The 461373-nt window shown below is 72.2% G+C and carries 416 protein-coding genes, 9 tRNA genes, 1 other RNA gene, 3 pseudogenes and 2 riboswitches (2 of these 431 running past the window's edge); of the genes and pseudogenes, 208 read left to right on the plus strand and 221 right to left on the minus strand.

Annotated features, from left to right (window positions below; all coding sequences use genetic code 11):
• Together purF and purM are read left to right on the plus strand one after the other, a co-directional pair.
• Positions 1-1347: the 3' portion of an amidophosphoribosyltransferase gene (gene purF, locus ACQP10_RS35655; RefSeq protein ID WP_179822420.1), read on the plus strand. 90 nt of this gene lie to the left of the window's left edge; only the last 1347 of its 1437 coding nucleotides appear in the window; its start codon lies beyond the left edge, outside the window; it ends in the stop codon at positions 1345-1347.
• Positions 1344-2369, plus strand: a complete 1026-nt coding sequence (gene purM / locus ACQP10_RS35660; protein ID WP_346018610.1) for a phosphoribosylformylglycinamidine cyclo-ligase — start codon at positions 1344-1346, stop codon at positions 2367-2369. The genes purF and purM overlap by 4 nt, the downstream gene beginning before the upstream one ends.
• A gap of 197 nt (positions 2370-2566) precedes the next feature.
• On the opposite strand, the gene ACQP10_RS35665 is transcribed toward purM, so the two are convergent.
• Entirely contained in the window at positions 2567-2791 is a 225-nt protein-coding gene (locus ACQP10_RS35665; RefSeq protein ID WP_179822416.1) for a DUF3073 domain-containing protein, read from the minus strand.
• A 150-nt stretch (positions 2792-2941) separates the two neighbouring features.
• On the minus strand, positions 2942-4045 hold the full coding sequence (locus ACQP10_RS35670; protein ID WP_346018609.1) for a Leu/Phe/Val dehydrogenase: 1104 nt from the start codon (positions 4043-4045) through the stop codon (positions 2942-2944).
• Between the two features lie 208 nt (positions 4046-4253).
• On the opposite strand from ACQP10_RS35670, the gene ACQP10_RS35675 reads away from it, so the two are divergent.
• The 6 genes from ACQP10_RS35675 to ACQP10_RS35700 all read left to right on the plus strand — a co-directional run bounded on the left by ACQP10_RS35675 (position 4254) and on the right by ACQP10_RS35700 (position 10371).
• Positions 4254-5111, plus strand: a complete 858-nt coding sequence (locus tag ACQP10_RS35675) for a hypothetical protein (protein WP_433540502.1) — start codon at positions 4254-4256, stop codon at positions 5109-5111.
• A 319-nt stretch (positions 5112-5430) separates the two neighbouring features.
• Entirely contained in the window at positions 5431-5634 is a 204-nt protein-coding gene (bldC, locus tag ACQP10_RS35680) for a developmental transcriptional regulator BldC (protein ID WP_013133571.1), read from the plus strand.
• A 612-nt stretch (positions 5635-6246) separates the two neighbouring features.
• Positions 6247-7332 (plus strand): LacI family DNA-binding transcriptional regulator, encoded by a 1086-nt coding sequence (locus ACQP10_RS35685; protein ID WP_218911771.1) that lies wholly within the window; start codon positions 6247-6249, stop codon positions 7330-7332.
• Between the two features lie 125 nt (positions 7333-7457).
• Positions 7458-7706, plus strand: a complete 249-nt coding sequence (locus ACQP10_RS35690) for a hypothetical protein (RefSeq protein WP_179822413.1) — start codon at positions 7458-7460, stop codon at positions 7704-7706.
• Positions 7707-7768: 62 nt separating this feature from the next.
• Complete coding sequence (locus tag ACQP10_RS35695) at positions 7769-8647, plus strand: N-acetylmuramoyl-L-alanine amidase (protein WP_386150837.1); 879 nt, start codon at positions 7769-7771, stop codon at positions 8645-8647.
• Positions 8648-8715: 68 nt separating this feature from the next.
• On the plus strand, positions 8716-10371 hold the full coding sequence (locus ACQP10_RS35700; protein WP_346018607.1) for a beta-N-acetylhexosaminidase: 1656 nt from the start codon (positions 8716-8718) through the stop codon (positions 10369-10371).
• A 123-nt stretch (positions 10372-10494) separates the two neighbouring features.
• Here the strand turns inward: ACQP10_RS35700 and ACQP10_RS35705 are convergent, their stop codons facing one another.
• The 3 genes from ACQP10_RS35705 to ACQP10_RS35715 form a co-directional block, all read right to left on the minus strand.
• Entirely contained in the window at positions 10495-10698 is a 204-nt protein-coding gene (locus tag ACQP10_RS35705) for a heavy-metal-associated domain-containing protein (RefSeq protein ID WP_179822410.1), read from the minus strand.
• On the minus strand, positions 10698-11837 hold the full coding sequence (locus ACQP10_RS35710) for a quinone-dependent dihydroorotate dehydrogenase (protein WP_433540503.1): 1140 nt from the start codon (positions 11835-11837) through the stop codon (positions 10698-10700). Before ACQP10_RS35710 ends, ACQP10_RS35705 begins: the two co-directional genes overlap by 1 nt.
• A gap of 159 nt (positions 11838-11996) precedes the next feature.
• Positions 11997-12710, minus strand: a complete 714-nt coding sequence (locus tag ACQP10_RS35715; protein WP_179822405.1) for a GAF and ANTAR domain-containing protein — start codon at positions 12708-12710, stop codon at positions 11997-11999.
• A 667-nt stretch (positions 12711-13377) separates the two neighbouring features.
• Here ACQP10_RS35715 and ACQP10_RS35720 point away from each other — a divergent pair.
• The 3 genes from ACQP10_RS35720 (at position 13378) to ACQP10_RS35730 (ending at position 15373) form a co-directional block, all read left to right on the plus strand.
• Entirely contained in the window at positions 13378-13761 is a 384-nt protein-coding gene (locus ACQP10_RS35720; RefSeq protein ID WP_179822403.1) for a hypothetical protein, read from the plus strand.
• Positions 13762-13861: 100 nt separating this feature from the next.
• Complete coding sequence (locus ACQP10_RS35725; protein ID WP_399501812.1) at positions 13862-14614, plus strand: phosphatase PAP2 family protein; 753 nt, start codon at positions 13862-13864, stop codon at positions 14612-14614.
• 15 nt (positions 14615-14629) lie between these two features.
• Positions 14630-15373, plus strand: a complete 744-nt coding sequence (locus ACQP10_RS35730) for a phosphatase PAP2 family protein (protein ID WP_346018604.1) — start codon at positions 14630-14632, stop codon at positions 15371-15373.
• Here ACQP10_RS35730 and ACQP10_RS35735 read toward each other — a convergent pair.
• Positions 15363-15872, minus strand: a complete 510-nt coding sequence (locus tag ACQP10_RS35735) for an isochorismatase family protein (RefSeq protein ID WP_346018603.1) — start codon at positions 15870-15872, stop codon at positions 15363-15365. The two genes, ACQP10_RS35730 and ACQP10_RS35735, sit on opposite strands and share 11 nt — an antisense overlap.
• 771 nt (positions 15873-16643) lie before the next feature.
• On the opposite strand from ACQP10_RS35735, the gene ACQP10_RS35740 reads away from it, so the two are divergent.
• Entirely contained in the window at positions 16644-17489 is an 846-nt protein-coding gene (locus tag ACQP10_RS35740; protein ID WP_346018601.1) for a universal stress protein, read from the plus strand.
• Here ACQP10_RS35740 and ACQP10_RS35745 read toward each other — a convergent pair.
• Positions 17446-19368, minus strand: coding sequence for a glycoside hydrolase family 15 protein (locus ACQP10_RS35745; RefSeq protein WP_346018600.1), 1923 nt, complete (start codon positions 19366-19368; stop codon positions 17446-17448). The two genes, ACQP10_RS35740 and ACQP10_RS35745, sit on opposite strands and share 44 nt — an antisense overlap.
• A gap of 261 nt (positions 19369-19629) precedes the next feature.
• Positions 19630-20004, minus strand: coding sequence for a DUF2267 domain-containing protein (locus ACQP10_RS35750; protein WP_179822386.1), 375 nt, complete (start codon positions 20002-20004; stop codon positions 19630-19632).
• A gap of 435 nt (positions 20005-20439) precedes the next feature.
• Here ACQP10_RS35750 and ACQP10_RS35755 point away from each other — a divergent pair, with 435 nt between their 5' ends.
• Entirely contained in the window at positions 20440-21285 is an 846-nt protein-coding gene (locus tag ACQP10_RS35755) for a carbohydrate-binding protein (protein ID WP_312873365.1), read from the plus strand.
• 48 nt (positions 21286-21333) lie between these two features.
• Here the strand turns inward: ACQP10_RS35755 and ACQP10_RS35760 are convergent, their stop codons facing one another.
• Positions 21334-21792 carry a MarR family winged helix-turn-helix transcriptional regulator gene (locus tag ACQP10_RS35760; RefSeq protein WP_386150807.1) on the minus strand — a complete coding sequence of 153 codons (459 nt, stop codon included), beginning with the start codon at positions 21790-21792 and terminating at the stop codon, positions 21334-21336.
• 77 nt (positions 21793-21869) lie between these two features.
• Between ACQP10_RS35760 and ACQP10_RS35765 the strand changes: the two genes are divergently transcribed.
• Positions 21870-22487: a TIGR03086 family metal-binding protein gene (locus tag ACQP10_RS35765; protein WP_399501808.1), complete on the plus strand. Its 618-nt coding sequence runs from the start codon at positions 21870-21872 to the stop codon at positions 22485-22487.
• Between the two features lie 70 nt (positions 22488-22557).
• Here the strand turns inward: ACQP10_RS35765 and ACQP10_RS35770 are convergent, their stop codons facing one another.
• Positions 22558-23379 (minus strand): NmrA family NAD(P)-binding protein, encoded by an 822-nt coding sequence (locus ACQP10_RS35770; protein ID WP_399501807.1) that lies wholly within the window; start codon positions 23377-23379, stop codon positions 22558-22560.
• A 208-nt stretch (positions 23380-23587) separates the two neighbouring features.
• Here ACQP10_RS35770 and ACQP10_RS35775 point away from each other — a divergent pair, with 208 nt between their 5' ends.
• Both ACQP10_RS35775 and ACQP10_RS35780 read left to right on the plus strand, forming a co-directional pair.
• The gene (locus ACQP10_RS35775; RefSeq protein WP_399501806.1) at positions 23588-24802 is read left to right on the plus strand and encodes an amidohydrolase; all 1215 of its coding nucleotides are present in this window, start codon (positions 23588-23590) and stop codon (positions 24800-24802) included.
• 214 nt (positions 24803-25016) lie between these two features.
• On the plus strand, positions 25017-25988 hold the full coding sequence (locus ACQP10_RS35780; protein WP_390003094.1) for a TIGR03557 family F420-dependent LLM class oxidoreductase: 972 nt from the start codon (positions 25017-25019) through the stop codon (positions 25986-25988).
• Positions 25989-26222: 234 nt separating this feature from the next.
• On the opposite strand, the gene ACQP10_RS35785 is transcribed toward ACQP10_RS35780, so the two are convergent.
• Together ACQP10_RS35785 and ACQP10_RS35790 are read right to left on the minus strand one after the other, a co-directional pair.
• On the minus strand, positions 26223-27155 hold the full coding sequence (locus ACQP10_RS35785; RefSeq protein ID WP_433540504.1) for a hypothetical protein: 933 nt from the start codon (positions 27153-27155) through the stop codon (positions 26223-26225).
• Positions 27073-28227: a protein kinase domain-containing protein gene (locus ACQP10_RS35790; protein ID WP_433540505.1), complete on the minus strand. Its 1155-nt coding sequence runs from the start codon at positions 28225-28227 to the stop codon at positions 27073-27075. Before ACQP10_RS35790 ends, ACQP10_RS35785 begins: the two co-directional genes overlap by 83 nt.
• A 302-nt stretch (positions 28228-28529) precedes the next feature.
• On the opposite strand from ACQP10_RS35790, the gene ACQP10_RS35795 reads away from it, so the two are divergent.
• The 9 genes from ACQP10_RS35795 (at position 28530) to ACQP10_RS35835 (ending at position 37048) form a co-directional block, all read left to right on the plus strand.
• A complete protein-coding gene (locus ACQP10_RS35795; RefSeq protein WP_399501803.1) occupies positions 28530-29504 on the plus strand; it encodes a siderophore ABC transporter substrate-binding protein in 975 nt (324 codons plus the stop codon).
• The gene (locus ACQP10_RS35800) at positions 29501-30496 is read left to right on the plus strand and encodes an ABC transporter permease (RefSeq protein WP_433540506.1); all 996 of its coding nucleotides are present in this window, start codon (positions 29501-29503) and stop codon (positions 30494-30496) included. Before ACQP10_RS35795 ends, ACQP10_RS35800 begins: the two co-directional genes overlap by 4 nt.
• 68 nt (positions 30497-30564) lie before the next feature.
• Positions 30565-31575 (plus strand): iron chelate uptake ABC transporter family permease subunit, encoded by a 1011-nt coding sequence (locus ACQP10_RS35805; RefSeq protein WP_433540507.1) that lies wholly within the window; start codon positions 30565-30567, stop codon positions 31573-31575.
• On the plus strand, positions 31572-32330 hold the full coding sequence (locus ACQP10_RS35810; protein WP_189250038.1) for an iron ABC transporter ATP-binding protein: 759 nt from the start codon (positions 31572-31574) through the stop codon (positions 32328-32330). Before ACQP10_RS35805 ends, ACQP10_RS35810 begins: the two co-directional genes overlap by 4 nt.
• A 152-nt stretch (positions 32331-32482) precedes the next feature.
• Positions 32483-33100, plus strand: coding sequence for a DedA family protein (locus ACQP10_RS35815; RefSeq protein ID WP_390003082.1), 618 nt, complete (start codon positions 32483-32485; stop codon positions 33098-33100).
• Complete coding sequence (locus ACQP10_RS35820) at positions 33084-34169, plus strand: sensor histidine kinase (protein ID WP_433540508.1); 1086 nt, start codon at positions 33084-33086, stop codon at positions 34167-34169. Before ACQP10_RS35815 ends, ACQP10_RS35820 begins: the two co-directional genes overlap by 17 nt.
• Positions 34160-34804, plus strand: coding sequence for a response regulator transcription factor (locus ACQP10_RS35825; RefSeq protein ID WP_346018588.1), 645 nt, complete (start codon positions 34160-34162; stop codon positions 34802-34804). The genes ACQP10_RS35820 and ACQP10_RS35825 overlap by 10 nt, the downstream gene beginning before the upstream one ends.
• Positions 34805-34965: 161 nt before the next feature.
• Positions 34966-36108, plus strand: coding sequence for a serine hydrolase domain-containing protein (locus ACQP10_RS35830; RefSeq protein ID WP_433540509.1), 1143 nt, complete (start codon positions 34966-34968; stop codon positions 36106-36108).
• Positions 36109-36181: 73 nt separating this feature from the next.
• Positions 36182-37048: a GNAT family N-acetyltransferase gene (locus ACQP10_RS35835; protein ID WP_399501799.1), complete on the plus strand. Its 867-nt coding sequence runs from the start codon at positions 36182-36184 to the stop codon at positions 37046-37048.
• 163 nt (positions 37049-37211) lie between these two features.
• On the opposite strand, the gene lgt is transcribed toward ACQP10_RS35835, so the two are convergent.
• The 5 genes from lgt to ACQP10_RS35860 form a co-directional block, all read right to left on the minus strand.
• Positions 37212-38099, minus strand: a complete 888-nt coding sequence (gene lgt, locus ACQP10_RS35840) for a prolipoprotein diacylglyceryl transferase (protein WP_433540510.1) — start codon at positions 38097-38099, stop codon at positions 37212-37214.
• A 189-nt stretch (positions 38100-38288) separates the two neighbouring features.
• Positions 38289-38365: transfer RNA gene (locus tag ACQP10_RS35845), tRNA-Phe, on the minus strand.
• Positions 38366-38392: 27 nt separating this feature from the next.
• Positions 38393-38467 (minus strand) — tRNA-Asp (locus tag ACQP10_RS35850).
• Between the two features lie 106 nt (positions 38468-38573).
• Positions 38574-38646, minus strand: a tRNA-Glu gene (locus tag ACQP10_RS35855).
• Positions 38647-38749: 103 nt separating this feature from the next.
• Entirely contained in the window at positions 38750-40252 is a 1503-nt protein-coding gene (locus ACQP10_RS35860) for a metallophosphoesterase family protein (protein ID WP_433540511.1), read from the minus strand.
• Positions 40253-40284: 32 nt separating this feature from the next.
• Here ACQP10_RS35860 and ACQP10_RS35865 point away from each other — a divergent pair, with 32 nt between their 5' ends.
• Both ACQP10_RS35865 and ACQP10_RS35870 read left to right on the plus strand, forming a co-directional pair.
• Positions 40285-40635 carry a metallopeptidase family protein gene (locus tag ACQP10_RS35865; protein WP_386150817.1) on the plus strand — a complete coding sequence of 117 codons (351 nt, stop codon included), beginning with the start codon at positions 40285-40287 and terminating at the stop codon, positions 40633-40635.
• 190 nt (positions 40636-40825) lie between these two features.
• Positions 40826-42121: an MFS transporter gene (locus tag ACQP10_RS35870; protein ID WP_346018582.1), complete on the plus strand. Its 1296-nt coding sequence runs from the start codon at positions 40826-40828 to the stop codon at positions 42119-42121.
• Position 42122: 1 nt separating this feature from the next.
• Here the strand turns inward: ACQP10_RS35870 and ACQP10_RS35875 are convergent, their stop codons facing one another.
• Positions 42123-42593, minus strand: coding sequence for a PspC domain-containing protein (locus ACQP10_RS35875; RefSeq protein WP_433540512.1), 471 nt, complete (start codon positions 42591-42593; stop codon positions 42123-42125).
• Positions 42594-42726: 133 nt separating this feature from the next.
• On the opposite strand from ACQP10_RS35875, the gene ACQP10_RS35880 reads away from it, so the two are divergent.
• Positions 42727-43884, plus strand: coding sequence for an acyl-CoA dehydrogenase family protein (locus tag ACQP10_RS35880; protein ID WP_433540513.1), 1158 nt, complete (start codon positions 42727-42729; stop codon positions 43882-43884).
• A 218-nt stretch (positions 43885-44102) separates the two neighbouring features.
• On the opposite strand, the gene ACQP10_RS35885 is transcribed toward ACQP10_RS35880, so the two are convergent.
• Positions 44103-44729 (minus strand): 3'-5' exonuclease, encoded by a 627-nt coding sequence (locus ACQP10_RS35885; RefSeq protein WP_346018580.1) that lies wholly within the window; start codon positions 44727-44729, stop codon positions 44103-44105.
• Positions 44730-44845: 116 nt separating this feature from the next.
• Between ACQP10_RS35885 and ACQP10_RS35890 the strand changes: the two genes are divergently transcribed.
• Positions 44846-44918 (plus strand) — tRNA-Lys (locus ACQP10_RS35890).
• A 90-nt stretch (positions 44919-45008) separates the two neighbouring features.
• Here ACQP10_RS35890 and ACQP10_RS35895 read toward each other — a convergent pair.
• The 5 genes from ACQP10_RS35895 to ACQP10_RS35915 form a co-directional block, all read right to left on the minus strand.
• Positions 45009-45281 (minus strand): tyrosine-type recombinase/integrase, encoded by a 273-nt coding sequence (locus tag ACQP10_RS35895; RefSeq protein WP_433540514.1) that lies wholly within the window; start codon positions 45279-45281, stop codon positions 45009-45011.
• A 206-nt stretch (positions 45282-45487) separates the two neighbouring features.
• Positions 45488-46036 carry an HIT family protein gene (locus ACQP10_RS35900; protein ID WP_399501794.1) on the minus strand — a complete coding sequence of 183 codons (549 nt, stop codon included), beginning with the start codon at positions 46034-46036 and terminating at the stop codon, positions 45488-45490.
• A 549-nt stretch (positions 46037-46585) separates the two neighbouring features.
• The gene (locus ACQP10_RS35905) at positions 46586-47254 is read right to left on the minus strand and encodes a site-specific integrase (protein WP_433540515.1); all 669 of its coding nucleotides are present in this window, start codon (positions 47252-47254) and stop codon (positions 46586-46588) included.
• A 498-nt stretch (positions 47255-47752) separates the two neighbouring features.
• A complete protein-coding gene (locus tag ACQP10_RS35910; RefSeq protein WP_346018576.1) occupies positions 47753-48256 on the minus strand; it encodes a hypothetical protein in 504 nt (167 codons plus the stop codon).
• Between the two features lie 349 nt (positions 48257-48605).
• Positions 48606-49094: a MarR family winged helix-turn-helix transcriptional regulator gene (locus ACQP10_RS35915; protein WP_433540516.1), complete on the minus strand. Its 489-nt coding sequence runs from the start codon at positions 49092-49094 to the stop codon at positions 48606-48608.
• A gap of 502 nt (positions 49095-49596) precedes the next feature.
• Here ACQP10_RS35915 and ACQP10_RS35920 point away from each other — a divergent pair.
• From ACQP10_RS35920 to ACQP10_RS35940, 5 genes are all read left to right on the plus strand, one after another.
• The gene (locus ACQP10_RS35920) at positions 49597-51093 is read left to right on the plus strand and encodes an FAD-dependent oxidoreductase (RefSeq protein ID WP_433540517.1); all 1497 of its coding nucleotides are present in this window, start codon (positions 49597-49599) and stop codon (positions 51091-51093) included.
• A 175-nt stretch (positions 51094-51268) separates the two neighbouring features.
• Positions 51269-51928: a DUF998 domain-containing protein gene (locus tag ACQP10_RS35925; RefSeq protein ID WP_433540518.1), complete on the plus strand. Its 660-nt coding sequence runs from the start codon at positions 51269-51271 to the stop codon at positions 51926-51928.
• Between the two features lie 871 nt (positions 51929-52799).
• A complete protein-coding gene (locus ACQP10_RS35930; protein WP_346018572.1) occupies positions 52800-54029 on the plus strand; it encodes a glycosyltransferase in 1230 nt (409 codons plus the stop codon).
• Positions 54001-54705: a response regulator gene (locus ACQP10_RS35935; RefSeq protein WP_433540519.1), complete on the plus strand. Its 705-nt coding sequence runs from the start codon at positions 54001-54003 to the stop codon at positions 54703-54705. The genes ACQP10_RS35930 and ACQP10_RS35935 overlap by 29 nt, the downstream gene beginning before the upstream one ends.
• A gap of 23 nt (positions 54706-54728) precedes the next feature.
• Entirely contained in the window at positions 54729-56018 is a 1290-nt protein-coding gene (locus ACQP10_RS35940; protein ID WP_346018570.1) for a sensor histidine kinase, read from the plus strand.
• Here ACQP10_RS35940 and ACQP10_RS35945 read toward each other — a convergent pair.
• A complete protein-coding gene (locus ACQP10_RS35945; protein WP_433540520.1) occupies positions 55978-56292 on the minus strand; it encodes a hypothetical protein in 315 nt (104 codons plus the stop codon). The two genes, ACQP10_RS35940 and ACQP10_RS35945, sit on opposite strands and share 41 nt — an antisense overlap.
• A 38-nt stretch (positions 56293-56330) precedes the next feature.
• Between ACQP10_RS35945 and ACQP10_RS35950 the strand changes: the two genes are divergently transcribed.
• Positions 56331-56897 carry a DUF6461 domain-containing protein gene (locus ACQP10_RS35950; protein WP_346018569.1) on the plus strand — a complete coding sequence of 189 codons (567 nt, stop codon included), beginning with the start codon at positions 56331-56333 and terminating at the stop codon, positions 56895-56897.
• Here the strand turns inward: ACQP10_RS35950 and ACQP10_RS35955 are convergent.
• Together ACQP10_RS35955 and ACQP10_RS35960 are read right to left on the minus strand one after the other, a co-directional pair.
• Positions 56888-57043 (minus strand): hypothetical protein, encoded by a 156-nt coding sequence (locus ACQP10_RS35955; RefSeq protein ID WP_346018568.1) that lies wholly within the window; start codon positions 57041-57043, stop codon positions 56888-56890. The two genes, ACQP10_RS35950 and ACQP10_RS35955, sit on opposite strands and share 10 nt — an antisense overlap.
• Positions 57040-57858, minus strand: coding sequence for an SDR family NAD(P)-dependent oxidoreductase (locus tag ACQP10_RS35960; protein ID WP_390002975.1), 819 nt, complete (start codon positions 57856-57858; stop codon positions 57040-57042). The genes ACQP10_RS35955 and ACQP10_RS35960 overlap by 4 nt, the downstream gene beginning before the upstream one ends.
• 117 nt (positions 57859-57975) lie before the next feature.
• Here ACQP10_RS35960 and ACQP10_RS35965 point away from each other — a divergent pair, with 117 nt between their 5' ends.
• Positions 57976-58575, plus strand: coding sequence for a TetR/AcrR family transcriptional regulator (locus ACQP10_RS35965; protein ID WP_346018566.1), 600 nt, complete (start codon positions 57976-57978; stop codon positions 58573-58575).
• Between the two features lie 94 nt (positions 58576-58669).
• Here ACQP10_RS35965 and ACQP10_RS35970 read toward each other — a convergent pair whose 3' ends face one another.
• Complete coding sequence (locus ACQP10_RS35970; RefSeq protein ID WP_346018565.1) at positions 58670-59776, minus strand: GNAT family N-acetyltransferase; 1107 nt, start codon at positions 59774-59776, stop codon at positions 58670-58672.
• Between the two features lie 30 nt (positions 59777-59806).
• Between ACQP10_RS35970 and ACQP10_RS35975 the strand changes: the two genes are divergently transcribed.
• The 11 genes from ACQP10_RS35975 (at position 59807) to ACQP10_RS36025 (ending at position 71368) form a co-directional block, all read left to right on the plus strand.
• Complete coding sequence (locus ACQP10_RS35975) at positions 59807-60271, plus strand: MarR family winged helix-turn-helix transcriptional regulator (RefSeq protein ID WP_346018564.1); 465 nt, start codon at positions 59807-59809, stop codon at positions 60269-60271.
• 181 nt (positions 60272-60452) lie between these two features.
• Positions 60453-61238, plus strand: a complete 786-nt coding sequence (locus ACQP10_RS35980) for a hypothetical protein (RefSeq protein ID WP_433540521.1) — start codon at positions 60453-60455, stop codon at positions 61236-61238.
• Positions 61238-62971: a peptidoglycan-binding protein gene (locus tag ACQP10_RS35985; RefSeq protein ID WP_433540522.1), complete on the plus strand. Its 1734-nt coding sequence runs from the start codon at positions 61238-61240 to the stop codon at positions 62969-62971. Before ACQP10_RS35980 ends, ACQP10_RS35985 begins: the two co-directional genes overlap by 1 nt.
• Positions 62964-63638, plus strand: coding sequence for an ABC transporter ATP-binding protein (locus ACQP10_RS35990; RefSeq protein WP_433540523.1), 675 nt, complete (start codon positions 62964-62966; stop codon positions 63636-63638). The genes ACQP10_RS35985 and ACQP10_RS35990 overlap by 8 nt, the downstream gene beginning before the upstream one ends.
• A 2-nt stretch (positions 63639-63640) precedes the next feature.
• Complete coding sequence (locus ACQP10_RS35995) at positions 63641-64816, plus strand: ABC transporter permease (RefSeq protein ID WP_346018560.1); 1176 nt, start codon at positions 63641-63643, stop codon at positions 64814-64816.
• Positions 64817-64831: 15 nt separating this feature from the next.
• Positions 64832-65530 carry a two-component system response regulator CseB gene (gene cseB / locus ACQP10_RS36000; RefSeq protein WP_346018559.1) on the plus strand — a complete coding sequence of 233 codons (699 nt, stop codon included), beginning with the start codon at positions 64832-64834 and terminating at the stop codon, positions 65528-65530.
• Positions 65527-66795: a sensor histidine kinase gene (locus ACQP10_RS36005; protein ID WP_346018558.1), complete on the plus strand. Its 1269-nt coding sequence runs from the start codon at positions 65527-65529 to the stop codon at positions 66793-66795. The genes cseB and ACQP10_RS36005 overlap by 4 nt, the downstream gene beginning before the upstream one ends.
• Positions 66796-66876: 81 nt before the next feature.
• Positions 66877-67788: a D-alanyl-D-alanine carboxypeptidase family protein gene (locus ACQP10_RS36010; RefSeq protein WP_346018557.1), complete on the plus strand. Its 912-nt coding sequence runs from the start codon at positions 66877-66879 to the stop codon at positions 67786-67788.
• Between the two features lie 474 nt (positions 67789-68262).
• A complete protein-coding gene (locus ACQP10_RS36015; protein ID WP_346018556.1) occupies positions 68263-69318 on the plus strand; it encodes a TOMM precursor leader peptide-binding protein in 1056 nt (351 codons plus the stop codon).
• Positions 69315-70553, plus strand: coding sequence for a hypothetical protein (locus tag ACQP10_RS36020; RefSeq protein ID WP_346018555.1), 1239 nt, complete (start codon positions 69315-69317; stop codon positions 70551-70553). The genes ACQP10_RS36015 and ACQP10_RS36020 overlap by 4 nt, the downstream gene beginning before the upstream one ends.
• 128 nt (positions 70554-70681) lie before the next feature.
• Entirely contained in the window at positions 70682-71368 is a 687-nt protein-coding gene (locus tag ACQP10_RS36025) for a hypothetical protein (protein WP_346018554.1), read from the plus strand.
• Positions 71369-71462: 94 nt separating this feature from the next.
• On the opposite strand, the gene ACQP10_RS36030 is transcribed toward ACQP10_RS36025, so the two are convergent.
• Positions 71463-72176, minus strand: a complete 714-nt coding sequence (locus tag ACQP10_RS36030; protein WP_346018553.1) for a LysR family substrate-binding domain-containing protein — start codon at positions 72174-72176, stop codon at positions 71463-71465.
• Between the two features lie 54 nt (positions 72177-72230).
• Between ACQP10_RS36030 and ACQP10_RS36035 the strand changes: the two genes are divergently transcribed.
• Both ACQP10_RS36035 and ACQP10_RS36040 read left to right on the plus strand, forming a co-directional pair.
• Entirely contained in the window at positions 72231-72596 is a 366-nt protein-coding gene (locus ACQP10_RS36035; protein ID WP_179822306.1) for a DUF5997 family protein, read from the plus strand.
• Between the two features lie 259 nt (positions 72597-72855).
• Positions 72856-74184: an SWIM zinc finger family protein gene (locus tag ACQP10_RS36040; protein WP_433540524.1), complete on the plus strand. Its 1329-nt coding sequence runs from the start codon at positions 72856-72858 to the stop codon at positions 74182-74184.
• 199 nt (positions 74185-74383) lie between these two features.
• Here ACQP10_RS36040 and ACQP10_RS36045 read toward each other — a convergent pair whose 3' ends face one another.
• Genes ACQP10_RS36045 through ACQP10_RS36055 form a run of 3 tightly spaced genes read right to left on the minus strand, consistent with a single transcriptional unit; the run spans position 74384 to position 76690 of the window.
• Complete coding sequence (locus tag ACQP10_RS36045) at positions 74384-75421, minus strand: LacI family DNA-binding transcriptional regulator (RefSeq protein ID WP_346018551.1); 1038 nt, start codon at positions 75419-75421, stop codon at positions 74384-74386.
• Positions 75422-75437: 16 nt separating this feature from the next.
• Positions 75438-75773, minus strand: coding sequence for a hypothetical protein (locus ACQP10_RS36050; RefSeq protein ID WP_218911765.1), 336 nt, complete (start codon positions 75771-75773; stop codon positions 75438-75440).
• Positions 75773-76690 carry a DUF6772 family protein gene (locus ACQP10_RS36055; RefSeq protein WP_346018550.1) on the minus strand — a complete coding sequence of 306 codons (918 nt, stop codon included), beginning with the start codon at positions 76688-76690 and terminating at the stop codon, positions 75773-75775. Before ACQP10_RS36055 ends, ACQP10_RS36050 begins: the two co-directional genes overlap by 1 nt.
• 150 nt (positions 76691-76840) lie before the next feature.
• Between ACQP10_RS36055 and ACQP10_RS36060 the strand changes: the two genes are divergently transcribed.
• Positions 76841-78151 (plus strand): MFS transporter, encoded by a 1311-nt coding sequence (locus ACQP10_RS36060; RefSeq protein ID WP_346018549.1) that lies wholly within the window; start codon positions 76841-76843, stop codon positions 78149-78151.
• Between the two features lie 85 nt (positions 78152-78236).
• On the opposite strand, the gene ACQP10_RS36065 is transcribed toward ACQP10_RS36060, so the two are convergent.
• From ACQP10_RS36065 to ACQP10_RS36075, 3 genes are all read right to left on the minus strand, one after another.
• Positions 78237-79115, minus strand: a complete 879-nt coding sequence (locus ACQP10_RS36065) for an alpha/beta fold hydrolase (protein WP_433540525.1) — start codon at positions 79113-79115, stop codon at positions 78237-78239.
• A gap of 3 nt (positions 79116-79118) precedes the next feature.
• Positions 79119-81815 (minus strand): AAA family ATPase, encoded by a 2697-nt coding sequence (locus ACQP10_RS36070; protein WP_433540526.1) that lies wholly within the window; start codon positions 81813-81815, stop codon positions 79119-79121.
• Positions 81816-81972: 157 nt separating this feature from the next.
• Entirely contained in the window at positions 81973-83370 is a 1398-nt protein-coding gene (locus tag ACQP10_RS36075; RefSeq protein ID WP_346018546.1) for a PLP-dependent aminotransferase family protein, read from the minus strand.
• 136 nt (positions 83371-83506) lie between these two features.
• Here ACQP10_RS36075 and ACQP10_RS36080 point away from each other — a divergent pair, with 136 nt between their 5' ends.
• Both ACQP10_RS36080 and ACQP10_RS36085 read left to right on the plus strand, forming a co-directional pair.
• Positions 83507-83932 carry a carboxymuconolactone decarboxylase family protein gene (locus ACQP10_RS36080; protein WP_399501777.1) on the plus strand — a complete coding sequence of 142 codons (426 nt, stop codon included), beginning with the start codon at positions 83507-83509 and terminating at the stop codon, positions 83930-83932.
• Positions 83933-84171: 239 nt separating this feature from the next.
• A complete protein-coding gene (locus ACQP10_RS36085) occupies positions 84172-85236 on the plus strand; it encodes an MFS transporter (RefSeq protein WP_433540527.1) in 1065 nt (354 codons plus the stop codon).
• Positions 85237-85315: 79 nt separating this feature from the next.
• Here ACQP10_RS36085 and ACQP10_RS36090 read toward each other — a convergent pair whose 3' ends face one another.
• The 3 genes from ACQP10_RS36090 to ACQP10_RS36100 form a co-directional block, all read right to left on the minus strand.
• On the minus strand, positions 85316-86221 hold the full coding sequence (locus ACQP10_RS36090; RefSeq protein WP_346018543.1) for an LLM class flavin-dependent oxidoreductase: 906 nt from the start codon (positions 86219-86221) through the stop codon (positions 85316-85318).
• Positions 86222-86689: 468 nt separating this feature from the next.
• A complete protein-coding gene (locus ACQP10_RS36095; RefSeq protein ID WP_399501775.1) occupies positions 86690-87154 on the minus strand; it encodes a MarR family winged helix-turn-helix transcriptional regulator in 465 nt (154 codons plus the stop codon).
• A gap of 30 nt (positions 87155-87184) precedes the next feature.
• Positions 87185-88606: an MFS transporter gene (locus tag ACQP10_RS36100; protein ID WP_433540528.1), complete on the minus strand. Its 1422-nt coding sequence runs from the start codon at positions 88604-88606 to the stop codon at positions 87185-87187.
• A gap of 85 nt (positions 88607-88691) precedes the next feature.
• Between ACQP10_RS36100 and ACQP10_RS36105 the strand changes: the two genes are divergently transcribed.
• Entirely contained in the window at positions 88692-89495 is an 804-nt protein-coding gene (locus tag ACQP10_RS36105) for a helix-turn-helix domain-containing protein (protein WP_346018540.1), read from the plus strand.
• A 103-nt stretch (positions 89496-89598) separates the two neighbouring features.
• On the opposite strand, the gene ACQP10_RS36110 is transcribed toward ACQP10_RS36105, so the two are convergent.
• Positions 89599-91437 (minus strand): ABC transporter ATP-binding protein, encoded by a 1839-nt coding sequence (locus ACQP10_RS36110; RefSeq protein ID WP_346018539.1) that lies wholly within the window; start codon positions 91435-91437, stop codon positions 89599-89601.
• Positions 91438-91540: 103 nt separating this feature from the next.
• Here ACQP10_RS36110 and ACQP10_RS36115 point away from each other — a divergent pair, with 103 nt between their 5' ends.
• Complete coding sequence (locus ACQP10_RS36115) at positions 91541-92119, plus strand: sugar O-acetyltransferase (RefSeq protein WP_433540529.1); 579 nt, start codon at positions 91541-91543, stop codon at positions 92117-92119.
• 38 nt (positions 92120-92157) lie between these two features.
• Here ACQP10_RS36115 and ACQP10_RS36120 read toward each other — a convergent pair whose 3' ends face one another.
• From ACQP10_RS36120 to ACQP10_RS36190, 15 genes are all read right to left on the minus strand, one after another.
• Positions 92158-93666, minus strand: coding sequence for a CoA-acylating methylmalonate-semialdehyde dehydrogenase (locus ACQP10_RS36120; protein ID WP_433541966.1), 1509 nt, complete (start codon positions 93664-93666; stop codon positions 92158-92160).
• A gap of 180 nt (positions 93667-93846) precedes the next feature.
• Entirely contained in the window at positions 93847-94632 is a 786-nt protein-coding gene (locus ACQP10_RS36125; protein WP_346018537.1) for a Cof-type HAD-IIB family hydrolase, read from the minus strand.
• Positions 94629-95432: an inositol monophosphatase family protein gene (locus ACQP10_RS36130; protein ID WP_346018536.1), complete on the minus strand. Its 804-nt coding sequence runs from the start codon at positions 95430-95432 to the stop codon at positions 94629-94631. The genes ACQP10_RS36125 and ACQP10_RS36130 overlap by 4 nt, the downstream gene beginning before the upstream one ends.
• On the minus strand, positions 95423-96187 hold the full coding sequence (locus ACQP10_RS36135; protein ID WP_179822266.1) for an HAD family hydrolase: 765 nt from the start codon (positions 96185-96187) through the stop codon (positions 95423-95425). The genes ACQP10_RS36130 and ACQP10_RS36135 overlap by 10 nt, the downstream gene beginning before the upstream one ends.
• Complete coding sequence (locus ACQP10_RS36140; RefSeq protein ID WP_346018535.1) at positions 96184-97317, minus strand: ABC transporter ATP-binding protein; 1134 nt, start codon at positions 97315-97317, stop codon at positions 96184-96186. Before ACQP10_RS36140 ends, ACQP10_RS36135 begins: the two co-directional genes overlap by 4 nt.
• Positions 97318-99144, minus strand: a complete 1827-nt coding sequence (locus ACQP10_RS36145) for an ABC transporter permease (RefSeq protein ID WP_346018534.1) — start codon at positions 99142-99144, stop codon at positions 97318-97320.
• 169 nt (positions 99145-99313) lie between these two features.
• Positions 99314-99973, minus strand: a complete 660-nt coding sequence (locus ACQP10_RS36150) for a DUF47 domain-containing protein (RefSeq protein WP_346018533.1) — start codon at positions 99971-99973, stop codon at positions 99314-99316.
• Positions 99970-100950 carry an inorganic phosphate transporter gene (locus tag ACQP10_RS36155; protein WP_346018532.1) on the minus strand — a complete coding sequence of 327 codons (981 nt, stop codon included), beginning with the start codon at positions 100948-100950 and terminating at the stop codon, positions 99970-99972. The genes ACQP10_RS36150 and ACQP10_RS36155 overlap by 4 nt, the downstream gene beginning before the upstream one ends.
• Positions 100950-102788 carry a 3D-(3,5/4)-trihydroxycyclohexane-1,2-dione acylhydrolase (decyclizing) gene (gene iolD / locus ACQP10_RS36160; RefSeq protein ID WP_433540530.1) on the minus strand — a complete coding sequence of 613 codons (1839 nt, stop codon included), beginning with the start codon at positions 102786-102788 and terminating at the stop codon, positions 100950-100952. Before iolD ends, ACQP10_RS36155 begins: the two co-directional genes overlap by 1 nt.
• Positions 102785-103633 (minus strand): 5-deoxy-glucuronate isomerase, encoded by an 849-nt coding sequence (iolB, locus tag ACQP10_RS36165; RefSeq protein ID WP_433540531.1) that lies wholly within the window; start codon positions 103631-103633, stop codon positions 102785-102787. Before iolB ends, iolD begins: the two co-directional genes overlap by 4 nt.
• Positions 103630-104505: a Cgl0159 family (beta/alpha)8-fold protein gene (locus ACQP10_RS36170; RefSeq protein ID WP_346018529.1), complete on the minus strand. Its 876-nt coding sequence runs from the start codon at positions 104503-104505 to the stop codon at positions 103630-103632. Before ACQP10_RS36170 ends, iolB begins: the two co-directional genes overlap by 4 nt.
• Complete coding sequence (gene iolC / locus ACQP10_RS36175) at positions 104498-105520, minus strand: 5-dehydro-2-deoxygluconokinase (protein WP_346018528.1); 1023 nt, start codon at positions 105518-105520, stop codon at positions 104498-104500. The genes ACQP10_RS36170 and iolC overlap by 8 nt, the downstream gene beginning before the upstream one ends.
• Positions 105517-106356 carry a TIM barrel protein gene (locus ACQP10_RS36180; protein WP_346018527.1) on the minus strand — a complete coding sequence of 280 codons (840 nt, stop codon included), beginning with the start codon at positions 106354-106356 and terminating at the stop codon, positions 105517-105519. Before ACQP10_RS36180 ends, iolC begins: the two co-directional genes overlap by 4 nt.
• Positions 106353-107324, minus strand: coding sequence for a Gfo/Idh/MocA family protein (locus ACQP10_RS36185; protein WP_346018526.1), 972 nt, complete (start codon positions 107322-107324; stop codon positions 106353-106355). Before ACQP10_RS36185 ends, ACQP10_RS36180 begins: the two co-directional genes overlap by 4 nt.
• Positions 107325-107476: 152 nt before the next feature.
• Complete coding sequence (locus tag ACQP10_RS36190) at positions 107477-108220, minus strand: GntR family transcriptional regulator (RefSeq protein WP_346018525.1); 744 nt, start codon at positions 108218-108220, stop codon at positions 107477-107479.
• A gap of 208 nt (positions 108221-108428) precedes the next feature.
• Here ACQP10_RS36190 and ACQP10_RS36195 point away from each other — a divergent pair, with 208 nt between their 5' ends.
• Entirely contained in the window at positions 108429-109601 is a 1173-nt protein-coding gene (locus ACQP10_RS36195) for an ABC transporter substrate-binding protein (RefSeq protein WP_346018524.1), read from the plus strand.
• Between the two features lie 267 nt (positions 109602-109868).
• Here the strand turns inward: ACQP10_RS36195 and ACQP10_RS36200 are convergent, their stop codons facing one another.
• The 6 genes from ACQP10_RS36200 to ACQP10_RS36225 all read right to left on the minus strand — a co-directional run bounded on the left by ACQP10_RS36200 (position 109869) and on the right by ACQP10_RS36225 (position 116272).
• On the minus strand, positions 109869-111143 hold the full coding sequence (locus tag ACQP10_RS36200) for a phytase (protein WP_390003708.1): 1275 nt from the start codon (positions 111141-111143) through the stop codon (positions 109869-109871).
• A gap of 198 nt (positions 111144-111341) precedes the next feature.
• Positions 111342-111635, minus strand: a complete 294-nt coding sequence (locus ACQP10_RS36205) for an antibiotic biosynthesis monooxygenase family protein (protein WP_189251164.1) — start codon at positions 111633-111635, stop codon at positions 111342-111344.
• Positions 111636-111853: 218 nt separating this feature from the next.
• The gene (locus ACQP10_RS36210; protein ID WP_179822224.1) at positions 111854-112681 is read right to left on the minus strand and encodes an FAD binding domain-containing protein; all 828 of its coding nucleotides are present in this window, start codon (positions 112679-112681) and stop codon (positions 111854-111856) included.
• A 2-nt stretch (positions 112682-112683) separates the two neighbouring features.
• Positions 112684-115062 carry a xanthine dehydrogenase family protein molybdopterin-binding subunit gene (locus tag ACQP10_RS36215; RefSeq protein ID WP_433540532.1) on the minus strand — a complete coding sequence of 793 codons (2379 nt, stop codon included), beginning with the start codon at positions 115060-115062 and terminating at the stop codon, positions 112684-112686.
• Positions 115059-115520 carry a (2Fe-2S)-binding protein gene (locus ACQP10_RS36220; RefSeq protein WP_179822219.1) on the minus strand — a complete coding sequence of 154 codons (462 nt, stop codon included), beginning with the start codon at positions 115518-115520 and terminating at the stop codon, positions 115059-115061. The genes ACQP10_RS36215 and ACQP10_RS36220 overlap by 4 nt, the downstream gene beginning before the upstream one ends.
• 5 nt (positions 115521-115525) lie before the next feature.
• Positions 115526-116272, minus strand: a complete 747-nt coding sequence (locus tag ACQP10_RS36225; protein ID WP_179822217.1) for a type 1 glutamine amidotransferase domain-containing protein — start codon at positions 116270-116272, stop codon at positions 115526-115528.
• Between the two features lie 194 nt (positions 116273-116466).
• Here ACQP10_RS36225 and ACQP10_RS36230 point away from each other — a divergent pair, with 194 nt between their 5' ends.
• From ACQP10_RS36230 to ACQP10_RS36320, 19 genes are all read left to right on the plus strand, one after another.
• A complete protein-coding gene (locus ACQP10_RS36230; RefSeq protein WP_399498515.1) occupies positions 116467-117606 on the plus strand; it encodes a low temperature requirement protein A in 1140 nt (379 codons plus the stop codon).
• 169 nt (positions 117607-117775) lie between these two features.
• A complete protein-coding gene (locus ACQP10_RS36235; RefSeq protein ID WP_346018520.1) occupies positions 117776-118114 on the plus strand; it encodes a nuclear transport factor 2 family protein in 339 nt (112 codons plus the stop codon).
• Between the two features lie 98 nt (positions 118115-118212).
• On the plus strand, positions 118213-119037 hold the full coding sequence (locus ACQP10_RS36240) for a type 1 glutamine amidotransferase domain-containing protein (RefSeq protein ID WP_433540533.1): 825 nt from the start codon (positions 118213-118215) through the stop codon (positions 119035-119037).
• A 3-nt stretch (positions 119038-119040) separates the two neighbouring features.
• On the plus strand, positions 119041-120669 hold the full coding sequence (locus tag ACQP10_RS36245; protein ID WP_433540534.1) for a thiamine pyrophosphate-binding protein: 1629 nt from the start codon (positions 119041-119043) through the stop codon (positions 120667-120669).
• A gap of 4 nt (positions 120670-120673) precedes the next feature.
• Positions 120674-121117, plus strand: a complete 444-nt coding sequence (locus tag ACQP10_RS36250) for a nuclear transport factor 2 family protein (protein ID WP_218911760.1) — start codon at positions 120674-120676, stop codon at positions 121115-121117.
• A complete protein-coding gene (locus ACQP10_RS36255; protein ID WP_346018518.1) occupies positions 121114-121494 on the plus strand; it encodes a nuclear transport factor 2 family protein in 381 nt (126 codons plus the stop codon). The genes ACQP10_RS36250 and ACQP10_RS36255 overlap by 4 nt, the downstream gene beginning before the upstream one ends.
• Entirely contained in the window at positions 121491-123089 is a 1599-nt protein-coding gene (locus ACQP10_RS36260; RefSeq protein ID WP_346018517.1) for a GMC family oxidoreductase, read from the plus strand. The genes ACQP10_RS36255 and ACQP10_RS36260 overlap by 4 nt, the downstream gene beginning before the upstream one ends.
• Positions 123082-123675 carry a DJ-1/PfpI family protein gene (locus ACQP10_RS36265; RefSeq protein ID WP_218911759.1) on the plus strand — a complete coding sequence of 198 codons (594 nt, stop codon included), beginning with the start codon at positions 123082-123084 and terminating at the stop codon, positions 123673-123675. Before ACQP10_RS36260 ends, ACQP10_RS36265 begins: the two co-directional genes overlap by 8 nt.
• Entirely contained in the window at positions 123672-124088 is a 417-nt protein-coding gene (locus ACQP10_RS36270; RefSeq protein WP_179822202.1) for a VOC family protein, read from the plus strand. Before ACQP10_RS36265 ends, ACQP10_RS36270 begins: the two co-directional genes overlap by 4 nt.
• The gene (locus ACQP10_RS36275) at positions 124078-125907 is read left to right on the plus strand and encodes an AGE family epimerase/isomerase (RefSeq protein ID WP_346018516.1); all 1830 of its coding nucleotides are present in this window, start codon (positions 124078-124080) and stop codon (positions 125905-125907) included. Before ACQP10_RS36270 ends, ACQP10_RS36275 begins: the two co-directional genes overlap by 11 nt.
• 14 nt (positions 125908-125921) lie before the next feature.
• On the plus strand, positions 125922-126278 hold the full coding sequence (locus ACQP10_RS36280; protein ID WP_189251154.1) for an STAS domain-containing protein: 357 nt from the start codon (positions 125922-125924) through the stop codon (positions 126276-126278).
• On the plus strand, positions 126275-128368 hold the full coding sequence (locus ACQP10_RS36285; protein ID WP_346018514.1) for a glycogen debranching protein: 2094 nt from the start codon (positions 126275-126277) through the stop codon (positions 128366-128368). The genes ACQP10_RS36280 and ACQP10_RS36285 overlap by 4 nt, the downstream gene beginning before the upstream one ends.
• Before the next feature lie 26 nt (positions 128369-128394).
• A complete protein-coding gene (locus ACQP10_RS36290) occupies positions 128395-128712 on the plus strand; it encodes an STAS domain-containing protein (RefSeq protein ID WP_179822192.1) in 318 nt (105 codons plus the stop codon).
• Positions 128713-128738: 26 nt separating this feature from the next.
• Positions 128739-129179 (plus strand): ATP-binding protein, encoded by a 441-nt coding sequence (locus tag ACQP10_RS36295; RefSeq protein ID WP_179822190.1) that lies wholly within the window; start codon positions 128739-128741, stop codon positions 129177-129179.
• On the plus strand, positions 129167-130402 hold the full coding sequence (locus tag ACQP10_RS36300) for a PP2C family protein-serine/threonine phosphatase (RefSeq protein WP_346018513.1): 1236 nt from the start codon (positions 129167-129169) through the stop codon (positions 130400-130402). Before ACQP10_RS36295 ends, ACQP10_RS36300 begins: the two co-directional genes overlap by 13 nt.
• A 5-nt stretch (positions 130403-130407) precedes the next feature.
• Positions 130408-131139, plus strand: a complete 732-nt coding sequence (locus ACQP10_RS36305; RefSeq protein WP_390003734.1) for a MinD/ParA family ATP-binding protein — start codon at positions 130408-130410, stop codon at positions 131137-131139.
• 310 nt (positions 131140-131449) lie between these two features.
• On the plus strand, positions 131450-132868 hold the full coding sequence (locus ACQP10_RS36310) for an IS701 family transposase (RefSeq protein ID WP_346018511.1): 1419 nt from the start codon (positions 131450-131452) through the stop codon (positions 132866-132868).
• Between the two features lie 45 nt (positions 132869-132913).
• A complete protein-coding gene (locus ACQP10_RS36315) occupies positions 132914-134773 on the plus strand; it encodes a CDGSH iron-sulfur domain-containing protein (protein ID WP_433540535.1) in 1860 nt (619 codons plus the stop codon).
• A gap of 65 nt (positions 134774-134838) precedes the next feature.
• Positions 134839-135045 (plus strand): hypothetical protein, encoded by a 207-nt coding sequence (locus tag ACQP10_RS36320; RefSeq protein ID WP_346018509.1) that lies wholly within the window; start codon positions 134839-134841, stop codon positions 135043-135045.
• Between the two features lie 73 nt (positions 135046-135118).
• On the opposite strand, the gene ACQP10_RS36325 is transcribed toward ACQP10_RS36320, so the two are convergent.
• Genes ACQP10_RS36325 through ACQP10_RS36335 form a run of 3 tightly spaced genes read right to left on the minus strand, consistent with a single transcriptional unit; the run spans position 135119 to position 140269 of the window.
• Complete coding sequence (locus ACQP10_RS36325; protein ID WP_433540536.1) at positions 135119-138415, minus strand: ATP-binding protein; 3297 nt, start codon at positions 138413-138415, stop codon at positions 135119-135121.
• Positions 138412-139068, minus strand: a complete 657-nt coding sequence (locus tag ACQP10_RS36330) for a hypothetical protein (RefSeq protein WP_346018507.1) — start codon at positions 139066-139068, stop codon at positions 138412-138414. The genes ACQP10_RS36325 and ACQP10_RS36330 overlap by 4 nt, the downstream gene beginning before the upstream one ends.
• Before the next feature lie 34 nt (positions 139069-139102).
• On the minus strand, positions 139103-140269 hold the full coding sequence (locus tag ACQP10_RS36335) for a DUF559 domain-containing protein (protein ID WP_433540537.1): 1167 nt from the start codon (positions 140267-140269) through the stop codon (positions 139103-139105).
• A gap of 371 nt (positions 140270-140640) precedes the next feature.
• Between ACQP10_RS36335 and ACQP10_RS36340 the strand changes: the two genes are divergently transcribed.
• The gene (locus ACQP10_RS36340) at positions 140641-141156 is read left to right on the plus strand and encodes a MarR family winged helix-turn-helix transcriptional regulator (protein WP_346018505.1); all 516 of its coding nucleotides are present in this window, start codon (positions 140641-140643) and stop codon (positions 141154-141156) included.
• A 121-nt stretch (positions 141157-141277) separates the two neighbouring features.
• On the opposite strand, the gene ACQP10_RS36345 is transcribed toward ACQP10_RS36340, so the two are convergent.
• A complete protein-coding gene (locus tag ACQP10_RS36345) occupies positions 141278-142492 on the minus strand; it encodes an amidohydrolase family protein (protein ID WP_433540538.1) in 1215 nt (404 codons plus the stop codon).
• Between the two features lie 156 nt (positions 142493-142648).
• Between ACQP10_RS36345 and ACQP10_RS36350 the strand changes: the two genes are divergently transcribed.
• Positions 142649-143422 carry a class I SAM-dependent methyltransferase gene (locus tag ACQP10_RS36350; protein WP_433540539.1) on the plus strand — a complete coding sequence of 258 codons (774 nt, stop codon included), beginning with the start codon at positions 142649-142651 and terminating at the stop codon, positions 143420-143422.
• Positions 143423-143563: 141 nt separating this feature from the next.
• Here the strand turns inward: ACQP10_RS36350 and ACQP10_RS36355 are convergent, their stop codons facing one another.
• From ACQP10_RS36355 to ACQP10_RS36365, 3 genes are read right to left on the minus strand one after another with little or no spacing between them, the layout of a single operon-like run.
• Positions 143564-144313 (minus strand): hypothetical protein, encoded by a 750-nt coding sequence (locus tag ACQP10_RS36355; protein ID WP_390003748.1) that lies wholly within the window; start codon positions 144311-144313, stop codon positions 143564-143566.
• Positions 144310-144648 carry a PadR family transcriptional regulator gene (locus ACQP10_RS36360; protein ID WP_189247123.1) on the minus strand — a complete coding sequence of 113 codons (339 nt, stop codon included), beginning with the start codon at positions 144646-144648 and terminating at the stop codon, positions 144310-144312. The genes ACQP10_RS36355 and ACQP10_RS36360 overlap by 4 nt, the downstream gene beginning before the upstream one ends.
• Before the next feature lie 4 nt (positions 144649-144652).
• Complete coding sequence (locus ACQP10_RS36365) at positions 144653-145375, minus strand: CPBP family intramembrane glutamic endopeptidase (RefSeq protein WP_433540540.1); 723 nt, start codon at positions 145373-145375, stop codon at positions 144653-144655.
• 301 nt (positions 145376-145676) lie between these two features.
• On the opposite strand from ACQP10_RS36365, the gene ACQP10_RS36370 reads away from it, so the two are divergent.
• The gene (locus tag ACQP10_RS36370) at positions 145677-146588 is read left to right on the plus strand and encodes an alpha/beta fold hydrolase (RefSeq protein WP_433540541.1); all 912 of its coding nucleotides are present in this window, start codon (positions 145677-145679) and stop codon (positions 146586-146588) included.
• A 71-nt stretch (positions 146589-146659) separates the two neighbouring features.
• On the opposite strand, the gene ACQP10_RS36375 is transcribed toward ACQP10_RS36370, so the two are convergent.
• Entirely contained in the window at positions 146660-147031 is a 372-nt protein-coding gene (locus ACQP10_RS36375; protein WP_179822143.1) for a sensory rhodopsin transducer, read from the minus strand.
• 282 nt (positions 147032-147313) lie between these two features.
• Here ACQP10_RS36375 and ACQP10_RS36380 point away from each other — a divergent pair, with 282 nt between their 5' ends.
• Positions 147314-148603 carry an endonuclease Q family protein gene (locus ACQP10_RS36380; protein ID WP_390003754.1) on the plus strand — a complete coding sequence of 430 codons (1290 nt, stop codon included), beginning with the start codon at positions 147314-147316 and terminating at the stop codon, positions 148601-148603.
• Positions 148604-148684: 81 nt separating this feature from the next.
• Here the strand turns inward: ACQP10_RS36380 and ACQP10_RS36385 are convergent, their stop codons facing one another.
• The 6 genes from ACQP10_RS36385 to selA all read right to left on the minus strand — a co-directional run bounded on the left by ACQP10_RS36385 (position 148685) and on the right by selA (position 154991).
• Positions 148685-149527 carry an SDR family oxidoreductase gene (locus tag ACQP10_RS36385; RefSeq protein WP_433540542.1) on the minus strand — a complete coding sequence of 281 codons (843 nt, stop codon included), beginning with the start codon at positions 149525-149527 and terminating at the stop codon, positions 148685-148687.
• 402 nt (positions 149528-149929) lie between these two features.
• On the minus strand, positions 149930-150100 hold the full coding sequence (locus ACQP10_RS36390; protein WP_179822136.1) for a DUF3073 domain-containing protein: 171 nt from the start codon (positions 150098-150100) through the stop codon (positions 149930-149932).
• 329 nt (positions 150101-150429) lie between these two features.
• A complete protein-coding gene (gene fdhA, locus ACQP10_RS36395) occupies positions 150430-151650 on the minus strand; it encodes a formaldehyde dehydrogenase, glutathione-independent (protein ID WP_390003760.1) in 1221 nt (406 codons plus the stop codon).
• 49 nt (positions 151651-151699) lie between these two features.
• Positions 151700-153613, minus strand: coding sequence for a selenocysteine-specific translation elongation factor (selB, locus tag ACQP10_RS36400; protein ID WP_390003762.1), 1914 nt, complete (start codon positions 153611-153613; stop codon positions 151700-151702).
• Positions 153613-153879 (minus strand): hypothetical protein, encoded by a 267-nt coding sequence (locus tag ACQP10_RS36405; protein ID WP_433540543.1) that lies wholly within the window; start codon positions 153877-153879, stop codon positions 153613-153615. The genes selB and ACQP10_RS36405 overlap by 1 nt, the downstream gene beginning before the upstream one ends.
• Entirely contained in the window at positions 153876-154991 is a 1116-nt protein-coding gene (selA, locus tag ACQP10_RS36410; RefSeq protein WP_433540544.1) for an L-seryl-tRNA(Sec) selenium transferase, read from the minus strand. Before selA ends, ACQP10_RS36405 begins: the two co-directional genes overlap by 4 nt.
• A 151-nt stretch (positions 154992-155142) precedes the next feature.
• Here selA and selD point away from each other — a divergent pair, with 151 nt between their 5' ends.
• Entirely contained in the window at positions 155143-156216 is a 1074-nt protein-coding gene (gene selD, locus ACQP10_RS36415; protein ID WP_433540545.1) for a selenide, water dikinase SelD, read from the plus strand.
• A 131-nt stretch (positions 156217-156347) separates the two neighbouring features.
• Here the strand turns inward: selD and ACQP10_RS36420 are convergent, their stop codons facing one another.
• Positions 156348-157040, minus strand: coding sequence for a hypothetical protein (locus ACQP10_RS36420; protein ID WP_433540546.1), 693 nt, complete (start codon positions 157038-157040; stop codon positions 156348-156350).
• Between the two features lie 159 nt (positions 157041-157199).
• Between ACQP10_RS36420 and ACQP10_RS36425 the strand changes: the two genes are divergently transcribed.
• On the plus strand, positions 157200-158396 hold the full coding sequence (locus tag ACQP10_RS36425) for a sensor histidine kinase (RefSeq protein WP_390003772.1): 1197 nt from the start codon (positions 157200-157202) through the stop codon (positions 158394-158396).
• Entirely contained in the window at positions 158393-159058 is a 666-nt protein-coding gene (locus ACQP10_RS36430; protein ID WP_433540547.1) for a response regulator transcription factor, read from the plus strand. The genes ACQP10_RS36425 and ACQP10_RS36430 overlap by 4 nt, the downstream gene beginning before the upstream one ends.
• A gap of 16 nt (positions 159059-159074) precedes the next feature.
• Here the strand turns inward: ACQP10_RS36430 and ACQP10_RS36435 are convergent, their stop codons facing one another.
• The 11 genes from ACQP10_RS36435 to ACQP10_RS36485 all read right to left on the minus strand — a co-directional run bounded on the left by ACQP10_RS36435 (position 159075) and on the right by ACQP10_RS36485 (position 177537).
• A complete protein-coding gene (locus tag ACQP10_RS36435; RefSeq protein WP_433540548.1) occupies positions 159075-159320 on the minus strand; it encodes a hypothetical protein in 246 nt (81 codons plus the stop codon).
• A gap of 57 nt (positions 159321-159377) precedes the next feature.
• The gene (gene nrfD / locus ACQP10_RS36440) at positions 159378-160073 is read right to left on the minus strand and encodes an NrfD/PsrC family molybdoenzyme membrane anchor subunit (protein ID WP_433540549.1); all 696 of its coding nucleotides are present in this window, start codon (positions 160071-160073) and stop codon (positions 159378-159380) included.
• 4 nt (positions 160074-160077) lie between these two features.
• Positions 160078-160959, minus strand: coding sequence for a 4Fe-4S dicluster domain-containing protein (locus tag ACQP10_RS36445; RefSeq protein WP_179822116.1), 882 nt, complete (start codon positions 160957-160959; stop codon positions 160078-160080).
• Positions 160952-164140, minus strand: coding sequence for a formate dehydrogenase (gene fdh / locus ACQP10_RS36450; protein ID WP_246424020.1), 3189 nt, complete (start codon positions 164138-164140; stop codon positions 160952-160954). Before fdh ends, ACQP10_RS36445 begins: the two co-directional genes overlap by 8 nt.
• A 63-nt stretch (positions 164141-164203) precedes the next feature.
• Positions 164204-164731, minus strand: a complete 528-nt coding sequence (locus tag ACQP10_RS36455; protein ID WP_433540550.1) for a hypothetical protein — start codon at positions 164729-164731, stop codon at positions 164204-164206.
• Positions 164732-164843: 112 nt separating this feature from the next.
• Positions 164844-166256, minus strand: coding sequence for a LysM peptidoglycan-binding domain-containing protein (locus tag ACQP10_RS36460; RefSeq protein WP_433540551.1), 1413 nt, complete (start codon positions 166254-166256; stop codon positions 164844-164846).
• On the minus strand, positions 166163-175078 hold the full coding sequence (locus tag ACQP10_RS36465; RefSeq protein ID WP_433540552.1) for a hypothetical protein: 8916 nt from the start codon (positions 175076-175078) through the stop codon (positions 166163-166165). The genes ACQP10_RS36460 and ACQP10_RS36465 overlap by 94 nt, the downstream gene beginning before the upstream one ends.
• A gap of 100 nt (positions 175079-175178) precedes the next feature.
• A complete protein-coding gene (locus ACQP10_RS36470; RefSeq protein WP_346018488.1) occupies positions 175179-175532 on the minus strand; it encodes a hypothetical protein in 354 nt (117 codons plus the stop codon).
• Positions 175533-175537: 5 nt separating this feature from the next.
• Entirely contained in the window at positions 175538-175945 is a 408-nt protein-coding gene (locus ACQP10_RS36475; RefSeq protein ID WP_312873347.1) for a YbaB/EbfC family nucleoid-associated protein, read from the minus strand.
• A 243-nt stretch (positions 175946-176188) separates the two neighbouring features.
• On the minus strand, positions 176189-176575 hold the full coding sequence (locus ACQP10_RS36480) for a hypothetical protein (protein ID WP_346019693.1): 387 nt from the start codon (positions 176573-176575) through the stop codon (positions 176189-176191).
• Positions 176575-177537, minus strand: coding sequence for an SseB family protein (locus ACQP10_RS36485; RefSeq protein ID WP_346018487.1), 963 nt, complete (start codon positions 177535-177537; stop codon positions 176575-176577). The genes ACQP10_RS36480 and ACQP10_RS36485 overlap by 1 nt, the downstream gene beginning before the upstream one ends.
• A gap of 306 nt (positions 177538-177843) precedes the next feature.
• Here ACQP10_RS36485 and ACQP10_RS36490 point away from each other — a divergent pair, with 306 nt between their 5' ends.
• From ACQP10_RS36490 to ACQP10_RS36500, 3 genes are all read left to right on the plus strand, one after another.
• On the plus strand, positions 177844-178350 hold the full coding sequence (locus tag ACQP10_RS36490) for a hypothetical protein (RefSeq protein WP_346018486.1): 507 nt from the start codon (positions 177844-177846) through the stop codon (positions 178348-178350).
• A complete protein-coding gene (locus ACQP10_RS36495) occupies positions 178347-179354 on the plus strand; it encodes a hypothetical protein (protein ID WP_346018485.1) in 1008 nt (335 codons plus the stop codon). Before ACQP10_RS36490 ends, ACQP10_RS36495 begins: the two co-directional genes overlap by 4 nt.
• 173 nt (positions 179355-179527) lie before the next feature.
• Positions 179528-179932, plus strand: coding sequence for a YbaB/EbfC family nucleoid-associated protein (locus ACQP10_RS36500; RefSeq protein WP_346018484.1), 405 nt, complete (start codon positions 179528-179530; stop codon positions 179930-179932).
• Between the two features lie 134 nt (positions 179933-180066).
• On the opposite strand, the gene ACQP10_RS36505 is transcribed toward ACQP10_RS36500, so the two are convergent.
• A tRNA-Sec gene (locus ACQP10_RS36505) sits at positions 180067-180160 on the minus strand.
• Positions 180161-180337: 177 nt separating this feature from the next.
• Between ACQP10_RS36505 and ACQP10_RS36510 the strand changes: the two genes are divergently transcribed.
• Positions 180338-181573 carry a glycosyltransferase gene (locus ACQP10_RS36510; protein WP_433540553.1) on the plus strand — a complete coding sequence of 412 codons (1236 nt, stop codon included), beginning with the start codon at positions 180338-180340 and terminating at the stop codon, positions 181571-181573.
• 189 nt (positions 181574-181762) lie between these two features.
• Here ACQP10_RS36510 and ACQP10_RS36515 read toward each other — a convergent pair whose 3' ends face one another.
• Positions 181763-182119 carry an STAS domain-containing protein gene (locus ACQP10_RS36515; protein WP_346018482.1) on the minus strand — a complete coding sequence of 119 codons (357 nt, stop codon included), beginning with the start codon at positions 182117-182119 and terminating at the stop codon, positions 181763-181765.
• Between the two features lie 366 nt (positions 182120-182485).
• On the opposite strand from ACQP10_RS36515, the gene ACQP10_RS36520 reads away from it, so the two are divergent.
• The 4 genes from ACQP10_RS36520 (at position 182486) to ACQP10_RS36535 (ending at position 187356) form a co-directional block, all read left to right on the plus strand.
• Positions 182486-184219, plus strand: a complete 1734-nt coding sequence (locus ACQP10_RS36520) for a pyruvate dehydrogenase (protein ID WP_346018481.1) — start codon at positions 182486-182488, stop codon at positions 184217-184219.
• A 110-nt stretch (positions 184220-184329) separates the two neighbouring features.
• Positions 184330-185397 (plus strand): DUF2293 domain-containing protein, encoded by a 1068-nt coding sequence (locus ACQP10_RS36525; RefSeq protein ID WP_346018480.1) that lies wholly within the window; start codon positions 184330-184332, stop codon positions 185395-185397.
• Positions 185390-185770, plus strand: coding sequence for an MmcQ/YjbR family DNA-binding protein (locus tag ACQP10_RS36530; RefSeq protein ID WP_218911757.1), 381 nt, complete (start codon positions 185390-185392; stop codon positions 185768-185770). The genes ACQP10_RS36525 and ACQP10_RS36530 overlap by 8 nt, the downstream gene beginning before the upstream one ends.
• 737 nt (positions 185771-186507) lie before the next feature.
• Complete coding sequence (locus ACQP10_RS36535; protein ID WP_433540554.1) at positions 186508-187356, plus strand: hypothetical protein; 849 nt, start codon at positions 186508-186510, stop codon at positions 187354-187356.
• A gap of 95 nt (positions 187357-187451) precedes the next feature.
• On the opposite strand, the gene kynU is transcribed toward ACQP10_RS36535, so the two are convergent.
• The gene (kynU, locus tag ACQP10_RS36540) at positions 187452-188684 is read right to left on the minus strand and encodes a kynureninase (RefSeq protein ID WP_346018478.1); all 1233 of its coding nucleotides are present in this window, start codon (positions 188682-188684) and stop codon (positions 187452-187454) included.
• Positions 188685-189004: 320 nt separating this feature from the next.
• On the opposite strand from kynU, the gene ACQP10_RS36545 reads away from it, so the two are divergent.
• The 3 genes from ACQP10_RS36545 (at position 189005) to ACQP10_RS36555 (ending at position 191259) form a co-directional block, all read left to right on the plus strand.
• Positions 189005-189703, plus strand: a complete 699-nt coding sequence (locus tag ACQP10_RS36545) for a dienelactone hydrolase family protein (protein WP_399498537.1) — start codon at positions 189005-189007, stop codon at positions 189701-189703.
• A gap of 458 nt (positions 189704-190161) precedes the next feature.
• Positions 190162-190914 carry a GntR family transcriptional regulator gene (locus ACQP10_RS36550; RefSeq protein WP_433540555.1) on the plus strand — a complete coding sequence of 251 codons (753 nt, stop codon included), beginning with the start codon at positions 190162-190164 and terminating at the stop codon, positions 190912-190914.
• A gap of 126 nt (positions 190915-191040) precedes the next feature.
• Positions 191041-191259 (plus strand): hypothetical protein, encoded by a 219-nt coding sequence (locus tag ACQP10_RS36555; protein ID WP_179822071.1) that lies wholly within the window; start codon positions 191041-191043, stop codon positions 191257-191259.
• Positions 191260-191519: 260 nt separating this feature from the next.
• Here ACQP10_RS36555 and ACQP10_RS36560 read toward each other — a convergent pair whose 3' ends face one another.
• Positions 191520-192857, minus strand: a complete 1338-nt coding sequence (locus tag ACQP10_RS36560; RefSeq protein ID WP_433540556.1) for a hypothetical protein — start codon at positions 192855-192857, stop codon at positions 191520-191522.
• Positions 192858-192995: 138 nt separating this feature from the next.
• Here ACQP10_RS36560 and ACQP10_RS36565 point away from each other — a divergent pair, with 138 nt between their 5' ends.
• A complete protein-coding gene (locus ACQP10_RS36565; RefSeq protein WP_433540557.1) occupies positions 192996-193547 on the plus strand; it encodes a gamma carbonic anhydrase family protein in 552 nt (183 codons plus the stop codon).
• A 181-nt stretch (positions 193548-193728) separates the two neighbouring features.
• Entirely contained in the window at positions 193729-195117 is a 1389-nt protein-coding gene (locus ACQP10_RS36570; protein WP_433540558.1) for a hypothetical protein, read from the plus strand.
• 504 nt (positions 195118-195621) lie between these two features.
• On the opposite strand, the gene ACQP10_RS36575 is transcribed toward ACQP10_RS36570, so the two are convergent.
• From ACQP10_RS36575 to ACQP10_RS36600, 6 genes are all read right to left on the minus strand, one after another.
• The gene (locus tag ACQP10_RS36575) at positions 195622-195903 is read right to left on the minus strand and encodes a metal-sensitive transcriptional regulator (RefSeq protein WP_346018472.1); all 282 of its coding nucleotides are present in this window, start codon (positions 195901-195903) and stop codon (positions 195622-195624) included.
• Between the two features lie 18 nt (positions 195904-195921).
• Positions 195922-197070, minus strand: coding sequence for a glycosyltransferase (locus ACQP10_RS36580; RefSeq protein WP_399498541.1), 1149 nt, complete (start codon positions 197068-197070; stop codon positions 195922-195924).
• Positions 197067-197861: a hypothetical protein gene (locus tag ACQP10_RS36585; RefSeq protein ID WP_346018470.1), complete on the minus strand. Its 795-nt coding sequence runs from the start codon at positions 197859-197861 to the stop codon at positions 197067-197069. The genes ACQP10_RS36580 and ACQP10_RS36585 overlap by 4 nt, the downstream gene beginning before the upstream one ends.
• A gap of 246 nt (positions 197862-198107) precedes the next feature.
• On the minus strand, positions 198108-200282 hold the full coding sequence (locus ACQP10_RS36590) for a (Fe-S)-binding protein (protein ID WP_433540559.1): 2175 nt from the start codon (positions 200280-200282) through the stop codon (positions 198108-198110).
• Between the two features lie 205 nt (positions 200283-200487).
• Complete coding sequence (locus ACQP10_RS36595) at positions 200488-201141, minus strand: TetR family transcriptional regulator (RefSeq protein WP_346018468.1); 654 nt, start codon at positions 201139-201141, stop codon at positions 200488-200490.
• Between the two features lie 19 nt (positions 201142-201160).
• Entirely contained in the window at positions 201161-201973 is an 813-nt protein-coding gene (locus ACQP10_RS36600) for a sugar phosphate isomerase/epimerase family protein (protein ID WP_179822053.1), read from the minus strand.
• A 229-nt stretch (positions 201974-202202) separates the two neighbouring features.
• On the opposite strand from ACQP10_RS36600, the gene ACQP10_RS36605 reads away from it, so the two are divergent.
• The 3 genes from ACQP10_RS36605 to trxA (ACQP10_RS36615) all read left to right on the plus strand — a co-directional run bounded on the left by ACQP10_RS36605 (position 202203) and on the right by trxA (ACQP10_RS36615) (position 203722).
• Complete coding sequence (locus ACQP10_RS36605) at positions 202203-202904, plus strand: class I SAM-dependent methyltransferase (RefSeq protein ID WP_346018467.1); 702 nt, start codon at positions 202203-202205, stop codon at positions 202902-202904.
• A 111-nt stretch (positions 202905-203015) separates the two neighbouring features.
• Positions 203016-203411 carry a MerR family transcriptional regulator gene (locus ACQP10_RS36610; protein WP_179822048.1) on the plus strand — a complete coding sequence of 132 codons (396 nt, stop codon included), beginning with the start codon at positions 203016-203018 and terminating at the stop codon, positions 203409-203411.
• On the plus strand, positions 203408-203722 hold the full coding sequence (gene trxA / locus ACQP10_RS36615; RefSeq protein ID WP_179822046.1) for a thioredoxin: 315 nt from the start codon (positions 203408-203410) through the stop codon (positions 203720-203722). The genes ACQP10_RS36610 and trxA (ACQP10_RS36615) overlap by 4 nt, the downstream gene beginning before the upstream one ends.
• A gap of 117 nt (positions 203723-203839) precedes the next feature.
• Here the strand turns inward: trxA (ACQP10_RS36615) and ACQP10_RS36620 are convergent, their stop codons facing one another.
• Entirely contained in the window at positions 203840-205087 is a 1248-nt protein-coding gene (locus ACQP10_RS36620) for a hypothetical protein (protein ID WP_433540560.1), read from the minus strand.
• Between the two features lie 102 nt (positions 205088-205189).
• Between ACQP10_RS36620 and radA the strand changes: the two genes are divergently transcribed.
• Positions 205190-206590, plus strand: a complete 1401-nt coding sequence (gene radA / locus ACQP10_RS36625; RefSeq protein ID WP_179822042.1) for a DNA repair protein RadA — start codon at positions 205190-205192, stop codon at positions 206588-206590.
• Between the two features lie 83 nt (positions 206591-206673).
• Entirely contained in the window at positions 206674-207756 is a 1083-nt protein-coding gene (gene disA / locus ACQP10_RS36630; RefSeq protein WP_179822040.1) for a DNA integrity scanning diadenylate cyclase DisA, read from the plus strand.
• Between the two features lie 45 nt (positions 207757-207801).
• Here disA and ACQP10_RS36635 read toward each other — a convergent pair whose 3' ends face one another.
• On the minus strand, positions 207802-208476 hold the full coding sequence (locus tag ACQP10_RS36635; RefSeq protein WP_399498544.1) for a hypothetical protein: 675 nt from the start codon (positions 208474-208476) through the stop codon (positions 207802-207804).
• Positions 208477-208588: 112 nt separating this feature from the next.
• Here ACQP10_RS36635 and ACQP10_RS36640 point away from each other — a divergent pair, with 112 nt between their 5' ends.
• Positions 208589-209464 carry an A/G-specific adenine glycosylase gene (locus ACQP10_RS36640; RefSeq protein WP_312873343.1) on the plus strand — a complete coding sequence of 292 codons (876 nt, stop codon included), beginning with the start codon at positions 208589-208591 and terminating at the stop codon, positions 209462-209464.
• 15 nt (positions 209465-209479) lie between these two features.
• Here the strand turns inward: ACQP10_RS36640 and ACQP10_RS36645 are convergent, their stop codons facing one another.
• The 5 genes from ACQP10_RS36645 to ACQP10_RS36665 form a co-directional block, all read right to left on the minus strand.
• Positions 209480-210430: a sugar phosphate isomerase/epimerase family protein gene (locus tag ACQP10_RS36645; RefSeq protein ID WP_179822033.1), complete on the minus strand. Its 951-nt coding sequence runs from the start codon at positions 210428-210430 to the stop codon at positions 209480-209482.
• A gap of 402 nt (positions 210431-210832) precedes the next feature.
• Positions 210833-213340 carry an ATP-dependent Clp protease ATP-binding subunit gene (locus tag ACQP10_RS36650; RefSeq protein ID WP_346018462.1) on the minus strand — a complete coding sequence of 836 codons (2508 nt, stop codon included), beginning with the start codon at positions 213338-213340 and terminating at the stop codon, positions 210833-210835.
• A 289-nt stretch (positions 213341-213629) separates the two neighbouring features.
• Entirely contained in the window at positions 213630-213959 is a 330-nt protein-coding gene (locus tag ACQP10_RS36655) for a histone-like nucleoid-structuring protein Lsr2 (protein WP_179822029.1), read from the minus strand.
• Between the two features lie 1331 nt (positions 213960-215290).
• On the minus strand, positions 215291-216745 hold the full coding sequence (locus tag ACQP10_RS36660; protein ID WP_433540561.1) for an RDD family protein: 1455 nt from the start codon (positions 216743-216745) through the stop codon (positions 215291-215293).
• A gap of 124 nt (positions 216746-216869) precedes the next feature.
• On the minus strand, positions 216870-217463 hold the full coding sequence (locus ACQP10_RS36665) for an amino-acid N-acetyltransferase (RefSeq protein ID WP_346018460.1): 594 nt from the start codon (positions 217461-217463) through the stop codon (positions 216870-216872).
• A gap of 338 nt (positions 217464-217801) precedes the next feature.
• A riboswitch (cyclic di-AMP (ydaO/yuaA leader) is annotated at positions 217802-217955 on the plus strand.
• 14 nt (positions 217956-217969) lie between these two features.
• Between ACQP10_RS36665 and ACQP10_RS36670 the strand changes: the two genes are divergently transcribed.
• Positions 217970-219010 (plus strand): C40 family peptidase, encoded by a 1041-nt coding sequence (locus ACQP10_RS36670; RefSeq protein WP_346019692.1) that lies wholly within the window; start codon positions 217970-217972, stop codon positions 219008-219010.
• 86 nt (positions 219011-219096) lie between these two features.
• Here ACQP10_RS36670 and ACQP10_RS36675 read toward each other — a convergent pair whose 3' ends face one another.
• The 4 genes from ACQP10_RS36675 to ACQP10_RS36690 form a co-directional block, all read right to left on the minus strand.
• Complete coding sequence (locus ACQP10_RS36675) at positions 219097-219264, minus strand: LuxR C-terminal-related transcriptional regulator (protein WP_362799447.1); 168 nt, start codon at positions 219262-219264, stop codon at positions 219097-219099.
• Positions 219265-220041: 777 nt separating this feature from the next.
• On the minus strand, positions 220042-221544 hold the full coding sequence (gene lysX, locus ACQP10_RS36680) for a bifunctional lysylphosphatidylglycerol synthetase/lysine--tRNA ligase LysX (protein WP_346018459.1): 1503 nt from the start codon (positions 221542-221544) through the stop codon (positions 220042-220044).
• 24 nt (positions 221545-221568) lie between these two features.
• On the minus strand, positions 221569-222351 hold the full coding sequence (locus ACQP10_RS36685) for a type III pantothenate kinase (RefSeq protein WP_346018458.1): 783 nt from the start codon (positions 222349-222351) through the stop codon (positions 221569-221571).
• Between the two features lie 5 nt (positions 222352-222356).
• A complete protein-coding gene (locus ACQP10_RS36690; protein ID WP_433540562.1) occupies positions 222357-224888 on the minus strand; it encodes an L-aspartate oxidase in 2532 nt (843 codons plus the stop codon).
• Positions 224889-225181: 293 nt separating this feature from the next.
• Between ACQP10_RS36690 and ACQP10_RS36695 the strand changes: the two genes are divergently transcribed.
• From ACQP10_RS36695 to ACQP10_RS36705, 3 genes are all read left to right on the plus strand, one after another.
• The gene (locus ACQP10_RS36695; RefSeq protein ID WP_433540563.1) at positions 225182-225910 is read left to right on the plus strand and encodes an SDR family NAD(P)-dependent oxidoreductase; all 729 of its coding nucleotides are present in this window, start codon (positions 225182-225184) and stop codon (positions 225908-225910) included.
• A gap of 218 nt (positions 225911-226128) precedes the next feature.
• Positions 226129-226965, plus strand: a complete 837-nt coding sequence (locus tag ACQP10_RS36700; protein WP_433540564.1) for an alpha/beta fold hydrolase — start codon at positions 226129-226131, stop codon at positions 226963-226965.
• Entirely contained in the window at positions 226958-227515 is a 558-nt protein-coding gene (locus ACQP10_RS36705; protein ID WP_390003863.1) for a TetR/AcrR family transcriptional regulator, read from the plus strand. Before ACQP10_RS36700 ends, ACQP10_RS36705 begins: the two co-directional genes overlap by 8 nt.
• A gap of 132 nt (positions 227516-227647) precedes the next feature.
• Here the strand turns inward: ACQP10_RS36705 and panD are convergent, their stop codons facing one another.
• The 3 genes from panD to ACQP10_RS36720 all read right to left on the minus strand — a co-directional run bounded on the left by panD (position 227648) and on the right by ACQP10_RS36720 (position 230001).
• Complete coding sequence (panD, locus tag ACQP10_RS36710; RefSeq protein WP_179822006.1) at positions 227648-228085, minus strand: aspartate 1-decarboxylase; 438 nt, start codon at positions 228083-228085, stop codon at positions 227648-227650.
• Between the two features lie 177 nt (positions 228086-228262).
• On the minus strand, positions 228263-229120 hold the full coding sequence (gene panC, locus ACQP10_RS36715) for a pantoate--beta-alanine ligase (RefSeq protein WP_433540565.1): 858 nt from the start codon (positions 229118-229120) through the stop codon (positions 228263-228265).
• On the minus strand, positions 229111-230001 hold the full coding sequence (locus tag ACQP10_RS36720) for a Rossmann-like and DUF2520 domain-containing protein (protein ID WP_346018452.1): 891 nt from the start codon (positions 229999-230001) through the stop codon (positions 229111-229113). Before ACQP10_RS36720 ends, panC begins: the two co-directional genes overlap by 10 nt.
• A 209-nt stretch (positions 230002-230210) precedes the next feature.
• Here ACQP10_RS36720 and ACQP10_RS36725 point away from each other — a divergent pair, with 209 nt between their 5' ends.
• From ACQP10_RS36725 to ACQP10_RS36735, 3 genes are all read left to right on the plus strand, one after another.
• Positions 230211-231239, plus strand: coding sequence for an SAM-dependent methyltransferase (locus ACQP10_RS36725; RefSeq protein ID WP_433540566.1), 1029 nt, complete (start codon positions 230211-230213; stop codon positions 231237-231239).
• Positions 231240-231559: 320 nt separating this feature from the next.
• The gene (locus ACQP10_RS36730) at positions 231560-232207 is read left to right on the plus strand and encodes an RNA polymerase sigma factor (RefSeq protein WP_390003874.1); all 648 of its coding nucleotides are present in this window, start codon (positions 231560-231562) and stop codon (positions 232205-232207) included.
• Positions 232204-233145 carry a CU044_5270 family protein gene (locus ACQP10_RS36735; RefSeq protein ID WP_346018450.1) on the plus strand — a complete coding sequence of 314 codons (942 nt, stop codon included), beginning with the start codon at positions 232204-232206 and terminating at the stop codon, positions 233143-233145. The genes ACQP10_RS36730 and ACQP10_RS36735 overlap by 4 nt, the downstream gene beginning before the upstream one ends.
• Positions 233146-233328: 183 nt before the next feature.
• On the opposite strand, the gene ACQP10_RS36740 is transcribed toward ACQP10_RS36735, so the two are convergent.
• Positions 233329-233835, minus strand: coding sequence for a DinB family protein (locus tag ACQP10_RS36740; RefSeq protein WP_433540567.1), 507 nt, complete (start codon positions 233833-233835; stop codon positions 233329-233331).
• Between the two features lie 148 nt (positions 233836-233983).
• Positions 233984-234763 (minus strand): GntR family transcriptional regulator, encoded by a 780-nt coding sequence (locus tag ACQP10_RS36745; protein WP_433540568.1) that lies wholly within the window; start codon positions 234761-234763, stop codon positions 233984-233986.
• A 746-nt stretch (positions 234764-235509) separates the two neighbouring features.
• Here ACQP10_RS36745 and ACQP10_RS36750 point away from each other — a divergent pair.
• On the plus strand, positions 235510-235818 hold the full coding sequence (locus tag ACQP10_RS36750; RefSeq protein WP_346018448.1) for a hypothetical protein: 309 nt from the start codon (positions 235510-235512) through the stop codon (positions 235816-235818).
• A 180-nt stretch (positions 235819-235998) separates the two neighbouring features.
• A complete protein-coding gene (locus ACQP10_RS36755) occupies positions 235999-236277 on the plus strand; it encodes a hypothetical protein (protein ID WP_433540569.1) in 279 nt (92 codons plus the stop codon).
• Between the two features lie 93 nt (positions 236278-236370).
• On the opposite strand, the gene ACQP10_RS36760 is transcribed toward ACQP10_RS36755, so the two are convergent.
• A complete protein-coding gene (locus ACQP10_RS36760; RefSeq protein ID WP_433540570.1) occupies positions 236371-237105 on the minus strand; it encodes an SAM-dependent methyltransferase in 735 nt (244 codons plus the stop codon).
• Between the two features lie 122 nt (positions 237106-237227).
• Between ACQP10_RS36760 and ACQP10_RS36765 the strand changes: the two genes are divergently transcribed.
• Both ACQP10_RS36765 and ACQP10_RS36770 read left to right on the plus strand, forming a co-directional pair.
• On the plus strand, positions 237228-238172 hold the full coding sequence (locus ACQP10_RS36765) for an RNA polymerase sigma-70 factor (RefSeq protein WP_346018445.1): 945 nt from the start codon (positions 237228-237230) through the stop codon (positions 238170-238172).
• An 80-nt stretch (positions 238173-238252) separates the two neighbouring features.
• Entirely contained in the window at positions 238253-239434 is a 1182-nt protein-coding gene (locus ACQP10_RS36770; RefSeq protein WP_433540571.1) for an NAD(P)/FAD-dependent oxidoreductase, read from the plus strand.
• Positions 239435-239581: 147 nt separating this feature from the next.
• Here ACQP10_RS36770 and ACQP10_RS36775 read toward each other — a convergent pair whose 3' ends face one another.
• Entirely contained in the window at positions 239582-240781 is a 1200-nt protein-coding gene (locus tag ACQP10_RS36775; RefSeq protein WP_346018443.1) for a cytochrome P450, read from the minus strand.
• Between the two features lie 123 nt (positions 240782-240904).
• Positions 240905-241020, plus strand: a riboswitch (SAM riboswitch).
• Between the two features lie 208 nt (positions 241021-241228).
• Between ACQP10_RS36775 and ACQP10_RS36780 the strand changes: the two genes are divergently transcribed.
• Together ACQP10_RS36780 and ACQP10_RS36785 are read left to right on the plus strand one after the other, a co-directional pair.
• Positions 241229-242587: an aminotransferase class V-fold PLP-dependent enzyme gene (locus ACQP10_RS36780; RefSeq protein ID WP_433541967.1), complete on the plus strand. Its 1359-nt coding sequence runs from the start codon at positions 241229-241231 to the stop codon at positions 242585-242587.
• A gap of 17 nt (positions 242588-242604) precedes the next feature.
• The gene (locus ACQP10_RS36785; protein ID WP_179821977.1) at positions 242605-243831 is read left to right on the plus strand and encodes an NADH-quinone oxidoreductase subunit D; all 1227 of its coding nucleotides are present in this window, start codon (positions 242605-242607) and stop codon (positions 243829-243831) included.
• A gap of 103 nt (positions 243832-243934) precedes the next feature.
• Here the strand turns inward: ACQP10_RS36785 and ACQP10_RS36790 are convergent, their stop codons facing one another.
• The 11 genes and pseudogenes from ACQP10_RS36790 to dacB form a co-directional block, all read right to left on the minus strand.
• The gene (locus ACQP10_RS36790) at positions 243935-244399 is read right to left on the minus strand and encodes a DUF3180 domain-containing protein (protein WP_433540572.1); all 465 of its coding nucleotides are present in this window, start codon (positions 244397-244399) and stop codon (positions 243935-243937) included.
• Positions 244396-244893, minus strand: coding sequence for a 2-amino-4-hydroxy-6-hydroxymethyldihydropteridine diphosphokinase (folK, locus tag ACQP10_RS36795; protein WP_346018440.1), 498 nt, complete (start codon positions 244891-244893; stop codon positions 244396-244398). The genes ACQP10_RS36790 and folK overlap by 4 nt, the downstream gene beginning before the upstream one ends.
• The gene (gene folB / locus ACQP10_RS36800) at positions 244890-245276 is read right to left on the minus strand and encodes a dihydroneopterin aldolase (RefSeq protein WP_179821969.1); all 387 of its coding nucleotides are present in this window, start codon (positions 245274-245276) and stop codon (positions 244890-244892) included. Before folB ends, folK begins: the two co-directional genes overlap by 4 nt.
• Positions 245273-245713, minus strand: a complete 441-nt coding sequence (locus tag ACQP10_RS36805; RefSeq protein ID WP_179821967.1) for a nuclear transport factor 2 family protein — start codon at positions 245711-245713, stop codon at positions 245273-245275. The genes folB and ACQP10_RS36805 overlap by 4 nt, the downstream gene beginning before the upstream one ends.
• Positions 245710-246561: a dihydropteroate synthase gene (gene folP, locus ACQP10_RS36810; protein ID WP_399498554.1), complete on the minus strand. Its 852-nt coding sequence runs from the start codon at positions 246559-246561 to the stop codon at positions 245710-245712. Before folP ends, ACQP10_RS36805 begins: the two co-directional genes overlap by 4 nt.
• A gap of 434 nt (positions 246562-246995) precedes the next feature.
• Positions 246996-247580, minus strand: a complete 585-nt coding sequence (gene folE, locus ACQP10_RS36815) for a GTP cyclohydrolase I FolE (protein WP_386150235.1) — start codon at positions 247578-247580, stop codon at positions 246996-246998.
• Between the two features lie 2 nt (positions 247581-247582).
• A complete protein-coding gene (ftsH, locus tag ACQP10_RS36820) occupies positions 247583-249559 on the minus strand; it encodes an ATP-dependent zinc metalloprotease FtsH (protein ID WP_179821962.1) in 1977 nt (658 codons plus the stop codon).
• A gap of 282 nt (positions 249560-249841) precedes the next feature.
• Positions 249842-250399, minus strand: coding sequence for a hypoxanthine phosphoribosyltransferase (gene hpt, locus ACQP10_RS36825; RefSeq protein WP_433540573.1), 558 nt, complete (start codon positions 250397-250399; stop codon positions 249842-249844).
• 11 nt (positions 250400-250410) lie between these two features.
• Positions 250411-251423 (minus strand): annotated as a pseudogene (gene tilS / locus ACQP10_RS36830) (tRNA lysidine(34) synthetase TilS).
• 61 nt (positions 251424-251484) lie between these two features.
• Positions 251485-252699, minus strand: a complete 1215-nt coding sequence (locus ACQP10_RS36835) for a zinc-dependent metalloprotease (RefSeq protein ID WP_346018436.1) — start codon at positions 252697-252699, stop codon at positions 251485-251487.
• A gap of 202 nt (positions 252700-252901) precedes the next feature.
• A complete protein-coding gene (gene dacB / locus ACQP10_RS36840; RefSeq protein WP_386150248.1) occupies positions 252902-254269 on the minus strand; it encodes a D-alanyl-D-alanine carboxypeptidase/D-alanyl-D-alanine endopeptidase in 1368 nt (455 codons plus the stop codon).
• A gap of 120 nt (positions 254270-254389) precedes the next feature.
• Between dacB and ACQP10_RS36845 the strand changes: the two genes are divergently transcribed.
• Positions 254390-254881, plus strand: a complete 492-nt coding sequence (locus ACQP10_RS36845) for an inorganic diphosphatase (protein ID WP_179821953.1) — start codon at positions 254390-254392, stop codon at positions 254879-254881.
• A gap of 192 nt (positions 254882-255073) precedes the next feature.
• Here the strand turns inward: ACQP10_RS36845 and ACQP10_RS36850 are convergent, their stop codons facing one another.
• From ACQP10_RS36850 to ACQP10_RS36870, 5 genes are all read right to left on the minus strand, one after another.
• Positions 255074-256873: an NlpC/P60 family protein gene (locus ACQP10_RS36850; RefSeq protein WP_433540574.1), complete on the minus strand. Its 1800-nt coding sequence runs from the start codon at positions 256871-256873 to the stop codon at positions 255074-255076.
• A 105-nt stretch (positions 256874-256978) separates the two neighbouring features.
• On the minus strand, positions 256979-258766 hold the full coding sequence (locus tag ACQP10_RS36855) for an RNA polymerase sigma factor (protein WP_433540575.1): 1788 nt from the start codon (positions 258764-258766) through the stop codon (positions 256979-256981).
• A 176-nt stretch (positions 258767-258942) separates the two neighbouring features.
• Positions 258943-259746, minus strand: a complete 804-nt coding sequence (locus tag ACQP10_RS36860; RefSeq protein WP_346018432.1) for a hypothetical protein — start codon at positions 259744-259746, stop codon at positions 258943-258945.
• A 144-nt stretch (positions 259747-259890) separates the two neighbouring features.
• Positions 259891-261501, minus strand: a complete 1611-nt coding sequence (locus tag ACQP10_RS36865; protein WP_179821946.1) for an ATP-binding cassette domain-containing protein — start codon at positions 261499-261501, stop codon at positions 259891-259893.
• A gap of 152 nt (positions 261502-261653) precedes the next feature.
• Positions 261654-262220 carry a CGNR zinc finger domain-containing protein gene (locus tag ACQP10_RS36870; RefSeq protein ID WP_433540576.1) on the minus strand — a complete coding sequence of 189 codons (567 nt, stop codon included), beginning with the start codon at positions 262218-262220 and terminating at the stop codon, positions 261654-261656.
• 25 nt (positions 262221-262245) lie between these two features.
• On the opposite strand from ACQP10_RS36870, the gene ACQP10_RS36875 reads away from it, so the two are divergent.
• A complete protein-coding gene (locus tag ACQP10_RS36875; RefSeq protein ID WP_390002669.1) occupies positions 262246-262419 on the plus strand; it encodes a hypothetical protein in 174 nt (57 codons plus the stop codon).
• A 194-nt stretch (positions 262420-262613) separates the two neighbouring features.
• Positions 262614-264143: a glycosyltransferase family 39 protein gene (locus ACQP10_RS36880; RefSeq protein WP_390002671.1), complete on the plus strand. Its 1530-nt coding sequence runs from the start codon at positions 262614-262616 to the stop codon at positions 264141-264143.
• A gap of 129 nt (positions 264144-264272) precedes the next feature.
• Here the strand turns inward: ACQP10_RS36880 and ACQP10_RS36885 are convergent, their stop codons facing one another.
• Positions 264273-264515 carry a substrate-binding domain-containing protein gene (locus ACQP10_RS36885; protein ID WP_433540577.1) on the minus strand — a complete coding sequence of 81 codons (243 nt, stop codon included), beginning with the start codon at positions 264513-264515 and terminating at the stop codon, positions 264273-264275.
• Entirely contained in the window at positions 264461-265309 is an 849-nt protein-coding gene (locus tag ACQP10_RS36890; protein ID WP_433540578.1) for a LacI family DNA-binding transcriptional regulator, read from the minus strand. Before ACQP10_RS36890 ends, ACQP10_RS36885 begins: the two co-directional genes overlap by 55 nt.
• Before the next feature lie 188 nt (positions 265310-265497).
• On the opposite strand from ACQP10_RS36890, the gene ACQP10_RS36895 reads away from it, so the two are divergent.
• The 7 genes from ACQP10_RS36895 (at position 265498) to ACQP10_RS36925 (ending at position 272788) form a co-directional block, all read left to right on the plus strand.
• Positions 265498-267144, plus strand: coding sequence for an ABC transporter substrate-binding protein (locus tag ACQP10_RS36895; RefSeq protein WP_390002676.1), 1647 nt, complete (start codon positions 265498-265500; stop codon positions 267142-267144).
• Positions 267145-267199: 55 nt separating this feature from the next.
• A complete protein-coding gene (locus ACQP10_RS36900; RefSeq protein ID WP_312873336.1) occupies positions 267200-268147 on the plus strand; it encodes an ABC transporter permease in 948 nt (315 codons plus the stop codon).
• Positions 268144-269034 (plus strand): ABC transporter permease, encoded by an 891-nt coding sequence (locus ACQP10_RS36905; protein ID WP_179821932.1) that lies wholly within the window; start codon positions 268144-268146, stop codon positions 269032-269034. Before ACQP10_RS36900 ends, ACQP10_RS36905 begins: the two co-directional genes overlap by 4 nt.
• On the plus strand, positions 269031-270032 hold the full coding sequence (locus ACQP10_RS36910) for an ABC transporter ATP-binding protein (protein WP_346018427.1): 1002 nt from the start codon (positions 269031-269033) through the stop codon (positions 270030-270032). The genes ACQP10_RS36905 and ACQP10_RS36910 overlap by 4 nt, the downstream gene beginning before the upstream one ends.
• Positions 270029-270901 carry an ABC transporter ATP-binding protein gene (locus tag ACQP10_RS36915; RefSeq protein ID WP_346018426.1) on the plus strand — a complete coding sequence of 291 codons (873 nt, stop codon included), beginning with the start codon at positions 270029-270031 and terminating at the stop codon, positions 270899-270901. The genes ACQP10_RS36910 and ACQP10_RS36915 overlap by 4 nt, the downstream gene beginning before the upstream one ends.
• Positions 270898-272067 carry a C45 family peptidase gene (locus ACQP10_RS36920; protein WP_346018425.1) on the plus strand — a complete coding sequence of 390 codons (1170 nt, stop codon included), beginning with the start codon at positions 270898-270900 and terminating at the stop codon, positions 272065-272067. Before ACQP10_RS36915 ends, ACQP10_RS36920 begins: the two co-directional genes overlap by 4 nt.
• 127 nt (positions 272068-272194) lie before the next feature.
• Positions 272195-272788 (plus strand): TIGR03086 family metal-binding protein, encoded by a 594-nt coding sequence (locus tag ACQP10_RS36925; protein WP_433540579.1) that lies wholly within the window; start codon positions 272195-272197, stop codon positions 272786-272788.
• A 66-nt stretch (positions 272789-272854) separates the two neighbouring features.
• On the opposite strand, the gene ACQP10_RS36930 is transcribed toward ACQP10_RS36925, so the two are convergent.
• Positions 272855-273364 (minus strand): COG4315 family predicted lipoprotein, encoded by a 510-nt coding sequence (locus ACQP10_RS36930; protein ID WP_346018423.1) that lies wholly within the window; start codon positions 273362-273364, stop codon positions 272855-272857.
• Positions 273365-273540: 176 nt separating this feature from the next.
• Between ACQP10_RS36930 and ACQP10_RS36935 the strand changes: the two genes are divergently transcribed.
• Entirely contained in the window at positions 273541-274317 is a 777-nt protein-coding gene (locus ACQP10_RS36935) for a class I SAM-dependent methyltransferase (protein WP_433540580.1), read from the plus strand.
• A gap of 95 nt (positions 274318-274412) precedes the next feature.
• Here ACQP10_RS36935 and sigJ read toward each other — a convergent pair whose 3' ends face one another.
• Complete coding sequence (gene sigJ, locus ACQP10_RS36940) at positions 274413-275297, minus strand: RNA polymerase sigma factor SigJ (RefSeq protein ID WP_433540581.1); 885 nt, start codon at positions 275295-275297, stop codon at positions 274413-274415.
• A gap of 104 nt (positions 275298-275401) precedes the next feature.
• On the opposite strand from sigJ, the gene ACQP10_RS36945 reads away from it, so the two are divergent.
• Positions 275402-276196 carry an SDR family oxidoreductase gene (locus tag ACQP10_RS36945; RefSeq protein ID WP_346018420.1) on the plus strand — a complete coding sequence of 265 codons (795 nt, stop codon included), beginning with the start codon at positions 275402-275404 and terminating at the stop codon, positions 276194-276196.
• 176 nt (positions 276197-276372) lie between these two features.
• The gene (locus ACQP10_RS36950) at positions 276373-276510 is read left to right on the plus strand and encodes a hypothetical protein (protein WP_433540582.1); all 138 of its coding nucleotides are present in this window, start codon (positions 276373-276375) and stop codon (positions 276508-276510) included.
• Between the two features lie 88 nt (positions 276511-276598).
• Here ACQP10_RS36950 and ACQP10_RS36955 read toward each other — a convergent pair whose 3' ends face one another.
• The gene (locus ACQP10_RS36955; protein WP_346018418.1) at positions 276599-277714 is read right to left on the minus strand and encodes an alpha/beta hydrolase family protein; all 1116 of its coding nucleotides are present in this window, start codon (positions 277712-277714) and stop codon (positions 276599-276601) included.
• 273 nt (positions 277715-277987) lie between these two features.
• Between ACQP10_RS36955 and ACQP10_RS36960 the strand changes: the two genes are divergently transcribed.
• A complete protein-coding gene (locus ACQP10_RS36960; protein WP_346018417.1) occupies positions 277988-278656 on the plus strand; it encodes a class I SAM-dependent methyltransferase in 669 nt (222 codons plus the stop codon).
• Positions 278657-278770: 114 nt separating this feature from the next.
• Here ACQP10_RS36960 and ACQP10_RS36965 read toward each other — a convergent pair whose 3' ends face one another.
• The 3 genes from ACQP10_RS36965 to ACQP10_RS36975 form a co-directional block, all read right to left on the minus strand.
• Positions 278771-279457 (minus strand): response regulator transcription factor, encoded by a 687-nt coding sequence (locus tag ACQP10_RS36965; protein ID WP_399498571.1) that lies wholly within the window; start codon positions 279455-279457, stop codon positions 278771-278773.
• Positions 279458-279542: 85 nt separating this feature from the next.
• The gene (locus ACQP10_RS36970) at positions 279543-281252 is read right to left on the minus strand and encodes a histidine kinase (RefSeq protein ID WP_433540583.1); all 1710 of its coding nucleotides are present in this window, start codon (positions 281250-281252) and stop codon (positions 279543-279545) included.
• 472 nt (positions 281253-281724) lie between these two features.
• Positions 281725-282225, minus strand: coding sequence for a hypothetical protein (locus ACQP10_RS36975; protein ID WP_346018414.1), 501 nt, complete (start codon positions 282223-282225; stop codon positions 281725-281727).
• A gap of 180 nt (positions 282226-282405) precedes the next feature.
• Here ACQP10_RS36975 and ACQP10_RS36980 point away from each other — a divergent pair, with 180 nt between their 5' ends.
• The 3 genes and pseudogenes from ACQP10_RS36980 to ACQP10_RS36990 all read left to right on the plus strand — a co-directional run bounded on the left by ACQP10_RS36980 (position 282406) and on the right by ACQP10_RS36990 (position 284291).
• On the plus strand, positions 282406-282612 hold the full coding sequence (locus ACQP10_RS36980) for a hypothetical protein (RefSeq protein ID WP_399499148.1): 207 nt from the start codon (positions 282406-282408) through the stop codon (positions 282610-282612).
• Positions 282513-283069 (plus strand): annotated as a pseudogene (locus tag ACQP10_RS36985) (IS5 family transposase). The gene ACQP10_RS36980 and the pseudogene ACQP10_RS36985 overlap by 100 nt, the downstream one beginning before the upstream one ends.
• A gap of 139 nt (positions 283070-283208) precedes the next feature.
• Positions 283209-284291: a hypothetical protein gene (locus ACQP10_RS36990; RefSeq protein ID WP_399498573.1), complete on the plus strand. Its 1083-nt coding sequence runs from the start codon at positions 283209-283211 to the stop codon at positions 284289-284291.
• 115 nt (positions 284292-284406) lie between these two features.
• On the opposite strand, the gene ACQP10_RS36995 is transcribed toward ACQP10_RS36990, so the two are convergent.
• The 4 genes from ACQP10_RS36995 to ACQP10_RS37010 form a co-directional block, all read right to left on the minus strand.
• On the minus strand, positions 284407-284901 hold the full coding sequence (locus ACQP10_RS36995; RefSeq protein WP_390002711.1) for a hypothetical protein: 495 nt from the start codon (positions 284899-284901) through the stop codon (positions 284407-284409).
• Between the two features lie 91 nt (positions 284902-284992).
• Positions 284993-285397, minus strand: a complete 405-nt coding sequence (locus tag ACQP10_RS37000; protein ID WP_433540584.1) for a hypothetical protein — start codon at positions 285395-285397, stop codon at positions 284993-284995.
• Between the two features lie 163 nt (positions 285398-285560).
• Positions 285561-285637, minus strand: a tRNA-Thr gene (locus ACQP10_RS37005).
• A gap of 235 nt (positions 285638-285872) precedes the next feature.
• Positions 285873-287387 (minus strand): alpha/beta hydrolase, encoded by a 1515-nt coding sequence (locus ACQP10_RS37010; RefSeq protein ID WP_346018410.1) that lies wholly within the window; start codon positions 287385-287387, stop codon positions 285873-285875.
• A gap of 404 nt (positions 287388-287791) precedes the next feature.
• Between ACQP10_RS37010 and ACQP10_RS37015 the strand changes: the two genes are divergently transcribed.
• Positions 287792-289069 carry a DUF4407 domain-containing protein gene (locus ACQP10_RS37015; protein ID WP_399498576.1) on the plus strand — a complete coding sequence of 426 codons (1278 nt, stop codon included), beginning with the start codon at positions 287792-287794 and terminating at the stop codon, positions 289067-289069.
• Positions 289070-289284: 215 nt separating this feature from the next.
• Here ACQP10_RS37015 and ACQP10_RS37020 read toward each other — a convergent pair whose 3' ends face one another.
• The 12 genes from ACQP10_RS37020 to topA all read right to left on the minus strand — a co-directional run bounded on the left by ACQP10_RS37020 (position 289285) and on the right by topA (position 304298).
• The gene (locus ACQP10_RS37020; RefSeq protein WP_433540585.1) at positions 289285-290139 is read right to left on the minus strand and encodes an alpha/beta fold hydrolase; all 855 of its coding nucleotides are present in this window, start codon (positions 290137-290139) and stop codon (positions 289285-289287) included.
• A gap of 172 nt (positions 290140-290311) precedes the next feature.
• Complete coding sequence (locus ACQP10_RS37025) at positions 290312-291088, minus strand: class I SAM-dependent methyltransferase (protein ID WP_346018407.1); 777 nt, start codon at positions 291086-291088, stop codon at positions 290312-290314.
• 179 nt (positions 291089-291267) lie between these two features.
• Positions 291268-292110 carry a PSP1 domain-containing protein gene (locus tag ACQP10_RS37030; RefSeq protein WP_386150246.1) on the minus strand — a complete coding sequence of 281 codons (843 nt, stop codon included), beginning with the start codon at positions 292108-292110 and terminating at the stop codon, positions 291268-291270.
• Positions 292111-292293: 183 nt separating this feature from the next.
• Entirely contained in the window at positions 292294-292998 is a 705-nt protein-coding gene (locus ACQP10_RS37035; RefSeq protein WP_433540586.1) for a permease-like cell division protein FtsX, read from the minus strand.
• Entirely contained in the window at positions 292995-293549 is a 555-nt protein-coding gene (locus ACQP10_RS37040; protein WP_399499126.1) for a SigE family RNA polymerase sigma factor, read from the minus strand. Before ACQP10_RS37040 ends, ACQP10_RS37035 begins: the two co-directional genes overlap by 4 nt.
• A 191-nt stretch (positions 293550-293740) precedes the next feature.
• Positions 293741-294895 carry a glycosyltransferase family 4 protein gene (locus tag ACQP10_RS37045; RefSeq protein WP_346018403.1) on the minus strand — a complete coding sequence of 385 codons (1155 nt, stop codon included), beginning with the start codon at positions 294893-294895 and terminating at the stop codon, positions 293741-293743.
• On the minus strand, positions 294892-295635 hold the full coding sequence (locus ACQP10_RS37050; RefSeq protein WP_433540587.1) for a hypothetical protein: 744 nt from the start codon (positions 295633-295635) through the stop codon (positions 294892-294894). Before ACQP10_RS37050 ends, ACQP10_RS37045 begins: the two co-directional genes overlap by 4 nt.
• A 771-nt stretch (positions 295636-296406) precedes the next feature.
• On the minus strand, positions 296407-297588 hold the full coding sequence (locus ACQP10_RS37055) for a DNA polymerase III subunit delta' (RefSeq protein ID WP_346018401.1): 1182 nt from the start codon (positions 297586-297588) through the stop codon (positions 296407-296409).
• A 21-nt stretch (positions 297589-297609) separates the two neighbouring features.
• On the minus strand, positions 297610-299694 hold the full coding sequence (gene tmk / locus ACQP10_RS37060; RefSeq protein WP_346018400.1) for a dTMP kinase: 2085 nt from the start codon (positions 299692-299694) through the stop codon (positions 297610-297612).
• Positions 299695-299924: 230 nt separating this feature from the next.
• On the minus strand, positions 299925-300767 hold the full coding sequence (locus ACQP10_RS37065; protein WP_433540588.1) for a metallophosphoesterase: 843 nt from the start codon (positions 300765-300767) through the stop codon (positions 299925-299927).
• Complete coding sequence (locus ACQP10_RS37070) at positions 300662-301312, minus strand: hypothetical protein (protein WP_433540589.1); 651 nt, start codon at positions 301310-301312, stop codon at positions 300662-300664. The genes ACQP10_RS37065 and ACQP10_RS37070 overlap by 106 nt, the downstream gene beginning before the upstream one ends.
• Positions 301313-301634: 322 nt before the next feature.
• A complete protein-coding gene (gene topA / locus ACQP10_RS37075) occupies positions 301635-304298 on the minus strand; it encodes a type I DNA topoisomerase (protein ID WP_346018398.1) in 2664 nt (887 codons plus the stop codon).
• A 157-nt stretch (positions 304299-304455) separates the two neighbouring features.
• On the opposite strand from topA, the gene ACQP10_RS37080 reads away from it, so the two are divergent.
• Positions 304456-304641 carry a DUF5703 family protein gene (locus ACQP10_RS37080; RefSeq protein WP_189247016.1) on the plus strand — a complete coding sequence of 62 codons (186 nt, stop codon included), beginning with the start codon at positions 304456-304458 and terminating at the stop codon, positions 304639-304641.
• 415 nt (positions 304642-305056) lie between these two features.
• Here the strand turns inward: ACQP10_RS37080 and ACQP10_RS37085 are convergent, their stop codons facing one another.
• The 3 genes from ACQP10_RS37085 to ACQP10_RS37095 all read right to left on the minus strand — a co-directional run bounded on the left by ACQP10_RS37085 (position 305057) and on the right by ACQP10_RS37095 (position 309459).
• The gene (locus ACQP10_RS37085) at positions 305057-307180 is read right to left on the minus strand and encodes a chaplin family protein (protein WP_433540590.1); all 2124 of its coding nucleotides are present in this window, start codon (positions 307178-307180) and stop codon (positions 305057-305059) included.
• 239 nt (positions 307181-307419) lie between these two features.
• Positions 307420-308040: a hypothetical protein gene (locus ACQP10_RS37090; protein ID WP_346018396.1), complete on the minus strand. Its 621-nt coding sequence runs from the start codon at positions 308038-308040 to the stop codon at positions 307420-307422.
• Positions 308041-308151: 111 nt separating this feature from the next.
• Positions 308152-309459, minus strand: coding sequence for a M20/M25/M40 family metallo-hydrolase (locus ACQP10_RS37095; RefSeq protein WP_346018395.1), 1308 nt, complete (start codon positions 309457-309459; stop codon positions 308152-308154).
• Positions 309460-309622: 163 nt separating this feature from the next.
• Here ACQP10_RS37095 and ACQP10_RS37100 point away from each other — a divergent pair.
• Positions 309623-309708: transfer RNA gene (locus tag ACQP10_RS37100), tRNA-Leu, on the plus strand.
• Between the two features lie 219 nt (positions 309709-309927).
• On the opposite strand, the gene ACQP10_RS37105 is transcribed toward ACQP10_RS37100, so the two are convergent.
• A complete protein-coding gene (locus tag ACQP10_RS37105; RefSeq protein ID WP_433540591.1) occupies positions 309928-311781 on the minus strand; it encodes an APC family permease in 1854 nt (617 codons plus the stop codon).
• Positions 311782-312091: 310 nt separating this feature from the next.
• Here ACQP10_RS37105 and ACQP10_RS37110 point away from each other — a divergent pair, with 310 nt between their 5' ends.
• The 10 genes from ACQP10_RS37110 (at position 312092) to crcB (ending at position 319713) form a co-directional block, all read left to right on the plus strand.
• Positions 312092-313126: an urea transporter gene (locus ACQP10_RS37110; RefSeq protein WP_399498586.1), complete on the plus strand. Its 1035-nt coding sequence runs from the start codon at positions 312092-312094 to the stop codon at positions 313124-313126.
• A 34-nt stretch (positions 313127-313160) separates the two neighbouring features.
• Positions 313161-313469 (plus strand): urease subunit gamma, encoded by a 309-nt coding sequence (locus ACQP10_RS37115; protein ID WP_346018392.1) that lies wholly within the window; start codon positions 313161-313163, stop codon positions 313467-313469.
• A complete protein-coding gene (locus tag ACQP10_RS37120) occupies positions 313466-314308 on the plus strand; it encodes a sirohydrochlorin chelatase (RefSeq protein WP_433540592.1) in 843 nt (280 codons plus the stop codon). Before ACQP10_RS37115 ends, ACQP10_RS37120 begins: the two co-directional genes overlap by 4 nt.
• Positions 314298-314747, plus strand: a complete 450-nt coding sequence (gene ureB / locus ACQP10_RS37125) for an urease subunit beta (protein ID WP_428837507.1) — start codon at positions 314298-314300, stop codon at positions 314745-314747. Before ACQP10_RS37120 ends, ureB begins: the two co-directional genes overlap by 11 nt.
• 6 nt (positions 314748-314753) lie before the next feature.
• Entirely contained in the window at positions 314754-316475 is a 1722-nt protein-coding gene (ureC, locus tag ACQP10_RS37130; protein WP_346018390.1) for an urease subunit alpha, read from the plus strand.
• Positions 316472-317182 (plus strand): urease accessory protein UreF, encoded by a 711-nt coding sequence (locus ACQP10_RS37135; protein ID WP_433540593.1) that lies wholly within the window; start codon positions 316472-316474, stop codon positions 317180-317182. The genes ureC and ACQP10_RS37135 overlap by 4 nt, the downstream gene beginning before the upstream one ends.
• 25 nt (positions 317183-317207) lie before the next feature.
• Positions 317208-317843: an urease accessory protein UreG gene (ureG, locus tag ACQP10_RS37140; protein WP_179821875.1), complete on the plus strand. Its 636-nt coding sequence runs from the start codon at positions 317208-317210 to the stop codon at positions 317841-317843.
• Positions 317825-318796 carry an urease accessory protein UreD gene (locus ACQP10_RS37145; protein ID WP_433540594.1) on the plus strand — a complete coding sequence of 324 codons (972 nt, stop codon included), beginning with the start codon at positions 317825-317827 and terminating at the stop codon, positions 318794-318796. The genes ureG and ACQP10_RS37145 overlap by 19 nt, the downstream gene beginning before the upstream one ends.
• 174 nt (positions 318797-318970) lie before the next feature.
• Positions 318971-319360 (plus strand): CrcB family protein, encoded by a 390-nt coding sequence (locus ACQP10_RS37150; RefSeq protein ID WP_399499127.1) that lies wholly within the window; start codon positions 318971-318973, stop codon positions 319358-319360.
• Complete coding sequence (crcB, locus tag ACQP10_RS37155; RefSeq protein WP_433540595.1) at positions 319357-319713, plus strand: fluoride efflux transporter CrcB; 357 nt, start codon at positions 319357-319359, stop codon at positions 319711-319713. The genes ACQP10_RS37150 and crcB overlap by 4 nt, the downstream gene beginning before the upstream one ends.
• Positions 319714-319862: 149 nt before the next feature.
• Here crcB and ACQP10_RS37160 read toward each other — a convergent pair whose 3' ends face one another.
• The 3 genes from ACQP10_RS37160 to ACQP10_RS37170 form a co-directional block, all read right to left on the minus strand.
• Entirely contained in the window at positions 319863-320564 is a 702-nt protein-coding gene (locus ACQP10_RS37160) for a YoaK family protein (RefSeq protein ID WP_346018385.1), read from the minus strand.
• A gap of 19 nt (positions 320565-320583) precedes the next feature.
• Positions 320584-321798, minus strand: coding sequence for an ammonium transporter (locus ACQP10_RS37165; RefSeq protein ID WP_346018384.1), 1215 nt, complete (start codon positions 321796-321798; stop codon positions 320584-320586).
• 191 nt (positions 321799-321989) lie between these two features.
• On the minus strand, positions 321990-322907 hold the full coding sequence (locus ACQP10_RS37170) for a LysR family transcriptional regulator (RefSeq protein ID WP_346018383.1): 918 nt from the start codon (positions 322905-322907) through the stop codon (positions 321990-321992).
• 11 nt (positions 322908-322918) lie between these two features.
• Between ACQP10_RS37170 and ACQP10_RS37175 the strand changes: the two genes are divergently transcribed.
• A complete protein-coding gene (locus ACQP10_RS37175; protein ID WP_433540596.1) occupies positions 322919-323995 on the plus strand; it encodes a YeiH family protein in 1077 nt (358 codons plus the stop codon).
• A gap of 166 nt (positions 323996-324161) precedes the next feature.
• On the opposite strand, the gene ACQP10_RS37180 is transcribed toward ACQP10_RS37175, so the two are convergent.
• Positions 324162-324533, minus strand: a complete 372-nt coding sequence (locus ACQP10_RS37180) for a hypothetical protein (RefSeq protein WP_179821860.1) — start codon at positions 324531-324533, stop codon at positions 324162-324164.
• Positions 324534-324772: 239 nt separating this feature from the next.
• Between ACQP10_RS37180 and ACQP10_RS37185 the strand changes: the two genes are divergently transcribed.
• Complete coding sequence (locus ACQP10_RS37185) at positions 324773-325633, plus strand: 3-methyladenine DNA glycosylase (RefSeq protein ID WP_346018381.1); 861 nt, start codon at positions 324773-324775, stop codon at positions 325631-325633.
• Between the two features lie 89 nt (positions 325634-325722).
• On the opposite strand, the gene ACQP10_RS37190 is transcribed toward ACQP10_RS37185, so the two are convergent.
• Together ACQP10_RS37190 and ACQP10_RS37195 are read right to left on the minus strand one after the other, a co-directional pair.
• Entirely contained in the window at positions 325723-327525 is a 1803-nt protein-coding gene (locus ACQP10_RS37190; RefSeq protein WP_346018380.1) for a glycoside hydrolase family 15 protein, read from the minus strand.
• A gap of 79 nt (positions 327526-327604) precedes the next feature.
• Positions 327605-328699 carry an enolase C-terminal domain-like protein gene (locus ACQP10_RS37195; protein ID WP_433540597.1) on the minus strand — a complete coding sequence of 365 codons (1095 nt, stop codon included), beginning with the start codon at positions 328697-328699 and terminating at the stop codon, positions 327605-327607.
• Positions 328700-328842: 143 nt separating this feature from the next.
• Here ACQP10_RS37195 and ACQP10_RS37200 point away from each other — a divergent pair, with 143 nt between their 5' ends.
• The 4 genes from ACQP10_RS37200 to ACQP10_RS37215 all read left to right on the plus strand — a co-directional run bounded on the left by ACQP10_RS37200 (position 328843) and on the right by ACQP10_RS37215 (position 335498).
• Positions 328843-330609 carry a thiamine pyrophosphate-dependent enzyme gene (locus ACQP10_RS37200; RefSeq protein WP_390002785.1) on the plus strand — a complete coding sequence of 589 codons (1767 nt, stop codon included), beginning with the start codon at positions 328843-328845 and terminating at the stop codon, positions 330607-330609.
• 5 nt (positions 330610-330614) lie between these two features.
• The gene (locus tag ACQP10_RS37205; protein WP_433540598.1) at positions 330615-333653 is read left to right on the plus strand and encodes an FAD-binding and (Fe-S)-binding domain-containing protein; all 3039 of its coding nucleotides are present in this window, start codon (positions 330615-330617) and stop codon (positions 333651-333653) included.
• A gap of 154 nt (positions 333654-333807) precedes the next feature.
• On the plus strand, positions 333808-334443 hold the full coding sequence (locus ACQP10_RS37210) for a MarR family winged helix-turn-helix transcriptional regulator (protein WP_433540599.1): 636 nt from the start codon (positions 333808-333810) through the stop codon (positions 334441-334443).
• Positions 334440-335498 (plus strand): glucose 1-dehydrogenase, encoded by a 1059-nt coding sequence (locus ACQP10_RS37215; protein WP_433540600.1) that lies wholly within the window; start codon positions 334440-334442, stop codon positions 335496-335498. The genes ACQP10_RS37210 and ACQP10_RS37215 overlap by 4 nt, the downstream gene beginning before the upstream one ends.
• A gap of 119 nt (positions 335499-335617) precedes the next feature.
• On the opposite strand, the gene ACQP10_RS37220 is transcribed toward ACQP10_RS37215, so the two are convergent.
• The 3 genes from ACQP10_RS37220 to ACQP10_RS37230 form a co-directional block, all read right to left on the minus strand.
• Entirely contained in the window at positions 335618-336595 is a 978-nt protein-coding gene (locus ACQP10_RS37220; RefSeq protein WP_179821842.1) for a DUF5996 family protein, read from the minus strand.
• Between the two features lie 52 nt (positions 336596-336647).
• Positions 336648-337670, minus strand: a complete 1023-nt coding sequence (locus ACQP10_RS37225) for an NAD(P)-dependent oxidoreductase (protein ID WP_433540601.1) — start codon at positions 337668-337670, stop codon at positions 336648-336650.
• A gap of 64 nt (positions 337671-337734) precedes the next feature.
• On the minus strand, positions 337735-338136 hold the full coding sequence (locus ACQP10_RS37230) for a DUF7144 family membrane protein (RefSeq protein WP_346018374.1): 402 nt from the start codon (positions 338134-338136) through the stop codon (positions 337735-337737).
• 279 nt (positions 338137-338415) lie between these two features.
• Here ACQP10_RS37230 and ACQP10_RS37235 point away from each other — a divergent pair, with 279 nt between their 5' ends.
• Together ACQP10_RS37235 and ACQP10_RS37240 are read left to right on the plus strand one after the other, a co-directional pair.
• Positions 338416-341895, plus strand: a complete 3480-nt coding sequence (locus ACQP10_RS37235; protein WP_346018373.1) for an AfsR/SARP family transcriptional regulator — start codon at positions 338416-338418, stop codon at positions 341893-341895.
• Positions 341896-342114: 219 nt separating this feature from the next.
• Positions 342115-343707 carry an MFS transporter gene (locus tag ACQP10_RS37240; RefSeq protein WP_433540602.1) on the plus strand — a complete coding sequence of 531 codons (1593 nt, stop codon included), beginning with the start codon at positions 342115-342117 and terminating at the stop codon, positions 343705-343707.
• A gap of 410 nt (positions 343708-344117) precedes the next feature.
• Here ACQP10_RS37240 and ACQP10_RS37245 read toward each other — a convergent pair whose 3' ends face one another.
• Positions 344118-344483 (minus strand): hypothetical protein, encoded by a 366-nt coding sequence (locus tag ACQP10_RS37245; RefSeq protein ID WP_433540603.1) that lies wholly within the window; start codon positions 344481-344483, stop codon positions 344118-344120.
• Positions 344484-344526: 43 nt separating this feature from the next.
• Here ACQP10_RS37245 and ACQP10_RS37250 point away from each other — a divergent pair, with 43 nt between their 5' ends.
• The 6 genes from ACQP10_RS37250 to ACQP10_RS37275 all read left to right on the plus strand — a co-directional run bounded on the left by ACQP10_RS37250 (position 344527) and on the right by ACQP10_RS37275 (position 353985).
• On the plus strand, positions 344527-345453 hold the full coding sequence (locus ACQP10_RS37250) for a hypothetical protein (RefSeq protein ID WP_433540604.1): 927 nt from the start codon (positions 344527-344529) through the stop codon (positions 345451-345453).
• A 63-nt stretch (positions 345454-345516) separates the two neighbouring features.
• Positions 345517-347472 carry a hypothetical protein gene (locus tag ACQP10_RS37255; protein WP_433540605.1) on the plus strand — a complete coding sequence of 652 codons (1956 nt, stop codon included), beginning with the start codon at positions 345517-345519 and terminating at the stop codon, positions 347470-347472.
• Positions 347469-349421 carry a hypothetical protein gene (locus tag ACQP10_RS37260; RefSeq protein WP_390002806.1) on the plus strand — a complete coding sequence of 651 codons (1953 nt, stop codon included), beginning with the start codon at positions 347469-347471 and terminating at the stop codon, positions 349419-349421. Before ACQP10_RS37255 ends, ACQP10_RS37260 begins: the two co-directional genes overlap by 4 nt.
• A gap of 50 nt (positions 349422-349471) precedes the next feature.
• Entirely contained in the window at positions 349472-350464 is a 993-nt protein-coding gene (locus ACQP10_RS37265) for a MinD/ParA family ATP-binding protein (RefSeq protein WP_179821824.1), read from the plus strand.
• Positions 350464-351240, plus strand: a complete 777-nt coding sequence (locus ACQP10_RS37270; protein ID WP_346018367.1) for a hypothetical protein — start codon at positions 350464-350466, stop codon at positions 351238-351240. The genes ACQP10_RS37265 and ACQP10_RS37270 overlap by 1 nt, the downstream gene beginning before the upstream one ends.
• A 1950-nt stretch (positions 351241-353190) precedes the next feature.
• Positions 353191-353985 (plus strand): glycoside hydrolase family 16 protein, encoded by a 795-nt coding sequence (locus ACQP10_RS37275; protein WP_346018366.1) that lies wholly within the window; start codon positions 353191-353193, stop codon positions 353983-353985.
• A 185-nt stretch (positions 353986-354170) separates the two neighbouring features.
• On the opposite strand, the gene ACQP10_RS37280 is transcribed toward ACQP10_RS37275, so the two are convergent.
• Together ACQP10_RS37280 and ACQP10_RS37285 are read right to left on the minus strand one after the other, a co-directional pair.
• Entirely contained in the window at positions 354171-355931 is a 1761-nt protein-coding gene (locus ACQP10_RS37280; RefSeq protein ID WP_399498603.1) for an ABC transporter ATP-binding protein, read from the minus strand.
• 256 nt (positions 355932-356187) lie between these two features.
• Positions 356188-356700, minus strand: a complete 513-nt coding sequence (locus ACQP10_RS37285) for a GNAT family N-acetyltransferase (RefSeq protein ID WP_179821816.1) — start codon at positions 356698-356700, stop codon at positions 356188-356190.
• A 243-nt stretch (positions 356701-356943) separates the two neighbouring features.
• Here ACQP10_RS37285 and ACQP10_RS37290 point away from each other — a divergent pair, with 243 nt between their 5' ends.
• Positions 356944-358380 (plus strand): LCP family protein, encoded by a 1437-nt coding sequence (locus ACQP10_RS37290; RefSeq protein WP_399498604.1) that lies wholly within the window; start codon positions 356944-356946, stop codon positions 358378-358380.
• Positions 358381-359179: 799 nt separating this feature from the next.
• Positions 359180-360184, plus strand: coding sequence for a sensor histidine kinase (locus tag ACQP10_RS37295; RefSeq protein ID WP_433541968.1), 1005 nt, complete (start codon positions 359180-359182; stop codon positions 360182-360184).
• Between the two features lie 39 nt (positions 360185-360223).
• Here the strand turns inward: ACQP10_RS37295 and ACQP10_RS37300 are convergent, their stop codons facing one another.
• A complete protein-coding gene (locus ACQP10_RS37300; protein WP_346018362.1) occupies positions 360224-361684 on the minus strand; it encodes an MFS transporter in 1461 nt (486 codons plus the stop codon).
• Positions 361685-361837: 153 nt separating this feature from the next.
• Positions 361838-362626 (minus strand): hypothetical protein, encoded by a 789-nt coding sequence (locus ACQP10_RS37305; RefSeq protein WP_433540606.1) that lies wholly within the window; start codon positions 362624-362626, stop codon positions 361838-361840.
• Positions 362627-362909: 283 nt separating this feature from the next.
• Between ACQP10_RS37305 and ACQP10_RS37310 the strand changes: the two genes are divergently transcribed.
• From ACQP10_RS37310 to ACQP10_RS37330, 5 genes are all read left to right on the plus strand, one after another.
• Positions 362910-364223, plus strand: coding sequence for an LCP family protein (locus ACQP10_RS37310; RefSeq protein WP_399498606.1), 1314 nt, complete (start codon positions 362910-362912; stop codon positions 364221-364223).
• Between the two features lie 163 nt (positions 364224-364386).
• On the plus strand, positions 364387-365454 hold the full coding sequence (locus tag ACQP10_RS37315) for an ABC transporter substrate-binding protein (RefSeq protein WP_346018359.1): 1068 nt from the start codon (positions 364387-364389) through the stop codon (positions 365452-365454).
• 197 nt (positions 365455-365651) lie between these two features.
• Positions 365652-366380, plus strand: coding sequence for an ABC transporter ATP-binding protein (locus tag ACQP10_RS37320; RefSeq protein ID WP_179823336.1), 729 nt, complete (start codon positions 365652-365654; stop codon positions 366378-366380).
• Positions 366370-367389 (plus strand): ABC transporter permease, encoded by a 1020-nt coding sequence (locus tag ACQP10_RS37325; protein ID WP_346018358.1) that lies wholly within the window; start codon positions 366370-366372, stop codon positions 367387-367389. Before ACQP10_RS37320 ends, ACQP10_RS37325 begins: the two co-directional genes overlap by 11 nt.
• Positions 367390-367393: 4 nt before the next feature.
• Positions 367394-367810 carry an RrF2 family transcriptional regulator gene (locus ACQP10_RS37330; protein ID WP_346018357.1) on the plus strand — a complete coding sequence of 139 codons (417 nt, stop codon included), beginning with the start codon at positions 367394-367396 and terminating at the stop codon, positions 367808-367810.
• Positions 367811-367820: 10 nt separating this feature from the next.
• Here the strand turns inward: ACQP10_RS37330 and ACQP10_RS37335 are convergent, their stop codons facing one another.
• The gene (locus ACQP10_RS37335) at positions 367821-368141 is read right to left on the minus strand and encodes a DMT family transporter (RefSeq protein ID WP_179821799.1); all 321 of its coding nucleotides are present in this window, start codon (positions 368139-368141) and stop codon (positions 367821-367823) included.
• A gap of 105 nt (positions 368142-368246) precedes the next feature.
• Between ACQP10_RS37335 and ACQP10_RS37340 the strand changes: the two genes are divergently transcribed.
• Together ACQP10_RS37340 and ACQP10_RS37345 are read left to right on the plus strand one after the other, a co-directional pair.
• The gene (locus tag ACQP10_RS37340; protein ID WP_346018356.1) at positions 368247-369212 is read left to right on the plus strand and encodes an ATP-binding protein; all 966 of its coding nucleotides are present in this window, start codon (positions 368247-368249) and stop codon (positions 369210-369212) included.
• Between the two features lie 71 nt (positions 369213-369283).
• On the plus strand, positions 369284-369670 hold the full coding sequence (locus tag ACQP10_RS37345) for an SCO5389 family protein (protein ID WP_189246959.1): 387 nt from the start codon (positions 369284-369286) through the stop codon (positions 369668-369670).
• 85 nt (positions 369671-369755) lie between these two features.
• On the opposite strand, the gene ACQP10_RS37350 is transcribed toward ACQP10_RS37345, so the two are convergent.
• The 3 genes from ACQP10_RS37350 to ACQP10_RS37360 form a co-directional block, all read right to left on the minus strand.
• Positions 369756-370844, minus strand: a complete 1089-nt coding sequence (locus tag ACQP10_RS37350) for an LLM class flavin-dependent oxidoreductase (protein ID WP_433540607.1) — start codon at positions 370842-370844, stop codon at positions 369756-369758.
• Between the two features lie 129 nt (positions 370845-370973).
• Positions 370974-371642 carry a ribonuclease HII gene (locus tag ACQP10_RS37355; protein WP_433540608.1) on the minus strand — a complete coding sequence of 223 codons (669 nt, stop codon included), beginning with the start codon at positions 371640-371642 and terminating at the stop codon, positions 370974-370976.
• 139 nt (positions 371643-371781) lie between these two features.
• Positions 371782-372768: a LysR family transcriptional regulator gene (locus ACQP10_RS37360; RefSeq protein ID WP_390002825.1), complete on the minus strand. Its 987-nt coding sequence runs from the start codon at positions 372766-372768 to the stop codon at positions 371782-371784.
• Between the two features lie 95 nt (positions 372769-372863).
• Here ACQP10_RS37360 and ACQP10_RS37365 point away from each other — a divergent pair, with 95 nt between their 5' ends.
• Together ACQP10_RS37365 and ACQP10_RS37370 are read left to right on the plus strand one after the other, a co-directional pair.
• Positions 372864-374108 (plus strand): pyridoxal phosphate-dependent aminotransferase, encoded by a 1245-nt coding sequence (locus ACQP10_RS37365; protein WP_433540609.1) that lies wholly within the window; start codon positions 372864-372866, stop codon positions 374106-374108.
• 334 nt (positions 374109-374442) lie between these two features.
• Positions 374443-375087 (plus strand): GNAT family N-acetyltransferase, encoded by a 645-nt coding sequence (locus ACQP10_RS37370; RefSeq protein WP_179821783.1) that lies wholly within the window; start codon positions 374443-374445, stop codon positions 375085-375087.
• 118 nt (positions 375088-375205) lie between these two features.
• On the opposite strand, the gene ACQP10_RS37375 is transcribed toward ACQP10_RS37370, so the two are convergent.
• A complete protein-coding gene (locus ACQP10_RS37375) occupies positions 375206-375721 on the minus strand; it encodes a hypothetical protein (protein WP_179821780.1) in 516 nt (171 codons plus the stop codon).
• Positions 375722-376028: 307 nt separating this feature from the next.
• Between ACQP10_RS37375 and ACQP10_RS37380 the strand changes: the two genes are divergently transcribed.
• Positions 376029-379292, plus strand: a complete 3264-nt coding sequence (locus tag ACQP10_RS37380) for an AfsR/SARP family transcriptional regulator (RefSeq protein WP_433540610.1) — start codon at positions 376029-376031, stop codon at positions 379290-379292.
• Between the two features lie 479 nt (positions 379293-379771).
• Here the strand turns inward: ACQP10_RS37380 and ACQP10_RS37385 are convergent, their stop codons facing one another.
• Complete coding sequence (locus ACQP10_RS37385; RefSeq protein ID WP_346018350.1) at positions 379772-381214, minus strand: DUF7059 domain-containing protein; 1443 nt, start codon at positions 381212-381214, stop codon at positions 379772-379774.
• A 184-nt stretch (positions 381215-381398) separates the two neighbouring features.
• Here ACQP10_RS37385 and ACQP10_RS37390 point away from each other — a divergent pair, with 184 nt between their 5' ends.
• Complete coding sequence (locus tag ACQP10_RS37390; protein ID WP_346018349.1) at positions 381399-381728, plus strand: hypothetical protein; 330 nt, start codon at positions 381399-381401, stop codon at positions 381726-381728.
• Between the two features lie 38 nt (positions 381729-381766).
• On the opposite strand, the gene ACQP10_RS37395 is transcribed toward ACQP10_RS37390, so the two are convergent.
• A complete protein-coding gene (locus ACQP10_RS37395) occupies positions 381767-382375 on the minus strand; it encodes a TetR/AcrR family transcriptional regulator (protein WP_189246950.1) in 609 nt (202 codons plus the stop codon).
• A gap of 176 nt (positions 382376-382551) precedes the next feature.
• Here ACQP10_RS37395 and ACQP10_RS37400 point away from each other — a divergent pair, with 176 nt between their 5' ends.
• Positions 382552-383361: an SURF1 family cytochrome oxidase biogenesis protein gene (locus ACQP10_RS37400; protein ID WP_179821772.1), complete on the plus strand. Its 810-nt coding sequence runs from the start codon at positions 382552-382554 to the stop codon at positions 383359-383361.
• 90 nt (positions 383362-383451) lie between these two features.
• Here the strand turns inward: ACQP10_RS37400 and ACQP10_RS37405 are convergent, their stop codons facing one another.
• Positions 383452-384156 carry a hypothetical protein gene (locus ACQP10_RS37405; protein WP_433540611.1) on the minus strand — a complete coding sequence of 235 codons (705 nt, stop codon included), beginning with the start codon at positions 384154-384156 and terminating at the stop codon, positions 383452-383454.
• Between the two features lie 42 nt (positions 384157-384198).
• A complete protein-coding gene (locus ACQP10_RS37410) occupies positions 384199-384891 on the minus strand; it encodes a hypothetical protein (RefSeq protein WP_433540612.1) in 693 nt (230 codons plus the stop codon).
• A gap of 623 nt (positions 384892-385514) precedes the next feature.
• Between ACQP10_RS37410 and ACQP10_RS37415 the strand changes: the two genes are divergently transcribed.
• Positions 385515-386711 carry an amidohydrolase family protein gene (locus ACQP10_RS37415; protein ID WP_179821766.1) on the plus strand — a complete coding sequence of 399 codons (1197 nt, stop codon included), beginning with the start codon at positions 385515-385517 and terminating at the stop codon, positions 386709-386711.
• A gap of 150 nt (positions 386712-386861) precedes the next feature.
• On the opposite strand, the gene ACQP10_RS37420 is transcribed toward ACQP10_RS37415, so the two are convergent.
• Positions 386862-387236 carry a YkvA family protein gene (locus tag ACQP10_RS37420; RefSeq protein WP_346018346.1) on the minus strand — a complete coding sequence of 125 codons (375 nt, stop codon included), beginning with the start codon at positions 387234-387236 and terminating at the stop codon, positions 386862-386864.
• Positions 387237-387482: 246 nt separating this feature from the next.
• Complete coding sequence (locus tag ACQP10_RS37425; RefSeq protein ID WP_346019689.1) at positions 387483-388451, minus strand: LLM class F420-dependent oxidoreductase; 969 nt, start codon at positions 388449-388451, stop codon at positions 387483-387485.
• An 831-nt stretch (positions 388452-389282) separates the two neighbouring features.
• On the opposite strand from ACQP10_RS37425, the gene ACQP10_RS37430 reads away from it, so the two are divergent.
• A complete protein-coding gene (locus ACQP10_RS37430; protein ID WP_281395110.1) occupies positions 389283-389408 on the plus strand; it encodes a hypothetical protein in 126 nt (41 codons plus the stop codon).
• An 80-nt stretch (positions 389409-389488) separates the two neighbouring features.
• On the opposite strand, the gene ACQP10_RS37435 is transcribed toward ACQP10_RS37430, so the two are convergent.
• Together ACQP10_RS37435 and ACQP10_RS37440 are read right to left on the minus strand one after the other, a co-directional pair.
• Complete coding sequence (locus tag ACQP10_RS37435; protein ID WP_346018345.1) at positions 389489-390265, minus strand: hypothetical protein; 777 nt, start codon at positions 390263-390265, stop codon at positions 389489-389491.
• Between the two features lie 214 nt (positions 390266-390479).
• Positions 390480-391154 carry a TetR/AcrR family transcriptional regulator gene (locus ACQP10_RS37440; RefSeq protein WP_362744553.1) on the minus strand — a complete coding sequence of 225 codons (675 nt, stop codon included), beginning with the start codon at positions 391152-391154 and terminating at the stop codon, positions 390480-390482.
• Between the two features lie 759 nt (positions 391155-391913).
• On the opposite strand from ACQP10_RS37440, the gene ACQP10_RS37445 reads away from it, so the two are divergent.
• Complete coding sequence (locus ACQP10_RS37445) at positions 391914-392543, plus strand: hypothetical protein (RefSeq protein WP_399498619.1); 630 nt, start codon at positions 391914-391916, stop codon at positions 392541-392543.
• A 262-nt stretch (positions 392544-392805) separates the two neighbouring features.
• Here ACQP10_RS37445 and ACQP10_RS37450 read toward each other — a convergent pair whose 3' ends face one another.
• The 7 genes and pseudogenes from ACQP10_RS37450 to ffs form a co-directional block, all read right to left on the minus strand.
• Positions 392806-393873 carry an aspartate-semialdehyde dehydrogenase gene (locus ACQP10_RS37450; RefSeq protein WP_346018342.1) on the minus strand — a complete coding sequence of 356 codons (1068 nt, stop codon included), beginning with the start codon at positions 393871-393873 and terminating at the stop codon, positions 392806-392808.
• On the minus strand, positions 393870-395144 hold the full coding sequence (locus tag ACQP10_RS37455) for an aspartate kinase (protein WP_179821756.1): 1275 nt from the start codon (positions 395142-395144) through the stop codon (positions 393870-393872). Before ACQP10_RS37455 ends, ACQP10_RS37450 begins: the two co-directional genes overlap by 4 nt.
• A gap of 91 nt (positions 395145-395235) precedes the next feature.
• Positions 395236-395766 carry a DUF5063 domain-containing protein gene (locus ACQP10_RS37460; protein WP_179821755.1) on the minus strand — a complete coding sequence of 177 codons (531 nt, stop codon included), beginning with the start codon at positions 395764-395766 and terminating at the stop codon, positions 395236-395238.
• On the minus strand, positions 395759-396358 hold the full coding sequence (gene recR, locus ACQP10_RS37465) for a recombination mediator RecR (protein WP_179821753.1): 600 nt from the start codon (positions 396356-396358) through the stop codon (positions 395759-395761). Before recR ends, ACQP10_RS37460 begins: the two co-directional genes overlap by 8 nt.
• 3 nt (positions 396359-396361) lie before the next feature.
• Positions 396362-396715, minus strand: a complete 354-nt coding sequence (locus tag ACQP10_RS37470; protein ID WP_179823331.1) for a YbaB/EbfC family nucleoid-associated protein — start codon at positions 396713-396715, stop codon at positions 396362-396364.
• A 269-nt stretch (positions 396716-396984) separates the two neighbouring features.
• A pseudogene (locus tag ACQP10_RS37475) lies at positions 396985-399200 on the minus strand (DNA polymerase III subunit gamma and tau).
• A gap of 32 nt (positions 399201-399232) precedes the next feature.
• An RNA gene (gene ffs, locus ACQP10_RS37480) (signal recognition particle sRNA small type) lies at positions 399233-399328 on the minus strand.
• Between the two features lie 82 nt (positions 399329-399410).
• Here ffs and ACQP10_RS37485 point away from each other — a divergent pair.
• From ACQP10_RS37485 to ACQP10_RS37495, 3 genes are all read left to right on the plus strand, one after another.
• Positions 399411-399496, plus strand: a tRNA-Ser gene (locus tag ACQP10_RS37485).
• Between the two features lie 330 nt (positions 399497-399826).
• Entirely contained in the window at positions 399827-400684 is an 858-nt protein-coding gene (ypfJ, locus tag ACQP10_RS37490) for a KPN_02809 family neutral zinc metallopeptidase (RefSeq protein WP_346018340.1), read from the plus strand.
• A gap of 80 nt (positions 400685-400764) precedes the next feature.
• A complete protein-coding gene (locus ACQP10_RS37495; protein WP_179821747.1) occupies positions 400765-401064 on the plus strand; it encodes a type II toxin-antitoxin system VapB family antitoxin in 300 nt (99 codons plus the stop codon).
• Between the two features lie 79 nt (positions 401065-401143).
• Here the strand turns inward: ACQP10_RS37495 and ACQP10_RS37500 are convergent.
• The 4 genes from ACQP10_RS37500 to ACQP10_RS37515 form a co-directional block, all read right to left on the minus strand.
• A tRNA-Ser gene (locus ACQP10_RS37500) sits at positions 401144-401233 on the minus strand.
• Positions 401234-401257: 24 nt separating this feature from the next.
• Positions 401258-401773, minus strand: coding sequence for a tRNA adenosine(34) deaminase TadA (gene tadA / locus ACQP10_RS37505; protein ID WP_386150708.1), 516 nt, complete (start codon positions 401771-401773; stop codon positions 401258-401260).
• On the minus strand, positions 401770-402261 hold the full coding sequence (locus ACQP10_RS37510) for a tRNA adenosine deaminase-associated protein (protein ID WP_179821746.1): 492 nt from the start codon (positions 402259-402261) through the stop codon (positions 401770-401772). The genes tadA and ACQP10_RS37510 overlap by 4 nt, the downstream gene beginning before the upstream one ends.
• Before the next feature lie 16 nt (positions 402262-402277).
• The gene (locus ACQP10_RS37515) at positions 402278-402742 is read right to left on the minus strand and encodes a tRNA adenosine deaminase-associated protein (RefSeq protein ID WP_433540613.1); all 465 of its coding nucleotides are present in this window, start codon (positions 402740-402742) and stop codon (positions 402278-402280) included.
• A 170-nt stretch (positions 402743-402912) separates the two neighbouring features.
• Here ACQP10_RS37515 and upp point away from each other — a divergent pair, with 170 nt between their 5' ends.
• The 6 genes from upp (at position 402913) to ACQP10_RS37545 (ending at position 407027) form a co-directional block, all read left to right on the plus strand.
• Positions 402913-403551, plus strand: a complete 639-nt coding sequence (gene upp, locus ACQP10_RS37520; protein ID WP_346018339.1) for a uracil phosphoribosyltransferase — start codon at positions 402913-402915, stop codon at positions 403549-403551.
• Positions 403552-403688: 137 nt separating this feature from the next.
• Positions 403689-403919, plus strand: a complete 231-nt coding sequence (locus ACQP10_RS37525; protein ID WP_189246931.1) for a hypothetical protein — start codon at positions 403689-403691, stop codon at positions 403917-403919.
• A gap of 138 nt (positions 403920-404057) precedes the next feature.
• Positions 404058-404216 carry a hypothetical protein gene (locus tag ACQP10_RS37530; RefSeq protein WP_179821737.1) on the plus strand — a complete coding sequence of 53 codons (159 nt, stop codon included), beginning with the start codon at positions 404058-404060 and terminating at the stop codon, positions 404214-404216.
• Complete coding sequence (locus ACQP10_RS37535) at positions 404213-404740, plus strand: PH domain-containing protein (RefSeq protein WP_179821735.1); 528 nt, start codon at positions 404213-404215, stop codon at positions 404738-404740. The genes ACQP10_RS37530 and ACQP10_RS37535 overlap by 4 nt, the downstream gene beginning before the upstream one ends.
• Before the next feature lie 131 nt (positions 404741-404871).
• The gene (locus ACQP10_RS37540) at positions 404872-406230 is read left to right on the plus strand and encodes a helix-turn-helix transcriptional regulator (protein WP_346018338.1); all 1359 of its coding nucleotides are present in this window, start codon (positions 404872-404874) and stop codon (positions 406228-406230) included.
• A 107-nt stretch (positions 406231-406337) separates the two neighbouring features.
• Positions 406338-407027 carry a FadR/GntR family transcriptional regulator gene (locus ACQP10_RS37545; RefSeq protein WP_179821731.1) on the plus strand — a complete coding sequence of 230 codons (690 nt, stop codon included), beginning with the start codon at positions 406338-406340 and terminating at the stop codon, positions 407025-407027.
• Positions 407028-407151: 124 nt separating this feature from the next.
• On the opposite strand, the gene dnaN is transcribed toward ACQP10_RS37545, so the two are convergent.
• The 3 genes from dnaN to ACQP10_RS37560 all read right to left on the minus strand — a co-directional run bounded on the left by dnaN (position 407152) and on the right by ACQP10_RS37560 (position 410675).
• Positions 407152-408249: a DNA polymerase III subunit beta gene (dnaN, locus tag ACQP10_RS37550; protein WP_346018337.1), complete on the minus strand. Its 1098-nt coding sequence runs from the start codon at positions 408247-408249 to the stop codon at positions 407152-407154.
• A gap of 240 nt (positions 408250-408489) precedes the next feature.
• Entirely contained in the window at positions 408490-409152 is a 663-nt protein-coding gene (locus ACQP10_RS37555) for a response regulator transcription factor (RefSeq protein WP_179821727.1), read from the minus strand.
• Entirely contained in the window at positions 409149-410675 is a 1527-nt protein-coding gene (locus ACQP10_RS37560; protein ID WP_433540614.1) for a sensor histidine kinase, read from the minus strand. Before ACQP10_RS37560 ends, ACQP10_RS37555 begins: the two co-directional genes overlap by 4 nt.
• 131 nt (positions 410676-410806) lie before the next feature.
• On the opposite strand from ACQP10_RS37560, the gene ACQP10_RS37565 reads away from it, so the two are divergent.
• Positions 410807-411706, plus strand: coding sequence for an ABC transporter ATP-binding protein (locus ACQP10_RS37565; protein WP_433540615.1), 900 nt, complete (start codon positions 410807-410809; stop codon positions 411704-411706).
• Positions 411703-412437: an ABC transporter permease gene (locus tag ACQP10_RS37570; protein ID WP_346018334.1), complete on the plus strand. Its 735-nt coding sequence runs from the start codon at positions 411703-411705 to the stop codon at positions 412435-412437. The genes ACQP10_RS37565 and ACQP10_RS37570 overlap by 4 nt, the downstream gene beginning before the upstream one ends.
• Positions 412438-412529: 92 nt before the next feature.
• Here ACQP10_RS37570 and ACQP10_RS37575 read toward each other — a convergent pair whose 3' ends face one another.
• Entirely contained in the window at positions 412530-413471 is a 942-nt protein-coding gene (locus ACQP10_RS37575; protein ID WP_346018333.1) for an SMP-30/gluconolactonase/LRE family protein, read from the minus strand.
• A 101-nt stretch (positions 413472-413572) separates the two neighbouring features.
• On the opposite strand from ACQP10_RS37575, the gene ACQP10_RS37580 reads away from it, so the two are divergent.
• Both ACQP10_RS37580 and ACQP10_RS37585 read left to right on the plus strand, forming a co-directional pair.
• Positions 413573-414028 carry an Lrp/AsnC family transcriptional regulator gene (locus ACQP10_RS37580; protein WP_346018332.1) on the plus strand — a complete coding sequence of 152 codons (456 nt, stop codon included), beginning with the start codon at positions 413573-413575 and terminating at the stop codon, positions 414026-414028.
• 50 nt (positions 414029-414078) lie between these two features.
• Positions 414079-414837: a phosphodiesterase gene (locus ACQP10_RS37585; protein ID WP_346018331.1), complete on the plus strand. Its 759-nt coding sequence runs from the start codon at positions 414079-414081 to the stop codon at positions 414835-414837.
• On the opposite strand, the gene ACQP10_RS37590 is transcribed toward ACQP10_RS37585, so the two are convergent.
• Positions 414818-415804, minus strand: coding sequence for an AraC family transcriptional regulator (locus ACQP10_RS37590; RefSeq protein WP_346018330.1), 987 nt, complete (start codon positions 415802-415804; stop codon positions 414818-414820). The two genes, ACQP10_RS37585 and ACQP10_RS37590, sit on opposite strands and share 20 nt — an antisense overlap.
• Positions 415805-416018: 214 nt before the next feature.
• Between ACQP10_RS37590 and ACQP10_RS37595 the strand changes: the two genes are divergently transcribed.
• From ACQP10_RS37595 to ACQP10_RS37610, 4 genes are all read left to right on the plus strand, one after another.
• Positions 416019-416840 (plus strand): NAD(P)H-binding protein, encoded by an 822-nt coding sequence (locus ACQP10_RS37595; RefSeq protein ID WP_346018329.1) that lies wholly within the window; start codon positions 416019-416021, stop codon positions 416838-416840.
• Between the two features lie 138 nt (positions 416841-416978).
• Positions 416979-417485, plus strand: a complete 507-nt coding sequence (locus ACQP10_RS37600) for a DUF1772 domain-containing protein (protein WP_433540616.1) — start codon at positions 416979-416981, stop codon at positions 417483-417485.
• 234 nt (positions 417486-417719) lie between these two features.
• Positions 417720-419318 carry an ABC-F family ATP-binding cassette domain-containing protein gene (locus tag ACQP10_RS37605; RefSeq protein WP_346018327.1) on the plus strand — a complete coding sequence of 533 codons (1599 nt, stop codon included), beginning with the start codon at positions 417720-417722 and terminating at the stop codon, positions 419316-419318.
• Positions 419319-419566: 248 nt separating this feature from the next.
• On the plus strand, positions 419567-420439 hold the full coding sequence (locus ACQP10_RS37610) for a pentapeptide repeat-containing protein (RefSeq protein ID WP_433541969.1): 873 nt from the start codon (positions 419567-419569) through the stop codon (positions 420437-420439).
• 44 nt (positions 420440-420483) lie between these two features.
• Here the strand turns inward: ACQP10_RS37610 and dnaB are convergent, their stop codons facing one another.
• Positions 420484-421839, minus strand: coding sequence for a replicative DNA helicase (dnaB, locus tag ACQP10_RS37615; protein ID WP_346018326.1), 1356 nt, complete (start codon positions 421837-421839; stop codon positions 420484-420486).
• Positions 421840-422165: 326 nt separating this feature from the next.
• Between dnaB and ACQP10_RS37620 the strand changes: the two genes are divergently transcribed.
• Entirely contained in the window at positions 422166-423476 is a 1311-nt protein-coding gene (locus tag ACQP10_RS37620) for an MATE family efflux transporter (RefSeq protein ID WP_433540617.1), read from the plus strand.
• 50 nt (positions 423477-423526) lie between these two features.
• Here ACQP10_RS37620 and ACQP10_RS37625 read toward each other — a convergent pair whose 3' ends face one another.
• The 7 genes from ACQP10_RS37625 to rpsF form a co-directional block, all read right to left on the minus strand.
• On the minus strand, positions 423527-424270 hold the full coding sequence (locus ACQP10_RS37625) for an ATP-binding cassette domain-containing protein (RefSeq protein WP_218911746.1): 744 nt from the start codon (positions 424268-424270) through the stop codon (positions 423527-423529).
• Between the two features lie 73 nt (positions 424271-424343).
• Positions 424344-425327, minus strand: a complete 984-nt coding sequence (locus ACQP10_RS37630; protein ID WP_346018324.1) for an amino acid ABC transporter permease — start codon at positions 425325-425327, stop codon at positions 424344-424346.
• Positions 425324-426199, minus strand: coding sequence for an ABC transporter substrate-binding protein (locus tag ACQP10_RS37635; RefSeq protein ID WP_179821692.1), 876 nt, complete (start codon positions 426197-426199; stop codon positions 425324-425326). Before ACQP10_RS37635 ends, ACQP10_RS37630 begins: the two co-directional genes overlap by 4 nt.
• A 170-nt stretch (positions 426200-426369) precedes the next feature.
• Positions 426370-426816, minus strand: a complete 447-nt coding sequence (rplI, locus tag ACQP10_RS37640) for a 50S ribosomal protein L9 (RefSeq protein WP_179821690.1) — start codon at positions 426814-426816, stop codon at positions 426370-426372.
• Between the two features lie 14 nt (positions 426817-426830).
• Positions 426831-427067, minus strand: coding sequence for a 30S ribosomal protein S18 (gene rpsR, locus ACQP10_RS37645; protein WP_012895699.1), 237 nt, complete (start codon positions 427065-427067; stop codon positions 426831-426833).
• A 153-nt stretch (positions 427068-427220) separates the two neighbouring features.
• Positions 427221-427766 (minus strand): single-stranded DNA-binding protein, encoded by a 546-nt coding sequence (locus ACQP10_RS37650; RefSeq protein ID WP_389992816.1) that lies wholly within the window; start codon positions 427764-427766, stop codon positions 427221-427223.
• A 75-nt stretch (positions 427767-427841) separates the two neighbouring features.
• Complete coding sequence (gene rpsF, locus ACQP10_RS37655) at positions 427842-428132, minus strand: 30S ribosomal protein S6 (RefSeq protein WP_179821685.1); 291 nt, start codon at positions 428130-428132, stop codon at positions 427842-427844.
• A 247-nt stretch (positions 428133-428379) separates the two neighbouring features.
• Between rpsF and ACQP10_RS37660 the strand changes: the two genes are divergently transcribed.
• Complete coding sequence (locus ACQP10_RS37660; RefSeq protein ID WP_346018323.1) at positions 428380-428691, plus strand: hypothetical protein; 312 nt, start codon at positions 428380-428382, stop codon at positions 428689-428691.
• Positions 428692-428721: 30 nt separating this feature from the next.
• Here the strand turns inward: ACQP10_RS37660 and ACQP10_RS37665 are convergent, their stop codons facing one another.
• Entirely contained in the window at positions 428722-428904 is a 183-nt protein-coding gene (locus ACQP10_RS37665; protein ID WP_179821683.1) for a hypothetical protein, read from the minus strand.
• Positions 428905-429022: 118 nt separating this feature from the next.
• Here ACQP10_RS37665 and ACQP10_RS37670 point away from each other — a divergent pair, with 118 nt between their 5' ends.
• Positions 429023-429781, plus strand: a complete 759-nt coding sequence (locus tag ACQP10_RS37670) for a deoxyribonuclease IV (protein ID WP_346018322.1) — start codon at positions 429023-429025, stop codon at positions 429779-429781.
• A 159-nt stretch (positions 429782-429940) separates the two neighbouring features.
• Here ACQP10_RS37670 and ACQP10_RS37675 read toward each other — a convergent pair whose 3' ends face one another.
• From ACQP10_RS37675 to ACQP10_RS37685, 3 genes are all read right to left on the minus strand, one after another.
• Positions 429941-431062 (minus strand): mannosyltransferase family protein, encoded by a 1122-nt coding sequence (locus ACQP10_RS37675; protein WP_312873312.1) that lies wholly within the window; start codon positions 431060-431062, stop codon positions 429941-429943.
• A gap of 130 nt (positions 431063-431192) precedes the next feature.
• On the minus strand, positions 431193-432536 hold the full coding sequence (locus tag ACQP10_RS37680) for a glycosyltransferase family 87 protein (RefSeq protein ID WP_389992807.1): 1344 nt from the start codon (positions 432534-432536) through the stop codon (positions 431193-431195).
• On the minus strand, positions 432536-435076 hold the full coding sequence (locus ACQP10_RS37685) for a transglycosylase domain-containing protein (protein WP_433540618.1): 2541 nt from the start codon (positions 435074-435076) through the stop codon (positions 432536-432538). The genes ACQP10_RS37680 and ACQP10_RS37685 overlap by 1 nt, the downstream gene beginning before the upstream one ends.
• A 789-nt stretch (positions 435077-435865) precedes the next feature.
• Here ACQP10_RS37685 and ACQP10_RS37690 point away from each other — a divergent pair.
• Both ACQP10_RS37690 and ACQP10_RS37695 read left to right on the plus strand, forming a co-directional pair.
• Positions 435866-436552, plus strand: coding sequence for a PadR family transcriptional regulator (locus tag ACQP10_RS37690; protein ID WP_179821673.1), 687 nt, complete (start codon positions 435866-435868; stop codon positions 436550-436552).
• 28 nt (positions 436553-436580) lie between these two features.
• Positions 436581-437660 carry an inositol-3-phosphate synthase gene (locus ACQP10_RS37695; RefSeq protein WP_346018319.1) on the plus strand — a complete coding sequence of 360 codons (1080 nt, stop codon included), beginning with the start codon at positions 436581-436583 and terminating at the stop codon, positions 437658-437660.
• A 117-nt stretch (positions 437661-437777) separates the two neighbouring features.
• Here ACQP10_RS37695 and idi read toward each other — a convergent pair whose 3' ends face one another.
• Positions 437778-438359 (minus strand): isopentenyl-diphosphate Delta-isomerase, encoded by a 582-nt coding sequence (idi, locus tag ACQP10_RS37700; protein ID WP_346018318.1) that lies wholly within the window; start codon positions 438357-438359, stop codon positions 437778-437780.
• Positions 438360-438528: 169 nt separating this feature from the next.
• Here idi and ACQP10_RS37705 point away from each other — a divergent pair, with 169 nt between their 5' ends.
• Positions 438529-439827 carry an MFS transporter gene (locus ACQP10_RS37705; RefSeq protein WP_346018317.1) on the plus strand — a complete coding sequence of 433 codons (1299 nt, stop codon included), beginning with the start codon at positions 438529-438531 and terminating at the stop codon, positions 439825-439827.
• Between the two features lie 99 nt (positions 439828-439926).
• Here the strand turns inward: ACQP10_RS37705 and ACQP10_RS37710 are convergent, their stop codons facing one another.
• Positions 439927-441372 carry a CCA tRNA nucleotidyltransferase gene (locus tag ACQP10_RS37710; protein WP_346018316.1) on the minus strand — a complete coding sequence of 482 codons (1446 nt, stop codon included), beginning with the start codon at positions 441370-441372 and terminating at the stop codon, positions 439927-439929.
• Positions 441373-441500: 128 nt separating this feature from the next.
• Between ACQP10_RS37710 and ACQP10_RS37715 the strand changes: the two genes are divergently transcribed.
• The 8 genes from ACQP10_RS37715 to trxA (ACQP10_RS37750) all read left to right on the plus strand — a co-directional run bounded on the left by ACQP10_RS37715 (position 441501) and on the right by trxA (ACQP10_RS37750) (position 451096).
• The gene (locus ACQP10_RS37715; protein WP_346018315.1) at positions 441501-442022 is read left to right on the plus strand and encodes an aminoacyl-tRNA deacylase; all 522 of its coding nucleotides are present in this window, start codon (positions 441501-441503) and stop codon (positions 442020-442022) included.
• Positions 442023-442068: 46 nt separating this feature from the next.
• The gene (locus ACQP10_RS37720) at positions 442069-444351 is read left to right on the plus strand and encodes a hypothetical protein (protein WP_433540619.1); all 2283 of its coding nucleotides are present in this window, start codon (positions 442069-442071) and stop codon (positions 444349-444351) included.
• A gap of 26 nt (positions 444352-444377) precedes the next feature.
• On the plus strand, positions 444378-445982 hold the full coding sequence (murJ, locus tag ACQP10_RS37725; RefSeq protein ID WP_399498630.1) for a murein biosynthesis integral membrane protein MurJ: 1605 nt from the start codon (positions 444378-444380) through the stop codon (positions 445980-445982).
• A gap of 198 nt (positions 445983-446180) precedes the next feature.
• Complete coding sequence (locus ACQP10_RS37730; protein WP_346018312.1) at positions 446181-447719, plus strand: protein kinase family protein; 1539 nt, start codon at positions 446181-446183, stop codon at positions 447717-447719.
• Between the two features lie 156 nt (positions 447720-447875).
• Positions 447876-448481 carry an RNA polymerase sigma factor SigM gene (gene sigM / locus ACQP10_RS37735; RefSeq protein ID WP_179821653.1) on the plus strand — a complete coding sequence of 202 codons (606 nt, stop codon included), beginning with the start codon at positions 447876-447878 and terminating at the stop codon, positions 448479-448481.
• Complete coding sequence (locus tag ACQP10_RS37740; protein ID WP_392570620.1) at positions 448471-449493, plus strand: anti-sigma factor family protein; 1023 nt, start codon at positions 448471-448473, stop codon at positions 449491-449493. Before sigM ends, ACQP10_RS37740 begins: the two co-directional genes overlap by 11 nt.
• Positions 449494-449792: 299 nt before the next feature.
• Positions 449793-450725 (plus strand): thioredoxin-disulfide reductase, encoded by a 933-nt coding sequence (gene trxB / locus ACQP10_RS37745; protein WP_179821649.1) that lies wholly within the window; start codon positions 449793-449795, stop codon positions 450723-450725.
• Between the two features lie 47 nt (positions 450726-450772).
• Positions 450773-451096, plus strand: a complete 324-nt coding sequence (gene trxA, locus ACQP10_RS37750; RefSeq protein ID WP_179821647.1) for a thioredoxin — start codon at positions 450773-450775, stop codon at positions 451094-451096.
• Between the two features lie 289 nt (positions 451097-451385).
• On the opposite strand, the gene ACQP10_RS37755 is transcribed toward trxA (ACQP10_RS37750), so the two are convergent.
• Entirely contained in the window at positions 451386-452006 is a 621-nt protein-coding gene (locus ACQP10_RS37755; protein WP_346018310.1) for a GNAT family N-acetyltransferase, read from the minus strand.
• A gap of 296 nt (positions 452007-452302) precedes the next feature.
• Here ACQP10_RS37755 and ACQP10_RS37760 point away from each other — a divergent pair, with 296 nt between their 5' ends.
• The 3 genes from ACQP10_RS37760 (at position 452303) to ACQP10_RS37770 (ending at position 456268) form a co-directional block, all read left to right on the plus strand.
• Positions 452303-453535 carry a PLP-dependent aminotransferase family protein gene (locus ACQP10_RS37760; RefSeq protein WP_218912247.1) on the plus strand — a complete coding sequence of 411 codons (1233 nt, stop codon included), beginning with the start codon at positions 452303-452305 and terminating at the stop codon, positions 453533-453535.
• 601 nt (positions 453536-454136) lie between these two features.
• Complete coding sequence (locus ACQP10_RS37765; protein ID WP_179821641.1) at positions 454137-455093, plus strand: D-alanine--D-alanine ligase family protein; 957 nt, start codon at positions 454137-454139, stop codon at positions 455091-455093.
• Positions 455094-455209: 116 nt separating this feature from the next.
• Positions 455210-456268: a threonine aldolase family protein gene (locus tag ACQP10_RS37770; protein WP_399498631.1), complete on the plus strand. Its 1059-nt coding sequence runs from the start codon at positions 455210-455212 to the stop codon at positions 456266-456268.
• 380 nt (positions 456269-456648) lie between these two features.
• On the opposite strand, the gene ACQP10_RS37775 is transcribed toward ACQP10_RS37770, so the two are convergent.
• From ACQP10_RS37775 to yidC, 5 genes are all read right to left on the minus strand, one after another.
• Positions 456649-457653, minus strand: coding sequence for a ParB/RepB/Spo0J family partition protein (locus ACQP10_RS37775; protein WP_346018308.1), 1005 nt, complete (start codon positions 457651-457653; stop codon positions 456649-456651).
• A gap of 70 nt (positions 457654-457723) precedes the next feature.
• A complete protein-coding gene (locus ACQP10_RS37780; protein WP_218911743.1) occupies positions 457724-458557 on the minus strand; it encodes a ParA family protein in 834 nt (277 codons plus the stop codon).
• Positions 458558-458881: 324 nt separating this feature from the next.
• Positions 458882-459592 (minus strand): 16S rRNA (guanine(527)-N(7))-methyltransferase RsmG, encoded by a 711-nt coding sequence (gene rsmG, locus ACQP10_RS37785; protein WP_179821635.1) that lies wholly within the window; start codon positions 459590-459592, stop codon positions 458882-458884.
• Between the two features lie 328 nt (positions 459593-459920).
• On the minus strand, positions 459921-460418 hold the full coding sequence (locus ACQP10_RS37790) for a R3H domain-containing nucleic acid-binding protein (RefSeq protein ID WP_179821632.1): 498 nt from the start codon (positions 460416-460418) through the stop codon (positions 459921-459923).
• 34 nt (positions 460419-460452) lie between these two features.
• A protein-coding gene (yidC, locus tag ACQP10_RS37795; RefSeq protein ID WP_399498633.1) for a membrane protein insertase YidC crosses the window boundary here: on the minus strand, positions 460453-461373 show its 3' portion. It continues 27 nt past the right edge of the window; the window shows 921 of its 948 coding nt (coding positions 28-948); its start codon lies off the right edge, out of view — the gene reads right to left on this strand; its stop codon occupies positions 460453-460455.

Raw genomic sequence — 461373 nt, forward strand, 5'->3', positions numbered from 1 at the left:
CCAGGGGAAGAAGTTTCCAAACTCACCTACTACGGGCTGTACGCGTTGCAGCACCGCGGACAGGAGTCCGCGGGCATCGCGGTCAGCGAGGGCAACCGCATCCTCGTCTACAAGGACATGGGCCTGGTCGCCCAGGTCTTCGACGAGTCGGTGCTCGGCACGCTGCGCGGCCACATCTCCGTCGGCCACTGCCGTTACTCGACGACCGGGTCGAGCGTCTGGGAGAACGCCCAGCCGACGCTGAGCTCCACCGAGGACGGCGGGCTCGCGCTCGCCCACAACGGGAACCTGATCAACACCCCCGAGCTGGCGCGGCGCCTGGCCCCCGGCTCGACCAGGGCGACCACCGACACCGAGGTGCTCGCGGCGCTGCTGGCGCAGGACCGCGGCCGGCCCATCGAGGACGCCGCGGCCGAGCTCCTCCCCCAGGTCAGGGGCGCCTACTCCCTCGTCTTCATGGACGAGAAGACCCTTTACGCCGCCCGCGACCCGCAGGGCATCCGCCCGCTGGTGCTCGGCCGCCTGGAGCGCGGCTGGGTGGTCGCCTCCGAGACGGCGGCGCTGGACATCGTGGGCGCCACGTTCGTCCGCGAGATCGAGCCGGGCGAGCTGCTCACCATCGACGAGCGCGGTGTGCGCTCGCGCGTCTTCGCCGCGGCCGACCCCAAGGGCTGCCTGTTCGAGTACGTCTACCTCGCCCGCCCCGACACCACGATCGCCGGCCGCAGCGTGCAGTCCACCCGCGTCGAGGTCGGGCGGGTGCTGGCCCGCGAGCACCCGGTCGAGGCCGACCTGGTCATCCCGACCCCCGAGTCGGGCACCCCCGCCGCGGTCGGCTACGCCGAGGAGAGCGGCATCCCGTACGGCCAGGGCCTGGTCAAGAACTCCTACGTCGGCCGGACCTTCATCCAGCCGTCCCAGACGATCCGCCAGCTCGGCATCCGGCTCAAGCTGAACCCTCTGAAGGAGGTCGTGGCGGGCAAGCGCCTGGTCGTCGTGGACGACTCGATCGTGCGCGGCAACACCCAGCGGGCGATCGTCAAGATGCTGCGCGAGGCGGGCGCGCGCGAGGTCCACGTCCGGATCTCCTCCCCGCCGGTCTCCTGGCCGTGCTTCTACGGCATCGACTTCGCCACCCGGGCCGAGCTGATCGCCGGCTCGCTCAGCGTGGAGGAGATCCGCGCCTCCCTCGGGGCCGACTCGCTCGGCTACATCTCGATGGAGGGCCTGACCCAGGCCACCACGCTTCCCGCCGAGCGGCTCTGCCGGGCCTGCTTCGACGGTGTGTACCCGATTCCCATCGACCGCGACAACGTGGGCAAGTACGTCCTGGAGGCCAAGCTGTGACCAGCTACGCCGCGGCCGGCGTCGACATCGACGCCGGCGAGCGCGCCGTCGAGCTGATGAAGTCGAAGGTCGCGCGGTCCCGGCGGCCCGAGGTGGTCGACGACCCCAGCGGCTTCGCCGGCCTGTTCGACGCCTCCGCGCTGCTGTCCTACCGGCGGCCGCTGCTGACCGCCTCCACCGACGGCGTCGGCACCAAGGTGATGCTGGCGCAGGCGCTCGGCAAGCACGACACGATCGGCGTCGACCTGGTCGGCATGGTCGTGGACGACCTGGTGGTCTGCGGCGCCGAGCCGCTGTTCATGACGGATTACATCGCCTGCGGGAAGGTGGTCCCCGAGCGGATCGCCGAGATCGTGGGCGGCGTCGCCGAGGGCTGCCGCCTCGCGGGCTGCGCGCTGATCGGCGGCGAGACGGCCGAGCACCCCGGGGCCATGGGCGCCGACGAGTACGACCTCGCGGGCGCCGCCACCGGCGTGGTGGAGGCCGACGCGATGCTGGGCCCGGACCGCGTCCGCGAGGGTGACGTGGTGCTGGCCCTGGCCTCCTCGGGCGTGCACTCCAACGGCTACTCGCTGGTCCGGCACGTCATCAAGCTGGCCGGCCTCTCCCTGGAGGCGGAGGTCCCCGAGCTGGGCCGGACGCTGGGCGAGGAGCTGCTGGAGCCGACCAGGATCTACTCCCGCGACTGCCTGGAGCTGGCCCGCGCCGTCGACGTCCACGCCTACGCCCACATCACCGGCGGCGGCCTGGAGGGCAACCTGTCGCGGTCCCTGCCGCCGACCCTGGACGCGCTGCTCGACCGGTCCTCCTGGACCCCTCCGGCGGTCTTCGAGGTGCTCGCCGGGCACGGCAAGGTGGCGCAGGCCGACATGGACCGCACCTTCAACCTGGGTGTGGGCATGGCGGCGGTGGTCGCTCCGGACGCCGTCGACGCCGCCCTGGCCCTGCTCGCGGAGCGGAACCTCCCGGCCTGGGTGCTCGGCGAGGTCGTCCCCGGCACCGGCCTGGCCCGCTACCGCTAGGTCAGGGGGACCCGCCGCGTCGTCCCGCCCGGCCGTACGACTCCGCCTCGCCGTACGGCCGGCGCCGGTCCCCGGGCGGCCCGATACGACGAAGAGCGCCCCGGGGATCCGGGGCGCTCTTCGGTCAGGACACGGAGAAAACACCCGGTGGCCCGAGGCCACCGGGTGTTCAGCTCACGCTCCGTCTGAAGTTGGGCCTAACGGCGACCGGGCGGTCCGCTGTCGCGGTCGTCGAAGTCGTCGGCGTAATCGGCATAGCGATCCGCCAGCTCGTCGTAGGAGTCGTTGGCGTCGTCACCGTGGTTGGAGTCGTCCCTGACTCCGAGCTCGTTGCGAAGACGCTCAAGATCAGTGCCACCGCTGTTGTACTTCAGCTGGCGAGCAACCTTGACCTGCTTGGCCTTTGCTCGGCCGCGCCCCATTGGCTCGACCCCCTCGTGTGGGGTCGTGCCCGACCCCTCGTCGCTAACGCACCACGCACTGACGCCACCTGACTTGAGGCGTCAGCTCTCGTTCGACTACAACCGTACCTGTTTTACGCCCGGCTCGGTACGCCGTATGGGCGCGAGGCGCTAGTGGCCCAGCCAAATGCCCCTAATTCGCCCGACTTCCGACATTCTGCGTTCCGCCAGCCTATCGGCTGCGACCGCCGGGGGGACCCCGTCCTCGGCGGCCATGGCGAAGATCTTGAGAGTCGTGTCGTAGATCTGGGTGGCCTTTGCCTTCGCCCGGTCCATGTCGAAACCGCCGATCTCATCGGCGACCTGGATGACCCCGCCGGAGTTGACCAGGTAGTCGGGCGCGTAGAGGATGCCGCGCCCGGCGAGCTCCTTCTCCACCCCGGGGTGGGCGAGCTGGTTGTTGGCCCCGCCGCAGACGATCCTGGCACGCAGGCGGGCGACCGTCTCGTCGTCCAGCGCCCCGCCCAGCGCGCACGGCGCGTAGACGTCGAGGTCGGCGCCGGTGAGCTCGGTCTTGTCGGTGACGACGTTCACCTCGGGGTGCCGTGCCCTGACCCGCTCGACGGCCTGCTCGCTGACGTCGCAGAGCACGACCTCGGCGCCGTCCGCGAGGAGGTGCTCGACCAGGCGGTGGCCGACCTTGCCCACGCCCTCGACGCCGACGCGCCTGCCGCGCAGGCTCGGCGAGCCGTAGGTGTGCTCGGCCGCGGCGCGCATGCCCTGGAACACGCCGAAGGCGGTCAGGATCGAGGAGTCGCCCGCCCCGCCCTGCTCCGGCGTGCGGCCGGTCACGAAGGAGCACTCGCGGGCCACGACGTCCATGTCCTCGCTGTAGGTGCCGACGTCGCAGGCGGTGTAGTAGCGGCCGCCCAGTGACTGCACGAAACGGCCGTAGGCGCGCAGCAGCGCCTCGCTCTTGTCCGCCGCCGGGTCCCCGATGATGACGGCCTTGCCGCCGCCGAGGTCGAGCCCGGCCAGGGCGTTCTTGTAGGCCATGGCCCGCGAGAGGTTGAGCACGTCGGCCAGCGCCGCCTGCTCGCTCTCGTAGGGGTAGAACCTGGTGCCGCCGAGCGCCGGCCCGAGGGCCGTGTTGTAGATCGCGATGATCGCGTACAGACCGCTGCGCTCGTCGGAGCAGAAGACCACCTGCTCGTGCTTGGTCTGGCCGTTCGAGGGGCTGATGTCCTGGTGGGACAGCCCGAAGACGTCGGTCACTGTGGTGACTCCCGGTCGTTCAGGTCCGCCGCTCCGTCGCGGCGGAGATCAGTCTCAGAGTAACCACAACTTCCGGGACAGCGGAGGAGGAAACCCCGCCTTCCCACCAGGTGGGACGGCCTGGCGGCGGCGGACGGCCCCGGGCCCGCCCGGCGGGCACGGGGTCGATACCGGACAGGAAGCGGTTCTTCATGACACGATTACGGTCGTGCTGCCCTATGCCGCCTACCTCCGCGTCTACGAACCGCTGGCCGCGTTCGCCCCGCAGGAGCGCGCCTCCTGGGCCGCCTACGCCGAGGCCGCCGACCGGCCCCGTCGCGCGGGCGCCCTGCGCGCCGAGCACGGCGAGGCGGTACGGCGCCTGCTCGGCGTCCCTCCGGTCCCGGCGCCTCCCCACGAGAGCCCCAACGCCTATCTCAGGCGTGTGGAGGAGGTGCTGTACGTCTGCCCCTGGCAGAGCCGGCTGAGGTCGTGGCTGGCCTTCTCCCGCTTCCGGGGGGCGACGCCGGCCCGCCTCGCGGAGCGGTTCGTGCCGTTCACCGTCGCCCAGCAGACGGCCGACGACTTCGACAGGTTCAAGCGGCGCGGCGGTTCGGCGGCGCTGCGAACCAACATCCGGACCTCGACGTGGCACGTTCCCACGGAGTGGTTCGTCCCCTTCGACCACAACGAGCGGTGGCTCGTCCTGGACGACGGCCGGCCCCGGAGCGGCGCGACCACCACGCGCAACCTGATCTACGTGACGTCCATGGCCCACGCCAGGCGCCGCAGCGCCCGCGCCCTGCAGATCGTCCGCAGGCACGTGGGCGATGACACGCTGATCTCCGGGATCGAGGAGGTGGCGCGCTGGCTGGAGGAGTTCCATCCCCACTCGCTGGTGGAGCTCGACTACGGCGGCATCGTCCACCTCATGGACGACGACACGCTGCAGGCCGACCACTCGGTCGCGGAGGTCTCGGCGGCCCTGACGGGTCTGGAAACCGGCGAGGAAGAGTTGGCCTTCACCATGTACCGGCGGGTGATTCTCCGCTGGAGATCAATACAACTTCTCGAATCAGCAAACTGAGTCGCAAATCATCCCTCTGACCTGCATAAGTAGTTCAGTCGATGACCGGCGACACATCTACGAACTGAGTAGTTTGCCGTTTTCACTGCGATACCACGAAACGTGTCGCTAGAATCACCGAGCGTGACAACAACAGGTGCACAAGAGAGATGAGCCCCGCAAAGGCTCGCCAATCGCTCTACGTGGCTGTATGGTCACATCGGGTGATGCCGCATATGGTCCGAACAGCCGCACGCAAGGGGCCATAAGCGGACATCCGTGACAAGCGTCAAGTCGCAGGATCGCTGTCGCCGGTCCACATGGAGGAGAGGCCGCACAAATGTCAGCTCGTACACCCGAGGCAGAGCCGCTGCTCACCCCGGCGGAGGTCGCAACCATGTTCCGCGTCGATCCCAAGACCGTCACCCGGTGGGCGAAGGCGGGCAAGTTGACGTCCATCCGCACCCTGGGTGGTCACCGCCGCTACCGGGAGACCGAGGTCCGGGCGCTGCTCGCGGGGATTCCGCAACAGCGTTCCGAGTAAGACGGGGATCGATCGCTTCAGAAACTAGGGGGACCAACCGCGCGCTCACGCCGTGGGCGCGCAGACCACACCGGTTGTGTGGGGAGCGGCGCCGCCCGCCCGGCGCCGCCCCGGCACGGCGCCGGCCGCACCGGTCGTACCGTGCCGTCCGTGCCGCCCATGCCGTCCGCACCGGGTCACACACCCGCGCGCGCCCGGGGCCGACCGGGCACCTGAGGCCGACCGCGCCTCGCGCGCCGATCGTCTTCCGCCCCGTACGGGCCGCCTCGTCCGGGGCCGTCCGCGCGTGTCGCGAGCCGGCCGGGCCCGTCCGGTGAATCGTTCCGTATCCGCTCCGTAACCGGACGGGCGGACCCGCCCGGATCCGCCCGGCGGCCCGCCGCCGTTCTCCCGGGCGCCACGCCGCGCCGACGACGCTCTCGGCGACCCTCCCCCGGTGACGTCCCGCCTGGTCAGAGGCACCCTGCGCGCGGCACACCGCCCGGTGCCCGCCCGTACGGCCCGGCACCCGCGGCCATCGCAAGATCGGACTTCCTGAACACAGGCCGTACCCCTTCGGGTTCTCGATCGTTTTGAGTGACAGGTGCCCATCCACCATCACGGGGGAGAGCCATGTCAGGTCCGCCGATCAATGTCACCGCCACCCGAGCCCGCGGGCTCACCGAACCCGTCGCGCCCGACGGCTACGGACCGCGCCCACGGCCGACGATCCGTAACGTCGCCGAACGCGCCGGCGTCTCCAAGTCGCTGGTGTCACTCGTCCTGCGCGGGTCGCCGCACGTCAGCGAGCACCGCAGGCAGGCCGTGCTGCAGGCGGCCAGGGAGCTCGGCTACCGGCCCAACGCGGTCGCCCGCAGCCTCGTCGAGGGCCGCACCCACCTGGTCGGCGCGCTCGTCGCCGACCTGCACAACCCCTTCTACGCCGAGTTCCTGGACGGCCTGCAGGAGAGCCTGCACGGCGACGGGCTCCGGCTGCTCATCGGCAACAGCCAGTGGGACCCCGCCTTCGAGGACGAGGCCGTGGGAGCGTTCCTGGAGCTGCGGGTGGACGGCCTGGTGCTCCTCGGCATCGCGCCCACCAGCGAGACGCTGATCGAGGCCACCTCCTACACGCCCACGGTCGTGGTGGGCGAGCGCGAGACCGACCTCGGCGGCGTGGACATCGTCGTCGACGACGACCAGCTCGGCGCGCGCCTGGCGATCGACCACCTGGTGGAACTCGGCCACCGCCGGATCGCCCACGTCGAGGGCTCCCGGTTCTCCTCGGGGTGGTTCCGCTGCGAGGGCTACCTGGTCGCGATGCGCCGCCGGGCGCTGGCGCCGTACATCATGGTCGAGCAGGGCGACTGCACCGAGGAGGGCGGCGCGGCGGCGGCACGCGTCCTGCTCACCCGCACCCCCCGGCCGACCGCGATCTTCGCCGCCAACGACACGGTCGCCATGGGCGTGCTCGCGGTGGCGGCCGAGCTCGGCCTGCGGGTGCCCGAGGACCTGTCGGTGATCGGGTACGACAACACCCACCTCGCGGGGACCGCGCCGATCTCGCTGACCACCGTCGAGCAGCCGCGCCGGAACATGGGCCGCTCGGCCGCGGCGCTGCTCAGCGACCGGATCGGCGACCCCGGCAAGGCCTCGCGGCTGCGTCAGGTGACGCCGCGGCTGGTCGTACGGCGTACCACCGGCCCGGCTCCCGACTGAGGCGTCCGCCTGGATGCGTCGCACCGCGCCCAGGCGGGCCCCAGTTTCCCGTCAAGACCTGGTCAACCCCCGAAGTGGCGGAAAGCCACCGGTGTTCACTCCTGTGTGACAAGAGGGGGTTGACGATGCGTGATCCAGAACTGGTTTCATGCGCCCAGCGCGCGGCCGCCGAGTTGGAGCGGGCGTGGGCACACTGGAGGGCCGCCCGAGGCCGCGCCGGAGACGTCGGCGCCGAGTCCGTGGCGAGTTACGTGGCCCATTCGATCGACCATCCGTGGGGGCGCCCGCGCGTGGTCCTGGGGCTGGACGCCGAGGACGCCCGGGAGCTCGCCTCGCTCCTCACCAAGCAGGAGATGGGCGACCACGTCTGGTGACGGTGGCGCCGGTCACGTTCCGAGCCACGTAAGTTGGGTGGTTGACGACTCCTTCGAGGGGGATGAGCGTGACCAGTAAAGCACTGGCGACGGTCCTCGTCGCCTGCGGCCTGAGCGCCGCCGCGTGCGGTGGCGGCACCACCGCCGCGGGTCCGGCGCGTGACGCGGAGCCCGCGCCCCGCGCGGCGAATCCGGTGACGGCCCCGAGCGGTCCCGCGGCGGAGACAGCCCCGGCGACCACGGCGCGGACCACCCCGCCGGCGGCCGGGACCACCTCGGCGAAGCCGCTGAGCGGCAAGACCGTGGTCATCGACCCGGGCCACAACGGAGCCAACTACAAGTACCCAGCGAAGATCAACAAGCAGGTCGACGTCCTGACCCAGCGCAAGGCGTGCGACACCACCGGTACCGCCACCAACAGCGGTTACAGCGAGGCGGCCTTCACCTGGGACGTCTCCCGGCGGCTGGAGAAGATCCTCGAAAGCCGGGGCGCGACGGTGAAGCTCACCAGGCACGGCAACAACGGCGTAGGCCCATGCATCACCGAGCGGGCCGCCATCGGCAACAAGGCGAAGGCGAACGCGGCGATCTCCATCCACGCCGACGGCGCGGGCCCGGCCGACCACGGCTTCCACGTGATCATTCCGAAGAAGATCGGCGGCCCGGTCGACCCGGTGGTGGCCGACTCCCGGCGGCTCGGCATCGACGTCAGGAACGCCTACCGCTCGGGCACCGGCATCCCGTACTCCACCTACGTCGGATCCAAGGCGCTGAGCTTCCGCAGCGACCTGGGCGGGCTGAACCTCTCCACGGTTCCGAAGATCTTCATCGAGACCGGCAACATGCGCAACGCCGGTGACGCCGCCAAGCTGGAGAGCCCGGAATTCCGGCAGCGGATCGCCACTGCCCTGGCCAACGGGCTGCAGACCTACCTGAGGTGACGCGCGGCCTCGCCGCCGGACCGTCCGGGGGGTGCGCGGTCCGGCCGGGATTGGCATGATCTGAAGGCATGACTGATCTTCTGCCGCGTCCTGTCCTCTTCGACCGGACCGGCGGGTCCTTCGACCTTCCCTCCGGGGCGGGTGTCACGGGCCCCGCCGGACCGGTGGACTCCCTGCGCCGGGCGCTGCCCGTGCTGGACCTGCGTCCCGCCGGGCACGGGCCGGTCACGGTGACGGAGGACCCGGCGCTGGGCGAGGAGGCCTACGCGCTGGAGGTGACGCCCGAAGGCGTCCGGATCACGGCCGGCGGCCGGGCCGGCGCGTTCTACGCCGGCCAGACGCTGCGGCAGGCGCTCGGCGCCGAGGCGTTCCGCGCCGCGACGGCCCGCGACTCGTGGACGGTGCCGTGCGGCCGGGTCGAGGACGCGCCCGCGTTCTCCTGGCGCGGGGTCCACCTGGATGTGGCGCGGCACTTCCTGCCCAAGCGCGAGGTGCTGCGGATGGTCGACCTCATGGCGGCGCACAAGCTGAACCGGCTCCACCTGCACCTGGTCGACGACCAGGGCTGGCGGATCGAGAGCCGTGTCGCGCCCCGGCTGCACGAGATCGGCTCGCACCGGCCGCGCACGATCACCAGCATCCGCGGCGAGGAGGACGCCTTCGACGAGGTGCCGCACGGCGGCCACTACACGCTCGGCGACCTCACGGAGATCGCCGCCTACGCCAGGGCCAGGGCCGTGACGGTCGTGCCGGAGATCGACGTGCCCGGTCACGCCTCGGCGATCCTCGCCGCCTACCCCTCGCTCGGCGCGCGGGCCGCGGACGGCCGGGAGCCCGCGCCCTTCACCGTGCTGGACCGCTGGGGCATCTCCCCCGCGATCCTGTCCCCGCTGCCGGAGACGATCGAGTTCCTGACCGCCGTGTTCGACGAGCTGCTCGGCGCGCTGGGCGAGACGCCCTACGTGCACATCGGCGGCGACGAGTGCGTGCTGGACGACTGGGCCGCCTCACCGGCCATCACCGCGTTCCGCGAGGAGCTGGGGCTCGCCGAGCCGAGCGACCTGCACGCCTGGTTCCTGCGGCGGCTGGCGGACGAGCTGGCCGGGCGGGGCAGCCGGGCGGTCGTCTGGGACGAGGCGTTCGTCAGCGGCGCGCTGCGGACCGACACGATCGTGATGCCCTGGCGCGGGATGGAGGTGGCCCGGCGCGCCGCCGAGGCGGGCCACGACGTGGTGCAGACGCCGGTCTTCCCGCTGTACTTCGACTACGCCGAGTCCGCCTCGGAGGACGAGCCGATCGCCATCGGCGACGCGATCACCCTGGCGGACGTGGCGGCCTTCGACCCGGCGCCGTCCTCGTGGACGGCCGGGCAGCGCGGGCGCGTGCTGGGGGCGCAGTTCCAGCTGTGGAGCGAGCGGCTGCCCGACGGACGGGCGGTGGACTACCGCGCCTGGCCCCGTGGCTGCGCGCTGGCCGAGGTCACCTGGTCCGGCGCGGCCGGCGCCGACTTCCCGGAACGGCTCACCCGCCACCTGGACCGCCTGGACGCGCTGGGCGTCGAGTACCGCCCGCCGTCCGGGCCGCGCCCCTGGCAGCTCGGCGGCGCTGGGCACCGCCGCCACCGGCCGCGGGCCGTCAAGGTGGAGGAGGTCATGCGGCGGCTGGAGGAGATGACCCACCTCGCCGACTCCACGCGGCCCAGCATCGCCGGAGACGGGGCCTGACCGGCCCCGCGGGCCGGTCGCCGGCGGCCGTACGGGGCGTGGCCTGACCGGCCGCGCGGGTCGTCCGCGCGGCATCGGGTCCGGGGTGCCGCGCCGTACGGCCCGCGCCGGCCGGGGCGCGGGTCAGCCGGCGACCTCGTAGCCGGCCTCCTTGATCGCGGCGCGGATCGCCGCGTCGTCGGGGGAGTCGCCGGAGACCTCGACCCGGCCGCTTCCCAGGTCGACCTCGACCCCGGTGACCCCGGGGACCTCGCCGACCTCCTCCTTGACCGAGCTGACGCAGTGGCCGCAGGTCATCCCGGTGACGGTATACGTGATCACGCTCATCAGCGCCTCCCACCCTCGTTTCCTCCGGTGAGGGTATCGGCCCCGGTCGCCGTGAGGCCGATGACCTCTCGCAGGTCGGTGACGCCGCGGCGGCGCAGCCGGCGGGACAGCTCGCGGTGGATCCGGTGGGCCCACAGCGGTCCCTCGTAGATCATCGCGCTGTAGCCCTGGACGAGGGTGGCCCCGGCGAGCAGGCGCTCCCAGACGTCGTCGGCGTCCTCCACGCCGCCCACCGAGACCAGCGTCAGGCGGTCGCCCACCCGGGCGCGCAGCCTGCGCAGCACCTCCAGCGAGCGGTCCTTCAGCGGACGGCCGGACAGCCCGCCGGTCTCGTTCCAGTGCTCGTCGGGCCGGCCGCCCCGCCCGGCGGCGTCCAGGTCGCGGCGGATCGTGGTGTTGGTGGCGATGATGCCGTCGAGGCCGAGGCCGAGGGCCAGGTCGGCGATCGCGTCGACGTCGTCGTCGGCCAGGTCCGGGGCGATCTTGACCAGCAGCGGGGTGCGGCGGGGGGTGGCGTCGGCGACCTCCTTGACCGCCGCGAGCAGCGGCCGTAGGAGCTCGACGGCCTGCAGGTCGCGCAGGCCGGGGGTGTTCGGGGAGCTGACGTTGACGACGAGGTAGTCGGCCAGCGGGGCGAGCTCCCTGGCGCTCGTGACGTAGTCCTGGACGGCCTCGGACTCGGGCACGACCTTGGTCTTGCCGATGTTGACGCCCACGACGGCCGGGACCCCGCGCGGCCGGCTCAGCACCCGGGCCGCCGCACCCGCCCCGGCGTTGTTGAAGCCCATCCGGTTGACGATGCCGCGGGCGCGGGGAACGCGGAACAGGCGGGGCCTGGCGTTGCCCGGCTGGGCGTGCGCGGTGATCGTGCCCACCTCGACGTGACCGAAGCCGAGCGCGGACATGGCCTCCACGCACCCGGCGTCCTTGTCGAAGCCCGCCGCCAGCCCGAACGGGCCGGGGAAGTGCACGCCGAACGCCCGCACGCGCAGGGCGGGGTCGCGGGGGGCGAGCCGCCGGTGGACGAGCCGCTTGACCGCGGGCGTCACCGACAGGAGGCGGAGCGCGCGGACCGTCAGATGGTGCACATCCTCCGGGTCGAAGCGGCTGAGGACCTGCGTGAACACGAATCGATACATCACCGATCAGGTTAGTACCCCCGGCGAGCGGTACGGCTCGCCGGTGGACGCCCGCTCAGGCCGGCCGCGGGGCGCCCACCGTCCGCCGCGGGGCGGCCGCCCGGCCCGGCCGGCCGCGGGGCGCCTGATCGCCCCGGCCGGTCGTCGCGGGGCGCACGCTCACCTCGGCTCGCCCGCCCCTTCCCCCAGCACCTCGGCCGCGAGATCGGCCACCCGGCGGCGGCTGTCCCTGGCCCGCTTGCGCAGCCCGGTGAACGCCTGGGCCGCGGTGAGGTCGTGCTTGCCCATCAGGTAGCCGATGGCCCGCTCGATGACGACCCGGTAGTCCAGGGCGTACTGGAGCTGCTCGGCCAGGGCGCTCTTCTCCTCGGCGGCCATCGCGGCGCTGAGGAGCTGCTCGATCACGTCGGCGTAGGCGTAGAGGGCCTGGACGTCCGACTCGTCCCACTCGTACGGCTCCGACTGGTAGACGTTCAGGGTGCCCACGGGGTCGCCGCCGAGCCGTACCGGGACCCCGGCGACCGCCCGCACCTCGGGGTGGAGCAGGTCGGCGAGCTTCGGCCAGCGCGGGTCCGAGTGCACGTCGGTCGAGGTGACCGCGGTGTTCTCCGCGTAGGCCGACACGCACGGGCCCTGGCCGAGGTGGAGCTGCGCGCCTTCGAGGCTGCGTCCCCGGTCGTCGGTGGCGACCAGGTAGCGCAGTTTGCCGCCCTCCTCGGCGAACATCAGGCCGGCGCCCGAGTAGCCGAAGAGGGTGTCCACGACGTCCACGGCCCGCTCCAGCTGGTGGACGATGCCCTTCCCCTGGGCGGACGAGGCCGTCTGGAGACGTCTGAGACTCGCGACCAGTGAGTCCGGATCGACATGGGTCATATGTGTGGCGCCTTTCAGCGTCGGCCTACCTACTTGACGTGGGCGTTACGACTGCCCAGAAATAGGAGAAATAACGGTTATTACCTTTGGGGCGGCCACCGCGAGTCCAATGGGACGCTCTCCTGCCGGGGTTTCACGGGCTGCCGTTCACGGCCGTTCCGGACCCGGAACCGGACCGATCGGATCCCGCGAACCGGGCCGGGCCGGGGAACCGGATCGCCCGGGTTCGTGAACCGGGCCGGGCCGGGGCCGGGAGCCCGGTCACGGCCGGTCGGGCCGCCGGATTCCGGGCGGCCGGTCGACGTGCCGCCCGCGCGCGCCGGCGCGGGGAACACCGCGCGAGGGGTCCGGGTCGTAGCCGACGGGCCGGGATGGTCCATCACCTTGAGTCATGGGAAAAGCTTCCTCCGAGCCGAGGTAGCTCCGCGGACGCAAGGCGGAATGATCTGCGGCAAAGACTAGTGCCGTCCGGTGCCTTGGGCCAATCGCTCCCGGCGGGCCGCCGTCCGGCGCGTCCCGGGGCACGCTCCGGAACATCCCCGGCCCCGGTCCGGCACACCCCCGGACACAGTCCGGCACACTCCGGGCGCCGTCCGGGCACACCCCCGCAACCGCCGTCAACAGGGTTTTAAGTGATCAGCAAGTGGAAGGCGGCAGAGTGAGGCATATGAGCACTCTGTCACGTTCCGCAGCAGTCCGCCGCCGGCGCACCCTGGCCCGTGTCGTCCTCCGCGACCTGGAGGAGACCGGCGCCACCACCGTGCCGCCGTGGTGGGAGCCGGAGATCGAGCAGGAGTTCGGCGGCCTGGGCGGGTTCCTCGCCGAACTGAGCCGCCAGTGGTGGACCGCCTACGCGGCGCACCTGGACGCGCTGCTCGAACTCGGCGCGGGTGACCCGGCCCAGGCGTGGCGGGACGTCACTGAGCAGATGCCGTGGCTGCGTGCCGTACTCGACTCCTACGCCGGAGAGGCCGCCCTCGCCGAGGCCGAGCGGCGCCACTGCGACGTTCTGCGCTGGACCACCCGGCGCGAGGCCCGGCGCGCCGCCTGACGGCGGCCTCCCGGTCACCGCGACCGGGACACCGGAGACCGGCGGCTTCCCTTTTACGGTCTCCCACGCATATCCGGGCGTCCTCGGGTACCCGTATGGAATGCTCAAGTTGCCCGGCCGCCATGACAGGAAGGCGTCGGACCGCCGTCTGGGTACGCGACTCACCCTCGCGGTGGCCCTGGTCGCGCTGTTCGCCGTGCCGTTCATCCTGCTCCTGGTGTTCGTCGTCTCCTCCTTCACCCCGCTGAACGACCTCGACGAGAGCGTGGCGCGGAGCCTGCACACCCGCGCCCTCGCGGAGCCCCGTTACACGCACTTCCTGAGCGTGGCGACCGAGGTGCTGGGGCCGAACGTGTGGCGGGCGCTGGTGGTGGCGGCGGCCCTGTGGCTCTGGTATCGCGGAGCCCGGCGGCTGGCGGTGTGGGCGGTGGTCACGATCACCGTCAGCGGGCTGCTGAACCTCGCGGTCAAGGAGATCGTGAACCGGGCGCGGCCCGTCCTGCCCGACCCGGTGGCGACGGCGCCGGGCGCCTCCTTCCCCTCCGGGCACGCGATGGCGGCCGCGACGGGGGTGTGCGTCCTCGTGCTCATCCTGCTGCCGTCCCTGAGGAGCACGGCCGCGCGCATGACCGCGTGGATCGTCGCGGCGGCCATCGCGATCTTCGTCGCCTACACGCGGGTGGCGCTCGGCGTCCACTGGCTCAGCGACGTGACCGCCGGGCTCACCCTCGGCGTGGTGGTGGTCGCCGGGACCGTCGCCGGGTTCGAGAGCTGGCGGCGCGAGGAAGGCCGCAGGCCGGTCGAACCGCACAAGGAAGGTGTCGAGCCGGAACGTTCTGAGGAGATGTTTTAGGGTAGTTCGCGCGCCATGTCGAAAACGTCGATCGACTTCAAGAACGCGGCGCGCCTCATCCTCCTGCCGCTCGTCCTCATGGCCGCCCTGACGATCGGCGTCGGGCTCCTCATCACCAAGGTCCTGCAGACCACGACCCTCATCGCGAACGACGAGGGGGTCAACGCGGCGATGACCAAGGACCGCAACGCCTTCTGGAACTCGCTGACGGACACCTTCACCGCCTTCTCCGACATGCCGACGATCATCGCCGGCACCGCGGTGCTCATCATCGTCTTCCGGTTGGCGTTCAAGCGCTGGAACGAGTCGGCCTTCCTGACGCTGGCCGTCTTCTCCCAGTCGGCCATCTTCCTGCTGGCCACGGTCTTCGCCCAGCGCAAGCGGCCGGAGGTGCAGCACCTGGACCCCGCGCCCCCCACCTCCAGCTTCCCCTCCGGCCACACCAGCGCGGCCGTCGCCTTCTACTGCGGCCTCGCGCTGATACTGACCCTGCACACCCACCGCTACAAGATCCTCAACGTGCTGTGGTGGGTGGTCGGGCTGGGGATCCCCCTGATGATCGGCTACTCGCGGATGTACCGGGGCATGCACCACCTGACCGACGTGAGCTGGGGCTTCCTGCTCGGCCTGGTGTGCGTCGCGGTGGCCGCCAACGCGCTGCTGCGGAGGCGGCCGATCGCCGCAGAGCGGCCCGTCATCACCAAGGACACCGCGGGGAACGACGCCGGGAGGACCACGAAGAACACGGTCACGACATAGTGACCTCGTCGAGATCGGCGATCCGGACGCCCGCGACGGCGAGCTCCTCCTCGACCCTCCGGGAGACGGCCGCGGCGGGCTCGCCGGCGTCGTAGGTGGCGTGGGCGCCGCGCACGAGGGTGACCGGGTGGCCCCGCTCCAGAGCCGCCAGGGCCGTGGCCCGCACGCACCACTCGCTCTGCATCCCCGCGACGACCAGCGGCGCCGCAGGCTGCAGGAGCGACGCGAGGCCGGTGCCGAGAAAGGCGTCGGGGCTGTGCTTGTCGATCACGTGCTCGCCGGGGAGCACGTCGTGGACGAGCTCCCAGCCGGGGGTGCCGGGGAGGTCGGGGTCGCCCTCCCCTCCGTTGTTCCGGACGAAGACGACGGGCGCGCCGGCCGTACGGGCGCGTTCCAGCAGGGTCGTGAGGGCGAGCGCGACCTCCCGCGCGGCGGGCACCGGCTCCGGGGGTTCGAGCATGTTGCGCTGGACGTCGACAAGAAGCAGGATCTTCGGCACAGTCGAACACTAGTTCACCCACTGTTGCGGGAAAAGCCTATAGTGACGGGAGCCTCCCTCCGGGAGGCGCGACGAACACCCCAAGATCGCTTTCCGTATCCGCATGATCGCTCTATGACACGAAGTACGATGGAAGTCCCGACAGGGAGATTCACTCCTTCTCCTCTGGGCAGGAGCAGTCAGCCGATCGGGTCTTCATCGTCCGGCGGCCCCCTCAGGAAGGAATCCCGCCCATGGATCGTCAGCCCGTTGTCTGCGCCACCTGCAACGGTGTCCCGCCCGCCGCGGACGCGCGTGCCTACACGGCGCAGCGAGCCCGGCTGATCGTGGCGAACGGATACTGCGCCTGCCGATCCGCCGCGGACGCCGCCCATGCCACGGCGGCCCCCGCCGAGGCCGTCCACCCGAATCAGGGCCGCCCCGAGCAGGCGGGTTCCACGCAGGCCCGGCCGCAGCGGCCCGGTTCCGCCGAGGGGACGCCGCACCGGAGTCCGGCCCGCAGGGCCGTCCCCGGGAGGAGCGTTCGCCCGCGGAGCAGGCCGCGATGGTGCGCGCCTGATCCGGCCCCCCTTCCGGTCGGTCCCCCTCCCGTCCGCGGCCGGCCCTTTCCCCTGATCCCCTGCGTCTCCGCGCCCGGCATCCGCCGCGGCCGGCGCGCCTCCATGCCCGGCGCCGGCCGCGCCAGGCCCGTCTCCCGACCCGATGCTCGCCATAACCGGCAAACGGGGCAAACATAGAGATGAGGGGACATACAGCAGGGCGGGGGATGCCATGCGGGCACGTGACGAAGGTCTGATCGTCGTCGGATACGACGGCTCGGAGGCGAGCGAGCAGGCGGTGCGCTGGGCCGTCGAGGAGGCACGGATGCGGTTCGTCCCGCTGTCCGTCTGCCACGTCTGGCGGCAGCCGTACCCCGTGAACTTCGTCGATCCCGCGACGATGGACGTCCTGGCGCACATGGGCCGGTACGTCCTCGACCGGGGGGTCGACCTCGCCCGGGGGCTGGCGCCGCGGCTGGACGTCAGGGGACGTCTCGACATGGGCTCGCCCGCCGCCACCCTGCTGGCCGAGGCGGCCGCCGCCGATCTGGTGGTGGTCGGCCAGCGCGGAGCGGGCGGTTTCGATGAGCTGCGCATCGGCTCGACCGCCGCGCAGCTCGCCGCGCACGCCTACTGCCCGGTGGCGGTCGTCAAGAACCTCCGCCGGTCGCGCGAGGGCCGCGTGGTGGTGGGCGTGGAGAGCACCCGCATGGAGCGGGGCGAGCTGAAGGTCGCGTTCGAGGCGGCACGGATCAGGCGCGTGCCGCTGTCCGCGTTCTGCCTGTGCCCGGCGGGCACCGACGACCCCAAGCCGTTCGCCAAGCGCTTCTACTGCGACATCTCGGTGTGGGAGGAGAAGTATCCCGGGGTGGAGGTCGAGAGCACCGTGGACTCCCGTCCCTACACGCGGCTGCTGCACCGGGCGGCCGAGGACGCCGCCCTGGTGGTGATCGGCGACTTCGGGGACGACGACCCGGTGGAGCTGCCCCTCGGCGTGGTCTGCCAGGCGCTGCTGCGCGAGGCGCCGTGCACGGTCATAGTGGTTCCGTCTCGGAGGTCTGCCACATCCTCTCGGTGACGTGCCGCCGCTCCGCCCGGATGATGTGGATGACCGCGTTGATCAGCGCGAGGTGGGTGAACGCCTGGGGATAGTTCCCCAGGTGGCGCCCGCTGTAGGGGTCGATCTCCTCGGCGTAGAGGCCCAGCGGGCTGGCGAAGGACAGCACCTTCTCGCAGAGCTTGCGGGCCCGGGTGTGCTCCCCGATCTCCACCAGCGCCGACACCAGCCAGAACGAGCAGATCGTGAAGGCCCCCTCCTCCGCGGCCATGCCGTCGTCGGTCTCCTTGGGGTCGTAGCGCAGCACGAGGTCGTCGACGGTCAGGTCGTCGGCGATGGCCAGCACCGTGGCGCGCACCCGGGGGTCGGTCGGCGGCAGGAACCGCAGGAGCGGGATGAGCAGCAGCGACGCGTCCAGCGCGTCGGTGCCGTAGTGCTGCCGGAAGGTCCCCCGCTCGCTGACGCCGTGGGCGCACACGTCCTCGTGGATCTCGTCGGCCACCGCCCGCCACTTCTCGGCCAGCTTCAGGTCGTCGCGGAGCCGGGCGAGCCGCGCGCCCCGGTCGACCGCCACCCAGCACATGACCTTGGAGGAGGTGAAGTGCCGGCGCTCGCCGCGCACCTCCCAGATGCCGCGGTCGGGCTCCCGCCAGTACTTGATGGCCGACTGCACCTGACGTTTCAGGACCGGCCAGATCCGCTCGTCGAGGTGGTCCCGGGACCGGGTGTGGATGTAGAAGGACTCCAGGACGGCGCCCCAGACGTCGTTCTGGCGGTGCTTGTAGGCGGCGTTGCCCACCCGGACCGGCCTGGCCCCCTCGTAGCCGCCCAGCCGCTCGATGACATGCTCCTCCAGGTCGCGCTCCCCGTCGACGCCGTACATCACCTGGATCTCCTTGTCGCGCTCGGCGACGTCGGCGATGAAGGCGAAGAAGTCCTCGGCCTCCCAGTCGAACCCGAGGGTGTACAGGCCCCAGAGCGCGAAGGTGGAGTCGCGGATCCAGGTGTAGCGGTAGTCCCAGTTGCGCTCCCCGCCCGGGGTCTCGGGCAGGGACGTCGTCGCCGCCGCGACCAGCGCGCCGGACGGGGCGAAGGTCAGGCCCTTGAGGGTGAGGGCGCTGCGTTCCAGGAACCCGCGCCACGGGTGGTCGGGGAAGTCGCCCCTGGCGAGCCAGTGCTGCCAGTGGTGGGCGGTCCACACGAGCCTGCCGTACGCGTCCTCGAAGGTGCGGGGCGGCTCGTGGGCGGTCCAGGAGAGCGCGCAGAACCGCGTCTCACCCTCCCGGAGCAGGGTCCGCGCCTTGGCCCGCGCCTTCTCGAACCCCAGGCGCATGTCCGTGGTCAGCGTGAGCTCCAGATCGGCCCCGTCGGCGCGGGCGACGCCCTGGTGGTAGTTCTGGCCGGTGTAGTCCCACCGGGCCGGCCTGCGGCCGTAGTCGAACACCGGCTCGCAGTCGAGGGTGACCTGCATCTCCCCGCTGACGCAGCGCACCGTGCGGAGCAGCACGTGGGCGGCGTCGTAGTCGGTCGGGGCCCTGCGGTGGGTGTGCGACAGCTCGTCCTCGTGGTGCCACGGGCCCATGAGCAGCGCGTCGCGCACCACGATCCAGCCGGTCGGCGAGCCCCAGCTCGTCTCCAGCACCATGGTGCCGGGCAGGTACCGGCGCGCGGAGGGCACCCTGAGGTCGGTCGGGCCGATCCGGAACCCCCCGGCGTCCCGGTCCAGCACGGCGGCGAACACGCTGGGCGAGTCCATCCTCGGCAGGCACAGCCATTCGACGTTCCCGCTCGGCGCCACGAGCGCGGTGGACTCGCAGTCGGACAGGAACGCGTAGTCCGCGATGTGCGGGAAGGGGGAGAACTCGTAGAGCCCGGCGCCCAGCGGCGGGTCGGTCGTCATGGATGCCCCCGCTCTCCCCGGGGACTCGCTCGTTCCCCGGGGACTCGTTCGGGCGGGCCCGCCGACCGGGCGGACCCCGGCGGCCCGTCCGTACGGCGCGGGCCGGAGTGGCACCGCCCGTACGGCGTCGCCCGTACGGCGTCGCCGGGATCAGCCGGTACGGCCAGCCGGGCCGAAGCGGCTGATCACGAACGCCCTTATCACTACTTTAGGCATGAAACCGCAGGTAGGGAAGGTGGGGCGGTCGCCTGGCGCGGGCCGTCAGGTCGCGGAGCCGGCCATCCGCTCGAAGCCGCCGGGGAGCTGCGAGGCGACGTGGCCGAAGACCTCGTCGCTGACGGTCTCGCGGAGGACCCTCAGGACGGCCCGGACGCCCTCGGTGGCCGCCTCGGTGTTCAGGCCGGCGTGCCGGGCCACCCGCGTGATGAAGTCGTCGAGCCCGAACTGCTCGCTCCTGCCCTCTGCCGGGATGAGCTCCCCGAGGGAGTCCGGCAGCCGTTCGGCGAGGTAGCGCGCCTCGCCGGAGCTCAGCCGGGTGCCGAGCGTCCGCATCACCGCGCGGGTGAGGTCCGCCGCCTCCTCACGCGTCAGGACCGTGCGGTCGGCGACCGTCTGGACGAACTCCTTGTATTCCACTTCGGTCTCCTCTCGTCGTCCGGCTAGCGTTCCCGGCCGCTCCGAAAACGAACACTGGGCATGAAATAACCCAAATGATTTGAAACTCGGCACGGGAACGGCCGGCCGTGCCGCGGGCGGGCGAGAGGGACGCCGCTCACGGCGCGGCCCGTGGCGAGGTCATGCGGCGCCGACGGGCGCCGCCCGGGGCTGCATATGGCGACGTTATGCAAAATCGTGGGGTTCTCCGGCCCCGGAGTCGATGACAGCTTGGTGGCGACCCGGAGCGCCGGGTCCGGACCGGCCCGCGGTCACCGTACGGCCCCGTCACACCCGGGCCGGTCCGGACCGGCCTCCGGCGCCGGGCGCGTCCGGCAGGCCGTACGGCGTGCCGCCAGGGCAGGCGGGTCCGCCCGGACGCGAGGCATGTTTCCCCGAACCCCCGAGGAGGCCACCGTGGACGCCGAGAACACCCGACCCGAGAACGCCGAGGAGAACGGAGGCGGGGGCATCAGCCGCAAGACGCTGCTGAAGGCCGCCCTCGTGGCCGTACCGGCCGCCCCGCTGCTGGTCGGCCGGGCCACGGCGCCGGCGAGCGCCGTGACGGACGGTCCGCTCCCCCTCACCCCGGCCTGCGACGACGGCGACGCCCCGACGATCGAGCAGATCGAGGGCCCCTACTTCAAGCCCGGCTCGCCGCTGCGGACCTCACTGGCCGGGCCCGGCACGCCGGGTGTCCCGCTGACCGTCAGCGGGTACGTGTTCGGCCGCTCGTGCCGCCCGATCGCCGGGGCGCTGCTGGACTTCTGGCAGGCCGACAACAACGGCGCCTACGACAACACGGGATACACCTTCCGCGGCCACCAGTTCAGCGACGCGCAGGGCGCCTTCCGGCTCACCACGATCGTGCCGGGCCTGTACCCCGGCCGGACCAGGCACATCCACGTCAAGGTCCAGGCGCCGAACGGGCCGGTGCTCACCACCCAGCTCTACTTCCCCGGCGAGCCCCGCAACAACACCGACACGATCTACAACCCGGCCCTGCTCATGACCGTGCGCACGGTCGGGTCGGGCAGGGAGGCGACGTTCGACTTCGTGCTCAACGTCGCCGCGCCCAGCCCGAGCCCGACCCCGACGATCACCCCGCCGCCGAACGGGGGCGGGACCTGGAAGGCCGGGACGAACTACCGGGCCGGCGACCAGGTCACCTACGGCGACGTCACCTACCGGTGCATCCAGGCGCACACGGCCTACGCAGGGTGGGAGCCCCCGAACGTCCCTGCTCTGTGGCAGCGCGTCTGACGCGCCGGCCACGGGCGCTCAGGGCGCCGGCGCGCTCGCCGTCCCGTTTCAGGGGTCCGCGACCTCAGGAGGGGGGTCCGTGATCTCGTGGGGGGGCAGGGCGGCGAGCGCGCACAGGGCCCGCAGGAAACCCTCGCGGTCGCCCTCGGGCAGGCGCGCCAGCAGGCGCTCCTCCCGGCGGCGGATGCCCGCCTGCGCGGAGTCGCGCAGGCGGCGGCCCTCGGCGGTCAGTGACAGGAGGCGGGCGCGCCGGTCGGCGGGGTCGGGGACCCGCTCGATGAGCCCCCTGCGCTGGAGGTCGTCGAGCACCCCGATGATGCGCGTCTTGTCCGCGCCGATGGACTGCGCGAGCGCGGCCTGGGTGCGCAGCGGCCCCTCCTCCAGCGCCAGCAGGACGCCGTACGCCCACATCGACAGGTCGTGCTCGGCCAGCACGGGCCGCTCGGCGTCGATCAGCGCCCGGGTCAGCGGGAGGAACATCGCGGCCAGGTCGGGGCGGTCCGTCACGGCATCCCACTATACGTTTGACAGATGATAAGCCCCTGTAGATGATAAGCATCTGCTTATTTATTTTGGGGGCGACCGTGGACATCAGAGAAGCCGTGGACATCCGGCAGCTGGACGAGCGCGCGGTCCGGGCGAGCGTGGACCTGGTCGCCGGGGCGTCGGCCGCCGACCTCGCGCGACCGACGCCGTGCGAGGGGTGGACACTGGCGGACCTGCTCGCCCACATGACCGCCCAGCACCACGGTTTCGCCGCCGCGGCCGAGGGCCGCGGGGCCGACCCGGAGGTGTGGCGGGTCGGCCCGCCCGGCGCCGACGCCGTCTCCGCCTACGTCGAGGCCGCCGAGCGGGTGACGACGGCGTTCGCCGCGGACGGCGTGCCGGACCGCGCCTTCGCCCTGGCCGAGTTCGGGGAGGGAGCGGTGTTCCCCGCGCCCCAGGCCATCGGCTTCCACTTCATCGACTACCTCGTGCACGGCTGGGACGTCGCCCGCTCGCTCGGCGTCCCCTTCACCCCGGACGCGGACCTGGTGGAGGCCGCCTGGCCGATCGCCCTGGCGATCCCGGACGACGAGCGGCGCCTCGCCCCGGGTTCGGCGTTCCGGCCGGGCCTGGCCGCCCCCGCGGACGCCCCCCGCTTCGAGGTGATCCTCGGCATGCTCGGCCGTTCCCCGGCCTGGGAGCCGTCCGGACGGTGATCCCCGCCCGGACGGTTCCCAGGCCGGACGGCGGGTCGCGTCCGGGCGGTGGTTCCCGCCCGGACGCCCGTCAGGGGCGGAAGGCGTCGGCGTGCTCGGCGACCCACCGGGCGAACGTGCGCGCCGGGCGGCCGGTGACCCGCTCCACGGTGTCGTTGACGATGTTGGGCTCCTCCGGCACGTTGGCGAACACGCCGATGAGGAAGTCGATCAGCTCCTGCGGCTGCCCCTCGGCGGCCATTCGCTCGCGCGCCTGCTCCTCGGTCAGCTCGACGAACCCGACGGGCCGGCCGATCGTCTCACCGATGACGCGGACCTTGTCCCGGATGGACAGCCGCTCGGGACCGGTCAGGCCGTACGTCCTGCCCGCGTGGCCGTCCTCCACCAGCGCCCTGGCGGCCACGGCCGCGATGTCGGCCTCGTGGACCATGGCGGTGGTCGCGTCGCCGAACGGCTCGCGCACCACCCCCTCGGTGCGGATCGGCTCGGCCCACCCCAACGCGTTGGACATGAACTCGGTCGGGCACACGAAGGTCCACTCCAGGCCGGCGGCCCGTACGGCGGGCTCCAGCGTGCCCTGGTCCCAGCCGCCCAGGACGGTGACCCGGCGCACACCCGCCTTGACCGCCAGCTCGGCGATCTCCCGGCCGTTCCGCAGCAGCCCGTAGTCGTCCCCGCCGAAGTTGATCAGGTGAACCCCGGTGACCCCGTCGAACGCGGACACCAGGCTGTCCGTCACGGTGAGGTCGCCGGCCACGACCTCCACCCCGGCGGGCATGGCGGCCCGGCCCGGGTCGCGGGTCAGGGCGCGCACCCGCCGGCCGTCCCGGACGAGCTCGTCCACGATGTGGCGGCCGACGGTTCCGGTGGCCCCGGTCACGAGAAAGGTCATTGCGGTCTCCTGCGCTCGTCTCCTGCTACGAGAAAGAAACTACGAGCCGATGCGGAAAGATTCTTTCCGCAATTACGAAGCCCGCGACTACGAAGTTCGCGGCGGAGAACGTCCGGATCCGGCGGCGGGCGACCCGCCTCCCGGCCAGCCGTACGGGACATATGGCGGGCTTGCGGACATATAACCGGATACCGATAGTTTGCCAAGCATGAACGTCGCCATTACCGGTGGATATGTCGTACCTGTTGACGGTGAGCCGATCGACGGCGGAACCGTACTGATCCAAGATGGCAAGATCACGGCGGTCGGGCCCGCGGCCGAGGTCGCCGTTCCCGAGGGCGTCACGACCGTCGACGCGGGCGGCTCGTGGGTGCTGCCCGGCTTCGTCGAGGCGCACGCCCACCTCGGCGTCCATGAGGAGGCCGAGGGCTGGGCCGGCCAGGACACCAACGAGATGACCGACCCCGTCGGCGCCCGGATGCGCGCCCTCGACGCGATCAACCCGGCCGACCTGGGCTTCGCCGACGCCCTGTCCGGCGGCGTCACCACCGCCGTCGTCAAGCCCGGCTCCGGCAACCCCATTGGCGGGCAGACGGTCGCGGTCAAGTGCTGGGGCCGTACGGTCGACGAGATGCTCGTCCGCCAGCCGGTGAGCGTGAAGAGCGCCCTCGGCGAGAACCCCAAGCGCGTCTACGGCGACCAGAAGAAGCTGCCCTCCACCCGGCAGGGCGTGGCCGCGGTCATCCGTGACGCGTTCACCAGGGCGCAGGACTACCGGGCCAGGCGGGAGCACGCCGCGGCCGAGGACAAGCCGTTCGACCGGGACGGCACGCTGGAGGTCCTCGTCCGGGTGCTCGACGGCGAACTGCCGTGGTGTCAGCACACCCACCGGGCCGACGACATCGCCACCGCCCTGCGGCTGGCCGACGAGTTCGGCTACCGCGTGATCCTCAACCACGGCACCGAGGGGCACCTGCTCGCCGACCTGATCGCGGAGCGGGAGGTGCCGGTGATCATCGGCCCGCTGTTCACCAGCAGGTCGAAGGTGGAGCTGCGGCAGCGGTCGCTGCGCAACCCCGGCATCCTGGCCAGGGCCGGCGTCGAGCTGGCGATCACCACCGACCACCCGGTGGTGCCGATCCACTTCCTCGTGCACCAGGCGACGCTGGCGGTCAAGGAGGGCCTGGACCGCGAGGCCGCGCTGCGCTCGATCACGGTGAACCCGGCGCGGATCATGGGCCTGGACGACCGGGTCGGTTCGCTCCGGCCGGGGCTGGACGGCGACGTGGTCATCTGGTCGGGTGACCCGCTCGACGTCATGAGCCGCGCACTGCGGGTGTTCGTCCAGGGCCGCGAGGTCTACTCCTTCTCGGCGGAGCAGGGCGAGGGCGAGGTGGCCGACCCCTACTACCGGGAGTCCTGACCCGCGCGTCACGGGAGTTCCGGCCCGAGCCGGAACTCCCGTGTCTCGTCCGGCCCGCCTGCCGGGAGGAGGACACCGGCGCGACACACCGCCAGAGAACCGCGCTTCGCCGTTTTCCACCGCTTAACCTGCGAAAACAGGATCAGGCAACAGCCGGCTCGCAAGCTCTCCGCCTCTCCGCCGGACGCGGGCGAGCCCCGGGGTGGGGGCATCAATGAAGATCGGTTACAAGCTCGCGTCCGAGGCGTTCGGCCCGAACGACCTCATCCGGCAGGCCGTACGCGCCGAGGACGCCGGGTTCGACTTCGTGGAGATGAGCGATCACTTCCACCCCTGGCTGGACGTCCAGGGGCACTCGTCGTTCACCTGGACGGTGCTGGGCGCCATCGCGGCGAAGACCGAGCGCATCGGGCTGGCGACCGGCGTGACCTGCCCGAGCATCCGCTACCACCCGGCGATCATCGCCCAGGCCGCCGCGACGACGGCCCTGGTGTCCGGCGGGCGCTTCACCCTGGGCATCGGGTCCGGGGAACGGCTCAACGAGCACGTCGTCGGCCTCGGGTTCCCCGACACCGTGCAGGTGCGCCACGAGATGCTCCGCGAGGCGCTGGAGATCATCCGGCTGCTGTGGCAGGGCGGGTACCGGTCCTACGAGGGCGAGTACCTCCGGCTGGAGGACGCCCGGGTGTTCGATCTGCCCGATGAGGCTCCACTGATCATCGTGGCGTCCGGCGGCCCGCACGCCTCCCGGATCGCCGCCGAGCTGGGGGACGGGCTGTTCGCCACCGAGGACAAGCCCGACCTCGTCCGGCACTACCGCGAGGCCGGCGGCGACGGTCCCCGCTACGCCGAGGTTCCGGTGGCGTGGGCGTCGGACGAGGGGGATGCGGTACGGGCCGCCCTGGAGACGTCCCGGTGGGCGGTGACCGGCTGGAAGGTCATGAGCGAACTGCCCAACCCGGTCAACTTCGAGGCCGCGAGCGCCACCGTCCGCGAGGACGACATCCGCGCGCAGTTCGCCTGCGGGCCGGACCCGGCGCGGTACGTCGAGAAGGCGCAGGGGTTCGTCGACGCCGGCTTCGACCACCTGGTGATGCAGAACGCCGGGCCCGACCCCGACGGCTTCATCGACTTCTACCGGAACGAACTGGACGAACGGCTCCGCGCCTTGACCCCGTCACACTGACCCGCGCGCCCGGCCCCGCGCCCTGACCCCCTCGCACCGACCCGCGCGCCCGGCCCCGCGCCCTGACCCCCTCGCACCGACCCGCGCGCCCGGCCCCGCGCCCTGACCCCCTCGCACCGACCCGCGCGCCCGGCCCCGCCGCACCGGTCCGCTCCCGGACCCGGAGCGTGGGGCTCCGCCCAGCGGCGCGCGGCGTCCCGGCGAGACGCGGCACCGGCGAGGGCTCCCCTCGGATCACCACAGGATCCAGGGGCTCTCCACGCCGCCGCTGTAGGAGGCCGTACCCGCCCGCCTCCACCGTTGGCGGACGTCGTGCTTGGTGCCGATGCGCGGGACCGTCACGGTGAACGGCCCGCACGTGGCGATCGCGCCGTCGCCCGGCGGGGCGACGCCCGCGCAGATGAAGGGCCGGGAGATGTTGCCGTCGTTGTCGGTGTCGTACAGCTGGACGTGGACGTCCGAGCGGACCGAACTCGATCCCCTGATCCGTCCCATGAGGTGGAAGACGTCGCCCACCATGGCGATGCAGGGCGACATCTCCGTGCCGGTGCCCGCGCCGGTGGCGATCCACTGGCGGCAGCGCCAGGCCGGCTCCGTGACCTGACGCGGGGGCTCCGCCGTACGCTTGCCGGCCGGTTCCGGCTCGGTCGCGCTCTTCGACCGCTCCGGCTCTGCGGTGTGGGGCTCCGGACTCGGGGTACGGCGCGCGGCGGTTTTCTCCGGGCTCGGCCTCGCGGGCCGCGTGGGAGCGGCCGTCTCCGTGGTACGGCTTCGCGCCGGCCGTTCCTCCGGGTCCTTCGAGCCCTGCGGGTCCTTCGAGCCCTTCGGGTCCTTGGGGTCCTTCGGCGAGGGGCCGGGCGACTTCTCCTTCGAGCCCTCCAGGGTGGCGGTCACCGTGCCGTCGACCGGTCCGCCGGTCGATTCCGCCTCCGCGACGACCCCGTCCCCCGCCGCCTCGGCGTCCAAGGTCCGCCACGGCGCCGCGAAGACCACCGCCGCGGCGGTGAGCGCCAGCGCCGCGCCGACGGCCGCGAGGACGGTCGGCCTCCGGAACGGCCCGCGCCGCGCCGGCGTCCCGGCTCCCTCACCTCCGGAGGCGATCGGGCCCGCCCCGGGCGCCGCGGTCTCCCGGGCGCCCGGGTGGGCGCCGTCCGCCGGAGGGGACACGGCCCCGTCGGCATCCGGCCCCGGGCGTACCGCGTTCCCGGGGAGCCGCGGCGCCGCGCGCGGCCGGACCCTGACCGGTGACGTGCGGCGAGGCGGACATCCCGTGGGCGGATGGACCCGGGCCGGCGACGTGCCACGCGGGAGGCGTCCCCTGGACGGCCGGATCCGGACGACCGGCGGGCGCGGGAAGGGGCTCGGAGGTGACGGCCGGGGCGTCCTCCCTGGCCACCGGGGGCAGGGCGGGCAGCCCGGCCAGCGACGGAGCGGCCCCGCGCAGCGCCGCGGCCACCTCCCCCGCGTGCGGACGTCCCGCCGGGTCCTTCGCGGCGCAGTCCGAGATGATCCGCCACAGCGGGTCCGGCATCCCGGGAAGTCTCCGGGGCGCGGCCGTCGCGTGCAGCCGGAGCAGGGCCATCGGGTGCTCGCCGACGAACGGCGGGCGGCCGGCGAGCAGCTCGTACAGGATCAGCCCGGCGGCGTACACGTCCACCGCCGGGGTGGCGGCCCCGCCGTCTGCCACCTCGGGCGACAGGTAGGAGGGCGTGCCGATGATCGAGGTGGTCTGCGTGAGCCCGGGGCCGTGGACGATGCGGGCCACACCGAAGTCCGTCAGCCGCGTCCGCCCGGTGGCCCCGTCGAGCAGGACGTTCCCCGGCTTGACGTCGCGGTGCACGATGCCCAGCGCGTGCGCCGCCGCCAGCGCCTCGGCGACCTGGGCCATCAGCCCGGCCGCCTCCGCCGGGGGCAGCGTGCCGCGCCGCCGGAGCAGGGCGCGGAGGTCCCCGCCCTCGACGAGGTCCATCACCAGGGCGAGCCGCTCGCCCTCGATGACGAAGTCGCGCAGCGTGACGATGTTGGGGTGGCGCAGGCTTCGCATCACGTTGCGTTCCTGCACGAACCGCAGGACCAGGTCCTCGTCGCCGGCGAGGCCGTCGCGCAGCAGCTTCACCGCGACGATCTCACCGGTGTCCCGGTGCCGCGCCCGCCAGACGCTTCCCATCCCGCCGGCGCCGATCTCGTCCAGGAGCACGTACCGGCTGCCCAGGGACGCCCCGGACCCGTCCGCCGCCATCGCCCGCCCTCCCCTCACTCGACCGGATGGAGATCACAATAGTGAGGAAGATCCGATTCTGGGAAAGCCTTCGGTGAGGCCGTACGGCCCGGAACGCCGCCGCGGGCCAGCACGGAACGCCCGCCGGACGTCGCCGGACCACGGGTGCGGTGACCGCCGGCCTGACGCGGTGATCGGCTCCGTCCCCGTCCCCTCCTTCACGGGAGATCACCTCCACTGACGCCCTGATGCGAGGGGTGCGCTCTGCGTACATTTTTCTTAGGTTAGGCTAACCAAAGTTTAGATAGCTTTTGGAGGTTTTCATGCATCGCCGTCCCATTCGGGGCCGCCTGTTCGGCGCGCTCTTCCTGCCCCTCCTGCTCACGCTCGCCGCGTGCGGGGGAACCACCGGGACGAGCGCCTCGGCCGCGGCCGGAAGCACCGGAGGCACCGGAGGCGCTGGCGATGTGACCGTGACGCACGCCAGGGGAACGGCCAAGGTCCCGGCCTCCCCGAAGAAGGTGGTGGTCTTCGACGTCGGCGTGCTGGCCACCCTCGACGAGCTCGGCGTCCGGGTGAGCGGGGTGCCGGTCGTGGAGAACCTGCCGGACGGCCTGGCCGAGTACGCCACCGACGCCTACCCCAAGGTCGGATCGCTGTTCGAGCCCGACTACGAGAAGGTCAACGCGCTGGAGCCGGACCTGATCGTGGTGGCCGGACGTTCCTCGGCCGCCTACCCCAAGCTCGCCGAGATCGCCCCCACCGTGGACCTGACGGTGGACAACGCCCACTTCCTGACCAGCCTCCGCCAGCGCGCCGAGGCCCTCGGCACGATCTTCGGCAAGCAGGCGGAGGTCGCGCGACGCCTCGACGCCATCGACGCCTCCGTCACCCGGGTGAAGGCCGCGGCGGGCGACCGTACCGGCCTGGTCGTGCTCACCACCGGCGGAAAGATCAGCGCCTACGGCCCCGGCTCCAGGTTCGGCCTCGTCCACGACGCCCTCGGCGTGAAGCCCGCCGCCGGCGGTCTGTCCACCGACGTCCACGGCAACGCCGTCTCGGCCGAGTTCATCGCCAAGGCCGACCCCGACCTGCTGTACGTCGTCGACCGCGACTCCGCCATCGGCCAGGACGGCGCCGCCGCCAAGCAGGTGCTGGACAACGAGCTGGTCAACGGGACCAAGGCCGCCAAGAACGGGAAGATCGTCTATCTCGACTCCTTCACCTGGTACGTCGCCCCCACCGCGCTCAGCTCGGTCGAGGCGATGATCAAGGCCGTCGGCGACAGCCTGTCGTGAACCGCCACCCGTCACCCGGGCGGCTGCGCGCGTGGCACCTGGTGGCCGGGGCGGTGCTGCTCGCCGTCCTGGCCGCCGGGTCCCTCCTCGTCGGCGTCGGCGACCTCACCCCGGTCGGCCTATTCGGCGGACGGCCCGGGGACGTGCGCCTCCTGATGGAGTCCCGGCTGCCGCGGCTGCTCGCCGTACTGCTCGCCGGCACCGCGACGAGCGTGGCCGGCCTGGTGATGATGCACATCACCGGCAACCGCTTCGTCTCGCCGTCCACCACCGGCACCGGTGAGTCGGCCGCCTTCGGCGTGCTGCTGGCCACGCTGTTCGCCGGCGGCGAGGCCGTTCTCGTCAAGATGGCCATGGCCGTCGGGTGCGCGCTGCTCGGGACGTTCTTCTTCGTGTGGATCCTGCGCCGGCTGACCTTCCGCGACATGATCCTCGTGCCGCTCGTCGGCATCATGTTCGGCGGGGTCATCGGTGCCGCCACCACGTTCTTCGCCTACCGGGCCGACCTGCTGCAGAGCCTCGGCGCGTGGACGGCGGGCGACTTCTCCGGCGTGCTGCGCGGCCGGTACGAGCTGCTGTGGGTCGCCGGCGCGGTGACCGCGCTCGGCTACCTGTACGCCGACCGGTTCACCGTCGCCGGCATGGGCCGCGGCTTCGCCGTCAACCTCGGCGTGCGCTACGACAGGGTGGTCAACACCGGCCTCGTGCTCGCCGCGGTCATCACCGCCGTCGTCGTGGTCACCGTCGGGCAGATCCCGTTCGTCAGCCTCGTCGTGCCCAACCTCGTGACCCTGGCGCTCGGCGACAACCTGCGCCACGCGCTGCCCGCGACCGCGCTCGCCGGAGCGCTGCTCGTGCTGCTGTGCGACGTCGCCGGCCGGCTCGTCAGGTTCCCCTACGAGATCCCGGTCTCCACCGTCGTCGGCGTCGTCGGCAGCGTCCTGTTCCTGGCGCTGCTGCTGCGCGGCGGCAGGCGGATGGGGCTGCGATGACGCCCTCACCCCCGTCCCCGGCCCCGGTGTCTCCGGCTCCGTCCCCGGCCTCCCCGGCCTCCCCCGCCGTGGCACGGACCTCACCGCCGGCGGCCCCGAGAGGGCTCTCCCCCGCGCAGGCGGCCGCGCGCCGCCGCGAACGCCGCGTGCTCGCCGTCCTCGCGCTGCTCGCCGTCGCCGCGGTCGCGGGATTCTGCCTGATCGGGCTCACCGGCAACTGGGAGTACGCCCTGGGCCTCAGAACCCGGAAGATCGCGACGATGATCGTGGTGGGAACCGCGGTGGCCTGCTCCAGCGTCCTGTTCCAGACCGTGACGGGCAACCGCGTCCTCACGCCCGGCGTCATGGGCTTCGACCAGCTCTTCGTCCTGGTCCAGACGCTGGTCGTGTTCCTGTTCGGCGCGCTGGCGCTCAGCTCGGCCGACCCCCGGCTGCTGTTCGCCGGTCAGGTCGCGGCGATGGTGCTGTTCGCCGGCGCCCTGTACCGCCTGCTGTTCGGCCGCGGCGGGCGCGACCTGTACGTCCTGGTCCTCGCCGGCGTCGTCTTCGGCACCCTGTTCGGCAGCCTGTCCTCACTCGCCTCCCGGCTGATCAACCCGAACGACTTCGTGGTGCTGCAGGACAGCCTGTTCGCCAGCTTCAACCAGGTCGACCCGGACCTGCTCGCCCTCTCCGCGCTGCTCGTCGCCGCGGCGGCGGTGTGGACCGCGAGACTCGCTCCCCGGCTCGACGTCGTCGCCCTCGGCCGCGACCACGCGCTCAACCTGGGCGTGCACCACGCCCGGGTGGTCAACCGGGTCCTGGTCGTCGCCGCGGTGCTGGTGTCGGTGTCCACGGCGCTGGTGGGTCCCGTCACCTTCCTCGGCCTGCTGGTCGCCAGCCTCGCCAGGCAGCTGACCGGCACGTTCCGCCACGGCACCGTACTGCCCGCCGCCGCGCTGCTCGCGGTGACCGTGCTGGTCGGCGGGCAACTGGTGCTGGAGCGGGTGTTCACCATGGACACCGCGCTCAGCGTGATCATCAACTTCGCCGGCGGTGTCTACTTCATCGCCCTGCTCATCCGGGAGTCACGACGGTGATCGAGATCAAGGACGTCACCAAACGGTACGGCGAGACCGTCGTCCTGGACGGGGTGTCGCTGACCATCGCCCCGGGCGGCGTGACCTCCGTCATCGGCGCCAACGGCGCGGGCAAGTCGACGCTGCTGTCCGTCGTCAGCCGGCTCGTCCCCGCCGACGGCGGCACCGTCACCGTGGACGGCATGGACGTCGCCACCACGCCCGGTGACCGGCTGGCCCGGCGCCTGGCCGTACTCCGGCAGGACAACCACCTGTCGGTACGGCTCACCGTGCGCGAACTGGTCGCCTTCGGCCGCTTCCCCCACTCGGGCGGCCGCCTCACCGCGGCCGACCGGGACCTCGTCGAGGAGGCCATCGATTACTTCGAGCTGGGCGACCTCGCCGACCGGCACCTGGACCAGCTGTCGGGCGGCCAGCGGCAGCGCGCCCACGTGGCCATGGTGCTCTGCCAGGACACCGACTACGTCCTGCTCGACGAGCCGCTGAACAACCTCGACATGCGGCACTCGGTGCAGATGATGCGCCGGCTGCGGCGCATGGCCGACGACTACGGCAAGACCGTGGTCATGGTCGTGCACGACGTCAACTTCGCCTCCTGCCACTCCGACACCATCGTGGCCATGAAAGACGGTTCGGTGGTCGCGCAGGGGACGACCGCGGAGATGATGACGCCGGAGGTGCTCAACGCGGTGTACGACCTCGACATCGACGTCCACGAGATCGGCGGCCACCGCATCGGCGTCTACTTCTCCTGACGGCGCGGCCGGCTCTCCGGCGGCACGCCCCGGTTCTCCTGCCGGCGCGCCCCTGCCGTCGCGAAGAGCCACGGCGTCTGTGGTTTTCCACACCCCTGAACGGCCACGTGCCTCATGGTGGCCGTACCCTGACCGTTCCTAGTCTCGGACGCATGACGGAATGGCTGATTCACCTGATGGAGATGCTCGGCGCACCGGGAGCCGGGATCGCGATCGCGCTGGAGAACCTCTTCCCGCCCCTCCCCAGCGAGGTGATCCTGCCGCTGGCCGGTTTCACCGCCTCCCGGGGAGAGATGGGCCTGCTCGCCGTACTGCTGTGGACCACCGCCGGATCGGTGATCGGGGCGCTGGCGCTGTACCAGGTGGGCGCGCTGCTCGGCCGCGAGCGCACGCTGGCCCTGGCCGCCCGGATCCCGCTGCTGAAGGTCTCCGACATCGCCAGGACCGAGGCGTGGTTCCTCAGGCACGGGCGCAAGACGGTGTTCTTCGGCCGGATGATTCCGATCTTCCGCAGCCTGATCTCCGTTCCCGCCGGGGTGGAGCGCATGCCGCTGGGCGTTTTCACGCTCCTGACCACGGCCGGCAGCCTGCTCTGGAACACCGTCTTCGTGCTGGCCGGCTGGACACTCGGCGAGAACTGGTCGCTGGTGCGGGCATACGTCGACCTGGGTACCAACGCGGTCATCGCCGCGGTGGCGCTGGCGGTGCTGGTCTTCGTGGGCGTGCGGCTGGGCGAGCGACGCAAGGGACGGCATGCGCTGGACGGCTAGCGGGCTGCGGCTCGTCGGGGCGGTGACCGCCGGTGCGGTCACCGCCCTTCTGGGTTTGCTCTTCGTCCTGGTGACGGCGCCGTTCGCCGACCGTCCCGCGGTACGCGCGGCGGCCGCGTGGCTGACCGGGCTGGAACTGCGGCGACTGCGCCTGGACCTCCCCGACCGGCGCGAGGGGGATGAGCGGCGCTTCCTGGCCGCCCGGGTGCCCGTGGGCGTCCTGGGCGGCCTGGTGGTGTTCCTGCTGGTGTTCGGCATCGACGTGGCGACCGGGCTGGTGTGGTCGTGGAGCCGCGGGGAGGCGTTCGACGGCATGCTGCCCACCCCGCCGCTGCTGGCCTACATGTTCCTGTCGGGCTCCGTCCTGCTCTTCCTGGAGGCGACCGGCCTGGTGGGGGTGGACTCACTGGATCGGCGGCTGGCCGTACGGCTGCTCGCTCCCGACCCGGCCGAGGCGCTCCGGCGGCGGATCACCGAGCTGACCGAGAGCCGCGCCGGTGTCGTCGCGGCGGTCGACGCCGAACGGCGGCGCATCGAGCGTGACCTCCACGACGGGGTGCAGCAGCGGCTGGTGGCGCTGTCCATGCTCGCGGGGCGCGCCCGCCGGGGCCGCCCCGAGCTGCTGGAGCAGCTGCACGAGCAGGCCCAGCAGACCCTGGTGGAGCTGCGCGAGGTGGCCTGGCGGGTGTACCCGTCGGGGCTGGACGCGCACGGGCTGCCGGAGACGCTGGCCGGGGTGGCCGAGCGGGCCTCGGTCAAGGTCACGGTGACCTGCGACCTGCCGGAACGGCCCCCGGTGGCGGTGGAGACCGCCGCCTACTTCGTGGCCAGCGAGGCCGTGACGAACGCCGCCAAGCACTCCGGGGCCACCCTGGTCACCATCGGAGTACGCCAGGAGGGCACCATGGTCATCGTGCGAGTGGAGGATGACGGCATGGGCGGGGCAGACGCCACCGGCGGCGGGTTGACCGGACTGGCGCGGCGGGTGGCCGCGCTGGACGGCCGGTTCACCGTGACCAGCCCGCCCGGCGGGCCGACCGTGATCGAAGCGGAGCTGCCGTGCGGGTGATGCTGGCCGAGGACTCGGCCCTGCTGCGGGAGGGCCTGGTGCGGCTGCTGAAGGAGGAAGGCCACGACGTCCTGGCCGCGGTGGGCGACGCCGACGCGCTCCTGGAGGCGGTGGACGGCGGGCGGCCCGACGCGGTGGTGGTCGACGTGCGGATGCCGCCCACCCACACCGACGAGGGCCTGCGCGCCGCGTTGGAGATCCGGCGGCGCCGGCCGGAGGTCAAGGTGCTGGTGCTGTCGCAGTACGTCGAGAAGAGGTACGCCACCGAGCTGATGAGCGGCAGCATCGACGGCGTCGGCTACCTGCTCAAGGACCGGGTGGCCCAGGTCGGCGACTTCCTGGACGCGCTGGAGCGGGTGGGCGCGGGCGGGACGGCGTTCGACCCGGAGGTGGTGCGCCAGCTGCTGGTCCGCACCAGCCATGCCGACCCGCTGGCCCGGCTCACCGCCCGCGAACGCCAGGTGCTGGAGCTCATGGCCCAGGGCCTGACCAACGCCTCCATCGCCCAAACCCTGCACGTGTCGCAGAGCGCGGTGGAGAAGCACGTCAACGCCCTGTTCGACAAGCTCGCGCTGTCGCACACCACCGGCTACAGCCGCCGCGTGCTGGCCGTACTGCGCTACCTCGGCACCTGAGCGGCCCCGGCCCTCCACGGACGCGGTTCTCCGCAGCCGCGATGGGGGCTGTGGTTTTCCGCAGCCGAGATGGGCGGCGCACCTCGGCTGTGGTTTTCCGCAGCCGAGGTGGGCGGCGCACCGCATTCCGCCGCGAAGTCGATCTCCATAGCGTTGAGCACATGATGCAGACGATGATGAACGTGCTGGTGGCGGCGGCTGTGGCGACGGGCGGCCAGGCCGTGGACGTACGCTCCGACCTGGAGAGGATCGTGTCGGGCGGCGGGGCGACGGCCGCCCTGGCGCGGGTCTCCGACGGCCACCGCGCCTGGACCGGCGCCGCGGGCGTGCGCGACATCGAGCGCGGAGGACGGCCGTCGCCCGGCGGCCACTTCCGGATCGGCAGCGTCACCAAGACCTTCGTCGCGACCGTGGTGCTCCAGCTCGTGGACGAGGGCAAGGTGCGGCTCGACGATCCCGTCGACGAGTACCTGCCCGGCCTGGTGCCCGACGGCGAGCGGATCACCGTCCGGCGACTCCTCAACCACACCAGCCACCTGTACGACTACATGAGCGAGCCCGGATACTCCACCAACCGCTGGCGCGGCGACGCCCGGTTCCGCTCCTACCAGCCGCGCGAGCTGCTCAAGGTGGCCTTCGCCAAGAAGCTCCCCGACGACGGGAAGTGGCACTACTCCAACACCAACTACGTGGTGCTCGGACTGCTGGTGGAGAAGCTGACCGGCCACCCGTACGGTGAGGAGGTCACCAGCCGCATCCTGCGCCCGCTCGGGCTGCGCCACACGGTGATCCCGGGCGACCGGGCAGGGCTGCCGTCACCGCACGCCAAGGGGTACGAGCCGCTGCCCGGCCTGGTGGACGCGACGCGGATGAACCCCTCGCTGGACTGGGCCGCCGGGGAGATGATCTCGACCGCCGCGGACCTGGAGCGGTTCATGTCCGCGCTGCTCGGCGGCAAGCTGATCAGCAAGGCGTCCCTGCGGGCGATGCGCACGACCGTCGAGACGGGAGCCGGGTTCGGCTACGGGCTCGGGCTGCAGGCATACCCGCTGCCGTGCGGCACGGTGTGGGGGCACAGCGGCGAGCTGATCGGCTACCTCACGTTCACGTTCCGCTCGGACTCCGGCACGTCGATGACCCTGTCGATCAACCCCTCGACCCGCAACCCGACCACGGAGGAGGTCATGGGGATCGCCGTCAGGACGTTCTGCGGATCGGCGGGCCAGGGCGGCGGCGCGCCGTCGCCGTCCGGTTCGGCGAGCTCGCCGGCCGCCGTCTCCACGGCGCCGTCATCGCGTCCCTGACGCTCCGGCCCACGACGTCGGCAGGCCGAAAACCAGGTGCGGACCGCCGGCGCGGTGGAGTGTGATCGGGGCCATGACGATCGTGTTGGGTGAGCCGGAAGTCGACGGGCTGGGCGAGGTCGTGGACGTGCTGCGGGAGTGGCAGCACGACGGGGCGCCGATACAGCTGCACCCGGGGGACCTGGGCTGGTTCTGGCGGTTCGGCGCGGAGGCGACGGCCGCGGCGGTCCGGACGTGGAGCCGGGACGGGCGGATTCTCGCCGTCGGGCTGCTGGACGGCCCCGGACTGTTACGGCTGGCGTTCGCGCCGGACGCCCAGCGGGACGAGGAGCTGGCGCGGCGGCTGGTCGAGGACGTGACCGAGCCGGAGCGCGGCGTGCTGAGCGCGGGGAAGGCGGACATCGAAGCGCCCATGCGCGCGCTGGTCCAGGACCTGCTGTCCGAGGCCGGCTGGAACGCCGACGAGCCGTGGACACCGCTGCGCCGCGACCTCACGGAACCGGTGGAGGACCCGGGCGTGCGGATCGAGGTGGTCGGGCCGGAGCGGGTGCACGTGCGGACCGCCGTACAGCGGGCGTCGTTCGGCGTGTCGACGTTCACGGACGACCGCTGGCACGCGATGGCGGCCGGACCGCCGTACGCCGACGCCCGCTGTCTGGTCGCCCACGACGACCGGGGCGACGCGGTGGCGGCGGTGACGGTGTGGTCGGCCGGTCCGGGTAAGCCCGGGTTGCTCGAACCGATGGGCGTGCACCGGGAACATCGCGGTCGCGGCTACGGCACGGCGATCACCGTCGCCGCGGCGGCCGCGCTCCGGGAGCTGGGCTCGTCGAGCGCGGTCGTCTGCACCCCGAGCTCCAACGTCGGCGCCGTCGCCACCTACGTGTCAGGCGGCTTCCAGCGGCTCCCCGAGGTCCGGGACAAACACCGGGACGCCTGACGCCTCCCACGGCCTCTCCGTCTGATCACGCCCCCGGCCCGCCGCAGAACGGCGGCGGACCGGGGGCGAAGCGTCAGACGCGGCTTCGCGAAGATCGAACGGCGGCGGGCCGGGGGCGAAGCGTCAGCCCCGGCTTCGTGAAGATCGAAACGGATCCGAGCGATCACCGGCCGTTCTCCCCGGGCGAGGCGTCGTCCCGTGAGGCCGGCACCACGATCCGTCCGGTGTCCTCGTCCTCGTCCTCGCCCTTGTCACGCGTCACCCAGAGATGGACCAACGCGCCGATGAACAGCACGATCGAGGTCCACTGGTTGATCCGCAGCCCCAGGAGCGTCACCGCGTGGTCCACTCCGCCCACCGGGTCGATCCGCAGCCCCTCGATCCAGAACCGCCCCAACGTGTAACCGGCGACGTAGAGGGCGAACAGGCGGCCGTGGCGCAGCGTGAACCGCCTGCCGGCCAGGATCAGCCCGAAACCGAGCGCCGCATCCCACAGCGACTCGTACAGGAACGTCGGGTGGTAGAGCACGCCCGGCTCGCCGCCGTGCGCCTGGTCGATCTCCAGACCCCACGGCAACGTGGTCGGACCGCCGTACAGCTCCTGGTTGAACCAGTTGCCCCAGCGGGCGATCGCCTGCCCGAACGCGATGCCGGGCGCGACCGTGTCGGCCACGGCGCCCAGGGACAGCCCCCGGCGCCGGCAGGCCAGCCACACGCCCACGCCTCCCAGGGCGACCGCGCCCCAGATACTGAGACCGCCTTCCCAGATGAACAGCGCCCGGTAGGGCTCCTTGACCGCGCGCGGGCCGAAGTAGGTCTGCCAGTCGGTGATGACGTGGTACAGGCGCGTACCGATCAGGCCGAAGATCACCCCGGGGACCGCGATGTCGCCGATCACGCTCTTCTCGCCGCCGCGGTCGCGCCAGCGGCGCTCGCTGAGCCAGATGCCGAAGCCGATCCCGAGGATGAAGCACAACGCGTACGCCCGGATCGGGACGAATCCGAGATACCAGACCCCCTGGGAAGGGCTGGGAATCAAGGCAAGGGACATGCCGGCGAGGCTACTCAGCCTGAGACCGCTTGACCGCCTTCGTGACCTGATCGCAAGGGCGCCGGAGACTCCCCCTGCGGCTCTTCCTCGTTGATGCCCGGCGAGATGACCGCATCGTCAGCGTTGTCGGCAAGTTCAACGAAAAAGCCCCGAGCGGTCATCGCCCGGGGCTTCTCTACTGCTCAAATGTGGTGGTCAGGGGCAGGGTCGAACTGCCGACCTTCCGCTTTTCAGGCGGACGCTCGTACCAACTGAGCTACCTGACCTGGATGGTGGTGCGACACCTACCAGAGCGGTCCTGACGGGACTTGAACCCGCGACCTCCACCTTGACAGGGTGGCGAGCACTCCAAACTGCTCTACAGGACCTTGCTTTGTCGGAAACTTTCGTTTCCGTTTTTCTCGGCCCGCCTAGCTTACCAGTTCTTCGGAGGTCTTCGACCTGCCGTTTTCCCGGTGAGCTTATGCTCGGCCGTGCCCCCAACGGGATTCGAACCCGTGTCGCCGCCTTGAAAGGGCGGTGTCCTAGGCCACTAGACGATGGGGGCTCGGGACTCTCATCCCGTTCCGTGCCGTCTTCCGCTGGAGACCTCTGAAGCATAGGGGACTTTTGCCCTCGATGCCAAAGCGGCGTTCCGGCGGCCCACGGACTTACGGAGCCTTGGTGTCGGCGGCCTCCCCCGTCGGAGAGGGGGTGACCGCCGGCCCAGGAGAAATTGTACGGCCCGGGTCGGTCTCGACGTGACGTTCGATCTGTACCGACTGCTCACCCAGCCCGCCCAGGGTGATGTCGTCCCAGGCCCGGAGCCTGTGGGTCTTGCGGTCGAAATACAGCACGGAGGCCGCGACCGGCGTGGGCTCGTCGTGTTCCAGGGCGCGCAGGCCGGCCCCTCCGGTGGAGCCCTGGACGAGGACGCGGGTGCCGGACGGCAGCAGCTCGGTGGACCGCTCGTGGGCGTGCCCGGTGAGGACCATCGGCACGGCGCCGGAGAAGGCCCGGGCGATCGTGGGGTCGTGCACCGCCACCAGGTCGACCGGCTGCTTGAACGCCTGACCCAGCCGGGTGGCGTAGGCGTGCCCCAGGGCCGTCAGGGTCTCCGGGGCGGAGTCGACCTCCACCGACTTGTCGGGGGTGAACCGGGGGTCGCCGACGCCGTAGATGCGCAGTCCCGCGACCTCCTTGACCGTGTCGTCGAGGACGACGGCGTGCTTCTGCTTGGCCACGGCCCGCTGGGTGGCCTTGGAATCGTGGTTGCCCCGGACGAAGACGTACGGCACGCCGAAGGTCGGGATCTCCTCGACGAACTTGTCCTCAGGGGAGGTGCCGTGGTCGGTCAGGTCCCCGGTGTCCACGATCGCGTCGATCTTGAACTGGCCGATGACCGAGCGGATGAGGTTCCACGCGACCGGGTTGAGGTGGATGTCGGAGACGTGCAGGACCCGGATCGAGGTGGGGTCGGAGTCGTAGATCGGCAGGGAGGAGACCGTGTCGTAGAGCTGGGAGACGTTGTTGACCAGCTTGGCGAGCTGGGACCGGTAGGACTCGAACCTCGTCACGATCGACTCGGCGCTGCCGACCAGGGACGGCGCGCCGGCGAGGAGGCCGGTGTACTTGGGCTCCACCACCGAGTTCGGCCGGAAGGTCAGGGCGGCGCCGGCCCCGGTGGCGGCCATCGCGACGACGACGCTCAGCAGTCCGGCCAGGGCCGCCCCCGGCCGGCGGAAGACGATCAGGGAGACGAGCAGCGCGCCGAGGAGGCCGCACAGCAGTGCGCGCAGCGCGAGCGTCTTCACCCCCTCGCGCAGTTCCTTCTCCAGGAGGGTGGGGAGCTGGCTGGACAGCCGCGGGTCCTCCAGCAGCGCGCCGGCGCGGGCGGGGTTGATGTTGTCCAGGGTGACGCGCAGAGCGACCGGGGCGTCGTGCGTGTCGAAGGTGAGGGTGCCCAGCGGGTGGACGTCCACGACGGTCTCCCCGGACCACGACGGCGCCGCCGACATGCCGATGTCGACCGGGCCGACGCTGGTACGCACCGGACCGCCGAGCGAGATGCCCAGCCAGGCGCCGGCGATCGCGATCACGACGATCGCCACCCCGCGTGCGAACGGCCCCCTGACGGAGGGGACGAGACTTCTTGTCCGGCTCATGAAACCCATGCGGCTCCCTCACACCCGGAAACGCGGGCACAATGGCTGTTGTGATCGAGGTCTCGAGAGAGAAGTTCGAAGAGCTCGTGGCCGAGGCACTGGACACGATCCCTCCCGAGCTGACCAGGGTCATGGACAACGTGGTCGTGGTGGTCGTGGACGATCCTCCCGAGCCCGGTCTGCTGGGTCTCTACACGGGCATCCCCCTTACCGAACGCGGCGACTGGTATGCCGGAGTGTTACCCGACCGGATAGAGATCTACCGCCACCCCATCTGCACAATGTGCACATCTGAGAGTGAAGTGGTGGAAGAGGTGCGGATCACCGTGGTTCACGAGATCGCCCACCATTTCGGCATCGACGATGACCGGCTCCACGAACTCGGCTGGTGACCGCCGGCGACGGTCGGTGACCACGCCCATCATCCCCGAACCCCACGGAAGACGGCGGCTTTTCCCCGGTTTCTGATTACGGCTTGCGCGCGGTTGGACGCTTTCAGTTGCGCCAGGGCGCTCGAACAGGCACCGTAGGTTACACACTGAACACCCACAGTCAATGCGCCTGCGAGCCCACCGGAGTCCTATGGCGGCCACCACGCCCGGCCGGCTGCCCGGGCGGCACCGCCGTCCGGCCGAGCGCCGGGCAACGTACGGCGAGGTCATCGCCATCGGCGAGTTCCGCGCCCTCTGGCTCGGCCAGGGTCTTTCGCTCCTGGGCGACCAGCTCTCCCGGGTGGCGCTGTCCGTGCTGGTCTTCCAGGGTACGGAGTCGGCGCTGGCCACCGCGTCGGTCTACGCGCTGACCTACCTCCCGCCGATCATCGGCGGTCCCCTCCTCGCGGGGCTGGCCGACCGCTACGCCCGGCGGCGGGTGATGATCATCTGTGACCTGCTCCGGGCCGTCATGGTGGCGCTCATGGCCGTCCCCGGCACGCCGTTCCCGGCGCTGTGCGGGCTGGTCTTCTGCGTGGTGCTGCTCAGCGCCCCGTTCTCCGCCGCGCGAGCCGCGCTGCTGCCCGAGCTTCTCGCCGGCGACCGCTACGTCATGGGGTCCGCCCTGCAGAACATGACCAACCAGGGCGCCCAGATGCTGGGGTTCGCGCTCGGCGGAGCGCTGATCATGGGGATGGGCCCGTACCGCGCGCTGGCCCTGGACGCCGCCACCTACCTCGCCTCGGCGCTCATCCTCGCCTCCGGGGTACGCCGGCGCCCCCTGCCCGGGAACGGCGAGACCGGCCGCCCCTCCATGTGGACGACGACCCGAGCCGGAGCGCGACTGGTCTTCGGCGATCCGCGGCTGCGGACGCTGGTCCTCTTCGCCTGGCTGTGCGGCTTCTACGTGCTGCCCGAGGGGATCGCGACGCCGTACGCCGCCACGCTGACCGCCGATCCGGAGCGGATCTCCTTCGTCGCGGGCCTGCTGATGGGGTCGATGCCGACCGGTACGGTCGTCGGCGCGTTCTTCTTCAGCCGGTACGTCACCCCGTCCCGGCGTCTGCGGTCCATGGGGTGGATGGCGATGCTGACCTGCGCGCCGTTGATCCTGTGCGCGGCACGGCCACCGCTCGCCGCGGTGCTGGCCCTGTGGTTCGCCTCCGGCGTGGGCGGCGCCTACCAGCTCGCGGCGAACGCCGCGTTCGTGCAGTGCGTGCCCGCCGAGCGCCGGGCCATGGCCTTCGGGCTCGTGCAGTCGGGCCTGCTCGCCGTCCAGGGGATCGGCATCCTCATCGGCGGCGCCGCCGCCGCCGAACTCGGCCCGGAGGCCGTGGTGGGGCTGGCCGGCGCGGCGGGGCTCGTCGTCGCCGCCGCGCTGGCCGTACTGTGGTCGGGATCCCGCAAGGAGATCATCGAGAGGGTCCGCGCCGAGGCGGCCGCCTGAGTCACGCCCGCGGCTCGTCATCCCGCCGCGGCGGGGTGGTCGGCGTGGCGTAGGCGTCCTGCGGAGCGGCCGGGCCGGAGTAGTAGGGGGTGGGGTCGGCGTAGCCGGGGTGGCCCTGACCCGGGTGGCCCTGGGGGCGGTTCTGGCCGGTGGTCCTGGCCCAGTGCTCGGCCTTGGCCCAGCCCTCCCTGGCCTTGACCTTGGCGTCCTGCCAGACCGGGTCGTCCTTGTGCTTGTCGATCAGGCGCTCCAGGACCGACGTGCCGGTGGTCTCCGAGGGCATGAGCAGCCATCCGACGAGGTAGATGCCGGCCCCAAGGCCGCCGAAGAACGTGGTACCGGCGATGATCACGCGGACGACGTTCGCGTCGATCCCGACGTACCGTCCGATGCCGGACGCCACACCCGCGACGATGCGGCCGTCCCTGGTCCTGTAGAGCCGCTTGACACCCGAGAAGTCGTTTTCTTCCATGTCTTCAGACTGCCCCGCGAGGAGCCCCGATCCCATCGGGATTCGCCCTGGCACGACCCTGACCTTCCATCCGGCGGCATCCGGATTACCCTGACACCGGGCCCAGGGTGCCCCAGGGAGAAGGGAACAGTCCATGGACGACCTGCTGCGCATCGACGACACGTTCTCCGAGGAACAGCGCCTGATCCGCGACACGGTACGGCGGTTCGTGGCCGAGCGGGTACTGCCCCACGTCGGCGACTGGTTCGAGGAGGGCGTCTTCCCGGCGCGCGAGCTCGGCCCGGCGCTCGGCTCCCTCGGCCTCCTCGGGATGCACCTGGACGGCTACGGCTGCGCCGGCATGGACGCCGTCTCCTACGGCATCGCCTGCCGCGAACTGGAGGCCGGCGACTCGGGCCTGCGGTCGTTCGTCTCCGTGCAGGGCTCACTCGCCATGTTCCCCATCTGGAAGTACGGCTCGGCGGAGCAGAAGGAGGAGTGGCTGCCCCGGATGGCGGCCGGCGAGGCGATCGGCTGCTTCGGCCTGACCGAGCCGGACCACGGCTCCGACCCGGGCGGCATGCGCACCCACGCCAAGCAGGACCCCTCCGGCGACTGGATCCTCAACGGCTCCAAGATGTGGATCACCAACGGCTCCATCGCGGACGTCGCGGTGGTCTGGGCCCAGACCGAGGACGGCATCCGCGGCTTCGTGGTCCCCACCGGCACGCCCGGCTTCTCCGCCCCGGAGATCCACCGGAAGATGTCCCTGCGCGCCTCGGTGACCTCATCGCTGTACTTCGACGACGTCCGCCTGCCCGCCTCCGCCGTACTGCCGGATGTGCGGGGCCTGAAGGGCCCGCTGTCGTGCCTGTCGGAGGCGCGGTACGGCATCCTGTGGGGCGTGGTGGGCGCCGCCCGGGCCTGCCTGGAGACGGCCCTCGACTACGCCACCAGCCGGGTGCAGTTCGACCGCCCCATCGGGGCCTTCCAGCTCACCCAGCGCAAGCTCGGCTGGATGTACGTCGGCCTGGGGCAGGCCCAGCTCACCGCCCTGCACCTGGGGCGGCTGAAGGACGCGGGCGCCATCACCCCGCAGCAGGTCAGCTTCGGCAAGCTCGCCAACGTCCGCGCCGCCCTCGACATCGCCCGCGAGGCCCGCTCGATCCTCGGCGGCAACGGCATCACGCTGGAGTATCCGGTGATCCGGCACATGAACAACCTGGAGACCGTGCTGACCTACGAGGGCACCGAGGAGGTGCACCTGCTCACCCTGGGCCGGGCGCTCACCGGGCTGGACGCCTTCCACTGAGCCGGCCGGGTCCGCGCCGGAGACGGGCACCGGGTGGACGCCTCCGTCCGCCCGGCCGTTCAGGCGTCCGGGCGCTCAGGTGTCCGGGCGTCCGGGCTTCTCACCTGGCCCGGCGGCTTCCACCGGCCCGGTCGTAGAGACCGCCTGGCCGTAGAGGTCGCCCGGCCGTAGAGACCGCCTGGCCGTAAAGGTCGCCCGGCCGTAGGGACCCGCCGGCGCTACCGCTGGAGCGCCCGGCGCTGCGGCAGGCCCAGCGGATGCCACTCGGGTGCCCGGGTCGCCGCCGACTCCAGCTTCTCCGCCCAGGAGACCCCTCGGCGCAGGTAGAAGCGGAGCAGCTCGGCGGCGGCGCGGGCGTCGACCAGCGCGTGGTGGGCGTCGGAGAGCGGGATGCCCGCCCGCTCGCAGCAGGCCGACAGCGTCCACTTGCCGTGCGGGATGAACTCGGGGGCGAGCTTCTGGGTGCACAGGGTCTCGGTCAGCCACTGGCTCCCGGGCAGGTCCCGCAGGAAACGCAGGTCGAACGAGGCGTTGTGGGCCACCAGGACGCGCCCGGCGATCCGCGACCACACCTCGTCCAGCACCTCCTCGATCACCGGGGCGCCGGCGACCATCTGCTTGGTGATGCCGTGGACGTGCGCGGGCCCGGTGTCCCGCAGGGGGTTGATCAGCGAGTGCCACTCGTCGACGATCTCGCCGCCGGTGTCCAGGGAGACGAGCGCGATCTCGCAGATGCGGTCGCCCCTCGCCGGAGAGAACCCGGTGGTCTCCACGTCGACCACGACATATCCCTGCCGAGCGGACACCCGGTGCCCCGGAAGCGACTCCAACCCCCAACTTGTCATGAACGCCAGCCTATGGGGCGGGCGACCGTCGTCACGCGGCGTTCGGCGAACCGGGAGGCCCGACGGGCCTGGCGACGGACGATAGTGGACACTATCCTCGGTACGCTGTCTCCAGCGGGGCGTTAGCTCAATGGTTAGAGCTGCGGACTTTTAATCCGTAGGTTCTGGGTTCGAGTCCCAGGCGCCCTACCTCACTGAACTGGGCGGACTTCCCGATCGTCATGACCGGGGAGCCCGCCCGGTCGCATTTCCCGTTGCAGTCGCCGCCGTTCCGTTGCGTCAGGAGTCCCACAGCGCTCGACCCATCCGGGCCGCCGCCTCGCTCGCCAAGGTCTCCGTGATGTGGGTGTAGCGCTTGGTCGTGGTCAGTTGGGAGTGACCGAGGACGGCCTGAACCACTCGGATGTCAACGCCCTGCGCCAGAAGGAGCGTCGCCGCTTTGCCCTTGCCCTTCGGCTTGACGAAGGGCAAGGCGGCGGCGCGGCGCGCCGCCGCACGGACGCCGCCCGAGCGTGCGGCGTGGGCGCCGGTCTCGGCCGGCGGCAGGACCACGGGCCGCCCACCGCACCGCCCGCGCGCCGTACCCGACCATCGGCCGCCGTACCGGGGCCGCACCGCCGCCGTACAGATGCAGCACGACGATCGCCATGCTGTGGTCGGCCATCACACGAGGTCGGGGGCGATCGGAGGCATGGGACTTCGTTCCTCAGCCCCAGTCCAACGGGATGCGGTGGTAACCGCTGATCAGAGTGCTGATGTCAGGAAGGCACATCACGATTGATGTCCGTGTCTGTGGCGGGAAATCCCAGCTCTGCCAAGCCGGACCGGACCGCCTTCGATTCCTGATCGAGCAGGCTCCGCGCCCTTGTGCCCCAATTGGCGTCTATCCGGAAGCTGTCTCCCTCGAAGCGAGGGAACACATGCAGGTGAAAGTGGAAGACCTCCTGAAACGCTGCCTTCCCGTCCGCCAGGAAAACGTTCACGCCCTCACATCGCAAACCAGAGCGCCGTAAAGCCCGGCCCATCCGATGGCCGATCGTCCATACATGCGCACTCGTCTCCTCATCAAGGTCCTCCAGTCCCACGGCATGAACGCGTGGAATGACAAGGAGGTGACCAGGGGTGACGGCTCCTATGTCCATGATTACCATCACGCGGTCGTCCGCGTAGGGAACGCTCGCTTCAGCCTCGCCGCGAAGAATCGCGCAGAATACGCAGTCCGATCCGCCAAGATCTCCCATGGTCAACATAGTGACAGCGAGCGGCATCCCACAGCGAATGCTTTTGGCTTGAACAAGATCCGGCATGTGCGCGTAACGCACCTCTAGCCGTTGGAGCCTCGCCGAGCCCGCCGGAAGCCCTGTCACGGGCAGGGGGATCGAGCTGATAAGTAAGAGGTCGGCTCACGCTGCCGTGCCCGTCGCGTGCCCGATGGGGTGGGAGACGAGGGGGAACAGCGGGGAGTCACGGGGAATGCGATCAGTGCCGTGAGCTGCGTCTTCGCAGGTGGAGCATGATCGACATGCGTCTTTGCAAGCAGGATGCCAGGAGCTCGAATCTCCTAGGCTCCACCACCCTCCCGACACGAAGAAGCCCAGGTTCAGTCGCAATTCCCGTTGCAGTTCAGGGCCGTTCAGGGCGGTTCACGGTGGGCCGCCTACACCCTCTGAACTGCATTGAACCGCTCGGGACCACACGAGATCGATCTTTTAATCCGTAGTTTCTGGGTTCGAGTCCCAGGCGCCCTGCCAGCGGAAGCGGTGGTTTCCGACCTTCCTGGGAAGACGGTGTGCAGCCACCTTCCACAGCCGAAGGGCCGGTCCTCGCCAGGAGGCCGGCTCTCATGCGTGTCGTGGTCATCCGAACAGCTTCTTGGCGACCGCGTCGACGGCCGCGCGTTCGATGTCCGGGAGCACGTGCGTGTAGGTGTTCATGGTCAGCCCGATCTGGCTGTGACCGCGCGTCTTCATCACGGTCCGCGGTGAGGCGCCGGAGGCGAGCAGGAACGAGGCGCAGGCGTGGCGCAGGTCGTGAAGCCTCAACCGGTCGAGCCCCGCCCTCTTCCGGGTGGCCCGCCACCGGGTGCTGAGGTTGCCCGGTTCGATGGGGGTTCCGATCGTGGACGGGAAGACGAGCCCGAGGTTCTGCCACCGCTTGCCCGCGGTGAGCTGTTCGGCCGCCTGAGCCCGCCTGTGCCTACGGAGCGCCGCCAAGGTCGGTTCCGGCACGGGGACGACCCGGCGGGACCGGTCCGTCTTGGGATCGACGAACCGAAGGGAGCCGTCCGCCCGTTGGAGCGTCTGCCGTACGGCGAGCAGCCCGCCGGCGAAGTCGATGTCATCCCAGAGGAGCCCGAGGAGTTCGCCGCGCCGCAGGCCGAGCGTCAGCGCGCAGATCCAGAAGGCTTCCAGCCGGTCGTCTCTGATCACGTCGAGCAGTCGTTCGGCCTCCTCGATCGTGAGGACCCGCGCCTCTTCCCGGCGCACGGCCGGAGGCTTGACGAGCTTGGCGACGTTCCGGTGCACCGGCTCCTCCCGCCGGGCATCGGCCAGCGCGTTCCGGATCAGTTCGTGAATCCGCTTGACGGTGGCGGCCGTAAAATCTGATCCGGCGCTTTCCTTCTTTCACTTACGCCGACTCCGCATCGAACTCTGCTGACGCGGCATCCCGTTGCTCCTTGAGGACCACCCCTACGTTCCATGGGAATATATTTCTGAATCAAGAGATGTCTCACGGCTGCGTGATGCCCTGACTTGCGCCTTCAGACCCTCGATCGCAAAGGGCTTTCGCGATCAAACGCCCGGTGATTAAGTGTGATCGGACCGCAGCATAGGGTGCGGCTCACCATCGTTCCATTTGACTCCAGGCAGACCGACCACGTCTGTTTGCTCAGGTTGGCTGAGCGTATTGCGCGCTCGCCCCCAGGGCGAGCAGGAGCGGATCATGAGGATTCGCAGATAAGGAAAGACGCTCCCGATTTAGATGCAACAGCCCAAGTGGGCACTCTCAGACGCTCTGTGGGTTCAGTCGCCGCCGGACCCCGGGACCGGAGGGATTTCACGCCGAAGAGGGCGTCCAGCAACTCCGAGATCTCGCCTCGCGGATTCCATCATGAGATATCTAGCCTGCCGCTTCACGCTTGGATCAGTAATGAGGTCAGGCTTTCTCAGGCCAATGTGCAGTGCGTACGTGTAGTCATGCACACTCTGTGCCAATTCAGGGGAACAGACGAGCTCAACGCTTTTCTTGGCCAGCCATAACTGATGAAGACCCTCCTGCGCGTCCACTTCACTTGGCGAATCCTTAGATTCAGCGCGTCTGTCCAGGATCATCTCGATTCGCTGGGCCGCATCGAGAAAAGAAAGGATTGCGGCCTTCCGCTCAGTGCGCATAGCGACAAGCTGGTCATGTTCCAAGCGCCTCCTGTCAACACGCGTGGCCAGGTGCTGGCCCAGGAGAGTTCCACCTGTCCCCAATAGCACGCCGAGCAGGGGCAGAACAGTTGTACTGAGCGCCTCCCAGTTCATACGCAAATGATCCAGGAGCGATAGCGTCTTGTATAGAGCGCGCCATCAGCCCCCTCCCTTTCGGCCGGCAGGCACGGGTATGACGCCGTCTCATCAGATCACGGTGCCGGCGTAAGACGGTGTCCGGGCGAACGAGGAGCCGCAGCCGACGCAGGGCCTCGCGGGGCGGCGACGTCAGCGGGGCGGCGAGGAGAGCACGGCCCTCGGGAGCGAATCTCACCCGCGTGTCGGCACCGAACCGCCGTTCGGGAGCGAACGCGCTGGCGCCGACGGCGCCCACCCGACCACGCCATGCTGATCAGGGCTGATCAGAGGCCTGTCAGGTGATGCCGTTCAGCGCTGAGCGGCACTACTGGCCGCCCTCTTCCCTGTCGGCCGCGGACATGGCGAGCATGTCGTCGACGCACCTGCGCATCAGTTGCTCGAACTGAACGAGGTCCCGGTCGCTCCATTCGGCGAACGCGGAGTCGAGGAGCCTCTGCCGGGCCGCCTCGAGCGCGTCCGTGATGCGACGGCCCGCACTGGTGATCGCGGCTTCCTTGACCCGTCGGTCCGCCGGGTTCGGACGCCGCTCGATCAAGCCGAGCTCGGCGAGTTTTGCCACCTGCCGGCTGACGGTGGTGTGGTCGCGTCCTGCCCGTTCGGCGAGTTCGACCACGCCGATCGGCCCGAACCGCCGGATTCCGACGATCAGTTTGAACAACGCGCGGTCGAGATCGATGCCTGCTTCGGCCATGAGGTCCTCGTCGCGTTGCGGCAGGTTCATGAGCGCGATCAGGTCGACGAGCGATTCATGCAGGCGCCGGAACGCGATGTGCCGGCGGTGTTGGGAAGCCATGCTCGCCACCGATGCCTTACGTGCCCTTGCGGACGGACGGGGAGATGCCAAGGCGAGAATACCGGCAGCCTCCGGCAGGCCGGCGGTGCCCGGCGGAGACGCCGCCTTCGCATGGCGAGGACGCGGATGCGGGTGGCGAGGCGTGGCGGGGGCCGTGCCGTTCCCGCGATGGGTGATCGGTCACCTCACGCCCGGCGTGGGAACGGATGGTCACGACGATCACCCCCGTGTAGATGTGCTCATGATACACATAATTTTCCACCACTGGGACGGTGCGGTCGCGACACCTGGATCAGAATTTCCTCTATGTGCTGATGGCTGTGAAAGACCAGTTCAAGCCGCTTTTCTCGATAGTCGGGAAGCCGTCGGGGTGATGTGCCGGCCATGGAGGAGGGCTTGACGACCGCTTCGACTGCGGAACATACTCCGTGCTAAATACACATAAAGTCGAACCGGGCGGGATGGGCTGCCCGGCCGACCGCCACCGACGGAGATGTGAACCGTGACACGCAACGAAGACCTTGATGTGATCATCTGTGGCTCCGGCCCGGCGGGATTGACCCTCGCCATCGATCTCGCCCGCAGGAACGTCGCGTTCCGGTTGATCGACAAGGCGCCGCACCCGTTCATCGGCTCACGCGGCAAGGGCATCCAGCCGCGCACCGAGGAGGTGTTCGAGGACCTCGGCGTGGTCGACCGGATCGTCGCCTCGGGAGGTGAGTACCCTCCCATGCGCACGTACACCCACGACGGACCGGTCGACAAGCACGCCGGGATCCTGCCGGAGCCGACGCATGCCGAGCCGTACCAGATCCCGCTGCTCGTTCCGCAGTTCCTCACCGAGCGCCGGCTGCGGGAGCGGCTGACCGAACTCGGCCACGCCCCGGAGTACGGTTGCGAACTCGTCGGCTTCGACCAGGACGCCGACGGCGTGACCGCGCGGATCGCCGCCCCCGACGGGGAGCGGACCGTGCGAGCCGCCTACCTGGTCGGCGCCGACGGCGGATCGAGCTTCGTTCGCAAGGCCCTCGGCATCGAGTTCCGCGGGAAGTCCCTCGACGTGCGGGCGCTCGTGGCCGATGTGCGGGTCGACGGCGCCTCGTCGCGCGTCTGGCACCGCTGGGGCAACGAGAAGCCCGAGCGGAGCGTCTCGCTGTGCCCGCTCCACGGCACCGACATGTTCCAGTACATGGCCCCGGTCCCCCTCGGCGTGGACGTCGACCTCTCGGCCGAAGGGCTCACCGCCCTGCTCCATGAGCGCGGCGGCCAAGACGACATCGTGATCCGCGAGGTGTCCTGGGCATCGGTGTTCACGATGCAGGCCCGGCTGGCCGACGCCTACCGGCGTGGGCGCGTGCTCCTGGCCGGGGACGCCGCGCACTGCCATCCGCCGACCGGCGGGCAGGGCCTGAACACGAGTATCCAGGACGCCTACAACCTTGGCTGGAAGCTCGCCGCCGTGCTCGACGGCGCGCCGGAGTCGCTGCTGGCGACCTACGAGGAGGAGCGCCGACCGGTCGCCGAGGCGGTCCTCGGCCTGTCCAAGAAGCTGCTCGAAGAGGCCAAGAACCGCGACATGCGCCGGGGCCGCGAGGTGACCCAGCTCGATGTCGGCTACCCGGACTCGTCCCTGTCGCTGACCGGCCTGGAGCCCTACAAGGGCGTGGCGTCCGGCGACCGCGCACCCGACGCTCCCGTCACCGGCGCGGGCGGGCTCGCCACGCGGTTGTTCAGCCTGTTCCAGGGCCCGCACTGGACCCTGCTCGGCTACGAGCCCGGCGACGCCCCGGTCCCGGAGCCGCGCAGAGGCCTGCGCATCCACGTCATCGGCGGCGACATCCTCGACACCGGAGGCCACGTCCAGAGCGCGTACGGGCTGTCACCCGAGGAGTGGGCGCTCATCCGGCCGGACGGATACGTCGCGGCCGTGGTCGGCACCGCCGAACTCGGCGCGATCGAGGCCTACCTCGACGGCGTCGGTGTCCGTCCCGTGCGGTGACGCGTCTCCACCCGAGCACGACAGGTCCGCGCCCGGACGGCGGGATCGCCGGTTCGGGCGGCGCGGACACCGAGCGGTGGTCGCGGATCCCGGCGCCGGAACGACCCGAGTGCTTCACGGAAGCTTCACGATCTCGCTCGTACGGGCCACACGGCACACCGGTTTCCTACCGGTCATGGACAGCTCTCACCTCACGCGAAAACTCGTGGTCGCGGCCCATGCCGGGCTGGCCGGGTCGCTGGTCGGCGCCACCGCCCTGCACATCGGATGGGCGAAGCAGGTGGACACCGTGCGGCACACGGTCAGCGACTACGCGCTGAGCAAGAACGCTGCCGCGGTCTTCGCCGGAACCGTGGCCAGCCTCTCGGCGGGTTCGGCGGCGCTGCTCGCCGGACTCGTGCGGTCCCGGCTGCCGATCGGAGCGCCGGCGACCGCGCTGCTGGGCGTGTGGTGCGGCGGCATGGCGCTCACCGGGATCTTCCGGACCGATCCGCAGGGCGGCGTCCCCACGGCCCGCGGGCTGACGCACCGATACGCGGCGGGCGGCGCGATCGCGACACTCCCGGCCGTCGGGCTCCTGATCGCCCAGCGGCTGCAGGGCGTGCCCGGCTGGGAGAGGAAGGCGCGGCCCCTGCGCCGCATCTCCTGGGCGAGCGCCGCCGGCGGCCTCGCCTTCCTGGCCGCGCACGTGTCCGCCACGGCCGCCCGGCCCACCCCGGCCGTGCGGGCGATCGGCGGCTGGCTGGGCCTGGCCGAGCGGGCGGCCCTGACCCTGGAGCTGAGCCTGCTGTTCCAACTGGCCGAGGCGGTGCAGGCGAGCCGGGAGGAACGGTGACCTGGCTCGCCATCGGCCTGGCGCTGCTGAACGCGTGCTTCTTCACGGCCGGGACCTGGCTGCAGCACAGTGCCTCGGGGGACGCGCCGTCCCTGGTGGCGGCGGCGCGGCGGCCCCGCTGGCTGGCCGGTCTGGCGCTGCTGGCGACCGGGGCGGTGTTCCAGGTCATCGCGCTGCGGCTGGCCCCGGTGACCGTGGTCGAACCGGCGGGCGTGATCGGGATCGTGGTGGGCGTGCTGCTGGGGCTGCGGGCGCGCAGAGACCGGCTGCGCCGGAGTACCGGGTGGGCGCTGGCGGCGATCCTCGTCGGGACGGTGGCGTTCGCGGTGCTCGCCGCGCTGAACACCGTGCCCGTCCCGATCACCACGGGAGCGCTGCTCACGGTCGGTGCGGCGGTCTCCGCCGTGGTGGCCGGCTGCCGGCTCGCCACCCGCCTGCTCAACGGCCGGGCGAGGTTCCTGGTACTGGGCATGGGCGGGGGCGCCGCCTACGGCTGCACCTCCACGCTCGTGCGGGCCGCCACGGAGCGGTACGCGGCGCACGGCGCCGACATGGAACTGCTCGGCATCCTCATCGGTCTCGCGGCGGCGGTCCTCGCGGGCTTCTGGCTCGTGCAGCGCGCCCACGCCGACGGGCCGCCCGAGGGCACGGTGGCGAACCTCACCGTCACGGACCCGCTGGTCGCCCTCTCCATCGGCATCGGCGTACTCGGTGAGGCACCCGGCCTGACCTGGCCGATCGCCGGTCTGGGACTGGTCTTCGCCGCCCTTGCGATCGGCGGGGTCGTCCGCCTCTCCCGCGACATCCCCACCGGCCCCGACTCCACCCAAGAACCTCCTTCCTGCGGCGCCTTTCACGACAGGAGCATCACATGCCCGGCGGCCACACCCAGCGCATCGTCATCGGCGCGGACACCTATCCTCCCGACGTCAACGGCGCGGCGAACTTCGCGCACCGCCTGGCCGTCGGGCTCGCCGAGCGTGGTCACGACGTCCACGTCATCTGCCCCGCCGCCCAGGACGCCGTATCCGAGCGCGTCGTGCGCGGCGGTCCGACGGTCCACCGCCTCGCCTCTTACGGCACCCCGTTCCATCCCACCTTCCGCGTCTGCGTGCCCTGGCGGATCCGCGGAGCGGCCGCCCGGTTGCTGGACCGCATCGCACCCGACGTGGTTCACGTACAGTCCCATTTCGGCGTAGGCAGGACGCTGACCGCCATCGCGCGACGCACGGGCGTGCCAGTGCTGGCGACCAACCACTTCATGCCGGAGAACCTCATCGGCTACGCCCCGCTGCCCGGCCGGCTCGCCACCGCGATCGGCCGGCTGGCCTGGCGTGACTGCCTCCGGGTCCTCCGCCGCGCCCGGATCGTCACCGCGCCCACCCCCCGCGCCGTACGACTGCTGTGCGAGCAGGGCCTGGACGGTACGGTCCTTCCGGTGTCCTGCGGGCTGGATCTGCGCCGCTTCGCGCAGTCTCCGGCGAGGAGAGCGGACGACGGACCGCGCGTGCTGTTCGTGGGCCGGTTGGACGCGGAGAAGAACGTGGACGTCCTCCTGCGCGCCCTGCCGCTGCTACCCGAGCGGCTTCCGGTCACGGCCGAGATCGTGGGCGACGGCTCCCGCCGCGGCGAACTGGAGGATCTCGCCCGCGCGCTCGGCGTCGCCGACAGCGTCGTCTTCCACGGCCTCATCGACGACCAGGAGGTCTTGGACGCCTACGCCCGCTGCGACGTGTTCTGCATGCCCGGTACGGCTGAGCTGCAGAGCCTCGCCACCATGGAGGCCATGGCCGCCGGAAAGCCCGTCGTCGCCGCCGACGCCATGGCCCTGCCCCACCTGGTGCGCCCGGGAGTCAACGGACTGCTCTTCCCGCCCGGCGACGTCCCGGCGCTGGCCGCGGCCCTCGGCTCGGTGCTGGGCGACCCCGTGACCCGGACGCGCATGGGCGACGCCAGCCGCGAGACCGTCGCCCGGCATGACATCGCGGACACCCTGGACACCTTCGAGACCCTCTACCAGGAAGCGGCCGAGACGCCCCGGCACTTCCGGATCGCCCGGGACGGGGGCAGGCATGAGCACCCAGCGCATTCTGGTCGTTGACGACGAGCCCAAGATTCGTATGACGGTACGCGGCTATCTGGAGGCGGACGGCTTCGAAGTCCTGGAGGCCCCGGACGGGCCGTCGGGCCTCGCCTCGATCGCCCGCGAACAACCCGATCTGGTGGTGCTCGACGTGATGCTGCCCGGGCTCGACGGGTTCGAGGTGCTGCGCCGGATCCGTGTCACGAGTCAGGTGCCGGTGATCCTGCTGACGGCGCGAACGGAGGAGGTGGACCGGGTCATCGGCTTCACGGCGGGCAGTGACGACTACGTCACCAAGCCGTTCAGTGCCCGGGAGCTCGCCCTGCGGGCGCGGGCCATCCTGCGCCGGGCGGACGGCCCGGACCCGGCGCCGGAGGACCGCACCCTGCGTTTCGAGGGGCTGGCCATCGATCCCGACGCGCGGACCGTCGTCGCCGAGGCCGGCCGTACGGTGGAGTTGTCCGCGCTCGACTTCGACCTGCTGATGGTCCTGGCCCGCGCGCCGGGCCGGGTGTTCACCCGCCGGGGGCTGATCGATCACGTATGGGGCCGCGACTTCTTCGGCGACGAACGCGTGGTGGACGTCCACATCCGCACGCTGCGGCGCGCGCTCGGCGACGACGCGAACGCGCCCCGCTTCGTGGGCACGGTGCGGGCCATCGGCTACCGTTTCCTCGCCCGGCCCGCCGGATGAACCGCCGGGGAGCCGGGCGGGCCGTGGCGACGCGTATCCCGGTCGGCGGCGCGGCACGGGAGCCGGCGTCGGCCGTGCGCGTGGTGCGGTCCCGCGCGGCGATGGCGGTCACGGCGCTGTGGTGGCGGCTGCCGCCGCTCGTCCGCCGGGTGTCGTCCCGCGCGGCGAAGCCGGTCGTGGCGTTGTGGCGATTGCCGCCGCCGCTGCCGTTGACCGTCCGCCTGGCGTTGTCCCATGTGGCGGTGCTGGCCGTGACGCTCATGGCGGTGAACATCGCCGCCGACGCCTTGGCCGGCTTCGACGACTACGACGAACTCCGCAGGAGATTCTCCAGCCTCGAATCGGCGGTGGTCGAGCTGCTCGCCCGGGGCATCCAGGAGAAGGTCGGCATCGAACTGGTCTGGCCCGCGCTGACCGTCGGCCTGGTCACGGCGCTCGTGTTGTCCTTGGGGTTCTCCCGGTTCCTGCTGCGGCCGCTGCGCCAGGTCAGCGCCGCGACCCACCGCCTCACGGAAGGGCACTACGACGACGTCCTCGACGTCCCCCGCGAGCCGGGACTGGCCGCCCTGGTCGAGGACGTCAACCGGCTGGCGGCGGCGCTCGCCGACATGGAGCGCCGCCGCGCCCGCCTCGTCTCGGAGATCGCCCACGAGATGCGCACCCCCCTCACCATCCTCAGCGGTCAGATCGAGGGAATGGCCGACGGCATCTTCGCCCCCGACGACCTCATGTTCGCCTCCCTCGCCGACGACCTCAACCGGCTGCGGCGCCTCGCGGACGACCTGTCCAACCTCTCCCGCGTCGAGGAGGGCGCGTTCGTCCTGCACCACACGCCCACCGACGTGACCGCGCTGGCGGTGAGCACCGCCGAACGGCTGCGGCCCCAGTTCGACGACGGCGGGATCACGCTCGGCACGATCCCGGGCCCACCGGTCATGGCTCTGCTCGACGCGGGCCGCATCACCCAGGTGCTGGTCAACCTCCTGGGCAACGCCCTGGCCGCCTGCGATCCCGGCGGCCGGGTGGCGGTGAGCGTGAACGCCACCCGCGGCCCGGAGCCGCAGGTCGAGATCCACGTCCAGGACACCGGCATCGGCATCGCCGCCCACGACCTCACACGGATCTTCACCCGTTTCGAACGCGTCCAGCACCTGGAACGCCCGGCCCCCGCGGGTGGCAGCGGCATCGGCCTGACCATCGCCCGCGGCATCGTCCGCGCCCATGGCGGCAACATCACGGCCACCTCGCGGGGCCTGGGCCTAGGGGCGACCTTCATCGTCCGCCTGCCACTACGTCCGGGCCGGCCCGCCTGATCCCGACCTCCTCGGAACGGCCGACCTGGCCCAGCGGGCCGCCGGTGTGGACCGTATACCGCTTCAAATCCATCGCGCAGGGCTTGAGCCGGGCGTTCTCCGGAGCGGCTACGCGGCTCGGCACCGACCGCAGGTGCCGTTCACCGTGGATCAGCATGCGGTCGGCGCACTCGGCCCGTACGGTGCGCACCCACCGCTCGGCGTAGCAGCCGGCCCGTTCCCAGGCTGACGGCACATGGACCGAACAAGTGAGGTTGTCGGGCCTCGCTGCCATGATCTTCGCGTCCATCGCTCTCGCGGGAAGGCATGAGAATGAGCAGCGCTACGGCGGCAGCCTACAAGTGGCTCTGCCGGGAGTTCAGCGACGACCTCGGAGAGATATGGCTCTTCGCCGGCTTCGTCCGGGACCTGTCCCCCGAACACGCCCTGCAACGCATCGGCGTCATCCCGGGGTCCCTGGGGGAATCCGGATTCGGCGTCGCGGCCTATGCGGCCGACGGTGGAACCGCTCTGATCGAATACGGCTGGGCCGGCATCATCTACGACCACGATATGGAGCTGTCCGAGGGCACAGCCGCGGCCGTGGTGCGGGCGACCATCAACAACCGGGACTTCACCTGTTCCGTCGACGGCCGCTTGATCACCACGTTCAGTCTGTGCTCCTACCGTTTCCGGGAGGGGGCCGACCCCGACCGGCTCCAGGCGGATGTCGAGGACCTCGGCATGGACATCGACGGCGACCGGCTCGGCTTCCCCGACGATCCCGTCTCCAGCGCTCTGGCCCTCGCCGAACGCGCCACGGGCGTCCACCTGTCTTCCGCCCGTTTCGCCCGTCCGGCTCTGATCGGATCCACCGACCACATCCATCCCTACTGCTGACGCCCTCGGCTCATGAGGATCCGGAACATACGCAGGGCCTGTCCGGTGAAGACCGGGTGGTCGGCGATGGTGGCGGGGACCGCGGCCGAGGTGCCGACGAGCAGCATCGCCGAGGCCGCGCCGACGGGGGCGGCCAGGGGTCTCATGCGGCGTGCTCCGGCAACGTCGAGGTGGCGGCCGGGGCGGCCAGGACCTTGCGGGTGATGCGTTCGGCGATGGCGGCGACCAGGGTCCTGGGGCGGCGGGGCGTCAGATGTGCCGTCAGGGCGTTGCCGAGTCCGGGGGCGACGTAGCCGCGGTCGCGCTCCAGCGCGCGCAGCGCGGCGCGTACGACGGGCTCCGGGGTGGTCATGGAGCCGGTGACGGCCGCCCGGCGGGTGCCGATGGTGTCGAAGAAGGCGGTCTCGACCGGGCCGGGGCACAGGGTGAGCACGCGGATGCCACGCCGGCGGTACTCCTGACGCAGGGCGAGGCCGAAGTTGAGCACGAACGCCTTGGCCGCACCGTAGACGGCGAAGTACGGGGAAGGCTGGAAGGCGGCGTTGGAAGCGACGTTGACGACCGAGCCGCGGCCGCGCTCCAGCATGCCGGGCAGCAGCTCATGGGTGAGGTCGACGAGTGCGACGACATTGACCATCAGCTGGTCGTGGTCGCGGGCCCCGGATATCTCCTCGAAGCGGCCACAGGTGCCGAAGCCGGCGTTGTTGACCAGCAGGTCGACGCTCAGACCGCGGGCGGCCAGCCGGTCGGCGACGCGGCGGGCCGCGTCCGGTTCGGCGAGGTCCTGGACCAGCACATGGGCGCGCACGCCGTGCTCGGCGATCAGGCGCTCGGCGAGAGCGGCGAGCCGGTCGCCGGAGCGCGCCACCAGGATCACATCGTGTCCCTGGGCGGCGAGCTGCGCGGCGAACTCCGCGCCGAGGCCGGACGACGCTCCGGTGATGAGGGCGGTGCTGTGCACGGGTTTCTCCTTCAGCCGAGATCAACTGAGAGGAGAAGGTACCAGTAATCCAGATAACTGCAACAGGGTTGATTCAGATAAGGCCAATGTCGCATCAGACATGTATTGTCTCTCTGGATGAGCGGTCTGGCGGGAGGCGTGATGGGTGAGACGGCGGCACGATCGTTGCGGGCGGACGCGGAGCGCAGCGTGCGTGCGATCCTGGAGGCGGCCGAGCGGCTGCTCGTCGAAGAGCCCGGTGCATCCATGGAGCAGATCGCCGCGGCCGCGGGAGTGGCCCGCACGACGATTCACCGGCGGTTCGCCAGCCGACAGGCGCTGATCGAGGCGCTGGCGTCGTCCGCGGCCCGCCAGCTCGCCCAGGCCGTCGAGGACGGCAGGCCGGACACCGCGCCGCCGCTGGTGGCGATGCACCGGATCACAGCCAACGTGCTCCAGGTCAAAAGCGCCTGGGCGTTCGCTCTGGAGCTGCCGGCGGACCCGGACAGCGAGGCCGCCGTCCTCCAGCGGGACATCGCCCGCCGCTGCATCGCCGTACTGAAGCGGGCCCAGGCCGACAAGCTCATCGACGAAGCAGCCGACCTCGACTGGGTGCGCCAGGTCTACTACGCGCTCATCCGGGAGTCCCTGCACGGCGACGCGGACGGCGCCGACCCGGACGCCCTCGCCGCCCGCATCATCGACACCCTGCTGCACGGCGCCGGCCCACGCGCCTGAGCCGGGGGCCGCGGCGCCGGACGTTCCATGTCGGCTCGGCGACGACGTGGTCGGGCGCGGCTCCGTCAGGGTTCGCCCGAAGGCAGCGGTCCCGTCATCCCGCCACCGCCGGCTCTCCGCCGGGAACCCCGGCGGCGCCGTCCGCGGACACGGGCTTGGTGAGGAAGGCCGTCGCGTCGTCGGACGAATCCGTGCGGTAACCCTGGGCGCGGTAAAGGCGGATGTTGCGCCGGCTCCGGGCGCCGGTGGACAGCACGATGCGGTGGCAGCCGGCTTCGACCGCGGCTTCGGCCTCGCGCAGCAGCCAGCTCCCCACACCCTGGCCGCGCAGGTCGGGGACGACACCGAGGCGGCCCACGTGCCAGTCGTCCTCCACGCGGCGCGTGCGCACCATGCCCAGGAGCCGGCCGTCCCGCCACAGGCCCGTGGTCCGCCAGGTGGCCAGCCATGCGCGCACCTGCTCAAGCGACTCCTCCAGGGCGGGGATGGCCAGGGTGTCGTTGGCCAACGCCTCCTCCATCCAGCAGCAACGCTGGAGCACCAGAACCTCTGGGGCGTCGTCCGGGGTCAGCGCTCTCACGTACGACCCCGGCAGCGGTCCCGCCCCCGAACCCGAGCGGGTTCGCTCGCGCATCGGCCGCAGAGCGTGGGCGAGGCGGACGAGCTCGTCCAGGACCCCGACAGCGGTCTTGTCACGGCCGGCGTCCGGGCGGAGCCGCCCGCCGTCCACCGTGTCGGCGATGCGCAGGGCGACCGTGGCACCCAGCGGCACCAGCCGCAGCGTGGTTACCACCTGCTTGGCGTGCTGGACCGACCGGGTGCCCGCCGAGGTGTTGCCGTAGCTGACGAACCCCATCGGCTTCCATGCCCATTCCCGGCCCAGGTAGTCGAGGGCGTTCTTGAACGCCGCCGGCATGCCGTAGTTGTACTCGGGGGTGACCGCGATGAAGCCGTCCGCCGCGTCCACCATCGCGCTCCACCGCTTGGTGTGCTCGTTCCGGTAAACGCCGGAGGCCGGCTCGTCCTCCTCGTCGAGGAACGGCAGTGCGAGGTCGCCGAGGGTCACCGGCAGGAGATCCACGCCCAGTTCCGCGGCCCGTGGCGTGATCGCGTCGATCAGCCACCGGCCCACCGCCGGGCCGAGAGCGCCGGGACGGGTGCTGCACACGAGGACAAGGATCCGCACAGGTTTCGTTGACATGGAAACGAACATAGCTGGTAACTTGTTTACATGTCAAAGAAGTGGTCCTCCGAGGCGGTGCGCTGGCTCGACGCGGACGAGGAACGCGCCTGGCGCGCCCTGCGCCGGATGATGATCGCGATCCAGTCGCGCACCGCGCACGACCTGGCCGCGATCGGCCTGTCCGACCCCGACTACGAGGTGCTCAGCACGCTCTCCGAGCGTCCGGGCCGCGCCAGCACGCTGCGCGAGCAGGCCGCCAAGATGGGTTGGTCGCGCAGCCGCCTGTCGCGGCACGCCAGCCGCATGGAGGCTCGCGGTCTCGTGCGGCGCGAGCCCGACCCGGACGATGGCCGGGGCTGTTATCTCGTCCTCACCGAGGACGGCCTGGAAGCGCTTGAGGACGCCGCCCCGATCCACCTGGAATCGGTCCGCCGCCACGTCATCGACCGGCTCTCGCCCGCGGACCTGTCCGCCCTGGAGAACATCGCCCGCAAACTGGAAGAACCCGCATGATCATCAGGTGAGCGTGCGCCTCCTCGGAGATCCCGGCGACAGGTGTTGATACCTGGCGGATACACGGGTGAGCGCGTATGGATACCCAGCCAACACCGAGCGGAGGAGAACGGCCGCCAGGGTGGCCACGGCGCCGCGAGAGGCGGCGCGGTTCCGCCATGTCACGGTGAAGGAGTACTCCATGCGTGTGCTGATGCGCTGTCTGCTCGGTCTCGCGGTGCTGACCGGGTGCGGTGCGAACGCCGTCCCCGTGGCCGACGGCGGGAACGCCTCGATGGACAAGGCCCGCGAGCGGGAGAACGTCGTCGCCACCTGCATGAAGCAGAAGGGTTTCTCCTACACCCCCTCGGTCAGCCGGCCCAAGCGGTCCGATGCGAACCCCGCCGACTACGCGGCGATGAAGGCGGACCGCAGCAAGAACGGCTTCGGAGTCTTCTCCGCCATCGTCTATCCGAAGCCGCCGGAAGCGCAGGCGCCGGACGCCAACCAGGCGACGATCGACGGCCTCTCCGGCGCTGAAAGGGACTCCTACCTCAAGACCCTGAACGAGTGCCGGGTGACCGCCCTCCGGCAGGTGAACGGCCTGAAGGTCACCTCGGTCGCCGACTACCAGGACCAGATGAGCACGGAGATCGAGAACATCGACAAGGAGCTCGACGGCGACCCCAGGCTCCTGGAGCTCGCCGCGCCCTTCGCCGAGTGCCTGAAGTCCAAAGGCGAGCGGGTGACCTCCACGAGGCCGCTCGCACTGAGCGTCCGCGGCATGGATGTGTGGGGCGAAAAGATCGACCGGCTCGGCAAGGCGGGCACCGTCACGGCGGAGGCGGCCAGGCCGTACCTCGCCAAGGAGATCACGTCGGCGCTGGTCGACCTGGAGTGCGGCAAGGACTTCTACGCCGCCTTCATCCCCCTGCAAAAGCGGCTCACCAACGAGGCCAGGGTGAAGTACGGGTTCCAAGAGCAGTGATGCGCACCCCTCGTGGAAAGCTGCTGCTCGTGCTGGCCGTGGTCCTGGTGGTGGCGGGGACCGGCTGGGGAGTGGGCACCCTGCTGCGCTCTCCGGCCGACGAGGCGGCGGCGCGCAAGCCGCCCGAACCGTCGCTGGTCACCGTCGCGGTCGAGCGGCGCGAGCTGGTCGCCACCGTCGTGGTCAGCGGCACGCTGGAGTACGGCTCGCCGTATCCGGTGTCGCTGGCCGGGGTGGTGGGCGGCAGCGAAACCGCTCAGCGCGCCACCCGTGCTCCCCGGCGGGGCACCCTCGCGGAGGGCGCGGTGATGATGGAGGTGAACGGACGCCCGGTGTTCGTCTTCTCCGGCAGGGTGCCGATGCACCGCAGCGTCGTCCTCGGCGCCAAGGGGGCCGATGTCCGGCAGTTGCAGAAGGCGCTGCGCAGGCTCGGTTACCGCGCACCGGCGACCGGCGTGTTCGACCAGGCGACCGCTGCCGCGGTTTCCCGCTTCTACGCCAAGAGGGGCTATGAGGCGCAGCAACCCACCTTGGAACTGCGGCAGAGGCACGACGACCTGCGCCGGGCCGTGCGGACCGCGCAGGAAGTGCTCGCGACCGAGCGTAAGGCCCTTGACCAGGGCAAGGACGTGCTCCCGCTGAAAGTCAGGCTCGCCAACGCCCGGCAGGATCTGAGGGAGGCCGAACAGGCGCTGAAGAGCGCGCGGGCACAGGACCACACCACCGAGGACGAGGCCAAGGCCGAGGCCGCCGAGAGCGCCGTACGGGCGGCCGAGGAGAAGCTGCTGGCGGCTCGGCAGGAGCTCGCCCAGGCCACCGCGACGCCCACCGCGACGCCGACCCCCGCGCACACCCTCGGCCCCAGCCCCACCACGGAGCCCACCGCGGGTGCCACGGCCGGGCCGCCTGCCGACACCCGTCTGCTCGAACTCCGGGTCGCCAACGCCGGAGCCGATCTGGCCGCCGCCAGGTCGGCTCTGGAGCGCGTACGGGAAGAGGCCGATACCGAGCGGGCCAGGCGGCTGACCGAGCTGACGAAGAACGTCCGGGTGGCTCGCGAGGCCGTCGTCACCGCCGAGCAGGCGCTCAGGCAGGCCAGACAGCTCTCGCCCGTCAAGCTGAAGGTGGCCAACGCCCGGAGTGACCTGGCCGCGGCGCGGGCGCTGCTGGCCGAGTTCTCCCGCACCTACGGCACCGTCGTCCCGCCGGGAGAGGTCGTCTTCCTGCCCAGACTGCCCGCCCGACTGCATAGGCCGACCGTCAGGGCGGGCGAGCTGGTGGACAGGTCGATCGCCACGGTGACCAGCTCCACCTTCGTGGTCTCGGGCTCGGTGGACGCGGCTGAGGCCGAGCGGCTGAAAGCGGGTCTGAACGCGAGCATCGAAACCGAGGCCGGAAAGATCGTCCCCGGTACGGTGACCTCCCTCGGCGGGCGCGACGCGAAGGGCGCCGTGCCGGTGACGATCACTCCTGCCTCGATGAAGGGCCTCAAGAAGCTCGCCGGCGCGCCCGTCACGGTTCGCGTCACCATCGGAGCCACCGATCGGGAGGTGCTCGTGGTCCCCGCCGCGGCGGTCGTCACCGCCGCGGACGGCAGGGCCCGGGTGCAGGTGGAGACCGCGCCCGACCGGACCAGGGAGGTCGAGGTACGCACCGGCCTGTCCGCCGACGGAGCCGTGGAGGTGACCGGCGACCTCAAGCCGGGCGACATGGTGGTGATCAACAGTGCCTGAGCCGGTCATCCTGCTCGACGACCTGACCAAGGAGTTCCCCGCCGATCCCCCCGTCAGAGCGCTCTCCGCCATCGACCTGAGAGTCGAGAGATCGGACTATGTCGCCATAGTCGGCCCCTCGGGGTCCGGCAAGTCCACCCTGCTCAACATGCTCGGCCTGCTCGACCGGCCGACCAGCGGCGGCTACCGGCTCGACGGCATCGAGACCACCACGCTGAAGGACAGCGCGCGGACCACGGTGCGCGGCAGCCGTATCGGCTTCGTCTTCCAGTCCTTCCACCTGCTGCCCCACCGCAGCGTGCTGGAGAACGTGATGCTGGCCGAGGTCTACGGCAGGGGGTCGCGCAGGGGGCGGCGCGAGCGCGCGCTGCGGGCCCTGGAGCGGGTACGGCTGTCGCACCGGGTGGAGTTCCTGCCCGGCAGGATGTCCGGTGGCGAGCGGCAGCGCGCCGCCATCGCCCGCGCCCTGATGGGCGGGCCCGCGCTGCTGCTGTGCGACGAGCCCACCGGCAACCTCGACAGCAGGAACACCCACGCCGTGCTCGACCTGTTCGACGAACTGCGCGCCCAGGGCCTGACCATCGTGGTCATCACCCACGAGAACGAGGTGAGCGAGCGCGCCGCGCGCCGGGTGCGCATCACCGACGGCACCTTGGTCGAGGAGTAGATGTGCACCCGCGCGACCTGCTGAACGAGGCCATGGCGGGCCTGCTGGCCCGCCCGGTGCGCTCGGTGCTGACCACGCTGGGCACCGTGCTGGGCATCACCACCCTCGTGGTCACCCTGGGCGTCGCCGCGACGGCGGGCAACCAGATCGTCGGCCGCTTCGACGAGCTGACCGCCACCTCCGTCACGGTCGAGGTCCCGGAGAACCCGTTCCCCTTGGTCGATTGGGCCGACGTCGGCCGGGTGACCCGACTGCGCGGGGTGGTCTCCGCCGCCGCCCTCGCCGAGTCGGAACAGAGCGCCAACCTCAGCGTCCGCTCCAACGACGTGGTGGACCCCACCCGGGTCACCGACCAGACTCTCACGGTGGTCGCCAGCAGCCCGGGGCTGCCGGCCGCGGTCAAAGGCAGGATGGTCGAGGGCCGCTACTTCGACGCCGGGCACATCGCCCGCGGGGACAGGGTCGTCGTGCTGGGCCGGCACGCGGCCGACATGCTGGGCATCACCCGGCTGGAACGGGCTCCGGCCGTCTTCATCGGCACCCAGGCGTACACCGTCATCGGTGTGCTCGGTGACCTGAAACGTGAGAAGAGCCTTGCGAGCGCCGTCATGCTGCCACCGGCCGTCGGCAAGCGCTACGGCCTGAGCACCGTGACCCGGGTCCTGGTCAACACCGGCCTCGGCGCCGCCGAACTGATCGCCAGGCAGGCGCCGGCCGCGCTCAGCCCCGGCAACGAGGCCCTCCTCCAGGTCATCTCGCCGTCCAGCCCCACCAGAGCTCGCGATGCGGTGGAGGGCGACGTCAACGCCCTCTTCCTGATCCTCGGGCTGGTCTCCCTGGTCGTCGGCGCGGTCGGCATCGCCAACGTCACCCTGGTGACCGTGATGGAGCGCATCGCCGAGATCGGCCTGCGCCGCGCCCTGGGCGCCGCCCGCCGTCACATCGCCGCGCAGTTCCTGCTGGAGTCCACCCTCACCGGGCTGACCGGCGGCGTCGTCGGCGCCTCCGTGGGGATCGTCGTGGTCGTCGCGGTCTGCGCCGCCAAGCAGTGGACCCCGGTCCTGGACGTACGGCTGGCCGTCATGGCGCCTGCCGCCGGTGCCGTCGTCGGGCTGCTCGCGGGTCTGTACCCGGCCCTGCGTGCCGCTCGCATGGAACCTGTCAACGCACTTCGGTAGATATGGTGCTTTTTCATGACATCCCTGCTGCTCGTCGAAGACGACGCGGTGATTCGCGCGTCGGTCAGCCTGGCCCTGGAACGCTACGGATTCCGAACCGCCACCGCCGCTGACGGGCTGAGCGGCCTGGAGGCGGCCCAGGCGGGCGGCCACGACCTCCTGCTGCTGGATGTGATGTTGCCCGGCCTGGACGGCATCAGCCTGTGCCGCAGGGTCCGGGAGACCAGTCAGGTGCCGATCCTCATGATGTCGGCCCGCGGTGACGGACTGGACGTCGTCGCAGGACTGGAGGGTGGCGCCGACGACTACGTGGTCAAACCGGTCGACCTGTCGGTGCTGGTGGCCAGGATCCGGTCACTGCTGCGCAGGGCCGCCTTCGCCCGGCCGGTGCCCGCCGAACCCACGGCGGGGCAGGCCGTCGCGTTCGCCGTACTGGACTTCGGCGAGCTGAGCATCGACACCGGCGCGCTGGAGGTACGGCGGGCCGGGCAACGCGTCGAGCTGACCCCGACCGAGCTGCGGCTGCTGCTGGAGTTCGCCGCCCACCCCGGCATCGTGCTGGAGCGTGCCACGCTGCTGCGCACCGTCTGGGACTACGGCTGGGACGGCGACAGCCGCGTCGTCGACCTCTGCGTGCAGCGGCTGCGCAAGAAGATCGGCGCGGACCGGATCGAGACGGTGCGCGGGTTCGGCTACAAGTTGCGCACGTCATGACGGTGGGCTCGCTGCGGTGGAAGGTGGCGGTGCTGATCACACTGGCCTGCTGCGCGGTCGCGGCCGTGGTCGGGGTCCTGGTCCACCGCACGACGCTTGAGCGCACGATGCGGCAGGGTGAGGAGCGGGCGCTGGTGTGGGCCGAGATGGTCGCCAAGGAGTACCGCGCGGGCACTCCCCCCGAGGGGCCTGTCCCGTGGACCGAATCGATCAAGAGACCGGATGAGCTGCCTTCGCCCCTGCGCGAACGGCTGGCCGTGGAGTCGCCCGCCACCTGGTACGACGACCGGAAGCCCGACCAGCCGTGGATGTGGGCGGCGCAATGGGTGGACGGGGGACTCGTGGCCACCTCCACGATGGAGGTGGGATCCGACATGATCCGGCTGCGTGCCCTCGACCGGGCCATGGTCCGGGCCGCGCTGATCGCGCTCGCCGTGGTGGTGCCGATCTCGGTGTGCCTGGCCGAGCCGGCCAACCGGCGGTTGCGGCGGGTCGCCCGCACCGCCCGCAGGATCGCGAACGGCGACCTGGACGCCCGCGTCGCCCCGGCTCCCCCGCGCCGGGGCGGCGGCCTGGCGCGCTGGGGCGGGCATGACGAGATCGCCGACATCTCCGCCGCCGTGGACTCCATGGCGGCGAGCCTGCAGCACCGGCTGCTGGCCGAGCAGCGGTTCACCGCCGATGTCGCCCATGACCTGCGTACTCCGCTGATGGGCCTGGTCGCCGTGGTCGAACTGCTGGAGGAGGGCGAGACGACCGATCTGGTACGCGGCCAGGTGCGGGTGCTGCGCTCGCTGGTGGAGGACCTGCTGGAGGTCTCCAGGCTTGACGCGGGCGCCGAGGTCGCCGAGCGGGTACGGGTGCCGCTGGCCGAGTTGGCCGAGGAGTCCGCGGCCCGGGTGGGGGTCGAGGTGCGGGTGCTAGCTTCGGGGAATCCGGTGGCCGAGACGGACCCGCGTCGCCTTGACCGGATCCTCGCCAACCTCGTGCTCAACGCCCACCGCCACGGTGCGCCCCCGGTGGAGATCATGGTCCGGGACCACGTGATCGAGGTCCGTGACCGGGGATCGGGCTTCCCTCCGGAGCTCCTTGCCGACGGCCCGAAACGCTTCCGCACGGGTGCCGCCGAACGCGGCCGCGGTCACGGCCTCGGGCTGACGATCGCGCTGGGGCAGGCCCATGTCATAGGCGCCGATCTGACCCTGGCCAACGCCCCCGACGGCGCCGTCGCCGTCCTCCGCCTCCCCCGTCAGCCGTCGGGCTGATACGCGGGTGATACTCAGCCAAGCGCGGATGGAGACACGGCCACGGCCGGACGGACACGTGGGCAGCCCATCGTGTCCGATATGCGACGTTCTTTGGTGTTCCTCCTGCTGGTGAGCGCCCTGTTCGGCTGCGGAACGGTGCCGCCCGTCTCCGGCGCCGTTCCCGGCATGCCCCTGCCGTGGCCGTCCGAGGGCCAGGCGGCGGTCGAGGTGGAGGGCGTGGGCGGTCTGGGCGTCAGCGGCGAACCGAACCCGGTGCCCATCGCCAGCGTGACGAAGGTCATGACCGCCTACGTGATCCTGCGCCGCCACCCGCTCCGGCCGGGCGACGACGGCCCGCTGATCAGGGTGGACCGCACGGCCGCCGACGAGTCCTACGTTCCGCAGGAGTCCACCGTCCCGGTCAGGGAGGGCCAGCGGATACGGCTGCGCCGCATGCTGGAGTTGATGATGGTGGTGTCGGGGAACAACGTGGCCCGCCTCCTGGCCCGCTGGGACTCAGGTTCGCAGGAGCGCTTCGTCGAACGGATGAACGCCACCGCCCGCCGTCTGGGCATGTCCGACACCAGGTACACGGGTGCCAGCGGCAGCGAGGACAGCACCGTCAGCGTCGCGGCCGACCAGCTCAAGCTGGCCAGGGAGGCGATGCGCGACCCGGTCTTCCGCGAGGTGGTGGCGCAGGCGGACACCGCCGTCCCCGGCGACACGAGAAAGCTGCCCAACACCAACACGCTGCTGAACAGGCACGACGTCATCGGCATCAAGACCGGCTCCGGCACCGCCGCGGGAGGCAACCTGATGTGGGCCTCCCGCGTTCGGGGCCGCCTGGTGCTCGGGGTCATCCTCGGCCAGGCGGCGGGCACCAACCCGGTCGCCGCCAAGGAGGCGGCGCTGGAGGCGGGCGGGAGGATGAGCGCGGCGGTCGAGCAGTGGCTGCTCAGGCAAGCGGCTCTCGCGTCAGAGCCCGGTCCCGCCTGGTCCTCGACCTCCTGAGACGACCCGTCCCGCCCACCGGCACCGGCCGCGCCTGCCGCGCCACTAGAAGGTGAGAAACGCTCAAGGATCTGGCCGTCCGGCGGGGCCGCGAGGGTCGTCGGCAGACCGCCCGCCCTCGATCCTGAGATGTCGGGCATTGACCCCCGCGCTCCCCAAGGGCAATGATCTTGATTGACAGCAGTGGTGAGCGGGACTCATGTTTATTCGGGTGCCCTTCGCCGGCCGTTCTCGGGGAGTCTCCCCGGCTTGGGATCGAGAGCGAGGAGATGTCGATGAAGAAGAAGAAGCTCGAAGTCAAGATCAGGAAGCTCGAGAAGATCGAGACCACCATCAACCGCGGCGGACAGAGCGGCTGATCCACCGACACACAGAACCGGTCGGCCATCGTCCGACCGGTTCTGCTTTTCACCGTGTGAAGGGGAGGGCGGCCGAGTGCCTCTGCCCAGGGTGAAGCGCGTTCACCAGCCGTTCGTGTTGCCCGGGAATCGCATCGTCATCGGACTGTCCCAGTTCGGGGTGGCCTCGGAGATAGCCGACGACGAGGACGGCAGCATCGCCACGATCGTGGCCCTGATGGACGGCACCCGGACCGTCGACGAGATCTGCGCCGACTTCGCGAAGACCCATCCCGGCGTGGACGACGACAGCGTGCGCGACGTCATCGCCGACCTGACCGAGAGCGGCTTCGTCGAGGACGCCGAAGCGCCGGTGCCGGCGAACCTCACCGAGCGGGAGGTCGCCCGGCACGAATCGGCACGCCACTTCTTCAGCTGGATCGACACGTCGCCGCGCACGTCACCGCACGAGGTCCAGTCCAAGATCAAGGACGCCAGGGTGAGCCTGCTCGGCGTGGGCGGCACCGGATCAGCCGTCGCGGCGGGGCTGGTGTCGAGCGGCATCGGGGCACTGCGGATCGCCGATTTCGACAGCGTCGAAGAGTCGAACCTGACCCGCCAGCTCCTGTACGCCGAGTCGGACGTGGGCAAACCCAAGGTCGACCAGGCGATCGAGCGGCTGCGGGCGATGAACGGCGCGGTCCTGGTGACCGGAAGCAACACCAAGGTGACCGGCCCTGATGACGTCGTGGAGCTGATGACCGGCTGCGACCTGTTCGTCCTGTGCGCCGACGAACCGCATCCGGACATAGTCGAGTGGACCAACGAGGCGGCCCTGCGGACCGGCACCCCGTGGTTCATGAGCCTGTACACCGGGCCGATGGTCGTCGTGGGCTCGTTCGTACCGGGTGAGACCGGCTGCTGGGCCTGCCTGGACCGGCAGGAGGAGGCGCGCAAGGAGAAGGAGCTCGGACGGCTGCTCACCGAGCCGCGGCCGAACGCGGTGGTCGCGGCCAGCGCGAACATCAGCGGCCACCTGTGCGCGCTGGAGGTGCTGTACCAGCTCGGCGGCCTGCCGGCGCAGACCCGCGGCAGGGTCTTTCACTGGAATCTGGCCGTCTGGGACCACCAGTACCACATCGACGTCCCGCGCGACGACGACTGCCCGCTCTGCGGGCCGACGGCTCGGTGAGCGCCCCGGCGGCCGAGGTCGGCGCGGGCAGCGTCGTACGCTTTCACCGGCTCGTCGTCCGTCCCGACGACGACGCCCCGGACGCGATCATCGTCGGCCGCCCGGACCTCGGCGAGTTCGTCGAGCTGCCCGCGGTGTGCGGAGACGTGATCCGGCTGCTCGGCGAGGGGCGTCCGGTCGCCGACGTCGAAGCCGCCGTCGCCGCCGAGCACGACGTCGAACTGGACGTGGCCGACTTCGTGGAATCCCTCGCCGACCTCGCCTTCGTGGCCGAGATCGACGGGCTCCCGCTGCCCGGCCCGGCGTCCGAGCCGGTGACCGGCCACTTCATGGGCATCACCGAGCGGCACGTCCGCTGGCTCTTCGCCAGGCCCATGAAGCTCTTCTGGCTCGCCGTCGTCGCGGCCGCGGCGCTGACCGTCCTCACCCGGCCCGGCCTGTTCCCCCGGCACCAGGACTTCTTCTGGAGCGGGTACACCGGGCTCTCGGTGCTGGTCAACACGGCCTTCTTCTCCGTCGTCGCGAGCGTGCACGAGATGATGCACCTGCTGGCGGCGCGTTCGCTGGGCGCGCCCGCGAGGATCGCGTTCGGCACCAGGCTGCACTACCTCGTCGTGCAGACCGACGTCACCGCCATCTGGGGGGTCCCCCGGAGGCGCCGGTACCGCGTGTACCTGGCCGGAATGGCCTCCGACGTCTTCCTCATCGCGACGATGGTGCTGGCCGTCGCGTACCTGCCGCTGCCCGACCCGGCCCAGGCGCTGCTCCGGGCCTTCACGCTGACCACGCTGCTGTGCCTGCCCCTCCAGGCTCAGATCTACATGCGGACCGACCTGTACTTCGTGCTCCGCGATCTGCTCCGGTGCAAGGACCTGTTCGGCGACGGGCTCCGCTACGTCCGGTATCTGTTCGACAGGGCGGTCGCCCCGTTCAGGAAACCGGGCTCGCCGGTGACCGACCCCACCGGCGACCTGGCCCCGCACGAGCGGCGCACCGTCAGGATCTACGCCGTCGCCCTCGCGCTGGGCAGTTCCGTCACGTTGACGGTCTTCGCCCTCTACGGCGCCCCGATCGTCATCACCGGGCTGGCCCACGCGCTCACAGCCGTCTGGGACGGACTCCACGGCGGCCCCGTCCTCGCCGCGCTCGACGCCGCGCTGCTCGTCTTGGTCGAGGGCGGCATCCAGGTGCTGTTCCTGGTGACGTTCATCCGTACGCGCCGGTCGAGGTCGTAGCCGGGTCGGCGCGCGGGCGTCCGCCCAAGGGGACGGCCGGGGCCGCCTCCCTTCTCTACGGTCATCTTCCGGCCGGGCAGGCGGAACAAGACTGTTTCTTCGGCCTGTACGGCTGTCAGGCTGTGACCATGAACGCCACAGGTGGTGAGGTCTGGGATCCGTTCGGCACCCTGCACGGCGCCCTGTGGATCGGAGGCGGCCAATGGGCCGGCAAATCCACCGTCGCCAGGCTGCTGGCCACCCGATACGGGCTGACCGCGTACCACTACGACCATCACGACGCGCGTGCGCACAATGACCGTCGGATCGCACGCCGGGTACGGCTTGGCGAGCCCACCGCGGACCCCGACCCGGACAGCGTCTGGGTGAACACCAGCCCTCGGGAGATGGCCGACGAGACCCTGGCCGGTTTCCCCACGCGGTTCGAGTGGGCTTTGGACGACCTGCGCGGCCTGGTATCGGGGCGGCCCATCATCGCCGAGGGCTGGGGACTGCGTCCCGAACTGGTCGCCCCCATCATCGACTCACCCCGTCGAATGATCGTGATGGTGCCGACCGAGGAGTTCCGTGAGCGTCAGCTCCGCGAACTGCCCCGTGCCGCCGCCGTCGATCACGCGGTCAGCGACCCTGATCGAGCACGGCGCAACCGGCTCGCCCGAGACCGCCTCGTCGCCGACGAGGCCGCCCGCTCCGCTCGTCGCCTGGGCATACGGGTCCTTGAGGTCGACGGGCTCGACGACGCGGAGGCCGTGGCGGACATCGTGGCCGACCACTTCCGCCCCTATCTGCCGCTGTCGAACGTCCACATGCCCTGACCGCGCGGCCGATCGTCGCACTCGTGCCGAGCTCCACGGACGCCGCCGACGACCCGTCCCGGAGGTGCGGTTCGCTTTTGATGCGGTACACGGCTCAGCGGGGACGGTGGCCTTTCCTGCCCCGGCCGGTTTGCGCCCCCCGGCGGCCCGACCGGTCCGGAGCGGGACTCCGCGGCTGCTTCCGTGTCTTCCCCGGGGCAGGCTCGGGGGTACGGCCCCGCGAGCTGTTCATCGTACGCCCGCGGACGATGCCGATGAAGTCCTCCACCAGCTCGGTCGTCGCCTCCGTGGGCCAGGCGAGCGCGATCTGCGACTGCGGCGCCTCCACGACCGGCCGGTAGGTCAGGTCTTTGCGGTGGTACAGGCGCGCCAGCGACTGCGGGACCAGCAGCAGCCCGGCCCCCGCCGCCACCAGCTCGATCGCCTCCGCCGTCGTGTCCGGGCGCGTGAAAGCCGGCAGCCCGGGCAGGGCCGTCCACTCAAGGGTGTCGTCCATCGGATGGAGCACCTCTTCGTCGGCGAGATCGGCGACGGTCACCTCGTCGGCCGCGGTCACCAGGTGATCCTTCGGCACCACGACCACGGTGGTCTCGACATAGAGAGGAATCACGCTGAGCCCCTCGCGGTCCACGGGCAGCCGCACGAGCCCGGCGTCGGCGCCGCCGTCGCGCAGGGACCTCACCGCCTCGGCGGCGGCGACGGGGACCAGGGTGAGTGGCACGTCGGGCACACGCTCGGCCCAGACGCCCGCCCATTTGGCGGGCGTCACCCCGGGGACGTAAGCCAGCCGGAACTCCCTGTCAGTCACCTCCTCACGGTACCGGTGTCAGGGGAAGCGGCTTCACGCCATACCCTTGACATCATGACCAAGCTCAAGACCACTCAGACGATGAAGCCCGCGACCGCGGCCAAGAAGCTGGGTGTGCTCCTCTCGGCCACTCCCGCCGAGTTCCAGGAGGGAGTCGTCTCCCGGGATGAGCTGAACGCGCTGCAGGCCGATCCGCCGGCGTGGCTGGCCGATCTGCGGCGCAACGGGCCGCACCCCAGGCAGGTCGTCGCCGTGAAGCTGGGCGTCTCCAACTCGGGCCTGGCCAGGGGCGGCATCACCGGGCCGCTCACCACCGCCGAGATCGACGCCATCAAGGCGGAGAACCCCGAGTGGCTGCAGCGTGAGCGGTCGGTTCAGGCCGAGGTGCGCAAGGAGGCGCAGCGCCTCAAGCAGCGCTAGCCGGCCGCTGGAAGCGGCGGCCCGGTTCGGTCCGCCGCCGTTCGGGCCTGCCGCCGAGTCTTTCCGGCGCGGCCCTGCGCATGATCCGGTCCGCCGTTCGGGCCGGCCGTTGAGTCTTTCCGGCGCGGTCCTGCGCATGAGCGGCTGAGTCCGGTGTGACCGGTGTGGCCGGTGTTCGTTGTGGAACATCTCAACCCCACACAGGGCATGCGCGGAAGACGGCGCCGATTTGTCGGTGCGGCGATCTAACGTCCCGGCCATGACTTCAGCGACGCAGGCGTACACGTACGCCGCGCCCTCCTCCCTCGTCGACGGCCGTCTCGGATTGGCGACCTCCGGCGGCCGGGCCCTGTCCGGCCCGGCCGTGGCCCCCCGGTTCTTCAGCGGCGTGGTGACCCAGGCGGCCCCCGCCGCGGCGGCCCTGCTCGGCGTCGCGGATGTGGCGCTGGCCCGCTACCACCAGCCGCAGGCGCGGCCCGGCTGGGTGCGCGACCCGGTGGTGACGTGCAACGGAGACCGGCTGCGGTTCGAGTCGTTCTCGGCCTGCGGCGGCGTGTACGCCCGGCTTGATCTGCTGAGCGGCGCGCTCGACGGCGAGGTGTTCGACCGGGGCACCACCAACGTCGACGTGAACGCGCCGCTCCGGGAGGCGCTGGCGCGCATCGGCGCGCGTGACCCGTTGCACCTGGGAGTGGGCCTCGACGAGCTGGTCGTGACCACGATGGACGGCGCGGTGGTGGAGAAGAAGGTGCCGCTGCCCGAGCGCTGGCTACGCGGCTTCGCCGAGGTGCAGGTCATCGCCTCGGGCATGGACCAGCGCGGTGAGCTGACCGGAATGGCGGCGGTACGGTTCCTGCGCGGGCTGCCCAGGAAGGGCACGGTGTGGGTGGCGCAGGCGGGGCGGGAGCTGAAGGTCTCCGACCGTCAGGTTGCGGGCTCGGTCCAGCTCGACGGCCCCAACCGGCTCGGCACCCTCCTGCCGCTGCTGCGCTTCGCGAAGTCCCTCCGGATGTACGGCCCGGCCGACGCCGCCTCCAGCGCCTGGGAGCTGGAGCTGCCGGGCATGCGCTACACGCTCACCCTCTCGCCCGAGCGCTGGCGCGGCTTCTCCGGCGAGGGCGCGGTGCTCGACGACCTGGCCACCGACGAGGCCGAGAACGACGCCGACGTGGTGGGCATGCTGCTCAACTTCGAGCCCGAGGTCGAGATCGGCCTGCTGGCCGACCGCGCGGGCATGCCCGCCGACCGGGTGCGGGCCGCGCTGACGCAGCTCGGCGTCGCCGGCCGGGTCGGCTACGACCTGTCGGAGGCCGCCCACTTCCACCGTGAGCTGCCCTATGACAAGGACAACGTGATCCTGCTCAACCCGCGGCTGGCCAAGGCGCGCAAGCTCGTCGACGCGGGCGCCGTGCGCCTCGAAGGCGAGTCGGCCACCGTCCACACCGCGGGCGGCGCGCGCCGGGTCTCGCTGGCCGACGGATCCTGCACCTGCGAGTGGTGGTGGGACCATCGCGGTTCCCGTGGGCCGTGCAAACACGTGCTGGCCGCCCGGATCGTCGCCCGCGCCGCCGTGGAGGTCCCCCGATGACCCTCTGGACGGAGATCTGCGACCTGGTCACTCGCAACCAGGTCCACCGCCTGCCCGGGGGTGACGGACACGGCTCGGGCTCCGGCCGTCGGGAGGCCGGCCCCCGTGCTTTCCGTGGTCAGGACAGGCTGATCGAACAGGCGATCGTGGATCTCCGCGCCGGCGGCGAGCGGATCCACGCGGTCCGGCGTGGATCCGCTCACCCCGTCGACCGGCGTTCGATCAGTTCGGCGGGGAGCCGGGTGCTGGTCAGGGGGCGGTCCGGGTCGGCGATCCGGCGCAGCAGCAGGTCGACCGCGGCCGTGCCCGCCTCATCGGCCGGCAGCCGGATCGTGGTCAGGGCCGGCTGGAGATACGCGGCGAACGGGTGGTCACCGTACCCGAGTACGCGCACGTCATCGGGTACGGCCAGGCCGCACTCCCGGACGGCCCGGTAGACGCCCAGCGCGAAGTAGTCGTTCGCGGTGATCATCAGGTCCGGGTGGTTGTCCGGGGTGATCAGGTTGGCGGCCAGGGCGTACGCGTCGTCGGGACGCCAGGGCAGGCTGGCGCCGCTCGTACGGCGGGTGGGCACCTTCAGCACGAGTGAGTGCTCGTGGGCGATGCCCAGTTCGTCGAGCGCGCGCCGGAAACCCGCGATCCTGGCGGCGACCGTGCTGACGCGGAGGTCCTCCTCCAGCAGCCAGATCCGCCGGACGCCGGGACGGGCCACCCGGACCACCGCGTCGGCGATGGCCGACTCCACGTCGATGCCGACGAAGTCCAGCCCGCGGCCGGGGATGTCGCGGCTGATCTGCACCACCGGGATGTTCGCCTCGCTCAGCCCGTCCCACACGTCACTCCTGGACTGGGTGGCGACGCCCAGCACTCCGTCCACGCCGAACCGCAGGAGCTGCTGGACCGCGCGCTCCTCGTTCTCCTCGGAGTCCTCGGTCACGAGGAGCAGCACAGAGTAACCGGCCGCGCGGCACTGCCGTTCGACCGCGGAGATCAGCGCGGCGTAGAACGGGTTCGACGGGTTGGTGATGACCAGGCCGACGACCATGGTCCGGCCGGACACCAGCGAACGGGCGTGACTGTTCGGGACGTACCCGAGCCGCTTGGCCTCGGCGACGATCAGGGCCCTGGTGCTCTCGCTGACCTGGTCCTTGCCGGTCAGCGCCCGGGACACGGTGTTCGCCGACAGGCCCAGCCGGTCGGCCACATCGCGTAGCGTCACCCGTTGCGAACGTGCCATCCCGTCATCCTCCGGCTCAGCTCTTGCCGACCAAGTAGATGCGAAGTCTGGCAGCCGGAGTCTCGTCGCCGGAAACCCGGCAGCGTACCCTCAGCCACTGGCCGAAGCCGGTGACCAGCCAGCTCGTCATCCCGGGCGTCTCGACGCGAACCTGCGGCACGTCGGCCGGGCACCAGGTCAGGCCGTCCGGCGAGATCTCCGTGGTCAGCTCCAGCGTCCCGGTCAGCTCGTGCGCCTGGACGAAGAAGCGCGCCTCCTGTGCCCACGGTAGCTCGTACGGCTCGGTGGCGAGTTCGTCGTTCACCAGTGCGGCGCGCTCCAGCACCGCGGTCATGGTCGATCGCATCGTCATCACCAATCCACCGAGATGAGCACGGAGTCGAGGAAGAGGAAGTTGCGGATGTCGGCGTGGGTCCGGACGGAGAAGTAGAAGTTGAGCAGGTTGTCCAGGGTGCTGTAGCGGTCGGGGTAGACCGGTACCGGGACGTCCCTCATGTCCATGACCCGGTCGTTGAGCCGGAGCTCCACGTTCGACCGCGTGCGGGTGTCGATGTCCCAGCGCAGGTAGTGCCAGTTGATCTTGGTGGGCACCTCGTTGACGCACAGCTCCAGCGGCTTGTCGAAGTACCGCCAGTCGTCCGGGTCGGGCGCGGTGAAGTCGGCCGCGTACGGCAGGGCGAACTTGCCCTCCTGGTGGTCGCGCGGCGTCGGCTCGGGCACCACCGGGTACATCCACTGCTGGGTCATCTCGCCGGCGAGGTTCGTGTTCTGGTAGCGGATCACGTTGTGGTAGCGCACGCCGTTGTCCGCGCAGATGTCGGTGGCCACGGTGAACGCGCCGAACTGCGCCTCCGACGGGTGCCGGTTGCCGTCCCAGGCGACGCTGGCGGGCAGTTCGCGGCCGACGGTCGCCTCGGCCTTGAACGCGAAGTACGCCTCGATGCGCACCAGGCCCCGGCCGGCCATGGTGAGCCGGCGGATGCCGGTGGCCGTGTGCCCCCGGTGGGCGCGGGTGGCGAGCTTCAGCGCGTAGTTCCCACTGAGCGTGCCGTGCGTGCCGACGTCGAAGAAGGAGCAGGAGGAGAGCTGCGGCGGCCGGAAGTCGCGCATGTGCTCGTCGACCGTGCTGAGGTCACCCCGGCCGTTGTAGTTGCCGATCAGCTCGGTCCAGCCGTGGGTGGTGGAGTCGAACCGGTCGAAGCACAGGATCCGGCCGAGCGGATCGTACTTCGACAGGCCGGCGTCGATGACCGGCGCTGTGGGTCCCATGTGCGGTCCTCTCATTAACGCTCATGTGAACAGCTCAATGGCCGAAACCCTTGACCTGCGGAGCAGGCCACTCGTAATGTTGCGGCCACATTAACGTTAATGGTTCGAATGCAGAGGCGCAATCGACAAGCTGTGATGAGGGAGTCAACGATGACACTGCGGCTCAGCCGGGCCACGATCGCTTCCACCGTCGGCACCGCGCTCGAGTGGTACGACTTCTCGCTGTACGGCACCGCCGCCGCACTGGTGCTGCCACTCGTGTTCTTCCCCGCCGGCGACCCGGTGGCGGCGACCCTGTCATCACTCGGCACCTTCGCCGTCGGGTTCTTCGCCCGGCCGGTCGGCGGCATCATCATCGGCGTCCTCGGCGACCGCATCGGCCGCCGCACGATGCTGTTCGTCACCCTGCTCCTGATGGCGGTGGCCTCGACGCTGATCGGCCTGCTGCCCTCCTACGCCGCCGTCGGCCCGGCCGCGCCGATCATGCTCGTGGCACTGCGCGTGGTGCAGGGGCTCGGCGCGGGCGGCGAGTACGCGGGGGCCATGCTGATGTCCGCCGAGCACTCCGAGACCCGGGCGCGCGGGCTGAACGCCAGCACGCCGACCCTCGGCAACGCGATCGGCTCGCTGGTCGCGACGGGCGTCTTCTTCCTCGTCTCCTCGGTCATGTCGCACGACGCGTTCATCGCCTACGGCTGGCGCATCCCGTTCCTGCTCAGCGTCCTGGTGGGCGTGGCCGGCGTGATCGTGCGACTGAAGGTCTCCGACAGCCCCGAGTTCCGTGAGGCGCGGGACAGCGGCGGCAGCGTGCAGGCGCCGCTGCGGGCATTGTTCGCCTCCTCCCGCCACAAGATCATTCCCGGCATGCTCATCAGCGTCGCACCGAACGTGATCAGCTACCTGCCGTCCGTCTACGCCCTGACCTACCTGACCACGCACGTGCACGCCGAGTCGTGGATCGGCCTGACCGGCGTGGTGATCGCCAACTTCGTCAAGATCGTCACCGTGCCGACCGCGGGCTGGCTGTGCGACCGGTTCGGACGGCGACCGGTGATGGTCGCCGGATCGGTCGCGGCGGCGGTGCTGTTCTACCCCTTCTTCTTCATGCTCGACACCGGCACGCCCGTCGTGATCTGGGCCGCCTTCGTGATGATCTTCACGCTCTGCAACGACCTGACGCTCGCCTCGCAGGCCACGATGATGTCGGAGCTGTTCGACGTCCGGTACCGCTACACCGGCGTCACCTTCACCCGGGAGATCGCCGGCGCCGTCGTCGGCGGCTGCATCCCCTTCGTGGCCGCCTGGCTCGACGGCTGGTCCGGTGGCCAGACCTGGCCCATCGTGGCGGTGTCCGCCCTGCTGTGCCTGCTCTCGGCGGTCGGCACCCGGTTCATCAGCGAACCCGCCCACCTGCGGGAGCCCTCACCGGTGACGGCGCGCAGCGGCGGCGCGGTCGTATAGCCCGCTCGCCGGCCCGGAGGGGCGGGCGTGCCGTACCGGCGAGGCTCCTCGCGGATCGGATCGTGTTCCGCCCGCCGGGTGATCGTCACCCTGCCGTGTGCGCGAGGATGGCGGCGGCCAGCTCCTCGTGCGCCTCCGGCGGCAGCGTGTGCCCCATGCCCTCCACGATCATGAGCCGCGCCCCCGGGATCCGCTCGGCGATGACCGCGCCGTGGCCCGGCTTGACCGGCTCGTGGCTGCCCTCGATGACCAGTGTGGGCGCCTTCACCCGGTGCAGCACGCCCACCGGCTCGAAGTCGGGCTTGGCCATGGCGGCCAGCCGGTGGTTGGCCGCCGCCGACAGGTCGCGGGCCCGCTCGTGGATCCGCTCCTGCAGCCGGCGGGCCGCGTCCTCGTCGAACGGCAGGCCGGTGCCGTGCAGCACGCGCTGCTCGGCGATCATTCCGTCGATCACCGAACGCCGGTCCTGCGGCGGCGGGGCGGCCATCAGCGCGCGGTAGAAGGCCACGAACTCCGGCGCCGGCTCCGGCAGGGCGCCCTCGGACTGCGGCTGCCCCGTCAGGGCCCGCACGAGCACCTCGCCCTCGCCGCCGCCGAGCGGCGAGGAGGCGATGACGGTCAGCGAGCGCACCCGCTCCGGCCGCTCCACGGCGATGAGCTGGCCGAGCAGCCCGCCCGCCGAGTGGCAGACCAGGTGCGCGCTCTCCAGGCCGTGGGCGTCCATCACACGGTAGACGTCGTCCTTGATGTCGTCCCACATGTACGGCTCCGCCTCGAAGTCGACGGTGCCGGACATGCCGGTGTCGCGGTGGTCGTACCGGATCACCCGGCGGCCTCCGGCGGTCAGGCGGCCGACGAACTCGTCCGGCCACAGGACGCCCTGCGACATCGAACCCATGATCAGCAGGATCGGCGCGTCGGTCTCGGCGCCGAACTCTTCACTCCAGATGTTCACGTTCTGCATGCCTCACAGCATGCCGTCCCCGGCCACGGGCGCCTTCTGTAGAACTACCAGTCGCGCCAGGTCCGTACGTGAGCCGATGCCCAGCTTCGGATAGATCTTGTACAGGTGGTACTCGACCGTGCGCGGGCTCAGGAAGAGCTTGGCGGCGATCTGCTTGCTCGACAGTCCGTCGGCGACCAGGCCCGCGATGCGCAGCTCCTGCGGGGTCAGCGCGTCGAGCGCGGTCGCGGGCGGGGCCTGCCCGCTCTCGCCCGCCGCCCGCAGCTCGTCCTGCGCGCGCCGCGCCCACGGCCGCGCGCCGGCCCGCTCGAACGTCTCCCACGCCGTCCGCAGATGCGCCCGCGCCTCGCCCGGCCGCTGCGCGCGGCGCAGGCGCTCACCCAGCAGCAGGGCCGTCCTGGCCGCCTCGAACGGGTTGGTGTGCAGCCGCAGCGCCTCGCCGAAGGCGTCCTCGGAGGCGTCGATCAGGCCCCGGCAGCGGGCCAGCAGCGCGCGCGACTCGGGCGTCGCGGCATGCGCCGACCACCGCTCGTACGCGGCCAGCGCCGCCCTCGCGCCCGCCTCGTCACCCGCGCCCAGGGCGGCCTCGACGTGGTCCGGCGCGGACCGCCACACCACGGTCGGATGCCCGGCGCCCGGTCCCGCCGCGGCGATCGCCGTGAAACGGTCGCGCGCCGCCGCGTGGCGGCCCAGGCACAGGTCGAGCATCGCCAGCGCGTACGCGGCCACCCCCGCGCGCAGTCCCACCCGGTGCGGGATCGCGATGGCCAGCGCCTCACGGGCCTGCCGCTCGCACGGCTCCTCCTCGCCGCGCAGCGCCGCCAGCACCGCCAGGTTGGCCAGGTGCGCGGCCACCGTGTTCTCGTACCCGGCCTCCCGGGCCAGCGCCAGGCCCTCCTCGGAGACGGCCTGGCTGCGTGCCAGCCGTCCGGCGATGCGCTCGGCGGTCGCCACGAACTCCAGCACGACGGGGAGCTGACCGGTCATCCCCGACACCCTGGCCACCCGCCCGGCCCGCTCGGCCATCTCGGCGGCCAGGTCCGGCTCGCCCAGAGCGCTGGCCGCGGCCGTCACCCACAGGTATCCCGTCGCGTCCTCCTGCTCGTCGGCCCGCGCCAGCGCCCGGCGCAGCAGGCCCGGCCCCGCGGCGTCACCGTCCATCGTCAGGCCGATCCCGGCCACCGTGTCCCGCAGGAACCCCTCGGGGTACGCCACCGCCCGCCGGCCGAGCTCGGCGACGGCCGCCGTGTCGCCGACGTACGAGGCCGCCTCCATGGCATCGGCCAGCATGTCCAGGCCGTCGCCCGCCGCCAGGATCCGTACGGCCTCGGCGGCGTCGCCCGAGTTCAGCTCGAACCGGCCCCGGAGCTGGGCGATCTCCATGGCGAGGGCGGCGTCCTCACCGGCCCGTTCGCGCGCCTCGGCCAGCAGCGACTGCGCCTGTCCCGGACGGCCGCCGAGCCAGGCCGCGACGGCGGCGTCCTTCAGGCGGACGGCACGGGCGCGCGGCTCGGGAGTCAGCTCGGCGGCCCTGGCCAGGGCGGTGGCGGCGGCGCCGTACCCGCCGCGGTCGCGTGCCCGCTCCGCGGCGGCGACCAGCGTGGCGGCGACCTGCTCGTCCTGGCCCAGGACGGCTCCGGCCAGGTGCCAGGCGCGGCGGTCGCCCTCGGTCAGCTCCGCCAGGACGGCGCGCACGCGGCGGACGTCGGCAGGGGCGGCCGCCTCGTGGAGCGCGGATCGGATGAGCGGATGGCGGAAGCGCACGCTCGTGCCCGACACCCCGGCCAGTCCGCTCTCCTCCAGCTCGGCCAGCGCCGCCCGCCCGGTCACCGCATCCTTGCCGGGCGGCGCCGGCCGTCCGGCGGACAGTCGCCCGGCGGCGCGCAGTACCAGGTCGAGGTCGGCCTCGACGGCGGCGACCAGGGCGACCAGCCGGGCGGGGTCGGACAACCCGGCCACCCGATCGCCGAAGAGCCGGGCGCCGCCGGGCAGCGGATCGGGCAGCGGTTCGCGCCCGGCGAGCTGCGCGGGCGTCAGGCGGGCGGCGATCTCCCCCAGGGCGAGCGGGTTCGCGCCGGTGAGCGCGGCGAGCTCCCGTTTCACCTGGGCAGGCAGCGTACCGTGGCGGGACTCCAGCAGCTCGGCCGCGGCGGACTCGGCCAGGCCCCGCACGTCCACCGTCAGCGGCACGCCCTTGACCGGAGCCTCCCCGCGTACGGCGAACAGCATCGCGATCCGTTCCGTCCCCAGCCGTCTGGCGGCGAACAGCAGCGCGTCGGCCGAGGCCCGGTCGACCCACTGGAAGTCGTCGATCACGCAGACCAGCCCGTCCGGCACGGCCGCCTCGGCCAGCAGCGAGAGCACACCGGCCCCCACCAGGAACCGATCGCCGGCACCGCCCGCGGCGAGTCCCAGGGCCGCGCGCACGGCATCGCGCTGCGGCTCGGGCAACGCGTCGAGCGAGCCGGCCACCGGCCACAGCACCTGGTGCAGCGCCGCGAACGCGAGATCGGACTCGGACTCGACACCGGTGGTCCGCAGCACCCGCATCGCGCCGCCGCGCGTGGCCGCCGCGTCGAGCAGGGCGGTCTTGCCCGCACCCGCCTCGCCCCGCAGCACCACCGCGCCGCCGGAGCCGTCGCGGGCCCGCGCGATCACCTCGTCGAGCGCGCTGATTTCCGCAGATCTGCCATAAAGCACGAAAACCCACTGTAGAAGGCCCCCGTACCGTCCCGTCCCCGCGGAGCCGCTTCTCACAACCGTCGCCGCGGCCGTCCGGTGACGGGTCCGCTCCGCCCGGGACCGTGCGACGGGCCCGCGATGTGCATCGCGGCCCGCGTGGACGAGGTCTCGGCTTCTACCCCGGGTCGGGCAGGGCGAGGCAGAGGGCGTCCAGCGCGGCCGTGAACGCGTGCTCGGGCGGTGTGCCGTACCCGATGACCAGGCCGTCGCGCGGTGGCATCGTGCTGTCGGGGTGCAGATAGGGGCTCAGGCCGTCCAGGGCGAGGCCGAGGCGGCGTGCGGCGCGGAGGGCGGCCTGCTCGGTGCCCGGGGGAAGCTCGAGGACGGCGTGCAGCCCCGCGGCGATACCGCTGATCGTGATGTGCGGGGCGCGTTCGGCGAGCACGGTCGTGAGCAGGTCGCGGCGGCGCCGGTAGATCCCGCGCATCCGGCGCAGCTGGCGGTCGTAGGCGCCGCCGGCGATGAAGTCGGCGAGCGTGAGCTGGTCCGTCACACCCGACCACAGTTCGCGCGAGCCCTTGGCCGCGACGATGTCGTCCACCAGCCGGCCGGGCAGCACCATCCAGCCGAGCCGGAGCGCGGGCGACAGGCTCTTGCTCGTCGACCCGAAGTAGATGACGCTGTCGGGATCGAGTCCCTGGACGGCGCCGACCGGTTCGCGGTCATAGCGGAACTCCCCGTCGTAGTCGTCCTCGAGCAGCAGGCCGCCTGTGACGCGGGCCCAGTCGATGACCGCGGCTCGGCGCCGCGGGTGCAGCGCGCCTCCGGTGGGGTACTGGTGCGCGGGCGTCAGCAGGACGGCTCGCGCGCCGGTGGCCGGGAGCTCCTCGATCCGCGCCCCGCGGGCGTCCACGGTGAGCGGCATGGTCGTCAGGCCCGCGTCGGTGAGGATGGAGCGGTGGAAGCCGAGTCCGTACGACTCGACCGCGATGGGACCGCGCAGCACCTGGCACACCAGGCGCAGCCCGTGCGCGAAGCCCGAGCAGATCACGATGCGGTCCGCTTCGGTGCGCACGCCTCTGGTGCGCGCCAGGTACTCCACCAGCGCCCCGCGCAGCTCCGGCCGGCCGCGGGGATCGCCGACGCCGAACGCCTCGCTGGGCGCGGCGGCCAGCGCGCGCCTGGCCGAGGCGGACCAGGACGTACGCGGGAAGGCGGAGGCGTCAGGGGAACTGGGCATCAGGTCGTACGTGACCCTGTGGCGGGTCGGGCGCGCGGGGAAGCGCCGGTGGCCGGGTTCCAGAGGCGCGGCGCGGTGCGCGACGTGGGTGCCGGAACCCTGACGGGCGGTGAGCCAGCCTTCCTCGGTGAGTTCCGCGTACGCGGCGGCGACGGTGTTGCGGGCGATGCCCAGGTCGGAGGCGAGAGCGCGGTAGGGCGGAAGCCGGGTGCCGGGCGCCAGCCGGCCCGATCCGATCGCCTCGCGCAGGGCCCGCATCAGCCGTACGCGCGCACCGCCCTCACCGGTGAGCTCCAGGTGCAGGTCGCTGCCGCCTTCCGGGCCGGAGCTCATCGTCCGCCCTCACGCCGGTCCGGACAGGCGACATGTCGGGAATTGGCCCACGAATCGTCCACGGAAATGCACCCTACTCCGGGTCACCTGCCGCCTTAGGTTCGTTGACATGACGAATGTCGCTATTTCCCCGCGTATGAACTTTTCGGCTGTCGCCCCCAGAGTCTTCAAGGCCGTGCTGGCCCTGGACGCCGCGGCCCGCGAAGGACTGGACCCGACCCTGCTCGAACTGGTGCAGATCCGCGCCTCCCAGATCAACCGGTGCGCGTACTGCATCGACTACCACACCGGCGACGCCCGCCGGGCGGGTGAGAGCGAGGCGCGCGTCCACCAGCTGAGCGCCTGGCATGAGTCCAGCCTCTACACCGCCAAGGAGCGCGCCGCCCTGGCGCTGACCGAGGCGATGACCCTGCTCCCCCAGGGGGTCCCGGACGCGGTGTACGACGAGGCCGCACGGCACTTCGACGACAGGGAACTCGCCCAGCTCATCGCGCTGATCTTCACGGTCAACACCTGGAACCGCATGAACGTGACCACGCGCAAGACCCCTGGAACCGAGTAACGGGACCCCGGTCCTCGTTCTCCCCTGTCCTCGTTCTCCCCGGCTCCGGGCGGTGGCCGTTCCTTCGCGGCCACCGCCCTTCGCATGACCTCTCAGAAAGGCCGACACCGTGACATCCGTCGACGTCCCGGCACCGGACGCGCCGCAGGACACGAGCCGATCACCGCTCCGGGGCTGGCTCGCGGTCCTCGCCGTGACGCTGGGGATCTTCGCCCTGATGACCTCCGAACTGGCTGCCCGTGGGGCTGCTCACCCCGATCGGCACCGCGTTGGACGTCTCCGAGGGCACCGCCGCCCTCATGGTCACCGCGCCCGGACTGGTCGCCGCCGTCGCGGCGCCGCTGGTCACCGTGGCCACCGGCAGGATCGACCGCCGGCTGGTGCTGGCCCTGCTGATCGGGACGGTGGGCGCGGCCAACCTCGCCTCCGCGTTCGCCACGAGCTTCGCCGTCGTCCTCCTCGCCCGGTTCCTGATCGGCGTCGGCGTCGGCGGCTTCTGGTCGCTGGCCGGCGGCATCGCCCTGCGCCTGGTGCCGAAGCACCATGTCGCGCGCGCCACCGCCGTCATCTTCGGCGGCGTCGAGACCGCTTCCGTGCTGGGCGTGCCCGCGGGCACCCTGCTCGGGGACCTCAGCGGCTGGCGCGTCGCGTTCGCGGCGGTGGGCGCCCTCGGCCTGATCTCACTGGCCTGCATGGTCATCGTGATGCCGAAACTGGAGTCGGAGCGGGTGATGACGTTCGGGGACCTGCCGCGGGTGTTCCGGGCGCACTCCGCGCTGCGCGTCGGGATCGCCATGACCTTCCTGGTCATCACCGGGCACTTCACCGCCTACACGTTCGTCCGGCCCCTCCTCCAGGAGGACGGTGTGTCCGACGGCATGATCAGTGTGTTGCTGCTGGTCTTCGGCGTCGCCGGCATCTGCGGCAACTTCATCGTCGGCGCGTTGGTCACCACGCGTCTCCGGCAGGTCATGTGCGGCATCTCCGTGCTCCTCGCCGTGGCCATGACCGCTCTCGCCGTGACCGGCCCCGGCGTCCTCCCGGCGGCGGTGATCCTCGCCGTCTGGGGCCTGGGCTACGGCGCCGTCCCGGTCGCCTTCCAGACCTGGATCCTGAACGCCGCTCCGGCGGCCCCCGAGGCCGCGTCCTCCCTGTACGTGTCGATGTTCAACCTGTCCATCGCCCTGGGCGCCCTCGTCGGCGGCATCGCGGTCGACATCGTCTCGACGGTGAGCGTGCTGTGGATCGGCGGCGCACTCGCCGTTCTCGTGCTCCCGCTCCTCGGGAGGCGCACGTCGCCCTGAGGTTCTCCGCCCAGGTCCGCCCGGGGGACGGAAGCGTCCCCCGAACGGCCCGCGGGTCGCGTGGAGTCGGGGAGCGTCGCTATTTCGCGATCGCCTCGCGGACGGACGGGACGATCTCCTGGGCCCAGCGGGCCAGTGTGGTGAGGTCGGAGACGCCGTGGTCGGCGGAGAAGAGCACGAAGCCCGACGCACCGTGCTCCAGCACGGCACCGGTCAGTTCCTCGGCCCATTGGCCGACGGAGCCGCCGATCCAGCGGCCGTCGCGGTCGCGGGTGGCGGGCAGTGGCCGATCGGTGATGCGCCCGGGGAAGTTGAAGACCGTGCGGATCTCACCCGGGTCGCGGCCGGCGGACGCCGCCGCCTCGTCGATGACCGGCCGCGACGTCCGGTAGCGCTCGCTGAGCCAGTCGGCCGCGTGGCCGGGGATCCAGCCGTCGGCGACGCGGCCGGTGGCGGCCAGGCTTCTCGGCCCGTTCGACCCCGTCCACACCGGCACCGCGGCCACCGGCGCGGGCTCGATCCGGTTCACCTGGTAGTGGCGGCCCCGGTGGGTGACCGGTGGGCCGCCGCCCGAGAGCTTCTTGATCAGGACGATGGCCTCCTCGAAGGCGTCCACGGCGGCGCCGGGCGTCTGCCGCGGCACCCCCATGTCGGCGATGCGGTCCCACAGTCCGCCCGCGCCCATGCCCAGCACGACGCGGCCGCCGGACAGCGCCGACAACGACGTCACGGTCCTGGCCAGCATGGGAGCGGGCCGGGTCGGCAGGTTGGTGACGTTGGCGAAACCGGCGATGTGCCGTGTACGCCCGAGGATGAAGCCGAGGGCGGCGTAGGCGTCCAGCCGCGCGCCGAGGTAGGGGTGGTCCGACAGCGAGAAGATGTCGAGCCCGTCCCGTTCCGCCTGCTGGACCATGCGTAACAGCTCGGGTATGTCGTCGATGTTGGGATGCGCGCCGAAACCGAAGACCACATCAGGTGCGGACAAAGTACTGCCTTTCCGTAGTGCGAAGAGAGAGGTTCACCATGCGTACGGCCTCGGACGTTCCATCCCGAGGTTCATCGTGCCCATGACGAGCCGGGACACCGACAGGCCGCTGTGACCCGGCCGGGTGCGGTCCGTGTCAGGCGGCGCCGAACTGCTCGGTGAAGCGGCCGGTGAACAGGTCGGCCCCCTTGTACGCCGAGACGGTCTCGGCCGGGACGACGACCGGTCCGTCGGGGCTGGGTCAGCGCCCGCAGCGAGCCGGCCGAGTTGACGAAAGCGTCCCGGGGATCGACGAGGGCGACGTCGGCCTCCGAGTCCAGCGCCTTCGCGACGGCGGCACCACCGTAACCTCCGCCGACCACCACGACCGTACGACTCATGATTCACACTCCAACACGAGAAAAGAGGGGTTCAGTTCGCGTCACGAACAATATTAGTTCGTGGAACGAACTTCAACCCCTCTCTCGGTCAGTGCGCGGCGTCAGGCTCCATGAAGACGACGGGCACCTTGTTGTCCGTCACCACGCGGCCGAGCAGGGCCGCGAGCATGTCGCGCTCCGCCGGGGTGAACCCCGAGGTCAGGTCCTCGATCCGGCGGCATGCCTCGGTGTGGAACTCCTCGGCCAGCTTGGCGCCGCGCCCGGTCAGGGCCACCCGTACCGCACGGGAGTCCTCGGGATCGGGCTGGCGCCGGACCAGGCCGTTGCGTTCGCTGCGATCCACCAGGCCGGTCAGGCTCGACTTGGCGAGGCCGAGCATCGCGCCCAGCTCGCCCATGCCGTACGGCTGCGCCATCAGCACGCACAGCAGCTGACCCTGCTGCTGGGTGATTCCGTGCTCACGGGCGGAATCCACATACACGGCGTTCACCAGAAACGTGGACCGCACCAGCGCGGCCACCGTCCCGATCGGGCCGTCGGCATTCTTGCTCATTGGCCCAGAGTAACGAATTCGTGGCACGAACTACCGGTTCCGCTCCCTTTCGGTGCCGGACGCGGGGGAGACGGTGCGACGAGCCAGGGCGACCCGCACGGCGCACGCCGTTCCGATCGCGAGGAGGACGACGCAGGCCGCGGTCACCCGCACGAGACCCTCGGCGGAGGAAGCCGCCGCGAAGTAAACGCTCCCGAGCCCGGCGATGGCGGTCACCCCGGCGAGCACGGGTCCGGTGGAGTTCAGCGCCGAGATCGCCGAAGCCAGCCGCGGCTCCACCAGAGAGGTGATCTGCGCTATCAGCGGACTGTACCCGGCGGCGTGGCCGGCCCCGGCGAGGAGCAGCAATGACGTGGAGCCGAGCGGATGCCACCGGTCACGGTAGAGGAGCACCAGCAATGCCGCCCCCGCCGCGAACATCACCGGCCCTGCTACCGGCAGCGCGTTCTGCAACCACTGCGGGTAGCGGTTCCAGCTCAGGCTGAGAACGCCGAAACCGAGGGTGTATGGAACGAACGCCAGCCCGGCCTGAAACGGAGAATGACCGAGCGCGGTCTGCAGGTGCAGGGTCAAGGTGAACAGGAAGACGGTGTAGCACCCCATGATGATCCAGCAGGCCGTCAGCCCCGGCCTGGTTCCGTCCGGCCGCAGCGCCTCCAGGTCCAGCAGCGGATGCCGCGCCCTGGTCTCATGGCGGACGAACACCACCAGCAACGCGACACCGCCCGCCAGCGAGATCCACGCCCAAGCGGGCCAACCGTGGTCTCGGCCGAAGATGAGCGGGACGGTGAGCGCCGTCATGGCGACGGTCAGCAGCGCCACTCCGGCCAGGTCGAGCCGTACCCGCCGGTCCGCGCGGGGGTTCGGCAGGACCCGGGGGCCGACCGCCGACAAGACCAGGCCGATTGGAACGTTGATCAGAAAGATGGGTCGCCAGGAGAGGCCGAACAGGTCGGCACCCGCGATCAGGCCCCCGACGACCTGCCCCAGCGCGACTCCCAGGGCGAGCACCATGCTGTAGACGCCGATCGCCCTACGGCGTGCCGCTCCGTCCCAGTGCATGTGGACGAGGGCGAAGATCTGGGGCGTGAGCAGTGCCGCCCCCATGGCCTGAGCGATACGGGCGAGTACCAGCACGGTCGCGTCGGGGGCCAGTCCGCACAGCAGCGACGCGCCGGTGAACCAGCCGAGCCCCCACAGGAACGCCCGCCGGTGTCCGACGACGTCGCCGATCCGCGCGCAGGTGACCAGCAGCACGCCGGTGGTCAGCAGGTAGCCCGACACGATCAACTGAATCTCGGCGTCACCGGCGTGCAGACTCTCACGGATGGTCTCCGCCCCCACCGACACGATCGACCCGTCCATGGACGCCATGGCCTGCCCGGTGAGCAGCACGGCCAGCATCCGGCTCCGGTGGGCGGCCGTCACCGGCGGAGGAGAAAGATTGATCATGCGTCCAGCATCGGCCTGTCCGTGCCCGCCCGTCTTGAACGAATATGCGGATGGCACCGGCGGTGGTGATGCGTAGGGTTGTCCGGTGCGTACCGCGAAAAGGCTGATCGAAAGCCCGCACTTCGTGATCAACTCGGTTGAGTGCTCGGACGATCACGCCGGCTGGTCCATGCCGGAGGCGTCACCCGCGGCCCAGATCGTGCTGGTCCGGCAGGGCCGGTTCCGGCTGGACTCCCAGGGCCGGCGGATGACGGTCGAGCCCACCGTCGGCTACCTGCACCGCCCGGGGTGGGAGATGCGCTTCGCCCACCCCGCGGGCGGTGACGTATGCACCTCGATCACATTCATCGGTGACGCGCTGACGGCCGGGCTCGACGCCGCCCGTTCTCCCGCGGTCCACGTGGACGCGCGGCTCGAACTGGCCCATCGCCTGCTCCTGCGTACCGGCGCCGACCCGGACTTCGCCGCCGTCGAGGCCGTCCTGGACCTCCTGCTGCTGGCGCTCCGCGAACAGTCCCAGGACGTGCCTTCGCCGGGACGGCAGGACCTGGCGGACCACGCTCGGGAGGCGATCCTCTCCGGCGAGCCGGACTGCGCCGACCTGGTGACCCTGGCCCGCCGGCTGAAGACCTCCCCGTCCCACCTGAGCCGCACCTTCCGCCACCACGTGGGCATGCCCTTGAGCCGTTACCGCAACCGGGTACGGGTGAGCCGCGCGCTGACGCGGATGGATCAGGGTGAGACGAACCTCGCGGCGCTCGCGGCCGGCCTCGGCTTCAGCGACCAGGCCCACCTGACCCGGGTCATGCGCGACGAACTGGGTCACACGCCCGGCCGGGTCCGTGCCCTTCTCGCCTCCGGAGGGACGGCCGCCGGCGGCCCCCGGTGAACCGCTCCGATGCTCCGTGGAGGTCGCGCTCGCGGACGCGGTGTACGAGCTTCCCGGCTCCGGCACCGGACCGGGTGATCCCCGGCCGGCGACGGGCGCCGTGTCAGTCGGCGCCCGTCGCCTCCAGGAGCGCGTCCGAGGTGTCGTCACCGGCCAGGAAGCCCCCGGACTGGTGGTGCCAGAGCCGGGCGTAGGGCCCCTGAGCCTGGAGCAGCTCGCCGTGGGTGCCCTGCTCCACGACGCGTCCCTGGTTGAGGACGACGAGCCGGTCCATGCGGACGACGGTGCTCAGGCGGTGCGCGACGACGAGCGCGGTGCGGTCCTGCATCAGCTTCCACAGCGCCTCCTGGACGAGGAGTTCGCTCTCGGAGTCCAGGGCGCTGGTCGCCTCGTCCAGCAGCAGGATCGGGGCGTCGCGCAGGATGGCGCGCGCGAGCGCGACGCGCTGCCGCTGGCCGCCGGAGAGCTTGACGCCGCGCTCGCCGACCAGGGTGTCGAACCCCTCCGGCAGGGCCTCGACGAACTCCGTGACGTGCGCCGCCTCCGCGGCCCGGAGGATCTCGGCCTCGGTCGCGCCCGGCCGGGCGAACGCGATGTTGTCGCGCACGGACCGGTGGAACATGGCGGGTTCCTGGGGGACGTAGGCGATGAGGCCGCGCAGGTCGGCCTGGCGCATCCGGGCGATGTCCTGGCCGCCTATCAGGATCCGGCCCCCGTCCACGTCCATGAGGCGCAGCAGCAGCCGGGTGAGGGTGCTCTTGCCGCCGCCGGACTGGCCGACCAGCCCGATCCTGGCGCCGCTGGGGATGTCCAGGTCCAGGTCCTTGAACAGGGGCGGGCCGTCGCCGTACCCGAACGTCACCCGCTCGAAGCGGACGCTCGCGTCGGCCGGGCGCAGCGGCTGCGGGTCGGCCGGATCGACCACGGTGGGCGGCACGAGGAGCAGCTCGGTGAACTGGGCCGCCTCGGTGAGCAGGCTCTCCATGCGCCGGTATATCTGGTTGAACTCGAACATGATGCTGATCGCGTTCGAGTAGTAGGTGAAGGTCACCACGATGGCCTCCGCGCCGAGACCGCCCCGGAGCGCCACGGCGAGGAGCAGCCCCAGGGCGCTGGTGAGCACCGACAGCGGGGCGACGACGGTGTCCACCCTGAGGTTGCCGTAGTCCCAGGAACGCAGGGACAGCCTGCGCTGCTCGGCGACCCGGACCCGGTACTCGGCGGCCTCGCGCTCCTCGGCGGCGAAGGCGCGGACCGTGTCCATGTTGGTCAGCACGTCGGCGACGTGGCCCGACACCAGCACCCTGGCGGCCTCGCGCTCGTCGACCAGCGCCTGGCGGCGGCGGATGAGCGGGGCGACGAGGAGGCCGGTGACGGCGATGAGGCCCACGAGGACGAGGACCAGCAGCGGGTGGTACCGCCACAGGACCACCGAGGCGAAGACCAGGGGCACCACCTTGGCGATGACCGAGAAGGTGAGCGTGTCGAAGAAGTCCTCGAACCGGGAGGAGAACCCGATGACCCGCTTGGTCAGCGAACCGGCGAAGTTGTCGTGGAAGAACGCGGTGTCCTTTGACATCAGCTCGTCCATGCCGACCACGCCGAGCCGCTCGATACCCCGGGCGTCGGTGCGGTTCAGGAAGTGCAGCCCCAGCCGCCACAGCACCTCGCCCGCCAGCAGCAGCGCGCCGAAGCCGAGGACGTACGGCAGCAGCGCGTCGAGGGTGCCGTCCCCGCCGCCGGCCAGGTGCCCCACGAGCCCGGCCACCATCAGCGGCGCCAGGTAGAACAGGCAGATGTTGCCCATCGCCGGCAGCGTCATCGCGGGCGCCGCGACCGGCCACTGGCGCCTCAGCTCACCGCAGTAGTGGCGCAGCGCCAGCAGGACCGCCGACCTGCGCGCGGATGAACCGTCCTCAGAGCCTTCGCGTGATCCGAGCACCGCCGCCACCCTCCCCGGATGCCTACCCCGCCTCGGCCATGCTGCCTCAGGGGCGTGCGGAGGAGCGAGCGGTTTTCCCGACGCCCCGCCTAGGGTCGTCGCCATGACCGATTTCTTCGCCGGGGATCCCCGTACCAACCGTGAGCGCATGCTGGCCGGAGACCTGTACATCGCCGACGACCCCGAGCTGGGGGCCGCCCTCGGACGCGCCGCCGCCCTCGCCCACCGGTACGGCGAGCTCTACCACACCGACCAGGAGGCCGCCCGGTCCGTCCTCGCGGAGCTGCTCGGCTCGATCGCCCCCGACGTCCACATCCGGCCGCCGCTGTACGTCGACTACGGCTCCCACATCACGGTCGGTTCCGGCACGTTCGCCAACTACGGGCTGACCGCCCTGGACGTGGCCCCCATCACCATCGGCGACGACGTGCAGATCGGCCCGAACGTCCAGCTGCTCACCCCCACACATCCCGTCGAACCCGAGCCGCGGCGGGCGAAGCTGGAGGCCGCCAGGCCGATCGTGATCGGGGACAACGTCTGGCTCGGCGGCGGCGCCATCGTGCTCGCCGGGGTGACGATCGGCGCGAACAGCGTCATCGGCGCCGGCGCCGTCGTCACCAGGGACGTCCCCGCGAACGTCGTCGCCGTGGGCAACCCGGCCAGGGTGGTCCGCCACCTCTGAGCGGCGGCCGGGCGGCCCTTTTCGGCCCGGGCGGGGTCTCAGGCGTTGGTGGGGAAGCCGAGGTTGACGCCGCCGTGGCTGGGATCGAGCCAGCGGGAGGTGACGACCTTGCCCCGGGTGTAGAAGTGCACGCCCTCGGTGCCGTGGACGTGGGTGTCGCCGAAGAGCGACGCCTTCCAGCCGCCGAAGCTGTAGAAGGCCATCGGCACCGGGATCGGCACGTTGATGCCGATCATGCCGACCTCCACCTCGTTCTGGAAGCGGCGGGCGGCGCCGCCGTCGTTGGTGAAGATCGCGGTGCCGTTGCCGTACTCGCCGTCGTTGATCAGTCGTAGACCCTCGGCGTAGGAGGAGACCCGCACGATCGCCAGGACGGGGCCGAAGATCTCCTCGGTGTGCACCCGCGAGCCCGGCGGCACGTGGTCCAGCACGGTCGGGCCGAGCCAGAAACCCGGGGTGTCGGCGGCGGCGCCGCCGCCCAGGATCGGGGTGCGCCGGCCGTCGACGACCAGGGTGGCGCCCTCGGCCACGCCCGTCTCCAGGTAGGAGGCGACCTTGTCGCGGTGCACCTCGGTGACCAGCGGGCCCATCTGGGAGGCGGGGTCGTCGCCGGGGCCGACGGTCAGCTTCTCGACCCGGGAGACGATCTTGTCGACCAGTTCGTCGCCGACCGGGTCGACGGCCAGCACGACGGAGATCGCCATGCACCGCTCGCCGGCCGAGCCGAAGCCCGCCGACACCGCCGCGTCCGCCACCAGGTCGAGGTCGGCGTCGGGCAGCACCAGCATGTGGTTCTTGGCGCCGCCGAGCGCCTGGACCCGCTTGCCGTGCGCGGTGCCGGCCTCGTAGACGTACCGGGCGATCGGGGTGGAGCCGACGAAGGAGACCGCCCGCACGTCCGGATGCTCCAGCAGCCGGTCCACCGCCGCCTTGTCACCCTGCACGACGTTGAAGACGCCGTCGGGCAGGCCCGCCTCCTTCCACAGCTCGGCCATCAGCAGCGACGCCGACGGGTCCCGCTCGGACGGCTTGAGGACGAAGGTGTTGCCGCAGGCGATCGCGATCGGGAACATCCACATCGGCACCATGACCGGGAAGTTGAACGGGGTGATCCCGGCGACCACGCCCAGCGGCTGGCGGATGGAGTAGGAGTCGACCCGGGTGGAGACGCCCTCGGAGAAGCCGCCCTTGAGCAGGTGCGGAATGCCGCAGGCGAACTCGGCGACCTCCAGGCCGCGGGCCACCTCGCCCAGGGCGTCGGAGTGGACCTTGCCGTGCTCGGCGCTGATCAGCGCCGCCAGTTCGCCGGCGTGGGCGTCCACCAGCTCGCGGAAGCGGAACAGCACCCGGGTGCGCCTGACCAGCGAGGTGTCGCGCCAGGCGGGCCAGGCCGCCGCCGCGGCGGCCACCGCCTCATCGACCTGCTCGGCCGCGGCCAGGTGGACCCGTCCGGCGACCGTCCCGGTCGCCGGGTCGAAGACGTCGGCGGTACGGCCGGAGCCCTCGACCGCGGCTCCGCCGATCCAGTGGGTGATGTTCTTCACGATCCCGCTTCCCGCGCGCCCACGGCACGCTGTCCTCCGCGCGCCCACGGCACGCTGTCCTCCGCGCGCCCGCGACGCGCCGGTCTCCACGTTGACGAATTCGGATGCCGGGGCCGGGGCGACGGCCGGTGCCCGCCGCCCCGGTGCCGGGTCCGGCCGATGGCCGGTGCCCCGGGCCCGGCCTCAGGGCCGCGCGTCGGCCCTGAGCGCCATCTCCACCACCTCGGCGACGGCTCCGTCCGCGCACGCCCCGACCACGGCGTCGGCCGCCGCCCGGACGTCGGGGTGCCCGTCGCCGACCGCGACCCCGAGTCCGGCCGCCGCGATCATGTCGATGTCGTTGGGGTTGTCCCCGACGGCCGCGATGTGCTCCATCGGCACGCCCCGGAGCGCGGCCAGCTCCCGGAGGGCGGTTCCCTTGGTCGCGTCCGGCGGCAGCACCTCCAGATAGGTCGCCTCGGACTGCACCATGACGGTCCCCTCGATCTCCCAGCCGGGCAGCGGGTCGCCGATCAGCATGCACTTGGTGACCCCGCCGGGCGGCACCGCCGTCCAGTCGCCCGGGTCGCGCAGCGTGATCCCGTCCCGCCGGGCGTAGTCGCGCAACTCGGGCGCGTCGTGCACGGCCAGCGCCTCACCGCCGGAGAACACCACCGGGTGGACGCCCTCCGGAAGCTCCTCGAACAGGCCGAGCAGCGTCTTCCAGGCCGCCTCCGGCAGGTGGCGGGAGCGCAGCACGGATCCCATGGCGAGGTTCACGGTCCGCGCGCCGTTGTAGAGGATCGCGGCCCCCTCCAGACCGAGTTCGTCGTAGTAGCGGCGCGCCGACAGTTCCATCCGCCCGGTCGCGATGATCACCTCTCCGCCCGCCTCGCGGAAGCGGCGCAGGGCGTCCCTGCTGGCGGGCACCATGGCCAGGTCCCGCCCGACGAGGGTGCCGTCCAGGTCGGTGACGATCCAGCGGATCACGCGTCCCACCCCGCCGGGACGACCTCGGCCATCACCGAGCCCGCGAGGTCGAACCCGTCGACGCAGGCGAGGTAGCCGCCGGGGACGAAGACGCTGCCGGACAGCGGGATGTAGACGCCCCCGGCCTGCCTGACCAGCAGCGACCCGGCCGTCACGTCCCAGGCGTTGACGTGCGTGCCGTAGGCGACGTCGGCCCATCCGGCGGCGACGTGCGCCAGCTTCAGCGCCGCGCTGCCCGGTCGGCGGGTGGAGGCGAAGGCTCCGACCATCCGGGCGAAGCGGTGCAGCGCCGCATCCCCCTCCCATCCCAGGTCGCGCGGGCTGGGGTAGCTCGACAGCAGCATCGCCTCCCGGTCCGTGCGCGCCCCGGAGCTGCGGATCGGCTCGCCGTTGCAGAAGGCCCCGCCGAGCCAGGCGGTGAACTCGTCGTCGCGGACCGGGTCGTAGACGACGCCCGCGACCACCTCGCCGTCCACGGCCGCCGCGATGGAGGTGCAGAAGAACGGCAGGCCGGCGGCGAAGTTCGCGGTGCCGTCGATGGGGTCGACGTACCAGCTGATCTCGCCGTCCCCCCGGGACCCGCCCTCCTCGCCCACCACGACGCTGTCCGGGCAGCGCCGGTCGAGGACCTCGCGGATGTGCTCCTCGGCCGCCTTGTCGTGCTCGGTCACCGGGTCGTGGAAGTCGCGCTTGGTCCGCACCTCGGGGCGGGAGCGGAAGGCGCCCCTGAGCCGGTCGCCGACCGCCCTGGCCGCCTCGACCGCGATGGCGGCCAGCTCTCGCGAGGTGTTCACATCCATGTCTCCTCCAGGAGGCTCAGCAGGCCGTACGGGTTCTCGACGGTGGCGTGGGGGCGCTGCCGCACCGGGTACGGGACCTTCTCCGTGCTGCGGGACACCATCAGCACGGTGGCCCCCGCCCCGGCGCGGGCGCCGCAGACGACGTCGCGGTCGTGGTTGTCGCCGACGTACCAGACGTCCCCGGGGTCGACGCCCAGCGCCCGGCAGGCGATCCAGATCATCTCGGGGTTGGGTTTGCGGACGCCGACCTCGTCGCTGTAGACCTGCACGGCCATCTCGCGGTCGAGGCCGCTGCCGGCCAGGTAGTCGCGGTGGACGGTCCCGCACAGCGCGTTGCTGACGACCGCGGGCCGGACGTCGTGCTCCCGGCAGGCGGCCAGGAGGTCCTCCATGCCGGGGCGGACCTTCCGGTCGCTGCGCAGCTCCCCCATCCGCCGGCACAGCGGGGTCGCCTCGGCCGTCACCAGCGCGCGGGCCTGCTCCGGCCAGTCGGCCGCGACGTAGTCGGCCCAGAACCCGCGGTGCGTCATCTCCCGGGGGGCGAGCTGCCGGGAGGTGGAGTCCTTCCAGTAGGAGTCGGCGCGCGCGCCCGCCCTGATGTCGCTTTCGACCTCGTCGGCCCGGAGGCCGGTGAAACCGGCCCGGCCGAGCATCTCGTGCACCTCCGCGGCGAGCTCGGCCGCCCAGGAGGGACGCCTGGCGGTCTCCACGATCACCCCGCCGAAGTCCAGCAGCAGCGCCTTGGGCCGGATCATGCGCCGGCCTCCACCCTGTCCTCGGAGGAGTCGTCGGAGGGGTCGGCGGAGGAGCCCTCGGAGGGGATCCGCACGCCGTCCGCGTCGAACAGGTGCATCTCCTCAGTCCAGCAGGTCAGCACGTCGCCGGGGACGGCCTGGACCGGGGTGTAGGAGAGCGCGTACAGCTCGGTGTCCAGGACGCGCAGCCGTACCGTCCAGGAGGAGCCGGCCGGCAGCACCGCCTCGACCAGCGCCTCCTCGTGCCAGGCGGAGGCGGGCGGCGCGCCCAGCCGCAGGGCCTCCGGCCGGATGCCGACGGCGGCGGGCGGGACCCGCGTCGAACGGGACTCCGTGAAGCGCAGCAGGGAGGCGGCCAGCCCGGTGGGCGAGGGGCCGACGTCGACGATCGCCATCGGCGGGCTGCCGACGAACTCGGCGACGAACCGGTTGGCCGGCCTGGCGTACATGTCCATCGGGGCGGCGAGCTGCTGCAGCTCGCCGTCGTTCATGACGGCGATGTCGGTGGCCATGGTCAGGGCCTCCAGTTGGTCGTGGGTGACGAAGACGATCGTCGCGCCGGACTCCTCGTGGATGCGTTTGAGCTCGGCGCGCATCTCCAGGCGGAGCCGGGCGTCGAGGTTGGACAGCGGCTCGTCGAGCAGCAGCACCGAGGGGTTGACCGCCAGCATCCTGGCCAGCGCGACGCGCTGCTGCTGGCCGCCGGAGAGCTGGGAGGGGTAGCGGTCCATGGCGGCGTCGACGTGGACCATCCGCAGCGCCGCCTCGGCCCGCGACCGCCGCTCGGCGGCGGGGACCTTGCGCATGCGCAGGCCGAACTCGACGTTCTCCCGGATCGAGAGGTGCGGCCAGAGCGCGTAGTTCTGGAAGACCAGTCCCATGCCGCGCTTCTCCGGGGGGACGTAGAGGCCGCCCTCGACGGAGTCGAGGACCCGGTCGCCGACGGCGATGGTGCCCGCCGTCGGCTGTTCGAGTCCCGCGATCATCCGCAGCGTGGTGGTCTTGCCGCAGCCGGACGGGCCGAGCAGGCACATGAACGCGCCGTCGGGGACGGTGAGGTCGAGGTTCTTCACGGCGTAGTCGCCACCGCCGTAGCTCTTGGCGACTCCGCGCAACGTGATGGCCGGCATCTATCCTCCTAGGCCGGACGCCAGGCTGCTGTTGGTCAGGCGCTGGGTCAGGTACGTCATGGTGAAGGAGACCAGCGCGATCATGAGTACGACCGCGTTGGCGAGCTGGGTGTATCCGTAGTCCACAAGACCGATCGAGAGCGTCGTCAGCAGCTGCGTCCCGGTGGTGGTGAGCATGATCACGATGCTGAGCTCCTTGAGCCCGGAGATGAACGGCAGCACGATGCCGGTGACGAGGGCGCCCTTCTGGATCGGGAAGACGATCCGGCGCATCCGCTGCCACCAGGACGCCCCGGCGATCTGCGCGGCCTCCTCGGGCTCCCGGCCGAGCTGCGTCATCGCCGCGATGCCCGAGCGTGAGCTGTACGGCAGGTGCGTCACGGCCATCACCAGGATCAGCAGGAACGTCGTGCCGTACAGCGCGGGGACCGGGCCCCGGGCGACGGCGAACAGCGACAGCGAGGCGGCGGCGAACGCGATGCCGGGGACGAGGTAGGGCAGGAAGGAGACCTGGCGCAGGAAGCCGGCGATCCGCGGGGCCGTCCCGCGCACCACGACGTACCCGACCAGCAGGCCGGCGACCGCGCAGATCAGCGAGGCCAGGCCGACGACGCGCAGCGAGTTCCAGGCCGCCTCCCACAGCTCGGAGCCGCGCAGGACCCCGTGCGGGAAGCCGACCGCTCCGGGCAGCCGCTCGGCGAACCAGTAGTCGAGGGTGAAGGTCGACAGGTCCAGCGGGGTGCGGGTGACCGTGGACAGCAGCAGCGTGAGCACCGGCACCAGCACGCTCACCGCGAAGACCAGCAGGCCCAGCGCGAAGGCGGGCCAGCGCCGGCCGCGCAGGTCGCTCAGCCGGTCCATCGCGCCCTTGCCGCCCACGGTGACGAACCGGCGGTGCTCCCGCATCAGCCGCATGTCGGTGAAGACGATCAGCACCCCGATGACCACGATGACGGTGGCGATCACGGAGGCCACGCCGGTGCTGCGGTCCCGGATCGACTGGAAGAGCCCGGTGGACAGCACCCGGTAGTCGGCGGGCAGTCCCAGGACGTACGGCGTGCCGAAGGTGCCGAGCACCCGGCCGATCACCAGCAGCACGGCCGACGACAGTGCCGGGAGCATCAGCGGCACCACGATCCGCCGGATGACGACGCGCCGCGGGGCGCCGAGGACCCTCGCGGAGTCCTCCAGCTGCACGTCGATGCGGCGCAGCGCGTTGCCGACCAGGAGCAGCACGAACGGGTAGTAGTGCAGCCCCAGCGTGACGATGATCGGCAGCGCGCCGTAGGCGAGCCAGTCGGGCGTGTGGACGCCCTGGGCCTGCAGGAAGCCGACCTGCCCGCCGGCGCGCTCGTTCTTGAACAGTGACAGCCAGGCCAGGGAGAAGGTCCACGACGGCAGCATGTAGGGGACCACCAGCGCGCCGGCGAGCCATTTGCGGCCCGGCACGTTGGTCCGCGTCACCAGCCACGCCATGCCGCCGCCGAGGACCAGCGCGAACAGCGTGGTGCCCACCGCGACGACCAGCGTGTTGAGCAGCGGCTCCCAGAACAGCAGGCCGCTGATCTGGGAGCGGAAGACCCGCCACAGGTAGTAGCCGGTCCACTCGCCGGCCCGCTGCCCGGCGTGCACGTCGTCGCCGTACTGCAGGCGGAAGGCGTCGGAGATCACCGCGACCAGGGGCGCCACCACGAGGTAGGCGAGCAGGATGACGAGGATCAGGCCGAGCGCGGCGGTGGGGTCGTGGCGCAGTACGCGGAGCCGGTACACCAGCCTGCGCCGTCTCGGCGGGGCGGGCGGCGGCTCTGTCTTGGTGAGAACAGCCATGGACACTTCCTTCGGGGGGTCACGGGGGTCACCGCGGTGTGTGGTCCGCCCGTCTTGCGGACTTCGCTCCCTCGCGGGGTCTGTCGTGGTCGGCGGCTTCGTCCGCGCGTCGTGGGTGGGTCGTGGGTAGGTCGTGGGCGGCGCCGTGGGCGGCTCCGTGGTCGCGTGGTCAGTGACTTCGTTTGAGCATCGCGTCGGCGAGCGCGTCGGCGGACTCGCCCAGCCGCCGGCCCACCGCGTCCAGGCGCGAGAGCAGCTCGCGCTCGCGCAGGGTGTCCATCTCCAGCGGTCCGGCGAACAGCTCGGTGAGCCGGGCCTGGTAGAGCTGGCGGACCCGGTTGCACGCCTTCCGCGTGGCCAGCACGGCCACGGTGACCGAGCCTGGGTCGTCGAACACCTTCGGCAGGGCCCGGTCCAGCTCGTCGAGCCCGCCGATCACCGCCTGCAGCGGCTCGGCCGCGAAGGAGAGGTCCGCCGGGCCGAACAGGTCGGCCTCGCGCACGTAGTCGCGCAGATGGTCCAGGACGTCGTCGACCGAGCGGGAGAGCCGGAACAGGTCCTCCCGGTCGATGGGGGTGGCCAGGGTCCGCAGCAGGGCCCGGACGAGCTCGGCCCGTGCCGCGTCGCCCTCGTGCTCCACCTCGGCCATCCGGGTGCGCGCGGCGGACCGGTCGATCTCGCCGGAGGCCGTCGAGCAGGCGAGTACGGCCCCGGCCCGCGCGACGGCGACCTGCCCGCGGACCAGGTCCATCACCCGCCGTCCCGACCGGCCCCGCAGGTCGTCCCAGGCCCGGGCGAACCGCCGGGCCCGCCCGGCGGCGTCGCTCACAGCAGCCTCAGCGCGAGCCCGGCCAGGCAACCCAGCGTCATCGACGCCGGGAGCGTGACCAGCCACGCGGTACCCATGCTCAGCACGCTCTGCCATCGCACCCTCCTGCTTCCCTCGCTCGCCGCCACGCCGACGACTCCGGCGGTGATGGACTGGGTCATGCTCACCGGGCTGCCGAGGGCGGAACTGCCCAGGACGGCGCTGGTGGCCGCCGCCTCGGCCGAGACGACGTGCAGCGGCCGGGTGATGACCAGCCCGCGGCCCAGCCGCTCCCCCACGCGGGTGAGGCTGCTCAGGGAGCCGGCGAGGAACAGCGCCACCAGGACGGCCATCCACGCCGGGGGGACCTCGACGGGCCCGACCGCTCCCGGCCCGTCGTGGCCCACACGGACCGCGACGCTCACCACCGCGATCATCTTCTGGCCGTCGTTCACCGCGTAGGCCGCGCACTGGGCCGCGTAGGCCAGCAGGTGGGCGGCGAGCACGAGCCGCGGCATCCGCCTGCTGGACGGCACCCGGCGCGAGACGGTCCCCAGCGCGTAGCCCAGGGCCAGGCCGACCAGGGGCGCGCCGAGCCCGACCGCCAGCACGGCGGCCAGCCCCGACCACGACACCGGCAGTCCCGAACCGAGCCCCGCCCCGGTGATGCCGCCGATCACCGCGAGCGTCAGGCTGGTCGGCAGTCCCCGGCCGGACAGGACGGCGACCACGGCCACCGCGATCACCACTCCGGCCAGGAACGCCGCCGCGCCGCCGGGGGCGTTCAGCTCGGTGAGCCTCCCGGTGAAGGTCCGCGCGACCGCGACGCCCATGACGTACGGCCCGGCGAACAGCACCGCCGCGAGGAGCGCGGTGACCGCCCATCCCGGCGCGCGGGGGAACCGCAGCCCCAGCCCGATCAGGGTGGCCCCGTCGTTGGCCCCGCTGATCAGCACGAAGAGGATCGCCGTCGCGGCGAACGCCGCCGTCCAGCCCATCACAGGTAGGGGCGCTGGTCGCGTTTGGCGTCCTCGTAGCGCTCCCGCGCCGCCTTGGTCACCGGGTCCCGCGACACCTCGGCGACCGGGACGTCCCACCAGGCGGTGGTGTCCGGAGCCGGGCCGGGGACCGTCTCGACGTACACGACGGTGGTCCGGTCGGCCTCCCGCGCCTTGACCAGCGCCTCGCGCAGCGATTCCCGGTCGGTGGCGCGCAGCACGTCGGCGCCGAGGCTGGCGGCGTTGGCCGCCAGGTCCACCGGCAGGTAGGGGCCGTCCAGCTCCCCGGCGGGGCCGCGCGTCCGGTGGGCGGTGCCCAGCCGGTGCGCGCCGACCGCCTCCGACAGGTTCCCGATGGAGGCGAAGCCGCGGTTGTCCACCAGGACGACGACGAGCTTGACGCCCTCCTGCACGGCGGTGACGATCTCCTGGGCCATCATCAGGTAGGAGCCGTCGCCCACCAGCACGAACACCTCCCGCTCCGGCGCGGCCAGCTTCACCCCCAGACCGCCGGCGATCTCGTATCCCATGCAGGAGTAGCCGTACTCGACGTGGTAGTTGCCCGGGTCGGCGGCCCGCCACAGCTTGTGCAGGTCGCCGGGCATCGACCCGGCGGCGTTGACCACCACGCCGTCCGCGGCGATCTCGTTGAGCACGCCGAGCAGCACCGGCTGGGTCAGTTCGGCCCCGCCGTAGATCCGGTCGGTCTCGGCCCGCCAGCCGGCGGCCAGGCTCGCCGCCCGGTCGGTCCAGTCGGCCTCGGCCCGCCAGCCGTCCGGCCACAGGGCCCCCAGCGCCTCGCGGGCGTCGGCCACCAGCGTCTCCCCGCTGTGCTTGGCGGCGTCGAAGGCGGTGACGTTGACGTTGAGGAACGCCGCCTGGCCGAACAGGCTGCGCGAGGCGGTGGTGAAGTCGGTGTAGCGGGTGCCCACCCCGATGACCAGGTCGGCCTCACGGGCCAGGGTGTTGGCCGCGGCGGTGCCGGTGTGCCCGACCGCGCCGACCGCGCACGGGTGGTCGTGCGGCAGCGCGCCCTTGCCCGCCTGGGTCTCGGCCACCGGCACGCCGTGCCGGGCGGCGAACGCCGCCAGCGTCTCGCACGCCCCGCTGTACTTCACCCCGCCGCCGGCCACGACGAGCGGCCGCCGGGAGCGGCGCAGCATCTCCAGCGCCCGGTCCAGCGCGGCGGGTTCGGGCACCGGCCGGGCCACGTGCCACACCCGGCGGGTGAACAGCTCCTCGGGCCAGTCGAACGCCTCGGCCTGCACGTCCTGTGGCAGGGCCAGGGTGACCGCGCCGGTCTCGGCGGGGTCGGTCAGCACCCGCATCGCGGCCAGGAGCGCCGCGGGCAGCTGCTCGGGCCGGTCGATCCGGGCGAAGAACCGCGACACCGGCCGCAGGGTGTCGTTGACCGACAAATCCGGGCTGCGGGGGTCCTCCAGCTCCTGCAGGAGCGTGCCGGCGGCCCGGGTGGCGAAGACGTCGCCGGGCAGGAGCAGCACCGGCAGCCGGTTGATCGTGGCCAGCGCCGCGCCGGTGACCATGTTGGTCGCGCCGGGCCCGATCGAGGTGGTGCAGGCCAGGGTGGACAGCCGGTCGCGGGTGCGGGCGAACCCGACCGCGGTGTGCACCATGGCCTGCTCGTTGCGGGCCGGGTAGTACGGCAGCGCTCCGCCGGTGCCGGCGCCCTGCTCGGCCAGGGCCTGACCGATGCCGGCCACGTTGCCGTGGCCGAAGATGCCCAGGCATCCGGCGATCAGGCGCTGCTCGGCGCCGTCGCGTTCGGTCCACTGGTTCGCGAGGAACCGCACCAGCGCCTGCGCGGTGGTGAGCCTCATGGGGTACCTCCGGTAAGTCCGCTCCGGATCTCGGTGACGCGGCGCGCCACGCGCGGGTCGATCGTCTGCTCGGCCCAGGAGGAGCGGACCCAGGCGTGCCGGGGATCGTCGGCGCAGGCCATGGTCCGCTTCTCGGCGGGTCCGGCCAGGACGTTGAGGTAGTACAGGTCGTAGCCGGGGGCGGCCATCGACGGGCCGTGGTAGCCGCGCGGGACGAGCACCACGTCGCCGCCCGCCACCTCCGTCAGCGTCTCGTGGCCGCCGTAGACCCGCTGGTAGCCGGGACCGCCCTCGAAGTAGTAGATCTCCTCCAGCACCGCCTCGCACGCGGAGGCGGTGTCGTGCTTGTGCGGCGGGTAGGACGACCAGTTGCCGCCCGGGGTCAGCACCTCCACCGCGACCAGCCGGTCGCAGTCGAAGGCGTCCGGCGCGCAGAAGTTGTTGACCTGCCGGGTGGCCTGCCCGGCCCCGCGGATCTCGACGGGGACGTCGCGCGCCGCGCCGTACCGGACCGGCAGGGAACGGGTGGCGCGGGCCGAGGGGAGCGCGACGCGGCCCGAGCCGGTGATCCGGACGGACGTCCCGATCGGCAGGTAGGCGAAGTCGGTCACCCCGTCGAAGACCGACGCGCGCCCGGACAGCGACAGTCGCCGCCCGGCGGCGACGACCTCGCAGGGACCCGACAGCGGCAGGACCAGCATCTCCTCGTCGCCGGTGTCGAACTCCACGGGACCGTCCGCCAGGTCGGCGACCCGCAGCCCCGCGTAGGTCCAGCCGGCCGTCCCGGGAGTGATCTCCACCGTCCACGGGGGCGCGGCGGCGGAGCCGCTCGGGATGTACGTCATGCCGCCTCCAGAAGGCTCACCGCGGCGTCCACGGCCGCCGCCACGTCGTCGTCGGGCGGGTAGAGCAGTGCCCGGCCGACGACCAGGCCCCGCACGCCGGGCAGGCGCAGCGCCTTGTCCCAGGTGTCGAGCATCCGGTCGGGCCCGGGGTCGCCGCCGAGCAGCATGACCGGCAGCGTCGTGGCGGCCAGGACGCGTTCCATGTCCTCGACGACCGGAAGCTTCAGCCAGGTGCGGGCGGAGGTCGCGCCGAGCCCCTGGCCGACGCTGATGGCGTGGATCATCGCCTCCGGCGACAGGTCGTGCCGCACCACGCCCTCGACGCGCTTGGACCAGAACGGTTCGACCATCGCCATCAGACCGTGCCTGGCCAGCCGGGTGACGGCCTGCCCGCAGCTCGCCAGCGTCGCCGCGGTCGAGGTGTCCTCCAGCGCGATCCGGCAGAGCATCTTGCCGCCGTCGAGGCCCATCTCCACGAGCGAGTCGGCGTCGTAGGCGGTGAAACGGTCGTCGAACTCGAACGCCGCCCCCTGCACACCGCCCCGGTTCATCGAACCGATGACGATCTTCTCGTCGAGGGCGCCGAGCAGCAGCAGGTCCTCGACGATGTCGGGGGTGGCCAGCAGCCCGTCCACGCCCGGCCGCGCCAGCGCGGTCATGAGCCGGTCCAGCAGGAGGGTCCGGTTCTCCATGGCCATCGGGTGGCCGGCCGCGCCGAGGGACCCCCTGGCCGGGTGGTCTGCCGCGATGATCAGCAGGCGGTCCCGGTCGGTCAGCAGCGGTCTGCGCCGGCGCGCGGCGGCCGCCTCGGCCACCCGTTCCGGGTGCCAGGCCCGCTCGTCGCGCAGGCGGCGGTAGTGGTCCTCATGCATCTGCGACGCCTCCTCGCGGGGAGCCGGTCGGTGAGTCCGGGGATCCGCCCGCCAGGACGGCCTCGATCTCCTCCGCCGTGGGCATCGCGGGGGCGCACGCCAGCCGTCCGGCCACGATCGCCCCGGCCGCGTTGGCGAAGCGCAGCGTCCGCGCGAGCGGCCAGCCCGCCAGCAGACCGTGGCAGAGGGCGCCGCCGAAGGCGTCGCCCGCCCCCAGCCCGTTGACCACCTCGACCTCGACGGGCGGTATCTCCACCGCCGTGTCGGCGGTCATGCCCAGCACCCCGGCCGCTCCCTGTTTGATGATCGCCAACTCCACCCCCGCGTCCAGCAGCGCCCGCCCGGCCGCGTGGGGATCGCGCGTGCCGGTGGCGACCTCGGCCTCGTCCAGATTGCCGACCGCGACGGTCACCTGTCCCAGTGCCGCGCGCACCCGTTCCCGGGCGGTCTCCGCGTCCGACCAGAACATCGGCCGGTAGTCGAGGTCGAGCACGGTGTGCCGGGCCCGGCCTCGCGCCCGCCAGGCGGCCAGGTGCGCGCCGAGCGACGGCTCGGCCGACAGCCCGGTCACGGTCGCCCAGAACAGCGCCGACGCGGTGACCGCGGGCAGGTCGAGTTCCTCCGGGAGGATCTCCAGGTCGGGGGCCTTGGGATGGCGGTAGAAGTAGAGCGGGAAGTCGTCCGGCGGGCGGATCTCGCAGAACGTCACCGGGGTCGGCAGGTGCGGCACCGCCGTGACGTAGCGGTCGTCGACGCCGTACTCGGCCAGCGCGTCGTGGACGAACTCCCCGAACGGGTCGGCCCCGGTGCGGGTGATCACCGCGCTGGAGCGGCCCAGCCGGGCCGCGGCCACGGCCACGTTGGTGGGGCTGCCGCCGAGATACCTGCCGAAGGACGTGACCTTCCGCAGCGGCACGCCCACCTGCAGCGGGTAGACGTCCACCCCGACCCGTCCCATGGTCAGCACCTCGAAGGCGGGGGGCGGTGTCCCGGGCCCGTGCGCGGGGGCGCTCATGCGGTGATCCCCCGTAGGAAGGCCAGGCTCGCGCGGACGTCGCCGGCCGGGTCCGCGTCCTCGGAGGTGAGGACGACGTCCTGCTCCATGACGTACCAGCCGGCGTATCCGGCCGCGGTCAGGCCGGTGACGATGCCGGCGACGTCGACGTCCCCCCGGCCGAGCGGACGGTAGATCCCCGCCCGCACCGCCTCGGTGTAGGTGATCTCACCGGCCCGGACCCGCCCGGCGAGCGCGGCGTCGACGTCCTTGAGGTGGACGTGGGCGATCCGGCCGGGGGCCCGGCGGACGACGTCCAGCGGGTCGGTCCCGCCGGCCAGGAGATGGCCGGTGTCCAGGCAGAGGGGGACCCCGCTGCCGTCCAGCACCCGGTCCACCTCCGCGCGGGTCTCCACCATGGTCCCGATGTGCGGGTGCAGGGTGACCGGCCGGGGCGTCTCGCGGTGGATCCGGTCCAGGTTGCCCAGGAGCGTCCGCCAGCCCTCGGCGTCCAGGACGGGGCGGGCGTCGTAGCCGTCGGCGCCGGTGGCGGCGGCCAGGACGACCACCGCGTCCGCCGGGAAGGAGGTCAGTACGGCGCGCAGCTCCGCGAGCGGGTCCCGGTCGGGGTCGTGCAGGACGACGGGGACGAATCCGCCGATCGCCCGCAGGCCGTACCGGTCGAGCAGCCGGGTGCGGTCCTCCGGTTCCGGGGGCAGGAACCCGTCGGGGCCCAGTTCGGTGGCGGTCAGGCCCGACTCGGCCATCTCCGCCAGCACTCGGTCCGGGGTGAGTTGGAGGCCCCAGCCGGGCACCTCGCACACGCCCCAGGAGATGGGGGCGGCGGCGATCCTCACTTGGCGACCTCCAGGAGACGGACGGGACGGTCGGTACGGCGGGACAGGTCCGCCGCCTCGGCGATGTAGAGGGCGGCCAGGGCGTCCTGGACCGTGCAGGGGCTCTCGCGCTCGCCGCGCGCCGCCGCCAGGAACGCCTCCATCTCCGCGACGTAGGCCGCGTCGAACCTGGTGAGGAAGTCCGGCCACGGCTCGCCGTCCGGGGTCAGGCCCTCGACCGAGCGCAGCGGGGTCCGGTCGCCGAGCCCGACCGCCCAGGTCGCGCGGGTGCCGGCGATCTCCATCCGCACGTCGTATCCGGCGCCGTTGTGGCGTGAGCCCTGCAGGGTGACCAGCGTGCCGTCGTCCATGGTCATCAGCGCGGAGCTGGTGTCGACGTCACCGGCCTCGGCGAAGAAGTCCTCGCCCCGGTTGGCGCCCGTCGCGTAGACGACGTCCACCTCGCGCCCGGTGACCCAGCGCAGGATGTCGAAGTCGTGGATGTGGCAGTCGCGGAAGATGCCGCCGGAGAGCGCGACGTATTCGGCGGGCGGCGGCGCGGGGTCGGCGGTCACCAGGTGGACGCGGTGCGCGTCGCCCAGTTCGCCGCCGCGCAGCGCCTCGCGCGCGGCGGCGTAGCCGGCGTCGAAGCGCCGCTGGAATCCGATGTGCACAAGGGTGCCGCTGCGTTCGACGGCCTCGACCACCCGCAGGGTCTCCGCCACGCCGGGGGCCACGGGTTTCTCGCAGAACGCCGGGACTCCCAGCTCGCACGCCCGGAGCAGCGCCTCCGCGTGGGTCGACGTCGGGGTGGCGATCACCACCGCGTCCGCGTCGAAGGGGTCGGCGACCCGGGCCCCGAGCCGCGCCGCCACGTCCTCGGCTCTGGCCCGGTCGACGTCGGAGACGACGAGTTCGTCGGCGAGCGTCGAGAGGGTGGTGGCATGGAAGAGGCCTATCCGACCAAGGCCCAGCAAACCCACACGCATGTTGGCTCCTCGTCCAGGGGACTCCAGTTCTAAACGACCATCAAGCACTAGTCAATACTTTGTCCTGACATTCGGATGAACTGACATCCGGCGGAGTCGCCGAGCGCCGTGCGGCCGGCGCCCCGCCCGGCCGCCCCCGGCGCCCCGCACCCTCAGCGCTCCACGAGCGTGACCTCCAGCGCGTAGTGGGAGGCCCGGTAGACGTGCGAGCCGTGCTCCACGGCCCGGCCCTGGTCGTCGTAGGTCGTGCGGACCATCGTCAGCAGCGGGCAGCCGCGGCGCTCCTCCAGCAGACGGGCCTCGGCCGGGGTGGCGGTACGGGCGCCGATCCGCTGGTTGGCGACCCTCATCCGGACGCCGGCCGAGCGCAGCAGCTCGTAGAGCCCCCGCGCCTGGAGCGCCTCGGCGGTCAGGGACGCCACACCGGCCGGCAGCCAGTTGTGCAGCAGGGCGAGCGGTTCCCCCGAGGCGTACCTGATCCGCTCCAGCCGGAGCACCGGGGCGCCCGGAGCGACACCGAGGACGCCGGCGACGTCCTCCTCCGCCGGGACCGTCTCGATCGACAGCACCCGGGTCTCCGGCTGCTGACCGGCCCGGCGAAGGTCGTCGTAGAGGCTGGTGAGCTCGACCGCCCGCTTCACCTGGCCGTGCACGACCTGGGTGCCGACGCCGCGCTTGCGGACCAGCAGCCCCTTGTCCACGAGGTACTGGATGGCCTGGCGGACGGTGGGGCGCGACAGTCCCAGCTGGTCGGCGAGCTGCACCTCGTTGTCGAGCCGGGTGCCCGACGGCAGTTCACCGTTCTGGATGGCCTCCGCGATCCGTTCGGCCATCTGGAAGTAGAGCGGAACGGGGCTCGATCGATCGAGGTCGATGTCCAATCTCGTCACAGTCACAGGAAAACGGTAACTGACATCAGAATGTCCTGACCAATGGTCAAACCGCTCGACCTCGCCCGGTCACGGAAGTGTTCCGGATGCCGCAGCTAAGTAAGTATGTCTTGACAAATTATTCACATGACGTTCATCGTTGAGCAACCGCGGCGCCGGATCGGGGGCTCTGGGCGGCGCCCACCACCCCGAGAGGCAAGAGGAGTGACGCCACTTGAGGCGTACCCGGAAGATCGTGCCCATGGCACTGCTGGCGCTGGCCGTCGCGGCCTGCGCCCCCTCCACCGCCACCGACGCCCCGTCGTCGGCGGCGACGGCCGCCCAGCCGCTTCCCGCGGCCTCGATGGACGCGACCCTCGACCTGGACGCCCTGGTCGCCGCCGCCAAGAAGGAAGGCAGCCTGCTGGTCTACGACTCCAGCGGTGACATCGAGGAGGTCGCCAAGGCGTTCACCGCGAAATACGGCATCGCCATGGAGGGGGTCAAGTCCGACACCCCGCAGACCGCCGAGAAGATGATCAGAGAGCATGCCGCGGACAACGTCACGATCGACGCGGCGATGTACGAGGACGGCGGGGTCCTGGTGGGCCAGCTGATCCCGCAGGGCGTGGCGCGGACCTGGGTGCCCGCCGACCTGAAGGACCAGATCCCGGCCGAGAGCCGGAATCCGCTGCTCGCCCTTTCCAAGGCGACGGTCTTCGCCTACAACCCCAAGCTCTCGCCCGGCGGGTGCCCGGTGAAGAACGTGTGGGACCTGACCGAGCCGGAGTGGGCCGGCAAGCTGGTGATGCAGGACCCCCTGGGCAAGCCCACCGTGCTGTCGTTCTTCACCCAGCTGGACGCGCACGGCGACCAGGCCCTGCAGGAGGCGTACCAGGCGAAGTACGGCAAGCCCCTGGAGATCAAGGAGAAGAGCGCCGCCTACGAGTGGATCAAGCGGGTGGCGGGCAACCGGCCGGTGCTGACCGGCTCCGACGAGGACATCTCCGGAGCGGTGGGCGCGCCCAACGCCACCGACAAGAAGATCGGCTTCATGTCGATCTCCAAGTTCCGCAACAACGAGGACAAGGGGTACGCCCAGAAGACGTGCGAGGGCATGGCGCCGTTCGTGGGCTTCAGCTATCCCAAGTTCGTCGGGATCGCCGCCAAGAGCAAGCACCCCAACGCGGCCAAGCTGTACGTCCACTTCATCATGACCGAGGAGGGCGTCAAGCACGAGATCGGCGAGGGCGGCGTCTCCGGCAACAGCACGGTCAAGCCGCTGGTCGTCCCGCCCGGTCTGCCCGACTGGCAGGGACAGCTCTTCCACACCGATCCCGCCTCGCTCCTCGGCGACCTGCGCGGCCGTCAGACCGTCTCCGACTTCTGGCGGGTCAACCACGGCTGATCCGACGGCGGGCGGGCGGCGCACGCGCGAGGGGAGCACCCCGGTGGGGGTGCTCCCCTCTTGGCGTCCGGCCCGGTTCTCGGGCGCACCCCCGGCGCCCGGCCCTGACCTCCGGCGAACCTCCCGGCGCCCGGCCCGGTTCTCGGGCGCACCTCCGGCGCCCGGCCCTGACCTCCGGCGAACCTCCCGGCGTCCGGCCCGGAGCCGGGGCGGGCACGCGACGGCCCCCGGCGCCGGGCACCGGGGGCCGTCCGTCACTCAGGTCACTCAGTCACGCGGGTCCCAGCCGTCGGTGTCCACGTCCAGGTCGAGCGGTTCGGCGATGTCCTCCCAGGGGGTGAACTTGAAGTTCGTGATCTCCCGGCCCGGCTCGGCCGGCGTGTTCTCACCGTCGTGCGCGACGAACAGCCCCTCGTCGAAGTCCCCCAGCGGGACGTTCAGCACGGTCGAGCCGTCGCTGTGCTCGACGCCGTCGATGCCGTTGTGGTCACCGACCCGGAACTGCCCCAGGTAGGCGTTCGTCCCCTCCCTGCGGTAGGCGGCGAAGGTGCTGTCACCCTGGCTGGAGGCCAGCAGGTAGCCCTTGCCGTCCTCCCGGTAGTAGATCGTGAGTCCCTCGGCGTCCGCGGTCAGGTGCCGGCCGCCGTAGCCCGGGTCCGCGCCGGGGGTGCACTCGTCCGTCGCCGGGTCGTAGGTGCCCGGCACGCCGTACTCCCGGACCTTGTCCACCAGCGTGGGGGTTCCGGTGAGGTCCGCCCGGATCCGCCAGATGCCGACGTCCTCCTGGGCCGCGTAGAGGACGTCCTTCTCCTGGTCCACGACCATGCCCTCGACCTGCGGCTGCACGCCGGGCTCCAGGCAGGGCGTCCACGTCCGGCCGTTCGGCAGGGTGAACGACGTGGGGAGGTCCAGCGTCCTGACGAGCTGGTATCCGATCTTGCCGCCCGGCTTGGAGAGGAGCTTGACCAGGCCGACCGAGGTCTTGTGGCGGCGGCTGACCAGCGCGTAGGTGCCGGTCGAGTCCTTCCAGGTGGCCAGGCCGTAGGCGGTCTCGGCGTCGTTGACCTGCTGCTGGGTGGTGTTGAACACGAACGGCGCGGCGGGGTCGGTCACGTCGGTGAGCCGGCCGTCCGAGATGGCGTAGATCCGGAGCTTGTCCTGGCCGCGGTCGGAGACGACGGCCAGATCCCGCCTGCCGAAGTCGTAGGTGACGTCGACGTTGTTGAACCGCCCGGCCTCGTCGTCGGGTCCCGGGGCCGCGGGGGCGGGAATGTGCTGCAGCTGCCGCCCGCCGAGGTCGTAGACGAAGAGTCCGGCCTTCTTGGCGGTGGCGATCACCACGCTCTCGTCGTCGTCGGAGGGGTTGACCCAGATCGCGGGGTCGTCACCGTTGGCGTCGCCGCCGGCCTCGTCGTCGTACAGGGCGGGGGTCTCCACCTTCGGAGCCACCGATGGGACGGCCAGGCCGGACGCGGGCACCGCCAGCCCTCCCGCCAGCGAACAGGTGAGGGCCGCCAGAAGAAGTCGGGACAGGGGACGCATTGCGCCTCCTCGATTGGGGGGAAGTTCTTGCCCCACGAACGTAACGACAGATTTACTTCAAATCAATAGGACGTACATATGTCAGGACATAAGGACGCAAGCTGATCCCTGGCGAACAGGGCGACGGAGCGGGCAGGACGGCCGCCGGAACGCCACCGGCCCGCCCGCGGAAGCCGGGCGGGCCGGTGGCCCCGCGGGTCACGCCTTCGTGATCACCGGCCGGTAGTGGCGCATCTCCTCGATGTCCGACACGTAGGGCCGGATCTCGGTGAAGAACTCCCCGAAGAACTCGCTCCGGCGGAAGCCCTGCATGTGGTCCTCCTCCGAGGTCCAGACGATGCGCAGGATGTAGGTGTCCGCCGCCTCGGTGCACTTCGACAGCTCGTAGTCCAGGCACCAGGGCGACTTGCCCAGCGGCACGACCGCCCGCTGGTAGGCCGCCTCGAACTCCCCGGGGTCGGGGACGCGGTAGCGGATGTACTCGACGATCATGTTCAACCTCCGGTGGGATGCGGAGCGGCCTCGGCGACCCGGTGGGAGATCCGCGTGTCCGGGTCGTACGGCCCGGCGCCCCGGCGGGGCGCGAGCGTGGAGTACAGCGGCCGGCGCGCCCGGCACCTCGTCGTCAACGGACGTGCGACCGACCCCGTCACCCTAACGAGCAGATCGTCCCCGCGCCCGGGGAACCGGCCGTGACCCGGGCTGGCCGGTCAGGCCGGGTCACGGTCGCGGGCGCGGGTGACGGCCCGCCGGGTGAGCACCCGTGCCAGGTGGGCCCGGTACTCGCCCGAGGCGACGTCGTCGGACTCGAAGACGCCGTCGAGCCGGGGCTCGGCGCCGTTGCCCGGGGCGGCCGCCGCGGCGTCCTCCAGCGCGGGGACCCGGCGGGCCGGTCCCGGCCCGCCGCAGACGGCCACCCGGCAGGCGCCGACCGCGCCGCCGGGGCGGAAGGTCACGCCGACCGCCACGCCGCAGAGCGAGGAGAGCGCCGCGGGTTCGGCCAGCCTCTCGTAGGCGCCCTGGGCCGTCGTCGCGGGGATCTCCACGGCGACGATCACCTCGTCGCCCGCGGGTCCCTCGCCGGCGAGGAGCCGCTCGACGGAGACGCGGCGGGACCGCGCGCCCCCGCTGCGCAGGTGCAGCCCGGCCTCCAGGGCGATGAGCGCCGCGGCCACGTCGGCCCCGGCGACCACCGCGCCGCCCACCGTCGCCCGGTTCCTGACCTGGGCGTCCGGCATGGCCGCCGCCGCGTCCGCGAGCAGTCCCCCGGCGTGGGAGCCGCGCACCAGCGGGTCGGCGACCAGGTCGGCGATCGTGGTCGTGGAGCCGATCTCCAGCCCGCCGTCCGGGCCGCGGCGCACGCCCCGCAGCTCGTCCAGCCGTCCGAGGTCGACCAGCAGCGGGATCCGCCGGGCCCGCCGCTTCATGTCGAGGATCAGCCGGTGCCCGCCGCCCATGGGGCGGGCGCCGGGGGTGGCGCGCAGGGCCTCCAGCGCCTCGTCGAGGGTGGCCGGCGCCGTGTAGTCCAGCAACTCCATGATCAACCCTTGGCCTCTCGGATGGCCCGCCAGATCTTCTCGGGGGTGTACGGCATGTCGAGGTGCCGGACGCCCGCCTCGCGCAGCGCGTCGCACACGGCGTTGGCCACGGCCGCGGTCACCGGCACCGTCGCGATCTCGCCGGCGCCCTTGACGCCGAGCGGGTTGTGCGGCGACGGCGTCTCCGTGGTGTCCATCACGAACCGCGGGATGTCGTGGGCGCGGGGCATGGCGTAGGTGGTCAGGTCGGCGGTGAGCAGGGCGCCCGTCTCGTCGTAGCGGGCCCGCTCCATCAGGGCCTGGCCGAGGCCGTGCGCGATGCTGCCCTCGAACTGGCCGTTCACCACCAGCGGGTTGCCGACGGGGCCGACGTCGTGGACGGCGACGTAACGGACGATCTCCAGTTCGCCGGTGGTCTCGTCGATCTCGACGACGGCCAGGTGCGAGCCGTACGGGTAGTTGAAGTCGGGCGGGTCGAAGAAGGTCGTGACGTCGAGGGTGGGCTCCATGCCGGGAGGCAGGCTCCAGCCGTACCACAGCGCCATGGCCATGTCCTGGAAGGTCTTCGACGCCCCTTCCTTACCCGGTACGGAGAACGTCCCGTCGGCGTACTCGACCTGGTCCTCGGGCACGCCGAGGAAGTGGGCGGCGGCCGTCCTCATCTTGGCGATGACCTGCCGGGCCGCCAGGGCGAGGGCGGGTCCGCCGACGCTGTAGGAGCGGCTGCCGTAGGTGCCCTGGCCGTAGGGGGCCTTCTGGGTGTCGGCCTGGAAGATCGTGACGGCGGACGGGTCGATGCCGAGCTCGGAGGCGACGATCTGCGCGAAGGTCGTCGTGTGGCTCTGCCCGGTGGAGGTGGACCCGATGGTGGCCGCGACCTCGCCGTTGGGGTGGACGCGGATGTTGGCGCTCTCCCAGGTGCCGCCGAGCATGCCCTCGGCCTGCATCCGGGTGGAGGGGCCAACCCCGCAGATCGCCACGAACGAGCCGATGCCGACCCCGAGCAGCTTGCCGCGCTCGCGCGCCTCGCGCCGGAGGACCTCCAGCTTGGAGTAGTCGGCGAGCTCCAGGGCGCGGCGCAGCGCGGCGGCGTAGTCGCCGGAGTCGTAGGTCCAGCCCAGGCCGTTCTCGTAGGGGAACCGGTCCGGCGGGACCATGTTGCGCAGCCGGACCTCGGCGGGGTCGGCGCCGATCTCCTTGGCGTACAGGTCGAGGACCCGTTCGGTGATCGTGGTCGCCTCGGCGCGGCCCGAGCCGCGCTGCGCGCCCAGCGGGACCGTGTTGGTGAAGACCGCGTGGACCTCGCAGAAGGCGTTCGGGATGGCGTAGGGGCCGGTGACGCTCCGGCCCATCAGCGCGGTGGCGACGCCGGGGCCGATGGTGGAGGGGTAGGCCCCGAGGTTGGCGTAGCTGGTGCAGCGCAGCGCCGTGATCCGGCCGTCGCGGGTCCCGGCGAGGGTGACGTGCTGGAGGTGGTCGCGGCCCTGCACGGTGGAGCGCATCAGGCCCTCGCGGGTGTCGGCCCACCGCACCGGCCGGCCCAGCGTGCGGGCGAGGAAGAGCACCAGGGGCATGTCGGGGTAGAGGTAGCCCTTGGTGCCGAAGCTGCCGCCGATGGGCGGGGCGATGACGCGGAGCTTGTTGAACGGGATGCCGAGGACCAGCGCGGACAGCAGGAAGCGGTGGTTGTGCGGCGACTGGGTGGTGGCGTAGAGGGTGTACTCGTCCTTGACCGGGTCGTAGTCGCCGATGGCGGCCCGGGGCTCCATCGGGTTGTTGATCGTCCGCTGGTTGTACAGGTCGAGCTCGACGACGACCTCTGCCTCGGCGATGGCCGCGTCGGTGCGCTCGGCGTCGCCGCAGGTCCACAGGGCGTTGAGGTTGCCGGGCACGGCCTCGTGGAGCTGCGGGGCGCCCTCGGCGAGCGCCTGCCGCGGCGTGGTGACCGCCGCCAGGGGCGTGTAGGCGACGGCGGCCTTCCGCGCCGCGGCCCTGGCCTGCTCGGCGGTCTCGGCGACCACGGCGGCGACGGGCTCGCCGATGAACCGCACCACGCCCTCGGCGAGGACGGGGCCGGCGCCGGGCACTCCGTACGGGTGGGGCGGGAAGTGGCTCTCCACCCCGCCGGGGATCCAGATGCACGGCATCGGCATGAGCTTGCCGGCGAGGTCCTCACCGGTCACGACGGTGACCACGCCGGGCATCCGGCGGGCCTCGGCGGTGTCGATCCCGTCGATCCGCGCGTGGCCGTGCTCGCTGCGCACGAACTCCATGTGCAGCATGCCGGGGAGGCGGAGGTCGGAGGTGAACGTCGTGTCGCCCCGGAGCATCGCGGGGACGTCGCGGTCCTTGAGGCCCGCGCCGAACGTCTCGGTGGTCATGACTTGTCCTTCACCGCCTTCTGCACGGCGCGCACGACGGCGCCGTACCCGGTGCACCTGCACAGGTTCCCCGCGATCCCGGCGCGGATCGCCTGCTCGTCCGGTGCGGAGTCGTGTTCCAGGAGGTCGGTCAGGGACATGACCATCCCGGGGACGCAGAAGCCGCACTGCGCTCCGTGCTCCTCCCACAGGGCCTCCTGCAGGGGGGTCAGCTCCCCGTCGCCGGAGAGGCCCTCGACCGTGGTGACCTCGGCCCCGTCGGCCTGTACGGCCAGCATCTGGCAGCTCTTGACCGAGCGGTCGCCGAGCCGTACCACGCAGGTGCCGCACTGGCCGGTGTCGCAGCCGACCTTCGCGCCGGTCAGATCGCAGGTGTCGCGGAGCAGGTCCACGAGGAGGACGTTCGGCGGGACGTCCTGCTCGACGCGGTCTCCGTTCACCGTCAGGGTGATCCGCATGGTCGTCACTGCGCCGTGGCCAGGCGCTTGGCGAAGGCGTCCGCCAGCGCCGACGACGAGTAGGGGTTCTGCCCCGTGATGAGGTTGCGGTCCTCGACGACGTGGGAGTCCCAGATCGCCTCCGCCTTCTCGTAGCGGGCGCCGAGCCGTTCCAGCTCCATCTGCAGGACGAAGGGCAGCTGGCCCGCCATGTCCGTGACCATCTCCTCGTCGTGGGAGAAGGCGGTCATCCGGTAGCCCTCCAGCGGCCAGCGGCCACTGGAGTCGCGCAGCGGCAGCAGCGCCGACTGGCCGTGGCACACGACGGCCAGGGGCAGGTCGAGTTCGAGGATCCAGCGGACCACGCGGGCCAGGTCGGAGCTGTGCGGCATGTCCTCCATGGCGCCGTGCCCGCCGGAGATGTAGACGCCCGCGTATCCGGCGAGCCGTTCGCGGGTGATGCCGGCGACGTCCGTCGGCGCCTTCAGCGCCGGCAGGGAGCCGATCACCTGTTTGTAGTGCTCGACGTTCTCCTCGTCGTGGTCGGGTGAGCCCTGGGGCCTGGTGAGGCCCACCACGTACGGGGTGAGGCTGCCCTCGTCCGGGGTGGGCGCCTCACCGCCCACCGTGGCGATGTCGACGTTGTGGCCCTCGGCGACGAGGCGCTCGTACGGTACGACGAACTCCTCGGCCCAGAACCCGGAAGCGTGCTGCCTGCCGTCCAGCAGGCCGAGGGTCTTCGCCTTGGTCATCAGAATGAGGACGTCGGCCATCTCGGTCACTCCTTCTCTTTCCGGGCATTTCAAGCACACGATGGCGGCAGTTCCGAAAGGCGGCAATGGTGGGACGGAGCGGCGGGCGCACTTGATTATCTAGAACGCCGGACTTCATGACCTCGGCAAAATACTGCCGGGAATGGCGTGGACAGGTGTGGTCCCGAGGGGACGGCCCATCGACAATCGTCCCCATGAACTTTCCACTCCCCCAATGGTTCACCGAGCGGGTGGACCCCGTCCCCGACCACGAAGAGCTGCGGGTTTCCACAATCGAGCTCTTCTTCGACCTGGTATTCGTCTTCACGGCGACCCAGCTCACGGTCCTGCTGGCCGCCGACTTCGGCAGCCTGCCCCAGGTGCTGCTGATGTTCGGCGTCATCTGGTGGATGTTCGCCAGCTACGCCTGGGTGACCAACGCCGTCCCCCCGCTGCGGGTGGCCCGCCGGTTCTTCATGCTGCTGGCGATGGCCGGCTGGCTGATCATCGCGCTGGCCGTGCCCGGGGCCTTCGCCGAGAAGGGCACGGGCTTCGCGGTCGGGCTGCTCCTGGTCGTCGTCGTGCACGGCCTGCTGTACCTGCAGTCGACCTGGCGCTTCCTGCGGATGTTCACCACGAACCTGACCGGCGCCGTGCTGATCCTGCTCGCGGCGCAGGCCGACGGCGGGCTGAAGTACGCCCTGTGGGCGGCCGCCCTGCTCGTGATGTGGATCTCGCCGTACCTGACCGGTCAGGAGGGGTTCCCGCTGCACCCCGGCCACGTGGCCGAGCGGCACGGCCTGGTGGTTATCATCGCGCTGGGCGAGTCCGTCGTCGCCATCGCGGTCGGCATCGGCAACGGGCACGGCCCGCTGGACGCGCCGACGATCGGGACCGCGCTGATCGGGCTGGCGCTCAGCGCCAGCCTGTGGTGGGCGTACTTCCACGCCGACCTGGAACGGGCGGAGCAGGCGCTGGTCCTGGCGACCGAACAGGTACGGCGCACCCGCCTGGTGCTGTTCGGCTTCTTCTACGCCCACATGCCGATCCTGCTGGGCATCATCGCGGTGTCGGCCGGGGTGAAGAAGGCGGTCGCGCACCCCGGCGACCCGCTGTCCATCGGCGCGCGGCTCGCCCTGGCCGGCGGGGTGGCCGCCTTCCTGCTCGGGTCGGCGGCGTTCCGGGCGATCCTGGGGCTGCCGGGCGGGCGGGCGCGGGCGCTGACCGGGCTCCTGGCGCTGGTCACGATCCCGGTCGGCGGGGTGTCCGCGGTGCTCCAGCTGGGCCTCGTCGCGGTGCTCCTGGCGGTCGCGCTCGCCGTGGAGGAGCGGGCCGACCGCCTGCAACCTGTGTGAATGTGGCGGCAAACTTCCAGAAGTATCCCCCTATTTCTAGACAACCTCCCCTAAACCGCGTTTCCGTGAGGAAGCACGGCCGATGCGAAAAACGGCCATCTCGAAGCGCCGCCGGTTCCGGTGTCAACCGGCGCGAAGCGCGGTACCCACTGACAGGTAGGGGAGAGAAATGTCTGCTACGCAACTTCCGGCGCTGCTCGACAAGCAGATCGGACAGCTCAAGGCGCACGACCTCGACGCGATGATGAACAATTACCACGAGGACGCCGTGGTGATGCGGCCCGGCGCCGTCGCCCGGGGCCGCGAGGAGATCAGGGACTTCTTCGCCGAATACCTGAAGATGAACCCGCAGATCGAGGACATCATGACCGCCGACGGCACCGAGGACATCATCCTCTACTACGCGACGATCAGGATCGGCGACCAGGCCCACAAGGACGTGGGCACCTGGGTGCTCAAGGACGGCCTGATCTGGCGGCAGACCGCCGTCCTCGTCTCCGAGGACTAGAGCAGCAGGCACCCCCACTCCGCTCTCCGGGCGGGACCGTACCACCGGCCCCGCCTGGTGAGCCCTGCCCGGAAGTCCACCGACACGCGGAGTCCACCGTGACCAAGAAGATCCTGATCATCCTTTCCGAGTACGGCTACTGGGGCGAGGAACTCGTCGGACCGCTCGGCGTTTTCGACGACCACGGGTACGAGACCGTGATGGCGACGCCCACCGGCGGGCGGCCCAGGGCGCTGCCGCCCAGCATGGACCCCGGCTTCCTCGACCCGCCGCTCGGCCGGTCGGTCACCAGCGAGGACATGGCCCGCCGCGTCCGCGAGGTGGACGAGTCCGACCGCCTGGCCAAGCCGGTCGACATCTCCTCCTGGGTGCCCGAGCGCCCCTACCTCAGCTCGCCCGGCTACCTGCGCGAGCTGGAGGCCTACCACCGCGCCCTCACCGAGCTGCGGGCGACCGTCGCCGACTACGACGCCATCCTCATCGTCGGCGGCAGCGGCCCGATCGTGGACCTCGCCAACAACGAGCGGGTGCACGCCCTGATCCTGGCCTTCCTGGAGGCCGGCAAGCCCGTCGGCGCCGAGTGCTACGGCGTCGCCTGCCTCGCCTTCGCCCGCGACTGGGACAACCGCAAGAGCATCATCTGGGGCAAGCACGTCACCGGGCACTGCAAGGAGTACGACTACAAGGACGGCACCGGCTTCATCGGCGTCGACTTCAACATGGGGCCGCCGCCGTACCCGCTGGAGTACATCCTGCGCGACGCCACCGGCCCCGAGGGCCGCTACCACGGCAACGTCGGCCACCCCGTCTCGGTGATCGTGGACTATCCGTTCGTCACCGGCCGCTCCACCCCGGACTCCGTCACCACCGGCGAGAAGATGGTGGCGGTCCTGGAGCACGGCCTGCGGCGCTACGGCTGGTAACCCGTGGCCGCCACGCGCACCGGCACCTCAGCGCTCCTGGAGCAGCTCCGCGCCGACGGGATGACCACGATCTTCGGCAATCCCGGCACCGTCGAGCAGGGTCTCCTGGACGCGCTGAGCTCCGCCGGAGACTTCCGCTACGTCCTCGGCCTGGCCGAGGCCCCCGTCGTCGGCCTCGCGGACGGCTACGCCCGCGCGACCCGCAGGCCCACCCTGGTGCAGCTGCACTCGGGCGTCGGCCTCGGCAACGGCATCGGCATGATGTACCAGGCGATGCGCGGCCACGCCCCGCTCATCGTGATCGCCGGTGAGGCGGGCGTGCGCTACGACGCCTTCGACGCCCAGATGGCCGCGGACCTGGTGGGCATGGCGCGGCCGGTGACCAAGTTCGCCACCCGCGTCGTCGACCCGGGGTCGGTGCTGCGGGTCCTCCGCCGGGCGATCAAGATCGCGGCCACTCCCCCGTGCGGCCCCGTCTTCGTCTCCCTGCCCCTCGACGTGCTGGACGCGCCCAACGACGAGCCCGCGCTGCCCACAGTGATCCCCGACACCCGTACGGTCCCCGTGCCCGAGCTGGTCGCGCGCGCCGCCGGACTGCTGGCCGGGGCCGAACGGCCGATCATCGTGGCCGGCGACGGGGTGGCCGAGTCCGACGCCCAGTACGAGCTGACCCGGGTGGCGGAGCTGCTGGGCGCCGAGGTCTGGCTGGCCGACAGCTCCGTGGTCAACATCGACGCCGGCCATCCCCTGCACCGGGGGGCGCTCGGGCACATGTTCGGCGAGGCGAGCGCGGCGGCCGTCCGGGAGGCGGACGCGGTCCTCATCGTCGGCACCTACGTCTTCCCCGAGGTCTTCCCCTCGATGCGCTCCCCGTTCGCGGCGGGCGCGCGGGTCGTGCACGTCGACCTGAACGCCTACGAGATCGGCAAGAACCACCCCGTGGACCTCGGCCTGGTCGCCGACCCGCGGGCCACGCTCACCGCCCTGGCCGCCGACCTGGAACGGCGGGGCGCGCCCGCGGCGCCCGCCCGCCCCCGCGCCCAGGCGGCCCCGGCCGGCGACAGCGTCTACGAGCTGTTCCTCGCCGAACTGGCCGCGCAGCAGCCCGACGCGGTCGTCTTCGACGAGGCGCTCACGTCGAGCCCCGCGCTGGTGCGGCACTTCCCGCCGCGCCGCCCCGGCCGGTACTTCCTCACCCGGGGTGGCTCGCTCGGGGTGGGCATCCCCGGCGCCATCGGCGTCAAGCTCGCGATGCCGGACGAGACGGTGATCGGCTTCACCGGCGACGGCGGCAGCATGTACACGATCCAGGCGCTGTGGACCGCGGCGCACCAGCGGATCGGCGCGAAGTTCGTGATCTGCAACAACGGCAGGTACGAGCTGCTCAACGAGAACATCTCCGTGTACTGGAGGGAGCGCGGCGTCGCGCCGCACCCCTTCCCCTCCTCCTTCGACCTGAGCGGCCTGCCCCTGGGGTTCACCGACCTCGCCCGCGGCATGGGCGTGCAGGCCGTACGGGTGGCCGAGCCCGAGGACGTGGGCCCCGCCGTCAAGCGCATGCTCGCCGACGACGAGCCGTTCCTGGTGGACGTCGCGGTGGACGTCCCCCTTCCGCCGAACGGAAAGGACTGAGCACGTGAAGCAGATGACCCCGCCCGACTGGGTGGTCGAGGAATGGGTGGCCAACTGGTACCGCGCCCTCGACCGGCACGACGACATCGAGCGGCTCTGGTACCACCTGGCCGGCGACGAGGACCTCGTCATGGTCTTCCCCGAGGCCACCGCCCGCGGGCACGACGACTTCCGCAAGTGGTACGAGACCGTCACCAACCGCTTCTTCGACGAGCAGCACCGGGTCACCTCGGTGAAGGTCGGCGCGTGGCGGGACGGCGCGGCCACCATCGAGGTCGTCGTGAACTGGCAGGCCCGCGTCTGGAACCCGCCGGCGCCCACCAGCCTCTGGCTCGGCTTCGACGCCTACCAGACCTGGGAGATCGTCGCCGACGGACCCGACCACCCGCGGATCAGGAAGTACGTCGTGGACCGTCTGGAGCCGATGCCGGGGAGCGCGGAGCTGTGAGCACACGAGAGACGATCGACCTCTACTACGAGTACGCCAACGCCGGCGACTGGTCGAGCTGGTGCGACCTGTTCGCCGACAAGGCCGTGGTCGACGAGCAGCTCGCCGGGCGCCTGGAGGGCCAGGACACCCTGCGCGAGGCCGTCGCCGGCTTCCCCGAGATGTACCGCTCGTTCAAGAACGTCCCCCGCCACGTCGTCGTCGACGGCGACCAGGCCGGCGTGGTGTCCCACCTGAGCGCGGTCACCGCCGGCGGCGAGCCCATCGAGGCCGAGGTCATGAACTACTTCCGGCTGGAGGACGGCCGGATCTCCTACATGGCCAACTTCCACGACACGCTGCCCTTCCGCGGGCCCCTCGGGATGGAGGGCCGATGACGACGGAGGAGTTCGACTACGTCGTCGTCGGCGCGGGCGCGGCCGGCTCGGTGCTGACCCGCCGCCTGGTCGAGTCGGGCGAGGGATCGGTGCTGCTGCTGGAGGCCGGCGGGAGCTGGATCCCCTCCGGCGTGGACGCCGCGCCGCTGTGGTTCACGCTGCTCGGCTCGGACATCGACTGGGACTACCGCAGCGTGCCCCAGCCGGGACTGGGCGGGCGCAGCACCCACGAGCCGCGCGGCAAGGTCATCGGCGGCAGCAGCAACCTCTACATCATGATGCACATCCGCGGCCACCAGTCGGACTTCGACAACTGGGCCTACCAGGGCGCCGCGGGCTGGTCGTACGCCGACGTCCTGCCGTACTTCCAGCGCATGGAGGACCAGGAGGACAAGACCTGGGAGGGCACCGGCAGCGGCGGCCCGCAGACCGTCGTCAACGCCGGCCTGCACGACCCCAACCCCTACTCCCGGACCTTCCTCGACGCCTGCGCCGAGCTGGGCCACCCGATCATCCCCGACTTCAACGGGCCCGCCATGGCCGGCGCGGGCTGGCACCACATCAACGCCGAGGCGGGCCGCCGCCGGAGCGCGATGCACTGCTTCGTCGAGCCGATCCTCAACGACGAGCGGCTCACCCTGCGGCCCCGCGCGCGGGCCACCCGCCTGCTCTTCGAGGGCGACAGGTGCACCGGCGTGGAGTACGCCCAGGAGGCACCGGTCCCGGAGAGCGGCGAGGGCCGCCGGCTCGCCGGGCGCGCGCTCGACGAGTCCGGCGGCACCGGCCTGCGGCGGGTGCGCGCCCGCCGCGAGGTCATCGTGTGCGCCGGGGCGATCGAGTCCCCCAAGCTCCTGATGCTCTCGGGCATCGGCGACCCCGGCCACCTGCGCGAGGCCGGCGTCGAGGTGCGCCACCCGCTGCCGGGCGTCGGGGCGAACTTCCACAACCACGTGCTCACCGGCGTCATCCGGGAGACGAGGGAGGCGGTCCCGCCGGGGGCGAACAACCTGTCGGAGGCCGCGCTGTTCACCTTCTCGCAGAGCGGCCTGCCCGCCCCCGACCTGCAGATCGCGTTCGTCCACGTGCCCTTCGACATCATCGTCGGGCAGAGCCACCCCAACGCGGTCAGCATCCTGCCGGGCGTCGTACGGCCCGCCTCGCGCGGCTGGGTCAGGCTGGCCTCCGCCGACCCGTTCGCGCCGCCCCTGGTCAACCCCAACTACCTGGGCGACCGTTCCGACGTCGACCGGCTGGTCCAGGGCGTCGAGCTGGCCAGGGAGATCTTCGCGACCCGCGCCTTCGGCGAGGTGCTCGGCGACGAGCTCCTGCCCGGCCCGGCGGCGGCCGGCCGCGAGGCGCTCACCGCGTTCGTCCGCGAGCGCGCCGACACCTACCACCACCAGGTCGGCTCGTGCCGCATGGGGACCGACGACGACGCCGTCGTGGACCCCCGGCTGCGGGTGCGCGGCGTCGAGGGGCTGCGCGTCGCCGACGCGAGCGTGATGCCGGCGGTGACCTCGGGCAACACCCACGCCGCGATCCAGATGATCGCCGAACGGTGCGCCGACTTCGTCCTGGGAGGCTCCCGTGGCTGACCTGCGCGGGGCGCGCGTCGCGGTCCTGATGGAGAGCGACTACTACGAGCCCGAGATCTTCTACTACCAGCGCCGCTTCGCCGAGGAGGGCATCCGCCTCGACCTGCTGACCCGGCTGTGGGGGCAGCCGGAGATCACCTTCACCGGCCACGAGTACCGGGCGCCGCTGACGGTGAACGGGTCGCTGGAGGGGCTGGACGACGACGCGCTGCGCTCCTACGACGCGATCGTCGTGCCGTCGGGCATGGTGGCCGACCGGCTCCGCTTCAGCGAGAAGCCGCTCGATCCCTCCCCGGCGACCGAGCTGATGCGGCGGGCGTTCGCCCTGCCCGAGGTGCTCAAGGGCGTCATCTGCCACGGCATGTGGCTGCTGGCCAAGGCGCCGGAGACGGTCCGCGGACGCCCCGTCACCTGCCACAACAACCTGGTCGGCGACGTGCTGAACATGGGCGCCGAGTACCGCGACGAGGACGTCGTGGTCGACGGTGACCTCGTCACCGGCCGCAGCGGCGCCCACTGCCACCTGTTCGCGCGCGCCCTGCTCGGCGAACTGGCGGCGCGCAGGAACGGGGAGAGGGCCGCATGAGGTGGTCGCACACCGCGCTGAACTGCAATGACGTGGACGTGACCGCCGAGTTCTACTGCCGGTGGTTCGGCTTCGCCCGCGCGGCGAGCTTCCCCGTGGGCGACTCCAAGATCCTCTTCCTCCGCAAGGGCGACGTCTACCTGGAGTTGTTCCAGGCCGGGGACGGCGCGCCCGGCGGCGACGGGCCGACCGCGGCCGGCACGCTGCGGCACATCGCCCTGCAGACCGACGACATCGACGAGGCCCTGGCCGGGATGGGCCCGCAGGCCCAGGTGTCGCTGGGCCCACTGTGCTTCGACGACTTCATCCCGGGCTGGCGCACGGTGTGGGTGAAGGACCCCGACGGCACGGTCGTGGAGATAACCCAAGGTTTCAAGGACCAGACTTCCGAAGGCGGAGCAGATGGCCAGTGATGTTGGCTTCCGGTTCAGCGACCTGATCGCGGGCAGGGTCACCACCCCCCTGGACGCCAAGGGGACGTTCGGGCTCACCACGGCCGACGGCCGCGAGTTCGACGTCACCGTGGACGACACCACCTCCGCGGAGGTGCTGCGCAACCTCGAACACCCCTACCTCGACGCCGCCGACCACCGCGACGACATGATCAGGCCGGGTCAGGACCTCTTCGCCTACGGCGTGCACGCCCCGCAGGACCGCGGCTGGGAGTTCGACGCCAAGCGGCTGGTCTTCGTGGGCCGCCGGCCCGGCGAGTACCGCTTCGAGGAGCCGGACTGGTGGATCCACCAGCTCGACCGGATCGCCGCCTTCTACCGCAGGGCGCAGTTCGGCTCCGGCCCCGTCGACTACCGCGACTACCGCACCGTCCTGCGGCTCGACGGGCGGAAGACCTCAAGCCACGTGCAGGAGACCGACACCATCTCCCGCCTGGTGTACGGCATGGCCTCGGCGTACATGCTCACCGGGAAGGACGGGTATCTCGACGTCGCCGAGCGCGGTGTGGACTACCTGCGCGAGCACATGCGGTTCGCCGACCCGATGCACGACGTCACCTACTGGTACCACGGCATCGAGGTGCAGGAGGACCGGCCGGAGAAGAAGCTCTTCACCTCCGAGTTCTCCGACGACTACGACGCGATCCCGATGTACGAGCAGATCTACGCGCTGGCCGGGCCGACGCAGACCTACCGGGTCAACGGGGACCCGGCGATCCTGCGCGACGCCGAGGGCACGATCAGGCTGTTCGAGAACCACTTCCGCGACACCAAGGGCGGCGGCTACTTCAGCCACATCGACCCGATCTTCATGGACCCGCGGCACCCCTCCATCGCGCCCAACGACGCCAGGAAGAACTGGAACTCGGTCGGCGACCACGCGCCCGCCTACCTGATCAACCTCTACCTCGCGACGGGCCGCGAGGAGTACGCCGACTTCCTGGAGCGCACGTTCGACACCATCGCCGAGCACTTCCCCGAGGACGACTACAGCCCGTTCGTCCAGGAACGTTTCAACGAGGACTGGAGCCCCGACCGCGGCCACACCTGGCAGCAGGACCGCGCGGTCGTCGGCCACAACCTCAAGATCGCATGGAACCTCATGCGGATGAACTCCCTGCGCGCCAAGAAGGACTACCGGGAGCTGGCCGAGCGGATCGCCCGGCGCATGCCCGAGGTCGGCAGCGACCAGCAGCGCGGCGGCTGGTACGACGTCGTGGAACGGACCAAGCCCGCCGGTGACCGGTGGTACCGGTTCGCCTGGCACGACCGCAAGGCCTGGTGGCAGCAGGAGCAGGCGATCCTCGCCTACCTCATCCTGGCCGGCGTCACCGGCGACCGGGAGTTCCTCCAGGAGGCCCGGCGCGCCTCCGCCTTCTACAACGCCTTCTTCCTCGACCACGACGAGGGAGCCGTCTACTTCAACGTGCTCGCCGACGGCATGCCCTACCTCCTCGGCACCGAGCGCTTCAAGGGCAGCCACTCGATGAGCATGTACCACTCCTCCGAGCTGTGCTACCTGGCCACCGTCTACACGAACCTGCTCGTCGAGAAGGAACCGCTCAACCTGTGGTTCAAGCCCATGCCGGGCGCCTTCCCCGACCGCACGCTGCGCGTCGCCCCCGACCTGCTGCCGCAGGGCTCGATCCGGATCGAGTCCGTGGAGGTCGACGGGAGCCCGTACCACCGGTTCGACGCCGAGGAGCTCCAGGTGGACCTCCCCGACACGCAGGACCGGCTCCCGGTCCGCGTCACCCTGTCCCCCGTGTCAGAGAAGTAAGGACGAGAGACGAGATGTCCACGCGAACACTCGACGTCACGGTCTCGAAAGAGGGCGAGCTGGCGGTGGTCGCACTCACCGGCGACCTGGACAGCAGGACGGCCCCCGTGGTCCAGGAACATGTCGGCAGGGCGCTGGCCGAGCACCGGCTGCTGGCGCTCGACCTGTCGAACCTGCGCTACATGTCCAGCGCCGGCCTGAGGGTCATGCTGCTGTCCTACCGGCAGGCGCAGTGCGCCAGCGGCCAGATGGCCGTGGTGGGACTGTCGGAGGAACTCCGGATGCTCATGAGCGCCGTCGGCTTCCTCAACTTCTTCACCGTCGCCGAGGACCTCGGCAAGGCGGCCGAACTGCTGACGGAGACACCATGACCAGTCCGATGCTGGACCGGATCGACTCCTACCCCACCCACCGCGTCTCCGGGTTCCCCGTACGGCACGGCAACCCGCTGCTGCCCGGCGCGACCTTCCTGCACGGCGGGGTGAACTTCGCCGTCTGCTCCGAGAACGCCACCGCGGTCAGCCTGGTGCTCTACCACCACGGCGACAGCGAGCCGTACGCCGAGCTGCCGATCCCCGACTCCTTCCGCACCGGGCACATCTGGGCGATCGTCGTCTACGAGCTGGACGGCCTGGACGACCTGGAGTACGGCTACCGCTGCGAGGGGCCGGCCGGCGAGCCGGGCGGGGTCCTGTCCGACCCCTACGCCAAGCTCGTGGCGGGCCGGGAGGTCTGGGGCCGGGAGCCCGACTGGTCCGAGCCCTACCAGCACAGGTCGCGGCTGATGTTCCACGACTTCGACTGGGGCGACGACACCGCGCCGCGCATCCCCCGCGAGGAGCTCGTCATCTACGAGGCGCACGTCCGCGGGTTCACCCGGCACCCCAGCTCCGCGGTGACCGCGCCGGGGACGTACGCGGGGCTGCGCGAGAAGCTCCCCTACCTGAAGTCGCTCGGCATCAACGCCATCGAGCTCATGCCGATCTTCGAGTTCGACGAGTTCGAGAACAGCCGGGTCAACGCCGACACCGGCGAGCGGCTGTACAACTTCTGGGGCTACTCCACCGTCTCCTTCTACGCCCCGAAGTCCGGCTACGCCGCCAGCGGCAAGTACGGCATGGCCGGCGACGAGCTGAAGGCGCTGGTCCGCGAGTGCCACAGCCACGGCATCGAGGTGATCCTCGACGTGGTCTTCAACCACACCGCCGAGGGCAACCACGAGGGCCCGACGATCTCGTTCAAGGGACTGGACAACGACGTCTGGTACATGATGACCCCCGAGGGCTACTACTACAACTTCAGCGGCACCGGCAACACGATGAACTGCAACCACCCGGTGGTCCGCAAGTTCGTCCTCGACTGCCTGCGCTACTGGGCCGTCGAGTACCGCATCGACGGCTTCCGCTTCGACCTCGCGGCCATCCTGTCCAGGGACGTGGACGGCACGCCGCTGCCCAACCCGCCGATCCTGCAGGAGCTGGCCTTCGACCCGGTGCTGCGCGGCTGCGTCCTCATCGCCGAGGCGTGGGACGCGGCGGGCCTGTACGAGGTGGGGTCCTTCCCCAACTACCACCGCTGGTCGGAGTGGAACGGCCGCTACCGCGACACCATCCGCCGGTTCGTCAAGGGCGACACCGGGATGGTGGGGGAGATGGCCACCCGCTACGTCGGCTCCCCCGACCTCTACGCCGGGCGGGCGACGGCCGCGTCGATCAACTTCGTCACCGCGCACGACGGCTTCACCCTCTACGACCTGGTCTCCTACAACGACAAGCACAACGAGGCCAACGGCGAGGAGAACCGGGACGGCGCGAACGACAACAACAGCTGGAACTGCGGCGCCGAGGGTGAGACCGACGACAAGGAGATCAACGACCTGCGCCGCCGCCAGGTCAAGAACTTCCTCGCGCTGCTGCTGACCAGTCAGGGCGTCCCCATGATCCTCGCCGGTGACGAGCGGGGCCGCACGCAGTGGGGCAACAACAACGCCTACTGCCACGACAGTGACCTGAGCTGGGTCGACTGGACGCCCAACCCGCTCACCGACGAGCTGGTCAGGTTCACCGGCGACCTCGTCAGGTTCCGCGCCGCCCACCCGGCCGTCCGTACGGCCGAGCACCCGACGGGACGCGAGGTACGGCCCGGTCTGGCGGAGATCAGCTGGCACGGGGTGACCGCCTACGCACCCGACTGGTCGGACGGCAGCCGGCTGATGGCCGTCATGCGCTGCGCCCCGATGGGCGACGCCGTCGACTGCGTGTACGTCGTGGCGAACACGCACTGGGAAGAGCACGACGTCGAGCTGCCCCTGCTGCCGGACGGCGCGCTGTGGCGCCTGGCCGCCGACACCGGGGCGGCCGACTGCAGCTTCCCGCTGGGAGAGGAACCGGCCCTGGACGACCAGCACGTCCTGCGCGTCGGCCCCCGCTCGACGGTCGTGCTCTGCGCGCAGACCGTGTGATCAACCCGGATGACAGGGGATACGACATGTTCCAGGCAGATCTGATCACCAGTGGAGACACCGTCACCATCCAGATGAGCGGCGACCTCGACGCGCTGTCCGCGCCGAGCTTCCACGAGATCCTCCAGCAGGTGGCCACCCGCTCGCCCAAGAAGCTGTGCCTGGCGATGCACGGCCTCTCCTACATCTCCTCCGCGGGGGTGCGGGGGCTCGTCTTCGCGCGGCAGAAGATGGGCGACGACATGGAGGTGGTCGTCGAGGGCGCCAACGAGAACGTCGCCGAGACCATCCGTATGACGGGGTTGCAGCACGCGATCACGATCCGTGAGTCGTTCTCCGCCTGACGCGCACCCGCATGGAGACCTTACGGGTGCCCGCGACCGTCGCCTCGCTGGTGGCGGTCGCGGAGTTCATCGGCGGCGCCGTGGCCGTCGCCGGCCTGGGCGACAAGGACGCCTACCGGTTGCGGCTCGCCGTCGACGAACTGATCACCAACGTCATCACGCACGGCTATCCGCCCGCCTCGGCGGGCGAGATCGAACTGCACTCCTCGGTCAGCGACGGCTGGGTGCTGTTCCTCATCGTCGACTTCGGGACGGAGTTCGACCCGACGTCCGGACACCGTCCGATCCCCGTCGTCGACCCCGACGACCTGCCGGTGGGAGGGTTCGGTTTGAGCCTCGCCAGGATGAGCGCCGACCGGCTCATCTACGAGCGCGTCGGAGGGCTGAACCGGACGATCGTCGTCGTCCGCCGCTCCGGCCGCGACCTGGTCGCCCATGACGACCGCCGGCCGCCATGGATGAGCTGACGCTCCTGGTCGTGGAAGGACCGGAGGAGAACGCCGCCGCCGAGACGCACGAGCTGACCAGGGCGCTGGCGGAGTGCGGCAACCGGCCGGTGCTCTCCTCCGGTCCGGAGGTCCTCGCGGGGGCGCACGACGCCCTCGAACCGGACCTCCTGCTGCTGCACGCCTCGCTGACCGCGAAGGAGGTGGCGCTGTTCGGCCAGAAGTGGCAGCATCTGCGCACGCCTCCGGGGGTGCTGCTGTTCTGCGGGCCCGACCACATCCCGCTGGACGCGCACCTCGACCACGAGATGGACTTCCTCGTCCCGCCGTTCACCCCGACGCTGGTCCGCAACCGGCTCGAACGGGGGCACCAGCGCAGGCGGCTGGCCCGCACCGCCGCCGAACTCGACCCCTACCCCTCCCTCAGCCTCCTCCAGCACGACCGCGACCTGAAGATCGGCAGGCAGATCCAGCAGGGGTTCCTGCCGCCGGAGCTGCCCTGCCCCGACGGCTGGGAGGTGGCGACGGGGTTCGAGCCCGCCCGGGAGGTCTCCGGCGACTTCTACGACGGGTTCTTCATGGCCGGCGGGCGGCGGGCGGCGTTCCTCGTCGCCGACGTCTGCGACAAGGGCATCGGGGCCGCCCTGTTCATGGCGCTGGTGCGCACCCTGCTGCGGTTCTCGGCGCAGAACCTGTGGGCGGGCGGGGCCCTGGCGCCGTTCCTGCTGCCGACCCAGCAGGTCTTCCTCAGCTCGCCGAGCATCGGCGCCCTGCCGCTGCTGTCCACCGTGCACGGCGCCAACCGCTACCTCACCGCCAACCACCTCCAGCAGGCGTATTTCGTCACGCTGTTCTTCTGCGTGACCGACCCGGACTCCGGCCGGCTCCTCTACATCAACGCCGGGCACAACCCGCCGGTGCTGCTGCGCGCCTCCGGGGGGCACCGGCTGCTCCGGACGACGGGGCCGGCCGTCGGGCTCTGGCCCGACGCCGTCTTCACCATCGCCAGCGTCACCCTCGGGCCGTCCGACACGCTCTTCCTCTACACCGACGGCGTCACCGAGGCGAGGAACGCGGAAAGGGAGCTGTTCGGCCTGCCCCGCCTGGTTCGGCTGCTGAGCGGCATGTCCGGCGCCGGGGCGGGCGACATGGTCGGCAGGACCCTCTCGGAGGTCCAGGCGCACACCGGCCGGGCGCCGCAGTCGGACGACATCACCATGCTGGCGCTGCGGAGGCGCCGGTGACGGGGATGCGGATCGTGAGCGTCTCCTCCTCGTACGGGGGGACGGGGAAGACCACGCTGGCGGTGAACGTCGGGGTCGCGGCGGCGCGGAGCGGCCTGCGGGTGGCCATCGTGGACACCGCCATGCAGTCGCCCGGTCTGGCCGACGCGCTCGCCGTGCCGGCGACCTGGTCGCTCGCGGACTACCTGTGCGGCGACTGCGACATCGCGCGCGCGGTCCACCACCTCCCGCCGTGGGCGGCCGGCGGCGAGGGGGCGCTGTTCGCGGTGGCCGCGATCCGCGGCCACGAGGACGCGGCTGGCGCGCTGGTCGGGGGCTACGACCCGGGCCTGCTCGTCGAGGGGTGCCGGCGGCTGGTCGACGCGCTCGACCTCGACCTGCTCCTGCTGGACACCCCCGCCGGGCTCACCACGGAGGCGGTGGTCTGCGCCGGCATCGCCGACGTCAGCCTGCACGTGGACCGGATCCGCGGCAGGCCGCCCCTGCGGCTCTCGCCCTCGTTCCTGGTGGTCAACATGGTGCCCGCGTCGCTGGCCGAGCCGGACGTCCTGCGCCAGGCCCGGTCGGTCCACGGGGACGTTCCCATGGCGGTCCTGCCGTACTCCCCGGAGTTCGCGCTCGCCGGCGCCGGGGAGGCGTTCGTCACCGCGCACCCCGAGCACGGGCTGTCCTCCCGGATCCGGGCGGTCGCGCGGGCGCTGACCGGGCAGCCGTTCCCGGGCCCGGCGCCCGGGTGAGCGGGCACCGGGCGGGAGCGGGGACGGGCGGACACCGGGCGGGAGCGGGGACGGGCGGACACCGGGCGGGAGCCCGGGTGAGGGGGAGCCGGGTGCGCGGCGCCGGGCGGGCCGCCGCGGGCCTTCCGCTTCACGGTCCTTCGGAAAATGATTCACATCGTTGATTCAACCGGTTGTCACCGTCCGCGTCACGGTCGGTAATCCGGTTCCGTTCCGCATTTCCCGAAGAATAAGGCCGGGCCGGTTTCCCGTTCGGACGAGGACCCAAAACAACAGAACGTCGCCGCACCCCGGGCCACAGTGACGATCGATGATCGATTTGGAAAGTTTTTCGCGCTTCTCGACACGGACAGATCACAGATGTACTTTGATCTGTGGCCGATCCGGCATCGGCAAGACGCACCAAAGGGCACGAAAGGGGTCACGGGTGCCGTCAGCAAAACAGGGGCAAAGCCGGCTTGGATCATCTTCCCATATCGCCGCCCTTGTCAGGGAGGAGATCTTGGAGGAGTTCTGTAGAGAACTTCTGGGATCGCTGAGCCGACGAGATCAGCGCAGGTGGGGGTGGATGTATATTCGGGGACTTCTCGTCTCCGACGGGCGGAAATCAATGCGCAGCATAGCCGCGACCTGCCGCCAGCCCGCCTCCCAGCAGAACCTCCAGCAGTTCGTCAGCAACTCCACCTGGCAATGGATGGAAGTCCGCCGGCGACTGGCCAGGATTATCTGCGGAAATCTCAAGGTCACCTCGTGGGTCATCTCACCGCTTGTCATTCCCAAGGCGGGCAGCAATACCGTCGGAGTTGACACGCAATTTGTCTCCCATTTAGGAAGGTCTGTCAACTGTCAGCGGGCGCTCGGCATATGGCTGGCACAGCCCGGGATGAGCTGCCCGATGGACTGGCATCTCGTCCTGCCGCCGAGCTGGACCGACGACACGTTCCGACGCCGTTCGGCCGCCATTCCGTCCGATGTCAAGAGCGGTTCACCATGGGGAATCGGCCTCGACGCGCTTGTCACGATCATCAATGACTGGGGACTGCCGGTACGGCCCGTCGTCCTGGACGCCCGCGAGGCCGACGCCGCGGAGGCGATCGCCGAACTGCACCGGCTGCGCATCCCGTTCATCGTCCGGGTGAACCGCGCGACCCGGTTCACCCGGACGGGATGGGGCGACGGCCGGCGGCACGAGGAGACGGGACAGTCGGCCGAGTCCCTGGCCAGGTACCTCAAGGAACAACGCAGGGTGGTTCAGTGGCAGGACACCGAGCAGAGCGCCCACCAGGGGATCCTGGCCGCCGCGATGCACGTCGACGTGCCCGGCGCCGACACGGAGCCGGACCCCTCCCCCTCCCCTTTCACGCCGGTCAGCACCGACCTGCCGCCGGGACGGCGGGCGTTCGTCCTCATCGCGGAGTGGCGCGACTCGGTCCAGGGCAGGCCCAGCTTCTGGGTGTCCAACCTCACCCGCATGTCGGTGCCGTCCCTCCTGGCCTGCGCCAACCTGGGCCGCCAGGTCTACCGGGACCAGGAGCGCATCAGCAGGCTCGTCGGCCTGTACGACTTCGAGGGCAGGTCGTTCGGCGGCTGGCACCGGCACGTCACCCTCGTGTCGGCCGCGCACGCCTTCATCGTCCTCAACCGCCTGCACACGCTGCTGGGCGAGACCCCCCGCGCCGGGAGCGCCACCACGACGCGGAACGCGAAATCTCCTTGGCAGGAGACCTGACTCATCTCCTGACAGGAGACCTGACTTGAGGATCGAGGTCACGTGATGACGGACGACAGGCTGAGCGCACTGCTGCGGGAGGCGTCGCGCCTCGAACACGACATCCGCAGCGGGGAGGGGCCGGATCTCGGCGAGGACGTCGCGCGGCGGCTGCGCGACAGTGTGATCGCCCCGTTGCGGAGGGCCGCCGCCGGGGACGGCGGGCCGGGCGGGGACGGCGGTGTGGACGGCGGCGCGGACGGTGATGGCGCGGGCGGCGGCGTGTACGCGGGCGGCGGTGTGGGCGGCGACGGCGGCGCGGGCGAGGGCGCCGGCGGCACGCCCGCGGAGCGGCTGTGGGCCCTCACCGTGGCGGCGACGGCCGAGCGGGCACGGGCCGCCGGTACGGCGAGCGCCGGGCTGCAGGAGGCGACCGCCGCGCTCCAGGCGCTCTCCCTCCCGGCGGCCGGGGGCGAGGACGGGGACGGGGACGGGGCCGAGCGTCTGGCGGAGCTGCGCCGCCTGATGGCCGGGGTCGAGAGCGGGATCGAGGTCGCGGAGGACGGCCCCTACCTCGCGGCCAACGTCACCCTCTACTCCTGGCTGGGGGAGAGGATCGCCACGTGCCCCCAGGTCGCCCTGTGCCGGTGCGGCGCGTCGGAGACCAAGCCCCTGTGCGACGGGAGCCACTCCCGGGTCGGCTTCTCCGGCGCCAAGGACCCCAAGCGGGTACCCGACCAGGAGGACTCCTACCCCGGTGTCGGCGTGACCGTGCTGGACAACCGGGGGCTCTGCGCCCACTCGGGCTTCTGCACCGACCGGCTCGCCTCGGTGTTCCGGCTCGGCCGGGAACCCTTCGTCGCACCCAGCGGCGGACGGGTGGACGAGATCATCGCGGCGGTGCGCGCCTGCCCGTCGGGCGCGCTGGGCCTCGCGATCGACGGCCGGGAGGCGCGCGAGGTGGCCGACCCGGTCAGGGAACCGGCCGTCGAGGTGTCCAAGGACGGCCCGTACCGCGTCACCGGGGGCATCCGCCTGACCGGCGAGGGCGGCGCCGCCGTACCGCGCAACCGGGGCGCCTCGCCGGAGCACTACAGCCTGTGCCGGTGCGGGCACTCCCTCAACAAGCCGTTCTGCAGCGGCATGCACTGGAACACCTCGTTCAAGGACCCGGTGCCGGACCCCGACGGCGAGGTGACGCTGTTCGAGTGGACCGGGGGGCTGCCCGCGCTCGCCCGGATGACCCGGCTGTTCTACGGCAAGCTCGTCCCCGAGGACCCGCTGATCGGCCCGTTGTTCGCGAGCATGTCGCCCGACCACCCGATCAGGGTCGCGAAATGGCTCGGCGAGGTCTTCGGCGGCCCGCACGCCTACAGCGAGGGATACGGCGGGTACGAGCGGATGATCTCCCAGCACGTGGGGAGGTGCCTCACCGAGGAGCAGCGGGCGCGCTGGGTGGCGCTCATGTGCCGGGCAGCGGACCAGGCCGGGGTGCCGCAGGACGCCGAATTCCGCGCCGCCTTCGTCGCCTACCTGGAGTGGGGGTCGCGGATCGCGCTGGAGAACTCCCAGCACGACGCCCAGCCGCCCGCGCACATGCCGGTGCCCCGCTGGTGGTGGGTGTGCGACGCCACCCCGGGAGCCCGACCCTCTGCCCTCGCCGTACCGGAGGAGAAGGAGCCGGTGACGCTGCCCGCCGACGGCGAGGCCGTCTCCTACGACGCCCACATCAGATCCCTGTTCCGGCCGCAGGACCGCAACGCCATGCGGTTCGCGTTCGACCTGTGGTCCTGCGAGGACGTGCGGACGCACGCGGAGGAGATCCTGAAGCGGCTGCGCAGTGGGAGCATGCCGTGTGACGGGGCGTGGCCGGCGGAGTGGATCACCGCCTTCGAGCGGTGGACCGAGACCGGCATGGCCGAGTAGGACGCCGTCCCCGCGACCCCCAGGTCGCCCCGGTTCCCCCCGGACGCCGTGGGTATGGCCAGGCCATGAGCACTCCAGACGAGAACCAGCCGAAGACCGACACCGAACACCTGCTGGACGCCGCCCGGGAGGAAGGCGAGCAGGCGGAGGAGCGGCGGACCGGGGGCCGGGCCGCGGAGACCGCGTCCGGCACCGGATCCGCCGGTGACACGGAGATGAACGAAGCCGACTTCATGCGGCTGAAGGAGCTCAACCCCGACGACTTCGAGTGAGCCGGCCCGCCCGCGGCTCCCGGACCGGTGGTCCGGGTGACGGGCCCGCACGTCCTCGACGAGGGACCGGCTCTCAGCCGCTCGCCCTGGCGATGACCTCCTCCGCCGTGAGGGGGGCCCTGGGGTGGTGGGTCAGGCACATCGGGACCCGCGTCCTGGTGAACGCGCTCCCCTCAGGAGCCAGGTAGAACTGCCCCGCCGTCAGGCGGGAGACGTCGGTGACCTGCCCCCCCTTGGCCCGCGCCATCTCCTTGGCCGCCTCGATCTGGGCGGGGGCGTTGAGCAGGCCGAACAACTGGGTCGCCGCGTTCCCCGGGATCTGGTTGTGCAGCCCCTTGGGCGCCTGGGTGGCGAACACCAGCCCGAGCCCGTACTTGCGCGCCTGGGCGGCCAGTACCAGCGTGCTCCGCGTGCAGGGGGTCATCGCGCCCGACGGCGCGAAGGTCTGGGCCTCGTCCATCACGAACAGCCCGCCCAGCGGACGGTCACCGGCCGGGTGTTTCCTGATCCAGGCGAACAACGCCATCTGCAGCTGGTTGACGAACCCCTGCCGCTGCTCGTCCGACTGCAGGCCGACGAAGCTGATCACCGACACGCGCGCCCGCCTGCCCGGCGGCGGGGTGAGCAGGACACCGGGGTCGGCCGGGGTCCCGGTACCGGCGAACAGCGGGTCGTTGACCATCGCGGCCTTCAGCGTCTGGGCCAGCCCGGCGGCGACGCGCCCGGCGTCGCCGAGCCCGCTCACCCCGTCGGGCAGGTCGGCCAGCAGCTCGATGAGGCCCGGCAGACCCTGTCCGCCCGCGCGCCCGTAGTGCGCGACGGCCTCCCGGAGGACGGCCTGCCCGATCAGTGCCCCTTTCGCCTTGGAATCGAGCTTGGCGCGCGGCACGAGGGAGGAGACGGCCGCGTCCACCGCGGCGGCGAACTCGTCGGCGTCCCCGGCGACGCCCGCCAGGTCGGGGAGGGGCTGGAAGCTGAGCGGCCGTCCGGCGACGCGGCCCGGCGTCCAGACGACGACGTCGGTGGCGGCCAGGTAAGCCGCCGCCTTCTCCGCGTCCCCGGGGCCCCACCGTTCCGGCGGCTCCGGCCAGCCGTCCCCGAGCCGCGCCAGGTCGTTGTTCGGGTCGAGCACGATCGCCGAGACGCCCTGGAGCGCGCACTCCTCGACCAGGCGGCGGATGAGGACGGTCTTGCCCGAGCCGGAGCCCGCGAAGATCACCGCGTGCTTCCTGAGCGCCTCCAGTTCGATCCCGACGGGCCGCCCGCCGAGGACGGTGACACCGAGCGGGATGTACGGCGCGCCGTCCCCTATCCCGGTGGCCACGCGCCCGCCCCCGATCCCGTTGGCCACATGTCCGGTCACGGGTCCGTCGGCCGCGGGGGCGGTGAGCGGGGTCTCGGTGAGCACGGATGTGGCGGCCATGGCCCCGGCGGCCCCACTGACCCCGACGGTCACGGGTACCGGGACCACGGAACCGGTGGTCACCGGTTCGGAGACCACGGATGCCGGGGCCGCGGAACCGGTGATCACCGGCTCGGAGGCCACCCGCCCGGGGTGCGCCGTCCCGGCGTCGCCCAGGGTCTCGGCCAGCAGCCTGACCTCCTGCGCCGGTCGCCGCGCGGCGAGCCAGGCCCGCAGGTCCGGCGGGTTCTCCGCGTACAGCTCCCGCAGCGCGGCCAGGATCCTGAGGTCCTCGTCGTCCACGTCCAGCACCCTGCCGCCCGCCCGCTCGAACTCGGCGAGGGCGGCGACCGTACGGGGCCCCTTCGACCAGGGGATCCCGCGCAGCACGAACAGCCGCCTCCGGGGGACCTCCGCGGTCAGCCCGGCCATCACCGCTGCGGCGCGCAGCCGGCTCAGCGCTGCCACCGGGTGGGGAGCGGCGATGGCGCGGAACGCCCAGTGCGCCTCGTCCTCGGTCTCCTCGTCCAGGGTGAGCCGGAGACGGGCGTGCAGCGGCGGCCTCTTGCTGGGCGGCGGATCGACGCTGAACCGGCGCCCGGCGTCACCGAGCCCGTCGATCCACGCCGACAGCCCCGCCGCCAGCAGCGCGGGCATCACCGCGTCCTCGATGTCGGCGTCCAGGGCGTCCGTCACATGGGCCTTCTGCCGGAGCTCGGCGAACCGGGTATCGATGTCGGTAAATCGAGAGGGGGTGCGGACACGAGCCGGATGCGGATCCGCTGTCCGGTCGAAGGATTCCAGTTCACGTGCTTCCCCATCGTCCAGGCAAGCTGTGACATGCTCATCAATCTTGATCAGGAGTCGCCTCGGGGTGTACTCACCAGCCGCTCCGAACGCAGCCGTCCGTATAGGCCACGTCGGATAAGGCGGGGTGAAACCGGACTCGACGAACCTGGTGGCGAACCGCTTCTCGACCAAGGCACGAGCGGTATCGGCATCCGGCAGCGGCTTGAGACTGGGCATTACGCGGAACCTGTCACGAGCGGTGCCGGTAGCGTACTTCTCGACGAGAACCCAGGTCTGGTCCAGACAGGAAACGATGGTCAAGGTCCTGCGGGTGATCTCGCGTAGCGCCATCAACCCACCCGCCACCTGATCGATCACGATCAGCTCACGCCAGTCGTGCACCGCCGCACTTTCACCGGTGACCGGGGACTGCGCGACGAGGACGTCGATCTGGTCGACAGCGATGATGGACGGCCCGGTCAGCGCGAGGAGACGGGAAAGATCCCGGACGATCTCCTGCGGCGTCTTCGGAAGGTGCCGAATGCCCCAGGCCGCACGTCCGCCTGGTTCTTCCTCTGGGAGCGCGAGCAGGAATCCATCGCCGATGTCCTGCACGCGGTAGTCGGTGTTCGCGCGTAGAACGAGAGCACGCAGAGTGTCCTTGGCGTCCTTCCCGACGTGCGGGTTGAACCGGCGCAGCGCGTCGGAGAAGGCGTCGAGTCCATCGCGCGTCACGGCACGATTTCCGATCACCTCTCGTTGCACCCAGCGCGGTACACCGGTCAGCTCGGACAGTCTCCGCAGCAGGATCTTGAGCTGGCTCTCGCCCTCGCTGCCGTCCCGGGAGAGCCCATCCAGCATGGAGATCAGGGTGTTCTCCCAGAAGGTCCGCGCGTCCAGCAGGCCGACCAGGAAGAAATAACCGCCCTCCCGCTGGATCCGCTCACGGACCCAGCCGAGCAGATGGGTCTTGCCCGTACCTCGCTGTCCGCGCAGGACCAACCCGATCGGGTTGACGGCGCCGCCGCCGACCACGTCATCGAGCCCACTGGCGATTGCGCGCTCCACCGCCGGGTTCAGGCCCTCCACGTGGAAAGCCGATGGGCTCCACACGTCCTCCGGCCCTTCTGCCCAGTTGAATCTGAGCGTCTGGAGGACCTCCAGTTCCCGGCTGCTCATCGCGCCTCGATCGAGATGAGGTGCTTGTCCTCTCCACCGACGCTCACCGCTGCTTTTCTGGCTTCGGGGGTGAGTACCTTCTGGTTGTGCTCCGGCACGATGCTCACCTCCGGCAGGTGGATCATCCCCTTGAGCGCGCGGTCCACCTCGGCCTGGGTGAACCCGCCGAGCAGCGGGCGCAGCCGCGCCAGGCCGACCCAGGCGCCGGCCTCGGGGGCGAGTTCGGCGTAGGCGGCGCGGATGCGTTCGGTGACATCCGCCTCCGCGGCGGGCGGTCCGGCGGACACCGCCGTCTCCCCCACAGCGCCTGGAGCCGTGTCGGGGACGGCGTCGCTTCCGGGGTGGAAGAAATCGGCCGGCCGCTGCCCGGTCCGCGACAGGAACCGGCTCAGCCCGGTCAGCAGGGCGCGGCACATCGCCGCGGCCGAGCCGCTGGGCAGCGGGATGCCCGCCTCGATCATCTCCGCCATCCGGGCCCAGCCGGCGTCGGTCAGGGTGTGGACGAAGGCGCGACCTTCCTTGCGGCTCTCGACGAGCTTGAGGCCGTTCAGCTTCTCGCGTGATCGGCCGTCGAGTTTGAGGCCGTAACGTTCCTTGAGTTCGGGATTGGAAATTCCATCCGTCTCGGCCATCAGCACCACCAGAACCGACATTTCCGGAAGCGAGAATCCTGTTTCGGGCATGTCCTCATCCTTCTGACGGGCCACGGCGGGCTTGGAGAAACTTCTTCAATTCGCGGAGTACGGAGGGCAGGTCGTTCATGACGCGGTCGTTGTCGAATCGCAGGACCGCGTAGCCGTCGCCGCGGAGCCGCGCGTCCCGCGCCCGGTCCCTGACGCGGTTCTCCGGACTGCGGTGCTCCGGGCCGTCGAGTTCGACGACGCAGCGCTCCGCCCGCCACAGCAGGTCCACCCGGATGGGGCCGGTCAGCGGGCTCGGCTGGTACGTCTGGTTCCAGGCCCGTCCCGTGGCCCAGGCGCAGGAGCCGAGCGCCCGCTCCAGCGCGGACTCCACCGGGCTGCCCGGGTGCGGGCGCCCTTCGGCGGGGGACCCGGCCGGTCGCGCGGGCCGTACGGGCGTCTCCTCCGGGTCGCGGAACCGTCCGGGGCCCGGAGGAGGCGCGGGCCGTACGGGGCCCGGACCGCGGAACCGTCCGGGGCCCGGAGACGGCACGGGGCGCGCGGGTGGCGCGGCCGGCGCGGGCCGTGCGGGTGGTGTCCTCCGCGATGGGGGCGGCCCCGGCTCCACGGTCACCACCGGAATCCGGCCCGGGGCCGTGGGGCCCGCTCCGGTGAGCCAGAACCCCAGGTCACCGTGGTGGATGAGCCATTCCCCGGCTCCCAGCAACCTCTCCTCCCCGGCGGAGGACAGCCCCTCGGGGACCCGGACGAGGATCGCCGTGCGTGGACGCCCGAAGCTCGCGGCGTACGCCAGGGCCAGACCGGCGGCGCGCACTTCGGGGGGCGTCCGCGGAGGGTTTCGGAACGTTCCATCCGTCAGTGAGCGCGCGGCGAGGTCGGCCAGGAAGGGGGCGAGACCGCGCCTGCCGGACGCCATCCGCCCGGCGAGCTCCCGTACGGCCAGCACCGCGGCGCCTCCCGCCCCGCCGATGCCCTCGGCGCCGGGCGGCCACGCCGGGAAGAGGGCGACGACGGCCCGCTCCAACTCGTCGAGGACGGCACCGACGACCTCACCCGTGGTCCGTGCCCCGCCGACGGAACGACCGGCCCGTTCCCGGCCGGCCGAACAGGCGGCCTGTTCCCCTCCTGGGGAACGGGCGATCCGTTCCCGGTCGGCGGAACAGGTGAGAACGGCGGGAAGACCTTCGGGAAGCGCGTCCGCCGGCACCTCCACGGGCGCGGAATCCGCTCGGCGCACCCGGACGACATGTCGCATCGGCACTTCGGTCCACGACTGCGCCACGCCGTTTTCCTTTGACATATGAACGCTTCGACCTTGCAGAGGTTAGGGGAGCGAACAAGGTTACGCATGCGTTTTCAGTGAATTGTCGTGGAAATTCCACCGGTTCCACTTCTGCGACCCGGTGACCGGCTCTCCGCGCCTCGCGGCCGGCTCACGTTGTCCGGAAGCCGGCCGCACCGCCCAGCACTGCTCACCACTGCTCACCGCGAAGAGCCGGGCTCGTGTCAGGGTCACCGCCGCGGGCCGTGCCCGGCGACGGACGGTACGCGGTCTGACTATCTCGCGCCGAATAAAGTGGCCCCATGAGCGGTGAGACGGCGGAACGAGCTCCGGACGCGATCGACCTGGTCATCGAGGAGTGGCGCCGGGAACGGCCCGACCTCGACCTGTCGGCCATGGGGGTCTTCGGCCGTCTCTCCCGGCTGACGCGGCTCCTGGAGGCGGCGGTCGAGGAGGTGTTCGCGCGGCACGGCCTGCGGCAGGGCGAGTTCGACGTGCTGGCCGCGCTGCGCCGTTCCGGCCCGCCGTACACGCTGATCCCCTCGGAGCTGTCCGCGGTGCTGATGACGTCGCGCGCAGGCATGACCAACCGGCTCGACCGGCTGGAGGCCGCGGGGCTGGTCAGGCGGAGCCTGGACCCCGCTGACCGTCGCAGCTTCCGCGTCGCCCTGACCGACGCGGGCCGCGAGGTCATCGACGCCGCGGTCACCGACCACGCGACCGGCCTCGCCCGGCTGGCGGCCGGCCTGCCGCCGGAGGACGCCGCCGAGCTCGACCGGATCCTGCGCGCCATGCTGGCGGCCCGCACGCCGTCATGACCGCGGGGCCGCCGGCACCGCCGGCACCGTCGGCGCCGTCAGCGCCGGTGTGACCGCGTGGGCGCCGGTCCGGCGACGCGGCCCTTGTGAGCATCGGCTCGACCGGACGCCGGCCCGGCCGTCAGCGTGACTGCCGGACGCCGCGGCGCCAGACGTCGATGACGGCCCGGGTAGCGGTGATGTCGCCGGTCGGGTCGCCCTCCACCAGTACCAGGTCCGCGCGGAGCCCCGGAGCGATCCGCCCGCGGTCGGTCAGCCCGAACCAGCGGGCCGGTACGGCGGTGGCGGCGGCGAGGGTCTCCTCCGGGGTGAGCCCCGCCTCGGTCAGGAGCACCATTTCCCGGTGCATGCCGGCGCCGTGCAGCGGGGCGAAGGGGGTCGCGTCCGTTCCGGCCAGCAACGGCACCCCGGCCCGGTGCAGCGCCCGGGCGGCGTGCAGGGCTCCTGCCACGCCCTCGGAGTAGACCGGGAGGGCGTCGGTGTCGCGGTCGCCGGCGGCCCGGGCGTGTTCCGGCAGCCGCGACCGGATGCGCTCGTCCCGCATCAGTTCCGCGCCACCGGGGCTGCCGGTGATCGCCTCGAAGTAGCTCAGCGTACTGACGACGAAGACCCCCTGGGCGGCGATCCGGGCCGCGAGATCATCGGCCGCGGAGTCCAGCGGGTCGGCGTCGAAGCAGACGTGCGCCAGGCCGTCGACGCCCGCGTCCAGGGCGACGAGGGCGTCCTTCGTGGTGACCGCGTGGGCGATCGCCTGGAGACCGGCGTCGTGCGCGGCCTCGACCAGGGCGGCCACCACGTCGGGCCCGAGGACCGGCAGCGGCGTCCCGGACACCGTCCCGCCGTCGATTGCGATCTTCAGGTAGTCGGCGCCCTCGGCCAGTCGCGCCGCCACGAACGCCCGGGCCTGGCCGGCGTCCGCCACCGTCTCGAACGGCCCGACCGCGTCGCCCAGGGCGGCCATCCCCTCCGCGGCCATGAGCTGGCTCGGATGCCCGCCGGGGGCGGTGGCGAGGACGCCCGCGCTGCGGAGGTCGGCGACGTCGTCGCGTTCGGCGGCGATCCGCCGCTGCCGGGCGAGGTTCTGCGGCAGGCAGAACATGTCGAGCTCCGTGGTCACCCCGAACGTCAGCGCCTGCGCGAGGTCGCCGTCGAAGACGTGGGTGTGGGCGTCGATCAGGCCCGGAAGGACGGTCCTGCCGGAGCCGTCGATCTCGACGTCCGCCGGGCGGCCGTCGGGCTCGGCGATCAGGGCGCCGTCGATCAGGACGTCGGCGCGGGGGACGGTCCGCTCACCGTCGAAGACGCGGACATCGCGGATGAGGGTTCGCATCGGCATCTCTCTTCTCAGCCTCGCACTTTTGGTTAGCGATCGGATAGTAAGACGTCGAACTATCTTGGGTCAAACATCATCCCGGGCACCCACGCGCCCCGAAGGGAGCGGAGTTACGGTGGATCCATGCCGAAGGCGCGCCTTTCCGGTGCGGAGGCCACAATGCTGGCCACGCTGTACTGCAGGGCCCTGGACGCCCGGTCGCCGCGTCCGATCCTGGGCGACACGCTGGCCGTGGCGGCCCTGCGGGAGATCGAGTTCGATCCCGCCGACACGGGGGTCCGCCGCGGCGACCATGTCACCATCGCGCTCCGGGGAAGGTTCCTCGACTCCTGGACCCGCGACTTCCTCGCCGGCCACCCCGAGGCGACCGTGCTGCACCTCGGCTGCGGCCTGGACAGCCGGGTGCACCGCGTCGATCCGGGTCCGGGCGTGCGGTGGTACGACGTGGACCGGCCCGCCGTGATCGATCTCAAGCGGGGGCTCTACCCGGCGCGCGACGGCTACGAGCTGGTGGCCGCATCCGTGACGGACCCCGCCTGGCTGGAGGAGGTGCCCGCCGACCGGCCGGTCCTCGTCGTCGCCGAGGGCCTGACCATGTACCTGGAGGAGGACGAGGGCCGGGCGCTCTTCCGGCGCGTCGTGGACCGCTTCTCCTCCGGGCGGTTCGTCTTCGACGGCTTCAGCGGGCTCGGTGTCCGGATGCAGTGGGCCAACCGGATCGTCCGGAAGGCCGGTGCCACTCTCCACTGGGGAATCGACGGCTGCGCGGAGCTGGAGACGATCGCCCCCGGGCTGCGGTGCACGGCGTCCGAGAGCGTCTTCGACGACCCCGGCTACACCGAGCTGAGCCGGGGATACCGGACGCTCGCGGCGGTTGCCCGGCGTCTGCCGGTGATGCGGCGGATGTCGGTCTACTACCGGCTGGACTTCTGACGCGCTCCCGAGGCCCCGTACGGTGGACCGCCTTCGCCGGTTCTCTCGCGGCCACGGCGGTCCGGGGCTCCCCGGCCACGGCGCGAGAAGGGTCTTCGTCCGGAGGAGCCGGGAGGCGCGGACCGCCGGAAGGCGGGCCGGTCAGCGGTCGCGGCGCGTGAGCCTCCACAGGGCGGCGGCGGCTCCCGCGACCGCCCCGACGCCGGCGCCCGTCGCCACGCCGGCGGCGAACCCGGCGCCGTCGTCGCCGGAGCCGCCGAAGCCCGCCACGGCCCACATGCTCACGACCGCGAGGAGCACGCAGGCGGCCAGGATCAGCAGGAACCGCGCGCTGAAGAACAGCCGCCCGCCGGGCGCCGGGGGCGGGGAGCCGATCTCGGCCGCCGGGCCCACCGAGGCGGCCCCGGGACGCTTGAAGTACTCGTAGAGGAACCAGGTGCCGCAGGGTTCCCAGCCGTCCGGGGCGAGCCGCTCGGCCACGGCGCGCCTGCCCTCGGGCCACACCGTCTCCCGGCGGTACTCCCAGCGCTGCGGCCGCTCGGGGTCCCGGTGGCTGACGAACATTCCCCGCCGGTCGACCCGATCGACCTCCCAGCCCTGCTCGCCGAACTCGTTGAGCCGCCGCTCGTCGGCGAAGATGTCGGCCGTCCACGACCAGTTCTCCCCGGCGGCGGCCGTCCGCTCGTCGCCGGCGGTCCCGCCGTCCCCGGTGACCCCGGTGTCCCCGCCGAGGCTGTCGGCGAAGGCGGCGACGGGGCCGAACTCCTCCTCCGGGTCGGCGCCGCTCTCCGCGACGTGCCCGGCCAGCTCCTCGATCGTGGAGGCCACCCGCTCCGCCGGGACGCCCCTGTCGCGCAACAGCGCGGCCAGCTCGTCGAAGTAGTCGCTCATCCGGCCGCCCCCTTGGTCAGCATGGCCCGTACGGATTCGTCGAAGGCGAGCCACAGCCCGCTCTGCTCGGTCAGCGTCTCGCGGCCCCGCTCGGTGAGCCGGTAGTAACGGCGGCCGGGGCCGCGCTCGGTGACCCGGAACTCGGCGGCGAGCAGACCCGCCTCCTCCAGCCGGTTGAGCACCGGGTAGAGGGTGCCGCCCTTGATCTGGCCCAGACCCGCCTCGGCGAGCGTCTTGGAGATCTCGTAGCCGTAGCTCTCGCCCCCGGTCAGGCTGGCCAGCACCAGCAGGTCGAGGACGCCTTTGAGCCAGCTCGCGCGTCGGTCGGTCGCCATGACCTCATCCTCGCACGGTAGCGGCGCTACCTAGCGTGTCCCGCTTACCCGCCGGGACGAGGAGCAGCGAGCGGATGTCGGCGACGGCGTGCAGGAGGATCGGAAGCAGCAGGTTGCCCGTCCTGAGGTACAGCACGGTGAGGCCGAGCCCGACCAGCGTCACCATGGCCATGCCCCGCCACCCCTGGTAGAGGTGACCGGCGACGAACACCGCGAGGGCCAGACCGGCGGCGACGGGAAGGGGCAGGCCGAGCACGCGCGTGCCCAGCGCGATGAGCAGCCCCCGGTAGACGATCTCCTCGCAGATCCCGGCGCTGACGGAGAGCGCCAGGGCGCCCCGCCGCTCGGCCGGGGTGCGCGGCAGCATCGCCCGGAAGGCGGCCTGGCCGGGCACCGGCCTGCCCGCCCTGTTCATCCGGACGGCCATCAGAACGGCCACCGCCGACGCGATCGCGGCGCCGACCAGCATCCCGGCGGTGGTCGCCGGGTCGGCCTGGAGGACGAGGCCCACACCGGCCAGGTCGATCTCCGGGGAGAGGCCGACGATCAGGAGGGCCGTCGCCGCCAGCGCCCACAGCTCGGCCGTCCACGCGGTGAACATCCGGGTCAGGATCCCCCTGTCCCGGTCACGCTCGCGCTCCAGGCGCTCGTAGGAGCGCTTGCCGAACCAGGGGCTCACGAGGGCGAGATGGATGACGAGGGCGGCGGCGAGCACCAGGGAGGGCATGGGGGTTCCTTTCGTTAGTTCTGCCGCCTAAACGATAGAGCAACCTAGTTAGAATTACTACCTATATAGGTGGACGACCAATGGGGAGGATGAGGACCCGCCGACCCCAGGGTGAAGACTCGTCGTGGATCTCCGTCGACCGGCCGCCGCCCCGCCGGGACGGTCTCTCCGGGTCGAACGGGATCCACGCAGGAAGGGCCCTCCCTCCCCCGGGAACCGGCGCGGGAGATCTCCCGGGAGCCGGTGCGGGAGGCGTTCTCCACGCCGCGCGGAGGCCCCGCGCCGAACAGGAAGGCATCGCATGCCCGAGATCACATCCCCCGCACCCGCCTTTCGGACGCCCGAGGCCGAGAGGCGCTTCTCCGCCGCCTACGGGCGCGTCCTCGCGCGGTGGCCCGTCGCCCCCGAGGAGATCGACGTCCCTTCGGAGTTCGGCACCGCACGGGTGCTGGCCTGCGGGCCCGGGGACGCGCCCCCGCTGGTGCTGTCACACGGCGGCGGGGCCACTTCGGCGGTCTGGTTCGCCAACGTCGCGGCCCTGGCCGCCACGCACCGCGTCTACGCGATCGACCGGATCGGCGAACCGGGGCGCGGCACGCGGGGCGACAGGCCGATCCGCGGCGAGGACGACCTGCTCGACTGGCTGGAGGCGACGTTCACGGGCCTCGGCCTCGACCGGGCGGACCTGTGCGGACATTCGTACGGGGCCGAGCTGGCCCTCGCGTTCGCGCTGCGCGCGCCGCACCGGGTGCGCCGTCTCGCGCTCCTCGACCCCACCCGGTTCTTCACCGGGTTCAGCCCGCGCTACCTGCTGCGCGCCCTGCCGATGCTGCTGCGCCCGACCCCCGGGCGGGTGCGGGCCTTCACCGCCTGGGAGGCGGGCGGCACGCCCGTGGACGAGGACTGGCTGGAGCTCTACGTCTCGGGCTCGACGGACTTCCCGCGATCGAAGATCATCCCCATCCGCCGCCCGGACGCCGCCCGGCTGCGGGCCTCGGCCGTACCGACGCTCGTCGTGGCGGCGGAGCGCAGCCGGGCGCACGACGCCCAAGCGGTCGTCGCCGGTGTGCGGCGGCTGATGCCGCACGCCGAAACGGCCGTGCTGCCGGAGGTGTCGCACCACGGCATCCCGACCGAGCGACCGGAGGCGCTGAACCGCCTGCTGCTGGAGTTCTTCACCCCCGAGGACGCGGCGCCGCCCACCGCCGGGTGAGCGTGTCGCGCCCGATCACACGGGACCGCGCGCCGTACCCGATCGCGTGGGACGGCGCGCGCCGTGGCCGGTCACGTCGGGTGGGCGATCGTCGACAGCAGCGCGTTCTCGGCCTGGCGCGAGTCCAGGCGGGTGTGCTGGACCACCACGGGGACGTCGCTGCGGATGACCGAGGCGTACGGCGTGTCACGCGGCACGGGCTCGGGGTCGGTCAGGTCGTTGAACCGCTGGTGCACCGTGCGCCGCGCGGGCACCGTCACCCGGTACGGCCCGGCCGGCTCGCGGTCGGCGAAGTACAGCGTGATCTCGACGTGCGCGTCCTCGTCCGCCGCGTTGAGGATGCACGCGGTCTCGTGACTGAGCATCTCCGGCTCGGGGCCGGTGCCGCCCGAGGGGATGTAGCCCTCCGGGATGGCCCATGTGGTGGTGCCCACCGCCGTCATCGCGCCTCCTGCCCCCGCGTCCGGCACGCGTCCGTCGCCGTCCTCGCCGCTCTCCGGACCTCCGTGTGTCCGTCGTCACCCCCGCCATTCCCGGTTCGCGGGCGTGTGTACCCCCCGTCACGCAGGGAAACGAGTCCGCATGACTTCATTGACGACGTACGGCCGCGGCCACCGGCCCGGTTCCCCCCGGTACGGCCGCGGCCACCGGCCCGGTTCCCCCCAGCCGACCGGGTCCGCCGGGCCGTGCCCGGACCCGCGCGACCGGTGACGGGACGGCCGCCGATGCGGTTCCACTCCGACCTGCACATGCACTCGAAGTACTCCAGGGCCTGCAGCAGGGACAGCGACCTCGAACACCTGACGTGGTGGGCGCGGCGCAAGGGCGTCACGCTGATGGGCACCGGCGACCTCACGCACCCGGTGTGGTTCGAGCGGCTGAGCGAGAGCCTCGTCCCGGCCGAGCCGGGGCTGTTCCGGCTGCGCGAGGAGATCGACCGCGACGTCGCCCGCACGCTGCCGCCCGGCCTGGCCTCCGCCGAGGTGCGGTTCATGCTCTCCACCGAGGTCTCCACGATCTACCGGCGCGGCGACCGTACGAGGAAGATCCACCACCTGGTGTACATGCCGGACTTCGCGGCGGCCGAGAGGTTCAACCGCGAACTCGCGAAGGTCGGGAACCTCGCGGCCGACGGCCGGCCGATCCTCGGCCTGGACTCCCGCGACCTGCTGGAGACCGTCCTGGACAGCGGTGAGGGCGCCTATCTGGTGCCCGCCCACGTCTGGACACCGTGGTTCGGCGTGTTCGGCTCGAAGTCCGGCTTCGACACCGTGGAGGAGTGTTACGGCGAGCTCTCCGACCACATCTTCGCGCTGGAGACCGGGCTGTCCAGCGATCCGGCCATGAACTGGCGGGTCTCCGCCCTCGACCGCTACCGGCTGGTCAGCCACTCCGACGCCCACTCGCCGCCCATGGTGGCCCGCGAGACCACGGTGTTCGAGACGGAGCTCGACTACTTCGCCGTCCTCGACGCGCTGCGGACCGGCGACGGGTACGCCGGGACCGTCGAGTTCTTCCCCGAGGAGGGGAAGTACCACGTCGACGGGCACCGCGGGTGCGGCGTCCGGATGACCCCGCGGGAGACCCGCGAGCGCGGTGGACGGTGCCCGGTGTGCGGCAGGCCGCTCACGGTGGGCGTGCTGAGCCGGGTCGAGGACCTGGCCGACCGGCCCGAGGGCGCCCGCCCGGCCGGCGTGCCCGGCTTCCGCAGTCTCGTCCCGCTGCCGGAGATCGTGGGCGAGGTCCTGGGCGTGGGGCCCAAGACCAAGAAGGTCGCCCGGGAGATCGACGACCTCACCGCCGCCCTGGGCCCGGAGCTGGCGATCCTCCAGGACGTGCCGGTGGACGACATCGCGACCCACTCGCCGCCGCTGGCCGAGGCGGTCGGGCGGCTGCGCCGCGGCGAGGTGATCCGGGACCCGGGCTACGACGGGGTGTTCGGTTCGATCCGGTTCTTCCGGCCCGGTGAGCTGGACCGGGTGGCCGCGGAGGCCGCCACCCCGACGCTTTTCTAGCCTCTCCGGCTTCCCCGGCCCCCGACTTCCGGGAGCCGGGGGCGGGATGGGTGTCCGGGGCCGGATGCGTGTCCGGGCGGGTCAGCCCTGACGCCAGTCCCCGGACTCCAGGGCTCCGGCCGCCTGCGGGCCCATGAGCCCCAGCCCGCCGTCCACGAAGACCGACGAGCCCGTGACGTAGGACGCTCCGGGGCTCGCCAGGAAGGCGATGACGGCGGCGACCTCCCGGGCGTCACCGGGCCGGTCGATCGGATAGCCGGGGCGGCTGCCCGGCTGCGGCGGCTGGTCGTCCTGGCCGGTCATCGGGGTGGCGATCTCCCCCGGGGCGACGGTGTTCACCGTGATCCCGTACGGCGACAGCTCCAGCGCGAGCACCCGGCTCAGCATCCGCAGGCCGCCCTTGGCCGCGCAGTACGGGCCCGAGCCGACGCGCGGGTACTCCTCGTGGACGCTGGTGACGTTGACGATGCGGCCTCCCCGGCCGGCGGCGACCATGCGCCGGGCCGCCCGCTGGGAGCACAGGAAGGCGCCGTCGAGATCGACCGCGATCACCGACCGCCACCGCCGGAAGTCCATCTCCAGCAGCGGCTCGCTGCTGCCGGTCCCGGCGTTGTTGATCAGGACGCCGAGGCCCCCCAGTTCGTCGGCCAGTTCGTCCACGACCGCGGCGGCCGTCTCCGGGTCGGTCAGGTCGTGCCGGCGCACGGCCGCGTTCCGGCCGTGGCCGCGCACCTCCCCGGCGGTCCCCTTCGCGCCCTCCTCGTCGGAGTGGAAGGTGATCCCCACGTCGAAGCCCTGCTCGGCAAGGGCCACGGCCGTCGCCCGGCCTATGCCGGAGTCGGCTCCGGTGACGATCGCCACCCGGTCGTAGTCGCCGCCTCCCGCGCGGCCGGGCGGGGAGCCCGCCCGTGACGTTCCGGCCATCGCCGCTTCCTTTCCCGGGCGCGCCCCCGGCGCCCCTCCCGAAGCGCGCGTACCCCCGGGGTGGGATCCCTACTCGCCCCGGGTCCGGCCGGCCGTACGGGAGCCGTCGGCTGTCGGATCCGGGCTCGGGCGAGTGACCGCGGGTCGCACCCGCCGGCCGCGGGTCACGCCCGCGACCGCCGGCCGCGGGTCACGAAGTCACGCCCGCGCATCCGCCGGCCGGGTGGTCACGGGGCTGCACCCGAATGGCCGCCAGGCCCGCTTCGCGGGCCCTCGTCGTGACGACGGGGGCCCGCGGAGCGGACCCGGCGGACCCGGCTCGCCGTCCCGCGGCACGGTGCCGCGGGACGAACCCGAAAGCCGGCGGTCCGCGGAACGGTTCCGGTTTCCGACCGGCGCCCTCTAACGGTCGGCGAAGTAGTCGTCGGCGGTGTCCTCGGCCTGGGACTCCGTCCGGGAGCCGCCCGCCGCGACGAGTTCCTCGCGCAGCCGATCGAGATCCATCCCGTGGCTGCCGTACTTGAGCTCGCGCGCCACCTTCGCCTGCTTCGCCTTGGCTCGACCCCGGCCCATTGGCTGTACTCCCTCACGCAGGTCCTGCTCGACCTCTTGTCACCGGTTGCGTTCAGCGGCGAACACGGCCCGGCACGGCCTGGCGCGGTCGGCAGGGCGCGCTCGCCATGGCCGTCCTCGGCGGCGCCCCGCCTCGTCCCCGACCGGAACGGGCTCGGAGCTGGCCGGGCGGTACGGGAGAACAGGCCATTACCATTATCCTACCCAAGATCGTTTCAATGTGAAAAACTCCGCCATTCCCGGGAATGGCAATCGATGATCTTCTCCTGCACCATGTAAATCACTTCCGGGCGGAGAAAACACATCGACACGGCGAACTCTCGCGAGCGTCAGGACGTGCCGAGCATCCCGTTCGGGTCCAGGACGTACTTGCGGGCGGCTCCCCGGTCGAACTCCCGGTAGCCGCGCGGCGCCTCCTCCAGCGGGATCGGCGTGGCGTTGACCGCCTTGGCGATCTGCACCCGGTCGTGCAGGATCGCCATCATCAACTGCCGGTTGTACCGCATGACCGGGCACTGGCCGGTGAAGAAGGCGAGCGACTTGGCCCATCCGAGGCCCAGCCGGATCGACAGCGTCCCCTCCCTGGCGGCCTCGTCGGCGGCCCCGGGGTCCCCGGTCACGTACAGGCCGGGGATGCCGAGCGCGCCGCCGGCCCGGGTGACGCCCATGAGCGTGTTGAGCACGGTGGCCGGGTGTTCGGTGGCGGCCTCGGCCCCGTGGCCGCGGGCCTCGAAGCCCACCGCGTCCACGCCGCAGTCCACCTCGGAGACGCCGAGGATCCGCTCGATCTGGTCGCGGGGATCCCCCTGGGAGACGTCGACGGTCTCGCAGCCGAAACTGCGGGCCTGCGCCAGGCGGTCGGCGTTCAGGTCACCGACGATCACCGCGGCGGCCCCGAGGAGGAGCGCCGAGGCGGCGGCGGCCAGGCCCACCGGGCCGGCGCCCGCGATGTAGACGGTGGAGCCCGTGGTCACCCCGGCGGTCACGCACCCGTGGTAGCCGGTGGGGAAGATGTCCGACAGCATGGCCAGGTCGAGGATCTTCTCCATCGCCCGGTCCCGGTCGGGGAACTTCAGCAGGTTCCAGTCGGCGTAGGGCACGAGGACGTACCTGGCCTGCCCGCCGACCCAGCCGCCCATGTCGACGTAGCCGTACGCCGATCCCGGCTGGTCGGGGTTGACGTTCTCGCAGATGCCGGTCTTGCGCTCCTTGCAGTTGCGGCAGCGCCCGCAGGAGATGTTGAACGGCACCGAGACCAGGTCGCCGACCTTGATGAACTCCACGTCGGGGCCGTTCTCGACGACCTCACCGGTGATCTCGTGGCCGAGGACGAGGCCGTGGGGGGCGGTGGTGCGGCCGCGGACCATGTGCTGGTCACTGCCGCAGATGTTCGTCGCGACGGTCTTGACGATCGAGCCGTGCGGGACCTTCCGGCCGACGTTCGCCGGGTTGACCCCCGGCCCCTCCTTCAGCTCGAACACCGGGTAGTCGAAGTCCTCGACCACGACCCTGCCCGGCCCCTCGTAGACGACGCCCCTGTTTCCGGCCATGGCGCACCCCCAGGCGGTTCCCGCTTCTCTTCCGGGGCATACCCGCGGCTCAATATGGAGATGTACGGCTATGCGAAGTTTGACCAGATTTCCGATGGTTTGGGGGTGCGGTGCCGGGCGCCGGGAGGCGGCACCGGCGGTGGTCGCCGTCCCGCTCGGTCAGCCCCCGGCGGTCGAGGTGCTCCAGCAGCGGCACCGCGACCCGGCGGCTGGTCCCCAGGGCCTGCCGGGCCTGGCTGACCGTGAACGGCTGCGGCAGCCGGGCCAGCACCCGCGCCGCCCGGACGTCCGCGCCGGGCAGCAGCACGATCCCGTCGGCCACCCGCAGCAGCGCCCCCGCCGCCACCGCCGCCGCCAGCTCCCGGGGCCCCAGCCCCAGCTCGGCCAGCCGTCCGGCCTCCGGCGCCAGGAACGGGCGCGCGGACAGCTCCGTACCCAGCCGGGCGACCGCGCGGGCCACCGGGGCGGGCAGCGCGGGCCGGCCGCCGGAGATCCGCCCGTCGGCGACGGAGAGCGGCGGCCGGACGAGCGCCGCCACCAGCCGCCGGTCGGGCAGCCCCAGCGCGTGCCGGGCGGCCTCGACCGGCATGCCGGGCTCCAGCGGATGCCCGGCCGCGTACCGCCGCACCGCCTCGGGCAGCCGCGCCACCAGCCGCGACCAGTGCTCCGGGTCGGCGTGCCAGTCGCCGCACACCGGCTCGTCCGCGGGCGGGCAGCCCATCGCCCGCAGCTCGCCGGCGCGCAGCAGCCGGTGGGTGCGCAGCAGGGCCGCCGCGCCGGGCACGGCCCCGGCCAGCTCGGCCGCGCGCTCGCGGGCCGCGCCCCGGCGGCTCACCGACGGCGGCCGCACGTCGAGCACGCTCGCCCCCGCCAGCACCCGCACCTCACCGCGCTCACGGCCCGGGTCGCGCAGCAACAGCACGTCGCCCACGTGCAGCGGCAGCGGCCGGGCCAGGCGCAGCCGCACGACGCGGCCGCCGAGCGGACGCACCGAGCACACCACGGCCGCCGAGCCGATGTGGGCGGTCAGCCGGGCCGGCAGGCGGTCCACCGGCGCACCCGGCCCCTCCCGCCCCTCCGCCGCTCCCCGGCCACCCGGCACGTCCAGGCCCCTTCCCGGACCGCCCGGCCCCGCGCCCCGGCCGTCCGCCCCGACCGGGGAGAGCCGTACGTCGACGAGGTCGGTGACGGTCCACGCGCCCGGCGTGACCAGGGCCTGCCCCCGCTCGGGGACGGCCCGGCCGCGCAGGTTGAGCGCCACCCGCGCCACGCCGGTCACCGCGGGCAGCGGCTCCTTCAGGGACTCCAGCGCCCGGACCCGCACCGGCCCGCCGGGCAGCTCCAGCTCGTCGCCCGCGGCGATCCGGCCCTCGGGCAGCGTGCCCGTCACGACCGTGCCGCTGCCGTGGACGCTGAACGCCCGGTCGATCCACAGCCGCACCGGCGCCTCGGGGTCGGGCGCGGGCAGGCCGGCCACCAGCCGGTCCAGCGCCCCGCGCAGCTCGTCGAGGCCCTGCCCGGTGCGCCCGCTCACCGCCAGCGCCTCGACCCCGGCGAGCCCGCCGGCCGCCAGACGCGCCCTGGCCGTCTCCATGGCCGGGGCGGGGTCGGCGAGATCGGCGCGGGTCACCACGAGCAGGCCGTGCCGTACGCCGAGGGCCTCGACCGCGGTCAGGTGTTCCTCCGACTGCGGCATCCAGCCCTCGTCGGCGGCGACCACGAACATGACGGCGGGCGCGGAGCCGACCCCGGCCAGCATCGTGGCGAGGAAGCGCTCATGGCCGGGCACGTCGACGAAGGCCAGCCGTTCCCCCGAGGGCAGGGCGGTCCAGGCGTAGCCCAGCTCGATCGTCAGGCCCCGCCGCCGCTCCTCCTCCAGCCGGTCGGGCTCCATCCCGGTGAGGGCCCGTACCAGCGTGGACTTGCCGTGGTCGACGTGCCCGGCCGTGGCGACGACGTGCATCAGCGCCTCCCCCCGCGCCCGGCCCCGGAACCGTTCGCCCCGCCGCCCCCGGAACCGGCCATCCCGCCGTCCGCGGAGCCGTTCTCCCCCGCGGAGGCGGCCCGGAGCACCGCCCGCGCCACCTCGTCGTCCGCCTCCGGCGGGGCGGCCCGCAGGTCGAGCAGGAGCCTGCCGCCCTCGATCCGCCCGACGACCGGCGACTCGCCGGTCCGCAGCGGTACGGCGAGCCGCGCCGGCAGGCTCACCGCGGCGCTGGGCAGCGTCACGCCGGGCGCCCCGCCGCCCCCACGGTGGCCTCGCTCGGCACCGCCCGCGCGTCCGTCCCGGCCGCGGCCAGCCGTACGGCGAGCGCCTCGGCCCGCTCCCGCAGGACCGCCGGGTCGGCGTGCAGCGCCCGGTGTACGGGGGTCTCGGGACCGCGCAGCGTGGCCTCCAGCGCGGCCAGGGTCAGCTTGTCCACCCGCAGCGCACGGGCCAGCGGGTGCCGCCGGCACCGCTCGACCAGGTCACGGCGGCCGAGCAGCAGGCCCGCCTGCGGTCCGCCGAGCAGCTTGTCGCCGCTGGCGGTGACCAGGTCGGCCCCGTCCCGCAGCGCGCCCGCCGCGTCGGGCTCGTCGGGCAGCAGCGGTTCCCGGGACAGCAGGCCCGAGCCGATGTCGGCCACGACGGGCACGCCCAGCCCGGTGAGCGCGGACACCTCCACCGACCCGGTGAACCCCTCGATCCGGTAGTTCGACGTGTGGATCTTGAGGACGAACCCCGTCTCCGGCCCCACGGCGTCCCGGTAGTCGGCGTAGGAGGTCCGGTTGGTGGTGCCCACCTCCCGCAGCCTCGCCCCGGTGGACACCAGCAGGTCCGGGATGCGGAAGCCGTCCCCGATCTCCACCAGCTCGCCCCGGCTGACCACGATCTCCCGCCCGGCGGCGAGCGCGGTGGCCGCCAGCACCAGCGCGGCGGCGTTGTTGTTGACCACGTGGACGCCCTCGGCGGCGGGCACCGCCCGCGCGAGCGCCTCCAGCGCGCCCCGTCCACGGCGGGCACGACCCCCGGCGACCAGGTCGAACTCCACGTCGGTGCAGCCCGCCGCCGCGGTGACCGCCTCCACCGCGGCCGGCGACAGGGGCGCCCGGCCCAGGTTGGTGTGGACCAGCACACCGGTCAGGTTGAGCACCGGCCGGAGGCCGGCGGCGTACCGGGGCAGCGCCGCCACGGCGGCGTCGGCCACCTCGGCGGGGGCGAGGCCGCCCTGCCGTACCCGCCGCTGGGCCTCGGCGACGGCCTCCTTGACCACCGTCCGCCCGAGTCTGCGCTCCGCCGCGGCGAGCCGCGGGTCGGCGAGGACGGTGTCGGTGCGCGGCACGTGCCTTCGTGGGTCCACGTAACGAAAATAGAGCCGAACCGGAAGGGAACCCCACCCGCCCTGCCGTCACGGCCCGCCGCGTGGCCGCAGGCGGGTGAGCGTACGGTGAGCCGGGTAGGGAAGGGCGGTGCGCCGACCGGCGCGCCACGGGCACCGGGAAGGACACGGCATGACGGGAACGACGGCGGAGCCCGGCCTCGGGGCGGACCCTGGCACCCCGGCGCCGGGGAGGATCCGGCTGACCCAGTACGCGCACGGCGGCGGATGCGCCTGCAAGATCCCGCCCGGGGAGCTGGAGGCCGTCGTGGCGGGCCTCGTGCGGCGGCCCGCGGCGGACGGGTCCGCGGAAGGCTCGCCCGCGCCGCTGGGCGAGCTGGTCGTGGGCCTGGACGACGGCGACGACGCCGCCGTCGTCCGCATCGAGGGCGGCCGGGCCGTGGTCGCCACCGCCGACTTCTTCACGCCCGTGGTGGACGACCCCTACGACTGGGGGCGGATCGCCGCGACCAACGCCCTGTCCGACGTCTACGCGGTGGGCGGCGAGCCCCTCGTCGCGGTCAACCTCCTCGGCTGGCCCCGCGAGCGGCTGCCGATGGACCTGGCGAAGGAGGTGCTGCGCGGCGGCCTGGACGTGGCCCGCGCCGCGGGCTGCCACGTCGCGGGCGGCCACAGCGTGGACGACCCCGAGCCGAAGTACGGCATGGCCGTCACCGGCCTGGCCGACCCGGAGCGGCTGCTGCGCATCGACGCCGGCCGGGCCGGGCTGCCGCTGTCGCTGACCAAGCCGCTCGGCGTCGGGGTGCTCAACACCCGGCACAAGGCGACCGGCGAGGTCTTCCCGCAGGCGGTCGCCGCGATGACCACCCTCAACCGAGACGCCTCCCGGGCGGCGCTCGCCGCGGGCGCCCGGTGCGCCACCGACGTGACCGGCTTCGGCCTGCTCGGCCACCTGTACAAGCTGGCCAGGGCGAGCGGCGTCACGGCCGTGGTGGACGCGGCGGCCGTGCCGTACCTGGAGGGCGCCCGCGAGGCCGTGCGCGACGGCCACGTCAGCGGCGGCACCCGGCGCAACCTCGCCTGGGTGGAGCCGCACCTGGACGCCGGGAGCCTGGCCGAGGAGGACGTGCTGCTGCTGGCCGACGCCCAGACCTCCGGCGGCCTGCTGGTGGCGGGCGAGGTGCCCGGCGCACCGGTCGTCGGCGAACTCGTCCCCTTCGACGGCGCGGCCCTGCGGCTGCGCTGACCGTGAGGATGCGGGTGAACGCTTCCGGCGAGTTCGTCTCATCCTGAGGTCGCAGGTCAATGGCCTGGTGCGGCGTCGTGTGGGACTGCTCGCGCCGGCGGTGGGCCGGGATCACGAGTGGTGATCATCCGTCATCGGGCGATCTCGGTACCGTGCACGGCCGTGGCCACGCTCTCCACGCGTCCCGGGCGGACGCCCCGCGCCAGCCCGATCAGTCCGGCGGCCATCAGTACGCTCACCACGAGCTTGGGCGCCACACCGTTGGAGACGAAGTCGAGCACCTGGCCGCCGGTGAGCACGAGTGGCACCCACAGGGACACCAGGCCGGCTCGCCACGCACCGAAGGCCAGGACCAGGAGCCCGATCATCCAGCCCAGGATCCAGACCGCGAACGACGCCATCACCAGCGGGTCCTTGTCGAGGGCGTCGACGACCGGCCGGACCGCCCCCACCTTCACGCCCCCTCCGGCGAGGGCCCCGAAGAAGGCGTTGTAGTGCCACAGGTGGATCGCCGAGAAGTAGAGAGCGGGAACGGCGAAGGCTCCACCGATGGTGGCGACCAGGCGCCTGCGGCGGCCGACCGCCACGATCAGGCCCGCCACCGCCGGCAGGAGCAGCAGGTGCGCCAGCGCGAAGAGGATCGTCTCGATCCGCCAGGCGCCGAGGTCGGACGCGGCCACGTCCACGTTCGCCGCGGTCTCGGACACCTCGTCGGGGAACATCACCCAGTAGAAGGCGTTGGCGACGGCGTAGAGAACGCCGCCACCCGCCATCGCGATCGCTGCGAAACGCCGGCCGTACGGCCTGGCGGCCTGGTCATCCATCGACATCTCCCGTCGTGATCCGTTGACGATGCAGAGGCTAGGAGCGCCGTACCGCTCAGGTCGTCGGCCGAGACGTTGATCGACGGGTTGACGCCGCAGGACGCCGCTCCACCCGTGGGTGGATGTCAGGCGGCGGGCGGCTCGAATATGCTCCCCGCCATGGGATGGCTCCGGGGCGTTGGACGGCGTCGGCGTGACCTCGGGCCTGTCGCAGCGGGCCTCGCGCTGTTCGGGTTCGGCTCGCTTGAGATCTACGTGCCACTCGCCCCGTACGTCGAGGGCGAGAGCCTCGATCTCGCCGCGCTGCCCGCCGGCTGGCTGGCCGTGCTGACCGTACTGCTCGCCGGCCACTGCCTCGCGGTCGCGGCCTGCGGGTCGTACCCACGGGCCGCGGTGGTCCTGGTCGGCGTCTGTTTCGTCGCGCAGAGTTTCACGCCGGTCCTCCCCGAATGGCCGGTCGTGCCGCTCCTGGCACTGGTCGTCGTCTGCTTCGCGTGCGTCGCCGTGGCCGGCCGCCACGGCCCGGTGATCGCCGGTGTCTCCTACTTCGTTTCGCTCGGGATCGAGACCACGGTCGCGGACGACCCGGACTGGGCCTTCATCGTCTTCGTCGCGCTCGCGGTCATGGGACCGGCCTACGCCGTACGCATGCGGCGTGCCCAGGCGGAACGTCTGGTCGCGCTGGCCGCCGAGCGGGAGGCCGCCGCCCGCACCGACGAGCGGCTCCGGATGGCCCGGGAGCTGCACGACATCGTCTCGCACGGCGTCGCCGTGATGGTGCTGCAGGCCGGAGCCGCCCAGGTCATGCTCGACTCCGACGTCCGGCAGGCCCATGAGTCGCTGGACGCGGTGCAGGAGGTCGGTCGTGACGTCGTCACCGAGTTGCGTCGCCTGCTCGTCATCCTCCGCGGTGAGGGGAGTCTGGAGCGGCTGCCCTCGCTACGGCACATCGAGCCGCTCCTGGCCGGAGTCCGGACCGCCGGTGGACGGGTCGACGTCGCCGTCAACGGCGACCTCGGCAGGGTGCCCGCGGCCGTCGACGTCAGTGGCTACCGGGTGCTGCAGGAGGCCCTGACCAACGCGGTCAAACACGCGCCGGGGGCCACGGTCTCGGTCGCGATCGATGTCGGGCGCACCGATCTGAGGATTCACGCCGTCAACGACGGCCCGCGGATCGTTCGCCACGGCGACGGCAGCGGCCTCGGATTGATGGGGATCAGCGAGCGCGTGGAACTCTTCGGGGGCACGGCCGCCGCCGGCCCGCGGGAAGGCGGTGGGTTCGAGGTGCGGGTGGAACTGCCCCTGAGCGGAAATTCCGCGGCCCCCGTGCCGTCGCATACGGGAGCGTCGGCGTGACGCGCGTCCTCATCGCGGACGACGAGGCGCTCGTACGCACCGGCCTGCGGATGATCCTCGGCGCTCAGCCCGGCATCGAGGTGATCGCGGAGGCCACGGACGGCGAGGAGGCGCTGAGGCTGACCATCCGGGAAGAGCCGGACGTCGTGCTGATGGACATCCACATGCCGAGGCTTGACGGCGTGGCCGCGACGGAGCGGATCCTCGCGGACCGCCCCGACCGTCGCGTCGTCATGCTCACCACGTTCGGCCTCGACGAGTACGTCTACCGGTCGTTGCGCGCGGGTGCCTGTGGATTCCTGCTCAAGACCACCCCGCCGAAGGAACTGGCGGGTGCGCTGCACGCCGTCGCCCGTGGAGACGCGCTGCTCTCACCGGAGATCACCCGCCGTCTGATCGACCACTACACCTCCCAGGCGCCGCCGGTCACCGCTCCCGGTCTGGCCGACCTGACCGCCCGGGAGACCGAGGTGCTGCGGTTGCTGGCTCGGGGGCTGTCCAACCGCGAGATCTCCGGGGAACTGCATCTCGGCGAGGCGACCGTGAAGACGCACATCAACCGCATCTTCGCCAAGCTCGGTGTGCGGGACCGCGTGCAGGCGGTGGTGCTCGCGTACGAGGCCGGCGTGGTGCGGCCCCGGCGCGAGACGCGCGACCGGTGAAGGGACGTCCGCCGGCCTACGGCCAGGAGCGGGCGGGGGCCGCGGTGGAGGCGCGGTCGCCTGATTCCAGGCGTTGCCGCTGGGGCACCACGGTGTACTTGGGGTCGGCGGCGGAGGCCCGGCCGGCCTCCAGGACTCCGAACCGGGTGCACAGGGCGCCGGCGGTCAGCGCGAGGCCGGACAGCGCGGTCAGCGCGCGACTGCGGCCGGCGACCGTGGCGAGCAGGCCGCCGCCGGCGGTGAGGGCGCGGGCGGCCCGCATCAGGCGGCCCGACCTCCTCCCGGTACGGCTCGCCGACCAGGCCGAGCCGGCGTTCGATCACCGCGCCCGCGGCCAGTTCGACGGCCGCCCCCGCCGCGGCGGCGACGCGGGCCGGACCCGCCTGGGCGCGGGGGTGGCCAGCATGCCCATGGCGCCCGCGCTGGCCAGCGCGCTCCCGGCGAACAGGAACGGCAGTTCCCGGTGCGCCTCGTGCCAGGCCGGCACGGCGGTGTCGGCGACGAGCACGGCCGTGTAGGTCGCCATCAGCGGGCCGGTCAGGGCGGTGGCCACGGCCGCGGCGTCGCCCGCGGCGGGCAGCGCGGCGGCGACCCTCCGGGGCAGCCGGGCGGCGACGGCCGAGGCGGGCGCGGCGGACGTCACCGCCGAGGCCGTGGCGAGCGCGCTCAGCCCGCTGTGCGCGGCCAGGATCCAGGAGCCCACGCTCATCGGCGAGGTGGGCTTGAAGATCCGCAGCATGTTGAGGAACCGCTCGGGCCGGCCGAGCTCGGCGACCAGGAAGCCCGCGCCGAGGGTGGCCCCGGCGGCGGCGGTGACCCGGGCGGTGAGCCCGAGCCGGTCGTGCCCGGCGAGCCGGGCCGCGGCCGACATCAGCGACGCCCCGCCGGACAGCCCGCCCAGGTAGAGGTAGAGCGGCATGTGGGGCACGTGCCAGACCGGGGCCTTGATCACCGGCTGCCCGTAGTAGGACCGGAACTCGGCCTCCGGCACCATCGCGTCCTCACGCCTTGCCACTGCTTTACCGCCTTCTCCGCAGGAACGCCGCGGCCATGACCCCGGCCATGGACAGTGCCGCGCCCGCGGCCCAGCCCCACATCGCGGGCAGGTCGCGGGTGGTGACCACCGGGTCGGGCGGCAGGCCGTACACCTCGGGGTCGTCCATCAGCAGGAAGAACGCGCCGTCGCCGCCCACGCCGTCGTTTGGGTCGGCGCCGTACAGCCGGGCCTCGGTCCTGCCCTGCCCGTGCAGGTCCGTGACCCGCCGCTCGGCGCGTTCCAGGAGTTCGTCCAGCGGGCCGAACTGGATGGAGTCGGTCGGGCACGCCTTGGCGCAGGCCGGTTCCAGCCCGCCGCGCAGCCGGTCGTAGCACATCGTGCACTTGAAGGCCCGGCCGTCGTCCTCCCGGCGGCCGATCACGCCGTAGGGACAGGCCGGCACGCAGTACCCGCAGCCGTTGCACACGTCGGCCTGCACCACCACCGTGTGGAACTCGGTGCGGAACAGCGCTCCGGTGGGGCAGACGTCCAGGCAGGCGGCGTGCGTGCAGTGCTTGCACACGTCGGACGCCATCAGCCAGCGGTCCACCGGCTCGCCCACCACGGCGCCGGGCCGCTCGCCGTCCGCGCCGGTCTCGACGCCGGGGCCCACGGAGTCGGCGGGCAGCTCGCCGGCGCCGGACGGGCCGCCGGGCCCGCCGTTCCCCGGGGCGGGGACGCGCTGCTCGATGAACGCCACGTGCCGCCAGGTGCTCGCGCCGAGGCCGCCCGTGTTGTCGTAGGAGGTCGCCCGGAAGACGAACCCGTCGTCGGGGACGTCGTTCCACTCCTTGCAGGCCACCTCGCACGCCTTGCATCCGATGCAGATGCTCGTGTCGGTGAAGAACCCCACCCGCTCAGCCACGGCGGTACTCCTCCATCAGTTCGAGCAGCGCCTGCCCCCTGGGACGCCGGCCGGGCCGTACGTCGCAGGTCGCGGCCTTGCCCTCCTGGATGTAGACGTTCGGGTCGAGCACCATGGGCATCAGGTCGTTGGTCACGTCGCCGGTCGCCACGCCGCCGCTCCAGCCCCAGTGGTACGGCAGGCCGACCTGCTCGATCCGGCGGCCGTCGAGCCGCAGCGGGCGGATCCGGCCGGTCACCAGGACGCGGGCCTCGATCGCGGCGCGCGTCGTCACGATCGTCGCCCAGCCCCCGTTGACCAGGCCCAGCTCCTCGGCCAGCCGGGGCGACACCTCGCAGAACAGCTCCGGCTGGAGCTCTGCGAGGTACGGCAGCGACCGGCTCATGCCGCCCGCCGTGTGGTGCTCGGTCAGCCGGTAGGTCGTCAGCACGTACGGGAAGCGCGACGACCCCGCGGGGTTGTAGGGCACCTCCGGACGGTCGTAGACCTTCCGGCAGGGGTTGGCCCGCCGGCCGTACAGCGGGTTGGGCACCGGCGACTCGTGCGGCTCGTAGTGCGTGGGCAGCGGTCCGTCGGCCATGCCCGCCGGGGCGTACAGCCAGCCCTTGCCGTCCGCCTGCATGATGAACGGCGTGCTGCCGGAGATCGCGTCCTCGGCCCTGGCCTCGTCCGGGGGCAGGTAGTGCGGCGGCTTGTCCTTCTCGAAGTCCGGCACGTCGTGGCCGGTCCACTCGCCCTTCTCCTCGTCCCACCAGACGAGCTTCTTGCGCTCGCTCCACGGGCGGCCCTCGGGGTCGGCGGAGGCGCGGTTGTACAGGACGCGCCGGTTGGCCGGCCAGGCCCAGCCCCACTCCGGGGCGATCCTGCCCTGCTCGTGGCGGGACTTGCGGCGGGCGGCCTGGTTGACCTCGTCGGCGTAGACGCCGCAGTAGATCCAGCAGCCGCACCGGGTGGAGCCGTCCGGCTCCAGCTCGGTGTAGGCCGACAGCGCCCGCCCGTCGGGGCCGGTGCCGTTGATCTCGCGCAGCACCGCCTCGGCCGACGGCTCGGCGTGCTCGCCGTGCTCGGGGTAGTCCCAGGTCAGCTCGCGCAGCGGCAGGTCGATGTCGTCGTCGGTCAGCCGCCGCCTGATCCGCTTGCCGAGGTGGTAGTAGAACCACAGGTCGCTGCGGGCCTCGCCCGGCGGGTCGACCGCCTTCTCGCGCCACTGCAGCAGCCGCTGGGTGTTGGTGAAGGTGCCTTCCTTCTCGACGTGGCTGGCGGCGGGCATGAAGAACACCTCGGTGCCGATGTCCTCGGTGCGCATCTCCCCGGTCTCCAGCTCCGGGCCGTCCTTCCAGAAGGTGGCGGTCTCCACCAGCCGCAGGTCGCGCACCACCAGCCAGTCCAGGTTGGCGAGCCCGAGACGCTGGAGCCTGCCGGAGGAGGAGCCGACCGCGGGGTTCTCGCCCACCACGAAGTAGCCCTTCACGGTGCCGTCGATCTGCCCCAGCACGGTCGTGTAGTGGCCGTGGTCGCCGGTGAGGCGCGGCAGGTGGTCGAAGCGGAAGTCGTTGTCGGCGGTGGCCGCGTCACCCCACCACGATTTGAGCAGGCTCACCATGTAGGAGCGCTTCCTGCCCCAGAAGCCGGTGTCGGCACCGGCGGCGGCGAGGTAGCCGTCGAGGTCCTCGTGCCGGTGGGCGTGCGGCATCGGCAGGTAGCCGGGCAGGATGTTGAACAGCGTCGGGATGTCGGAGGAGCCCTGGATGCTGGCGTGGCCGCGCAGCGCCAGGATGCCGCCGCCGGGCCGCCCTATGTTGCCGAGCAGCAGCTGCAGGATGGCCCCCGCGCGGATGTACTGCGCGCCCACCGAGTGCTGGGTCCAGCCGACCGAGTACACCCAGGCGGTGGTGCGCTCCCGGCCGGAGTTGGCGGTGATCGCCTCGGCCAGCTCGGCGAACGCCTCCGGCTCGATGCCGCACGCCTCGGCCACCATCTCCGGGGTGTAGCGGGCGAAGTGCCGCTTGAGGATCTGGTAGACGCAGCGCGGGTGGTTCAGCGTCGGGTCGGTGGACGGCGTGGCCAGCATGGCGGGACCGCCCGAGCCGTACTCGTGCGGGCCGGCCGCCTCGGCGTGCTGGGCCCCGCCCTCAAGCTGCTCCCGGCGCTGCCCGGCCGCGGCCTCCTCCTCCGCGCCCTCGTAGGCCCAGCTCGACGGGTCGTACTTGCGGCCCTCGGCGTCGTAGCCGGAGAACAGCCCGTCGAGGTCCTCGGTGTCGCGGAAGTCCTCCGAGATGATCGTCGAGGCGTTGGTGTAGGCCAGGACGTACTCGCGGAAGTCGAGCCCGTTCGTCAGCACGTGGTTGATCAGCGCGCCGAGCAGCACGATGTCGGTGCCCGCGCGGATCGGCAGGTACCGGTCGGCGAGCGCGCTGGTCCGCGTGAAGCGCGGGTCGATGTGGAAGACCTTCGCCCCCCGGGCCTTGGCCTCCATCACCCACTGGAAGCCCACCGGGTGGCACTCGGCCATGTTGGAGCCCTGGATGACGATGCAGTCGGACTCGGCCAGATCCTGCTGGAAGTCCGTGGCGCCGCCACGCCCGAAGCTGATCCCCAGACCGGGGATGGTGGAGGAGTGTCAAATACGGGCCTGGTTCTCCACCTGTATGGCGCCGAGGGCGGTGTAGAGCTTCTTCATCAGGTAGTTCTCTTCGTTGTCCAGCGTCGCTCCGCCCAGGCTGGCGATGCCCAGGGTGCGCCGGACGACCTTGCCGTCCTCCTCCTGCTGCCAGGTCTCCCGCCGGGTGCGGACCACCCGGTCGGCGATCATGTCCATCGCGGTGTCGAGGTCGAGGCGCTCCCACTCCGTGCCGTGCGGGCGCCGGTAGAGCACCGTCGTCTGCCGGTCGGGGTGGTTGACGAGCTGCTTGCTGGCCGAGCCCTTGGGGCACAGGCGCCCCCGGGAGATGGGGGAGTCGGGGTCGCCCTCGATCTGGGTGACCCGGCCTTCCTTGGCGTAGACCAGCTGGCCGCAGCCGACCGCGCAGTACGGGCACACCGACCGCGCGACCTTGTCCGCCTGCTCGACACGGGGACGGAGCGCGTCGGTCCGCGCCGACCGCGCCGCGTCGCTCCGGGGATCCTCTCCTCTGAGCTGCCGGAGGACCGGCCAGCGGAGGATTCCCCTCTCCCGTGTCATGCGCCTCTTGTTACCCATGCCTCAGCGACCTAACCGGCTTTTAGGTTTTCTTCATATCTGCTGTCATGTCGTCTTCTGGGTGGCCAAGGACCGGTAGGCGTCGCGGACGACCAGCAGCCGGTCCAGGCGGAACCGTCCCGGACCGGCGTCCCGCACCCGCCTGCCGCGCTCGGTCCAGAACGCCTCCCCGGGCACCTCGTCCTGACCGGGCGGGACGAACTTGACGACCTCCTCCATCGCCGCCACGGCGACCGCCAGCACGGGCGCGGCCTCGTCCGGGCCGCCCGCCGGGGCGTTCCCGGCGACGGTGTCCGCCACCCAGAGCCACTCCCCGGCGTCCAGCAGCCGCGACGGCTCCGGTCCGCCGAACGCCGGGAACCGCGTGGGCGCCACCTCCCGCTCGGGCAGCCCGAACAGGAACTCCCGTGCGGCGCCGCAGCCGGAGCAGGTCCCGGTGTAACGGGAGACCGGCTCGCCCACCACGGTCACCAGCCCGCTCTCCCAGGCGGTGTCGGCCGACCCGCAGGCGCACGGGCTCAGGTCGAGGTACAGGAACGCCTCGTCCCTGCTCCGCGCCACCGGAAACGGCATCGCATCCTCCCTTCCCCGGTCCTCTCCGGCCCGCGAGTCGTCCTCCTCCTCTGATCCTCCCGTTCACCCGGCCCGTCCGGGCACCGTACGGCGGGCCACCGGGTCGCCTCGCTCACCCGGCCCGTCCGGCTTTCCGGGGCAGGTCGGGAACGGTGAGGGTCATCCCCGCCCGGAGCCTGCCGGGGTCATCGCCGATCACCTCACGGTTGTGCTCCCAGATGACCTTCCAGTGGCGGCCCTCGCCGTAGTACTGCTCGGACAGCGCCCAGAGCGAGGTGTCCCGGGAGATCTTCACCCGGCGGTCGGTCACCGGCGCGTCCCCGCCGTCCCGCGGGCGCGGGTCCTCCGGCTCGCCGGGTTCCGGGGCCGTGCTCTCGGAGGGGGCCGGTGAGGACGCACGCGGGGAGGGGACCGGTGACGTGCCGTCCCCCGGCGTCCGCGAACGCCGCCCGCAGACGCACGGCTCGTCGGACGGGCAGGTGCACTCCTCCGGCGGGATCCAGCCGGTGGTGTTGGTGAGCCGGCGCATCCGCCCCCAGTACTCGTCCCTCGTCTCGACCCGCGGCTCGGAGTGGTTGAGCAGGCCGTCCAGTCCGAGGCCGGAGCCGATCCGCCCCGCCCCGCCGGCCTCCCAGGGCGGCACGGGCGGGACATGGCCCTCGAACAGCATGAGCTGCCGCAGCCCGTTCATCTCGTGCGCGTAGTAGGCGCGCTCGTCGTCGGTGCGGGCCGACCGCCAGCCGTCCGCGAGGTGCCCGTACTCGTCGTAACGGGCGTCCATGCAGTAGTCGTGGCGCGCGATCTCGTCGACCGCGGCCAGCAGCCGACGGAACGGGACCGGACCGGCCCGGTGCTCGGCGGCGGCCTTCCGCTGCAGGGCGTGGCCGACCTCGTGGCCCACCATCCGCGCCACCATCTTCGGGTCCGGCCGGCTCGTCAGGATCATCTCGGACGGGTCCTCGGCGCTGCCCGTCCGCAGCTTCGTCCGCGCCATCAGCCGCGACGACGGGCCGAAGTGCACCACCGGCATCCCCGCCGAGCGGTCCCAGCTCAGCCGCCGCCTGGGCCGGCCGATCCGGACCCGGAAGTGGTGCGTGTCGCCGTTCCGCAGCTCCACGATCAGCGTCGAGCCGTCGGCCGACCAGCGGTGGTCCCGGACGCCCCGGCCGAGGACGGACGGCCCGGCCTGCCGCAGCGCCGTCTGGACCTCGGCCGTGGTCAGGTCGGCCAGGTGCGGCGCCCGGATGTCCACCGCGAACGCCGTCCCGGGGATCTGCGGAGCCGTCACCGAGAACGAGCCGCCCCCCGCGGAGGGAGCGCCGCCCGGCGCGGAGTTGACGGAGCCCTGGTAGGTGCCGCCGACCGGCTGGGCCTGGCTCCCGGCGTGCGGCGCGGCGCCCGGCGCGTGGGCCGTCGGAACGCCGGGCGGGGTCAGCTCCTGGTCGACCAGCGCGGTGAAGTCGCCGCCCTCCGGCAGCCGGCCGTGGAGGGCGCGCAGGTCGATCCTGCCGTTCGCGGCGGCCACCAGCCCCGGGGGAGCGCGGCGAGCGCGTCGGCGAACCCGCCGTCGGGCACCCCGATGACCCGCCGGCCCGACGGGTCCAGCGCGGCGCTCAGCAGCCCACCGTCCGGCGTGGCGAGGTAGGGGCGCGCGACGCCGCCGGGCTCGCGGACCTCCAGGTGGATGGGGACGCCCAGCTCCCGGGCGAGTGCCCGCGCCTCGTTCACCCGCGCCGCCTGCCACTCCGGGCCGGCGTCGACCGTGAGCAGGAGCGGCGTGCCGGACCTCCGGATGCCCGGCGCCCTCCGCAGCGTGTGCTCGGCCAGCGACCGGTACGGCGCGACGGGGTCGAAGTCCGGGCTGCTCTGCGACTGCCGGGACAGCTCGTCCAGTGAGAACCGGGTCGTGGGCCGGCCGCTCCCGCGCCCCCACCGGGCCCGCCAGCCGCGTCCGGGCTCGCGCCGGACCGCCGGTTCGCCGAAGCGCCAGCCGCCGCCGCGGACCGGGGGCGCCTCCTGCTCGCGGCGGGCCTCGGCCATGCCCTCCTCGAACAGGGTCACGTCGGCCGTGCCGGTCGCGGCGTTGAGCATCTCGACCCGCCGGTAGAACGGCCTGCCGGGGACGACCGACTTGATCTCGTACGTGATGTGGTAGTCGATCCGCGTCCGGACCGTGGTGACGTCGCCCTTGCGGAAACCGCTCGTCTCGTCACGGTTGCCGCCGCCCTCGGAGATCCGCTCGGAGGTCGACCGCCCGGTCGAGCCGTGCACGTTCACCCCGGAGGGGCCGTAGCCGCTCCCTCCGGAGACGCCCAGCGACTGGCCCGACTCGACGGCCCCGCCCGAGGTCGCCTGGAAGCGCTCCACGTCGCCCAGCTCGACGTCCGCGCGCCCCGCGGCGAGGACGCGCACCTGCGAGGGAACCGCCCGGACCCGCACTTCCACCACCCGGCCGGGACGGCCCGGCACGGGGAACCGGGCGATCCGGTGTCCGTTCGGCCCGGCCATCTTCCGCAGGTTGGCGTTGCGCGCCATGGCGGTGAGCGCGTGCTCCAGATCGTTCCGGTACCGGCGGGCGCCCCGGCGGCCGAGGACGTCGGAGCGGGACAGTCCGTCGTACGCGGCCTGGAAGAGCCCGGCGGCGCGCGTCGACTCGGTGAAGAACGTCCTCGGGAACGCCAGCGGCCGGGTGTCCGTCGACGCCGACGCCTCCGCCGCCTTCGCCGCCTCCACCAGCTCGGACGGCACGAGCCGCGTCATCCGGCCCGTCAGCTCCGTCACGACGGGCCGGCGTCCGCCGCGCCCGCGGCGGCCCGGCCGGTCGACCTCCACGGTGACCTTCACCGCGTGGGCGACCCGGTCCATGCCGTTGAAGGAGGCGATCCGCTGGATCCCGGTCAGCTGCTCGCCGGCCGTCCCGGAGGTGGAGTGGTTGACGCCGGCCTGCACCTTGGCGTCCCCGCCCACCGCGCCCTTGAGGGCCGCGGGCGCGCCTTCGCCGCTCACGCCGCCGCCGAAGGCGATGTTGAACGCCTCCGACCAGGAGCTGTCCCGGTAGGTGTAGTCCTGGACGATCACGCCGGCCTCGTCCGTCCGGTTCAGCAGCCTCGGCGGGCCGACGAACTCCATCTTGACCCGGACGGTCAGCGGCCGGCCGTCGTTCCCCCGGACGCGCGCGGTGTAGGTGTGCGGCGCCCCGTCCGGGTCCAGCATGCTGTCGAGCTTGCCGTGCCACCGCTTGCCGCTGAAGTCGCGGAACAGGCTGCGCCACAGCGCCCGGTTCTTGCGCAGCGCCCCGGGGGCCTTCTTCTCGACCGCGGCGAGCACCTCGTCGAACAGCTCGGTCTCCGCGCCGTTCCGCTTCAGCACGAGCTCCTCGACGCCGGTCTGGCCCATGGCGTCCCTGAGGTGCTCGGGGAGCGTGGCCACCTCCGGGGCCACCGCCCGCTCGCGCCTGCTCAGCTTCGCGTCGGGATCGTCCAGCAGCTTCTCCAGGACCGCAGCCCGGGCGCGCTCGTAGGCGATCATGCGGGCCAGGCGGCGGCCCGGGTTCCGGGTGTGCCCGAGCCCGCCGTACCGGCCGTCGGCGGCCTCGGTGAGCTTCCCGACCATCCGCTCGGCGGTGTGGTCGGCGGTCAGGACGGGCAGCGGCGCGCCGGAGTCGCGGGCCGCACTCTGCTCGCTGAGGTAGCGGCCGACCAGCGGGGCCGCGACATCCGGGGCGATCTTCAGGTTGCCGTCGAGGAACCGCTCCATCACGTCCGCCACCTGGTCCAGCGGCAGCCGCAGCTCTCCCTGGGCGTACAGGCGCAGGACGTCGCGTTCGGGGACCATGTAGACGACGGGGCGGCCCGGCGCGCTGACCACCTTGGCGTTCGCGGCGCCGGGGACGCCGACGGTGACGTCGAAGTCGGCGCTCATCCGGAAGACGTAGTGCTTGCCGGTCTCGATGACCAGCCGCTCCCGGCCCCAGATGCCCAGCTCCTGCGCGGAGAGCCCGGTGGTCCGCGACGCCGATCCGCTGAGCCCGGCGCCGCCCTTGGGCGGCGCCGCCTGGCTGAGCCCACCGGACAGCGAGCCGTCACCCGCGTGGCCGCGGGTCCGGCCCGCGGAGGCGGACTGGCTGCCCAGGGTGAGGTTGATGTCTCCGCTCACGTAGTCGACCGCGGTGACGAACTCCGACTCCCCGGCGCGGCCGCTGACCCACACCGGTGAGCGGAAGCGGCGCGTGCCCCGGGACCGTACGGCGAGCTCCATGCCGGCCCGGCCGAACAGCCGGTCCGGCTGCGCCATGAAGCTGCGGACGTTGAGGAAGGCCGCCAGCATGTTGGCGATGACCGGGTGCGACCGCACCCACCGCGGCAGCTTGGGCATGACCCGTTGCAGCAGGTCACCGGTGTCCACGGCCCGCAGCGTGGCGCGGCGCAGCGTGGCGCGGGAGGTCGGGTGCGGCGTCGGGGTCCGCGCGGGGCCGTTTCCGGAGTCGTCCTCGGGCAGCAGCCCCGCGGGCGTCATCAACAGGGAGCTGCCCTGCTGGGTGGTGATGGGGTCCGCCATGGACGAGATGTCGGCGATCCTCACCGTGTGCTTCCGCCTGGCGACCCCCGTCAGATCGCCGTTCTCCCCGAGGATCACCTGGTTGACCGTGCCGCCCTGGGTCGCTCCGGCGTTGAGGCCCCTGCTGTAGGTGTAGCCCCCGCCTCGTGAGGCCGCGACCTCCTCGTCGGCGTTCGTGTCGCCGCGTCCGCCCTCGAACCTGATGTCGTGGCCGGTCGACTCGCTGCTCGACAGCCCGGACGTCTCTGAGTCGATGTCCAGGTCGACGGGGACCTCCGCGTCGGTGTGCTCCCAGGAGTCCACCTCGTGCTGGTCGATCGTCAGGACCAGCGTGACCGTCTGGGAGGCATGGCCGGTACGGTGCCGGCTGAAGGTCATCGGGATGCCGTCCTGGGCGCCCTGGTCGTAGGCGGCCGCCACCCGGCGCTCGTCGAGCTGCTCCTCCAGCTCCCGGGCGTTCGCCTCGTGGCTGGCCCACTCCAGCGGGTCGGTCGACGGGATCTCGTTGCCGTCGGCGTCCAGCGGGGCCAGCATGCCGCGCTCGCGCAGGTACGCCTCGACCTCCGCCCGGTCGATCGGGGTGAACTCCTGCACCTCCGACGGTCCCGCGCCGCGGACCCTGACCGGATCGCCGGTCTGCCAGCCGGACGGGGCCGCCTTCCGGCCGGGCGGCGGCCCGGGCTTGCGGTCGTCCCGGAACACCGGAGAGCCGTCGGGGTTGCGGCGCGGCGCGCCGGAGTCGTCCCGCTCGATCGCGTTGGCGTCGACCTCGGCGCCATAGTCGTAGGCGTGCGTCAGCGGGATCCGCATCAGCGCCCGGGCGCGCTGGACGAACGTGGGGCGGGGCTCGGCCTCGCCGAACCGGTGGACCGTGATCTCGTGGACCACCACGGCCACGTATCCCTGGGTGTCACCGGAGTAGCGGTACACGCCCGGGCGGATCTCGGTGCCCCCGGTGTTCGCGCCCGTCGACCTCGACCGTCCCCGGGTGTAGCCGAACGCCCCCTTGAGCTTGGTCTTTCCGCCGAGGGACGACGTCCCGGGGAGGGCGCCCTGGCCGCCCACGGTGACGCCGGTGCCCCTCGACCGGCCCGACGACGTCGATCCCGACGTGCCGGAGAACTGGACGCGCAGCCGTTCCTGGTGGTGCTTGTTGGTGGCCGAGCCCACCGGCTCCATCGAGGGCGCCGGCGCCCCGTCCGGGGCGGGGACCCACTCGATCCGGCTGCGGACCCGTACCGTGCCGAGCGGCCGGCCGCCGTCGGTGATGGTACGGCTGAGCCCGCGCGGGCGGTTGAACGCCTCGTACATCCGGCCCGGCAGGTCCTCGGCCATGAAGGTGCGGATCTGCCGGCGGGCCACGTCGCCCACCGCGGGCCCGCCGAGCAGCTCGACCGTGCGGTCGACCCGCTCGTCCGCCCCGCTCATCGAGATCACCACGTGCTCGGGGAACCGGCCGTTCGGATCGCGGCGGTTGGCGGGCTGCTGGACGGTCTCGGCGGGGGCGTGGTCGGCGTAGGCGTGCGAGACGAGCACCCGCAGCCGCTTGGCGTCCCCGGCCGACGCGATGACCTCGGCCTCGCTGCCGGAACGGGCGTCGACCGTTTCGGTCGCCGTCCAGTCCGTCTTCCCCGCCGGGCGGAACTCGACGTCCCAGGCGACGTCGGCGACGTCCAGCAGGATCGACTCGCCCCGGTTGTCCTCGACCCCGCCGAACAGCGCGAACTCGGAGGCGTTGCCGCCCTCGCCCCTCGACCGGGACCTGCTGTGGCTGCCCTCAAGCTTGAAGAACGGGTCCAGCACGTCCTCGATGAACCTGCGCACCCCGTTGTGCGGCGCCAGGAACATCCCGGCCAGGGTCTTGGCCAGCGCGATGGCGTTGAGGCCGAACGACATGCCCTTGTTCCGGCTGCCGCTGGTGCCCACCGACCGGCCGCCCTGGGGGAGCGCGCCGATCATCGTCTCGGAACCCTTGACCTTCGGATCGACGATCTCCGCGAGGTCGCCCATCCGCAGCCTGATCCGCAGCTCACCCCGCGTCGCGCCGCCGACCTGCAGGACGACGCCGTCGTCCGACGTCACCCGGCGGAACCGGGACCCCAGGACGTGCTCCAGCTCGTCGGGGGAGAAGGTCTGGTCCACCCCGTGGCCGGCCAGCACCCGGTTGACCACGCCGGTCAGCTTGGTCATGTGGGGCAGCCGGTCGGCGGGCACGCTGCCGGTCATGGCGTCGCGCGGCGGCAGCGCCTCCTTCATCGCCTCGTCGTAGGCGGCGACGGCGTCGGCGGCCTCCCGGGCGAGCCGGGCCACCTCGGCGACCCGCTGGGCGGTACGGCCCGCCGGCTCCTCGGCGGCCAGGGCGTCCAGGGCGCGTGACGCCTCCGCCACGGCGGCGCGCGCTTTCTCCGCCCGTACGCGGGCCTCCTGGTAGCGGACGGCGACCCGCTTGTGGCGCGCCCCGGTGTCCCGCTCCACCCGGACCTCGGCCAGGGCATCGCGGTGCCGCTTCCGGGCTCCCCGGTCGCGCTCCTTCTTCGCCTTCTCCGCTTCCTTGAGCTTTTCCGCGATGTTCTTCCCGGCCTGGCGGGAGGCGTCCCGGTGGGACTTCACCCGCTCCTCCAGGCCGGTCTTGGCGCCGGCGAGGGACTCGCCCAGTTCCCGCACCCGGCCCGACAGCTCGGAGAGCTCGGGCGAGGTGGCGGGATTCGCGCCGGTGCTCGGTCCTGTGGCGTTCGACGCCGCGGGGTCCGGGGTCAGTGCCTCCGCCAGCCGGGCGATCTCCTCCGCGGTCCGGGCCTGCGTGCCGGACCGCAGATCGGCGTGGGAGTCCTCCGGATTCCTGAGGTGGTCGGCCGCGTCGCGCATCAGCCGCCGCTCGCCGTCACCCAGCCGGGCGGGGTCCCACTGACCGGCGGTGTCGACCATCAGCTCCAGCGTCACCCGCACGGCCGCGTCGTTGGTCTCGGGCGCCGCCTCGGTCAACCGGTGGAGCGCCGCGACCGCGCCCTCGGTGTGGTTGCGGCCCTCGACGTCGGCGATCCCGGCGCCCAGCCAGGCCGCCGCCTCGGCACGCAGCCGTTCGGAGGTGGCGCGGTCCGCGGCCCGGAGCGTCAGCCTCCCGCGCACACCGCCGAGGAAGTCGGCGGAGAGGTGGACGATCTCGCCGCTCGGCCCGGTCAGCCGCAGGTCGCCGTTCCGCAGCAGCATCGCGTCGGGGGCCACGATCTTCAGGACCTCGTCCAGCGCCGTGCCGGCGAGTCGCGACGCGGTCCCGGGGTCGGGGGCCGTTCCGGGAGCGGCCGCGGGGTCCGGGGCCGCGGCGGAGGCCGGAGCGGCGGGGTCGGGCGCCGCCGCGGGGGTCGCCGCCGGGTCGGGAGTCGCTGCGGGGGTCGCCGCGGGGTCGGGGGTCGCCGCCGGGTCGGGCGCGGCCGCCGTGGCGGGGCCGGACGTCGCCTGCTGGTTCGGCGTCTGGGAGGGGGCGGCCCCGGCGGGGTTGGCCGGCGCCGCGCCCGTCACCGGGGCGACCGGGGTCGCGGGGGTGGCCGGGGTCGCGGGGGTGGCCGGGGTCGCGGGGGTGGCCGGGGTCGCGGGGGTGGCCGCGCCGCCTTGGGCGGTTCCCGCGCCGCTCTGGGTGGGCGACGGCGCCGCTCCCGGGTCCGTTCCCGATGCCGGCGCGGCTCCCTGCGTAGAGGAAGAGGATGCTCCGGAGGAAGCGGGGGCGGCCTGCGGATCCGGTGCTCCCGACGTGGCGGGTGCGCCCGCCGGCGCGGTCCCGGGCGCGGTCCCTTGGGCGTTCCCGGACGTGGGCGCGCCGCCCTGGGCGTTCCCGGACGCGGCCTCCGGCGCAGCCGCGGGTGCCGGCGTCCCGCCCTGCGCCGGGGTGGCCGGTGCGGACGGCGCGCCCTGGGCTCCGGGCGTGCCCGCCGGAGGCTGGGCGGCGTTGTCCGGTGCGGCGGGTCCGGTGGAGGCGGTGTTCGGTCCGCCGGAGGCCCCGGCGCCGGAAGCGGCCGCTTGAGCGCCCGTCCCCGTACCACCCGGCGTGGAAGCCGCCTGCGTGCCCGGGGACGGTGCGCCCTGGGCGGGGGACGCCGGCGTGCCCGCCGTACCCGGCGTTCCCGAGGCACCCGGCGTTCCCGCCGTTCCCGGGGTGCCCGGGGTGCCCGGCGTGCCCGGGGTGCCCTGCGCGCTCGGGGACGAGGCGGCCGGGGCGGAACCGGGCTGGGCTGCGCTCGGGGCGGGGGTGGCCGACGGGGTGCCGGCCGTACCGACGGGGGCCACCGGTACGGTGCCCGCGACCTGCGGGTTCTGCGCCCCGCCCGCCGCCTGACCGTTCCCGGCGGGGGCGCCGGACTGGTTCGCGCCGTTGCCGCCGTTCCCGCCGTTGCCGCCGTTCCCGCCGTTCCCGGCGGCCGCGACCGTCGCGGGGTCCGGCGTGGGGGCGTTCGCGAGGTTGGTGCCGCCGCTCCCCGGGTCGGGCTGGTTCCCCGGGTCGGGCTGGTTCCCCGGCGTCGCCGCCGGGCCGCCGGACCCGGCGGGCGGGTCGCCGCCGGCCAGGCGGGCGTCGGCGGCCGCGGCGGCCGCGTAGGCGCTGTCGAGAGCCGCCCGGGGGTGGGTGATCGCATGGGCGACTCTGGGGTCGGTCGGGCCGATCGTGCCCGCCCGGCCGCCGCCGCCCGCCGCGGCCCCGAGGAGCGCCTCTCCGTCCGGCAGCGCCTCAAGCGGGTTCTGCCCGTAGACGAACGTGTTGGCGATGATGCTTCCGCCCGGCGAGGCGACCATGTTGTTCAGGCCCGTCTGCACCACGCGGGCGGGGAACCGCTTGACGGCGTTCATGATCCCCGGGTCCGTGCCGCCGAATTCGTTCAGCCGCCGCAGCACCGGCATGCTGTTGGAGAACCTGTTCAGCATGGGGGCGGCCTTCATGCCGATGACCGCGCCACCGGCCGCGCCGACTTCCGCGGCCAGGAACCGCTGCCAGTCCATGCTGGTGCGGGTGCCCATGTCCATCTGCTTTTTCTGGGTCAAGTAGTCGATCGCGCCCTCTTCACCCATCTCCTCGGCGATCTCCCGGCCCACGTGACCGGTGAGGAGCGTCCGGAGCCCCTTCGCGGCCCCACCCGCGGCGGTCGCCCCGTGGGTGGCCGCCCCGCGGGCGGCCAGCCGGGTGACCGCGCCTTCGGGGGTGCGCCCGGCGACCACGGCGAGCCGCTGGAGGATGCGGCCGATGTTGGACCGCGCGGCCGCGGCGATGGGGCCGAGCGCCGAGGTGGTCGCGCCGGCGCTGAAGAAGGCGGCGAGCAGGGCGATGTACGTCGCGATCACTGCGATCCAGAACGCGACGTTGATCGAGATCTTGGAGTACTGCACCTCGCGCGCGAAGTCGTCGGCCTGCTGGAAGTAGGTCGCCGCCTGCCGCGCCAGCGCGGGCACACCCGAGTCCTCGGAGTACGCCTGGATGAAGTCCTCGGCGAACTTCTTGCTCGCCGGCGCCGTCCACGACTGCAGGATCATGCCGCCGGCCGTGACGCCCGGCTCGACGGAGGTGTCCAGGCCCTCGTACAGCTCCCGGTTGGCCGTGGCGATCTGCCACAGCAGCCGCTCGCTCGACTCCGGCCAGTTCTGGCCCGAGGCGAGATACGAGATCAGGGTGTTGGCCCAGGCCGGAAGGCTCTCGCCCCATGCGGGCGTGACGTCGGGGGCGGCGCCGCCCGCGACGTCGGGCGGAGTCCCCCCGGCGGCACTGGGGTTGATCCCGGTGCGGCTTCCGGCGGAATCCGTGTTGACGGCCACGCCATCTCCCCCGTTGTGGTGCTGTCAGGTCACCGGACGGGCGTCCGGCGCGTCCGGGTCCTCATCGCGCCGGCGGCGCGGAAGGACGGTTCGGTGCCGGTCACACCTCTTCTATGAGCCTGTCCATGGCCGCGCGTTCGCGGTCGTCCGTGGCCCGCGTGGTGCCGATGTTGTTCCGCACCTTCAGCCCGGCCTCGGTGACCGTCTTCACGATGCCGTCGCCGTACTCGATCATCTTCTCCGGGCCGCCGCCGTTCATGTAGGCCGCGTAGAACGCGGAGCCGGCGGTGTCCCGGCCCCAGGGCTCGAGGGCGTTGAGCGCCCGGATCCGCTCCACCTTCTCCGTCCACAGGGTGTGGACGTCGTCCGACACGGTGTCCCATCGGACCAGGCCGTGCGCCACGCCCTGGTAGTGGACGCCGACGCCCTCTTCGTAACCGCCGTACTCGCTCACCGGGGTCACCTCTTCCCGAGCATCTGGGCCGCCATCCGCTCCAGCACGCTTTCGAGATCGCCCTCCAGGTGCTCCTTCATCTGCTCGCCGGGGACCAGCGGCTCGAACAGCTCCACGACCCTGGCCCGGGCCTTCTCCGTGGCCCGGTGGACGGTGTCCGTGATGACGTCGGCGAGTTCCCGGGAGTCCTGCCGCCGGTAGATGCGGGGATCGAGGTCGAGCCTGATCAGGTCGCCGCGCGCGCCGACGGTCGCCGACACCAGCCCGTCCCGCGACTTCTCGGTCACCTGTACGGCCCGCGCCTGCCGGTGGATCTCCGGCCCCCGCTCCTGCAGGCGGGTGAAGGTGGCGCGCAGTTCCTCGGCGTAGGCCTGCATGCTCCTCGCCTCATCCGAGACCGCGAAAGGTTCCACATCGACCTCCCCTCGCAGCGCGGGACCGGTGGCGGTGGCCGCCGCGACCACCCTGCCCCCCGCGCCCCCGCCGCCCCCTGGACGATTCGCACGTTAAATCTTCGTGAATTATCGATCATCCTGACATCCGCCACTGTGGTACGGCAAGCACCAAATGCCACTGAAAACGCTCATACAACGCCATAAGCGACGTCGTCCTGCGGAAGGACGCGGCGTCGCGGACCCGTAAGCCGCGGACGCGGGTCAGAGTTCCAGGAAGACGACGTTCTCCCGGAGATCGGTCACCTCGTGCCTGGGCACCCAGCGACGGTGGACCCCGCGCTCGACCCGCTCCAGCTCCAGTTCGCGGGCGACCGGCAGCAGGCCCCCGACGTATTCGAGGAGCAGCGTGTCACCGCGCCGGTCACGCACCTGGAACGGCGCGCCGCGCCACTCGCAGACGGTCGTGACGAAGGAGATCGACTCGCACTCCTCGGCCCGCACCGGCCGCACGAAGCAGTGCGGTTCGACCTCCTCGAAGCCCTCGGCGGGCTCCGTGACGCGCAGGCGTACCCACACCGCGTCCGGACGCGGATCGGGGCTCGCGGCGTACTCCGTCCCCCGCCAGCGTGCCCGGTAGGAATGCCACATCACGCCGCCCCTCCCGGACCGCCCGCTCCCCGGTGGAACGGGCCATCGGACGCCTCGCCCGCCGGTACGTCGTCGATCAGAACCCAGCGTCCGAGGTCGCCGTCGTACACCGCGCGCCGGTACTCCACGCCGTCCACGGTCAGCTCCCAGATCTCGGTGCCGTGGGGCAGGCCGACGCCGTCCACCTTGTACTCGCGGATGACCTGGTCGGCGTTCGGCACGAGCCCCATGCCCACGAACGGCGGCTCCTCGATCACCCACCCGGCCACCGCGACCCGCGACGCCTCGTCGACGCCGCCGTAGGGGGTGCGGTACAGGTCGAGCCCGACCGCGCGCCACCGCAGGATGTTCACCGACCCCTCGTCGGTGACCACCCCCTCCTCGTGCGCCCGCCCGAGCGCGTCCGCCAGGACGGCCGGGGTCGCGATGTGCGCGACGTCCCGGGCCCGGTGGCAGTATCCGGAGACCCGGGACTCGCCCTCGGCGAGATGGGCGTACAGGTCCGCGGGCCGGAGCAGCTTCTGCATGATCGGCGACCCGGAGCCGGGCTCGGCGAGGCGCTCCTGGACCAGGGACGGCACGGCGAGCCTGGCCACCGTACCGGCCTCCAGGAAGAAGGACGTCGTAAGGCCCGGGTTCACCGCCAGCCCCCACCGGGGGTCGGGCCAGCCCGCGGCCAGCTCGGCGAACGTGACGACGCGGACGTGCTCGGCGGTGTCCCCGAGAACGACGCGCATGGCGTCGATCGAGGTGTAGGCGGCCATCCAGGTGCGTCCGCCGCCCGTGAAGGTCGGCCAAGCGGTCGGCTCCCTCCCCTCCGCGGCGGCCGGGGTGACCGGCAGGCCGATCTCGGCCTGCCGCAACAACCCCAGACAGACCGGGAGGTCTTCGGCGGCGAACGCCGCCTGGAGACGCTTCTCGAACGGGCTCTCGGGCCGCCACTCCTGCACGACGACCACCATAGGACGTCCGCCGCCGCCGGGCGCGGGGGCCGTACGGGAGATCATCGGAGAACCGGGCCGCGCGGGAGAACCGGATCCGCCGGGGGTCGCCGGACGCGCCGGGGGCCCGGCCCCCGGAACCCGCCGCACCGGAGGGCCGCCGGTGGCCGTACGTCCTGCTCAATGACGATGTACAAGATCCCGGGCATCAATGTATTAATAGGGCTTTAACCGAAGATTATTCGATTAGGAACATCAACGGACGAGGCTCTCACCACCCGACATCTTTCCGACATCCGCGTTCCGTTCCCGGTTAGGAGCCGTTGCTTGACGGAGCCATCTCCCGGCCGTCCGGTCGTCCCCATGGAGGTCGACCATGACCAGCTGGAGAACGTGGTCGCCCCCGGGTTCCGGGTGGCCGGCGGTGACCTCCGCGAGGCGGTCGCCCGCGCCGCGAGCGCCCTGGCGGCCCTCGGGGCCCTGCCCGCCGACGAGGAGACGGACCGGCGGTTCCTCCAGTGGTTCACCCCCAAGCGCGACCAGATGCTGGAGCTCACCCGTGACCTCGCCGGCGCCTACGGCGACATCGGGGAGGGGCTGCTCATGACGGGGCGGAACGTCTGGAACGTCGACTGGGGCCTCGCCGAAGACCTGGCGAGGGTTCCCGACTACACGGCCGACGGCCCGCCACTGGGACCGCCGCCGGGCACGGCCTCACCCGGTCCGGTCCCCGGCCCGGCGCCCGCTCCCCCGGCGGCGCCGCCCTCCGGCCGGGCTCCCACGTCCGCCCCCGGCCCGACCCCCGGTCCGTTTCCCGACCGGAACGGCCGATGACGCCGCCGTTGCCGCTCTCGCCGGTGTCCCCCACCCGCGGCATGATGCTCCTCCTCGGGACGGGCACCGCCGCCCTGGCCGCGCTGAAGATCTACGCCGGGGTGACCGCCCCGGAGATCCCGCCGGAGCGGCTGCGGGAGATCGCGCGGATCTTCAACCGGCTGGCCGACGACATCGACGGCGGGAACGGCTCGGGCGGGAAAGGCCCGGGCAGGAAAGGTTCGGGCGGGGGCATCGCCGGCCGGGCCGACGCCCTGGCCGAGGCGGTGTGGAACAACCCCCGCAACGGCGGCGAGGCCGTCGAGGCGTTCCAGACCCTGTACCAGGGGGTCGTCCGGGGCTACGCGCCGCAGCTCGCGAGGGACTGCCGCGTCGTGGCCGCCGGCTGCGAGGCGTACGCGCAGCTCGTCGAGACCACCCGGAAGAACCTCGCCGACATCGAGGACCTGCTCCTGCAGATCCTGTGGCTGGTGATGTTCCAGCCGATGACCACGGCCATCTACGGCTTCGCCGCCGCCCGGATCGCCGCGTTGATCAAGGTGGCCCAGGGCATGAAGTCCGCCTTCGCGCTGAGCGCCGGGAGGATCATGGCGATGACGTTCCCGAAGTACGCCATGACGACTCTCCTCTACATGATCCTGGACGGCGCGGCCTACGGTTCCGTCTCGCTGGGCATCACCAGGAGCGTCCAGGCGTCGCACGGCCTGCCGACGGGCTCCGCCGGGGAGAACGCCACCGAGTACGGCAGGATCGCCGCGGCGAACGGCGCCTACGCCCTCGTCTACGACGGGGTCAAGGCGACGGCCCTGCGCGGGGTGGCGCCCACCCGCGCCACCGAGCTGATCGCCCGCCTGTCCGGCTCCGGCCTGGGCTACACCCCCGCGTACAACCTGATGAGCGACGACGGCGGGGAGGTCCTGACCACGCCCGAGCAGTGGGCGGCCAAGCTGACCGGGCACGGCCTGCGGGCGGCCATCTTCCCGCCCGGCTGGAAGTTCAGGTAGGCGCGGCCGGGGACCCGGCGCTCCGCCGGGCTCCGGTGAGCCCCCGCCGCCCGGCCGGTCGCCGGAAGCCGGGCACGGACACGAACACGGACATGAGCCGGACCGGCCGGGATCCGGACATGGACACGAGCCGGACCGACCGGGATCCGGGCACGAACACGAGAGGACGACCCGTGCGACACCCCGACGACGCGGCGCTGCGCCGGATGGAAGAGGAGCTGGGCGAGATCACCGGCACGGGCGAGGCGGCCGGCGGGCTGGTCCGCGCCGTCACCGGACCGTCCGGCCGCCTGCTGGACATCGTCTTCGACCCGCGCGTCATGCGCCTGGACAGCCACGAGCTGGCCCGGGAGGTCGGCGCCGCCGTACGACGGGCACAGGAGGACGGCGAACGCAGGGCACGGGAGCTGGTCGACGGCACGCTCGGCCCGGCGGAGTCCGGCGGCGCCCCCGGGGAGCCCCTCGACCACGCGCGGTTCTGGAACGGGCTGGAAAGGATGAGCCGGGACTTCGAACGGTCGATGGCCGAGCAGGAGGCCGAACTCGCCCGCCGGCTGGGAAACCTGGACCGGTTCTGACCCGGAGGCGACCGGCGCGGACGCTTCGAGGACTTCCCCGCCCCGGGCCCCGGGCCGGCCCCGACCCGGGAGGACCCCGCCCAGGCGCGTGAACCCGGGCCGGCCCCGGGGCGCGTGGCCCCGGGGCATCGCCAGCGGAGGCGGACGGGAATCGAACCCGCCGCGCCGAGATGCTCGACGCCACCGGTTTTGAAGACCGGGAGGGCCACCAGACACCTTGACGCCTCCGCGGGCGATGCTACCGGCCTCCGGCGCCCCCGCTCACGCCGCCCCGGCTCAGGCCGGGCGACACACGCGTGGGAAAGGAGTGTTCCGGACCGCGCTGGTTACGATGTCCGGGACGGCGACGCCGCCGGGTGCGGCGGCGGGCGGCCGGAGCTCCCCCGCGCGTGACGGACCCGACGTATGCGGAGGAGCAGGCCGTACCCGGCCGACGAGCACATGACCGAGGACCAGCCGGCCGAATCCGCGGGAGCGGAGGGAAGACCGCGCGGCGATCACGGCGCCGCCGGCCGCGTGACGGTCGTGGTGGCCACCCGGAACCGCCGCCGCGACCTGGAGCGGTCGCTGCCGCGCCACGAGGCGCCGGTCATCCTGGTCGACAACGGCTCCACCGACGGCACCCCGGCCTTCGTCCGGGAGCGGTTCCCGCACGTCGAGGTGGTCGAGGCGGGGCGCAACCTCGGCGCGCCGGGGCGTGATCTCGGCGTCCGGCTGGCCCGGACCCCCTATGTCGCCTTCGCCGACGACGACTCCTGGTGGGCGCCGGGCGCGCTCGCCCGCGCCGCGGACGTGCTGGACGCCCACCCCCGCCTGGCGGTGCTCGCCGGGCGGGTGCTGGTGGGACCGGAGGAGCGCCCGGATCCGACCTGCCACGGCATGGCCGCCTCCCCTCTCCCCGCCGAACCCGACCTCCCCGGCCCGAGCGTGCTGGGGTTCCTGGCGTGCGGGGCCGTGGTGCGCCGGGACGCCCACCTCGCCGCCGGCGGTTTCGACGACGTCGTCTTCTTCTTCGGCGAGGAGGAGCGCCTCGCGCTGGACCTGGCCGCCGCCGGCTGGGGGCTCGCCTACGTCGACGACGTCGTGGCCCACCACCACCCCTCGCCGTCCCGGGACCCGGAGGGCCGTCGGGCCCTCGCCGTCCGCAACGCGGTGCTGACGGCCGTCATGCGCCGCCCGTGGCCGGTGGTGGCGCGCGCCGTGCTCACCGCCGCCCGCGGCGGCCCGGCGGGACGGCGGGGCCTGCGGGACGCCGCACGCCGGCTGCCCCGGGCGCTGGCGCGCCGCCGTACGCCGCCGTGGCGGGTGGAGGCGGCGCGCGCGTCGCTGGACGCTTCCCCGGTCGGCGGGGCTTACCCACTTCCAGCGGGGATTTGGGCAGACCGGGTGGCTGCCGCGCGAAAGTGCCGGGTAGGCGAGCCTCCGGAAGGAGGAAACACGATCATGGCGAACAAACCGAACCCGATCGACCTGCAGAAGCACCTGTCGGGCGTCGACTATCCGGCCAAGCGGGACGACCTCGTGCGGGTGGCCCGCGAGAAGGGCGCCGACGACGCCCTCGTCGGCACCCTGGAGAAGATCCCCGACCGGGAGTACGACGGGCCCAACGCGGTCAGCAAAGCCGTGTTCGGCGACGGCTAAGGCCGATCCCGCGGGTTCCCCGTCGCGGCGGGGGACCCGCGGGACCCGGCTCCGCGGCGCACCCGGCCGATCCCGGAGTCACCACCGGTGATCAGGGCTTTCCTGCCCGCCGGGAGATCGCGGCCGACGTGGTCGCGCGTCCCCGGCCCGGCCCCGGGACCCGCCGCCCGGCGGCCCGTTCACACCGGCCTACCCGGGTCGGCGGCCCGTCCGCGCGCTCCGCAGGGCGTCCTCCGCATCGTCGTACAGCTCGAAGAACGCGGTCAGGCCGGTGATGCGCAGCATGCGGAGCACGCCCGGAGGAGGCGCGGCCACGATGAGGCGGATCCCGCGTTCCTCGCTGTCGGTGCAGATCGACACCAGCGTTCCCAGCCCGGTGGAGTCGCAGAAGGTCGTCGCGGCGAGGTCCAGGACCAGGCACCCGCCCGCGAGGTCGTCCCACATCGTGGAGACCTTGGTCCGCACATCCGGAGCGGTGCTCCAGTCCAGCGCGTCGCCCAACCGGATGACGCCGATCCTGCCATGCGGTTCGAGGTCGGAACTCAAGGTAGTTCCCTCAGGTGGTTGCACCATCGGCTCAAGCTCCCCACGGCGAAGTCGCCTCATCAGGCATTTATCACGCACAAGATAAGACAAATCACCGGCTCAGACACATCGGCGCGCGTTCCCGAGACGGCACGGCGCCTTTTCCGGAGGCCGCACGGCGCCCGTTCCCGGGACCGTACGGCCGTACGGCGCCCTTTCCCGAGGTCGTACGGCACTCCTTCCGGACACCGTACGGCATCGCCTCCGTCCGCGGCCGGAAACGACCGCGGACGGCCGGCGCCGTCACGAATCGCCCGCCGCGACGAGTGACCCGGTCGAATCGGGTGAGGTATCCGGTGACGCGAGAAGCGAGGGGGAGACGAGACCATGGCAACCGTCGCAGAGCAGTTCATCGAGGTGCTGCGCCAGGCCGGCGTCGAACGGGTCTACGGAGTGGTGGGCGACAGCCTCAACCCCGTGGTGGACGCGATCCGCAGGACACCCGGCATCGAGTGGGCGCACGTGCGCAACGAGGAGGCCGGGGCGTTCGCCGCCGCCGCCGAGGCGCAGATCACCGGCCGCCTGGCGGTCTGCGCGGGAAGCTGCGGGCCGGGCAACACCCACCTGATCCAGGGACTGTACGACGCCCACCGCAGCGGCGCCCCCGTGCTCGCGCTGGCCTCGCACATCCCCAGCTCCGAGATCGGCACCGGGTTCTTCCAGGAGACCCATCCCGAGCGGCTGTTCACCGAGTGCAGCGGCTTCTGCGAGATGATCAGCACGGCCGAGCAGATGCCCCGGGTGCTGCGCGTCGCCGTCCAGCAGGCCCTCGGCAACGGCGGCGTGTCGGTCGTGGTCCTTCCCGGCGACGTCGCGGGCGAACAGGCCCCGAACGAGACCGGGCACCACCGCTTCGTCACCCGGACCGGCACGCTCGTGCCCCCGCCGGAGCAGGTGGAGGAGCTGGCCGCGGCGCTCAACACCGCGCAGAAGGTCATGCTGTTCTGCGGGGCCGGGGTGCGGGACGCCCACGCCGAGGTCATGGAGCTGGCCGGGCGCACGTTCGCGCCGGTCGGCCACGCGCTGCGCGGCAAGGAGTGGATCCAGTACGACAACCCCTACGACGTGGGGATGAGCGGGCTGCTCGGCTACGGCGCCTGCTACGAGGCCATGCACGAGGCGGACCTGGTGGTGCTGCTGGGCACGGACTTCCCCTACCCGGACTTCCTGCCCGGCCGCAAGACGGTCCAGATCGACCGGAACCCGGCGCACCTGGGCCGCAGGACCCCGATCGAACTCGGCGTCAACGGCGACATCGGCGCGACGCTGCGGGCGGTGCTGCCCTCCGTCAGGCAGAAGTCCGACCGGCGCTACCTCGACAGGATGCTGAACCGGCACCTGAGGACGCTGGACCAGGTCGTGGAGGCGTACACCCGCAACATCGAGCGCCACGTGCCGATCCACCCCGAGTACGTGGCGGACGTCCTGGACGAGCTGGCCGACGACGACGCGATCTTCACGGTGGACACCGGCATGTGCAACGTCTGGGCCGCCCGCTACCTGACGCCCAACGGCCGCCGCCGCGTCATCGGCTCCTTCTGGCACGGGAGCATGGCCAACGCCCTCCCGCACGCCATCGGCGCGGCGTTCGCCGCCCCCGGACGGCAGGTCGTCTCGCTGTCGGGCGACGGGGGCCTGAGCATGCTGCTCGGCGAGCTGCTGACCGTCCGGATGCACGACCTGCCGGTGAAGGTCGTGCTCTTCAACAACTCCTCGCTCGGCATGGTCAAGCTGGAGATGCTGGTGGACGGCTTCCCCGACTTCGGCACCGACTCCGCGCCGGTGGACTACGCGGCCGTCGCCGCCGCGATGGGCATCCCCTCGGCGACGGTGGAGAAGCCCACGGAGGTCCAGCAGGCGCTGGCCACCGCGCTCGCCACGCCGGGACCGTATCTGCTGAACGTCATCACCGACCCCGACGCGCTGTCCATGCCGCCGCGCGTCACCCAGGCGCAGGTGAAGGGGTTCGCGCTGGCCGCGGGCAAGGTCGTGCTCAACGGCGGGGTCGGCCGCATGATCAACCTGGCCAGGGCCAACCTGCGGCACATCCCTCGCCCCTGACCTCGCCGGCTCCGGGGCGTCCCAGCCCTTTCCCGCGCCCGGCGCGGGCGGGCCGCGGGCCGTCTCGCCGTCCCGCTCCGCCGCGGCCCCGGATGCGGCAGGCTTGCGGGGTGAGCAGACTTGAACGCCGGATCACGGCGGCCGCCGAGGCCGCGCTCGCGCAGCGGAGGTTCGTCACCGCGATCGACGTCCTGACGGGCCTCGGCTGGCTGCACGCCCGGCACGTGGACGTCTGGCGGCAGGGCCGGGCCGCCACGCTGGAGGAGCTCGCGGCCGTCGACGGCGCCAGGATGACCGACGCGGTGGCGGTGCTCCGGCGCTGGGCGCTCTCCCGGGGGCTCGTCCCCGGCGAGACCGCCTACCTCTCCGGTGGCCGCGACCGCCGGGAGCTGCGGTTCGTCGCCGATGGCGACGACGGCGCCTTCCGGGTCCACTGGGTGTCCCCGGAGATGGGGGAGGCCGGGCGGCGGCGGCTCGCCGAGCGTCAGAGCAAGGTCCCCGACCTGGTTGTGGTCGAGCCGGAGAAGGCGTGGACGTGCGCCGGCTGCGGCGACACCGGTCCCTACCTGATCATGGAGGATGCCGGTCCGCACTGCCTGACCTGCGCGGACATGGACCATCTGGTCTTCCTCCCGGCGGGTGACGCGGCACTCAGCCGCCGGGCGAAGAAGGAGAGCGGGCTGGCCGCGGTGGTGGTCAGGTACAACGCGCGGCGCAGGCGCTACGAGCGGCGGGGAATCCTGGTCGAGGAGGCCGCTCTGCGACTGGCCGAGGAGCTGTGCCTGGCCGACGAGGAGGTACGGCTGCGCCGCCGGGAGCGCGACCGGGAACGGCGGGCGGGCGAGGACGTGGTGTTCCAGGTCCGGATGGCCGAGGCGATCCTGCGGATCTTCCCCGGCTGCCCGCCCGAGCGGGCCCGGGACATCGCCCTGCACGCCGGTCTGCGGGGCAGCGGCCGGGTGGGCCGCACCGCCGCCGCCAAGGTGCTGGACGAGAAGGCGATCACCCTGGCCGTCGTGGCCTCGGTGCGGCACCTCGACACCGACTACGACCGCCTGCTGATGTCCGGTGTGCCGCGCGCCGAGGCCAGGGACCGGATCCGCCCGGACATCGACCGGGTGCTCGGCGGCTGGCGCGGAACTGTCGGTGGTTCCGGCCATGATGACCGCCATGGATGAGTGGCGCGAGACCCGCCGGACACTGCGCGAGTTCGCCCTCGGCCTGCCCGAGGCGTACGAGGACCACCCCTGGGGCGACACCGTCGTCAAGGTCAACAAGAAGATCTTCGCGTTCCTCGGCGCGGAGGAGCCGGCCGGGGACCGGCGGCCCGCCGTCTGGCTGAAACTGCCCGAGTCGCACGGCCACGCGCTCAGCGTGGCGGGCGCCGAACCCTCGCGGTACGGCCTCGGCCGGGCGTTCTGGGTGACGATCCCGCTGGACGGCGGCGCGCCGCCGGAGATCGAGGTGCTGCTCGACTGGGTCGAGGAGAGCTACCGCGCCGTCGCCCCCAAGAGGCTCGTGACCGCGCTCGACGCCCTCGGCGGGCTGTAGCCGGCCGGGGCACGCCGCGGTCGACGCTCGATCGATGAGCGAACCTCCGGAGGCGGCGGAGACGCCGTCTTCCCCCGATCGGGCCGATACGCCACTCACCGGATCGGATCCGCATTCTGTCGGCGTGCCTCCACACAACGACATAAGGCGACTGTAAGTATCTTTCCTGCGACGCTGAGTGATCAGCGTAGGCGGGAACCGCTGTTCCGGCCGACGGGTCAGTCGCGGCCGTAGGGCCGCGTTCCAGAAGGAACGGTATCTCCATGGTCACGCCCAACTCCGAAGACGCCACGGCCACGTCCGTCCGGCCGAAGGGGCAGCGCCCGGTGAGGGGCCTGGCGGCGCTGGGGGTGGCCGGGTCGCTCGTCGCGGCCGTCGCCGCGATCGCCCAGCCCTCCTCCGGCGCGGCCCCGGCCTCCGCCGCCCACCTGCGGCCTTCCGTTTCGCCCGGCCCCCGGGTGTCCGGGCACGCCCAGGGCAGGGGGGCCGGAGCGGACGACCCCGGCGCACCGCGCGGGCTCAGGAACGACCGGCGGCCGGGGCACGGCTCCGCCCACGGAAACGGTGCCCACGGGAACGGTGCCCACGGGAACGGTGCCCACGGAAGCGGCGCCCGCGCGAACGACGCTCATGCGAACGGTGCTCGTGCGAACGGTGCTCGTGCGAACGGCGCTCACGGGAATCGCGCCCGCGCGAACGGCGCCCGCGCGAACGACGGATCCGCCGCGCTCGGCCCGGTGCACAAGCCGGTCAGCCCCACCAAACGGTTCGTCACACCGGGCAAGCGCGGCGGTTTCATCAAGCTGGGCTTCGCCCCCGAACCCACCGAGGTCCGGCAGCCGACCCCGGCCCCCACGCCGACCGTGACGACCACGGTCACGGCCACGCCCACCCCCTCGGTCTCCGAGACTCCCAGCGCCACCCCCAGCGCCGCCGCCACCCCCAGCGCGAGCGCGAGCGCCACCGCCACCTCCTTCGCCGTGTCGAGGTCCGTGGTGAGCCCCAGCCCGAGGCCCGGGCGGCCCCACCTGCGCCGCGGCTGGGACGACATCTGCCGGCCCCGCTTCCTCTTCAGGATCGACCAGTTCCACCCGAGGAACTTCTTCCTGGCCCGCACCCACTTCATCGACGGCCCGGGCGGCTCGGTGACCGCGACGGTGACCCGGCAGCACCGGGTGTACTACGAGGTCGAGTTCGAGCGGGAGAAGATCCAGCACAGGCTCAGGGCCCTGGAGATCACCAGGGGCCCGCGGCTCGACCGGGAGGAGGTCCTCCGCCTGATACGGAACAACCTCAACCCGCTGATCGCCGAGGAGTACATCGTCGAGGCGGGGCACGAGTACACCCACGAGATCTCCGACGACATGTACGGCCACCTGTGGTACCGCGTCTTCGGCTACCGGGTCGGGTTCTCGGCCTGGTTCCGGACCAGCACCTGCCGCTTCCACAAGGTCGTCGCCGGCATCGCCAACGTGCCCGCCAGGGTGGAGGGCTGGAAGTACTGGGAGACCAGTCGCCCGGTGTTCCACGGCCACGTGCTGTGGGACTGCCACACGAAGGGCTGCCGGCGCGGAATCGACCCCTGAGCCCGCCCCTTCGCTCCCGAGGTCCGCCTACCCGTGCCGTGCCGTACGGTCGCCGTACGGCACGGCACGGGCGGGCACGGCCGACCGGGCCGCGGTCAGGTGACGGCCAGCCGCCGCCGGTAACGCTCGTCCCGCCACAGCTCCTTGCCGAGCACCTCGGCCAGGGCGGTGGCCGCGTCGTGGACGTCGGCGAAACCGATGTAGAGCGGGGCGAAGCCGAAGCGCAGCAGATCGGGGGCGCGGAAGTCTCCGTGGACGCCGCGGTCGATCAGCGCCCGCATCACGGGATAGCCGTCCGGGTGCCGGAAGCTGACCTGGCTGCCGCGCCGCTCCGGGTCGCGGGGCGAGACCAGCTCCAGGCCGTACGGCGCGCACGACTCCTCGACCAGGTCGATGAAGAGCGAGGTCAGCGCCACGCTCTTGGCGCGGATCTGCGCCATGTCCACCCGTTCCCAGATGTCCAGCGACGCGTTGAGCGGGGCGAACGACAGCACGTGGGGGGTGCCCACGGAGAAGCGCCGGACACCCTCGGCGGGCCGGTAGGCGGGCTCGAAGGCGAACGGCGCCGCGTGCCCGTGCCAGCCGGTCAGGATGGACTCGGCGTCGGCGTGGTGGCGCGGGTTCGCGTAGAGGAACGCGGGGGCCCCGGGACCGCCGTTGAGATACTTGTAGGTGCAGCCGACCGCGAAGTCGGCCTCGGCCACGTCCACCTGGTAGGCCCCGGCGCTGTGGCACAGGTCCCAGATCATCAGCGCGCCCGCCCCCCGCACCCGGGCGGTCACCTCGGCGGTGTCGAGACGCGCCCCGGTCCGGTAGTCGACCTCCGACAGCAGCACGCAGGCGACGTCGTCCGACAGCGCGGCGTCGAGGGCGTCCGGGCCGTCGATGTCCCGGATCTCGTAGCCGCCGAGCGAGCCGACCAGCCCCTGGACCACGTAGCGGTCGGTCGGGAAGTTGGCGGTGTCGGAGACGATCACCCGGCGTTCCGGGCGGAGGCGCAGGGCCGCAGAGACGGCCTTGACGATCGCGATCGAGGTGGTGTCGCCCACCACGACCTGTCCGGGGCCCGCGCCGATCAGCGGGGCCAGCCGGTCGCCGGTGGTCAGCGGCAGGTCGAACCAGCCCGAGGCGTTCCAGCCGCCGACCAGTTGCCCGCCCCACTCCTCCGCCACGACCCGCGCCGTCGCGGCCGCGGCCGTCCTGGACAGCGCGCCGAGGGAGTTCCCTACCAGGTAGACGGTCCCGTCGGGGAGGACGAACTCGTCCCTGAAATGCCTGAGGGGGTCGTCGGCGTCGAGTGCCAGACAGTCCGCACGGCTGATGGTCATGAATCATCTCCGGGATGAGGCCTTCGGTCCGTCCATCATCGGCCATCGGCACCCGGCGGTACACCGGCCACCCCGGCCGTGGATCGGGCGTCCCGGCCACGGAGGCGGGACGCTCCGCCGTACGCCCCGGTCATGGGGCCGCGCCGCGCACCGGCCGTCCCGACCGTCCCGGCCGTGGATCGGGCGTCCCGGTGGGCATACGGTTCACTGGCCTCTGCGGCGGAACACCTCTGTGTCAGGACGCCGCCGCATCCGGGCACCGCATCAGGGCACCGCCGTATCAGGACACCGCTTTATCGGGACGACAAGCAGGAGGACCCATGGAGACCCGCACCGAGACGGTCACCGTCGCCGACGGCTCGTTCGACATGCACCTGTGGCTGCCGGAGGGGGGTTCGGGCCCGGTCGTCCTGCTGATCCAGGAGATCTACGGCGTCGGGCCGTACATCCGGAAGGTCGCCGAAGACCTGGCGGCGCTCGGGTACGTCGTCGGCGCGCCGGACCTGTTCTGGCGGCTGCGGCGCAACTGGGTGTCCGACCACGGCGAGACCGGCACGGCGGCCTCGCTGGAACTGGCCTCCGGGTTCGACCTCCCCCAGGGCGTGTCCGACTCGGCGATCGCGCTGGCGCACCTGCGGGCGCTGCCGGAGGCGCGGGACGGGGCGGGGGTGGTCGGGTTCTGCCTGGGCGGCTCGGTCGGCTACCTCCTGGCGGCGACCGCCGAGGTGGACGCGGTGGCGTCGTTCTACGGCTCGGCCGTGCCGGAGGCCACCGGCATGATGGAGAAGATCACCGCTCCGCTGCTGTTCGTGTTCGGCGGCTCCGACCCCTACATCCCGCGCGATCAGGTCGCCATCGTGGAGCAGGCCGCCGCCGGACGGCCGAACGTGGAGATGCACGTCGCGGAGAAGGCCGGGCACGCCTTCCACAACCACGAGGCCCCGCAGTTCTACGACCCCGAGGCCGCGCCGGTCGCCTGGGAGCGGGCCGTGGAGTTCCTCCGGCGCCACCTGGGATGAGCGCGACGCCCTGAAACGGGGCCTGCCCGGAGGGCCACCTTTCCCTATCCGGGGGATCGCCCACCCGGGACGACACCCGGCACCATTGCCCCCAGGCGGCAGGCATAGGAGTAATGGTGAAATATCACCGTTGCTCCGCTTTCGGCGGTTCGACCGGTCCTCACGGCTGCCCACCCGCCGGCCCTCCGCCCCGACCGGGTGACCCCGCCGACGACGTGCTGGTGAACACGGCGGGTGCTGTTCCGGCGACGACGACCACCCGCCGGTGGCGGGCATCCCGGATAGCGGCCGGGACCGTTCCTCGGTAACGGCCCGGTGAAACGCACGGAGATCGCCACACGGGCACGTTCCTCTCAAAAGAAGCACGCGACCAACCTCTGTATCTGTGCGATCGTGGACAAGACGGGGCAAGTTCTCTGGAGACGCCAAACCCGGTTGGTGACAGAGGGTGATCAAACGTGCAGCAATCCCCGGTACCTCCCGAGCCCCCGATCTACCGGCGCATCGCCGACGAGCTTCGCGAAGCGATCTTGTCCGGCGAGCTCCGAGACGGGGACCGGCTTCCGGGCGAGAACGCCCTCATGGGGCGGCACGGCATAGCCCGTGCGACCGCCAGACAGGCATTGTCCGTGCTCATCAACGAAGGACTAGCCGTGCCCAGGCGCGGCTCGGGGGTGTACGTCCGGCAGTTCCGGCCGATCAGACGGCACGGTTCGCGCCGGCTGTCCCACGAACAATGGGGACGGGGGCAGGCCATCTGGGAGTCCGACACCAGAGGCCGTCCCTACACCGTGGACGACATGAACATCGAACGGGAGACCGCGGAGGAGGCCGTGGCCCGCGTGCTCGGCGGCGCGGACGTGTGGGTCCGGCGACGACGCTACTCGGTGGACGGCAGACCGGTGCAGCTGTCGGTCTCCCACTTCCCCGCCGATCTGGTGGACGGCACCTCGATCACACGGGAGGACACGGGACAGGGCGGCGTGTACGCGCGGCTGAGCGACCTCGGCCATCCTCCCGCGCACTTCAGTGAGGAGGTACGGGCCCGCATGCCCCACCCCCACGAGACCGTCCTGCTCGACCTGCCGGCCGGCACCCCGGTCATCGTGATCTTCCGGACCGCCTACACGGCGGACGGCAGACCCCTGGAGGTCAACGAGATGATCCTCGACGCCGCCTCCTATGTACTCCAGTACGACTTCAACGCATAGATCAAGCCGATCTGTCAACCGGTAGGTTGACCTGTCCCTCACGATCATTGATTTCTCTAGAGAGGTGCCGCACCGTCGAAGGTGGAGCGTCACACAGTCGGGACCGGGCGCGGGGAAGGTGCGGGGATGTCATTCGACCGGCATCTAGCGGAAATCGCCCGGGAGTTTCCCGACTGGACGATCTGGCGGAGTGACGCGGGGCGGTGGTGGGCCACCCGCCACCACCCGCTGACGTCCGCGCAACGCGAGGCCGGCTGCGCGATGACGATCGACGCCGACGAGCCCGAGGGACTACGCGAGCAACTGCTCGACCAACAGGAACGTTCCGGCGGAACGTGCCGATGAGAGAGCCGCCCGGTGCCGGGGCCAGCGATTTCCGCGGTCCCGGCACCGGGCCCCCAATCGCGGAAGCCCCCGGGCCCTATCGGGGGCGGGGGTTTCCGCCTGGGCCGCCGCACCCGGACCGCTCCGCGCGGTCCGCGTGCGGAGCGGTCCGGGTGCGGCGCGGTCCCCACGACCGGGCCGGCCGGGCCGGGCAGAAGCCGAGCCGGATCAAAGGCTGAGCCGGATCAGAGGCCGAGCCGGATCAAAGACCGTGCCCCGGATCAGAGTCTGACGGTCGGCGCGGCCGGGGTTCGATGACCGTCGGCGCGACCGCCATCCGCGCCATCCGCCTCGCCATCGCCGTCCGCACGGTCCCCGCGACCCGCGCGACCCGCGTGGTCCGCACGGTCCTCGCGAGCCGCGTGGTCCGCACGACCCGCATGGTCCGCACGACCCGCATGGTCCGCACGACCCGCATGGTCCGCACGGTCCGGACCGCGCTCGTCGCCCGCACCGGCCCGGCCCTCGGCGTCCTCGGCGTCCCCGGCGTCCCCGGTCGCCTCGTTCTCCTCGTCGTCCTCGGCCACGATCACGCGGACGGCTTCGACGTCCGCCTCGATGCCCGCGTCCCCGTCGGCGCCGCTCTCCGCGTCCGGGCCGGCGACGTCCACGACCTCGTCATCGGAGCCGGGCACGGCCCCCGGCGCCGGGACGGGCGCCCCGGGGAGCGCCTGCGTCTCCTGGCCCGCCGGAACCGGGATCGGGGCGGGCCGTACGGGCGCGGGCGGCAGGACGGCGTCCTCGTCGACCAGGGGCCCGGCCGCGCCCTCCCGGTGGAGCAGGTCGCCCAGGACGGCGCCCATCTCGGTGAGACGGCGCACGACCTCCCGGTGGGTGTCGGTGAGGTAGGTCACCCGGCGGCCGGTCGTCTCGTCCAGGGCCGCGGCCCGCTGCTGGGCCGCGGTCAGCGTCGAGTGCGCCTCGGCGTTGGCGGAGGACACGGTCGCCTCGGCCTGGGCCCTGGCGTTCCCCACGGTGGCCTCCGCCTCGGCGCGGGCGCCCTCGACCATCCGCTCCGCCTCGTTCCGCGCCGCGGTGAGCACCCGCTCTGCCTCGGCGCGGGCCGCGCCGAGGGTCTCGTCGGCCTCCGCCCCCGCGTGGGTGAGCCGCTTCTCGGCCATGGCGGTGGCCTCGGCGACCCTGCGCTCGGCCTCCTGCTGCCCCGCCGCCAGGATCGCCTCCGCGCGCTCCCGCGCCGAGCCCACCAGCCGCTCCGCCTCCGTCGCGGCGTCCTCACGCAGTTTGCTCGCCTCGGCGATGGCCGCCTCGCGCTTGGCGGCCGCCTCCTCCTCGGCCAGCTTCAGTATCTGGCTGAGCCGCTGGCCGAGCTCGTCGTAGTCCTGGGGGGCGTCGGAGAGTCTTCGCCGGGCGTCGGCCAGCTCGACCCGGCTCCGTTCTACCTGCTCGGCCGCCCGGGTGAGCCGCTCCTCAAGGTCGCGGATCTGCGCGCGAGTGCGGTTCATGTACTCATGAACCTGGCGACGGCTGTAACCGCGCATCGCGACCTCGAACAGGTTCTCCTGCATCAGATCGGGAAAGCTGTCGTGCTCGTTTGTCATGCTGCTGCCCGTGGAGGTTGGTGGCGGAAAGGAGACGTCGGTAGACGACTTTCCTGCTTACCGGCCAAGTCCGCAACCGGAACGCCTCACCTGCTTGCGGAAATATCGGGCAAGCTCACGCCGCGTAACATCGGACGCGTGACTACCAACCCGTACATCGCCTCCCTCGACGGTGACGCGATCCCCAGCATCCACCCGGACGCCTACGTCGCCCCGGGCGCGGTGGTCGTCGGCCGGGTACGGATCGGCCGCGCCGCCGGCGTCTGGTACGGATCGGTCCTCCGCGGCGACGACGAGCTGATCGAGGTCGGCGAGGAGTGCAACGTCCAGGACCTGTGCTGCCTGCACGCCGACCCCGGCGAGCCCACGGTGCTCGAACCGCGGGTCAGCCTGGGCCACAAGGCCATGGTGCACGGCGCCCATGTGGAGACCGGGGCGCTGGTCGGCATCGGGGCCATCGTGCTCGGCGGGGCCAGGATCGGCGCGGGTTCCCTGGTCGCGGCGGGGGCGCTGGTGGGCCCCGGCAAGAAGATCCCGGCCGGGGTGCTCGTCGCGGGCGTCCCCGGCAGGATCGTCCGCGAGCTCACCGACGACGACCGCGCGTCCTTCGCCCGCACCCCGGACAACTACGTGGCCAAGGCGGTACGGCACCGCGCCGCCGTCCCGGTCCCTTCCGACCGGCTCCCCTGACCGCCGCCCCGCCGTTCCGGCCCCTTCCGGCCGGCTCCCCTGACCCCCATTCCTCCCGTCCCGGTCCCGGTCCCGGTCCCGCCCGTCCCCGCCGACGAGCACGGGCCCGTGAGAGGCGCGACGCCGTACCGCGTCCCCGGCCGCCCCGAGGCCCGGGACGGCCGGGGAGGCCGCGGGTAACATGGCCGCCGTGTCGCGCTGGGACTGTTTCGACGCCATCGAGGGCGACGTGCGCGCCATGGTGGCCGATCCGCGGTGGGCGGCGCTTCCGGAGCCCGCGCGGGCCCAGGCCATCGCGTCGCGCGTCCTGGCCGCCCCCGACGGCGGGCGCTGGCTGTTCGGCGCGCACGCCCGGTGGCATCGCCACGACCCGGCCGGCGGCCGCTGGCACCCGGCCGCGCCCCCGGTCGACCCGGAGTTCCGCGCCGCGTCGCGGGTCGCCCACGACACGTCCGTGATCCCGCGGCACCTGGTCCCGCACGGCCCGGACGTCACCGCCGACCGCGGCTCGGTCCAGGGGTTCGTCGGCCCCGACGTGCCTCCCCGGATCACCGACCGGGTGCGCGAGCTGCTGGCCGCCCAGCGCGGCAGGCGCCGCGAGGACTTCCCTCTCACCGGCCCGTTCACCGAGGTCTTCGCCGAGGAGGTGGCCAGCCCGGTGGCCGCCGTCTGGGGCACGCTCATGTGGTGTGCCTACGCCCCCGCCTTCGACGGCAACGAGGTGCTGCTGTCGGTGTTCGGCGAGTTCCTGGCCCGCCCGCTGCCCGGTGACGAGTGGGTCCGGTGGCTGTCCCCCTTCTCCCTTGAGGACCTGGCCGCCCTGTACGGCGAGCGGGTCAGGGCCGGGCACCCGGAGGCCGGGCGCCGCCTGGTGGCGCTCATGGCCGACACCGCGGGGGTGATCCGCGACGACCCCCGCTTCCGGCCCCGGGCGGACGCCCTGTCGGCCATGCTGGAGCCGGTGCTCCGCCGTACGGGCGCCGACCCCTCAGCCGCCCAGGCCGGCGACCACACCGTACGGCGGGCGTGGCTGGAGCGCTGCCCGCCCCACGTGACGCTGCCGGAGACCTCGCCCGGCGAGCACCTCCAGCACGTGGTCTACGACCTGGTCGTGGCGCTGGGGTTCGTCGCCGCCAAGGGGGCCGATCCCCGGGCGATAGCGGCCTCGCTGCTCGCCGCCGACCTGTCCGAGGCCGCCCCGGGGGCGGTCGAGGAGCTGTACCCGTGGCTGGAGCCGGAGCTGCGCCACATGCTGCGGGTGGCGCTGGACGATCCGTCGCACCCGCTGCGCAGGTGCTGGCCCCGCGCCGGGGAGCTGCCCACGGCCCTGCACCCGCCGGACCGGGCGGCGGCCGCGGCGCTGCTGGGCACGTCCTACGCCGCCGGGCTCGCCTGGTGCCGCCTCACCGGGACCCCGGTTCCCGAGCGGGGGTTCGCGACGGCTTCGGCGGTCGTGCACCGGCTGGTCCACGAGCGCGACGATCCGGTCCCGGACGACCCGGCGGACTCCGGAGACCCGGGGATCCCGGAGGTACCGAACGTCCCCGGGACGCCGTTCCGTCACTTCTGACAAAGATCCATTCAGTTAAACCACAAATGGAGTTATTTCTCACTTACTCCGCTTATAGCGTTCTCAGACGGCCGGTACCGCCGATTGGCTGAATTGTGATCTCGCAGCCGGGAAATGACCCCTCCGAGGGTGTGGTGGGGACGCCAGGAATGGTCCCGATGGGCCATGGGAACGCGGGGACCCTCCGCCGTAACCTCGAAGTGGGTGTGGGCTGCGGAAGGAAGGACGACGCGGTGGGGCACGACGACCTGGACTCTAGGGTCCACGACCGTGTCGCGTTGGACGAGATCGCGCTCTATGCCGAGGTGCTTACCGCCGTCGCCATCAGCGAACGGCCGCTTACCTTGGCGGAGCTCGACAACGCGCTCGGGTTGAGTGCTTCGGCGATCTGCTGAAGCCGTTGGGATGACCAACCGTCCGGAAGACCGGAAAGCGTCCCGGGCTCCCTCGAAGGGGTCCGGGACGCCCTTGTCCGGGTGACCTCCCCGGCCGCCGGGTGACTAGTCACGACCGGACGAGACGGGCGATGGCCGCCGATGCCTCCTTGACCTTCTCCTCCGCCTCCGGGCCTCCGCTGTTGATGGCGTCGGCGACGCAGTGGCGGACGTGGTCCTCCAGCAGGCCGAGCGCCACCGCCTGGAGCGCCCGGGTGGCCGCCGAGACCTGCGTCAGGACGTCGATGCAGTACGAGTCTTCCTCGACCATCCGCTGCAGGCCCCGAATCTGCCCCTCGATCCGCCGCAGGCGGGTCAGATAGGCCTGCTTGTCTGCGCTGTACCCATGCATGTCCCAACGGTACCCGCGTCAGGCGGGGCGAGCGGCGGCCTCGATCAGTTTCTCCCAGCGCTCGGCCACCGAGGATGCCCGGTGCGGGGCGGCGGCGGCCAGCGCGCCGGCCGCGAGCTCCCGGCGCCGCCGTTCGTCGTCGATGAGGGCGAGCAGCGCGGACGCGTACGCCCGGACCTCGCTCTCCCCCTCGGACCCGGCGCCGTCTCGGGCCTCACTCTCCCCCGCGGGTCCGGCGCCGCCCCCGTCCCCGCCCGGCCCCGGGGGGACCAGGACCCCGCTGCGGCCGTCGGTCACGAACTCCCCCGCCCCGCCGGGGCCGTCGAACCCGATCACCGGCACCCCGCTGGCCAGGGCCTCGATCACGGTCATCCCGAGCCCCTCGGCCCTGGCGGTCGTCGCCACGATCGACGCCTTGGCGAACTCGCCGGCGAGGTCGGGGGTGGTGCCCATGAAGTACACGTGGTTGTGCAGGTCCAGGTCGGCGACCAGGGCGCGCAGCCGCCGGTCCTCGGGGCCCCCGCCGTACAGGCGCAGCCGCCAGTCGGGGCGCTTGTCGGCGACGGTGGCGAACGCGCGGATCAGCAGGTCGTACGCCTTGGTCGGCACCCAGCGCCCGCCCGCCACGACGAGGCGGTTGTCCATCCGCGAGCGCGGCCAGGGGCCGTCGGGAAGCGCGTCCGGGATCGTGGTGACCCCGACCGTCCCCCCGACCAGGCGCTCCCACTCGGCGCGACCGGTCTCGGTGGCGGTGACGACCGCGTCCATCCTGGGGTAGAACCGCCTGATCGACGCGGTGACCGGCGGGCGGCCCCACTCGCGGGCGATCCGTACGGCGTCGCGGGGCGCGTGCCTGGCCGCCTGGACGCTCAGGCCCGGCCTGGTGCTGATCAGCACGTCGGTCTTGAGGGAGCGCAGCCGCCGCCACAGGGCGACGTCGGTGCGGACCTGCCCCGGCGGGAGCAGGTGCCGCACGCCGGGCCGGTCGTCGACCACCCACGACAGCCGCACCCCCGCCGCCACCGGGAAGAACGGCCGCTCCCGGTGGCGGCGGACGCTGAGGATCTCCACGTCGTGCCGCCGGGAGAGCTCCCCGGCGAGGTTGACGACCGACCGGGCGTCGCCGCGCATGCCGTAGACGGATGGGACGAGCAGGCAGATCCTCACCCGCCGACCTCGATCCTGAGCTCGTCGTCCAGCGTGTAGCGGGGCTGGATCGGCACCCCGTCGATCTGCGCGGCCGGGTAGTGCAGGCGGCGGCGCTTGCCGTCCACGTCGTCCAGCCAGGATCCCAGGCGAAGCGGCTCGGCCAGGTCGTCCACCTCCAGCGAGGGCTCCCAGGTGCCGGGGTGCTCGGGCGCGGCGGCCAGCACGTCGCACAGGGACAGCGCGGCGTGGAAGCGCACCCCCTGGACCGTCGCGCCGACCGTCAGCGCGGCGTCGGGCCGGCTGCGGCGCAGCGCGAGCCGCGCCTCGTGCCGTGACTCGTCGTCGTCGAGCCCGGTGAAGGCCAGGACCCCGGTGACCTCGAAGCGTCCCTCCCGGAACCACACCGCCCGCACCTCGGCCGCGGGCGCGACCCGGTCCACCCGCAGGGCCAGGAAGCCGGTGCGGGTGCGGTAGCAGCGGTAGGCCAGGGTACGGCGGCCCAGCGCGTAGGTCTCCAGACGGTCCAGGGAGAAGCCCGGATCGACGCTGTGGATCCGGGAGCGTGTCTCGCCGCGTTCGAGGTAGGCGTCCCAGCGGCCGGGGTCCAGCGACAGCGGGGCGAGGGAGACCGCCAGTGTCGCGTCCCGCGCCTCGGTCCCGAAGGGCCCCAGCGGCACCCGGCGCTCGGTCCCGGTGGCCCGGTGGCGCAGGACCAGGTCGGCGTGACCGGCGAGCGGCGCGTCGGCCGCCACGCGCAGTGACAGGACGTCGGCCAGGGTGACTTCGGCGTCGGTGACGATGACGCGCATCACCGGCCCCCTCCCGTCGAATGAGCTGTGCGACGTTGAGGTTACCGTGATTTACCCGTTATGTGGAGAAAGAGTTTCAGACCCGATGTCCTTTTCTCGCCACCTTGACCGGTTGTCAGCGTGCCGGGCAAACACGGACCGTGGTCATGCCGCCTCCACGGAGTAAGGCCCGGGGCCCCGCCTGAGCGGGGTCCCGGGCCTCACCGGAACGTGGTCCGAACCTCTTCGGAACCGCGGCGCCGAGCCTCAGACCGCCGTCCCGGCCGGCTCGGCCGGCGGCTCGGCGGGCTGTCCCTTGATGGACCTGATCAGGAGCTGGGAGACGTCCACGACCTCCAGGCTCTCCTTGGCCTCGCCCGCGTTCTTCTTCTCGTTGATCGAGTCGCCCAGCATGACCAGGCAGAACGGGCAGGCGGTGGAGATGGTGTCGGGGTCGGTGGTCAGCGCCTCGTCCACGCGCTCGGTGTTGATGCGCTTGCCGAGCCGCTCCTCCATCCACATCCGCGCGCCGCCGGCGCCGCAGCAGAAGCCGCGGTCCTTGTGCCGGTGCATCTCCTGGGTCCGCACGCCCGGCACCTTGGCCATGATGTCGCGCGGCTGGGAGTAGACCTTGTTGTGGCGGCCGAGGAAGCAGGGGTCGTGGTAGGTGATCTTCTCGTCGATCGGCGTGACCGGCACCAGCCGGCCCTCGTCCACCAGCCTGGCCAGCAGCTGGGTGTGGTGGACGACCTCGAAGGTCCCGCCGAGCTGCGGGTACTCGTTGGCCAGGGTGTTGAAGCAGTGCGGGCAGGTCGCGACGATCTTCTTGACCCCGGCCTCGTTCAGCGTCTCGATGTTCTGCTTGGCCAGCATGTCGAAGAGGTACTCCATGCCCAGGCGGCGGGCCGGGTCACCGGAGCACGCCTCCATCGGGCCGAGCACGGCGAACTTCACGCCCGCGACGTGCAGCAGCTCCGCGACCGCCTTGGTGGTCTTCTTGGCCCGGTCCTCCAGGGCGCCGGCGCAGCCGACCCAGAAGAGGTACTCGGTGTCCTCGGGCATCTTCTCGTCGACGAGCTGGATCTCGATGGGGTCGTCCTCGCGGGAGGCGAGCTCCTCGATCCAGTCGGCCCGCTTCATCTCGGACATCCCCCAGGGGTTGCCCTTGTTCTCCAGGTTGCGGACCATGACGCCGGCCTCGGTGGGGAAGTTGGACTCCACCATCGCCTGGTAGCGGCGCATGTCGAGGATGTGGTCGATGTGCTCGATGTCCACCGGGCACTGCTCGACGCAGGCGCCGCAGTTGGTGCAGGACCACAACACGTCCGGGTGGATGACGCCGTCCTCGCCGACCAGCGGCTTTTCGAGCAGGGCGAGCACGTCCTCGTGCAGGTCGGCGCGCTGCTCCTCGGTCGCCATGAGGTACGGCGCGATCTTGAAGGCGTGGTCGCGCTGGTCGAGGATCAGCATCTTCGGCGACAGCGGCTTGTCGGTGTTCCAGGCCGGGCACTGCGACTGGCAGCGGCCGCACTCGGTGCAGGTGTAGAAGTCGAGGAAGCCCTTCCAGCTGACGTCCTTGAGGCTGCCGCGGCCCAGCCGGTCGCCGTCGAGGTCCTCGTCCTCGAAGTCGACGACCTTGCCGTCGATCCGCAGCGGCTGGGCGGGGCCGTTGCCGTCGGGGCGGCGGGAGAACATCACGTTCAGCGGCGCGGTGAAGATGTGCAGGTGCTTGCTGTTCACCACGATGACGAGGAACACCAGCATGACGCCGATGTGCAGCAGCAGGCCGACGCCCTCCAGCACCTCGTTGGCCGTTGCGCCCAGCGGCCGCAGCAGCGCGGCGGCCGCCTCGGAGGCGAACGCCCCGGAGGCGTAGGGCAGGTTGCCGGTGTTGAAGGCGGCGCCGCGGAAGAGGAACATCGTCCAGATCACGTTGAAGATCATGAAGAGGACGAGCCAGGCGCCGCCGAGGTGCGAGCCGGAGAAGCGCGACTTGCGGCCGAGCTTCTTGGGGGAGTTCTTGATCCGGATGACCGTGAAGGCCACCAGCCCGATCAGGGCGGCGACCGCGATGAAGTCCTGCAGGAAGCCCAGCACGGGCCAGGTCCCGACGAGCGGGATGTGGAAGTCGGGCCGGCCGGTGACACCGCCCTGGATCAGCGCGCCGTACGCCTCAAGGTAGACGGTGGCCAGGATGAAGAACGCCCACATGACGAAGAAGTGGGCGGTGCCCGAAGGGGTCCACTTCAGCAGCTTCTTCTGCCCGAAGACCTCGACGAGCTGGGCCTTGATCTCCGCGCCCACGTTGTTCCTGGCGTACTCGATCCGCTCGGGCGCGGGTGGCCCGGCGGTGGCGAGGTTGTAAAGGAACAGCACGCGACGCGCGGCGAGTGTGACCGCGACGGCTGTCATGACCAGCCCGATGACCGCTACCCAGAGCACGGGGTCCTCCCACAGACGGCTTTGGCTGCCAGCGTACGACCGCCGGTCATCCAGGGTGACGACGGGTCACCACGGATCCTACCCATCGGTAACATGTCGTCCGTCCCGGACCCGCGGTGACCGTGGTCACCATACGGTCAATCCGCGTCCAGAACAATGCTCTACGGGCGCGGCGGGAGCCGTACGGCGGACCCGGGCGGACCGGTCAGTCCCCGTCCAGATACCGCTGGATCGCCGGCGCGAACAGCGCGACCAGCTCCTCGACGCCGGCCGAGGCGAGCGGATCGAGCCGCAGCACGTGCCGCATCACGATCAGGCCGAACATCTGGGAGAAGGCCGCCTCCATCCGGATCCGCGGAATGTCGAGGCCCCGGGCGGCCCGGTCCAGCAGCTCCTCGGTGAAGAACTCCCGCACCATGGCGGCCACCTGGTCGTTGGTCATCGCGGTACGGATCATGGCCAGCAGCGGCTGGCGTGCCTCCGCGTCCGCGGTCAGCGTCAGGACGAACCGGACGATCCGCTCGCCGACCTCCTCTCGCGGCCCGTCGACGAGGACCGGGACGACCTCCTCGGGGTTCAGCGGCAGGTCCATGACGGCGACGAACATCCCCGCCTTGCTCGTGAAGTAATGGTGGACCAGCGCCGGGTCCACCCCCGCCTGCCGGGCGATCCCCCGGACGGTCGCCCGGTCGAACCCCTTCTCCGCGAAGATCTGGCGCGCCGCCGCCAGGATCTGCCCCCGGGTGTCCGCCGACCCCGGCCTGCGCCCCGGACGCCGCCTGACCGCCGACGCGTCCTCCGCTCCCACGTCCCCGCCCGCGGTGTCCGCCGTGTCACCGGCGCGTCCCGCGTCCCTCACGCCCACGTCCCTACGTCCCTCAGGCCTTCGAGGGCGCGGTGAGGTGACGGCGGGCGAAGGCCAGCGCCTCGGTGAGGTCGTCGATCCGATCGGTACGGCTGGCCGCCTTACGCGTGTTGATCTCCAGCACCACCAGACCGCCGAAGCCGCTGCCCGCCAGGCGCTCCAGGATCGGCGCGCACGGCTGGTTCCCCCGGCCGGGGACCAGGTGCTCGTCCTTGTTCGCCGTCCCGAGGCCGTCGGCGAGGTGCAGGTGGGCGACCCGGTCACCGAGCTTGCCGAACATCTCCATGGCGTCGACGCCCGACACCGCCGTGTGCGACAGGTCCAGCGTCACCTGGGGGAAGTCGTAGTCGACCGGGTTCCAGCCCGGCGAGTAGGGCACCACCTCGTTGCCCCTGGCCCGCAGCGGGAACATGTTCTCCACCGCGAAGACGATGTCGGTCTCCTCGCGCATCCGGGCCAGGCCGGTCTCGAACTCGCGCGCGTAGTCGCGCTGCCAGCGGAACGGCGGATGCACCACGACCGTCCGGGCCCCGACCCGCTCGGCGGCCCGCTGCGCCCGCTGGAGCTTGGCCCAGGGGTCCTTGCCCCACACCCGCTGGGTCACCAGCAGGCAGGGGGCGTGGATGGCCAGGATCGGCAGCTGGTAGTGGTCGGACAGACGCTCCAGGACGTCGACGTCCTGGCTCACGGGGTCGGCGCCCACCATGATCTCGACACCGTCGTATCCGAGACGCGCGGCCAGCTCGAAGGCGTCCGGGGTGCGTTCGGGGTAAACCGACGCGGTGGACAAAGCGATCTTCGCACTGGATTCCCGGACAACGCTCATCTGTCTTTCCCTCCGGTTCGGAGCTCGCACGAACGGGCGTCGCGGCGTCCACCGGTCCGCACGTCCGCCCGGGTCTCCGGACCGCCTACCCGGGACGCGCGCGGGCTTGCCTCCCCGCGCCCGGCGTCCCATCCGCTTCGCTCGCTCACCTTGCCAGCCTAAGCGCGCCGGACGACCTGTGGAGTCGGCCTCGCGGATGCGACGGAGAACACACCGCTACCGTGAACGCATGCCGAGGCCGTTGAGGGGCGCCATCCCCAGCCCGAACATCTGGAACACCCCGCACGTCTACGAGTTGGAGAACCGCGCCGTGGACCCGGAGGGGCGCGCCGAGGCGGCGATGGCCGCCATCCGGCCGTGGGACGGCGCGACGGTCCTCGACATCGGCTGCGGGACCGGCTACCACCTGCCCTCCCTGGCGGCCACGGCCTCCCGCGTGATCGGCGTCGAGCCGCACGAGGGCCTCGCCCAGCTCGCCCGGCGCCGCTGCCGGGCCCTGCCCGGCGTCGAGGTCCACGTGGCCACCGCCCAGGCCCTGCCGCTCCCGGACGCGTCGGTGGACGTCGCCTTCGCCCGCTGGGCCTACTTCTTCGGCCCCGGCTGCGAACCCGGCCTCGCCGAGCTCTCCCGCGTCGTACGGCGAGGCGGCGCGGCCTTCGTCATCGACCTGGACGCCACCCGCGGCGCGTTCGGCCGCTGGTTCAGCCGCTCGGTCCCCGCCGCCTACTCCGCCGAGGCCGTCGAGCGTTTCTGGACCCGTCAGGGGTGGCACAGCCGGCCGCTGGACCTGCGCATGTCCTTCGAGCGCCGCGCCGACCTGGAGGCGGTGCTGCGCATCGAGTTCACCCCCGAGGTCGCCGAGCAGGCCGTCGCCGAGACCTCCGGTCTGGAGATCGACTACCCCAACGTGCTGCGCTGGCGGCGCTTCTGACCCCGGCCGGCGAGGGCGGGCCCGGGGCCGGGCCGGGAACGGGATCGCCCGCCGTACGGCTTGACCTTGACGCTGACGTCAACGCCTACCGTGACGGGTGAGGAGGTCCGAATGCGGATCGGAGAGCTCGCCAGACGTGCCGGGGTCAGCACCCGGGCGCTGCGCTACTACGAGCAGCAGGGGCTGATCACCGCGCGGCGCGCCGCCAACGGCTACCGCGAGTACAGCGAGGCGGACCTGCGGCTGGTCACCGAGATCAGGTCGCTGCTCACCGTCGGCTTCACGCTGGAGGACGCCCGGCCGTTCGTGGCGTGCCTGCGGGCCGGACACGAGTCGGGGGCCTCGTGCCCGGAGTCGGTGGAGGTCTACCGGCGCAAGCTGGCCGAGATCGACGGCGAGATCCACACGCTGCTCACACGCCGGGCCGAGGTGGCCGCCCAGCTCGGCGCGGCGTGCCCCGGATGCATGTTCGGGCCGCCTCCCGACCGGAACGAGGGAGAATCATGATCAATCTGACCACCGACAACTTCGCCGAGCAGGTGCTGGAGAGCGACAAGCCCGTCCTGGTGGACTTCTGGGCCGAGTGGTGCCCGCCGTGCCGGATGATCGCGCCGGTCCTGGAGCAGATCGAGGCCGAGTACGGCGACCGCCTCACGATCGCCAAGCTGAACTCCGACGAGCACCCGGAGATCGCGGCCCGCTACGGCGTCACGGGCCTGCCCACGCTCAACCTCTACAAAGGCGGCGAGGTGGTCCGGCAGATCGTCGGAGCCAAGCCCAAGCGCCTTCTCCTCGCCGACCTGGAGGGCCACATCTAGGTTCCGCTCCGCGGACCTTCACGGTGGCGGGTCCCCCACGGGACGGAGCCGGGTCGAGGCCGGGGCACGCGGACGCCGGGACCGGAAGGTCCGGGCGTCCCGCGCGGGCCGGGCGGCTCAGTGCCGGGTCCAGACCCAGGCCTCGCTGTCCTCGTCGTAGTCGGGGTTGCCGCCGACCGCGACGACCAGGTCGCCGTCCGGGGACCGCGCGAGGTCGTTCACCACGGGGCCCGACTGGGTGCCGGGCGTCCTCCCGTACGTCCAGCCCGCGCCGTCGAAGTGGAGGATCGTCCTTTCCCCGGCGCCCCGGCTCTCGCCGCCGGCCCAGAGCCCACCGTGCCCGTCGGACTCCACGGCGGTGAGGCGCGTGCCCTGCGGGAGAGGTCCGGCCTCCCTCCACCGGCTCCCGTCCCAGCGCAGCAGGAACTGGCGCCTCTCCTGGTCGGACACCTCGGCCGTGCCCAGCGCCCACGCCTCGTCCGGTGACACCACGAGCACGCGGTCCAGGACCGCGCCCCGCGCGCCCGGCACGGGCGGCGCCGGTACGGGGTCCCACCGCTCCCCCGCCCAGTGCATGATCATGGCCTGGCCGCCCGACCGGCCCACGGCCCACACGTCGCGGGGCGACAACGCGCCGAGGTCGTTCACCTCCGCGCCGGGCGGCAGCGGCGGCTCCGACCAGCCCGAGCCGTCCCACCGGCCGAGGAACGGCCGCGCGGGGTCGCCCCGGGTCGTGCCCGCCGTCCACACGTCGCGCGGTCCCGCGACGGCCGCCGCGCGCAGCCAGAGCCCGCCGGACCCGGCCGCGCCGCTCGTACCCGTGCCGCTCGTACGGTCCGGCCCCGCCGTGCCGTTCGTGCCCGCCGTACCGCTCGTGCCGTCTGCGCCCGTCGTGCCGCCCAGGCCGCCCCGGGCGGCCCACCCGGTGCCCGTCCAGCGCCAGGCGCGCCCGTCGTCGGAGAACACCCACAGGTCGTCGCGGGACGACGCCGCCAGCAGCCGGAAGAAGACCTCCCGCCTCCGGACGGGCGGGGCGACCTCACGCCAGGCGCGGCCGTCCCAGTGGGTGATCAGGGCCTCGCCCTCGTCCACCGTGCCGGCCGCCCAGACGTCGTCGGCGGCGAACGCCAGCGCGCTCGTCATCGACCCGCCCCACTCGCTCACCTCGGTCTGGGTCCACGGGGGCGCGGACGGGTCGGGCGACGGCGACGCGACCGGGGCGCGCGAGGCCGTCGTCACGCCGGGCGATCCCCGGCCCGGACCGGCCGTTCCGGGCGGCTCCCCGGCCGAGGGCGACCGGCCGGCCGTACCGCACGCCGCCAGCAGCGCGACCAGCGTCACGATCGTCACCAACCGTCCGGACATGGCCAGATCGTACGCGCCGCCGCCCGGCCGCGGCAGTCCCTCCCGCCCGGCGCGCGCCGCGGACGGGTGAAAGTTGTCGGTCGATGCCGGTAGCGTGCGGCCATGGCTAAGAAGGTCGGCTATCGCTGTGGTGAGTGCGGTTGGCAGACCGCCAAGTGGGTGGGTCGCTGCGGTGAGTGCCAGGCCTGGGGCACCGTCGAGGAGGAGACCGCGCGCGCCGGCGTGCACGTCGCCTCCGCCGGGGCGGTGTCGGCCCCGGCCGTCCCGATCGGGCAGGTCAAGGCCGAGGTGGCGCACGCCCGCGGCACCGGCGTGCCCGAGCTCGACCGGGTGCTCGGCGGCGGCGTGGTGCCCGGTGCGGTGATCCTGCTGGCCGGGGAGCCCGGCATCGGCAAGTCCACGCTCCTGCTCGACGCCGCGGCGAAGATGGCCCGGCAGCAGACCGTGCTGTACATCACGGGTGAGGAGTCGGCCGCCCAGGTGCGGGTCCGGGCCGACCGGATCGGCGCGATCCAGGAGCACCTCTACCTCGCGGCCGAGACCGACCTGGGCGCCCTGGTCACGCACGTCGAGAAGGTCCGGCCCGACCTGCTCGTCGTCGACTCGGTGCAGACCATCGGCTCGGCCCAGGCGACCGGCGTGCCCGGCGGCGTCACCCAGGTCAGGGAGGTCGCGGGCAATCTGGTCCGGCTGGCCAAGGAGCGCGGCATGTCCACGGTCCTGGTCGGCCACGTCACCAAGGAGGGCTCGATCGCGGGCCCCCGTACGCTGGAGCACCTGGTCGACGTGGTGCTCCACTTCGAGGGCGACCGCCACTCCCGGCTCCGCATGGTCCGCGCGATCAAAAACCGCTACGGTCCCGTCGACGAGGTCGGCTGCTTCGACCTGCACGAGGACGGCATCGAGGGCATCGCCGACGCCAGCGGCCTGTTCGTCTCCCACCGCACCGACCCCGTGCCCGGCACGTGCGTCACCGTCACCCTGGAGGGCACCCGGCCACTGCCCGCCGAGGTCCAGGCCCTCGTCGCCCGGACCGAGGCCCAGCAGCCGCGCCGCTCCACCTCCGGGCTCGACGCCTACCGCGTCACGATGGTGCTGGCCGTGCTGGAGCGGCGGCTCAACGCCAAGCTGGGCGGCTGCGACGTCTTCACCGCCACCGTGGGCGGCATCAAGCTCAACGATCCGGCGATCGACCTGTCGGTGATGCTCGCGGTGGCGAGCGCGGCCGGGGACAAGGCGCTGCCGTCCGGGCTGGTCGTGATGGGCGAGGTGGGTCTGGCCGGTGAGCTGCGCCCGGTGCGCGACGTACGGCGCCGCCTGTCGGAGGCCGCCCGGCTGGGCTTCACCCGCGCCCTCGTCCCGGCCGGCTCCCTGGACAGCGGTCGGCGCAAGGGCGCGGACCGCTCCCTGGTCCCGGTCGGCGGCCGGGCCGCGGGTTTCGCGCCCGGCTTCGACGTCATCGAGGCGGAGAACGTCTGGGACGCGCTCACCCACGTCACCTGAGGCTCCGGCTGAGGACCCGCTCTCCGGGTTCCGGTGAGGCTTCGTGGGTAAGCTGGGCCTGACGCGCAGACCACGGGGGTCAAGTGGCAACGACGTACAAAGGACTGGACGAGCGCCGCAGAGCCGTCCTGGCCGCCGTCGCACCGGGCACCGCCCTCCGCGACGGCCTGGAGCGCATCCTGCGCGGTCAGACGGGCGGCCTGATAGTGCTGGGCTACGACCGCACGGTCGAGGAGATCTGCAGCGGCGGCTTCGAGCTCGACGTCGAGTTCTCCGCGACGCGGCTGCGTGAGCTGGCCAAGATGGACGGCGCCATCGTGCTCAACTCCGGCGATCTGCGGATCGTCCGCGCGGCCGTGCACCTGATGCCCGACCCGTCCCTCCCGACCGACGAGTCCGGCACCCGGCACCGCACCGCCCAGCGGGTGGCCGTGCAGACGTCCCTGCCGGTGATCACCCTCAGCAAGTCCATGCGGATCATCGCCCTCTATCTCGACGGCGTCCGCTACGTGCTGGAGGAGTCCGCGGCGATCCTCTCCCGGGCCAACCAGGCCCTGGCCACGCTGGAGCGCTACAAGCACCGCCTGGACGAGGTGTCCGGCACGCTCTCGGCGCTGGAGATCGAGGACCTGGTGACGGTCCGCGACGTCGCGGTGGTCGCCCAGCGCCTGGAGATGGTCCGGCGCATCTCCGAGGAGATCGCCGGATACGTCGTGGAGCTCGGCACCGACGGCCGCCTGCTCTCCCTGCAGTTCGACGAGCTGGTGGCCGGCACCGAGACCGACCGCGAGCTGATCGTGCGCGACTACCTCCCCACGGAGGGCCGCCGGCGCGGGTTCGCCGAGGCCCTGCACCACCTCGACGAGCTCTCCTCCAGCGACCTGCTCGACCTGTCCGTCGTCGCGCGGGTCCTCGGCCATCCGGGCAGCGACGCCCTGGACACCTCGGTGAGTCCCCGGGGCTACCGCCTGCTGGCCAAGGTCCCCCGCCTGCCGGGCACGGTCGTCGACCGCCTGGTCGACCAGTTCGGCAGCCTGCAGAAGCTCCTGGCCGCCAGCATCGGCGACCTCCAGGAGGTGGGCGGCGTCGGCGAGGCCCGGGCCCGCCACATCCGCGAGGGCCTCTCCCGTCTCGCCGAGTCCTCCATCCTGGAGCGCTACGTCTGACCCCGTCGCGGGACCGTACGGGCCGGAACCCGCCGGGCTTCTCCGTCACCTCAGGTGGAAGACCGCCCTGTCGCCCTTGAGGCTCGGGGTGCCGACCGCCGCGACGTACGTGCCCGGCCGGGCCGCCGCGCCCTCGATCGCGCAGTCGGCGCCCGACCGCCGGCGGTCCCAGACGACCTCCCGGACGTACGGCACGCCCCGCTCCAGCCGGTGGAAGTCGTCGGCCCCGCCGCTGACGCAGTCGGCGGAGGACCACACCCGGTCGGCGCCGGAGGTGATCCGCACCTCCATGGCCCGCGGCCCGACGTCGGCCCGGCACGGCGTCTGGCCGGTGTTGACGAGGGTGAGCAGGAACTTCGGCTGGACGCCCGGCCCGTAGATCTCCCCCGTCCCACGCACGCTCAGCACGAGGTCGGCCGGGGAGCAGGAGCCGCCGGGCCGCCCGTCCGCCGAGGACGACGGCGACGGGGACGGGGACGGTGACGGCGGGGACGGCGTCCCGGAGGAGGAGGTGACCGTCACGGTCGGCAGGGCGGCCGACACCGCGTCCGGACCGGCCGGCCGGTCGGCCGAGCCCTCCTTCCGCGGACGCTCCGGCTTGCTCGACGAGCAGGCCCAGGCCACGACGGCGACCACCACGAGCACGCCGATGAGCGCGACCACCCGGCGCCGCCAGTAGACGTCCGCCCCTATTCCGCTACGGAAAGTGTCCGGGTCCATGCGTACAGTATGGGGACCGTGAGTGGAGTGGCAGGGGAGACCCGCCGCTGTCACGCGTTTCACGTCGGCGGGAAGGGGGCAGGCGGTCTCCGCCCCGCACTATCGTCGAAGCGTGCCCGAGTCGAACCCTCTCCTGGACCCCGTGCTCGGCTGGTACGCCGAGCACGCCCGCGACCTCCCCTGGCGGGCCCCCGGGGCCTCCCCCTGGTCGATCCTGGTCAGCGAGATCATGCTGCAGCAGACGCCCGTGGTCCGGGTGCTGCCCATCTGGACCGAGTGGATGGAGCGCTGGCCCACGCCCGCCGCCCTCGCCAAGGAGCCTCCCGGCGAGGCCGTACGCCACTGGGGACGCCTCGGATACCCGCGCCGCGCGCTCAACCTGCACGCCTGCGCGCGGGCGATCACCGAGCGGCACGGCGGGGAGGTGCCGTCCGACCACGCCACCCTGCTGGCGCTGCCGGGCGTCGGCGAGTACACCGCGGCCGCGGTGGCCAGCTTCGCCTTCGGGGGCCGCCACGCGGTCCTGGACACCAACGTCAGGCGGGTCCTGGCGCGGGCCGTGCGAGGCGAGGAGTATCCGCCGAAGGCGACCACGCCGCCCGAGCGCAGGCTCGCCGAGTCGCTGCTGCCCGGCCCGGACGAGGCGCCCGTCTGGGCGGTCGCCGTCATGGAGCTGGGCGCGCTGGTCTGCACCGCCCGGGCTCCACGCTGCGCCGACTGCCCGGTCAGCGCGCTGTGCGCCTGGCGCCTGGCCGGCAAGCCGCCCTACGACGGGCCCGCCCGCCGGGGGCAGTCCTACGAGGGCACCGACCGCCAGTGCCGGGGGCGCCTGCTGGCGGTCCTGCGCCAGGCCCACGGCCCGGTCCCCAAGGCCGCCCTGGACGCGGTCTGGGAGAGCGACACACAGCGGGAACGCGCCCTGGACGGCCTCGTCGCCGACGGGCTGGCCGAGGTACTGGACGACGGCACCTACCGCCTGCCCGGCTGAACCGCCGACCGGCGCTCAGGCGGCCAGGCGCAGGCCGAGCGCGGTGAGGTTGGTGCGGGCCCAGTCGAGCTCGTCGGCGAGGGCGGTGACCAGCGCGCCGGGGCCCTTGGCACGGACCGGCACGGCCAGATCGTGGGTCTCGACCTCGATGTGGGCGGTGCCGTTCACCGCGCCGGAGAGCATCGCGGTGAGGGTGTCCTCCAGGATCGAGCGGGTGCTCGGGAGCTCCCGGCGGGCGTCGCTCACGTGGTTGTGGACGTGACCGAGCTTCACCACCGGGGCGCCGGCGTCGGCCAGGCCGCGCAGCGCCGTGCCCGGCTCCTCCGCGCCGCCGGCGAGGTGGCAGGCGTCCAGGCAGACGCCGAGGTGCTCGGAGTCGATGTCGCAGACCCGGTCGAGGGCCTGCTTGGTGGTCTCCAGCACGCAGCCGGGCCACGGCTCGAAGCCGACCCTGATGGTCTTGCCGGTGACGCTGTACAGGCCACGCAGCTCACGCGAGAGACGCTCCAGGCGGCGGGTCGCGATCGCGTGCAGGTCGGACGGCCAGTCGCGGCGCCAGCCGATGGGGATGGTGGAGATGCTGCCGAAGCGGACGTCCTCCGGCAGCAGGAAGGCCAGGATCTTGGCCAGCGCCATCGTGTAGCGGTAGCGCTCGGGCTTGGCCCAGTCGGGGCCGGGAGCGTCCTGGTTGCGCCCGCCGGTGCCGTTGAGGCTGACGACCTCCAGGCCGCGCTCCTCCAGGGAGCGGCGCAGCCGTACCAGTTCGATCCGGTCGGCGATGAGGTGGTCGGCCACCCCCGGAGACAGCCAGAGGCCGACGCCCATCCGGTCGACGCCCAGGCGCTTGCGCACCGGCACCGCGTACCGGGTCAGGTGGGCGATGAGGTTCTCCAGGTCTTCAGCGGGATGCACGCCCGCGTTGTAGGACAGGTGAACGAGCGTCCCGTCCTCGTGCCGCAAACGCATCCGATGCCTCCAAGACGTGCTCTGTACGGCGATCCCGGACGCCCGCGCGGAAACCCGAGCCGCGGGCCGGCGGGTCCTTTGCCGCCGAGGGTTCGACCGGATCCGCCGAGCTTCCCGCTTGGGCCCCGGTCCCCGCGTCATCCCCGGAGCCGATACGTCGGTACGTCGGCGGGCTGACGTCAGGACCGGTCACGACGTCGTGACCGCCGAACCAGGTCACGCCGATGAGCCGGCCGAATCACTCTACAGAGTGTAGTACTACTTACGGTGGCGGTATACCTTCTTCCAGAACAAAAGAGCGGACCCCGCCGTGAGACTGCTCACGGGGGGTCCGCTCAAAGTTGTGCCACCACGTCGTACCACCGCCGGATCGGCGCCGGGCCGGCACCGATCCGGACCGGGTCAGTGCTGGATCGGCTCCGCGATCGCGGCCGCCGAGTCGGGGACCCGGTCGGCCGGCGCGGCCTCGCCGACGAAGACGAACTTGGCGGCGTCGCCCTCGCCCTCGATCGAGACCTTGACGATCTGGCCGGGACGGAGCTCGCCGTACAGGATCTTCTCCGACAGCGTGTCCTCCAGCTCGCGCTGGATCGTCCGGCGCAGCGGCCGGGCGCCCATCACCGGGTCGTAGCCGCGGTCGGCCAGCAGCTTCTTCGCCTCCGGCGAGACCTCCAGGCCCATGTCGCGGTCCTTCAGACGCTCGGCGACCTGCGCCAGCATCAGGTCCACGATGCTGATGATCTCCTTCGGCGTGAGCTGGTGGAAGACCACGATGTCGTCGACGCGGTTGAGGAACTCGGGCCGGAAGTGCTGCTTGAGCTCCTCCTGCACCTTGGCCTTCATCCGGTCGTAGTTCGACTCGGTGTCGTTGGACTTCGCGAAGCCCACCCCGATGCCCTTGGAGATGTCCCGGGTGCCGAGGTTGGTCGTCATGATGATGACGGTGTTCTTGAAGTCCACCACGCGGCCCTGGGCGTCGGTCAGGCGACCGTCCTCCAGGATCTGGAGCAGCGAGTTGAAGATGTCCGGGTGGGCCTTCTCGATCTCGTCGAAGAGGACCACGGAGAACGGCTTGCGCCGCACCTTCTCGGTGAGCTGGCCGCCCTCCTCGTATCCGACGTAGCCGGGAGGCGAGCCGAACAGCCGGGAGACGGTGTGCTTCTCCATGAACTCGGACATGTCCAGCATGATCAGCGCGTCCTCGTCCCCGAACAGGAACTCGGCCAGCGTCTTGGACAGCTCGGTCTTACCGACGCCGGACGGACCGGCGAAGATGAACGAGCCACCCGGGCGGCGCGGGTCCTTCAGACCGGCGCGGGTGCGGCGGATCGAGCGGGACAGGCCCTTGATGGCGTCGTCCTGGCCGATGATCCGCTTGTGCAGCTCGTCCTCCATGCGGAGCAGCCGCTGGGACTCCTCCTCGGTGAGCTTGAAGACCGGGATGCCGGTGGCGGTCGCCAGGACCTCGGCGATGAGCTCCTCGGTGACCTCGGCGACGACGTCCATGTCGCCGGCCTTCCACTCCTTCTCCCGGCGCTCACGCTTGAGCTGGAGCTGCTTCTCCTGGTCGCGCAGCGCGGCGGCCTTCTCGAAGTCCTGCGCGTCGATCGCGGACTCCTTGTCGCGCCGCACGTTGGCGATCTTCTCGTCGTACTCGCGCAGGTCCGGCGGCGCGGTCATGCGGCGGATGCGCATGCGCGAGCCGGCCTCGTCGATCAGGTCGATCGCCTTGTCGGGCAGGAACCGGTCGCTGATGTAGCGGTCGGCGAGCTGCGCGGCGGCCACGAGGGCGCCGTCGGTGATCGAGACCCGGTGGTGGGCCTCGTAACGGTCGCGCAGGCCCTTGAGGATCTCGATCGTGTGGCTGAGGCTGGGCTCGGCCACCTGGATCGGCTGGAAGCGGCGCTCCAGCGCGGCGTCCTTCTCCAGGTGCTTGCGGTACTCGTCGAGGGTGGTGGCGCCGATGGTCTGCAGCTCGCCGCGGGCCAGCATCGGCTTGAGGATGCTGGCGGCGTCGATCGCGCCCTCTGCGGCGCCCGCGCCCACGAGCGTGTGCAGCTCGTCGATGAACAGGATGATGTCGCCGCGGGTGCGGATCTCCTTGAGCACCTTCTTGAGGCGCTCCTCGAAGTCACCGCGGTAGCGGGAGCCCGCCACCAGCGCGCCGAGGTCCAGGGTGTAGAGCTGCTTGTCCTTGAGCGTCTCGGGAACCTCGCCCTTGACGATCTTCTGGGACAGGCCCTCGACGACGGCGGTCTTGCCGACGCCGGGCTCACCCACCAGGACCGGGTTGTTCTTGGTCCTCCGGGAGAGGACCTGCATGACCCGCTCGATCTCCTTGTCGCGGCCGATGACCGGGTCGAGCTTGCCCTCACGGGCGGCCTGCGTCAGGTTGCGGCCGAACTGGTCCAGCACAAGGGAGGTCGACGGCGCCGACTCCTGCGGACCGCCCGCGGCGGCCGGCTCCTTGCCCTGGTAACCGTGGAGCAACTGGATCACCTGCTGCCGGACGCGGTTGAGGTCCGCCCCCAGCTTCACCAGCACCTGGGCTGCCACGCCCTCGCCCTCACGGATGAGGCCGAGCAGGATGTGCTCGGTGCCGATGTAGTTGTGACCCAGCTGCAAGGCCTCTCGGAGCGACAGCTCAAGGACCTTCTTGGCGCGCGGGGTGAAGGGAATGTGCCCCGAAGGCGCGGACTGTCCCTGGCCGATGATCTCCTCGACCTGCTGACGCACACCTTCGAGGCTGATGCCGAGGCTCTCCAGAGCCTTGGCGGCAACGCCTTCACCTTCATGGATCAAGCCAAGAAGAATGTGCTCCGTACCGATGTAGTTGTGGTTGAGCATCCGGGCCTCTTCTTGGGCCAGGACGACAACCCGCCGTGCGCGGTCGGTGAACCTCTCGAACATCTCGTCGCTCCTCACAGAGCGGTCAGGCAGGTCCGGGATATCCGGGCCCTGTCATCCCGCATGGTAGCCCCGCCCAGACGACCGCTCTATGAACGAGACGTTCCCCGGGAGCAGGGCGTTCACCCTCCATCCAACTACTTACCGGGGGTGAGATGTTCCCGCTACGCCGCAAGCGAACGACGTTTATAGACGATCAAACGCGCCATGCGGTCATGGCCGCCACCGGACCCCACCGTGGCCGCCATAACCGCATGATTCAACGATCCCGCGAGCAGTCGCGCGACACTCGCTAGTGAGCCGCTTCGTACTGCTCGACGATCTTGGAGGCGATACGGCCGCGCTCGCTGACATTAAGGCCGTGCGACTTCGCCCAAGCCCGGATGTCGGCACTCTTCTCCCGCGTGAGAGCCCTGCTGCCGCCGGCGCGGCGGCGACGCGGAGCCGCGCCGGAACGGCGGGCGCTCTGCACGAAAGGCGACAGGGAGTCGCGGAGCTTCTTCGCGTTTACTTCACTGAGATCAATCTCGTAGCTCGTGCCGTCAATCGCGAAGGCGACCGTCTCATTGGCCTCGCCCCCATCGAGGTCGTCGATGAGAATCTCCTGGATCTGCTTGGCCATCTACGCAATCCTTTCGCGGAGTATTGTTTCATTCGCTAGCCAAACATATACCCGCCATCGGGGGGCGGCAATTCCGGGACCCCGGCGATTCTCCTGGGAACCCGACCGGAACCGGACGGCCGCGATCATCCGTCCTGGGACCCGGCGGTCTCCTCCCGTTTTGCCGGACGCCGACCGGCGGCTTCACTGCGAAGAAGCTTGACCGCTCCGTAGATGAAGGCCCCGCCGACGACCACCGGGGGTATCAACGCGGACAATACGTCGTTCATTCGTCCTCGCTCCGCAGCGTGGGTGACTTTCTGGGAACCGTGGAATTCCTGGGACGGCGTGGCCCGCCCGCGGACGGGAAGCCGCCGGGACCGTGGGCGCCCGCCCAGGGACGACCTTAGCGTCACCGGGGGGCGGCACGGGCCCCCGGGACCGCCCATCTCCACCTTAATGCTTCTCTCCAGCCGTCTTACCGGTTGCCGTCCGTAAAGCCGAGGGGAAAAAACCGACAGGACGATCATCTGATGATCACTCCGCCGAAAAACCAATGTCAACTACGGCCACTTGACAGCGACTCCCTCCCGACGGCCCCGGAAACCCCCTGCTCACAAGGGTTTTTCGACCGCAACAGAAAAGATCTTGCCGAAGCTCCGGATCATCATCACCGGGTCGGCGGCGGTAATGTCAAGAGGACGGGAACACCCGGGTGGAGCCCCGTCGGGCCTCGCCCTCTTCGGTGGGCGGCCGGTTCCGCGGTACGCCTTCGTCCCGCGGAACAAGACGGATCTTCATCGCTTTCTTCCCAAGCCTACGGCCCCCCGGGCGCAAGGAACATAGTCGTAGCCCTTATAACCACCAAACCGCCGGGCCGGTGACGCCCCGCTAACCCGGGCCGGATCCGCGAGAACGCCTTCCCGGGCGTGGCGGGAAGGCGCGCCGGCATTCCCCCGCCGGGCCGGGAGAAGACGCGGGAAGTCGCGGGCGGCCGCGGCCCGGCCCGCCCGTCACCCGCCATTCGCCGGACGTCACGGAAGTTCCCCCGGTAACTGTCACCCCATTGACGCCCGATAGGCACCCGGCGTGACGGCACGGCCGATCCACGGGGTTTGTCGTGACCGGAAGCACACTTGGAAGGCTCCATAACGCCCTCCCCGGGGAAGCCCGGAAGAAGGCCCATAACGCCCCGCACGGACACGCCCGGGTTCACACCCCGCCACAACCGCCTCCGGACGCCGTTACCGTCCCTTCCGGAGTGCCGTTACCCCGCTCGTTTCCCTTCACACACGAAAAAACGGGGCCGGCGGTTCAACCCGCCGGCCCCGTTTTTTCGGGAACTGCCGGAACTACCTGGTCTTCACGACCGTCGTGGCGGCGGCCTTGTCGTGCAGGCACTGGTGCAGCGGCTTGTCCCACAGCTGCCAGAGCACGTTCACCAGGGAGAAGATCCCGATGATGAAGCCCACGAAGGGAATGCCGCGCAGTATGGACGGGCCCCACAGGACGCCCGCCCGGCTCATGGCCTTGTTCGAGGGGAGCCCCTCTGCCTGGGGCGCCCCGCCGACCGGCACGACCTTGATGCCCATGGCCATCTTGCCGACGGTCTGCCCCTTCGCCTTCAGCATCAGGAACTCGTAGACGAAGTAGATCAGCCCGCCGACGAGACCGGTGAGGAAGGTGGCGAGGAACGTCCCGCTCCCGACGCTGTACTCCCCGGTCTCCATGTTGAAGGACGGGGCGGTGACCAGGATCCCGGTCAGCACGAGCGTGACGACGAACGTGGGGATCGCCAGGATCAGGCCGTCGATGATGCGGGCGACCAGGCGCTGCCACCACTCGGCGAGCGGGGCCGACACGCCCGGGGCGTGGCCGTCGCCCCACTGCGGGGTGTAGCCCTGCTGGGCGTACGCCTGCTGCTGGTCGTAGGAGGGCTGCTGGCCGTAGCCCTGCTGGGCGCCGTAGCTCTGCTGGCCGTACGCCTGCTGCTGGTCGTAGGACGGCTGCTGGCCGTACTGCGGCTGCCCGCCCTGGCCGTAGGCGCCCTGGTCGTAGGAGGGCTGCTGGCCGTAACCGCCGGGCTGGGAGTTCTGCTGGCCGTAGGACGGCTGCTGGCCGTACCCCGGCTGGGCGCCCTGCTGGCCGTACTGCTGCTGGTCGTACGACGGCTGCTGGCCGTAGCCGGGCTGGGCGCCCTGGCCGTACGCCTGCTGCTGGTCGTAGGAAGGCTGCTGACCGTACCCCGGCTGAGCGCCCTGCTGGCCGTACCCGGGCTGGGAGGCCTGCTGGCCGTACTGCTGCTGGTCGTACGACGGCTGCTGACCGTAGCCGCCGGGCTGGGCGCCCTGCTGGCCGTACCCCGGCTGGGAGCCCTGCTGCCCGTAGGACGGCTGCTGGCCGTAGCCCGGGGCGCCCTGCTGGCCGTACGCCTGCTGCTGGTCGTAGGACGGCTGCTGGCCGTAGCCCGGGGCGCCCTGCTGGCCGTACGCCTGCTGCTGGTCGTAGGACGGCTGCTGGCCGTAGCCCGGCTGGGAGCTCTGCTGGCCGTAGGCGCCCTGGTCGTACGACGGCTGCTGACCGCCGTACCCCGGCTGTCCGCCCTGGCCATAGGCGCCGGGCTGACCGTAGCCGGGCTGGCCCTGTCCCGGACCGGTGTTGTCCGTCCGATATCCCACGATTGTCGCGTCGGGATCGTGTTCGTCGGGGCCTCTGCCCATGTCGTGCGAGCCGTATCCGGAGTGTCCCGACGGTGTGCGGTCGCGGTCGGGATCATCCTGCGGATACGGCGGCTGTCCGGTGGTCACCGCGTCACCTCACTTCGACTACGCATGTGGCGCGTTCAAGACTCACATGCACGTTGCAGCACAAGGTATCGAGATAGGCGTCCGAGAGTCACCTTTTGTCACAGTCGTAACCTCGGTCACCGCGTCAGAGCTCGGGCGGCAGATGGAGCAACATCCGCGTGTTTCCCAAGGTGTTCGGCTTGACGTGCTCCAGATCGAGGAACTCGGCGACGCCTTCGTCATAGGAGGCGAGCAATTCGGCGTAGACCTCGGGCGAGACGGGCGTGCCCTGGATCCGCCGGAAACCGTGGCGGGTGAAGAAGTCCACCTCGAAGGTGAGGCAGAAGACCCTCCGCAGGCCGAGCTCGCCGGCCGTGCGGATCAGCGCCGAGACGATCAGATGGCCGATGCCCCGGCCCCGGCACTCCGGATCGACGGCGACGGTGCGGATCTCGGCGAGGTCCTCCCACAGGACGTGCAGCGCCCCGCAGCCCACGACGGCCCCGTCCCGCTCGGCCACCCAGAACTCCTGGACGTCCTCGTACAGGGTGACCGTGGCCTTCTCCAGCAGCCGCGGCCCGGCGCCGCCGTAGGTGTCGACCAGCCGCCGGATCGCCCGCACGTCCGGCGTGCGGGCGCGGCGGACCGTGATGCCAGCGAACCCGGCGGACCCGGCCGTCGTCCCGGTTTCGCCCTCCCGGGCCCCCGGCGCCGGGGAGTGTCCTGCAACCTGCTCCATGACCGATCAGCGTACGTCCTCGGCGTACCCCCATTACGGTCCAGCCGTAACTTCGGTCACAACGGCACCGCCCGGCGCACGGCGTCACCGCCGTCCCGCCCGGCCGGAAACGCCGGTGACGGCGGCCATTCACCCTCGGCATGGACCGGGAACTGCGATGACATAGGCGGTATGCCGCTCGGAGCGGCATAGGTCCAGGTTGACAGGTACCTGGATCATGAAAGTATGTGATCTGCCCGTGACTTTCCGGTTGTGAAAGCTCTACCGAGTTTGTGGTTCTGGTTGAGCATGAACCTCCAATTGCACTAATGTCCGTGCTCGATGTCAGCGTCCCCCGAAAAGCTGACCCGCCGAATCCCCGGACCCGGGGAGCCGGGGACCCACCCTCCACGCGTCCCCAGGGGTGAATCCGAGCCGCCACCGGCGCGCTCGGTAGGGCTGCCTCCGGCCCGAACCCGACAGCTAACCCGGTAGGCGGCCACGAGAGGAGCCTGTTGGTGAAGCGCATGCCGAGCCGTGGCAGTAGGCGTCCGGCCGGACACGTCCCGATGCGGGAGCACGCCTCCCGCCGCCTTCCCGGCCGGGCGGCGTTCATCGGGTTGGCGCTCACCCTCCTCGCCGTCGGCGCCCCCTTGACGTCCGCCGGCGCGGACCCGAAGCCCGACCTCCAGCAGCTCGCCAAGCAGGTCGAGAAGCTCCACGTCGAGGTCGAGACGCTCAGCGAGCAGTACAACGGCGCGCGGGTGAAGCTCAAGCAGGCGCAGCGCGCCGCCGAGGTGGCCAAGAAGAACCTGTCCGCCAGCGAGGCGGAGCTGGAGTCCCGGCGCGCCAAGGCCACCCTCCTCGCGCAGAGCGCCTACATGTCGGGGGGCCTGGGCTCCACGCTCGCCTTCACCCAGTCGAGCGACCCCGACTCCTTCCTCGACCAGGCCACCACCAGCTACGCCCTCCAGCAGCGGCAGAGCGAGGAGGTCGCCCAGGTCGCCCGGGCGCTCAAGGTCGCCGAGCAGGCCCGGGCCGGCGCCACCGCCCGGTCCGCCGAGGTCAAGAAGCTCCTGGGGGAGCTCGGCGACAAGCGCTCCAAGATCGAGCGCCTGGTCGGCAAGTTGGAGGGCAGCCTCTACCGGGAGGTCCGCGACCGCGCCGAGAACATGCGCGGCCGGGCCACCAGGCTCAGCGTTCCGATCGTGGGCCAGGGCAAGGCCGCCGAGGCGGTGCGCTGGGCGCTCACCCAGCAGCTCAAGCCGTACGTCTGGGGCGCCGAGGGGCCCAACTCCTTCGACTGCTCGGGCCTGGTCATGTGGGCCTACCAGAAGGTCGGCATCAGCCTGCCCCACTACACCGGTGACCAGTGGACCGCCGGCACCCACGTCTCCCGGGACGACCTGCGCCCCGGCGACCTGGTCTTCTTCTACAGCGACCTGCACCACGTCGGGATCTACGTCGGCGCCGGCCTGATGATCCACGCCCCGCAGACCGGCGACGTGGTCCGCATCGCGCCCATGGGCAACCGGCCCTTCGCCGGGGGCGTGCGCGTCGCCGACTGAACCCGGCCGGACGTACGGATCGAACCCGGCCGGACGTACGGCCGAACCCGGCCGGGTCCACGGCTGAGCCAGCCGGGCGTAGGACGTCAGATCAGGCGGCGGCGGGCGGCCCAGGCCACGGCCTCGATCGCGGTCGCCACGCCGATGCGGTCGCAGATCCCGCGCAGCCTGCGCCGGACCGTCCTGCCGCTGATGTCGAGGCGGCGGCCCACCCTGTCGACGGTGACGCCCTTGGCCAGCTCGGCCAGGAGCACGAGATCCTCCTCGCTGAGATCGATATCCTCCGTACCCGAAAGGCTTTCGCCGCGGCGGGAATCCACTTCCGGATATGCCATCTAGCCACTCCCCCCGCAACGGGACTCAGGCGTGAGCACGCTGGAATCGATGTCGCCCGTCAGGAACGGTAAACGCCCCGTTCAAAGGTCGTCAAGCTCTGCTCTTCATAGAGGTGATGCGCACTATTGACAGAGCAGGCGTTACATGAAGTACTCATGATATGTCGGGCCCATTGTGATTAAGAGGCGGCCGGCCCGGAAGTCGTGCCGCCGAACCGCCGTCGCGTCCGAGGTCATCGCCATGATCCGCCCCGCGGAACCGTGCCGCGGGCCACGCCCCGGAGCCGTCCGCCGGGACGAGCCGTACGGCCGCCGCACTCCGCATTTCCCCGGAAAAACGACCTGCTCGGTGTGCGTCGCGCATCCCCGTCGACCGCGGCCCCTCGGCCGCGTCCCCTGACGGCGCCGAGAAAATCACCGGGCAATGGATGTCGGATGAAACCGGCTTTCCGGCATTCCCCGGGGGCCGGATCGCCCGTCATCCGGATCGTCGGCGAAATGACGCCTCCGCGCCACGGGAAGCCACGGCAGGCACGAGAAGCCAGGGGAAGGTGCGGGAAGCCGGGGGAAGACGCGGGAAGGTGCGCCGGAAACCATCGGGCGACCGGGGCTCCCGGGCAACGGAACGAGCCCGCGGTCCATGGGGACCGCGGGCTCGTCCGGCGGGACCGGCCGGCCCAACCGGGCCGGCGACGCTCAGCCGGTGGGCTTGACCAGCGGGAACAGGATGGTGTCGCGGATATTCTTGCCGGTGAAGGCCATGACGAGGCGGTCCACGCCGACCCCCACGCCACCGGTGGGCGGCATGCCGTACTCCAGGGCGGTGAGGAAGTCCTCGTCGAGCTGCATGGCCTCGGGGTCGCCGCCCGCGGCGAGCAGCGACTGCTCGGTGAGGCGGCGGCGCTGCTCGATCGGGTCGCTCAGCTCCGAGTAGCCGGTGCCGAGCTCGGTGCCGAACCCGATCAGGTCCCACTTCTCGGTGAGCAGCGGGTTGTCCCGGTGCGTCCGGGCCAGCGGGGAGGTCTCCAGCGGGTAGTCCATGACGAACGTGGGCTGGATGAGGGTGTGCTCGACCAGCTCCTCGAAGAGCTCCTGAACGAGCTTGCCCTGACCCCACTTCGGATCCCAGCGGATGTCGCGCGCGTCGGCGAGCTTGCGCACGTGCTCCAGCGGCGTCTCGGTCGTCACCTCCTCGCCCAGCGCCTCCGAGACCGACCCGTAGACGGTGATCCGCGGCCACTCCGGCAGGCTCAGGTCGATCTCCTGCCCCTCGTGGACCACCACGGAGTGGCCGAGCGCGGCCACGACCGCGCTCTGGATCATCCGCTGGGTCAGGTCGGCGATGCCGTTGTAGTCGAGATAGGTGCCGTAGGCCTCCATCATCGTGAACTCGGGGTTGTGCGTGGCGTCCGCGCCCTCGTTGCGGAAGTTGCGGTTGATCTCGAAGACCTTCTCGATGCCGCCCACCACGAGCCGCTTGAGGTAGAGCTCGATCGCGATGCGGAGGTAGAGCTCCATGTCGTAGGCGTTGATGTGCGTCTTGAACGGCCGGGCCGAAGCGCCGCCGTGGATGCGCTGCAGCATCGGCGTCTCGACCTCGAGGTAGCCCTCGCCGTGCCAGAAGTCGCGGATCGCCCGCACGACGGCGCTGCGGGTGTAGGCCATCTTCCGCGCCTCGTCGTTGACGACGAGGTCCACGTAGCGCTGGCGGACCCGCGCCTCGGGGTCGGTCAGGCCGACGTGCTTCTCCGGCAGCGGGCGCAGGCACTTGGAGGTGATCGCCCAGCGGTCGGCGAGGATGGACAGCTCGCCCCGGCGGGAGGTGATGACCTCGCCCTCGATACCGATCTGGTCACCGAGGTCGACGTCGCGCTTCCACGCGGCCAGGGATTCCTCACCGACCTTGTCCAGGGAGATCATGACCTGGAGGTCGGCGGAGCCGTCGCGGATGGTGGCGAAGCAGAGCTTGCCGCCCGTCCGGGACAGCATGACGCGGCCGGTGACGCCCACTTTGTCGCCGGTCGCGGTGTCAGCGGCGAGATCAGCGTATTTTTCGCGGATCTCGCCGTTGGTCGCGGTACGCGGGAAGGTCACCGGGTAGGGATCGACACCCTCGGCGCGGAGGCGGTCGAGCTTCTCCCGGCGCACGCGCATCTGCTCAGGCAGATCGTCGGCTGGGTTCGTCAGGTCAGCGGTCACACAGCCAAGGGTACCGATGTCCGGCTAGGAAACGTTTCTGTTATAGATCAGCCTGAGCCCGATCAAAGTGAGCCACGGCTCGTGGACGTCGATCGAGCGGGCCTCCCCCACCACGAGCTGCGCCGCGCTGCCGGTGGCGACGACCGTGACCTCGTCGGGGTCGTCGGCCAGCTCGGCCGCCATCCGCTCGACGATCCCGTCCACCTGCCCGGCGAAGCCGTAGATGATGCCGGCCTGGAGCGCCTCGACGGTGTTCTTGGCGATCACCGAGCGCGGCCGGACCAGCTCCACCTTGTGCAGCTGCGCGCCGGCCGCCGCCAGGGCGTCCACCGAGATCTCGATGCCGGGCGCGGTGACCGCGCCGACGTACTCGCCCTTGGCGGAGACGGCGTCGAAGGAGGTCGCGGTGCCGAAGTCGACGATCACGCAGGGCCCGCCGTACAGGTTGATGGCGGCGAGCGCGTTGACGATGCGGTCGCTGCCGACCTCCTTGGGGTTGTCCATCCTGACGGGCACGCCGGTGCGGACGCCGGGCTCGACGATCACGGCGTTGACGTCGCCGTAGTAGCGGCGGCACATCTCCCGCATCTCGTTGAGCACCGACGGCACCGTGGAGCAGATGACGATGCCGTCGACGTCGGTGCCCTTGAGCAGCGGCGACTGGCCGAGCAGGCCCTGCAGCACCACGGCTATCTCGTCGGCCGTGCGCCGGGCGTCGGTGGCGATGCGCCAGTGCTCGATGACCTCCTCGCCCTCGAACAGGCCGAGAACGGTGTGGGTGTTGCCGACGTCGATGGCGAGCAGCATCAGTATCAGTTCCCTCGAAGGTCCATGGCGATGTCCAGCGCGGGCGCCGAGTGGGTGAGCGCGCCCACGGCGAGGTAGTCGACGCCGGTCGCGGCCACCTCGCGCGCCGTTTCCAGGGTCAGACTCCCGCTGGACTCCAGTCGTGCCCTGCCGCCCACCAGTCGTACGGCCCGCGCCAGGTCTTCCACGCTGAAATTGTCCAACAGGATCTCCTCGGCTCCTTCGGCGAGCACCGGCTCGATCTGGTCGATCCGGTCGACCTCGACCTCGATCGGCAGCCCGGGGTACGCGTCGCGGACGGCCCGGAACGCCTCGGCCACCCCGCCGGCGGCCACGACGTGATTGTCCTTGATCAGGGCGGCGTCCGAAAGCGACATGCGGTGGTTGACCCCGCCGCCGCAGCGGACGGCGTACTTCGCGAGCGCCCGCAGGCCGGGCAGGGTCTTGCGGCTGTCCCTGATCCGCGCGCCGGTGCCCGCCACGGCCTCGACCCAGCGGCCGGTGAAGGTCGCGATGCCGGAAAGGTGGGTGAGCAGGTTGAGGGCGGTCCGCTCGGCGGTCAGCAGGTCGCGGGTGGGGCCGGTGACGGTCATGAGCACGTCGCCGCGGGATACCCGCTCACCGTCCTTGACGCGGCGCTCGACCACGACGTCGTCCCCGCCGACGCGGAAGAAGACGGCCTCGGCGAGGGCCAGCCCGCAGACCACCCCGTCCGCGCGGGCCACCACGTCGGCGGTGTCGGTACGGCCGGCGGGGATGGTGGCGGCGCTGGTGACGTCGCCGGCCTCCTGGAGGTCCTCCCGCAGCGCGGCCGTGACGACCGCCTCCGCCTCGGCCGGGTCGAGGCCCGCCTCGGCCAGGTCGGCCGCCAACCGCGGCGGCAGCCCGGTCGCGCGCCGCTCGTGGGGCACGTACGTCATCGTCATTCCCTCCGATGTCAGGGTCAGGTCCAGGTGGCCCAGCCACCAGGCATCATTCCGGTCGGGGAAGTCCTCGCGCCAGTGCGAGCCGCGGGTCTCCTCCCGGTTGCGGGCCGCCGCGACCAGCGCCGACGCGACGGTCAGCAGGTTCGTGGCCTCCCACGACTCGGTGCACGGCTCGACCGCCACCGGGGTCCACCGCGCGCCCAGCAGGGCCCTGGCGACCTCGGTCAGCGACTCCTCGCCGCGCAGCACGCCCGCGCCCCGGCTCATGTGCGCCTGGATCCGGGAGCGGGTCCGGGGGTCGGCGAGGCCGGACGGCCGCTCGTCGGGGACGGGGACGCCGGGCGCGGGCCGTACGGCGTGGATGTCGGCGGCGATCCGCTCGGCGAAGACCAGCCCTTCGAGGAGCGAGTTGGAGGCCAGCCGGTTGGCGCCGTGCACGCCGGTGCAGGCCACCTCGCCGCAGGCGTACAGGCCCGGCACGTCGGTACGGCCGCGCAGGTCGACGCGGACGCCGCCGCTGGCGTAGTGGGCGGCGGGCGCGACCGGGATGGGCTGGGTCACCGGGTCGATGCCGTGTTCCAGGCAGACCGCGTGGATCGTCGGGAAGCGGTTGCGCCACTTGTGCTCGCCGAAGTGGCGGGCGTCGAGGTACATGTGGGAGGCGCCGGTCTCGCGCATCCGCCGCATGATCGCCTTGGCCACGACGTCGCGGGGGGCGAGGTCGGCCAGCTCGTGAACGCCCTGCATGAAGCGGGTGCCGTCGGCGTCGACGAGCACCGCGCCCTCGCCGCGGACCGCCTCGGAGATCAGCGGCTGCTGGCCGGTGGCCTCCTCGCCCAGCCAGAGCACGGTCGGGTGGAACTGGACGAACTCCAGGTCGCGCACGACGGCTCCGGCCCGCAGTGCGAGGGCCACGCCGTCGCCGGTGGAGACGACGGGGTTGGTGGTCACGGCGTACACCTGGCCCATGCCTCCGGTGGCCAGCACCACGGCGCGGGCCCGGACAGCACCCACACCGTCGCGCTCGCCCTCGCCCATGACATGGAGGGTGACCCCGGCCGCCCGGCCCTCGGCGTCCTTGAGCAGGTCGAGCACGAGGGCGTGCTCGATGACCTCGATCGCCGACTCCCGGACCGCCTGCACCAGGGCCCGCTGCACCTCGGCGCCGGTGGCGTCGCCGCCCGCGTGGACGATGCGGTCACGCCGGTGGCCGCCCTCGCGGGTGAGCTGGAGCCCGCCCGCGGCGTCGGTGTCGAACCGCGCCCCGGTGGCGATCAGCCGGCGCAGGGCGTCCGGGCCCTCGGTCACCATGGCCCGCACGGCCTCGGTGTCGCAGAGACCGACGCCGGCGAGGAGGGTGTCGGACAGGTGCTCCTCGGGGGTGTCCCCGGGGTCGAGCACGGCGGCGATCCCGCCCTGCGCCCAGCGGGTGGACCCCGACGACAGCACGTCCTTGGTGACGACCAGGACCCTGGCGGCGGGGTCGAGGGCCGCGTACCGCAGGGCCAGGGTCAGGCCCGCGACGCCGGAGCCCACCACGACCACGTCGGCCTCGACCGTCCAGCCCGGGGAGGGCGCGGTCAGCCTCTGGGGGATGGCCGGGATCGTCATTGCCGCCTCCTTGTGGGATGGGTAAGGCACCTGATTTCGTCAATGTGACGATAACGGGTGCCGGGCGATGCTTCTTCCCCGGGGTGCCCCCAACGCCGACCCACGGCCTCCTCGGGGCGCCTCCGCACCTGGCCCGCAGACCCCTCGGGACACCTTCAGCCCCGGCCTGGGCCCCTCGGGACGTCTCCACCCCTGGTTCACAGAGGGTCTTTCATGGGATGATCAGATGATCTTTTCTCATCGAGGCCCTCCCGGAAGGTCCGAGCGAGGCCCGTCGCCCCTGGAGGTCCGTCATGCGCCAGCCCGTCACCGTCGTGACCGGAGGCAGCCGCGGCATCGGCGCCGCGATCTGCGCCCGCCTCGCCGCCGACGGCCACGACGTCGTCGTGGGCTACCGCTCCGACGCGGCCGCCGCCGAGGCCGTCGCCGAGACCGTCCGCGCGGCCGGCCGCCGCTGCCTCACCGTCCCGTCCGACACCGCCGACGAGACCTCCGTGGACCGCCTCTTCGACGCCGCCGCCGAACTCGGCCCGGTCACCGGGCTGGTCAACAACGCCGGGATCAGCGGCGGCAACGGCCGCCTCGCCGACGCCGACGCCGAAGGCATGCGCCGCGCGCTGGAGGTCAACGTGCTCGGCTACCTGCTGTGCGCCCGCCGCGCCGTACGGGACATGTCGCGGACCGGCGGCGGGGCGATCGTGAACATCTCCTCGGCCGCGGCCACCCTCGGCAGCCCCGGCCAGTACGTCCACTACGCCGCCACCAAGGCCGCCGTGGACACCATGACCGTCGGCCTGGCCAAGGAGGTCGCCGCCGACGGCATCCGGGTCAACTGCGTGGCCCCCGGCATCATCTGGACGGAGTTCCACGCCGACCCGCAGCGCCCGGCGAAGCTCGCCGGCACCATCCCCATGGGACGCGCCGGACAGCCGGAGGAGATCACCGGAGCCGTCTCCTGGCTGCTCTCGGCCGACGCCTCCTACACGACGGGGGCGATCCTGCGGGTGGCGGGAGGCATGTAGGGGCCTCCCCCGGATCCGGCGAACACCACCGACCCTCAGATCACCGGTGCGCCGGGCGGGGACCGTACCGGCGGTCCCACCTGGCCCGCCCGGCCGGAACCGTTCACCGCCGTCGCCGTCGCCGACATGGGCGGATTCTCCCCGGAGGCCGACGCTTGACCTCGTAAGCTAATTGCATTAGCTTTCAGGCTATGGAGATTACCCGAGAGGGACGGACGATGACCGAGACGCTGAAGGTCGACGGCGGCGAGATCGCGTACCGGGTGGCCGGGGAGGGCCCGCTGGTCGTCCTGTCACCCGGCATGGGCAACGGCATGGAGGCGTACCGCTTCCTCATCCCCCGGCTCACCGCCGCCGGATACCGGGTCGCGGCCGCCGACCTGCGCGGGCACGGCGAGTCCACGCTCGGATGGTCCTCCTACACCCGTACCGACACCGCCGGCGACCTGATCGCGCTGATCGAGCACCTGGGCGGCCCCGCCGTGATCGTCGGCCACTCGTTCTCCGGCGGCGCGGCCACCATCGCCGCCGTGCGACGACCCGACCTGGTCGGCGCCGTCGTCGAGATCGGCCCGTTCACCCGCCCGCAGCGGTTCGACCTCGGCGGCCTCCTGCGCGTCCGCCGCCACCGCGCGGGCATGCTGCGGCTCCTGGGCGCGACCATGTTCAAAAGCCCCGGCCTGTGGAAGAGCTACCTCGACGTGGCCGTCCCCGGGGTCAAGCCCGCCGGCTGGACGGACTACCTCGCCTCCCTGGAAGCCGACCTGCGCAGGCCGGGCCGGATGGCCGCGGTCGCATCGATGGGCCTTGCCGCCCCGAACGACGCCGGCGAGGCCCTGCCGGAACTCCGGTGCCCCGCCCTTGTCATGATGGGCGACCTCGACCCCGACTGGGCCGACCCCGAGGCCGAGGCCCGCGCCATCGTCGACACCCTGCCGGAGGGACAGGGGTCGTACGTGATGATCGAAGGCGCCGGGCACTACCCGCACACCCAGTTCCCCGAGGAGGTCGCCGCCGCGATGCTGCCTTTCCTGAAGGAGCACACCCGTGCCTAGGGCCTCCCTGTCCCGAGAGACCGTCGTCGGCCTCGCGCTGCGCGTCGTGGACGAGGAGGGCCCCGCCGCCCTCACCCTGTCGGCGGTGGCCGCCCGGGCCGGGGTGGCCACGCCGTCCCTGTACAAGCACGTGCGGAACCTGGCCGAGCTGCGCGAACTCCTCTCCGCACACGTGATGGGCGAGATCTCGGCCCGCATCGGCGACGCCGTGCTCGGCCGCTCGGGCGACGAGGCCCTGCACGCCCTGATGGCCGCCTGGCGCTCATACGTCCGGACCCACCCCGGCCGCTACGCGGCCATGATCCAGAGCCCGCAGCCGGGCGTGGCCGAGGCGGGAGAACGCCTGGTGGACGTCATGTTCGCGGCCCTGCGCTCCTACGGGCTGACCGACTCCGAATCGGTCCACGCGGTCCGCTGCCTGCGCTCGGCCGTACACGGCTTCGTCCTGCTGGAGGCCGCGGGCGCGTTCGGCCTGCCCGAGTCACTCGACGACACCTACGAGCTGCTCACCCGTATGATCACCGCCGGCCTGCGCGCGCCCCGGCCCTGACCTCGGAACGTCCCGTACGGAGATCGGGACCCCGAACGCCGGGAGGCACGGCTCGTCACCGCGTGGAAGGACCCGGACCACGGCCGGTCCCGGAATCCGCGGTGACCGGAAGCCCGAGACCCGCCGAAACGCCTACGCCGGGACGTGCCGCTCGTCGCCGCGCAGGAGGTCCTCGGCCCCCGGGACGACCGGATCCGGTGCCTCGGCGGGGTCGTGGCCCAGGCCGGTGACCCGGTTGCCGCGGTCGACGTGGACGATCCGGGGCCGGAAGCTCCGCGCCTCGGCGTCCTCCATCTGGCCGTACCCGATGATGATCACCAGGTCGCCCACGTGGACGAGCCGGGCGGCGGCGCCGTTGATGCCGATGATCCCCGAGCCGCGGGGGCCGGGGATCGTGTAGGTCACCAGCCGGGCGCCGTTGTCGATGTCGACGATGTGCACCTGCTCACCGGGGAGCAGTCCCGCGGCGTCCAGCAGGTCCTCGTCGATGGTCACCGATCCCACATAGTGCAGGTCGGCCTGGGTGACGGTGGCCCGGTGGATCTTGGAGGTGAGCATGGTCCGAAGCATGCCTCGAAAGCCCTTCCGTACGGTCGCGCCGCCCCGTGGCGTGCACGCCTGATGCGGAATATATCCGAGCCCGCCCAGGGCTCCGCCCGGCCGCGTGCCCCGTTCCCGGCCGGCCCCCACGGCGAGGCGGGACCGGGAGTGCCACCGAGGCCCGCGCCCGGGAAGCGCACGGCGGCGTCAGAGCGTGACGGTCACGTTGTCGATCAGCCGGGTGGAGCCCACCTTCGCCGCCACGGCCAGGATCGCCTCCCCCACGTGGTCGTCGCCGACCTCCTCGAAGGTGGCCGGGTCGACCAGGATGAGGTAGTCGAGGGACACCGCCGACTCACCGTCCAGCACCTCCCGCGCTGCCCCGCGGATCTCCGCGGGCGTCCGCCGCTCCGCCCCCGCGAACAACGCCCGGGACAGGCTCAGCGCGGCCCGCCGGTCGTCGTCGGACAGGTAGCGGTTGCGGCTGGACAACGCCAGGCCGTCGCCCTCGCGGACCGTGGGACCGCCGACGACCGCGACCGGCACGTCGAGGTCGGCGACCATCCGGCGGATCATCGCGAGCTGCTGGGCGTCCTTCTGGCCGAACACCGCCACGTCCGGCCGTACCAGGTTGAACAGCTTGAGCACCACGGTCAGCACGCCGTCGAGGTGGCCCGGCCGGAAGGCGCCCTCGGCGACCGTGCCCATCCGCCCCGCCGACACGCCGACCTGCCGGTCCGGCAGGTACATGTCGTCGGCGGAGGGGGCGAACACCACGCTCACCCCCTCGGCGGCGCACACCTCCAGGTCCGCGTCGAACGTCCGGGGATAACGGGAGAAGTCCTCGTTCGGGCCGAACTGCAGGGGGTTCACGAAGACGCTCACGGCCACGTGGTCCGCCTGCTCCCGGGCCAGCCGCATGAGCGAGCGGTGCCCCTCGTGCAGCGCGCCCATCGTCGGCACCAGTGCCAGCTCGGCCGTACCCCGGGAGATCCCGCCGTGCGCCCCGAGCGCCCGGCGCACCTCGGCCAGCTCGGCGCGGTTACGCGCCACGATCACGTCCATATGTTGCCTCCCAGCGCGTCCAGGAGGCGCTCGGCGGCCTCGGGCTTGAGCAGCCCGGCCGCCAGCGCCCGGTCCGCCGTGAGCCTAGCGAGCGCCACATAGGCGTCCGCCGCCTCGGGGGCGGCCAGGATGAGGGCGTCGATGTGCTTGCGCACCGTCCCGGCGTCCCCGCGCACCACCGGCCCGGTCAGCCCCGCGAGGCCGAGCCGCAGCACGTTGTCCAGGGCGGCGCCCAGCAGCGGGCCGAGCATCCTGCCCGGCTGCTCCACGCCGATCCGCCCCAGGAGGTCGGCGGACTCGGCGATGAGCGTGACCATGTGGTTGGCGGCGCCGGCGAGGGCGGCGTGGTAGAGCGGCCGGTCGGAGTCCTCGATCCAGACCGGCTCGCCCTCCATCTCGATGACCAGCGCCTCGGCGACCGGGCGGAGCGGGCCGGGCGCGGTGACCCCGTAGGAGATGCCGACGAGGCGGCGCAGGTCGTCGTCCCGGCCGGTGAAGGTCATCACCGGGTGGAGCGCCAGCGGCAGCGCGCCCGCCTCGGCGGCCGGGTCCAGCACGGCCAGGCCGTACGCGCCGCTGGTGTGGGCCACCATCTTGCCGCGCAGGTCGGCGCCGGTGCCGGCGAGGCCGGAGACCAGGCCCGGCAGGACGTCGTCGGGGACCGTCAGCAGGACGAGGTCGGATTGCGCCACCACCTCCTCGGGGCGGGACGGGGCGACGCCGAGCCGCTCGGCCGCCCGTTCCCTTGAGGAGTCGGAGACGCCGCTCGCCGCGACGATCCGGTGGCCCGCCCGCGCCAGGGCCGCGCCGAGCGCCGAGCCGACCCGGCCCGCCCCGACCACCCCGACGGCCAGGCGCGCCGGATGATCACCTGCGTCCATGTTGTCCCGTCCTTGACCGCATCGGGGGCTCCGTGTCCAGTTGACCAGAGTAACGGGCGTGGCTTTCCCGCCCACGCACCGGCACGTGCCCGCACGCCCGCGCCGTACGGCCGCACGCTCAGTGGATCACCGGTCCGCGGTCCGCCGAACCCGTACGTCACACGTCCCGGTGATCATCGATCCACGGAACCCGCCGGACCTGTAGCGTCGTGAGCGTGTGGCTCACCTGGCGCGTCGCGATGGAGCAAGCGCTCTACGGCGAGAACGGCTTCTACCTGCGGGAGCGCCCCTCCGGGCACTTCCGGACCTCGGTCGGCGCCTCCCCCGTCTTCGCCGAGGCGGTGCTGCGCCGGCTGGTGGCGGTGGACGACGCGCTCGGCAACCCGCCGGTGGTCGACCTGGTGGACGTCGGCGCCGGGGAGGGTGAGCTGGCCGCCGGGGTGCTCGCCGCCGCGCCGCCCGGCCTCCGCGAGCGACTGCGGGTGACCGGGGTGGACCTCGCATCTCGGCCGCTCTCGCTCCCGGCGGAGATCCGGTGGGCGCACGCCGTACCCGGCGGCATCCGCGGCCTGGTGATCGCCAACGAGTGGCTGGACAACGTGCCCCTGGACGTCGCCGAGCAGACGGCGGACGGTCCCCGGCTGGTCCTGGTGGACCCGGCGAGCGGCGCGGAACGCCTCGGGGATTCCCCCTGCGACGCCGACCTCGCCTGGCTGGCCCGCTGGTGGCCGATGCACTCGCCCGGTGAGCGGGCCGAGATCGGCAGGCCGCGCGACGAGGCGTGGGCCTCGGTGATCGTACGGCTGGCCGCCGGGGAGGCCGTCGCGGTCGACTACGCGCATTTCCTGGCCGGGCGCCCGCCGTACGGCACGCTGACCGGTTACCGCGACGGATCCCTGGTCCCGCCGGTGCCGGACGGGTCGTGCGACATCACCGCCCACGTGGCCCTGGACGCCTGCGCGGCGGCCGGGGAACGCGCCGGGCGCGCCGGAGCACGAGACGCCGGCGCCGAGGCCAACGGAGGCGCCGGGGGCGTCGGGGGCGTCGTCACGACGCTGACCACCCAGCGCCGGGCCCTCCTGGATCTCGGCGTCACCGGGACCCGCCCACCCGTCGAGCTCGCCCACACCGACCCGCGCGGCTATCTCCAGGCCCTCACCAGGGCGTCCCAGGAGGCGGAGCTGATCGCCACGGGCGGTCTGGGCGACTTCGGCTGGCTGGTCCAGTCGCGCCTCTGAGCGGGCCGACCGGCCCTGGCTCACCCCCGAGTGTGCCGGTCAGACCTGACTCGTCCCCGAGCGTGCCGGCCTTCTCCGGCTCATCCCCGAGTGGGCCGGCCTTCTCCGGCTCATCCCCGAGTGGGCCGGCCTTCTCCGGCTCGTCTCCGAGCGGGCCCCGCCGATCCTGTCGCGTCGACTGAGCCGTCCCTCCCCTCCGGTGCCGACCGGGTCACCCGGCCCCTCCGGTCCCGCCTGACCGGCTTTCCAGGGACCTCGATTTTCAGGAACCTCGGTTTTTCCGGGAACCGGGGATCGGGCCCGTGGCAATCACCGGTGTCATGACAGACAGCGAGAGGCACCAGATGCGACAGGAGAGCCGAACGGCGACGCCACCTCGGCCCCCGGACCCGGAGGAGATCGACGACGCCGCGGTGATCGCACGATCCCGATACGAACCCGAACGGTTCGCCGTGCTGTTCGCCCGCCACGCCCCGGCGCTCAAGCGCTACGTCATCAGGCGGCTGGGCCAGGACCCGGCCGAGGACATCGTCGCCGAGACCTTCACGCTGGCCTTCCAGCGCCGGGAGTCGTACGACCCGGCCTACGGCGACGCGCGGCCGTGGCTGTACGGCATCGCCACCAATCTCATGAGGCGCCACCGCCGCCAGGAGATCAGCATGTACCGGGCGCTGAGCCGCACGGGGACGGACCCGGTGGTCGAGCCGTTCACCGACGAGGTCGACCGGAGGGTCACCGCGGACGGGCAGCGACGCCGGATCGCCGCCGCGCTGGCGGGCCTCTCCCGGCCGTACCGGGACGCGCTGCTGCTGGTGACCTGGGGCGACCTCAACTACGAGCAGGCCGCGCTGGCGCTCGGCGTCCCGGTGGGAACGGTGCGCTCGCGGATCAGCCGGGCCCGGGAGAGGCTGCGCCGGGCGCTCGGCGGCATGGACCCGGCCATCGAGAGCGAGAGGAAGATCGGATGAACGAGATCGAAATCGTCAGGAACCTGCGGGACGAGGTTCCGCACCGGCCCGACGTGCACGCGGAGGAGCGCCGCCTGCTCGCCGAGATCCGCGGCGGCTCCCCGTCCCCCGGCCGACGGCCCGCGCGCCTGGCGTTCCGCCCGCGCTGGGGTCTCGCCCTGGCCGGGGCGGTCCTCGTGGCTGGCGCCGTGGTCGCGGTCCAGGCCGGCGGGATCGGGGAACCGCGGGACCGGCCTACCGTCGCCGGGCCTTCAGCCGACCGGCCGCCCAGCGCGGCCGTCGTCCTTGAGAACGCCGCGCTCGTCGCCGCCCGTGCCGAAGCCGCCGACATCCGCCCGGACCAGTGGGTCTACCGCAAGGAGTCACAGCACTTCCCGCACGGTGACCTGCCGACGTTCGAGATGTGGGCCCGGATGGACGGGCAGAGAACGGCCGTCCGGGAGGAGGGCGGGGAGCTCAAGATCGGAAAGGGGGAGAAAGGACCGATGAACCCCGCCACGACCCAGCGCGACGTGGACGCCCTGCCGACCGATCCGGACGCGCTGCTCGCCCACTTCCGCGGCATGGATCGGGACATGTCCCCGCTGTCGATCTGCCAGCCCAACTGCCCCGCCGGGACCGAGACGGACGTCAAGGCGTTCGGGACGATCGGGTGGTACCTCAAATTCGGTCCCACGATCCCTCCGGAGAAGACCGCGGCGATGTACCGGGCCCTGGCGAAGATCCCGAACGTCAGGATCGAGGAGAACGCCACGGACGGGGACGGCCGCCCGGGGATCGGCGTCGTGCTCGACCTCGGACCGGCGGGCAAGGGGTACTACATCCTCGACGCCCGGGACTACCGCTACCTCGGTACGAAGGTCGTGACCGGCGACGACACCGCCGCCATGTCGGTGCTGGGCTCCGGCGTCGTCGACGAACCCGGGCAGACACCCTGATCGGACACGACGAACACCGGTGAAGGGCGCCCCGGCCGGGCGCGACGGTCGCGGGGGCGGCGTCGGACGGCGGGGGCGCGTCCGTCCCGTACGGTCATGTCCGTCCCATGTGGCATGTCCGTCCCGTGTGGCGTGTCCGTCCCGTACGGCGGGTGCGACAGATGTGGCGGGCGCGGTGGTCCCTCAGGCGCCGACGGTCCCGTCGATGCCCTCGCGGAGGAAGTCGGCGTGCCCGTTGTGGCGGGCGTACTCGTGGATCAGGTGCAGCATCACCAGCCGCAGCGAAACCTTCTCACCCCACCTGGGGTTGTACGCCGTCACGTCGAGCGACTCGGCCTCCCGCTCGATCCGGCGGGAGTGCTCGACCTCCGCCCGCCATGCGTCGAACGCCTCGGCGCGGGTGGCCGTGCTCGCGTCGTAGGCCACCTGGTAGTCACCCTCGTCCGACCAGACGAGCGGGATGTCCTCGCCGTTGATGACCTTGCGGAACCATGTGCGTTCCACCTCGGCCATGTGGCGCACCAGGCCGAGCAGCGAGAGCGTCGAGGGCGGCATCGACCGCCGCCGCAGTTCCTCGTCGGACAGGCCGTCGCACTTCATGGCCAGCGTCGCGCGGTGGTAGTCGAGGAAGGCGCGCAGCGTCTCGCGCTCCCCCGCGGTCAACGGCGGACCGATCCGCTCGGTGATCACTGCCCACCCCTTCCGATCGTCGGTTCCCCGGCGCCGGGCCGTACCGGCTCCGAACACCGGAACGCGCCACGCCGCCCTGGGAGAACATAGCGGCACGCCGTCGGCGCCCGGGACACCCCGGACGCCGTTCCGGTGCCTTCCGGAAGGTTCAGTCGGGGATGGCGTAGGTGTACGACCACACGAACCGGCTCGCAGCGTGCACACCACGCGCGTACTCGACCACCTGCCCGCCGGCCGTACGGGTGACGCGCCACACCTCCACGACCGGTTCCCCTGACGGAAGATCGAGAAGGAGCGTCTCCTCGGCGGTGGGCATACGCGCCTGGATGTCCTCGGTGATCTCATGCGGGGGAAGACCCCGGTCGGCCAGCACACGGAATCCGCCGCCCGGTCCGGCGATCCCCGGTGATGGATCGACCAGAGGCGTGCCCTCGACATGGGCGGGGAGGTAGTACGAGGTCATCGTGTGAGTGGGAATGCCGTCACGGGTCATGACACGTGCCCGTTCGTACACCGGAGATCCCACCTCGACACCGAGCGCGGCGGCGACCGGTTCGTCGGCGGCGACCAGGGACACGTCCTGCGTCTGGTGCCCCTGCTGCCGGGTGGAGTCACTGCCCGGGACACCGGTGGCGAACGCCTCGACGCCGGTCTGCTCCCAGCGGTGCCGCGCGTAGCGATCCGGTCCCAATCGGCGGATCGGATACGCCTCGCGCACGTAGGCGCCCGAACCGTGCCGGGTGACCACCAACCCTTCGTTTCTGAGCAGGATCAGTGCCTTGCTCGCCGTACTGCGGGAAACGTCGTAACGCTCGGCGAGATCCCGGACGGAGGGCAACTTCGCTCCGGCGGGCAGACGACCGGCCGCGATGTCGTCTCGCAGATCGGCCACGATGCGCTGCGCGGGTGACTGAGGATCTGGGTGCATATGGGCACCCTACCGAAGTGTCGTAGGCCATTTCCTTGACGATAAGCCTGACCAGCCCTAACTTTGGGTGTCCTACGACACTTATACGGACCCGCCAGGACGCTCGCAACGCCTGACGGGCCCTTGATCAGGAAGTGACTCCTGACCCATGACGAACACTAGTGCTTCGGTGCTCGACCGGGCCGTGGCCGGTAGATGCGGTTGTTTCGCAGACGAGCCGCCGATGCCGATGGGGTGTGCCCGGTGCGGACACCCGCCGTACGAACACGGCTGTCCCGGCCGGATCACCGACCACGACTACGCGCAGCCGTCCGGCGAGCTGATGACCGAGCGGATGGAGGCGCGCCACCGGCTGGGGCCGAGGCGTGTGCCGCGTTTCGCGCCGCCTACTGCCGTGGCGCCGGCCGAGGTGATCCCCCTGGCCCCCACCCAGCGCCGCCCCGGACCGACCGCCCCGGCCGTCCGGCGGACCCCGGCCTCCGTACGGCAGGAGCCCACGGCCCGGCACGCTCTGGACGCGCGGTTCGCCCCTCAGGACCTCGTCCCGCAGGAACCCCGGGGCGTGGCAGCCCCTTTTCCTCCCGGCATCGACGCGAACAGCGAAAACCGTGCGATCACCGACACAAACGGTGGAACCCGCATCACCGCCGAAACGAGCGGAGAGATCCGCGCGGCCCCTGGAACCGACCCGTCCGGCGCCACCGACGTACGGACAGGCCCTGGACACGATGACGGAGGTCTGAACCGTGGAACAGCCCGAGACCGTACGACCCCGACCGGTGATTCCCGGGTGGCGGATCATCCGCAGCGACGCCGGACGGTTCTGGGCCAGCCGGGAGCTCCCCTTCGCCGAGGGGTCGCGGTGGGACGGCCCGCCGTACCGGACCGTGGACGCCGACACCTTCGAGGAACTCCGAGCCGAGGTCATCCGGCAGGAGGAGGCGGCCCGGGGACCCGGCCCGCAGGACACCATGGGAGAGGTAGCCCGATCACCCGGTCCGCGAACCGGCGTCCCACCGCGTCGGCACGGGGATCGGTACGGCGGCACGCCGTAACACGTGACCGCCCCCTGAACCGGCATGGCGGTGCGGAGCGCCCCCGTCCCACACCGCCATGCCTCCAGGAACGGGCCTCGGAAACGATCTCTTTTGAAGAGACGACTGCGCCGTCGACGACAAGGACTCGACCACATCGAGTTCGACCAGGCCCAAGGTTATATTGACGAAGTGCTGGCCATGCTCCCTGTAGCGGCCCGGCAGATCCTGGAGGCGATGATGCGCACCGGCACACGCGAGTACAAGAGCGAATACGCCCGCCACTACTTCGGCCAGGGCAAGGCTCAGGGCATCGCCGAAGGCGAAGCCAAGATGCTGCTGCACGTCCTGGCCGGACGGGGGATTGAAGTTCCCGAGGACGCCCGTGCCCGCATCCTGGAGTGCACCGACCCGGCGCAGATCGAGCGATGGGGTCGCCGCGCCGGCACGGTCGACACCATCGACGAACTCTTCGCCTAGTCCGGCGCCCGTACGGAGGGCGTCGGGCGACCGCCGGCAGGGTCGGCGCCCGGCCGTGAAACCGGGGAAGGCGGCGCCGGACCGTGCCGTGGGTCAGCCCAGGATGAGGAAGGTGAAACCCATCACGTCGCGGTAGCCCCGCAGCCAATAGGAGCGATGCTGGTCCACCTTGGCGCGGGTGGCCTCGGCTTCGGGATGGTCGGGGTTGGCCACGAGCCACTCCTCCACCTCGGCGGTGAAGCCCGACTCGAACTCCGCCCACTCGTCGCCGGTGGCGGTCTCGATGCGCAGCGGCCGGAATCCGGCGGCCGTGGCCCGGTCCACGAGACCGGCCAGGTCGGTGCAGTCGTCCACGGAGGTTCCCGGCCACATTCCGGCCAGTTCACCCTCCGTGGGGACGCGCTCCCAGAACTCGGCGCCGAACAGCAGGCGGCCGCCCGGGTTGACCAGGGTGCGCAACGTACGCAGCGCTTCCGGAACGTCGCCGAGAGCGTGGTAGGCGCCGACGTTCAGCACCAGGTCGGCGTTGCCGAGGTGTTCCTCGGCCGGGCCCTCGACGAAGGTGACGCGGTCGGACAGACCACGAGCTGCGGCGTCGGCCCGCCCGCGCTCCAGATCATGTCCGCGGATGTCGACGCCCACCCCGCGCGCCTTCGGCACGGCCTCCAGCACGCGCAGCAGCAGATGGCCCCATCCGCAGCCCAGATCGAGCACGGTCGACGGCTTGGCGGCGGCGAGGACGGTCGTCAGCCTGCCGGCTCGTTCTGCGGACAGCGGCCCGTTGAAATCCAGCCGGGTGCCCGCTGCCAGCGGGGGAGGGTTGGTCATGGGACGCACTGTAGGAGATCGATCAGGACCACCGCGAAGGTTTTTCCGCGCGGAAAACCCCTGAGATCCGGCACGGTCGAGGCGGGTGGACGCGGTCTGCGCGCATGGCCGATCATGGGGCGATGTCGCTCCGCACGCACGAGGTCGATCTGTTCGAGAGCTCCAGGGGCCGCCTGGAGGCGATCGCCTACCGGCTGCTGGGGTCGGCCGGCGACGCGGAGGACGCGGTGCAGGACACGTACCTGCGCTGGCATGCGGCGGACCGGGAACGGATCGAGACACCCGCGGCGTGGCTGACGAAGGTGCTCACCAATATCTGCCTCAACCAGCTCACCTCGGCGCGGGTCAGGCGGGAGACCTACGTGGGGCAGTGGCTCCCGGAGCCGGTGCTGGACGGAGACCGGATCCTCGGCCCCGCCGACACCTTCGAGCAGCGCGAGTCGTTCTCCATGGCGATGCTCACCCTCATGGAGCGGCTGTCCCCCAACGAGCGCGTGGTGTATGTGCTGCGCGAGGCGTTCGGGTACGCGCACCGCGAGATCGCGGAGATTCTGGACATCACCGAATCGAACTGCCAGCAGATCTACCGGCGTGCCAAGCAGCATCTGGCCGTCGAACGATCCCGTACGGAGATCGACGCGGCCACCGCGCGGAAGATCGTCGAGGAGTTTCTCTCCGCGGCCCTCAGCGGTGACACCGAGCCGCTGATCCGGCTGCTCGCCGATGACGCTGTCAGCATTGCCGACGGCGGCGGTAAGGTCGTCGCCCGCAGGACCCCGGTCATCGGAGCGATGGGCATCGCCCAGTACCTGCGTGGCATGTTCCAGCGGAGCGACTCCAAGCGAACCCTCGTCGGCGGCGATCCCACCTTCTACGCCGTCATCGTCAACGGCGGTCCTGCCGTGCTGGTCAAGGTCGGCGAGAAGGTCATCGGCGTGATCTGCCTCGATGCGACCCCCGACGGTCTGGCGTCGATCCACATCCAGGTCAACCCGGACAAACTTCAGCGCATCGCGCGGCAGTGGGCCGCCACCGGACCCCATCACCCTCTGGCGGAGAACTGGTGACCCATATCACACTCATTCGCTGTCAGGGATCGCGCGGCTGCCCGGTTCAGGAGGTGAACGCAACCGGATAGGAGCCAGCCATGAAGCACCGCATCGTCGTCCTGGGAGCCGGATACGCCGGAGCCAACGCCGCCGGCCGCCTCGCCAGGCGGCTGCACCGCGATGACGTCGAGATCACCCTGGTCAACGGCGATGCGGAGTTCGTCGAGCGGGTACGCCTGCACCAGCTCGCCGGCGGACAGGACCTGAAGCCCCGCCCGCTGCGCGACCTCTACGCGGGCACCGGCGTACAGGTCCGGACCGCACGGGTCACCGCCGTCGACGTGGAGGCCAAGACCGTCGATCTCGGCGGTGAGACCCTCGCCTACGACACCCTCGTGTACGCCCTGGGCAGCACCATCGCCGATCACGGCGTCCCCGGCGCCGCCGAGCACACCCACAACGTGGCCGGCAAGCAGGCCGCCCTCCGGCTGCGGGCGCGCCTGAGCAGGCTGACGCCCGGCGCGACCGTGCTGGTCGTGGGCGGCGGCCTGACCGGCATCGAGGCGGCCACCGAGATCGCCGAGGCCCACCCCGGCCTCAAGGTCGCGATCGCCGCCCGCGGCCGCGTCGGCGACTGGCTCAGCGACAAGGCCCAGCGCCACCTGCGCGGCGCCCTGGACCGGCTCGGCATCACCGTCCACGACCACGCCGACATCACCCGCGTCGACGCCGACGGTGCGCTCACCGGCACGGGCGCGAAGATCCCGGCCCAGGTGACCGTGTGGACCGCGGGGTTCACCGTGCACCCGATCGCGGCCGCCACCACCCTCCAGGTGTCCGACACAGGGCGGATCATCGTCGACGCCGGCATGCGCTCGGTCTCCCACCCCGACGTGTACGCCGTCGGCGACGCCGCGCTCGCCCAGGGAGCGGGCGGCAGGCCGCTGCGGATGTCGTGCGCCTCGGCCAACCCGATGGCGTGGCTGGCGGCCGACGTCATCGCCGCGCGCCTGACCGGCCGCACCGTTCCCCAGACCACGATCGGCTACTCCGTGCAGTGCATCAGCCTCGGACGCCGCGACGGGATCATCCAGCGCGTGACCCCCGACGACCAGGTCACCTCCACCGTCATCACGGGCCGCACCGCCGCCCGCCTCAAGGAGATGATCTGCGCCAGCGCGGCCTGGAGCGTCTCCCACCCGACCATGATGATGCCGAGCCGCCGCCGCCACCTCACGGCCACCGACACGGCGGCGACCCGGCTTCCCACCCGGGCATGACGAAGAACGCCACCGACACGGAACCGCCGGGCGAGCGTGACCACCCGCTCGCCCGCCGAGCACGAGCGAACCACCCGGGCCGACCGGTCCGCGCCCTTCTGCGAAAGACGCGAACCGATTCGACCTCCGCGGGACGCACGGGCGGGGTCAGATCGTCACGTTGAGGGCGGTGAGGCCGCGGATGATGTAGCCGGGGCCCCAGGACGGCTCGGCGGTGAGCTCCATCTTCGGGGCCCGGCGCAGCAGTGCGCCGAACGACTCGATCAGCTCGATCCGGGCGAGCGGAGCGCCGAGGCAGAAGTGGATGCCCGCGCCGAAGGAGATGTGCGGGTTGTCCACCCGTCCCACGTCGAGGCGCTCGGGGTCGGCGAAGACCTCGGGGTCGCGGTTGGCCGAGCCGAACAGCAGCGCCACCTCCGTGCCGCGCGGGATGTCCACCCCGCCCACGGTGATGTCCTCCAGCACCCAGCGCTCGAACATCTGCAGCGGCGTGTCCCAGCGCATCAGCTCCTCGATCGCGGTGGGCAGCAGGCCGTGGTCGGCGCGCAGCCGTTCCAGCTCGGCCGGGTTGCGGAACAGCGACCACCAGCCGTTGCCGGTGACGTTGACCGTGGCCTCGTGCCCGGCGTTGAGCAGCAGCACGCAGGTGCCGACCAGTTCCTCCTCGGTGAGCCGGTCGCCCTCGTCGACCACCTGGGCCAGCGCGCTGATCAGGTCGTCGCCGGGGTCGGTACGGCGGGCACGCGCCAGCTCGACGAGGTAGGCGGAGAACTCCTCGGCGGCGCGCACGGCGGTGTGCTGGGCCTCGATCGAGGGGTTGAGCTCGTACATCCCGCAGATGTCGGCCGACCAGGGTCGCAGCAGGTGCCGGTCGGCCTCGGGCACGCCGAGCATCTCGGCGATCACGGTCACCGGGAGCGGCTCGGCCACCTCGGAGATCAGGTCGCCGCCGCCGCGCTCGGCGAACGCCTCGACCAGTTCGCCGGCGATCCGGGCGACCTTGGGGCGCAGCGCCTCGACCATGCGCGGGGTGAACGCCTTGGAGACCAGCCGCCGCAGCCGGGTGTGCACCGGCGGCTCGACGTCGAGCATCCCGGCCCTGACCACCCGCCAGAACGGGTCCTGGAACTCCGGGTCGTCCGGCCTGCCGAACTCGGCGTGGGTGGCCACGTGCAGGTAGGACCGGCCCAGCCGGCGGTCGCGCAGCAGCGCGTTGACGTCGGCGTGCCGGGCGATCAGCCACTGGCCGGTCGGCTCGAAGAAGCTGACCGGCCGCTCACGCCGCAGCTCGTCGTAGACGTCGTAGGGATGGGCGACGAATTCCGGATTCCAAGGATCAAAGTGCACGTAGACATCGTAATGTCCCAGGTAGTCGGGCCCCAAGACCCCGAAGATCCGGGGGACGCATGTCCGCATTCCGAGACGCGGAGCTTGCGGCGGGACCGCGGTGGTCGGTTATAGTCCCCGGTAGGTCATGAGTGCCAGCGACAAGCCCCGGCTAGCTGGCCGGCAACCCTCGCGTCCGCGGCGGGGTGCCCCGGGTGAGGACCTGGTCCGGCGCGAGGTGCGCCGGGCAAGCGCGGGCTCCACGCACCAACGCCGTGGCTTGGGGTCCGATGACCTCGAAGGAGAGCCGGCGTGTCCACCCTGACGATCTTCGCCTCCACCGCCCCCGCCGACACCACCCCCGCCCCCGCTTCCGGCGACGTCGCCGATGCCGTCCGCACCACGCGGACCACCGCCCCCACCGCCCCCACCGCCGGAACCGTCACGCCCCCGGCCGCCGCCGTCCCCGTGACCCGCGCGCCCGAGGGTCGGCGGATCCCCGCGGTGCTCGGCGCGGACCTTGAGGTGCCGGTCCGCGGCGGCCGGCTGGCCCCCTATGCCAACCTCGACTACGCCGCCAGCGCGCCCTGTCTGGAGCCGGTGAGCGCCGCCGTCGCCGCCGCGCTCCCGGCCTACTCCAGCGTCCACCGCGGCGCGGGCTACGCCTCCCAGCTCACCACCGCCCGTTACGAGCGGGCCCGGCACACGGTCCGCGCCTTCGCCGGGGCCCGCCCGGACGACGCGGTGGTCTTCACCCGCAACACCACCGACGCCACCAACCTGCTGGCCCGCTGCCTGCCCGAGGGGACCACGGTCGTGGTCTTCGACACCGAGCACCACGCCTCGCTGCTGCCCTGGCGGCACACCGTACGGCTGGCACCGCCCGCGTTCCCGGGCGAGGCGGTCCGTGCCGCGGACCGGGCGCTCGCCGAGATCGAGGGCCCCAAGCTGCTGGTCGTGACCGCCGCCTCCAACGTCACCGGGGAGCTGTGGCCGATCGCCGCGCTGGCGCACATCGCCCACCGGCACGGCGCCCGTGTCCTGGTGGACGCCGCCCAGCTCGTCCCGCACCGTCCGATCAACCTGACCGCGCTCGACCTGGACTACGTGGTCTTCTCCGGTCACAAGCTCTACGCCCCGTTCGGCACGGGCGCGCTGATCGGCCGCCCGGACTGGCTGTCCGGCGCCGAGCCGTACCTGCGCGGCGGGGGCGCGGTGCGGGCGGTGAACGTCCCCCAGACGGGTGAGGCGGACGGCTGGGAGATCGACTGGCACGACGACCCCGAGCCCCGCCACGAGGCCGGCACCCCGAACGTCCTCGGCGCCGTCGCCCTCGCCGCCGCCTGCGACGCGCTGACCGCCACCGGCTGGACCGCGCTGATCCACGAGGAGGAGCGCCTCCTCGCCCGGCTGCGCGCCGGACTCGCCGGGATCGAGGGCGTGCGCGAGCTGTCCCTGTGGGACCCCGCCCACCCCCGCGTCGGCATCGTCTCCTTCACCGTGGCCGGCCGTACCGCCCGCGAGGTCGCCGAGATCCTGTCCGCCGAGTACGGCATCGGCGTCCGGGACGGCAAGTTCTGCGCCCACCCCTTCGTCCGCCACCTCCTGGACGCCCATCGCCCGGAGGCCCACCCCCGGGACACCCACCGCCCGGACACCCGCCTCCAGAACGCCCACGTCCAGGACACCCACGTCCAGGACACCGCGGACGGCGGCTGCGACGACGGGGCCGCCTCGGCCGTCCGCGCGTCGATCGGCATCGGTACCACCGACGAGCACGTGGACCGGCTGGTGTCCGCTTTGCGGGAGATTGCCGCGCGGCGCTGACGTGGGAACATGGCCCTATGAGTGAGCGTCACGCCGAGGGGGCGTCCCGGGAGCTGCACGTGGGCATCGGGGCCGGGGCGGAGGCCGTACGGCCGGTCCCGGTTGACGGGCCGGCGGCTCCCGGCGCGCGGGGCAAGGAGCTCGCCACCGAGGACATGGTCCTCAACATCGGGCCGCAGCACCCCTCCACCCACGGGGTGCTGCGGCTGCGGCTCACCCTGGACGGCGAGCTGATCAGCTCGGCCGAGCCGATCGTGGGCTACATGCACCGCGGCGCGGAGAAGCTGTTCGAGGTGCGCGACTACCGGCAGATCATCGTGCTGGCCAACCGGCACGACTGGCTGTCGGCGTTCGCCAACGAGCTGGGCGTGGTGCTCGCGGTGGAGCGGATGCTCGGCATGGAGACGCCGCCCCGGGCCGTCTGGACCCGCACACTGCTGGCCGAGCTGAACCGGGTGCTCAACCACCTGATGTTCCTCGGCTCCTACCCGCTGGAACTCGGCGCGATCACCCCCGTCTTCTACGCGTTCCGCGAGCGCGAGACCCTCCAGGCCGTGATGGAGGAGGTCTCCGGCGGGCGGATGCACTACATGTTCAACCGGGTCGGCGGCCTGAAGGAGGAGCTGCCCGAGGGCTGGTCGGACCGCGCCGCGCGGGCCGTCGCCGACGTGCGGCGGCGGCTGCCCGACATCGAGAACCTGATCGTGGACAACGAGATCTTCCTGGCCCGCACCCGAGGGGTGGGCGTCCTGGACCGCGAGACGATCATGCAGTACGGCGTGAGCGGCCCGATCGCCCGCGCCTCCGGGGTGGACATGGACCTGCGCCGGGACGAGCCCTACCTCGCCTACGGCGAGCTGCCAGTTCGGGTCGTCACCCGGGAGGCCGGCGACTGCCACGCCCGGTTCGAGGTGCTGCTGGAGCAGGTGAAGGTATCCCTCGACCTGGCCGACGCCTGCCTGGAGCGGCTGCGCGATCTGCCGCCAGGACCGATCAACCAGCGCCTGCCCAAGGTGCTCAAGGTCCCCGAGGGCCACACCTACGCCTGGACGGAGAACCCGCTCGGCCTCAACGGCTACTACCTCGTCTCACGCGGCGAGAAGACCCCGTGGCGGCTGAAGCTCCGCTCGGCCTCCTACAACAACGTCCAGGTGCTGCGCGAGACGCTCCCCGGCCACCTGGTCTCCGACATGGTGGCCATCCTCGGCTCGATGTTCTTCGTGGTCGGCGACATCGACAAGTGACGCCGCGGCGCCGGACCCGGCGTCTCCGGTAGCCCGGCGGACGGCGCCCCGGCGAACCGGCGGACCACGACGCCGGACCCGGCCGGTCGCCGGGACGCGGATCTCAGCGCCCGGCTTCCTGGCCCTTCTCGGTGGGGTCCTTGGGCACCCGGCAGCAGTGCTCCAGGTACAGCGCCGCGCAGATCAGCGCCACGCACCCGACGAACGAGCCACCGGCGATGAGGAAGTCGCGGCGCGGCACACCCTGTTCCAGCAGGTCGGCGGTGTAGAAGGCGAACCCGGCGAAGACGCCCGCGAAGACGGCGCCGCCGTACGCCGACGCCTGGGCCAGGGCCGCCAGGCGGGCCACCGCCATCGGCTCGACGGGTTTGGTGCCCGGCTTGCGCCTGATCCGGGCCCTGGTCATCCACCCGGTGTACGCCTCGCCGATCGCCAGCAGGAAGACCGTCGGGATCGCCGTCCACGGCACGGTCGGCAGGGACGAGTAGAACGGCCTCAGCGCGATCCAGGTGAGGACCCCGAACACGACGATGAGCCCGACGATCACGTCGGGGCGGCTGGGCTTCACTCGGGCCTCTGCAGCGTCAGATCGGCGCGCAGCCGTACACCTTCCTGGTCCAGCCCGGCCAGCAGGTCGGTGACCCGCCGCCCGGCCAGCGTCGCCTCCGGATCGACCCGCGACCACGGCACCAGCACGAACGCCCGCTCGTGCGCCCGGGGGTGCGGCAGCGTCAGCTCGGGGTCATCGGAGACGACGTCCCCCACCGTGATGAGGTCGACGTCGAGGGTGCGCGCGCCCCAGCGTTCCATCCGGATCCGGCCGAAGGCGTTCTCCACGCTCTGGGCGCGTTCGAGGATCGCCCGGGGGTCCAGGGAGCTCTCGGCGATCACCACCGCGTTGAGATAGGCGCCCTGCTCGGGGCCGCCGACCGGGTCGGTCTCGTAGACCGGCGACACCGCGACGAAGCCGAACCCCGGCGCGTCGAAGAGCGCGTCCAGCGCGCCCTGCAGGGTGTCGAAGCGGTCGCCCAGGTTGCTGCCGAGCGCCAGCACGACCTTCATCCGCGACCCTCCCGGCTCCTCCTGATCGTCACGACCACGTCGTCGAACGGAAGCGGGATCGGCGCGGCCGGCTTGTGCACGCTCACCTCGGCCGACTCCACCGCCTCGTACGCCAGGCAGACGTCGGCCAGGCGCTGGGCGAGCGTCTCGATCAGGTCGACCGGCTCGCCCTCCACGACCTTCACCAGTTCCTGGGCGAGCTCGCCGTAGTGCACGGTCCTCGTCAGGTCGTCGGTGGCCGCCGCGGGGGCGGTGTCGAGGAAGAGCGTGACGTCCACCACGAACTCCTGGCCCAGCTCCCGCTCGGCCGCGAGCACACCGTGCCGCCCTCTCGCCCGCAACCCCCGCACGCTGATCCGGTCGGTGCCGGTCGGGTCTGTCACGCCGCCTCGTCCTCCTCCTCGTCGTCGTCGCTCTGCAGCACGGGCGAGCCGTGGTGCAGCCAGAGCCTCCAGCCCTCCGCCGTCCTGACGAAGGTGTTGCTCGCCACCACCTTGCCCGCGGCGAAGCTGGAATCACCCTCGTCGCCCGCGGTGAGGATGTTCTCTTCGCAGGTGAGGATGGCGACGTCGCCCATCACCATCACCCGGACGTCGGTCAGCACGAACTGGATGTAGGGGGTGTTCGCCATGAGCAGCGCCCAGGAGCGCAGCACCTCCGGGCGGCCCGACACGATCGGCCACCCGGGATGCACGCAGCTCACCTGCCGGCCGTCCATGTCGTCGGCCCAGATCTCGGTCATCCGGTCGAGGTCGGCGTTCTCGATCGCGGTGTAGAACGCCTGGTTGACCGTCTCGACGGCGGTGGTGTCGACGCTCATGATCTCGCTCCCTGGACGGCGGCGGCGACGCGGACGGCGTCCGCGTTCGGGCGTACGTTGTGCACCCGCACACACCACGCCCCCTCCCGGGCGACGATGGCCGTCACGGCGAGCGTGGCGTCGTCGCTGCGGTCGAAGGATCGTGGTGTACCGTCCGGCTCGGCGAGCAGCCGCCCCAGGAAACGCTTCCGGGACGCCCCGATGAGCAGGGGATGGCCGAGCTCGGCGAGCCGGTCGAGCCCGGCGAGCACCGCCCAGTTGTGCTCGGCGTTCTTTGAGAAGCCCAGCCCCGGGTCGAGCACGATCTGCTCCTCGGCGACGCCCTCGGCCAGCACCGAGGCCACCCGCTTGGCCAGTTCCTCGCGCACCTCGGACACGACGTCGTCGTAGACCGCGCGGCGGTCCATCGCGTGGCTGTGGCCGCGCCAGTGCATGACCACGTACGCCACGCCGGTCGCGGCGACGACCCTCGGCATCTCCGGGTCGGCCAGCCCGCCGCTGACGTCGTTGACCAGCACGGCCCCGGCGTCCACGGCGGCCCGGGCGACCTCGGCGCGCATGGTGTCGACGCTGACCGCGACACCCTCGCGGCTGAGCTCCCGGATGACCGGCTCGACCCGGGCCAGCTCCTCGTCGAGCGGCACGCGCGCCGCGCCGGGCCTGGTGGACTCCCCTCCCACGTCGACGATGTCGGCGCCCTGCTCGACCAGTTCCAGACCGTGCCGCACGGCCGCCTTCGGGTCGAACCAGCGGCCGCCGTCGGAGAACGAGTCGGGGGTCACGTTGACCACGCCCATCACCAGGCACCGGCCGAGACCGGGCACCCCCGGCACCTTCCACGTAGTCATGCCGACAAGCCTAGGCGTTCCCCATACTTCGCCCATATCGTGGGTCCGGCTTGCGGGACGACGGGTCCGTTCCGGCCGGTCGGGGGGACGGGAGGCGCCGGGACGGCGCGGAGGGCGGTGGACGGCACTTCTCGCGATCATCTTCCGCGTGGGTCGCCTTTCCCGGCCAGCCGATCGAGGAAGCGCTCGGAACAGAAACTCGGAGCATGCCGGACGGTCGGCAGGTGTGGCGATACTAACCCGATCCGGGGAGGCTCGACAGCCTTTCGCCCGCACCGTACGGCGAAGCCCCGCCGGAACCGCGGGGGCGGCTCCGGCGGGGCTTCGAGGCCCGGACCCGGTGGACGGGCGGCCCGGTGGATCCGGCGGATCCTGTGGGCTCGGCGAGTCCCGCGGGCCCGGTGGGCTCAGTGGGCTCAGTGGGCTCGGTGGACTCAGTGGATGATGAGCGACATCGCCTCGGCGCGGGTCTTCTCGCTGTTGCGGAAGTCGCCGCGCACCGCCGAGGTGATCGTCTTCGCGCCGGGCTTGCGGACACCGCGCATGGTCATGCACAGGTGCTCGCACTCGATCACGACGATGACCCCCCGGGGCTCCAGCACCCGCATGAGCGCGTCGGCGATCTGGGAGGTCATCCGCTCCTGCACCTGCGGGCGGCGGGCGTACACGTCGACCAGCCTGGCCAGCTTGGACAGGCCGGTGACCTGCCCCTTCTGGTTGGGGATGTAGCCGACGTGGGCGACGCCGTGGAACGGCACCAGGTGGTGCTCGCAGGTGGAGTACACCTCGATGTCCCTGACGAGCACCATCTCGTCGTGGTCGACGTCGAAGACCGTGGTCAGCACGTCTTCCGGGGTCTGCCGCAGTCCGGCGAACTGCTCGGCGTAGGCGCGGGCGACCCGGGCCGGGGTCTCCTGGAGGCCGTCCCGGTCGGGATCCTCACCGATCGCGATGAGGATCTCACGGACGGCCTTCTCTATCCGGGCCGAGTCGACGCTCACCGGCTGTTCGACTTCCACGCTCAGCTACCGTCCCTCGGGGCGGTGTCCGGGTAGACGCCCGACGTACCCGCCGGGAGCGCGCCGTTGCCGGACTGCTCCTTGGGGGTGAGGATCGGCGGGCGGTTGGACGGCAGCCGCTTGCCGTAACCGGAGTAGGAGGGTCGCTTCTCCTTGACGACCACCGGGGCGAAGATCTGGAGGACCTGCTCGCGGGAGAGGGTCTCCTTCTCCATCAGCTCCAGCACCAGGTTGTCGAGCACGTCGCGGTACTCGACGAGGATCTCCCACGCCTGGTCGTGCGCGGACTCGATGAGGCGGCGGACCTCCTCGTCGATCGCCGAGGCGATCTTCTCGGAGTAGTCGCGCTCGTGGCCCATCTCGCGGCCCAGGAAGACCTCGGCCTGACCGGTGCCGAACTTGCGGGCGCCGAGCTGCTCGCTCATGCCGTACTCGGTGACCATGCGCCGGGCGATGGAGGTGGCCTTCTCGATGTCGTTGGAGGCGCCGGTGGTGGGCTCGTGGAACACGAGTTCCTCCGCCGTGCGGCCGCCCAGCAGCATCGCGAGCTGGTCCATCATCTCCGAGCGGGTCGCGAGGAACTTGTCCTCCATGGGCAGCGTCATCGTGTAACCGAGGGCGCGGCCGCGGGACAGGATCGTGATCTTGTGGACCGGGTCGGAGTTGGGCAGCGCGTGCGCGACCAGGGCGTGACCGCCCTCGTGGTACGCGATGATCTTCTTCTCCTGGTCCGACATGACCCGGGACTTGCGCTCGGGGCCGGCCATGACGCGGTCGATGGACTCCTCAAGGGTCTCCATCGTGATCAGCTTCTGGTCGGCGCGGGCGGTGAGCAGCGCGGCCTCGTTGATCACGTTGGCCAGGTCGGCGCCGGTGAAGCCGGGGGTACGGCGGGCGATGACGTCGAGGTCGACGCCCTCGGCGAACGGCTTGCCGCGGCCGTGGACCTTGAGGATGCCCTTGCGGCCCTCCAGGTCCGGGCGGTCGACGGTGACCTGGCGGTCGAACCGGCCGGGACGCAGCAGCGCCGGGTCGAGGATGTCGGGCCGGTTGGTCGCGGCGATGAGGATCACGCCGCCCTTGACGTCGAAGCCGTCCATCTCGACGAGGAGCTGGTTCAGCGTCTGCTCGCGCTCGTCGTGACCGCCGCCGAGACCGGCGCCGCGGTGACGGCCCACCGCGTCGATCTCGTCGATGAAGATGATCGCCGGGGCGTTCGCCTTGGCCTGCTCGAACAGGTCGCGCACCCGGGAGGCGCCGACGCCGACGAACATCTCGACGAAGTCGGAACCGGAGATCGAGTAGAACGGCACCCCGGCCTCACCGGCGACCGCCCTGGCGAGCAGGGTCTTGCCGGTTCCGGGCGGGCCGTACAGCAGGACGCCCTTGGGGATCTTGGCGCCGATCGCCTGGAACTTGGCCGGGGCCTGCAGGAACTCCTTGATCTCCTGCAGCTCCTCGATGGCCTCGTCCGCGCCTGCGACGTCGGCGAAGGTGGTCTTGGGGGTGTCCTTGGTGATGAGCTTGGCCTTCGACTTGCCGAAGTTCATCACCCGCGAGCCGCCACCCTGCATCTGGTTCATGACGAACAAGAAGATCAGGACGATGAGGATGATCGGCAGGAAGCTCACCACGAGGCCGACGAGGATGTTCTCCTTCGGCACGTCGACGGTGTAGCCCTTGGAAAGCTTTCCGGCATTCTGCGCTGTCTGGAGCTGGTCGGCGAGCTGGACGCCCTGGCCGGTCACCCACGAGGAGTAGTAGCGCTTGCCGTCGGCCAGTGTGACCTCGATGCGCTGATCCTTGTCGATGATCTTGGCGTTGGAGACCTTGCCCTCGTTGATCCAGCTGACGATCTGGGACGTGTCCCTCTTCTCGAAGCTGCCGTCGCCACCCCACATGGTGCTTACGAGCAAGAGCAAGACGACGATGCCCAGGATCCACAGCAGTGGCCCACGTGTAAATCGCTTGAGATCCATCCGATGCGGAACCCCGGCGGGCCCGTCCCTTCCTGACCATGGCCTGGAGACCCCGGGCGAGCCCGGGGTTGCGGCATCCCTAACCGCTTCCAACTGACTACCCAGAGACGGCGCTATAGACCTTCTCTTAGAAGTCCGAAGGTACACCGGCGTGCCGCGCAGGGTAACCGCTGAGGCAGTACCGGCTTTGCCCTACCAACGTACGTCAGGTGGGTGTGTGTTCCCTGCGTCGGCGGGCGATGTCGCCTTTTCGGACGGCCTGCTTCGCGCAGGGCGTACTTTTCAGGCCTCTCCGTACACGTGCGGCGCGAGAGTCCCGATGAAAGGGAGGTTCCGGTAGCGCTCGGCGTAGTCCAGCCCGTACCCGATCACGAACTCGTTGGGGATGTCGAATCCGATGTACTTCACATCGATCGGAACCTTGACCGCGTCCGGCTTGCGCAGCGCGGCGCAGATCTCCACCGAGGCGGGGTTGCGCGACTTCAGGTTGTGGACCAGCCAGGAAAGGGTCAGGCCGGAATCGATGATGTCCTCGACGACCAGCACGTGACGCCCCGCGATGTCGGTGTCGAGGTCCTTCAGCACCCGCACGACGCCCGAGGACTTGGTGCCGGCGCCGTAGGACGACACGGCCATCCAGTCCATCTGGACCGGCAGGTGCAGCGCCCTGGCCAGGTCGGCCATGACCATGACCGCCCCCTTGAGCACGCCCACGATCAGCAGGTCCTGGCCCGCGTAGTCCTCGTCGATCCGGGCCGCCAACTCCTTGATCTTGGCCTGGAGGTCGTCCTCGGAGATGAGGACCCGCGCGAGGTCCTTGTCCATGTCGGCTGCGTCCACCTGGGATTTCCTTACGAAGCGGGACTGGCTGGCTGTCTGGCGAACACCAGGGTGCCATACCGGCGGACCACCCCAATCCCCCCGGGGACCTCCACGCGCCGCTGCCCCCGCCAGCCGGTGACCAGGCCGTCGATCCGCAGGACGTGCCCGGCCGCCAGCGTGCCCGGAGGCGAGCCCGCCTCGACCGCGGCCCGCCGCAGCACCCGCCGGCGGACCGCCGCGGGCGCCTTCTCCAGCTCCGGTACGGCCAGCGCGACCCCGCCGATATCGCTAAGAGCGCAATCGGCGACGGCGGCGCGGGCGTAGACCTCGTCCGCCCAGCCGTCGAGGGCGTCGGCGTCGTCCCGGCACAGCGACGCGGTCCGGGCCAGCGCCTCGGTCACCCCGGGGCCGAGCTCCTCCTCCAGGGCGGGCAGCAGCCGCCGCCGGACCCGGACGCGGGCGTAGCGGTCGTCGACGTTGTGCGGGTCATCCCAGGGGACGAGGCCCAGCGCGGCGCAGGCCGCCGCGGTCGTCCGCCTGCCCAGCTCCAGGAACGGCCGCCGGTACAGCCCGGCACGGGCCGGCATGCCCGCCAGCGACCGGGTGCCGCTGCCCCTGGCCAGGCGGAGCAGCACGGTCTCGGCCTGGTCGTCCCTGGTGTGCCCGAGGAGCACGGCCGCGGCGCCCAGCCGCCCCGCCGCCTCCGCCAGCGCGCCGTACCGGGCCTCCCTGGCCGCGGCCTCCGGTCCCCGGCGGTGCCGACGCGGACGGCCGACGCCTCGGCGGGGTCGAGCCCGAGGGCGTGCGCCAGCCGCACGACGTCGGCGGCCCGGGCGGCGGAGCCCTCCTGCAGGCCGTGGTCGACGGTCACCAGGCCGGCGCGCAGGCCCGCGCGGGGCGCGGCGAAACCCGTGGCGGCGGCCAGCGCCAGGGAGTCGGCGCCGCCGCTGCACGCGACGAGCACGAGGGAACCGGGCGCCAGATCACCCAGCGCGTGCCGTACGGCACGGCGGACGTCGGCGACGGCCGGAGGCGGACCCATGCCCGCCATTGTCCGGCCTTGGAGCGACCGTCGGCGCCACCGGCCTCGCCGAAGCCCGTCGTCAGCCCTCGGCGCCGTCGGGCTTCGGGGTGTCCCCGGTGTCCGAAGTGCCGTCTCCGGCGCCTGGGGCGCTCTCTCCGGCGTCGCCCGTCTTCGGGGCGGCGCCGTCGCCACCCGCCGGAAGGGGCGTGCCGCCGCCGGCTCCGGGAACGGCCTTCGCCTCGGCCACCCTGGCGATCCACCGCTCGGGGTGGGCGATCTCGTCCGTGGTGGGGAGGGTCTCGGGAGACGTCCAGACCTTGTTGAAACCGTCCATGCCCACGCGGTCGACGACCGCGCGGACGAAGGCGGAGCCCTGGGCGTACTGCTTCATCTTGAGGTCGATCCCGAGCAGCCTGCGGATCGTGCGGTCGAACCGCGAGCCGCCCTCGCGGCGGTGGTGGAACTTGCCGCGGATCTCGGCGACCGAAGGGACCACGGACGGCCCGACGGCGTCCATGACGTAGTCGCCGTGCCCCTCGACCAGGGTCATCACCGCGGTGAGCCGGTCGAGGATCGCCCGCTGCTCGGGCGTCTGGATCGCGTCGATCAGGTTGCCCTCACCGCCCCGGACGGCGTCGGCCACCGCGTCGGCGGCCGAGCGGAACCGCTCCAGGAGCGTGCTCAGGTCGATGTCCGAGGCGAGCAGGAACTGCGTGGTCTGGGAGCGGACGTATTCGCGCAGCCACGGGACGCCGGTGAACTGCACCCGGTGGGTCTCCTCGTGCAGGCAGACCCAGAGGCGGAAGTCGTCCGGGTTGACGTCGAGCTCCTGCTCGGTGTGCACGATGTTGGGGGCGACCAGGGTCAGGCGACCGGTGGGCGCCTCACCCCTGGGATCCGGCGGCAGGAACAGCTCGTACTGGCCGAGGACGCGGGACGCCAGGAAGGCCAGCACCGCGCCGACCTCGACGCCGGTGACGCGCGCGCCCATCGAGGTCACGATCGCCGGGGTCTGCGCCCCGCGGGCGGCCAGCCGGTCGGTCAGCGGTTCCAGCACCACCCGGAAACCGGCGACGTTGGCCTTGATCCAGCCGGGACGGTCGACGATCGTCGCGGGCTGTGGCGCGGTCTCGGTGTCGATTCGGGTGAACTCGCGGACGTGCCCCTCGGCCTCACGGGACAGCCGCCGCAGTTGTGCGACGGCCTGGCGGGCCTCCTCTCGGCTCACTTGCGGCCCGGGGCGCACCAGGCGCGTTCCGGTCGCTACGGCAAGATCCCAGTCGATCACCTGCATACCGTCCACCGTACGTGGTGAGCGTCCCGATCGCGCCATCCGCGTCGTCCACGTCGTGGGAAGCCATGGGAAGTCGTGGGAATCGGCCGCCGGCGACGGTCCGGCCACCCCTGAGCGGCCCCGCGCCGGACGCCGGAGCCGTCCCGGCCGCGGCACGAGCGGTGGGCACCGGCCCGCGGCGGGCGTCAGCCCATGGCGGGCGTCAGCTCGCGGCGACCCTTGCGGCGAGCCTGTCGAGGGCCGCCTCCGCCTTGCCCCACCCGGGCGGGACGTCGTCCGCCATGAAGGCGAACGCCACGAGCCGGCCCTCCCGCGTGGTCGTCACCCCGGTCAGGGTGTTGACGCCGTTGAGGGTGCCGGTCTTGGCGCGGACCAGGCCGTAGACGGATTGGTTCTTGGTGAAGCGGTGACCGAGGGTGCCGGTGAACCCGGCGATGGGCATGCCGCTGATCACCGAACGCAGGTGGGGGTTGGCCGGGGAGGCCGCCAGCGCGACCAGCCGGGCCAGGCTCGCCGGGGCGATGCGGTTGTCAGGGGACAGCCCGCTGCCGTCGAAGACCTGTACGCCCTGGGTCACGCCCAGCCTGGCCAGCACCTTCCGCACGGCCGCCGCCCCGCCGTCGAAGGAGACCGGCAGGCCCTCCTTGAGGGCGACCTGCCGGGCCAGCGCCTCCGCCAGGTCGTTGTCGCTGAGCGTCAGTGCCCGCTCGACCAGGGCGTAGACGGGCGCGGAGTCGACCCTGGCGATCTCCTGCGCGCCGGCCTGGGCCCTGCCCCGCGTGGCGCCGCCGCCGGAGACCGCGACGCCGTACTTGGGCAGCAGGGTGGTGAACACCCGGTACGCCGTCCGGGAGGGATCGGCGACCCGCTGGCGGACGCCTGGCGTGACCCTGCCCTCGTCGACCATGAGGGCCGTGACCGGGGCGGCCTCGCCGTCGGGAATGTAGTTGGGCTTCCAGGACGGGGGGACGCGCGGGCCGGTGTAGAGGCTGTCGTCGTAGGTCACGGAGACCTTGGTGATCCCGGCCGCCTTCAGGGCCTTGGCCGTCCGCCGGGCGAGGACCGGCAGGGACGCCTGCGCGGGGTAGACCGGGCCGGCGAGCGGCTTGGGACCGGCGAGCGTGGGGTCGCCCCCGCCGACCAGGACGATCGAGTTCGCGGTCGCCCCCCGCACCACGCGCGTGCTCAGCCTGGCGTCCGGCCCGAGAGAGGCCAGCGCGGCGACCGAGGTGACGACCTTGGTGGTGGAGGCCGGGGTGATGCCCGTCTCGGCGTCGCCGGCGAAGATCACACCACCGGTCTGGACGTCGAGGACCGCTCCGCCGACCCTCTTGCCCAGTGCGGGGTCCCCCAGCGCCTTGGTGAGAGCCCCGGTCAAAGTACCCTTGGCAGGGAGAGGTCCGTTCCCCCCCGAGACCAGCACCGGACCCGCGGTGACGACCGGGACGGGAGGCGGCTCGGCCGAAGCGGTCGACTCGGGCGCCTTCTTGGTCAGCAGGTCGCTGGTGAGCAGGTGGGCACCGGCCGCGACGACGAAAAGCTGCAGCAAGACGAGAGTGACCAAGGCCACCAACCGCTCGCGCCGCATCACGTCGCCGACCTTTCGCCAAACGGTACCCAACAGGTTCAACGCCTACGAGACACTAATGCCCATCCGGGTGTACCCGGGGGCTTGAGCGGAGGAACAGCGGTGGAGTTCGACGTTCTCGTTGAGATTCCCAAGGGACAGCGGAACAAGTACGAGGTGGACCACGAGACCGGACGGATCAGGCTCGACCGGCTGCTCTTCACCTCCACGCAGTACCCCGCAGACTACGGCTTCATCGAGAACACCCTCGGTGAGGACGGCGACCCCCTCGACGCGCTGGTGCTGCTCCAGGAGCCGACCTTCCCCGGCTGCCTGATCAAGTGCCGCGCGGTCGGCATGTTCCGCATGACCGATGAGAAGGGCGGCGACGACAAGGTCCTGTGCGTCCCGGCCACCGACCCCCGGATGGAGCACATCCGCGACATCCACCACGTGGCGGAGTTCGACCGGCTGGAGATCCAGCACTTCTTCGAGGTCTACAAGGACCTGGAGCCCGGCAAGTCCGTCGAGGGCGCCAACTGGGTCGGCCGGGTCGAGGCCGAGGAGGAGATCGCGCGCTCGATCAAGCGGGCGGAGACCGCCGGCGAGCACTGAGCGGACGGTCGCCGGCCCGGTGGTCGCCAGACGGGCGATCGCCGGGCCGGCGGTCACGGCGCGGGTGTCCGCCGAACGGACGGTCACCCGCGCCGGGTGACCGCATGACGGCCGCCGGGCGGACGGCCGTCGGGCAGGCGGCACCTGATCGGGTGCGGCCGGGCCGACGGCTGAACGGGCGGCCACCGGGCGTCACGCCGGGCGGGTGGCGCCGACGAGGTCACCGCGCCACATCGGCGCGATCCGCACGACGTCCCCGGTCTGCGGGGCGTGCACCATCAGCCCTCCGCCGATGTAGATCCCCACGTGCCGCACGTCCGCGGGGTTTCCGGTGAGCCGGCCGAAGAACAGCAGGTCGCCCCGGTGGAGCCGGTCGAGCCGTATGTGCCGTCCCGACGTCCACTGGGAGCCCGTCCAGTGGTCCAGCCTGATCCCGGCCCGCTCCCACGCCCGCATGGCCAGTCCCGAGCAGTCGTAGCCGCGGGGCCCGCTGGCCGCCCAGACGTACGGTTTGTCGAGCTGCGTGAGCGCCCAGTCGGCGACGACGTCGCCGGGCATCTGCCACGGAGCGGGGTCGAGCCACCAGTCCGGCTCCGGCCATCCGCCGCCCGCGCCCCGCCCCCAGGAATCGCCCCCGGAACGTCCCCGCAGGGTACGGCCTCCGATCACGCGGGCCCCGGCGACACGTTCCCCGGCCACGCGGCCTCCCGCGGCGCGTTCCCCGATCACCCGGCCTCCGGCGAGGCGGTTCCCGGTGGCGCGGGCCCCGATCACGCGGCCTTCCGCGAAACGACTCCCGCCGACACGGGCTCCGGCCGGGCGCCCCGTCCTGAGCGCCCCCGCCGGCCGCCGGGTCCACCGGGCCGCCCCGGCCCATCCGGCCGGACCTCCGGTACGGCCCAGCACCGCGCGCCGCACCAGCCTGATCCCGCCGTACGCCCACGGGCCGGCGGACCCGCCCCGGACGAACCCCAGGGGACCCACCGGTCCCACGCCTCCGGTACGGCCGCGCGTCGCGCGCCCCGCGCCCGCGGCACCGCCGCGTGCCGCATGCCGTACGGCCCCGGTACGGCCGGCCGGCGCATGTCCGGCGTGCCCGGTACGGCCCCGCGCGGCGCGCCGCTGCCCGGCTAGGCGGGCCGCGGCGCTCCTGGCCGCGGAAGCCCTGCCCCACAGACGGGTCCGCTCGGCCGTGATCCGCCGCACCTCGGCCAGCCGGGCGGCCGCGTCCGCCTCGGCCACCGCCCGCTCGGCGGCGGCCCGGTTCGCCGCCGCCTGATGCCGTACACGGGCGTCCTCGGCGCGGGCGCCGAGCGCGAGGAAGAAGTCCCGGGCCCGACGCAGCCCGTCGAGCCTCTCGCCCGTCGACGGCGCTCCCCCCGCTCCGTAGGCGAGGGTCTCCTGGAGTGAGGGGACCGTGAACCCGGCCGGGAAGTCGCCCGCGAGGGGAACGGCTGGTGGCGGAGGGTTCATCCCGGGGAGGGCGAGCCGCGGTGAGAGGCCCGCCGGTGCGGGAAGGGAGGGGTGCTGCGGGGGTCCCGCCGGGGGTGGAGGGGGACCTGCCGGGGAGAGGACCGGAAAGGGGGGCCGGGATGAGAGGGCCGCTGGGGCGAGGGCTCCGTACCGGTCGGGGAACCCGGCCCGTTCCAGCTCGGCCTCGGCCTCGCGGGCCCGCTCACCCGCCTGTTCGGCCAGCATCCGCGCTCGGGCCGCCTCGGCCAGCTCGCCGTCATGGATCTCGGTCAGTCTCCTCACTCTGGCGGCCAGCTCGGCCGCCCCCTTCCGGGCGCTCGCGAGCCGGTCGGCGGCCGCGCGCGCCTGTTTACTTCGCTCGACGGCTCTGGACCGGGCCTCCGCCACCTCGTCGGCGGACGGGCCCGGCCTGCCCTGCCGCGCGTGGACGGGCAATCCCGCGCCCGTGATCAGGCAGCAGGCCAGGCCCGCCACCGCCACGGCGTGGCAGTGGCGTCGTTTCTTCCCCGCGGAACGCATGGGTCCGATCTCCGAATCACTGTGTGGCACTGTGCCGATACACGTCACAGCGCGATCACTGATTGCCTCAGGATTCCCATTCGTCACTCTGCACACACATGCAACTCACGCACCGTGATCAATTCGCCGGGCGGGCGGGCCACCCGTCGGGGTCGCCGGAACCGCCGGGGCGTTCAGCGGCGCGCGGCGAGGTCTAGGGACGCTGCCACTCCGAAGCAGTGGCGGGCCGCTCCGGCCCCGAGGGCACGGCGGGCTGATCCGGGGTGGCCGGGGTGGGCCGGGAGCCGGGCGGACAGGGCCGGTCGGGCCGGTCCGCGCGGTGATGCCCTCGCGAGTGATGCTCCCGCGGCACATCGCGCCGCGGAGGACGCTCCTCGGACGCGGGCGGACCGGGCCGGTGGGGGCCGGGCCGCCCGTCGGAGTCACCGGAACCACCGAGTCCGCCGGAGCCATCAGGGCCTCCATGCCCGTCACGGCCGTCACGGCCGTCACGGCCGTCGTTGCCACCGGGCCCGATGATCGGGCCGCCGGTCGGGCCTCCGCCTGTGGCCCCGGTCCGGGTGGGCCGTGCGGTGGGTGCCGAGGTGGGTCCGGCCGTGGGCGCGGGGGCGGGCTCGTGGCCCGGGGTGGGGGCCGGGGTGGGGTCCGGTGGCGGCAGGGGCTCCGGAACGGGACCCCCGACGTGCCGGTCGTCCGCTCCCCGGGCCCGGTGAAGGCGATCGGCACGATCGGCCGGGGCGGCCCGGACCCGGCCGGACGCGCGGCCTCCCGCCCGCCCAGGGATCTCAGGACCGCCGGAGGACCGGCCGGGCCGGGGGTCCGCGGCAGGAGGGTGCCGAGCGGCTCCCCCGTCACCGGCCGCGTCTCCGGCGCGCCGGCGGCGTCCTCGCCGAACTCACCGATGAACTGGACGGACATCACCGCCACGGCGGCCGTCGCCGCGAGCGCAGCCACCGCGCCGGCCACAACGCGAGCCCCGCGGCCTTTCCGGTGGTCCGGGCGGCGGGGAAACCCGGCGGCGTCGAGCAGGCCGGCCCTCCGGGCGACGTAGCGGCGGTAGGGGACGAGGTCGGGGTCGGTGAAGCAGCTCATCACCCGCACGCGCAGCGTCCCGGGCGGCACGACCGGCGGCAGGACCGCGAGGACCTTGCTCGCGGAGACCTGCCGGGCCCGGTGCGGGGCGCAGGCGTCGCAGCCGCTCACGTGGCGGGCGGCCCGCCGCCGGGCCTGCGGGGTGAGGCGGCCGGGTGGTCCGTCCAGCGACCGCGCCAGGTCCGCGCAGTCGTGGTGGTTCCGGTGGGCGAGGACCTCCACCGTGATCGCGTCGCGGAGTCGCTCCCGCGCCGCGTCGTCCATCGCGCCGGCCCGCCTGACCGGCACCCCCAGCACCCTTGCCAGGTCGGCGACGGACAACCCGTGCCGGTGAAGGAGTTCGAGGACCTCCTGGTCCTGCGGGGACAGGCTGCGGACGGCGTGCCACGCCGACGCGGCCAGGCCGATGGCGCCGTCCCCCGGGAAGGCCGAAGCGACACCGTCTCCCGGGGACGCCGGAGCGGGGGCTCCGGACCGCGGGGAGCCGGGCCGCGCGGCCTCCGTAGCCGGGGCCGCCGGGCCCGGCATCCCCGGCTCCGGGCCGGCCGCGGGGCGTCGCCGTACGCACTCCCCCCGAGCGAGTGCGTACAGCCACGCCCGCAGCAGGCCGGGGTCGGCGAGCTCGTGGACGCGGGCCTCCGCGGTGATCATGGTGTCGCGGAGCGCCACCTGAGCCCCGTCGGGGCCGCCCAGCATGAACCAGCAGTATTGGTAAAGGCCCGGGGCGTGGAAGTCGTACAGCGCGGCGAGAGCGCCGGGCTCACGCCCGCGGAGGGCTTCGACCAGAACACCGTTGTCCATGTGACAGACGGTAAACGATTGGTAACTGAAAGTTCTACCGATTCCTTCGCGTTGACGGCCGTTGTCAACGTTCCGTCGGCGAAGCGGACAACCGGTCCTCTCCGGCCTCGGGGACGGACCCCTTTGGACTGCGGGGGTTCACGGTGATCCGCCGGATCCGTGACGCGGCCGGGTCGTCAGGGGCGGGCGTCGGCGGTGAGCGTGGCGGGCCTGCCCCGGTCCTTGGCGAAGGGCGCCGTGGTCGGCTTGGCCGTGTTGACCGGGACGATGCCGCCGAGGGCCAGCGCGTCGTACGGGCGGCTGGTCGACCCCCAGGTGCCGGCGTGCACCTCGGCCCGGTCGATCTTCCCGGTGTCCTGGACGCTCTGGATGTTCAGGATGAACCTGCGCTTGGCGTTCGCCCGGACGTCGTCCACGAACGTGCTGCCCCCGCCGAGCAGCCTGCCGTTCCGGTCCCGCAGGAGCGCGGTGACCACCAGGTTCCCGGCCGGCAGGCGGTACGGCGAGCCGACGTACCCGGTGACGAGGTAGCCGTGGTCCTGCCGAGCCGTCAGGACGCCGGTGACGGGAAAGTCCTCGAAGGCCGAGACGATCCGGGCGGCCGGGCGCCACTGGGCGGAGCCGTAGGTGACGGTGACCTGCGAGGGCTTGCGCGCGGCGGTCGTCTGGCCGCTGAAGGGGAGCGTCCCGCCCGGCGGCACCGCGTCCAGCTGCTGCTCGGTCCGCACGATCTCCCGGCCCAGGGCGTCCTTGGCGACCACCGTGGCCACCACGTGCTCCCCGAAGTGCCAGGGGTTGGCGTTGGAGAGCACCCCGGCCCAGTTCACGACGTAGCCGTCGTCGCCCTTGACGACGGAGGAGACCTGCTCCCTGACCGTGAGCGGCCGGAGCGGGGCCGCCTGCCGCTTCTCCGTGCCGGAGGAGCATCCGGCCAGGAGCAGCAGGGCGATAACGCCGACGATTCGGGTGCTGTGCGTCACCCCATGGTGATAACCCGTATTCGGGACGTCCCCCAGGGGACACACGGGGAACGGCGGCATTCTTTACCGTTCCGATCGGTGGCCGGGGGCGGATCCCGGGCCTGCGTCCCGGCATCGGCGGGCAGGCCGCGGGTCCGGGCGGCCCTACCGCGCGCGGACCACCCGGCTCTCGTCCCAGACCGGCTCGGGGGCCTCGTAGACCTTGCCGTCGGAGCCGAACACCAGGTAGCGGTCGAAATCGTCGGCGAACCAGCGGTCGTGGGTGACCGCGACCACGGTGCCGTCGAAGGCGTCGAGCCCCTCCTGCAGCGCCTCGGCGCTGGCGAGGTCGAGGTTGTCGGTCGGCTCGTCGAGCAGCAGCAGCGTCGTGCCCGACAGCTCCAGCAGCAGGATCTGCAGCCGCGCCTGCTGCCCGCCCGACAGAGTCCCGAACCGCTGCTCGGCGACGTCCCCGGCCAGCTCGTAGCGGGCCAGCGCCTTCATCGCCTCGTTCTTCAGCCGGGCGTGCTCGGTCATGACGATCTCGCACGGCGTCCGGCCGATCAGCTCCGGGCGGGCGTGGGTCTGGGCGAAGTGGCCGGGCACGACCCGGGCTCCGAGCCTGGCCACGCCGGTGTGCCGGACGTCCTCGCCGGCCAGCAGGCGCAGGAAGTGCGACTTGCCGGAACCGTTGGAGCCGAGGACGGCGACCCGCTCGCCGTACCAGATCTCCAGGTCGAACGGCTTCATCAGGCCGGTGAGCTCCAGGCCTTCGCAGATCACCGCCCGCTTGGCGGTCCGGCCGCCCTTGAGGCGCATGCTGATGAACTGCTCCTTGGGCGCGGCCTCGGGCGGGCCGGCCTCCTCGAACCTGCGCAGCCGGGTCTGCGCGGAGTGGTAGGCGGCGGCCATGGTGTCCATGTACTTCGCCTTGTTCTTCAGCGTGTTGACCAGCTGCTTCAGCTTGGCGTGCTCCTCGTCCCAGCGCCTCTTCAGCTCGTCGAGGCGCTCGTTGCGCTCCCGGCGCGCCTGGGCGTAGGTGCGGAAGCCCCCGCCGTGCACCCAGATGTTGCCCGACTCGACGGTGATGATCCGGTCGGCGGCGTTGGCCAGCAGCTCCCGGTCGTGGCTGACCAGCACCACGGTCTTGGGCGTCTCGCGCAGCGCCCGCTCCAGCCAGAGCTTCCCCGGCACGTCGAGGTAGTTGTCCGGCTCGTCCAGCAGCAGCGTCTGGTCGGGCCCGCGCAGCAGCGCCTCCAGCACCAGCCGCTTCTGCTCGCCGCCCGACAGCGTGTTGACCTCGCGGTACTTGCACCGGTCGTACGGCACGCCGAGGGCGGCCATCGTGCAGGTGTCCCAGAGCACCTCGATGTCGTAGCCGCCCGCGTCGGTGTAGTCGGTGATGGCCTGCGCGTAGCGCATCTGGGCCTTCTCGTCCTCGCGCTCCATCATCACGAGCTCGGCGGCCTCCAGGCGCTCGGCGGCCTGCCGTACGCGTTCGGGGGCGACGCTGAGGAGGAGGTCGTGGACGGTCCGCCCGTCGCGGATGCCGCCGATGAACTGCCGCATGATCCCGAGCCCGCCGGAGCTCGCCACGCTCCCGTCGACCGGCTGGAGGTCGCCCGCGATGAGCCGCATGAGCGTGGTCTTGCCGGCGCCGTTGGGGCCGACGAGCGCGGCCTTGACACCGTCGCCGATCCGGAACGACACGTCGTTCAGCAACGGCCGCCCGTCCGGCAGCACATACGTCAGATGCCCGACCTCGACGTGTCCCACGGCGTTTTCCCTCTCTCAAGCTCCCGGGAAGAGTACATGCCGGTTTCGATGACGGGCATCCGGATTTCGGGTGACGGCGATCTGGTACGCGCCGTCGTGCCCGGTACGCGGCGGAGGGAAGGCGGGTCACAGCCGGCTCAAGCCGTCCGAGGTCACGGCCGTACGGCTCCGGTGGCCGGCCGCGTGGACCCGGTCGGCGCACCGGCTGTACGGCTCCGGTGGCCGGCGACGTAGACCCGGTTGGCGCAGCGGACGCCGCAGAAGCGGCGCCGGCCGTTGCGGGAGGTGTCCACGTAGGCCACGTCGCAGCCGGGGCGGTCGCACACGCCCAGCCGGGTGTGGTCCTCGCAGATCGCGTGGGCCAGGCCGGAGGCGGTGTAGGCCCGCAGCCGGTCGACGATGGGCCCCCGCTCGTGGGCGAAGTGCAGGTGCGGCGCGCGGCCGTCGTGCCGGGAGATGTACGGCCGGCTGACGGTGACGGCCAGCAGGGCGTTGACCGCCTCCACCCGGCGGTCGAGGTCGGCGTCGGCGAAGACCGGGCGCAGCCGGTCGGCCCAGCGCAGCAGCTCCGCCGCCTCGGCGGGGTTCACCTGCCGGAAGGGACGGTAGTCGTGCTCCCGCAGCATCTCGGTGATCGTCTCGGGTGAGGTGCCGGGCTCCAGGTTCACCAGCGCGGCGGCGAGCTGGGCGGCGGCGCCGCCGTAAGGGTTGAAATGCATTGAACAATGACATCACGCTGGTGGCATGATCAACGAGATCGCGGCGGAAACGGGTCCCGACTGTCCGGCGTGCGGGCGGGCGGGCGTCACGGCCTCCACCCACGGCAGCGCGGAGGGGACGGTGGGCTACGCGCGGTGCGGGTGCGGCCGGTGGCTGGTCGTGCTGGCCGGACGGGTGATCGGCTTCACCATGGGGTGAGGCTTCATCGTGGAGCGGGGTCTCCTCGTGGGACGGCCTCGGCGGAGGCTCCGGGGAGTGGGCGGCACGGCCGGAGACGGCCCGGTCGCCCGAGCGGTTCCCGGGCGCCTCCGCCGGGCCGGCCGTACCCCATGGTCATGACGGCGCCGGAGGAAGATGATGGCGGGGTGCCGGAAACCCCCCGTTCCGCTCGCGTGCCCGTCGCCGTGACCGCTCTGGCCACCCTCGCCGCGCTGCTGGCGGTGAGCCCCCGCTACGGGTACCACCGTGACGAGCTGTACTTCCGCCTGCTGGGCGAGCACCCGGCGCTCGGATACTTCGACACCCCGCCGCTGACCCCGATGATCGCCCGCGTCTCGATCGGGCTGTTCGGGGACGGCGTGACCGCGCTGCGCGTCCTCCCCGCCCTGTCCGCGGCCCTCGTGGTGGTCCTGACGGCCCTGCTGGCCCGGGAACTGGGCGGCGGACGGACCGCCCGGATCGTCGCCGCGGCGGGCGTCGCCACCACGACCCTGGTCCTGGTCGCCGGGCACACCCTGCTCACCCTGAGCGCCGACCTGCCGCTGTGGGTCGCGGCGATCCTGTTCTGCGTCCGGGCGCTGCGGGGCGACGGCCGCTGGTGGCTCGCGGTGGGGGCCGTCGCGGGCGTCGCGACCTACAACCGGCAGCTCGTCGTGCTGCTCCTGGTCGCCGTGGGCGTGGGTGTCCTGGCCGTCGGCCCGCGCGACGTGCTGCGGGACCGCCGGCTCTGGCTCGGCGTCCTGGTGGCCCTGGTGCTCGCCGCGCCCAACCTGGTCTACCAGGCGACGCACGGCTGGCCGCAGCTGCAGATGGCCGCGGCGCTGGAGGCGGACGACGGCGCGGAGAACCGGGTCATGTTCGTGCCGCTGCAGATCCTGCTGCTCGGGCCGGTCCAGGCCGTGCTCCAGGTGGCCGGTTTCGTACGGCTGTGGCGGGAGCCGCGCCTGCGGTGCCTCGCCCTGGCCTACCCGGTGGCCTGCGCGCTGGTGCTGTACTCGGGAGGGCGTGCCGACTACGTCGCGGGCCTGCTCGTGCTGCTCTTCGCGGCGGGCTGCGGCCCCGCCGAACGCTGGATGACCGGCGCGGGGCGTACGGCGGAGCGGGCGGCGGGACGGCCGGCGGAAGAGACGGCGGAGCGGGCGGCGGGACGGGCGACGGAGCGACCGCCGGGGCGGGCGGGACGGCGCGCGCTGCTCGGCGGGTTCCTGGCCGCCGGCGCGCTCGTGTCGGCCGTCGTCGCGCTGCCGGTCGTCCCGTCCGCGTCCCTGGAGGGGACCCCGGTCGCCGCGCTGAACGAGGTGGCGCGCGAGTCGGTCGGCTGGCCGGAATTCGCCGCGCGGGTCGCCGCCGTGGTCCGGGACCTACTGCCCGCGGACCGGGCGCGGACCGTGCTCCTCACCGAGAACTACGGCGAGGCCGGCGCGCTGACCCGCTACGCCCGGCGGTACGGGCTGCCCGCCGTCTACAGCGGCCACAACGAGCTCTACCGGTACGGCCCGCCGCCCGCCTCGGCGCGGGTCGCGGTGGTCGTGACCGACGACCCGGCCGGTTACGCGCGGTCGTTCGCCTCGTGCGAGCGGCACGGCCGGATCGACAACGGTGTCGGCCTGTCCAACGAGGAGCAGCACCTGCCGATCCTCGTCTGCCGTGACCCGGTGGCCCCGTGGGACCGGCTGTGGCCGCAGGCCCGCCACTACAGCTGACCTTGGCCCGCGCCGCGGCCGGCGGTGATCGGCGGCCGTCCCCGGTGACCGCTCCAGCCTGCTCGAAGCGACCGCCCGGCACGATGACCCGGGGACGGCGGTCAGGGGACGGCGGTCAGGGGACGGCGGTCAGGCGGGGCCGGTCGAGGCGCGGACGTGCAGCCGGGCGGGGATGACGACCGGGCCGTCGGCCGGTTCCCCGTTGAGGCGGGCGATGAGCAGCTCGACGGCCGCCCGGCCCGACTCCTCCGGCGCGAGGTCGAGCGCGGTGATCGCGGGAGAGGCGATGCGGGTCTGCTGCGCGTCCGACCCGGCCGTCACGAGCAGGTCGTCCGGCACGGCCACACCGAGCCGCAGCGCCTCGGCCAGCACGCCCGACGCGTGGCGGCCCGTCTGGCAGTGGACGGCGTCGGGGCGCTCCCCGCGCCGGTGAGCAGCCGCCGGGCGGCGTCACGCCCGCCGTCCTCGCCGGCCGCCTCGGGGACGCGCAGTATCCGCGCCGGCATGGCGTGGCGCGCGGTCCACTCCCGGTAGGCCAGCTCGGCGTCGACGTTCCAGGCGTTGTCGTCCGTACCGGCCAGGAAGGCGACGCGCCGGGCGCCGCGCGAGCGCAGCAGGTCGAGCATGCGCTCGGTCTCCCGGGAGTCGTCGGTGCCGACCCAGTCGGTGAAGTCCGGCCGCCCGGGGTCGCGGCCCACCGCGACGACCGGCACGGACGCGTCGAGGAGCCGGGTGAGGACCGGGTCGTCGCGCGTCGGGTCGCCGATGACGTAGCCGTCCACGCCCAGGGCGGCCCGGGAGACGTCCGAGCGCGTCAGGTCGGGCACCAGCATGAGCCCGAGGCCGTGGTCGAGCGCGGTGACCGCCGCCGCGCCGGCGAACCGTACGAAGTAGTCGACGCCCTCGGGGATGTAGGAGCCGATGGCGTCGAGGGGGCGCATGTCGAGGCCGAGCACGCCGGTGCGCCCGCGGCGCAGGCCCCGCGCCATGGGGTGGGCGCGGTAGGCCAGCCGCTCGGCGACGGCGAGCACCTTCCGGCGGGTCTCCTCCGAAGCCGTGCCCTTGCCGTTCAGCGCGTGGGAGACCGTGGTGACCGAGACTCCGGCTTCGCGGGCGACGTCTCTGATCGTCGCGCGCGCGGCGGGGGGCGGCGCCTCCTTCGACATAGGTAAAGAGTAGGACACAAAACCTTTTACTAGGGGTTTTTCTCCGGTACCGTCCATTTTCCAAAACGTTTTGTGCGTGGTACCGCCGCCGATCGCGTCGCAGGGGCCACTCACTGCCCCGCGACGAGCGGTCACCCACCGCCCCGCTTCGGGGCCGACCCCCTTCTGAAGTGTCCGGAGGACTGAGGATGCGTATACGTGCGACGGCGGCCCTCGCCGTCACGCTCGGCCTGGGCCTGTCCGCGTGCGGCGACGGAACGGCCGGCGGCCCGGCCGCCCCCGCCGGCCCGGCGGCCGCGCGGCAGACCGGCGACCTGCTCGTCACCACCCCCGCGGCGAAGGGCGAGCTGGACAAGGCCACGTGGAACCTGCCGTTCGGCGAGCCCGCGTCGCTCGACCCGATCAAGGCGTTCAACTACCCCGAGAACACGGTCGTGGCCAACCTCTGCGAGGGCCTGATGCGGCTCGACCCCGACTACTCGGTGAAGCCCAACCTCGCCGAGAAGGTCGCCAACCCCGACCCGAAGACCTGGGTCTACACCCTGCGCGAGGGCGTGACCTTCTGGGACGGCGAGCCGATGACCGCCGACGACGTGGTGTTCAGCCTCCGCCGCCACCTCGACCCCGACGAGGGCAGCTACTGGGCGTCCGACCAGATCACCGGCAACATCGACTCGATCGAGAAGACCGGTGACCACGAGGTCACGATCCGGCTGAAGCAGCCCGACGCCACGCTCAACTCCTACATGGTCACGCCCGTCGGCGTGATCGTCGAGAAGGCCCAGCGGGAGAAGGCCGGCGCCAAGTACGGCACGCCCGAGGGATCGGTCATGTGCACCGGCCCCTTCAAGGTCGCCTCCTGGCAGAAGGGCTCCAAGATCACGCTGGACCGCAACGACGCCTACTGGGACGCGGCCCGCAAGGCCAAGACCAAGCAGCTCGACCTGCAGTTCATCGTCGACCCGGGCGCCATCGCGAGCGCGCTCGACACCGGCGCCATCGACGGGTCCTACGACGTGCCCGTCGGCGCGCTGGACCGGCTGTCGGCGTCGCAGAACGGCAAGCTGTACCTCGGCAGGTCACTGCAGATGGTCGCCGTCATCAGCACCGGCAACGGCCTCCTCGGCGACCCGGCGGTACGGCGCGCGCTGGCCATGGCCACCGACCGCGAGGCGATCGCCCAGACCGTGTTCGCCGGGACCGCCCAGGCGTCGCGCTCGCTGGTGCCGCGCGGCGGCTGGTCCTACGGCGACGAGGTGTTCGGGCCCGCCTACGACGCCCTGCCGGACACCAAGAAGAACATCGAGGAGGCGAAGAAGCTCGTCGCGGGCAAGACCGGCGGCGCGCCGATCGTCATCGCCTACCCCAGCGAGCGCCAGTTCTACGCCGACATCCTGTCGGAGGTCGCCAACGCCGGCCGCGAGCTCGGCCTCACCATCCAGCCCAAGGGCGTGCCGAGCGCGCAGTACGGCGCCTTCTTCTCCGACGCCAAGGCGCGCGCCGGATACGACGGGTTCATGACGACGAACTACATGGACATCCCCGACCCGCTCGCCTTCCTGCGCACGATCGCGGCCAAGGGCGGTTCGCAGAACTTCAACGGCTACGAGGACCCGCAGGTGCAGGACCTCATCGGGAAGGCCGCGGCCACCGCCGACGACGCCGAGCGCGCCAAGGTCACGACGGAGATCCAGTCGAAGGTCATGGAGCAGACGCCCTGGATCCCGATCGCGGCCCCGGCCGTCCAGCTGTTCCTCAACAAGCGGGTGACCGGGGTCCCGGCCTCGTTCGTCTACCTCTACTCCCCCTGGGCGGCGAGCCTGGGGGCGGCCTGACCACGACCGGCCCGGGGCGCGGCGACGCGCCCCGGACCTCCGTAACGGAGTCCTCGTGCAACGCTTCGTGATCCGGCGGCTCGGCGCGCTGGCCGTCACCCTCCTGTTCTCCAGTTTCGTCATCTACGGGGCGATGTACCTCGCGCCCGGCACCCCCGAGAGCTTCCTCGTCCAGGGCCGGACGGTCAGCCCCGAGGTCCTCGCCTCGATCCGCGCCCAGTACGGCCTGGACGACCCCTTCCTGCTGCGGTACTGGCACTGGCTGACCGGCGTGCTCACCGGCGACCTCGGCGAGTCCCTCACCACCCGCCAGGACGTCGCCTCACTGCTGGCCTCGCGCATCCCCACGACCGTCTGGCTCACGGCCTACGCCGCACTGCTGATCGTGGTGTTCGGCGTCGTGGCCGGGGTGGTGGCCGGACTGCGCGGCGGCCTCCTCGACACGGCCGTGCTGCTGGGCTCCAGCGTGGGCTTCGCGGTCCCCACCTTCTTCGCGGCGCTGCTGCTGATGAGCGTCTTCTCCGTGACGCTGGGCTGGTTCCCGGTCTTCGGGGCCGGCTCCGGCTTCTCCGACCGGATACTGCACCTGACGCTGCCGGCGGTGGCGCTCGCGCTGCCCGCGGCGGCGGTGGTCGCCAGGATCACCCGCACCGCCGTGGTGGAGGAGCGCGACACCGAGCACGTCTCCGTCGCGCTGGCCCGCGGCGTCCCGTGGCGTACGGTGGCCCGCCGGCACATCGTCCGCAACGCCATGCTGCCGGTGACGACGATCGTCGGGGTGAACATCGCCGCGCTCGTCGCGGGCGCGACGGTCGTCGAGCACGCCTTCACCCTCGACGGCGTCGGCGCGCTGCTCATCAACGCCGTGCAGCAGAAGGACTTCGCCGTCGTCCAGGCCGTCGCACTCGTCCTGGTCGCGGTGTTCGGCGTGGTCAACCTCGTGATCGACGTCCTCTACGCGGTGATCGACCCGCGAGTCCAGCTTGGAGGTGAGAGCGCGTGAAAACCGCAGTCTCCGCCCCGCCCGCCCGGCGACCCGGCGGCCCGGCCGGACGACGGCGGCCCGGCGGCGGCCTGTCCGGGCGGCTGGGCCCGCTCGGCGTCGCCGCGGTCGCGGTCGCCGCGCTGCTCGTGCTGGCCGCGCTGCTCGCGCCGGTGCTCGCGCCGTACGAGCCGGACATCGGCAGCATCGTCCAGCGCTACCTCCCGCCCGGCCCCGAGCACCTGCTCGGCACCGACCAGTCGGGCCGTGACCTGCTGTCCCGGCTGCTGTACGGCGCGCGGACCAGCCTGCTCGGCGCCGCCGCGGTCGTGGTGATCGCCGGGGTCGGCGGCACCCTGCTGGCGCTCGTCGCCACCTGGTTCGGCGGGCGCGTCGACGCCTTCATCGGCCGGGTGCTGGACCTGCTGTTCGCCTTCCCGAACCTGCTGCTGGCGATCATCGTCGTCGCGGTGTTCGGGACCGGCATGGCGCAGGCCACGGTCGCGCTCGCCATGGCGTACGTGCCCTACACCGCCCGCGTGCTGCGCAGCGTCGCGCTGCGGGAACGGCGGCTCCCCTACGTCCAGGCGGCCGAGCTGCAGGGCCTGTCCGGGGTCACGGTGAGCGGGCGGCACCTGCTGCCCAACATCGCGCCGCAGATCCTGACCGGCGCCGCCATCAACTTCGGCTACGCGATGATCGACCTGGCCGCGCTGTCGTTCCTCGGCCTCGGCGTCCAGCCGCCGACCGCCGACTGGGGACTGATGGTCTCCCAGGGGCAGGACTCCCTGCTGCAGGGGTACCCGCAGCAGAGCCTGCTCGCGGGCACGTGCATCGTCGTCGCGGTGGCCGCGTTCAGCGTCATCGGCGAACGGCTCGGCGGCCGCGCCGCGGGAGGCAGGGCATGAGCGTTCTCGAACTCGACGACGTCCGTCTCGCCGTACCGCATCCCTCCGGGGACCGGACGCTGCTGCGCGGCGTCTCCCTGTCGGTGGCGCCCGGCGAGGCGCTCGGCCTGGTCGGCGAGTCCGGCTCGGGAAAGTCGATGACGCTGCGGACCGTGCTGCGCACCGAGCCGCGCGGCGCCCACGTCACCGGCCGGGTGCTGCTGGACGGCCGTGACGTGCGCGGCCTCGGCCCGGCGGAGCTGCGCCGGGTCCGCGCCGAGTCCCTGGCGATGATCAGCCAGGACCCCCGGGCCGCGCTGAACCCGCTGCTGCGCGTCTCGCGGTTCCTCGTCGAGGGGCTGTGCGACGCGCGCGGGGATGACGAGCGGACGGCCACCCGCCGGGCCCGCGACCTGCTCGCGCAGGTCGGGATCGCCGACGTGGACCGCTGCATGAACTCCTACCCCCACCAGCTGTCCGGCGGCATGCTCCAGCGGGTCGTCATCGCCGCCGCCGTGGCGGGCTCGCCGCGGCTGCTGCTCGCCGACGAGCCGACGACGGCGCTCGACGTGACCACGCAGTCGGAGGTCATGGCGATCCTCGACGAGCAGCGGCGCGAACGCGGAATGTCAATGATCTTCGTCACCCACGACCTGGAGCTGGCCTCGGCGGTGTGCGACCGGATCGCCGTGATGTACGCCGGGGAGATCGTCGAGATCTCGACCCCGGAACGGCTCCACGCGGCGCCGCGGCACCCGTACACGCGCCTGCTGCTGGACTCCCGGCCCAGCCTCACCGCGCGGGCCCCGGTGCTCCCCGTCATCCCGGGGCGGCCGGTCGCCGCCTACGAGGTCGGCGGGGGCTGCGCGTTCGCCGGCCGCTGCCCCTGGTCGGAACCCGGGTGCACCGACGGCGAGATCCCGCTCGTCCAGGACGGGGACCGCGCCGTACGGTGCGCGCGCGAGGAGGAACTGGCCGGCGAGCTGGCCCACGCGACGGGGACGGAGGCGACGGCGTGAACGACGACGTGAAGGGCACGGACGGCGCGGGTGGTTCCGGCGGGGACGTCATCCGGATCAGCGGGCTGCGCAAGCGGTTCGTCACCGGCCGGGGCTCGGGGCGCCGTACGGTCGACGCCCTCGACGACGTCAGCCTCACCGTGGCCGACGGAAGCTGCCTGGCCGTGGTCGGCGAGTCGGGATCGGGCAAGTCGACCCTGGCCCGGATCCTCGTCGGGCTGGAGGCCGCGGACGCCGGGGAGGTCGTCCTCGCCGGACGTCCGGTGGCCCGGCGGCCGCGCCGGGCCGAGCGGCGGGCCCGCGCCCGGGACATCCAGATGGTGTTCCAGGACCCCAACGGGTCGCTGAACCGCCGCCGCACCGCCGGGTCGGCGATCTCGGAGGTGCTGGCGGCCCACCACCGGGTCACCGGCGCCGAGGCGCGCCGCCGCGTCGAGGAGCTGCTGGAACAGGTCGGCCTGCGCCCCGCGCACGCCCGCTCCCTGCCCGGCGAGCTGAGCGGCGGCCAGCGGCAGCGGGTGGCGATCGCGCGGGCGCTGGCCGCCGAACCCCGCGTCCTCGTGCTCGACGAGGCCGTGGCCGCGCTCGACGTGTCGGTGCAGGCCCAGGTCCTGAACCTGCTGTCGGAGATCCGGCGGGACCGCCGGCTCACCTATCTGTTCATCACCCATGACCTGTCCGTCGTACGACAGGTGAGCGAGGAGGTCGTCGTCATGCGACAGGGCCGCATCGTGGAAGGCGGGAGCACGACCCAGGTGCTGGACGATCCGCAGCACCCCTACACCAGGCTGCTGCGCGACAGCGCGCCCCGGCCGGGATGGCGGCCGGTCCGCGCCATCGGCCGCGACGCCACGGAGGTGGAGGCGTGAACCGCCGCGCGCACCTGCGGCTGGAGGAGACCCGCCCCCGCGCCCGCGGCCGGGAGCGGGGCCGCCGGGCCGCCGCCGAGATCGCCCGGACCTGGCGGACGTACGCCGAGCTCTTCGACGCGACCGCCGCGGCCGGGGGCAGGTCGCTCGACGTCCCCGAGCTCGCGCTGGCGAGCGTCGCGGCCACCCGCGCGTGGGCGCCGGACCTCGTCGAGGAGATGGAGGGCGTGGCCGAGGGCGCGGACGTGCCGCTGTGGGTCGTCGCCGCGCTCAACGCCCGGACCGAGATCCTGTCGGAGGCCGCCGCGCCCCGCGCGGGCGAGTGCTCCACGGTGGTCCACGTGGGGGCCTCCCGCTCCGGGACCTCCGCCGGAGACGGCACGGCGAGCGGCGCGGGGAACGGCGCGGGGAACCGTACCGTGGGCGGTCAGAGCTGGGACTGGCACGAGGAGCTGGCCGACGGCTGGCACGCGCAGTCGGTCCGCGGCGCGGCGGGCGACCCGGCGGACGGCGGCTCGCTGGCGTTCACCGGCATCACCGAGTACGGCATCCTGGGGAAGATCGGGCTCAACGAGGCCGGGGTGGGCGTGCTGTTCAACATCCTCGGCCACGCCGGCGACGGCGCGGGCGGTGTGCCCGTCCACCTCGTCGCCCGCAGGGCGCTCGGCTCCGCGGCGTCGTTCGACGAGGCGATCGCCGTCATCACCGGCGCCCCGGTCTCCGCCTCCACCGTGATGACGGTCGTGACCGCCGGCCGGGCCGCGTCGGTCGAGGTCAGCCCGGCGGGCGCCGCGGTGGTACACCCGGACGCCGAGGGCTGGCTGGTCCGCACCAACCACTTCCAGGACCCGGTGCTGGCCGCCGGGGAGCACCGCGGGCGGCTGGAGCCGGAGACCTACGACCGGCTGCGCGTGCTGGGCGAGCGGGTCCGCGGGCGCGACGGGATCGCCGGCCCCGACGACCTCGCAGCCCTGCTCACCGCCCATCCCGGTGACGGGGCCGAGGTCTGCTGCCACGCCCCGGCCGGTGGACGGCTCGGCACCCGGTGGGCGACCCTCGCCACGGTGCTGGTGGAACCGGCCGCGGGCCTGTTCCAGGTGCACGACGGCGGCCCCTGCACGGCGGGGCCTGGGACGTGGGAGACGCTCGCCGTCCCCACGGGGTGAACTCCGGCGCTCGGATCCGAACGGCCGATTTGCGGAATGGAGTATTCCGTTCTGGTATGATCGACACAACGGATCGCGCCGGAGAGGCGGCGCCGACCGGGCCGGAGCCGAGAAGCGGGGAAACGAGATGAACGAGAACGCGACCATGTGGACCGTGCTGGCCGAGGCCCACCGGGCGCTGCGCGACGCTGTTCGCGGGGTCGCCGCCGGGGACTGGGACCGGCCCACCCCGTGCGCGGAGTGGAACGTCACCCAGGTGCTCCAGCACGCCGCGGGTGACCAGATCGGCTTCGCCTCGTTCATCACCGGAGGGCCCGGCCCGGCCGAGAACCCGTTCGCGCCCTCCGGCAGGCTCGCCGCCTCCCCCGAGACGGTGGCCGAGGAGGCGATGCGGGCCTCCGCCGACGCCTGGGCGACGGTCGGCGAGGACGAGCAGGAGGTCCCGGTCCCCGTCCCGCCCAACAAGCTGCCCGCCCGGCTCGGCGTCGGCGCCTGCGCCCTCGACGCCGCGGTGCACGCCTGGGACATCGCCGTCGCCACCGGCCGGCCCTCCCCCCTCACCCCGGAGCTGGCCCGCGAGCTGACGGACGTCGCCAGGCGAATCGTCGAGCCGCTCCGCGCCTTCGGGGCGTACGCGCCGGCGCTGGAGGCCCGGGACGATGACGACGACGCCGCCGCCCTGCTGCGCTATCTCGGCCGCCGCCCCGACTGGACCGCCTGAGCCCGCGGGCGGCAGAAGAGTCCCCGGGACATCCTGAGCCGGCGGTCAGGGGTCCCGGGGCCGGCCTCAGTCCTCCGCCTTCCTGCCGTTCGCGCCGACGGCGTACCACTCGTCGCCGAAGCTCTCCACATCGTGACCGGTGACGTCACCGGGCCGATGGTCCTTGACGTAGTAGTAGAGCGGGTGGCCCCCGTAGGTCACCTGCCTCGTGCCGCCCGTCCGCCGGACGGTGCCGAGCAGCGACGCCCTGACGCCGTTCCCGGCCCGCGGCCGGTCCCCGGTGAGGTACGGCGGCCACACCCCGGCACAGTCGTCATAGCACCTGGACCTGCCCTTCCGGTCCTTCTCGAACAGGTACAGGGTGCGGCCCCCGGCGCCCGTCAGCACCTTCCCGAGCCTCGTCTCGCCCAGCCCGACCCGGGACCGGGTGGTCGGCGAGACGGACGGCCCGACGTGGGTGGGTGACGCCTTGACCTGGTCCGCGGCGACCGGCCCGGTCGCCCCCGCCTCGCCCGCGCCGCAGCCGGCCGCGAGCAGCCCGAGAGCGAGCACGCCGATGGGGAGTGTTTTCTTCATCTCCGGCCTCCAGGAGAGTGTGATCGACACTCCTGCCAGGACACAGGTGATCATCCGCATCCGGCTCCGCGACACGAACCGCTTGGCCATGCCTTTACCCGCCCCCGCCATCGCTTCCCCGGCTGATACGGCAATCGGCAATCAACCCGCACGGCCCGCACATCTACCCTGAAGACATGATCTCCCGGGCTGAGTTGTTCGCCGGTGCCGCCACCTACTACGCGCGTCACCGTACGGACTACGGGTCAGAGGTCGTCGAGCACATCGCCGGCGAGCTGGCCCTCGACGCCGCGTCGCGGGTGCTGGACCTGGGCTGCGGGCCCGGCACCCTGGCCATCCCCCTCGCAGCCAGGGCCGGCGAGGTGGTGGCCGTCGATCCCAGTGAGGAGATGCTCACCGAGGGCGCCCGGCACGGCGTCCCCGGGATCCGCTGGGTGCGAGGCGACTCCTCGATGCTCGACGAGCTGCCGCTCGGCCGGATCGACCACGTCGTCATGGGCCGCTCCTTCCACTGGATGGACCGCGAGCGGGTGCTCGACGACCTCGACCGGCTGCTGCCCGCGCACGGCGCGGTCGTCCTCGTCGGTCCCGTCCACGACCCGGAGGAACCCCCCTGGGAGCCGATGGCGCAGGCCGTACGGCGGGACTTCGGGCTGGAGTGGCGGGCGAACAGCGAGTCCTACGAGCAGACCGGGCGGCACCACGACGACGTGCTGCGCGAGTCGCCGTTCCGCCGGATGGAGTCCCGGTGCTTCACCCGCGTGGTCCGCCGCTCCGCCGAGGACATCGTGGGCCTGCAGCTGTCGTTCTCCTACTCCTCGCCCGCGCGTCTCGGCGACCGGCTGCCCGCGTTCACCGAGGCGCTGCGCGAGGCGCTGGCCGCGGCGAACCCGGGCGGGGCGGACTGGGAGGAGGAGGACGTCACCGACGTCCTCATCGCCCGCAGACCCTGACACGACGATTCGTGGAACGCTCCTGGCGTCCCTGGAGAAGCGCGGCGCCCCGGAGTTCGCCGTCACCTCACGGTCGCCACTGGAGATCCAGGGGGTCAGCCGCCGAGGAGCGGCAGGTCGAGCCGGTTCAGGCGGTCGGGGTCGGACAGCACGTCGATGGCGGCGATCCGCCCGCCGGTGACGGTGAACGCCATGACGGCCAGCGGCCGCCCGTTCGCGGCGACGACCACCCCGGCGGTCCCGTTGACCAGCGCGGGCCGTACGAACGGGGAGAACCGTCTGAAGGTGACCGCCTGCCCGGCCACGGTCCGCGCGCCGCGGAACGTGACGGTGTGGCGGGCGCGCGCCGTACCGCCGTCGGACCGCAGCACGACCTCCGGGTCCAGCACGGCGACGAGCGCGTCGAAGTCGCCGTCGCGGGCGGCGGCGAAGAACGCGTCGACCACGCCGCGCTGCCGGGCGAGGTCGGGGTCGGGCACCGGGGCCTGCCCGCGCACCCGGCGGCGCGCCCGGCTCGCGAGCTGCCGCGCCGCGGCCGGGGACCGCTCGATCACCGGGGCGATCTCCTCGAACGGCACGGCGAACATGTCGTGCAGCACGAACGCGAGCCGCTCGGCCGGTGACAGCGTTTCAAGCACCACCAGCAGCGCCAGCCCGACCGAGTCGGTCAGCACCGCCTCGCGCTCGGGGTCGGTCCCGGACTCCGGGCTGACGATCGGATCGGGCATGTACGCCTCGAAGGGGTCCTCGCGCCGCTGCTCGCGCGAGCGCAGCACGTTCAGGCACACCCGCGCCACCACGGTGGTCAGCCACCCGCCGAGGTTCTCCACGCCGTCGGCGCCGTCGCGGTCGAGGCGCAGCCACGCCTCCTGGACCGCGTCGTCGGCCTCGCTCACCGAACCGAGCATCCGGTAGGCCACCCCCCGCAACCTGGCCCGATGTTCCTCGAAACGCTCGGCCAGCAGGCTGCGCTCGTCCACCGTGTCACATTCCTTCCTCGCGGCGTGTCACAACAGTAGACCCCCGAAAACGGGTCGAAACGACCGGGAGATCACCTCCCGGACCGGACGAACGTGGAGAGATCATGACGTCACCCATCCTGGTCACCGGCGGCACCGGCACCCTCGGACGCCTCGTCGTGCCGCTCCTGCGGAACGCCGGCCGCGACGTGCGGGTACTGAGCCGCCGCGACCACGAGCCCACGGACGGCATCGAGTACGTGGGCGGCGACGTGAGCACCGGTGAGGGACTCGACGCGGCGCTGAAGGGGGTCGAGACCATCGTGCACTGCGCCGGGAGCGCCAAGGGCGACGAGGTCAAGGCCCGGAACCTGGCTCGGGCGGCGGCCGGGGCCGGCGCCGGGCACCTCGTGTACATCTCGGTCGTCGGCGCCGACCGGGTCCCGGTCGTCAGCGGCGTGGACCGCGCCATGTTCGGCTACTTCGCCGCCAAGCGGGAGGCCGAGCGCGTCGTGGCCGGGTCCGGCGTGCCGTGGACCACCCTGCGCGCCACCCAGTTCCACGACTGGATCCTGACGACGCTGGGGCAGATGGCCAAGCTGCCGGTGATGCCGCTGTGGGCCGGCGCCCGGTTCCAGCCGGTCGACGCGGGCGAGGTGGCGGACCGGCTGGTGGAACTGGCGCTGGGCGAGCCGGCCGGCCTCGTGCCCGACATCGCCGGCCCACGCGTGTACGGCATGGCCGAACTGGCCCGCGACTACCTGCGGGCCACCGGCAAGCGCCGGCTGATCATGCAGGTCAGGACCCCCGGGAAGGCCGCGGCCGCCTATCGGGAGGGCGCCAACCTCGCCCTCGACCGGGCCGTCGGCCGCCGCACCTGGGAGGAGTTCCTGGCGGAGCGGGCGGGCCGGGCCCGGTGACGTCCGGCCGCCTCCGAGGCTGCGGGCCCTCGCGGACGGCCGGAATTCCGCCGGATGGACCTGCCGGACGGGCCGCCCGCCTACCGCGGCGGGCCCTTGGCGCTGCTGGACCGGCCGACACGCGCGGCGATCGGGGAGCTGGACGGGATCATCGACACCCGGGCGGCGACCGCGGCGTGGGAGGCCGCGGCCGGGCCCTGTCCATCGCGCTCATCGCGCTGCCGTACTACCGGGACACGAACCCGGCGTTCGCGGCACTCGCCCGGCACACGATCGGCGAGGTCCTCACCGACCACGAACACGCGCGGTCCTAGTGTCGGCCCGGGGGGGTCACCGGGTCGGCGTGCAGGGAGCCGCCGCCGCCCGGACGGCGCTGATCGCCTCCGGTCGGCACCGGACCGTTCATCCGTTGCCGGGTCGGTCCGCCGCCAGGTGTGCGCGTACCGCGTGGTCGTAGCGGGCCCGGTCGACGTTCCACGCCTCGGTGTGCTCGCCCCGCGCGAACTCTTCGAAGGTGATGTTCCAGCCCAGTCGCCGGCCCGTGGCCACCAGGCCGCGGGCCTCCTCGATCGGATGATCGGTGTCCGGAGTGGTGTGGATCAACAGCAGCGGCGGCCTGACCTTCGGCGGGTGGCGGATGAGACTGAGCCGGTCCACCTCCACGCCGGTCCTCCACCGGACGACCTGGTTCGACAGCGAGGCGACGAACGCGGGCAGGTGGTGGTTCCACGCACCCTGCTCGGCCGTCATCCGTACGTCGATCATCGGCGCGTCCATGATCACTTTGTTGACCAGACCGGCCAGTTCGGACCTGGCCAGAAGCTGCCCGATGATCTGTCCGCCCATCGACGTTCCGTACAGCACGAACCGCCTGGCCCCCAGCCGCCGCGCCTCGCGCAGTGCGGCCTCCAGGTCACGCCACTCCGAGTCGCCCAGGTGGAGCAGCCCGTCGGGGGAGGCCGGCGCGCCTTCGTCGTTGCGGTAGCTGATGTCCAGGAAAGGCAGTCCGAGGTCGTGCACCACCGGAAGGACCTTGAGTTCGGCCTTGCGCCGCCCGTTCTGCCCGTGCACGGCCACGAACCACGTGGTGCCTCTGCCGGGTACGTACCAGGCGGGGGCGGGTCCCAGCTCGGTCGGGATCATGATCTCGGAGAAGTCGATGCCCCAGGCCACTTTGGGATCACCCGGTGGGACATTGCCGAAGTATCCCGGTGTCCCCTGAGAGGGAATGGACCCGCGCAGCACCTGACGCGTGACCTTTCCCGGCGACCGCGTCACGATGCCGCCCAGCATGGTGTACGCGCCCGTCCATCCCAGCCAATAGGTGCCGGGTTTGATCGTCTCGTGCGTTTCGGTCAGTGTGACCGTTCCATCCCCCACGGCGAGTACGCGGGTGTTGCTCTCGCCGTAGTGAACGACCTTCACGCCGGCTTCGCTGCCGAACCAGGCACCGAAAGCGACCGCGCCCACCACCAGCACCAGCACGATGACCAGGGCCTTCCTGAGCACTGAGGCCATTGACAACCCTCCGTACGTCCCGTTCGCACAGCTCTCTGAAGACGAGCTCGCCCGGCCCGGCGTGCCTTCCGATTCCGCGACGCCTACGTATACAACGTACACAAGAAGGTTAACGGCGTATACCTTTTGAGATCACATGCTCCGGATCGTGGATCGCCGTGCCGGCGCTCCGCTTACGCGGTCCGGATGCCGGCCCGCTTCCATCGCCGGAACCCCGGCTGTCCGCCCGGCCGGACTCCCGATTTTGTCGGTGACGCCTGCGAGGGTCTCCCCATGCCGACGTCAGACCTCGCACCCATCGCCGCCTTCTGGGACACCGTGGCGGACGCCTTCGACGACGAAGCCGACCACGGCCTCCGGGATCGGCAGGTGCGTGCCGCGTGGACGCGACGACTCGCCGAATGGCTTCCCGGCGACCCCGCCGATGTCCTGGATCTGGGCTGCGGCACCGGTTCGCTGACCCTGCTGCTCGCCGAACTCGGGCACCGTCCCACCGGGGTCGACCTGTCACCCCGGATGATCGAGCAGGCCGGGCGCAAGCTGTCCGCGGCGGGCTTCGACGTGCCCTTCATGGTCGGCGACGCGGGCAATCCGCCCGTCGCCGCCTACGACACCTTCGATGTGATCCTCGTCCGGCACCTCGTCTGGACGCTTCCCGACCCGCGGGAGGCCCTCGACCGCTGGCTCGGCCTGCTCAGCCCCGGGGGGCGGCTCATCCTCGTGGAGGGCCGCTGGAACGCCCCGGGCGGCGAAGACCCCTACGTGCCCGACTCCCCGCCGCTGCCCTGGCTCGGCGGCGTCCCCGCCGCGCGGCTGATCGAGACGCTGGAGCAGCGGGCCCGCATCGTCCACGTCGAGCAGCTCACCGATCCGGCGCTGTGGGGCAAGCCGATCGACGACGAGAGGTATGTCGTGATCGCCCGCCCGGAGTTCGCCGGATAGGGCCGCCGGCGAAAGACGGTGTTGTCGTACGTGGCCGCCGATGTCTCACGCCGATCGGGAAGAGACCCGTCTCTCCGCCTCCGCCACGGGCGAGAGACCGGGACCGGCCGCTGTCTATGAGGCGTCGTGGACGACCAGGGCCAGCTGGACGCGGTTGTCCAGGCCCGCCTTGGTGAGAACGCGGGAGATGTAGCCCTTGACCGTTCCCACGCTCATGTGCAGCTCACCGGCGATGACGGCATTGGTCTTGCCCTGCCCGACCGCGAGCGCCACCTCCCGCTCGCGGTCGCTGAGCGCCGACAGCACCCGCCGGGCGTCGGCCCGCCGCCGGTCCTCCTCCTCGGGCAGCAGATGGGCGATCAGCCGCCGGGTGACGCTCGGCGACAGGCTGGGCTCGCCTGCGGCGACGCGCCGGATCGCCTCGACGATCCCCTCGGGCGGCGTGTCCTTCAGCAGGAACCCGCCGGCTCCCGCGCGCAGCGCCCGGAAGACGTACTCGTCGGCGTCGAACGTGGTCAGGATGATGACCTCCGGCGCGTTCTGACGAGCACGCAACCTGCGGGTCGCGTCGATGCCATCGATGCCGGCCATCCGGATGTCCATCAGCACCACGTCGGGGGAGTACTCACCGACCGCGGCCTGGACCTGCGCGCCGTCGGCCACCGCACCCACCACCTGGAGGGCGGGCGTGCCCCTGAGCATCAGCGTCAGCCCGGCGCGGACGAGCGCGTCGTCGTCGACGATGAGCACCCGGATCGCGGCGGACGCGCTCCCGGGCCCACCGAGGGACGCACTCGCCACCTCACCCGCGGACGCACTCGCGGACCTGCTCGCGGGCGGACCCGCGGCCCCACTCGCGGGCGGACCCGTGGACCCGCTCGCCGGCTCACTCACGGGGCCGCTCACGTGGCCGTTCACGTGGCCATGGTAACCGCGCCGCCAGCCGGAACCCACCGCCGTCGGTGCGTCCCCGCTCCAGGCGCCCGCCCGCCAGCGAGACCCGTTCCTCCAGCCCGGTCAGCCCGGCCCCGGCTCCGGTCGTGGCCAGCCCCTCCGCCTCCCGCCCGGCGGGCGGCGGGTTGCGCACCTCGACCGTCAGCTCGCCGCCGGCCGCACCGGAGACCACGACGGTGACGGGCCGGCCGGGCGCGTGCTTGCGCGCGTTGGTCAGCCCCTCCTGTACGACGCGGTACGCGGTGCGCCGGGTCGTCTCCGGCAGGTCGGCGAAGCGTACGTCGTGCTCGTGCAGCTCGATGCGCATCCCGGCCCGCCGCGACTCATCCACCAGCGGCGCGAGCCCGGTCAGCGGAAGCTCGGCCGACGGGCTCTCGCGCAGCACGGAGATGACCGCGCGCAGCTCCTGCAGTGCCTGGTGGGCGCTGGCCCGGATCACCCCGGCCGCATCCGCGACCTCGTCCGGCCTGGCGCCGGCGTTGAACTCCAGCGCCCCGGCGTGCACCGCCAGCAGCGACAGCCGGTGGGCGAGCACATCGTGCATCTCGCGGGCGATGCCGAGACGTTCGGCACGCCGGGCCTCCTCCGCGCGCAACCGCTGGTCGGCCTCGGCGCGGCGGGCCCGTTCCGCCAGTGACGCCAGCAGCTCCCGCCGGGTCCTGGCCACGATGCCCCAGCCGGTGATCGCCCCGCCGAACAGCACTCCGACCAGCGCCCACACCGGGTACGGCGCCAGCCCTGGCGGCCGCCAGGCGAACCTGACCAGTGTCGCCGCCACCCACGCCATCCCCACCGCGACGGCCGCGGGCGGTCGCCGGTACAGCGCCGCGAAGAGCGTGGCGATCCCCGCGGCCACCGACGCGGCCGCGGCCGGGACGGACAGCGCGATGACGGCCAGCGGTGCGGCCACCGGCCACCGGCGGCACAGCCATATCCCCGCGCACGCCAGGACCCCACCGGCCACGTCGGCCCACAGGTACCAGCCGGGCGCCCCCGGGACCAGATCCCCCCAGACCACCGCGGCGGCCCCGGCCACGGCGAGCACGACGCCGCCGGCCCCGACCACCCGATCACGTCGCGACCGCCCCGAACCCGGCCGCCGGTCCGCCCCCGGGCCCCGGCGGCTCCCGGTCGCGCCGCCGCTCGCGGCTCCGCGGTCCCGTCCCGGGCCGTCGTCGGCTGCGGTCACGCGCTCCTGTCCCGGGCCGTCGTCACCTGCGGTTGCGCGGTCCCGTCCCGGGCCCCCGCCGTCCGCGGCTTCTCCGTGTCTTCGGGGCTCCCCGTCCCGGCGGCCCTCGTCCCGGCCCTGTGCTGCGAACACAACCGCAGAGCGTATCCGCCGGCCTTCCGCCTCGGCGACCATGAAGTCCGCCGGTCTGGTCAGGCTCCGGGTGGAGAACGGCAGGTCCTGCTCGGTCGGCTTGGACTTCGCGATCTTCTTGATCTCGCGCCGCTCGGACAGCGTGAAGGTCTTCGGGCGCCCGCCGGAGTACTTCGGATACAGCGAGTCGAAGCCGTCGGCATTGAAGTCGTGGATCACGTCCCGGACCCGGTCGGCGCCGGTGAACGTCACCTCGGCGATCTTTGTCACCGGCATGCCCTGGGCCGACAGCGGCACCATCCGCACCCGGCGCCAGGTCACCACCGACCCGGTGCCCCTGCGATGATCCGCGGCAGCCTTCCGCCCTCGTCGTCATCGATCTCAGGGACCCGCACTCGCTCTGCCATCAGCACAGCTTGCCGGGCGCGTGCCGCCGAGGTGGAATCCGGACGGTGCGTCACCTCAGCACAGCACCAGGGTCGCTGATGCGGCGCTAGCCGAGATTCAGAATCTCATCGTCCGCGTGCGCGCCGAACTCGGCGACGCGCACCTCCGCGATGTGCTCGTACCGGTTGATCCGGTCGGTCCACTCCGTGTCGACACCGAACGCCACCTGCGGGCTCGCTCTGCGCGGCGGCGGGTGGGAGGACGACGCAGCGGCTTCGTCGGCGGCGACGTCGCGGAGTTCCTCGCGGGCGCCCGGCGCCGCGCACAACGCAGCGGCGCACAAAGAACCGCAAGGACCGGCCGTGACGGCCGGATCCCCGCGGGCGGGACGAAAGGGAGGGGGAGGTTACCGGCTCACTCGGGTTTCGGTGCCCGCCAGCACGTTGCCCGGGTCGGTGGCGACCAGGACGAACGACGCCCCGGAGGGGTCGACGTACACGTTGAAGTTCGCCGAGCTGTCGCCCAGGTGGAACGACGCCTTCCCGCTGCAGTCGCTCTTGATGTTGTAGGAGAGCGTGATCGGGGTGTGGTCGTTCACCAGGGCGTCCTTCACCACGAAGGTGGCGATGCCGGTGCCGCCGCCCTTGCCGTCGAAGTAGTCGAGGCCGCCCGTGGAGATCGGGATGCTCTCGCCGCTCGAGGGCACCGACGTGCCGTTGGCGCCGAAGATGTAGTGCCCCTTCAGCGTGGCGTTGCTGCACTGGATCGTCGACTTGCTGGGCTCGGCGGTATCGGCGTTGGTGGGACCGATGAACGTGAGGACACCCGCGGTGGCCAGGGCGCTGGCCGAGACAAGGGCGGCGATGCTCTTGCGCGGGCCGATCCTGGAGATGAGTGATCGGGACATGGGTCGCTCCACTTCTGGATGTTCGGGGGCGTGAAAGGCTCAGGCGCGCTGGAGATACTTACATCGTTCGCAAACCGATGCTTCTTCTTCTTTGCGGTCATGGTGGTTTGTTTCCGGCCGTAATAGCCGCCGCCCGGGGAAGGCGGCGGGAGGCCCGCCGAGGAGAAGGAGGGGACAATCGTGAATGGCTGGGCTGACCCCATCGCCGACCCGGCCCTGATCGACCAGGACGGTGACTCGTTCGGTGGTCACTCTTTGGACATGGCGTGGACGCATTCCTTCGGCGACTGGTTCCTGACGAGTTGTGGGAGCTGTTTCAGCGCGTGGTTCCGTTGGCGCCCACCCGACCGCAAGGCGGTGGACGGCGGCGCGCAGACGACCGGATGATCCTGGCCGCGATTGTGTACGTGGCCACCACCGGGTGCGCCTGGCGACAGCTCCCGCCGGTCTTCGGCGCCTCCTTGTAGACGGTGAACCGTCGTTTCGCCGAGTGGAGCGCCACCCGGGTGTGGGCCAGGCTGTATCGGATCATTTTGGACGAGCTGGGCGCGCGCGGAGAATTGGACTGGTCGCGATGCGCGATTGACTCGGTCAGCGTGCGTGCCATGAAAGGGAGAGCTGACCGGCCCGAATCCTGTCGATCGCGGCAAGGCCGGGTCGAAAATCCACCTCATCACCGAGCGGACCGGTCTGCCGATCTCTGTCGCAATCAGCGCGGCCAACACCCATGACAGTCGCCGGCTGCCGACGCCTTCACCGGCGCCACGAACGCCGCGCTGACCACTTCGCGTCCTTCGTTGCCATCGCCGCTGCCCTTATTCGCTACCGCCGCGTGACCGAATGAGTCACGGTCTGAGCAACCAAGGTCGCCGCCGCCGCACCCGCCATGGCAACCAAAGTCACAGCCGGGAAGCGACCGAAGAGGTCACGGACCGGTCTGGCGGCAGCAGCGCGCCGCACCCGCCGCGGGAGACCGTGGGCGCATGGTCACCTCACGAGCACGCGGCCGGTGGGCCGCGCTCCTGCTGGCCGGGCTCACCCCGGTCGTCGCCGAGCTCACGCTAGGCAATCCGCCTCTCCGCCAGGCGTGGCTGCTCCTGCTGTGGATGCCGATCTACGGCGCCGGCACCGTACTGATCCGCGAACTGGTACGCCGTACCGGCCGGGGCTGGCCCGCCGTCCTGCTGCTCGGGGCGGCGTACGGGATCGTGGAGGAAGGGCTGGCGTTGCAGGCGCTCACCAGTCCGACCATCTACGGCGTGGCCGACTGGGCGCCCAGGATCCTCGGCCTCAACAGCGCCTACACCGAACTGAACATCCCCTACCACGCGGTCTTCAGCGTGGCGCTGCCGATCCTGCTGGTGGATCTCCTCTTTTCGGATCTTCGTCATCGGCCCTATCTGGGGCGGACCGGGCTGGTCGTGGCGGGGGTGGTGTTCGTGCTGGGCGCCCTGCTGCTGCGGTGGACGACGGCCTTCATCGACCCCGGCCACCAGGCGCCACCGGCGGCACTGGCGGCATTCGTGCTGGCGATCGCGGCGCTCGCGGTACTCGCGCTGCGGTTCGTCCCCCGCCATCCGGGCCTGCCGACCGCTGCGTCCCGGACGGTCCCCGCACCGCAGTCCGCCGCGTCCCGGACGGTTCCCACGCCGCCGAGCGCAGCGCCCGGGGCGGTTCCCGTGCCATCGGTCGTCGCGTCCCGGGTGGTTCCCACGCCGCCGGTCGTCGCGTGCCTGGCCGGGGTGGTGGCGTTCGGATATCTCGCGTTGCTGTTCCCCTTCGGCGGCGCCCGGCACCCGGCCTTCACCCAGGGCGGCTGGGTGGTGGTCCCGATGGTGGCGGCGGCGCTCCTGGCGGTGGCGGCGGGGATGCTGCTGCGCCGGTGGACGGCGCACGGCGGATGGCACGACCGGCACAGCCTGGCACTGGCCGGCGGGGCGCTCGTGGCGCACACCGTGTTCGGAGTGATCGCCAACGGCGAGAACACCACCGACCGCGTGTCGCTGGCCGCGCTCGGACTCGTCATGATCGGCCTGCTGGCCCTGCTCGGCCGGCGTACGCGGTGACCACGGTGACGGCACCGAACACCCCGGATCCCGGGCGATGGACGCCTCGCGAGCCGCGACACGGCTTCGCGTCCCTGCTCTCAGCTTCCTCCGTGGGTGGACGGGGCGAAGATGCTCAGGAGTGCGCAAGGACGGCCGAGGGGCGGGTACGGCGCTGGTAGGAGCGGGTGCAGAGGGCGAGCGAGACGCCCAGGCCGGCGAAGGCGAGTCCGCCCACGTAACCGACCCAGGAGGACCAGCCTTCGGCGTCGCCGATCGTGAAGCCGACGGCGGAGGCGATCAAGGTGGCGAGACCGTAGGGGGCGAGGATCAGCGCGCCAGCCCAGCCCGGGACGAGCAGCATCCAGCGCGGCAGCCGCTCACCCCAGGGCCGGGCCAGCGCCGCCAGCAGCAACACCCCGACAAGGGCGCCCAGCACGGTGAAGTCGATCCCGTGCTGCTCCATCCACACCAGCGCCTCGGGCGCGCCGTTGGCGCGCATCCCAGCGCCGAGATCACCGGCCGGCCGACCGGCGTTCCCGCCGAACGCCCAATAGGTCTTCATCAGGATGTAGGGAGTCAGCGCAGCGATTCCGAACCACATGGCCTTGAGGGGCTTCACCGAGGTCATGCCGCTGAGCATGGCACGGCCCCGGATCCGGAACCTCCCGGGGGCCGACCGGCTCCCCGGCAAGGGAGATTGACAACGGGCGGGAGGGCCTTCAACGATTGAACCAAGATCTCGTAGTGGGAAGAACCACCAAGCAGAACGCAGTGACCGGCAAGAGGATGGAGAGTCCATCCCAGATGCCGAAGCTGAACTCAGGGTCAGGGATGACCGTTGCGACAAAGCTGATCAGCAGGAGTCCCTCAAGCAGAACCGCGACAGTCCATACCCGCGCTTTCCGAGAACTCCACTTCACCGCCACCCAGCAGATCAGCAGAGCGAGGACGATGCTGATGAAGGGTAAGCCGATCCCCATTAGTTCAAAATCATCCTGTGTGCCGAGCATGAAGAGGAGCAGAGACACCCCTCCGAGAAGAGTCAGTATCCCCTGGATCATCATGATGGACTGAGTGCTCTTCGCCGTGAGCGGCATGCGATCGACTTCGGGCGTTTCGACCATGGGGGTTCTCCAGCCAGGAAAAGGTCAGGCTTATTGCGCCCAACCCAAACAGGATGCGCCGGGGCTCCGCCACCCCCAGCCACTCACCGGATCCGTTGCCGTATTTCGCTGCTGTACGGATACGACAGAGGCCCTCACCGGATCCCGGTGAGGGCCTCTGACCTGGAGCCGCCTTCGGGATTCGAACCCGAGACCCCTTCATTACGAGTGAAGTGCTCTGGCCGACTGAGCTAAGGCGGCATGCCGTGTGGTGCACACGGCCTATGGCAGTCTACAGGCTTCCGCGACCGTTCGCTCCCCCGAGCGGCCCCGTATCCGCCCCCGTATCCGGCCCCTGCCATCCGGCTCCCCCTATCCGGTCGGCCATCTCTCCCGCCCGACCGACCGCCTCCGTGCTCAGGTCGGCCGCTCCCGTGCCTCAGGCCGGCCATTCTCCCCTGGCTTGGACCCTCGTTCGGGCCGGCCGCCGCCCCACTCAGCCGATCTTCGGGCAGTGGGTCCCGTCCCGGGGGACCTTCAGGTCGATCAGGTAGTCGTCCACCAGACGGTCGACGCAGGACGAGCCGGTCAGGTAGGCGGTGTGCCCGTCGCCGTCGAAGCCGACCAGCACACCCGAGGAGAGCTCGTCGGCCAGGGCCTTCGCCCATTCGTACGGCGTGGCCGGGTCGCGCTCGGTGCCGACGACCATGATGGGGGCGGCGCCGGGGGCGTCGGTCCGGTCCAGGGGCTTCCCCTTGACCGGCCAGTAGACGCAGGGCAGCGATCCCCACGTGGCGTACTGGCCGAACAGCGGTGCCTTCTCCGCTGCCTGGCCCGCCGCCTCGGCGAAGGCGGCGGAACCGGCCGGACCGGCGGGGTAGCGGGCGTCGACGCAGTTGATGGCCATGTTGGCCTCGGTCTGGTTGGAGTAGTCGCCGTTCTCCTTGCGGTCGATCATCAGATCGGCCATGCGCAGCAACAGGGTCCCGTCGCCCTTGAGCGCCTCGCCCAGCGCCTGGCGGAGCACCTGCCAGGCCTGCCGGTCGTAGAGGGGAGTGATCAGGCCCAGGGTGGCCCACGCCTCGCTGACCTGCCGGTCGTCGCCGATCCGGTTCGCGAGCTGATTCCGGTCGGCACGGCGCAGCAGGTCGGCGACCTCCCGCCGGGCGGACTTCACCGTGCCGGTGAACGGGCAGTCGTCGGCGGTGAGGCAGTCGGTCAGGAAGGCGTCGAGGGCGACCTCGAAGCCGTGGGCCTGGGCGGCGCTCATCGCCATCGGAGACAGCGAGGTGTCCACGGCGCCGTCCAGCACGAGGGCGCGGACCCGGGCGGGGAACAGGTCTGCGTAGACCGCGCCGAGCTGCGTGCCGTACGACTTGCCGAGGTAGGTGAGGCGGCTGTCGCCGAGGGCCGCGCGCAGGCGGTCCATGTCGCGGGCCGCGTCGGCCGTGCCGACGTGCGGCAGGAGCCGCCCCGACCTGGCCTGGCAGCCGGCCGCGAACTTCCGCGAGCCCTCCTCCAGGGCGGCCACCTCGGCCGGGGAGTCGGGGGAGGCGTCCAGGCCGACATAGGCGTCGAGGTCGCCCGACGACAGGCACCGTACGGGCGAGGACCCGCCGACCCCGCGCGGGTCGAACCCCACCACGTCGAACCGGGCGCGGACCGCGTCGCTCAGCACGGAACGCGCGCTGCGGGCGTACTCGACACCCGAGGCGCCCGGACCACCGGGGTTGATGAGGATCGAGCCGATGCGGCGGCCGGTGGCGGGGAGCCGGATCACGCTGATCTCGATGCGCTCGCCGTCCGGCTTTCCGTAGTCCAGCGGCACGGGCAGCTTCGCGCACTCGAAGCCGTCGCCGCAGTCCTTCCACGCGAGCCCGGTGTCCGGCCTGGTCACCCCGGTGCAACCGGTGGCGAGGACGGCCAGTGCCGTGAGGACCGCGACGACGGCGGTGACGGCCCGGGAGGCGGCCGGAACCTCGGAGGGCGGGTGCCCGGCACGTCTACGCACTGCTTCGTCCTCCAGACCTGGGGCCCCGGATCACCCGGCGAACCGCGCCCGCCCTCGGGGAAGGAGGGTCGCCGCGCCGCGTCCGCACCCGCCCGGACGGGCGGCGAGGACCACGCTAACCCCACCCGCCACGCCATGGAACACCCACCGGCGCATCCGGCACCGCCCCGTTTGTCGATCCATGAGGCGCTTGTTCGGCCCAAAGTAACGTTTTCCCCAGCCGCGCGGGTCACCATCGGCCGATAGCGATGAGCGTGGTACGAACATGAACCAATGCATTCTGAGTCTCATTCTTCATAACCGGCGGGACACATTCCCACTGACGCGGAACGTCCCGCCCCTCACCCATCCGGGTGACTCCGACCAGGTAGCGGCGGCGACGCGCGGGAAACCGGAAAGAATCCATGGGAAGCAGCCATTTCACACGCCCCCTCGCCGGCCCGGGCGGTTCGAGGGCCGCGGACGAGGTGGCCGCCGGACGGCCCGGCCTGGGCAGGCGACTGCGGACGCTGGCGGGCGTGGACGAGGGTGTCCTGGGCCGCATACCGCTGGAGCGGACCCGCTACGTCGGCCTCGGCGGCGTGGTCCTGGGCACGGCCGTCGTCGCCGGGATCTCGATGTGGTTCGCGCTGAGCCAGGTCCTGGGCGGCGCGCACGTCGCCATGCTCATCCCCGTCGTGGTGTGGGCGCTCATCGTGCTCAACCTCGACCGCTGGCTCGTCTCGACCGTCACCGGAACCTGGCGGGCCAGGCTGATGCTGCTGGTCCCCCGGCTGCTCGTCGCGGTGGTGCTGGGTTTCATCATCGCCGAGCCCCTGGTCCTGCGGGTCTTCGAGACCGCCGTGGTCCAGCACGTGATCAACGGCCGCGAGACCGCGCTGATCGCGGAACGCGATCGGCTGCTGGAGTGCAACTCGCGGGTGCCCGGCAGGACCTCCGGCCACCGGGACTGCACGAACGCCAGGCTGCTGACCTCGACGGCCGACGCCGACCTCAACCGGCTGAGCAGCCTGGAGCGCGACGCCGGCACGCTGCGGACGCAGGTCGCCGCCGACCGGGATCGGTACGACAGGCTGGTGGACCAGGCGACGGCCGAATGCGCCGGCGAAAGCGGTGAGGGCCTGAGCGGCAGGAGGGGCATGGGGCCGCTCTGCAGACGCCTCGACGCCGCCGCCAAGCGTTTCATGGACCGCAGCGGGCTGGGGGAGAACCAGCGGAAGCTCCAGAGGCTGGAGGGCCGGATATCGGCGCTGCGTGGCCCGCTCGCCGAGCGGCAGGCCGACTTCGAACGGCGGCTGGACGCGCGCGTCGAGGAGCGGCTGGCCGCGATGCCCGGCAAGGACGACCCCGTCGGCCTGCTGGAGCGCATGCGGGCGCTGCACGAGGTCACCGCGACGAACGTCTACCTCAGGCAGGCGACGTGGCTGCTCCGCTTCTTCCTGATCCTCGTCGACTGCCTGCCCGTCCTCGTCAAGATCATGAGCGGGATGACTGCCTACGACCGCATGGTGGACCGGACGAACCAGGCTCAGGAGATGGTCTACAACAGGCGCGTCCGGCTCGACACCGAGGCTCGCCTGGAAGAGTTGGAGCTGCGCGCGCGGCGCGGCGCGGATCGGCGCCGCCGGGAACACCGCGCGCTGGACGCCACCGCCGGCACCCGCGCCGGCCTCCTCCCCTGACCCCGCCCGTACGGCGCGGCCTCCACGACCCACGGCCACGGCCTCCCCCACGGCCCGCCGCTACGACTCCACGGCCTGCCGCTACGGTCCCACGGCCCGCCTCCACGACCCCATGACCTGCCGCTACGGTCCCACGGCCCGCCTCTGCGACCCCGCCCCCTCCCGCAGCTTCCCGTCGCCGTCGTCCCGATCCCGGTCCCGGTCCCGGGGGCGCTCTACAGCGCCGACAGGAAGTCCTTCAGGGCGGCGGTGAACTCCGCCGGGCGCTCCAGCGGCGGCAGGTGGCCGGTGTCCGGGAGGGCGACCCGGCGGGCCTGCTCGATCCCCCGTGTCACCAGGTCGGCCAGCTCCAGGATCTCCGGCCCGTCCGCGAGGCCGGTGACCATCAGGGTCGGCACCCTGACCTCATCGAGCCGGCCCTTCGCCGGGGGATTCAGCTTGCGGGAGGCGGCCGGCGGCCCCTCGGTCCAGGACCGCCGGTTCAGCAGCCGGTCCATCTCCAGCGCCGCCGCCCACACCTCGGGAGCGAGGTCGTGGCGGTCGCGATCCGGCCCGGCCACCAGGAACTCCGTCTCCGCCGCCGAGTACGCCTCCAGCTCCGCCTCGTCGAGGGATTCGGCCTTCCCCTGGCGGTACCACCGGAGCCGGTCCACCCCGATCACGTCGTGCACCCGCTCCCGGTACCGCGCGAGCATCGACGCCGGCCACTCGTGACCGGACACGGCGGGGGCGACCAGGACGAGCCCGGTCACCCGCTCGGGCGCGGAGAGCACGGTGTCCAGGGCGATCCCGCCGCCGGCCGAGCCGCCGACCAGCGCGGCCCGCTCCACGCCCAGCGCGTCGAGCAACGCGAGCAGGTCGTCATGGTGGGAGAAGTCACCGGTCGCGGCGTCGGTCTCGCCGTACCCCCGCCAGTCGTAGCGGATCACCCGGTGGGTCTCCGCCAGCGCCCGGAACTGGTGGTCCCACATGCGCCGGTCGGCGCAGCCGGCGTGCACCAGCACGACCGCCGGGCCGTCGCCGGCCTCGTCGTATCCGAACTCGGCCCCGTTGATCCGGATCCTCGTCATGCCCGGGACCGTACCGATCCCTCCTTCGCGCCGCCCAGCCCTCTTCGCCGAGGGCGGAGCACCCCGGCCCCGGTGTGAGGCCCGGCGACCTCCGGGCCTCACGCCGGGCCCGGGACCGTCCGGCGTGAGGCCCAAGGGCCGACCTCCCGGTCCCGGCTCAGCGGAACGCGCCTCAGGCGGGAAGGGGCTTGCGGGCCTCGATGAGGAAGCGGGTCGCGTACGCGACGAAGGGCCCCTCGTCCTGTATGCGGTCGTGGAGCTCCCGGAGTTCGGCGCGGTAACGGCCGACGGAGAAGCCGGGGACGATCCAGATCACCTTCCGGAGGAAGTAGACCACCGCGCCGACGTCGTGGAAGACGGTGAGCAGCCGCTCAGGCCGGAGGTCGAGCACCTCCAGGCCGGCGCCCTCGGCGGCGGCCCGGGTCAGCTCGGGATCGCGGGCGGTGTCACGGGGCTGCGGCCCCAGGAAGAACTCCGTCAGCTCCACGACGCTCCGCGGGCCGACCTGCTGGGAGAAGTACGTCCCGCCGGGCCGGAGCACCCGGGCGATCTCCTCCCACCAGGTGGTCACCGGGTGGCGGCTCGTCACCAGGTCGAAGGCGCCGTCCCGGAACGGGAGCCTCGGCTCGTCGTCGTCGGCGACGACCGCGACCCCGCGCGGGCGCAGCCTCGCGGCGGCACGGGCGATGTTCGGCGGCCAGGACTCGGTGGCGACCGTCACGGCGGGAAGCCGCGGAACGCCCGCGAGCACCTCACCGCCGCCGGTCTGGACGTCCAGTGCGGCGTGGGCGCGCGCCATGCGCCCGGCCATCAGCCGCGAGTATCCCCAGGAGGGCCGTTCCTCGGTCGCCCGGCCGTCCAGCCAGGAGAAGTCCCAGCCGTCGACCGAGACCGACTCGGCCTCCGCCACCAGATCGTCGAACGACCGCTTCGCCGCCTCCGCAACCATGATTCGAGGCTGACAGCCCTCCGGGTGGATCGTCCAACGGATTTCCCCCGTGTCGGAACACACACCGGCCCGCCGTCATCGCGCGGGCGCCGTCCACCCCGGTCTCGCGGCTCAGCCGGCCTCCGCTCCGGCACCGGCCCCGACCTCCTGCCGCACCCACCCCGGCCTCCGGAGTCCGTCTAACCTCCGGAGGTGGTCTCCGGCGCCGTGCCGTACATCGCGTCGTGCTGTTTGCGGGGTGAGCAGACCGAGGCCGACGGGCAGGCGCAGCGGCGGCCGCCCTCGTCCAGCCGTACCGTCACCGAGTCGGAGGGGACGTTGCGCCCGACGACGGTGCCCGGCCCCTCGGGGGTGTCCACCTTCGCCCCGACCCGGGGCATCGTGCGGTTGGCCTCCATGTAGAGGGGGTGCTCGTACTTCAGGCAGCACATCAGCCGCCCGCACGCCCCCGCGATCCGCATCGGGTTGACCGGGAGGTTCTGGTCCTTGGCCATCCGCACCGAGACGGGCTCGAAGTCCTTCAGGAAGGTCGCGCAGCACAGGTCGCGGCCGCACGGGCCGATGCCGCCCTGCAGGCGGGCCTCGTCACGCGGGCCGATCTGCCGCAGCTCGACCCGGGCGCGCAGGTTTCGGGCGAGGTCGCGGACGAGGGCGCGGAAGTCGACGCGGTGCGGGGCGGAGAAGTAGACGGTGTAGACGTTGTCGGCGTCGAGGTAGTCGACGCCGACGACCTTCATCGGCAGGGTGTGCCGCTTGATGAGCCGTTTGGAGACGCTTCTGGCCTCGGCGCGCCGCCGCCTGTTGCTCTCGTCGCGTGTCAGGTGCTCCTCGCCGGCGATGCCCGCGCACACCGGCAGGTCACCGATCTCCTCGCTGGTCCACTGCGGAGCCCACACGCACTCGGCCACCTCGGGTCCGGCGTCGGTCGGCACGAGCACCTTGTCGCCGACCTTGGGGCTGTGCTCGCCGGGGTCGAGGTAGTAAAGACGGCCGTAGCGGGTGAAGCTCACCGCCATGATCATGCTCATAAGGCTCCAAACTGCAGGGGGTACGGCTGGCGCCCTCCACGCCACCCTACGCGCCGGACCGCCGTCGCGGACCCCCCGGATCTCCCCGCGACCGGCTGCCGCAGGGCCCTCTCGCACCCTCCACAACCGATCACCTCGGACCCTCCGGGATCCTCTCCGCTCAGTCGGGGTGGACGGTCATCCCCCGCTCGAAGGGGTGGCGTCCGGGAAGGTCATTTCAAGGAAGGAGCACTGCTGCGAGTCATCCGACCACGGAAGCCTGCTCTTGACGATTCCCCACAGGGAACCCTTCTCGAGCAGGCACCGGGTGTCGACGGCGTTGGACACGCCGGGCAGCCCGCCCGCCGCCCGCGTCAGGGCCAGGGAGTCCGTACCCGGCTTGACCCGGAGCCGGAATGCCTCGGGCATGTCCTCGCGGCGGATCACGTTGAGGAGCGCGGTGTCGTCCGCGTTCTGCCGCCGGAAGTTCTCCCAGTTCGTCCGCTGATCCTCGAAGGTGACGCTCTCCACCTCGGGCCGGCCTGCCAGCGTCCGGCGCAGCTCCTCCCGTCCCGCCTCGGTGACCCCCTTACCCCCGCAGTTGGGGAAGGGGGCCTGGTCCTTGCACAGGAAGACCGAGACGTCGGCCATCCCCGACGGCCCGGTACCGCCCGCGGCCATGGCGACGACCATCGCCTCCCCGGGCCGCGGAGAGGGCGCGGCGAGGCTCGTGACGCCGACGGCGACGGCCGTGACGGCCAGTGCGGCGGCGGCGATCCGCATCGGGAGCCGCGTGCGCCGGCGGACGGGTACGGCCAGCGGGCGGACGTCCGCGACCGTCCCGGCGGCGGCCGACAGGGCTCCGCGCAGGCGGTCCTCGGTGATGTTCCGGTCGGTGCTCATGATTCCTCCCCAAGCGTCCGGGCGAGGGCGGCCAGCCCGCGCGCGATGGTGGACCGGGCCGTTCCGGCCCTGATGCCCATGACCTCCGCGATCTCCTGGTCGGGCAGGTCGAGGTAGTAGCGCAGGATCAGCGCCTCGCGCTGCCGCTTCGGCAGGCCGAGCAGCGCCGTCAGGACCTCGCGTCGTTCCTCGCCGAGCAGCGCCGCGTGTTCGGCCGACCAGACGGGCGGCTCGTACGGCGCGGCCCGCCGGAACGCCACCGCCCGGCGCCGCAGCACCGACCGGGCCCCGTTGAGCACCGCCGAGCGGACGTAGGTCAGCGCGCGCCCGGGATCGCGCAGGCGGCGCCGCCCCGCGTGCGTCCGGGCGAACGCCTCCTGCACGACGTCCTCGGCGGTGGCCTGGTCGCCCACCATGAGCAGGGCCAGCCGCACCAGGCCGAAGTGGTGTTCGGCGAACAGTCCCGCGACGTCGACGCGGTCCCTCGCCGGGCGCTCCGCGCGGGGAGGAGCCTCGGTCTTCGGTTCCGGGGTCGTCCCCGAGAATGACATGGTCACGTCACAGAGACGCCGGACCGGGCCGTCTGCTGCTCGGTCCGGCGTACATTTTCCGGCGGCCTTCCCCGGCGGATCCCTCAGCGAGCCCCGGCGGCCCGGTGGATCCTCGGGCGGGCCCCGGTGGATTCCCAGCGGCTCACCGTACGGCGACACGACGGCACGGCGGCTCGCCGTACGGCGCCGCGTCAGCCGGCCAGTTCGGCGAAGGCCCGCTCCCAGCGTTCGGCGACCACGGACATGTCGTAGCGCGCGGCCGTCTCCAGCGCGTTGCGGGCCATCCGGTGCCGGCCCTCCTCGTCGTCGATCATCCGGAGCAGCCCCTCGGCCAGCGCGTCGACGTCGTCGGCCGGGACCAGCAGGCCGTCGTGACCGGAGGTGATGATCTCGCGCGGCCCTCTCGGACAGTCGAAGCTGACCACCGGCACCCCGCAGGAGAACGCCTCGATGATGGTCATGCCGAAGCCCTCGAACCGGGAGCTGACCGCGTGGATCGACGCCTTGGCGAGCTCTCCCTCGATGTCCTCGGTCGGGCCCATGAACGTGACGTTGTTGTGCAGGCGCAGCTTGACGGACTGCCGGACCAGCTTGTCGCCGGAGCGGCCCTCGCCGTAGATCCGCAGCTTCCAGTCGGGCCGCTTCTGGACGACCTGGGCGAACGCCTTCAGCAGCCGGTCGTAGCCCTTGACCGGCACCAGCCGCCCGGCGGCCAGCACGATCCTGTTCTCCTGCCGGGAGCGGGGCCGGGGCGTGGCGGGCAGGCCGTTGCCGATGGTGATCACCCGCGTCCGCCCGCCGCCCAGCATGGCGCGGTAGTCCCGCTCGTCGGCCTCGGTGAGGGTGATCACCGCGTCCAGGTTGGGGTACCACTCCCGGATCTCCTGGAAGATGCCGGGCTTGTGCGCCTCGAAGTGCAGGTGTTCCTGGGCGATGGTGACGACCTTCCGGCGTGCGAACCTGGCGGCCATGATGTTCAGCCCGGCCCGGGTGGTGATCAACACGTCGGTGCGGAGCCGCCGCAGCTCGCGTCTGAGCACGTCGTCGCTCCAGGCGCTGAAGGAGGCGTAGGCGCGCTCCTCCGGGTGGATCAGCGCACTCTCCTGCCCGCTCAGCCGTTCGGCCCGCTTCGTGTACGGCCAGCGGACCCGGGCCCCCTCCCGCAGGTCCACCAGCGAGCGCAGCCGCACCCGGGGGCCGAGCCGCAGGAAGGGCCGGTCGACGTGCTGGAAGACGCTGATCACTTCGACGTCGTGACGCAGGGACAGCTCGGTGGCGAGGTCGAAGGTGGCACGGATCGTCCCGCCCATGCCGTAGGCGTTGAGGATCAGAAAGGAGATCTTCACGTACCCTCCTCCTCGACGGTCAGGGCCACGGCCAGGGAGTCGGTGTCGGTGTAGTACGGCCGCACCCGCACCTGTCCCACGTGCTGGGCGGGGAAGCGCACCTTGGTCTTCTTGTCGGTGACGTCGTCGAGGCGGGCCGCCAGCGGCAGCCGCGCTCCGTCGGCCTCGGCGTACAGGTCCCAGAAGGTACGGCGGCGGCGCTGTCCGTCGGCCATCGGCTCGATCCGGACGCCGCCCTCGAAGCTCCGCCCGTGAAACGCTCCCGGGCCGCCGACCGGCTCGGCCCCCTTCCTCGGCACGGCCACCAGCCGGGCGGGGCCCTCGATCGGCTCGCCGTAGGCGATCATGCCCGTCACCCCGACCACTCCGTCGTCGGAGACGACACCGGTCACCTCGACGTACGGCCGGACCTCCCGGACGGTCAGCGCGAGCGTGCCGACCGAGGTGCGGAAGGCCCGGATCTCCCGCTCGCGGGGCATGGCGGCGTAGGCCGTCAGGCCGTCCAGCGAGAAACCCGGGTCGTCGGTGGCGATGGGCTCGCCCCGGCACGACACCACCCAGATGCCCGGCGCCAGCCCGGCCAGGGCGGTGCCGGCGTGCTCCTCGCCGGTCTCGGCGTGCCGCAGGACGATGTCCCCGTCCTCCGCCCCGGACCGTCCGCCGTCCGGGTCCGGCCACTCGACCCTCAGGACGTCGTCGCCGTCCACCCTGCCGGTGACCGCTCTCCTGCCTCCGGCCACGGCCGCTCCGCCCTGCGTTCCCGTACCCACTGAGGGACCCCCGTCTTGCCTGCTCGCCCCGTAGAGCACGCATAGAACTTAAATTGGCAACAAGTGTGTATAAATTCGCTGGGAATTCTAACGATCTTCACTTCCCCTTCGAGGGGATTTGACGCGAAAAAACGCCACTGATCAGTACGGCGGCGTGAGCGCCGCCCCGCCTCGCGCCCGTCGCGGGGCCCGGGACACCGCCGGGCGCCACACCCCGGCCCCTGGAACGGTCCGCACCACCGGACGCCGCACCCGGACTCCTGAGGCGACCCGCACCGCCGGGCGCCACACCCCGATCCCGGGACGATCCGCACCGCCGGATGTCACGCCGCGGGGCGGCGCCGTACCGCCGGGCGCCTCGCCCCGGAGCCGGGCGGCGTCCCCGGCACAGAACGCGCCGGCCGCGGTCTCGGCTCCCCGGTGCGACAATCCCGGAAAATCACACTGCATACCTTTAAAGACTCGAAAGCCATCCGTAAGGTTGCATGCTCCGGCGGACCAGAAACGGACCCCGCCCGGCTACGCACTCGGTACCGGCCGCTGACCTGTGAAAACATCGCCGGAAGCAGCGAAATCACGAAAAAAATGAACCGCCCGGAAACCGGAGACCGCGTCGGCACCGGAAAGGAAACCGGAACCCGGGTCGAAACCGGAGAACGGGCTCTGAAGCCGCGTCAGGGACAGAACCCGGGACGAAGCGGAAGGACCCGAACCGGGATCAGGACCGGGAGCGGAACCGGGTCAGGAAACGGGCCACCGCAGCGAGAGGGTCATCGCCTCCACGGCCATCTGCGGGTTGACGTTGGCCGCCAGCCGCTCCCGGCACAGCATGATCGAGTCGATCCTGCGCAGGGTCTCCTCGGGGGTGGCGGAACGGGCCTGGCTCTCCAGGTCGGCGCGGCGGTCGCCGTTGGCCAGCTCGACGGGGGCGCCGAACTGCACCGCCAGCACGTCGCGGTAGAACGCCACCAGATCGAGCAGGGCCGTGTCGATGACGTCGCGCTTGGTCCGGGTGGCCCGGGACTTCTGCCGGTCCTCCAGCTCCTTGAGCGCCCCGGCACCGCCGCGGATCAGCCCCCTGTTGAGCCCCTTGCCCGAGGAGCCCTCGCCGTAGACCTTGCGCAGCTCGGTGATCTCCGACTCGTTCAGCGCCGTGGTGACGGCGGCTGCCTCCTCCTCGGCCGTCTTCACCAGCCGCTCGGCGGCCGTCACGCACTCCGCCACGCCGGCGAGCGAGGCGGGGATGGACAGCACCGCCTCGCGGCGCCGGCGCGCCTCGGCGTCCAGAGCCAGCCTGCGGGCCCGGTCGATCTGCCCCTGGGCGGCCTTGGCCGCGAACTCCGCCGTCTCCGGCGGCACGTTCTCCCGGGTGACCAGCATGTGGGCGACGGCCGCGGCGGGCGGGGTGACGAGCGTGACCACCCGGCAGCGGGACCTGATGGTGATCATCATGTCGTCCGGGGAGGGCGCGCACAGCAGCCAGACCGTCCGCGGCGGCGGCTCCTCGATCGCCTTGAGCAGCGCGTTGGAGGCGCCCTCGGTGGCGCGGTCGGCGTCCTCGAACAGCACGACCCGCCAGCGGCCCAGCGTCGGGGCTCCGGCCGCGCGGAGGATGAGCTGGCGGGTGTCCTTGATCCCGTAGGAGAGCCCCTGCGGGCGGACCACCTCCAGGTCCGGATGGGAGCCGACGGTCACCTGGTGGCACATGTCGCAGTGGCCGCACCCTTGGTCGGGGCAGAACAGCGCGGCGGCGAACGCCCTCGCGGCCTCCTCCTTGCCGGACCCGGCCGGACCGGTGAACAGCCAGGCGTGGGTCATCCCCGCCCCGCGGCCTCCGGACAGGATCTCGGCCGCCGACGCGGCGGCCCTGCGGAGCGTCTCGACCGCCCGCTCCTGGCCCACCAGGTCATCGAAGACTCCCACCCGACCAACCTACCGCCGGGATCAGTCGTGGATGACCGGGATGGTGCTGGTGGCGTCCTCCGCCTCCCGGGGAACCGGGTCGGGCAGGATCTCGCGCACCCGGTCGTGCACGATCTCGGAGATCACCCTCTGGTCGAGGGTGCCGTCGACGACGAGGTAGCGGTCCGGGTGGGCGGCGGCCAGCGCGCGGAATTCGCGGCGCACCCGCTCGTGGAACTCCAGCGGCTCGGACTCGATCCGGTCGGCGGCCCCGCCGAGCCGGGTCAGCCCGATGGACGGCGGGGTGTCGATGAGCACGGTCAGGTCGGGGACCAGCCCGCCGGTGGCCCACTCGTTGACCTTCGCCACGTCCTCCTTCTTCAGGGACCGCCCCGCGCCCTGGTAGGCCAGCGAGGAGTCGACGTAGCGGTCGCAGACGACCATCGACCCCCGGTGGAGGGCCGGGCGGATGACCTTCTCGACGTGCTCGGCCCGGTCCGCCGCGTACAGCAGCGCCTCGGAGCGGGCCGACAGCCCCTGGTGCACGGCGTCCAGCAGGATCGCGCGCAGCCGCATGCCGACCTTGGTGGAGCCGGGCTCGCGGGTCTGCACGACGTCGTAGCCCTGGTCGCGCAGCCAGATCGCCAGCAGGCGGGACTGGGTGGTCTTGCCCGACCCCTCGCCGCCCTCGAACGCGATGAACATCCCGCGCGGCTGCTCGGCGACCTCGGGGACGAACCGCTCGCCGCGCACCGCCGCCAGCAGGTCGGTCAGGATCGGGACTCCCCTGCGGTCGTCCATCTGGCGCAGCGCGAGGAACCCGACGACCGTCGCGAGCAGCCCGCCGACCAGCAGCACCAGGTTGGAGCCGTCGAACTGGTACACCGTCTCGCCGCGCACCCGGACCAGGTGCCTGCCGAACAGGCCGGCCAGGGTGGGCGCCACCGCGACCACCAGCAGCAGGGTGACCCGGGCGAGTGACTGCAGGAACGAGAACGTACGGCCCCGCAGGCCGTCCTCCACGTCCAGCCCGATCATGGTGTAGCCGATGATCCAGGCGGTTCCGGCGCACGCCCCGAGGACCACCGTGAGCATCACCACGATCACCAGGTTGTGGACGACCGCGACCGCGGCGAGCACCAGCCCCGCGACGATGATCGACAGCCCGAACAGCCTCGGCCGCGACAGCTCCCGCAGCAGCCTGGGCCCGAAGAACATGCCGCCGGCCATGCCGAGGAAGACCGCGCCGAACACCACGCCGTAGGCGGCGTCGCCGCCCCCCAGCGCGCCCACGTATATCTTGGCCACGCCGACCACCGCGCCGCCGGCCGCGAACGCGCCCAGCATGCCGATGATCAGCCCCCGGATCGCCCGGTTGCCGCCGACGAACCGCCAGCCTTCGACGATCTGCCGCAGCACCGACGGCGTGGAGATCACGATGTCCCCCGAGGGGACCCTCCGGATCTCCTTGAGCGTGAACACGATGACGGCCGACACCAGGTAGGCGACGGCGTTGATGAACAGCGCCAGGTAGGTGTCACGGCCGGAGAAGTACGGGATGAACCGGCCCAGCGCGTCGTCGGCGACCGACAGCACCGCGAACAGCAGCGCGGCGACCGGGGCGGTGCCGTAAGTGACCAGGAGGTTGAGCTGGTTGGCCGACTCCAGCCGGTCCTTGGGCACCAGGTTGGGGACCGTGGCGTCCTTCGCCGGGACCCAGAAGAGGTTGACGCACTCGACGAGGAGGGTGGCGATGATCACCCACTGGTAGTTGCCGACCGAGGTGAGCGACAGCACCAGTGGGATCGACAGGATCAGCGCGAACCTGAGCAGGTCGCAGGTGAACATCGTCAGGCGGCGGTCGAACCGGTCGGCGAACGCGCCCGCGACGGGACCGAGCAGGACCGCCGGCAGCATCTTCGCGACGAAGACGCCGCCGATGGCCAGGCTCTGCGTGGTGTACCCCTGCCCGGCGGTGAGGTTACCCGCCAGGGCGGTCAGCGCGATGATGTTGAGCCAGTCTCCCAGGCTGCACACCGACATCGCCATCCACAGCTTGCGGAACGGCGTGTGGGCAAGCACGTGAGGCGGCTTGCGTCGTGCGGTGCTCGGGCCAGGGGTGGTCATGGTCTCAGCGTATCGAGACGCCCGCCTGGCTGGGGAGAACACCGGTGAGCCGATATGCCCATCCGAGTGATGAGCCGGGTGATACGCACCACCCGCCCGCCTCGACCGTTTTCACCCCCCCTTCATCTCACCCGCCGGACCACGCCGTCCCTCGTCCGGCTGCCACGAGGCGCGGCGGACGCCCCGTGCCCTCGCCCGTGCCGCCTGCCCTCGTCCGCCCGCCGTGCCGTTCAGCCGCGCAGCTCCAGCAGCGTGATCTCCGGCGGCGCCCCCACCCGGACCGGCGGCCCCCAGAAGCCCGCGCCCCGGGTGACGTACACCCGGGTGTCGCCCACCTGGCCGAACCCGGAGACGATCGGCTGCTGGAGGGAGACGAGCAGGTTGAAGGGCGCCATCTGCCCGCCGTGGGTGTGGCCGGACAGCTGGAGGTCCACGCCGTACCGGGCCGCCTCGTCCGCCTGGACCGGCTGGTGGGCCAGCAGGACCGTGGAACGGGAGCGGTCCCGGCCGCCCAGCGCGCGCTCGAAGTCCGGGCCGCCGGACGCGCCGTCCGCCGGGCCACCGGAGATGTCGTTGACCCCCGCGAGGTCCAGCACGGCCCCCGCGTGGGCGATCTCGACGCGCTCGTTCTGCAGCGGTCGGACACCGAGCTGCCGGAGCTCCTCGATCCACTCGCCGGGGCCGCCCGCGGTGTAGTACTCGTGGTTGCCGGTGACGAAGTAGGAGCCGTAGCGGGATTCGAGGTTCCGCAGCGGTTTGGCCTGCGGGCCGAGCTCGGCCACCGTCCCGTCGACCAGGTCGCCGACGATGGCGACCACGTCGGCCTCCAACGAGTTGATCATGCGGACGATGCGCTCGGTGTGCCCGACCCCGGTGAGCGGGCCGAGATGGATGTCGCTGACCACGGCCAGGCGCAGCCCGTTCAGCCGCGGGTCGAGCCGGGGCAGCCTGACCCCGGCCGACTCGATCACCGGGTCGCCGAGCGCGGTGCGGACGCCGCTCCCGACGGCGGCCAGCGCGCCCACCCCGGCGACGGCGGCGACCGTGCGGCCGATGAAGAGCCTGCGCCCCACCGGCGCCCCGGCGGGACCGCGCGATCCGGCCGGGTCTCCCCGGCGTCCGAGACGCCCGCCGCGCCGGGGTCCCGCGTCGTGTTCTGGGAGCCCTCCGCGCCCACGGCCCCGGTCACATCCGGGGAATCCGCGACGTCCGGGGAGTCCGGCACTCCCGCGGCCCCCGGCACGGCCACCCCGGACCCCGTGGACCCCGCGGACGCCGGTACGGCCACGCGCTCCGGTTCCCGCCCCGGCTCCGGAGCCCTCCGCCCGGCCCGCCGTACGGCCAGCAGGGCCAGCGCCCGCGGGATCTCCAGTACCACCAGGAAGACGAACAGGTAGAACATCACGGCGAGCCAGAGGTAACCCGGCCAGGCCAGCAGGTGGCCCCACGCCAGCCGTTCACCGGCCCGCATCACGATGAGGAACGCGGCCAGGGCCACCAGCACCGCGGTGAGCACGACGCGCACCCGCCCGGGGGCGGTGGTGTCTTTCACCAGGCGGCGCCACAGGTAGTAGTGGACCAGCACGACCACCGTCAGGACCATCGCTATGAAACCCACGCCCGCCACCGCTCGCTCTCCGCGCCCGCCATACCCACCGCCGCGCCCGCCGTATTCTGCCGCCGTGCCCGCGCCGGGTCACATCGCCCCGGCACGACCGCCGCGCTCGCACCGGACCGCACGGTGACCCGGGTGATCGCCGTACTCGCACCGGGCCGCACCGTGATCGGGCGACCGCCGCATTCACGCTGGACCGCGCCGCGACCCGGCGTGCCCGGTATGTCCGGCGTGCTTTCGAGAACGCCGGACACGGGCGGCGCGTTCCCGCGTACCTGAGAGCTTCCTCAGGTACGCGGCGGCCCCGGCGGCACGGCCCCTGCCGTCAGGTCTTGGTCTTGGCCTTCGGGCGGGCGGCGGGGCGCTTCTTCGGCGCCGGGCCCCGGGCGCGACGGTCCGCCAGCAGCTCGGCGGCCCGCTCTGTGGTGATCTGCTCGACCTCGTCACCCTTGCGCAGCGAGGCGTTCGTCTCGCCGTCGGTCACGTAGGGGCCGAACCGCCCCTCCTTGACCACGATCGGCTTGCCGGAGACCGGGTCCGCGCCGAGCTCGCGCAGCGGAGGCGCGGCGGCGGCACGGCGCCCCCTGGTCTTCGGCTGGGAGAACAGCTCCTTGGCCTGCTCGATGGTGACCGTGAACAGGTCGTTCTCCGACGCCAGCGACCGCGAGTCGGAGCCCTTCTTCAGGTACGGCCCGAACTTGCCGTTGTGCGCCCTCACCTCCTCGCCGTCCAGCTCGCCGACGAGCCTGGGCAGCGTCAGCAGGCGCAGGGCGTCGTCGAGGGTGACGGTGTCGAGGGACATCGTCTTGAACAGCGACTCGATGCGCGGCTTGGGGGCGTCGGCCTTCTTCGTCCTCTTCTTCGTGCCCTCGGCCGGGGGCTCCTCGGGGAGGATCTCCGTCACGTACGGGCCGAACCGGCCGTCCTTGGCCACGATCAGGTTGCCGGTGGCCGGGTCCCGGCCCAGCTCGCGGACGCCGGTCGGGCGGGAGAACAGCTCCTCGGCCACCTCGGCAGTGAGCTCGTCGGGCGCCAGGTCCTCCGGCACGTTCACCCGGACGCCGTCACGGTCCAGGTAGGGGCCGTAGCGGCCCACCCGGATCATGATGTCGGTGCCGGAGATCGGGAAGGAGCTGATCTCCCTGGCGTCGATCTCGCCGAGGTCGGTGACCAGCTCCTTGAGCCCCTCGTCGCCCTCGCCGCCGTCGCCGTAGTAGAAGCGGCGCAGCTCTGGCACCCGCTCCGCCCGGTCGTTGGCGATGTCGTCGAGGACCTTCTCCATGTCGGCCGTGAAGTCGTAGTCAACGAGGTGGCCGAAGTGCCGCTCCAGCAGGTTGACCACGGCGAACGCCAGGAAGGACGGCACCAGCGCCGTGCCCTTCTTGAACACGTAGCCGCGGTCCAGGATCGTTCCGATGATCGACGCGTAGGTCGACGGACGGCCGATCTCCCGGTCCTCAAGCTCCTTGACGAGCGTGGCCTCGGTGTACCGCGCCGGCGGCTTGGTGGCGTGCGCCAGAGCCTTGAGCTCGGCCGCGGTGAGGCGGTCGCCCTCGGCGAGGTTGGGCAGGCGCCGCTCGGCGTCGTCGCGGGCGGCGGCCGGGTCGTCGGCGCCCTCGACGTAGGCCTTGAGGAAACCGTGGAAGGTGATCGTCCGGCCGGAGGCGCTGAACTCCACCCGCTCGCCCGCGCTGGACGTGCCGCCCACCTTGACGGTGACCGACTCGCCGACCGCGTCCTTCATCTGCGAGGCGACGGTCCGCTGCCAGATCAGCTCGTACAGCCGGAACATGTCACCGGTCAGCCCGGTCTCGCCCGGCGTGCGGAACACCTCGCCGGAGGGGCGGATCGCCTCGTGCGCCTCCTGGGCGTTCTTGACCTTGCTGGTGTAGACCCGCGGCTTGTCGGGGACGTAGGCGGCGCCGTACAGGTTGATCGCCTGGTTGCGCGCCGCGGCCACGGCCGTCTCCGACAGCGTGATGCTGTCGGTCCGCATGTAGGTGATGAAGCCGTTCTCGTACAGGCGCTGGGCGATCTGCATGGTCGACTTCGCCGAGAAGCCCAGCTTGCGGCTGGCCTCCTGCTGCAGCGTCGTCGTCCGGAACGGCGCGTACGGCTTGCGGGTGTACGGCTTGCGCTCGACGGACTCGACCCGGTAGGCGGCGCCGTCCAGCCGCGCGGCCAGGGCGCGGGCGGCGGCCTCGTCCAGGTGGACCACGCCGGCGCTCTTGAGCGTGCCGGTGGAGGCGAAGTCGCGCCCCTGGGCGACGCGCCTGCCGTCCACGCCGGTCAGCGTGGCGGTGAACTCGCTCGGCGACTCGTCGCGGCCGGTGTCGAACAGCGCCTGCAGGTCCCAGTAGGTCGCGCTGGTGAAGGCCAGGCGCTCACGCTCGCGCTCGACGACCAGCCGGGTCGCCACGGACTGCACGCGACCGGCGGACAGGCGGGGCTTGACCTTCTTCCACAGGACGGGGCTGACCTCGTAGCCGTAGAGGCGGTCGAGGATGCGCCGGGTCTCCTGGGCGTCGACCAGCCGCAGGTTCAGCGACCGGGGATTGGCCACCGCCTCCTGGATAGCCCGCGGGGTGATCTCGTGGAACACCATGCGGTGCACCGGGACCTTGGGGTTGAGCACCTCGCGCAGGTGCCAGGCGATCGCCTCGCCCTCGCGGTCCTCGTCGGTGGCGAGGTAGAGCTCGTCGGCGTCCTTGAGCAGCTGCTTGAGCTTGCTGACCTGGGCCTTCTTGTCCGGGTTGACCACGTAGAGTGGTTCGAACTCATGCTCCACGTTGACGCCTAGGCGGGCCCACGACTTGCCCTTGTACTTCTCAGGGATGTCATCGGCCTTCTCGGGGAGGTCGCGAATATGCCCGATGCTGGACTCCACGATGTAGCCGCGGCCGAGGTACCCGGCGATGGTCTTCGCCTTGGAAGGCGACTCGACGATCACCAGGCGGGTTCCGCCGGCGTTGCCGTTCTTGGCTGGCACGCTGCTTCCTACCTCGCTGTTCGCATTCGTTCCCCGTTCACTTCCCCTCGGGTTACCCGATCCAGATCGGGCGCACTCCCAAGGAAAGCCGCAAGGACGCACAATAAAGCCCTATGAGTGCTGACGTCCCCCAGCCCATCCTCGGAGACTAATCGCTGTGCTGGACTACTCCTACTTGGTTCTCCACCTTCCGCGCGGTACGACCCGGGACACGGCCCGCCAGATCCTGACCGAACACGCAGAATACGGCGGCTGGGAGCTCGACCGTCTGCGACTGTATCCCGACGGCCGCAGGGACGTCCGGTTGCGTCGCAAGATCATACGTGTGGCCAGGACGATGTGACCGGCCGCGGTCCCCGTGACCCGCGAAGGCGGTGGACCGACATGGCTTTGCCCGCCCCGGGCCGCGCCCCCGGAACGGGCAAAGCACTCCCGCTCCGCCCGGCGATCGGAACCCGGGCCGCCTGGGCCCGCGGTTCCTCTCACCGGCGGCGGAGCGCCTGCGCGTCTCCCCCAGCGGCTCTGAGGGGACATGACCAAAGAGTTACTGATGTATTACCTGCCGTCTCGCTTCCCGCCCCGTTGTCCGGCGGTCGGCTTCCGACTCTGCGTCCGGCCCCGCGTCCGGCTCTGGGTCCGGCCCCGGGTCCCGCCCTGTGTCTGACCCCGCGTCCGGCCCTGTGTCCGGACCCGGGCCCGACTCTGTGTCCGGCCCGGGTCCGGATCACCGCTCCGGCTGGTTCCGGACCGCCTCGGCGTTACTTCCGACCGAGCCGGAAGCGACGGGTGGCCGCGAGCAGGGTGGCGGAGAGAGCGGCCATGGCACCGACCAGAAGGGCGGCCAGGGCGCCGGAGTTCATGCCGGCCACACCCGCGGGCCGGGCGGCGCTCATCAGGCCGAGGTCGCCGGCGGGCAGCGCACGGCCGACCGGGGCGGAGGTGACCGCGCCCGGAGCGCCGACCTGGCGGCCCGGGTGCTGCGCGACCCCGCGACCCGCGTTCAGGCCGGACTCGCGACCCGCGCTCTGACCGGATCCGCGGCCCGAGCGCTGGGCGGCCCCGCGGGTGCCCGGCAGGACGGGGATCTCGGGCAGTAGCGCGGTACGGCCCGCCCGGGCGGCGGTGGGCATCGCGGAGGCCCCGGAGCGCCCCGGCCCGCCGGCGTGGGAGCCGCCCAGGCAGCCGGCAGCGGCGTCACCGAGGACGGCGACCGCGTTGCCGCAGATGTTGACCGGAGCGGTGATCGGCGCGACCACCTGGTTGCCGCCCAGCACGGACCCGCGCCCGGAGGTCACGTTGCCCCCCGCACCCCCGGCGCCGCTGCCCCCGCCGGAACCGTGGACGGACGCACCACCCCGGCACCCCGCGGCCGCCCGGCCGACGACCGCGACGGAGTTGCCGCACACGTTGACCGGAGCGGTGATCGGCGCGACCACCTGGTTACCACCCACCACACTGTGGTCACCGTTCGTACGGTTGCCACCCGCCCCACCGCCACCGCCGCCCTCGACGGAGGCACCGCCCTGGCATCCGGCGAAGGCCCGGCCGATGACGGCGATCGCGTTGCCGCAGATGTTGACCGGAGCGGTGATCGGGGCGACCACCTGGTTGCCGCCCAGCACGGACCCGCGCCCGGAGGTCACGTTGCCCCCCGCACCCCCGGCGCCGCGCCCCCCGCCGGAGCCGGGAACGGACACCCCGCCCGGACAACCGGCCGCGGCGTTGCCGACAGCGTTGCCGCAGGTCTCGACCGGTGCGGTGATCGGCGCGACCACCTGGTTACCGCCGCCGACGCTGAACCGGCCGTCGGTGTCGTTTCCGGTGGAACCCGGACGCGGACCGGAACCGCCGTCCGGCTGCCCGGGACGGCCGGGGCCACCAGGCTGACCGGGACCGCCGGGCTGACCCGGGCCACCCGGCTGACCGGGGTGACCGGGACGACCTGGGTGACCGGGACCGCCGGGGCGGCCGTGCCCGTCCGGCTGCCCGGGACGGCCGTGGCCGCCCGGCTTACCGGGCTGACCGTGCCCGCCCGGGTAACCAGGCTTGCCCGGACCGCCGGGGTGACCAGGACCACCCGGGTGACCAGGACCGCCGGGCTGGCCCGGACCGCCCGGGTGACCGGGACCGCCGGGACGGACGGGTCCGTCGTCACCGACCTTGGCTCCGCCGGCGCAGCCGGAGAAGGCCCGGCCGATGACGGCGACCGCGTTGCCGCAAATGTTGATCGGAGCGGTGATCGGCGCGACCACCTGGTTGCCGCCCAGCACGGACCCGCGCCCGGAGGTCACGTTGCCCCCCGCACCCCCGGCGCCGCTGCCCCCGCCGGAACCGTGGACGGACGCACCACCCCGGCACCCCGCGGCCGCCCGGCCGACGACCGCGACGGAGTTGCCGCACACGTTGACCGGAGCGGTGATCGGCGCGACCACCTGGTTACCACCCACCACACTGTGGTCACCGTTCGTACGGTTGCCACCCGCCCCACCGCCACCGCCCCGCGAGACCGACGCGCCGCCCCGGCAGCCGGCCTCGGAGCGGCCGAACAGGGAGAGCGCGTTGCCGCAGGCGTCGATGGGCGCGGTGATCGGGGCGTTGACCTGGTTGCCGCCCAGGACGCTGCCCCTGCCGGAGGTCTCGCCGGGGACGCCGCCGGTGGCGCCGGCGGAGGCGCCGCCCGTGGAGCCCGCCCGGGACTTCCCGGCGACCGCGGCGGCGTTGCCGCTGATGTCGATCGGCAGGGTGATCGGGAGGTTGACCTGGTTGCCACCGCCGACCGAATGGTCACCGGAGGTGTCCGCGAAAGCCGTACCGCTGCCGAGTGTCATGACACCCAGCGCGAGCAGTGCCGCGGGGGTCGAGCCCTTAACCCACGTACGCATGTTTGATGCTCCTTGCGGTTGTTCGGGGGGAATACCTGACGTCTCGTGGCGGGCATGCGAGGCCGCGCGAGAACCTGACGGGAACGCGTGCAGCGGAAAGCCCCGACGGCCGTCACGAGGAACTGGAGATCACCGGTCGTCCGGCGGACGGAGCGACTCCCCGGAGAGGGGAGGCCATGACGCGCTCCGCGGCCGGTGAGCGTGTCCGGTGGGGAAACCCGGGCACGCGGGACACGGCGTCAGTCAGGAGAGAAGGAGGGGTCGTCCGCCGCTGTGCGGACGACAGGGGGGAGCACGCACGCCAGCGGGGCGCGCCGCGCCATGGGCCGCGGGTCGTAGACGAACCTCGCGACATCCCCCACGCCCGGCCCGGAGGGGCCGGAACCACCGTTGCCCTGGGGCAGGAACCCATCGGTGCCGGAGCCGTGGTCAACGGCGGCGGGGGCCGGGGACACCGGCCCGGACTGGCTGGTGAGCCCGTCCACGCCTCGCCCGGCCATCGCTTCGGCGTCGCCCGACGCCGAAGGCGTGCCGCTCTCCGCGGGGAAGACACCGGCCCTGACGGCCGGTCCGGAAGCGGCGGAGACGGGGGCACGCGAACCGGCCGGTCCGGCCGCCGCGGTGGTGTCCGCGGCGGCCGGAGCGGCGCCGAGAAGCCCGAAGACGACCGCGAGCAGCCATCCGGCGGCCAGCAGGCCGCCGATGGAGAGCGCTCGCCTGACGATCAGCCGGGAGCCGGCCGCGAACCGCGCCATCCGGTCATCCCGCGCGAAGACCGCGCCGTCGGCGGAGACGGCCGCGGGCACGCGCCGGACGGCGGGCGAGAACGCCCCCCACCGCCCATACGGCACGCGTGCCACGCAGCCTCCTCGAAGCTCTGGTGGACCTGCTTTTCGCATGGTCCGCCCCCATCAACGGAAAGCCACGTTAGCACTACACCGAGTCACCGTAATGCTTTTCCGAGGATCGGTTCAGCAGGCGTCCAGGAAACGGTCAAGAACCCGTACGCCGAACTGCAGGGAGTCGACCGGCACCCGCTCGTCCACGCCGTGGAACATCCCGGAGAAGTCCAGGTCGGCGGGAAGCCGCAGCGGCGCGAAGCCGAACCCGCGCATGCCCAGCATGCTGAACGCCTTCAGGTCCGTGCCGCCGGACAGCGTGTACGGCACGGCCAGCGCCCCCGGGTCCTCCGCGGCCAGCGCGTCGGCCATCGCGCGCACCAGCGGCCCGTCGAACCCGGTCTCCAGGGCGATGTCGTGGTAGACGAACTCCCTGGTCACGTTGGGGCCGAGCAGCTCGTCGATCGTCTTGAAGAACTCGTCCTCGTAGCCCGGCAGGAATCGCCCGTCCACGTGCGCGGTCGCGGTCTGCGGGATGACGTTGGCCTTGTAGCCGCCCTGCAGCATGGTCGGGTTGGCGGTGTTGCGCAGCACCGCGCCGATCATCCGCGCCAGCGGGCCGAGCTTGGCCACGGTCGCCTCGGCGTCGTCCAGGTCGAGCTCCACCCCCAGCGCCCGGGAGGTCTCGACGAGGAAGGTCTCGACCGTGGGCGTGAGCCGTACCGGCCACTCGTAGCGGCCGATCCGGCCGACGGCCTCGGCGAGCTCGGTGATCGCGTTCTCGGCGCTGAGCATCGAGCCGTGACCGGCTCGGCCGCGGGCGGTCAGCCGCATCCAGGCGATGCCCTTCTCCGCCGCCTCGATGAGGTACAGCCTGCGGTCGTCGTCGAGGGAGACGCTGAACCCGCCGACCTCGCCGATCGCCTCGGTGCAGCCCTCGAACAGTTCGGGGTGCTCTTCGGACAGCCACTGCGCGCCGTACGCGCCGCCGGCCTCCTCGTCGGCGGTGAACGCCAGCACCACGTCCCGCGGCGGGCGGCGGCCCTCGCTGAGCCGCTGCCGGACGACCGCGAGGATCATCGCGTCCATGTTCTTCATGTCGACCGCGCCGCGTCCCCAGACGCAGCCGTCGGCGATCTCCCCGCTGAGCGGGTGGTAGGTCCAGTCCTCGGCGTGGAAGGGGACGACGTCGAGATGCCCGTGCAGGAGGAGCGCGCCACGGGAGGAGTCCTCTCCCTCGATGCGGGCAATCACGCTCGCCCGGCGGTCGTCCGACTCCAGGATCCGGGGCTCCAGCCCGACCTCGGCCAGTTTCCCGGCGACGTACTCGGCGGCGGCCCGCTCGCCGGGGCCGGTGTTGTCCCCCGTGTTGGTCGAGTCGATCCGGATCAGGTCACGACACAGCTCGGCGACCTCGTCCTCGCCATTGAGCACGGTCATGTCGACTCCTTACGCTTGGTACGGCTTGCTCTCCCATCCTGCCGCCGCCGGGGCCGCGGGGCATCACCGGGAGGGCCGCCGGGCAACCGATATGACGCACGCCCAAGAGTTTGCTAACCTAAATCCGCCGACGAGCGATGACGGTCTCTCGTGCAGGCACCACGTCCGGGTGGCGGAATAGGCAGACGCGCTAGCTTGAGGTGCTAGTGCCCTTTGCGGGGCATGGGGGTTCAAGTCCCCCCTCGGACACATTCGATAGCTCAGGAGTCCTGGTCGCCGGAAGAGCGGCCAGGACTTCGTGCTTTCCCGGGTCGTGAACCGGTCGAGGACCCGGCATGCCGCAGGTCGTGACCTTCCCGGCGAGGCCCGCCGCCCGGATCGACGAGGTCCGCCGCCCGGAGCGTTTCCGACGGCGTCCGGCGGGGGCGGACGCACCGGGAGGGGCGGTCCCGCCGGCTCGCCGTCCGGTCACATCTTGAGCCGGAAGGGCAGCAGGGCGACGACCACGTCGAGGTGCTCCCGCAGCACGAGGGCCATGAAGAGACCGCGCTGGTTGTGCAGTATCCGGTAGCGGAAATGCCTCGGCTCGATGAGGGGGATGAGGACGATCACCCGCCTGCCCGTTTCGTCCGCCGCGCGGACGTACTCCAGAACGGGATGCACCACCGTGCGGTGGGGGTTCACGATGGTCTCGAGCCGGACGCCCGGGTCCCACCTCGCCCACTGCCCGCGTATGCGGTCCGCGCCCGCGGAGTCGGAGCACACCGTGACGGCGACGACCTCTCCGCCGAGCGCCAGGCCCGCGCTCAGGGCCCGCTCCGTCATGGCGGTGACGGCGCCGACCGGGATGATGACCAGTTTCTCCCGGCCGGCCGTCTCGGCGGGTCCGGCGGGTTTGGCCGGTATCCGGTGTGTCCCCAGTTCGGCGCCGACCTCGGTGTAGTAACGCTGGATCCGGCTGAACAGCAGCATGAGCAGGGGGACGACGATGACGACCACCCAGGCGCCCTCCCTGAATTTGGAGACGAGCAGCACCAGGGCGGCGACGCAGGTGAGCAGAGCGCCGATGCCGTTGAGCAGCACGTTGCCGGGCCAGCGGGGCGGACGCAGGCTCCACCAGTGCTTGACCATGCCGACCTGGCTGATGGTGAAGCCGATGAACACCCCGATGGCGAACATCGGGATGAGTTTGTGGGTCAGTCCGCCCACCGCGATCAGCAGCACGGCGGCCAGGACCCCCACGACCGCGACGCCGTAGCGATAGACGGGGCGTTCGGTCCGCAGCGCGAACAGGTGCGGCAGGCGGTCGTCACGGGCCAGCAGGCTCAGCAGGACCGGCAGGCCGCCGAAGCTGGTGTTCGCGGCCAGGGCGAGGCCGAGCGTGACCACGATGTTGGTCATGTAGTACGCCCAGCCTGTGCCGTAGGAGCCGGCCGTGAGCTGGGAGAGGATGGTGACCCCCTCCCGGGGCAGCACGTGGTCCCGGTGGATGAGCACCGCCAGTCCGAGCAGCATCGAGCCGAGCAGCAGTCCGAGGGTCAGCTCGGCCCGCCGTGCCCGCACGGTCCTGGGCTCGCGGAACATGGGAACGCCGTTGGCGATGGCCTCGACGCCGGTCAGTGAGGAGCAGCCGGAGGAGAACGCCTTCAGGATCAGCAGCGCTCCCAGCGTCTCGGTCACGGGAACGACCATGGGCTCTCCCACCACCGCCACCGGCCGGGAGCGGGCCAGCCCCAGTATCACGACGCCGGCGATGCACACCACGAACAGGATGGTCGGCGCCATCAGCACCCGCGCGCTGTCGGAGATCCCGTACAGGTTGAGGACCGTCAGCAGTGCCAGCCCCGTCAGGCAGGTCTCCGTGAGGTACGGGGCCAGAACGGGGAAGGCCGAGGCCAGGCTGGCGGCCCCGGCCGCGAGGCTGACCGCCACGGTGAGCACGTAGTCGACGATGAGCGCCGCGGCGGCCAGCATGCTCACCCGTTCGCCCAGGTTCTCCTTGGCCACCCCGTAGGAGCCGCCGCCCTGGGGATGCGCGGCGATCACCTGGCGGTAGGAGAGCACGAGCACCATGAGCAGTCCCACGATGACCAAAGTGATCGGCAGCGTGCCGCCCACCGCGAACGCGCCGGCGCCCGCCAGGACGAGTGCGATCTCCTCGGGTCCGTAGGCGACCGAGCTGAGCGCGTCCAGCGACAGCGCGGCCAGTCCCTCCAGGCTGGTCAGATGCTGCCTGTCCCCTTCGCCGTGGCGCAGTTGGAGCCTGCGGTGGGCGGCCGAGGCCCTGGAGCCCAGGCGTTTCCACCGCGGGAGTGAGGGCATGTCACGAGGCCTTCACGACGCCCCGGAGCCCGTCCTCCGGCCGGCCGTTCTCCTGATCGTGGGACCGGCGGCGGAGGAGGGCCGGGAAGGGCTTCCGTTTCCCGCCGGCACGGGCGTTCTTGGCTTTTCACTGGTTGACATTTTCCCACTTACGTCTCGACGTCCGTCCGGATTTCCCGAATTCGCCGGCGACCTCAGTCGTGGTTAATACCCGCATATCTGGTCAATGCAATGAATAAAATGATTGACCAGAGCGTGACCCCTTGCGGTTTTTGCTGGCCCGGGGGCCCGGGAATCATCGCCGCAGCGCGTGGGATCCCCGCGTCCTGTCACACCGTCGGAGTCCAAGGGGTTGGCGTCTTTGTCCTCGGCACCCGCACCACCGGATCCGGAGGAGCAGACGACCCACCCGGAGAGACCGCGGGGCCTCGACTTTCTGCGCACCGTTCCGAAGGGTGTCGCACAGGTCGATTTCCAGTCGAGTCTCTGGACCGGCCTGGTGTTCCTTCTCGCGTTGTTCGTGGGGGGCTGGCGGTTCGGTGTCTTCGGACTGCTGGGGACGGTGGTCGCCACGCTCACCGCCTATCTGCTCGGCGTCTCCTGGCCGGACCGGGTCTGGCCGGGCCTGGAGGGTTTCTGCGGCACGCTGATCGGTGTCAGCCTGGTGCTCTATCTGGACGTCCGGTGGATGACGGTCGCGCTCGTCATCGTCGGCGCGATCGCCGGAAGCGTGCTCACCTCGGCGCTGAACGTGCTCCTCACGCCGTACCGCCTGCCGACCCTCACCGCGCCCTTCTGCGCGATCACCTCGGTGATGGTGATCGGGGGGCCGTCCTTCCACCGGATCTGGGCGGGCCACGCGGGCGCGGCCCCGCCGTCCGCCACCGCTCCCGGCACCGCGATGAGCTGGACCTACTTCTGGCAGGGCACGTTCAACGGCGTCGGCCAGGTGTTCTTCCAGAACAAGTGGTACGTCGGCGTGATCTTCCTGGCCGGACTGTTCGTCAGCGGATGGATGACCGGACTGGTGGCGTTCGTGTCCAGCCTGATCGGCCTGCTCACCGGCTGGGCGCTGGGCGCGCAGGCCGCGGACCTGGGAGCGGGACTGTACGGCTACAACTCCACGCTGACCGGGCTCGCGCTGTTCGGCACCTTCATCGCGGTCACCCCGGCGAGCGCCGCCTACGCCGTGATCGGCACCGTGTCGGCGGCGGGGCTGACGGCCGCTGTCGGCAATCTGTTCGAGGTGGTCGGAGGTCACACTCTCACCTGGCCGTTCGTGCTTGTGACCTGGGTGTTCCTCGTCGCCGTCCCGATGCTCAACAAGATCAAGCGCGCCGGATGACCGTCGACGGCCGCGGGCGCGGAAAGGACCACCAATGAACCTCACACCGCGGGAAATGGACAAGCTGGTCATTTTCACCGTCGCGCAGATGGCACGGCAACGCCGGGATCGGGGCCTGAAGCTCAACTACGCCGAGGCGGTGGCGCTGATCAGCTCGGCGATCGTGGAGGCGGCCCGGGACGGCAAGACCGTCGCGGAGTGCATGGAGCTGGGCAAGCAGATCGTCGGGCCCGACGACGTCCTGCCCGGTGTGCGCGGCATGCTGAAGCTGATCCAGGTGGAGGCGGTCTTCGACGACGGCACCAAACTGGTCTCCTGCCACGACCCGGTGGGCGGGAAGTGAGGCCGGACCGTCGCAGGGTCCTGCTGGTCGGCGGGCACGAGAGCCGGGACGGCCGGTGCCTGCCCGGCCCGGTGGAACCGGGCGGTCCCGAGGTGCGCGCCGTGGGGCGCGACCTGCACGCCGCGCTCGTCGGCCGCGACCGGATCGTGGCGGTGCCGATGACGCTCGGGCGGGACCCGGAGCTGTCGGCCGTCGCCGCGCAGGCCCTGAGGTGGGCGGCTCGTGAGCGTGCGCCGGGGGACCTGCTGCTGGCCGGGCCGCTGGGCACGACCGGGCATCTGGTCGGCTGGATCAGGGGTGCGGTGACCCGGGCGCTGCGCGACGGGCCGCCGCGGCAGGCGGTGCTGCTGGTGGCGCCCGCGGCCGGGCCCGAGCCGGACGCGGAACTGTTCAGGGTGGCGCGGCTGGTGCGGCAGTACACCTCCGTGCGCTGGGTGGAGGTCGCGCTGATCGGCGGTGACCCGGACGTGGACGAGGGCGTGGAGCGCTGCCTGCGGCTGGGGGCCGACGGCGTCGTGCTGGTGCCCGCCTCGTTCGTTCCGGTGGCCCCGCGGCCCGGCGTCCGGACCGCGGGCCCGCTCCTGGGGCCCGCCTCGCTCGCCACGCTGGTCCGCGAGCGGGTGGCCGAGGCGGAACACCGGTGGGACCGGTACGGCGACGACGGGCTGGCGACCGTCCGCCACGGCCACGAACACGGCCACAGCCACGAGCACGAGCACGGCGGTGAACACGGGCACGGTCACGGCCACCGCGACGAGCACGACCACACAGATCGTCACCGGAACCCGTCCGTGCCGGTGACGGCGAACCTGAAGGGGGCGGCATCCCATGTCGGATGACGTTTACATGTACGGCGAAGGGCAGATCGAGCTGAACGTCGGCCAGCCCAGGGTGACCGTCACGGTCCACAACACCGGCGACCGCGCCGTCCAGGTCGGTTCCCACTTCCACTTCTTCGAGGTCAACCGGGCGCTGAGCTTCGACCGCGACCAGGCGTTCGGCAAACGCCTGGACATTCCCGCCGGGACCGCCGTCCGGTTCGAGCCCGGGGACACCAAGCAGGTGACCCTGGTCGAGTACGGCGGCGGTCAGCGGCTGGTGGGCTTCGGCGGACTCCTCAACGGCAGCATCCGCTCCGGCGAGGCGCACCGCAGGGCGCTGAAGAGGATGCGTGAACGCGGCTACCACGACGAGCCCGGCACATCCGAGGCGTCCGGCGCGTCCGGGGAGAAGCCGGCCAAAAAGCCGAAATCCACGAGCTCCGGGAAGAAGGGCTGAACCGCCATGGCCACGATGAGCCGCAAGCAGTACGCGACGATGTACGGGCCGACGGTGGGCGACAGGTTCCATCTCGGGGACACCAACCTCATCGCCGAGGTGGAGAAGGACTACACCGAGGGGCACTACGGGGACGAGACCCAGTACGGCGGCGGCAAGACCGCCCGGGACGGGATGTCGGCCGACCCGGCCTCGGACAGTTCGGTCGCCCTGGACCTGGTGATCACCAACGCGGTGATCATGGACCCGGTGCTGGGCATCGTCAAGGGCGACATCGGCGTCAAGGACGGGAAGATCGCCGGCATCGGCAAGTCCGGCAACCCGCACACCCAGAACGGGGTCGACCGGCGTCTGATCGTCAGCGCGAGCACCGAGGTGATCTCCGGCGAGAACCTCATCGCCACGCCCGGAGGGATCGACACGCACGTCCACTTCCTCACCCCCCAGCAGGCCCAGCATGCGCTGAGCAACGGGATCACCACGCTGGTCGGCGGCGGCACCGGCCCGGCGGACGGTTCCCGCGGCTGCACCACCACGCCCGGCCCGTGGAACATCTCCCGCATCCTCCAGGCCTACGAGGCCGTCCCCATCAACATCGCGGTGTACGGCAAGGGGAACAGCAGCCTGCCGGCCCCGCTGGAGGAGCAGATCCGGGCCGGGGCCTGCGGCCTGAAGGTGCACGAGGACTGGGGCACCACCCCCGCCGTCATCGACTGCGCGCTGTCGGTCGCCGACGAGCTCGACATCCAGATCAACATCCACACCGACACGCTGAACGAGGCGGGCTACGTCGAGGACACCATCAGCGCGATCAACGGCCGCACGATCCACACCTACCACTCCGAAGGCGCCGGCGGCGGGCACGCCCCCGACATCCTGCGGGTCACCGGCGAGCCCAACGTGCTCCCGGCCTCCACGAACCCGACGCTGCCGTACACCGCCGACTCGGTGGACGAACTGCTGGACATGACGATGGTCTGCCACCACCTCAGCTACGACGTGCCCGAGGACGTGGCGTTCGCCGAGAGCCGGGTGCGCGCCGAGACCATCGCGGCCGAGACCGTGCTGCACGACCTGGGCATCATCAGCATCATCGGGTCGGACTCGCAGGCGATGGGCCGGGTGGGCGAGACGTTCACCCGGGCCTTCCAGGTGGCCCACCACAACAAGGACAAGCGGGGGACGCTGCCGGAGGACTCCGCCCGCAACGACAACTTCCGGGTGCTGCGCTACCTGGCCAAGGTGACCATCAACCCGGCCCGCGCCTCCGGGATGGCGGACACGATCGGCTCGCTGGAGGACGGGAAGCTCGCCGACATCGTGCTGTGGCCGATCCACTCCTTCGGGGCCAAGCCCGCCATGATCGTCAAGGGCGGCCTGATCAGCTGGGCCCAGATGGGCGACCCGAACGCGTCCCTGCCGACACCGCAGCCGGTCTACTACCGCCCCACGTACGGGGCCTTCGGCAGGGCGCTGTCGAGCACCTGCGTCACTTTCATGTCCGGCGCCGGGATCGAGGCGGGCGTGCCGGAGAGGCTCGGCCTGCAGCGGCTGATCCGGCCCGTACGGCAGTGCCGGACCGTCGACAAGCGCCACATGATTCGCAATTCCACGCTCGCCCGGATCGAGGTCGATCCCGAGACCTACCGGGTGACCGTCGACGGGGAGCCCGCGCACATCGAGCCGGCCAAGAAGCTGCCGCTGAACCGGCTGTACTTCCTGGCATGAGCACACCTCCCGGCACCGGCGACCTGGACCCGCTGCTGGCCCAGTTCCAGCTCACCGACTCCGGTTTCCCCAGCGGGATGTACACGTTGTCGCACGGGCTGGAGGGGTACGTCCAGCTCCGGATCACCGGTCCGGAGAACCTGCGTGAGCTGCTGACCGACCTGCTGTACAACGCGGTGGGCCCGGCGGACGCGGCGGCCCTGGTGCTGGCGCACCGCGCCGTCGGCGAGGGGGACTGGGAGCGGCTGGTCCAGGTCGACCGGCGGCTGCACGCGATCAAGCTCAACCGCGAGCAGCGGGCCGCCTCGGCGCGGACCGGCCGGCAGGTCCTCGACACGGCGGTCTTCGCCTTCCCGGTGCCGGAGGCCGCCCGGCTGGCGGAGCTGGTGGCGGAGAAGGCCACACCGGGCAATCACGCGGTCGTGGTCGGCGCGCTCTACGCGGGGCTCGGAGTGCCGGTGGCGCACGCGGTAGCCGCCGACCTGTACGCCTTCGCCGCGAGCTGGACGGCGGCGGCGGTGCGGCTGGGCCGTACCGACTTCCGCCGCGCGCAGGGGCTGTTGCGCGAGGTCCGCCCGGATCTCGCGCGGGTCGCGCGGACGGCGCTCGCCGCCGGGGATCCGCGGGATCTGCACGGCTCGGTGCCCCTCGCCGACGTCGTCTCGGCCGCGCACGAGCGGGCGGAGGCCCGCCTGTTCGCCACCTGATCCGTTCGTACGGGAGAGGAACGAGATGGAGCTGGAGAAGGTCTTCAAGGTAGGGATCGGCGGCCCCGTCGGATCCGGCAAGACGGCGCTGATCGAGGCGCTGGTCCCCCACCTGCAGGCCCGGGGGCACCGCATCGGCGTGATCACCAATGACATCTACACCCAGGAGGACGCCGAGCACGTCCGCCGTACGCTGGCCGGGACGCTCGACCCCGAGCGGATCGTGGGTGTCGAGACGGGGGCCTGCCCGCACACCGCGGTCCGGGACGACCCGACCATGAACCTGGCGGCGGCGGCCGAGATGCTCGACCGCTTCCCCGACCTCGACATGCTGCTGTTCGAGAGCGGCGGCGACAACCTGACGCTCACCTTCAGCCCGGTGCTGGCCGACGTGTACATCTTCGTCCTGGACACCGCCGAGGGCGAGAAGATGCCGCGCAAGCGCGGTCCGGGCACCACGGACTCCGACCTGCTGGTCATCAACAAGATCGACATAGCTCAGTACGTCCGCACCGACCTGAAGGTCATGGAACGGGACGCGCGGGCGGTGCGCGGCGACGGCCCGGTCGCGCTGACCGACTGCCTCACCGGCACCGGGGTCCCCCAGGTCGTCGACTTCATCGAGGCGCGGGCGGGAGCGGCGTGCAGCTCGCCGGCGTAGGGACGGTGGACGGCTCACGGAGGACCGGCGACCGCCTCTCACCGGAGTGGTACCTCCCCGGCTGGGTGCCCGAACCGGTGCGGCGGCACGCCGGCACCCCGGACATGCTGCCGGTCGGCAGCCCAGGCAAGGTCGGGATCCTCGACCTCGCGTTCGAGCGGATCGGTGACCGGACGGAGCTGACCGGCCACTACCAGAAGGCGCCGCTGCACATCACCCGGCCGCTCTACCGTGACCCCGAGGTCCCGGGCCTGCCGTACGTCATGATCATGTCGTCCGGAGGCGGGGTCCTCCAAGGGGACCGCTACCGCGTCGACGTCTCCTGCGGGCCGGGAGCGGCCGTGCACCTGACCACCCAGGGCGCCACCCGGCTCTACCGGATGGAGCAGGACTACGCCACGCAGCTCGTCCGCCTCGCCGTGGGGCCCGGCGGTCACCTGGAATACCTGCCGGACAGGACGATCCCGTTCGGCGGCACGCGGTACTACCAGCGGATCGACGTCACCGCCCACCCCGACTCCACCGTCGTGCTGGGCGAGACGTTGCTGGCCGGCCGGCTCGCCCGGGGGGAACGGCACGCGTACACGGCGTACTGCGGCGACGTCGAGGTACGCGACACCGCGGGGCGGCTGCTGTTCGCCGACCCGCTCCGCCTGGTGCCGGGGGAACGGGCGGTGACGGGACCGGCGGTGATGGACCGGTACGGGGTCCTGGCGTCCCTGTACGTCGTCACCGGGGTGCGACCCGCGCGGGTCCTGGCCGACGCGATGCACGAGGTGCTCACCCGCACCGGTTCGCGGGCCGGGGCCGGCGTCCTGCCGGGCGAGCGGGGCGCCTGGGCCCGTGTCCTCGGGGAGCGATCGCCCGAGGTGGAGGCCGCCTTCGGGCAGGCCCTGGACGCCGTCCGCGGGCTGCTGCCGGGAGCGTCGGCGCCCGCCCCGCGCGGACGCTGACACCGGCCCGGCGCTCTCGATGGCGAGAAGACCTGGAGGAGAAGGTCATGGAGTCCCCGGGAAGGGCGGAGGGGCATCTGCTCCACCGCGAAAGAGCCGAGGCGTCCGTCCCTGGACCGGCGCAAGGAGGGGCCGCCCCGCCATCCGGGGGTCCGGCCCGGCGCGCTCCTCGACATCGCCGTCGGAGGAGCACTCGGGGCCCTGCTGCGTCATCTGATCACCGAGGCGATGCCCGGGGGGCAGGGAGGCTTCCCCTGGGGGACCCTCCTGGTGAACCTCCTCGGCTGCCTGTTCATGGGGACGCTGACGACGTACCTGCTCAAGGGCCGGCCGCATGCTTTCACCCGCCCGCTGCTGGTGACCGGCTACCTGGGCGGTTTCACCACGTTCTCCCATCTCATCGACGGGATGCACGCCCTCGGCCGCGCCGGGAGCTGGGACCTGAGCGTCACCTACGCGGTGGTCAGCGTGGTGGGCGGCTGGATCGCGATCGTGGCGGGGCTCCTGCTCGGGGGGCTGGTGCCACATCGCACAGACGGGTCCGAAGGCGGCGCGTCGTCATGATCCTCCTGCTGGTGCTCATCGGAGGGGCGTTCGGCGCCGTGCTGCGTTACGTCCTCGACGCGGCGGTCAAGAGGCGGTTCGGCAAGGCGTTCCCGTGGGGGACCCTGACGGTCAACCTCCTGGGCGCGGGGGTTCTGGGGGCGCTGCACGGAGCGGGCGTGGGGATCGGGGCGGAGGCCCTGGCCGGCACGGGTTTCTGCGGCGCGCTGACGACGTTCAGCACCTTCGAGCTGGAGGCCGTCCACCTCTTCCAGGACGGGAAGTACGCCGGGGCCGTGACGAACGTGATCGTCTCCATGGTGCTCGGCTTCGTCGTCCTCACGCTCCTGTACGTCTTGTTCCGGGCGGTGTGACGGCCGCCGAGCCGGGTGCTGTGACGGCCGCCGGGCCGGCACGCTCCGTCGGGCTCCGGCGGGCTCCGGCGGGCTCCGCCTCACCCGCCGCCGTGTTCTGCACAGGGCCGCCGGAGAGGAGGGTCCGCGCCGATCCGCGGAAGGCGTCCTCAGCGCCAGTGCTCCGCGCCGGGACGCCTGGCGGCGACGTACGCGATCAGGGTGCATCCGGTGAGGATGAGGACCGCCGTCCACAGCGGGGCCGCCGGGAAGAGCAACCGCCGCAGCGTGCCCGAGACCAGGGCGCCGGCCAGCAGCGCGCAGATCGAGACGAGTCTCCGGCCCTGCCTGGCGGGCACGACGGACTCGGCGAACAGCGAGGTGAGCGTTGTCGTGACGACCGTGGTGTTCAGGTCGGACACCCTGATCCCACGTACGACCGCGTACTCCCAGCCCAGGGAGAAGGCGAGCATCATGATGACCGGCCATCGCGTCCGGGGATCGGTGAACCCGTACCGGGAGGCCAGGATCGAGGCGCCGCAGACCAGCACCGTCTGGACCGCGGTGCCGGCGGCCAGCAGCAGGCCGCGGTGCCGGTGCCCGGGCCACGACAGGATGGTTCTGCCGCCGCCGGCCGCTCCCGCCGCGAAGGACATGAGCGACAGCGCGGAGGGCAGCGGCGTGCCGTGACCGGCCAGACCGAGGCCGAGGCCGAGGATGATGACGTTCCCCGTCATGGCGGCGACGAAGATCTGGCCGAGGTCCAGGAAGCTCACCGCGTCGATCATCCCGGTCGTGAAGGCGAGCGCGACGAGCACGTACGGCAGGGGCCCGTCGGCCCGGCCGCCGCCCCGCGTGTCGTCGCCGGTCACGGCCCCGCGCCGACCGGTCTCATCCGATCCGCAGCTCGGTGTCGAGGCCCGCGGTCTCCTCGCGGGGGCTCGGGCGGAAGGTGAACAGGGCTTCCACGGCCTTGCCGATGAGGTAGGTGAGCACGAAGGTGTAGCAGCCGACGGCGAGGACGGCGACCACCTGTTTGCCCAGCAGGGAGACCGAGCCGCCGTAGAAGACACCGGCGACGGGCTTGGCGTACTTGCCGGTGGCGAAGAGCCCGAGGAGCACCACGCCGACGATGCCGCCGGCCCCGTGGATGCCGACGACGTCCAGGGTGTCGTCGTATCCGACGGTCGTCTTGACCTCCACGGCGTAGGTGCAGACGACGGCGACGACGATGCCGATGATCGTCGCGCCGAAGAGGTTGACGTACCCGCAGGCCGGGGTGATGGCCACCAGGCCGGCGAGCGCGCCGGTCGTGCCGCCCAGCCTGGAGAACCGCCCGAACCGGACCCGTTCGAACAGCATCCAGACCAGCATCGCGACGCAGCCGCACATCATGGTGTTGACCACCGCGTTCGCCGCCAGGGCTCCGTCCGTCAGGGCCGATCCGCCGTTGAACCCGAACCAGCCGAACCACAGCAGCCCCATGCCCGCCATGACCAGCGGGATGTTCTTCGGCTCCGGGGGCCCCTCCCGGCGGAAGGACAGGCTCGGCCCGAGCACCAGCGCCAGCGCCAGGCCCGCGATCCCGGAGTTGAGCTCGACGACGAGGCCGCCGGCGAAGTCCAGCACCCCCCACCTGTTGAGCCAGCCGTCCCTGGAGAACACCCAGTGGGCGACCGGCAGGTAGACCAGGGTCACCCAGACCGCGCCGAAGACCATCCAGGGTCCGAGCCTGACGCGGTTGGCGACCGAACCGCTGACCAGCGCGAGCGTGATGATGGCGAAGACGAGCTGGAAGAGCGAGAAGACGTACATCGGGATGACGCCCCGCAGGACCGACGGGGTGGTCCTGAAGAACTCCCACTCGCCCCAGCCGATCAGGCCGAGCCCTCCCACGTCCTCGCCGAACGCCAGGCCGAACCCGTAGGCGAACCAGATGACGGTCACCACCGCGATCGAGACGAAGCTCATGTACAGGACGCTGACGAGGTTCTTCGCCCGGGCCATTCCGCCGTAGAAGAGGGCGAGGCCCGGTGTCATGAGCAGCACCATGGCGAAGCTGACGAGCACCCATGCGGAATCGCCGGTATTCAGCCCATATTTCATGCCCAAGCTCCTGGTCCCCGCCAACACCATTAGACATGGGCATTCAATGGACACACGAAACATTTTCCTGAAACGCCACGAACAAAGCTTCATCCATCGGGGCTTTACCCTTCCCGATATCCCCCGAATGCTTTATCCGGCTTTCGTGAGGAACAAGGGTTTTCGCCCCGTGCGGGCCCGTTATTCCACGGTCAGGAGGATGGTGCGGACCGGCCGGAGGCGGCGGCGAGGCGGACGAGTTCGGCGGCGGCGCCGGGGAGGCGCGTCCGCCTGCGCCAGACCGCCAGCAGCGGCCGGCGCAGGTCGAACCCCGCGACGGGGACCTCGACCAGCCGCCCCTCGCGGAGCTCGGCCGCGACCGCGAGCGCGCTGAGCACCGCCGGGGCGGCGCCGGCCTCCACCGCCACCTTCACCGCGGCGTTGGAGGACAGCTCCAGCGCGGGCGGGACGGTGACCCGCCCGGCCATGACGCGGTCGAGGGCGGAGCGCGTGCCCGACCCCGGCTCCCGCACCACCAGCGGGGTGGCCGCGAGATCGGCGAAGCGCAGATGGACCGGGTGACGCGCCCAGGGATGACGGGTCCCCACCACCACGATGAGGCGGTCGTAGGCGACGTACCGGGTGCTCAGCCCCCGCGGCAGGAACGGCGACTCGATGAAGCCCACGTCGATCTCGCCGTCCCGCGCCAGCCGGCAGACCATGTCCGAGTTGACCACGCGCGGCCTCACCTCGACGCCGGGCAGGGTACGGCGGAGCGCGGCCAGCCAGCCCGGCATGAGGTATTCGGCGATCGTCATGCTCGCCGCCACCCGCACGAGCGCGTCGCGTTCCCGGCGGAGGGCCCGGACGCTCGCCAGCAGACCGTCCGCCGCGGCCAGCGCCACCCGGGCCTGGTCGGCGACGATCCGGCCCTGCGGAGTGAGGTGGGAGCCGGTCGTCGAGCGGCGCAGCAGGGTCAGACCCAGCTCCCGCTCCAGGGTGTCGAGCCGGCGGCTGGCGGACGCCTGGGTGATGCCGTGCAGCCGGGCCGCCTTGCCGACGCTGCCCTGCTCGGCGACCAGGAGCAGGAGTTCGAGGCTCGCCAGGTCGGGCCATCGCGCGTTGCTCATGCGGTCACCGTATGACCTGCCACGAAATCGGTGGCTACCGGACCAACATCACACCTGGCAGAAATGCGGACATGACCCTGTCCACCGCGCCGGCACCCGCCACCGGCATCCGCCCCCTCCTGCCCGGCCTCGCCGTGTCGGCCGCCGGTGTCGCGGCGGCCACCGGGATCAACGCCCTGCTGCCCACCGTGAGCCCGCTGATGGCGGCGGTCGTGCTCGGCGCCCTCATGGCGAACCTCGGAGCGTGCCCGGCGGTCCTGCGGCCCGGCCTCGCGTTCGCCTCCAGACGGCTGCTCCGGCTCGGCGTCGTGCTCCTCGGCGCGCAGCTCGCCGTACGGGACGTCCTCGCGCTCGGTCTTCCGGTGGTGCTGCTGGTGGTGGCGACGGTCGCCGTCGCCTTCTCCGGCACGTGGTGGCTCGGACGCCGGCTCGGGCTGGGCCGCGACCTCTCACTGCTGGTGGCCACCGGCTTCGCCATCTGCGGCGCGGCCGCGGTCGCCGCGATGAACGGGGTGGCCGACGGCGAGGAGGAGGACGTCATGACCGCGATCGCCCTCGTCACCCTGTTCGGCTCCGTCTGCATCGTCGCCCTTCCGCTGCTCCAGGGAGTCCTGCGCCTTCCCGCGGAGGGCTTCGGCGTCTGGAGCGGGGCGAGCGTGCACGAGGTGGCCCAGGTGGTGGCCACGGCGCAGACGGCCGGTACGGCGGCGCTCGCGACGGCCGTGGTCGTCAAGCTGACCCGGGTCGTGCTGCTCGCCCCGCTCATCGCCGGCGTCAGCGTCCTGCGCCGCCGTACGGCCGGGCCCCGGACGGGCGGGAAGCCGCCCATCGTCCCCCTCTTCGTGGCCGGCTTCCTCGCGATGGTCGCGCTGCGCAGCCTCGGCGCCCTGCCCACCGCCTGGCTGGCGCCGCTCAAGACGGCCGAGACCCTGCTGTTCACCGCCGCGCTGTTCGCCATGGGAACCGCGGTCAACCTGCGGGCGCTGACGCGCACCGGCCGCCGGGCCGTCGTGCTCGGCGCCCTGTCGACGGTCCTCATCTCGCTGGTGGCGCTCGGCGGCGTGATGGTCCTCACACCCGGGGCGTGACCGGCCCGGGGTGGGCCGGGATGAGCGGGGATGGGCGGAGAGGCGCGGTCCGGGCACCCCGGCGGGGCGCACCGGACGGGAGACCCTGTTCACCGGCGGGAACCGCCGGTGAACAGGGGCGAAGCGCGGGCTTCTCAGCTCCGGTCATCCGCGAGCGGATCGCGGATCAGCAGCACGCGGCGTTGTAGCCGGTGTAGCCGACGTAGCCGGGGTAGTACGAGGGGGCGCAGACGCCCCCGACGAGGGCCGTGCCGCCCCAGTAGCCGCCGACGACCGGCGGACCCCAGTAGCCCACGGGGCGGACGAACCCACCCCAGGGACGGACGAAGCCGGCGCCGGGCGGGAAGAAGCCCCCGACGGGACGGACGAACCCGCCACCGGGGACGCCCCAACCGGGGCCGCCCGCCGTGAAACCAGCCTGGGTGAGGCCGGTCGGACGGGCCGGGGCGGTGACGGCCGCCGAGGCGGCGACCGGCGCCGCGACGGCGAGCGTGGCACAGACGGAACCGGCCAGAAGGAGCCGGCGGATCACAGTCATATGACCTCCTGTCCACTCACTGTCACTATCTGTGACGATCGCCAGGTTATCGAACCGTTGATCACGGAGCTGGACGCGAGTGGGTCAACGGTCGGCAATCAATGACGGGGTCGCGGGCGCGTGAGCGCGGCGCCGGAGGGCCCGCTCGGCGGCGTCGGCCCGCCGGGGCCCCGGGCCCGCGGGGAGCGCGGGCCTGGGCCGTGCGGCGGACGCCGTCCGGGCGCGCATACCATGCAGCGGTGGAAGTTCTGGAGCCGGAGGAGTGGCGGGCCCGGGCGGCGGCCTACGAGCGGCGCGTCGAGGCGTGGGTTGCGCCGCACCTGGCGCGCAGGTCGCGGGGCGAGGCCCACCCGGTCGAGGACTTCCTGTTCACCTACTACGGGCACCGGCCCGGACGGCTGCGGCGCTGGCACCCGGGCGCGGATGTGCTGCTCAGGGGCGCGCGCGACCTCGGCCGCGACTACGTCGACACCCCCGAGGGGGCGACGCTCGACGTGGCGGCGCTGATGGACCGGCGCGGATCCTCCGTCGAGTGGATCGCGCGGCTGCTGGCCGCCACCGCGTCGCGGCCGGCGTTCCTCGGCTGCTTCGGCCTGCACGAGTGGGCGATGGTCTACCGGGCGGAGGAGGTACGGCACGGCGCCTGGCCGCTGCGGCTGCCCGGGGAGGAGATCGCGCGGATCGTGGAGCAGCGCGGGGTGCGGTGCAGCCACTACGACGCGTTCCGCTTCTTCACTCCCGAGGCGCGCCCGCTGAACGCGCTGCAGCCCACGCGGGAACGGCAGCCGGAGCTGGAGCAGCCGGGCTGCCTGCACGCCAACATGGACCTGTACAAGTGGGCCTACAAGCTGTCGCCGCTGGTCTGCGGGGAGCTGGTCGCCGACTGCTTCGAGCTGGCCCGCGACGTCCGCGCCGTGGACATGCGGGCCAGCCCGTACGACCTGGGCCGGCTGGGCTACCGGCCCATCCGGATCGAGACGGCCGAAGGCCGGGCCGAGTACGCCGCCGAGCAGCGGGGGTTCGCCGAGCGGGCCCGGCCGCTGCGCCGCCGCCTGCTGGACGCCTGCGAACGGCTGATGGCCGGCGCCGCCCGCATCTGACTTCTCTGACTCCGCGCGCCCGGACGGCCGATGCCGGCCGTACGTGAGACCGGGTCCCGCCGGCCAGGGTGGGCCGTCCGGGGCCGGGGTCAGGAGCCGCCCGGGTGGCCGCGGGCGCGGCGGGTGCGACTGTCACCGGCCAGCGCGACCGCGGTGTTGACGATCGACACGTGGCTGTAGGCCTGCGGGAAGTTGCCGAGCTGGCGGTGGTGGACGGCGTCGTACTCCTCGGCGAGGAGGCCGACGTCGTTGCGGACCGCGAGCAGCCGGTCGAACAGCTCCCGGGCCTCCTCCCGGCGGCCGAGCAGGGCCAGCGCGTCGGCCAGCCAGAAGGAGCAGGCGAGGAAGGCCCCCTCGCCCCCGAGCAGGCCGTCCACGTCCCCGGTGCCGGAACGGTAGCGATGGACGAAGCCGTCCTCGCACAGCTCGCGCCGTACCGCGTCCACCGTCCCGGCGACGCGGGGGTCGTCGAGCGGCAGGAAGCCGAGCCTGGGGATGAGCAGCAGCGCGGCGTCCAGGCCCGTCGAGCCGTAGTACTGGGTGAAGGTGTTGCGGCCGGGGTCGTAGCCGCGGGCGCAGACGTCCCGGTGGATCTCCTCGCGCAGCGCCCGCCAGCGGTCCGCGGGGCCCTCGCGGCCGTGGTTCTCGACGGCGGAGATCATGCGGTCCGCCGCGACCCACGCGAGGATCTTGGAGTGGACGAAGTCGCGGCGCGGGCCGCGCGTCTCCCACAGCCCGTTGTCGGGCTTGCGCCAGGCGCCCTCCAGGTAGTCCATGAGGACGAGCTGGAGGTCCCACGCGTCGTCGTTCGGCCTGAGCCCGGCGTCGCGCGCCAGCTCCAGGCAGTCCATGATCTCGCCGTAGACGTCGAGCTGGAACTGGGCGGAGGCGGCGTTGCCGATCCGCACCGGCTGCGCCCCCTCGTAGCCGGCCAGCCAGTCGGGGTTCCACTCCGGGATCCGGCGGCCGCCGTCGAGGGTGTACATGGTCTGGAGGTCGGCGGGCTCGCCGGCGACGGCCCGCAGCAGCCAGTCGCGCCAGGCGGTGGCCTCGTCGTCGTACCCGGCGTGCATCAGCGCCTGCAGGGTGAAGGTCGCGTCCCGCAGCCAGCTGTAGCGGTAGTCCCAGTTGCGGGTGCCGCCGGGCCGCTCGGGCAGGGAGGTGGTGGGGGCGGCGACCAGGCCCCCGGTGGGGGCGTAGGTCAGCGCCTTGAGGGTGAGGAGGCTGCGCCGGACGGCCTCGCCGTACTCCCCGTCGTAGCGGCAGTCCGAAAGCCAGTGGGTCCACATCCGCTCGGTGGCGGTCAGGGACTCCTCGGCGTCGGTCCGGTCGGGGCGGGGCAGCCACGACTCCCGCCAGGTCAGCACGAACGGCACCCGGTCCCCGGCGGAGACGGTGAAGGCGGCGGTGGTCCGGTGGGCCTTCTTGTCGGGGCACAGCGGGATGGGGCACTGGAGCCAGGCGGCGTCCGGGCCGGCCACGACGGCGAGCCGGCCGCCCTCGTGGCGGAGCCAGGGCACGACGCGGCCGTAGTCGAAGCGCAACGTCAGCTCGGTGCGCATCTCGACCCGGCCGCGGACGCCCTCGACGACGCGCACCAGGTCGGGCGCCTCTCCGCGGGCCGGCATGAAGTCCACGACGCGCACGCACCCGTCCGGGGAGTCCCACGTCGTCTCCAGCACCAGCGTGTCGCCGCGGTAGCGGCGTCCGGTGCAGGTCTCCCGGCCGGCCGGCGCCAGCAGCCAGCGTCCGGCGCGCGGGCCGTCCAGCAGCGCGGCGAAGCAGGCCCCGGAGTCGAAGCGCGGCAGGCACAGCCAGTCCACCGAACCGTCCCGCCCGACCAGGGCGGCGGTGTGCATGTCGCCGACCAGCGCGTAGTCCTCGATCCGCATCCCGTGCCTCCTGCCGGTCCGTCCCGTGCCGCCTTCTGGTCTGTCCCGCGTCCCCGCCGGTCTCCGGTGGCCTTCCCGGTCAGGCGACGCGGTGGCCGGCGGCGCCGGGCCGCAGGGTCAGGCCGTGGCCGGGAGTGTCGGCTCGGGGGCGCGCGGTCCCCCCGGCGGGGTCGGCGGCGCCGTCGAACAGCTCGGCCTCGATGCGCGCGTGGTCGTGGAACCACTCGACGTGGCGCAGGCCGGGGGTGGCCGCGGCGGCGGGCAGGTGCAGGTTGGGCGCGCAGTGCGCGGACACCTCCAGATGGTGCCCGGCGGCGATCGCAGCGGCGCCGAACCAGCCGGTGTAGCCGCCGCAGCGGGTGGCGTCGATCTGCAGGCAGTCCACGGCGCCCGCCTGGCACATCCGGGTGAAGTAGGTCAGGTCGCTCCCGTACTCGCCGGCGGCGACGTCGGCGCCGATCCGCTCGCGCACGAGGCGCAGCCCGGCCAGGTCGTCGGAGGAGACCGGCTCCTCGAACCAGCTCACGCCCTGGCCGTCGAGGAGGGAGGCCAGCCGTACGGCCTGCTTGGCGGTGTAGCCGCCGTTGGCGTCGACGTACAGCTCGGTGCCGGGGCCGACGGCCTCGCGGGCGACGGCGACGCGGTGCAGGTCGCGGCCGGGGGCGGTGCCGCGGGACTCACCAATCTTGATCTTCACGCGGGGGATGCCCAGCTCGTGCGCCCAGTGCCGGAGCTGCGCGCGGGTGGTGTCGTCGTCGTAGGTGGTGAACCCGCCCGACCCGTAGACCGGCACGTCCGGGCGGGCGGCGCCGAACAGGCGGGTGAGCGGCGTGCCCAGCAGCCGGGCCTTGAGGTCCCACAGGGCGACGTCCACCGCGGAGATCGCGTATCCGGCGATCCCGGGGCGGCCGGCGTTGCGCGCCCGGCGGGTCATCGCCGTCCAGGCCGCGGGGATGTCCACCGCGTCGGCGCCGGCCACCGTACCGGCCAGGACCTCGGTGACGAAGACCGCGGCGGCCGCGGGCGCGTAGGTCCAGCCGGTGCCGGTTGTGTTCTCCGCGTCGGCCTCCACCACCACCAGCGTCGTCGCGTCCCAGGCCAGGGTGCCGTCCGCCTCCGGGCGGTCGGTCGGCACCCGGTAGGCCGCGGCGCGTATCTCCTTGATCGCCGTCATCACGCCTCCCCCTCTGTAGCCTCCCGCCGGAAGCCGGGCCGCCATATCCCCGGGACATTTGATCAACGGCAAATCTCGGCAAAAGGCGAGACTTTCCATTCGGCGAACGTTTGGCGGCACCCGCCCGGCGCACGCTCGCATGTATGACCGACATCGCCTCCGAAGTGCTCATCGAACGACTGGCCGCCTGGGGAGTCGACACCGTCTTCGGCCTGCCCGGCGACGGCATCAACGGGATCATGGAAGGGTTGCGCCGCCACACCGACCGGGTCCGGTTCGTCCTCGTGCACCACGAGGAGGCCGCCGCGTTCATGGCGACCGCCCACGCCAAGGCGACCGGGCGCATCGGGGTCTGCCTGGCGACCTCCGGGCCCGGCGGCATCCATCTGCTCAACGGCCTCTACGACGCCAAGCTCGACCACCAGCCCGTGCTGGCGATCACCGGCATGCAGGAGACCAGCGTGCTGGGCACCGGTTACCAGCAGGAGGTCCACCTCGACCGGCTGTACGCCGATCTCGCCGAATACAACCTCGTCGTGGACAACCCGGCGCAGCTTCCCGGGGTGGTGGACCTCGCGATCCGCACCGCCTACGCCCGGCGCGGCGTCGCCCACCTGTGCCTGCCCAACGACGTGCAGGTGGCCCCGGCCGACGCCGACCCCTACCAGCACGTCGCCCCGGCGCGGCCCCCGGCGACCGCGCCGATCTACCTGCCCGCGCCCGGCATGCCGCGCCCCGAGGACCTGGAGGCCGCCGCCCGGGTGCTCAACGCCGGCGAGCGGGTGGCGATCCTGGCCGGGGCCGGCGCCCTGCACGCGCGGGAGGAGGTGCTGGCCGTCGCCGACGTCCTGGGCGCCCCGGTGATCAAGACGCTGCCCGGCAAGGCCGTCATCCCCGACGACTCGCCCTACGCGGTCGGCGGGATCGGCCTGCTGGGCACCAGGCCCGGGGAGGACCTCGTCGAGGACTGCGACACTCTGTTCATGGTCGGCACCAACTTCCCCTACACCAAGCACCTGCCCGAGCCGGGCAAGGTCCGCGTGGTGCAGATCGAGGCCGACCCGACGCGGGCCGGCGTGCGCATGCCGACCCAGGTGCCGATGATCGGCGACGCGAAGGAGGGGCTGGCCGCGCTGCTGCCGCTGCTGAGGCGCAAGAACGACCGGGGCCACCTGGAGAAGTACCGGCGGGCGATGGACCGCTGGCGCGCCGACATGGCGGCCCTGGAGTCGCCCGACCGCGACCCGATCGCCCCGCAGTACCTGATGGGCTGCGTGGACCGGGCCGCGGCCGACGACGCGATCCTCACCTGCGACTCCGGCACGATCGCCACCTGGGCGGCACGGCACTGGACGATCCGGGGCGACCGGCGGTTCTACCTGTCGGGCAACCTCGCCACGATGGCGCCCGGCCTGCCGTACGCGATCGCGATGCAGCACGCCTTCCCCGGCCGGCAGGTGATCGCGTTCGTCGGCGACGGCGGCTTCGCGATGCTGATGGCCGAGTTCCTCACCGCCGCGCAGCACCGGCTGCCGATCAAAGTCGTGATCAACAACAACAACGCCCTCGGCCAGATCCTGTGGGAGCAGATGGTGCTCGGCTACCCCGAGCACGGCGTGCGGTTCGCCGAGCCGGCCTCCGACTTCTCCGCCTGGGCGCGCTCCTGCGGCGCCTACGGCCGCAAGGTGAAGGCCCCCGGCGACGTCGAGGAGGCCGTACGGCAGGCGCTCGCGCACGACGGCCCCGCCCTGGTGGACGTGGACGTCAACCCGAACGAGCCGCCGATGCCCGGCAAGGTCGGCCACGACCAGGCGATCAAGTTCGCCGAGGCGTTCCTCAGGGGGCAGCCGCACCGGGCGGCGATCGCCACCACCCTGTTCAAGGACAAGATCTCCCAACTGGGGAGGTGAGCGCGATGAGCCCGGTCATCCCGGTTCCGGCGCCGGTCACGGCCCGCCCGGCCCAGCCGTACGTGCGGGTGCGCGACCTGGAGCGCGACCTGACCGCCCGGGTGGACGGCGAGGTGCGGTTCGACCCCGGCAGCCGCGGCGCCTACTCCACCGACGGCTCCAACTACCGGCAGGTGCCGCTGGGCGTGGTGGTGCCCCGCACGGTCGAGGCCGCCGCCGAGGCGATCGCGGTCTGCCGGGAGCACGGGGCGCCCGTCACCTCGCGGGGCGGTGGAACCAGCCTGGCCGGGCAGACCTGCAACGTCGCCGTGGTGATCGACTGGTCGAAGTACTGCGACCGCCTCGTTTCCGTGGACGCCGACGCCCGGACCTGCGTCGTCGAGCCGGGGATCGTGCTCGACGTCCTCAACGCGCGGCTGGCGCCGACGGGGCTGATGTTCGGGCCCCGGCCCTCCACGCACTCCCAGTGCACGCTCGGCGGGATGATCGGCAACAACTCCTGCGGATCGACCGCGCAGGCGTACGGCAAGACCGCCGACAACGTCAGCCGCCTGGAGGTCCTCACCTACGACGGCACGCGGATGTGGGTCGGCGCGACCGATGACGAGGAGTACGCGCGGATCCTCGCCGGGGGCGGCCGGCGGGCGGAGATCTACCGCGAGCTGCGGGAGATCGTCGCCGCCGACGCCGGGGAGATCCGCCGCCGCTTCCCCGACATCCCGCGGCGGGTGTCGGGCTACAATATCGACCAGCTCCTGCCCGGCGGGGACTTCCACCTGGCCAGGGCGCTGGTCGGCTCCGAGGGAACGCTGGTCGCCGTACTGCGGGCCGAGCTGTGCCTGGTGCCGGCCCCGGCCGCCGAGAGCCTCGTCCTGCTCGGCTACCACGACATCATCGCCGCCGCCGACGCGGTGCCGCGCATCGCCGCCCACCGTCCGCTGCAGCTGGAGGGCGTGGACGACAAGCTGATCGACTACGAACGGCGCAAGGGCATGCATCCCGACGCCGTGAAGCGGCTGCCCGAGGGCGGCGGCTGGCTGATGGTGTCCTTCGGCGCCGGCTCCCAGCGCGAGGCCGACGAGCGGGCCCGCGCCCTCACCCACGACCTCGGCGGCACCGAGCACGAGCCGCACGTCGCCTTCTTCGACGACGAGAGGACCGAGAAGCAGCTGTGGGAGCTCCGCGAGTCCGGGCTGGGAGCCACCGCGCGCGTCCCCGGCATGCACGAGACGTGGGAGGGCTGGGAGGACTCGGCCGTGCCACCGGAACGGCTCGGCGGCTACCTGCGGGACCTGCGCGGGCTCCTGGAGGAGCACGGGTACGGCGCCGCCTCGCTGTACGGGCACTTCGGGCAGGGCTGCGTGCACACCCGCATCCCGTTCGACCTGGTCACCGCCGACGGCATCGCCGCCTTCACCTCCTTCCTCGGCCGGGCCGCCGACCTGGTCGTCTCCTACGGCGGGTCGCTGTCGGGGGAGCACGGCGACGGGCAGGCGCGCGGGCAGCTGCTGCCCAGGATGTTCGGCGACACGGTCATGGCGGCGTTCGGCCGGGTCAAGGCGGTGTTCGACCCCGGCGACCGGATGAACCCGGGGAAGATCGTCGCCCCCTACCGGGTGGACGAGAACCTGCGGCTGGGCACCGGCTGGACCCCGGCCGACCCGCGCGTCCACTTCGGCTACCCCGAAGACGACGGAAGCTTCCAGCGCGCCGTCATGCGCTGCGTCGGCGTCGGCCAGTGCCGCAGGCACGACGGCGGCGTCATGTGCCCCTCCTACCGCGCCACCCGCGAGGAGGAGCACTCCACCCGGGGCCGCGCCCGGCTGCTGTTCGAGATGCTCGGCGGCCACGCCGACTCGCCGGTCGGCGACGGCTGGCGCTCCGAGGCCGTACGGGACGCCCTCGACCTGTGCCTGGCGTGCAAGGGCTGCAAGCACGACTGCCCGATGAACGTCGACATGGCCACCTACAAGGCCGAGTTCCTCTCCCACCACTACGCCCGCAGGCTCCGCCCGGCCGCCCACTACTCGATGGGCTGGCTGCCGCTGTGGGCGCGCCTGGCCGCGCTCGCCCCGCGGGCGGCCAACGCGCTGGCCCACGGGCCCGGCACGGCGGCGCTGCTCAAACGGCTGGGCGGCGTGGATCCGGCCAGGACCCTGCCGGCCTTCGCCGGCGCCCGCTTCAGCGACTGGTACCGGCGGCGCGGCCCGCGCGGTAGCGGGGAGCGCGGGCCGGTGCTGCTGTGGCCCGACACCTTCACCGACAACTTCGCCCCGCGGATCGGCCGCGCCGCGGTGGACGTCCTGGAGGAGGCCGGATACCGCGTCCTCGTCCCGCCCCGCACGCTGTGCTGCGGACTGACCTGGATCTCCACCGGCCAGCTCGGCGTGGCCCGGCGGGTGCTGCGCCGTACCGTGCGCGCGCTCACCCCGCTGCTGCGCCGCGGCGTGCCGATCCTCGCGCTGGAGCCGAGCTGCGCCTCCGTGTTCCGCGACGACGCCGCCGGGCTGTTCCCGCACGACCGGGACGTGGCCCGGCTGGCGGAGCAGACCCGCACGCTGGCCGAGCTGCTCACCGGCGCCGAGGGGTGGGAGCCGCCGCGGATCGGCGGGACGGCGGTCTCCCAGCCGCACTGCCACCACCACTCGGTACTCGGCTACGACACCGACCGCCGCCTGCTGGAACGCGCCGGGGTCCGTCTCGACGTGGTCGGCGGCTGCTGCGGCCTCGCCGGGGACTTCGGCTTCACCGCCGGCCACCACGAGGTGTCGATGGCCTGCGCCGAGCAGGAGCTGCTTCCCGCCGTGCGCGCGGCCGGGCCGGACACGCTGGTCCTCGCCGACGGGTTCAGCTGCCGGACCCAGCTCGAACAGGCCGGGACCGGCCGCCGGGCGCTGCACCTGGCGGAGGTCCTCGCCGCCGCCGGGCGGGACCGGGCCGAGGGGACACGGGCGGACGGGTCCGGGACGCGTGCGGACCAGGCGGGAGCGGACGCGACGCGGGCGGGGGCGGACGGGACACGGCCGGTTCGCGGCGGGAGGTGAGAACCGTGGAGCACGGGGAACTCACCACGTCGGTGACCGTCGCGGGCCGCGACCCCGGGACCGGAGAGGACGCGCCGCGCGGGCGGTCACCCGAGGCCGCACCCGCCGGGAGCCCCCGGCGTCCGCGACCGGCGGCCCACCCGAGAAAGGCGCGATGAACACCGACGAAGCCCGCGACACCGCCGCCGGACCCCGGAACGGCCTGGCCGAGGAGGCCTGGCGGGTCGAGGAGGCGTCGCTCGCCCTGGTGGAGATGACGCTCAACGCCGTCGCCGAGGACAGCGACCTGTCGGTCACCCAGCTGCGCGTGCTGCTGGCGGTCGACCGGCACGGCCCCCTCAACCTCAGCGCGCTCGCCGCCCACCTCGCCGTGTCGGTCTCCGCCGCCGGCCGGCTGGTCGCCCGGCTCGACGACGCCGGGCTGCTCACCCGCCTGCTGTCCCCGCACAGCCGCCGTGAGATCAGCATCGACGTCACCGCGGCCGGCCGCCGGGCCATCGGTCACCTGCGCGCCGCCCGCCGCCGCCGTATCGCCGCCGCGCTGACCCGCCTGCCGCCCGGCACCCGGCGGGCGCTCGCCGGAGCCCTCACCGAGTTCACCGCCGCCGCACGGACCGGCGAGGAACCCGACGCCGCATGGACCGGCGAGGAGCCCGCCGCGCGGACCGACGAGGAACCCGGCGCCGCATGGACCGGCGAGGAGCCCGCCGCGCGGACCGATGAGGAACCCGGCGCCGGGCACGCCTCGGACCCGCCGTACACCGACCGGACCACCAGGAGGAACCAGTGACCACGCGCGCCCTGACCGTCGTACCGCAGCGGAAGGACTCGCTGGCGGTGACCGACGTCCCCGACCCCGAGCCCGGCGAGAACGACCTCCTCGTGGACGCGCTCGCCCTCGGGGTGTGCGGGACCGACCGGGAGATCGCGGCCGGCGACTACGGCACGGCGCCGACCGGCCGGGACCGCCTCGTGATCGGCCACGAGTCCCTGGGCCGCGTACGGCGGGCACCGGACGGCAGCGGCTTCTCCGAGGGGGACCTCGTGGTCGGCGTGGTGCGGCGCCCCGACCCGGTGCCCTGCGGCGCGTGCGCGCGCGGCCAGTTCGACATGTGCCGCAACGGCCGCTACACCGAACGCGGCATCAAGGATCTCGACGGCTACGGCAGCCGATCCTGGACCGTGGAGACCGACTACGCGGTCAAGCTCGACCCGGACCTCGGCGAGGTCGGCGTGCTGATGGAGCCGACCAGCGTGGTCGCCAAGGCGTGGGAGCAGGTCGAGAAGGTCGGCGGCCGGTCGTGGTTCGAGCCGGAGACGGTGCTGGTCACCGGCGCGGGGCCGATCGGGCTGCTGGCCGCGCTGCTGGGCGTGCAGCGCGGCCTGGACGTCCACGTCCTGGACGTGGTCACCGAGGGACCCAAGCCGCGGCTCGTGGCCGACCTCGGGGCCACCTACCACTCCGGTGACCTCTCCGACGCGGCCGCCGCCGTCAAGCCCGACATCGTGATCGAGGCGACCGGGGTCAGCCGGGTCGTCTTCGACGCCATCACCGCCACGGTGCCCTACGGCATCGTCTGCCTGACGGGCGTCTCCCCGTCCGGGCGGCGGCTGACGGTCGACGCGGGCGGCCTGAACCGGGAGATCGTCCTGGAGAACGACGCCGTGATCGGGTCCGTCAACGCCAACCTCGACCACTACGCCGCCGCCGTCGAGGCGCTGGCCAAGGCCGACCGCGACTGGCTCGGCCGGCTCATCACCCGGCGGGTGCCGCTGGAGCGGTTCGCGGAGGCGTTCACCGCCGAACCCGACGACGTCAAGGTGGTCATCACCTTCGAGGACTGATCCGGGCATGCCGCACGGGCCGGGCACGCCCGGGTCCGGAGGCCGCCCGGTGGCACGGCCGGGGTGCCACCGGGCGGGGACACGGCGCGGACGGTGTGCCGTCAGCGGGCGGTGTGCCGTCAGCGGGCGTTCCGGGAGCCCGAGGCGGCGGGCGCCCGGCCCGCGGCCCGGCCGGCGGGCGGGGGCTGGGCCCACTGGAGCGCCTCGGCCGGCCAGTCCTGCAGGCGCGCCGCGGCCTCGAAGGTGGACTGGGCGAAGTCGAGGATCGCCCGGCGGGGGTCGGGGGCGTTCCTGACGTCGTCGTAGCGCAGCACGAACTCGCCGAAGGCGTCGTCATAGTAGGCCGCCTCGGGCAGGACGGACCGGTCGCGGAAGCCGGGAGGCTCGGGATAGGCGTAGGAGTAGAACACCGGCTGGTCGATCCGCGCGCCGTTGATCCACGTTCCGCCCGGCCAGAAGCCGAGGTCGCTCTGCTCGGCGTTGAAGCTCAGCCTGGTGACGGGGTCGGCGTCGGCCGGCGGTTCGGCGGGCCGGCCGGAGTAGCGGGTGGTGGACAGGTCGAACGCCCCCCAGTAGAACTGCACCGGGCTGCACTTGCCGGTGAACCGGGCCCGGAACTCGGCGAAGACCTCCTCCACCCGCAGGAGCACCTGCCAGAACCGCTGGACCTGCGCCGCCTCGTAGGTGGAGTGGCGGTCGTCCCGGTCGAACCGTACGGGGTCGGCGAACTCGACCGGCATCGTGCGGATCTCGACGTCCACCCCGAGGTGGGCCAGGGAGCGCAGGACCTCGGCGTAGAAGTCGCGCACCGCGCCGCCCAGCGCGATCGTGCGGCTCCCTCCGTCGGAGGTCTCGATGTGCAGGGAGTGGTCCAGCAGGTCGAAGCAGATCTCGAAGGTGCGCTCGCCGTACGGGATCGGGCCGGTGGAAAGGCCCCGGGCCGTGAGGTGGAACGCCACCTGCCACCAGTGGTTGACCATCGGTCGCAGGGCGAGCGAGATCTTCCCGACCACCTGCGCGTACATGTGCAGCGTGTCGTAGGTGTGCTGCCATCCGCTCACCGGCAGCGCCGGCCATCCGTTCCCACGCTCGGCCATCACACCGCTCCTCTCTTCCTCTTGTCTTCTCGTCCCGGAGTCCGGGGCGTCGTCACGTGCCGTGTTCCGGGGACTCGTGTTCCGGGGTTTCGTCTTCCGTGATCTCGTTTTCCGGGGTCGCGTGCTCCGCGGTCCCGTGTTCCGTGGTCTCGTTTTCCGGGGTCCCGTGCTCCGCGGTCCTGCGTTCCGTGGTCTCGTGTTCCGGGGGATGTTCGGAGTGGTGTTCCGAGCGGAGCAGTTCCACGACCGCGCCGAGGTCGGCGTCCCCCCAGCCGCTCGCGGCCGCCTCCTCGTAACGGCGTTCGACCGTCCGGGCGATCGGCAGGTCGAGGCCGAGCGACCGGGCGAGCTCGATCACGAGCCGCAGGTCCTTGGCGCCGAGACGCGTCGTGAACCAGCCCTCGTGGTCGCCGTGGAAGATGTCGTCGAGCCGGTTGCGCATGCCGGGGGCGACGGTAGACCACTGGTAGAGGAAGTCGTGCAGCATCCTCTCGTCGACCCCGGCCGCCTGTCCCGTGGCGACCACCTCGGAGACCAGGGCCACACCGGACATGAGCAGGTGGTTGTTGAGGACCTTGTAGACCAGGCCGGCGCCCGGGTCCTCCCCGCAGTAACGCTGGACCGAGAAGACGTCCGGCCACAGGAGCCGGAGCCGGCCCATGACCTCCCGGTCCCCGCTCAGCAGCCCCATGGCCTGACCGGCGGCGAGCGCGGCCGGTCCCCCGACGACGGGGGCGGCCACGAACCGGCGCTCCGGCGTCATCTCCCGCAACTCCCGGGCCGTGGCCGGTGACACGGTGCTCATGCCGACGACGACCGGCGGGTCGGGGCCCATGTGCGCCGCGAGACGGGCCAGGACGTCACGGCACGCCCGGTCGTCGGTGAGCGTCATCAGGACGGCGTCGGTGCCATGGGCGGCCGCCTCGGGGCTGGACGCCTCCTCGGCTCCGGCCCGGACCAGCTCTCCGGTCCTGCCCCGGGTACGGTTCCAGATCCGCACCACGTGTTCGCGGGCGAGCAGCCGCCGGGTCAGCGCCGCGCCCATCCGCCCCGTTCCCAGCACCGCCACCCGCATGTGCCGCTCCTCCCAGGCCGCCGGTTCCGCGGCCGTCCTGTCGCGCCGTGACCGCCGGCGGCTGCTAGGCCGTTCTCTCCATCTCGTGCCCGTGCACGACCAGGGCGTAGATCACGAGGATGTCGATCGCGATGACGATCAGAGACCACCAGGGATAGGCGGGGATGAAGAGCATGTGCTCGATGGCGTTCAGCGCGGCGAGCACGACCGCCACGACGCGTGCCCACGTCTGCCCGGCGATGAGGGCGATGCCCGCGGCGATCAGGAGAACGCCGAGGATCAGGTGGATCCACCCCCACGCCGGCAGGTTGAGGACCAGCACCTGGTCGCCCGTCTGCACGTAGAGGGCGCCCCGGAGGATGGCCGACAGGCCCGTGATGACGTTGAAGACGCCCACCAGGATCATCATCACCGCGGCGAACCATATCCAGCCGAGCCAGCCGCTCGCCCGCGCGCCGTATGCCATGCCGACCCCCGTTTCCCGCGGGTCGCCGTGAGGGCCGTCCCCGCGCCGGCGCCCATCCCTCGGCACCCCTCGGCACCCGAAGACTCGATGCCGAAGAACAGCACCCCCAAGAGACAATTCCCCCGTTTTTCGCCATTTCACCGTTTTGTCGGGTTCTTTCCGATTCTCTGACGGCGCATCAGCGGCATCCCCCGGCGGGCCGTCGGCCCCGGGGCGCCCCGGTGATCCTCCGCTCGCCGGAACGCCCCGTCCGGGCGCCCATGATGGAGAATCGGAGTCGTGCGGTTCGGCATCCTCGGCCCGACGGAGGTACGGCTCACCGGTGGGCGCCCCGTGCCTGTCGGCGGGCCGCGGTTGCGCGCGCTGCTGGTGCTCCTGCTCCTCACCCCCGGCCGGGTGGTGACCACGGCCCGGCTCATCGACGGCCTGTACGGTGCCGACCCGCCCGCGGGCGCCGGCAACGCCCTCCAGGCGCAGATCTCCCGGCTCCGTCACCTGCTGGACGCCGCCGACGCGGGCGGCGGTACGGCCGGAGCCGTGGGCGACGACCCGGACGGCGGCACGGGCAGCGGCACGGATGACGATGTGGACGACACCGCGGACGGCAGCGGCGGCGGGATGGTGACGCGCCACCCCGCGGGCTACCGGCTCGCCGTACCGCCCGAAGCCGTGGACGCGCACCGTTTCGAGCGGCTCGCCCGGCAGGGCCGCGCCGCCCTGGTCTCGGGGGAGCACGAGCGGGCCGGGGTACTGCTCGGCGAGGCCCTGGGCCTGTGGCGGGGGCCCGCCCTGGCCGACGTCCTGGACGCGCCGTTCGCCGCCGCGGCGGCCGCCCGTCTGGAGGAGGCGCGGATCGCCGTCGCCGAGGACCACGCCGAGGCCCGGCTCGCCCTCGGCCGGCGCCGCGAGCCGACCGCGGACCTCCGGACGCTGGTCACGGACCTCCGGGAGCTGGTCACGGCCCATCCACTGCGCGAGCGACCACGCGGGCAGCTCATGCGCGCACTGTACGCGTGCGGCCGGCAGGCCGAGGCGCTCGCGGTCTACGAGGACGTCCGCACGCGGCTGGCCGACGAGCTCGGCGCCGACCCGTCGCCGGAGCTGAGCGCGATCCACCTGTCCGTCCTCCGGGCCGCCCTGCCCGTTCCCGGACCGGACGTCCCCCCGGCCGGGGACCGGAGTCCGTCCGGCGACCTCCCCCCGGCCGGAGACCGGAGCCCACCCTCCGGGGACGGCGTGCCCGCGCGGGCCGGCGTGCCCGCGCAGCTCACGCCCCTGGTGGGCCGCGCGGACGAGCTGGCGCGGATCCGCGGGCTGCTCACCGGGACCCGCCTCGTCACACTCACCGGACCCGGCGGCACCGGCAAGACCCGGCTGGCCGTCGAGGCGGCCGCGCACGGTCACGACGATGTCTGCTTCGTCGAGCTGGCGCCGCTCACCGACGGCGCCGCCGTGCCCCACGCGGTGCTCGGCGCGCTGGGACTCCACGAACCCGGGATGCTGCCCACCCCGGGCGGAGCCGCGCCCGATCCGGTCGCGAGGATGGTCGCCGCGCTCGCCGAGCGGCGGACGCTGCTCGTCCTGGACAACTGCGAGCACGTGGTCGAGGCCGCCGCCGCGCTGGCCGCCGGACTCCTGGGCGGCTGCCCCGGGCTGCGAGTCCTCGCCACCAGCCGCGAGCCGCTCGGCATCACCGGTGAGACGCTGTGCCCCGTCCCTCCGCTCGCGCTCCCGCCCCCGGAGACCCCCGCCGCCGAGGCGCTCGGCTTCCCGGCCGTCCGGCTGTTCGCCGAGCGGGCGGCGGCCGTACGACCCGGGTACGCGGTGGAGTCCGAGGCGGACGCGGTCCTGCGCGTCTGCCGGACCCTCGACGGCCTGCCGCTGGCGATCGAGCTTGCCGCGGCCCGTCTGCGGTCGCTGACGGCCGCCGAGGTCGCCGCGCGGCTGGACGACCGCTTCCGCCTGCTGTCCCGCGGCAGCCGTACGGCCCAGCCACGTCATCGGACGCTGCGGGCGGCGGTGGAGTGGAGCTGGGACCTGCTCGGCGAGGACGAGCGGACGATGGCCGGACGCCTCACGGTCTTTGCGGGCGGCGCCACGCTGGAGGCCGTCGAACGGGTGACCGGGCTGCCCGACGCGATCGACCTGCTGGCCGGTCTGGTGGACAAGTCGCTGGTGGAGGTGGTGGGCGACCGTTACCGGATGCTCGACACGATCCGCGCCTTCTGCGCCGAAAGGCTCGCCGAGGCGGGAGAGGAGGAGGCGCTGCGCCGGGCGCACGGCGAGTACTTCCTCGGCCTGGCGGAGTCCGCCGACCCGCACCTGCGCGACGCCGGGCAGCTCGAATGGCTGCGGCGGCTGGACCGGGAGTACGAGGACCTGCGCGCCGCGATGCACCGGGCGGTCCTCCCTCCGGGGGCCCCGGGGTTCCCGGGCTCCCCGGAAACCTCCGGTCCTGCCGGCTCCTCCAGATCCCTCGGCTCCTCCGGCTCCCGCGGCTCCTTCGATCCGGTGTTCGCGCTGCGGCTGCTGTCGGCCCTGACCCCGTACTGGTGGCTGCGAGGGTTGCGGGGCGAGGCGGCCGCCCCGGCCCGGCGGCTCCTCGGCCGGATCGGCCTTCACCCCCCGGCCGGCGCGGAGGAGGAGTACGCCCTGTGCGTGTTCCTCGCGGCGTCGGCGGGCGGGTACGACCCAGGGCTCAAGCCTCACATCGAGGCCGCCCGGTCGATCCTCGCCGGCCTCGACGGGATGCCCCGGCAGCCCTTCGCCCTCGTGGTCCAGGCGGTGGTCCTCGGACTGCCGGACGAGGACCACCACCTGCGGTCCATCCGGCGGATGGACCGGCTCGGCCCGGACCCGTGGACCCGCGCGCTGATCAACTTCGGACTCGGCTACCACTGGTGGTCGAACGGGCGGCCGGTGGAGGCCGAGCGTGGTTTCGAGGCGGCCCTGGAGAACTCCCGGTCCATCGGCGACCGCTGGGGAACGGTCACCGCGCTCACCTCGCTGGCCGAGCTCGCCATCTGGCGGAGGGACGACGGCAGAGCCGCCGGGCTGGTCGGCGAGGCCATGTCCCTCGCCGAGGAGCTGGGTGCCACCACCGACCTGGCCGACCTGCTGTGCCGCCGCGCCGAGCTGGACGTACGGGCGGGAGATCTGGACGGCGCGCGGGCCGGGTACGAGCGCGCGGCCGGGTTCGCCCGCCGGGCGGGTGATCCGGCGGCACTGGCCGGCGCCCGCCTCGGCCTCGGTGAGGTCGCCCGAGTCCGCGGCGACCTCACCGAGGCCCGCGCCTGTTACAAGGCCGCTCTCGCCGGATGCGACCTGGAGGGGCACCTGGCCGAAGAGGTGCGCGGGCGGTTGCGCATCGCCCTGGGCCGGCTCGCCGAGATGGAGGGCGACGCCCGCGAGGCGCTGGACCGGCACCTCTCGGTGCTCTCCGGTACGGCGTGGCGGCGCAACCCGCCGCTGGCCGCCCTCGCCGCGGAAGGTCTGGCGGGCGTCGCCCTGCTGGAGGGGGACGGCGAACGGGCCGCCTTCCTGCTGGGTCTCGGGGTGGCCCTGTGCGGCGCCTTCGCACCGGACGGCCCGAACGACCCGGACATCGCCCGGGTCGGGGCCGGGGCCCGCTCCCTGGTCGGTGACGCGAGGTTCGAGGCGGCCCACCGGCGGGGCGGCGGCCTCACCGTCGGCCGGGCGCTCGCCGCCCTCGACCGGATCCGCGCCGGCGCCGGGCTGCCGTCCACGTCCGGGCGGTGACCCGCACGCCGCGGTCCGGCCGCCGACCGGACCACGGTTCGCGCCTCGCCGAAGGCCCCACGGACCGCGAGCCGTTCGCGGTCGAAGGATCGCCGCCGCCCGGACCGCGAGCCACCTGCGGTCAGAGATCACCGTCGCCCGGACCGTGGTCCACGGGCCGTCGGAGGCCCGTCAGCGTCCGGTCAGCCGGCCGTAGGAGAGACCCGCGACGCTGCGTCCATGACCTCCCCCACGATCTCCCCGCCACGCAGGTGGGGCACGCTGGTGATCGCCTGCCTCACCATACTGCTCCTCTCCGTCGATCTCACGGTGCTGCACCTGGCCGCGCCCAGGCTGGCCGAGGACATGCGGCCCTCCGCCACCCAGTTCCTGTGGATCGCCGACGTGTACGGCTTCGCGCTGGCCGGGCTCCTCGTCACCATGGGCAACATCGGTGACCGGATCGGGCGGCGGCGGTTGCTGCTGTTCGGCATGGCCGCCTTCGGGGCGGCCTCGGCGCTGACCGCGTACGCGCCGACCCCGGCGTGGCTCATCGCGGCCCGGGCGCTGCTCGGTGTCGCGGGCGCCACCATCATGCCGTCCACACTGTCGATCATCCGGAACGTCTTCACCGACACGAGGGAGCGGGCCACCGCGGTCGGCGTCTGGAGCAGCGTCTCGGCGCTGGGGTTCGCCATCGGCCCGCTGGCCGGCGGGCTCCTGCTCGACCGCTTCTGGTGGGGCTCGGTCTTCCTGATCAACGTCCCGGTGGCCGCGCTGGTCGTGGTGGCCGGCGCCTTCGTGCTCCCCGAGTCACGCAACCCCCGCCCCGGCCGGATCGACGTGATGAGCGTGGCGCTGTCCGCCGCGGGCGTCGTCGCCGTGATCTACGCGTTGAAGACCGCCGCCCACGACGGCGTCACCGGAGCGGAGGTCTGGGGGGCGGGGGCGTTCGGCGCCGCCGCGCTCATCCTGTTCGTCCGGCGCCAGACGCGGCTGGCCGAGCCCCTCATCGACGTCCGGCTCTTCCGCCGCCGCGCCTTCTCCGGGGCGATCGGGGCCAACATGATCGGGGTCTTCGCGATGCTCGCGTCGTCCCTCACCTTCGCCCAGTACTTCCAGCTCGTCCGGGGCTGGTCACCGCTGGTCTCCGGGCTGGCGAGCCTGCCCGGCGGCCTGGGGGCGGCGCTGGGCGGGACCCTGGCCTCCGGTCTGGTCATGACCGTCGGCCGGGCCCGGGTCGCCGCCCTGGGGCTGGCGATGACCGCCGCGGGGTTCCTCATGTACGGCCGGATGGACGCCGGCACCGGTTACCCGTACCTCCTGGCCGCGATGCTGGTCGCCTCCACCGGCACGGGCCTCGCCTTCACGGTGACCAATGACACCGTCCTGGCCTCGGTGCCCAGGGAACGGGCGGGTGCGGCGTCCGCGATCGCGGAGACCGCGCAGGAGATGGGCGGCGCGCTGGGCATCGCCGTACTGGGAAGCGTGCTGAACAGCGTCTACCGTGACCGCCTGGAACCGCCCTCCGGGGTGCCGCCGGAGGCGGCGCGTCAGATCGGCGAGTCGCTCGGCGGGGCGCTGGAGACCGCGGCCGCCCTGCCTCCGGCGCTGGCCGGGGCGGTCACCGAGGCGGCACGGCGGACGTTCGTCACCGCCATGCAGCTGACGGTGCTGACCGCCGCCGCGCTTCTCGCGCTTCTCGCGGTGGCGGTGCTGTTCGCCCTGCGCGGTGTCCCCAAGGTGATCCCCGAGGTGGTCCTCGACGACCGGGGCGAGGCGCAACCCGACGGCCCGGAATACGAAGGCCGTTCATATCGGTCGCCGGCCTGAGAGCCGAGGCCGGAACCGTGAATGCGGCGCCGCCCGTCGGTACGGCGATCCCCCACAAGAGTGGCAATTCACTACAAGAGGAACGTCAAACCCGCCGGAGATGAACATTGGATAACAAGAAAGGCCGAACCCCCAGGACGCCGCACCCGTCACGGCCGGTCGGCGGGGGCCGGACGCGCTCGCCCCCATGGAACGGGCCAGCGGGCCGAGGTTTCGGACAGTCACTTATAAGAATTATGAACTAATTAAAACCTAATAACCATAAGTGATGATTACCCGCCCCCTTTACCTTCCCTATGGATCACGGTCAGTCTAATATTTGGACCTATGTCATGGCGCGCATCAGATTTCCCAGATAGGAACGCTGGTTCCGCCTACCCCGCAGGATCTTCCCGTGGACAGGAATTCGATCACCTGTCGGACTGGCACCCGTCGCGGCTGCTCGCATTCGACCCGCGGAAGCTCATTCTGTTCGGCGCAATTCTGGTGATCTTGATCGGCGCGGGGGTCTGGTTGACCACCTCGAACACCCCTCGCCCCGGCGCGCTGGCCGCGGATCCGTCATCCGCGCCGCCCGACGCGGACTGGGGGCCGACGTCTTCCCCGGCCTCCGCCTCCCCGTCGGCATCCGTCTCGTCCCCTTCTCCCTCCGTCCCCGCCTCGTCCCCCGAGCCGGACGCTCCCAGCTCGTCCGGCACACCGGAGAAACCCGAGAAACCCGAGAAGAACGACAAGCCCGGTAAGGCCGGTACGAAACCCGCGGTTCCGCCGTCCACGGCGCCCAAGACCGACGCCGGCGAGGGAACGGAGACCAGGGCGGTGGTGCCTCCTCCCCCGGTCTCCTCCCCCTCCCCGGCCGACTCCTCGGCCAAGGGCGGCTCGGCCCAGCTCACCGCCAAACAGGCGTATCGCATCCACAGCGACTACCAGCGCGGGCTGTCGGCCGCCCAGCGAGACCTCGACCAGGTCGCGATGGGCAAGCTGGAGGGCGGTCTCGCGGTGCAGATGACCCGGGCCGGCTTCAAAACCGCGGCGCTGGAAGGCGGATCGGTGGCCGCGGGAATATGGCCCAACCCGCGTGTGTGGATCCCCCGCCACGTCGCGGGCCGCCCCGACTGGTTCGTGGCGATCTCCACCAAGCCCGGAGTGGGCCGGGTCGCCGACCTGATGAGCTCCACCCCCGACGGCTGGCGACTGGTGGCCTCCGCCGCCGACACGCGGCCCACCCCCGACCGGTTCCCCGTGATCGCGACCGACGACGACGGCTACGCCACGAGCCTGTCCGAGAACGCCACGGGCCTGGTCGCCACCCCGCGCCAGGTCGTCGACGCCCACCTGGCGAGCATGGAGCGGGCCGAGATCGACCCGATGTTCGCCGACGGGCCATGGACCAGCGACATCGCGCTGTTCTGGCAGGAGGAGCGCACCCAGTTGGAGGACGCCGGCTGGAACCTCACGCTGTCGTACCTGCCCGAGGGCCCGGTGCGCGCGTTGCGGACCGCCGACGGGGGCGCCCTGGTCTGGTACGGGGCCCGCTCGACCGACACGCGCAAGGTCGAACGGCCGGGGGCGCGGGTCGCGCTGAAGGGGGCGGCGGCCGTGCGCACCGGCAACAGGTCCTTCGCGCACTCGGCGCGGGCCTCCTACGGCCGCATGTACGTGACCTACATCCCCCCCGCCGGCTCCCCCGATCCCGTCCGCGTGCTGGGCGACTGGAGCGAGGTCCTGGAGGGCCACGGCGACTGACGTACCACCGAAAGAAGAGGAACGTTCATGATGACACCCTCACGTAGGGCCTCACGCGCGACGGTGATCACCGCCAGTGTCGCGATCGGCGTGTTCGGGGCCGGCGCCGGGCTGGGAGCCGTCATCGCCACTCGGTCCGACTCCGCGGGCCCCTCCGAAGCAGGAGGGATGCGCCTGGTCGCGGGCACCTACCGCCTGGACGACCGGATCGGCGCCTGGACGGCCCTGGGGGCGTCCGGCGCGGGTCGGCTCTCCGGGGGCGGCCAGGCCGCCCAGGGCGCCGCCACCGGCAACACGAAGGTCTGCCTGGCCGCGACCACCGACGGACACGCGATCGCGGGCGGGGCGAGCGGCTGCGTCGCGCTCCCGGCCGTGGCGGGAGCGGTCGGCGCACTGCTGCGCCCGGGCACTCCGGAGAACGCCGCCAAGTCGGCTCCGCCCCCCAAGGAAAGCTCCGCGCCGAAGGCCAGCGAGAAGACGAAGACCCAGCCCGTGCCGAACCCGCCGGCAGCCCCGCGCGCGCAGCAGCAGGACGCCGCCCCTGTGCAGCAGCCTCCCGCGAACACCCGCCAGGTGGCCGCCCAGCCGCAGGCCCCCGCCCCCAAGGCGCCGCCGCCTCCCAAGCCCGCCCCGACGGAGCAGGTGGGCCGCAGCCTCTCCGAGAACGGCAGCAAGATCCAGCAGCCGGCCGCCGAGCAGAAGCAGGAGGTCATCGCGCCTCCTCCGCCGCCTCCCTCCCCGCGGAACGACGCCCGCCCCTCGAACGGACCCGGCACCCCTCCCTCGGACGGGCCCGCCACCCGTCCCTCGGACGGGCCCGACGTGGCGCGGCCGTCCGAAGGCTCCCGGACCCCACCGCCGTCGGCGTACCCGCGTTCCCCCCGGAAGGGCGACCACGACCATCGGGGCCGCTCCCCGCGTGACGGCTATTCGATCCGTACGGCCCAGCCCTCGCCCAACGACCGGTCACGGTGGAACCGGCGATCCGGCCGGCCGTCGGCCGACCCGCGGGTGAAGGCGTGGCCCTCGGGGAACCCCCGCACGGCGTCCCAGCCGCCGAGCGCCCCCCGGGTGGAGACCCAGCCACCGGCCGACCGCCGCATGGCGACCCAGCCGCCGGCCGACCCGCGCACGGCGAACCGGCCTTCCGACGCGCCCATCGGCACGCGGCCGACCGGCATCCTCACCCCGGCGGCGCCCAACAGCACCATGAGGCCGATCGTTCCCGCGGGCCCGTCGACGCCGGCGAACCCGGCCCCGCAGCCGACGAACTCCGCCCGGCAGCCGGTGGACCCGCGGCCCTCCGCCCGGATCACCCCGGTTCCCCTGCCCTCTCCCCAGGACCAGCTCCCGCCCGCCGACGACACACAGCTCCCGCCGGTCGACCAGAACGCGCTCCCGCCGACCGGCCAGGACGCGGTCCCGCCGAACGACCGGAACACCGACCAGAACGCTGACCGGAACACCGACCCGAACAACGTCCCGCCGACCGGTCAGGACGCGCGGCCTCCGGCCGACCGGTTCCCGGCGGACCGGTCCGCGCCCCGGAGCGAGGCCCCCGACCCCTCCGCCTCCACCCTGCCGATCTTCCGGGACCCGGAGCTCATGCGGCGGGCCCAGGAGGCCCTGGGGCTGGACAAGAACATGCGTTACACCGACGAGAACGGCGTGTGGGACCTCAACATCGCCCCGCCCGGCACCCCCGAGTGCCGGAACTACTCCGAGGACGAGCTCGCGAACCTGGACACGTCCCGGGGGGGCTTCGCCGTACCGCGTGACTCGTGCGCGTGGCCCGCGTTCGTCCGCTGGCTGTACGCCGACCCGGCTCCCGGCCAGGTCAGCAACTGGACCAAGTTCACCGGCCTTTCCGAACGCAACCTGGAGCTCGTGGTGACCGACCCGTCCGACGTCCAGCCCGCTCAGCCCGGCACCGGCCAGGTCGAACCGGGTCAGACCGAGCAGGACCAGGTCGAACCGGGTCAGGTCGAGCAGGACCAGGGCGAGTACTCGGGCTCATGAGCACGTCCCCCGGAGCGGGGCGCGCCGTGCTCGGTCCCGGCCAGGCCGCGGCCTGGGTGGGCGAGCACGGCGCACACCTGATCGACTACGCCGTCCGCCACCTCCCGCCCGACCGGGCGGTGGCGGCGGCGTCGTCCGCGCTGGCCGCGTGCCGGAGCGGACCGGCGCCCCTGGGTGTCACGCCCCGGGGGCGCCTGCTGGCCTTCCTCCGGCGGGAGTGCCGTATCTCGCCCGGCTACCGGGCGGGGTACGTGCCGGATGCTGACATGCCGGGAATGCCGGAACGCCGGCTGATCGAGCGCGCCTGGACGATCGTCGATCCGCTGGGCGCGGAGGCGCTCCGGCTGATGTACCGGCACGAGCTGAGCACCGAGGACCTCGTCCACGCGCTGTCGATCTCCGTGGAGGAGGTCCCCGGGCTCACGACCCGCACCCAGGACCTGATCGAGACCCTCGTGAGCGGGCTGGACTCCCTCGCCCACGGCCGTTCCACCTGCCCCGACCTCGCCCCGCTGGCCGAGCGCGTGTTCCCCCGCGCGGGAACGGTCCCGCCCGCCACGGAGTTCGCGGAGGCCCGCGAGGACCTGCTGTCCCACATGGTGCGGTGCACCGTGTGCACGCGGCCGATCAACATCCGCTACACCGTCCCGCAGATGATCGCCCACCCCCGGGTCACGCCGCTGACCGCCGAGGTCAGGCAGCGACTCCTGGACTCCCTCCGGCCCGCCACGCGGCCGCCGTCGCCGAGGGCCGCCTCCGCCGCCCCGACCCCGCCACCGGGCGGGGAGACCGGCCCGGGAACCGCGGCACCCGCGTCATCCACCGCTCCCGCGGCTCCCATGCCCGCGCCGGTCGCGCCCACAGCGCCCACAGTGCCCACAGTGCCCACAGTGCCCGCCGCACCCCCCGCGTCCGCCGTGCCCCCCGCACCCGTCGCGCCGCCGTCCGCGGAGAACGCCGGAGCCGGAGAGGCCGGTCCCGGCCCGGTGCCGAGGTCGCAGGAGGACACCATGCCCGGCATCGCCGTACGGCGTCCCCGGCCGGGTCGTGCCAGGCCCCCCTACATGCCGGTCCGCCCCGAACGACAGCAGGCCGACCGCGCCGCGCCGCGTCCCGCGCGCCAGGACCGCTCCAGGAACCCCTACCGGCCGGCCCTCCCGGACCGCTCCACGCCCGCGCCGCCGTCACCGCCGAAGACCCGGCCGCCGTCCCCGCCCCCACCCGGCCAGGACACCCCGCTCTACAACGCCCTGCTCTCCCAGTCGTGGACGCGGGAGACCCGCACGCAGGACGCGGCGGCCACCGTCCCCTCCATGCCCGCGGTCACCGGCCGGACCCCGCCGGGCGGGCGCGGCACGCGGGCGGGGACGGACGCCGGGACGCACGACGGACCGGACGACGGGCCGGAGGGGATCCGGTTCGGAGCCGGGGTCCGGTTCGCCGAGGCGATGTCGTGGGCCGGGACGAGGCTCCGCACCACGACGATCAAGGTCGCCATCATCGTGGTCGCGGGCACGGCCGGCACGCTGACCGGGATGAGCCTCCTCGGGCCGGTCATCGGCGCCGAGGACCCGGCGGGTCCCCTGCAGTCGTCCGCCGCCACCGGGTCCGAGACCGCCCCGCCCACGGCCGCCGGCACCGCCCCCGCACCCTCGGGCGGGCTCGCCGGGCGGCTGCGCGTGCCGCCCGTCGTGACGCTGGACGAGTTCGGACAGGGCAGCCTGCTCCTCACCCTCACGGGCGAGCCGCTGGAGTGGCGGATCTCGGCTCCCGGACTGGCCGTGACCCCGTCCAGCGGCACGCTGCGGCAGGGCGAGACGAGTGTGATCGCGCTGCGCGCCCTCCGGGTCCGCCAGTGGTGCGGGGTCCCCGCCTCCGTCTCCGCCCCCCTGACCGTGTTCGGCCCCGACGACTCGGTGACCACGACGGTGCGCTGGCGAACCTGCTGACCGCCCCGTCCCCCAGCCTCATGCAAGTTCTACGCGAAAGGACCCCGGCTATGACGGAGACGCCCCCGAGGACGCAGCGTTCGCCGCACGGCCCGGCCGAGCAGTTCCACGACGTGATCCCGCTCACCGCGGAACACCTGCTCACCAACCGCCGCCCCGAGCCCACGGGCGGATGGCGGCGGCTCGTCTGGAGGCTTTCCGGCGGCCGGATCACCCCGGCCGAATCCTCCGCCGAACTGGAGCGCCGCACGCTGATGGCCCAGGCCCAGACGCCCGTCGCGAGCGGGCACCACCGGATAGCGGTCATGAGCCTCAAGGGCGGGGTGGGCAAGACCACGACGACCGTGGCGCTCGGCAACACGCTCGCCTCGTTGCGCGGTGACCGGGTCATCGCCATCGACGCCAACCCCGACCGCGGAACCCTCGGCCTGAAGGTCAAGTCGGAGACGGCCGCGACCATCCGCACCATGCTGGCCGAGGCCCCGCACATCCTCCGCTACGCCGACGCGCGCGCCTTCACCTCCCAGTCGTCGGCCCGCCTGGAGGTCCTCGCGTCCGACACCGACCCCGCGGTGAGCGAGGCGTTCAACGCCGACGACTACCGTACGGTGGCCGGGATCATCGAGCGCTACTACTCGATCTGCATCACCGACTGCGGTACCGGCCTGCTGCACGGCGCCATGGACGCGACGCTGGAGCTGGCCGACCAGATCGTGCTGGTCACCCTGGTCGCGGTGGACGGGGCCAGCTCGGCCGCCGCCACGCTCGACTGGCTCACCGCCCACGGGCACGCCGACCTGGTCAAGAACGCCATCGTCGTGCTGAACGCCGTGGAGCCGAAGACCGACGTCGACCTGTCGCTGCTGGAGCGGCACTTCGCCTCCCGCTGCCGCGCGGTGGTCCGCATCCCCTACGACCCGCACCTCAAGGAGGGCGCGGAGGTCGATCTCGCCCGGCTGCGGCCCACGACCCGGGGGGCGTACCTGCGCCTGGCGGCGGCGGCCGGCCAGGCGTTCGGCCAGCGTCCCGACCGGAGCCGCTAGTGCCGCCCGTTCCCGAGGACGCCGATCTCGACTGGGATCTGGGATCACCGTCCCGCTCCCCCCGACGGATGATCATCGTGGTCGTCTCGATCGTCGGGGCGATCCTCGCCGCGGTCTGGGCGTGGCACGTGCTGCGGCCCGGGGCCGAGCCCCCGACGGTGCGGGTGACGAACGCCGCCACCGACTCCGTCGTGCTCGCGACCCCCTCCGGGTACGAGGGTCAGGCCGGCTACCCCGTCGGGTTCCCCCACACCGAGCTGGGCGCGGTCTCGGCGGCGGCGGCGACCCTGGAGGCGGCCTGGACGCTGGACGCCGCCCAGGCCGAGCAGGCCGCGGTCCTGTACGTCCCGCCCGACCAGCAGGAGGCGGCCCGCGCCGGCGCCCGCGACACCGTCGCGAGCTGGCGAGAGACGCTCGGCCTGCCGAAGACCGGCGCTCTCCCGGACGGCGCCGCCATGCGGACGCGGACGATCGGGGTCCAGTGGCGGGTCCGCGCCCAGGACCAGATCCAGGTGTCCGTGCTGGTGCAGGTGACCGCCACCAAGGGCACCCAGGACACCGACCCGATCTACTCCAGTCCGTACGCCATGAACCTGATCATGACCTGGCACCCCGACATGCGGGCCGGGGGGAAGGGCGACTGGGTCAACATCCCGGACCCGTCCCCCGGCGCCCTGCCCGCCGTCGCCCTGCCCGGAACCCCGGAGTTCACCGCCGCGGGCTGGAAGTCCCTGTCCGCTCCCGACCCCTCTCCCGATCCCGATTCCACCCCGTAGAACGCCTGGAACGCGTAGAACGCCCACGGAACGAGGAAGACCGCACATGTCCCCACGCAGCTCACCCCGCCGCGTCACCCTGGTCTCCGGCCTCCTCCTGGCAGGGGTCTCCGCGGCGGCCGGCGCGGTCGTCGCCCAGCCCTGGTACGCCAAGGCCGACCAGGGCTGGACCGGCGCGTCGTCATCCGACCCGGCCGGCGGTTCCGCCATCGCCCCGGGCGAACCCCCTCCCGGCGGCCGGGAACGCGCGCCCGCGCCACCGGACGGCTCCTCCCGCGACGAGTCGTCCACCATAGAAGGATCGCCCCGGAGTGGAGGGGGCGGCTCCTCCCGCGACGAACCCACCACCGAAAGAGCACCCCGGAGTGGAGGGGGCGGCTCCTCCCGCGACGAACCCACAACGGAAAGGGCGCCTCGGAGTGGAGGGGGCGGCTCCTCCGGCGCGGAGACCGGCACGTCCTCGCGCTCCCGCGGGAGCGGCGAGTCCGGCCCGGCCCGCGAGTCCGGTACGGCACATCGGTCCGGCTCCGATCGGACGCCGCGGTCCGATCCGGCGCCCGAGTCCCGCTCCGCGCCCCGGTCCGGGCCGGCCACCCGGTCCGAATCCGCGCCGAGGAAGGCGGAGGGCTCCCCCGGCACCGGCCGGAGGACGACGGACGGCTCCGGCCGCCCTTCCAGCCGTGACGCCGACCGCGACGCCGGGCGGGAGACCGAGCGGACCGAACGGAGCACCACGCGGGACGCCACGGAGAAGTCCGCGCCGAAGCGGAACGCGTCCAGGAGTTCCGATCCCGAGCCGCACCTCTCGACGCTTCCGGAAACCGGCCGAGCTCGTGCCGCGGTCCGGAGCACCGCGCCGCAGCCGGACACCAGGAGCAAGCCCGACTCCGACGACAAGGGCAAGGACGCGCCCGACCCCGGTGACGGGGGCAAGAAGGACTCCCCCGCCCCGGCTCCCAGCGCCACGCCCGAGACCACGGCGCAGCCTCCGTCCTCGGGAGGTGAGTCCCCGGCCCCGCAGACGCCCGAGCAGTCCCAGAAACCGGCGGAGCCCAAGCCGTCCCAGAGCGGCGAGAGTTCCACCGGGCAGGACGACTCGGGGAAGAAGGACACGGAGAAGGAGAAGGGCAAGTCCGGAGAGAAGGGCAAGGGAACCTCCAGGGACACCTCACAGGAAAAAGGGGAAAAAGCCGGTAAGGGAACGAAGGAGTCCTCCGAGAAGGAGTCCGGAAAGAAGGCTTCTGGGAAGAAGGACACCGGAGAGTCGGCGAAGGAACCGTCCGGGAAGGGCGCCAAGGAGTCGTCGAAGAAGGCCACGCCCGGGGACGGCACCCCGGACAGGTCCGGAAAGGCGTCCAGGAAGGCCCCGAAGGACCCGGCGAGCCCCTCTCCCGTCCCGACCGCCGATGACGCGGGTGAAACCGGCGTCACCGGTGACGTGCCCACCGTTCCCGATCCGGTCCCGCCCGCGCGTACGGCGTGGCCCTCGGCCGATCCGACCGCGGCGCCCTTCCCCACCCCCGCTGTGACCCCCACCGTGGCCCCCACCGCCCCGGCGTTCTCCACCGGTCAGCCGGCCGCCGAGTCCGGCGCCGACTCGCCCGCGTCCATCCTCGGAGTCCCCGCGACCAGGCCCGTCCTACCGCTGCCCCCGCTGGCGCGCTCCTTCTTCACCTCGGGGATCGCGGGTTCCGGAGACTGCGCGTCGTGGCGGGATTCGGCATGTTGGAGTCTCGCGCCCTGGCATGGCCGTACGATCGGCTCCGCCGCGCCGCTTCCGGCCACCGACCCTCAGGCGCCGTCCTGGGCGCCCCGGTGGGCCTTCGCACCACCCGCATACTCCGTTCCCCTCGCGCCGAGCGGGTCCGTTCCGCGGCCCGTGACACCGGTCAAGGCCGGTTGCTGGGGCTTCAGTCCCTCGGCGCTCTGTGCCAGTTCCAAGGAGCAGCCATGAACCATCGATTACCGGCGCGGACGGCCGTACTCGGCCTGGTGACCGCGCTGGCGGCGGGCATGATCGCCGCCGCCCCCGGCGCGGCGGCGTCCGGCGCCGCGAAGGCCGTCTGCGGCCCGGCCCCCGCCGGCCAGGCGAGCGCGGCCGGGACCCTCGGCTGGGGCACACCGTCGTGGTGCGCGGAGTTCGACGGCGTCCTCGACCCGGCCGACTGGGTGATCTACGACTCGGCGGGCCACGCCGGCAAGGGCCGCCGTTCCCCCGACCAGCTCTACGTCGGCAACGGCTCGCTCTACCTCTACGGCCGCGCCGACGGCACCACGGCCGGGATCGGCGCCCGCCACGAGCAGACGTACGGGCGCTGGGAGACCCGGGTCCGGATGTACGAGGGCGGGGCGACCGCCTACCGCCCCCTCGCCCTGCTGTGGCCGCGGGACGGCGGGGGCGACGTGCTGAGCACCACGGGCGAGGAGATCGACTTCCTGGGGGTGTACGACTACCCGGGCAAGTGGCGTCCCAATTTCTACCTGCAGACCCCGCAGGGCGAGGAGCAGTCCTACTCCGACGTGGAGGTGACCGCCTGGCACACCTACGCGGTCGAGGTCAGCCCGCAGGGCACGGTCGGCTACATCGACGGCAAGGAGTGGTTCCGCTCGGCCAGGCACACGACCGGTGTGATGCAGCCGTGCCTGCAGCTCGACTGGTTCCCCGGCGGAGGCACCGAGGGAGAGGCGTGGATGGAGGTCGACTGGCTGCGGGTCTATCCGCTGAACGCCGCCGGCACGGGCTGATCCCCCGCCGGGCGATCTGACCGGTGAAGGGCGCGGGACGACGACGGTCCCGCGCCCTTCCTGCTTTCCGGCCCCGCCGTTCCCGCTTTCCGGCCCCACCGTTACAGGCCCCGCCGTTCCCGCTTTCCGGCCCCGCCGTTCCAAGCTCCGCCGTTCCCGGATTCGTTCTTCCCGGATTCGCCGCGTCAGGCGAGCTGGGCCTGCTGGAGTCCCGCGTAGACGCCGCGCAGCCGCATCAGCTCCTCGTGGGTTCCCACCTCCACGATTCCGCCGTCCCGCATGACCGCGATGCGGTCCGCGTTCCGGATCGTGGACAGCCGGTGCGCGACGACGAAGACCGTACGGCCGGCGACCAGCCGGGCCAGCGCCTGCTGGATTAGCGCCTCCGACCGGGAGTCCAGGGCGGAGGTCGCCTCGTCGAGGATCAGCACGCGCGGGTCGCGGATCAGGGCTCGGGCGATGGCCAGGCGCTGCCGCTGGCCGCCGGACAGCCGGGCCCCGCGTTCCCCGACGACCGTGTCGAGCCCGGCGGGCAGCCGTTCGACGAACTCCAGCGCGTTGGCGTCCCGCAGGGCCCGCGTCAGCCGCTCCTCGGAGACGTCGGCCAGGCCGTAGGTGACGTTCTCCCTGATGCTGCCCTCGAACAGGATCGACTCCTGCGGCACGACCGACATGAAACGGCGGTAGGTCCGCATGTCCACCGTCTCCATGTCGCGGCCGTCGAGCAGGATTCGGCCGGAGGTCGGCCGCAGGAAGCCGATGACGAGGTTGAGCACGGTCGACTTGCCCGCGCCCGACGGTCCGACGAGGGCGATCGTCTCGCCGGGCACCGCCCTGAGGGTGAGGCCGGTGACCGCGGGGGGTTCGCCGGGCTCGCCGTAGGCGAACTCGACGTCGCGGAACTCCACCTCGCCTCGCACCGAGTCGATCTTCACCTTGCCCTCGTTGTGCTCCAGGTCGGGGGCCTGGAGCACCTCGCCGATCGACCGGACCGACGCCAGCCCCTTGCTGATCACCGGGGTCAGGCTGATCAGGGAGGTGACGGCGGAGGTGAGGGTGGTGAAGAAGGTGGTCAGCATGACCACGTCGCCGGCGGTGATCGGGATGACCTGGTAGTAGGCGATGAGCGCGGAGCCCGTCAGGAAGGCGACGCCCAGCGCGTTGAGCAGGATCCAGGCGAGGGCGCCGAAGCTGCCGTTGAGCAGGTCGAGCTTGAGTCCCTTGCGCAGCACCTTGGTCAGCGTGCCGTCCACGCGGTGCAGCGCGTCGCGCTCCAGGCCGTGCGCCCGGGTGATGGGGATGAGGGTGGTCATCTCGCTGATCCGGCTGGAGAGCGTCTCGACCTCGCGGCGGAAGCTCTCGTTGTCCTCCCGCAGGCGGGTGCGGAGCCGCATCACCAGGAAGGCCGCGGTCGGCACGACCACCAGCAGGACCGGGATCGCGGCGGGCACCCGGAAGGCGATCACCACTAGGCCGCCGACCAGCGTGGTGAGGGCCGAAAGGCCCATGTCGCTCGCCTGCTGGCTGGTCTGCTCGATGCTCTCGACGTCCCGGATGACCTTGGTCTGGAGTACGGCGGCGCTGACCCGGGAGTGGTAGCCGATCGAGAGCTGCTGCATGCGGCGGCAGAGCGCGGAGCGCAGGTTCACGCCCACCCGCCGGATCGCGCCGTGCATGCAGCGGACGTAGAGGAGGTGGAAGGGGTGGTTGAGGAGCAGCAGGACGAGCAGGACGGCCGTGTTGCCCCACAGTTCGACGATGGGGCGGTGGCCGACCACGATGTTGATGACGTTCGCGGTGATCAGCGGCAGCAGCCAGGTGGGGCTGTGCTTGACGAGGAAGGCGAAGACCGCGACGACGAGCTTGAACCGGTCTTCCCTGAAGAGGTAGGCGAGGGTACGGACGGGATGTTCGCCCCGATAGGAATGATCGAGAGCAGTGTTCACGAAACCCCCATAAGACGGTAAACCCAGTCCCAATCCTCCCTTGTCGATATTTCCTGTATATGACCGCCCCGCCACCGAAGCATGGCGCCCGCGAGGCACCCGGCCGCGCCCCGTACCGCCCCGCGAACGCCCCTACCCAGCCCCGCGAACGCATCCGGCCCTGTCCCACGCCGCACCGCGAACGCACCCGGCCCTGCCCTGCCGTGCCCGGCGCCGCCCCGCGAACGCACCCTGCCGTGCCCGGCGGCCGTCCCGGTCAGCCCGTCGCGACGGGAAGCCTCCGCTCCAGTATCTGACCGGGCCACTCGCCCACCGTGAACGTCTCGGTCCTGGTGAAGCCCTGGCTCTCGTAGTAGCGCACCAGCCGGCCGTCGTCCCCGGCGTAGCAGTCGACCCGGACCAGCGAGACGCCCAGCTCCGCCGCCTCGGTCACGGCCCGCTCCAGCAGCGCGGCGCCGACGCCCCGGCCGTGGAACCGCCGGTCGTTGATCAGGACCTGCACGTACAGCTCGGGCTCGGCCGCCGGGGAGACGTACTCCATCGCGGGACCGACGACGAGGCAGCCGGCGGGCCGGCCGTCGATCTCGGCGATGCGCATCCCGCCCGAGGCGGCCCAGGCGGTGGCCTTCTCGACACGGACGGGGTTGGTGGAGAAGGGCTCGCTGCCCCACTGCCCGGTACGGCCCCGCGCGGTCAGCCACGCCACCGCGCCGTCGAACATCGCCAGTACCGCCGGGACGTCGGCAAGACCGCCGACTCGGATAATCATCGGCGGATCATAACAAGGCCGCCCACTTCGGCCCCACCGCCCCGGCGGGCGCATCCCGGCACCCCGTTCCGCCCGGCTCCGCGACCGGCCAGAACACCTTGTTCTTCACGAACGCCTAGCCAAAGGTCAAAAGGGTATATGCGCAATCCTTACTTGACTTTTACCTGGGATCTGTACACTCCCCCTGCCGGAATCCGGCCCCAGCCGAGGGCGTGCGCCCCGGCCAGTCCCCTTGGGAGTCACGTGAGCAACGGGTCGATGGACGCGCCCGCGGAACCTTCCGCGCAGACCGCGCCCGCGCAGCCCCCGGCGCGGGCCGGGCGGCGCCGCCGCCGGTGGCTCCGGTGGACGGTGGCCGGCGGCACCGCCGTCGTGGTGGCGGTGGCAGGGACGGCGGCCGCCGCCTACGTCAAGCTGAACGGGAACGTCAAGCGGGTCGAGGTCGGAGCCGAGGAGCTGGGCGCGCGACCCGCAAAGATCGCGACCAAGGCGATGAACGTCCTGGTGGTCGGCTCCGACCAGCGCAACGGCAAGAACGCCAAGTACGGCCGGGAGGTCGGCGAGCGGACCGACACGATCATGCTGGCGCACATCTCGCCGAAGCGGGACAACGCCATGGTCATCAGCTTCCCCCGCGACTCCATGGTGCAGCTCCCCGACTGCAAGGCCACAGGGGGCCTGCAGGGCCAGCGGGCGCACATCGGCATGATCAACGAGTCGTTCAACTTCGGCGGGATCGGCTGCACCTGGAAGACCGTCGAGTCGCTCACCGGGATCCGCATCGACCACTTCGTGAAGGTCGACTTCACCGGTTTCAAGAGCATGGTGGACGCGGTCGGCGGCGTCGAGGTCTGCCTCCCGGAGCCGATCCGCGACGTGAAGGCCCTGCTCAACCTTCCCGCCGGGCGACAGGTCCTCATGGGCGAGCAGGCACTCGGCTACGTCCGCGTCCGCTACAGCCTCGGCGACGGCTCCGACATCGGGCGCATCCAGCGGCAGCAGATGTTCGTCGCCTCCATGATCAAGAAGGTGATGAGCGGCGACACGCTCACCGATCCCACCAGGCTCTTCGGCTTCCTGGACGCGGCCACCAAGTCGGTCACCACCGACTCCGGCCTCACCACGGGCGTCATGAAGGACCTGGCGACGAGCGCCAAGGGCATGGCCGCCGGGCAGATCCACTTCGTCACCACGCCCTGGAGATACTCGGCCACCCACCCCGGCCGGGTGGAGTGGGTGCAGCCGCAGAGCCGGACGCTGTTCCAGATGGTCGCGCGGGATAAGACGTTCGCCGGGTCCGGGATCAAGGGCGGGCAGACCAAGGTCTCCCGCTCGAAGATCCAGGTCGAGGTGCGCAACGGGACGAACCGCTCCGGCCTGGGGTCACAGGTGGCCGTCCAGCTTGAGGAGCGGGGCTACCACATCTACAAGATCGGTGACGCGCCGCGTAAGCCGTACCCGAAGACCACGATCATGTACTCGCCGAACGGCGAGCCCGGCGTCCCCACGCTCAGCCGCGACCTGCTCGCCTCGACCGGCCGGGCGGTGCCCCGGGCGACCACGTCGAGGCTGATCCTGACCATCGGCGACGACTGGAAGGGGCTCAAGCCCCTCAGGTCGAACGACACCGACAGCCTGAAGGGGTTCGACGCCACCCATGACTCCTGCGCGGGCGCCTGATCCCTCAATTCGGGTAAACAACCAGGGTTCCACCCATGTTGCACGGGAGCCGGGCGCGACCGGATCCGCCGCGCCCGAGGCGCCCGCCCCCGGCGCGCCGGCCCGCCTCGTCCCCCAGGAGCTGCAGATGGTACGACCGGCGGCCTGTCCAACCGGGACATCGCCGCCCGGCTCTTCCCCAGCCCCTCGCGCGGTCGGATACCACCCCTACAAGGCGTATCCAAAGCTCGGCGTCGCTTCCCGGGACGAAATACGGGATATTGTCCTTTTTGCGTAAAAAGCCACGAAAGGCATTCCCTCTTTACCTCCCCGATGGATGCCCGGCTCCTAGTGTTCGGTGAGTGTCCGACCGGAAGGAGACCGGAGGAGGTCCGTGGCCGTTTGGCGAGGTCCGCGTTCCTTACAGGGGCGGGCGACGCTCATCACCGTTCTGATCTTCGCGCTGGTGCTCGGGATCGGCGTGCTCGCGATGTCGGCGGGCCTGCGGTCCAAGGCGCTGGGCTCCGTGACGGACAGCGCTTCCCAAGCGGCCCGGGTGGCGGTCAGGGAGGTCCGCCGGGGCGTGCCCGACGGGACCATCCCCACGAACGCCGTCGGCCGGCTCCAGGCCGTCGACCGCGCCGGCCGGGTCGTCGCGGCCAGCCCCATGATGCGGGGGATGCCGCCGATCAGCCGCATGTGGCCCGGCCCGGACGACACCCGCGTGGTGGACGAGCCCTGCGTGACGGTCCCCGGGGCCGGGCGGACGTGCTTCGTCGTCGTAGGCCTGCAGGGCAGTTTCTCCCCGCACGGCGACGTCATGGTCTACGCGGCCGAGCAGAGACCGCCCCTGCTGGTCGGCCACACCCTGGAGGGCGTGCTGACCGCCTTCTGCCTCGTGCTCCTCGGGCTGGTGGGCTGGGGCACCTGGTGGCTGGTCGGCAGGGCCCTCGAACCGGTGCGGCAGATGCGTGCCGAGATGGCGGAGATCGCCGCTTCCGGCCTCAGCCACCGGATAGCCGTGCCCGCCTCCGGCAGCGAGCTGAACACGCTCATCGAGTCGATCAACAGGACCCTCGACCGGCTGGAGCACGCCAGGGAGATGGAGCGCCGCTTCGCCTCCGACGCCTCCCATGAGCTGCGCACCCCGCTGACCGGCCTGCGCACCAAGCTGGAGCTGGCACTGGCCGACCCGGAGGCCGAGGATTCGGCACTGGCGATGCGGTCGGCGCTGAAGGACGCCGAGCGGCTCCAGGCCGTCATCGACGACCTGCTCACGCTCGCCCGCCTCGACGCCGGGGCGCGGCCCGAACCCCGGCGCGTCGACCTGGCGGAGCTGGTCACCGGCGAGATGGAGCAGCGGCCGTCCCGGCACGAGGTGCTCATGCGGCTGCACCCGGGCGTGGTCGTCCGGGGAGACCGGCTCCAGCTCAGCAGGGTCCTGACCAACCTGCTGGCCAACGCCGAACGGCACGCGGCGGGCATGATCGAGGTCAACGTCTGCCAGAACGGGGACGACGCCGTGCTGGAGGTCGTCGACAACGGCCAGGGCGTCCCGGAGGCCGACCGGGAACGGATCTTCCAGCGGTTCACCCGCCTGGACACCGCGCGCAGCCGGGAGGCCGGCGGAACGGGGCTCGGCCTGTCCATCGCCAGGGAGATCGCGACGGCGCACGGGGGCAGGCTGTACGCGACGGACCGGCCGCGGGGGGAGGGCGCCCGGTTCGTCCTGCGGCTGCCGCTGTCCGGTGACGTGGAGACGCCGCCCGGCGGCACGGGGGACGCGCACCGGCCGGGAAAGCCGGGCAGGGCCCGGCGAGGCTAGGCGAAGGGCCCGCCGTACGGCGGGCCCGGAAAGGCCTGTTCAGGCCGCCGCGGTGCTGCTCTTGGCCGACGCGCTGGTCAGTGGCTCCGCGATGTCCTCAAGGCTCTTGCCTTCGGCCTTGACCCCGAGGAACACCTCCACCAGCCCGGCCGCGATCATCAGGACCGCGCCGATGACGAAGGCCAGGGCCGTGTCACCCGGCTTGCCGCTCTCGACCAGGTGCGAGAAGATCAGCGGCCCGGCGACACCGCCGACGAGGGTGCCGATCGCGTAGAAGAAGGCGATGGCCATGGCCCGCGTCTCCATCGGGAAGATCTCGCTGACCGTCAGGTAGGCCGCACTCGCCCCCGCCGAGGCGAAGAAGAGCACGACGCACCAGCAGGCGGTCAGCGTGACGGCGGTCAGCACGCCCTGGTTGAACAGCCACGCCGTGCCGAGCAGCAGCACCCCGGACCCTATGTAGGTGCCGGAGATCATGGGCACCCGGCCGACGGTGTCGAACAGGTGACCCAGCAGCAGCGGGCCGAGGAAGTTGCCGACCGCGATGACCGCGAAGAAGTAGCCGGTGTTGGTGTCGATCTTGAAGAACGTCGACAGGATCTGGGCGTACCCGAAGGTGATGGCGTTGTAGAGGAACGCCTGCCCGATGAAGAGCGAGAAGCCGAGGACGGTGCGCTTGGGATAGCGGGCGACCATCGTGTGCGCGATCTGGCCGAACCCGATCGACCGGCGCTGGTGGATGGTCATGGAGGAGGAGGGCTCGGAGAGGCGCTCGCCCTTCTCGGTCTCGACGCGTTCCTCGATGCCGTCGACCAGTTCCTCCGCCTCCCGGCCCCGGCCGTGGATGAACAGCCAGCGGGGGCTCTCCGGCACGTGCCGCCGGACGAGGAGGATGCCGAGGCCGAGGACCACGCCCAGGCCGAAGGCGACGCGCCAGCCGATGTTGACCGGGAGGTCGTTGAGCAGGGGGACGGTCAGCAGCGCGCCTCCGGCGGCGCCGAGCCAGTAGCTGCCGTTGATGACGACGTCGATGCGGCCGCGGTGGCGGCTGGGGATCAGCTCGTCGATGGCGGAGTTGATCGCCGCGTACTCGCCGCCGATGCCGAATCCGGTCAGGAAGCGGAAGAGGAAGAACCACCACGCGGAGAACGAGAAGGCGGTCGCCGCGGTGGCGACCAGGTAGACCACCATCGTGATGATGAACAGCTTCTTGCGGCCGAACCTGTCGGTGAGCCAGCCGAAGAAGAGCGCTCCCACGCAGGCGCCGGCCACGTAGAGGGCCGCCGCCGTACCGGCGACCTGGGCCTGGGTGATCGCCAGGCCGCTGCCCTCCTTGGCGAGCTGCGCCGAGAGGTTCCCGATGATGGTCACCTCGAGCCCGTCGAGGATCCAGACGGTCCCGAGGCCAATGATGATCATCCAGTGCCATCGTGACCATGGCAACCGGTCCAGCCGCGCGGGGACCTTGGTGGTCACCGTCCCCGTCTCAACGTCGCTCATGGCGCCACCGGCTACCCTGTGAAGAACATCTCATGCCACCCCGGACCAGGGTGGAGGCCTCGGAACGGTCCGGATCCGGGTCCGGCGCCGGGGGCGGGGGCGGCTCGCGCGAGGACCGGTGCTCGCGGACGATGGCGACCACCCCGGCCGTGATCAGGCCCGCCGCGAAGACGACGCGCAGGCCGATCCTCGGGAACAGGGCGAGCGCGTCGAAGATCGAGTAGACGGCGGAGGACGGGGGACCGCCGTCCGCCGGGACGGGCAGGCAGAGCGAGCGGACGGCGGCCAGCCCGGCGGCCAGCGCGACCATGCTCGCGGCCAGCCCGAACCCGGCGCCGCTGAGCGCCTCCTCGCGGTCGCCCGCGAGGACCACCCCGCCGCCAGCGGCAGCACGGGCAGCAGCGGCAGTGCCCACTTCAGCCGGACCAGCCAGTCGCAGGCCGTCCGCGCGCCGAGCAGCGCCCGCACGGGGAGCAACTCGATCCGCGGGTGCAGGTCGGGCAGGCGGGAGGCGCCCGCCTGCCCGGCCGCGGCCAGCTCCCGCCGGGCCATGCCGTACACCGGGGTCAGGTCGAGGTCCACCCGTTCCGGGGCCGCCCGCCCGGGTCCGTCCCGCAGCACGGAGACCACCCGCCGGTGCGCCGCCCGGTTCAGCTCGGCCCACACGGCGGGGAAGTCGCCGCCGGTGACGACCGCGTTCACGGACCGGCGGACGAGGTCCGCGGTGGCCGGACGGTCCATGCCGGGCAGCGACCGGGAGATCTCGGCGGTGACGCGGTCGGTGACGTCGTCGCGGACCGCGGGGTCGGCCGCCGTCGGCGCGACGTCCGCCACGTAGCGGCCGGAGCCGGATATCTCGTCCGCCACCCAGAAACCGGCGAGCGCGAACGGGGTGAGCGCGCAACCGAACATGATCGAAAAAGCGCTGATCGCTCCCCGCACCGATCCCCCTCACCGCCCCTTAGCGGGAAATCCCCGAATTCGCCGCGCAAAACCGCATATGTCTCTCTTTTGGCCGCGATTTGGATGAGGGCAATCACCGGAAACGGCAGGGACCTCCCAACGAACCTTGACTCGGACTTCCCCGCGCGTCGCACCGCCTCATAGCGCATTCATCCGAAAACCGTTACTAATCTGTGACACCTGGGGCCAACGGACGGGAGATGTTAGAGAGATGGCAGGTCAACGGGGTCGTTTGAACATTGGGCCGAGCCTGGCGATCACCTTGGGATCGGCCGTTCTGTGGGGTCTGGCCCACCTGTGGGTCGGCCGGCGCGCGGCCGGCATCGCCCTGATGGGGACCTTCGTCACCCTCGTCGGGGGGGTCGCGATCCTCCTTCTCACCTCCCGGGCCGAGCTGCTCGCCCTGATCGTCCAGCCGGCCTGGCTGTGGGTCTTCGGACTGGCCGCGCTGCTGTTCGCCGCCGCGACCGTGACCGTGACCGTGCGCTCCTACCAGCTCGTCAGGCCGGAGTCGCTGTCCGGCCCGGCCCGGCTGCTGTCGGCCCTCGCCGTGGGCGTGCTGTGCGCCCTGGTGGTCGCCCCCATGGCGTACGCGGCCCGGCTCGCCTACGTCTCCCAGCACGTCGTGACCTCGATCTTCACCGCCAACGGCGCGCCCATCCCGGTGGACCCCTGGCAGGGTCGCGACCGGATCAACATCCTGCTGATCGGCGGCGACGCCGCGGCCAACCGGATCGGCGTGCGCACCGACAGCATGACCGTGGCCAGCGTCGACACCCATACCGGCGACACCGTGCTGTTCGGCCTGCCGAGAAACCTGGAGAAGGTCCCGATGCCGCCCGGCCCGGCGCGTCAGCACTTCCCCTACGGCTTCGGCGGTGAGCCGCCCTACACCCCCGGCCTGCTCAACGAGGTCTGGCAGTACGCCGAGGACCACCCCGACGTCGTCCCGGGCGTCCCCCGGGGGCACCGCGGCCCCACGCTGCTGAAGAGGACCGTCAGCGGCATCACCGGCCTGCCGATCCACTACTACGCGATGGTCGACATGTTCGGCTTCGCCGACATCATCGACGCGATGGGCGGCGTGCGGGTCACCGTCAGGGATCCCATCGTGTACGGCCGGCAGAACGAGGGCCTGATCCCCGCCGGCACCCGCAGGCTGACCGGCGAACAGGCCCTCTGGTACGGCAGGGCCCGCACCTACAGCGACGACTACGTCCGGATGGGCCGGCAGAAGTGCCTGATGAACGCCGTCGCCAAGCAGGCCGATCCGGTGACGGTCCTGCGGAGCTTCGAGAAGCTGGCCGACGCCACGATGCACGCCGTCTCCACCGACATCCCGCAGGGGCTGCTGCCGAACCTGGTCGAGCTGGCGGAGAAGGTGAAGCAGTCGAAGATCCGGACCCTGCAGTTCGTCCCGCCGCTGATCAACACCGCGTACCCCGACTACGACCTGATCAAGCACAAGATCGCGGCGACCCTGGTCAGGCCGGTTCCCCCCGTCGTCGCGCACCGCGACGACTCCCAGCGGTTCCGCCCGAACACCGCGACGGTCCTCGACTCCGTCTGCGGCTGACCCGCGAGGCCGTCCGGGACGGCGGGCATCGCGCGACCCCTCGCGCCCGGCGCCCGCCGGAGAGCGTCGTGACCGGGGCGTGCCATTTTCCTACTTGACAGGTGGGTAGAGTCGGCCTTTATATACGCATAGCCGACTTGTTTAGTAGGAATTAGGAGTGGCCATGAAGGCTCGCAGGGCTCGCGGGGTGGTGGCGGCGCTGGCCGCACTGGCGTTCACGACCTTGTCGGCCGCCTGCGGGGGATCGGAGACGGCGGGCACCGCGACCGCCTCCGGTGGCGGGGACAAGCTCGCCGAGGTGCGGCTCGGGTTCTTCCCCAACATCACCCACGCCACGGCACTGGTCGGCGTGGAGAAGGGCCTCTTCGCCAAGCATCTCGGCTCGACCAAGCTCACGACCAGCACCTTCAACGCCGGCCCGGCCGCGATCGAGGCGATCTTCTCGGGCGCGGTCGACGCCACCTACATCGGCCCCAACCCCGCCATCAACGCCTGGGCCAAGTCCAAGGGCAAGGCCATAAAGATCATCGCCGGGGCGGCCTCGGGCGGCGTCTCGCTGGTCGTCAAGCCCGAGATCAAGAGCGTCGAGGACCTGCGGGGCAAGAAGATCGCCACACCCCAGCTCGGCAACACCCAGGACGTCGCCCTGCGCTACTGGCTGCAGCAGAAGGGCCTGAAGACCGACACCAAGGGCGGCGGCGACGTCGGCATCGTCCCCCAGGAGAACTCCCAGACCCTGCAGACCTTCGCCACCGGCGACATCGACGGCGCGTGGGTGCCGGAGCCGTTCGCCAGCCGGCTGGTCCTGGAGAGCAAGGGCAAGGTCCTCGTCGACGAGCGGGACCTGTGGCCGGACAAGCAGTTCGTGATCACCCACCTCATCGTCCGCCAGGACTTCGCCGCCGAGCACCCGGAGACGGTCCGGCAGCTCCTCGAAGGGCACGTCGAGGCCAACGCGGCGATCGAGGCCGACCCGGCCGACGCCGCGAAGACCGTGAACGCGGCCCTCGCCGAGCTGACCGGCAAGCCGCTCAAGCAGGAGGTCCTGGACCGCGCCTTCGCCAACATCACCTTCACCGACGACCCCATCGCCTCCTCGCTGACCGCCAGCGCCGACCACGCGATCAAGATCGGCCTGCTCCAGCCGGTCGACCTGAACGGCATCTACGACCTGTCGGTCCTCAACCAGATCCACAAGGCCAAGGGCCGCCCGGAGATCGCCGACAGGTGAGCCGTGAGCCCGTCGAACCCGCCGCAATCGCCGATCGGAAGGAGGAGGACGTGAGGACTCCGCTCAGGGAACGCGCCCGGAACAGCCGGCACGGCCAGGGCACCGAGGGCGCCCAGGGCGCCCCGGCCCCCGGGACCGCCCGTCCGGGGGGCGCCGAGGACACCGGGGCCGTCGGAGACGCCGGGCCCGCCGTCCGGCTGGACGGCGTCTCCAAGGTCTACGGCCAGGGCAGGAAGGGGCTGCACGCCCTGGACGACGTCACGCTCTCCGTCGCCCCGGGCGAGTTCGTCTGCCTGCTCGGCGCCTCCGGCTGCGGCAAGAGCACGCTGCTCTCCCTGGTCGCCGGACTGGACACCCCCACGGCCGGCCGGATCGGCACCGGCGGCCGGAAGATCGCCATGATGTTCCAGGAGCCGGCCCTGTTCCCCTGGCTCACCGTCTCGGCCAACGTCGAGATGGCGCTGCGGGTCCAGGGCGTGGCCTCCCGGGAACGGCGTGAGCGGGCGGCGGCGCTCCTGGAGACCGTCCACCTGGGCGGTTTCGGCGGCAAGCGCCCGCACGAGCTGTCCGGGGGCATGCGCCAGCGGGTCTCCCTGGCCCGCGCGCTCGCCCAGGACGCCGACGTCCTGCTGATGGACGAGCCGTTCGGCGCGCTGGACGCGATGACCCGCGACCTGCTCCACGACGAGCTGGAGCGGATCTGGCGGGAACGCCGGCTCAGCGTCCTGTTCGTCACCCACAACGTCCGCGAGGCCGTACGGCTCGGCGACCGCGTCGTGCTGCTCAGCAGCCGTCCGGGGCGGGTCGTCGAGGATTTCCCCATCACGCTCGAACGGCCCCGCCGTACCGACTCCGCCGAGGTGGCGGAGATCGCCGGCGCCGTGACGGGCCGGCTCCGGGAGGAGGTCATGCGCCATGGCCGCTGACACCAGGGTCACCACCGGCGTCGACGACACCGGTCACACCGCGATCGGCGCCGACGGCGCCGCGCCTCCCGGGGACACCGCGGTCACCGCGGACGGCGGGGTCACCGGAACCACCGCCGGCGCCGCGGTCACCGGCGGCGCGGACCGCGCGCCCGCCGACGCCCACGCCCGGCAGCTCGCCGGGCTCGACGCGCTGGAGCTGGGCGGCGAGTCGTCCGGCGGCCCGGCCGCCCGCGTCTGGGGCCGCCTGTGGCCGATGGCCCTGGCCGTGGCCATCGTGCTGGCGGTGTGGCAGTGCGTGGTGTGGGCCGGTTTCTGGCCGGAGTACGTCTTCGCCGGGCCCACCGACGTCGCCCCGGTCCTCCTCGACCGGCTGACCACCGGCGAGTACTGGGAGGCGATCGGCGTGACCATGCGCCGCGCGGTGACGGGCTTCGCCGTCTCGGTGGTGGCGGGCCTGGTCGTCGGCGCCCTGGTCTCCCGGGTCCGGGTGCTGCGGGCCGCCTTCGGCTCGCTGATCACCGGCCTGCAGACCATGCCGTCGATCGCCTGGTTCCCGCTGGCCATCCTGCTGTTCGGGCTGACCGAGAGCGCGATCACCTTCGTGGTCATCCTCGGCGCGGCGCCGTCCATCGCCAACGGGCTGATCACCGGGGTGGACTACACGCCGCCCATCCTGCTGCGCGCCGGGCACGTGCTCGGCTTCCGCCGCCTGCAGCTCTACCGCCACGTGATCCTGCCGGCGTCGCTGCCGTCGTTCCTGGCCGGGCTGAAGCAGGGCTGGGCCTTCGCCTGGCGGTCGCTGATGGCCGGGGAGCTGGTGGTGATCATCGCTCACCAGTCGTCGCTGGGCGAGCGGCTGTTCTTCGACCGCGAGCTCGCCGACTCGGCCGGCCTGCTCTCCACGATGATCGTGATCCTGGTCATCGGCATCGCGGTGGACCTGCTGTTCGAGACGGCCGACACCTCGCTGCGCCGTCGCTGGGGCCTCGCCCGGACGAGCGCCTGACGGTATGCGCGTCTCCGCCAGGACCCAGTACGCCCTGCGGGCCGTCGCCGAGCTGGCCGCCACCGGCCCGGGGCCCGTGCCCGCGGAGAAGGTCGCCGCGGCGCAGAACATCCCGCGGAGGTTCCTGGACAACATCCTGCTGCAGCTGCGCCGCGCCGGCCTGATCCACAGCCAGCGCGGCCCGGACGGCGGCTACTGGCTGGCCCGGCCCCCCGAGGAGATCACCCTGGCCGACGTGATCATGGTGGTCGAGGGCAGGCCCGAGCACTTCAGGAACGACGACTACCCCGGCGTCGCCCGGCCGATCGCGCACGTCTGGAGTGTGCTTCGCGAGCACGAGGAGACCCTGCTCTCCGAGATCACCATCGCCCACATCACCCGGAACGCCATCCCCGGCGGCCATGGGGAACCGGTGCCCTGAGCCGCGCGGCTCAGTGGAAGACCTTCAGGCCGACGACCCCGGCGACGACCAGCACCAGGCAGGCGATCCTCGCCACCGACGTGGGCTCGCCGAGCCACGCCATGCCGACGACGGTCGTGCCGACCGCGCCGATCCCGACCCACACGGCGTAGGCCGTACCGACCGGGATCGACTTCAGCGCGTACCCCAGCCCGATCATGCTCAGCACCAGCGTCACCACGAAGATCAGACTGGGCACCGGCCGGGAGAACCCCTGGGACCGATCCAGGGCCACCGCCCACGCGGTCTCCATCAGCCCCGACAGCACCAGCACCACCCATGCGACCGTCATCTGGCAGAGCCTCTCACAGCGGTTCTGCCCCCGCTCACCCGCCCTTCGTGGCATGATGCTCCAGCGGAGTGAAACGGTTTTCATAATCATGATTGGATCGTTGACGTGAGGGTGGCATTCGTCGGTAAGGGCGGCAGCGGCAAGACGACCCTGTCCGCGCTGTTCGCGAGATACGTCGCCGCCAGGGGCGGACCCGTCGTGGCGATCGACGCCGACATCAACCAGCACCTCGGCATGGCGCTCGGGATGCCCGAGAGCGCGCTGCCGCGCCCGATGGGCACGCACCTGACCGAGATCAAGGAGCACCTCCGCGGCGACAACCCGCTCATCTCCTCCGCCGCGGCGATGGTCAAGACCACCCCGCCCGGCCGCGGGTCGCGGCTGCTGCGCCTGGGGGAGTTCGACGACCCCGTGCACACCCGCTTCTCGGCCATCACGCCCGACGGGCCGCGCCTGATGGTCACCGGCCCGTTCGAGGAGACCGACCTGGGGGTGGCCTGTTACCACTCCAAGGTCGGCGCGGTGGAGCTGTACCTCAACCACCTCGTCGACGGCGCCGGCGAGTACGTCGTGGTCGACATGACCGCCGGGGCCGACTCGTTCGCCTCCGGGCTGTTCACCCGCTTCGACATGACGTTCCTGGTGGCCGAGCCCACCCGGCAGGGGGTGGGCGTCTACCGCCAGTACCGCGACTACGCCGCCGACTTCGACGTGCCGGTCGCGGTGGTCGGCAACAAGGTGCACGGCCCGTCCGACGTCGCGTTCCTACGTGAACACGTGGGCGACGACCTGCTGGTGTGCCTGGAGCACTCGGCGGCGATCCGGGCCATGGAGCAGGGCCGGCCGTTCACGCTCGGCGACCTGGAACCGACCGGCGTGAAGGCGCTCGGCACGCTTCTCGCGCGCCTGGACGCCCAGGAGAAGGACTGGTGGAAGTTCGGGCAGCAGGCGGTGGAGTTCCACCTGCGCAACGCCCGGGCCTGGGCGAACCGGGCGACCGGCGAGGACCTTGCCGCCCAGGTCGACCCCGGCTTCATCTTCGGACCCACACGAGTGTCGCTCCCGCGCTAGGTGGAGCGGCCGACAGGCCGACCTAGGGTCGGAAAACGTCCCCTTTGCGATCTGCGAGAGGAGAACGCAGCATGTCGCTGACCGTTTCGAAGGATCTTCTCGACCAGGCCAGGGCCGGCGAGGTCGACGACGAGGCGTTCGTCGCCTGCGTCCGCGACTCCCTGCCGTACGCCTGGGCGGTGATCACCGAGCTGGTCGAGAGGCGTGAACGCACCGGCGCCGAGTTCGCCGACAACACCGTTCCACCGCCGGACGAGCAGGCCCGCGGTCAGCTCCTGCGCTGCCTGGCCAGCGACTCCATGCGCGGCGCCCTGGAGCGCCACTTCGGCATGAGGCTCGCCTTCCAGAACTGCCACCGGGTCGCGGTCTTCGACCCGGCGGCCACCGGCGCCCTCGCCGAGTTCGTCACCGCCAGGTCCCAGATCCTCAACCAGTCACCCGAACTCGTCGACTGCTAGCCGCCTCACCGTCCGGACCGCCGGGACCCCCGGCCCGCGCCCCGGAGGCCGCCGCCCGGTACGGCGGAGCCTCCGGGGCCACCGGTCAGAGGTCCCGGACCAGGGGGAGCACCTGCTCCCCGAGCCGCCGGATGTTGTCGAGGGTGCGGGCGTGGTCGCCCGCACCCTCGACCATGAGGATCAAGTGCCGCAGCCCGGTGACCCCGGCGGTGCGCGCGATCCTCTCGGCGCAGCGCCCCGGTGAGCCGACCGGGTGCGTGTCGCACAGGAAGTCCACGTACGTCCCGATGTCGCGCCGCGGGCCCGGCCGGCCGTCCACGGGCACGTGACCGGCGAGTCCGGGAGCCAGCCACCGGGGCATGGCCTCCCTGAGTTCCCGCACGGCCCGCTCGGTGGTGTCGGCCACGTACCCGACGGCCGCCCCCACGTGCCCGGGATCCACGCCCCCGCCCGCGCCGCCGTCCCGGCCCCCGCCCCCCGGACCGACGCCCCGCCCCTCGCCGCCCGGGTCGCCGTCCCCGTTCCCGCGCCGCTCCCCGCCCGCCCCCTCGCTCGCCGTACGGTAGGACCGGATCATCGCGGCCCGTTCGGCGTCGCCGATGTGCATCCCCAGCAGCATCGGCAGCCCCCGCTCCGCGGTGAGCGCGACGGTCGGCGCGGAGGTGCACGCCACCACCGGCCGCAGCCGCGCGGGCGGGACCACCGGCACCGGCCGGAACCGGAAGAACTCCCCCTCCGCCGAGACCGTCCCCGCGTCCAGGGCCGCGCACAGCAGGTCCAGCGACTCGCCGAACCCCCGCTCGAACCGCTCCAGCCCCGTGCCGAACACCTCAAGGTCCACCCACGGGCCGCCCCGCCCCACCCCGAGCGTGAACCGCCCGCCCGAGACGCGGTCGAGGATCGCCGCCTGCTCGGCCAGGTCCACCGGATGCCGGGTGGACAGCACGCTCACCGCCGTCCCCACCCCGATCCGGGACGTACGGCCCAGCGCCACCCCGGCCAGGGTGGCCGCCGACGGGCACACGCCGTACGACATGAAATGGTGCTCGGCGATCCACGCGTCGTCGAAACCGGCCTCCTCGGCGACGGCGATCGCCTCCACCGTGTCCCGCAGCACCTCTCCCGCGTCCCGCCCGGGAAAACCCGCCGCGATCAGAAAGACGCCCATCCGCATGCCGCCCACTGTGGATCAGCGAACCCGGCCGGGAAAGACCAGACCACCGTTACCCCGGGACTTCATGGCCGCTCGATTCCGGCATCGCCCAACGATTCGAGCCCGGGCCTCAAGGGAGGGAATGGGCTTTCAGCCGAAGAGTCCGAGCTGGCCCTCGCCGGTCAGGGGATTGCGGTGCCGCTTCAGGTGGCGCCAGCGGGGCAGATCGTCGAGATAGGACCATGACAGGCGATGGTGCTCCGTCGGCCCGCGCTCGGCCAGCGCCCGCTGGTGGACCGGCGACGGGTAGCCCGCGTTGTCGGCGAAGCCGTACTCCTCGAAACCGAGCGAGGCCATGTGGGCGTCGCGGCGGACCTTCGCGATCACCGACGCCGCGGCCACCGAGACGCACGACAGGTCGGCCTTGACCTCGCACCGCACCGGCCCCGGCGAGCCGAGGTAGTCGTGTTTGCCGTCGAGGATGACCGCGTCCGGCCGGACCGGCAGCGCGGCCAGCGCCCGGCGGGCGGCCCGGCGCAGGGCCTCGGTCATGCCCAGCTCGTCGATCTCCTCGCACGACGCCTCGCCGTACCCGATCCCGGTCGCCCAGCCGGTGATCTCGGCGGCCATCGTGGCGCGGCGGGCGGGGGTGAGCATCTTGGAGTCGGTCAGCCCCGCGGGCGGCTCCGACAGGTCGGTGACGACGGCGCAGACCGCGACGGGCCCGGCCCAGGCGCCCCGCCCGACCTCGTCGATCCCGGCCACCGTCTTCGAACCGCCGGCCGACAGCAGGCGTTCGAGCGCGTAGGAGGGAGGCACGGCCCCGACGTTACCGGCTCACCCGCCCCGCCGCCGCCCGGTACGGCACCGCGGTGCCGTTCCCGGAGCGTTCCCGGCTCGACCGCCCCGCCGCCGCCCCGGCACCGCGGTCCCGGCCCCGGGGTGTTCCCGGCTCCGGTCACCCGCCGGCGGGCTCGGCCGGGGCGGGGATCGGGGAGATGATCGGGGTGAGGGCCGGAGCGGGGACCTGGGCGAGGTCGGCGGCCAGCAGGCGCGCGGCGACGTGCAGGGCGCGCAGCGTGACCGCGACGGCGGGACGGTGGACGCTCCCGGCCCGCGCCACCGCGTGGATCTCGCGGACGATCGGGGGCCCGGGAAGCTCGCGTACGGCGACGCCGCGCACCCCGGCGGCCAGGGTCAGTGCCGGTACGGCCGCGATGCCGATGCCCTTGGCGACCAGGCCGAGGACGGTGCCCAGCCCCTCGAACTCCCACGGCACCGGCCGGGCGCCGCCGACGCCGGCCAGCAGGCGGTCCACGGCCAGGCGGGACGGCTCCCCTTCGGGCGTCGCCATCCACGGCTCGTCGCGCAGCTCCCGCAGGTCGACGGGCTCCTCCGGGGCGGCCAGCCGGTGCCGGCGCGGCACCGCGAGCACCAGGGGGTCGCGCAGCAGCGGGAACACCCGCAGCGGGGCCGGTTCCTCGCGCGTTCCGCCGTGCCAGTCGTCCACCAGGGCGATGTCCGCCTCGCCCGACCGCACCTGGCCGATCCCGCTCCCGGCGGGCGCCTGCCGCATCCGCAGGGTCAGCCCGGTGTGCCGGCGCAGCGTCCGGGCCAGGGCGGGCGCGAAGGCGACCGCGGCGGTGGGGAAGGCGGTGACGGCGACGTGACCCGAGGGTGTCCCCGCCTGGGCGGACAGGTCGGACTCGGCGGCCTCCACCATGGCCAGGATGCGCTCGGCGTGCTCGACGAGGCGGTGGCCGGCGTCGGTCAGCGCGGCGCTGCGGGCCGTCCGGTCGAGCAGGGCGGCCCCGGCCTCACGCTCCAGGACCGCGAGCTGCTGGGAGACGGCGGACGGGCTGTAGCCGAGGGCCTCGGCGGTCGCCGCGATGCTGCCCCGGCGGGCGAACTCGCAGATCACCGTCAGGCGACGCAGATCGAGCATCGGTTTTCCTTATGCCTTCCCACAGTGACCGACGGTTGTTCCGAGGGCTCCACCCCACCATGCTGGGGAATGTTCCGCAATGACCGGAGGCACCCATGGGCATCGCCTTTTCCGCCACTCTGGCGGCCAACGAGGAGATCGAGCGCAGGCGGCGGGCCGGGGAGCGCGTGCTGCACCTGGCCTTCGGGGAGGCGGGCCTGCCGGTCCACCCGGTGCTGCGGGAGCGGCTGGCCGACGCCGCCGGGCACAACGGGTACGGCCCGGTCGCCGGGGTTCCGGAGCTGCGCGAGGCGGCGGCCGGGTACTGGCGCCGCAGGGGCCTGCCCACCGACCCGGAGTCGGTCGTCTGCGGCCCCGGCAGCAAGTCCCTGCTGTACGGCCTGCTGCCGGCGATCGGCGGTGACATCGTGCTGCCCGTACCGAGCTGGGTCAGCTACGCCGCCCAGGCGGAGCTGGCCGGGGCGCGCCCGCTGCCCGTCCCGTCGCCGCCCGGCGAGGGCGGGGTGCCCGATCCCGCCCTCCTCGCCGACGCGGTCCTGGACGCGCGGTCCCGGGGGCGCCGGGTACGCGCGCTGCTGGTCACGCTGCCGGACAACCCCACCGGCACGCTGGCCGGCGCCACGACGGTCCGGCGGATCGCCGAGCTGGCCCGTGAGCTCGACCTGTTGATCATCTCCGACGAGATCTACCGCGATCTCGTCCACGACCCCGAGGCGGGGTTCCTCAGCCCGGCCGACGTCGCGCCCGAGCGCACGATCGTCACCACCGGGCTCAGCAAGAGCCTCGCCCTGGGCGGCTGGCGGATCGGTGTGGCCCGCCTTCCCTCCGAGGAACTGCGCGACCGGCTGCTCGCCGTGGCGAGCGAGATCTGGTCCAGTCCCGCGGCGCCCGTCCAGCGGGCGGCGGCCTACGCCTACACCGAACCCCCCGAGCTCACCGAGCGGATCGAGCGGAGCCGGCGGTTGCACGGCGCGGTCGCGCGGGCCGTGCACGGGCTGCTCGCCGGGGCGGGTGTGCCGGCCGGCGCGCCACGCGGCGGCTTCTACCTGTACCCCGACTTCACCGGGCTGCCCTTCGGCACCTCCGCCGATCTGGCCGCGCACCTGCTCGGCGCGCACGGCGTCGGGGTTCTCCCCGGCCACGCCTTCGGTGACGACCCGCGGGCCCTGCGGGTGCGGGTGGCGACCAGCCTCCTGTACGGCGAGACGACCGAGCGGCGACTGGCCGCGCTGGCCGCCCCCGACCCCCTGGAGCTGCCCTGGATCTCCGCATCGCTGGACCGGCTGGCCGGGGTCCTGAGCCGTCTCGGCGCGGGCGCCGGAACGCCGGGCGGACGCTGACCGCGACGGCGCCCGGAAAGGTGGGGCGGTCGCTCGAAAAAGCTTCGGGGGAGCGCGGACCGGCCGTTCCGAAGGCGCCCGGAAGGGATGGACCGGCCGCTTCGAAGGCGCCCGGAAAGGGTGGAGCGCCCGCTCCGGCGGAGCGGTGGTCCGAGATGCGGGCGCTTGACGGAAAATTTACCTGCGGGCCGGCCGTTCCCGGGACGGCGTCCACGCCTCTGACCTGCGGTTTTACCCCCGAAAACGGGGCAGAGAGGGCGATTCACCCAGCGGCCACCGAAACGCCCCGCACCATTTGGCAAAAGCCCACGTCGGCAGCCCTCATCATGTGCTCATGCCCGCTTTTGTCACCCTGTCCGGGCGCCTCGTGCGCCTGGAGCCGCTCAGCCTCGCGGTCGTCGACGACCTCGTCGCCGCGGCGAGTGAAGACCGCTCCACCTACGGCTTCACTCGCGTGCCCCATGGTCGGGGCGAGGTGGCCTCCTACGTGGAGGCCGCCCTGGCTGAGCAGGCGGAGGGCCGCACGATGCCCTTCGCCATCCGGTGGCTGCACACCGACCGCGTGGTCGGTGCCACCCGTCTCATGAACCTGGAGTACTGGCAGGGCCCCATGCCCTGGCCACCGGGCGCCCGTGGAGCGGTGGGCGAGGTCCCGTCCGTGGCGGACATCGGTTACACCTGGCTGGCGGCGTCGGCCCAGGGCACCGGTGTCAACCGGGAGAGCAAGTACCTGATGCTCTCCCTCGCCTTCGAGACGTGGCAGGTCCACCGCGTCACCCTCAAAGCCGACGTGCGCAACGTACGCTCCCGGGCCGCCATCGAGGCCCTCGGCGCACACCTCGACGGTGTGCGGCGGGCGGAATCCCGAGGCGCCGACGACACGGTCCGAGATACCGCGTACTACTCGATCCTCAGCTCCGAGTGGCCGCTCGTACGAGAACGGCTGCACGCCCGGCTCGGCCTGGTCGAGGCCGCCTAGCCGAACAGCGGGGAGGGAGGCCCCTCCCCGTCATCCGTCACTTCGACGATCTCTTGGAACGGAAGGCCCGCCCGGGGACCGGGCGGGCCTGACGTTCGTCCGGGAGCGGGATCCGGCGTCACTCGTCGTCGCCGTCGGCCTCGTAGACGTAGTTCCACCTGCCGCACATCTTCGTCCGGCCCTCGTTCTGGTTCCAGTAGCAGACCCGGACCTGGGCGCTGTCGACGTCGTCGGAGGCGAAGTGGAAGGAGCGGTAGCCGCTGGAGCCGCACTTCTTGGCCCAGTAGGCCGACTCGTCACCGTCGGAGTTCTCGAACTTGACCTGGACGTAGCCGCAGAGCCAGCTCGGCGAGTACCTGTCGTAGAGCCTGCCCTCGACGTGGACCCGGTCGGAGTGGTCGGTCCACACCTGGCCCCTGGCGGCCATGGCGCGGGAGTGGCCGAAGTACTTCGAGTAGTAGGGGCCCCAGCTGTCGTCGTAGTCGTGGCTCGCGGTCGTCGTGGCCGTCGTGGACGCCGCGGCGGTGCCGGCGGCGAGCGTGGCGGCCGAGGCGGGGGAGGCCAGCGCCGGGGTGACCGCGAGGAGGGCGGTGGCGGCGGCGAGGCCGAGGAGGGTGCGGGCGGTGGTGCGCATTGCGGTTCTCCCAGGGGGTGAGGCGGCTCCCGTCTCCGTTCGGGGAGCCATGGCTCATTGATAGGCCGGGCCGCCTGCACGCCGCTTACCGCATCTTTCTCCATACCTGCAATTGACTGACATGTCGGGCATGACAGCCCCCGTATGGCGCCATGCCCGACATAGGGAATCATCGGCATCGGGGCTCAACAGCTGATCAATGCCCGATCAACGGTGATCGAGGGGTAACCGCCGCTCTCCTGTGGATCGCGGATAAAGGATCTATTATTTGCGAATAAAAGTTCCCATTAGGGCGGAGATCCACGGGATGGCTGATCAGGGCAGGGCGGGCGGGTTGCGCTTCGCCGTACTCGGCCCCGTCCAAGCCTGGCGTGACGGCGGGGAGCTGGATCTCGGCACGCCCCTGCAACGTTCCATTCTCGCGATGCTGCTGCTGCGCGGGAACCGGGCGGTGACCCCGACCGAGATGATCGACGGGGTCTGGGGTGAGGAGGCCCCGCCCCGCGCGCTGGGCGCGCTGCGCACCTACGTCTCCCGGCTGCGGTCCGTGCTGGAGCCGGGCAGGTCGCCCCGCACCCGTCCGGAGCTGCTCACCTCGGTTGGCCGGGGCTACGCGCTGCGCCTGGCCGACGACGCCCTCGACCTGGCCCTTTTCGAGCGCGGGGTACGGCAGGCCGAGGCGGCCCGGGGCGCCGGTGACCTCGTCGCGGCCGCCGGGCACCTGCGGACGGGCCTGGCGCTGTACACCGGCGAGCCGCTGGCCGGGGCCGTCGGCCCCTACGCCGAGCACCAGCGCGACCGGCTCGCCGAGCGCCGGATGAGCGTGCTGGAGACCCTGATGGACCTCGACCTGGAGGTGGGCCGGCACGCCGACGTCGTCTCCGAGCTGATCGCGCTGACCGCCGAGCATCCGCTCCGCGAACGGCTGCGCGCCCAGCTGATGCTGGCCTACTACCGGTGCGGGCGGCAGGGGGACGCGCTCGCCGTCTTCGCCGACACCCGGACCGTGCTGGTCGGCGAGCTCGGCATCGAACCCGGGCCCGAGCTGACCGCGCTGCACCGGCGCGTCCTCAGCGGCGACCCGAGCCTCGTCCCGCGTCCGCCGGCCGTTCCCGTCCCGGCTCCGGCCCCGGTTCCGGTTCCGGCCCCGCCGGTCGCCGGGGACCCGGCGGGCTCCGCGGCGCCCACCGTCCCCTCCGTGGCCTCCGTACCCGCTGTGTCCGCCTTGTCCACCTCGCCCGCCGGGGCGGCGGGTTCCGCATCCGCCGGGGGACCGGGCCGGGACGCGCCGGAGGCCGCCGCGCCGCACCCGTCCGCGCCGCCGCACCCGCCGGGTCCGGCGAGCCCCCCGGAGCTGCCGCGGCCCGCGCAGCTCCCCGCGGCCGTGAACGACTTCACCGGCCGCCACCGGATCATCTCCCGGCTGCGCGCCCTGCTGTCCGCCGGGGACGGCGCCGACGGCGTCCCGGTGGCCGCCATCTCCGGTATCGGCGGCGTCGGCAAGACGACGCTCGCCGTACACGTCGCGCACACCCTGCAGGAGCTGTTCCCCGACGGTCAGCTCTACGCCGACCTGCGCGGCTACGGCGAGGACCCGGTCGTGCCCGAGTCCGCGCTGGCGGCGTTCCTGCGCGGGCTGGGCCTGCCGCCCGACGTCATCCCGGACGGCCTGGCCGAGCGGTCGGCGCTGTTCCGCTCGCTGCTGGCCGAACGCCGGATGCTGGTACTGCTGGACAACGCCCGGGACGCCGAGCAGGTCGCCCACCTGCTGCCCGGCACGCCCGGCTGCGCGGCGATCGTGACCAGCCGCGGCAAGCTGGCCGACCTGGCGGCGGCCCGGCTGTTCGATCTCGACGTCATGGAGCCCGACGAGGCGCTGACCCTGTTCGGCACCGTCGCGGGCGCCGACCGGGTGGCGGCCGAGCGCGCCGCGGCCATGGACGTCGTCGCCGCCTGCGGGTTCCTGCCGCTCGCGGTGCGGATCGTGGCGGCCCGCCTGGCGGCCCGCCCGTCCTGGACGGTCGCCTCGCTGGTGCCCCGGCTGGCCGACGAGCGCCGCCGCCTCGACGAGATGCGGGTGGGCAACCTGGCGGTCGAGGCCACCTTCGCCCTCGGGTACGGCCAGCTCGGCCCGGAGCAGGCCCGCGCCTTCCGGTTGCTCTCCCTGCCCGGCGGACCCGACATCTCGGTCGGCGCCGCGGCCGCCCTCCTCGGTTCGGGGCAGGGCGACGCCGAGGAGGTCCTGGAGTCCCTGGTGGACGCCAGCCTGCTGGAGGCCCCCGCACCCGGCCGCTACCGCTTCCACGACCTGCTCAGGCTCTTCGCCCGCCGGATCGCGGAACGGGCCGAGGCGGGGGCCGGAGCGGGCGGCGTCGTGGGGGCCGGGGGTGAAGCGGAGGCCGGCGGTCCCGGGACAGCCGGGCCGGCGGCCGTCGGCGCCGGGGCTGCCGCGCTGCGCCGGCTGCTCGACTTCTACCTGGCCTCCGCGCGGTCGGCGCACCGCCTCGCCTACGACGGCAGCACGGTCGCCGACCGGATCGCGGTGACCGCGCCCGGCCACGCGTTCACCTCCGCCGACGAGGCCGTGGCCTGGCTGTCGGCCGAGGCGGAGTCGCTGTTCGCGGCGATCGCCCAGGCGTCCGGCGCGCGGGAGGCCGGAGGGCTGCTGCCCGGCGCGGACCTGCTGCTGGCCATGGAACCGCTGCTGGAGTCGGGCAGCCACGTCCGCGAGTTCGAGCAGCGGGCCAGGGAGACGCTGGCCGCCGCCCGGCGACTCGGGGACGCCTCCTGCCGGATGCGCTGCCACTACGTGCTCGGCCGGGTGCTGTTCAACGCCAACCGGCTCGCCGAGGCCGAGGAGGAGTTCCGCACCTCGCTGGACCTGGCCGGCGCGGGCGACGGGATCGTCACCGGCGAGACGATGAACGCGCTGGCCGTGGTGACCGGCCGGCGCCGCCGCCACACCGAGGCGCTGTCCTGGTTCGAGGCGGCGCGGGCGGCGTTCCGGGAGGCGGGCGCACGAGGCGGCGAGGCCCTGACACTGAGCTACTCCGCCCGCGACCACCTGTTCCTCGGCCAGGCCGAGGAGGCGATCGCCGCCGCCGAGCAGGGCCTGGCCCTCTTCACCGAGATCGGTTCCGGTCCCGGCACCGCGCGGGCCCGCTACCACCTGGGGATGGTGCTGTCGCGCGTCGGGCGGCTGAACGAGGCCGTCCACCACCACGCCGAGTGCCTGGCCTTCTTCCGGGCGAGCCGGCAGCGGGTGTGGGAGCAGCGGGTGTGCTCCCGGCTCGCCGAGACCCTGATCGCCGCCGGGCGGTTCGCCGACGCGACCCGGCACGCCGAGCAGGCGCTGACGGTCAGCCGCGAGATCGGCCACCCGTACGGCGAGGCGCTGTCACTGTGGGTGCTCGGGCGGGCCCTCGACGGCCTGGGGGACGCCGCCCGCAGCCACGACTGCCTCCGGCGCGCCCACGACGTCTTCGCCCGGCTCGGCGCCCCCGAGGCCGCGGACCTGCGGGCGCTGCTCGACCGGGCGACCGCCGCGGGCGGCGACCTCGCCGCCCCCTGAGGCCGCGGAACCGTCCACCGGGATCACCGGGACGCCCGCCGAGGTCGCGGAACCGTCCGCTGAGGCCGCCGGCCCGTCCACCGGTGTCGCCCGACCGTCCGCTGAGACCGCCGGGACCGCCGGAGTCGCCGGGCCGTCCGCCACCGGCTCCAGCCCGTCGTACAGGCCGTCGTCGAGACGTGTCATCCAGGCGTGGTTGTTCATCGGGCTCCCGTCTTGGTTCCCGCCCCGGGGACCTGGCACCGGGCGGTCGGACAGCGAGGGCAGGTGTCCGGCCGGTCGCGAGACCGCCGGGGACGCATAGGGGGCCCGGTTGTCCGGCGCGTCTCCCGGCGGCCGGCCGCCTCATGCCGGCGACCGGCCGGACCGGACGCGGTCCCTTCCCCCCGGGTGCCGCGTCCGTGGTCAGAGCCTCTCCCGCGGGGGTCAACATCCGATCAACAACCGATCGCCGGGAAATATCCACAGGCTGTGGACGGTCACCCTGTGGATATGTGGAAAAATCCCTCGGCGACCAGCGGCCGGATCGCCTCCGGGGCCTTGGCCAGCAGGTCATCGGCGTCCTCGCCGGTGAGCTCGGCGATCGCGGCCAGCAGCGGGCCCAGTGGATAATCGCCGTCGCACACCCCGGCGAGCGCCGCCTCCACCGTCCCCACCCGCGCGGTACGGCGCAGCCCCCTGGTCTGCCGGAGCGTGATCCTGGACGGGTCCTCGGCGCCGGGCGGGCCGATCCGCTCCTCCAGCACGCCCTCCGCCAGCGCGAGCCGTACGCCCGGCAGCTCCGCGCCGGGCAGCCGGTGCGCCGCCGCGATCGAGCCGAGCACCTCGTCCACGTAGCCGCCCACCGGCAGCTCGACCCGCTGACCGAGCTCCTCCACCCGCACGACCGGGTCGAGGGTGCCCGAGTCGTGCAGGGTGATCCAGCCGAACCCGATGCCGGTGACGTCCATGGACTCCAGCCAGCCGAGCCAGCCGTCGTACAGCTCGCGGTAGCGGGCGGTGCCCTGCTCGGCGGCGTCGCGCAGCCACAGCTCCACGTACTCGGCGGGGTCCTGGACGTCGCGCTGGACCACCCAGCCGTCGCATCCGGTGCCGGTCAGCCAGCCGCCCACCCGGTCGCGCCAGTCCTCGCCCCGGACGTGCAGCCAGTTGGCCAGGAGCTGGCAGGTGCCGCCGGGCGCGAGGAAGCGGGGGGCCTGCCGTACCAGATCGCGGCAGAAACCGTCGGCCTCGAAGCCGGACTCGCGGTAGGTGAACCGGCCGGCCGGGGAGATCACGAAGGGCGGGTTGGAGACGACCAGGTCGAACCGCTCGCCGGCGACCGGCTCGAACAGCGACCCCTCGCGGGCGTCCACGTCGCGGATCCCGGACAGCGCCCAGCCGATCCGGGCCAGCTCCAGGGCGCGCGGGTTGACGTCGGTGGCGACGATCTCCCGCGCCCGCCCCGCCAGGTGCAGCACCTGGACGCCGCACCCGGTGCCGAGGTCGAGGGCGCGCTCCACCGGCCGGCGGGTCACGAGCTGGGCCAGGTTCGCCGACGCGCCGCCCGCGCCGACGACGTGGTCCGGGCGCAGCGCCGGGTCGCCGGGGCGGACCTTGCGGTCGGACACGACGTAGCCGCCGGTCTCCCAGGGCTGGAGGTGGACCGTGGAGACCACCCGGCCGCCGTCGGAGGTCACCAGGCCCGCGGCGGCCAGCTCGGCCACCGGCAGGCCCGCCGGGGCGTCCACCGGCACGCCGAGCCACCACAGCCGGATCAGCGTGCCGAGCGGGTCTCCGTCACGGGTGGCGCGCAGCGCGGGCACCGTCTCCTCGCGGGACAGCGCGGTGGCGGCGACCTCGCCGAGGCGCTCCCGGACGCCGTCGATGGTGTATCCGGCGTCGAGCAGCAGCTCCCTGAGCCGGTCAAACAGATCGTTCACCGGCCCATCCTCGCACCGCGGCCCGGCCGCCCCGTACGACCGGGACACCGACGGACACGGGGCGTGACCATCGACCACGGAGAGTGTCAAGCGTCCTGAAAGCGCAGGTCAAGCGCTATGGGATAGCTGTTGATCACGGACAGTGACCGAGACCGGCCACCACAGCGGCCCCGGGAGGACCTGGATGCCGATCCCCTGCCTCGCCTGCGACGCCCTTTTCCGGCCCGACGAGTACTTCCCGGCCTGCCACGACTACGACCGTCGCGCCGACCTGGTGTCCTGGACCTGCCCCCGGTGCGGCAACCGGGACGAGCTGCGGGTCTTCACCGGCGAGCTGGTGTACGGCCACGCCCGGCGCGGGGGGTTCGACGCCGAGGACCGGGTGCCCGTCCCCGGCCTGCGGCGCAGGCGGCACGACGTGCGGCTGGACATCACGCTGGACGGGACGACCTGGCGGGTCCCCGCCCGCGCACGGCGGCCGGCGAAGGCCCCTGGCCCCCTGCGCGGGCTCTGATGGCCGCGCCGCATGGTGGGCGAGACCCCAGGTCCCCTCTACGCGGGCTCCGAGGAGGGCCGCTGGCGCAGGCTCTGCCAGGCGGCCTCGCACAGGCCCGTTATCTCGTCCTGGGTCGGCTGGTGGGCGCCGGCGAACCACAGGCGGCACATCTCGGTGGCCGGGCCCAGCCACAGCACGTAGCACATGGTCGGGTGGACCGGCTGGAGCAGACCCTCCTTCATGTGCGGGCGCCACCAGTCGGACACCTGGCGGAAGAACGCCCGCCGCGACTCCGACACCTCGGTGCCGCCGGGCTCGTCGCGCCGGGGCGGCCGCTCGCTGATCAGCAGGTGGGCGCGCTCGCGGTTCTCGCCGCACCAGGTCATGTGCATCGCGACGATGGCCTCGATGCCCTCCCGCGCGGTCTCGTGGCGCCGCAGCTCGTCGAGGAACGCCTCCTGGTACATGCGCAGGGTGTCGGCGTAGAGCACGCCGAAGACGTGTTCCTTGCTGGCGAAGTGGTGGTAGAAGCTTCCGACGCTGACGCCGCTCTCGTCGCGGAGGCTGGCCAGAGTGGTGGCCGACACGCCATCCTGGCTGAACCGCCGCAGGGCGCCCTCGATGATGCGGGACCGGCCGTCACGTCCGCTCTTGGCAGTCTTCACGGATTCCATGGTGGGGCAACAGAACCTTGTTCCGCAAACGGTTCGGGAAACGGCTCCGGCCCGGGCGATCCTAACGCCTCCGTCCGGCGGCACCAAGCCGGCGTCCACGCCGTGATGCCACGCCGTCGCCCCACCCGGAAGGACAGGGCGGTGCCCACGGTGCCTACCCTGAATGCGTGTACCGGTTTCTTCTGACCCCTCGCTGGATCGCCCTGCACGTGGTGGTGCTGCTGGTCATACCCGCCTTCGTGTTCCTGGGCCGATGGCAGTTCGGGCGTTACGACGAGCGGTCCACCACCAGTCACCAGGCGACCGCCAACCTGGCGGCCGCCCCGGTGGCCCTGGACCGGCTGACCACGCCCGGCGGCACCGTGCGCGTCCAGGACAAGTACCGCACCGTCACGGCCGCCGGGACGTTCGACACGGCCCACCAGCTCCTGGTGCGCCGCCGCCCCCAGGAGGGCGTGCTCGGCTTCTACGTCCTCACCCCGCTGGTCACCGGCGACGGCCAGGGTGTGCTGGTGAACCGGGGCTGGGTCAAGGCGGGCGCGTCGGCCGACGCCGTACCCGACGTCCCCGCCCCGGCCCCGGGCCGGGTGACCGTCACCGGCCGGTTGCGCCCCGCCGAGACCGAGGACACCAGCGGCATCAAGGACCGGCCCGGCCTTCCCCCGGGCCAGGTCATGCTGATCGACACCGGGCGGATCGGCCAGGGCCTGCCCTACCGGCTCTACGGCGGGTTCGTGGAGCTGACCTCCCAGTCGCCTCAGGCCGCCGCCGCGCCCGTCCCGGTGCCCGAGCCGGACGTCGGCGAGGGCGGCGGGCTCAACCTCGCGTACGGCGTGCAGTGGTGGCTGTTCATCGCCGTCGCGATCGGCGGCTGGATCCTGCTGATCCGCCGCGAGGCCGCCGACGTCCGGGCCGGCCGGGCGGAGGACGGACCGAAGCGGGACACGAAGGAGCCCACCGAGCCGATCGACGCCTGACCGGCCCCCACGCTCGTCGACGCCCGGCCGGTCCTCACCACGTCGGAGACCCGCCGAACAGAACCACGGCGGAGACCCGCCGAGCGGAACCTAGTCCAGCAGCAGCCTCGCCAGCAGGCCGACGCCCATCGCGGCGAACACGGTGGCGATCGCCAGGCCGACAGACATCAGGCAGCCCTGCCCGCCGCTCACCCTCACCACCGGCGCGGGCCACCGATCGGCCCGGTACCACAGCGGCCGGGGCTCCAGCAGCAGGAAGCCGATCGCGCCGACCTGTCCCACGGTGAACAGCCAGATCCACGCCCACCGGCTGCCCAACCGGGGCGTCGAGCCGAGCATGATCAGAAAGGTGATCCCCCAGGCGAACGCGACCCAGGGGACGCCGCCGTACCGCAGGACCCGGAACGGCCAGTCGGGGAGGAGTCCCGACGGGTCGCTCCGGTCGCCGAAGGAGGACACCGCCTTCAGGGGCACCCCGGAGATCTCCGCCCAGAACTCGGCGGCGGTGTACCCCGGCCTGTCGCGATGAACCGGCGGGTCCTCGACCTGATGCCAGACGAGGGGCCCCTCGGACCACCTGACCTCCTGGATCAGGCCGTCGCTCTGCCGGTACAGGACGGCCGACACCCGGCCCGCGGCCACGGCGGCGCGGAGCTCGGCCCGGGTCCGCGCGGTGGGCGCGGAACTCAGCGCCGCGACCAGCGCGCCCGCGAGGAGGACGGTCAGCAGCACGATCCGGACGGCCAGGCCGGCGATCCGCCAGCCGCTCCGCATCCTGGCGGGGAAGGGGGTCACCCTTCCTTTCCTACCTCAACGGCCCGTCCGGCGGAGGAACGGTCAGGCGGGGGTGCCCAGCATCGTCAGGGCGAGCATGGCGGTCACGGCGAGGGCGAACGCCGCGGGGCCGCCGAGCCTGGCGGGCGCCGGCAGCGCCTCGTACGGCCGGCGCCACAGCGGGTACGGCTCCAGCAGCGTGTAAAGCGGCGAGCCCCCGGCCAGCAGGATCCAGAACCACGCCCGGCGGCCGGCGAAACGGTGGTCGCGGCGGGTGAGCATCATCATCCACACCAGCACCTCGGCCGCCACCGCGAACGGCGCGAACGGCGGCCACCACCGCGCGTAGGCCGGCGAGCCCACCCGGAACCACGAGGGCCCGCCCCGCACGATCTCCACCGACGGGTCCGCGGCGGCGCGCACCCGGGCCAGGAACGCGCCCTGGCGGCGCTCCAGGGCCGGGCGGACCAGTTCGCCGGTCCGGTGGTCCCAGACGTCGTCCGGCTGGCGGTGGGCGGCCTGGGTCCAGGACAGCGGGCCGCGTGACCACGTCAGGGTGCCGTAGGCGGGCCAGTCGCGGTCGTAGACGACCGTGGTGACCCTCCCCGCCCGCAGGTCCGCGATGAGCTCCTCGGCGTCGCGGCGCGGCAGGTCCTGGTCGGCCAGGATGACGACGAAGGACAGCGAGAGGACGAACAGCAGCACCAGTCGCGCGCCGTACTCCAGGCCGCCCCGCGCCGGAACCACCGTCGGCATGCCGCCCCCCTCGCGCCCTCGGACCCGCCGGACAGGTTACGGCCGGCGGACCCGTGCCACCGCCCCGCCCCTTCCCGTTCCACTCCATTCCGTCCCGTTCTTTCCGCTCCGTCCATTTTGTTTGTTAAGTCCTATTTCGTCCCATTCGTTTCATTCGTTTCGTTCGTTCCGTTCGTTCCGTTCCCACTGACTCGTCCCGTCGGCCGGTCGCCGTTCCCTCCGTCCGATTCGGCGGCTCACCCCGCTCCGGCCGGACCTCCCCCCGGGCGGCCGCCGTTTCCCTTGACTCCGCCGGTCTTTTCCGTCTTTCACCACAGAATGGATCTTTTTCAGGAAATGCCGTTATCCCGGCGATCTACGGGTAGGGGCGTTTCCCAAGGGCCCGCTACGAGTGGCACCCTCATCGGCGGGCCCGCCCTCCCGGGGCCGTCGCCATCCCCCGACGGCGGCCCCGGGCCCGGGGGCGGCACCGGCCGCAAGCCCCGCCGCGCCGGCCGGTGACCCCACGCGCCGCCCGTCGAAGTCGCGAGGTCATGGCCCCGGTGCGGGCTTCCGGACTACACGCGTCAAACCGTGACCCTCTGGCTTGTCCAGTGTTATGACGGGGACGTACGGTTTACCGCGTGACGACGCCGCTGCTCCCCGACCCCGAGCCCAGGCGGCGGGACTATGTGATCATTTCGGTCGACGACCATCTGATCGAGCCGCCGGACATGTTCGAGGGCCGGCTCCCCGATAAATACGCCGACCTCGCCCCCAAGGTCGTGGAGACCGAGGCGGGGCACCAGGTCTGGAGGTACGGCGGCGCGACCTACCCGTGCGCGGGTCTCGACGTGGGCGCCGGCCTGCCCCGGGAGCAGTGGACGCTCGACCCGGTGCGCTTCGAGCACATGCGGCCGGGCTGCCACGACATCGAGGCCAGGATCGACGACATGGACCGCGCCGGCGTCTGGGCGTCGCTGTGCTTCCCCGGCATGCTGGCCCTGCAGTCCGGGATGCTCTTCGCCAAGACCCGCGACCAGGAGCTGGGCCTGGCCGTCACTCGGGCCTGGAACGACTGGCACGTGGAGGTCTGGGCGGGCACCTACCCCGAGCGGATCATCGCCCTGCAGCTTCCCTGGCTGGCCGATCCCGAGATCGCCGCCAAGGAGGTCCGCGACAACGCGGCCCGCGGTTTCAAGGCGGTGCTCTTCCCCGAGTTCCCCACCCGGCTGCGCCTGCCGTCCATCCACAGCGACCACTGGGACCCCTTCTTCCAGGCGTGCGAGGAGACCGGCACCGTCGTCTGCCTGCACGCCGGGGCCGGCTCGTGGACCCCGGTGCCGTCCCCGGACACCCCCATCGAGGCGATCACCACGCTGATGCCGGCCAGCGCCATGTTCGCCTGCGCCGACTGGCTCTGGTCGGGCGTCCCGCTGCGCTTCCCGGCCCTGCGCATCCTGATCGTGGAGGGCGGCGTGGGCTGGCTGCCCATGCTCGCCGAACGGGCCGACTACGCGCTGGACCACCCGGTGGCGGGCGAGGCGCAGTGGGAGGGCGGCCTGAAGCCCAGCGAGGTACTGCGCCGCAACTTCTACTTCGGCACGCTCAACGACCACGCCCTGTCGGGCGTGCGCCTCGCCGTGGGCCTGGAGCACGTGCTGCTGGAGAGCGGTTACCCCCACTCCGACTCCACCTGGCCCGACACCCAGCAGGCCGTCGCGACGAGCCTGGGCAGGCTGCCGCCCGCCGACATCGCCCGGGTGGCCTACGGCAACGCCGCCCGCCTGTTCGGCCACCCGCTGCCCTCGCGGGCCTGGCTCAGGATGGAGCAGCTCTAGCCGCTCCGTGCATCGCCCCGCCCGCCGGGCCGCCCAGGCGGAGATCCACGAAGCAGGACCCGGGGTCCGCTTCGTGGATCTTCTCGCTCACCGGGGTCGCCCAGGCCCGTCCGCCGCGGTCGCCCGGACGGCTTCCCGCCGCGGCGTGGCTCAGCCGCGCCGCCCGTGCGGGAACGGGCCCGCCGCGGACGGGAACGCCCTGACCCCGCCGTGCCGCTCCCAGTCGACGTAGCGACCGCTCTCGCCGAGCAGGGAGCCCATCAGCCACAGGAAGACGCCGAAGTCGTCGGCGACCCCGATGAGCGCCAGGAAGTCCGGGACGAGGTCCAGGGGCGAGACGATGTAGAGGACACCGAGGCCCAGCATCGCCAGCTTGCCCTTAGTCATGCCCGGGTACTGGCCGCGCATGACCGCGCCGACCATCTTCGGCACGGCGCGCAGGCGGGTGGCGAGGCCGGGGGAACCCGGCCCGGACACCTGCCTGTAGACCCGCCACGCCTGTGCCGCACGCGCTGCCTTCGCCATGGGGGAACCTCCTCGGAAGCACGCTCGTCTGGCGGGGGTCCCCTACCCGGCCGCCACACGATATAACGCGTAATCGCTCCGGCCGGTTCCCGCGCGGGCCCCGTCCCGCGCGCGGATCCCCGGCTCTCCGACTCCCTGGCTCCGGCGTCCCGACTCCCCGGCTCCGGCGTCCCGGCCCCGCTTCCGTTTCCGTTTCCGCTTCCGCTTCCGCTTCCGCTTCCGTGGCGGAGACCCCACGCCGCCCCGTCAGTCCTCGACCGGCGCGAGATCCCGTACGGCCCGCTCCAGAGGGACCCCGCCCACCGGGATCGGCGCCAGCACCGGGGTGGTGAGCCCGTTCTCCACGTACTCGCGGATCCTCGCCCGGCACGTCGCCGCGTCGCCGTGCACCACGAGCGCGTCCACGAGTTCGTCCGGGATGGCGCGCAGCGCCGCCTTCCGGTCACCGGCCGCCCACGCCTCGCGCATCGGGCGCAGCATCTCGCCACGCCCCAGCCATTCGTGGAACGCCGCGTAGGCCGGGACGGTCAGGTATCCGGCGAGCATGCGGCGGGCGAGCTCGCGCACCCGGGCGGCGTCCTCGCTGACGCACACGAACAGCCGGGCGATCAGCTCGACGTCCGGGCCGATCTCCGCCCTGACCTTCCGGACGTCCTGGGGCGAGAGCCAGTTCGTGATCGCGCCGTCGGCCTCGGCGGCGGCCAGATGAAGCATGCGGGGCCGCAGCGCGGCGAGGACGATCTTCGGCGGCGTCTCGGGGGCGCGCTCCAGCCGGAAACCCCGGACCTCGAACGTCTCGTACCGCTCGGTGACCTTCTCGCCGGACAGCGCCGCCTTCAGGAAGCGGAGCGTGTCTCTCGTCCTGGCGAACGGCTTCACGAACTCCCCGGCGTTCCAGCCCTCGACGATGACGGGGGAGGAGGCCCCGATGCCCAGGACGAACCGCCCCGGGGCGAGGTCGGCGAGCGTGGCGGCCGACATGGCCAGCAGGCCGGGCCCGCGCGTGGAGACGGGGACGATCGCGCTGCCGAGCCGTACGCCGGGGGCCCACTCGGCGGTCAGCGCCAGCGGCACGAAGCCGTCGGCGCCGTTCACCTCGGCGGACCAGACGTCGGTGTAGCCGAGCTTCGGCAACTCGGCCACCAGCTCCCGCGACCCGGCGAGTGTGCGGTCCGAGAAGGGGAGCGTCATCCCCCAGCGTGCGCCCGTGGCCATCATGCCGCCTCCGCGATTACTAGAACGATGTTCTGAAACAGCTTGCCGCACCGGCCCCGGACCCCGTCAACCTTCCGCCCGCCACAGCCGTACGGCCGGCGCCCCGAGAAGATCTCCCCGGGGTGGTCGTTTACCCCTCCGTGACACTGAGTGAGATGTTAGAACGTTCTGGTGACGATGAAGCGGCACGGAAGACAAGGACGCGGGCCACGGGCGGTGGTCTCGGTGGCCGCGGTGGCCTGCCTGGCGGCTCTCGCGCCGGCCGGGGCCGGTGACGCGGCCACCACCGGCACGCGGCCGGGCAGCCTGCCCGGCTCCGGCGGACGGCCGTACTGCGTGGGCGTCGCCGCGCAACTGGGCATTCCAGGGCGGAGCGCTCCGGACGGCCCGGACGGTCCGGCGTGGGCCGGTGCGGGGCCGGCTCTCGTGGAGGTGACCCTGGGCGTGCGCCTGGGGACGTGCGGGGTGTGTCCGCAGCCCTGCCCCCCGGCCGTCGTCCCGGAGCAGCCCGCTCCGGAGCCGACACGCCCCTCCGAGGCGCCCTCCCCGGGTCCGGAGCCCGCGCCCCCGGCGCCACCCGTCCCGGCCCCGACAGAACCGGTGGTGCCCGCCGTTCCGGAGCCTCCAGAGCCTCCAGAGCCTCCTGAGACGCCGCCCCCCGCTTCGCCCCCCTCCCATCCGCCGCGGCGGCCCGAACCCCGGCCGGCCGAGCCGTCCGCGCGCTTCCGTCAGGCGGCCGTCCCCCCGGAGGCTCCCGAACCCACCCCGTCGCCGTCCGCCACGCCCCGGCCGGCCGTACCCTCCTTCGCGCCCCTCGCCGCGCACAGGCCGATGGTGCTGGACCGCTACGCCGACCGGCGCCGGGGCACCGACCGCAAGCTGGTCATCCTGGTGGTCTTCACCGGCGTGATCTCGGTGAGCGCCGCCGCCGCGCTGAAGAGCCGGGCCCGCCGCTGAGCGGGCACCGGGGGCGACCGGCGGAACATCCCGCCACCGGGGCCGTGACCCCGGTGGCGGGCCCGGACGCCGCCTCCCGCTCAGCCCTCCTGGGAGGGCTGCGGGAACTGTCCGTCGATCCGGTCGTACTGATGCTGGGCGGCCCGCAGGGCATCGGGCCCGACCGCGCCGACCCCGGTGAAGGGATGACTGATCAGCATGATGAAGCCGATGCCGATGACCACCACGCCCACCCGTACGGCGTCGCTGATCACGGACTGGCGCGTGGGCTTCATCCCGAGCGTCCAGGGCAGCGCGATGACCAGCGCCCCAGAGATGATCATCGAGATCACGAAGATGTTCTCCAGACCACCCTCGGCGTCGTCGGCGCGTACGGCGCGCGCGTGGCTGACCTCGGAGGCCCGAAGGAGCGCGTCCTGGCGGAGGTCCTCGGCCTCCTTCCCGACCGGCCGGAGCCGGAGGGTCGCGGCGCGCATGTCCTCGAGGATCCTCGCCGGGACGGGTGACATCTCACCCTCGGCCATCAGCGGCCAGTCGAGGTTGGCGCTCTGCGCCGAGTACTCGCGGATCTGGGTCCGGATCTGCGCCGCCTCGGGGATCGGAGCCACCGACCAGTACATCTCGGTCAGGGTCTCCGCCTCCGCCTGGACGTCGGCCTGCGAGGTGGAGATCGCGTCGCGGCAGAGCACCGCCGCGTAGGCCAGCACGAGGAGGTAGACGGCGAGGGCGAGGTTGGCGGAGAAGTCGACCGACGTCGCCCCCCGCTCCTCGTCCGGCCTGCCCCTCCGGCGAAGCGTGAGGAGCGTGAGGAGCGTGACGGCGGTGGTCGAGACCACCAGGACGGTTACCCAGGCCATGGGACCCCCTCGGAGTAGTCATGAGAATAACCACCGAGGGTAATGAATCGATTACTGAAATTCTCGGGTTCGGGCCCGCCGTCACGCGCGGAGTTCGCGAATCCCCGCGGGGAGGTCACGCGCGAAGGTCATGGACCCCGCGACGAAGCCCCGTGCGAAGGCCGTGGACTCCCGCGGAAGGTCACCCCGGAGTGCGTGGACTCCCGCGGGGAGGTCACGCCCGGAGTTCATGGACTCCCGCGATGAAGTCCCGGGCGACGCCGCGCAGACCCGGCAGGTGGGAGAGCCCGACCAGCCGGTCCACCAGCGGGACGACCAGTTCGATGAGCCGGTACGTCCGCCGGCACCCCTCCGACGTGTCGTGCACCCAGAACAGCACGACCCCCATCGACAGCAGCCACAGCAGCTCGGGCAGCTCGGCCCGCAGCTCGGCGTCCATGCGTTCGGCCGAGCCCTCCACCACCTTGCGATAGACGGCGATCGAGGAATCCCGGGCGGGCGAGGTCTCGGCGCTGAAGGGGTTGAGGGGGTTGTTCGGCTCGGCCGCGTGCTTGAAGAACTTCACCGCGAACTCGTGGTACGGCTCGGAGACCCGTACCCACTCCCGCAGCACACCGCTCAGCCGCGCGGCGAAGGCGCTCTCCCGGCACAGCACCTCCTCGCACGCCGTCTCGTGCTCGGCCTGCGCCCGGTCGTAGTACGCCTGGACGAGAGCCTCCTTGGAGGCGAAGTAGTAGTAGGCGTTCCCCACCGAGACACCGGCCTCGGCGGCGATGACCCGCATCGTCGTGGCCTCGTATCCCCGCTCGCGGAACAGCCTCAGGGCCGTCTCGACGATGACTTCACGAGTCTTGTCTGATCCTCGGCTTCTCTGGGTCGGCTCAGCCACGTTCGTCACTGTACGACCCTGTGACCCCGTTGGTGATCCACGACCCGGCGGGTGAACGGGTCGGGTCATTGAGCCGCACGTTGATCACCATTAAAGAGCAAATTCGAGGCTTTTTGAGGAGTCGTACCAGTTCGATCGTGGGATTGAACCCCTTGGCGGAAGGGCTCCCGCGACAAGGGATGAAGAATGGGAGCACCTTCCCGTAGACGTGGCGCCTCCTGGCTCGCGTCCGGAGCATTTCTGGTCCTGCCCACGGCGCTCACCACGGTGGCCCCGGGAGGCGCCGGGGCCGTCACGCGCCCGGCCGGCCTCACGGCCATGAACCCACTGGTGGACACGGGCCCTCTCACGGCGGTGTACCCGCTCACGACGGCGGGTCCACTCGCGACGGGTTCACTCATGACGGGCCCGCTCAGAATGGATTCACTCACGGCGGGTTCACCCGGGACGGCGGCGGGGGCGTGGACGGCGGACAACGAATCGACCGCGGACACGGGGTCGACGGCGGACACGCGGGCGGCCGACCCGAGGTCTCCGAGGGCGAGGGGCGCCAGGACCGCGAGCGCCAGGGCGGCGTCGGTGAGGGCCGCGAAGGCCGCGAGGACGACGAGGGGCACCGGGCGTGCGGGAACCGCCCCGGGTACGAAGGGCGCCCCGGCGGCGAAGACCGCGGCCGGGGCGAAACCGGCCGCGGGCACCAAGAATGTTCCGGCGGCGAAACCGGCCGCGGGTTCCGGACGGGCTCCGGCGGCGAAACCCGTGGCGGAGGCGAAACCTGCCACCGGCGCCGAGGCCGCCCCGGTGGCCAAGCCCGCGGCGGCGGCGAAACCGGTCGCGGGTTCGGGACGGGCTCCGGCGGCGAAACCGGTCGCGGGTTCCGGACGGGCTCCGGCGGCGAAACCCGCGGCCGAGGTGAAACCGGCCGCGGGCACGGAGGCGGCGAGCGTCAGCACGGCGAGCGCGAAGACCGCGCGCGTGCTGCCCGTACGACTCACCCAGGCCCAGGCCGCGCACCGGCTGAAACGCTCGGGCCTGTCCTGGAAATCCACGGGGGGATGCGTGGACCGCACGATAGGGCAGTGCACCTCCCTGGACACCGTACGGAGGACCACCGTCGCCTCCGTGATCGCGCTGAGACGCGCGAGCGGCTGCCCGATCGTCATCACCGGCGGCACCGAGGTCGGCCACGCTCCCGGCCGCTACAGCCACGCCAAGGGTTACAAGCTGGATATCCAACCGAACTCATGCGTCAACGACCACATCATCCGGCACTACCCGTTCGACGGCATCCGCGACGACGGCGCCCCGCTCTACCGGGCGCCGAACGCCCTCTACGCCCGCGAGCTGGACCACTGGGACATCCTGTTCTTCGACACCCCGACGTCGTGACACCTTCTTCGACGCCCGGACGCCCAGAAGCCCGGACGCCGCGAAAGCGTGGCCTCCGGCCCCCGGCACCGCGACCACCACGGTCCCCGGACACCACCGGGCGGCGACCGCCATGACATCCCGGCACCGCGGGTCCTGACACCGTGACCAACGGCGGACCGTCACACGCCGTACGGCGGGCGGCCCGCCGTACGGCGTGTGACGGTGACGGCCGGACCGGCCGGACCCGAACGGGCCAGGCCGGTCAGACAGAGCGAACGGGTCAGGCGAACTCCGCCGCGACCAGCTCGGCGATCTCCGCGGCGTTCAGGGCCGCACCCTTGCGGAGGTTGTCCCCGCAGACGAACAGGTCGAGGGTGTTGGGGAAGTCGAGCGCCTGGCGGATCCGGCCGACGTAGGTCGGGTCGGTGCCGACGACGTCGGCCGGGGTCGGGAAGACGCCGTTGGCCGGGTCGTCCATGACGACCACGGTGGGCGCGGCCTCCAGGATCCGGTGGGCGTCGGCGACGGTGATCTCGCGTTCGAAGGTCGCGTGCACGGCCAGCGAGTGGGTCGTGATCACCGGGACCCGCACGCAGGTCGCCGAGACCTTCAGGTCGTCGATCCCGAGGATCTTCCGGGACTCGTTGCGGAGCTTGATCTCCTCGGAGGCCCAGCCGCCGTCCTTGAGCGAGCCCGCCCACGGCACGACGTTGAACGCCACCGGAGCCGGGAACGGCGACTCGGCCTCGCCCAGCGCGTTCTGCAGGGTCTTGCGCACGTCACCGGCGGTCTGCCCGACCGTCCGGTCACCGGCCAGGGCCTCGATCTCGTCGTAGAGGCGTGCCGAGCCCGCCACGCCCGCGCCGGAGACCGCCTGGTAGGAGGCGACCACCAGCTCGCGCAGGCCGTACTCGGCGTGCAGCGCGCCCATCGCGGCCATCATCGACAGCGTGGTGCAGTTGGGGGTGGAGATGATGCCCAGCGGCCGTTCCCGCGCGGCCTCGGGGTTCACCTCCGGCACGACCAGCGGCACCTGGGGGTTCATCCGGAAGGTGCCGGACTTGTCGATGACGGTCGCGCCGCGCTCGGCCGCGACCGGCACCCACACCGCGGAGACCTCGTCCGGCACGTCGAAGATCGCGATGTCGACGCCGTCGAAGACCTCGGGGGTCAGCTCCTGGACGACCACGTCCTCACCGCGGACCTGAAGGACCTTCCCGGCCGACCGGGCGGACGCGACGAGCTTGATCTCGCCGTAGACGTCCTCCCGGTGGGAGATGATGTCGCGCATGACGGTGCCCACGGCACCGGTCGCGCCGATCAGGGCGAGGGTCGGCTTGCGGCTCATCGTCCGGTACCTCCGTAGACCACTGCCTCGACCTGGTCGGCGTCGAGGTTGAAAGCGTGGTGCGCGGCGGTGACCGCCGCGTCGACCTCGTCCTGCCCGACGATCACCGAGATGCGGATCTCCGAGGTGGAGATCATCTCGATGTTCACCCCCGCGTTGGCGATGGCCGCGAAGAACGTCGCGGTGACGCCGGGGTGCGAGCGCATGCCCGCGCCGATCAGCGACACCTTGCCGATCTGGTCGTCGAAGAGCAGCGACTCGAACCCGATGCGGTCCTGGATCTTCTTCAGCGCGGACAGCGCCGTGGAGCTGTCTGTCGTGGGCAGCGTGAAGGAGATGTCCGTACGACCGGTCGCCGCCGCCGACACGTTCTGCACGATCATATCGATGTTGATCTCAGCGTCCGCCAGCGTTTTGAAGATCGTGGCAGCCTCGCCGACCTTGTCGGGCACCCCGACAACGGTGATCTTGGCCTCGCTCCGGTCGTGCGCGACGCCGGAGATTATCGGCTGCTCCATCTCTGTTCCTTCGCTGTCGGGGTCGGAGACGACCCACGTGCCTTCCTTGGTGCTGAACGAGCTTCTGACGTGGATCGGCAGGTTGAACCGGCGCGCGTACTCAACGCAGCGGAGGTGCAGGATCTTCGCCCCGCAGGCCGCCATCTCCATCATCTCGTCGTAGGAGATCCTGGGGATCTTACGGGCGGTCGGGACGATGCGCGGGTCGGCGGTGAAGATGCCGTCCACGTCGGTGTAGATCTCGCAGACGTCGGCTTCCAGGGCGGCGGCGAGGGCGACGGCGGTCGTGTCGGAACCGCCCCGGCCGAGCGTGGTGATGTCCTTGGTGTCCTGGGAGACACCCTGGAACCCCGCCACGATCGCGATCTGGCCGTTGCCGAGGGCCTCCTGGATCCGGCCGGGCGTCACGTCGATGATGCGCGCGCGGCCGTGGGAGGAGTCGGTGATGACACCGGCCTGGGAGCCGGTGAACGACCGGGCCTCGTGGCCGAGGTTGGCGATCGCCATCGCCAGCAGCGCCATCGAGATGCGCTCACCGGAGGTGAGGAGCATGTCGAGCTCGCGGCCCGGGGGCAGCGGCGAGACCTGCTGGGCGAGGTCCAGCAGCTCGTCGGTGGTGTCACCCATCGCCGAGACGATCACCACGACGTCGTTGCCGGCTTTTTTCGTCGCGACGATCCGCTGCGCGACCCGCTTGATGCAGGACGCGTCGGCGACGGACGAACCACCGTACTTCTGTACAACGAGCGCCACGAGATCTCTCCGAAGCAATCTGGGGCTGTGGAGCCCTCAGTCTACTTGCGCCCCGTCGAGCTCCTTCGGGCCTGACCACCATGTGGACAGGTCAGACCGTGGTACGCTCCTCCGCCACGTCGAGGCGCGTGTGCGCGACGAGCGCCTGGAGCGCCCGCAGGGCGGCGCCCGCGTGGTTGCCCCATGTGTTGAAGTAGGAGTACTGCCACCACCACAGGGCCTCCAGCGGGCGGCCCGCCTGGTAGTGCCGGAGCCCGTGGATGAGGTCGGCGGCCACCGCGGTCAGGTCGTCCGACAGCCGGTAGGGCGTCACCGAGGTGTCCTTGTAGGGGTCGAAGACCTCGGCGTAGTCGTCGACCGGGCCCAGGCGCTCGGCGAGGGTGGTACGGACGCCGTCGACGTCCGGGTCCTCGCTCAGATGCGGCTCCCAGTTGCCGGAGAGGATCACGTCCTGGCAGGCGCCGAGCTGAGCCCCGGCGGAGCTGACCTGCGCCACCTCCACCAGCAGCAGCGGCAGGATGGCGTCACCGCCCTCGCCGCCCGCCAGCCGGGTGAGCCCGTCGATGTAGTCGCGCGCGTGGACGGCGATCCGGTCGGCCAGGGCGGCCCATGCGTCAGACATCCAGCAGCCTTCTTCCTTCGAACGCGCGGCCCAGGGTGACCTCGTCGGCGTACTCGAGGTCACCGCCCACGGGCAGGCCGCTGGCGAGTCGTGTGACTTTCAGGCCCATCGGCTTCACCAGACGGGCGAGGTACGTCGCCGTCGCCTCCCCCTCCAGGTTGGGGTCGGTGGCGATGATCAGCTCCGTCACCCGGCCGTCGGCCAGGCGCGTCATCAGTTCCCGGATGCGCAGGTCGTCGGGGCCGACTCCGTCGATCGGGCTGATCGCCCCGCCGAGCACGTGGTAGCGGCCCCGGAACTCGCGGGTCTTCTCGATGGCCACCACGTCCTTGGACTCCTCCACGACGCAGATGACGTGGGTGTCGCGCCGGGTGTCACGGCAGATCCGGCACTCCTCCTCGGCGGCGACGTTGCCGCAGACGCGGCAGAAGCGGACCTTGTCCTTGACCTCCAGCAGGGCGTGGGCGAGCCGCTTGACGTCGGCGGGCTCCGCTGCCAGCAGGTGGAACGCGATCCGCTGCGCGCTCTTGGGACCGACGCCCGGCAGCATGCCGAGCTCGTCGATCAGGTTCTGGAGGACCCCCTCGTACATGGCTCAGAATCCGGGAAGCTGGCCGAGGCCGCCCCCGCCGCCGAGGCCCTGCGCGAGCGGGCCGAGCTTCTCCTGCTGGAGGTCGGCCGCCGAGCGCACGGCGTCCCGGATGGCGGCGATGACCAGGTCGGCGATCGTGTCGGCCGTCTCCTGGCGGTCACCGGTGTCGACGGCCTCCGCCTTGATCTTCAGTTCGAGCAGTTCGCCGCTGCCGTTGACCGTGGCCACGACGAGCCCGCCGCCCGCCGAGCCCTGCACCTGGGCGTCGTTCAGCTCCTGCTGGGCGCTGACGAGTTGCTGCTGCATGAGCTGCGCCTGCTCCAGCAGTTGCTGAAGGTTTACATCCCCTGGGTTCACCGTCGTGTGCTCCTCGTCCGTGACGTCAGTCGTCACGAGCCTACGGGGTCCGGACCGGCTGTTGCACTGGCCCGGGCACGTGTTCCCCAGAGGGGGACGCTAAACCCCCTGTCGGGTCCCGGCCCCCCTCCAAGACGTCCGGGACCCGACGTGACACGCACCGGAGCGGCCGCGTACGGCAACGTGTTGACAGAAATTTAACCGGACCCGGGCTCGTCACACATTGCATTTGTTCAATAACCCCGTGCGCTTCTTCCCGGCGCCGCGCGTCAGGCGTGGTCGATCTCCTCGATGATCTGACCGCCCAGCTCCCGCTGGATGAGCGCCATGCCGGTCAGCGAGTCGACGTCGGCGTCCGCGTCGTTCAGCGGATCGACCTCGTCGCTGTCCGGCGCGGGCACGCGCCCCGGCACCTTGTCCGGCCAGGCGGGCCTGGCGCCGCCGGCCTTCGGACCCGTCTGCGCCGCCGCCCTCGCGGCCGAGCGGGCGGCGGCGAGGCCGGGGGCCGGGGAGGGCGGCGAGCCGGGGTCGTCGGGAAGAGGCGCGTCCGGCCACGAATCGTCGGTGGGCGGGAAGGACTGACGCGCGGGAGGGGCCTGCCGGACCGCCGGAGCCTGCGCCGAGGCGGGCCCCGGAGCCGATCCCGAGGCGGGACCCGAAGCGGACCCCGGGGCATGCCCCTGCGCGGGGTCCTGGCGCGGCTGGGCCGGCTGCGGGGCCGGCTGGACCGGCTGGGGAGGCGGACCCGCCGCGGGACGGGCGCCACCGGACGGGCCGCCGCCCGCCACGACGGCCTCGACCTTCCAGGAGCCGCCCAGCACGTCCTGCAGGGCCGCCGCGACGACGACGTCCTTGCCGCCGCCGGTGAAGTTGCGCATCGCGCCGACCTGAGCGAACCCCAGCGTGACGAGCTTTCCTTCGACCCCCACGACCTGGGCGTTGGTGTTGACGTTCGCCCAGACCACGATGCTGCGCCGTTTGAGGGCGGCGAGCACCTGCGGCCACGCCTGCTGCACCGCCGCGGCCCCCGTCCCGGTCACCGCGTCGGCGACCGGGGCGACCGGCACCGCCGACGCCGCCGGGGCCGCGGGGGCCTGGGGGCGTCCGCGGGGGCGCCCGGCCTGGTCACGGCGGGCCAGTCGTCGTCCGCGCGGGTCCGCTCCACCGGGGCCGGAGTCGTACCCGCGGAGGGAGCGGGGGCGGCCGGAACCTGCGCGACCGGAGCCTGCGCGGGTGGCGTGGCCTGGACAGCCGGGGAGGGGACCACCGCGGCCGGAGCCGCCTGCACCGGCGGGGCGGCGACGGCGGGGACGACGGGAGCCGCCGCGAGACCGCCGCGCTCCAGCCGTTCCAGACGGGCCAGCAGCGCCGCCTCGTCCCGGCCGGTCCCGGGCAGGAGCGTCCGGGCGCACATCAGCTCCAGCATCAGCCGGGGCGAGGCCGCGCCGCGCATCTCGGTCAGGCCGGCGTTGAAGATCTCGGCGGCGCGGGTCAGCTCGGCCGGGCCCATCGACGCGGCCTGCTCGCGGAGCCGGTCGAGCTCGTCGGCGGGCCGGTCGAGCAGCCCGCTCCCGGCCGCCTCGGGCACGTTGGCCAGGATCACCAGGTCGCGGAAGCGCTCCAGCAGGTCCATCGCGAACCTGCGGGGGTCGTGGCCCCCCTCGATCACCCGGCCGACCGTCTGGAAGACCCGGGCGCCGTCACGGGCGGCGAAGGCGGCGACCACGTCGTCGAGCAGGCCGCCGTCGGTGTAGCCCAGCAGGGAGACGGCGCGCGCGTAGGTGATGCCCGACTCGTCGGACCCGGCGAAGAGCTGGTCGAGGATGGACAGCGAGTCACGGGCCGAGCCGGCGCCCGCCCGGATCACCAGCGGCAGCGCGGCGGGCTCGAACGGGACCTTCTCCGCGGTGAGGATCTCCTCCATGAGCGCGCGCAGCGCGGCGGGCGGGATCAACCGGAAGGGGTAGTGGTGGGTCCGGGACTTGATCGTCCCGATGACCTTCTCGGGCTCGGTCGTCGCGAAGACGAACTTCAGGTGCGGCGGGGGCTCCTCGACGAGCTTGAGCAGCGCGTTGAAACCCTCGCGGGTCACCATGTGCGCCTCGTCGATGATGTAGATCTTGTAGCGCGCCGACACGGGCGCGAAGAAGGCCCGCTCACGCAGGTCGCGGGCGTCGTCCACGCCACCGTGCGAGGCGGCGTCGATCTCGATGACGTCGAGGTGGCCGGGGCCGGTGGGGGCCAGCGCGACGCAGGACTCGCATTTTCCGCAGGGGTCGGGCGTCGGCCCCTGCTCGCAGTTCAGCGAACGGGCCAGGATCCGGGCGCTGGAGGTCTTGCCGCAGCCTCGGGGCCCGCTGAACAGGTAGGCATGGCTGATCCGGCCGCTCCGCAGCGCCTGCCGTAGCGGCTCTGTGACGTGCTCCTGGCCCTTGACCTCGGCGAAGGTCCCGGGCCGGTACTTGCGGTAAAGCGCAAGACTCATGCGACCATCCCGCCTGCGAGGGGTCCTGAAACGAAGAGAACCCCTCGCACACCCGCCAGAGCCTGCTTATCCTTGCTGCCTTCCGGCCCTGGGGAGGTTCACAGGATGACGCCGCGCGAGGGGTCCGAGGACAGTCTAACGTCTGACCGGAGTGTTCGGGGCACCGAATATGCGGTCATCGCACTCAGAAAGTTCGGTAAGCTTCTCCACGGAGGATTCGCCTAGTTGGCCTAGGGCGCACGCTTGGAAAGCGTGTTGGGGGCAACCCCTCAGGAGTTCGAATCTCCTATCCTCCGCCGCCCGAAGGGGCCGGAGCGCACACGCGCTCCGGCCCCTTCGTCGTATCCGCCCGTCCTCACACCGCGTCGGCCCGCGCGCCCCTTCCGGCCGGGCCACGCGCGCAGGACGCTCGACGGGCACGGCGGGCGCGTGACGTTCGGCGAGCGGTGCCCGGCCCGGCTCTCCCACGCGGAGCGCCGGGCCGCGGAGGAGCCGGCGGGCACGACGGGGACCGGGGCGGGGGCGCCACGGCGCCGTGACCTCCCGTCCGTCATCCGGTTCCACCGGAATGTCCCGGCCTCCCCGGGGCAGTGGAAGGTCCCAAGCGGACCGAAGGGACATCGGCGATGGACTTCAAAGATGACGCCCGGCTCGACACCTCACAGGTGGAGAGCGGCGGCAGGGGCGGCTTCCCCGGCGGTGGCCTCGCCGTCGGCGGCGGCGCGGCCGGGATCATCGCGCTCATCGTGGCTCTGATATTCGGCGTCAACCCCGGGAACATCACCGGCGGCGACGACCCCGCCCCGGTGAACCCCAGCTCCAACCTGGCCTCCGAGTGCAAGACCGGCCAGGACGCCGACCAGAACGAGCAGTGCCGGATCGTCGGCGTGGTCAACAGCATCCAGGACTACTGGCCCGAGGTCGTGCAGAACTACACGCCGGCCAAGACGGTCATGTTCTCCGGCCAGGTCAACACAGGCTGCGGCGCCGCCGACGCCTCGGTCGGCCCGTTCTACTGCCCCGCCGACCAGCGGGTCTACCTCGATCTCAGCTTCTTCGACGAACTCCAGAGCCGGTTCGGCGCCAAGGGCGGCCCTTTCGCCCAGGCCTACGTCGTCGGCCACGAGTACGGTCACCACGTGCAGAACCTCCTCGGCACCAACGCCAAGGCGGAGGGGGACCGGCAGGGACCGGAGAGCGGTTCGGTCCGGCTGGAGCTGCAGGCCGACTGCTACTCCGGCGCCTGGGCCAAGAACGCCTACAAGACCGGCCTGTTCGCCAAGCCGTTCAGCCAGACCGACATCGAAGAGGCGATCAGCGCGGCCTCGGCCGTGGGCGACGACAGCATCCAGAAGCGCACCCAGGGCCGGGTCGACCCCGAGGGGTTCACCCACGGAACGTCGGCGCAGCGTGTCAAGTGGTTCACCACCGGTTACGAGAGCGGCGACCCCAACAAGTGCGACACCTTCGCGGGCGACGTCTGAGAGGCCCGCGACCTGCGGGATGAGCCGCCCGGCGGACATCCGGCGAACATGACACCCGATGCTCTCATAAACTACATAGTGTGATCTTCAAGATGATCGGCGACGGACGGCCCTACCCGGACCACGGCCTCTCGCACCGCGAGTGGGCGCAGATACCGCCACGGCAGATCCGGCTCGACACCCTGATCACCACGAAGGCGGTGCTGGACCTGCACTCCCTGCTCGCCAAGGACTCCACCTTCTACGGCGATCTGTTCCCGCACGTGGTGCAGTGGCGCGGCGAGCTGTACCTGGAGGACGGCCTGCACCGCGCGCTGCGGGCGGCGCTGCACCAGCGCTCGATCCTGCACGCCAGGGTGCTGGAGCTGCCGGGCGACTGAGCCGGCGCGGCCCGCCGGAGGGGCGGGAGGGCGGAAAACGGAAAGGCTCCCGGCTGACGATGCCGGGAGCCTTTCGCTGTGGCGGTGGAGGTGGGATTTGAACCCACGGATGAGTTGCCCCATCACACGCTTTCGAGGCGTGCGCCCTCGGCCACTAGGCGACTCCACCGCGGAGCAGCTTACCGGATAACCGCTATTGCTCGCGCATCCGCCGGACGGAGAAGAAATCGGTGAGGATCCCGGCGCACTCGTCGGCCAGCACGCCCCTCACCACCTCGGGCCGGTGGTTGAGGCGGCGGTCCCTGACGACGTCCCAGAGCGAGCCCACGGCGCCGCCCTTGGCGTCGGCGGCGCCGTACACGACGCGGTCGACCCGTGCCAGTACGGCGGCGCCGGCGCACATCGTGCAGGGCTCCAGGGTCACCACCAGCGTGCAGCCGTCCAGCCGCCACTCCCCGCGCGCCCGCGCGGCCCCCCTCAGGGCGAGGACCTCGGCGTGGGCGGTGGGATCGGCCAGGGACTCGCGATCGTTGCCGGCCCGGGCCAGCACGGCGCCCTCGGCGTCCACGACGACCGCGCCGACCGGCACCTCTCCGCGGGCGCCGGCCCGCGCCGCCTGGTCGAGGGCGAGCCGCATCACGGGGATGTAGCCGGCCTCCACCCCGGAACCGCCGGGTCCGGCGGGCCCGCCGGGCCCCGCCACGGTCATCGCAGCCGGTCGAGCTCGTCGGCGAACGAGAGCCGCTCGGCGATGACCGAGAGCGTGTCCGCGGGGAGGACGCCCTCCTCCATGCTGAGCTCGATCAGCTCCTCGGAGGTGACGCCGAGGTCGTCCAGCAGCTCGAAGTCGCCGGCGGGCCGTACGCCGATCTCGGGCGTCTCCTTGGTCGGCGCGACCCCGGCCAGATCGCTGAAGATCTCCCCGATCCCCTCCGAGAGTCCCGCCTGCGCGTCGGAGAGGAAGGCGCGGGGCTCCTCGTCACCGTCGTAGCGGACGATCCCGAACCATTCGTCCTCCACCTCCACGCACAGCAGGACCAGTTCGTCGCCGTCGAGTCCGAGGTGCTCGGTGACGGCGTCACCGAGGTCGTCCGCCATCTCGGCGGAGCCGAGATCGACCTCCGCGCCCTTCCACCCGTCGGGGGTGCGGACGAAGGCCGCCGAGAACACGCTGCTTGCTGATGGGCTGGAGGACATGGCCGATCTCCCAAGGTCAGCCGAACATCGAGTCGATGGCGCGTTCGAACGGCTCGGAGAATCCCAGCCGCGCGGCGATGCTGGACAGCACGTCCTCGGGAAGCAGGTCGACGTCGCCGGAGAGGATGCCGAGCTCCATCTCGTCGAGGCCCAGGTCCGCGAAGATCGAGAGGTCGCCGGCGGGAAGGGCGGTGTCCTCGTCCTGGAGGATCGCGTCGAGCTCCTCCTCGTCGGGCACCGGCACGTCGAGGTACTCCAGCACCTGCTCGGCGAGCGGGAAGTCCCAGGACGCGGCGATGTCGGACAGGAAGACGTCCACCCGCTCGCCGAACACCCGTAGCGCCACGAAGAACTCATCCCCAACGGCGACCAGCAGGCCGTCCAGGTCGGAGGTGAGGGCCGTGGGGAGCACCTCCGCCTCCCATACGTCGTCCTCGCGGTAGACGACGATGGCGAAGTCGAGTGCCTCTTGATCTGACATGGCCATCCCCACCGATGCGTTCTCTCCGGGCGTCAATGCTTTCAGAACCAGCCTGCGAGCGTACGTCTCTCCTACCAAATCGTGATCAAACTCAAAGTGAAAGTGGGGCACATCACGTACGGACTCCGCCGTTATCCCTCACCTCGGCATACGGGATACCGTTGGCCTCCATGGAGACCCTGGTCGTCGACCACCCGCTGGTGGCACACAAACTGACCGTGCTGCGGAACGCGGAGACGGATTCACCCACATTCCGTCGCCTCGCCGACGAGCTCGTGACCCTGCTCGCCTACGAGGCCACCCGGCACGTCCGCGTGACCGACGTGACCGTGCAGACCCCGGTCGCGCCGGCCAGCGGGGTACGGCTGGCGCAGCCGTACCCGCTGGTGGTGCCGATCCTGCGGGCGGGCCTGGGCATGCTGGACGGCATGACGAGGCTGTTGCCGACGGCCGAGGTGGGTTTCCTCGGGATGATCCGCAACGAGTCGACGCTCAAGGCCGAGACCTACGCCACCCGCCTGCCCGACGACCTGTCCGGCCGCCAGGTCTACGTGGTCGACCCGATGCTCGCCACCGGCGGCACCCTGGCCGCGGCCGTCGAGTTCCTCTTCGAGCGCGGCGCGTACGACGTGACCGCGCTGTGCCTGCTGGCCGCCCCGGAGGGCATCGCCCACATGGACCGGGTGTTCGCGGGCAGCGGCCGGCCGATCCGCCTGGTCACCGCGGCGGTGGACGAGCGGCTGGACGAGAACGGCTACATCGTCCCCGGCCTCGGCGACGCCGGTGACCGTCTTTACGGGGTCGTCTGAGAAAACTTCCCTTCCGATAGAAGGGGCGTTCTACAACTTTCGACTCCGTAATGTTACTCTCTGGGTACTCAGAGTAGCGAAAGCGGCTCTTGCGTGCCCCGGTCCGCGAGGGCCGCGGGCGCATACCAGGGAGAACCATGAGCGAGCGAATCACGCCGGGCAAGGAGCCCGACCCGTACGAGGCCGTCAGCGCCGCGCTGCGGGCCGAGTTCTCCGGGATCCATCCGGCCGCCACGGTGACCCGCTGCGTGGAGGCGGCGCACTACGGCGCGCTGGAGGTGACCGGCCACGTCCATCCCGGACTGGTGGAGCGGATCGCCCGCAAGCATCTCGAGGTTCTCGCGCTCGTCGCGAGCGAGCGCGGGTGACCGGGAAAAAGCCATTCTGTCCGATTCGCCAGGTCTACGAACGGGGCCAGACGTAATGGACCGAAGCGCTTTACCCGGCGAATGGCATGGGTAATGTATACGGCGGGTGCAGTGGGTTAGCGGTTGCAGGAGGCCGAAGTGCAGGTCAAGAAGGTTCTTACGTACGGCGGTATTGCTTTTGTGGCGTTCTTCCTGTTCACCCGACCAGGTGACGCCGCCAGCACGGTGAGGAGCGCCATGGACACTGTGTACAACGCGGCCGACTCTCTGGCCCAGTTCGTCTCCCATCTGTCATGAGGCTTGTGACCCACGGGGACTCAGCTCCCTCGTCGGTCAACCGCTACCTGCTCCCCCACGAACACCAGGTCATCATGGTGCGGCGTCACCCGGCCGTACTGCTCCGCCCGGTCGCCGAGGTCTTCGGCGGCCTGATCATCGCCGGGCTGCTGAGCAAGTGGCTCGGCGACCAGGGCGGCGGCGGCGCCCTCGTCGTCGTCTGGTGGGCCTGGCTCCTGCTGCTGATCCGCTTCGTCTGGAAGGTGGCGGAGTGGTCGGTCGACTACTTCGTCGTCACGTCCAAGCGGATGCTGCTCACCACGGGCCTGATCACCCGCAAGGTCGACATGATGCCGCTGGGCAAGGTCACCGACATGAGCTTCCAGCGGTCGCTGCTCGGCCGCATGATGGGGTACGGCGAGTTCGTCCTGGAGTCGGCCGGCCAGGACCAGGCCCTGTCGAGGATTCCCTACATTCCCTATCCCGAGACGCTCTACCTTGAGGTATGCCAGATGATCTTCCCCGGGGGAAGCGACGATGATTAGTGCCTCTTCGTCCTTTACCGCGGTGTCTTAGAGGAGAGTCCACCCGATATTTTTCACGCGGGGTTACCTTATTCGACTGCTTCGTGCAATCATGGCGGGAACATTGACCATCCCCCGCCCTGAGAGATCAGATGCCGAGTCAGGGAACCATCGGTGACCGCGTCCGCGGACTGCGGCTCAGTAGGCGCATGTCTCAGGCCCAGCTGGCCGGGCCTGACCTCTCCGACAGTTACGTCTCTCTCATCGAGTCCGGCAAGCGCACGCCGACTCCCGTGGTCGCGCGCCTCCTCGCCGAACGCCTGGGCTGCACCACCGAGTTCCTGCTGCACGGCATCGAACCGCGCCAGCGCATCGACACCGAACTCGGGCTGCGCCATGCCGAACTGGAGCTCCTCCACGGCGACCCGTCCGTGGCCGCGGAGCGGTTCGGTGAGATCGTCAAGGTGGCAGGCGAGGAGAACGTCCTGCTGGGCGCGCACGCGCGGTTCGGCCGCGCCCGGGCGCTGGAGGCCCAGGGGAGGATCGGGCCGGCCGTGGAGGCGTTCGAGTGGCTCCGCCGCGAGGCGGCCGCCCACCCCGAGCGTCTGGCCGACCTGCCCCTCACCGTGGCGCTGAGCCGCTGCTACCAGCGCGCCGGAGACATCCTGCGCGCCCGCGATCTGGCCGCCCAGGCGCTCGTCCAGGTCGAGAGACTCGCTCTGACGCAGGGCGAGGTCGCCGTCGATCTCGCCGCCTCCCTCATGGAGACCGAGAACCCCCGGCAGCCGCGTTCGCCGGGCAGGGCCTACATCCGCCGGGTTCTGGCGGACAACGGCATGCCCGCCGTGGTCAACCGCACCGCCGAGATCCACGCGCTGTGGCGGGCGAGCCTCGTCGCGGCCGAGGGCGAGGACTCCGCCTTGGCCGTGCACCTGGCCGACGACGCCATCGCGACCGGCCGACCGGCCCGGATGGCGTTCCGGCTCGCCGGTGTCGCGACGAGCTGGGCGCGGCTGGCCGCGTCCACGGGTGAGGAGCCGCTGGAGCAGGCGGGTGAGCTGGTGACCGCCGCCGGCCGCGTCTTCGCCGCGTTCCCCGGGGCCGTCCACGAGCACGCCCGGAGCCTCGTCGCCCTCGCCCGGGTGCGGTTCGCCGGCGACGACCCCGAGAACGCCGCCCGGCTGGCCGGGGCCGCCCTCGCCATGCTGGACGGGCGGGCCTGCCCCGTCGCGGCGACCGCGCAGCTGCTGCTCGCCGAGATCGCGCTCGCCCACGGCGACCGCGACGTGCCGGTCATCCTGCACCGGGCCGGGCAGCTGCTCGACAGGCCGCGCCCGGCGGGCTCCGCGCCCGACCGCGAGGCGGCACGGGCCTGGCGTGAGCTGGGTGACCTGTACGGACGAGCCGGAGCGGGCGAGGAACAGGCGGGCGCGTATCGTAAGGCTCTGGAAGCCGCCGGAGTGCGCAGCGCGATGGTGGGGGTGACGGTCGACTCCGCTCTGGCCCGGTAGAGATCGGCGCTCCGCCGGAACTGGATTTGTTTTCAAGCCTCCGGAATAATTAGGGTCTACCAGTCATTGACTCATAGGATGATTGGTTTCCCCGGAGGAGGCGGACTGTGAGTCTGCGTACGGCGCAGCGCGCGTCCCTCGTCGACCAGGTGATCGATCAGCTCAAGGAGCAGATCACATCGAACTCCTGGCAGATGCACGCGAAAATCCCTACCGAGACCGTGCTCGCCGAACAGCTCGGGGTCGGACGCAACACCGTGCGCGAGGCCGTACGAGCGCTCACCCACGCCGGGCTGCTGGAGTGCCGCCAGGGTGACGGCACCTACGTCCGCGCGACGAGTGAGCTTTCGGGGGCCATGCAGCGGAGGCTGCGCACCGCCGAGCAACTGGAGATCCTGGAGGTGCGGCGCGCCCTGGAGGTCGAGGCCGCCCGCCTGGCCGCGACCCGGCGCACCGACGCCGACATCGCCCGCATCCGGAGCGCCCTGGCCGAGCGCGAGCGGGCCTGGGAGTCCGGCGGGCCCGAGGCTTTCGTCGAGGCCGACCTCGCCTTCCACATCGCGGTCGTCGAGGCGACCCACAACCGGGTGCTGAGCGACCTCTACGAGGACTTCTCGGCCGCCCTGCGGGCCAGCATCACCGCCGCGGGCACCTCCATCAACAGCACCTACATCCCGCACGACGCCATCGCCCGCGCCATCGCGGACGGGGACGTGGCCGCCGCGGAGCGCGCCGGTCACGCGTGCATGGAGCACATCCTGATCTCCCTGACCGAGGCCCAGGAACTGGCCAACTGATCCGCGGGCCCGACCGGCACATGGGAACGCCCCGTCTCCTCCCCTCCGGGGTCGCTGGGGAGGCGGGGCGTTCTCGCGTCTCAGGACCGGCGTTCCCGCGTCTTCCGGGACGACCAGGGCGGCGTCACACCGCGCGCAGGGACATCGTGAGGTAGCGGAAGGCGGGGTCGGCGTCGCCGGGGACCTCGGTGATGAGCGCCGGACGGCTGGAGGACTGCATGTGAATCCGGGCGAACTCGGTCTCGACCCCGCTCAGGCCGTCGAGCAGGAAATGCGCCTGGAAGGCGATCTGGATGGCGTCGCCGGACAGCTCGACGTCCATGGACTCGGCGCCGCGGCCGATCTCGCCGCCACCCGCCTGGATGAACACCTGGCCGTGGTCGAACGACAGCCGGATCGCGGTGTTGCGCTCGGCGACCAGCCCGACCCGCCTGATCGCCTCGATGAACGGGGCCACCCGCACGTCGGCCCGGATCGGCCAGTCCTCGGTCAGCCGGGAGCGGTAGTCGATGAACTGCTCATCGAGCAGGCGGACCGTGGTGCTGCGGTCGACGCTCTCGAATCCGGCGACGCCGTCGCCCAGCCCGATCGACACCTCGCCCCCGCGCAGCGACTTGGCCACCTCGACGAGTGCCCGTGCGGGCACCACGGCGGCGGCGGTGGCATCGGGCCGCTCCGGCCGCCAGTCGAACTCCCGGGCCGCGATGCGGTAGCGGTCGGTGGCCGCCATGGTCACGGTCTCGCCGGCGATGTCGATCCGGACACCGGTCAGCATGGGCAGCGCCTCGTCGCGGCTGGTGGCGGGGGCGACCTGCCCGACCGCGGTCGCGAAGACGCCGCCGCCGATCGCGCCGAGCCTCGCCGGCGTCGCGGGCAGGGCGGGGAAGTCCTCCACCGGCATGGTGGGCAGGCCGAACTCGATGCTCCCGCAGGTCAGCACCGCCTCGGCCCCGCTGGTGACGATCTCCACCGGCTGGGCGGGCAGGCTGCGGGTGATCTCTGCGAGAACCCTGCCGGGGACGAGCGCCCGGCCGGGCTCGGCCACGTCGGCCTCCGCCGAGACCCGGGCGGAGACGTCGTAGTCGAAGGCCGAGAGCACGATGTCGTCTCCGGCCTCCAGGAGAAGGCCGGAGAGCACGGGGACGGTCGGGCGGCTCGGCAACACCCGGGCCGACCAGGCCACGGCGTCTGCCAGGACATCACGGTTAACCCGGAGCTTCACCTGATCATCCCTTCGTCCTGAACGGCACGGCGGAATCGCGGGCCGTACCCATCAGAAGGTAGCCGGTGTGACCGACAGAACCCCCGCAAAGCCCATATGCTCCGGCGTTTCCCGAAAGCCGGGCCGTTCCCGCGCGGGGCCGGGTGTCAGGATGACCGCGTGGCCCCACGCTTCCCCGGTGATGGCGCGGTTCAGCCCGGCCCTCCGCGCGACGTCGCGGCCGGGGGCCTCGTGAAGGTCTCAGCTCTCCCGGGCCGCGTCGAGGTAGGCCAGGACGGCGAGGACCCTGCGGTTGTCGTCGTCCGACGGGCCGAGGCCGAGCTTGCCGAAGATGCTCGCCGTGTGCTTGCCGACGGCGCTCTCGCTGAGGTACAGGCGCTGGGAGATGGCGGCGTTGGAACGCCCCTCGGCCATCAGTGACAGCACCTCCCGCTCCCGCGGGGTCAGCGCGCCCAGCGGCTCGTGCCGGGCGTTGCTGGCCAGCAGCTTGGCGATCACCTCGGGGTCCATCGCGGTGCCCCCGTCGGCGACCCGGCGGACCGCGTCGACGAACTGCCCGGAGTTGAACACCCGGTCCTTGAGGAGGTAGCCGATCCCGCCGGAGCCGTCGGCGAGCAGCTCACGCGCGTACAGCTGCTCGACGTGCTGGGACAGCACGAGCACCGGCAGGCCGGGGACCTCCCTGCGGGCGGCCAGCGCGGCCTGGAGGCCCTCGTCGGTGAACGTGGGCGGCAGCCGCACGTCCACCACGGCGACGTCGGGGCGCTCGCCGACCAGCGCCCGCAGCAGCTCGGGCCCGGTCTCGACCGCCGCGACGACCTCGAACCCGTGGGCCTGGAGCAGGTGGACCAGGCCCTCCCTCAGCAGGTGGAGGTCCTCGGCGATGACGACGCGCGGGCTCACCGGTCCGTCTCCAGGAGTGCGCCGGCCCGGGACATCAGGTGCCGGCGCGAGTGTGCGACGGGGATCGCCATGGCCATACCGTACAGGGCGAGACCCATGGTGATGTTGAGGACGATCAGCGGCCACTGCCACGGCGAGGGCAGGTGCAGGGCGAGGAACCAGCTCTTCTCCCCGGCGCCGAAGATCTTCAGGAACATCGGGACCAGCCCCTGCGGGAACAGCGGCAGCCAGCCCAGACCCCAGCCGAGGGCGACGACGACGCCCTGCCGCTTCGTCAGCGGCGGCTTCTCCCGCTCGGCGCCGGGCACCCTCGCGAGCGGCAGGTCGATCGTGGCCGTGGTCGGCCCACCGGGCGGGCTGTTCAGCGCGAGCACCCCATCGAAGGCCGCCAGCCGCCGCTCGACGCCACGCAGGCCGCTGCCCCGTGACGGGTCCGCGCCACCCGAGCCGTCGTCGGTGACGGTCACCCGCAGCGCCCCACCCCGGATGCCGATGTCGATCCACACGCGGTCGGCGCCGCCGTGCCGGGCCGCGTTGGTGAGCAGCTCGCTGACCGAGAAGTAGACCGCCGACTCGACGGGGGACTCCGGCCGGATCTTCAGGTCGACGGTGACCGAGACCTTCAGCGGGCTGTCCAGTGCCAGCGCCCGTACCGCGTCGCCCAGGCCGCGCTCGGCCAGCACCGGCGGGTGGATGCCCCTGACCAGGTCGCGCAGCTCGGTCAGCGCCACCGACGACGCGTCGCGCGCCTTGGCCAGCAGCGCCTTGGCCGCGGCGGGGTCTTTGTCCACCAGCTCCTCGACCGCGCCGAGCGTCATACCCATGGCCACCAGCCGGGCCTGGGCGCCGTCGTGCAGGTCACGCTCGATCCGTCGCAGCTCGGCCGCCTGGGAGTCGACCGCCTCCTGCCGAACCTGGTCGAGCCGCTGGAGGCGGCCGGCCAGGATCGACCTGACGGTGGGCGCGAGGCACAGGTGGGTCCACCAGCCGTAGAGGCGCAGCAGCCACGGCACCGCGGCCACCCCGGCCGCGGCGACGGCGAGTCCCAGCGGCGCGGCCTGCGGGGCCCAGGTCCACGACAGGGTCAGGCCGTACCAGACCGCGGCGAGGGGCAGGAGCAGCAGGCTCCCGCCGGCGAGCGGGTTCAGCCAGAGCCAGGCCAGGTCCCGCCAGGTGGCCGGGTCGGTGAACATCCACTTCCAGCGGTCGTTCCACGCGGGCCACCACGGCGTCTTGTAAAGCTGGCGCTCGTAGCGGTACCAGCCGTCGGGCTGGGGCCTGGGCGGCGGCGGGGGCGGCAGGTAGGGCGGCGCCGTCTCGGCGCCCAGCCACCTGCCGGCCAGCCGCCGGGCGAGCATGGTGCGGCGCCGGACGAGCCTGTTCACCGGTATGAAGCAGAAGAAGATCAGGCCCAGCGCGGTCGTCACGGCGGTGAGCAGGGTCAGCACCAGCAGCGGAATGTCGAGCAGGGCCAGTGCGCCCAGTCCCGCCGCCCGGCCGAAGATCACCGCGTGTCGTCTCATGTCCAACAGTGTGGACGACCGGCGCCGGCCGCCCAATGAAGCCGGCCGCACTCCCGGGGTGTGGCTAGGTACACCCGGCCGGGTGCCCAGGTGGATTCCGCGTGATCCGCCGGATTCCTAACGTCGTCGTCATGAAGGTCATCGAAGTCAGCGATCTCCGCAAGGAATACCGCGGCAGGAACGTGGTGGACGGCGTCTCGTTCACCGTCGAGGAGGGCGAGATCTTCGGCGTCCTCGGTCCCAACGGCGCGGGCAAGACCACCACCGTCGAGTGCGTGGCGGGCCTGCGCGTCCCCGACTCCGGCACCGTCCGAGTGCTCGGCGGCCTGAGCCCCGACGAGGTCAGGAGGAACCTCGGCGTGCAGCTGCAGAGCTCCGCGCTGCCGGCGAAGATCAAGGTGTGGGAGGCGCTCGACCTGTACGCCTCCTTCTACCCGGCGCCCGCCGACACCGGCGCGCTGCTGGAGCGGGTCGGGCTCTCCGCCAAGCGGGACGCCTACTACGGCAAGCTCTCCGGCGGCCAGCAGCAGCGGCTTTCCATCGCCCTGGCGCTGGTCGGCCGGCCCCGCGTGGCGATCCTCGACGAGCTGACCACCGGCCTGGACCCTCAGGCCCGCCGCGACACCTGGGAGCTCATCGAGCAGGTCCGCGCCGACGGGGTGACGATCGTGCTGGTCACCCACTTCATGGAGGAGGCCGAACGGCTCTGCGACCGGCTCGCGTTGATCGACTCCGGCCGGGTGGTGGCCCTCGACAGCCCGGAGGGGCTGGTGTCGCGGATCGGCAGCCCGCAGCGCGTACGGTTCCGGCCCTCCCACCCGTTCGACGACGCGATCCTACGAGCCCTGCCGGAGGTGACCGAGGTGCGGCACGAGAACGGCCGGGTCGAGGTCTCGGGCACCGGCGACCTCCTCCCGCCGGTCGTCTCCGCCCTGACCGCGGCCGGCGTCATACCGGCCGACCTGCGGGTCGAGCAGGCCACCCTCGACGACGCCTTCCTCGCCCTGACCGGAAAGAAGATCTCCGCATGAACAAGATGATCATCACTGAGGCCAGGCTCTTCCTCCGCGACCCGGCCGGGCCGATCTTCGCCATCCTGCTCCCGCTGGCCCTCCTGCTGGGGCTGGGCAGCATCCCCGGCTTCGGCGAGCCGGACCCGGCGCTGGGCGGGCAGCGGGTCATCGACACCCAGCTCCCCGGCATGATGGTGATCCTGTCGGTGGTGACGATGGCGCTGACGGCGCTGCCGGCCACGCTGGTCGCCTACCGGGAGAACGGCGTGCTGCGCCGGATGTCCACCACCCCGGTCAGTCCGGTCCGGCTGCTGGTCGCCCAGGTGGTGAACAACCTCGCGGTGGCGGTCGTCGCCACCGTCCTGCTGATCGTGCTGGGTCATCTGTTCCTCGGCGTGGCCGTACCCCGGAACCTCCTGGCGTTCACCGGCGTGTTCACGCTCGGCACCGCCTCGGTGCTCGGTCTCGGCCTGCTGGTCGCCGCCGTCGCGCCCAGCTCGAAGGTCGCGTCCGGGATCGGCTCGCTGCTGATGTTCCCGCTGCTGTTCGTGGCGGGCATGTGGATCCCCCGCGAGCTGATGCCGGACCTGATTCGCCGGATCGGCGACTTCCTGCCGCTGGCGCCGTTCGGCCAGGCGATCCGCGACACCTGGGCGGGCCACGCGCCGCAGCCGCTGCACCTGGCGGTGATGGCGGTGACCGTGCTGGCCACCGGCGCGCTGGCGGCGCGGCTGTTCCGGTGGGAGTGATCCGGGGCGGGTCCCGGCGGCACCGGCCCGATCACGGCGACCGACGCCGCCGCACCGGTCACGGCACCGCCCGGATCACACCGCCGCACCGGTCACGGCACCCGGACGGCGTCGACCGGGTCGCGGCGGCCGGGCGCCGCAGGCCGGGTGGCGCCGTTGACGGTGAGCATGATCGAGTAGAGCGAGGTGGTGGCGGTGACGAACAGCAGGTTGCGCTTGGGGCCGCCGAAGCACAGGTTGGACACCGCCTCGGGGAAACGGATTTTTCCGATCAGCGTGCCGTCCGGGTCGAAGCAGTGCACACCGTCCCCGGCCGCGGCCCAGATCCGCCCGTCGGTGTCCACGCGAAGACCGTCGAAGATCCCGGAGGAGCAGGTGGCGAGCACCGCGCCGCCCGTGAGCGCGCCGTCCTCGCCCACCCCGAACGCCCGAAGGTGACCGGCCCGGGTGTCGACGACGTAGAGCGTCGACTCGTCGGGGGAGAAGGCCAGGCCGTTGGGGCGGACGAAGTCGTCGGCCACGATCGCGACCTCCCCGGTGACCGGGTCCACGCGATAGACGTGGCAGGCTCCGATCTCGCTCTCCGCCCGGTGCCCCTCGTAGTCGCTGTCGATGCCGTAGGACGGATCGGTGAACCAGATCGAGCCGTCCGACCGCACCACCACGTCGTTGGGGCTGTTCAGCCTCCGCCCCCGCCACCGGTCGGCGATGACCGTGATGGAGCCGTCGTGCTCGGTTCTGGTGACCCGGCGGTTCCCCTGCTCGCAGGAGACCAGCCGGCCCTCGCGGTCGACGGTGTGGCCGTTGGCGTGTCCGGCGGGCTGCCGGAACGTGCCGACCGCGCCGGTCGTCTCGTCCCAGCGGAATATCCGGTCATTGGGGATGTCGCTCCAGAGCAGGAACCGGCCCGCGGGGAAGTAGACCGGGCCCTCGGCCCAGCGGCAGCCCGTGGCGAGCCGCTCGATGCGGTCGTCGCCCCGGCATGCCCGGAACCGGTCGTCCAGGACCTCAAAACGTGCCTCGATCACTTCCATATTGCACCTTCCGAATCTCATCCTGCGTGAACCTAATCTCACAAGACATCATTCGGTCAAGTAGCGAATTACGGATTGTGGTTCGGCGCTACGATGTCATCGTGGACGACATCGACCGTGAACTCCTCGCCCTGCTCCAGGCCGACGCCACCCAGTCGTACGCGGCGCTCGGCGAGGCCGTCGGACTGTCCAGCGGCGCCACCCACGAGCGCGTGCGCAAACTCCGCCGGCGCGGGGTGATCAGACGGACCTCGGTGGAGGTCGACCCGGCGGCGGTGGGCAAGGGCGTGGCCGCGTTCGTGATGATCGACGCCAACGCGTGGATGGGCGGCGCGGAGACGGCGGAGGCACTGGCCGCGCTCCCCTGGATCGAGGAGGCCCACGTCGTCGCCGGGTCCGCCTCGCTGCTCGTGAAGGTGCGCACCTCCAGCACCGAGGACCTGCAAGCCGTGCTGAAACACCTGCACGGTGTGCGCGGCGTCACCGGCACCCGGACCGTGGTGGTGCTGGAGACCTTCTTCGAGCGTCCCCTCGACCCCCGCGGCGACCGGCCCTGACCCTCCCGGGACGCCCGGGACCGGCGGTCGTCTGTGCGACGCTTGGCGGCATGCTGACACTGGCGCACATAAGCGACACCCACATCGGGGGTTCCCCCGACAGCGTTGAGAGGACCCGGGCCGTCATGCGGCACCTGGACGGCCTGCCCGGCCCGCTGGACGCCGTGATCGTGACCGGGGACGTCGCCGACCACGGCACGGTCGAGGAGTACGAGACCGCGCGCGAACTGCTCGCCTCCCGCCACCCCACGGTCATGTGCCCGGGCAACCACGACACCCGGGCGGCGTTCCGCAAGGTCCTCCTCGGCCAGGACGGCGACGGCGACGGCCCGGTCGACCAGGTCCTGCGGCTCGACGGCCTGACGGTGGCGCTGTGCGACTCCAGCGTCCCGGGCCGGCCGGAGGGCTTCCTCTCGGACGAGACGCTCGCCTGGCTGGACGCCGTCCTCGCCGAGGACCCCGGTACGCCCGCTCTGGTGGGCATGCACCATCCGCCCGTGTCGCTGGGCATCCCGTACGTCGACGAGATCCGCCTGCGCGCGCCGGAGCGGCTGGCGGAGGTCCTGCGGCGGCATCCGCGGGTGACGGCGGTGCTCACCGGCCACGCCCACACCGCGGCGAGCACCACCTTCGCCGGACTGCCCGTGCTCGTCGCCCCCGGCGTCGTCTCGACCCTGCTGCTGCCGCAGGAGTCTCCCGCCGCCGAGCCGATCGACTACGGCTTCCCGCCGCAGATCTCCATCCACGTCCTCGCGGACGGCCGACTCACCACCCACACGCGCCCGGTCGTCACGCGCCCGGCCGGCTGACCGCGGCCCCGGCCGCTCCTGCTCCGGTTCCGGGTATCCCCGCCTCGCGGTACCGCTGCGGGCTGACGCCGAACGCGCGCTTGAAGGCGGCGCTGAGGGCGAACGGGCCGCCGTAGCCGACCTGCCGGGCCACCGCGCCGACGGTGGCGTCGGTCTCGCGCAGCAGGTCGGCGGCCAGGGCCAGCCGCCAGCCGGTGAGGAACGCCATGGGCGGCTCGCCGACCAGCTCGGTGAAGCGGCGCGCCAGCGACGCCCGGGACACGCCCGCCCCGGCGGCCAGCCCGGCCACGGTCCAGGGGTGGGCCGGGTCGTTGTGGATCATCCGCAGCGCGCGGCCCACCACCGGGTCGGCGTGCGCCCGGTACCAGGTCGGGGCCTCCGCCTCGGGCCGGGAGAACCACCTCCGCAGCACGGTGATGAGCAGAAGGTCGAGCAGCCGGTCGAGGACGGCCTCCTGGCCCGGGTCGTCCCTGACGATCTCCTGGTCGAGCAGCGCGGTCAGGGAATGGTCGCCGCCCTCCCCGGGGAGGACCAGCAGCGGCGGCAGCGCCGTGAGCAGCCGCCCGCTGACCTCCCCGCGCATCTGGTAGGTGCCGGTGAGCAGCACCGTCGATCCGTCGGAGCTGTTCCCCCAGGTGCGCACGCCGAGGCCCATCTCCTCCTCCAGCGGCTCGCCCTCCAGCGTGGTGCAGCGCTGGCCGGGGTGGATCACCACCTGCCAGGGGGTGGCCGGGTCGTCGGCGACCGTGTAGGGGTCGGGGCCGCGTGCTATCGCGACGTCCCCCGCGTCCAGCCGTACGGCCTCGCCGTCGTCGGGGATCATCCACGCCCGGCCCCGCGTCACGGTGACCAGGGTGAGCGGGGCCTCGTCCTGGATCCGCAGGGACCACGGGGGATCCAGGAGCGAGCGCAGCAGGAAGGCCCGGTGGGCCCGCGGCCCGTCCAGCAGACCGGCGAGTGCGTCCATGACCTCATCCTAGACGTTCAAATATGAAATCTCGCCCTTCGGGTATTTGGAGTCTCATCCGGAACGCTTAACCGGGGATGGAGATGTCGTGGGCTCCGGGGCCCGGACGAGACAGGGTGACGAGTACGCCCACCCTCTCCGCGATAGACGCTCGAATATGATGATGAGCTTTTACGCCATGGAAAGTCTCATCGAGCGGTACTTGACTGGAGACATGCAGAAGACAACGGTGATTGTGGGCGGCACGGGCAAGACCGGCCGCAGAGTGGCCGCGCGGCTCGCGGCCCAGGGTCTGCCGGTGCGGGCCGTCTCTCGCTCGACCGCGCTCCCGTTCGACTGGGAGGAGCCGGCCACCTGGGCCCCCGCGCTGCGGGGCGCGGAGGCGGTGTACGTGACGTACCAACCGGACCTGGCCGCCCCCGGATCGGTGGAGGCGATCGGCGCGTTCGCCCGCCTGGCGGCGGGAAGCGGGGTCCGGCGGCTGGTGCTGTTGTCGGGCCGGGGCGAGGAGGAGGCCCGCGCCTGCGAACGGGAGGTGGAGGCGTGCGGCACCGACTGGACGATCCTGCGGGCGAGCTGGTTCTGCCAGAACTTCAGTGAGCACCACCTGCTGGGACCGGTGCTCGACGGAGTGATCACTCTGCCGGCCGGGACGGTGGCGGAGCCGTTCGTCGACGCCGAGGACATCGCGGACGTCGCCGTCGCGGCGCTGACACGGGACGGCCACGCGGGCCGGATCCACGAACTGACCGGCCCCCGCCTGCTCACCTTCGCCGACGCGGCTCGGGAGATCGCCGAGGCGGCGGGCAGGGATGTCCGGTACATGCCGATCTCTCCGCAGGAGTACACTGCCGGACTCATGGGACAGGGCATGCCGGCCGGGGAGGCGGCCATGCTTGCCGGACTGTTCGCCAGGGTCCTGGACGGACGCAACGCCCACCTCGCCGACGGCGTCCGGCGCGTCCTGGGCAGGGAGCCCCGTGACTTCACCGACTACGCCCGCGAGACCGCCGCGACCGGCGTCTGGAACGCCTGACCGCATCTGACCGTCCGGGCGCCGGAGACCCGCGCCACCGAAGCGGCCCGCGCCCGCCCGTGCGGAGCGGGCCCGCGCCCGCTCCCGAAGGGTCCGCCTCCCCGTGCGGACATCCGACCCCTGTTCATGGAGAAAGCGATGTTCGAGTTGTTCAGAAGCGCCGCCCTGGTCGCGTCCGCCCTCGCCATGGGCCTCACGGCCGGCCTGTTCGCCGCCTTCGCCTACGCGGTCATGCCCGGTCTGGGCCGCGGCGGCGACCGCACCTTCGTGGAGGCGATGCGGCAGATCAACGTGGCCATCCTCAACGGCTGGTTCGCCCTCGCCTTCGGCGGCGCGCTGGTGCTGACCCTGCTGGCGGCGGCGCTCCATCTGCGCGGGGACGGCCGGTCGGCGCTGCCCTGGATCGTGGCCGCCCTCGTGCTGTACGGCCTCGTCCTGGCCGTGACCTTCGCGGTCAACGTGCCGCTCAACGACCGGCTCGCCGCGGCCGGGACCGGTGACCTCGCGGCGGCGCGCGAGCACTTCGAGGCGGCATGGGTGCGCTGGAACGTCATCCGTGCGGCGGCGTCGACGGCGGCCTTCGGCTGCCTCGCCTGGGCCCTGGTGGTCCACGGGGCATCGGCCGCCCCGGGCGGCGGGGCGTAGGACGCGCGGACCGCCCGGGCGACGCGGTAAGGGGCCTGCCGACGGGATGGCGGAGGTTCCACAGGTGCCGCGTCCGGAAGCGGCGTCGAAGAGGACGCTCAGCGGCGGAAAACCCTTTGACGCCGCGACGGGCCCCTCCTAGGATGCCGGGCATGGCTCTGCCCCGGATCTCCTAGCTCGGACCCAGGTTTCGCGTCATTCCTGTGTCCTTGAGCGAATCCGGAGTGCATCTCCATGCTTACCGTAAGTGATGTCCATGTTCGTATCGGCGCCCGTACCCTCCTCTCTGACGCCTCCTTTCGCGTCTCCCCCGGTGACAGGATCGGCCTGGTCGGCCGGAACGGCGCCGGCAAGACCACGCTGACGAGGATCCTCGCCGGTGAGGAACAGCCCGCCGCCGGCACCGTGACCGTCGTGGGCTCCGTCGGGCACCTCCCCCAGGACCCCCGGACCGGCGACCTCGGTGTCACCGCGCAGGACCGCATCCTGTCCGCCCGCGGCCTCGACGAGGTCGTCCGCTCACTGCGCGCCACCGAACTCGCGATGGCCTCGGACGACCGGAAGGCCCGGGAGAGGGCGATGCGGGCCTACGCCCGCGCCGAGGAGGAGTTCCTCGCCCGCGGCGGGTACGCCGCCGAGGCTGAGGCCGCCCAGGCGGCGGCCGGCCTCGGACTGCCCGGCCGGGTGCTCGCCCAGCCGCTGGGCACCCTGTCCGGCGGGCAGCGCAGACGGGTCGAACTGGCCCGCGTTCTGTTCGCCGGCCACGACACGCTGCTGCTCGACGAGCCCACCAACCACCTCGACGCCGACTCGATCTGGTGGCTGCGCGACTTCCTCCTCTCCTACCGGGGCGGGCTGGTCATGATCAGCCACAACACCGGCCTGCTGGAGGCGACCGTCAACCGGATCCTCCACCTGGACGCCGACCGCGCGGTCATCGACGTCCACAACGTCGGCTGGCGCGCGTACCTCGCCCAGCGCGAGACCGACGAGCGGCGGCGCAGGCGCGAGCGAGCGAACGCCGAGCGCAAGGCCGGCTCCCTCCTCGCCCAGGCGGACAGGATGCGCGTCAGTATCGGCACCGCGAGCGCGGCGAAGAACATGGCCCGCCGCGCCCACCGCATGCTCGCCGGACTCGAACCCGAACGGCGCGCCGCCAAGGTCGCCCGGATCCGGCTGCCCGAACCGGCCCCCTGCGGCAGGACGCCGCTCACCGCGACCGGCCTGTCCAAGTCCTACGGCTCACTGGAGGTCTTCACCGGCGTCGACCTGGCCGTGGACCGCGGCAGCCGGGTGGTCGTCCTGGGCCTGAACGGCGCGGGCAAGACGACCCTGCTGCGGATCCTGGCGGGCCGTGAGCGGCCCGACACCGGTGCGGTCGTCCACGGGCACGGGCTCCGCCTGGGCTACTACGCCCAGGAGCACGACACGCTGGACCTCGCGCGTTCGGTCCGGGAGAACCTGGCGGCCGCCGCGCCGCATCTCGCCGACGGCGAGGCCCGGCGGATCCTCGGCTCGTTCCTGTTCTCCGGCGACGACGCCGGCAAGCCGGCGGGGGTGCTGTCCGGCGGCGAGAAGACCCGGCTCGCCCTGGCCACGCTGGTCTGCTCCAGCGCCAACGTGCTGCTGCTCGACGAGCCCACCAACAACCTCGACCCCGCCTCGCGGCAGGAGATCCTCGGCGCGATCCGCGGCTACCGGGGGGCCATCGTGCTCGTCACCCATGACGAGGGCGCGGTGGAGGCACTCGAACCCGACCGGGTCCTGCTGCTGCCCGACGGTGTCGAGGACCTCTGGTCGTCCGGCTACGCCGACCTGGTGTCGCTCGACTGACATCGCCTTCCGCTCCCGGCCCCCGTTTCCGGAACCGGCGGGCCGGGATACGGATGAACAGGCGTACGGCTTCCGGAGGTAACCTTCATCGACCCACTCGGTGGTGAGGCCCCACCCGGCCCGGCAGGAGATCACGCACATTGTCCGAGCGACACGACCACACCGAACCCCGCCCCGGCACCCCGGACACCCCGGATGGCCCCGATGCTTCGGCGCCCGCGGGCGGGGGCCGTCCCGGCCGCCGGGACCTGCGCGCCGACTGCGAGCGGTGTTTCGCGCTGTGCTGCGTCGCCCCGGCCTTCGCCGCCTCCTCGGACTTCGCCATCGACAAACCCGCAGGGAAGGCCTGCCCCAACCTGCGGGACGACTTCCGCTGCGGCATCCACCGCGACCTCAGGAAGCGGGGCTTCGCGGGCTGCACCGTCTTCGACTGCTTCGGGGCGGGCCAGAAGATCTCCCAGGTCACCTTCGGCGGGCGCGACTGGCGGCGGTTCCCGGAGACCGCTGGCCGGATGTTCGAGGTGTTCCCGGTCATGCGGCAGCTCCACGAGCTGCTGTGGTACCTCACCGAGGCGCTCGCCCTGCGCCCGGCCCGGCCGATCCACGCCGAGCTCGGCCGCGCGCTCGACGAGACCGAGCGCCTCACCCGGAGCGCCCCGGAGGAACTGCTGGAGCTGGACCTGGAGGCGCACCGGCGGGACGTCAACGCCCTGCTGCTGCGCGCGAGCGAGCTCGCCCGCGCCGAGGTCCCGGCACAGGACCGGGGAGCCGGAAAGGCCCGGGGCAAGGGCCAGGGCAGGGGTCAGGGGAAGGGCCGCGGCAAGGATCTCCGGGGAGCGGACCTCATCGGCGCCAGGCTGCGGGGCGCCGACCTGCGCGGGGCCAGCCTCAGGGGCGCCTACCTCATCGGCGCGGACCTGCGCGGGGCCGACCTGCGCGGGGCCGACCTCATCGGGGCGGACCTGCGGGGCGCCGACCTGCGCGGCGCCGACCTCACCGGGAGCATCTTCCTCATCCAGTCGCAGCTCGACGCGGCCCGGGGCGACGCCACCACGAAGTTGCCGCCGGTGCTCGCCCACCCGGCGCACTGGTCACCCGCCGCGGACGCCGCGGCCCGCTGACGTACGGCCGGCCACCGCGGGGCCGGAGCGACGTCGTGGTCGGGTCAGTGCGGGGCCATGTCGACGAAGCGGCTGTAGTGGCCCTGGAACGCCACGGTGACCGTCGCGGTGGGACCGTTACGGTGCTTGGCCACGATCAGGTCGGCCTCGCCCGCCCGGGGCGACTCGCGCTCGTAGGCGTCCTCCCGGTGCAGCAGGATGACCATGTCCGCGTCCTGCTCGATGCTTCCCGACTCGCGCAGGTCGCTCACCATCGGCCGCTTGTCGGTTCTCTGTTCCGGACCTCGGTTGAGCTGGGAGATGGCGATGACCGGCACCTCCAGCTCCTTGGCCAGGAGCTTGATCGCCCGGGAGATCTCCGAGACCTCGTTCTGGCGGCTCTCGGTCTTCTTCGGCGAGGACATCAGCTGGAGGTAGTCGATGATGACGAAGCGCAGGTCGTTGCGCTGCTTGAGGCGGCGGCACTTGGCCCGGATCTCCATCATCGACATGTTGGGCGAGTCGTCGATGAACAGCGGCGCCTCGGCCACCTCGCCCATCCGCCGGGCCAGCTTGGCCCAGTCGTCGTCGGTCATCGTGCCGGACCGCATGTTGTGCAGCGCCACCCGGGCCTCGGCGGACAGCAGACGCATCGTAATCTCGTTTCTGGACATTTCCAGAGAAAAGATCACAGTCGTCATATGGTGCTTGATAGCTGCTGATCTGGCGAAATCCAGTCCCAAAGTGGACTTGCCGATCGCCGGTCGGGCCGCGACCACGATCATCTGGCCGGGGTGCAGGCCGTTGGTGAGGGCGTCGAGGTCCTGGAAGCCGGTGGGCACGCCGACCATCTGGCCGTTCCGGCCGCCGATGGCCTCCAGCTCGTCGAGGGCGCCCGGCATGATCTCGGCCAGCGGGACGTAGTCCTCGGAGGTGCGCCGCTCGGTGACCTTGTAGATCTCGGCCTGGGCGCGGTCGACGATCTCGTCGACCTCCTCGTCCTGCCCGCCGTAGCCGTAGGAGACGATGCGGGTGCCGGCCTCGATCAGCCGCCGGAGGATGGCCTGTTCGCGGACGATCCGCGCGTAGTAGCCGGCGTTCGCGGCGGTCGGCACGACGGCGGTGAGGGTGTGGAGGTAGGCGCCGCCGCCGACGCGGGCCACCTCACCGCGTTTCTGCAGCTCGCCGAATACGGTGACCGCGTCGGCGGGGTCGCCCCGGCCGTAGAGCTCGGTGATGATGTCGTAGATGATCTGGTGGGCGGGACGGTAGAAGTCGTCGGCCCGCACGACCTCGACCACGTCGGCGATGGCGTCCTTGGACAGCAGCATGCCGCCCAGGACGGACTGCTCGGCCTCGATGTTGTTGGGAGGGGTGCGTTCGAATCCGGGCTCGAAGACGGGCGGTTCCGCGATGCTCACCGAGCACCCCCTCTTTCGAACAAAGTTGCGACACCTCTATTGTTACCCGGCCGGTCTGACAGTCTCGTCGCTTTCCGCGCCACGTCGCAACGCGACCTGTCGACAGAGGTGTGGATAAGGTGTGCACTTCTTCCCCAGACATGTGGGCAGCCTGGGGACAGTGCTGTGGATAACTCTTGCTCTGAATCCACAACACCGCTCCTGCCAGGGAAGACTTCGTCCACCGCCTGTGGAGGAAAGAAAGTCGGCGCGACACGCCGTGACGCTGCTCACCCGGCGCCCGGCGAGCCGGGAAACCACTCCTGGGTAAGAGGCACAATGATTGGATGCCTCTTACCCGCCCGGCGAGCCGCGAACACGACCGGCAGATCCTCCGGCTGGCCGTACCGGCGTTCGGCGCGCTCGTCGCCGAGCCGCTGTTCCTGCTGACCGACACCGTCATCGTCGGCCGCCTGCCGGGACCGGCGCTGGGCGCGCTGGGGGTGGCGAGCACGGTGCTGAGCGCCGTCGTGGGCCTGTGCGTGTTCCTGGCGTACGGCACGACGGCGTCGGTGGCCCGGCAGATCGGGGCGGGCGACACCCGGCGGGCGCTCCGGCAGGGGGTGGACGGCCTGTGGCTCGCCGCCGGGACCGGACTGCTGATCATCGCGGTGGTGTGGCCGCTGGCCCCCTGGCTCGTCCACCTGCTCGGCGCCGAGGGCGAACTGGCCCATCTGGCCCTGACCTACCTGCGGATCAGCCTGCTGGGCGTCCCGTCCATGCTGCTGGTGCTGGCCGGGACCGGCGTGCTGCGCGGCATGCAGGACACCGTCACCCCGCTGCTGGTGTCGGTGGGGTCCTTCGTGCTCAACGCGGTGCTCAACGCCGTCTTCGTCCTGGTCCTGGGCTGGGGGATCGCCGGGTCGGCCTGGGGCACGGTGCTGGCGCAGTCGCTCGCCGCCGCGGTGTACCTCGCCATGCTGTTCGGGCGGCACCGGGCGCCGTTCCGCCCCGATCTGGCGGGCATCAGGTCGGCGGGCTCCGCCGGGGTCGCCCTGGTCGTCCGTACGGTGTGCCTGCAGGCGGTGCTGGCCGTGGCCACCGCGCTGGCCACCCGGATGGGAGAGGCACAGATCGACGCCCACACGGTCGCCTCCAGGATCTGGACGCTGCTGGCGTTCGCCCTGGACGCGATCGCCATCGCCGGGCAGGCCATCACCGGCCGCACACTGGGCGCCGGCGACGTGGCCGGGACCCGCGCGGCCACCTGGCGGATGGTGGTGTGGGGGGTCGGCTCCGGGGTCGTCCTCCTGCTCGTCGTGGTCGTGCTGCGGCCGTTCACACCCGCGCTGTTCGACGCGTCGCCGGAGGCGACCCGGGAACTGCTCGCCGTGCTGTGGGTGGTGGCGGCCCTGCAACCGATCGCCGGGGTGGTGTTCGTGCTGGACGGGGTGCTGATCGGCGCCGGCGACCAGCGCTACCTCGCCTGGGCGGGGGTGCTGACGACGCTCGCCTACCTCCCGGCCGCCGTGCTGGTGGCGGCGTCCGGCGGCGGCCTGGTGGCGCTGTGGCTGGCGCTGGGGGTGTGGATGGCGGCCCGCCTCGTCACCCTGGGGGCGCGGGCGTACGGCACCCGCTGGCTGGTGACCGGCGCGTGAGCCGCCGGGCCCGATGAGCCCGGCGAGCCGTACCGGGTTCAGAGCCGCGTTCAGAGCCGCCGGGCGTCGAGCACGCTCCGCAGGAACTCCCGGGTGCGGGGCTGCCGGGGGTCGGTGAAGACCTGCTCGGGGGTGCCGCGCTCCAGGAGCACACCGCCGTCGAGGAAGCAGACGGTATCGGCGATCTCCCGGCAGAAGCCCATCTCGTGGGTGGTCAGGATCATGGTCATCCCGGTGTCCTTGAGCTCCCGGATGATCCCGAGCACCTCCGTGACCAGCTCCGGGTCGAGCGCCGAGGTCACCTCGTCCAGCAGCATCAGCCGGGGCCGGGTGGCCAGGGCGCGGATGATGGCGACGCGCTGCTGCTGGCCGCCGGAGAGCCGGTCGGGGTAGGCCAGGGCCTTGTCCGCCAGCCCGAACCTGCCCAGCAGCTCGCGAGCCTCCTCCTCGGCCCGCTCCCGGCCGGTCCCGTGCACCTTGCGCGGGGCCAGGGTGATGTTGTCCAGCACGGTCATGTGCGGGAAGAGGTTGAACGCCTGGAAGACGATGCCGATCCTCCTGCGCACGTCGTCGGCGTCGGCCCGGACGTCGGTGATCTCCTGGCCGTCCAGGTGGATCGTGCCGTCGTCCACGGTCTCCAGGAGGTTCACGCAGCGCAGCAGCGTGGACTTGCCCGACCCGGAGGCGCCGATCAGGCAGACCACCTCGTGCGCCTCGACCGACAGGTCGATTCCGCGCAGCACGCTGTGGCCGTGGTAGTTCTTCCAGACGCCGTCGATGGTCAGCAGGCTCATGAGGTCTCCTTCCCCGGCCGCCGGGCGGGCCGCGGACGATCCATCGAGCGGCCGGGAGCCGCGCGCCGTCCGCTCACTGGCCCCGCCGCCGCTGCGAGCGGGCCGCGAGGTAGTCGGTGAAGCGGGCCATGGGGATGGTCAGCACGATGAACAGCAGCGCGGCGGCCAGGTAGGGCGTGTAGTTGAACGTGCTGGCGACGTGGATCTGCGCCTGGCGCAGCGCCTCCAGCGGGCCGATCGTGGCCACCAGCGCGGTGTCCTTCTGCAACGAGACGAAGTCGTTGAGCAGCGGCGGCACCACACGCCGCACGGCCTGCGGCACCACCACGTACCGCATCGCCTTGCCGTGGCTCAGGCCCAGGGAGCGGGCGGCGGCCACCTGGCTGGGGTGCACCGAGTCGATGCCCGCCCGGAACACCTCGGCGACGTAGGCGCCGTAGGACAGGGTCAACGCGATGACGCCCAGCGTCGCCAGGTCCGTCGGGGTGCCCTGCAGGCCGAGGGCGGGCAGCCCGAACCCGACGAGGTAGATGATCAGGATCGTGGGCACGCCGCGGAACACGTCGGTGTAGGCGACCGCCAGGGCCCGCAGCGGGAAGAAGACCGGCGCCCTGAGGTTGCGGGCCAGCGCGACCAGCAGCCCCAGCACCAGGATCAGCGGCTCGGCGATCAGGAAGATCTTGATGTTGAGCAGGAACCCGCTCAGGACGTCCGGCAGCGCCGAGACGAACTGCCCGGGATCGAAGAACGTCTCCCGGACCCTGGGCCAGCCCGGCGAGGCGGTGAAGACCCACAGCAGCAGGACGATCACCAGCACCGTCGAGGCCGTCGCGATCGAGCCCGAGCGGGCCGTCCGCCGCCTGCGCAGGCGCTCACGCTCCACCTGCCGCGCGCTCTTCACCCAGCCCGGCGCGGCCGCCGCGCCGCCCGCCGGAGCGTGAGCGCCGCCACCGGCCGGGGACGCGGCGCCGCCGGCCGGGGACGCCACGCCGTCACCCGGGGTCCGCGCGCCTCCGTCGGCCGGGGTCGCGCGGTTCCGGTCGCCGCTTCCGGTCACTTCAGCTCCGGCGCGCCCGCGGCCGACCCGAGCCACTCGCTCTCGATCTTCGCCAGCTCACCGGAGGCGGTGAGCTCGTCGATGGCCTTGTTGACGCAGCCCACCAGCGGGCTGCCCTTCTCGAAGACCGCGCCGAAGACCTCGGGCGTGCCGGAGGCGGAGCCGAACTGTCCGACGATCTTGGAGTTCTCGATCTGGGCGGCGGTCACGTAGAACGCGGTGGGCAGGTCCACCACCACGGCGTCGACCTGCTTGTTCTTCAGCGCGTTCACCGCGTCGATCTGCTCGTTGTAGACGTTCGGATCCTTCGAGGGCCGGATGACGTCCTTGACCGCCTGCAACGAGGTGGTGCCGACCTGAACACCGATCTTGGCGTCCCGCAGGCCGGCGAGGTCCGTCGCGGAGGCGACGGGGGAGCCCTCCATCGCGACCACGGCCTGCTTGACGGTGTAGTAGCCCTTGCTGAAGTCGACGACCCTGGCCCGTTCGGGGGTCGCGGAGACCTGGTTGACGTCGAAGTCGAACTGCTTGGCGCCGGGCGCGAAGGCGGCGTCGAACTTCACCGTCTTCCACTTCACCTGGCCGCTCTCGAAGCCGAGCCGCTTGGCGACGGCGTGGGCCACGGCGCTCTCGAAGCCCTTGCCGTTGGCCGGGTCGTCGTCCTTGAACCACGGCTCGTAGGCGGGCTTGTCGGTACCGATGGTCAGGGTGCCCGGGGTCTTCAGGGCGAGGTTGTCCTTGGCGCAGGCGTCCGCCGCCGGGGTGCCCGCCGTACCGGACGGTGCCGCCTGGGTCGTGTCCGATGCCGGGGCGCAGGCGGTCACGGCCACCGCGAGGGCGCCGAGCGCGAGCAGAATCGAGGGACGGACCACGACAAACCTCCATGAACGAAGCAACAGCCCCGAAATTGTACGAATTTTCCGCATAACCGATGTCCCCCGTCTCGGCATACGGATAGGGGTCCCTCCCGAGGAGACGGGAGGGACCCCTTCGCGGCCCCCTCCCGAGGAGACGGGAAGAGGCCCTGGTCAGGCGTGACCGGTCAGGCCGCGACGACCTCGACGTCGAGGGCGGCGGTGACCTCCGGGTGCAGCTTGACGGTGACCCGGTGCGAGCCGAGGCTCTTGATCGCCGGGGCGATCTCGATGCGGCGGCGGTCGAGCTGGGGGCCACCGGCGGTCTTGACGGCCGCGGCCACGTCGGCGGTGGTGATCGAGCCGAACAGGCGGCCCGACTCGCCGGCCTTCGTGGTCAGGACCACGCGCAGGGCCTTGAGCTGGGCGGCGACCTCCTGGGCGGTGCCCAGGTCGCGGATCTCGCGGGCGTCGCGAGCCTTCTTGATCGAGGCGATCTGCTTCTCGCCGCCGCGCGTCCACAGGATCGCGTAGCCGCGGGGCAGCAGGAAGTTACGGCCGTAGCCGCCCTTGACCTCGACGATGTCGCCGGGGGCGCCGAGGCCGGAGACCTCACTGGTGAGAATGAGCTTCATCTGTCCGGACCTCCTTAGCGCGCGGTGCTCATGTACGGCAGGAGCGCCATCTCACGAGCGTTCTTGATAGCGGTCGCCACGTCACGCTGGTGCTGGGTGCAGTTGCCCGTCACCCGGCGAGCACGGATCTTGCCGCGGTCGGAGATGAACTTCCGAAGCAGCGCCGTGTCCTTGTAGTCGACGTAGGAGATCTTGTCGTGGCAGAACAGGCAAACCTTCTTCTTGGGCTTGCGCAGTGCCGGCTTGGCCATCGTGGTGCTCCTTTCAGAGCCCCGCCGCGAGGCGGGAATGGTCGCTGCGGATATGGACTGGGTTGTGGGACGCGGTCCCCGGCCGCCCCGGAGGGCGGCGCCGTGGAACTGCCCGGTGGACCCCCGCCACGGCGGGGACCCGCGGAGCAGGTCCTAGAAAGGCGGTTCGTCGCTGAAGTCGTTGCCGCCGAAGCCGCCACCGCCCTGCTGGCCGCCACCGAAGCCGCCGCCACCGCCGTAACCGCCGCCTCCCTGAGGCGCGGTCGGCGTGGCGGAGGCCCACGGGTCGTTGGCCGGACCGCCGCCGAAGCCGCCACCGCCACCACCCTGCCGGGTGGTCTTGTTGACCTTGGCGGTCGCGTTGCGGAGGGAGGGGCCGACCTCGTCGACCTCGACCTCGTAGACCGTGCGCTTCTCGCCTTCCTTGGTCTCGTAGGACCGCTGACGCAGCCGTCCCTGGACGATGACCCGCATGCCGCGCTGCAGGCTCTCGGCGACGTTCTCCGCCGCCTGCCGCCAGACATTGCAGGTCAGGAACAGCCCTTCGCCGTCCTTCCACTCGTTGGTCTGCTTGTCGAGGAACCGCGGAGTGGATGCGATGCGGAACCGGGCCACGGCTTGCCCCGTGGGGGTGAAGCGCAGCTCCGGGTCGTCGACGAGGTTGCCGACGATGGTGATCTGAGTGTCGCCTGCTGCCATGGCTAGCGATGCCTTTCCTGCGGCCTTAGCTGTTATCGGCTCAGAGTACGGCTGACGCCCGACAAAAGCCGGGGGTTAGTGCACGTCCGGGCGCAGGACCTTCGTGCGGAGGATGCCCTCGTTGAGGTTCATCTGCCGGTCGAGCTCCTTGACCGTGGCGGGAGTCGCGGTCAGGTCGATCACGGCGTAGATGCCCTCGGGCTTCTTGGCGATGTCGTAGGACAGCCGCCGACGACCCCACACGTCGACCTTCTCCACCGTGCCGCCGTCATTGCGGACGACCGAGAGGAACTGGTCGAGGGAAGGGGCCACCGTGCGCTCATCGAGCGACGGGTCGAGAATGACCATCACTTCGTAACGACGCATGCTGGCTTCCAACCTCCTCTGGACTTTCGCGGTCACGACACCGTGCCGTGACAGGAGGACGCTGACGTCTTCGCTCCGACGCCCATTTCGGCGGCGGAGACGGAGGGCGGGCAGAAACACGCCCGTGCGACGCAGCCGTGCAAGCCTACCAGGATGTCAAGGGTTGGGCCGCCACCTCGCCGGGCACCCCCTAGCAAAAGGAACCGCAAGCCTCCCACCAGGGGAAACACGAGGAAAGTGGTGGGTCATGTCGCAGATGTCTCGCCCCGTGCGCAGCCAGAGGTTCCGGCTGAGGCTGAACAGCGACGGACGGCGGCACCCGCTGGAGAACATCCTGAGCGTCGTCACGCTGATCTTCGGCCTGGTGGCCTTCGCCTGCGGGTTCAACCCCGGGGCCCACGCGTTCGCGGCGTGGCTGGGCGCGCTGGGGTTCGTCGGCGGGTTCTACTCCCAGTACGTCTCGGCGACCACGGCGGAGCGCTCGCTGAACATCGTCGGCATCGTCGCCTCGTTCGTCGGCCTGGCCTTCGGCGTCTACCACGGCGGCTTCTACCCCTGATCCCGAAGGCCGCGGGCCCTCCGGGAGGGGTCAGCCGCCGAGCCGCAGGTCCACGCCCAGCAGGACCAGGAACCACAGGAGGACCGCCAGCAGCGCCTTGGCGACGTCCTTCAGCAGCGCCGGGGTGATGTAGTCGTGGACCCAGGCCACGTAGAGGCCGATGAGGATGTAGATCAGCCCGATCAGGCCGATCCCCCTGCTGCGGTAGGCCATCTCGACTCCTCGCGTCGGCCCGCCGGGGAGGCGGGTGTGGGGGGCACGCCGGGAGCGCGTGGGGGCGCGCCGTCCGACTGCCCGTACGCGGGGTCTTGAAACGGTTAGGCTCGAACACATGCCGCGTATCGGAGCCCATGTCGCCTCGGACGACCCTCTCGCCCACGCAAGGGCGTGCGACGCCGAGGCCGTGCAGTTCTTCCTCGGTGACCCGCAGGGCTGGAAGGGCCCGGTCATCGAGGAGAAGACCCGCGAGATCAGGGACTCGGGGATCGACGTCTACGTCCACGCCCCCTACGTGATCAATGTGGCCACGGTGAACAACCGCATCCGCATCCCCAGCCGCAAACTGCTGAGCGCGCACCTCGCGGCCGCCGCGGAACTGGGGGCCAAGGGCCTGATCGTCCACGGTGGGCACGTGACGGCCGGCGAAGACCCGCAGAAGGGCTTCGACAACTGGCGCAAGGTGTTCGAGCGCCTGGAGGAGCACGAGGTCCCGGTGCTCATCGAGAACACCGCGGGCGGCGACAACGCGATGGCGCGGCGGCTGGACCGCATCGCCCGGCTGTGGGAGGCCCTCGACGGCTTCGACGTGGGCTTCTGCCTGGACACCTGCCACGCCCACGCCGCCGGCGAGGACCTGGCGGACGTGGTCGACCGGATCAGGGCGATCACCGGCCGGATCGACCTGATCCACTGCAACGACTCGCGGGACGCCGCCGGGTCGGGCGCCGACCGCCACGCCAACCTCGGCGCGGGCCGGATCGACACCGAGCTCATCCTGGACGTGTGCCGGAGCGCCGACGCGCCGATCATCGTGGAGACCCCGGCCGCCGGCCAGGCCGAGGACATCGCCCTCCTCAGGAAGAGGCTCTAGGGCAGCGCCACCGGGAGGCCCTGGAGGCGGCTCTGACCCTTCGCGGACCCGGCTCCGCGAAGGGCCCCGGGCTGGCCCCGAAGCGGCCCGGGCGGTTTCCGTCCACAGCCTGTGGATAACTCCTCTGGATTACTCACCGCCGAAATTGGGTAAAGAAGGTCACCCCACCCAGGCGCCCTGCATGAAACTCAGCGTGTTGAGCACCATGAGCGGTCCCGCCACCAGCGCGTAGACGGCGATGATCCCCCGCCGCCAGGGCGGTCCCGTGACGCTCACCCGCGCGATGATCAGGAAGAGCGGCCACCACAGCAGCGCGGACCGCGGGATCGACAGGTAGAAGGCGGAGCAGACCAGGGCGCCCACCTGGAGCCCCACGTAGACGAACTCGCTCCACCGGCGCAGGTACAGCAGGAGCAGCACGAGTCCGACGCCGACGACCGCCCCGGCGATCTCCATCCGGAACGCCCACGCGAACTGCCCGTCGCCCATCGCGGAGTTCCACGTCGTGGCCAGCGACTGCCAGGGCCACACCAGCTGGCGGCCCCAGCCGGCCTCCTGGGCGTGCTTCCAGGCCAGCCAGTCGCCGGTGCGGGCGTAGTGGTAGGCCGAGTACAGGCCCAGCGGGACGAACGGCACCGCGAGCCAGGCCGCCTGCCGTACCGGATGGCGGCGGGTGAAGAACTCCACCACCAGCGCGAGCGCCAGGAACAGGCCGGTGATCCGTACGCAGGAGGCGCCGGCGGCGAGGGCGGCGGCCAGCGGCCAGCGGCCCCGGCGCGCCGCCAGCCAGGCCGGGAGCGCGAAGGCCAGGAACAGCGCCTCGCTGTAGCCGACGAACAGGAAGACCGACATCGGCCACAGCAGCAGCGCCAGTACGGCGCGCCATCCGGTCCCCCGCGGCCCCTCGAACTCCGCCAGCCGGGCCAGCGCCACCACGGCGACGGCCCCCGCGGCCAGGGAGATCAGCAGCCCCGCGAGCGTCCAGTCGCCGACCAGGGGCCGCACCAGCCGCAGCGCCAGCGGCATTCCCGGGAAGAACGCGGGCAGCCCCGCGTCCGGCTTGGCCGCGGGGTCGCCGCCGTACCCGTGCTCGGCGATGGTGATGAGCAGTTGTGCGTCCCAGTGGCGCCAGCGGTCCAGGAACGGCACGGTCGCCATCTGCGACACGGCCCCGGCCCCCGCGGCGAGGGAGAGGACGACGACTCCCAGCCGGGAGCTCAGCCAGAGCAGCAGCGCCTCCTTGCGCGTGTCGTGCGGCGCCGGCGGCGCCGACGGCGTCACTGTCCGTCGCGCGACGGCGGCCTCGACCGGCCCGTCCGTACCGGACCCACCGGACTCACCGGTGCCGCCGGCGGCACCGGTGTCGTCAGGCCCGCCGGCGCCGCCGGGGGACTCCCGTCCCGGCCCGGGTTCAGGCGCGCGCGGGGTCATGGTCGGGGAGCACGAAGCCGGGGGAGCCGCCGAGACGGAACCGGTCGGGGGCCTCGTCGAAGACGCCTCCGGACGGGTCGTCGACGCCGCCCCTGCGGATCACGTCCTTCTCCGGCCGCAGGATGTCACGGACCACGAAGGCCATCATGACCATGATGGCGATCGCCCGGCCCCACACCGCGGTGAAGTAGGTGTCGCCGGCGATGCCGAGGTCGGCGTTGCCCGGCTGGAGGGCGACGAGATAGAGCCAGATCGCGAAGAAGTACCAGCACTCGGCGGCCATCCACAGCGCGAGCGGCTTCCAGTTCGGCCGGGCCAGCACCGCGAAGGGGATCAGCCAGAGCACGTACTGCGGCGACCACACCTTGTTGGTCAGCATGAACGCGGCCAGCGCCAGGAAGCAGAGCTGCATCAGCCGGGGCCTGGTCGGCGCGGCCAGCGCGAGCAGCGCGATGCCCAGGCAGAGCAGGGCCAGCGAGATGACACCCAGGCTGTCGACCCGGTCGGGGTCGCCCAGCAGCGGCCACTGCTTCTGGGAGAAGAAGTACCAGACCGACCCCCAGTCGGCGGGGCGCTCCTGGCTGAAGACGTAGAACCGCTTCCAGCCGTCGAAGGCCAGGAGCATGATCGGCACGTTGACGACGAGCCAGCTCCCGGCCGCGCCGGCGACGGTCCGGCCGAACTCCTTCCACCGGCCGGTGCGCCAGGTCAGCAGGAACAGCGGCCCGAGGAACATCAGCGGGTAGAACTTGGTGGCGACGGCCAGCCCGAGCAGGACTCCGGCGAACACGTGCCGCCCCCTGGACCAGGCCAGCAGCCCGCCGAGCGCGAGGACCCCCGCCGCCAGGTCCCAGTTGATGTAGGCGGTGAGGATCAGCGCCGGGGCGAGCGCGTACCACGCGGCGTCCCAGCGGCGGGCCGGCCCGGCGAGCGCCGCCGTCAGCAGCACGCCCCCGACCAGGCAGACGGCCATCAGGACCGCGGTGAGGTCGTAGAACGCCGTCGGGGGGTCGCTCATCGGCGTGACGATCCGGCGGAAGAACTCCATGATCCCGCCGATGCCGACGGGGTACTCGACGGGGTGGTCGAAGTAGGGAACCTTGCCCTCGTTGAGCTTCTCGTTCCACCACAGCGGATAGATGTCCGTGTAGCAGAAGTTGGTGAACTGGAGGGTGCCGTCGTTCCACGCCCCGCCGAAGCGGCACGGCCACTTCCACAGGTAGGCGAGCACCGCCCCCAGCCCCGCGAGCAGGGCCAGGGGGAGGTACGGGATCCCTCCGCGCTCGCGGGACGGGGCGGGCCACCCGGGCCGGTTCCCCTTCATCAGGGACGCCGGCGGGACGGCTCGGGGCTCGGCATGATCGCCGCGCCGGGACTCGTGGTGCCGACGTCGCCGCCGCCGTTGCCGTTCCCGGGACCGTTGCCGTTTCCACCGCCGTTGCCGTTGCCGATGTCGCCGCCCCCGCCGTCGTCGGGGAAGGGCGCGTCGTCGGTGGTGTCCTCCGGCGTGTCACAGGACAGGTCGCCGGGCTGGCAGCTTCCGTCGTCCACGGACGGGTTGTCCGTGCCGCCGTCGTCCGGCCAGCTCTGGTCGAACGGGTCCTCGGGCTGCTCGGACTCCTCCGTCGCCGACGGGGTCGGCTTGGGCTCGACCAGGTTGTTCGGCTGTCCGACACCGGCCTTCGGCGGGAACTGCTCGATCGGGTCCTTGGCGGTGGCCAGGGCCATGTAGTCGTGCCAGATCTGGGTCGGGGTGCCGCCGCCGCCGATGAAGGACGGCATCGGCTCCTCGGCCCAGAACACCGTCTTGATCTTCTTGGACGGCTGGCCGTACTTGTCGACCTTGAGCGGGCGCCGGCCGGCGGCGCCGACCGGCTTGTTGTACGGCACGTCCTTGGACATGCCGACCGCGGTGACCAGCCGCGGGGTGAAGCCGACGAACCAGGCGTCCTTGTAGGCGTTGTTCGTGCCGGTCTTGCCGGCCACCGGCCGGGTGCCGAGGCTGGCCGCGGTGCCGGTGCCGCTCTTGACGACGGCCTGCAGCGCGACGGTCACGTCGGCCGCGGCCTCGGGGGTGATGACCTCCCGGGTCGTGGCCAGCTCGGGCAGCACCACCCCGGTGGCGTCGGTCACCTTGATGACGGTGTGCCAGTCGGCGTGCTTGCCGGCGTTGGCGAAGATCGAGTAGCCGGCGGCCTGCTCGACCGGGGTGACCGAGGCGACACCGATCGTGGTCTGGTACTTCTGCTCCTGGACCGCGTAGTCCACCGCGTTCAGGCCGCGGTAGTCCGGGATCTTCTTGGCCTCCTCGCCGACCCCGGCGTCCTTGGCGATCTGGGCGACGCTGTCCAGGCCGACCTTCTCGCCCATCTGCGCGAAGACGGTGTTCACCGAGTCGGCCATGGCCTTGACCATGTTGATCGGCCCGTACGGCGCGGCGTGGGAGTTGCCGATCTCCGTGGTGCCCGGCATCTTGATCTTCGACACGCCGTCAACGTAGCTGTCGAGGGAGTAACCCTTCTCCAGCCACGCCGCGAGGACGTACGGCTTGAACGCCGACGCCGCCTGCTTGGGCGCGGAGAACGCGCGGTTGCCGTACACGCGGAGGTAGTCGTCGCCGCTGTAGAAGGCGACCACCCGGCCGTTCCTCGGGTCCACCGAGGCGATGCTGGCGTGGATGGTGGGGTCGAGGCCGGCGGTGCGGGCCTTGACCACCTTCTGGGCGTCCTCCATCTTCTGCTTGTCGAAGGTCGTGTAGACCTTCAGTCCCCGGGTCTCCAGCATCTCCTTGGTGATGCCGCGCTGCGCGAGCTCCTTGCGCACGATGTCGAGCATGAAGCCGCGGACGCCCTTGTAGATGTCGGGGGTCTTGACCTTCGCGAACTTGAGCTTCTCGAAGGGGACGCCGGCGTACTTGCCGTACTTCGCCGGGTCCATCTCCGCCATGTTCCGCAGCGCGATGGTGTAGCGCTCCTTGGTGGCGGCGTAGTTGCCCTCCTGCTCCAGCACGTCGAAGCGGCTCGGGTTCTGGATCCGGCCGGCGAGGTAGGCGCCCTGCGGCGGGGTGAGCTCCCAGACGTGCTTGCCGAAGAACGCCTTGGCGGCGGCCTCGATGCCGTTGGCGCCGCGGCCGAAGTAGATCGTGTTCAGGTAGCGGGTGAGGATCTCGTCCTTGGGCAGCTCTTTGCTGATCTTGACGGCGACGAAGATCTCCTTGATCTTCCGCTTGATCGACACATCCTGGCTGAGGCCGCCGTAGTAGTTGCGGGCCATCTGCTGGGTGATGGTCGAGGCGCCCTGGAGCTGGGTGCCGGACGCCGTGCTCACCAGCGAGCGGGCCATGCCCTTGATGTCGATGCCGCTGTCGGTGCGGAAGGTCCTGTTCTCCAGGGCGATCACCGCGTCCTGGACGTGCAGGGGGATCTGCTTGATCGTCACCGGGGTGCGCTTGACGCCCATGCGGGCGATGGGGGTCTTGCCGTCGGCGTAGTAGAAGACGCTGCCCCGGTCGTCCACGCTGTCCTTGGCGTCCCGGTCCAACGGGACGGGCGTGTTGGCGTAGCCGACCGCGATCATGCCGAAGACACCGGCGACGACGACCACGAAGCCGGCCACCAGGATCTTCCAGCTCGGCAGGAACCGCTTCCAGCCCCTGCGCCTCCCGCCGCCGGACCCGTCGTCGCCGTGTCCGTCATCGCCGAACCCGTCGTCACCGGGGCCCTTGGGGCCGCCCGGCCCGGACGCCCCGCGCCCGCGTGCCCGCCTGCGCGCCCTGGCGCCCGCCACGCCCTCGGCCGCGAACCGGCCGGCCACCTGGGTCTCGTTGTCGTCCAGGGAACGGTTCCCCGGACCGGCTCCCCGCACCCGGGTCTCCTGCCCCGCGGCGTGGCCTCCGTCCCCTGGGCCGCCCGCGGGGCGGCGCCCCGCGCCGCGGCGAGCATCGCCTGGGTGTCCTCGAAGGCCGCCTCCGGGCGGCGGCCGGCGGCGGAGCCGTACGGCGCGCGGGGGTCGGGCCCCACGCCCTGCGGCAGCCGTACCGTGTCGTTCTGGCCCGCGCCGTACGGGGGACGCCCCGGCTGCGCCTGGGACGGCCCGCGGCCCGCGGTCATGTCACCGGTTTGAGAGGGTTGCGCCGGGGGAAGCGGTTGGGAAGCGGCCCCCGCGCTAGAGCGGCGGCGCCGCCCCTGGCGAGCCGGAGCGTCCGGGCGCTGCCGGTATCCGTCCGGCTCCGGGTCATTGCTGCTGCTGTAACTCACGCGTCCTCGTTCGGTCGTCAAGGTCTACGGCGGCGTACAGGCGCGGCGAGGTTACCTCCCGCGGATGGATGATCTCGTCGCCTTGGCCCACAACTGGCCGGCCCATTGGGGTGGATCTCCGTTACCGAGGACGAACGAGGTCTTCCGGTGGCTCCCGGAACAACCTTGGCAGACCTCGGCCGCACCGGGCCGGGATTTCCCGCATCGACAGGCGGTCCGGGCCATGCGGGAGCCGTTCCTCACCACGATCGACCGTGACCACATAGCCGCCAGACTACGGCTTTTTACGGTTTCCTCCCAACATCTTGAGAAAGTCATTGATTGCGGAGTATGACGGCCCGACGTATCCTCCTGATGTATCGGAGCGATACATCGACGCGAGAGGTGGTGTTCTCCTGTGGCCAGCGGGCGTAGCGGCGTGCTGGAGCTCGCCGTGCTCGGGTCGTTGCACGAGACTCCACTCCACGGCTACGAGCTGCGCAAACGTCTGAACTCCCTGCTCGGGATGTTCCGGGCGTTCTCCTACGGCTCGCTGTATCCCTGCCTCCGCCAGCTGCTGGCGGACGGCCTCATCGTCGAGGACGACGGGGCGGACGGTGCCCCTGCCCCGGCGGAGAGTCCCATAACGCTCACCGGGCGGCGATCGAAGATCGTCTACCGGCTGACCGCCGAGGGCAAGGAGCGGCTCCAGGACCTGCTGACCCAGGCCGGCCCGTCCGCCTGGGAAGATGAGAGCTTCGGCATCCACTTCGCCTTCTTCAGGCACACGGAGGCCGAGGTGCGTCTGCGCATCCTCGAGGGCCGTCGCAGCCGGCTCGAAGAGCGGCTCGACGGCGTCCGCACGGCCCTGGCCCGGACGAGGGAACGGCTCGACAGCTACACCCTCGAACTGCAGCGCCACGGGCTGGAGTCGGTGGAGCGCGAGGTGCGCTGGCTGAACGAGCTGATCGCCACCGAGCGGCGCGAGTCGTCGGCGGCGGAGGCCCGGCGTTCGGCCGAGGACGTTCCACAAGAGGAAACACCCCGGGCTCCCGTGCCCGGATCTGATAACCCGGGACGGCGTTCCGTTCCGGGTGACAACTGACGACTAACGACCAAGGGGAGCGAGTGCCATGGGTTCGGTGCGCGTAGCCATTGTCGGTGTTGGCAACTGTGCCTCGTCGCTCGTACAGGGCGTGCACTACTACAGGGACGCCGATCCCGGCACCCGGGTGCCGGGCCTGATGCACGTCAAGTTCGGCGACTACCACGTCGGTGACGTCGAGTTCGTCGCGGCGTTCGACGTCGACGCCAAGAAGGTCGGGCGCGACCTGTCCGAGGCGATCGTGGCGTCGGAGAACAACACCATCAAGATCTGCGACGTGCCGCCGCTCGGCGTCACCGTGCAGCGCGGCCACACCTTCGACGGCCTGGGCGAGTTCTACCGCGACATGATCGAGGAGTCCGACGAGGATCCGGTCGACGTCGTGCGGGTCCTCAAGGAGAACCAGGTCGACGTCCTCGTCTCCTACCTGCCGGTGGGCTCGGAGGAGGCCGACCGCTTCTACGCCCAGTGCGCCATCGACGCCAAGGTGGGGTTCGTCAACGCGCTGCCGGTGTTCATCGCCTCCGACCCCGAGTGGGCGCAGAAGTTCACCGAGGCGGGCGTGCCGATCGTCGGCGACGACATCAAGTCGCAGGTCGGCGCCACCATCACGCACCGCGTCATGGCCAAGCTGTTCGAAGACCGCGGTGTGGAGCTGCTCCGCACCTACCAGCTGAACTTCGGCGGCAACATGGACTTCATGAACATGCTGGAGCGCAAGCGCCTCCAGTCCAAGAAGATCTCCAAGACGCAGTCCGTCACCTCGCAGATCCCGCACGAGATGGGCAAGGCCGATGTGCACATCGGCCCGTCGGACCACGTGCCGTGGCTGGACGACCGCAAGTGGGCCTACGTCCGCCTGGAGGGCCGCTCCTTCGGCGACACCCCGCTGAACCTGGAGTACAAGCTGGAGGTCTGGGACTCCCCGAACTCCGCCGGCATCATCATCGACGCCGTCCGGGCCGCCAAGATCGCCATGGACCGCGGCATCGCCGGTCCGATCCTGTCGGCCTCGTCCTACTTCATGAAGTCCCCGCCGGAGCAGTACTCCGACGACGAGGCTCGCGAGTACGTCGAGAAGTTCATCCGCGGCGAGGTCGAGCGCTGACGCCCCGCCGGTGACGAAGCCCTCCGCCCGCCTGGGCGGGGGGCTTCCGCCGTTCCGCGGGACGATCACGGCCGACGTGGTCCTCCGCCCGCCTGGGCGGGGGCTTCCCGCGGTCGCTCAGCGGGCGGCGGGCGGCAGCTCCGCCGGGTCGGCGACCGGCCAGGACATCGGGTCGGCGCCGAGCCGGTCGAGGTGGGGGATCTGCTCCCGGCACCACGGGGAGATCTCCAGGCTGCCGTCGAGCACCCCGGCGGCGAACTCCTTCCACGGCATCCAGCGGACCTCGCCCACCTCCTCGGGGTTGGGCGCGGCGTCGCGGGCGACGACGGCGCGGTAGACCGGGCAGAGCTCGCGCTCGACGATCCCGTTGTCCATGACCGCGCGGTAGGAGAAGCGCGGCAGGATCAGGTCCACCCGCTCCACCTCCAGCCCGAGCTCATAGGAGAGCCGGCGGATCACCGCGGCCGGGACCGGCTCCCCGGGCAGCGGGTGACCGCAGCAGCTGTTGGTCCAGACGTCCGGCCATGTGATCTTGTGTGACGCCCGGCGGGTGAGCAGCACCCGGCTCTGGTCGTCGAACACGTAGCTGGAGAAGGCCAGATGCAGCGGGGTGTCGGAGCCGTGCACCGTCGCCTTGGAGGCGGTGCCGATCGCATTGCCCTCGGTGTCGACGAGCACGACGTGTTCATCACGTGTCACCCGACCGAGGGTACGTGACCATGCCGGTACACCGGGTCCCATGAGCGTTAGTTCATGAAAGGTCCGTGTAGTGCGGTGAGCACCGGTTCACGAAGGTCCGACCACGGCCGAACGGCTTCTCAGGGATTTCCCCGATGCCCGGACCGGTGGCCCCGCGTACGCTGATCGGGTGTCGTTCCTCTCCGATCTCCGCGTCGTCCTGGAAGGCCGGGATTTCCGGCGGCTGTACGCGACCCGCCTGGTCTCACAGTTCTCCGACGGGGTCTTCCAGTTCGCGGTGACCGGATTCGCCTTCTTCAGCCCCGAGACGAACACGAGCGCCGCCGCCGTCGCCGCCGGCCTGGCCGTGCTGTTCCTGCCGTACTCGATACTGGGCCCCTTCGTGGGCGTGTTCATCGACCGGTGGTCCCGGCAGCGGATCCTGGTGATCTCGCCGCTGGTGCGCGGCGCGCTGCTGCTGGCGACCGCGGCCATCGTCGTCTCGGACGCCCCCGACCCGGTCTTCTACGCCGCCGCGCTCGCCGTCCTCGGCGTCAACCGGTTCTTCCTGGCCGCGCTCGGGGCCGCGCTGCCGCACGTCGTCCCGGCCGACCGGCTGATGGTGGCCAACGCGGTCACCCCCACCTCCGGGACGGTGGTGACCTTCCTCGGCGTGGGCCTGGGCTACGCGCTGCGACTGGCCGTCGGGGGCGACGACCGGGGCACGGCGGTGCTGCTGGCCTTCTCCGCGATCATCTTCTGCGCCAGCGGCCTGGTCGCCAGGACCATGGACCGCGGGCTGCTCGGCCCGGCCGACGACCCCGGCCGGCCGCAGGCCCGTGAGGCGGTGCGCAACGTCCTCCGCGGGCTGGCCGACGGCGCCCGGCACATCGCCCACCGCCGCGCCGCGAGCGCCGCCCTGGGTGCGATGGCGACCCACCGGTTCATGTACGGCATGTGCACGGCGATGCTGGTGCTGCTGTCGCGCTACTACTTCGCCGAGAGCGCCGAGAGCGCGCTGAACGCGGTCACCCTGGTGCTGGCCGCCTCCGGGGTGGGCTACTTCCTGGCGATCCTGGTCACGCCGTGGGCGACCGCGCGCTTCGGCATCGAGACCTGGGTGCCGGTCATGCTCGCCACCGCCGGGGTGCTGACGTTCGTGCTCTGCGCGTCGTTCCACCAGTGGGCCTTCGCGGCCGCCGGCTTCGTGCTGGGCATCGCCGGGCAGAGCGTCAAGATCTGCGCGGACACGAGCGTCCAGCGCGACGTCGAGGATCTCTACCTCGGGCGGGCGTTCTCGATCTACGACATGCTCTTCAACGGCACGTACGTGCTCGCCGCCGCCCTGGCCGCGGTGATGCTGCCGCCCAACGGGAAATCGCTGGTCGTGCTCTCGGTCATCTGCGTCGGATACCTGGCGGGCGCGCTGGCCTACCGGGCCGTGGCGCCGGACCGGTCGCGCGAGCCGCTGCCGTCGTCGCCGTCGTGACCCGTCCGGAGCCGTCGCCGTCGTGATCCGCCCCGGGACGGCCCGCCGTACGACCCGGGCGCCGTGCCCGCCGCGCCGGTCGCGGGGCGGACGGGCCGGTCACTCCCCGGCGGCCGTCAGCCCGTTCTCCCCGGCCCACGCGAGGAGGGCCTCCGTGGCGGCCTCCTTGCCGACGACGCCCGACTCCAGCCGCATCTCCAGGAGGAACTTGTAGGCGCGGCCGACGGCCGGGCCCGGCGGGATGCCGAGGACGGACTGGATCTCGTTGCCGTCGAGCTCCGGGCGGATCTTGCCGAGCTCCTCCTCCTCGGCCAGCCGGGCGATGCGCTCCTCAAGCTGGTCGTAGGTCCGCGACAGGGCCTGGGCCTTGCGGCGGTTGCGGGTGGTGCAGTCGGCGCGGGTCAGCTTGTGCAGGCGGTCGAGCAGGTGCCCGGCGTCGCGGACGTAGCGGCGCACGGCCGAGTCGGTCCACTCGCCGGTGCCGTAGCCGTGGAAGCGAAGGTGCAGCTCCACCAGGCGGGACACGTCGGCCACCACGTCCTTGGGGAACCTCAGCTCGGTCAGCCGCCGCCTGGCGAGCTGGGAGCCCACCACCTCGTGATGGTGGAAGGAGACCCGGCCGCCCTGCTCGTGGCGGCGGGTCTTGGGCTTGCCCACGTCGTGCAGCAGCGCGGCCCAGCGCAGGACCCGGTCGGGGCCGTCCTCCTCCAGGTCGATCGCCTGCTCCAGCACGATCAGCGTGTGCTCGTAGACGTCCTTGTGCCGGTGGTGCTCGTCGATCTCCAGGCGGAGCCGGGGCAGCTCGGGCAGGACGTGCGCGGCGAGCCCCGTGTCGACCAGGATCGACAGCCCGCGGCGGGGGTCGTCGCCGCAGATCAGCTTGTTGAGCTCCTCGCGGATCCGCTCGGCGGAGACGATGTCGATGCGCCCGGCCATCTCGCGCATCGCGGCGAGCGCCGCGTCGTCCACGGTGAAACCGAGCTGGCTGGCGAACCTGGCGGCCCGCAGCATCCGCAGCGGGTCGTCGTCGAAGGACCGCTCGGGCGGGCCCGGGGTGCGCAGCATCCGGGCGTGCAGGTCGTCCAGGCCGCCGTGCGGGTCGACGAACTCGCGGGAGGGCAGCCGCAGCGCCATCGCGTTGATCGCGAAGTCACGACGGGCGAGGTCGCCCTCCAGCGTGTCGCCGTAGGACACCTCGGGCTTGCGGGAGGCGGGGTCGTAGGACTCGCTGCGGTAGGTCGTGATCTCCAGCAGCCAGCCGTCCTTGCGCACGCCCACCGTGCCGAAGTCGATGCCGACCGTCCAGACGGAGTCGGCCCAGTCGCGCACCAGCGCCAGGACGGTCTCCGGGCGCGCGTCGGTGGTGAGGTCGAGGTCGTTGCCGATCCTGCCCAGGAAGACGTCGCGGACGGAACCGCCCACGAGGGCGATCTGGTGTCCGTCGGCCGCGAAGAGCTCGCCGAGTTCGTCGGCCACGGGGGCGATCTTCCGGAACAGCTCGGTCACGCCGCTCCGCTGGCTCTCGGTCAGATTTGAAAGGGACAAGCCGGGTAGGTCCTTCGGTTACTAAACATGTTCCCTGCGGGGATACACCTGAAGCGATCACCAGGTTACGGTCGGTAAGAGACCGTCGGGGGCCGTGCGTCGAGACAGTCGAGGCAAGGAGCACACACATGAAGGACGCCCTCGCGATCCACCGCTGGCTCCTCGCACACCAGGTCCACCATGAGATCGTACGCCTTCCCCGGGCGATGACGTCCGTCCGGGAGCTGCCGGACCTGCTGTCGGTGAGCCCGGCGACCTGCGTGGAGGTCACCGTGTTCGAGGTCACGACCCGTATCGGCCGCGAGCCGGTGGCGGTCGTCTCCACCGTGGGCACCCCACCGGCCTCCGGCGTCGTCGGCGGCATCGTGGGGGCCCGCCGGGTCCGCCCGGCGACGGCGTTCGCTGTGAACTCCGTCACCGACTACGCCGCCGGGCTGGTGTGCCCGCTGCTGCTCCCGGAGACCCTTCCCGTCCTGGTGGACGAGCGGCTGTCGAGGACCACGCAGGTCGTCCACACCCCCACCGGAGAGCGCCGTACGGCCCTGCGGATCAGGGCGGATCACCTGCTCGCCCTTGTCCCAGGGAAGACCATCGGCCTGGTCCAATCCCGGTCACGGAGAGAGCCCGCGACCTTCCCGCTCGCCGGATAGGCCATAGCATTACGGGCGTGCGCCGTACTCCGACCCAGGCCGGCACGTGATCCGCAAGGCCGCCCTGCTCGCCGTGATGACCACCACGATGCTCTCCTCCGCCGTCGTGGTCCCTGCTGGTACGGCGAACGCCCAGACGACCGCGGCGGAGGCCCGCGAGGCCGGGACGGCCGCGGCCGGCGGCCGCCCGGCTGCTGCCCGGCAGGGGCGCCAGGAGCCGCAGCTCGCGGTGGAGTCGATCACCCCCGACGTGCCGCGCGATCCGACGACCGAGATCAGGATCTCCGGTTTCTTCGCCAACACCGGTGAGGCCCGCAACGGCCTGCGGATCCGGTTGCGCCACTCGGCGCAGCCGTTCGCCCGCCGCGCCGACCTCGCGACCTACCTCGGGGGTGAGGGCGCGCAGCCATACTCCTACCACGACCAGTACCTGGAGCCGACGATCGCCCCCTCGGCCAAGGCGCCCTGGGAGTTCACGGTCACCCCGCAGCAGCTCGGCATCAACCGGTTCGGGGTCTACCCGATCCTGCTGGAGGTGCTGGACGGCTTCGGCCAGCAGGTCGTCGCCCAGCGCACCCTGCTGACCTACCTCCCCAAGGACGTCACGGTCCCCCGCACGAAGATCGCCATGGTCCTGCCGGTCATCGACCAGCCGCGCCGGGCCGACGACGCCACCTTCATCGACGACACCCTGGCCAAGTCCATGGCGTCCGGGCAGCGGCTGGGCGACCTGCTGAAGATCGCCCAGGACAACACCTCGGCCAAGGGGCTCACCTGGATGGTCGACCCCGCCCTGCTCGACGACGCCCAGGCCATGGCGAAGACGCACACGGTCAAGACCAAGGACGCGACAGTGAAGCGCCCGCCCAGCCCCGAGGCCGGCCGGTGGCTGCGCGACCTGCGCGCCGCCCTCGCCAGGCCGCCCGTGATCGCCACCCCCTACGCCGACCCCGACGTGACCGCCCTGACCCACAACGGCGTGGACGACGCGGCGCGCAACGGCATCGGGGCGGCGGCCCGCATCGGCCGTGAGGCCCTCGGCCGTGACGTCATCGACTACGTCAACTGGCCGGTCAACGGCATGATCGACTACGACGGGCTGGACGCGCTGGCCGGTGCGGGCGTCGACACGGTGCTGCTCGACGAGCGCAACCTGCCGTCCGCGGCCGACCCCACCGTGTCGCCCACGGCCCCGGCCACCACCACGACCACCGCCACGCCGGTCACGACCCCGGACGCCTTCGCCCGCCTGGAGAGCGTGGACGGCCCGGTCACCGCGCTGGTCGCCGACACGGCGCTGAGCGAGGTCCTCGGCGCCGACATCTCGGCCCCCGGGGCCGCGGCGCTGAACCACCAGCGGTTCGTCGCCGAGACCGCGATGATCGGCGCCGAGCAGGCCGTTCCCGCCGCCGGCTCGGCCGGCGCCCCCAGGACCGCCGCGAAGACCGTCGTCGCGGTCCCGCCGCGTCGCTGGCACCCGGACCCCGGCTACGTCACCGGGCTCGTCAAGGCGGCCGCCACGCTGCCCTGGCTCTCCCCGGTCACGCTCGACACGCTCAAGCGGCCCAAGTCGCCGGTCACGCCGCGGTCCGGCCTCACCTACACCGAGCAGGACCGGCGGGCCGAGCTCGGCAAGCCGTACATGGCGAGCGTCAAGCGCGTGAACTCCCGCGCCGACCTGACGACCGGCGTCACCACCGCGCAGGACCTCGACATCTTCGAGCCGGCGCTGCTGCGGCTGGCGTCCTCCGCCTGGCGCGGCCGGACCGAGGACGCCACGCCGTACGTCAGGCAGGTCGCGGCCGCCGTCGACGCGCGGATCGGCAAGGTCTCCATCAGCGGCAGCGACCAGCCGCAGTTCCGCACCCTGGCCGGCTCCGACGGCAACGTGCCGATCAGCGTCCGCAACGACCTGACGGGGCCGGGCAGCGAGATCGCGGTGCAGCTGCAGGTGACGTCCGACAAGCCGAAGCTGCTGGAGATCGACCCGTACGAGAGCAAGGACTCCCCCATCGTCATCGCGGGCGGGCAGAACCGCACGATCCGGGTCCCGATGCGGGCGACCGCCATCGGCGGCCAGACGACCGTGACGGTCCAGCTCGTCACCAAGGACAAGCGCAAGTACGGCAAGCCGGTGAAGCTGACCGTGCGGACCACCGGCTACACCGGCATCGCGCTGGTGATCGTGGGCGCGGCCCTGGCGGTGATGCTGGCGGCCGTGGTCATGCGCGTGCTGCGGCGCCGCGGGGCCCGCCGCGTCGCGGCGTCCCAGGCGTCCCCGACGGCCCCGCCGCGACCGGCGGGCGCCCCCGCGGGCACCGAGTCCTGAGCGGGTCCCCCAGTGGAAGGAAGCCCATGAGCAGGGTCCTGCGCGCGAGCGCGATCATGGCGGCGGGGACGATGGTCTCCCGCGTCACCGGGTTCGTCCGCTCGGCGGTGCTGGTGGCCGCGCTGGGCAGCGCGCAGATGGGCGACGCCTACACCGTCGCCAACATGATCCCGTTCATCCTGTTCGACTACCTCCTCGGCGGGGTTCTGAGCAGCGTCGTGGTGCCGTCGATCGTGCGGCGGCAGAAGACCGACCCCGACGGCGGACGGGCCTACGAGCAGCGGCTGATGACCGCGGGCGTGCTCGGGCTGGTGGCGCTGACCGTCATCGCGGTGCTGCTCGCCCGGCCGCTGATCGGCCTCTACACCCACGACTGGGGCCAGGAGCGGATCGAGGTCACGGTCACACTGGCCCGCTACCTCCTGCCGCAGGTCGCCTTCGTCGGCGTCGGGGCACTCGCCGGGGCGATCCTCAACACCCGCGACCGGTTCGCCGCCCCGATGTGGGCGCCGGTGCTGAACAACATCGTGATGATCGCCGTCCTGGCCCTGTACTACGTGAAGGCGGGCCCGGCGGGCGCGGACGTCACCGCGGTGAGCGGCTCCGACCTGACGGTCCTGGGGCTCGGCACGACCCTCGGGATCGTGGCCCAGTGCCTGGTGCTGATGGTCTCGCTGCACCGGGCGGGCTTCCGCCTCGTGCCCCGGTTCGACCTGCGCCAGGCCGGGCTGGGCGAGATGGCCAAGGCCGGCTCCTGGACCTTCCTGTACGTGACCATCACCCAGCTCGGCTTCCTGGTCACCACCAACATCGCCTCCGCCGCCGGCGACAAGGCGCCGGGCGCGGGCAACACCGCCTACTCCCAGGCGTTCCAGCTCTTCCAGCTCCCGTACGGGATCATCGCGGTCTCGGTGATCACCGCGATGCTGCCCCGGATGAGCCGCTCGGTCGCCGAGGGCGACCTGACCTCGGTCCGCGACGAGTTCGCCTCGGGTGTGCGGCTGGTGGCGTCGCTGCTCGTGCCCGCCGGGGTGCTGCTGATGGTGCTGGGCCCGGCCGTGACCGTGCTGATCTACTCCTGGGGCAACAACGACCCCGCCAACGCCCTCTACATCGGCAGCGTGCTGCAGGTCTTCGGGCTGGCGCTGGTGCCGTTCTCGCTCTTCCAGCTCCTGCTGCGCGTGTTCTACGCCTTCGGCGACACGCGGACACCGGTCCTCATCGGGGCGGGCAACACGGCGGTGAGCATCGCGCTCAGCTTCCTCGCCGCCGCCGTCCTGCCCCCCCGGTACGTCGTCATGGGCCTGGCGTTCGCGCTCACCGTCTCCTACGTCGCGGGCACGGTGGTGGCCTGGCGACTGGCCGCCCGCCGCGCGGGCGGGCTGAACGGACGCGTGGTGGCCGCCGGTTTGTCCCGGATGTACATCGCGGCCCTGCCGGCCGCGGCGCTCGCGCTCGGTGTGCTGTGGATCACCAGGGAACTCGCCGACCTGACCCCTTTCAACGCGGCCATCATGCTCGCCGCGGGCGGCGGTCTCGGTATGGTGCTCTATCTGGCCTTCGCGCAACGGATGCGCATCCCGGAGGTCGGCTCGATCGTTGGAATGGTGGCAGGACGGGTAGGCCGGTAACCCCAAGACTTGTCCCAAGCGTCTGACAAGCGGAACACGGGCGGAACCGGCGCGGGACTACCATGGTGCGACGCGTGTGACGACATGCGGCTAATGGAAGCAGGAGGGCGTGGGCGGATCCACCCGGCATAGTGTGATGTGTCCTGACGTGTCGGCCGTCGAGGATGGCGGCGTCGTGTCCCCAGTCGCGGAGACCCCATGAGCTCCTCCGCCGCCGTCGAGCCGGGCGCGAAACTGGCCGACCGTTTCCGGCTTGAGGACCGGGTCCACGAGTCCGACGGAGCCACCCTGTGGAAGGCGATCGACGAGGTGCTCGCCCGCCCCGTCGCGGTCCACACCTTCGACCCCGACTTCCCGCGCCTCAACGAGGTCGTCACCGCCGCCCGCGCGGCGAGCCGGCTGACCGACCCGCGCCTGACCCAGGTGTTCGACGCCACCGAGGACGACGGGCGCTCCTACGTCGTCAGCGAGTGGGTGAGCGGCGAGACCTTCGGCGACATGGTCGCCTCAGGGTCGCTGGAGCCCGAGCGGGCCGCCGCGCTGATCGCCGAGGCCGCCGAGGCGCTGGCCCACGCGCACGAGGCGGACATCGCGCACCTGTGCCTGACCCCCGATCACCTGGTGTGGACCTCCGGCAACACGGTCAAGCTGCTGGGCGTGGGCATCGACGCCGCCCTGGCGGACGTCACCGGCGACGACCCGGCCCGCACCGACACCGAGGGCCTCGGCCGCCTGTTGTACGCCGGGCTGACCGGCCACTGGCCGGGCGAGGAGAAGGAGGGCGGGCTGCCGACCGCCCCCATGGACGACGGCCACTACTGCACGCCGCGGCAGGTCACCGCCGGGGTCCCCGGTTACCTCGACACCATCACCTGCCGGGCGCTGCTGCCGGAGAGCCGCAAGGGGCTCACCCCGCTGACCACGCCGGCGGAGTTCGCCGAGGCGCTCAGCTCGGTGCCGAGGCCCACGCCCATGCCCATGCCGCTGCCCGCGACGGCCCTGCCGCCGGTGACGGCCTCGCGCGCCGAGGCGCCCACCGGCGCCGCGGCGGCGCCCGCGACGGCCCCGGCCGGCGTGCCCCCCACCCCGCCGCCGTACCGGCAGTCCTACCAGCAGCCGCGCCCGGCGGGCGGCGGGACGGTCAACAAGGTCGCCATGACCCTCGTCGTGCTGCTGGTGATGGTGGCCGTCGGCCTGGTCGCCTGGACGCTCGGCCGCAGCATCGGCGCCTCCGAGCCGCCCGTGGCCGTCACGACCGCCAAGCCCACGCCCACGACGGCCACGGCCACCCGTGAGGCCAAGGTCCAGAACGCCGACGGTTTCGACCCGCAGGGCGACGACAACGGCGACGAGCGCGACGAACTGGCGTTGTTCGCGATCGACGGCAAGCCCTCCACCGACTGGCACAGCGCGTCCTACTCCACGGCGGACTTCGGCAACCTGAAGAAGGGCGTCGGGCTGCTGCTCGACCTCGGCGAGAGCGTGCCGGTCAAGCAGGTCACGATCGACTTCGGGGCCGGCTCCGGCGGCACGGCCGAGCTGCGGGTCGGCCCGTCCGCCGACCTGGGCTCCCTGGAGGCCGTCCACAAGTTCTCCGATCTCGGGGGCAAGAAGACCTTCAGCGCCGACTCCCCGCACAAGGGCCGCTACGTGTGCGTCTGGTTCACCAGGATGCCGACCTTCCAGGGGAAGTACCGCGGCACGATCGTGGACGTGAAGATCCTCGCCACCAAGTGAAAGCTGTACGGATTCAGACGCTTTTACCCCGCTTCTTGCCGATCATGGGAGATTTCGTGGCACCATCTATCCCGTAGTGGTGATTCTCCCCGGACCGGCATAAGCAGGACTTTCCTTGTGAACTCCCCACCAGAGACCCCGCCAGCGGCGGAGCAGATGGCGCGGCCAGCCGTGTCCGACGCCGATCTGCTGACCCGGCACATCGCCGGGGACCCGCACGCTTTCAGTGAGATAGTCAAGCGGCACCGAGACCGCATGTGGGCGGTCGCCCTGCGCACGCTGGGCGACCCCGACGAGGCGGCCGACGCCGTACAGGACGCGTTCGTCTCCGCCTACCGCAAGGCGGACAGCTTCCGCGGCGAGGCGGCCGTCACCACGTGGCTGCACCGCATCGTGGTGAACGCGTGCCTGGACCGCATGCGCAGGAAGTCAGTCCGCCCGGTCGCCGACGACGAGCTCGTCGAGGCCGCCGAGCGCGACACCCCCGTGCAGGACCAGACGGCCGAGCGCGAGGTCTCCATGGAGGTCTCGTCCGCGCTCCGGCTGCTGCCCGCCGACCAGCGCGCCGCGCTGGTGCTCGTGGACATGATGGGCTACTCCGTCGAGGACGCGGCCCAGGTCCTCGGGGTGCCGAGCGGCACCGTGAAGAGCAGGTGCGCCCGCGGCCGGGCGAAACTGGCCCCGATTCTTTCCCACCTACGGAACCGATCAGACCTCACTCGCGTCTCATCCGCGAAGGGAGCAGAACTTCGTGACGGGTGACACGCACTACGACCTGGAGACCCTTGCCGAACTGGCTGAGGGTCTTCTCGACGCCGCCACGGCTCTGCAGGTACGCGAGCATCTCGCGATCTGCGATCCCTGTGGCGAAAGCCTCGCCGACCTCGCAGCGGTCCGTGAGGTGCTTGCCGCGACGCCCACCCCGGCCATGCCGATGGGAGTCGCTCTCAGGATCGACCGTGCGCTGGCCGCTGAGGCCGAGAGCTTCCGTGGAGGTGGAGTAGGCCTGGTGGAGGCACCGGCCTGGGACGACATAATGCGCGACGCGCCGTGGGAGACGACGTCCTCCCCCGTGCCGGAGCCGGTGGCGCACCTCGGGATCGTCGGCGACGACGGCACCGTGATCCCTGTCACGCGGCCCGGAACGGCAGGGGACGGCGACGCCCCCGCCACACGGCCGGAGGTCGCCGGTGACGACCGCGACCGTGAGTTCGACGGCGAGCCCGCCGTTCCGGCCGCCCGCCTCGGAGTCGTCGGCGACGACGGCACCGTGGTCCCGGCGCCGGTCAGGCGGCGTCGCGGCTCCGGAGCCGCGCGGCGCCGGTGGGCCCTGCCCGCCGTGGCGGGCGTGGCCGCGGCGGCGGTGATCGGCACGACCGTGATGTCGACCGGCATGCTCACCGCGACCGGGACGGACCGGGGCGGCTCGACAGTCCTGCCCCCGTCGGCCAGCGAGCCCGCCTACCAGCTGACCGACAGCAACTGGAACTACACCGAGCAGGAGCTCAGCGGCTCGCTGCTGGAGTACATCGGCCCGGCCCAGATCGTGGACGCCGCCCAGGCGACCGACGCGTCCAAGATCGACCAGTGCGTGCAGCAGGTCTCCAAGAAGACCGGGAAGTTCCCGTTCGCGGTGGACCAGGGCTTCTACAACGGTCAGGAGGCCAACATCATGGTCTTCTGGCAGAACCAGGCGAAGAACACCGTGCGCGTGCACGTCGTGGGCCCGCAGTGCGAGAACGTTCGCAAGCCCGCCTTCGCCCGCTGGAAGTAGGCCCTCGGGGACGATCCGCGAGGACATCGGGGCCCGGCACGGAGTCATCCGTGCCGGGCCCTCCGTCTTCCCGCCGCGCCCCCGACGCACGGCCCGGCCCTCCACCGCCCCGCCACCGAAGCCGCCGCCGTACGGCCGGTCCGGCTCGCCGTACGGCCGGCCGTCACACGGGGCGGTCCCCCGGCGGGGACCGGGTGGAGAGGGTGCCGCCGCAGGTGGACGCGCCGGTTCGGGCGAGGGAATCACCGGCGCTTAGTATCTGTTGACGCCACTGGCAACGACGACGGGAAGGCACCGCAGTGATGGACGTCCGGAATGTGATCATCATCGGCTCGGGTCCCGCCGGTTACACCTCGGCCGTGTACTCGGCGCGCGCCGATCTGAGGCCCCTCGTCTTCGAGGGCTCGGTCACGGCCGGTGGCGCGCTGATGAACACCACCGAGGTGGAGAACTTCCCCGGCTTCCCCGACGGCATCATGGGACCCGACCTGATGGACAACCTCCGCAAGCAGGCGGAGCGGTTCGGTGCCGAGCTGGTCGCCGACGACGTCGTGGAGGTCGATCTGCAGGCCGACCCCAAGGTCGTCAAGACCGCCACCGACACCTACCACGCCAAGACCGTGATCCTGGCCACCGGCTCCGGCTACCGCGAGCTGGGCGTGCCCAACGAGAAGCGCCTGTCCGGCCACGGCGTCTCCTGGTGCGCCACCTGTGACGGCTTCTTCTTCCGCGACCAGGACATCGTGGTCGTCGGCGGCGGCGACACCGCCATGGAGGAGGCGACCTTCCTGACCCGGTTCGCCAGGTCGGTGACGGTCGTGCACCGCCGCGCCGAGCTGCGCGCCAGCAAGATCATGCAGGACCGGGCGTTCGCCAACGAAAAGATCCGCTTCGTCTGGGACAGCGAGGTGGTCGACGTCCTCGGCGACGCCAAGGTCTCCGGGGTCCGGCTGCGCAACGTCAAGACGGGCGAGGAGAGCGAGCTGGCCGCCACCGGCCTGTTCATCGCGATCGGGCACGACCCGCGCACCGAGCTCCTCAAGGGCCAGATCGAGCTCGACGAGGAGGGCTACATCAAGGTCGACGCCCCCTCGACCCGCACCAGCGCCGACGGGGTGTTCGCCGCGGGCGACGTCGTCGACCACACCTACCGGCAGGCGATCACCGCCGCCGGCACCGGCTGCGCCGCCGCGCTCGACGCCGAGCGCTGGCTGGCCGACCGCGAGAGCTGACCCGACCGACGACCCCGACACAGAGATCACGAAAAGGGAGCAAGACCTTGGGCGCCATCAAGAGCGTGACCGACGCCAGCTTCGACGCCGACGTCCTGAAGAACGACAAGCCCGTTCTCGTCGACTTCTGGGCCGAGTGGTGCGGCCCGTGCCGCCAGGTCGCCCCGATCCTGGAGGAGATCGCCGGTGAGCAGGCCGACAAGCTGACCATCGTCAAGCTGAACGTCGACGAGAACCCGGCGACCGCCGGCAAGTACGGTGTACTCCAGATTCCGACCCTGAACGTCTACAAGGGTGGAGAGGTCGTGAAGCAGATCATCGGCGCCAAGCCGAAGGCCATGCTGCTCCGCGAGCTCGAGGGCATCATCTAGGACCGCCCGCGCGGCCCCGCTCCGGCGGGGCCGGACGGACGGGCCGGGAAAGGCCCCCTGCGGCACGGCGCACCCCACGGCGCACGGGCCGTACCACCGCTTCCGAGCGGCACACCCACCCGCGAAAGCCCCCTTCCACCCCACGGCAGGGGGCTTTCGCATGCGTGCCGGCGCACGGCCGCGCCGATCCGCGTCCGCCGCGCCGGTCATCCCCGCCGTGCCGTACGGCCGTGCCGGTCGTTCCGCGGCGTATGGCGGCGGCGCGGGGCGGAGAGCGGCTGAGATCGCCTCAGACCGGCCGCAGCGCCCGCTCCGGGGTCATGGAGCCCAGCAGACGCTCCAGAGCCACCTCGACGTCCTCACGCCACGACACGGCGTTCTTCAGCTCCAGACGGAGCCTGGGGAAGCGCAGGTGCGGCCGGACGGTCTTGAAACCCACCGAGAGCAGGTAGTCGGCGGGCATCACGCACGCCCCCGGCTGCTCCCACTTCAGGTCGCCGAACGCCTCGATCGCCCGCACCCCGCGCCGCGTCAGGTCCTTGGCGACGCCCTGGACCAGCATCCGGCCCAGGCCGCCCCCGGAGAACTCCGGGATGATGTGCGCGGTCATCAGCAGCACGGCGTCGGCGCTGACCGGCGAGGTCGGGAAGGCTATCGAACGGGGCACGTAGTGCGGGGGCGCGTAGAGCACGAACCCGGCGGGCACGCCGTCCACATAGACGATCTTCCCGCAGCTCCCCCACTCCAGGAGGGTGGAGGAGATCCACGCCTCCTTCTCCAGCGCCGGGTCCCCGGCCTCGACGGCGCGGTTGCCGCTCATGGGATCCAGCTCCCAGAACACGCACCGGCGGCACCGGTGCGGCAGGTCGTCGAGATTGTCGAGAGTGACGTTGGCCAGCCGACGCGACACCTGTTGGCCCCAATCCTGGCGAGACGAGTGCGAGCCATGACGAAAACCCCGCGAAAACGGTGTCCCCAGCTGGCATCGTAGCCCAGTGGGGGTCCGTGTTTCAGACTGTCGCATCCCCCCACGCAGACGACATCATTCACTGACGTACGCTGGTTTCTCTGGCATGAGCACTCGTGTGCTCCACATGAGCTAGGAGGTGGACCGTGCCCCACGATTCTGATCACGGTCGGACCGTCGCGCCCCAGGGTTCGCGGATCGACGCCTATGTCGACCGGTACGCCGCACGGGCAACCGGGATGGTCGCCTCCGAGATCCGGGCGCTCTTCGCCGTCGCGTCGCGGCCCGAGGTGGTCTCGCTGGCCGGCGGCATGCCGTACGTCACCGCGCTGCCCCTCGACGTGGTGGGGGAGCTCGTCGCCGACCTCGTCTCCCGCCGCGGCCCGGTCGCGCTGCAGTACGGCTCCGGCCAGGGCGACCCGCACCTCCGCGAGCAGATCTGCGACGTCATGCGCCTGGAGGGCATCGATGCGGGCGCCGACGACGTCGTGGTGACCGTCGGCTCCCAGCAGGCTCTCGACCTGATCACCCGCATCTTCATCGACCCGGGCGACGTCGTGCTGGCCGAGGGGCCGTCCTACGTCGGCGCGCTCGGCACCTTCTCCGCCTACCAGGCCAAGGTCGTCCACATCGCCATGGACGACGAGGGCATCGTCCCCGAGTCGCTGGCCCAGACCATCTACGCGCTGCGGACGGCGGGCGCGCCGATCAAGTTCCTCTACACGATCCCCACCTTCCAGAACCCGGCCGGGGTGACCCTCAACGCGGCCCGCCGGCAGCAGGTCCTGGACATCTGCCAGCGCGCCGGCATCCTGGTCGTCGAGGACAACCCGTACGGCCTGCTCGGCTTCGACGGCGAGCCCATGCGGGCGCTGCGCGCCGACAACGCCGACGGCGTGGTGTACCTCGGCTCATTCTCCAAGACCCTGGCCCCCGGCTTCCGGGTCGGCTGGGCGCTCGCCCCGCACGCCATCCGCGACAAACTGGTGCTGGCGATGGAGTCGGCGGTGCTCTCGCACTCCACCTTCACCCAGCTCGCGGTCGGCGAGTACCTCTCCGTGCAGCCGTGGCGCGAGCAGATCAAGACCTTCCGTGAGCTGTACCGCGAGCGCCGCGACGCCATGCTCACCTCGCTGGACGCCCTGATGCCGGCCGGCATGACGTGGACCCGTCCCCGGGGCGGGTTCTTCGTCTGGGCCACGCTTCCCGAGGGCCTCGATTCCAAGGCCCTGCTGCCGCGCGCGGTCGCCGAGCGGGTCGCCTTCGTCCCGGGCACCGGCTTCTACACCGACGGCGGCGGCACCCGGAACATGCGCCTGTCGTTCTGCTATCCCGAGCCGGACCGCATCCGCGAGGGCGTCCGGCGCCTGGCCGGAGTGATCGAGCAGGAGCTGCAGCTGCGCGACACGTTCGGCCCGGGCGCCGCGCCGGGTCACACCGGGGTGGACACCCCCGGCCCCGACATCGCCTAGGCCGTCCTTCACTCTCTGGGCCCCATGCCGCGATGATCACGGCGTGGGGCGCGGGGGTCTCTCTGATGAGCGGCGGTCGCCGCCGGAGCCGAAGGCGGCTGCGAAGTCGTCCGGCGCGACACCGGGCGCCGCGAAGCGATGTCCCGCACCGCTGCGGGCGCCGTCCACCGGAGCCCTCACCGTCCCGCCTGTCACCACGCCCCCGCGGGTCACCCCGGAGCGCCTCACCGTCCCATCTGTCACCGCGCCGCCCGGGGGTCACCGCGGCGCGCCGGAGCGCCTCGCCGTCCCGCGGGCCGCTGCCCGGTCCGCGGGTCCTTCCCGCCTACCCTGAGGTGGAAGCCCGGGTTCGCCGTCCGGCGGACCCGCGGCCTCCGGCATGGGCGCCCGGCTCGGCCGTCCGGTACGGGCGTCGGACTCCGGCCCTCCCCGCCGGCGTCGGACTCCGGCCTTCCACGCGGGCGTCCGGCGGCAGGCCGGACGAGCGCGGACCGGGCGCGGTGCCGTACGGTGACTTCCGCCGCCGTCGCGCGGCGAACGGCCCGGCCGCGACGGGAGCGGACCGGGACGCGGTACGGGTGGGAAAAGAGAGGTGTTTCGGGTGAGTGATCTGGGCCATGTCCTCGTGCTGGCGGGCGGGTTGTCCTACGAGCGCGAGGTGTCCCTGCGCTCCGGCCGCCGGGTGGGCGAGGTACTGCGGGCGGCGGGGATCCCGGTGGAGATCCGCGACACCGACGCCTCCCTGGTGCCCACCGTCCTCGCCGACCCGCCCGACGCGGCCTTCGTGACGCTGCACGGCGGGTCCGGCGAGGACGGCGCCATCCGCTCGGTGCTGGAGCTCCTCTCCGTCCCGTACGTGGGCGCCGGGCCCGACGCCTGCCGGGTGGCCTACGACAAGCCCACCGCCAAGGCGGTCGTGCGCTCCGTCGGCCTCCGCACGCCCGATTCGGTGACCCTGCCGAAGGAGACCTTCCACGACCTCGGCGCGTCCAAGGTGCTGTCCCGGATCGTCGAGCGGCTGGGCCTGCCGCTGTTCGTCAAGCCGTCCCAGGGCGGTTCGGCGCTCGGCGCGTCGGTCGTCCGTACCGCGGAGGAGCTGCCCTCCGCCATGGTCGGCTGTTTCGCCTACGGCGACACCGCGCTGATCGAGCGGTTCGTCGAAGGCGTCGAGGTGGCCGTCTCCGTGCTCGACCTCGGGGAGGGCCCGGTGGCCCTGCCGCCCGTGGAGATCGTCCCGGACGGAGGGGTGTACGACTACGCGGCCCGCTACACCGCGGGCCACACCGAGTTCTTCGCGCCCGCCCGGCTGTCCCCCGAGGTCGCCGCGGCCTGCGCCGAGATGGCGGTGACCGCGCACACCGCACTGGGGCTGCGGGACGTCTCCCGTACGGACCTCATCGTCGACTCGGACGGGCTGCCGCACTTCCTGGAGGTCAACGTCGCCCCGGGCATGACCGAGACGTCTCTCCTGCCGATGGCCGTCGAGGCCGCCGGCGACGACCTCGGCACCGTCTGCCGGGTGCTGCTGGAGCAGGCCGCCGCCCGCGGCACGGTCTGACCTCGCCGGGGTCCGTGCAACGGCACGGACCCCGGCGCGGGCCCGGGATCCGCAGGGACCGCCCGGCCGATCCTCGCCACGGCGAAGATCCACAAAACAGGTCCTAGTGTGGTCCCGTGCTGACTTCCACCCCATTTCCGAAGAGCTTCGCCAGCGACAACCACGCGGGCGTCCACCCGGCGGTCATGGCCGCCGTCACCGAGGCGAACACCGGGGACGCCCCCGCGTACGGCGGGGACCACTGGACCCGGGAGACGGAGGACGCCTTCCGCGCCGAGTTCGGCGACCGGGCGACCGTCTATCCCATGTTCAACGGCACCGGGGCCAACGTCGTCGGGCTGAGTCTCCTCCTGCGGCCCTACGACGCGGTGCTCTGCCCCGTCAGCGCGCACATCAACACCAGTGAGGGCGGCGCCCCCGAACGCCTGCTCGGCACGAAGCTGGTCCCCCTCGCCACGGAGGACGGCAAGATCTCGGCGGAGGACGTCCGGGGGCAGCTCTCGGTGCTGGGCAACGTCCAGCACTCGCAGCCCCGCGTCGTCTCCATCTCCCAGGCCACCGAGTGCGGTACCTGCTACACCGCCGACGAGGTCGCCGAGCTCGCGGAGTTCGTTCACGCCCACGGCCTCTTCCTGCACATGGACGGGGCGCGGCTGGCCAACGCCGCGGCCGGGCTGGGCTGCTCGCTGCGCGCTCTCACCACGGACGCCGGGGTGGACGTGCTCAGCTTCGGCGGCACCAAGAACGGCGCCATGGGCGCCGAGGCGATCGTCATCCTCAACCCCGAACTGGACGCCTCCGCGCTGTTCCTCCGCAAGCAGGCGATGCAGCTCGCCTCCAAGATGCGCTTCGTCTCCGTCCAGCTGACCGCGCTCCTCGCCGGGGAGCTCTGGCGCGAGAACGCCGCCCAGGCCAACGCGATGGCCCGCCGGCTGGCGGAGGGCGTCACCGGGCTTCCCGGGGTCTCGCTCCGCTACCCCGTCCAGTCCAACTCCGTCTTCCCGGTGCTTCCGGAGAAGGTGATCGCCGAGCTCCAGCAGCGGTATCTCTTCCACGTCTGGGACGCCGAGGAGCGCGTGGTCCGGTGGGTCATCTCGTTCGACACCACGGCGGAGCACATCGACGCCTTCCTCGCCGACATCCGGCTCGCCGTACAGGCGGCCACCGACGCCTGACCCTCTCCGGTACGACCAAGGAGGCCGGTACGGCCGCCCGCCCGGACGGCGATGTTTCACGTGAAACGATGCCGAGAAACGGCTCCGGGATGGGATAGCCGGGTTCCCCTCCGATGAACCTGGCGACCAAGCGGAGCGCCTGGGCGGTCGTTGTTTCACGTGAAACATGTCTGAGGACCGGCTCTGGAGCGCGACCCCGGGGCCTCGTCAGGGAGCCCGTCAGTGGAGCGGAGGGCCTGCGGGTGACTGCTGTTTCACGTGAAACATCGCCGCTTCCCAGCAGACTCGGAGGCAATCCTCCTCACCCGTCGGGAGTCTCCTGAAATGACGGTGGCCCGGTGTTTCACGTGAAACACCGGGCCACCGTCGCAGACGAGCCGTCAGCTCTCGCCATCCCCCATGGAGCCCGGGGCCATCGTCGCGATGATGCGCTCCAGATCGTCGATGGTGGCGAACTCCACCACGATGCGCCCCTTGCGGCGACCGAAGTCGACCTTCACGCGGGTCTCGAAGCGGTCGGAGAGCCGGTCGGCGAGCTGGCGGAGACCCGGCTCCTCGGCCGCCTTCGCCCGGGGGGCCCGGGGAGCGGGCGCCGGTGCGGCCTTGGCGTCGCCGACGGCCACGATCTCCTCGACCTCCCGGACCGACAGCAGCTCCGCCACGATCCGGTTGGCGAGGTGCTCCTGGGCGGCCGGGTCGTCCAGCGTCAGCAGGGCGCGGGCGTGCCCGGCGGTGATCGTGCCCGCCGCGACCTTCCGCTGGACGTTGGGCGGCAACTTGAGCAGGCGCAGCGTGTTCGTCACGTGGGCGCGCGAGCGGCCGATGCGGGTGGCGAGCTGCTCGTGGGTCGCATCGAAGTCATCGATGAGCTGCCGGTAGGCGGCGGCCTCCTCCAGCGGGTTGAGCTGCTCCCGCTGGAGGTTCTCGATGAGGGCGTCCAGGAGGAGCTTGTCCTCCTGGGTGTCGCGGACGATCGCGGGGACCTCCGAGAGCCCGGCGCGCTCGGAGGCACGCCAGCGGCGCTCCCCCATGATGAGCTCGTAGGAGTCGTCGTCCACCGCCCGGACCACGATCGGCTGGAGCAGCCCGACCTCGCGGATCGAGATGGCCAGCTCGTCCAGCGCGAAGTCGTCGAAGATCTCGCGGGGCTGGCGCGGGTTCGGCCTGATCTTCCCGATCGGGATCTCAAGGAAGTAGGCGCCCGCGACCGGCTGCAGCTCGGGCCGCCGCGGCTCCGGCGGTTCCGGCTCCATGATGACCGCCGCGGCGGTCGTACCGGTGGTCACGACCGGCTCCTGGACCGGCGTCCGTACCTCCGTCACGGCCGGACCTGTCGGGATGAGCGCTCCCAGTCCCTTGCCCAGTCCCCTCGGCGGCTTGCTCACTGCCTCTCCCGGCTCACGTCGGCGTCCCCAATGATCCTCGTAATGATGACAGCCACAGGCCCCCGGGCGCTCACACGACAGCGCCGCGGTAGGCGATTTCGCGTGCGGCGTCCATGTAGGCCATTGCGCCGCTGGAGCCCGGGTCGTAGGTCATGACGGACTGGCCGTAGCTGGGCGCCTCGGACACGCGGACGCTCCGCGGGATGACCGTGTTCAGCACGGTTCCGCTGAAGTGCGACCGTACTTCCTCCGCCACCTGGGAGGCCAGGCGGGTCCGCCCGTCGTACATCGTCAGCAGGATGGTGGACAGGTCGAGCGTGGGGTTGAGGTGGGCGCGGACCAGGTCCACGTTGCGCAGCAGCTGACCCAGGCCCTCCAGCGCGTAGTACTCGCACTGGATCGGGATCAGCAGTTCGTTCGCGGCCATCAGGGCGTTGACGGTCAGCAGGCCGAGCGAGGGCGGGCAGTCGATGAGGATGTAGTCGAACTCGTCGGCCCCGTAGGCGTTCAGCGCCCGCTGGAGACGCGCCTCCCGGGCGACCATGGAGACGAGCTCGATCTCGGCGCCGGCCAGGTCGATCGTCGCGGGGGCGCAGTAGAGCCCCGGCATGTCCGGGACCTCCTTGACGACCTCCTCCAGCGGCACGTCCTCGACCAGGACCTTGTACATGTCCGGCACGTCGCCGCGGTGGTCGATGGACAGCGCCGTGGAGGCGTTGCCCTGCGGGTCGAGGTCGACCACCAGGACGCGCTGGCCGTGCATGGACAGCGCCGCCGCGAGGTTCACCGACGTGGTGGTCTTGCCCACCCCGCCCTTCTGGTTGGCGACCGTGAAGATGCGGGTCTTCGGCGGGCGCGGCCATACGGCGTCCCGGGGCACGCTGGAGTTTCCTGGAGTGGTCATGGTCGTCTGGGCCGATGTTTCACGTGAAACCACTGAACTGAGTGCCTCTCGTACCAGCGGCGAGTCGCCGGGGCTAAGGGGTGGCTGGGTCACCTGGGTCACGGTCGCCGCCCTTTCGACCGGCCGGGCCGCGGCTTCGGGAGCCGGGACCGGCCAGCCCAGACCACCGGGGTGTCCCGCTGGCAGGGCGACGGGATTCTCGGGCCAGCCGAGACCGCGTGTCGCGCCCGAGATCGCATTTCCACGGTCATTCACTGGCTTCGTACTCGCTTTGCTCGGTCTTTCCGGTGGTGCTGTCCGGCTTCCTACTGCTGTCCGGCTGTCCTACTGATGTCGGGTCCGCTTCGCCCGCGAGGCGCGGTCCTTGCCGCGGGCCGCCTGGCGTGCTTTCCCGGGGGGCCGACCGGCGACCACCCGAATGAGAGTTGCCGGCGGCTCGACCTTACCGTGCCCGACGGACACAAGTTCGGCGGTTTGTACCCCGCTGGCCCGCAACTGGGCTTCTGCGTCCGCCAGTTCCCCGGCCGCCCGCTCTCCCTTGAGCGCCAGGAGCTCGCCGCCCTCGCGCAGCAGGGGGAGCGCCCACTTCAGCAGCCGGTCGAGCGGCGCCACCGCCCGCGCGCAGGCCACGTCGAACTCCCGCCGACCCGCGACCTCCTCCGCCCGGCCGCGCAGCACCTCGACGTTGCCGAGCCCCAGCGCGTCCACGCTCTCCTGGAGGAACGTCGTCCGGCGCAGGAGCGGCTCCAGGAGCGTGACCTGGATGTCGGGCCGTACGATCGCCAGGACCAGGCCGGGAAGGCCGGCGCCCGAGCCGATGTCCACCAGGCGCACATCGGCGGGGACGGCCTCGGCGACCACCGCGCAGTTGAGCAGGTGGCGATCCCAGATCCGGGGCACCTCACGGGGGCCGAGCAGCCCGCGCACCACCCCCGGACCGGCCAGGATCCGGGCGAACTCCTCCGCTCTCGACCAGGCGTCGCCGCTGAACACCTCGCGCGCGACCTCGGGCGGCTCGGGGATCTGCTCGCTCACTCGACGCTCACTCTTTTCTCGGAAACTGTCTTGGTCAGGGCGTTCTAAGGCTAATGGGCCACCCTCGTCCGCAGACACCGAAGCGGGCCGGTGAAAGGCTGCCGTGTCCGGACGGGGGGCGGTTCGCCGTCGGGAGCCGCACCCGGAGGAAGGCGGCCCATCACCGGAAGTCTGCCCGAAGGGGACGATCCGCCGCCGGGAGCCGCCTCCTGAGGGGGCGGTTCGCAGACGGAAGCCGTGCCTCGGGGAAGAGGATTCGCCGACGAAAAAGGCCGCCGCCCCTGGACGGACCAGGGGCGGCGGCCGGTGCTCGTGTCCGCCGCGGGTGTCAGGCGGGCAGGACCACCACGAAGCGCCGGGGCTCCTCGCCCTCGGACTCGCTCCGCAGGCCCGCCGCCGCGACCGCGTCGTGGACGATCTTCCGCTCGAACGGGGTCATCGGCTGCAGCGCCTTGGGCTCGCCGCTGCGCCTGACGTCCGCGGCGACCTTGGTGCCGAGGTCACGCAGCTCCGTCCGGCGGCGGTCGCGGTAGCCGCCGATGTCGAGCATCAGCCGGGACCGCTGGCCGGTCTGGCGGTGGACCGCGAGCCGGGTCAGCTCCTGGATCGCCTCCAGCACCTCGCCGTTGGCGCCGACGAGGTCGCCGCCCTTGACGTCCACCACCGACACGACGGCGCGATCGCCCTCGACGTCCATGTCGATGTCACCGTCGATGTCGGCGATGTCGAGCAGACCCTCGATGTAGTCCGCCGCGACCTCGCCTTCCTGCTCCAGCGCGGCGAGGTCCGGAGCCGTCTTCGCGGTCTCCTTCTCGGCCTCGGTCACTCCGCCACTCCTTCGTGCTGTCGGGGATGAGTCGTCATGACTTCTTGCTACCGGTCCGCTTGCTGCGGGGCTGACGGGTCGGCTGCTGGCGGATCACCTTGGGTGCCGGCTCGATGGGAGGAGCGGGGGGCTCGGTCTTCTTGACCTTGCCCAGCAGGCCCGGCTTGGGCTCGGGGGTCACCACGTTTCCCTTGGCGTCGACCATGGGAGAGGGGTGGCGGCTGTAGAACCAGTGCTGCTGGCCCAGCGTCCACAGGTTGGTGGTGACCCAGTAGAGGATCAGGCCGAGGGGGAAGTTCAGCGAGAAGATGGCGAACAGCGGCGAGATGTACATCAGGATCTTCTGCTGCTGCGCCATCGGGTTGTCCGGCATCTGCGCCATCGAGCGGGTGACGCTCTGCCGGACGGTGAGGAAGGTGGTCAGCGAGCTGACCGCCACAAAGAGCGCGAGCACGACCTTCGTCTGGATCGGGTGGGCGCCGCCGAGGGCCTGGATCTGCTCGGCGCTGCTCCAGAAGGTGGCCGGCAGCGGGGCGCCGAAGATGTGCGCCGCACGGGCGCTGTCGACCAGCTCCTTCGTCATGCCGAACTTGGTGTGACCGTCGGCCATCGCCCGCAGCACGGTGAACATCGAGATGAAGATCGGGAACTGGGCCACGATCGGCAGGCAGCCGCCGAGCGGGTTGGCCCCGGCCCCCTGGTACAGCGCCATGACCTCCTGGTTCATGCGCTGCTTGTCGTTCTTGTAGCGCTTGCGCAGCTCCTGGACCTTCGGGGCCAGCTCCTGCATCTTCCTCGACGAGCGCATCTGCTTGAGGAACAGCGGGAAGATGAGCAGCCTCATCAACACGGTCAGCGTGATGATGGTCAGCGCCCAGGTCAGCCCGCTGTCGGGAGAGAGGAAGCTGCTATAACCCTGGTGGATCCAGGTGATGACATGGGCGACGGCCGTGTA

This window comes from Streptosporangium sandarakinum (genome assembly GCF_050942225.1).
GTDB lineage: Bacteria > Actinomycetota > Actinomycetes > Streptosporangiales > Streptosporangiaceae > Streptosporangium > Streptosporangium nondiastaticum.

Coding starts and splice junctions, on each gene's coding strand:
- ACQP10_RS35665 (WP_179822416.1), bottom strand. CDS start 2,791: ATGGGGCGCGGCCGAGCAAAGGCCAAGCAGGTCAAGGTTGCTCGCCAG.
- bldC (WP_013133571.1), top strand. CDS start 5,431: ATGTCAGCTCGTACACCCGAGGCAGAGCCGCTGCTCACCCCGGCGGAG.
- ACQP10_RS35685 (WP_218911771.1), top strand. CDS start 6,247: ATGTCAGGTCCGCCGATCAATGTCACCGCCACCCGAGCCCGCGGGCTC.
- ACQP10_RS35690 (WP_179822413.1), top strand. CDS start 7,458: ATGCGTGATCCAGAACTGGTTTCATGCGCCCAGCGCGCGGCCGCCGAG.
- ACQP10_RS35695 (WP_386150837.1), top strand. CDS start 7,769: ATGAGCGTGACCAGTAAAGCACTGGCGACGGTCCTCGTCGCCTGCGGC.
- ACQP10_RS35700 (WP_346018607.1), top strand. CDS start 8,716: ATGACTGATCTTCTGCCGCGTCCTGTCCTCTTCGACCGGACCGGCGGG.
- ACQP10_RS35705 (WP_179822410.1), bottom strand. CDS start 10,698: ATGAGCGTGATCACGTATACCGTCACCGGGATGACCTGCGGCCACTGC.
- ACQP10_RS35710 (WP_433540503.1), bottom strand. CDS start 11,837: ATGTATCGATTCGTGTTCACGCAGGTCCTCAGCCGCTTCGACCCGGAG.
- ACQP10_RS35715 (WP_179822405.1), bottom strand. CDS start 12,710: ATGACCCATGTCGATCCGGACTCACTGGTCGCGAGTCTCAGACGTCTC.
- ACQP10_RS35720 (WP_179822403.1), top strand. CDS start 13,378: ATGAGCACTCTGTCACGTTCCGCAGCAGTCCGCCGCCGGCGCACCCTG.
- ACQP10_RS35725 (WP_399501812.1), top strand. CDS start 13,862: ATGCTCAAGTTGCCCGGCCGCCATGACAGGAAGGCGTCGGACCGCCGT.
- ACQP10_RS35730 (WP_346018604.1), top strand. CDS start 14,630: ATGTCGAAAACGTCGATCGACTTCAAGAACGCGGCGCGCCTCATCCTC.
- ACQP10_RS35740 (WP_346018601.1), top strand. CDS start 16,644: ATGCGGGCACGTGACGAAGGTCTGATCGTCGTCGGATACGACGGCTCG.
- ACQP10_RS35745 (WP_346018600.1), bottom strand. CDS start 19,368: ATGACGACCGACCCGCCGCTGGGCGCCGGGCTCTACGAGTTCTCCCCC.
- ACQP10_RS35770 (WP_399501807.1), bottom strand. CDS start 23,379: ATGACCTTTCTCGTGACCGGGGCCACCGGAACCGTCGGCCGCCACATC.
- ACQP10_RS35775 (WP_399501806.1), top strand. CDS start 23,588: ATGAACGTCGCCATTACCGGTGGATATGTCGTACCTGTTGACGGTGAG.
- ACQP10_RS35780 (WP_390003094.1), top strand. CDS start 25,017: ATGAAGATCGGTTACAAGCTCGCGTCCGAGGCGTTCGGCCCGAACGAC.
- ACQP10_RS35790 (WP_433540505.1), bottom strand. CDS start 28,227: ATGGCGGCGGACGGGTCCGGGGCGTCCCTGGGCAGCCGGTACGTGCTC.
- ACQP10_RS35795 (WP_399501803.1), top strand. CDS start 28,530: ATGCATCGCCGTCCCATTCGGGGCCGCCTGTTCGGCGCGCTCTTCCTG.
- ACQP10_RS35815 (WP_390003082.1), top strand. CDS start 32,483: ATGACGGAATGGCTGATTCACCTGATGGAGATGCTCGGCGCACCGGGA.
- ACQP10_RS35820 (WP_433540508.1), top strand. CDS start 33,084: ATGCGCTGGACGGCTAGCGGGCTGCGGCTCGTCGGGGCGGTGACCGCC.
- ACQP10_RS35830 (WP_433540509.1), top strand. CDS start 34,966: ATGATGCAGACGATGATGAACGTGCTGGTGGCGGCGGCTGTGGCGACG.
- ACQP10_RS35835 (WP_399501799.1), top strand. CDS start 36,182: ATGACGATCGTGTTGGGTGAGCCGGAAGTCGACGGGCTGGGCGAGGTC.
- lgt (WP_433540510.1), bottom strand. CDS start 38,099: ATGTCCCTTGCCTTGATTCCCAGCCCTTCCCAGGGGGTCTGGTATCTC.
- ACQP10_RS35860 (WP_433540511.1), bottom strand. CDS start 40,252: ATGGGTTTCATGAGCCGGACAAGAAGTCTCGTCCCCTCCGTCAGGGGG.
- ACQP10_RS35865 (WP_386150817.1), top strand. CDS start 40,285: ATGGCTGTTGTGATCGAGGTCTCGAGAGAGAAGTTCGAAGAGCTCGTG.
- ACQP10_RS35870 (WP_346018582.1), top strand. CDS start 40,826: ATGGCGGCCACCACGCCCGGCCGGCTGCCCGGGCGGCACCGCCGTCCG.
- ACQP10_RS35875 (WP_433540512.1), bottom strand. CDS start 42,593: ATGGAAGAAAACGACTTCTCGGGTGTCAAGCGGCTCTACAGGACCAGG.
- ACQP10_RS35880 (WP_433540513.1), top strand. CDS start 42,727: ATGGACGACCTGCTGCGCATCGACGACACGTTCTCCGAGGAACAGCGC.
- ACQP10_RS35885 (WP_346018580.1), bottom strand. CDS start 44,729: ATGACAAGTTGGGGGTTGGAGTCGCTTCCGGGGCACCGGGTGTCCGCT.
- ACQP10_RS35900 (WP_399501794.1), bottom strand. CDS start 46,036: ATGCCGGATCTTGTTCAAGCCAAAAGCATTCGCTGTGGGATGCCGCTC.
- ACQP10_RS35910 (WP_346018576.1), bottom strand. CDS start 48,256: ATGAACTGGGAGGCGCTCAGTACAACTGTTCTGCCCCTGCTCGGCGTG.
- ACQP10_RS35915 (WP_433540516.1), bottom strand. CDS start 49,094: ATGGCTTCCCAACACCGCCGGCACATCGCGTTCCGGCGCCTGCATGAA.
- ACQP10_RS35925 (WP_433540518.1), top strand. CDS start 51,269: ATGGACAGCTCTCACCTCACGCGAAAACTCGTGGTCGCGGCCCATGCC.
- ACQP10_RS35930 (WP_346018572.1), top strand. CDS start 52,800: ATGCCCGGCGGCCACACCCAGCGCATCGTCATCGGCGCGGACACCTAT.
- ACQP10_RS35935 (WP_433540519.1), top strand. CDS start 54,001: ATGAGCACCCAGCGCATTCTGGTCGTTGACGACGAGCCCAAGATTCGT.
- ACQP10_RS35945 (WP_433540520.1), bottom strand. CDS start 56,292: ATGGCAGCGAGGCCCGACAACCTCACTTGTTCGGTCCATGTGCCGTCA.
- ACQP10_RS35950 (WP_346018569.1), top strand. CDS start 56,331: ATGAGCAGCGCTACGGCGGCAGCCTACAAGTGGCTCTGCCGGGAGTTC.
- ACQP10_RS35955 (WP_346018568.1), bottom strand. CDS start 57,043: ATGAGACCCCTGGCCGCCCCCGTCGGCGCGGCCTCGGCGATGCTGCTC.
- ACQP10_RS35965 (WP_346018566.1), top strand. CDS start 57,976: ATGAGCGGTCTGGCGGGAGGCGTGATGGGTGAGACGGCGGCACGATCG.
- ACQP10_RS35970 (WP_346018565.1), bottom strand. CDS start 59,776: ATGTCAACGAAACCTGTGCGGATCCTTGTCCTCGTGTGCAGCACCCGT.
- ACQP10_RS35975 (WP_346018564.1), top strand. CDS start 59,807: ATGTCAAAGAAGTGGTCCTCCGAGGCGGTGCGCTGGCTCGACGCGGAC.
- ACQP10_RS35980 (WP_433540521.1), top strand. CDS start 60,453: ATGCGTGTGCTGATGCGCTGTCTGCTCGGTCTCGCGGTGCTGACCGGG.
- ACQP10_RS35985 (WP_433540522.1), top strand. CDS start 61,238: ATGCGCACCCCTCGTGGAAAGCTGCTGCTCGTGCTGGCCGTGGTCCTG.
- cseB (WP_346018559.1), top strand. CDS start 64,832: ATGACATCCCTGCTGCTCGTCGAAGACGACGCGGTGATTCGCGCGTCG.
- ACQP10_RS36005 (WP_346018558.1), top strand. CDS start 65,527: ATGACGGTGGGCTCGCTGCGGTGGAAGGTGGCGGTGCTGATCACACTG.
- ACQP10_RS36010 (WP_346018557.1), top strand. CDS start 66,877: ATGCGACGTTCTTTGGTGTTCCTCCTGCTGGTGAGCGCCCTGTTCGGC.
- ACQP10_RS36025 (WP_346018554.1), top strand. CDS start 70,682: ATGAACGCCACAGGTGGTGAGGTCTGGGATCCGTTCGGCACCCTGCAC.
- ACQP10_RS36035 (WP_179822306.1), top strand. CDS start 72,231: ATGACCAAGCTCAAGACCACTCAGACGATGAAGCCCGCGACCGCGGCC.
- ACQP10_RS36040 (WP_433540524.1), top strand. CDS start 72,856: ATGACTTCAGCGACGCAGGCGTACACGTACGCCGCGCCCTCCTCCCTC.
- ACQP10_RS36045 (WP_346018551.1), bottom strand. CDS start 75,421: ATGGCACGTTCGCAACGGGTGACGCTACGCGATGTGGCCGACCGGCTG.
- ACQP10_RS36050 (WP_218911765.1), bottom strand. CDS start 75,773: ATGACGATGCGATCGACCATGACCGCGGTGCTGGAGCGCGCCGCACTG.
- ACQP10_RS36055 (WP_346018550.1), bottom strand. CDS start 76,690: ATGGGACCCACAGCGCCGGTCATCGACGCCGGCCTGTCGAAGTACGAT.
- ACQP10_RS36060 (WP_346018549.1), top strand. CDS start 76,841: ATGACACTGCGGCTCAGCCGGGCCACGATCGCTTCCACCGTCGGCACC.
- ACQP10_RS36065 (WP_433540525.1), bottom strand. CDS start 79,115: ATGCAGAACGTGAACATCTGGAGTGAAGAGTTCGGCGCCGAGACCGAC.
- ACQP10_RS36075 (WP_346018546.1), bottom strand. CDS start 83,370: ATGAGCTCCGGCCCGGAAGGCGGCAGCGACCTGCACCTGGAGCTCACC.
- ACQP10_RS36080 (WP_399501777.1), top strand. CDS start 83,507: ATGAACTTTTCGGCTGTCGCCCCCAGAGTCTTCAAGGCCGTGCTGGCC.
- ACQP10_RS36095 (WP_399501775.1), bottom strand. CDS start 87,154: ATGAGCAAGAATGCCGACGGCCCGATCGGGACGGTGGCCGCGCTGGTG.
- ACQP10_RS36100 (WP_433540528.1), bottom strand. CDS start 88,606: ATGATCAATCTTTCTCCTCCGCCGGTGACGGCCGCCCACCGGAGCCGG.
- ACQP10_RS36115 (WP_433540529.1), top strand. CDS start 91,541: ATGACCGATTTCTTCGCCGGGGATCCCCGTACCAACCGTGAGCGCATG.
- ACQP10_RS36130 (WP_346018536.1), bottom strand. CDS start 95,432: ATGGATGTGAACACCTCGCGAGAGCTGGCCGCCATCGCGGTCGAGGCG.
- ACQP10_RS36135 (WP_179822266.1), bottom strand. CDS start 96,187: ATGATCCGGCCCAAGGCGCTGCTGCTGGACTTCGGCGGGGTGATCGTG.
- ACQP10_RS36140 (WP_346018535.1), bottom strand. CDS start 97,317: ATGCCGGCCATCACGTTGCGCGGAGTCGCCAAGAGCTACGGCGGTGGC.
- ACQP10_RS36145 (WP_346018534.1), bottom strand. CDS start 99,144: ATGGCTGTTCTCACCAAGACAGAGCCGCCGCCCGCCCCGCCGAGACGG.
- ACQP10_RS36155 (WP_346018532.1), bottom strand. CDS start 100,950: ATGGGCTGGACGGCGGCGTTCGCCGCGACGGCGATCCTCTTCGTGCTG.
- iolD (WP_433540530.1), bottom strand. CDS start 102,788: ATGAGGCTCACCACCGCGCAGGCGCTGGTGCGGTTCCTCGCGAACCAG.
- iolB (WP_433540531.1), bottom strand. CDS start 103,633: ATGACGTACATCCCGAGCGGCTCCGCCGCCGCGCCCCCGTGGACGGTG.
- ACQP10_RS36170 (WP_346018529.1), bottom strand. CDS start 104,505: ATGCATGAGGACCACTACCGCCGCCTGCGCGACGAGCGGGCCTGGCAC.
- iolC (WP_346018528.1), bottom strand. CDS start 105,520: ATGAGCGCCCCCGCGCACGGGCCCGGGACACCGCCCCCCGCCTTCGAG.
- ACQP10_RS36185 (WP_346018526.1), bottom strand. CDS start 107,324: ATGCGTGTGGGTTTGCTGGGCCTTGGTCGGATAGGCCTCTTCCATGCC.
- ACQP10_RS36200 (WP_390003708.1), bottom strand. CDS start 111,143: ATGCGTCCCCTGTCCCGACTTCTTCTGGCGGCCCTCACCTGTTCGCTG.
- ACQP10_RS36205 (WP_189251164.1), bottom strand. CDS start 111,635: ATGATCGTCGAGTACATCCGCTACCGCGTCCCCGACCCCGGGGAGTTC.
- ACQP10_RS36210 (WP_179822224.1), bottom strand. CDS start 112,681: ATGGAGTTGCTGGACTACACGGCGCCGGCCACCCTCGACGAGGCGCTG.
- ACQP10_RS36215 (WP_433540532.1), bottom strand. CDS start 115,062: ATGACCACCGAGACGTTCGGCGCGGGCCTCAAGGACCGCGACGTCCCC.
- ACQP10_RS36220 (WP_179822219.1), bottom strand. CDS start 115,520: ATGCGGATCACCCTGACGGTGAACGGAGACCGCGTCGAGCAGGACGTC.
- ACQP10_RS36225 (WP_179822217.1), bottom strand. CDS start 116,272: ATGGCCGACGTCCTCATTCTGATGACCAAGGCGAAGACCCTCGGCCTG.
- ACQP10_RS36230 (WP_399498515.1), top strand. CDS start 116,467: ATGAACTTTCCACTCCCCCAATGGTTCACCGAGCGGGTGGACCCCGTC.
- ACQP10_RS36235 (WP_346018520.1), top strand. CDS start 117,776: ATGTCTGCTACGCAACTTCCGGCGCTGCTCGACAAGCAGATCGGACAG.
- ACQP10_RS36260 (WP_346018517.1), top strand. CDS start 121,491: ATGACGACGGAGGAGTTCGACTACGTCGTCGTCGGCGCGGGCGCGGCC.
- ACQP10_RS36270 (WP_179822202.1), top strand. CDS start 123,672: ATGAGGTGGTCGCACACCGCGCTGAACTGCAATGACGTGGACGTGACC.
- ACQP10_RS36275 (WP_346018516.1), top strand. CDS start 124,078: ATGGCCAGTGATGTTGGCTTCCGGTTCAGCGACCTGATCGCGGGCAGG.
- ACQP10_RS36280 (WP_189251154.1), top strand. CDS start 125,922: ATGTCCACGCGAACACTCGACGTCACGGTCTCGAAAGAGGGCGAGCTG.
- ACQP10_RS36285 (WP_346018514.1), top strand. CDS start 126,275: ATGACCAGTCCGATGCTGGACCGGATCGACTCCTACCCCACCCACCGC.
- ACQP10_RS36290 (WP_179822192.1), top strand. CDS start 128,395: ATGTTCCAGGCAGATCTGATCACCAGTGGAGACACCGTCACCATCCAG.
- ACQP10_RS36300 (WP_346018513.1), top strand. CDS start 129,167: ATGGATGAGCTGACGCTCCTGGTCGTGGAAGGACCGGAGGAGAACGCC.
- ACQP10_RS36305 (WP_390003734.1), top strand. CDS start 130,408: ATGCGGATCGTGAGCGTCTCCTCCTCGTACGGGGGGACGGGGAAGACC.
- ACQP10_RS36310 (WP_346018511.1), top strand. CDS start 131,450: ATGATCGATTTGGAAAGTTTTTCGCGCTTCTCGACACGGACAGATCAC.
- ACQP10_RS36315 (WP_433540535.1), top strand. CDS start 132,914: ATGACGGACGACAGGCTGAGCGCACTGCTGCGGGAGGCGTCGCGCCTC.
- ACQP10_RS36320 (WP_346018509.1), top strand. CDS start 134,839: ATGAGCACTCCAGACGAGAACCAGCCGAAGACCGACACCGAACACCTG.
- ACQP10_RS36325 (WP_433540536.1), bottom strand. CDS start 138,415: ATGAGCAGCCGGGAACTGGAGGTCCTCCAGACGCTCAGATTCAACTGG.
- ACQP10_RS36330 (WP_346018507.1), bottom strand. CDS start 139,068: ATGTCGGTTCTGGTGGTGCTGATGGCCGAGACGGATGGAATTTCCAAT.
- ACQP10_RS36340 (WP_346018505.1), top strand. CDS start 140,641: ATGAGCGGTGAGACGGCGGAACGAGCTCCGGACGCGATCGACCTGGTC.
- ACQP10_RS36345 (WP_433540538.1), bottom strand. CDS start 142,492: ATGCCGATGCGAACCCTCATCCGCGATGTCCGCGTCTTCGACGGTGAG.
- ACQP10_RS36350 (WP_433540539.1), top strand. CDS start 142,649: ATGCTGGCCACGCTGTACTGCAGGGCCCTGGACGCCCGGTCGCCGCGT.
- ACQP10_RS36355 (WP_390003748.1), bottom strand. CDS start 144,313: ATGAGCGACTACTTCGACGAGCTGGCCGCGCTGTTGCGCGACAGGGGC.
- ACQP10_RS36360 (WP_189247123.1), bottom strand. CDS start 144,648: ATGGCGACCGACCGACGCGCGAGCTGGCTCAAAGGCGTCCTCGACCTG.
- ACQP10_RS36365 (WP_433540540.1), bottom strand. CDS start 145,375: ATGCCCTCCCTGGTGCTCGCCGCCGCCCTCGTCATCCATCTCGCCCTC.
- ACQP10_RS36370 (WP_433540541.1), top strand. CDS start 145,677: ATGCCCGAGATCACATCCCCCGCACCCGCCTTTCGGACGCCCGAGGCC.
- ACQP10_RS36375 (WP_179822143.1), bottom strand. CDS start 147,031: ATGACGGCGGTGGGCACCACCACATGGGCCATCCCGGAGGGCTACATC.
- ACQP10_RS36380 (WP_390003754.1), top strand. CDS start 147,314: ATGCGGTTCCACTCCGACCTGCACATGCACTCGAAGTACTCCAGGGCC.
- ACQP10_RS36385 (WP_433540542.1), bottom strand. CDS start 149,527: ATGGCCGGAACGTCACGGGCGGGCTCCCCGCCCGGCCGCGCGGGAGGC.
- ACQP10_RS36390 (WP_179822136.1), bottom strand. CDS start 150,100: ATGGGCCGGGGTCGAGCCAAGGCGAAGCAGGCGAAGGTGGCGCGCGAG.
- fdhA (WP_390003760.1), bottom strand. CDS start 151,650: ATGGCCGGAAACAGGGGCGTCGTCTACGAGGGGCCGGGCAGGGTCGTG.
- selB (WP_390003762.1), bottom strand. CDS start 153,613: ATGCACGTCGTCGCCACGGCCGGGCACGTCGACCACGGCAAGTCCACG.
- selD (WP_433540545.1), top strand. CDS start 155,143: ATGACGGGAACGACGGCGGAGCCCGGCCTCGGGGCGGACCCTGGCACC.
- ACQP10_RS36420 (WP_433540546.1), bottom strand. CDS start 157,040: ATGGATGACCAGGCCGCCAGGCCGTACGGCCGGCGTTTCGCAGCGATC.
- ACQP10_RS36425 (WP_390003772.1), top strand. CDS start 157,200: ATGGGATGGCTCCGGGGCGTTGGACGGCGTCGGCGTGACCTCGGGCCT.
- ACQP10_RS36435 (WP_433540548.1), bottom strand. CDS start 159,320: ATGCGGGCCGCCCGCGCCCTCACCGCCGGCGGCGGCCTGCTCGCCACG.
- ACQP10_RS36455 (WP_433540550.1), bottom strand. CDS start 164,731: ATGCCGTTTCCGGTGGCGCGGAGCAGGGACGAGGCGTTCCTGTACCTC.
- ACQP10_RS36480 (WP_346019693.1), bottom strand. CDS start 176,575: ATGTGGCATTCCTACCGGGCACGCTGGCGGGGGACGGAGTACGCCGCG.
- ACQP10_RS36485 (WP_346018487.1), bottom strand. CDS start 177,537: ATGGTGGTCGTCGTGCAGGAGTGGCGGCCCGAGAGCCCGTTCGAGAAG.
- ACQP10_RS36495 (WP_346018485.1), top strand. CDS start 178,347: ATGACGCCGCCGTTGCCGCTCTCGCCGGTGTCCCCCACCCGCGGCATG.
- ACQP10_RS36510 (WP_433540553.1), top strand. CDS start 180,338: ATGCGGAGGAGCAGGCCGTACCCGGCCGACGAGCACATGACCGAGGAC.
- ACQP10_RS36520 (WP_346018481.1), top strand. CDS start 182,486: ATGGCAACCGTCGCAGAGCAGTTCATCGAGGTGCTGCGCCAGGCCGGC.
- ACQP10_RS36530 (WP_218911757.1), top strand. CDS start 185,390: ATGGATGAGTGGCGCGAGACCCGCCGGACACTGCGCGAGTTCGCCCTC.
- kynU (WP_346018478.1), bottom strand. CDS start 188,684: ATGACCATCAGCCGTGCGGACTGTCTGGCACTCGACGCCGACGACCCC.
- ACQP10_RS36545 (WP_399498537.1), top strand. CDS start 189,005: ATGGAGACCCGCACCGAGACGGTCACCGTCGCCGACGGCTCGTTCGAC.
- ACQP10_RS36555 (WP_179822071.1), top strand. CDS start 191,041: ATGTCATTCGACCGGCATCTAGCGGAAATCGCCCGGGAGTTTCCCGAC.
- ACQP10_RS36560 (WP_433540556.1), bottom strand. CDS start 192,857: ATGACAAACGAGCACGACAGCTTTCCCGATCTGATGCAGGAGAACCTG.
- ACQP10_RS36570 (WP_433540558.1), top strand. CDS start 193,729: ATGGCCGCCGTGTCGCGCTGGGACTGTTTCGACGCCATCGAGGGCGAC.
- ACQP10_RS36575 (WP_346018472.1), bottom strand. CDS start 195,903: ATGCATGGGTACAGCGCAGACAAGCAGGCCTATCTGACCCGCCTGCGG.
- ACQP10_RS36585 (WP_346018470.1), bottom strand. CDS start 197,861: ATGCGCGTCATCGTCACCGACGCCGAAGTCACCCTGGCCGACGTCCTG.
- ACQP10_RS36600 (WP_179822053.1), bottom strand. CDS start 201,973: ATGAGCGTTGTCCGGGAATCCAGTGCGAAGATCGCTTTGTCCACCGCG.
- ACQP10_RS36605 (WP_346018467.1), top strand. CDS start 202,203: ATGCCGAGGCCGTTGAGGGGCGCCATCCCCAGCCCGAACATCTGGAAC.
- ACQP10_RS36610 (WP_179822048.1), top strand. CDS start 203,016: ATGCGGATCGGAGAGCTCGCCAGACGTGCCGGGGTCAGCACCCGGGCG.
- trxA (WP_179822046.1), top strand. CDS start 203,408: ATGATCAATCTGACCACCGACAACTTCGCCGAGCAGGTGCTGGAGAGC.
- ACQP10_RS36620 (WP_433540560.1), bottom strand. CDS start 205,087: ATGTCCGGACGGTTGGTGACGATCGTGACGCTGGTCGCGCTGCTGGCG.
- radA (WP_179822042.1), top strand. CDS start 205,190: ATGGCTAAGAAGGTCGGCTATCGCTGTGGTGAGTGCGGTTGGCAGACC.
- ACQP10_RS36635 (WP_399498544.1), bottom strand. CDS start 208,476: ATGGACCCGGACACTTTCCGTAGCGGAATAGGGGCGGACGTCTACTGG.
- ACQP10_RS36645 (WP_179822033.1), bottom strand. CDS start 210,430: ATGCGTTTGCGGCACGAGGACGGGACGCTCGTTCACCTGTCCTACAAC.
- ACQP10_RS36650 (WP_346018462.1), bottom strand. CDS start 213,340: ATGTTCGAGAGGTTCACCGACCGCGCACGGCGGGTTGTCGTCCTGGCC.
- ACQP10_RS36655 (WP_179822029.1), bottom strand. CDS start 213,959: ATGGCCAAGCAGATCCAGGAGATTCTCATCGACGACCTCGATGGGGGC.
- ACQP10_RS36665 (WP_346018460.1), bottom strand. CDS start 217,463: ATGGAGCAGGTTGCAGGACACTCCCCGGCGCCGGGGGCCCGGGAGGGC.
- ACQP10_RS36670 (WP_346019692.1), top strand. CDS start 217,970: ATGCCGAGCCGTGGCAGTAGGCGTCCGGCCGGACACGTCCCGATGCGG.
- ACQP10_RS36685 (WP_346018458.1), bottom strand. CDS start 222,351: ATGCTGCTCGCCATCGACGTCGGCAACACCCACACCGTTCTCGGCCTG.
- ACQP10_RS36690 (WP_433540562.1), bottom strand. CDS start 224,888: ATGACGATCCCGGCCATCCCCCAGAGGCTGACCGCGCCCTCCCCGGGC.
- ACQP10_RS36695 (WP_433540563.1), top strand. CDS start 225,182: ATGCGCCAGCCCGTCACCGTCGTGACCGGAGGCAGCCGCGGCATCGGC.
- ACQP10_RS36700 (WP_433540564.1), top strand. CDS start 226,129: ATGACCGAGACGCTGAAGGTCGACGGCGGCGAGATCGCGTACCGGGTG.
- panD (WP_179822006.1), bottom strand. CDS start 228,085: ATGCTTCGGACCATGCTCACCTCCAAGATCCACCGGGCCACCGTCACC.
- panC (WP_433540565.1), bottom strand. CDS start 229,120: ATGGACGTGATCGTGGCGCGTAACCGCGCCGAGCTGGCCGAGGTGCGC.
- ACQP10_RS36720 (WP_346018452.1), bottom strand. CDS start 230,001: ATGGACGCAGGTGATCATCCGGCGCGCCTGGCCGTCGGGGTGGTCGGG.
- ACQP10_RS36730 (WP_390003874.1), top strand. CDS start 231,560: ATGACAGACAGCGAGAGGCACCAGATGCGACAGGAGAGCCGAACGGCG.
- ACQP10_RS36735 (WP_346018450.1), top strand. CDS start 232,204: ATGAACGAGATCGAAATCGTCAGGAACCTGCGGGACGAGGTTCCGCAC.
- ACQP10_RS36745 (WP_433540568.1), bottom strand. CDS start 234,763: ATGCACCCAGATCCTCAGTCACCCGCGCAGCGCATCGTGGCCGATCTG.
- ACQP10_RS36755 (WP_433540569.1), top strand. CDS start 235,999: ATGCTCCCTGTAGCGGCCCGGCAGATCCTGGAGGCGATGATGCGCACC.
- ACQP10_RS36760 (WP_433540570.1), bottom strand. CDS start 237,105: ATGACCAACCCTCCCCCGCTGGCAGCGGGCACCCGGCTGGATTTCAAC.
- ACQP10_RS36765 (WP_346018445.1), top strand. CDS start 237,228: ATGTCGCTCCGCACGCACGAGGTCGATCTGTTCGAGAGCTCCAGGGGC.
- ACQP10_RS36770 (WP_433540571.1), top strand. CDS start 238,253: ATGAAGCACCGCATCGTCGTCCTGGGAGCCGGATACGCCGGAGCCAAC.
- ACQP10_RS36785 (WP_179821977.1), top strand. CDS start 242,605: ATGAGTGAGCGTCACGCCGAGGGGGCGTCCCGGGAGCTGCACGTGGGC.
- folK (WP_346018440.1), bottom strand. CDS start 244,893: ATGAAGGTCGTGCTGGCGCTCGGCAGCAACCTGGGCGACCGCTTCGAC.
- ACQP10_RS36805 (WP_179821967.1), bottom strand. CDS start 245,713: ATGAGCGTCGACACCACCGCCGTCGAGACGGTCAACCAGGCGTTCTAC.
- folP (WP_399498554.1), bottom strand. CDS start 246,561: ATGACTACGTGGAAGGTGCCGGGGGTGCCCGGTCTCGGCCGGTGCCTG.
- ftsH (WP_179821962.1), bottom strand. CDS start 249,559: ATGGATCTCAAGCGATTTACACGTGGGCCACTGCTGTGGATCCTGGGC.
- ACQP10_RS36835 (WP_346018436.1), bottom strand. CDS start 252,699: ATGCAGGTGATCGACTGGGATCTTGCCGTAGCGACCGGAACGCGCCTG.
- ACQP10_RS36850 (WP_433540574.1), bottom strand. CDS start 256,873: ATGCGTTCCGCGGGGAAGAAACGACGCCACTGCCACGCCGTGGCGGTG.
- ACQP10_RS36855 (WP_433540575.1), bottom strand. CDS start 258,766: ATGGACAACGGTGTTCTGGTCGAAGCCCTCCGCGGGCGTGAGCCCGGC.
- ACQP10_RS36870 (WP_433540576.1), bottom strand. CDS start 262,220: ATGCATTTCAACCCTTACGGCGGCGCCGCCGCCCAGCTCGCCGCCGCG.
- ACQP10_RS36875 (WP_390002669.1), top strand. CDS start 262,246: ATGATCAACGAGATCGCGGCGGAAACGGGTCCCGACTGTCCGGCGTGC.
- ACQP10_RS36890 (WP_433540578.1), bottom strand. CDS start 265,309: ATGTCGAAGGAGGCGCCGCCCCCCGCCGCGCGCGCGACGATCAGAGAC.
- ACQP10_RS36895 (WP_390002676.1), top strand. CDS start 265,498: ATGCGTATACGTGCGACGGCGGCCCTCGCCGTCACGCTCGGCCTGGGC.
- ACQP10_RS36910 (WP_346018427.1), top strand. CDS start 269,031: ATGAGCGTTCTCGAACTCGACGACGTCCGTCTCGCCGTACCGCATCCC.
- ACQP10_RS36925 (WP_433540579.1), top strand. CDS start 272,195: ATGAACGAGAACGCGACCATGTGGACCGTGCTGGCCGAGGCCCACCGG.
- ACQP10_RS36930 (WP_346018423.1), bottom strand. CDS start 273,364: ATGAAGAAAACACTCCCCATCGGCGTGCTCGCTCTCGGGCTGCTCGCG.
- ACQP10_RS36935 (WP_433540580.1), top strand. CDS start 273,541: ATGATCTCCCGGGCTGAGTTGTTCGCCGGTGCCGCCACCTACTACGCG.
- ACQP10_RS36945 (WP_346018420.1), top strand. CDS start 275,402: ATGACGTCACCCATCCTGGTCACCGGCGGCACCGGCACCCTCGGACGC.
- ACQP10_RS36955 (WP_346018418.1), bottom strand. CDS start 277,714: ATGGCCTCAGTGCTCAGGAAGGCCCTGGTCATCGTGCTGGTGCTGGTG.
- ACQP10_RS36960 (WP_346018417.1), top strand. CDS start 277,988: ATGCCGACGTCAGACCTCGCACCCATCGCCGCCTTCTGGGACACCGTG.
- ACQP10_RS36975 (WP_346018414.1), bottom strand. CDS start 282,225: ATGTCCCGATCACTCATCTCCAGGATCGGCCCGCGCAAGAGCATCGCC.
- ACQP10_RS36990 (WP_399498573.1), top strand. CDS start 283,209: ATGGTCACCTCACGAGCACGCGGCCGGTGGGCCGCGCTCCTGCTGGCC.
- ACQP10_RS36995 (WP_390002711.1), bottom strand. CDS start 284,901: ATGACCTCGGTGAAGCCCCTCAAGGCCATGTGGTTCGGAATCGCTGCG.
- ACQP10_RS37000 (WP_433540584.1), bottom strand. CDS start 285,397: ATGGTCGAAACGCCCGAAGTCGATCGCATGCCGCTCACGGCGAAGAGC.
- ACQP10_RS37015 (WP_399498576.1), top strand. CDS start 287,792: ATGGGAAGCAGCCATTTCACACGCCCCCTCGCCGGCCCGGGCGGTTCG.
- ACQP10_RS37020 (WP_433540585.1), bottom strand. CDS start 290,139: ATGACGAGGATCCGGATCAACGGGGCCGAGTTCGGATACGACGAGGCC.
- ACQP10_RS37025 (WP_346018407.1), bottom strand. CDS start 291,088: ATGGTTGCGGAGGCGGCGAAGCGGTCGTTCGACGATCTGGTGGCGGAG.
- ACQP10_RS37030 (WP_386150246.1), bottom strand. CDS start 292,110: ATGATCATGGCGGTGAGCTTCACCCGCTACGGCCGTCTTTACTACCTC.
- ACQP10_RS37035 (WP_433540586.1), bottom strand. CDS start 292,998: ATGAGCACCGACCGGAACATCACCGAGGACCGCCTGCGCGGAGCCCTG.
- ACQP10_RS37040 (WP_399499126.1), bottom strand. CDS start 293,549: ATGTCATTCTCGGGGACGACCCCGGAACCGAAGACCGAGGCTCCTCCC.
- tmk (WP_346018400.1), bottom strand. CDS start 299,694: ATGACCACCCCTGGCCCGAGCACCGCACGACGCAAGCCGCCTCACGTG.
- ACQP10_RS37085 (WP_433540590.1), bottom strand. CDS start 307,180: ATGCGTACGTGGGTTAAGGGCTCGACCCCCGCGGCACTGCTCGCGCTG.
- ACQP10_RS37095 (WP_346018395.1), bottom strand. CDS start 309,459: ATGACCGTGCTCAATGGCGAGGACGAGGTCGCCGAGCTGTGTCGTGAC.
- ACQP10_RS37105 (WP_433540591.1), bottom strand. CDS start 311,781: ATGCCCTCACTCCCGCGGTGGAAACGCCTGGGCTCCAGGGCCTCGGCC.
- ACQP10_RS37115 (WP_346018392.1), top strand. CDS start 313,161: ATGAACCTCACACCGCGGGAAATGGACAAGCTGGTCATTTTCACCGTC.
- ureB (WP_428837507.1), top strand. CDS start 314,298: ATGTCGGATGACGTTTACATGTACGGCGAAGGGCAGATCGAGCTGAAC.
- ureC (WP_346018390.1), top strand. CDS start 314,754: ATGGCCACGATGAGCCGCAAGCAGTACGCGACGATGTACGGGCCGACG.
- ACQP10_RS37135 (WP_433540593.1), top strand. CDS start 316,472: ATGAGCACACCTCCCGGCACCGGCGACCTGGACCCGCTGCTGGCCCAG.
- ureG (WP_179821875.1), top strand. CDS start 317,208: ATGGAGCTGGAGAAGGTCTTCAAGGTAGGGATCGGCGGCCCCGTCGGA.
- crcB (WP_433540595.1), top strand. CDS start 319,357: ATGATCCTCCTGCTGGTGCTCATCGGAGGGGCGTTCGGCGCCGTGCTG.
- ACQP10_RS37165 (WP_346018384.1), bottom strand. CDS start 321,798: ATGAAATATGGGCTGAATACCGGCGATTCCGCATGGGTGCTCGTCAGC.
- ACQP10_RS37170 (WP_346018383.1), bottom strand. CDS start 322,907: ATGAGCAACGCGCGATGGCCCGACCTGGCGAGCCTCGAACTCCTGCTC.
- ACQP10_RS37175 (WP_433540596.1), top strand. CDS start 322,919: ATGACCTGCCACGAAATCGGTGGCTACCGGACCAACATCACACCTGGC.
- ACQP10_RS37180 (WP_179821860.1), bottom strand. CDS start 324,533: ATGACTGTGATCCGCCGGCTCCTTCTGGCCGGTTCCGTCTGTGCCACG.
- ACQP10_RS37190 (WP_346018380.1), bottom strand. CDS start 327,525: ATGCGGATCGAGGACTACGCGCTGGTCGGCGACATGCACACCGCCGCC.
- ACQP10_RS37195 (WP_433540597.1), bottom strand. CDS start 328,699: ATGACGGCGATCAAGGAGATACGCGCCGCGGCCTACCGGGTGCCGACC.
- ACQP10_RS37200 (WP_390002785.1), top strand. CDS start 328,843: ATGACCGACATCGCCTCCGAAGTGCTCATCGAACGACTGGCCGCCTGG.
- ACQP10_RS37205 (WP_433540598.1), top strand. CDS start 330,615: ATGAGCCCGGTCATCCCGGTTCCGGCGCCGGTCACGGCCCGCCCGGCC.
- ACQP10_RS37210 (WP_433540599.1), top strand. CDS start 333,808: ATGAACACCGACGAAGCCCGCGACACCGCCGCCGGACCCCGGAACGGC.
- ACQP10_RS37220 (WP_179821842.1), bottom strand. CDS start 336,595: ATGGCCGAGCGTGGGAACGGATGGCCGGCGCTGCCGGTGAGCGGATGG.
- ACQP10_RS37225 (WP_433540601.1), bottom strand. CDS start 337,670: ATGCGGGTGGCGGTGCTGGGAACGGGGCGGATGGGCGCGGCGCTGACC.
- ACQP10_RS37230 (WP_346018374.1), bottom strand. CDS start 338,136: ATGGCATACGGCGCGCGGGCGAGCGGCTGGCTCGGCTGGATATGGTTC.
- ACQP10_RS37240 (WP_433540602.1), top strand. CDS start 342,115: ATGACCTCCCCCACGATCTCCCCGCCACGCAGGTGGGGCACGCTGGTG.
- ACQP10_RS37260 (WP_390002806.1), top strand. CDS start 347,469: ATGAGCACGTCCCCCGGAGCGGGGCGCGCCGTGCTCGGTCCCGGCCAG.
- ACQP10_RS37265 (WP_179821824.1), top strand. CDS start 349,472: ATGACGGAGACGCCCCCGAGGACGCAGCGTTCGCCGCACGGCCCGGCC.
- ACQP10_RS37275 (WP_346018366.1), top strand. CDS start 353,191: ATGAACCATCGATTACCGGCGCGGACGGCCGTACTCGGCCTGGTGACC.
- ACQP10_RS37285 (WP_179821816.1), bottom strand. CDS start 356,700: ATGATTATCCGAGTCGGCGGTCTTGCCGACGTCCCGGCGGTACTGGCG.
- ACQP10_RS37295 (WP_433541968.1), top strand. CDS start 359,180: ATGGTCTACGCGGCCGAGCAGAGACCGCCCCTGCTGGTCGGCCACACC.
- ACQP10_RS37300 (WP_346018362.1), bottom strand. CDS start 361,684: ATGAGCGACGTTGAGACGGGGACGGTGACCACCAAGGTCCCCGCGCGG.
- ACQP10_RS37315 (WP_346018359.1), top strand. CDS start 364,387: ATGAAGGCTCGCAGGGCTCGCGGGGTGGTGGCGGCGCTGGCCGCACTG.
- ACQP10_RS37325 (WP_346018358.1), top strand. CDS start 366,370: ATGGCCGCTGACACCAGGGTCACCACCGGCGTCGACGACACCGGTCAC.
- ACQP10_RS37330 (WP_346018357.1), top strand. CDS start 367,394: ATGCGCGTCTCCGCCAGGACCCAGTACGCCCTGCGGGCCGTCGCCGAG.
- ACQP10_RS37335 (WP_179821799.1), bottom strand. CDS start 368,141: ATGACGGTCGCATGGGTGGTGCTGGTGCTGTCGGGGCTGATGGAGACC.
- ACQP10_RS37345 (WP_189246959.1), top strand. CDS start 369,284: ATGTCGCTGACCGTTTCGAAGGATCTTCTCGACCAGGCCAGGGCCGGC.
- ACQP10_RS37350 (WP_433540607.1), bottom strand. CDS start 370,844: ATGCGGATGGGCGTCTTTCTGATCGCGGCGGGTTTTCCCGGGCGGGAC.
- ACQP10_RS37360 (WP_390002825.1), bottom strand. CDS start 372,768: ATGCTCGATCTGCGTCGCCTGACGGTGATCTGCGAGTTCGCCCGCCGG.
- ACQP10_RS37365 (WP_433540609.1), top strand. CDS start 372,864: ATGGGCATCGCCTTTTCCGCCACTCTGGCGGCCAACGAGGAGATCGAG.
- ACQP10_RS37370 (WP_179821783.1), top strand. CDS start 374,443: ATGCCCGCTTTTGTCACCCTGTCCGGGCGCCTCGTGCGCCTGGAGCCG.
- ACQP10_RS37375 (WP_179821780.1), bottom strand. CDS start 375,721: ATGCGCACCACCGCCCGCACCCTCCTCGGCCTCGCCGCCGCCACCGCC.
- ACQP10_RS37380 (WP_433540610.1), top strand. CDS start 376,029: ATGGCTGATCAGGGCAGGGCGGGCGGGTTGCGCTTCGCCGTACTCGGC.
- ACQP10_RS37390 (WP_346018349.1), top strand. CDS start 381,399: ATGCCGATCCCCTGCCTCGCCTGCGACGCCCTTTTCCGGCCCGACGAG.
- ACQP10_RS37410 (WP_433540612.1), bottom strand. CDS start 384,891: ATGCCGACGGTGGTTCCGGCGCGGGGCGGCCTGGAGTACGGCGCGCGA.
- ACQP10_RS37420 (WP_346018346.1), bottom strand. CDS start 387,236: ATGGCGAAGGCAGCGCGTGCGGCACAGGCGTGGCGGGTCTACAGGCAG.
- ACQP10_RS37425 (WP_346019689.1), bottom strand. CDS start 388,451: ATGGCCACGGGCGCACGCTGGGGGATGACGCTCCCCTTCTCGGACCGC.
- ACQP10_RS37430 (WP_281395110.1), top strand. CDS start 389,283: ATGGTGCTGGACCGCTACGCCGACCGGCGCCGGGGCACCGACCGCAAG.
- ACQP10_RS37435 (WP_346018345.1), bottom strand. CDS start 390,265: ATGGCCTGGGTAACCGTCCTGGTGGTCTCGACCACCGCCGTCACGCTC.
- ACQP10_RS37450 (WP_346018342.1), bottom strand. CDS start 393,873: ATGAGCCGCAAGCCGACCCTCGCCCTGATCGGCGCGACCGGTGCCGTG.
- ACQP10_RS37460 (WP_179821755.1), bottom strand. CDS start 395,766: ATGTCTGACGCATGGGCCGCCCTGGCCGACCGGATCGCCGTCCACGCG.
- recR (WP_179821753.1), bottom strand. CDS start 396,358: ATGTACGAGGGGGTCCTCCAGAACCTGATCGACGAGCTCGGCATGCTG.
- ypfJ (WP_346018340.1), top strand. CDS start 399,827: ATGGACTTCAAAGATGACGCCCGGCTCGACACCTCACAGGTGGAGAGC.
- tadA (WP_386150708.1), bottom strand. CDS start 401,773: ATGACCGTGGCGGGGCCCGGCGGGCCCGCCGGACCCGGCGGTTCCGGG.
- ACQP10_RS37510 (WP_179821746.1), bottom strand. CDS start 402,261: ATGTCCTCCAGCCCATCAGCAAGCAGCGTGTTCTCGGCGGCCTTCGTC.
- ACQP10_RS37515 (WP_433540613.1), bottom strand. CDS start 402,742: ATGTCAGATCAAGAGGCACTCGACTTCGCCATCGTCGTCTACCGCGAG.
- upp (WP_346018339.1), top strand. CDS start 402,913: ATGGAGACCCTGGTCGTCGACCACCCGCTGGTGGCACACAAACTGACC.
- ACQP10_RS37525 (WP_189246931.1), top strand. CDS start 403,689: ATGAGCGAGCGAATCACGCCGGGCAAGGAGCCCGACCCGTACGAGGCC.
- ACQP10_RS37535 (WP_179821735.1), top strand. CDS start 404,213: ATGAGGCTTGTGACCCACGGGGACTCAGCTCCCTCGTCGGTCAACCGC.
- ACQP10_RS37540 (WP_346018338.1), top strand. CDS start 404,872: ATGCCGAGTCAGGGAACCATCGGTGACCGCGTCCGCGGACTGCGGCTC.
- ACQP10_RS37560 (WP_433540614.1), bottom strand. CDS start 410,675: ATGAGACGACACGCGGTGATCTTCGGCCGGGCGGCGGGACTGGGCGCA.
- ACQP10_RS37565 (WP_433540615.1), top strand. CDS start 410,807: ATGAAGGTCATCGAAGTCAGCGATCTCCGCAAGGAATACCGCGGCAGG.
- ACQP10_RS37570 (WP_346018334.1), top strand. CDS start 411,703: ATGAACAAGATGATCATCACTGAGGCCAGGCTCTTCCTCCGCGACCCG.
- ACQP10_RS37575 (WP_346018333.1), bottom strand. CDS start 413,471: ATGGAAGTGATCGAGGCACGTTTTGAGGTCCTGGACGACCGGTTCCGG.
- ACQP10_RS37585 (WP_346018331.1), top strand. CDS start 414,079: ATGCTGACACTGGCGCACATAAGCGACACCCACATCGGGGGTTCCCCC.
- ACQP10_RS37590 (WP_346018330.1), bottom strand. CDS start 415,804: ATGGACGCACTCGCCGGTCTGCTGGACGGGCCGCGGGCCCACCGGGCC.
- ACQP10_RS37595 (WP_346018329.1), top strand. CDS start 416,019: ATGCAGAAGACAACGGTGATTGTGGGCGGCACGGGCAAGACCGGCCGC.
- ACQP10_RS37600 (WP_433540616.1), top strand. CDS start 416,979: ATGTTCGAGTTGTTCAGAAGCGCCGCCCTGGTCGCGTCCGCCCTCGCC.
- ACQP10_RS37605 (WP_346018327.1), top strand. CDS start 417,720: ATGCTTACCGTAAGTGATGTCCATGTTCGTATCGGCGCCCGTACCCTC.
- ACQP10_RS37620 (WP_433540617.1), top strand. CDS start 422,166: ATGCCTCTTACCCGCCCGGCGAGCCGCGAACACGACCGGCAGATCCTC.
- ACQP10_RS37625 (WP_218911746.1), bottom strand. CDS start 424,270: ATGAGCCTGCTGACCATCGACGGCGTCTGGAAGAACTACCACGGCCAC.
- rplI (WP_179821690.1), bottom strand. CDS start 426,816: ATGAAGCTCATTCTCACCAGTGAGGTCTCCGGCCTCGGCGCCCCCGGC.
- rpsR (WP_012895699.1), bottom strand. CDS start 427,067: ATGGCCAAGCCGGCACTGCGCAAGCCCAAGAAGAAGGTTTGCCTGTTC.
- ACQP10_RS37650 (WP_389992816.1), bottom strand. CDS start 427,766: ATGGCAGCAGGCGACACTCAGATCACCATCGTCGGCAACCTCGTCGAC.
- rpsF (WP_179821685.1), bottom strand. CDS start 428,132: ATGCGTCGTTACGAAGTGATGGTCATTCTCGACCCGTCGCTCGATGAG.
- ACQP10_RS37660 (WP_346018323.1), top strand. CDS start 428,380: ATGTCGCAGATGTCTCGCCCCGTGCGCAGCCAGAGGTTCCGGCTGAGG.
- ACQP10_RS37665 (WP_179821683.1), bottom strand. CDS start 428,904: ATGGCCTACCGCAGCAGGGGGATCGGCCTGATCGGGCTGATCTACATC.
- ACQP10_RS37670 (WP_346018322.1), top strand. CDS start 429,023: ATGCCGCGTATCGGAGCCCATGTCGCCTCGGACGACCCTCTCGCCCAC.
- ACQP10_RS37680 (WP_389992807.1), bottom strand. CDS start 432,536: ATGAAGGGGAACCGGCCCGGGTGGCCCGCCCCGTCCCGCGAGCGCGGA.
- ACQP10_RS37695 (WP_346018319.1), top strand. CDS start 436,581: ATGGGTTCGGTGCGCGTAGCCATTGTCGGTGTTGGCAACTGTGCCTCG.
- ACQP10_RS37715 (WP_346018315.1), top strand. CDS start 441,501: ATGAAGGACGCCCTCGCGATCCACCGCTGGCTCCTCGCACACCAGGTC.
- murJ (WP_399498630.1), top strand. CDS start 444,378: ATGAGCAGGGTCCTGCGCGCGAGCGCGATCATGGCGGCGGGGACGATG.
- ACQP10_RS37730 (WP_346018312.1), top strand. CDS start 446,181: ATGAGCTCCTCCGCCGCCGTCGAGCCGGGCGCGAAACTGGCCGACCGT.
- sigM (WP_179821653.1), top strand. CDS start 447,876: ATGGCGCGGCCAGCCGTGTCCGACGCCGATCTGCTGACCCGGCACATC.
- ACQP10_RS37760 (WP_218912247.1), top strand. CDS start 452,303: ATGGTCGCCTCCGAGATCCGGGCGCTCTTCGCCGTCGCGTCGCGGCCC.
- ACQP10_RS37780 (WP_218911743.1), bottom strand. CDS start 458,557: ATGACCACTCCAGGAAACTCCAGCGTGCCCCGGGACGCCGTATGGCCG.